The sequence below is a fragment of the Mesorhizobium sp. P2_C5_2 genome (assembly GCF_056404535.1).
The window spans coordinates 1-453,950 of sequence record NZ_JBFUDV010000005.1 but is presented as its reverse complement, the minus strand read 5'-3'; the positions used below and the strand labels follow the sequence as shown (position 1 = coordinate 453,950).

The 453,950-nt window shown below is 62.9% G+C and carries 412 protein-coding genes, 1 other RNA gene and 1 pseudogene (1 of these 414 running past the window's edge); 184 read left to right on the top strand and 230 right to left on the bottom strand.

Going from position 1 to position 453,950, the window contains the following annotated elements:
* Positions 1-80, bottom strand: the 5' end (the start) of a protein-coding gene (locus AC1D1B_RS20655) for a ferritin family protein (protein ID WP_477334280.1). 235 nt of this gene lie to the left of the window's left edge; the window shows 80 of its 315 coding nt (coding positions 1-80); the start codon lies at positions 78-80; the stop codon falls past the left edge of the window.
* A 70-nt stretch (positions 81-150) separates the two neighbouring features.
* A complete protein-coding gene (locus AC1D1B_RS20650) occupies positions 151-906 on the bottom strand; it encodes a bestrophin-like domain (protein WP_477334279.1) in 756 nt (251 codons plus the stop codon).
* Between the two features lie 169 nt (positions 907-1,075).
* Here AC1D1B_RS20650 and AC1D1B_RS20645 point away from each other — a divergent pair, with 169 nt between their 5' ends.
* A complete protein-coding gene (locus AC1D1B_RS20645; protein WP_477334278.1) occupies positions 1,076-2,557 on the top strand; it encodes an esterase-like activity of phytase family protein in 1,482 nt (493 codons plus the stop codon).
* Between the two features lie 77 nt (positions 2,558-2,634).
* Here AC1D1B_RS20645 and AC1D1B_RS20640 read toward each other — a convergent pair whose 3' ends face one another.
* The gene (locus AC1D1B_RS20640; protein WP_477334277.1) at positions 2,635-3,429 is read right to left on the bottom strand and encodes a L,D-transpeptidase; all 795 of its coding nucleotides are present in this window, start codon (positions 3,427-3,429) and stop codon (positions 2,635-2,637) included.
* A gap of 172 nt (positions 3,430-3,601) precedes the next feature.
* Here AC1D1B_RS20640 and AC1D1B_RS20635 point away from each other — a divergent pair, with 172 nt between their 5' ends.
* Entirely contained in the window at positions 3,602-5,074 is a 1,473-nt protein-coding gene (locus tag AC1D1B_RS20635; protein ID WP_477334276.1) for an MATE family efflux transporter, read from the top strand.
* Between the two features lie 3 nt (positions 5,075-5,077).
* On the opposite strand, the gene AC1D1B_RS20630 is transcribed toward AC1D1B_RS20635, so the two are convergent.
* Entirely contained in the window at positions 5,078-6,289 is a 1,212-nt protein-coding gene (locus tag AC1D1B_RS20630) for an MFS transporter (RefSeq protein WP_477334275.1), read from the bottom strand.
* A 154-nt stretch (positions 6,290-6,443) separates the two neighbouring features.
* Here AC1D1B_RS20630 and AC1D1B_RS20625 point away from each other — a divergent pair, with 154 nt between their 5' ends.
* Positions 6,444-7,019, top strand: a complete 576-nt coding sequence (locus tag AC1D1B_RS20625; protein ID WP_477334274.1) for a TMEM175 family protein — start codon at positions 6,444-6,446, stop codon at positions 7,017-7,019.
* A gap of 12 nt (positions 7,020-7,031) precedes the next feature.
* Here the strand turns inward: AC1D1B_RS20625 and AC1D1B_RS20620 are convergent, their stop codons facing one another.
* Positions 7,032-7,313 carry a hypothetical protein gene (locus tag AC1D1B_RS20620; RefSeq protein ID WP_095773965.1) on the bottom strand — a complete coding sequence of 94 codons (282 nt, stop codon included), beginning with the start codon at positions 7,311-7,313 and terminating at the stop codon, positions 7,032-7,034.
* A 131-nt stretch (positions 7,314-7,444) separates the two neighbouring features.
* On the opposite strand from AC1D1B_RS20620, the gene AC1D1B_RS20615 reads away from it, so the two are divergent.
* Entirely contained in the window at positions 7,445-8,311 is an 867-nt protein-coding gene (locus AC1D1B_RS20615) for an SDR family NAD(P)-dependent oxidoreductase (protein WP_477334273.1), read from the top strand.
* 62 nt (positions 8,312-8,373) lie between these two features.
* On the opposite strand, the gene AC1D1B_RS20610 is transcribed toward AC1D1B_RS20615, so the two are convergent.
* The 4 genes from AC1D1B_RS20610 to AC1D1B_RS20595 all read right to left on the bottom strand — a co-directional run bounded on the left by AC1D1B_RS20610 (position 8,374) and on the right by AC1D1B_RS20595 (position 10,988).
* Entirely contained in the window at positions 8,374-8,799 is a 426-nt protein-coding gene (locus tag AC1D1B_RS20610) for a low affinity iron permease family protein (protein ID WP_477334272.1), read from the bottom strand.
* A gap of 404 nt (positions 8,800-9,203) precedes the next feature.
* On the bottom strand, positions 9,204-9,845 hold the full coding sequence (locus tag AC1D1B_RS20605) for a transferase hexapeptide repeat family protein (RefSeq protein WP_477334271.1): 642 nt from the start codon (positions 9,843-9,845) through the stop codon (positions 9,204-9,206).
* Positions 9,846-9,914: 69 nt separating this feature from the next.
* A complete protein-coding gene (locus AC1D1B_RS20600; protein WP_477334270.1) occupies positions 9,915-10,418 on the bottom strand; it encodes a CreA family protein in 504 nt (167 codons plus the stop codon).
* 63 nt (positions 10,419-10,481) lie between these two features.
* Positions 10,482-10,988, bottom strand: a complete 507-nt coding sequence (locus tag AC1D1B_RS20595; RefSeq protein ID WP_477334269.1) for a cytochrome b — start codon at positions 10,986-10,988, stop codon at positions 10,482-10,484.
* 185 nt (positions 10,989-11,173) lie between these two features.
* Between AC1D1B_RS20595 and AC1D1B_RS20590 the strand changes: the two genes are divergently transcribed.
* From AC1D1B_RS20590 to AC1D1B_RS20580, 3 genes are all read left to right on the top strand, one after another.
* Positions 11,174-11,761: an SCO family protein gene (locus AC1D1B_RS20590; RefSeq protein WP_477334268.1), complete on the top strand. Its 588-nt coding sequence runs from the start codon at positions 11,174-11,176 to the stop codon at positions 11,759-11,761.
* Entirely contained in the window at positions 11,761-12,633 is an 873-nt protein-coding gene (locus AC1D1B_RS20585; RefSeq protein WP_477334267.1) for a 50S ribosomal protein L11 methyltransferase, read from the top strand. Before AC1D1B_RS20590 ends, AC1D1B_RS20585 begins: the two co-directional genes overlap by 1 nt.
* Positions 12,634-12,751: 118 nt before the next feature.
* Positions 12,752-14,596, top strand: coding sequence for an aminopeptidase P family protein (locus AC1D1B_RS20580; protein ID WP_477334266.1), 1,845 nt, complete (start codon positions 12,752-12,754; stop codon positions 14,594-14,596).
* Between the two features lie 2 nt (positions 14,597-14,598).
* Here the strand turns inward: AC1D1B_RS20580 and AC1D1B_RS20575 are convergent, their stop codons facing one another.
* Together AC1D1B_RS20575 and AC1D1B_RS20570 are read right to left on the bottom strand one after the other, a co-directional pair.
* Positions 14,599-14,895 (bottom strand): AzlD family protein, encoded by a 297-nt coding sequence (locus AC1D1B_RS20575; protein ID WP_477334265.1) that lies wholly within the window; start codon positions 14,893-14,895, stop codon positions 14,599-14,601.
* A complete protein-coding gene (locus AC1D1B_RS20570) occupies positions 14,892-15,620 on the bottom strand; it encodes an AzlC family ABC transporter permease (protein ID WP_477334264.1) in 729 nt (242 codons plus the stop codon). Before AC1D1B_RS20570 ends, AC1D1B_RS20575 begins: the two co-directional genes overlap by 4 nt.
* Positions 15,621-15,742: 122 nt before the next feature.
* On the opposite strand from AC1D1B_RS20570, the gene AC1D1B_RS20565 reads away from it, so the two are divergent.
* Entirely contained in the window at positions 15,743-16,501 is a 759-nt protein-coding gene (locus tag AC1D1B_RS20565) for an SDR family NAD(P)-dependent oxidoreductase (RefSeq protein ID WP_477261759.1), read from the top strand.
* 18 nt (positions 16,502-16,519) lie between these two features.
* Here the strand turns inward: AC1D1B_RS20565 and AC1D1B_RS20560 are convergent, their stop codons facing one another.
* The 21 genes from AC1D1B_RS20560 to mraZ all read right to left on the bottom strand — a co-directional run bounded on the left by AC1D1B_RS20560 (position 16,520) and on the right by mraZ (position 42,778).
* Positions 16,520-17,239, bottom strand: coding sequence for a DUF2461 domain-containing protein (locus AC1D1B_RS20560; RefSeq protein ID WP_477334263.1), 720 nt, complete (start codon positions 17,237-17,239; stop codon positions 16,520-16,522).
* On the bottom strand, positions 17,212-19,416 hold the full coding sequence (gene ligA, locus AC1D1B_RS20555) for an NAD-dependent DNA ligase LigA (protein WP_477334262.1): 2,205 nt from the start codon (positions 19,414-19,416) through the stop codon (positions 17,212-17,214). The genes AC1D1B_RS20560 and ligA overlap by 28 nt, the downstream gene beginning before the upstream one ends.
* A gap of 262 nt (positions 19,417-19,678) precedes the next feature.
* The gene (gene recN, locus AC1D1B_RS20550) at positions 19,679-21,352 is read right to left on the bottom strand and encodes a DNA repair protein RecN (protein WP_477334261.1); all 1,674 of its coding nucleotides are present in this window, start codon (positions 21,350-21,352) and stop codon (positions 19,679-19,681) included.
* A 185-nt stretch (positions 21,353-21,537) separates the two neighbouring features.
* Positions 21,538-22,407: an outer membrane protein assembly factor BamD gene (locus AC1D1B_RS20545; RefSeq protein ID WP_181055762.1), complete on the bottom strand. Its 870-nt coding sequence runs from the start codon at positions 22,405-22,407 to the stop codon at positions 21,538-21,540.
* Positions 22,408-22,670: 263 nt separating this feature from the next.
* Positions 22,671-23,618, bottom strand: coding sequence for a UDP-3-O-acyl-N-acetylglucosamine deacetylase (lpxC, locus tag AC1D1B_RS20540; protein WP_181055761.1), 948 nt, complete (start codon positions 23,616-23,618; stop codon positions 22,671-22,673).
* A 274-nt stretch (positions 23,619-23,892) separates the two neighbouring features.
* Positions 23,893-25,551 (bottom strand): cell division protein FtsZ, encoded by a 1,659-nt coding sequence (gene ftsZ, locus AC1D1B_RS20535; protein WP_477334260.1) that lies wholly within the window; start codon positions 25,549-25,551, stop codon positions 23,893-23,895.
* A gap of 67 nt (positions 25,552-25,618) precedes the next feature.
* On the bottom strand, positions 25,619-26,926 hold the full coding sequence (ftsA, locus tag AC1D1B_RS20530) for a cell division protein FtsA (protein WP_477334259.1): 1,308 nt from the start codon (positions 26,924-26,926) through the stop codon (positions 25,619-25,621).
* A complete protein-coding gene (locus AC1D1B_RS20525) occupies positions 26,923-27,864 on the bottom strand; it encodes a cell division protein FtsQ/DivIB (protein ID WP_477334258.1) in 942 nt (313 codons plus the stop codon). The genes ftsA and AC1D1B_RS20525 overlap by 4 nt, the downstream gene beginning before the upstream one ends.
* A complete protein-coding gene (locus AC1D1B_RS20520; RefSeq protein WP_477334257.1) occupies positions 27,852-28,778 on the bottom strand; it encodes a D-alanine--D-alanine ligase in 927 nt (308 codons plus the stop codon). The genes AC1D1B_RS20525 and AC1D1B_RS20520 overlap by 13 nt, the downstream gene beginning before the upstream one ends.
* A gap of 312 nt (positions 28,779-29,090) precedes the next feature.
* Positions 29,091-30,056, bottom strand: coding sequence for a UDP-N-acetylmuramate dehydrogenase (gene murB, locus AC1D1B_RS20515; RefSeq protein WP_477334256.1), 966 nt, complete (start codon positions 30,054-30,056; stop codon positions 29,091-29,093).
* The gene (gene murC, locus AC1D1B_RS20510; RefSeq protein ID WP_477334255.1) at positions 30,053-31,459 is read right to left on the bottom strand and encodes a UDP-N-acetylmuramate--L-alanine ligase; all 1,407 of its coding nucleotides are present in this window, start codon (positions 31,457-31,459) and stop codon (positions 30,053-30,055) included. Before murC ends, murB begins: the two co-directional genes overlap by 4 nt.
* Entirely contained in the window at positions 31,459-32,583 is a 1,125-nt protein-coding gene (gene murG / locus AC1D1B_RS20505; protein WP_477334254.1) for an undecaprenyldiphospho-muramoylpentapeptide beta-N-acetylglucosaminyltransferase, read from the bottom strand. The genes murC and murG overlap by 1 nt, the downstream gene beginning before the upstream one ends.
* A gap of 1 nt (position 32,584) precedes the next feature.
* Positions 32,585-33,736: a putative lipid II flippase FtsW gene (ftsW, locus tag AC1D1B_RS20500; protein WP_181055754.1), complete on the bottom strand. Its 1,152-nt coding sequence runs from the start codon at positions 33,734-33,736 to the stop codon at positions 32,585-32,587.
* On the bottom strand, positions 33,736-35,136 hold the full coding sequence (gene murD, locus AC1D1B_RS20495; RefSeq protein ID WP_477334253.1) for a UDP-N-acetylmuramoyl-L-alanine--D-glutamate ligase: 1,401 nt from the start codon (positions 35,134-35,136) through the stop codon (positions 33,736-33,738). Before murD ends, ftsW begins: the two co-directional genes overlap by 1 nt.
* Positions 35,137-35,144: 8 nt before the next feature.
* Entirely contained in the window at positions 35,145-36,227 is a 1,083-nt protein-coding gene (gene mraY / locus AC1D1B_RS20490; RefSeq protein WP_112394568.1) for a phospho-N-acetylmuramoyl-pentapeptide-transferase, read from the bottom strand.
* A gap of 19 nt (positions 36,228-36,246) precedes the next feature.
* Complete coding sequence (locus tag AC1D1B_RS20485; protein WP_477334252.1) at positions 36,247-37,680, bottom strand: UDP-N-acetylmuramoylalanyl-D-glutamyl-2,6-diaminopimelate--D-alanyl-D-alanine ligase; 1,434 nt, start codon at positions 37,678-37,680, stop codon at positions 36,247-36,249.
* Positions 37,677-39,131: a UDP-N-acetylmuramoyl-L-alanyl-D-glutamate--2,6-diaminopimelate ligase gene (locus tag AC1D1B_RS20480; protein WP_477334251.1), complete on the bottom strand. Its 1,455-nt coding sequence runs from the start codon at positions 39,129-39,131 to the stop codon at positions 37,677-37,679. The genes AC1D1B_RS20485 and AC1D1B_RS20480 overlap by 4 nt, the downstream gene beginning before the upstream one ends.
* Before the next feature lie 54 nt (positions 39,132-39,185).
* Positions 39,186-40,910 (bottom strand): peptidoglycan D,D-transpeptidase FtsI family protein, encoded by a 1,725-nt coding sequence (locus AC1D1B_RS20475; protein ID WP_477334250.1) that lies wholly within the window; start codon positions 40,908-40,910, stop codon positions 39,186-39,188.
* Positions 40,907-41,302: a cell division protein FtsL gene (ftsL, locus tag AC1D1B_RS20470; RefSeq protein ID WP_477334249.1), complete on the bottom strand. Its 396-nt coding sequence runs from the start codon at positions 41,300-41,302 to the stop codon at positions 40,907-40,909. The genes AC1D1B_RS20475 and ftsL overlap by 4 nt, the downstream gene beginning before the upstream one ends.
* A gap of 4 nt (positions 41,303-41,306) precedes the next feature.
* Positions 41,307-42,323: a 16S rRNA (cytosine(1402)-N(4))-methyltransferase RsmH gene (gene rsmH, locus AC1D1B_RS20465; RefSeq protein ID WP_477334248.1), complete on the bottom strand. Its 1,017-nt coding sequence runs from the start codon at positions 42,321-42,323 to the stop codon at positions 41,307-41,309.
* The gene (gene mraZ, locus AC1D1B_RS20460) at positions 42,320-42,778 is read right to left on the bottom strand and encodes a division/cell wall cluster transcriptional repressor MraZ (protein ID WP_477334247.1); all 459 of its coding nucleotides are present in this window, start codon (positions 42,776-42,778) and stop codon (positions 42,320-42,322) included. Before mraZ ends, rsmH begins: the two co-directional genes overlap by 4 nt.
* A gap of 405 nt (positions 42,779-43,183) precedes the next feature.
* On the opposite strand from mraZ, the gene AC1D1B_RS20455 reads away from it, so the two are divergent.
* Positions 43,184-44,299, top strand: coding sequence for a cystathionine gamma-lyase (locus AC1D1B_RS20455; protein ID WP_477334246.1), 1,116 nt, complete (start codon positions 43,184-43,186; stop codon positions 44,297-44,299).
* 62 nt (positions 44,300-44,361) lie between these two features.
* Here the strand turns inward: AC1D1B_RS20455 and rnpB are convergent.
* From rnpB to AC1D1B_RS20430, 5 genes are all read right to left on the bottom strand, one after another.
* Positions 44,362-44,759: RNase P RNA component class A (rnpB, locus tag AC1D1B_RS20450), an RNA gene on the bottom strand.
* 50 nt (positions 44,760-44,809) lie between these two features.
* A complete protein-coding gene (locus AC1D1B_RS20445; RefSeq protein WP_477334245.1) occupies positions 44,810-45,514 on the bottom strand; it encodes a lytic transglycosylase domain-containing protein in 705 nt (234 codons plus the stop codon).
* Between the two features lie 186 nt (positions 45,515-45,700).
* The gene (locus AC1D1B_RS20440; protein WP_477334244.1) at positions 45,701-46,468 is read right to left on the bottom strand and encodes an N-acetylmuramoyl-L-alanine amidase; all 768 of its coding nucleotides are present in this window, start codon (positions 46,466-46,468) and stop codon (positions 45,701-45,703) included.
* The gene (locus AC1D1B_RS20435) at positions 46,465-47,184 is read right to left on the bottom strand and encodes a TerB family tellurite resistance protein (RefSeq protein WP_477334243.1); all 720 of its coding nucleotides are present in this window, start codon (positions 47,182-47,184) and stop codon (positions 46,465-46,467) included. The genes AC1D1B_RS20440 and AC1D1B_RS20435 overlap by 4 nt, the downstream gene beginning before the upstream one ends.
* Positions 47,185-47,395: 211 nt before the next feature.
* A complete protein-coding gene (locus tag AC1D1B_RS20430) occupies positions 47,396-47,599 on the bottom strand; it encodes a hypothetical protein (protein ID WP_181055739.1) in 204 nt (67 codons plus the stop codon).
* Positions 47,600-47,774: 175 nt separating this feature from the next.
* Here AC1D1B_RS20430 and AC1D1B_RS20425 point away from each other — a divergent pair, with 175 nt between their 5' ends.
* From AC1D1B_RS20425 to AC1D1B_RS20415, 3 genes are all read left to right on the top strand, one after another.
* On the top strand, positions 47,775-51,608 hold the full coding sequence (locus AC1D1B_RS20425; RefSeq protein WP_477334242.1) for a hydantoinase B/oxoprolinase family protein: 3,834 nt from the start codon (positions 47,775-47,777) through the stop codon (positions 51,606-51,608).
* Between the two features lie 143 nt (positions 51,609-51,751).
* Positions 51,752-52,999, top strand: a complete 1,248-nt coding sequence (locus AC1D1B_RS20420) for a BtaA family protein (RefSeq protein ID WP_477334241.1) — start codon at positions 51,752-51,754, stop codon at positions 52,997-52,999.
* Complete coding sequence (locus AC1D1B_RS20415) at positions 52,996-53,664, top strand: class I SAM-dependent methyltransferase (protein ID WP_477334240.1); 669 nt, start codon at positions 52,996-52,998, stop codon at positions 53,662-53,664. Before AC1D1B_RS20420 ends, AC1D1B_RS20415 begins: the two co-directional genes overlap by 4 nt.
* Here the strand turns inward: AC1D1B_RS20415 and AC1D1B_RS20410 are convergent.
* On the bottom strand, positions 53,661-55,040 hold the full coding sequence (locus tag AC1D1B_RS20410) for a serine hydrolase domain-containing protein (RefSeq protein WP_477334239.1): 1,380 nt from the start codon (positions 55,038-55,040) through the stop codon (positions 53,661-53,663). The two genes, AC1D1B_RS20415 and AC1D1B_RS20410, sit on opposite strands and share 4 nt — an antisense overlap.
* Before the next feature lie 293 nt (positions 55,041-55,333).
* On the opposite strand from AC1D1B_RS20410, the gene AC1D1B_RS20405 reads away from it, so the two are divergent.
* From AC1D1B_RS20405 to AC1D1B_RS20395, 3 genes are all read left to right on the top strand, one after another.
* Positions 55,334-56,131 carry a glycoside hydrolase family 25 protein gene (locus AC1D1B_RS20405; protein ID WP_477334238.1) on the top strand — a complete coding sequence of 266 codons (798 nt, stop codon included), beginning with the start codon at positions 55,334-55,336 and terminating at the stop codon, positions 56,129-56,131.
* A gap of 254 nt (positions 56,132-56,385) precedes the next feature.
* Positions 56,386-57,513: a lytic murein transglycosylase gene (locus tag AC1D1B_RS20400; RefSeq protein WP_477334864.1), complete on the top strand. Its 1,128-nt coding sequence runs from the start codon at positions 56,386-56,388 to the stop codon at positions 57,511-57,513.
* 29 nt (positions 57,514-57,542) lie between these two features.
* Positions 57,543-57,926 (top strand): hypothetical protein, encoded by a 384-nt coding sequence (locus AC1D1B_RS20395; RefSeq protein WP_477334237.1) that lies wholly within the window; start codon positions 57,543-57,545, stop codon positions 57,924-57,926.
* An 18-nt stretch (positions 57,927-57,944) separates the two neighbouring features.
* Here the strand turns inward: AC1D1B_RS20395 and AC1D1B_RS20390 are convergent, their stop codons facing one another.
* Entirely contained in the window at positions 57,945-59,165 is a 1,221-nt protein-coding gene (locus tag AC1D1B_RS20390) for an alanine racemase (protein ID WP_477261821.1), read from the bottom strand.
* A 210-nt stretch (positions 59,166-59,375) separates the two neighbouring features.
* On the opposite strand from AC1D1B_RS20390, the gene AC1D1B_RS20385 reads away from it, so the two are divergent.
* Positions 59,376-60,293, top strand: coding sequence for a DMT family transporter (locus AC1D1B_RS20385; RefSeq protein ID WP_477334236.1), 918 nt, complete (start codon positions 59,376-59,378; stop codon positions 60,291-60,293).
* A 477-nt stretch (positions 60,294-60,770) separates the two neighbouring features.
* Here the strand turns inward: AC1D1B_RS20385 and metF are convergent, their stop codons facing one another.
* Both metF and AC1D1B_RS20375 read right to left on the bottom strand, forming a co-directional pair.
* On the bottom strand, positions 60,771-61,688 hold the full coding sequence (gene metF, locus AC1D1B_RS20380; RefSeq protein ID WP_477334235.1) for a methylenetetrahydrofolate reductase [NAD(P)H]: 918 nt from the start codon (positions 61,686-61,688) through the stop codon (positions 60,771-60,773).
* Positions 61,688-62,695 (bottom strand): ArsR/SmtB family transcription factor, encoded by a 1,008-nt coding sequence (locus tag AC1D1B_RS20375; RefSeq protein ID WP_477334234.1) that lies wholly within the window; start codon positions 62,693-62,695, stop codon positions 61,688-61,690. The genes metF and AC1D1B_RS20375 overlap by 1 nt, the downstream gene beginning before the upstream one ends.
* Positions 62,696-62,861: 166 nt before the next feature.
* On the opposite strand from AC1D1B_RS20375, the gene tsaA reads away from it, so the two are divergent.
* Complete coding sequence (tsaA, locus tag AC1D1B_RS20370) at positions 62,862-63,368, top strand: tRNA (N6-threonylcarbamoyladenosine(37)-N6)-methyltransferase TrmO (RefSeq protein WP_477334233.1); 507 nt, start codon at positions 62,862-62,864, stop codon at positions 63,366-63,368.
* A complete protein-coding gene (locus tag AC1D1B_RS20365) occupies positions 63,365-63,679 on the top strand; it encodes a DUF2293 domain-containing protein (RefSeq protein WP_203278703.1) in 315 nt (104 codons plus the stop codon). The genes tsaA and AC1D1B_RS20365 overlap by 4 nt, the downstream gene beginning before the upstream one ends.
* 6 nt (positions 63,680-63,685) lie before the next feature.
* Here AC1D1B_RS20365 and AC1D1B_RS20360 read toward each other — a convergent pair whose 3' ends face one another.
* Complete coding sequence (locus AC1D1B_RS20360; RefSeq protein ID WP_477334232.1) at positions 63,686-64,192, bottom strand: hypothetical protein; 507 nt, start codon at positions 64,190-64,192, stop codon at positions 63,686-63,688.
* A 108-nt stretch (positions 64,193-64,300) separates the two neighbouring features.
* Between AC1D1B_RS20360 and AC1D1B_RS20355 the strand changes: the two genes are divergently transcribed.
* From AC1D1B_RS20355 to AC1D1B_RS20345, 3 genes are all read left to right on the top strand, one after another.
* A complete protein-coding gene (locus AC1D1B_RS20355; RefSeq protein ID WP_477334231.1) occupies positions 64,301-65,812 on the top strand; it encodes an HAL/PAL/TAL family ammonia-lyase in 1,512 nt (503 codons plus the stop codon).
* 10 nt (positions 65,813-65,822) lie between these two features.
* Positions 65,823-66,782 (top strand): aminotransferase class IV, encoded by a 960-nt coding sequence (locus AC1D1B_RS20350; protein WP_477334230.1) that lies wholly within the window; start codon positions 65,823-65,825, stop codon positions 66,780-66,782.
* A gap of 147 nt (positions 66,783-66,929) precedes the next feature.
* The gene (locus AC1D1B_RS20345) at positions 66,930-67,772 is read left to right on the top strand and encodes an SDR family oxidoreductase (RefSeq protein WP_477334229.1); all 843 of its coding nucleotides are present in this window, start codon (positions 66,930-66,932) and stop codon (positions 67,770-67,772) included.
* A gap of 63 nt (positions 67,773-67,835) precedes the next feature.
* Here AC1D1B_RS20345 and AC1D1B_RS20340 read toward each other — a convergent pair whose 3' ends face one another.
* Positions 67,836-68,474, bottom strand: coding sequence for an MOSC domain-containing protein (locus AC1D1B_RS20340; RefSeq protein WP_477334228.1), 639 nt, complete (start codon positions 68,472-68,474; stop codon positions 67,836-67,838).
* Positions 68,471-69,169: a TetR/AcrR family transcriptional regulator gene (locus tag AC1D1B_RS20335; RefSeq protein WP_477334227.1), complete on the bottom strand. Its 699-nt coding sequence runs from the start codon at positions 69,167-69,169 to the stop codon at positions 68,471-68,473. The genes AC1D1B_RS20340 and AC1D1B_RS20335 overlap by 4 nt, the downstream gene beginning before the upstream one ends.
* Positions 69,170-69,213: 44 nt before the next feature.
* Between AC1D1B_RS20335 and AC1D1B_RS20330 the strand changes: the two genes are divergently transcribed.
* From AC1D1B_RS20330 to AC1D1B_RS20320, 3 genes are all read left to right on the top strand, one after another.
* Complete coding sequence (locus AC1D1B_RS20330; RefSeq protein ID WP_477334226.1) at positions 69,214-69,636, top strand: hypothetical protein; 423 nt, start codon at positions 69,214-69,216, stop codon at positions 69,634-69,636.
* Positions 69,637-69,655: 19 nt separating this feature from the next.
* Positions 69,656-70,048, top strand: coding sequence for a VOC family protein (locus AC1D1B_RS20325; RefSeq protein ID WP_477334225.1), 393 nt, complete (start codon positions 69,656-69,658; stop codon positions 70,046-70,048).
* 107 nt (positions 70,049-70,155) lie between these two features.
* Entirely contained in the window at positions 70,156-70,722 is a 567-nt protein-coding gene (locus AC1D1B_RS20320) for a methyltransferase family protein (RefSeq protein ID WP_477334224.1), read from the top strand.
* Here the strand turns inward: AC1D1B_RS20320 and AC1D1B_RS20315 are convergent, their stop codons facing one another.
* The 5 genes from AC1D1B_RS20315 to ettA form a co-directional block, all read right to left on the bottom strand.
* Positions 70,723-71,844, bottom strand: a complete 1,122-nt coding sequence (locus AC1D1B_RS20315; RefSeq protein WP_477334863.1) for a beta-ketoacyl-ACP synthase III — start codon at positions 71,842-71,844, stop codon at positions 70,723-70,725.
* A 128-nt stretch (positions 71,845-71,972) separates the two neighbouring features.
* Complete coding sequence (gene tam, locus AC1D1B_RS20310; RefSeq protein ID WP_477334223.1) at positions 71,973-72,767, bottom strand: trans-aconitate 2-methyltransferase; 795 nt, start codon at positions 72,765-72,767, stop codon at positions 71,973-71,975.
* Positions 72,764-73,030, bottom strand: coding sequence for a type II toxin-antitoxin system RelE family toxin (locus AC1D1B_RS20305; RefSeq protein ID WP_477334222.1), 267 nt, complete (start codon positions 73,028-73,030; stop codon positions 72,764-72,766). Before AC1D1B_RS20305 ends, tam begins: the two co-directional genes overlap by 4 nt.
* A complete protein-coding gene (locus AC1D1B_RS20300) occupies positions 73,027-73,275 on the bottom strand; it encodes a DUF6290 family protein (RefSeq protein ID WP_477334221.1) in 249 nt (82 codons plus the stop codon). Before AC1D1B_RS20300 ends, AC1D1B_RS20305 begins: the two co-directional genes overlap by 4 nt.
* Before the next feature lie 63 nt (positions 73,276-73,338).
* Positions 73,339-74,988: an energy-dependent translational throttle protein EttA gene (gene ettA, locus AC1D1B_RS20295; protein WP_477334220.1), complete on the bottom strand. Its 1,650-nt coding sequence runs from the start codon at positions 74,986-74,988 to the stop codon at positions 73,339-73,341.
* Positions 74,989-75,225: 237 nt separating this feature from the next.
* On the opposite strand from ettA, the gene AC1D1B_RS20290 reads away from it, so the two are divergent.
* Positions 75,226-76,509, top strand: coding sequence for a GGDEF domain-containing protein (locus AC1D1B_RS20290; protein WP_477334219.1), 1,284 nt, complete (start codon positions 75,226-75,228; stop codon positions 76,507-76,509).
* A gap of 15 nt (positions 76,510-76,524) precedes the next feature.
* Here the strand turns inward: AC1D1B_RS20290 and AC1D1B_RS20285 are convergent, their stop codons facing one another.
* The 4 genes from AC1D1B_RS20285 to AC1D1B_RS20270 form a co-directional block, all read right to left on the bottom strand.
* Positions 76,525-77,139 carry a hypothetical protein gene (locus AC1D1B_RS20285; RefSeq protein WP_477334218.1) on the bottom strand — a complete coding sequence of 205 codons (615 nt, stop codon included), beginning with the start codon at positions 77,137-77,139 and terminating at the stop codon, positions 76,525-76,527.
* A gap of 70 nt (positions 77,140-77,209) precedes the next feature.
* On the bottom strand, positions 77,210-78,217 hold the full coding sequence (locus AC1D1B_RS20280) for a ribonuclease T2 family protein (protein ID WP_477334217.1): 1,008 nt from the start codon (positions 78,215-78,217) through the stop codon (positions 77,210-77,212).
* Between the two features lie 126 nt (positions 78,218-78,343).
* On the bottom strand, positions 78,344-78,787 hold the full coding sequence (locus AC1D1B_RS20275; RefSeq protein ID WP_477334216.1) for a MarR family winged helix-turn-helix transcriptional regulator: 444 nt from the start codon (positions 78,785-78,787) through the stop codon (positions 78,344-78,346).
* Entirely contained in the window at positions 78,784-79,569 is a 786-nt protein-coding gene (locus AC1D1B_RS20270) for an alpha/beta fold hydrolase (protein ID WP_477334215.1), read from the bottom strand. The genes AC1D1B_RS20275 and AC1D1B_RS20270 overlap by 4 nt, the downstream gene beginning before the upstream one ends.
* Positions 79,570-79,819: 250 nt before the next feature.
* On the opposite strand from AC1D1B_RS20270, the gene AC1D1B_RS20265 reads away from it, so the two are divergent.
* The 3 genes from AC1D1B_RS20265 to AC1D1B_RS20255 are packed head-to-tail and all read left to right on the top strand — an operon-like array spanning position 79,820 to position 83,655.
* Positions 79,820-80,800, top strand: coding sequence for an alpha/beta fold hydrolase (locus tag AC1D1B_RS20265; RefSeq protein WP_477334214.1), 981 nt, complete (start codon positions 79,820-79,822; stop codon positions 80,798-80,800).
* A 33-nt stretch (positions 80,801-80,833) separates the two neighbouring features.
* On the top strand, positions 80,834-82,009 hold the full coding sequence (locus AC1D1B_RS20260) for a CaiB/BaiF CoA transferase family protein (protein ID WP_477334213.1): 1,176 nt from the start codon (positions 80,834-80,836) through the stop codon (positions 82,007-82,009).
* Positions 82,006-83,655, top strand: coding sequence for a thiamine pyrophosphate-binding protein (locus AC1D1B_RS20255; RefSeq protein WP_477334212.1), 1,650 nt, complete (start codon positions 82,006-82,008; stop codon positions 83,653-83,655). Before AC1D1B_RS20260 ends, AC1D1B_RS20255 begins: the two co-directional genes overlap by 4 nt.
* Before the next feature lie 50 nt (positions 83,656-83,705).
* On the opposite strand, the gene AC1D1B_RS20250 is transcribed toward AC1D1B_RS20255, so the two are convergent.
* Positions 83,706-84,149, bottom strand: coding sequence for a CHRD domain-containing protein (locus AC1D1B_RS20250; protein WP_477334211.1), 444 nt, complete (start codon positions 84,147-84,149; stop codon positions 83,706-83,708).
* 166 nt (positions 84,150-84,315) lie between these two features.
* The gene (locus AC1D1B_RS20245; RefSeq protein WP_477334210.1) at positions 84,316-85,599 is read right to left on the bottom strand and encodes a cystathionine gamma-synthase family protein; all 1,284 of its coding nucleotides are present in this window, start codon (positions 85,597-85,599) and stop codon (positions 84,316-84,318) included.
* Between the two features lie 123 nt (positions 85,600-85,722).
* Between AC1D1B_RS20245 and AC1D1B_RS20240 the strand changes: the two genes are divergently transcribed.
* Positions 85,723-86,181 (top strand): Lrp/AsnC family transcriptional regulator, encoded by a 459-nt coding sequence (locus AC1D1B_RS20240; RefSeq protein WP_477334209.1) that lies wholly within the window; start codon positions 85,723-85,725, stop codon positions 86,179-86,181.
* A gap of 48 nt (positions 86,182-86,229) precedes the next feature.
* Here AC1D1B_RS20240 and AC1D1B_RS20235 read toward each other — a convergent pair whose 3' ends face one another.
* From AC1D1B_RS20235 to AC1D1B_RS20220, 4 genes are read right to left on the bottom strand one after another with little or no spacing between them, the layout of a single operon-like run.
* Positions 86,230-87,201: an ABC transporter substrate-binding protein gene (locus AC1D1B_RS20235; protein WP_477261874.1), complete on the bottom strand. Its 972-nt coding sequence runs from the start codon at positions 87,199-87,201 to the stop codon at positions 86,230-86,232.
* Between the two features lie 39 nt (positions 87,202-87,240).
* Positions 87,241-88,395, bottom strand: coding sequence for an ABC transporter permease (locus tag AC1D1B_RS20230; RefSeq protein WP_477334208.1), 1,155 nt, complete (start codon positions 88,393-88,395; stop codon positions 87,241-87,243).
* Entirely contained in the window at positions 88,392-89,270 is an 879-nt protein-coding gene (locus AC1D1B_RS20225; protein ID WP_477334207.1) for an ABC transporter permease, read from the bottom strand. Before AC1D1B_RS20225 ends, AC1D1B_RS20230 begins: the two co-directional genes overlap by 4 nt.
* Before the next feature lie 13 nt (positions 89,271-89,283).
* Complete coding sequence (locus AC1D1B_RS20220) at positions 89,284-90,075, bottom strand: ABC transporter ATP-binding protein (RefSeq protein ID WP_477334206.1); 792 nt, start codon at positions 90,073-90,075, stop codon at positions 89,284-89,286.
* Positions 90,076-90,191: 116 nt separating this feature from the next.
* Here AC1D1B_RS20220 and AC1D1B_RS20215 point away from each other — a divergent pair, with 116 nt between their 5' ends.
* Positions 90,192-90,596 (top strand): cupin domain-containing protein, encoded by a 405-nt coding sequence (locus AC1D1B_RS20215; protein ID WP_477334205.1) that lies wholly within the window; start codon positions 90,192-90,194, stop codon positions 90,594-90,596.
* A gap of 17 nt (positions 90,597-90,613) precedes the next feature.
* On the opposite strand, the gene AC1D1B_RS20210 is transcribed toward AC1D1B_RS20215, so the two are convergent.
* The 5 genes from AC1D1B_RS20210 to aptA form a co-directional block, all read right to left on the bottom strand.
* Complete coding sequence (locus AC1D1B_RS20210; protein WP_477334861.1) at positions 90,614-90,988, bottom strand: hypothetical protein; 375 nt, start codon at positions 90,986-90,988, stop codon at positions 90,614-90,616.
* A gap of 17 nt (positions 90,989-91,005) precedes the next feature.
* On the bottom strand, positions 91,006-91,377 hold the full coding sequence (locus tag AC1D1B_RS20205; protein WP_477334204.1) for a hypothetical protein: 372 nt from the start codon (positions 91,375-91,377) through the stop codon (positions 91,006-91,008).
* 2 nt (positions 91,378-91,379) lie between these two features.
* Positions 91,380-92,831: a dihydropyrimidinase gene (hydA, locus tag AC1D1B_RS20200; protein WP_477334203.1), complete on the bottom strand. Its 1,452-nt coding sequence runs from the start codon at positions 92,829-92,831 to the stop codon at positions 91,380-91,382.
* A 63-nt stretch (positions 92,832-92,894) separates the two neighbouring features.
* Entirely contained in the window at positions 92,895-94,145 is a 1,251-nt protein-coding gene (locus AC1D1B_RS20195) for a Zn-dependent hydrolase (RefSeq protein WP_477334202.1), read from the bottom strand.
* Between the two features lie 71 nt (positions 94,146-94,216).
* A complete protein-coding gene (gene aptA, locus AC1D1B_RS20190) occupies positions 94,217-95,545 on the bottom strand; it encodes an omega-aminotransferase AptA (protein WP_477334201.1) in 1,329 nt (442 codons plus the stop codon).
* 254 nt (positions 95,546-95,799) lie between these two features.
* Between aptA and AC1D1B_RS20185 the strand changes: the two genes are divergently transcribed.
* Entirely contained in the window at positions 95,800-96,429 is a 630-nt protein-coding gene (locus AC1D1B_RS20185; protein WP_477334859.1) for a TetR family transcriptional regulator C-terminal domain-containing protein, read from the top strand.
* Positions 96,430-96,438: 9 nt separating this feature from the next.
* On the opposite strand, the gene AC1D1B_RS20180 is transcribed toward AC1D1B_RS20185, so the two are convergent.
* The gene (locus AC1D1B_RS20180) at positions 96,439-97,311 is read right to left on the bottom strand and encodes a helix-turn-helix transcriptional regulator (protein ID WP_477334857.1); all 873 of its coding nucleotides are present in this window, start codon (positions 97,309-97,311) and stop codon (positions 96,439-96,441) included.
* 104 nt (positions 97,312-97,415) lie between these two features.
* Here AC1D1B_RS20180 and AC1D1B_RS20175 point away from each other — a divergent pair, with 104 nt between their 5' ends.
* Positions 97,416-98,255, top strand: coding sequence for an SDR family NAD(P)-dependent oxidoreductase (locus tag AC1D1B_RS20175; RefSeq protein WP_477334200.1), 840 nt, complete (start codon positions 97,416-97,418; stop codon positions 98,253-98,255).
* A complete protein-coding gene (locus AC1D1B_RS20170) occupies positions 98,252-98,971 on the top strand; it encodes an SDR family oxidoreductase (RefSeq protein WP_477334199.1) in 720 nt (239 codons plus the stop codon). Before AC1D1B_RS20175 ends, AC1D1B_RS20170 begins: the two co-directional genes overlap by 4 nt.
* Before the next feature lie 6 nt (positions 98,972-98,977).
* On the opposite strand, the gene AC1D1B_RS20165 is transcribed toward AC1D1B_RS20170, so the two are convergent.
* The 8 genes from AC1D1B_RS20165 to AC1D1B_RS20130 form a co-directional block, all read right to left on the bottom strand.
* A complete protein-coding gene (locus AC1D1B_RS20165) occupies positions 98,978-99,472 on the bottom strand; it encodes a DUF3592 domain-containing protein (RefSeq protein ID WP_477334198.1) in 495 nt (164 codons plus the stop codon).
* A 92-nt stretch (positions 99,473-99,564) separates the two neighbouring features.
* Entirely contained in the window at positions 99,565-99,942 is a 378-nt protein-coding gene (locus tag AC1D1B_RS20160; RefSeq protein ID WP_477334197.1) for a DoxX family protein, read from the bottom strand.
* Positions 99,943-100,024: 82 nt separating this feature from the next.
* Entirely contained in the window at positions 100,025-100,483 is a 459-nt protein-coding gene (locus AC1D1B_RS20155) for a carboxymuconolactone decarboxylase family protein (RefSeq protein ID WP_477334196.1), read from the bottom strand.
* Between the two features lie 32 nt (positions 100,484-100,515).
* On the bottom strand, positions 100,516-101,034 hold the full coding sequence (locus tag AC1D1B_RS20150) for an RrF2 family transcriptional regulator (protein WP_477334195.1): 519 nt from the start codon (positions 101,032-101,034) through the stop codon (positions 100,516-100,518).
* Between the two features lie 109 nt (positions 101,035-101,143).
* On the bottom strand, positions 101,144-102,457 hold the full coding sequence (gene preA / locus AC1D1B_RS20145) for an NAD-dependent dihydropyrimidine dehydrogenase subunit PreA (protein ID WP_477334194.1): 1,314 nt from the start codon (positions 102,455-102,457) through the stop codon (positions 101,144-101,146).
* A gap of 12 nt (positions 102,458-102,469) precedes the next feature.
* Positions 102,470-103,312 (bottom strand): class I SAM-dependent methyltransferase, encoded by an 843-nt coding sequence (locus AC1D1B_RS20140; protein ID WP_477334193.1) that lies wholly within the window; start codon positions 103,310-103,312, stop codon positions 102,470-102,472.
* Between the two features lie 5 nt (positions 103,313-103,317).
* The gene (locus AC1D1B_RS20135) at positions 103,318-104,673 is read right to left on the bottom strand and encodes an NAD(P)-dependent oxidoreductase (RefSeq protein WP_477334192.1); all 1,356 of its coding nucleotides are present in this window, start codon (positions 104,671-104,673) and stop codon (positions 103,318-103,320) included.
* A 129-nt stretch (positions 104,674-104,802) separates the two neighbouring features.
* The gene (locus AC1D1B_RS20130) at positions 104,803-105,519 is read right to left on the bottom strand and encodes a gamma-glutamylcyclotransferase (protein ID WP_477334191.1); all 717 of its coding nucleotides are present in this window, start codon (positions 105,517-105,519) and stop codon (positions 104,803-104,805) included.
* 195 nt (positions 105,520-105,714) lie between these two features.
* Here AC1D1B_RS20130 and AC1D1B_RS20125 point away from each other — a divergent pair, with 195 nt between their 5' ends.
* Both AC1D1B_RS20125 and AC1D1B_RS20120 read left to right on the top strand, forming a co-directional pair.
* Positions 105,715-106,491 carry a VOC family protein gene (locus AC1D1B_RS20125; protein ID WP_477334190.1) on the top strand — a complete coding sequence of 259 codons (777 nt, stop codon included), beginning with the start codon at positions 105,715-105,717 and terminating at the stop codon, positions 106,489-106,491.
* A 564-nt stretch (positions 106,492-107,055) separates the two neighbouring features.
* Complete coding sequence (locus AC1D1B_RS20120; protein WP_477334189.1) at positions 107,056-107,808, top strand: DUF2971 domain-containing protein; 753 nt, start codon at positions 107,056-107,058, stop codon at positions 107,806-107,808.
* A 168-nt stretch (positions 107,809-107,976) separates the two neighbouring features.
* Here the strand turns inward: AC1D1B_RS20120 and AC1D1B_RS20115 are convergent, their stop codons facing one another.
* Positions 107,977-108,465, bottom strand: coding sequence for a hypothetical protein (locus AC1D1B_RS20115; RefSeq protein ID WP_477334855.1), 489 nt, complete (start codon positions 108,463-108,465; stop codon positions 107,977-107,979).
* A 209-nt stretch (positions 108,466-108,674) separates the two neighbouring features.
* Between AC1D1B_RS20115 and AC1D1B_RS20110 the strand changes: the two genes are divergently transcribed.
* Positions 108,675-109,067 (top strand): DoxX family protein, encoded by a 393-nt coding sequence (locus tag AC1D1B_RS20110; protein WP_477334188.1) that lies wholly within the window; start codon positions 108,675-108,677, stop codon positions 109,065-109,067.
* A 27-nt stretch (positions 109,068-109,094) separates the two neighbouring features.
* On the opposite strand, the gene AC1D1B_RS20105 is transcribed toward AC1D1B_RS20110, so the two are convergent.
* The gene (locus tag AC1D1B_RS20105) at positions 109,095-111,521 is read right to left on the bottom strand and encodes a GcvT family protein (RefSeq protein ID WP_477334187.1); all 2,427 of its coding nucleotides are present in this window, start codon (positions 111,519-111,521) and stop codon (positions 109,095-109,097) included.
* Positions 111,522-111,762: 241 nt separating this feature from the next.
* Positions 111,763-113,301 carry a trimethylamine methyltransferase family protein gene (locus AC1D1B_RS20100; RefSeq protein WP_477334186.1) on the bottom strand — a complete coding sequence of 513 codons (1,539 nt, stop codon included), beginning with the start codon at positions 113,299-113,301 and terminating at the stop codon, positions 111,763-111,765.
* A 218-nt stretch (positions 113,302-113,519) separates the two neighbouring features.
* Between AC1D1B_RS20100 and AC1D1B_RS20095 the strand changes: the two genes are divergently transcribed.
* Complete coding sequence (locus AC1D1B_RS20095; RefSeq protein ID WP_477334185.1) at positions 113,520-114,110, top strand: transglycosylase SLT domain-containing protein; 591 nt, start codon at positions 113,520-113,522, stop codon at positions 114,108-114,110.
* 13 nt (positions 114,111-114,123) lie between these two features.
* Here AC1D1B_RS20095 and AC1D1B_RS20090 read toward each other — a convergent pair whose 3' ends face one another.
* From AC1D1B_RS20090 to AC1D1B_RS20065, 6 genes are all read right to left on the bottom strand, one after another.
* Positions 114,124-116,457, bottom strand: a complete 2,334-nt coding sequence (locus tag AC1D1B_RS20090; protein ID WP_477334184.1) for a dipeptide ABC transporter ATP-binding protein — start codon at positions 116,455-116,457, stop codon at positions 114,124-114,126.
* Positions 116,458-116,503: 46 nt separating this feature from the next.
* Complete coding sequence (locus AC1D1B_RS20085) at positions 116,504-117,661, bottom strand: ABC transporter permease (protein ID WP_477334183.1); 1,158 nt, start codon at positions 117,659-117,661, stop codon at positions 116,504-116,506.
* 12 nt (positions 117,662-117,673) lie between these two features.
* Positions 117,674-118,708, bottom strand: a complete 1,035-nt coding sequence (locus AC1D1B_RS20080; protein ID WP_477334182.1) for an ABC transporter permease — start codon at positions 118,706-118,708, stop codon at positions 117,674-117,676.
* Between the two features lie 226 nt (positions 118,709-118,934).
* Complete coding sequence (locus AC1D1B_RS20075; RefSeq protein ID WP_477334181.1) at positions 118,935-120,587, bottom strand: ABC transporter substrate-binding protein; 1,653 nt, start codon at positions 120,585-120,587, stop codon at positions 118,935-118,937.
* 376 nt (positions 120,588-120,963) lie between these two features.
* Positions 120,964-127,011: a translocation/assembly module TamB domain-containing protein gene (locus tag AC1D1B_RS20070; RefSeq protein WP_477334180.1), complete on the bottom strand. Its 6,048-nt coding sequence runs from the start codon at positions 127,009-127,011 to the stop codon at positions 120,964-120,966.
* Positions 127,012-127,013: 2 nt separating this feature from the next.
* Positions 127,014-128,942 carry an autotransporter assembly complex protein TamA gene (locus AC1D1B_RS20065; RefSeq protein ID WP_477334179.1) on the bottom strand — a complete coding sequence of 643 codons (1,929 nt, stop codon included), beginning with the start codon at positions 128,940-128,942 and terminating at the stop codon, positions 127,014-127,016.
* A gap of 279 nt (positions 128,943-129,221) precedes the next feature.
* Between AC1D1B_RS20065 and AC1D1B_RS20060 the strand changes: the two genes are divergently transcribed.
* The 9 genes from AC1D1B_RS20060 (at position 129,222) to AC1D1B_RS20020 (ending at position 143,874) form a co-directional block, all read left to right on the top strand.
* Positions 129,222-134,705 (top strand): alpha-2-macroglobulin family protein, encoded by a 5,484-nt coding sequence (locus tag AC1D1B_RS20060; protein ID WP_477334178.1) that lies wholly within the window; start codon positions 129,222-129,224, stop codon positions 134,703-134,705.
* 100 nt (positions 134,706-134,805) lie between these two features.
* Positions 134,806-136,896, top strand: coding sequence for a penicillin-binding protein 1C (gene pbpC, locus AC1D1B_RS20055; protein WP_477334177.1), 2,091 nt, complete (start codon positions 134,806-134,808; stop codon positions 136,894-136,896).
* Positions 136,897-137,147: 251 nt separating this feature from the next.
* The gene (locus AC1D1B_RS20050) at positions 137,148-137,867 is read left to right on the top strand and encodes a M15 family metallopeptidase (RefSeq protein ID WP_477334853.1); all 720 of its coding nucleotides are present in this window, start codon (positions 137,148-137,150) and stop codon (positions 137,865-137,867) included.
* A 228-nt stretch (positions 137,868-138,095) separates the two neighbouring features.
* Positions 138,096-139,124 carry a sulfate ABC transporter substrate-binding protein gene (locus AC1D1B_RS20045; protein WP_477231602.1) on the top strand — a complete coding sequence of 343 codons (1,029 nt, stop codon included), beginning with the start codon at positions 138,096-138,098 and terminating at the stop codon, positions 139,122-139,124.
* A gap of 23 nt (positions 139,125-139,147) precedes the next feature.
* Positions 139,148-139,999 carry a sulfate ABC transporter permease subunit CysT gene (gene cysT, locus AC1D1B_RS20040; RefSeq protein ID WP_477334176.1) on the top strand — a complete coding sequence of 284 codons (852 nt, stop codon included), beginning with the start codon at positions 139,148-139,150 and terminating at the stop codon, positions 139,997-139,999.
* The gene (cysW, locus tag AC1D1B_RS20035; protein WP_477334175.1) at positions 139,992-140,876 is read left to right on the top strand and encodes a sulfate ABC transporter permease subunit CysW; all 885 of its coding nucleotides are present in this window, start codon (positions 139,992-139,994) and stop codon (positions 140,874-140,876) included. The genes cysT and cysW overlap by 8 nt, the downstream gene beginning before the upstream one ends.
* 71 nt (positions 140,877-140,947) lie before the next feature.
* Positions 140,948-141,988, top strand: a complete 1,041-nt coding sequence (locus AC1D1B_RS20030; RefSeq protein WP_477301046.1) for a sulfate/molybdate ABC transporter ATP-binding protein — start codon at positions 140,948-140,950, stop codon at positions 141,986-141,988.
* Positions 141,989-142,178: 190 nt separating this feature from the next.
* The gene (locus AC1D1B_RS20025) at positions 142,179-143,165 is read left to right on the top strand and encodes a sulfate ABC transporter substrate-binding protein (protein ID WP_477334174.1); all 987 of its coding nucleotides are present in this window, start codon (positions 142,179-142,181) and stop codon (positions 143,163-143,165) included.
* 259 nt (positions 143,166-143,424) lie between these two features.
* Positions 143,425-143,874 (top strand): RrF2 family transcriptional regulator, encoded by a 450-nt coding sequence (locus AC1D1B_RS20020; RefSeq protein ID WP_006202816.1) that lies wholly within the window; start codon positions 143,425-143,427, stop codon positions 143,872-143,874.
* A 19-nt stretch (positions 143,875-143,893) separates the two neighbouring features.
* Here the strand turns inward: AC1D1B_RS20020 and AC1D1B_RS20015 are convergent, their stop codons facing one another.
* Entirely contained in the window at positions 143,894-145,447 is a 1,554-nt protein-coding gene (locus AC1D1B_RS20015; RefSeq protein ID WP_477334173.1) for an acyl--CoA ligase, read from the bottom strand.
* Positions 145,448-145,547: 100 nt separating this feature from the next.
* Between AC1D1B_RS20015 and AC1D1B_RS20010 the strand changes: the two genes are divergently transcribed.
* Positions 145,548-146,681, top strand: coding sequence for a hypothetical protein (locus AC1D1B_RS20010; protein WP_477334172.1), 1,134 nt, complete (start codon positions 145,548-145,550; stop codon positions 146,679-146,681).
* On the opposite strand, the gene AC1D1B_RS20005 is transcribed toward AC1D1B_RS20010, so the two are convergent.
* The 7 genes from AC1D1B_RS20005 to AC1D1B_RS19975 form a co-directional block, all read right to left on the bottom strand.
* Complete coding sequence (locus AC1D1B_RS20005) at positions 146,676-147,230, bottom strand: gluconokinase (RefSeq protein WP_477334171.1); 555 nt, start codon at positions 147,228-147,230, stop codon at positions 146,676-146,678. The genes AC1D1B_RS20010 and AC1D1B_RS20005 overlap by 6 nt on opposite strands.
* A gap of 2 nt (positions 147,231-147,232) precedes the next feature.
* Positions 147,233-148,219: an ABC transporter permease gene (locus AC1D1B_RS20000; protein WP_477334170.1), complete on the bottom strand. Its 987-nt coding sequence runs from the start codon at positions 148,217-148,219 to the stop codon at positions 147,233-147,235.
* Positions 148,216-149,196, bottom strand: coding sequence for an ABC transporter permease (locus AC1D1B_RS19995; protein WP_477334169.1), 981 nt, complete (start codon positions 149,194-149,196; stop codon positions 148,216-148,218). Before AC1D1B_RS19995 ends, AC1D1B_RS20000 begins: the two co-directional genes overlap by 4 nt.
* Positions 149,197-149,209: 13 nt before the next feature.
* Positions 149,210-150,757, bottom strand: coding sequence for a sugar ABC transporter ATP-binding protein (locus tag AC1D1B_RS19990; protein ID WP_477334168.1), 1,548 nt, complete (start codon positions 150,755-150,757; stop codon positions 149,210-149,212).
* A gap of 80 nt (positions 150,758-150,837) precedes the next feature.
* Positions 150,838-151,962, bottom strand: coding sequence for a sugar ABC transporter substrate-binding protein (locus AC1D1B_RS19985; protein ID WP_477334167.1), 1,125 nt, complete (start codon positions 151,960-151,962; stop codon positions 150,838-150,840).
* A 308-nt stretch (positions 151,963-152,270) separates the two neighbouring features.
* Entirely contained in the window at positions 152,271-153,299 is a 1,029-nt protein-coding gene (gene gntR, locus AC1D1B_RS19980) for an HTH-type transcriptional regulator GntR (protein ID WP_477334166.1), read from the bottom strand.
* A 154-nt stretch (positions 153,300-153,453) separates the two neighbouring features.
* On the bottom strand, positions 153,454-154,626 hold the full coding sequence (locus AC1D1B_RS19975; protein ID WP_477334851.1) for an MFS transporter: 1,173 nt from the start codon (positions 154,624-154,626) through the stop codon (positions 153,454-153,456).
* 268 nt (positions 154,627-154,894) lie between these two features.
* Here AC1D1B_RS19975 and iolE point away from each other — a divergent pair, with 268 nt between their 5' ends.
* The 6 genes from iolE to AC1D1B_RS19945 all read left to right on the top strand — a co-directional run bounded on the left by iolE (position 154,895) and on the right by AC1D1B_RS19945 (position 158,921).
* Positions 154,895-155,806, top strand: coding sequence for a myo-inosose-2 dehydratase (gene iolE, locus AC1D1B_RS19970; RefSeq protein ID WP_477334165.1), 912 nt, complete (start codon positions 154,895-154,897; stop codon positions 155,804-155,806).
* 214 nt (positions 155,807-156,020) lie between these two features.
* Positions 156,021-156,227 (top strand): LacI family DNA-binding transcriptional regulator, encoded by a 207-nt coding sequence (locus AC1D1B_RS19965; protein WP_477334164.1) that lies wholly within the window; start codon positions 156,021-156,023, stop codon positions 156,225-156,227.
* A gap of 2 nt (positions 156,228-156,229) precedes the next feature.
* On the top strand, positions 156,230-157,696 hold the full coding sequence (gene mocR / locus AC1D1B_RS19960; protein ID WP_477334163.1) for a rhizopine catabolism transcriptional regulator MocR: 1,467 nt from the start codon (positions 156,230-156,232) through the stop codon (positions 157,694-157,696).
* A gap of 154 nt (positions 157,697-157,850) precedes the next feature.
* Positions 157,851-158,081, top strand: a complete 231-nt coding sequence (locus AC1D1B_RS19955) for a YgaP family membrane protein (RefSeq protein ID WP_024321926.1) — start codon at positions 157,851-157,853, stop codon at positions 158,079-158,081.
* Between the two features lie 9 nt (positions 158,082-158,090).
* Complete coding sequence (locus AC1D1B_RS19950) at positions 158,091-158,627, top strand: RNA polymerase sigma factor (RefSeq protein WP_477312236.1); 537 nt, start codon at positions 158,091-158,093, stop codon at positions 158,625-158,627.
* A gap of 33 nt (positions 158,628-158,660) precedes the next feature.
* Positions 158,661-158,921 carry a hypothetical protein gene (locus tag AC1D1B_RS19945; protein ID WP_477334162.1) on the top strand — a complete coding sequence of 87 codons (261 nt, stop codon included), beginning with the start codon at positions 158,661-158,663 and terminating at the stop codon, positions 158,919-158,921.
* A 52-nt stretch (positions 158,922-158,973) separates the two neighbouring features.
* Here the strand turns inward: AC1D1B_RS19945 and AC1D1B_RS19940 are convergent, their stop codons facing one another.
* Entirely contained in the window at positions 158,974-160,218 is a 1,245-nt protein-coding gene (locus tag AC1D1B_RS19940; RefSeq protein WP_477334161.1) for a DegT/DnrJ/EryC1/StrS family aminotransferase, read from the bottom strand.
* A 327-nt stretch (positions 160,219-160,545) separates the two neighbouring features.
* Here AC1D1B_RS19940 and AC1D1B_RS19935 point away from each other — a divergent pair, with 327 nt between their 5' ends.
* The 5 genes from AC1D1B_RS19935 to AC1D1B_RS19915 all read left to right on the top strand — a co-directional run bounded on the left by AC1D1B_RS19935 (position 160,546) and on the right by AC1D1B_RS19915 (position 165,706).
* Positions 160,546-161,457: a polysaccharide deacetylase family protein gene (locus AC1D1B_RS19935; RefSeq protein ID WP_477334160.1), complete on the top strand. Its 912-nt coding sequence runs from the start codon at positions 160,546-160,548 to the stop codon at positions 161,455-161,457.
* A gap of 63 nt (positions 161,458-161,520) precedes the next feature.
* Positions 161,521-162,489 (top strand): rhizopine catabolism ABC transporter substrate-binding protein, encoded by a 969-nt coding sequence (locus AC1D1B_RS19930; protein WP_477334159.1) that lies wholly within the window; start codon positions 161,521-161,523, stop codon positions 162,487-162,489.
* A gap of 146 nt (positions 162,490-162,635) precedes the next feature.
* Positions 162,636-163,751: an ABC transporter permease gene (locus AC1D1B_RS19925; protein WP_477334849.1), complete on the top strand. Its 1,116-nt coding sequence runs from the start codon at positions 162,636-162,638 to the stop codon at positions 163,749-163,751.
* Positions 163,748-164,578 carry an ATP-binding cassette domain-containing protein gene (locus AC1D1B_RS19920; protein ID WP_477334158.1) on the top strand — a complete coding sequence of 277 codons (831 nt, stop codon included), beginning with the start codon at positions 163,748-163,750 and terminating at the stop codon, positions 164,576-164,578. The genes AC1D1B_RS19925 and AC1D1B_RS19920 overlap by 4 nt, the downstream gene beginning before the upstream one ends.
* Before the next feature lie 21 nt (positions 164,579-164,599).
* Complete coding sequence (locus AC1D1B_RS19915; protein WP_477334157.1) at positions 164,600-165,706, top strand: Gfo/Idh/MocA family protein; 1,107 nt, start codon at positions 164,600-164,602, stop codon at positions 165,704-165,706.
* A 13-nt stretch (positions 165,707-165,719) separates the two neighbouring features.
* On the opposite strand, the gene AC1D1B_RS19910 is transcribed toward AC1D1B_RS19915, so the two are convergent.
* The gene (locus AC1D1B_RS19910; RefSeq protein WP_477334156.1) at positions 165,720-166,496 is read right to left on the bottom strand and encodes a FadR/GntR family transcriptional regulator; all 777 of its coding nucleotides are present in this window, start codon (positions 166,494-166,496) and stop codon (positions 165,720-165,722) included.
* A gap of 119 nt (positions 166,497-166,615) precedes the next feature.
* Entirely contained in the window at positions 166,616-167,506 is an 891-nt protein-coding gene (locus tag AC1D1B_RS19905) for an NAD-dependent epimerase/dehydratase family protein (protein ID WP_477334155.1), read from the bottom strand.
* Positions 167,507-167,623: 117 nt separating this feature from the next.
* Here AC1D1B_RS19905 and AC1D1B_RS19900 point away from each other — a divergent pair, with 117 nt between their 5' ends.
* The gene (locus AC1D1B_RS19900) at positions 167,624-168,562 is read left to right on the top strand and encodes an NAD(P)-dependent oxidoreductase (protein WP_477334154.1); all 939 of its coding nucleotides are present in this window, start codon (positions 167,624-167,626) and stop codon (positions 168,560-168,562) included.
* 17 nt (positions 168,563-168,579) lie between these two features.
* Here AC1D1B_RS19900 and AC1D1B_RS19895 read toward each other — a convergent pair whose 3' ends face one another.
* Both AC1D1B_RS19895 and AC1D1B_RS19890 read right to left on the bottom strand, forming a co-directional pair.
* Positions 168,580-169,362, bottom strand: a complete 783-nt coding sequence (locus AC1D1B_RS19895; RefSeq protein WP_477334153.1) for a FadR/GntR family transcriptional regulator — start codon at positions 169,360-169,362, stop codon at positions 168,580-168,582.
* A gap of 173 nt (positions 169,363-169,535) precedes the next feature.
* Positions 169,536-170,525, bottom strand: coding sequence for a sugar-binding protein (locus tag AC1D1B_RS19890; RefSeq protein WP_477334152.1), 990 nt, complete (start codon positions 170,523-170,525; stop codon positions 169,536-169,538).
* Positions 170,526-171,046: 521 nt separating this feature from the next.
* On the opposite strand from AC1D1B_RS19890, the gene AC1D1B_RS19885 reads away from it, so the two are divergent.
* From AC1D1B_RS19885 to AC1D1B_RS19830, 12 genes are all read left to right on the top strand, one after another.
* Positions 171,047-171,787 (top strand): ATP-binding cassette domain-containing protein, encoded by a 741-nt coding sequence (locus tag AC1D1B_RS19885; RefSeq protein ID WP_477334151.1) that lies wholly within the window; start codon positions 171,047-171,049, stop codon positions 171,785-171,787.
* A gap of 20 nt (positions 171,788-171,807) precedes the next feature.
* On the top strand, positions 171,808-172,806 hold the full coding sequence (locus AC1D1B_RS19880; protein WP_477280361.1) for an ABC transporter permease: 999 nt from the start codon (positions 171,808-171,810) through the stop codon (positions 172,804-172,806).
* Between the two features lie 37 nt (positions 172,807-172,843).
* Positions 172,844-173,614: an SDR family oxidoreductase gene (locus AC1D1B_RS19875; RefSeq protein WP_477334150.1), complete on the top strand. Its 771-nt coding sequence runs from the start codon at positions 172,844-172,846 to the stop codon at positions 173,612-173,614.
* A 162-nt stretch (positions 173,615-173,776) separates the two neighbouring features.
* Positions 173,777-174,604, top strand: coding sequence for a helix-turn-helix domain-containing protein (locus AC1D1B_RS19870; RefSeq protein WP_477334149.1), 828 nt, complete (start codon positions 173,777-173,779; stop codon positions 174,602-174,604).
* A gap of 112 nt (positions 174,605-174,716) precedes the next feature.
* Positions 174,717-175,160, top strand: a complete 444-nt coding sequence (locus AC1D1B_RS19865; protein ID WP_477334148.1) for an SRPBCC family protein — start codon at positions 174,717-174,719, stop codon at positions 175,158-175,160.
* A 15-nt stretch (positions 175,161-175,175) separates the two neighbouring features.
* On the top strand, positions 175,176-175,970 hold the full coding sequence (locus AC1D1B_RS19860) for an FAD binding domain-containing protein (protein WP_477334147.1): 795 nt from the start codon (positions 175,176-175,178) through the stop codon (positions 175,968-175,970).
* Between the two features lie 62 nt (positions 175,971-176,032).
* Complete coding sequence (locus AC1D1B_RS19855; protein ID WP_477334146.1) at positions 176,033-176,515, top strand: (2Fe-2S)-binding protein; 483 nt, start codon at positions 176,033-176,035, stop codon at positions 176,513-176,515.
* A 13-nt stretch (positions 176,516-176,528) separates the two neighbouring features.
* Positions 176,529-177,896, top strand: a complete 1,368-nt coding sequence (locus AC1D1B_RS19850; RefSeq protein ID WP_477334145.1) for a xanthine dehydrogenase family protein molybdopterin-binding subunit — start codon at positions 176,529-176,531, stop codon at positions 177,894-177,896.
* A 1-nt stretch (position 177,897) separates the two neighbouring features.
* On the top strand, positions 177,898-178,902 hold the full coding sequence (locus AC1D1B_RS19845; protein WP_477334144.1) for a xanthine dehydrogenase family protein molybdopterin-binding subunit: 1,005 nt from the start codon (positions 177,898-177,900) through the stop codon (positions 178,900-178,902).
* 8 nt (positions 178,903-178,910) lie between these two features.
* Positions 178,911-179,792 carry an AAA family ATPase gene (locus AC1D1B_RS19840; RefSeq protein WP_477334143.1) on the top strand — a complete coding sequence of 294 codons (882 nt, stop codon included), beginning with the start codon at positions 178,911-178,913 and terminating at the stop codon, positions 179,790-179,792.
* A 202-nt stretch (positions 179,793-179,994) separates the two neighbouring features.
* Positions 179,995-181,128: a vWA domain-containing protein gene (locus AC1D1B_RS19835; RefSeq protein WP_477334142.1), complete on the top strand. Its 1,134-nt coding sequence runs from the start codon at positions 179,995-179,997 to the stop codon at positions 181,126-181,128.
* Positions 181,128-182,015: an amidohydrolase family protein gene (locus AC1D1B_RS19830; protein ID WP_477334847.1), complete on the top strand. Its 888-nt coding sequence runs from the start codon at positions 181,128-181,130 to the stop codon at positions 182,013-182,015. The genes AC1D1B_RS19835 and AC1D1B_RS19830 overlap by 1 nt, the downstream gene beginning before the upstream one ends.
* Positions 182,016-182,018: 3 nt before the next feature.
* Here the strand turns inward: AC1D1B_RS19830 and AC1D1B_RS19825 are convergent, their stop codons facing one another.
* Together AC1D1B_RS19825 and AC1D1B_RS19820 are read right to left on the bottom strand one after the other, a co-directional pair.
* Positions 182,019-182,426 carry a carboxymuconolactone decarboxylase family protein gene (locus AC1D1B_RS19825; protein ID WP_477334141.1) on the bottom strand — a complete coding sequence of 136 codons (408 nt, stop codon included), beginning with the start codon at positions 182,424-182,426 and terminating at the stop codon, positions 182,019-182,021.
* Positions 182,427-182,561: 135 nt separating this feature from the next.
* Positions 182,562-183,995: a DHA2 family efflux MFS transporter permease subunit gene (locus AC1D1B_RS19820; RefSeq protein ID WP_477334140.1), complete on the bottom strand. Its 1,434-nt coding sequence runs from the start codon at positions 183,993-183,995 to the stop codon at positions 182,562-182,564.
* Between the two features lie 253 nt (positions 183,996-184,248).
* Here AC1D1B_RS19820 and AC1D1B_RS19815 point away from each other — a divergent pair, with 253 nt between their 5' ends.
* Both AC1D1B_RS19815 and AC1D1B_RS19810 read left to right on the top strand, forming a co-directional pair.
* On the top strand, positions 184,249-185,250 hold the full coding sequence (locus tag AC1D1B_RS19815) for an ornithine cyclodeaminase family protein (RefSeq protein WP_477334139.1): 1,002 nt from the start codon (positions 184,249-184,251) through the stop codon (positions 185,248-185,250).
* Entirely contained in the window at positions 185,247-186,764 is a 1,518-nt protein-coding gene (locus AC1D1B_RS19810) for an HAL/PAL/TAL family ammonia-lyase (RefSeq protein ID WP_477334138.1), read from the top strand. The genes AC1D1B_RS19815 and AC1D1B_RS19810 overlap by 4 nt, the downstream gene beginning before the upstream one ends.
* On the opposite strand, the gene AC1D1B_RS19805 is transcribed toward AC1D1B_RS19810, so the two are convergent.
* The 5 genes from AC1D1B_RS19805 to AC1D1B_RS19785 all read right to left on the bottom strand — a co-directional run bounded on the left by AC1D1B_RS19805 (position 186,729) and on the right by AC1D1B_RS19785 (position 191,681).
* The gene (locus AC1D1B_RS19805; RefSeq protein WP_477334137.1) at positions 186,729-187,529 is read right to left on the bottom strand and encodes a 3-methyl-2-oxobutanoate hydroxymethyltransferase; all 801 of its coding nucleotides are present in this window, start codon (positions 187,527-187,529) and stop codon (positions 186,729-186,731) included. The genes AC1D1B_RS19810 and AC1D1B_RS19805 overlap by 36 nt on opposite strands.
* A gap of 87 nt (positions 187,530-187,616) precedes the next feature.
* A complete protein-coding gene (locus AC1D1B_RS19800; protein ID WP_477334136.1) occupies positions 187,617-188,711 on the bottom strand; it encodes a fatty acid desaturase family protein in 1,095 nt (364 codons plus the stop codon).
* 18 nt (positions 188,712-188,729) lie between these two features.
* On the bottom strand, positions 188,730-189,644 hold the full coding sequence (locus AC1D1B_RS19795) for a sugar phosphate isomerase/epimerase family protein (RefSeq protein ID WP_477334135.1): 915 nt from the start codon (positions 189,642-189,644) through the stop codon (positions 188,730-188,732).
* Between the two features lie 59 nt (positions 189,645-189,703).
* On the bottom strand, positions 189,704-190,792 hold the full coding sequence (locus AC1D1B_RS19790; RefSeq protein WP_477334134.1) for a Gfo/Idh/MocA family protein: 1,089 nt from the start codon (positions 190,790-190,792) through the stop codon (positions 189,704-189,706).
* 118 nt (positions 190,793-190,910) lie between these two features.
* Positions 190,911-191,681: an IclR family transcriptional regulator domain-containing protein gene (locus tag AC1D1B_RS19785; protein ID WP_477334133.1), complete on the bottom strand. Its 771-nt coding sequence runs from the start codon at positions 191,679-191,681 to the stop codon at positions 190,911-190,913.
* 102 nt (positions 191,682-191,783) lie between these two features.
* On the opposite strand from AC1D1B_RS19785, the gene AC1D1B_RS19780 reads away from it, so the two are divergent.
* The 3 genes from AC1D1B_RS19780 to pcaF are packed head-to-tail and all read left to right on the top strand — an operon-like array spanning position 191,784 to position 194,634.
* Positions 191,784-192,641 carry a CoA transferase subunit A gene (locus tag AC1D1B_RS19780; RefSeq protein ID WP_477334132.1) on the top strand — a complete coding sequence of 286 codons (858 nt, stop codon included), beginning with the start codon at positions 191,784-191,786 and terminating at the stop codon, positions 192,639-192,641.
* Complete coding sequence (locus AC1D1B_RS19775; protein WP_477334131.1) at positions 192,638-193,426, top strand: CoA-transferase subunit beta; 789 nt, start codon at positions 192,638-192,640, stop codon at positions 193,424-193,426. Before AC1D1B_RS19780 ends, AC1D1B_RS19775 begins: the two co-directional genes overlap by 4 nt.
* A 2-nt stretch (positions 193,427-193,428) precedes the next feature.
* Positions 193,429-194,634: a 3-oxoadipyl-CoA thiolase gene (pcaF, locus tag AC1D1B_RS19770; RefSeq protein WP_477334845.1), complete on the top strand. Its 1,206-nt coding sequence runs from the start codon at positions 193,429-193,431 to the stop codon at positions 194,632-194,634.
* Positions 194,635-194,647: 13 nt separating this feature from the next.
* Here the strand turns inward: pcaF and pobA are convergent, their stop codons facing one another.
* From pobA to pcaD, 6 genes are all read right to left on the bottom strand, one after another.
* Positions 194,648-195,820 carry a 4-hydroxybenzoate 3-monooxygenase gene (pobA, locus tag AC1D1B_RS19765; RefSeq protein ID WP_477334130.1) on the bottom strand — a complete coding sequence of 391 codons (1,173 nt, stop codon included), beginning with the start codon at positions 195,818-195,820 and terminating at the stop codon, positions 194,648-194,650.
* Complete coding sequence (locus AC1D1B_RS19760; protein ID WP_477334129.1) at positions 195,820-196,872, bottom strand: 3-carboxy-cis,cis-muconate cycloisomerase; 1,053 nt, start codon at positions 196,870-196,872, stop codon at positions 195,820-195,822. The genes pobA and AC1D1B_RS19760 overlap by 1 nt, the downstream gene beginning before the upstream one ends.
* A 112-nt stretch (positions 196,873-196,984) precedes the next feature.
* On the bottom strand, positions 196,985-197,599 hold the full coding sequence (gene pcaG / locus AC1D1B_RS19755; RefSeq protein ID WP_477334128.1) for a protocatechuate 3,4-dioxygenase subunit alpha: 615 nt from the start codon (positions 197,597-197,599) through the stop codon (positions 196,985-196,987).
* Positions 197,599-198,354, bottom strand: coding sequence for a protocatechuate 3,4-dioxygenase subunit beta (gene pcaH, locus AC1D1B_RS19750; protein WP_477334843.1), 756 nt, complete (start codon positions 198,352-198,354; stop codon positions 197,599-197,601). Before pcaH ends, pcaG begins: the two co-directional genes overlap by 1 nt.
* Complete coding sequence (gene pcaC / locus AC1D1B_RS19745) at positions 198,344-198,757, bottom strand: 4-carboxymuconolactone decarboxylase (protein WP_477262038.1); 414 nt, start codon at positions 198,755-198,757, stop codon at positions 198,344-198,346. Before pcaC ends, pcaH begins: the two co-directional genes overlap by 11 nt.
* Positions 198,750-199,559, bottom strand: a complete 810-nt coding sequence (gene pcaD / locus AC1D1B_RS19740; RefSeq protein WP_477334127.1) for a 3-oxoadipate enol-lactonase — start codon at positions 199,557-199,559, stop codon at positions 198,750-198,752. Before pcaD ends, pcaC begins: the two co-directional genes overlap by 8 nt.
* 93 nt (positions 199,560-199,652) lie before the next feature.
* Between pcaD and pcaQ the strand changes: the two genes are divergently transcribed.
* The 8 genes from pcaQ (at position 199,653) to AC1D1B_RS19700 (ending at position 207,938) form a co-directional block, all read left to right on the top strand.
* A complete protein-coding gene (gene pcaQ, locus AC1D1B_RS19735; RefSeq protein ID WP_477334126.1) occupies positions 199,653-200,570 on the top strand; it encodes a pca operon transcription factor PcaQ in 918 nt (305 codons plus the stop codon).
* 298 nt (positions 200,571-200,868) lie between these two features.
* Positions 200,869-202,167, top strand: a complete 1,299-nt coding sequence (locus AC1D1B_RS19730; protein WP_477334125.1) for an ABC transporter substrate-binding protein — start codon at positions 200,869-200,871, stop codon at positions 202,165-202,167.
* 88 nt (positions 202,168-202,255) lie between these two features.
* A complete protein-coding gene (locus AC1D1B_RS19725; protein WP_477334841.1) occupies positions 202,256-202,930 on the top strand; it encodes an ABC transporter ATP-binding protein in 675 nt (224 codons plus the stop codon).
* A complete protein-coding gene (locus tag AC1D1B_RS19720) occupies positions 202,927-203,655 on the top strand; it encodes an ABC transporter ATP-binding protein (protein ID WP_477334124.1) in 729 nt (242 codons plus the stop codon). Before AC1D1B_RS19725 ends, AC1D1B_RS19720 begins: the two co-directional genes overlap by 4 nt.
* Entirely contained in the window at positions 203,652-204,548 is an 897-nt protein-coding gene (locus AC1D1B_RS19715; protein WP_023725449.1) for a branched-chain amino acid ABC transporter permease, read from the top strand. The genes AC1D1B_RS19720 and AC1D1B_RS19715 overlap by 4 nt, the downstream gene beginning before the upstream one ends.
* Positions 204,545-205,609, top strand: a complete 1,065-nt coding sequence (locus AC1D1B_RS19710) for a branched-chain amino acid ABC transporter permease (RefSeq protein ID WP_477334123.1) — start codon at positions 204,545-204,547, stop codon at positions 205,607-205,609. Before AC1D1B_RS19715 ends, AC1D1B_RS19710 begins: the two co-directional genes overlap by 4 nt.
* Positions 205,610-205,611: 2 nt before the next feature.
* Positions 205,612-206,397 carry a coniferyl-alcohol dehydrogenase gene (locus AC1D1B_RS19705; protein WP_477334839.1) on the top strand — a complete coding sequence of 262 codons (786 nt, stop codon included), beginning with the start codon at positions 205,612-205,614 and terminating at the stop codon, positions 206,395-206,397.
* A gap of 95 nt (positions 206,398-206,492) precedes the next feature.
* Positions 206,493-207,938, top strand: a complete 1,446-nt coding sequence (locus AC1D1B_RS19700) for an aldehyde dehydrogenase (protein ID WP_477334122.1) — start codon at positions 206,493-206,495, stop codon at positions 207,936-207,938.
* A gap of 23 nt (positions 207,939-207,961) precedes the next feature.
* Here AC1D1B_RS19700 and AC1D1B_RS19695 read toward each other — a convergent pair whose 3' ends face one another.
* The 5 genes from AC1D1B_RS19695 to AC1D1B_RS19675 form a co-directional block, all read right to left on the bottom strand.
* Entirely contained in the window at positions 207,962-208,819 is an 858-nt protein-coding gene (locus AC1D1B_RS19695) for a sugar phosphate isomerase/epimerase family protein (protein WP_477334121.1), read from the bottom strand.
* Positions 208,820-208,824: 5 nt separating this feature from the next.
* Positions 208,825-209,601 (bottom strand): ATP-binding cassette domain-containing protein, encoded by a 777-nt coding sequence (locus AC1D1B_RS19690; protein ID WP_477334120.1) that lies wholly within the window; start codon positions 209,599-209,601, stop codon positions 208,825-208,827.
* Positions 209,598-210,590 carry an ABC transporter permease gene (locus tag AC1D1B_RS19685; protein WP_477334119.1) on the bottom strand — a complete coding sequence of 331 codons (993 nt, stop codon included), beginning with the start codon at positions 210,588-210,590 and terminating at the stop codon, positions 209,598-209,600. The genes AC1D1B_RS19690 and AC1D1B_RS19685 overlap by 4 nt, the downstream gene beginning before the upstream one ends.
* Before the next feature lie 83 nt (positions 210,591-210,673).
* Positions 210,674-211,663 carry a sugar ABC transporter substrate-binding protein gene (locus AC1D1B_RS19680; RefSeq protein WP_477334118.1) on the bottom strand — a complete coding sequence of 330 codons (990 nt, stop codon included), beginning with the start codon at positions 211,661-211,663 and terminating at the stop codon, positions 210,674-210,676.
* A gap of 71 nt (positions 211,664-211,734) precedes the next feature.
* Entirely contained in the window at positions 211,735-212,808 is a 1,074-nt protein-coding gene (locus AC1D1B_RS19675) for a LacI family DNA-binding transcriptional regulator (protein WP_477334117.1), read from the bottom strand.
* 201 nt (positions 212,809-213,009) lie between these two features.
* Between AC1D1B_RS19675 and AC1D1B_RS19670 the strand changes: the two genes are divergently transcribed.
* Positions 213,010-214,041, top strand: coding sequence for a hydroxyacid dehydrogenase (locus tag AC1D1B_RS19670; protein ID WP_477334116.1), 1,032 nt, complete (start codon positions 213,010-213,012; stop codon positions 214,039-214,041).
* A gap of 214 nt (positions 214,042-214,255) precedes the next feature.
* Here the strand turns inward: AC1D1B_RS19670 and msuE are convergent, their stop codons facing one another.
* The gene (msuE, locus tag AC1D1B_RS19665; protein WP_477334115.1) at positions 214,256-214,816 is read right to left on the bottom strand and encodes an FMN reductase; all 561 of its coding nucleotides are present in this window, start codon (positions 214,814-214,816) and stop codon (positions 214,256-214,258) included.
* A gap of 257 nt (positions 214,817-215,073) precedes the next feature.
* Here msuE and AC1D1B_RS19660 point away from each other — a divergent pair, with 257 nt between their 5' ends.
* Positions 215,074-216,720 carry an acetolactate synthase large subunit gene (locus tag AC1D1B_RS19660; RefSeq protein WP_477334114.1) on the top strand — a complete coding sequence of 549 codons (1,647 nt, stop codon included), beginning with the start codon at positions 215,074-215,076 and terminating at the stop codon, positions 216,718-216,720.
* A 33-nt stretch (positions 216,721-216,753) separates the two neighbouring features.
* On the opposite strand, the gene melA (AC1D1B_RS19655) is transcribed toward AC1D1B_RS19660, so the two are convergent.
* From melA (AC1D1B_RS19655) to melA (AC1D1B_RS19630), 6 genes are all read right to left on the bottom strand, one after another.
* Positions 216,754-218,124 (bottom strand): alpha-galactosidase, encoded by a 1,371-nt coding sequence (gene melA / locus AC1D1B_RS19655; RefSeq protein ID WP_477334113.1) that lies wholly within the window; start codon positions 218,122-218,124, stop codon positions 216,754-216,756.
* 20 nt (positions 218,125-218,144) lie between these two features.
* The gene (locus AC1D1B_RS19650; RefSeq protein ID WP_477334112.1) at positions 218,145-219,812 is read right to left on the bottom strand and encodes an ABC transporter ATP-binding protein; all 1,668 of its coding nucleotides are present in this window, start codon (positions 219,810-219,812) and stop codon (positions 218,145-218,147) included.
* Between the two features lie 10 nt (positions 219,813-219,822).
* Positions 219,823-220,959: an ABC transporter permease gene (locus AC1D1B_RS19645; protein WP_477334111.1), complete on the bottom strand. Its 1,137-nt coding sequence runs from the start codon at positions 220,957-220,959 to the stop codon at positions 219,823-219,825.
* The gene (locus tag AC1D1B_RS19640) at positions 220,960-221,967 is read right to left on the bottom strand and encodes an ABC transporter permease (protein ID WP_477334110.1); all 1,008 of its coding nucleotides are present in this window, start codon (positions 221,965-221,967) and stop codon (positions 220,960-220,962) included.
* 102 nt (positions 221,968-222,069) lie between these two features.
* Positions 222,070-224,148 (bottom strand): ABC transporter substrate-binding protein, encoded by a 2,079-nt coding sequence (locus AC1D1B_RS19635; RefSeq protein ID WP_477334109.1) that lies wholly within the window; start codon positions 224,146-224,148, stop codon positions 222,070-222,072.
* A 98-nt stretch (positions 224,149-224,246) separates the two neighbouring features.
* The gene (melA, locus tag AC1D1B_RS19630) at positions 224,247-225,713 is read right to left on the bottom strand and encodes an alpha-galactosidase (protein ID WP_477334108.1); all 1,467 of its coding nucleotides are present in this window, start codon (positions 225,711-225,713) and stop codon (positions 224,247-224,249) included.
* Positions 225,714-225,960: 247 nt separating this feature from the next.
* Here melA (AC1D1B_RS19630) and AC1D1B_RS19625 point away from each other — a divergent pair, with 247 nt between their 5' ends.
* Positions 225,961-226,803, top strand: a complete 843-nt coding sequence (locus AC1D1B_RS19625; RefSeq protein ID WP_477334837.1) for an AraC family ligand binding domain-containing protein — start codon at positions 225,961-225,963, stop codon at positions 226,801-226,803.
* An 18-nt stretch (positions 226,804-226,821) separates the two neighbouring features.
* Here AC1D1B_RS19625 and AC1D1B_RS19620 read toward each other — a convergent pair whose 3' ends face one another.
* The 7 genes from AC1D1B_RS19620 to AC1D1B_RS19590 form a co-directional block, all read right to left on the bottom strand.
* Positions 226,822-227,889, bottom strand: coding sequence for an ABC transporter ATP-binding protein (locus AC1D1B_RS19620; RefSeq protein ID WP_477334107.1), 1,068 nt, complete (start codon positions 227,887-227,889; stop codon positions 226,822-226,824).
* Positions 227,890-227,892: 3 nt separating this feature from the next.
* A complete protein-coding gene (locus tag AC1D1B_RS19615) occupies positions 227,893-228,741 on the bottom strand; it encodes a carbohydrate ABC transporter permease (RefSeq protein ID WP_023668128.1) in 849 nt (282 codons plus the stop codon).
* Positions 228,741-229,664, bottom strand: a complete 924-nt coding sequence (locus tag AC1D1B_RS19610; protein ID WP_353003145.1) for a carbohydrate ABC transporter permease — start codon at positions 229,662-229,664, stop codon at positions 228,741-228,743. The genes AC1D1B_RS19615 and AC1D1B_RS19610 overlap by 1 nt, the downstream gene beginning before the upstream one ends.
* Positions 229,665-229,852: 188 nt before the next feature.
* Positions 229,853-231,130, bottom strand: coding sequence for an ABC transporter substrate-binding protein (locus AC1D1B_RS19605; RefSeq protein ID WP_477334106.1), 1,278 nt, complete (start codon positions 231,128-231,130; stop codon positions 229,853-229,855).
* A 26-nt stretch (positions 231,131-231,156) separates the two neighbouring features.
* Positions 231,157-232,353 (bottom strand): PLP-dependent transferase, encoded by a 1,197-nt coding sequence (locus AC1D1B_RS19600; protein WP_477334105.1) that lies wholly within the window; start codon positions 232,351-232,353, stop codon positions 231,157-231,159.
* Positions 232,350-233,084: a FadR/GntR family transcriptional regulator gene (locus AC1D1B_RS19595; protein ID WP_477334104.1), complete on the bottom strand. Its 735-nt coding sequence runs from the start codon at positions 233,082-233,084 to the stop codon at positions 232,350-232,352. Before AC1D1B_RS19595 ends, AC1D1B_RS19600 begins: the two co-directional genes overlap by 4 nt.
* A 120-nt stretch (positions 233,085-233,204) precedes the next feature.
* Positions 233,205-233,912 (bottom strand): DJ-1/PfpI family protein, encoded by a 708-nt coding sequence (locus AC1D1B_RS19590; protein WP_477334103.1) that lies wholly within the window; start codon positions 233,910-233,912, stop codon positions 233,205-233,207.
* 87 nt (positions 233,913-233,999) lie between these two features.
* Here AC1D1B_RS19590 and AC1D1B_RS19585 point away from each other — a divergent pair, with 87 nt between their 5' ends.
* On the top strand, positions 234,000-234,947 hold the full coding sequence (locus AC1D1B_RS19585) for a GlxA family transcriptional regulator (RefSeq protein WP_477334102.1): 948 nt from the start codon (positions 234,000-234,002) through the stop codon (positions 234,945-234,947).
* Positions 234,948-234,999: 52 nt separating this feature from the next.
* On the opposite strand, the gene AC1D1B_RS19580 is transcribed toward AC1D1B_RS19585, so the two are convergent.
* The 6 genes from AC1D1B_RS19580 to AC1D1B_RS19555 form a co-directional block, all read right to left on the bottom strand.
* Positions 235,000-235,905 carry a dihydrodipicolinate synthase family protein gene (locus AC1D1B_RS19580; RefSeq protein ID WP_477334101.1) on the bottom strand — a complete coding sequence of 302 codons (906 nt, stop codon included), beginning with the start codon at positions 235,903-235,905 and terminating at the stop codon, positions 235,000-235,002.
* A 9-nt stretch (positions 235,906-235,914) separates the two neighbouring features.
* The gene (locus AC1D1B_RS19575; protein WP_477334100.1) at positions 235,915-237,627 is read right to left on the bottom strand and encodes an IlvD/Edd family dehydratase; all 1,713 of its coding nucleotides are present in this window, start codon (positions 237,625-237,627) and stop codon (positions 235,915-235,917) included.
* Positions 237,628-237,642: 15 nt separating this feature from the next.
* The gene (locus AC1D1B_RS19570; protein ID WP_477334099.1) at positions 237,643-238,422 is read right to left on the bottom strand and encodes an SDR family oxidoreductase; all 780 of its coding nucleotides are present in this window, start codon (positions 238,420-238,422) and stop codon (positions 237,643-237,645) included.
* 24 nt (positions 238,423-238,446) lie between these two features.
* On the bottom strand, positions 238,447-239,397 hold the full coding sequence (araH, locus tag AC1D1B_RS19565; RefSeq protein ID WP_477334098.1) for an L-arabinose ABC transporter permease AraH: 951 nt from the start codon (positions 239,395-239,397) through the stop codon (positions 238,447-238,449).
* Between the two features lie 9 nt (positions 239,398-239,406).
* Positions 239,407-240,918 carry an L-arabinose ABC transporter ATP-binding protein AraG gene (gene araG, locus AC1D1B_RS19560; RefSeq protein ID WP_477334097.1) on the bottom strand — a complete coding sequence of 504 codons (1,512 nt, stop codon included), beginning with the start codon at positions 240,916-240,918 and terminating at the stop codon, positions 239,407-239,409.
* 71 nt (positions 240,919-240,989) lie between these two features.
* On the bottom strand, positions 240,990-241,979 hold the full coding sequence (locus tag AC1D1B_RS19555) for an arabinose ABC transporter substrate-binding protein (RefSeq protein WP_477334096.1): 990 nt from the start codon (positions 241,977-241,979) through the stop codon (positions 240,990-240,992).
* A 256-nt stretch (positions 241,980-242,235) separates the two neighbouring features.
* On the opposite strand from AC1D1B_RS19555, the gene AC1D1B_RS19550 reads away from it, so the two are divergent.
* On the top strand, positions 242,236-242,925 hold the full coding sequence (locus AC1D1B_RS19550; RefSeq protein WP_477334835.1) for a FadR/GntR family transcriptional regulator: 690 nt from the start codon (positions 242,236-242,238) through the stop codon (positions 242,923-242,925).
* A gap of 7 nt (positions 242,926-242,932) precedes the next feature.
* Positions 242,933-244,081: a galactonate dehydratase gene (dgoD, locus tag AC1D1B_RS19545; RefSeq protein ID WP_477334095.1), complete on the top strand. Its 1,149-nt coding sequence runs from the start codon at positions 242,933-242,935 to the stop codon at positions 244,079-244,081.
* A 39-nt stretch (positions 244,082-244,120) separates the two neighbouring features.
* Here dgoD and AC1D1B_RS19540 read toward each other — a convergent pair whose 3' ends face one another.
* Entirely contained in the window at positions 244,121-244,927 is an 807-nt protein-coding gene (locus tag AC1D1B_RS19540; protein WP_477334094.1) for a family 1 encapsulin nanocompartment shell protein, read from the bottom strand.
* Positions 244,924-245,976 carry a Dyp-type peroxidase gene (locus AC1D1B_RS19535; RefSeq protein WP_477334093.1) on the bottom strand — a complete coding sequence of 351 codons (1,053 nt, stop codon included), beginning with the start codon at positions 245,974-245,976 and terminating at the stop codon, positions 244,924-244,926. The genes AC1D1B_RS19540 and AC1D1B_RS19535 overlap by 4 nt, the downstream gene beginning before the upstream one ends.
* 890 nt (positions 245,977-246,866) lie before the next feature.
* Between AC1D1B_RS19535 and AC1D1B_RS19530 the strand changes: the two genes are divergently transcribed.
* Both AC1D1B_RS19530 and AC1D1B_RS19525 read left to right on the top strand, forming a co-directional pair.
* On the top strand, positions 246,867-247,640 hold the full coding sequence (locus tag AC1D1B_RS19530; RefSeq protein WP_477334092.1) for a WecB/TagA/CpsF family glycosyltransferase: 774 nt from the start codon (positions 246,867-246,869) through the stop codon (positions 247,638-247,640).
* Entirely contained in the window at positions 247,637-248,863 is a 1,227-nt protein-coding gene (locus AC1D1B_RS19525) for an FAD-dependent oxidoreductase (protein ID WP_477334091.1), read from the top strand. The genes AC1D1B_RS19530 and AC1D1B_RS19525 overlap by 4 nt, the downstream gene beginning before the upstream one ends.
* A gap of 76 nt (positions 248,864-248,939) precedes the next feature.
* On the opposite strand, the gene AC1D1B_RS19520 is transcribed toward AC1D1B_RS19525, so the two are convergent.
* Positions 248,940-250,088, bottom strand: coding sequence for a GNAT family N-acetyltransferase (locus AC1D1B_RS19520; RefSeq protein WP_477334090.1), 1,149 nt, complete (start codon positions 250,086-250,088; stop codon positions 248,940-248,942).
* Positions 250,089-250,347: 259 nt separating this feature from the next.
* Here AC1D1B_RS19520 and AC1D1B_RS19515 point away from each other — a divergent pair, with 259 nt between their 5' ends.
* The gene (locus AC1D1B_RS19515) at positions 250,348-251,850 is read left to right on the top strand and encodes a glucosamine inositolphosphorylceramide transferase family protein (RefSeq protein ID WP_477334089.1); all 1,503 of its coding nucleotides are present in this window, start codon (positions 250,348-250,350) and stop codon (positions 251,848-251,850) included.
* A gap of 121 nt (positions 251,851-251,971) precedes the next feature.
* Here AC1D1B_RS19515 and AC1D1B_RS19510 read toward each other — a convergent pair whose 3' ends face one another.
* Together AC1D1B_RS19510 and AC1D1B_RS19505 are read right to left on the bottom strand one after the other, a co-directional pair.
* Positions 251,972-253,066, bottom strand: a complete 1,095-nt coding sequence (locus AC1D1B_RS19510) for a glycosyltransferase family 4 protein (RefSeq protein WP_477334088.1) — start codon at positions 253,064-253,066, stop codon at positions 251,972-251,974.
* Entirely contained in the window at positions 253,063-254,475 is a 1,413-nt protein-coding gene (locus AC1D1B_RS19505; protein ID WP_477334087.1) for a lipopolysaccharide biosynthesis protein, read from the bottom strand. The genes AC1D1B_RS19510 and AC1D1B_RS19505 overlap by 4 nt, the downstream gene beginning before the upstream one ends.
* 231 nt (positions 254,476-254,706) lie before the next feature.
* On the opposite strand from AC1D1B_RS19505, the gene AC1D1B_RS19500 reads away from it, so the two are divergent.
* The 3 genes from AC1D1B_RS19500 to AC1D1B_RS19490 are packed head-to-tail and all read left to right on the top strand — an operon-like array spanning position 254,707 to position 259,511.
* Positions 254,707-256,857 carry a GumC family protein gene (locus tag AC1D1B_RS19500; protein WP_477334086.1) on the top strand — a complete coding sequence of 717 codons (2,151 nt, stop codon included), beginning with the start codon at positions 254,707-254,709 and terminating at the stop codon, positions 256,855-256,857.
* Between the two features lie 3 nt (positions 256,858-256,860).
* Complete coding sequence (locus tag AC1D1B_RS19495; protein WP_477334085.1) at positions 256,861-257,988, top strand: glycoside hydrolase family 5 protein; 1,128 nt, start codon at positions 256,861-256,863, stop codon at positions 257,986-257,988.
* Positions 257,985-259,511 carry a hypothetical protein gene (locus AC1D1B_RS19490; RefSeq protein WP_477334084.1) on the top strand — a complete coding sequence of 509 codons (1,527 nt, stop codon included), beginning with the start codon at positions 257,985-257,987 and terminating at the stop codon, positions 259,509-259,511. Before AC1D1B_RS19495 ends, AC1D1B_RS19490 begins: the two co-directional genes overlap by 4 nt.
* A gap of 64 nt (positions 259,512-259,575) precedes the next feature.
* Here the strand turns inward: AC1D1B_RS19490 and AC1D1B_RS19485 are convergent, their stop codons facing one another.
* From AC1D1B_RS19485 to AC1D1B_RS19465, 5 genes are all read right to left on the bottom strand, one after another.
* Complete coding sequence (locus AC1D1B_RS19485) at positions 259,576-260,340, bottom strand: hypothetical protein (RefSeq protein ID WP_477334083.1); 765 nt, start codon at positions 260,338-260,340, stop codon at positions 259,576-259,578.
* A 278-nt stretch (positions 260,341-260,618) separates the two neighbouring features.
* Entirely contained in the window at positions 260,619-262,271 is a 1,653-nt protein-coding gene (locus AC1D1B_RS19480; RefSeq protein WP_477334082.1) for an FAD-binding dehydrogenase, read from the bottom strand.
* A 48-nt stretch (positions 262,272-262,319) separates the two neighbouring features.
* Complete coding sequence (locus AC1D1B_RS19475) at positions 262,320-264,032, bottom strand: aldehyde dehydrogenase family protein (RefSeq protein ID WP_477334081.1); 1,713 nt, start codon at positions 264,030-264,032, stop codon at positions 262,320-262,322.
* A 16-nt stretch (positions 264,033-264,048) separates the two neighbouring features.
* Entirely contained in the window at positions 264,049-265,221 is a 1,173-nt protein-coding gene (locus tag AC1D1B_RS19470; RefSeq protein ID WP_477334080.1) for an alanine racemase, read from the bottom strand.
* On the bottom strand, positions 265,218-266,507 hold the full coding sequence (locus tag AC1D1B_RS19465) for a D-arabinono-1,4-lactone oxidase (protein WP_477334079.1): 1,290 nt from the start codon (positions 266,505-266,507) through the stop codon (positions 265,218-265,220). Before AC1D1B_RS19465 ends, AC1D1B_RS19470 begins: the two co-directional genes overlap by 4 nt.
* 282 nt (positions 266,508-266,789) lie before the next feature.
* Between AC1D1B_RS19465 and AC1D1B_RS19460 the strand changes: the two genes are divergently transcribed.
* Entirely contained in the window at positions 266,790-267,980 is a 1,191-nt protein-coding gene (locus tag AC1D1B_RS19460) for an alpha-D-ribose 1-methylphosphonate 5-triphosphate diphosphatase (RefSeq protein ID WP_477334833.1), read from the top strand.
* A 17-nt stretch (positions 267,981-267,997) separates the two neighbouring features.
* Here AC1D1B_RS19460 and uxuA read toward each other — a convergent pair whose 3' ends face one another.
* Positions 267,998-269,182 carry a mannonate dehydratase gene (uxuA, locus tag AC1D1B_RS19455; protein WP_477334078.1) on the bottom strand — a complete coding sequence of 395 codons (1,185 nt, stop codon included), beginning with the start codon at positions 269,180-269,182 and terminating at the stop codon, positions 267,998-268,000.
* A gap of 83 nt (positions 269,183-269,265) precedes the next feature.
* Here uxuA and AC1D1B_RS19450 point away from each other — a divergent pair, with 83 nt between their 5' ends.
* The 4 genes from AC1D1B_RS19450 to AC1D1B_RS19435 all read left to right on the top strand — a co-directional run bounded on the left by AC1D1B_RS19450 (position 269,266) and on the right by AC1D1B_RS19435 (position 273,148).
* Positions 269,266-270,051 carry an SDR family NAD(P)-dependent oxidoreductase gene (locus AC1D1B_RS19450; RefSeq protein ID WP_477334077.1) on the top strand — a complete coding sequence of 262 codons (786 nt, stop codon included), beginning with the start codon at positions 269,266-269,268 and terminating at the stop codon, positions 270,049-270,051.
* A 225-nt stretch (positions 270,052-270,276) separates the two neighbouring features.
* Positions 270,277-270,828: a MaoC family dehydratase gene (locus AC1D1B_RS19445; RefSeq protein WP_477334076.1), complete on the top strand. Its 552-nt coding sequence runs from the start codon at positions 270,277-270,279 to the stop codon at positions 270,826-270,828.
* Positions 270,825-271,985 carry a CaiB/BaiF CoA transferase family protein gene (locus tag AC1D1B_RS19440; RefSeq protein ID WP_477334075.1) on the top strand — a complete coding sequence of 387 codons (1,161 nt, stop codon included), beginning with the start codon at positions 270,825-270,827 and terminating at the stop codon, positions 271,983-271,985. The genes AC1D1B_RS19445 and AC1D1B_RS19440 overlap by 4 nt, the downstream gene beginning before the upstream one ends.
* A 20-nt stretch (positions 271,986-272,005) precedes the next feature.
* Positions 272,006-273,148: an extracellular solute-binding protein gene (locus AC1D1B_RS19435; protein ID WP_477334831.1), complete on the top strand. Its 1,143-nt coding sequence runs from the start codon at positions 272,006-272,008 to the stop codon at positions 273,146-273,148.
* Between the two features lie 40 nt (positions 273,149-273,188).
* Here AC1D1B_RS19435 and AC1D1B_RS19430 read toward each other — a convergent pair whose 3' ends face one another.
* Together AC1D1B_RS19430 and AC1D1B_RS19425 are read right to left on the bottom strand one after the other, a co-directional pair.
* The gene (locus AC1D1B_RS19430; protein ID WP_477334074.1) at positions 273,189-274,025 is read right to left on the bottom strand and encodes an amidohydrolase family protein; all 837 of its coding nucleotides are present in this window, start codon (positions 274,023-274,025) and stop codon (positions 273,189-273,191) included.
* A 67-nt stretch (positions 274,026-274,092) separates the two neighbouring features.
* Positions 274,093-274,881 carry an IclR family transcriptional regulator gene (locus AC1D1B_RS19425; RefSeq protein WP_477334073.1) on the bottom strand — a complete coding sequence of 263 codons (789 nt, stop codon included), beginning with the start codon at positions 274,879-274,881 and terminating at the stop codon, positions 274,093-274,095.
* A 162-nt stretch (positions 274,882-275,043) separates the two neighbouring features.
* On the opposite strand from AC1D1B_RS19425, the gene AC1D1B_RS19420 reads away from it, so the two are divergent.
* The 8 genes from AC1D1B_RS19420 (at position 275,044) to AC1D1B_RS19385 (ending at position 282,350) form a co-directional block, all read left to right on the top strand.
* Positions 275,044-276,363, top strand: coding sequence for an ABC transporter substrate-binding protein (locus AC1D1B_RS19420; protein ID WP_477334072.1), 1,320 nt, complete (start codon positions 275,044-275,046; stop codon positions 276,361-276,363).
* Positions 276,364-276,495: 132 nt separating this feature from the next.
* The gene (locus AC1D1B_RS19415; protein ID WP_477334071.1) at positions 276,496-277,392 is read left to right on the top strand and encodes a carbohydrate ABC transporter permease; all 897 of its coding nucleotides are present in this window, start codon (positions 276,496-276,498) and stop codon (positions 277,390-277,392) included.
* A gap of 2 nt (positions 277,393-277,394) precedes the next feature.
* Positions 277,395-278,261: a carbohydrate ABC transporter permease gene (locus tag AC1D1B_RS19410; RefSeq protein ID WP_477334070.1), complete on the top strand. Its 867-nt coding sequence runs from the start codon at positions 277,395-277,397 to the stop codon at positions 278,259-278,261.
* A gap of 1 nt (position 278,262) precedes the next feature.
* Positions 278,263-279,360 (top strand): ABC transporter ATP-binding protein, encoded by a 1,098-nt coding sequence (locus AC1D1B_RS19405; protein ID WP_477334069.1) that lies wholly within the window; start codon positions 278,263-278,265, stop codon positions 279,358-279,360.
* A gap of 3 nt (positions 279,361-279,363) precedes the next feature.
* Positions 279,364-280,476 (top strand): mandelate racemase/muconate lactonizing enzyme family protein, encoded by a 1,113-nt coding sequence (locus AC1D1B_RS19400; protein WP_477334068.1) that lies wholly within the window; start codon positions 279,364-279,366, stop codon positions 280,474-280,476.
* An 11-nt stretch (positions 280,477-280,487) separates the two neighbouring features.
* On the top strand, positions 280,488-280,817 hold the full coding sequence (locus tag AC1D1B_RS19395; protein ID WP_477334067.1) for an L-rhamnose mutarotase: 330 nt from the start codon (positions 280,488-280,490) through the stop codon (positions 280,815-280,817).
* The gene (locus tag AC1D1B_RS19390) at positions 280,810-281,886 is read left to right on the top strand and encodes a Gfo/Idh/MocA family protein (protein WP_477334066.1); all 1,077 of its coding nucleotides are present in this window, start codon (positions 280,810-280,812) and stop codon (positions 281,884-281,886) included. The genes AC1D1B_RS19395 and AC1D1B_RS19390 overlap by 8 nt, the downstream gene beginning before the upstream one ends.
* Complete coding sequence (locus tag AC1D1B_RS19385) at positions 281,883-282,350, top strand: MaoC/PaaZ C-terminal domain-containing protein (RefSeq protein ID WP_477334829.1); 468 nt, start codon at positions 281,883-281,885, stop codon at positions 282,348-282,350. Before AC1D1B_RS19390 ends, AC1D1B_RS19385 begins: the two co-directional genes overlap by 4 nt.
* A gap of 12 nt (positions 282,351-282,362) precedes the next feature.
* Here AC1D1B_RS19385 and AC1D1B_RS19380 read toward each other — a convergent pair whose 3' ends face one another.
* The 11 genes from AC1D1B_RS19380 to AC1D1B_RS19330 form a co-directional block, all read right to left on the bottom strand.
* Positions 282,363-283,892 (bottom strand): MDR family MFS transporter, encoded by a 1,530-nt coding sequence (locus tag AC1D1B_RS19380; protein ID WP_477334065.1) that lies wholly within the window; start codon positions 283,890-283,892, stop codon positions 282,363-282,365.
* Between the two features lie 93 nt (positions 283,893-283,985).
* On the bottom strand, positions 283,986-284,141 hold the full coding sequence (locus AC1D1B_RS19375; protein WP_477334064.1) for a hypothetical protein: 156 nt from the start codon (positions 284,139-284,141) through the stop codon (positions 283,986-283,988).
* Between the two features lie 41 nt (positions 284,142-284,182).
* Positions 284,183-284,419 (bottom strand): tautomerase family protein, encoded by a 237-nt coding sequence (locus tag AC1D1B_RS19370; protein WP_181055541.1) that lies wholly within the window; start codon positions 284,417-284,419, stop codon positions 284,183-284,185.
* 13 nt (positions 284,420-284,432) lie between these two features.
* Positions 284,433-285,143, bottom strand: coding sequence for an SDR family NAD(P)-dependent oxidoreductase (locus AC1D1B_RS19365; RefSeq protein ID WP_477334063.1), 711 nt, complete (start codon positions 285,141-285,143; stop codon positions 284,433-284,435).
* A 151-nt stretch (positions 285,144-285,294) separates the two neighbouring features.
* Positions 285,295-286,230, bottom strand: a complete 936-nt coding sequence (locus AC1D1B_RS19360) for a LysR family transcriptional regulator (RefSeq protein ID WP_477334062.1) — start codon at positions 286,228-286,230, stop codon at positions 285,295-285,297.
* 262 nt (positions 286,231-286,492) lie between these two features.
* The gene (locus AC1D1B_RS19355; protein ID WP_477334061.1) at positions 286,493-288,538 is read right to left on the bottom strand and encodes an SPFH domain-containing protein; all 2,046 of its coding nucleotides are present in this window, start codon (positions 288,536-288,538) and stop codon (positions 286,493-286,495) included.
* 450 nt (positions 288,539-288,988) lie between these two features.
* Positions 288,989-290,185, bottom strand: coding sequence for a mandelate racemase/muconate lactonizing enzyme family protein (locus tag AC1D1B_RS19350; RefSeq protein ID WP_477334060.1), 1,197 nt, complete (start codon positions 290,183-290,185; stop codon positions 288,989-288,991).
* Positions 290,186-290,193: 8 nt separating this feature from the next.
* Entirely contained in the window at positions 290,194-290,520 is a 327-nt protein-coding gene (locus AC1D1B_RS19345) for an NIPSNAP family protein (protein ID WP_477334059.1), read from the bottom strand.
* A 149-nt stretch (positions 290,521-290,669) separates the two neighbouring features.
* Positions 290,670-292,028: a mandelate racemase/muconate lactonizing enzyme family protein gene (locus AC1D1B_RS19340; protein ID WP_477334058.1), complete on the bottom strand. Its 1,359-nt coding sequence runs from the start codon at positions 292,026-292,028 to the stop codon at positions 290,670-290,672.
* A 63-nt stretch (positions 292,029-292,091) separates the two neighbouring features.
* Positions 292,092-293,258: a mandelate racemase/muconate lactonizing enzyme family protein gene (locus AC1D1B_RS19335; RefSeq protein WP_477334057.1), complete on the bottom strand. Its 1,167-nt coding sequence runs from the start codon at positions 293,256-293,258 to the stop codon at positions 292,092-292,094.
* A 54-nt stretch (positions 293,259-293,312) separates the two neighbouring features.
* Complete coding sequence (locus AC1D1B_RS19330; protein ID WP_477334827.1) at positions 293,313-294,023, bottom strand: GntR family transcriptional regulator; 711 nt, start codon at positions 294,021-294,023, stop codon at positions 293,313-293,315.
* Positions 294,024-294,232: 209 nt separating this feature from the next.
* Here AC1D1B_RS19330 and AC1D1B_RS19325 point away from each other — a divergent pair, with 209 nt between their 5' ends.
* From AC1D1B_RS19325 to AC1D1B_RS19300, 6 genes are all read left to right on the top strand, one after another.
* On the top strand, positions 294,233-295,711 hold the full coding sequence (locus tag AC1D1B_RS19325) for an ABC transporter substrate-binding protein (protein WP_477334056.1): 1,479 nt from the start codon (positions 294,233-294,235) through the stop codon (positions 295,709-295,711).
* A gap of 81 nt (positions 295,712-295,792) precedes the next feature.
* A complete protein-coding gene (locus AC1D1B_RS19320) occupies positions 295,793-296,752 on the top strand; it encodes a carbohydrate ABC transporter permease (protein ID WP_477334055.1) in 960 nt (319 codons plus the stop codon).
* A complete protein-coding gene (locus AC1D1B_RS19315) occupies positions 296,749-297,639 on the top strand; it encodes a carbohydrate ABC transporter permease (protein ID WP_477334054.1) in 891 nt (296 codons plus the stop codon). The genes AC1D1B_RS19320 and AC1D1B_RS19315 overlap by 4 nt, the downstream gene beginning before the upstream one ends.
* Before the next feature lie 124 nt (positions 297,640-297,763).
* Positions 297,764-298,861 carry an ABC transporter ATP-binding protein gene (locus AC1D1B_RS19310; RefSeq protein WP_477262195.1) on the top strand — a complete coding sequence of 366 codons (1,098 nt, stop codon included), beginning with the start codon at positions 297,764-297,766 and terminating at the stop codon, positions 298,859-298,861.
* A gap of 30 nt (positions 298,862-298,891) precedes the next feature.
* On the top strand, positions 298,892-300,055 hold the full coding sequence (locus AC1D1B_RS19305; RefSeq protein WP_477334053.1) for a mandelate racemase/muconate lactonizing enzyme family protein: 1,164 nt from the start codon (positions 298,892-298,894) through the stop codon (positions 300,053-300,055).
* A 23-nt stretch (positions 300,056-300,078) separates the two neighbouring features.
* Positions 300,079-300,822 carry a ribonuclease activity regulator RraA gene (locus AC1D1B_RS19300; RefSeq protein ID WP_477334052.1) on the top strand — a complete coding sequence of 248 codons (744 nt, stop codon included), beginning with the start codon at positions 300,079-300,081 and terminating at the stop codon, positions 300,820-300,822.
* A gap of 54 nt (positions 300,823-300,876) precedes the next feature.
* On the opposite strand, the gene AC1D1B_RS19295 is transcribed toward AC1D1B_RS19300, so the two are convergent.
* From AC1D1B_RS19295 to AC1D1B_RS19250, 10 genes are all read right to left on the bottom strand, one after another.
* Positions 300,877-301,989: a DUF930 domain-containing protein gene (locus AC1D1B_RS19295; RefSeq protein WP_477334051.1), complete on the bottom strand. Its 1,113-nt coding sequence runs from the start codon at positions 301,987-301,989 to the stop codon at positions 300,877-300,879.
* Positions 301,990-302,112: 123 nt separating this feature from the next.
* Positions 302,113-302,910 (bottom strand): ABC transporter permease subunit, encoded by a 798-nt coding sequence (locus AC1D1B_RS19290; RefSeq protein WP_477334050.1) that lies wholly within the window; start codon positions 302,908-302,910, stop codon positions 302,113-302,115.
* A gap of 2 nt (positions 302,911-302,912) precedes the next feature.
* Positions 302,913-303,770 (bottom strand): 2-aminoethylphosphonate ABC transporter permease subunit, encoded by an 858-nt coding sequence (locus tag AC1D1B_RS19285; RefSeq protein WP_477334049.1) that lies wholly within the window; start codon positions 303,768-303,770, stop codon positions 302,913-302,915.
* Positions 303,763-304,908 (bottom strand): ABC transporter ATP-binding protein, encoded by a 1,146-nt coding sequence (locus tag AC1D1B_RS19280; RefSeq protein WP_477334048.1) that lies wholly within the window; start codon positions 304,906-304,908, stop codon positions 303,763-303,765. The genes AC1D1B_RS19285 and AC1D1B_RS19280 overlap by 8 nt, the downstream gene beginning before the upstream one ends.
* Before the next feature lie 29 nt (positions 304,909-304,937).
* The gene (locus AC1D1B_RS19275) at positions 304,938-305,969 is read right to left on the bottom strand and encodes a 2-aminoethylphosphonate ABC transporter substrate-binding protein (protein WP_477334047.1); all 1,032 of its coding nucleotides are present in this window, start codon (positions 305,967-305,969) and stop codon (positions 304,938-304,940) included.
* Between the two features lie 247 nt (positions 305,970-306,216).
* Positions 306,217-307,575, bottom strand: coding sequence for a (R)-1-hydroxy-2-aminoethylphosphonate ammonia-lyase (gene pbfA, locus AC1D1B_RS19270; RefSeq protein ID WP_477334046.1), 1,359 nt, complete (start codon positions 307,573-307,575; stop codon positions 306,217-306,219).
* Between the two features lie 71 nt (positions 307,576-307,646).
* Positions 307,647-309,104: a phosphonoacetaldehyde dehydrogenase gene (phnY, locus tag AC1D1B_RS19265; protein ID WP_477334045.1), complete on the bottom strand. Its 1,458-nt coding sequence runs from the start codon at positions 309,102-309,104 to the stop codon at positions 307,647-307,649.
* A gap of 235 nt (positions 309,105-309,339) precedes the next feature.
* Positions 309,340-310,596 carry a phosphonoacetate hydrolase gene (gene phnA / locus AC1D1B_RS19260; RefSeq protein ID WP_477334044.1) on the bottom strand — a complete coding sequence of 419 codons (1,257 nt, stop codon included), beginning with the start codon at positions 310,594-310,596 and terminating at the stop codon, positions 309,340-309,342.
* A 25-nt stretch (positions 310,597-310,621) separates the two neighbouring features.
* The gene (locus AC1D1B_RS19255; protein WP_477334043.1) at positions 310,622-311,821 is read right to left on the bottom strand and encodes a 2-aminoethylphosphonate--pyruvate transaminase; all 1,200 of its coding nucleotides are present in this window, start codon (positions 311,819-311,821) and stop codon (positions 310,622-310,624) included.
* A 139-nt stretch (positions 311,822-311,960) separates the two neighbouring features.
* Positions 311,961-313,667: a Na/Pi cotransporter family protein gene (locus AC1D1B_RS19250; protein WP_477334042.1), complete on the bottom strand. Its 1,707-nt coding sequence runs from the start codon at positions 313,665-313,667 to the stop codon at positions 311,961-311,963.
* 149 nt (positions 313,668-313,816) lie between these two features.
* Between AC1D1B_RS19250 and AC1D1B_RS19245 the strand changes: the two genes are divergently transcribed.
* The gene (locus AC1D1B_RS19245) at positions 313,817-314,686 is read left to right on the top strand and encodes a LysR substrate-binding domain-containing protein (protein WP_477334041.1); all 870 of its coding nucleotides are present in this window, start codon (positions 313,817-313,819) and stop codon (positions 314,684-314,686) included.
* On the opposite strand, the gene AC1D1B_RS19240 is transcribed toward AC1D1B_RS19245, so the two are convergent.
* The 3 genes from AC1D1B_RS19240 to AC1D1B_RS19230 form a co-directional block, all read right to left on the bottom strand.
* On the bottom strand, positions 314,683-317,163 hold the full coding sequence (locus AC1D1B_RS19240; RefSeq protein WP_477334040.1) for a GcvT family protein: 2,481 nt from the start codon (positions 317,161-317,163) through the stop codon (positions 314,683-314,685). The two genes, AC1D1B_RS19245 and AC1D1B_RS19240, sit on opposite strands and share 4 nt — an antisense overlap.
* Before the next feature lie 82 nt (positions 317,164-317,245).
* Complete coding sequence (locus AC1D1B_RS19235) at positions 317,246-318,034, bottom strand: DeoR/GlpR family DNA-binding transcription regulator (protein ID WP_477334039.1); 789 nt, start codon at positions 318,032-318,034, stop codon at positions 317,246-317,248.
* Between the two features lie 101 nt (positions 318,035-318,135).
* Positions 318,136-318,291, bottom strand: coding sequence for a YjiS-like domain-containing protein (locus AC1D1B_RS19230; RefSeq protein ID WP_477334038.1), 156 nt, complete (start codon positions 318,289-318,291; stop codon positions 318,136-318,138).
* Here AC1D1B_RS19230 and AC1D1B_RS19225 point away from each other — a divergent pair.
* The 3 genes from AC1D1B_RS19225 to ftsZ (AC1D1B_RS19215) all read left to right on the top strand — a co-directional run bounded on the left by AC1D1B_RS19225 (position 318,290) and on the right by ftsZ (AC1D1B_RS19215) (position 320,874).
* A complete protein-coding gene (locus AC1D1B_RS19225; protein WP_477334037.1) occupies positions 318,290-319,396 on the top strand; it encodes a LysR family transcriptional regulator in 1,107 nt (368 codons plus the stop codon). The two genes, AC1D1B_RS19230 and AC1D1B_RS19225, sit on opposite strands and share 2 nt — an antisense overlap.
* An 80-nt stretch (positions 319,397-319,476) precedes the next feature.
* Positions 319,477-319,635: a hypothetical protein gene (locus tag AC1D1B_RS19220; protein ID WP_477334036.1), complete on the top strand. Its 159-nt coding sequence runs from the start codon at positions 319,477-319,479 to the stop codon at positions 319,633-319,635.
* A gap of 258 nt (positions 319,636-319,893) precedes the next feature.
* The gene (gene ftsZ / locus AC1D1B_RS19215) at positions 319,894-320,874 is read left to right on the top strand and encodes a cell division protein FtsZ (protein WP_477334035.1); all 981 of its coding nucleotides are present in this window, start codon (positions 319,894-319,896) and stop codon (positions 320,872-320,874) included.
* A gap of 264 nt (positions 320,875-321,138) precedes the next feature.
* On the opposite strand, the gene AC1D1B_RS19210 is transcribed toward ftsZ (AC1D1B_RS19215), so the two are convergent.
* From AC1D1B_RS19210 to AC1D1B_RS19200, 3 genes are all read right to left on the bottom strand, one after another.
* Positions 321,139-322,980 carry an epoxide hydrolase family protein gene (locus AC1D1B_RS19210; RefSeq protein ID WP_477334825.1) on the bottom strand — a complete coding sequence of 614 codons (1,842 nt, stop codon included), beginning with the start codon at positions 322,978-322,980 and terminating at the stop codon, positions 321,139-321,141.
* Positions 322,981-323,477: 497 nt separating this feature from the next.
* Positions 323,478-324,854, bottom strand: a complete 1,377-nt coding sequence (locus tag AC1D1B_RS19205; RefSeq protein ID WP_477334034.1) for an aspartate aminotransferase family protein — start codon at positions 324,852-324,854, stop codon at positions 323,478-323,480.
* Positions 324,855-325,251: 397 nt separating this feature from the next.
* Positions 325,252-327,321, bottom strand: a complete 2,070-nt coding sequence (locus AC1D1B_RS19200; RefSeq protein WP_477334033.1) for an oxidoreductase — start codon at positions 327,319-327,321, stop codon at positions 325,252-325,254.
* A 279-nt stretch (positions 327,322-327,600) separates the two neighbouring features.
* Here AC1D1B_RS19200 and argE (AC1D1B_RS19195) point away from each other — a divergent pair, with 279 nt between their 5' ends.
* Positions 327,601-328,767 carry an acetylornithine deacetylase gene (argE, locus tag AC1D1B_RS19195; protein WP_477334032.1) on the top strand — a complete coding sequence of 389 codons (1,167 nt, stop codon included), beginning with the start codon at positions 327,601-327,603 and terminating at the stop codon, positions 328,765-328,767.
* Between the two features lie 12 nt (positions 328,768-328,779).
* Here the strand turns inward: argE (AC1D1B_RS19195) and AC1D1B_RS19190 are convergent, their stop codons facing one another.
* The 9 genes from AC1D1B_RS19190 to AC1D1B_RS19150 form a co-directional block, all read right to left on the bottom strand.
* A complete protein-coding gene (locus AC1D1B_RS19190) occupies positions 328,780-329,715 on the bottom strand; it encodes a LysR family transcriptional regulator (RefSeq protein WP_352917025.1) in 936 nt (311 codons plus the stop codon).
* 50 nt (positions 329,716-329,765) lie between these two features.
* Entirely contained in the window at positions 329,766-331,256 is a 1,491-nt protein-coding gene (locus tag AC1D1B_RS19185) for an aldehyde dehydrogenase (RefSeq protein ID WP_477334031.1), read from the bottom strand.
* A 40-nt stretch (positions 331,257-331,296) separates the two neighbouring features.
* Positions 331,297-331,971 carry a DUF1028 domain-containing protein gene (locus AC1D1B_RS19180; RefSeq protein ID WP_477334030.1) on the bottom strand — a complete coding sequence of 225 codons (675 nt, stop codon included), beginning with the start codon at positions 331,969-331,971 and terminating at the stop codon, positions 331,297-331,299.
* Between the two features lie 4 nt (positions 331,972-331,975).
* Positions 331,976-332,392, bottom strand: a complete 417-nt coding sequence (locus tag AC1D1B_RS19175; RefSeq protein WP_006335307.1) for a RidA family protein — start codon at positions 332,390-332,392, stop codon at positions 331,976-331,978.
* 44 nt (positions 332,393-332,436) lie between these two features.
* The gene (locus AC1D1B_RS19170; RefSeq protein ID WP_477334029.1) at positions 332,437-333,711 is read right to left on the bottom strand and encodes a flavin-containing monooxygenase; all 1,275 of its coding nucleotides are present in this window, start codon (positions 333,709-333,711) and stop codon (positions 332,437-332,439) included.
* Between the two features lie 147 nt (positions 333,712-333,858).
* Positions 333,859-335,463, bottom strand: coding sequence for a GMC family oxidoreductase (locus tag AC1D1B_RS19165; protein ID WP_477334028.1), 1,605 nt, complete (start codon positions 335,461-335,463; stop codon positions 333,859-333,861).
* A 5-nt stretch (positions 335,464-335,468) separates the two neighbouring features.
* Positions 335,469-336,272 carry an ABC transporter ATP-binding protein gene (locus AC1D1B_RS19160; RefSeq protein WP_477334027.1) on the bottom strand — a complete coding sequence of 268 codons (804 nt, stop codon included), beginning with the start codon at positions 336,270-336,272 and terminating at the stop codon, positions 335,469-335,471.
* A gap of 13 nt (positions 336,273-336,285) precedes the next feature.
* The gene (locus AC1D1B_RS19155; protein WP_477334026.1) at positions 336,286-337,038 is read right to left on the bottom strand and encodes an ABC transporter permease; all 753 of its coding nucleotides are present in this window, start codon (positions 337,036-337,038) and stop codon (positions 336,286-336,288) included.
* 193 nt (positions 337,039-337,231) lie between these two features.
* Positions 337,232-338,221 (bottom strand): ABC transporter substrate-binding protein, encoded by a 990-nt coding sequence (locus AC1D1B_RS19150; RefSeq protein WP_477334025.1) that lies wholly within the window; start codon positions 338,219-338,221, stop codon positions 337,232-337,234.
* A 325-nt stretch (positions 338,222-338,546) separates the two neighbouring features.
* On the opposite strand from AC1D1B_RS19150, the gene AC1D1B_RS19145 reads away from it, so the two are divergent.
* Positions 338,547-339,155 (top strand): tyrosine-type recombinase/integrase, encoded by a 609-nt coding sequence (locus AC1D1B_RS19145; RefSeq protein ID WP_477334823.1) that lies wholly within the window; start codon positions 338,547-338,549, stop codon positions 339,153-339,155.
* Positions 339,156-339,338: 183 nt separating this feature from the next.
* Here the strand turns inward: AC1D1B_RS19145 and AC1D1B_RS19140 are convergent, their stop codons facing one another.
* On the bottom strand, positions 339,339-340,010 hold the full coding sequence (locus AC1D1B_RS19140; protein ID WP_477334024.1) for a GntR family transcriptional regulator: 672 nt from the start codon (positions 340,008-340,010) through the stop codon (positions 339,339-339,341).
* 139 nt (positions 340,011-340,149) lie between these two features.
* Here AC1D1B_RS19140 and AC1D1B_RS19135 point away from each other — a divergent pair, with 139 nt between their 5' ends.
* The 16 genes from AC1D1B_RS19135 to apnL all read left to right on the top strand — a co-directional run bounded on the left by AC1D1B_RS19135 (position 340,150) and on the right by apnL (position 357,598).
* On the top strand, positions 340,150-340,737 hold the full coding sequence (locus AC1D1B_RS19135; protein ID WP_477334023.1) for an amino acid synthesis family protein: 588 nt from the start codon (positions 340,150-340,152) through the stop codon (positions 340,735-340,737).
* Positions 340,730-342,526 carry an alpha/beta fold hydrolase gene (locus AC1D1B_RS19130; RefSeq protein ID WP_477334022.1) on the top strand — a complete coding sequence of 599 codons (1,797 nt, stop codon included), beginning with the start codon at positions 340,730-340,732 and terminating at the stop codon, positions 342,524-342,526. Before AC1D1B_RS19135 ends, AC1D1B_RS19130 begins: the two co-directional genes overlap by 8 nt.
* A gap of 5 nt (positions 342,527-342,531) precedes the next feature.
* Positions 342,532-343,581 carry an LLM class flavin-dependent oxidoreductase gene (locus AC1D1B_RS19125; RefSeq protein ID WP_477334021.1) on the top strand — a complete coding sequence of 350 codons (1,050 nt, stop codon included), beginning with the start codon at positions 342,532-342,534 and terminating at the stop codon, positions 343,579-343,581.
* Positions 343,581-345,056, top strand: a complete 1,476-nt coding sequence (locus AC1D1B_RS19120; RefSeq protein ID WP_477334020.1) for an aldehyde dehydrogenase — start codon at positions 343,581-343,583, stop codon at positions 345,054-345,056. Before AC1D1B_RS19125 ends, AC1D1B_RS19120 begins: the two co-directional genes overlap by 1 nt.
* An 83-nt stretch (positions 345,057-345,139) precedes the next feature.
* Positions 345,140-346,144: an ABC transporter substrate-binding protein gene (locus AC1D1B_RS19115; protein WP_477334019.1), complete on the top strand. Its 1,005-nt coding sequence runs from the start codon at positions 345,140-345,142 to the stop codon at positions 346,142-346,144.
* A 68-nt stretch (positions 346,145-346,212) separates the two neighbouring features.
* Positions 346,213-347,073 carry an ABC transporter permease gene (locus tag AC1D1B_RS19110; RefSeq protein ID WP_477334018.1) on the top strand — a complete coding sequence of 287 codons (861 nt, stop codon included), beginning with the start codon at positions 346,213-346,215 and terminating at the stop codon, positions 347,071-347,073.
* A 1-nt stretch (position 347,074) separates the two neighbouring features.
* A complete protein-coding gene (locus AC1D1B_RS19105) occupies positions 347,075-347,875 on the top strand; it encodes an ABC transporter permease (RefSeq protein ID WP_477334017.1) in 801 nt (266 codons plus the stop codon).
* Positions 347,872-348,948: an ABC transporter ATP-binding protein gene (locus tag AC1D1B_RS19100; protein WP_477334016.1), complete on the top strand. Its 1,077-nt coding sequence runs from the start codon at positions 347,872-347,874 to the stop codon at positions 348,946-348,948. The genes AC1D1B_RS19105 and AC1D1B_RS19100 overlap by 4 nt, the downstream gene beginning before the upstream one ends.
* A gap of 89 nt (positions 348,949-349,037) precedes the next feature.
* Entirely contained in the window at positions 349,038-349,205 is a 168-nt protein-coding gene (locus AC1D1B_RS19095; protein WP_477334015.1) for a hypothetical protein, read from the top strand.
* Between the two features lie 109 nt (positions 349,206-349,314).
* Positions 349,315-350,142 carry a phosphogluconate dehydrogenase C-terminal domain-containing protein gene (locus AC1D1B_RS19090; protein WP_477334014.1) on the top strand — a complete coding sequence of 276 codons (828 nt, stop codon included), beginning with the start codon at positions 349,315-349,317 and terminating at the stop codon, positions 350,140-350,142.
* Positions 350,143-350,439: 297 nt separating this feature from the next.
* On the top strand, positions 350,440-351,381 hold the full coding sequence (locus AC1D1B_RS19085) for a substrate-binding domain-containing protein (protein ID WP_477334013.1): 942 nt from the start codon (positions 350,440-350,442) through the stop codon (positions 351,379-351,381).
* A gap of 95 nt (positions 351,382-351,476) precedes the next feature.
* The gene (locus tag AC1D1B_RS19080) at positions 351,477-352,121 is read left to right on the top strand and encodes a DUF2291 family protein (protein ID WP_477334012.1); all 645 of its coding nucleotides are present in this window, start codon (positions 351,477-351,479) and stop codon (positions 352,119-352,121) included.
* Positions 352,118-353,665, top strand: a complete 1,548-nt coding sequence (locus tag AC1D1B_RS19075) for a sugar ABC transporter ATP-binding protein (RefSeq protein ID WP_477334011.1) — start codon at positions 352,118-352,120, stop codon at positions 353,663-353,665. Before AC1D1B_RS19080 ends, AC1D1B_RS19075 begins: the two co-directional genes overlap by 4 nt.
* A complete protein-coding gene (locus AC1D1B_RS19070) occupies positions 353,662-354,726 on the top strand; it encodes an ABC transporter permease (RefSeq protein ID WP_477334010.1) in 1,065 nt (354 codons plus the stop codon). The genes AC1D1B_RS19075 and AC1D1B_RS19070 overlap by 4 nt, the downstream gene beginning before the upstream one ends.
* Positions 354,727-354,728: 2 nt before the next feature.
* The gene (locus tag AC1D1B_RS19065; RefSeq protein WP_477334009.1) at positions 354,729-355,763 is read left to right on the top strand and encodes a Gfo/Idh/MocA family protein; all 1,035 of its coding nucleotides are present in this window, start codon (positions 354,729-354,731) and stop codon (positions 355,761-355,763) included.
* Entirely contained in the window at positions 355,760-357,598 is a 1,839-nt protein-coding gene (gene apnL, locus AC1D1B_RS19060) for a D-apionate lactonase (protein WP_477334008.1), read from the top strand. The genes AC1D1B_RS19065 and apnL overlap by 4 nt, the downstream gene beginning before the upstream one ends.
* Position 357,599: 1 nt before the next feature.
* Here apnL and AC1D1B_RS19055 read toward each other — a convergent pair whose 3' ends face one another.
* Positions 357,600-358,313 carry a transcriptional regulator NanR gene (locus AC1D1B_RS19055; RefSeq protein ID WP_477334007.1) on the bottom strand — a complete coding sequence of 238 codons (714 nt, stop codon included), beginning with the start codon at positions 358,311-358,313 and terminating at the stop codon, positions 357,600-357,602.
* Between the two features lie 186 nt (positions 358,314-358,499).
* On the opposite strand from AC1D1B_RS19055, the gene oiaX reads away from it, so the two are divergent.
* The 4 genes from oiaX (at position 358,500) to dhaL (ending at position 362,906) form a co-directional block, all read left to right on the top strand.
* Positions 358,500-359,750: a 3-oxo-isoapionate-4-phosphate decarboxylase OiaX gene (gene oiaX / locus AC1D1B_RS19050; protein ID WP_477334006.1), complete on the top strand. Its 1,251-nt coding sequence runs from the start codon at positions 358,500-358,502 to the stop codon at positions 359,748-359,750.
* A 4-nt stretch (positions 359,751-359,754) separates the two neighbouring features.
* Positions 359,755-361,089 (top strand): four-carbon acid sugar kinase family protein, encoded by a 1,335-nt coding sequence (locus tag AC1D1B_RS19045; protein WP_477334005.1) that lies wholly within the window; start codon positions 359,755-359,757, stop codon positions 361,087-361,089.
* A gap of 148 nt (positions 361,090-361,237) precedes the next feature.
* Positions 361,238-362,245 (top strand): dihydroxyacetone kinase subunit DhaK, encoded by a 1,008-nt coding sequence (locus tag AC1D1B_RS19040; protein WP_477334004.1) that lies wholly within the window; start codon positions 361,238-361,240, stop codon positions 362,243-362,245.
* 19 nt (positions 362,246-362,264) lie between these two features.
* A complete protein-coding gene (gene dhaL / locus AC1D1B_RS19035) occupies positions 362,265-362,906 on the top strand; it encodes a dihydroxyacetone kinase subunit DhaL (RefSeq protein ID WP_477334003.1) in 642 nt (213 codons plus the stop codon).
* A 79-nt stretch (positions 362,907-362,985) separates the two neighbouring features.
* Here dhaL and derI read toward each other — a convergent pair whose 3' ends face one another.
* The 14 genes from derI to AC1D1B_RS18965 all read right to left on the bottom strand — a co-directional run bounded on the left by derI (position 362,986) and on the right by AC1D1B_RS18965 (position 379,899).
* Positions 362,986-363,423, bottom strand: coding sequence for a D-erythrulose-4-phosphate isomerase (gene derI, locus AC1D1B_RS19030; RefSeq protein ID WP_477334002.1), 438 nt, complete (start codon positions 363,421-363,423; stop codon positions 362,986-362,988).
* A gap of 25 nt (positions 363,424-363,448) precedes the next feature.
* The gene (locus tag AC1D1B_RS19025) at positions 363,449-364,216 is read right to left on the bottom strand and encodes a triose-phosphate isomerase (protein ID WP_477334001.1); all 768 of its coding nucleotides are present in this window, start codon (positions 364,214-364,216) and stop codon (positions 363,449-363,451) included.
* 66 nt (positions 364,217-364,282) lie between these two features.
* Positions 364,283-365,221, bottom strand: a complete 939-nt coding sequence (locus AC1D1B_RS19020) for a sugar phosphate isomerase/epimerase family protein (protein WP_477334821.1) — start codon at positions 365,219-365,221, stop codon at positions 364,283-364,285.
* Entirely contained in the window at positions 365,221-366,729 is a 1,509-nt protein-coding gene (locus tag AC1D1B_RS19015) for a glycerol-3-phosphate dehydrogenase (RefSeq protein WP_477334819.1), read from the bottom strand. The genes AC1D1B_RS19020 and AC1D1B_RS19015 overlap by 1 nt, the downstream gene beginning before the upstream one ends.
* A 5-nt stretch (positions 366,730-366,734) precedes the next feature.
* A complete protein-coding gene (locus AC1D1B_RS19010) occupies positions 366,735-368,294 on the bottom strand; it encodes an FGGY family carbohydrate kinase (protein WP_477334000.1) in 1,560 nt (519 codons plus the stop codon).
* 107 nt (positions 368,295-368,401) lie between these two features.
* Positions 368,402-369,343, bottom strand: coding sequence for a D-ribose ABC transporter substrate-binding protein (locus tag AC1D1B_RS19005; RefSeq protein WP_081725422.1), 942 nt, complete (start codon positions 369,341-369,343; stop codon positions 368,402-368,404).
* Positions 369,344-369,380: 37 nt separating this feature from the next.
* A complete protein-coding gene (locus tag AC1D1B_RS19000; RefSeq protein WP_477333999.1) occupies positions 369,381-370,514 on the bottom strand; it encodes an ABC transporter permease in 1,134 nt (377 codons plus the stop codon).
* Between the two features lie 25 nt (positions 370,515-370,539).
* Positions 370,540-372,078, bottom strand: coding sequence for a sugar ABC transporter ATP-binding protein (locus tag AC1D1B_RS18995; RefSeq protein WP_477333998.1), 1,539 nt, complete (start codon positions 372,076-372,078; stop codon positions 370,540-370,542).
* On the bottom strand, positions 372,075-372,725 hold the full coding sequence (locus tag AC1D1B_RS18990; protein ID WP_477333997.1) for a DUF2291 family protein: 651 nt from the start codon (positions 372,723-372,725) through the stop codon (positions 372,075-372,077). Before AC1D1B_RS18990 ends, AC1D1B_RS18995 begins: the two co-directional genes overlap by 4 nt.
* A 33-nt stretch (positions 372,726-372,758) precedes the next feature.
* Complete coding sequence (locus tag AC1D1B_RS18985; protein ID WP_477333996.1) at positions 372,759-373,772, bottom strand: sugar-binding transcriptional regulator; 1,014 nt, start codon at positions 373,770-373,772, stop codon at positions 372,759-372,761.
* 395 nt (positions 373,773-374,167) lie between these two features.
* Complete coding sequence (locus AC1D1B_RS18980; protein ID WP_477333995.1) at positions 374,168-375,880, bottom strand: glycerol-3-phosphate dehydrogenase/oxidase; 1,713 nt, start codon at positions 375,878-375,880, stop codon at positions 374,168-374,170.
* Positions 375,877-376,653: a DeoR/GlpR family DNA-binding transcription regulator gene (locus tag AC1D1B_RS18975; protein WP_477275274.1), complete on the bottom strand. Its 777-nt coding sequence runs from the start codon at positions 376,651-376,653 to the stop codon at positions 375,877-375,879. The genes AC1D1B_RS18980 and AC1D1B_RS18975 overlap by 4 nt, the downstream gene beginning before the upstream one ends.
* Complete coding sequence (locus tag AC1D1B_RS18970; RefSeq protein ID WP_477333994.1) at positions 376,650-378,173, bottom strand: FGGY-family carbohydrate kinase; 1,524 nt, start codon at positions 378,171-378,173, stop codon at positions 376,650-376,652. The genes AC1D1B_RS18975 and AC1D1B_RS18970 overlap by 4 nt, the downstream gene beginning before the upstream one ends.
* Positions 378,174-378,996: 823 nt before the next feature.
* Positions 378,997-379,899, bottom strand: coding sequence for a GNAT family N-acetyltransferase (locus AC1D1B_RS18965; protein WP_477333993.1), 903 nt, complete (start codon positions 379,897-379,899; stop codon positions 378,997-378,999).
* Between the two features lie 240 nt (positions 379,900-380,139).
* Here AC1D1B_RS18965 and argE (AC1D1B_RS18960) point away from each other — a divergent pair, with 240 nt between their 5' ends.
* The 6 genes from argE (AC1D1B_RS18960) (at position 380,140) to AC1D1B_RS18935 (ending at position 386,718) form a co-directional block, all read left to right on the top strand.
* On the top strand, positions 380,140-381,264 hold the full coding sequence (gene argE, locus AC1D1B_RS18960; RefSeq protein WP_477333992.1) for an acetylornithine deacetylase: 1,125 nt from the start codon (positions 380,140-380,142) through the stop codon (positions 381,262-381,264).
* A gap of 12 nt (positions 381,265-381,276) precedes the next feature.
* A complete protein-coding gene (locus AC1D1B_RS18955; protein ID WP_477333991.1) occupies positions 381,277-382,200 on the top strand; it encodes a 2-hydroxyacid dehydrogenase in 924 nt (307 codons plus the stop codon).
* Between the two features lie 23 nt (positions 382,201-382,223).
* Positions 382,224-382,577 carry a cupin domain-containing protein gene (locus AC1D1B_RS18950; protein ID WP_477333990.1) on the top strand — a complete coding sequence of 118 codons (354 nt, stop codon included), beginning with the start codon at positions 382,224-382,226 and terminating at the stop codon, positions 382,575-382,577.
* Positions 382,578-382,725: 148 nt separating this feature from the next.
* Positions 382,726-384,189 (top strand): aldehyde dehydrogenase family protein, encoded by a 1,464-nt coding sequence (locus tag AC1D1B_RS18945; RefSeq protein ID WP_477333989.1) that lies wholly within the window; start codon positions 382,726-382,728, stop codon positions 384,187-384,189.
* 10 nt (positions 384,190-384,199) lie between these two features.
* Positions 384,200-385,243 (top strand): tartrate dehydrogenase, encoded by a 1,044-nt coding sequence (locus tag AC1D1B_RS18940; protein WP_477333988.1) that lies wholly within the window; start codon positions 384,200-384,202, stop codon positions 385,241-385,243.
* 17 nt (positions 385,244-385,260) lie between these two features.
* Entirely contained in the window at positions 385,261-386,718 is a 1,458-nt protein-coding gene (locus AC1D1B_RS18935; RefSeq protein ID WP_477333987.1) for an NAD-dependent succinate-semialdehyde dehydrogenase, read from the top strand.
* A gap of 35 nt (positions 386,719-386,753) precedes the next feature.
* Here the strand turns inward: AC1D1B_RS18935 and AC1D1B_RS18930 are convergent, their stop codons facing one another.
* Together AC1D1B_RS18930 and AC1D1B_RS18925 are read right to left on the bottom strand one after the other, a co-directional pair.
* Complete coding sequence (locus AC1D1B_RS18930) at positions 386,754-388,028, bottom strand: NAD(P)/FAD-dependent oxidoreductase (RefSeq protein ID WP_477333986.1); 1,275 nt, start codon at positions 388,026-388,028, stop codon at positions 386,754-386,756.
* 16 nt (positions 388,029-388,044) lie between these two features.
* A complete protein-coding gene (locus AC1D1B_RS18925) occupies positions 388,045-388,713 on the bottom strand; it encodes a haloacid dehalogenase type II (protein WP_477333985.1) in 669 nt (222 codons plus the stop codon).
* 321 nt (positions 388,714-389,034) lie between these two features.
* On the opposite strand from AC1D1B_RS18925, the gene AC1D1B_RS18920 reads away from it, so the two are divergent.
* The 7 genes from AC1D1B_RS18920 (at position 389,035) to AC1D1B_RS18890 (ending at position 397,439) form a co-directional block, all read left to right on the top strand.
* A complete protein-coding gene (locus AC1D1B_RS18920) occupies positions 389,035-389,874 on the top strand; it encodes a GNAT family N-acetyltransferase (protein ID WP_477333984.1) in 840 nt (279 codons plus the stop codon).
* A 14-nt stretch (positions 389,875-389,888) separates the two neighbouring features.
* A complete protein-coding gene (locus tag AC1D1B_RS18915; RefSeq protein ID WP_477333983.1) occupies positions 389,889-391,262 on the top strand; it encodes an aminotransferase class III-fold pyridoxal phosphate-dependent enzyme in 1,374 nt (457 codons plus the stop codon).
* 204 nt (positions 391,263-391,466) lie between these two features.
* Entirely contained in the window at positions 391,467-392,222 is a 756-nt protein-coding gene (locus AC1D1B_RS18910) for an HAD-IA family hydrolase (protein WP_477333982.1), read from the top strand.
* A 66-nt stretch (positions 392,223-392,288) separates the two neighbouring features.
* Positions 392,289-393,899: an ABC transporter substrate-binding protein gene (locus AC1D1B_RS18905; protein ID WP_477333981.1), complete on the top strand. Its 1,611-nt coding sequence runs from the start codon at positions 392,289-392,291 to the stop codon at positions 393,897-393,899.
* 89 nt (positions 393,900-393,988) lie between these two features.
* Entirely contained in the window at positions 393,989-394,939 is a 951-nt protein-coding gene (locus AC1D1B_RS18900; RefSeq protein WP_477333980.1) for an ABC transporter permease, read from the top strand.
* Positions 394,936-395,787: an ABC transporter permease gene (locus AC1D1B_RS18895; RefSeq protein ID WP_477333979.1), complete on the top strand. Its 852-nt coding sequence runs from the start codon at positions 394,936-394,938 to the stop codon at positions 395,785-395,787. Before AC1D1B_RS18900 ends, AC1D1B_RS18895 begins: the two co-directional genes overlap by 4 nt.
* Positions 395,784-397,439: an ABC transporter ATP-binding protein gene (locus AC1D1B_RS18890; RefSeq protein ID WP_477333978.1), complete on the top strand. Its 1,656-nt coding sequence runs from the start codon at positions 395,784-395,786 to the stop codon at positions 397,437-397,439. The genes AC1D1B_RS18895 and AC1D1B_RS18890 overlap by 4 nt, the downstream gene beginning before the upstream one ends.
* Positions 397,440-397,470: 31 nt before the next feature.
* Here AC1D1B_RS18890 and AC1D1B_RS18885 read toward each other — a convergent pair whose 3' ends face one another.
* Positions 397,471-397,947, bottom strand: coding sequence for an Lrp/AsnC family transcriptional regulator (locus AC1D1B_RS18885; protein WP_112394265.1), 477 nt, complete (start codon positions 397,945-397,947; stop codon positions 397,471-397,473).
* 222 nt (positions 397,948-398,169) lie between these two features.
* On the opposite strand from AC1D1B_RS18885, the gene AC1D1B_RS18880 reads away from it, so the two are divergent.
* Positions 398,170-399,495 carry an NAD(P)/FAD-dependent oxidoreductase gene (locus tag AC1D1B_RS18880; RefSeq protein ID WP_477333977.1) on the top strand — a complete coding sequence of 442 codons (1,326 nt, stop codon included), beginning with the start codon at positions 398,170-398,172 and terminating at the stop codon, positions 399,493-399,495.
* A gap of 127 nt (positions 399,496-399,622) precedes the next feature.
* Here AC1D1B_RS18880 and AC1D1B_RS18875 read toward each other — a convergent pair whose 3' ends face one another.
* Genes AC1D1B_RS18875 through AC1D1B_RS18860 form a run of 4 tightly spaced genes read right to left on the bottom strand, consistent with a single transcriptional unit; the run spans position 399,623 to position 403,557 of the window.
* Positions 399,623-400,663, bottom strand: a complete 1,041-nt coding sequence (locus AC1D1B_RS18875; RefSeq protein WP_477333976.1) for a membrane dipeptidase — start codon at positions 400,661-400,663, stop codon at positions 399,623-399,625.
* A gap of 22 nt (positions 400,664-400,685) precedes the next feature.
* Positions 400,686-401,837 (bottom strand): NAD(P)/FAD-dependent oxidoreductase, encoded by a 1,152-nt coding sequence (locus AC1D1B_RS18870; RefSeq protein ID WP_477333975.1) that lies wholly within the window; start codon positions 401,835-401,837, stop codon positions 400,686-400,688.
* Positions 401,834-403,255: an FAD/NAD(P)-dependent oxidoreductase gene (locus tag AC1D1B_RS18865; RefSeq protein WP_477333974.1), complete on the bottom strand. Its 1,422-nt coding sequence runs from the start codon at positions 403,253-403,255 to the stop codon at positions 401,834-401,836. The genes AC1D1B_RS18870 and AC1D1B_RS18865 overlap by 4 nt, the downstream gene beginning before the upstream one ends.
* Complete coding sequence (locus AC1D1B_RS18860) at positions 403,237-403,557, bottom strand: (2Fe-2S)-binding protein (RefSeq protein ID WP_477333973.1); 321 nt, start codon at positions 403,555-403,557, stop codon at positions 403,237-403,239. The genes AC1D1B_RS18865 and AC1D1B_RS18860 overlap by 19 nt, the downstream gene beginning before the upstream one ends.
* A 112-nt stretch (positions 403,558-403,669) precedes the next feature.
* On the opposite strand from AC1D1B_RS18860, the gene AC1D1B_RS18855 reads away from it, so the two are divergent.
* Positions 403,670-404,575 carry a LysR family transcriptional regulator gene (locus tag AC1D1B_RS18855; protein WP_477333972.1) on the top strand — a complete coding sequence of 302 codons (906 nt, stop codon included), beginning with the start codon at positions 403,670-403,672 and terminating at the stop codon, positions 404,573-404,575.
* A 793-nt stretch (positions 404,576-405,368) separates the two neighbouring features.
* Here AC1D1B_RS18855 and AC1D1B_RS18850 read toward each other — a convergent pair.
* The 8 genes from AC1D1B_RS18850 to AC1D1B_RS18815 all read right to left on the bottom strand — a co-directional run bounded on the left by AC1D1B_RS18850 (position 405,369) and on the right by AC1D1B_RS18815 (position 413,056).
* Positions 405,369-406,253: an IS1 family transposase gene (locus AC1D1B_RS18850; RefSeq protein WP_477333971.1), complete on the bottom strand. Its 885-nt coding sequence runs from the start codon at positions 406,251-406,253 to the stop codon at positions 405,369-405,371.
* Positions 406,254-406,527: 274 nt separating this feature from the next.
* Positions 406,528-407,661 (bottom strand): Nal1-like putative serine protease, encoded by a 1,134-nt coding sequence (locus AC1D1B_RS18845; protein WP_477333970.1) that lies wholly within the window; start codon positions 407,659-407,661, stop codon positions 406,528-406,530.
* Positions 407,642-407,884, bottom strand: coding sequence for a histone H1 (locus AC1D1B_RS18840; protein WP_477333969.1), 243 nt, complete (start codon positions 407,882-407,884; stop codon positions 407,642-407,644). Before AC1D1B_RS18840 ends, AC1D1B_RS18845 begins: the two co-directional genes overlap by 20 nt.
* A 451-nt stretch (positions 407,885-408,335) precedes the next feature.
* A complete protein-coding gene (locus AC1D1B_RS18835; RefSeq protein WP_477333968.1) occupies positions 408,336-409,196 on the bottom strand; it encodes a phosphorylase family protein in 861 nt (286 codons plus the stop codon).
* 74 nt (positions 409,197-409,270) lie between these two features.
* Positions 409,271-410,062: an ABC transporter permease gene (locus tag AC1D1B_RS18830; RefSeq protein WP_477333967.1), complete on the bottom strand. Its 792-nt coding sequence runs from the start codon at positions 410,060-410,062 to the stop codon at positions 409,271-409,273.
* Entirely contained in the window at positions 410,055-410,942 is an 888-nt protein-coding gene (locus tag AC1D1B_RS18825) for an ABC transporter permease (RefSeq protein ID WP_477333966.1), read from the bottom strand. The genes AC1D1B_RS18830 and AC1D1B_RS18825 overlap by 8 nt, the downstream gene beginning before the upstream one ends.
* Positions 410,939-411,976: an ABC transporter ATP-binding protein gene (locus AC1D1B_RS18820; RefSeq protein WP_477334817.1), complete on the bottom strand. Its 1,038-nt coding sequence runs from the start codon at positions 411,974-411,976 to the stop codon at positions 410,939-410,941. Before AC1D1B_RS18820 ends, AC1D1B_RS18825 begins: the two co-directional genes overlap by 4 nt.
* A 36-nt stretch (positions 411,977-412,012) precedes the next feature.
* Positions 412,013-413,056 (bottom strand): ABC transporter substrate-binding protein, encoded by a 1,044-nt coding sequence (locus tag AC1D1B_RS18815; RefSeq protein ID WP_477333965.1) that lies wholly within the window; start codon positions 413,054-413,056, stop codon positions 412,013-412,015.
* A 215-nt stretch (positions 413,057-413,271) separates the two neighbouring features.
* On the opposite strand from AC1D1B_RS18815, the gene AC1D1B_RS18810 reads away from it, so the two are divergent.
* The 4 genes and pseudogenes from AC1D1B_RS18810 to AC1D1B_RS18795 all read left to right on the top strand — a co-directional run bounded on the left by AC1D1B_RS18810 (position 413,272) and on the right by AC1D1B_RS18795 (position 417,750).
* Positions 413,272-414,270 carry a LacI family DNA-binding transcriptional regulator gene (locus AC1D1B_RS18810; RefSeq protein WP_477333964.1) on the top strand — a complete coding sequence of 333 codons (999 nt, stop codon included), beginning with the start codon at positions 413,272-413,274 and terminating at the stop codon, positions 414,268-414,270.
* A 447-nt stretch (positions 414,271-414,717) separates the two neighbouring features.
* Positions 414,718-415,686, top strand: a complete 969-nt coding sequence (locus tag AC1D1B_RS18805) for a GAF domain-containing protein (RefSeq protein ID WP_477334815.1) — start codon at positions 414,718-414,720, stop codon at positions 415,684-415,686.
* Between the two features lie 141 nt (positions 415,687-415,827).
* On the top strand, positions 415,828-417,345 hold the full coding sequence (adh, locus tag AC1D1B_RS18800) for an aldehyde dehydrogenase (protein ID WP_477333963.1): 1,518 nt from the start codon (positions 415,828-415,830) through the stop codon (positions 417,343-417,345).
* Positions 417,346-417,406: 61 nt separating this feature from the next.
* Positions 417,407-417,750: pseudogene (locus AC1D1B_RS18795) on the top strand (DUF779 domain-containing protein).
* A gap of 95 nt (positions 417,751-417,845) precedes the next feature.
* On the opposite strand, the gene hemN reads toward AC1D1B_RS18795, so the two are convergent.
* Positions 417,846-419,195, bottom strand: coding sequence for an oxygen-independent coproporphyrinogen III oxidase (gene hemN / locus AC1D1B_RS18790; RefSeq protein ID WP_477334813.1), 1,350 nt, complete (start codon positions 419,193-419,195; stop codon positions 417,846-417,848).
* 162 nt (positions 419,196-419,357) lie between these two features.
* Between hemN and AC1D1B_RS18785 the strand changes: the two genes are divergently transcribed.
* Complete coding sequence (locus AC1D1B_RS18785; RefSeq protein WP_477333962.1) at positions 419,358-420,086, top strand: Crp/Fnr family transcriptional regulator; 729 nt, start codon at positions 419,358-419,360, stop codon at positions 420,084-420,086.
* Positions 420,087-420,088: 2 nt separating this feature from the next.
* Here AC1D1B_RS18785 and AC1D1B_RS18780 read toward each other — a convergent pair whose 3' ends face one another.
* The gene (locus AC1D1B_RS18780; RefSeq protein ID WP_477334811.1) at positions 420,089-420,499 is read right to left on the bottom strand and encodes a hemerythrin domain-containing protein; all 411 of its coding nucleotides are present in this window, start codon (positions 420,497-420,499) and stop codon (positions 420,089-420,091) included.
* 251 nt (positions 420,500-420,750) lie between these two features.
* On the opposite strand from AC1D1B_RS18780, the gene ccoN reads away from it, so the two are divergent.
* The 12 genes from ccoN to AC1D1B_RS18720 all read left to right on the top strand — a co-directional run bounded on the left by ccoN (position 420,751) and on the right by AC1D1B_RS18720 (position 432,172).
* Positions 420,751-422,361 (top strand): cytochrome-c oxidase, cbb3-type subunit I, encoded by a 1,611-nt coding sequence (ccoN, locus tag AC1D1B_RS18775; RefSeq protein WP_477333961.1) that lies wholly within the window; start codon positions 420,751-420,753, stop codon positions 422,359-422,361.
* A gap of 11 nt (positions 422,362-422,372) precedes the next feature.
* Positions 422,373-423,104: a cytochrome-c oxidase, cbb3-type subunit II gene (gene ccoO / locus AC1D1B_RS18770; RefSeq protein WP_477333960.1), complete on the top strand. Its 732-nt coding sequence runs from the start codon at positions 422,373-422,375 to the stop codon at positions 423,102-423,104.
* A gap of 12 nt (positions 423,105-423,116) precedes the next feature.
* The gene (locus tag AC1D1B_RS18765) at positions 423,117-423,266 is read left to right on the top strand and encodes a cbb3-type cytochrome c oxidase subunit 3 (protein WP_477333959.1); all 150 of its coding nucleotides are present in this window, start codon (positions 423,117-423,119) and stop codon (positions 423,264-423,266) included.
* Positions 423,267-423,268: 2 nt separating this feature from the next.
* Entirely contained in the window at positions 423,269-424,132 is an 864-nt protein-coding gene (ccoP, locus tag AC1D1B_RS18760) for a cytochrome-c oxidase, cbb3-type subunit III (RefSeq protein WP_477333958.1), read from the top strand.
* Between the two features lie 177 nt (positions 424,133-424,309).
* Positions 424,310-425,869, top strand: coding sequence for a cytochrome c oxidase accessory protein CcoG (ccoG, locus tag AC1D1B_RS18755; RefSeq protein WP_477333957.1), 1,560 nt, complete (start codon positions 424,310-424,312; stop codon positions 425,867-425,869).
* Positions 425,866-426,363: a FixH family protein gene (locus tag AC1D1B_RS18750; protein ID WP_477333956.1), complete on the top strand. Its 498-nt coding sequence runs from the start codon at positions 425,866-425,868 to the stop codon at positions 426,361-426,363. Before ccoG ends, AC1D1B_RS18750 begins: the two co-directional genes overlap by 4 nt.
* Positions 426,360-428,648: a cation-translocating P-type ATPase gene (locus AC1D1B_RS18745; protein WP_477333955.1), complete on the top strand. Its 2,289-nt coding sequence runs from the start codon at positions 426,360-426,362 to the stop codon at positions 428,646-428,648. Before AC1D1B_RS18750 ends, AC1D1B_RS18745 begins: the two co-directional genes overlap by 4 nt.
* Positions 428,645-428,815, top strand: a complete 171-nt coding sequence (ccoS, locus tag AC1D1B_RS18740) for a cbb3-type cytochrome oxidase assembly protein CcoS (RefSeq protein ID WP_477333954.1) — start codon at positions 428,645-428,647, stop codon at positions 428,813-428,815. The genes AC1D1B_RS18745 and ccoS overlap by 4 nt, the downstream gene beginning before the upstream one ends.
* Positions 428,816-428,880: 65 nt before the next feature.
* Positions 428,881-429,582 (top strand): CBS domain-containing protein, encoded by a 702-nt coding sequence (locus tag AC1D1B_RS18735; RefSeq protein WP_477333953.1) that lies wholly within the window; start codon positions 428,881-428,883, stop codon positions 429,580-429,582.
* A 301-nt stretch (positions 429,583-429,883) separates the two neighbouring features.
* The gene (locus AC1D1B_RS18730; RefSeq protein WP_477333952.1) at positions 429,884-430,102 is read left to right on the top strand and encodes a hypothetical protein; all 219 of its coding nucleotides are present in this window, start codon (positions 429,884-429,886) and stop codon (positions 430,100-430,102) included.
* A gap of 40 nt (positions 430,103-430,142) precedes the next feature.
* A complete protein-coding gene (gene nirK / locus AC1D1B_RS18725; protein ID WP_477333951.1) occupies positions 430,143-431,249 on the top strand; it encodes a copper-containing nitrite reductase in 1,107 nt (368 codons plus the stop codon).
* A gap of 53 nt (positions 431,250-431,302) precedes the next feature.
* Positions 431,303-432,172 (top strand): SUMF1/EgtB/PvdO family nonheme iron enzyme, encoded by an 870-nt coding sequence (locus AC1D1B_RS18720; protein WP_477333950.1) that lies wholly within the window; start codon positions 431,303-431,305, stop codon positions 432,170-432,172.
* Positions 432,173-432,226: 54 nt separating this feature from the next.
* On the opposite strand, the gene AC1D1B_RS18715 is transcribed toward AC1D1B_RS18720, so the two are convergent.
* Both AC1D1B_RS18715 and AC1D1B_RS18710 read right to left on the bottom strand, forming a co-directional pair.
* Positions 432,227-433,402, bottom strand: a complete 1,176-nt coding sequence (locus AC1D1B_RS18715; RefSeq protein ID WP_477334809.1) for an NnrS family protein — start codon at positions 433,400-433,402, stop codon at positions 432,227-432,229.
* Positions 433,403-433,500: 98 nt separating this feature from the next.
* Positions 433,501-433,938 (bottom strand): pseudoazurin, encoded by a 438-nt coding sequence (locus AC1D1B_RS18710; protein WP_477333949.1) that lies wholly within the window; start codon positions 433,936-433,938, stop codon positions 433,501-433,503.
* A 151-nt stretch (positions 433,939-434,089) separates the two neighbouring features.
* Between AC1D1B_RS18710 and AC1D1B_RS18705 the strand changes: the two genes are divergently transcribed.
* Positions 434,090-434,791, top strand: a complete 702-nt coding sequence (locus AC1D1B_RS18705) for a Crp/Fnr family transcriptional regulator (RefSeq protein ID WP_477333948.1) — start codon at positions 434,090-434,092, stop codon at positions 434,789-434,791.
* A 3-nt stretch (positions 434,792-434,794) separates the two neighbouring features.
* On the opposite strand, the gene AC1D1B_RS18700 is transcribed toward AC1D1B_RS18705, so the two are convergent.
* The 3 genes from AC1D1B_RS18700 to AC1D1B_RS18690 form a co-directional block, all read right to left on the bottom strand.
* Positions 434,795-435,010, bottom strand: a complete 216-nt coding sequence (locus tag AC1D1B_RS18700) for a DUF1858 domain-containing protein (RefSeq protein ID WP_477333947.1) — start codon at positions 435,008-435,010, stop codon at positions 434,795-434,797.
* A 107-nt stretch (positions 435,011-435,117) separates the two neighbouring features.
* Positions 435,118-435,813, bottom strand: a complete 696-nt coding sequence (locus tag AC1D1B_RS18695) for a VIT1/CCC1 transporter family protein (RefSeq protein ID WP_477333946.1) — start codon at positions 435,811-435,813, stop codon at positions 435,118-435,120.
* 4 nt (positions 435,814-435,817) lie between these two features.
* A complete protein-coding gene (locus AC1D1B_RS18690; protein WP_477333945.1) occupies positions 435,818-436,336 on the bottom strand; it encodes a cytochrome b in 519 nt (172 codons plus the stop codon).
* 663 nt (positions 436,337-436,999) lie between these two features.
* Here AC1D1B_RS18690 and AC1D1B_RS18685 point away from each other — a divergent pair.
* The 3 genes from AC1D1B_RS18685 to AC1D1B_RS18675 are packed head-to-tail and all read left to right on the top strand — an operon-like array spanning position 437,000 to position 439,558.
* Positions 437,000-437,302, top strand: a complete 303-nt coding sequence (locus tag AC1D1B_RS18685; RefSeq protein WP_477333944.1) for an FMN-binding protein — start codon at positions 437,000-437,002, stop codon at positions 437,300-437,302.
* Between the two features lie 31 nt (positions 437,303-437,333).
* Positions 437,334-438,050 (top strand): FAD:protein FMN transferase, encoded by a 717-nt coding sequence (locus tag AC1D1B_RS18680; protein WP_477333943.1) that lies wholly within the window; start codon positions 437,334-437,336, stop codon positions 438,048-438,050.
* Positions 438,047-439,558 carry an FAD-dependent oxidoreductase gene (locus AC1D1B_RS18675; protein WP_477333942.1) on the top strand — a complete coding sequence of 504 codons (1,512 nt, stop codon included), beginning with the start codon at positions 438,047-438,049 and terminating at the stop codon, positions 439,556-439,558. The genes AC1D1B_RS18680 and AC1D1B_RS18675 overlap by 4 nt, the downstream gene beginning before the upstream one ends.
* Before the next feature lie 7 nt (positions 439,559-439,565).
* Here the strand turns inward: AC1D1B_RS18675 and AC1D1B_RS18670 are convergent, their stop codons facing one another.
* From AC1D1B_RS18670 to AC1D1B_RS18660, 3 genes are all read right to left on the bottom strand, one after another.
* Positions 439,566-440,828, bottom strand: a complete 1,263-nt coding sequence (locus tag AC1D1B_RS18670) for a sensor histidine kinase (protein WP_477333941.1) — start codon at positions 440,826-440,828, stop codon at positions 439,566-439,568.
* Between the two features lie 80 nt (positions 440,829-440,908).
* Positions 440,909-441,574 (bottom strand): response regulator transcription factor, encoded by a 666-nt coding sequence (locus tag AC1D1B_RS18665; protein WP_477333940.1) that lies wholly within the window; start codon positions 441,572-441,574, stop codon positions 440,909-440,911.
* Positions 441,574-441,888, bottom strand: coding sequence for a PepSY domain-containing protein (locus AC1D1B_RS18660; protein ID WP_477333939.1), 315 nt, complete (start codon positions 441,886-441,888; stop codon positions 441,574-441,576). The genes AC1D1B_RS18665 and AC1D1B_RS18660 overlap by 1 nt, the downstream gene beginning before the upstream one ends.
* Positions 441,889-442,027: 139 nt before the next feature.
* On the opposite strand from AC1D1B_RS18660, the gene AC1D1B_RS18655 reads away from it, so the two are divergent.
* The 3 genes from AC1D1B_RS18655 to AC1D1B_RS18645 all read left to right on the top strand — a co-directional run bounded on the left by AC1D1B_RS18655 (position 442,028) and on the right by AC1D1B_RS18645 (position 443,677).
* Entirely contained in the window at positions 442,028-442,261 is a 234-nt protein-coding gene (locus tag AC1D1B_RS18655; RefSeq protein WP_477333938.1) for a hypothetical protein, read from the top strand.
* A gap of 120 nt (positions 442,262-442,381) precedes the next feature.
* Entirely contained in the window at positions 442,382-442,849 is a 468-nt protein-coding gene (locus AC1D1B_RS18650) for a DUF2231 domain-containing protein (RefSeq protein ID WP_477333937.1), read from the top strand.
* Between the two features lie 129 nt (positions 442,850-442,978).
* The gene (locus AC1D1B_RS18645) at positions 442,979-443,677 is read left to right on the top strand and encodes a CBS domain-containing protein (RefSeq protein WP_477333936.1); all 699 of its coding nucleotides are present in this window, start codon (positions 442,979-442,981) and stop codon (positions 443,675-443,677) included.
* Between the two features lie 120 nt (positions 443,678-443,797).
* Here the strand turns inward: AC1D1B_RS18645 and ccmE are convergent, their stop codons facing one another.
* The 6 genes from ccmE to AC1D1B_RS18615 all read right to left on the bottom strand — a co-directional run bounded on the left by ccmE (position 443,798) and on the right by AC1D1B_RS18615 (position 449,839).
* Entirely contained in the window at positions 443,798-444,241 is a 444-nt protein-coding gene (gene ccmE, locus AC1D1B_RS18640) for a cytochrome c maturation protein CcmE (protein WP_477333935.1), read from the bottom strand.
* 3 nt (positions 444,242-444,244) lie between these two features.
* The gene (ccmI, locus tag AC1D1B_RS18635) at positions 444,245-445,369 is read right to left on the bottom strand and encodes a c-type cytochrome biogenesis protein CcmI (RefSeq protein ID WP_477333934.1); all 1,125 of its coding nucleotides are present in this window, start codon (positions 445,367-445,369) and stop codon (positions 444,245-444,247) included.
* Positions 445,370-445,525: 156 nt separating this feature from the next.
* Positions 445,526-445,795 (bottom strand): DUF6455 family protein, encoded by a 270-nt coding sequence (locus AC1D1B_RS18630; RefSeq protein WP_477333933.1) that lies wholly within the window; start codon positions 445,793-445,795, stop codon positions 445,526-445,528.
* Between the two features lie 117 nt (positions 445,796-445,912).
* Positions 445,913-446,368, bottom strand: a complete 456-nt coding sequence (locus AC1D1B_RS18625; RefSeq protein ID WP_477333932.1) for an NUDIX hydrolase — start codon at positions 446,366-446,368, stop codon at positions 445,913-445,915.
* A gap of 19 nt (positions 446,369-446,387) precedes the next feature.
* Complete coding sequence (mgtA, locus tag AC1D1B_RS18620; protein ID WP_477333931.1) at positions 446,388-449,030, bottom strand: magnesium-translocating P-type ATPase; 2,643 nt, start codon at positions 449,028-449,030, stop codon at positions 446,388-446,390.
* Positions 449,030-449,839: a universal stress protein gene (locus tag AC1D1B_RS18615; RefSeq protein ID WP_477333930.1), complete on the bottom strand. Its 810-nt coding sequence runs from the start codon at positions 449,837-449,839 to the stop codon at positions 449,030-449,032. Before AC1D1B_RS18615 ends, mgtA begins: the two co-directional genes overlap by 1 nt.
* 169 nt (positions 449,840-450,008) lie before the next feature.
* Here AC1D1B_RS18615 and AC1D1B_RS18610 point away from each other — a divergent pair, with 169 nt between their 5' ends.
* Both AC1D1B_RS18610 and fixJ read left to right on the top strand, forming a co-directional pair.
* Entirely contained in the window at positions 450,009-451,589 is a 1,581-nt protein-coding gene (locus AC1D1B_RS18610; protein WP_477333929.1) for a PAS domain S-box protein, read from the top strand.
* Positions 451,576-452,190: a response regulator FixJ gene (gene fixJ / locus AC1D1B_RS18605; RefSeq protein ID WP_477333928.1), complete on the top strand. Its 615-nt coding sequence runs from the start codon at positions 451,576-451,578 to the stop codon at positions 452,188-452,190. The genes AC1D1B_RS18610 and fixJ overlap by 14 nt, the downstream gene beginning before the upstream one ends.
* Positions 452,191-452,415: 225 nt before the next feature.
* Here fixJ and AC1D1B_RS18600 read toward each other — a convergent pair whose 3' ends face one another.
* Positions 452,416-452,619: a hypothetical protein gene (locus AC1D1B_RS18600; RefSeq protein ID WP_477333927.1), complete on the bottom strand. Its 204-nt coding sequence runs from the start codon at positions 452,617-452,619 to the stop codon at positions 452,416-452,418.
* 167 nt (positions 452,620-452,786) lie between these two features.
* Here AC1D1B_RS18600 and AC1D1B_RS18595 point away from each other — a divergent pair, with 167 nt between their 5' ends.
* Both AC1D1B_RS18595 and AC1D1B_RS18590 read left to right on the top strand, forming a co-directional pair.
* Positions 452,787-453,035 (top strand): lipoyl domain-containing protein, encoded by a 249-nt coding sequence (locus tag AC1D1B_RS18595; protein WP_477333926.1) that lies wholly within the window; start codon positions 452,787-452,789, stop codon positions 453,033-453,035.
* A gap of 555 nt (positions 453,036-453,590) precedes the next feature.
* Positions 453,591-453,950 (top strand): aminotransferase class I/II-fold pyridoxal phosphate-dependent enzyme (locus AC1D1B_RS18590; RefSeq protein ID WP_477333925.1); only part of this gene is annotated, 360 nt, incomplete at its 3' end.

Genomic DNA, 453,950 nt, shown 5'->3' with positions numbered 1-453,950 from the left:
AACGAGGTGATCATGCGGGCAAAGGTCCGCACCTTCTGCGTCAATTCTTCCGGCGGCTCGTGATACTGATCGAAACCCATGTCGCCCTCCTCAAATGGACCGGCAAATCCGCCGCATCCAGGAATGCGCTGGCGCGTCGCGGGTTCCGCCTCACTGCTGCAATTCAACCAAAGCCCTCTGCAACGGCGCCGACGAGATCTGGATCGGACCCGAGAACGGTATATCCATGTCGAGGATCAGGTAGAGCGCCCCGGCAATCAACGCCGCCGAGACCACGAACGTCTCTATGGTAATGGCATTTCGCGGCGCCCTGAAACCGAAACTGGCGAAGATCAGCACCAGCCAGGCAACGAGCATGCCGATCAGCGGCCGCGGGATGGTGCCTTCCGATTGCTCAATCAAAGCCCAGCGCAGTTCCACCACCTTCTGCAGATGCTGGTGGGCGTCCTCCAGCAGGGAACCATGCGCTGCGTCGGCAGGCGCCAGCGCGATCAATCGTGTGCTGATCTCGGTCAACAGACGTTCAGACAGCCGGTTGGCGACGAGGGGTGTTTCGTTCGTTTCTGTCCAGTTGTTGGTCTGTCTTTGCACATAAGCGACCAGCGGCTGACGAACCTCGGCGGTCTCAGGCCCATATTGCCGAAGCGACCGGTCGAGAAGGATCAACTCGGTCGCATATGTGTGCACGTTGCGGTCGATCGACTCGAAGGTGTTCTTGGCCGAGTTGATCATGAGACCAAGCACCAGCGAGGTCATGACCACGAACAGGTTGGCGGCCAGCCGAACCACGGTGTTGGTGTCGTCGTCGCGGTGATGCGCCGGCAATCTGCCATAGACAGCCATGCTGACGAGCGGCGCCGCCATCAGGCAGAGGAAAATTGCCAACGCGATGAGTGTTTCCTGCATGGCAGCCATTTCTGCACGGCAAGCGCCGAATGCCAATGGCTGGCAGAACGCTCTGTCACGCAAGTATCATGTTCGCGTCCTAGACCGCTTTGCGGGAGGGCGCTTGCGACATCGTCGATGCGATGCGGGCCCCTTTGCGCCGCTCAAGGCTTGTCACAAGAGGATCTCCATGAAAATCTCGCACCGAACCGTGTCGCTCGGCGCCGCATTGGCGCTGTTTACCGCCCTGACCCCTGCCCTTGCCGACAGCACCGCCACCGTGGGTAGCGTGAGCTTCGTCAACAAGGGCCTGGTCGGCGTCGGCCGCATCCCGGCCGACCTGAAGGACAAGTTCGGCGAGACCTTCGGCTCCGGCTCCGGCATGTCGATCAACGCTGCAAGCTGGACGCATGACGCCAATGGCTACAAGGGTTCGCTCTGGCTGCTGCCGGACCGCGGCTACAATGTTGTCGGCACCACCGACTACCGGCCGCGCATCAACACCATCGGCATCGAGTTCACGCCGACGGCATTGGGCGCCGCACCCGCCGCCGGCCAGGAACAGACCGGCGTCAAGGCGACGCTCGCCGACTCCATGCTGCTGACCGACGACAAGGGCACTGATGCCACCGGCCTCGACCCGCTGAACGGCGTGCGCGCCGCGAGCGGCGACCTGCCGATCCTGCCCGAGGCCAATGGCAAGCTGGCGCTCGACAATGAGGCGATCGCGCGGCTGCCCGATGGCACCATGTTCATCTCCGACGAATACGGCCCCAACATCTACCGCTTCTCGGCCGACGGCCATCTGATGTCGGCGACGCAGCCGCCGGCGGCCCTGGTGCCGATGCGCAAGGGCACGCCGAACTTCGCTTCCGACAATCCGGGCCCCGGTGCAGCGGAACCCGATCCGAAGGATCCCGAGACCGGCCGTCAGAACAACCAGGGCCTCGAAGGCATGGCGTTGACGCCGGATGGCAAGTCGCTGATCGTCGTGCTGCAGTCCGCGCCGCGCCAGGACGGCGGCGATTCCGGCGCCACGCGCCAGAACACCCGCGCGCTGGTCTATGACGCGTCCGATCCGGCGCATCTCAAGCTGGCGCATGAATATGTCGTGCCGCTGCCGGTGTTCAAGGACGACAAGGGCAAGACCAAGATCGCCGCGCAGAGCGAGATCGTCGCGCTGTCCGACAAGACCTTCCTGATGCTGGCGCGCGACAGCGGCAACGGCCAGGGGGTGAAGGGCGACACGTCGCTGGTGCGCCAGATCTTCGTCGTCGACGTCTCAGCCGCGACCGACATTGCCGGCGGCACCTTCGATGCAGCCGACAAGCCGCTGGCGCCCAAGGGCGTGCTCGACCCCTCGGTGACCCCGGCCAAGCTGACGCCGTTCATCGACATCAACGACAACAAGGAACTCGGCCGCTTCGGCTTGCATGACGGCAAGCCGAACGACAAGAACAACCTGTCTGAGAAGTGGGAGGCGATGTCGGTGGTCAGCGTTCTCGATCCGGCGCTGCCCGACGATTATTTCCTGTTCGTCGGCAACGACAACGACTTCCTCGCCCAGGACGGCTTCCAGGTCGGCGCGCCCTACAAGGCCGAAGACGGCGCCGATGTCGACACCATGTTCCTGGTCTATCAGGTCACGCTTCCGGGCCTCGCCAAGAAGTAGTCGAAGACAACAGACAGAAAAAAGCGGACGCGCTGGCGCGTCCGCTTTTTGTCGGCGATCAGCGAACTGCTGACGCCTTACTTCAAGATCTCGGCGTCCTTCGGCACGCCGGCATCGATCGGCTCGGCGGTCCGGTTCGACACGGCAGTGATCTTGCCGGCCGCCGAGAGGTTCGGCCGCACATAGACCTGGGCAACGCCGTTGACGCGGCTGTAGAGGTCGATGATGTCCTGGTTCATGAAGCGCACGCAGCCCGACGATGCGTTCTTGCCGATGGAATCCCATTCCGGCGTGCCGTGCAGCCGGTACATCGTGTCCTTGCCGTCGCGGAACAGATAGAGCGCACGCGCCCCGAGCGGGCTCTGCGGTCCCGGCGGCATGCCATCCTTGTACTTCGCCAGTTCGGGCCGGCGCTGGATCATTTCCGGCGGCGGCGTCCACACCGGCCACTTCTTGCGGGCCTGAACCACGGCGCTGCCGGTCCAGCCGAAACCGGCCTTGCCGAGGCTGACGCCATAGCGGATGGCCTTGCCGCCGTCGCGCACCAGATAGAGGAAATGCTCCGACGTATCGACGACGATGGTGCCGGGTTTTTCCCCGGTCGGGTCGGTCACGATCTGGCGCACGAATTTTGGATCGAGCTTGGAGATCGGGATCGCCGGCAGCGAAAAACCCTCGTCGACGCGCGCCGCATACATGCTTTCGGCAGCGCCGAAAGCCGAGTCGCTTGGCGGCGGCGGCGCTGCCGCTGGCGGCGGCGCCACGTCCGTGGTGGTGCACGCCGAAAGAGCCACGGAAGCCACGCCCAAGGCGGATGCACCGAGAAACGCGCGCCGGTTCAGGCGCTCAGAAAAAAGCGGATTGTCGGACATGATCCCCCCGGTTTGCCGCCCCACGTGGCGACGATCCATATCCCATTCCGAATGCTTTGAGAACCTGCTTGGCGCGAGGCACGCAGAGCGGAATGTTCCGATGCCGCATCGCCCTCGTCCGCCAAATCGGCGATCATTGCGACCCGGACTGAGACAGCGCCTGATGCCCGCCATGGACGAAAGAATGCCACCGCGCCGGCGCACCGGCGATCTGACCAGCGGCCCGATCCCGCGCACGCTGCTGCTGTTCGCGCTGCCGGTGCTCGGCTCCAACGTGCTGCAATCGCTCAACGGGTCAATCAATGCCGTCTGGGTCGGCCGCTTCCTCGGCGAATCGGCCCTGACTGCGACCTCCAACGCCAATCTGGTGCTGTTCCTGATCCTCGGCACGGTGTTCGGCATCGGCATGGCGGCGACCATCCTGGTGGCGCAATCGGTCGGCGCCCGCGACCTGCCCGAGGCGCGGCGCATCGTCGGCACCAGCGCCACTTTCTTCTTCCTCGTCTCGGTGGTGTTCGCCGTCTGCGGTTGGATCTGGGTCGACGCCATCCTCAATACGCTGGGAACACCGCCCGACGCGCTGCCGCTGGCGCGCTCCTATCTGCGCATCATCTTCGTCGCCGTGCCGATGATGAACCTTCTGTCCTTCGTCATGACGGTGCTGCGCGGCGCGGGCGATTCACGAACGCCGTTCTTTTTCATGGCGCTCGCCGTCGTGCTCGACATCGTGCTAAATCCGCTGCTCATTCGCGGCATTGGCCCCTTCCCTGAACTCGGCATCGCCGGCTCCGCCACCTCGACACTGATCGGCCAGACGGTGAGCGTGATCGCCATCCTCGTCGTGCTGTATGCCCGCAAGCATCCGCTGCGGATCGCCGGCGCCGACGTTGCTCTGCTGCGGCCGGATCCGACACTGCTCAGGATCGTCGTCTTCAAGGGCGTCCCGATGGGGCTGCAGATGATCGTGATTTCGGCGGCAGCGCTGACGGTGATGGGCATCGTCAATTCCTACGGCTCGCAGGTCGCCGCCGCCTACGGTATCGCGGCGCAGCTCTGGACCTATATCCAGATGCCCGCGCTCGCCATTGGCGCCGCGGTCTCTTCGATGGCGGCGCAAAATGTCGGCGCCGGGCGGTGGGACCGGATCGGCCGGATCGCCGCCTCAGGCGTCGGCTTCAACCTTGTGCTCACCGGCGCGCTGGTGGCGCTGCTGTTCTTCTTCGACAGGCCGGTGCTCGGCCTGTTCCTCAGCGGCGACAGCACCGCGATCGACATTGCCGCCCACATCAACAAGGTCGCATCCTGGTCGTTCATCCTGTTCGGCGTCACCATCGTGCTGTTCGCCACCGTGCGCGCCACCGGTGCCGTGATGCCGCCGCTGATCATCCTGGTCATTTCGGTGCTGGTCGTTCGCACCGGCTTTGCCTATTTCATGCGCGGCGTCATCGGCGAGGAAGCACTGTGGTGGAGCTTTCCGGCGGGCTCGATCACCTCGCTGGTGCTGGCCGCCGCCTACTATCGTTTCGGCCACTGGCGAACCATGCACATGATCGAAGACCGGCCGGCCGCCGGCGAGCCGCCCGACACCGGCCTCGGCATCCCGCGCCAGCGCGCCAACATGGCGCCCGAGACGCCGAACGGGTGAAGTTCAACGCGCGTATTTCGCACCGAATCCTAATGCGATTACCGAGAAGAGCGTGATCATGCCGGCAAAGGCCAGGCTTGCGGTGGCGGCGCTGGTCCAACTCGACAGCAGGCCGATGCCGATCACCGGCAGCGCATTGCCGCAGAAGCAGCAGATGAAGAACGCCGACACAACTTCGGCGCGGCGATCCACAGGCGCGATCTGGCTCACCACCTGCAGGCCGCCGCGATAGCCGAGCGCGGCCGCCACGCCGCAGAGAGCAGTTGCGGCAATCATCAGCGACATCGAGGCAAATATCTGCGCCGCAACGACCAGCGCGGCCGCCGGGATCATCAGCGCAAGGGCCGCCAGCATGCCGGCGCGGCTGGATAGTCTGGTGGTGGCTAGGATGGTCGCGGCCACGACGATCGACAGTTCGAAGAACAGCCCGCCGGCCTCGGCATGGTTGGCCACATGCAGCTGTTGCGCCAGAATGCTTGGCGCCAGTGCTGCATAGAAGCCGACCAGCGCCATGGCGCCGAAACCGGTCACCGCCGGCGCCACGAAGGCGGCGCGGATGTCGGCCGGCACCGACAGCCGCGGCTGTAGCGAAACATCAGCCAGCCGTCCCGGCCGCGAAACCGTTTCGCGGGTGCGCCAGATCAGCAGCGTGACCACGACAAGCATCGCCAGATAGACGGCGAATGTCAGCCTGAGCGGCCAAGGGGCGTATTCGGCAAGCAGCCCGGACACCAGCGCGCCAAGGCCAAGCCCGACGAAGTTGGTGCTGGTGGCGATGACGGCCGCGCGTGACTTGTTTTCGCCTTCGATCAACTCCGCGAGCCAGGCGGTGCCGGTTCCCGCGCCGATGCCGATGCCAAGCCCGCTCAGGATGCGGGCAACGTCGAGCCAGGCGACATTTTCGGCCAGCAGGAACACCAGCGCGCTGACCACCGCCACCGCCATCGCTGCCAGGGCTGCCGGCCGGCGGCCAATGCCGTCGGACAAGCGTCCGAACATCAGCAGCGCGCCAAGATTGCCGACGACATAGACGGCATAGACCAGCGTCAGTGTGATCTGCGAGAAGCCGAACGCCTGCTTGTAGATGACGTAAAGCGGCGTCAGCGCCGTGCTGCCGGCGAATAATGCTGCGATCATGGCGGCAACGGCGGCCATCCCGGCACGGCCGCCGAGTTCATTGTCGCGCGTCGTCATGGTTTCTGCATAGCTGGTCATGGCAAACCTCCGGCCAGTTGCCCAACGCCCAGTTGAAGTCCAACGTCCATGTAAGGACGGCTGTTCCACTTGCCGAACCCCATCCTGACAATCTTGTCAGGATGGCCTTGCCCGAAATCCTCCCTTAACGTCTGTCCATCGAGAGGGAGGAATCATGGGCAAAGGCAGGGTTGAGGCATTCACCGATGGCGTCGTCGCCATCATCATCACCATCATGGTGCTGGAGCTGAAAGTGCCGCATGGCGAGGATCTTTCCGCGCTGGCGCCGTTGTGGCCGATCTTCTTCAGCTATGTCTTGTCGTTCATCAATGTCGGCATCTACTGGAACAATCTGCACAACATGTTCCACACCGTGCAGCGCGTCGACGGCGGTGTGCTGTGGGCAAATCTCAACCTTCTGTTCTGGCTGTCGCTGATCCCGGCAACGACGGCCTTTATGGGCGAGAATCATTTCGCGCCGATCCCTGTCGCCGTCTATGGCGTCGACCTGGCGCTGTGTGGGGTCGCCTACAAGATTCTTGTGACCAGGCTGCGCCATCTGCATGGCAACGAAACCGCCTTCGCCAAGGCGCTGGGCAGTGACCGCAAGGGCAAGATTTCGGTGGTGCTTTACACAACAGCGGTGCTGCTGACCTTCGTCAATCAGTGGGTCGGCGTCGCGATCTACGTGCTGGTGGCCGCGATCTGGTTCGTGCCGGACACGCGTTTTTCGCGGGTGATCGAAAAGTAGCGAGCGCCGCCGCTACTTGCGCATCGCTTTCAGCTTTTCGGCGACCGACGCGGCGAGATCGGCATAGCGCTCCTCCAGCCGTTCGGCCGCTTTGATGATCGAAAAATCATGGCCGAATTTCTCCAGCGCCATGCGCAATTTCTCGACGAACTCGGCTTGTTTTTCCAGCGCCGAAAACAGCGTCTTCACCTGCGCTTCGCTGATATCGGGATTGGCGAGCATCTGCGGCACCTCACGGCCCATCTGGTCGCCGGTGGCGGTCTGCTCTTTCAGGATTGCGATCCAGTCGGTCAATCGGCGGTCTCCCGTTTCAGCCGCAACATGCGCAGCCGCCGCCGATGCGGTCAACCCGAACACGCTGGCCGGCCTTGCGCGAAGCGCATCCCGCGCTAAGTTCGGCGCGACCCGAACCCAAGGAAAAGATCATGACCTCCGACGCCGAAATCCAGTCCGCTTTGCCCGCCCTCAGCCGAGGCAATGTCGCCGTCATCACCGGCGGAGCAAGCGGCATCGGCCTTGCCGCGGCCAAGAAGCTGGCGGCGATGGGCATGAAGATTGTGCTGGCCGACATAGGCGGCGCGCGCCTCGATGCGGCCCGCCAGGCGGTCGCCGCGATCGGCGGCGAGGATGCCGTTCTCGCCGTCGCCACCGACGTCTCGAAAGCCGACGATCTCGTCCGGCTGGCGGAAAAGGCCCACAGTGCCTTCGGCACTGTCTCGCTGCTGATGAACAATGCCGGCGTCGGCAACAATCCGGGAAAACCGTGGGAAAACGGTGAGGCCTGGAAGCGGCTGATCGACATCAATTTCTGGGGCGTCGTGCATGGCGTCGAGGCCTTCGCGCCGGCCATGCTGGCGTCGGGCAAACCCGGCCTGATCGTCAACACCGGCTCCAAGCAAGGCATCACCACGCCGCCCGGCAACCTGGCCTACAACGTTTCCAAATCGGCGCTGAAGACCTTCACCGAAGGCTTGTCGCACGCACTGCGTAACGAGTCGGGTGCAAAGGTCGCGGCGCATCTTCTCATTCCCGGCTTCACCTTCACCGGCATCACCGAGGGCGCGACCGAAAAACCGGCCGCCGCCTGGACCGGCGAACAGGTGATCGACTTCATGCTGGACTCGCTTATTACAGGCGATTTCTACATCCTGTGTCCCGACAATGAGGTGAAGCGGCCGACGGATGAAAAGCGCATGGCCTGGGCGATCGGCGACATCATCGAGAACCGCCCTGCTCTCTCGCGCTGGCACCCCGACCACAAGGACGCCTTCGCGGCCTTCGTGGAGCGCTGAACAAGCAATTCCAGGAAAAGTGTGAGCGGTTTTCCGTCCGGGATTGCGTAAACACAAAGAATTCAGGCGGCGCGTTTTTTCGGGGAGCGTTTCTGCGTGACGGCTTTCTTGGCGGCCAGCTCGGCAATTTCGCGGTCGTGCCGTTTTGCCGCGCGCTCGCATTTGTCCCGGATTTCCTCGACCTCGGATTCGGTCAGGTGCTCGATGCCGATGAAATGGTTGTGGCCCTTGCCGACCCGGATCAGTTCGTCGAGCTTGGCCTGGACCGCGACGCCGTCGCGGTTCTGGGTGTTCTGGATCAGGAACACCATCAGGAAAGTGATGATCGTCGTTCCGGTGTTGATGACCAGCTGCCACGTATCGGAAAAGCCGAAGAATGGCCCGCTGACCGCCCAGACAATGACGATGGCGCAGCAGCCGACAAAGGTCAGCGGCAGCCCGGCCAGATGGGCAACGGTGTTGGCGATCCTGGTGAAGAGCTTTTCCAATTCAAATCCCTCAATGGCCCAAAGCGCGGTAAGCCGGGCGGCCGCGTTCGTCGCTCAGCAAGAAACAATCGGCAGCCGCTCCGGGTTCCCTGTCGCCTCACAATCGCTGATGCAATTGACCACACGCCAAAGGCGCAGCGCCGGGAAAAGCCGCCTTATGGGTTTGTTGCCATAGTCCCTGTGTAGGCCAGAAAGCCTGCTCCTTCCGCTTCACGGCGGTTTACCTCCAAAGCCCCTTCCGCTGCGCCACCCCCGCATAGCGGAAGGGGTTACCGGAGACCGGCGGAAGCTCGTCCCGACAGGCACGCAGTCTCAGAATTTCGGTGCGAGGATTTCGACCAGCCAGTCGATGAAGACGCGCACGCGCGGCGAAAGCTGGCGGCATGCTAATCTGACCGCTGCGCTCAGGAGCGCTCTTGCTCCCAGCGATCGAGGAAGGCCTCGATCGGCAAGGCCTGCATGTCGGGAACGGCTTTCGCCAGCTTCTCCGGCGGCCAGTCCCACCAGGCGAGGCTTTCGATCCGCGCTGCGATCTCGGCCGGAAAACGCCGGCGCAATGGCTTCGCCGGCACGCCAGCGACGATTGTGTAGGCCGGCACATCCTTCGTCACCACGGCATTGGCGCCGACGATGGCGCCATTGCCGATGCTGATGCCGGGCATGATGACAGCGCCATGGCCGATCCAGACATCGTGGCCGATGCTGACGGCCTTGGCCTGCCGCCGCGCGCGGAACGCCGCGTCGACGCCCAGCCAGCGGAAATATTCGTTCGGCCGGTAGCTCAGCTTGTGCTGCGTGATACGCTCGATCGGATGCTCCAGCGCGTTGATGCGGCTGTTGGCGGCGATCGAGCAGAATTTTCCGATCGTCGTGTAGATCGCCTCGGCATGGCGCTCGAAATAGGAGAAATCGCCGATATTGACCTCGCGCAGCACGACCCGTTCGCCGATCGAGGCATAGCGGCCGAGCTTGCACGCCTTCAGCTCCGCGGTCGGATGGATGCGCGGCTCAGGGTCTTTCAGGACGAGGTTTTCAGTACGGTCCATGTGGCGGCTTTACGCCCGAGCGATTGGTCCCGCAAGCGGGACCAATCGTCCGTCAGCTGTTGCCGGAGCCTATTTCGGCTGGCCGTTGGTCCACACCACGCTCTGGCCGAACAGCGGCACCGTGGTCACCGACATTTTCGCCGACCCGTCCTGCACCTGGCGCGAATGCGAGAGGTAGATCAGCGTCTCGTTTTTCTTGTCGTAGATGCGGTTCACCACCTGCTTCTTCCAGATCAGGCTGATGCCTTGCTTGAACACCTCTTCGCCGCCCTCGCCCATGTCGATGTCGCCGATGGTGATCGGCCCGGTCTGGCGGCAGGAGATCGAGGAATCGGAGGGATCCTCGAACCAGTTGCCTTTCTGCAGGCGGTCAACGACGCTGCGGTCGAAATAGGAGACATGGCAGGTCACGCCCTCGACCTTCGGGTCCTTGATCGCCTCGACGATGATGTCGTTGCCCACCCAGTCGACGCCGACCTTGCCGACTTCCTCTGCCGCGGCAGCACCGGCGCCAAGGACAATGCATGCGGCCAATGCGCCACCGAACAGTTTTTGCCCAATCCGTCTTTGCAACGCAGCCTCCTCAGGTTCTGGTTTTGCCGACCACAGGTGGGGCGACCAGCCTGGCTTTGCAAGCTAGGCCTGCCGGATTGCCAGCATCCGCCGCAGCACATCGGTCTTGAGGACAAAATGCTGAACGAGCGCGCCGGCGGTGTGCAGGAGCACAATATAGAGCAGGACATTCTGGCCCAGCACATGCACCTGGGCCGCCGCCGATACACCCAGGAACCAGGCGACCGCGCCGGCAAGCGGAACGATGAAGATAAGCGCGTAGATGACGAAATGCGTCGCTCTCGCCAGCAGTCTCAGGGCCGGATGCTCCATGCCCGAAACCGGCGGAACGCCACGTGTCGTCCTCAGCCACAGCCGAAATGTGGCCAGGACCAGCACCGTGAGGCCGATCACGACATGCATATAGGCCAGCGGTACGTCACCGGGCGAGACCTCCAGCCCCCTGCGAAAGGCGCGCCAGACATGCTGCATGCCGTCAGGGACGAGAAACTGGACCAGGATCAGCGCGGCGATGCTCCAGTGCAGCCATATCTGGGTCTTCGAGTAGGAGACTACAGGCGTGTCCGACATTGGCTGGTTCCACGGCAAGAGAGCAGACTGTGAAGATAGGTAGAGGTCCGAACCGGTCAAATTACGGTTTGGTAATTCCGGTTGCGGCAACGCGACATCTTTGCGCGCGCGGGGTCAACCCGTTAAGACTGTCCGCCAAACGGTGCTGATCCGGCGCCCATCAAAATTACGACGGACATTTCCTGATGATGCGTTCAATTCTGGTCGGCATTCTCGTCCTTATGGCGGCCGGCATCGGCTGGCTCACCTTCGACTGGTACAAGGGCCATTATGGCGGCGAGCCGTATGGCGGCGCCTTCGCGCTGGTCGACCAGAAAGGCGCACCGATCACCGAAGCCGCCTTAAGGAGCGGCCATCCCAGCGTCGTCTTCTTCGGCTTCACCCATTGCCCGGAAGTCTGTCCGACCACGCTGTTCGAACTCGCCGGTTGGCTGAAGACCCTGGGGGACGACGGCAAGAGCCTCAACGCCTATTTCGTGACCGTCGACCCCGAGCGCGACACGCCCGAGGTGATGAAAACCTATGTCGGCAATTTTTCCGACCGCATCGTCGGCATATCGGGCGATCCCGATAAGGTGCACGCGATGGCGAAGTCCTTCAGCATCTACTGGAAAAAGGTCGACACCGGCGACGGCGACTACACGATGGACCACACCGCCTCGGTGCTGCTGCTCAATGCCAAGGGCGAGTTTTCGGGCACCATCGCCTATGGCGAAAGCGCCGATACGGCTATCGCCAAGCTGAAGCGGCTGGCGGCAGGCGCCCAAAGCTGATGGTGCAGACCAGACTCTATTTCACGGCTGGCAAGGTCGAGGCCGACAGCATCTTTGCCGCGCTCGAACCGGCTTTCGAAGATGAAGGCCTCCCGATCGCCGTGCTCGAGGTCGATGAGGACCGCGACATCTACGAAGTCTCGCTTTACGCCGACGGCGATGTCGACGGGATAGAGGCAAGGCTGGAAGACATGTTGGCCGGACTTTCCCTGTCGAAGCCGATCGAACGCGAGGTTTTGCCCGACATCGACTGGGTGGCGCGCTCGCTGGAAGGGCTTAAGCCGGTGCGCGCCGGGCGTTTCTTCGTCCATGGCGCGCATGACCGCCGGAAGCGCCACAGCGGCGAACTCGCCATCGAGATCGAGGCCGGCCTTGCCTTCGGCACCGGCCATCACGGCACCACCGCCGGCTGCCTGGAAATGCTGGAACGGGTGGTGCGCCGCGAGCATCCGAAGAACGCACTCGACCTCGGCACCGGCAGCGCGGTGCTGGCGATCGCCGTCGCCAAACTGGCGCATATTCCGGTGCTGGCGACCGACATCGATCCGATCGCTGTCAGGGTTGCCGCCGCCAATGCCCGTCTCAACCACGTCAAGGCGCTGGTCGAAACGGTGACGGCCCCCGGCTTCCACCACCCGATCTTCGGCAAGCGCGCGCCTTTCGACCTCATCGTCGCCAACATCTTGGCGCGGCCGCTGATGCGGCTGGCGCCGGAAATGGCCCGGCACATCAGCCTCGGCGGCTCGATCGTGCTGTCCGGCATCCTCGATCGCCAGTGCAACGCGGTGATCTCGGCCTATATCGGCCAGAATTTCCGGCATGTCAGGACCTTGCACCGCGAAGGCTGGGTGACGATCCACCTCAAGCACTGAATAGAGCGCTGAGCCGCAGGGGCGAAACGCGCTTTGGACCAATCCGCTGTCTCGAAAATCGATTCCGGTTCTTCGGGTCATGCGCTACGGTCGCGCCGAATACAGGAGGATATCAGCCATGTTCCAGACCTTCGATTCCGCCGGCGATCCCAGCGTCGGCAAGCCGCGCGTGAAGCTGCTGCGGCAATGGCTGGCGGCCAATGGCCTCGATGGTTTCCTCGTGCCGCGCGCCGACGAACACCAAGGCGAGTATGTCGCCGACCGCTCGGCACGGCTGAAATGGCTGACCGGCTTCAGCGGTTCGGCCGGCGTCGCGCTGGTGCTGCGCGACCGCGCCTTCATGTTCGTCGATGGCCGCTATACCTTGCAGGTGCGCCACGAAGTCGATCTCGACATTTTCTCGATCGAAAGCCTCGTCGAAAACCCGCCGCCTGCCTGGATCAGGGACAATCTCGGCAAGGGCGCCAGGCTTGGCTTCGACCCCTGGCTGCACACGATTGGCGACATCAAGGCGCTGAAGGCTTCGGCCGAGCAATCCGGAGCGACGCTGGTGCCGCTCGAGAAAAACCCGATCGACATCATCTGGAAGGACCAGCCGGCACCGCCGGTGGCGCCGGTCGAGATCCACCCGATCGGCTTTGCCGGCGAACTGGCCAAGGACAAGCTGGCGCGGCTGGCGGCAGCGATCGGCAAAGATGGCGCCACGCACGCCGTGCTCACCGACCCCTCCTCCATCGCCTGGGCCTTCAACATTCGCGGCGGCGACGTGCCGCACACGCCACTGGCGCTCGGCTTCGCGATCCTCGCAGCCGATGGCAAGCACCAGCTGTTCATGGACAGCCGAAAATTCTCGCGCACGGTCGCCGCCTATCTCACCCAGCTCGCCGACCTGCACGAGCCCGGTGAATTCGAGGCGGCGGTCGTTGCCCTTGCCAAGGGTGGCGCAAGGATCGCGCTCGACCCGGTGCTGGCGGCGGAAAAGCTCAGAATGCTGGGCGAGGACAATGGCGGCGCCGTCGTGTTGGCGCCCGATCCTGCCCGCATTCCGCGTGCGACCAAAAACCAGGCCGAGATCGCCGGCAGCCGCGCCGCGCATCGCCGCGACGGGGCGGCAGTCGCGAAGCTGCTATGCTGGCTGGAGCGGCAGAAGCCGGGCTCGCTCGACGAAATAACCGTCGTCACCAAACTGGAGGAAGCGCGCCGGCAGACCGGCGAGGAGACGCAGATGCCGCTGCGCGACGTCTCCTTCGACACCATTTCCGGCGCCGGCCCGAACGGCGCCATCATGCATTACCGTGTGTCGCGCGCCACCAACCGAAAGCTGGCAAAGGGCGAGCTGTTCCTGCTCGATTCCGGCGCTCAGTATCAGGACGGCACCACCGACATCACCCGCACCGTGCCGATCGGCCAGCCGACCGAAGAGATGCGCGAGCGCTTCACGCTGGTGCTGAAGGGCATGATCGGCATTTCGACGCTGCGTTTCCCCGCCAGTACCCGCGGCTCCGAAATCGACGCAGTCGCGCGCATGGCGCTGTGGAAGCATGGCTGCGACTTCGCCCATGGCACCGGCCATGGCGTCGGCTCCTATCTGGCCGTCCATGAAGGACCGCAGCGCATCGCACGCACCGGCACCGAAAAACTGCTCGCCGGCATGATGCTGTCCAACGAGCCCGGCTATTACAAGGAAGGCTCTTACGGCATCCGCATCGAGAACCTGATCCTGGTGACACAGGCCGAACCGGTCGAAGGCGGCGACATCGCCATGCACAGCTTCGAGACGCTGACGCTGGCGCCGATCGACGTCAGGCTGATACGCACCGACCTGTTGACGCGCGAGGAGTTGCACTGGCTGGATACTTACCATGCCTGGGTGCTGGCCGAGATCGGCCCGATGCTCGACGGCGAGACGCTGGCCTGGCTGGAGAAAGCGACAGCGCCCCTGCCGCACGACGCCAAGATCTGATCCTACCCGACGAACTGCCGCGCCAGAATCAGGACGGCAGCTCCGGCCAAGAACATCGCCATCAGCCCGCCACGCAGCGAGACCACAGCGGCTGCCACCAGCGCCGCCCATTCGGCCGGTCCGGCGCTGAGTGCGGCGGGCGCCACCAGCGTCGTCAGCACCGCCGCCGGCACGGCGTTCAGGCCGGCCTCGACGCGCGGATGGATGTGGTCGAAGCGCGAGATTACCAGGTGGCCGCCAACGCGCGTGAGATAGGTGGCGATCGCACCGGCAATGATGATCCAGAAGGTGGTGCTCATCGCTTTGCCTCCACGCCGCTATGATGGGGCGGCAGGATGACGGCCAGAAGCACGCCGGCAATGGCGCCGATGGAGACGTGCCAGGGCGAACCGACCGTCTTGTAGGCAATGATCGAGGCGGCCGCACTGGCAATCACCACTGGCAGCCACAAGGGCCGTTTGCGAAAACCCATGACCAGGCCGAGGAAATAGATCGGCAGCAGGAAATCGATGCCGAGCGCATGCGTGTCCGGGATGAGCTTGCCGAACACGGCGCCCAGGCCGCTCTCGATCACCCAGAACACATAGACCGGCAGTCCAAGCCCCATATACCAGACGAAGCCAACCGGACGGCCGGACTCTGCCCTGGCCTCGGCCACGGCGAACTGCGGATCGGTGAGCACGAAATAGCCCAGTGCCTGCTGGATAACCGGCCAATGCGCGATGCGTCGGCCGATGCTGGCGGAGTAAAGCACGTGACGGAAATTGACCGCGAAGATGGACAGCACGATCAGCCATGGCGCGACATGCTGGCCGAACAATTCGATGCCGACCATCTGGCTGGCGCCGCCGAAGATCAGCGCGCTCATCAAAGAAGCTTCGAGAACGGAAAAGCCATTGTCGACGGCAATGGCGCCGAACAGCAGCCCAAACGGCGCCGCGGCGACGACCACCGGCATCGACAGCCGCACGCCGTCCCAGAAATCGCTGGCTGCAGAATTTTCGCTTAAGGTCTCAGCTGACATCTCGCATTCCCAAATCGCGCTGATATGTAGGTTCGAGCGGCTAAAAAGTCAGACGAATTCGCTTGAGCCAACAGATCAGCGAAACTGATGTCACAGGTCGTGAAGCAAACGAGGGGGTTCAGATGATCGCTTATGATTTCACCGGCAGGCACGCGGTCGTCACCGGCGCCGGCGGCGGCATGGGTGAAGCCATCACCTTGGCGTTGCTTGATGCCGGCGGCTCGGTCACCGCCATCGACGTCAAGCCACGTCCGGCATCGCTCGCCGCCTATGACGACCGGCTCACCTTCGCCCAAGGCGACCTCACCGACGCCGCCTTTGTCGAACAGACCATCAATGCTGCGGGCCGCGAGCGCGGCGGCATCGACTATCTCGCCAATGTCGCGGGCGTGCTCTGGTTCGGCCGCGACAAATCGGCCCTCGAAATGGACCTCGATGTCTGGGACCAGGTGTTCAACATCAATCTGAAGTCCTTCGTCCACACGGCGCGCGCGGTCGTTCCGCATATGCGCGCGGGCGGACGCGGCGGTGCTATGGTGCATTTCTCGACCATCCAGTGGTATCGCGGCGACCCGACCCCGCAGGATGCCTATCAGGCCTCCAAGGCCGGCGTCTGTGCGCTTTCGAAGTCGCTGGCCATGCAGTTGGCGAGCGACGGCATCCGCTCCAATTCGATCTGCCCGGGCATGGCGCTCACGCCGCTGCAGGCGCGCTGGGACACCGAGGAGAAGCGCGCTGCCGTTGCCAATTATGCGCCGCTCGGCCGCATCGGCACGCCGCAGGACATGGCCAACGCCGCGCTCTTCCTGCTTTCCGACGCCGCAAGCTACATCACCGGCATAGAGCTTGCCGTCGACGGCGGTCTTTTGATGCGGATGTAGCCATATAGCGTGCGCGGACTAGCTCCGCGGCGCCGTACCCTGGATCGCCCTGCCCCAGTCGAGCAGCGGTTTCGCGCGCAAGGTGAAATCGACAAGCTCGTCGACCAGCGCCGGCGCGTGAATTCCGGCCGGGTTGATCATGTGCTGGACATAGAAGTGCCGGTTGCGGATGGCGTCGACAAGATCGGGTTCGTTGACCTGCTCGAAGCCGCGCGGCGTCCGCTTCAAGCGGCCCTCCGTTTCGAGTTCGAAGCCGTTTTTCTTCAGCGTTGAAAGCAGTTTTCGGAAGTCGGCTGGCCGGGCGATAATCGCCTTGCGCATCTCCAGCAGCAGCGGCGGCTCCGGGTTCCACCAGGCGACATCGGCAAAGCAGCGGTCGACCCCGACATAGACGAAGAACACGCCCTGCTCCATCTTGGTGCCGTCGGGCGACAGCATGGCCGACAGATGCTGGTTGTAGGGCCGCTTGTCCTTGGCGAAGCGGACATCGCGATTGATGCGAAACAACGACTTCTTGCGGTCGCCGCGCAGGCCCAGCCCCGCCGCCGCGAAGCGCTCGGTCAGCGTCTCGACCAGATCGCAGAACGGCTCGTGCAGCTCGCTGTCGTAAAGCGCGCGGTTTTCCTGGAACCATTCGCGGCTCTGATGGAAATCGAGCGCCTTGAGGAACGGGATGGCTTTCTGGCCAAACCCTTTGAAAGAACCGCCGGTCACGCCTTGCCGACCCGTTGCAGCCATGTGTCCTCGTCAATGACTTCGACGCCGAGTTCGCTGGCAAGCTTCAGTTTGGAGCCTGCACCCGGCCCGGCCACCAGGAGATCGGTCTTCGCCGACACCGAACCCGCCACCTTGGCGCCAAGCCGTTCGGCCATCGCCTTGGCTTCGGAGCGGGTCATCTTTTCCAGCGTGCCGGTGAAGACGATGGTCTTGCCGGCAACCTCGCTGTCGGCCGACACGGTGACAATGTACGGCTTCGGCTTGACCTGCTCGAGCAGCTTGTCGAGCACGTCGTCATTGCGCTCATTGCCGAAGAAATCGCGCAGCGCATCGATCACCGTGTCGCCGATGCCGTTGATCGACGGGAAAACGCTGTGCGGATCTTCCGCCTTCGCCGTCTCCTTGCCGATACGGATCACCTCCTCGATGGTCGAGAACGTCTTGGCAAGCACGGCGGCAGTCGTTTCGCCGATGTGGCGGATGCCGAGCGCGAAGATGAAGCGGTCGAGTTCCGGCTCGCGGCGCGAATCGATTGCCGCGAACAGCTTGTCGAGGCCTTCATAATTGCGGTCCTCGACACCACGCACATTCTTGCGCGCCTTGCCGGATGCCGCCTCGCGCTGCCTGGCCTGCTCCTCGCGTCGCTCGGCCAGCGCCCTGGTGACCGCCGGCCGGCGGTCCCTGAGCGTGAAGATGTCGGCGGCTGTCTTGACCAGTCCAGAATTGAAGAACAGGTCGATATTTTCCGCGCCCAGCCCCTCAATGTCGAGCGCGCCGCGCGAGACGAAGTGGCGTAGCCGCTCGACGGCCTGCGCCGCGCAGATCAGTTCGCCCGTGCAGCGCCGGCGGGAATCCTCCTTGCCGGTCTTCTCGTTGACCTCGCGCGTCGCCGGCGAGCCGCAGACCGGACAAATGTGCGGAAATTCGTAAGGCACGGCATTGGCCGGCCGCTTGTCGATGACAACGCTGACGATCTGCGGAATGACGTCGCCCGCCCGTTGTATGACAACCGTGTCACCGATGCGCACATCGATGCCGTCGCGGATCGGCAGGCCGTAGCTGTCGAAGCCCTTGATGTAATCCTCATTGTGCAGCGTGACGTTTTCGACCACGACGCCGCCGACCGTGACCGGCGCCAGCCGCGCCACCGGCGCCAGCGTGCCGGTGCGGCCGACCTGGATGTCGATTTTCTGCACCGTCGTCATCGCCTGTTCAGCCGGGAATTTGTGCGCGACCGCCCAGCGCGGCTCGCCGGTGACGAAGCCCCAGCGGCGCTGCAGTTCGAGCTGGTCGACCTTGTAGACGACGCCGTCGATGTCGTAGCCGAGCGACGAGCGCAGCTCTTCGATCTTGTGATACTGCGCGATCAGCTCCTCGACCGATTTCGCCCGCACCATCAGGGGACTGACCTTGAACCCCCACTCGGCGAATTTCTGCACCGACCCATATTGGGTCGGCGCCGGGTCCGCCGTTGTGTAACCCCAGGCATAGGCGAAGAATTTGAGGTTGCGGCTGGCGGTGACCGACGCATCCTTCTGGCGCAGCGATCCGGCAGCCGTGTTGCGCGGATTGACATAGTCCTGGCCGCCGACCGCCGCCGAGCGCGCCTTCAGCGCCTCGAACTCCGCATAGGTCATGTAGACCTCGCCGCGTATCTCGATGGTTTCGGGCCAGCCTGACCCCTTCAGCTTGGCCGGGATGTCGGCGATGGTCCTGAGATTGGCGGTGATGTCTTCGCCGACAGCTCCGTCGCCGCGCGTCGCACCCTGCACGAACACGCCGCGTTCATAGCGCAGCGACGCCGACAGGCCGTCGATCTTCGGCTCGGCCGTAAACGCGATGTCGAGATCCTTGTCGCGGTCGAAGAAGCGCCGGCCACGGTCGATGAAATCGGTGACGTCCTCGTCGGTATAGGCCTTGGCGAGGCTGAGCATCGGCACCGCATGGCGCACCTTGGCAAAGCCTTCCGCCGGCGCGGCACCGACCCGCAGCGAGGGCGAATCCTCACGCACCAGACCGGGAAAGCGCTCCTCGATGGCAAGGTTGCGCCGCCTCAGCGCATCATATTCGGCATCGGTAATCGTCGGCGCATCCTCGGCGTGGTAGCGCCGGTCATGGCCGGCGATCTCCTCGGCCAGAAGCTGGAGCTCATCCGCGGCTTCGCTTTCGCTCAACGATTCGACTGGTTTTTCAGACATGCAGCGGTCCCTGGATAGTGGCGCGACACCATAAATCAGGATTTCGGAAAAATCATTCCTGAACAGGAGCATGCAGTCATTTGCTGACTCAGATTCCACGCACGGAGGATCAGGCACCTAGGACGTGTCGAGATTCAGGTCAGGCCGAGTCGAGAATGGTGGCTTCCGAGAACCGGAGCGGAGCATACTTTCGGGTACGTGAGCACCGGAAGCGCAGGAAGCCGCCTTTCGCAGGCCGGCCTCACCTGAATATCGGCACGGCCTAAGCTGCGGCGATGTTTTCGCGCAGCAACCGCTCCGCGGCCGCGCGCGCCTCGTCGGTGATGGTGGCGCCGGCCAGCATGCGCGCAATCTCTTCCTGACGCGCCGCCCTGTCCATCTCGGCAATGCCGGTGGCGACCTTGTCCGAGCCGCCGGATTTGGAAATCAGGAAATGCGTTGCCGCACGTGCCGCGACTTGTGGAGCATGCGTCACGGACAGCACCTGCACCCGCTTCGACAACCTGGCTAGCCTTTGGCCGATGGCATCGGCCACGGCGCCACCGACCCCGGTGTCGATCTCGTCGAAGACCAATGTCGGCGCCGAGCCGCGATCGGCCAGCGCCACTTTCAGCGCCAGCAGGAAGCGCGACAGCTCGCCGCCGGACGCGACCTTCATCATCGGGCCGGGCCTGGTGCCGGGATTGGTGCGCACCCAGAACTCAACCTGGTCGATGCCCTCTTCCATGCGGTTCTCGCCATCGCTGGCCAGCCCGACGATGAACTCGGCCCGTTCAAGCTTCAGCGCCGGCAGTTCGGCCATCACAGCCTTGGTCAAGCCGACCGCCGCCGCTTGGCGAAGCGAGGACAGCTGGGCCGCGGAAATGTCATAGGCCTCGCGCGCTGCTGCCGCCTGCTTTTCCAGGACATGCAGGCGCCCCTCGCCGGCATCAAGATCGGCAAGGTCGGCCGACATGGTGTCGCGCAGCTGCGCCAGATCGTCGACCGCGACGCTGTGCTTGCGTGACGCCGCGCGCAGCGAAAACAGCCGCTCCTCCGCCTTTTCCAGCCGCTGCGGATCATATTCTGTCGCGCGCAAAGCCGCCTCGACGCCGGACTGCGCGGCATCCAGCGACAGCATCGCCTCATCCAGCGACTTCACCACATCCTCGAGCAATCCAGGCGCTTCGCTCGCCTTGCGCTGCAGCCTTCTCAGCAGGCTGGCCAGTTGCGGCAGCGGCGAGGACGGGCCTGACAGCGCATCCTGCGCATCGTGTATTTCCGAGGCGATCTTTTCCGCCCGCATCATCGTGGCGCGCAGCTCGGCCAGCTGCGTTTCCTCGCCGGGCTGCGGATCGAGCTTGGCCAGTTCAGCGACCGATGCCCTGAGATAGTCGGCCTCGCGTGCCGCCGCCTCGACCTTGGCGCGGTGCCGGGCAAAGTCTTGTTCGCAGCCGCGCCAATAGCGCCACGCCTCGCCCGTCGCGCGAGCGGCACCGAGATGGCCGCCAAAGCTGTCCAGCAATTCGCGATGTGCGCCAGGATCGACCAGAGCCCGCTCATCGTGCTGGCCGTGAATCTCGACCAGCGCGTGGCCGATGTCGCGCATCAGGGTGACGCTGGACGGCTGGTCGTTGACGAAGACGCGGGTGCGGCCATCCGCCGTCTGCAGCCGGCGGAGAATGATGTCGCCATCATCCTCGATGGCGTTTTCGGCTAGCAGCGCGCGCACAGGGTGGTTGCGCGGAACGTCGAACACGGCGATGACCTGGCCCTGCGCCGCGCCATGGCGCACCAGCGAGGCATCGCCGCGCGCACCAAGCGCCAGCGACAGCGCGTCGAGCAGGATGGATTTGCCGGCGCCGGTTTCACCGGTCAGCACGGAAAGGCCGGGCTGGAAGTCGATATCCAGCTTCTCGATCAGGACGATATCGCGGATCGACAGTCTGGAAAGCATCAGAACCCGAACCTATCGCATGTCGCCCCAAAGCGGTCTGGGACAACGGCATGCACAAAACAAAAGACTTTAGGCGCGACGCGCCTCAAGGCGGCATGCGACCGGTGGAGTCGCAGCGCCGCACTATCTTTTTGTTTGAGCGTCGGATCAATCCGAAAAGCGCTGTGCCCGCTTCAGTAGAGGCGTCAGGCCCCGGTGATCAGCTTTCCGGCCTTGGATATCCACGATCCGGCATTCTCGCGCGGCTCAAGCCCGTTGCTCTGCAACAGCTTGTAGGAGTCCTTGTACCACTGGCTGTCGGGATAGTTGGTGCCAAGCACGGCGGCAGCTGTCTGCGCTTCCGAGGTCAGGCCCATCGCGTAGTAGCTCTCCGTCAGGCGCGCCAGCGCCTCCTCGACATGACGGGTGTTGGAATAGTTCTCGACCACGTTGCGGAAGCGCTTGACGGCGGCGATGTATTCGCGCCGCTCAAGATAGTAGCGGCCGATCTGCATCTCCTTGCCGGCCAGCTGATCGTTGGCGAAGCGGATCTTTTCCTTGGCGTCGTCGACATATTCCGAGGTCGGCCAGCGCGTCACCAGATCCTGCATGGTCTGCACGGTCTGGCGCGCTTCCTTCTGGTCCTGGGTGACGTCCTTGATCTGGCGGTAGTAGCTCAGGCCAATGATATACTGCGCGTAGGCAGCGTCGTCGGTCGAGGGGTAGAGCGTGAGGTAGCGCTTGGCCGAACCGATCGCTTCGTCATAATGGCCGGCGCGGTAGTCGGCGAAGGCGCCCATCACCATCGATTTGCGGGCGAATTCCGAATACGGATGCTGGCGGTCGACGGCGTCGAACTTCTTGCTCGCCTCATCCAGGCGGCCAGCATTGAGATTGGCAAGGCCTTGATTGTAAAGGACGTCGGCCGGTTCGGTCTGGTCGACATAGGTCGACAGATCGACGTCTTTCTCTGACGACATGCAGGCCGAGAGGAACAGCGATGGCACAACCACCGAAAGCGCCAGGAAAACAGCCCGATACGGCGCTTTCGATTGACCAACTCGCTTGAAGAACATGATTGGATTCCGCCCTTTCGGCGTTATTTCAATGCCTTGCGCATGGCGTTCCCTCAAAACTGGTCCCCACTTTTGAGCGACATGCACCTAATTGACGGCAGCAGCCATAAACCATAACCGCCTTGCCCAGCAACGCTATCCCCTGCCAATCGCACATTTTTGTGGCGGCTTCGCGTTGCCCCGAAAGCTATGCGCTTTCACCGGCCAGTGATGCATCCATGCAACACCAGCCAGCGCTCAGAAAGCCAGAAAATCGTTAAGAATCAGATCACCCAGGGCGCAAAGACGGGCCCGGTGACGGCGCTCATCTCGGCGGTGCGGCCGCGCTCGCGGCGCGTCGTCTCGACGACCTCGAAGGCCGAACGGTCGGACAAAAGGCGCCGCAACGCCGCGGCGTTCATCCGGTGGCCGCCGCGATAGGAGCGGAAGCAGCCGATGAAACGGGCACCGGCCAGCGCCAGATCACCCATCGCGTCCATCGTCTTGTGGCGGGCGAATTCATTGGGATAGCGCAGGCCACCCATATTGATCACCCGGTTGTCGTCGCCGATCACCAGCGAGTTCTCCAGCGACGAGCCAAGCGCATAGCCGGCCGCCCACAGCCGCTCGACATCCTTCATGAAACCGAAGGTGCGAGCGCGTGCAATGTCCTGGCGGAAGACATCGGGGTTGATGTCGGAGGCAAACAGCTGACGGCCGATCGCCGGGCTTTCGAAATCGATCTCGACCTCGAAGCGGGTGCCGCTGTAGGGCCTGAATTCCGCCCAGGAGGCGCCGTTCTCGATACGGACCGGCTTGACCACCCTAATATAGCGGCGCTTGACCGCCAGCGTCTCGATGCCGGCCTGGTCGATGGCCTCCACGAACGCCACCGCGCTGCCGTCGAGGATCGGAACCTCGTGGCCGTCGATCTCGATGACGATGTTGTCGATGCCAAGCCCGAAGAGCGTCGCCATCAGATGTTCGACGGTGGCGATGTGTTCGCCCGCCGGGTCACCAAGCATGGTGCAGAGGTCGGTCGCGCCGACTTCGGCAACCAGCGCGCGGAATTCGCGGCTCGCGCTTCCATTGGAAAGGTGAAACACGACGCCGGTGTCGGCATCCGCGGGGAGGAAATTGACTGTAACCGGTTTGCCGCTGTGAACGCCGGTACCGGTTAGCGTCGCACGCGATCTAAGTGTCGTCTGGTAGTCCTGCAAGACAAACCCCATAGCCCATAACGCCAGTGTCCGCTTTATAGCCCCAAAGGGCGCGGCTCTTGATATCGGCAGGCAGGGCCAACTCCCCGAATCCCAGCACACCGAAAGTGCTGCGGCAAAGATAGTGGTCCGTCAGGGAGACTCCAAATCACGGTTTCTTACTCTGTGTAACCGCGACAGGCTGTGAGCGCTACATCGTAACGCCTTGTTATCAAATAACTTTAAGTGTTAACAGGCAAACGATCTCTCGTCTGCCTGTTAACAAGTGTTACATACCGTTAACGGCTCAGTTGGCCTGGCGGCGCAGGAAAGCCGGGATCTCCAGCTGGTCGTCTTCCTGGGTTGACCTGGTCTGCGGCGTCAACCGGCCCTGATCGTCGAGCTGGCCGCGGCGCGGCGCGTAAAGCTGCGGATCCTGGCTGGCAAGGCGGCGCATTTCCGGTGCCGCCTGGCGCAGTTTCGGTTCGCGCGGCTGCGCCGGCTGCAGCCGGGCCGGCTCTTCCTCGCGGCGCGTCAGTCCGTTTGTCAGCCGCTTGAGCAGCCCCATCGGCCCGCTGTTCTCATGGTCGGTCGGACGGCCCTTGGCTTCCACCTCGGCCTTCACCACCGGCGGAAAGTCCTCCACCCTCGGCATGCGCTGCGGTGCAGCAGCCACCGGCTGCGGCATTTCCCGGAGCGGCGCCGGCTGCATCACCTGCTGCACGACAGGCTGCGGCTGGGCAGGCGGGGCCTGGAATATCTTGCTCTGCGGACGGAAATCGTCCGCCTGGGCCATCGGAGCCGGGCGAGCGTGCGCCATTGCAGCAGCGTTGGCCTCGGCAAGCTGGATCGCCTCGGCGACCGGATCGGCCGCGCGCTGCTCATAGGTCTGCTGGACCGGCGCTGGCCGGCCTTCCGCGACCGGAGCCGGACGGCTGACCGGCTTCTGCTGCGGCGGCATGGCGCGGATCGAAATCGGCGCCGCAGCGATTTCAGCCGCCGTCTTGTCGATGCCGGTGGCGACCACGGAGACGCGGATGACGCCTTCGAGTTCCTCGTCGAAAGTGGCGCCCAGGATGATGTTGGCATCCTGGTCGACTTCTTCGCGGATACGGGTCGCCGCTTCGTCGACTTCGAACAGCGTCAGGTCGCGCCCGCCGGTGATCGAGATCAGTAGGCCCTTGGCGCCGCGCATTGTCGTTTCGTCGAGCAGCGGGTTGGCGATCGCAGCCTCGGCGGCGGCCATTGCACGGCCTTCGCCCGAAGCTTCGCCGGTGCCCATCATCGCCTTGCCCATCTCGCGCATCACCGAACGCACGTCGGCGAAGTCGAGGTTGATCAGACCTTCCTTGACCATCAGGTCGGTGATGCACGCAACACCGGAATAGAGCACCTGGTCGGCCATGGCGAAGGCATCGGCGAAGGTGGTCTTGTCATTGGCCAGCCGGAACAGGTTCTGGTTGGGGATGACGATGAGGGTGTCGACGCACTTCTGCAATTCCTCGATGCCCATATCCGCCGTCTTCATGCGGCGCTGGCCTTCGAAATGGAACGGCTTGGTGACGACGCCGACGGTGAGGATGCCCTTTTCGCGCGCAGCGCGGGCAACGACCGGGGCAGCTCCGGTGCCGGTGCCGCCGCCCATACCGGCGGTGACGAAGCACATATGGGTATTGGAGAGGTGATCGATGATCTCATCGATGCACTCTTCCGCCGCCGCGCGCCCGACCTCCGGCTGCGAGCCGGCGCCAAGGCCTTCGGTGACATGCGCGCCAAGCTGGATCAGCCTGTCGGCCTTCGACATGGTCAGCGCCTGCGCGTCGGTGTTGGCCACCACGAACTCGACGCCGCGCAAGCCGGCGGTGATCATGTTGTTGACGGCATTGCCGCCGCCGCCGCCAACACCGAACACGGTGATCCGCGGCTTGAGCTCGGTGATGTCCGGCTTTTGCAGATTGATGGTCATTGTCTCCGTCCTTTGCCTTTCCCGCCGCTTCGCCGCCGCGGCCGCCTATGGGGCTGTCCCCGTCAATTTAGAAACTGTCTCTCAACCACTGACTCATGCGATGCAGTTTTCCGCCCGTCCCGGTCATCCTGAGACCGGAAATTCCTTTCGCCGGATGGCTCTCGAAGCTCGCCATCTGCGGATAGATCAGCAGTCCGACCGCCGTCGAGAAAGCCGGCCCCTTGGCGGCTTCCGGCAGGCCTGCCACGCCGAGCGGGCGGCCGATGCGCACATTGCGTCCCAGAATCCGGCGCGCCGCTTCCGGCAGACCGGCGAGCTGGCTGGCGCCGCCGGTCAGCACGACGCGTTTTCCCACGGAATTGCCGTAGCCGGACTTGTTCAGCCGGTCGCGCAGAAGCTCCAGCGTCTCGTCGATGCGGGCGCGGATGATGCGCGTCATCACCGAGCGCGGGATCTGCAGCGGCATCTCGCCTTCCTCACCGATCGGCTGGATCGAAACCAGGTCGCGATCGTCGGCACTGCCGGGCAGCGCCGAACCATGCATGACCTTCAGCCGTTCGGCGGCATCGAGCGACGTCGACAGGCCCTTGGCCATATCCAGCGTCACGTGATTGCCGCCGATGGCGATGGCGTCGCCATGGACGAACTTGCCTTCCGAGAACACCGAGATCGTCGTTGTGCCGCCACCCATGTCGATGCAGGCCGCGCCCATTTCGAGTTCGTCGTCGACAAGCGCCGCAAGGCCGCTGGCATAGGGCGTCGCCACCATGCGCTCGACCGAAAGATGCGAGCGGTTGATGCAAAGCTCGAGATTGCGCAGCGGTGCTGCGTCGCCCGTCAGCACATGCATGTCGACACCGAGCTGGTCGCCGACCATGCCGCGCGGATCGCGCACGCCGCGCTCGGCGTCCAGCGAAAAGCCGACCGGCAGCGAATGGATCACGTCGCGCTCGGCCTTGAGCGCCTGCTTGGCGCCAGCGGCAAGCACGCGTTTGATGTCGGCTTCGTCGGCCTGATGGCCACCGAGGTTGATGGTGGCCGAATAGGTTTCGCTCTTCAGCCGGCCGGCCGTCATATTGACGATCAGCGAGTCCACGGTCAGTCCCGCCATGCGCTCGGCGGCGTCGACGGACAGCCGAATGGCATGCTCGGCGCGGTCGAGATCGACGACCACGCCCGACTTCACGCCCTGCGATTTCTGATGGCCGATGCCGATCACCTGGATGCGATGCGAGCGGCCACGCAACAGCTTGCCGTCCTCGCGCGGCTTCAGCTTCGCCACCACGCAGCAAACCTTACTCGAGCCGACATCCAGCACGGTGAGCGTGCCGGAACGGCGCGAAGAGGCATCGCTGTTGCCGCCAAGCCAACTCATATCTTCGTCCCCGACTTGCGCTTCAGATTTTGCGGCTTTTCATTAAGCGCGGCCTGGCGCTGCGTCGCCGCTTCCGGCGTCAGTTGCACGACCAGGCGGTCGGAGATGCGCATGTCGATGGCAGCGATATCGCGCGTCAGAAGACCGTTGTCATGATCCATGCGGACCAGATCGGCAATCGCCTGATCTTCGCCGTCCTCGGGCAGCTTGACCGTGATGCCGTTTTCCAGCTTCAGGTCCCAGCGCCGTTCGCCGATACGGATATAGCCTTTGACCCGCGCCGCGAGCTCGGGAAACTTCTTGATCTTGGCCAGGAAGTCGGGCGCCTTGGCCGGCGCACCGGTGCCGATGATCAGCGGCAGCAAAGCCTGCTTGCCACCCGAGAACGGCGCGATCACCGCGCCGGAGCGCTCGATGACCGAAAGCTCTGAACCCTGCTGCCAGAGCGCGAACGGCTCGCGCTCCTCGACGCGAACTTCCAGCGTATGCGGATAGACCTTGCGCACCGCCGCCACTTCGACCCAGGGCAGCGTATCGATACGTTCACGCGCTGCCTCGGCATCAAAACCGATCAGCGACGTCCAGCCATCGAGCTCCAGCCGGTCCAGTATGTCGATCTCCGAGGTCTGGCGGTTGCCGACCACCTTGATCTGATCGACGGCAAAGCCGGTGCGGGCAGTGATCCCCTGGACGATGTCGTCGGCATGGCCACCGAGAATGGCGCCATAGAGGCTGCTTGATGCAATGAGCGAAGCCGACAGGATGGCTGCGGAAAAGCGCGGCGCCACGAAGTCGCCGCCACCCAGGCGCGCCAGCACACGCACCGGCCGGCGCAGCACGCGCGGCAGCACGAAATGGTCGAACGACAACGGCATGCCAAACAGTGCCGGCCCGGCGCCGCCCCTGCCCTTGTCCTGCCCCCATTTCAACGCAGACACGAAGCGTCCTCCACCATCCAACTCAACAGATCGCCGAATGAATGCCCGGCCTGGGCGGCGATTTCAGGCACCAAAGACGTCGGCGTCATGCCCGGCTGAGTGTTGATCTCGAGCCAGACAATTTCGCCGTTTTCGGAGTGACGATCGTCATAGCGGAAGTCCGACCGGGAAACGCCCCGACAGCCGATAGCCAGATGTGCCTTGAGCGCCAGTGTCTGTATTTTTTGGTAAATATTCGGTGAAATTTTAGCAGGGATTTCGTGTTTTGATCCGCCGGCGACGTATTTTGAATCGTAGTCGTAGAAGGAATGGCCGGTCGGAATAATCTCGCAGACACCAAGCGCCACATCGCCCATGACGGCGCAGGTCAGCTCGCGGCCATGGATGTAGCGCTCGACCATCACGGTCTCGCCGTATTTCCACTCGGACGAACCGATGACCTGCGGCGGATGCGACTGCCCTTCATGCACGATGACGACGCCGAAGCTCGAGCCTTCATTGACCGGCTTGACCACATAGGGCGGCTTCATCGGATGCTTGTTCTGGATGGCGAAGCGGCTGGCAACCTTCGATTCCGCCACCGCAATGCCGGCGGCCTTGGCGACCTTCTTGGCCTGCTCCTTATTCATGGCGAGCGCCGAGGCGAGCACGCCCGAATGGGTGTAGGGAATGGCGAGATATTCGAGGACGCCCTGAATGGTGCCGTCTTCACCGAACGGGCCGTGCAGCGCGTTGAAGACGACATCGGGCTTGAGCTCGGCGAGCACGGCGCCGACGTCGCGCGCAACATCGACGCGGGTAACCTGGTAGCCTTCATTCTCAAGCGCATCCGCACACGCCTTTCCCGAAGACAGAGACACGGGCCGCTCCGACGAGAATCCGCCCAGGAGGACAGCCACATGCTTGTTCTTCATTTCCCGTCATCCCTCTCACGGCGGGCCCGCAACCACGCATTCAGCGACCAGATTGAGTCCGAGTCTCCCGGCAGGTTGCCCCCCCAGACGGAAAACGCGGTCGACGCGTCGAACGACTCAAATCAGGAAACGCTTTAGGGCAGAGAATCAGAGAGTTGATTCGCTGGCAAGTGCTTATGATTCCGACAGATTCACTTTCCGCGAAAACGGTCGGAAAAAGCGCGTTGTGAGTCTTTGGAGCAACGGTGGCGCTGCTGTTTCAGGCCATTTGAAGTTCAAGCATCACATTAACTTCAGCATGTGCTAAGGTTCTTAAAGCAGTTGCCCGAGGAACTCCTGCACCGCATGGCCGGGGCGGAAATTGCCGAGGCGCTTGATTTCCCACTGCAGCCGGATGCCGGAATTTACAAGCACGCGGGCGCGCACCGTCTCGCCGAGATATTCGAGGTCGTAACCGGTCGCGGTTCCGGTATTGATCATGAAGTTGCAGTGCATCGGCGACATCTGCGCGCCACCGATCATCAGCCCGCGGCAACCCGCCTTGTCGATCTCCTTCCAGGCCGATGTGCCTTCCGGATTCTTGAAGGTCGAGCCGCCAGTCTTCTCGCGGATCGGCTGCACCGTCTCGCGATGCGTCTGGACGGCGTCCATGGCCGCCTTGATCGCCGCCTTGTCTTCGGGGACGCCTTCGAAAATGGCCGAGGTGAAGATCAGCCCGGCAGGTGCGGCCGAGTGACGATAGGCATAGCCCATGTCTTGATTGCTGAGCGTGTGGAGATTGCCCTTGCGGTCGAGCGCCCGCACCTCGACCACACGCTCGCGCGTCTCGACGCCATTGGCGCCGGCATTCATCCTCAGCGCCCCACCGATGGCGCCCGGAATGCCGTGATAGAAATGAAAGCCGCCAATGCCGGCCTCATAGGCGACGGCGGCAACGCGCTTGTCCGGCGTTGCCGCGCCTGCCTTGATGCGGATCGGTGAAACCACCTCGGCTTCGCCAAAACCCTTGGCCGAAAGCCTGATGACGAAACCTGGGATGCCGCCATCGCGCACCAGAAGGTTCGAACCGACACCGACGACGGTCAGCGGGACTTCCTCCGGCACCGCTCGCAGGAAGGCGGCAAGGTCTTCCTCGTCGGCGGGCTGGAACAGCACCTCGGCCAGCCCTCCGGCGCGGAACCAGGTGATCTTGTCCATCTCGGCGTTCGGCGTCAGCCGGCCCCGCAGACCGGCAAGCCGGTCGCCAAGTTTGTCGAGCAGGTCCTGGCCGCGCATCATGAGACCGCACCGCCGAGTTCCTTGGGCAGCGCATAGGCCCATTGGGTGATGTTGCCGGCGCCGAGGAAGACGACGAAGTCGCCAGGCTTGGCCAATTCGCGAATGGCGGGGGCGATGGCGACCGGACCGTCGATATAGCGCGCGTCGCGGTGGCCGCCGGAGCGGATGCGCGACACCAGCGCCTCAGAGGTGACGCCATCGATCGGCTCCTCGCCCGCCGCATAGACCGGCGCCAGCATCACCGTGTCGGCATCGTTGAAGCAGACCGAGAATTCGTCGAACAGATCGTGCAGCCGGCTAAAGCGATGTGGTTGCGCGATGGCAATGACGCGGCCTTTGGTGGCGCTGCGCGCCGCTTTCAGCACGGCTGTGATCTCGACCGGGTGGTGGCCGTAATCGTCGAAGATGTCGACCCCGTTCCACGAGCCGGTGTGGGTGAAGCGCCGCTTGACCCCGGCGAAGGACGACAGTCCCTTCTTGATCGCCTCAGCCGACAGGCCGAGTTCATGCGCGACCGCGATCGCCGCGGTCGCGTTGGAGACGTTGTGGCGGCCGGGCATCGGCAGACGCAGATCCGATATCGTCGTCTGGCTGCCGGTCTTGCGGTCGCGGATCACCACGTCGAATTCGCTTGCCGCACCGGCCATGCGATGGTTGGTGAAGCGCACATCGGCCTGCGCGTTCTCACCATAGGTGATGACGCGGCGGTCCTCGATGCGGCTAACCAGCGCCTGCACCTCCGGGTGGTCGGTGCACATCACGCCAAAGCCGTAGAACGGCACGTTCTCGACGAACTGGCGAAACGCCTCGCGCACCTTGTCGAAGCTGCCGTAATGGTCGAGATGCTCCGGATCGATGTTGGTGACGACGGCGATTTCGGCCGGCAGCTTGAGGAAGGTGCCGTCGCTCTCGTCGGCCTCGACCACCATCCATTCGCCGTCGCCCATGCGCGCGTTTGTGCCATAGGCATTGATGATGCCGCCATTGATCACGGTCGGGTCGAGCCCGCCGGCGTCGAGCAGTGTCGCCACCATCGAGGTCGTCGTCGTCTTGCCATGGGTGCCGCCGATGGCGACGGCCTGGCGGAAGCGCATCAGTTCGGCCAGCATCTCGGCGCGGCGCACGATCGGCAGCAGCTTTTCGCGCGCGGCCTTTAGCTCCGGATTGGTCTTCTTGATTGCGGTGGAGACGACCACCACTTCGGCGGCGCCGATATTCTCGGCCTTGTGGCCAACGAAGCATTCGATGCCCTTGTCGCGCAGCCGCTGCACATTGGCGCTGTCAGCCTGGTCTGAACCCTGCACCTTATAGCCGAGATTGTGCAGCACCTCGGCGATGCCGCTCATGCCGATGCCGCCAATGCCAATGAAATGCACCAGGCCGATGGTCTCCGGCATCTTCATCAATGCGTCCCTTTCCTGAAATCCGAAACGGTTTTTCTGGACGCAATAGCCTCTGTGAGATCGGCGAGCAACCGTGCCGCGTCCGGCCGGCCGGCCGACTTTGCGCCGGCAGCCATGGCCGCCAGCCGCTCGGGATTGTCCATCAGCCCGCCAACAAGCGCTGCGATGCGCTCCGGCGACAGCGACGATTGCGGATGAACCTCGCCGCCGCCGGCGGCGGCAAGGGCCGCCGCATTCGCCGCCTGGTCGTGGTCCAGCGCATAGGGATAAGGCACCAGCAGCGCCGGCCGGCCGATGACGGCGATTTCGGAGACCGTCGAAGCGCCGGAGCGCGAGATCACCAGATGCGCCGTCGCCATGCGCTGCGCCATGTCGGTGAAGAAGGGCGAGACCTCGACATGGACGCCAAGTGCCGCATAGCCAGCCTTCACCCGCGCCACGTCGTCGGCACGGGCCTGCTGGGTGATCACCAGCCGCTTGCGTTGCGCCTCCGGCAGCAAGCCGATCGCCGCCGGCATGGCATCGGAAAAGAACTGTGCACCCTGGCTGCCGCCGAACACCAGCAGCCTGAACGGCTCCTCGCCTTGCGATGCCACATAGGGCGTCTTTGCCGCCTCCAGGATTGGCGGCCTCACCGGATTGCCAGTCGTCACCGTCTTGGCGCCTGCGGCACTTGCATCCTGCGGCAGGAAGCCGCCGGCAATGGCATCGACGCGACCTGACAGCGCCCGGTTGGCGCGGCCCATCACCGCATTCTGCTCGTGGATCAGCGTCGGCACCTTGCGCCGTGTCGCGGCATAAAGCGGCGGCAAGGTCGGATAGCCGCCGAAGCCGACAACCGCATCCGGCTTGATCCTGGCGATGACGGCGGAAGCCTGCCGCACACCGCGCCAGATCTTCCAGAACGCGCCAACCAAGGCGACAGGGTTTTTCGAGCCCATCGTCGCCGACTGGATCGGATGGATGGCGGCGGCCGGGAAATGGCCGGCAAACCGCTCGGCGCGGTCGTCCGTCGCCAGATGCACGCTCCAGCCGCGCTCGATCAGTTCATGCGCCAGCGCCTCGGCCGGAAACAGATGTCCACCGGTTCCGCCCGCCGCGAGAAGAATGACACCCCTCGCCATATCACTCCGCCGGCAAGGCGCGCTGCGACAAGGCAAAGCCCATCTGCTTGCGCTTTTCCGGTCGCTTGCGCGTCAGCGCCAGCACCATGCCCATCGAGATGGCAATGGCGATCTGCGAGGACCCACCATAGGAGATAAAAGGTAGCGTCATGCCCTTGGCCGGCATCAGCTGCAGGTTGACGCACATATTGATGACAGACTGCAGGCCGAACACCGTGACGAGGCCGCCGACGGCATAGCGGGTGAAATCGTCATGCTCCTTGAGTGCGGTGTTGAGGCCGCGCAGCACGATGAAGGCGAAGATAGACATGATGAAGAAGCACATGATCAACCCGAACTCTTCGCCGGCGACCGAAAACACGAAGTCGGCATGCGCGTCGGGGATGACCCGCTTGACCGTGCCCTCGCCTGGGCCGACGCCGAACCAGTGGCCGTTGATCAGCGCCTCGCGGCCCATGTCGACCTGGAACGTGTCGCCTTCGCCAGTCAGGAATTTGTCGATGCGGGCGGCGACGTGCGGAAATACAGTGTAGGCGGCAAACAGGCCGCTGGCGCCAGTGGCGCCAAGCGCGATGATCCACAGCCATGGCAGGCCGGCCATGAAGAACATGACGCCCCAGGTGCCGGTCACCAGCATGGTCTGGCCGAGATCAGGCTGCGCCACCAAGAGCGAGATAACCAGGATCAGCAGCAGCAGCGCGAACAGATTGCCGGGAATGTCAGGCTGGCGCTTGTGTTCGGCGAACAGCCAGGCGCAGACGATGACGAAAGCGGGTTTCAGGAATTCCGATGGCTGGATCGACATGCCGACAAACGACACCCAGCGCCGCGCGCCTTTCACCTCGACGCCGATGTAGAGCACGGCCACCATCAGCACCAGCATGATGCCCAATATGATCAACGCCATGCGCCGGATCTGCCGCGATTCCAGGAAGGACACAGCCAGCATCACGCCGAGCGCCGGCACGGTGAAGATGATCTGCCTAGTGGCAAAGTGGAAACTGTCGAGGCCGATGCGTTCGGCGACCGCCGGGCTTGCCGCGAAGGACAAGACGATGCCGAGCCCCATCAGCGACAGAAATGCCGCCAGGAACCAGCGATCGATCGTCCACCACCAGGTTGCAACCGGGCTTTTGTCGAGACGGCTTTGCATTATCGTGCCCCTCCGATGGGTTTCACACCCTCGATAGCAGTCGCAGCTTGCCTGAAGGCTTCGCCGCGAACTTCGAAATTCTTGAACTGGTCGAAACTGGCGCAGGCCGGCGACAGCAGCACCACCACCTCGCCGCTGTCGTCCTTGGCCGCGTCATTCGCCGCATGGTCGACCGCGGCGGCCAGCGTGCCCGAGATCTCGTAAGGCACGGCTTCGCCCAGCGTCGCCGAAAAAGCAGGCGCTGCCTCGCCGATCAGATAGGCCTTGGCGACACGCGGGAAGAAGCCGCGCAGCGGCTCGATGCCGCCTTCCTTGGGCAGGCCACCGGCGATCCAGTAGATGCGCGGGAAGCTCGACAGCGCCGGTGCCGCCGCATCGGCATTGGTCGCCTTGGAATCGTTGACGAACAGCACGTGGTCCTTGCGCCCGACCTGCTCCATGCGATGCGCCAGTCCGGGGAAGCTCTCGAGTCCCGCCTGAATCTCGCCGAGGGTCAGTCCAACCTTGAGGCAGGCGGCGACAGCGGCCAATGCGTTCTGCGCATTGTGCTGGCCGCGCAGCGAACCGATGCCTTCCAGGAAAGCGACGCGGCTATAGCGGCCATGCACGGCTTCCATCAGGTCGGAGCCGTCGGCGAAATAACCATCGGTCAGCGGCAGCCGCTTGGAGATGCGGATGACCTGCCTGCCCGCCCGCTCCAGCCGGTCGGCGATCTGCGCGCACCAGCTATCGTCGACACCGACGATCGCCGTCTCGCTGCCGGCGACCAGCCGCTCCTTGATCGAGGCGTAATGCTGCATGGTGCCGTGACGGTCGAGATGGTCGGGCGTCAGATTGAGCAGGATGCCGGCCGTCGGATTGATCGAGGGCGCCAGATCGATCTGGTAGGACGAGCATTCGACGACATAGTGCCGGTCCGGCTGTGGCGGATCGAGCGTCATGATGGCGCGGCCGATATTGCCGCCCATCTGGATGTCGCGCCCGGCCGATTTCAGGATATGCGCGGTCAGCGCCGTGGTCGTCGACTTGCCGTTGGTTCCGGTGATGGCAATGAACGGCGCATTGGGCGCGCGCGCGATCCGCTCACGGCAGAACAATTCGATGTCGCCGATCACCTCGACGCCGGCGCCACGCGCCAGCTCCACCGTCCAGTGTGGTTTCGGATGCGTCAGCGGCACGCCGGGCGACAGCACGAAAGCCGAAAATTTCGCCCAGTCGGCGCCGCGCAGATCGGCGGTTGCAATGCCCTGGCCAGCGGCCTTGGCGACGCTGTCGGGATTGTCGTCCCAAGACAGCACGTCGGCCCCGCCCTCGATCAGCGCGCGCGCCGTGGCAATCCCCGAGCCGCCAAGCCCGAAGAGCGAAACGCGTTTGCCCGAAAAGGATGCGGCGGGGATCAAGCGGGCTCCTATCTCAACTTGAGGGTCGACAGGCCAACCAGCGCCAGGATGACGGCGATGATCCAGAAGCGGATCACCACCTGGCTTTCGGTCCAGCCGAGCTTTTCGAAATGATGGTGGATCGGCGCCATCAGGAAGACGCGCTTGCCGGTCATCTTGAAGTAGCCGACCTGGATGATGACCGACAGGATTTCCACGACAAACAATCCGCCGACGATGACCAGCACGATCTCGTGCTTGGTGGCGACGGCGACGGTGCCGATCAGGCCGCCCATGGCCAGCGAGCCAGTGTCGCCCATGAAGATCGCCGCCGGCGGCGCATTGAACCAGAGGAAGCCGAGGCCGGCACCGATGACCGCGCCGAGCACGACAGCCAACTCGCCGGTGCCGGGCACGAAATGGATCTGCAGATATTCGGCGAACACAGCATTGCCGGAGAGATAGGCGATGACGCCGAAGGACGCCGCCGCGATCATGATCGGCACGATTGCCAGCCCGTCGAGGCCGTCGGTCAGATTCACCGCATTGCCGGCGCCGACGATGACGAAGCAGGAGAACGGCACGAAGAACCAGCCGAGATTGATGATGAATTCCTTGGCGAAGGGGAAGGTCAGCGAAGACGAGAACGGCGCCTGGCCGTTGTGCATGATCACCCAGGCGGCGATGCCGGCGATAACGAATTCCAGCGCCAGCCGCGCCTTGCCGGAAAAGCCGAGATGCGACTGCTTCGTTACCTTGAGATAGTCGTCGTAAAAGCCGATCGAGCCGAAGCCCAGCGTCACCAAAAGCACGACCCAGACATAGATGCTGGAGAGGTTCGCCCACAGCAACGACGAGCCGACGATGCCGCACAGGATCATCAGCCCGCCCATGGTCGGCGTGCCGGCCTTCTTGAAATGCGTCTGCGGCCCGTCAGCGCGGATCGGCTGGCCCTTGCCTTGCCTGAGCCTCAGCGAATTGATGATGGTCGGCCCGAAGATGAAGACGATCAGCGCCGAGGTGATCAGCGCGCCGCCGGTGCGGAAGGTTATGTAGCGGAAGACATTGAAGACCGAGACCTTGTCCGCAAAATCGACGAGCAATGTAAACATGCGATTCCGTCCCCCGGGACTAGTTCTGTTTCGTGCCTGCGGCTTCCGCCGGATATTTGCCGAGCAAGGCCTCGACCAGTTTTGAAAAGCCGATGCCTTTCGACGATTTGATCATCACTACGTCGCCGGCCTTCAGCGTCGACAACAGCAGCGGCTTCAACTCCTCGGCGCCGGCGCGATACTCCGACGTGATCTCGTCGGGCAGGATATCGGCCAACGCCCGCATTTCAGGGCCGCCGAGAAAGACCGTGTTCGTGCCTGTGCCGACGATCAGTTCGGCAAGGGCTGCGTGGAGCTTGGCCGAATGGTCGCCGAGCTCGAGCATGTCGCCGAGCACGGCAATCCGCCGCCCCTCGCCCGTGACAGGCGTCGCATTAAGCAGTGCCATGGCAGCAGCCATCGACGCCGGATTGGCGTTGTAGCTCTCGTCGATCAGCGTGATCGGTCCTTTGGGGTGGCGCAGCACATGGCGCTTGCCTCGGCCGCGTTCGGCCGAGAGATCGGCGAGCGCCTCCGCCACCTTGCCGAGGTCGGCCTCAACGAGATGCGCAGCGCCCAGAACAGCGAGCACATTCTGCACCATGTGGCGGCCGGGCGCGCCGATGCGAGCCGTCACATCCTGCCCGCCGATCCTGGCGGTGATGTCGGAATGATCGGCATGCAGCTCACATTTGGTGAGCTTGTAGGTTGAGCGCGCATTTTCGCCGAAGCCGAAGACATGTTCGACGCCGGCCGCGCGTGCCATTTTGTCGAGCAGCTTCCAGCGCGTATCGTCACGGTTGAGCAATGCAGCACCGCCGGGCTCGATCCCTTCAAAAATCTCGGCCTTGGCCTTGGCGATCTCGTCGAGATTTTTGAAGAAGCCGAGATGCGCGGCGGCGATAAGCGTGACAATGACAACATGCGGCCGGACCATCTTGACCAGCGGCCGGATCTCGCCGGGATGGTTCATGCCGATCTCGAACACCGCGTAGTCGCAATCGTCGGGCATGCGTGCCAAGGTCAGTGGCACGCCCCAGTGATTGTTGAACGACTGCGCCGAGGCATGCACCTTGCCGACGGCCGACAGCACATGGCGCAGCGCTTCCTTGGTGGTGGTCTTGCCGGCCGAGCCGGTGACCGCGATGATCTTCGCCTTCGAACGCGCGCGGGCGGCAACGCCGAGCTTCTCGAGCGCCGCCAGCACATCCTGCACCACGATCATCGGCGCCGTCAGCCGCCCGAGCGACGGCAATTTACCCTCGGCGACAACCAGAACGCCGGCGCCGGCCTTGATCGCCGCGGTCGCGAAATCATGGCCATCCATCGCCTCGCCCCTGATGGCGAAGAAAGCATCGCCCGGCTGCAGGCTGCGGCTGTCGATCGAGATCCCCGATATGCCCTCCGGCATCGGCCCGAGCGGCCGTCCGCCCATGGCGTCGACCAGCGCATCGGCGGTCCAGAGCACGCTCATGCGGCCCGCTCCCGCAACGCCGAGCGGACTTCCTCATGGTCTGAGAAAGGAAATGTCTCGGCGCCGATGGTCTGGCCTTCTTCATGGCCCTTGCCGGCAACGATCAGCGTATCGCCGGCCTTCAGCATCGCGACCGCTTCGTGGATCGCCTTGCGGCGGTCGCCGATCTCGATAGCGCCGGGCGCGGCTGCCAAAATCGCGGCGCGGATAGTTTCCGGCACTTCCGAGCGCGGATTGTCGTCGGTGACGATGACCACATCGGCCAGCCGGGTGGCGATCTCGCCCATAATCGGCCTTTTGCCCCGGTCGCGATCACCGCCGCAGCCGAACACGACGATGACACGGCCAGTAGTGAACGGCCGCACCGCAGCCAGCACATTTTCCAGCGCATCCGGCTTGTGGGCATAGTCGACATAGACCGGCGCGCCATTGGCGGTCGCGCCGACAAGGTCCAGCCGTCCCGGCGCGCCCTGGAGTTTCTCCAAGGCCATCAAGGCCTTGGCGACTGGTGTTCCAGTGGAAATCGCCAGACCTGCCGAAACCAGGGCGTTGGCGATCTGGAAGTCGCCAGCCAGCGGCAGGTCGATCTCGTGGAGCACGCCGTCGGCTTCGACTTCGGCGCGCTGGCGGTGGCGCTCGTGCTCGACCCGCTTCAACCGCAGGAAATCGCCATGGCGGCCGACCGTCAGCACATTGAGCCCCGCAGCCTGCGCTGCCTTTATCGTAGGGAAGGACCAAGGATCGTCGGCAAAAATGACGGCCGGCGCGCCTTTCGGCAGCAGCGTGTCGAACAGACGCAATTTGGCGCGATGATAGTCCTCGACCGTCGGATGGTAATCCATATGGTCGCGGCCAAGATTGGTGAAGCCGCCGGCGGCGAGCTTCACGCCATCGAGACGGCGCTGGTCGAGACCGTGGCTGGAAGCTTCCATCGAGGCGTGGGTGACGCCGGCCTCAGCCAATTCCTTGAGCAGTTGATGCAAAGCCACAGGATCGGGCGTGGTCAGCGAGCCATAATCATTGCGGCCGGGCGCTACCACGCCGGTGGTGCCGATCGACGCGGCGGCAAAGCCGGCCTGCCCCCAGATCTGTCTGGTGAAGGCTGCGACCGAGGTCTTACCCGCGGTGCCGGTGACCGCGACCATGGTCTCAGGCTGCTTGCCGAAGAAGCGCGCTGCACTCAGCGCCAGCGCCAGGCGCGGGTCCTCGACTGTGAGAAGCGGGACAGACAGGCCGGTAACGGAACTGGCCTTGCCCACAACAATCGCCGCCGCGCCGCGCTTAGCCGCATCAGCGGCATAGGCGGTGCCATCCGCCTTGCTGCCGGCGAGCGCGAAGAAGACGACGCCCGGTTTGACCTGGCGGGAATCCGACGAAATCCCGGTTACCTCCACATCGCGGGAAGCTGTTCCCTCGACAGGCAGGATACCGGCTAAATCTCTCAGGTGCATCGAACCCCGTTTGTCTCAACAAAATAGCGCGCAGTTGCCGGCGCGCCCTAAGAATCACTGATAGGAAACCAGCGTTGCACCATTTTCATGGCTGAAATCTGGCTTCACGCCAAGCATGGCGGCTGCCCGCCTGATGATGTTTCCGGCCATAACACCCGCATTGTTGGCGGCGACGTCGGTCATCCCGGGCTTTTCCGGGTGCGGAGCGTCGGCAATCGTAAACACCAGATACTGCGGATCGTCCATCGGGAAGGCAGCGACGAAGGTGTTGAAATTCAGTTCCTTCGAGTAGCGGCCATTGATGACCTTCTCGGCGGTTCCAGTCTTGCCGCCAACGCGGTAGCCGGGGGCCCTGGCGTTTCTGGCCGAGCCTTTCTCGGCATTGAGCGTGTAGAGGTAGCGCATGCCCTCCACAGTCTTTTCGCTGACCACTCTCTTGGCCACCGCCATGGCATCCTGCTCGCTGCGGACCAGGAAAGTCGGCGGGATCAGGTAGCCCTGCATCAGCGCCGCGCAGCCGACAGCGGCCTGCAGCGGCGTCGTCGACACGCCATGGCCGAACGCGATGGTGAAGGAGTTGACCTGTTTCCAGACCTTCGGTTCGGTCGGGCGCGCGACTTCAGGCAGTTCGGTCTGCATCCTGTCCAAAAGGCCGAGGCGATGCAGGAATTCGCGGTGCCCCTCGATGCCGACCATTTCGGCCTCACGGGCCGATCCGATGTTGGAGGAGTAAAGGAACACCTCCGGCAATGACAGCACGCGGTTCTTGCCATGGAAATCGTGGATGGCCTGATGGCCGACACGGATCGGGTGTGACGCGTCGAAACGGCTGTTCATGTTAGCCTTGCCGGAATCGAGCGCCATTGCCGAGGTAAAGCTCTTGAACGTAGAGCCCATCTCATAGAGGCCGGCCGACATGCGGTTCAGGCGGTCCTTGTCCTGTGCATTAAAGGGATTGTTCGGATCGAAATCCGGCACCGAGGCCATCGCCACCACTTCGCCGGTCTTGATGTTGAGCACGACGGCGCCGGCGCCCATGGCGCGATAGCGCTCCAGGCCGGCGGCAATCTCGTCGCGCACCACATGCTGGACGCGCAGATCGATAGACAGCTGCACCGGCTTCAAATCCTTGGCGATCGCAAGGCCTGAGGCCTGCAGGTCGCTCAGGCCCTGCTCGTCAATGTATTTCTCCATGCCGGAGATGCCCTGATTGTCGATGTTGGTGAGGCCGACAATGTAGGACGAGGTCACGCCGGCCGGATAGAAGCGGCGCTTTTCGGTGCGAAAGCCGATACCGGGAATGCCGAGCTGCATGATGTCGGCCTGCTGCTTGGGCGTCAGCTGCCGCTGCAGCCAGACGAAGCCGGCGCCGCTCTTGAGCTTGTGGTAGGTCTGCTCGGGGTCGATGTCAGGCAGAATGGTCGACAGCTTTTCGATCGCCTCGTCGGCATCGACGATGCGGCGCGGCTCGGCAAACAGCGATGCCGTCTTGATGTCGGTCGCCAGCACTTCGCCGTTGCGGTCGACGATGTCGGGACGCGACGCCGTCACCCGGCTTTGCGGCCCGCCCGACATGTCGGGGGACTGGAAACCGAGATAGACCAGCCGCCCGGCGATGGTCGAATAGATGCCGAAGAACACCGCCATCGTCATGATGATGCGGGTCTTGGCCTTGCCGCCGGTCGCCTTGCGCGCGCCTTCGACGACGATCGAGCCGTCCTCACCGGTCCTTGCGCGACGCTTCAGCAATTTGCCGATCGATGGAAGTTTGGCGATCATTGGACGATGGCTCCGGTCACCACGGGATCCTTGCTGTCGGCTGGTCCTTTGCCGGAATTGTCGGCCATGCCGCCAAGCCGCTGCGACGACAGGTCCTCGATGTTGAGCGGTTTTGCCGGAAGATCGTCGAGACCGACGATCTGTCGCGCATTGACCGGCTCGAGTGCGAGCTGCGATTTGTAGGTTTCAGCCAGCTTCTGCAGGCGCGACGGCTGGGTCAGCAAGCTCCAGTCGGCCTTGAGCAGGTCGATCGTGTCCTCCTCATAGCGGATCTGCGCCTCGATCTGCTGCACCGAAGCCTGCTGTTCCTCGGCCTCGCGCTTGGTCTTGTAGGTCAGGGCCGCGGCCGAGACCATGACGGCGATCAGGACTATGTCGCTGGTTCGAAACACTTATTCACCTCTCTCGCGGCGCCTGGATGCCGGGAAGCTTTGGAAGGCCGAAAATCGAAAGATCGCCGGCGCGCGCCGGCGCCTCGGTGCGGATCGCAGCGCGCAGCCTGGCCGAACGCGCCCGCGGATTGGTGGATATTTCAGCATCACCGGGCGTCACGCCGCCACCGGCCTTGCGGAAGGTCGCGCTGCGCGCATGCGCCTCGGGCATATGACGCGAGCCGGTCACCGCGTCGGCGCGGTCGGCGATGAAACGCTTGACGATGCGGTCTTCCAGCGAATGGAATGTCACCACGGCAAGCCGCCCACCGGGCTTCAGCACGCGCTCGGAGGCGACCAGGGCCTTGGCCAGTTCGCCAAGCTCGTCGTTGACGAAAATGCGCAGCGCCTGGAAGACGCGGGTGGCCGGATGGATCTTGTCCTTCGGCGCGCGGCCGATATGCGTCTCGATGGCGTCGGCAAGGTCGAGCGTGCGCTCGAACGGACGTTTTTCGCGGCGGCTCTCGATCATGCGGGCGATGCGGCCGGCGTTGCGCTCCTCGCCAAGGAAGCCGAAGATGCGGGCGAGATCGCCCGTCTTGAACGAATTGACGACATCGGCAGCGCTCAAGCCGGCCTGCGCCATGCGCATGTCGAGCGGCCCGTCGGCACGGAACGAAAAGCCGCGCTCGGCCTGGTCGACCTGCATGGAGGAAATGCCGATATCGAGCACAACGCCGTCGGCGCTTTCGACCTGCTCGTCCAGCGTCGAGAACGGCGCTTGCACCAGCCTCAGCCGGCCGGCGGATTGCTGTTCCAGGCTGCGTCCAGCGGCAATGGCGTCCGGATCGCGATCGATCGCCACCACCGAGGCGCCGCTTGCCAGGATCGCCTTGGTGTAGCCACCCGCGCCGAACGTGCCGTCGACGATCACATCGCCGGCTTTGGGCGAGAGCGCTTCCAGCACTTCGGCAAGGAGGACCGGAATGTGGCGGACCGATCCGCCAACGGCGCTGATATCATCGCCGTGATCCGCCATCATTCCGGTCGCTCCCCAGGCTTCGTCCCCTGCCGAAGCTGCAAAAGCCGGGCGCGCGCCTGCGCTCCATAGGCGGCAAGCCGCCCCGGTTCCCAGACTTGAAAGAAATTGCCGCGGCCGACAAAGGCCACTTCGCTCGTGATGCCCGTATGCTCGCGAATGAAATCGCTCATCGTGATGCGGCCGTCCTGGTCGAGCTTCAGGAACGTCCCGTCGCCATGGCAGAAGAACGACATGTCGTCCGCCGTCTGCAGGAAAGGATCCTCCAGCGCGATGCGCTGTTCGTAGCGGTCGAGCAGGTCGAGACCGCCGACATCCATCGCCGGAACGTCCAGGCCGCGCAGCGCATAGAGCTCCGAATAGCCACGCTTCTGCACGACCGCGCGGAAATGCGCCGGAACGGAGACCCGCCCCTTCGCATCGATCCTGTTCACCGCGCTTGACAGAAACCGGTCCATGACACGTTACAGCCGCTTCCGCCGCCGCACCCCTCTCCATGTTTTCGTCCGCGCCGAAGCGCGTCCCCTGCCGAAAATCTGCTTCGGTCCCAACAGCAAAACCCCGCAAACGCACAGCCGCCGCGGCTGCCCGATTGGCGTACGCTTTACCCTGACGCGGAACGAAGGCTTTGGTATCGAAATGGGATATCATGGGGCACTATGGGCGTCAACGGGATCAGGCTTCACAAACGCGCGCGCCACAACCGGTGAGAGCAGCTCTGACAGCACTCCCGTCTTTATCTCCCATTAAGCCTAACGAACCGTTTAGAGCGGCCTTGGCCCAACCGGAGGCGGGTTGCCGTGCACCGCTGCCGCGCATAGCGTCAGCCGTCTTTTCCGCTCAGCAACAAGGTTAGAAAATCCATGTCCGAAACAGCCAGGTCACGCGCGGCCTCCCTTGCCCATCTGCGTCGCGACGGACTTGCCAAAGGCGATCCGATCCCTTTGCCCCTGACCATGGCCGCCATTTTCCACAACCCGGGCGACGGCGCCGGCTACAGTCAATATGGCCGTTACAGCAACGCCACCTGGGACGCGGTCGAGCACATGCTGGCGCATCTGGAAGACGCGCCTTGCGTCGGCTTTCCCTCGGGAATGGCGGCGATCTCGGCGGTGTTCTTTGGCCTGCTGAAAACAGGCGACCGCGTGCTTTTGCCTTCGGACGGCTATCACGCCACACGGGCGCTGGCTGAGCGTTTCCTCAAACCGTTCGGCATCACCTATGATCTCAGGCCGACATCGGCCTTTCTCGACGGCGGCTTCGACGGCTATCGCCTTGTCTATGTGGAGACCCCGTCAAATCCGCGACTGGACATCTGCGACATCACAGCCGTCGCCGAGGCTGCCCACAGGGCGGGCGCGATCGTTGTCGTCGACAATACGACGATGACGCCGTTCGGCCAGCGCCCGCTCGATCTCGGCGCCGACATTGTCGTTGCCGCCGACACCAAGGCGGCCAATGGTCATTCCGACGTGCTGTTCGGCCACGTCGCCAGCCGCAATCCCGACATCATCGCCGCCGTCACCGGCTGGCGCGAGACCGCCGGCGGCATTCCCGGGCCGTTCGAGGCCTGGCTGGTGCATCGCGGCCTGGAGACGCTGGACGTACGTTTCGACCGCATGTGCACTTCCGCCGAGGTGATCGCGAAGCGCCTTAGAAACCATCACGCGGTGAGCGGCCTGCGTTATCCCGGCCTGGAAGGGGACCCGTCGCACAATCTCGCCCGCGCCCAGATGGAGCGCTTCGGCTTCCTCGTCTCCTTCGAAGTCGCCTCCGAGGACAAGGCCGAGGATTTCATCAACAACTGCACACTGATGCAGGCGGCGACCTCGTTCGGCGGCGTCCACACGTCCGCCGAACGGCGGGCCAAGCGAGGCGACGCTGTTCCGCCAGGCTTCGTGCGCCTGTCGGTGGGTTGCGAGCCGGTGGAAGAACTCTGGCAGGCGATCGAGGCATCGCTGGACAAGATCGGGGCTTGAATCAACAGGCGCGCCCGAGGGCGCAACCTGCTGATCTCAAAAGATTTTCGATATTGTGGAGAATTGCCAGCTGGCCTGTAAGCCGGGTTTTGTATGGCCCTCGCCCCTTGCGGGACGAGAACGTGGCGGCCATTCATCTTGGGCGCATGTTGCCATGCGCCTCACGCAACCTACCCGGACGGTGAGCCGGAAACAGCCCTCGAAGGTTTCCCCTCGCACCGTCCCTATTCGGTCTTGCTCCCGGTGGGGTTTACCGTGCCGCTCCTGTTGCCAGTCGCGCGGTGGGCTCTTACCCCACCCTTTCACCCTTACCCCGATAAATCGTGGCGGTTTGCTTTCTGTGGCACTTTCCCTGGGGTCGCCCCCGCCGGCCATTAACCGGCACCGTGTTCCCATGGAGCCCGGACTTTCCTCACCCGCAGCCTTTCGGCTTTGCGGGTGCGGCCGCCCGGCCAGCTGGCAGAGCGTATAAAGGGGTTCACGTTCCAAAACGCAAATGAAAAAGCAGACTTATGCCGGAGATCCAAGGGCTGCCATCTGCACCTTGACCTTGCCGCAATAGGCGGCCGACACCGGGTTCATCCGCGTCGCGGCATGGCCGGCATTGTATTTCAGGATTGTGCCGCAGGTCGTGCCGCCGCCGAGGTTGCGCGCCATGGCGAGATACTTCATGCCGTATTTGATGTTGGTGTCGGGATCGAACAGACCCTTGGTCGATCCGCTGTAGCCCATCATCCGCGCCGTTGCCGGCTTGATCTGCATCAGGCCGATCTCGCCGGCGCTGCCAACGATGTTCGGCCGGTAGTTGCTCTCGATCTTGATGACCGCCTTGGCCAGCGATACCGGCACGCCTTCGGCCGCCGCATAGCGGGCAATGATCGCCGAATATTGGCCGCCGAGGGCGGCCGCCGCCGTCGATTCCGCTGCGGTGCTTGGACCGATCGACGCGGTCGTCGTCAGGTCGACGCTTTTCCTGCCGCGCTTCAGATGCCTTTTGGCCGTCGCTTTTCTGGCCTTCACCACCGCTGCTTTCTGCACTTTTGCGGTGGTTGCCCTTTTTGCTTTTGGGTTCGCTTTCGTCATGGCGGTTTTGGCGGGTGCGGTGAAGAAGCCCTGGTCTGCCCTCTGGCTCAGTGGCGCGGCATCGGCCGCGCTGAAGGCAAAAGTCATCACGCCGGCAGTTATAGCTGCCGTTACAACGGTCAATTTCTGCATGTGGTCCTGTTCTGTCTGGGCCGCGCGAAGATCTTCACGCAGCAACGCCTAATCAATATCGGGACTTCCGGGGGGATGAAGGCCTGATAACTTGCACGAACTGCCTTTGAGGGCCGAATTGGTGTCGAACAAGGCGAGGCAATTCACTTTGAGTGACAGGCTGTAACTTAAAGAACCTGGGAAAGACTATTTGGACGAGACTGCCCTAAGGGAAGTCAGCAGGCTTTGGAGCGTGCGGATCGTCGAGCCGTCGGCGATGCCATCCACCAGGCGTGGCCGGAAATGCCGCTGAAACGCTTCGACGACGATTTCGGTCTGGCGGTCGAAGACACCGGATATCTCCACGCCATAGCCATAGAGCGCCAGCATTGACTGCAGCGCCTCGACCTCGGCGCCGGTATCGCTCGCTTTCAGCGCCGCGCCGCGCCGGATCGGGGCCGCAGGCACGAGATGGCCGACCCCGGCCGCAAACAGCGCCTTCCAGGGGAATTTCTCGCCCGGGTCGATCTTGCGCCCCGGCGCGATGTCGGAATGGGCGAGCACGCGTTGAGCAGCGATGGAATGCCGCCCGATTATCCCTTTGCAGAGGCCGATCACCGCCTCGATCTGCCTCTTGGGAAAGGTCGAATAACCGAGCGCATGGCCGGGATTGACGATTTCGATGCCGACCGAGCAGGAGTTGATGTCGGTGCGCCCGAACCATGAACTTGCGCCGGCATGCCAGGCGCGGTCGCTCTCGCGCACCATCTGGATGATGCGGCCATCTTCGTGGACCAGGTAGTGCGACGAGACTTCGCTGGCGGGGTCGCACAGCCAGGCTTCGGCGGCAGCACCCGTCGCCATGCCGGTATAGTGCAGCACGATCATGTCGGGCGTGAGCGTCTCGCGCCGCGGGCCGAAATTCGGCGATACCCTGACCTCGGCGCCTGGCTCGTCGGGCAGGAAGCCGCTCATGCGTGCCTGAGGCCCCGCTCGATCATCTCGTAGGCGGCGTTGATCGCCGCAACCCTTGTCGTCGCGATCTTGATGAACTCCTGAGGCAGGCCGCGCGCAATCAGTCGGTCCGGATGGTTGTCGGAGACCAGCTTGCGATACCGCTTCCTGACCTCTTCGAACGGCTTGCCGCGCTCGATGCCGAGCACGACATACGGATCGCCGGCGCCGAGATTGACGTGCCTGGCCATGATCGCTTCGTAGTGCGCCTCGTCGATGCGGAATATTTCGGCAATGCGATGCAGGAAGATGCCCTCGCGCTCATGCACCACTCCGTCGGCCTTGGCGATGTGGAACAGGCCGTCGAGTATGTCTTCCAGCATCATGCAGTTGGAATGACCCGAACCGCACATCCGCGCCATCTGCTCTGCATAGGTCTCGAACCCGGCAACGTCGCGCTTGGCCAGATCGTAGAGCCGCGCCACATTGCGGGTCTGGTCCCTCGGCACCTCGAAGATTTCCTGGAACGCACGCACCTCGTTCTGGGTGACGATGCCGTCGGCCTTGGCCATCTTGGCCGACAGCGCAATCATCGCCACCGAGAAGGCAACCTGCTTGCGCAGTTCGGCGTCACCGGAGAAAACAGTACGCACGGCCTCGACCACGTCGGCAACGCCGGAAGTGGCTGAAGAAGAAACGCGGGTGATGAACTCGCCGAGGCGATCCCAAATCGACATCAGCGCTTATTAGGGCCGCCGGCCACCGCTATCAAGCCAAGACAGTGCCGCAGGGTGGATCGATTTACGCAAACGACCGACGCCCCAGACCGCAAATCACAGGAATTAGCCGATCGTAACCCAAGAAACCGCCCAGCGTGGCCCTCAACGCAGGAAGGCCGGCGCGAAGCCGGCCTCCTCTCCCGTCACATCAAAGTGACCGAGACTGCTGCTACTGCGCGGGGGCGGCAGGAGCAGGTGTTGCCGGAGCCGGTTCTGCGGGCTTCGGGGTATCAGGGTTTGCCGGCTGCATCGGCTGCTCCGCGGCCGGCGGATTGGTGCTCTGGGTGGTGGTGTTATCGGTGCCACTGTCGCTGCAGGCGGCAACGCCGAGCAGGGCCAGAGCGGAAACGGAAGCAAGAATGAGCTTTTTCATGACATCTCTCCTTCAACACGCGCTCACGTTCCGGTGAACGGTCGAAGAGGAAATGCATCAGACGGCCATGAGTTTCGTAACGTTGCGTTTCCTGATGTAACATCCAGAGCGGTGATTGCAGGCAGAGCGATGGCACACTAACAGTCTGAAACCAAATGCAATGCCGGAGCTCTGCGTGGACAAGAAATGGGACTTCTGGATCGACCGCGGCGGCACCTTTACCGACGTGATCGGCCGCGACCCGGAAGGCGGGTTGCATCCCAGGAAACTCCTGTCGGAAAACCCCGAGGCCTACCCCGACGCGGCCATAGCCGGAATCCGCGAGTTGCTCGACCTGAAATCTGGCGCCGCCATTCCGTCCGGCCTGATCGGCGACATCAAGATGGGCACCACCGTCGCCACCAACGCGCTTCTAGAGCGCAAGGGCGACCGCGTGCTGCTGCTCATCACCAAGGGCTTTCGCGATGCGCTGAAGATCGCCTACCAGGCGCGGCCCGACATCTTTGCCAAGGAGATCATCCTTCCCGAACAGCTTTATGAGCGGGTCATCGAGATCAACGAGCGTGTGCGCGCCAATGGCGATGTCGAGCGCCTGCTCGACATCGCCGCCTGCCGTCCCGCCATCGAACAGGCCCGCGCCGACGGCATCGATGCGGTGGCCATTGTCTTCATGCATGCCTGGAAATATCCCGACCACGAGAAGGCTGTGGCGAAAGTCTGCCGCAAGATCGGCTTTTCGCAGATTTCGGTCAGCCACGAGGTCTCGCCGCTGATCAAGCTGGTCGGCCGCGGCGACACCACCGTGGTCGATGCCTATCTGTCGCCGATCCTGTCGCGCTATGTGCAAAGGGTGGCGGGCGAGCTGGGCGTCCTCTCCCCCCTTGAGGGGGGTGAGGAGCGGTCGGCCGAAGGCCGAGAAAAAGCCAACGATTTGGCTTTTTCAGCGACGAACGCCCGGAGCCATGGCGAAGGGCAGTCGGCAAAGCGGCCAGAGGGGGTCCTCTCAGAAGGCACCGCCGGTGAGTCGAATCCAATCGATCCGACCCCACCCGGCGGCTCCGCCGCCACCCTCCCCTCGAGGGGGAGGGAAAGCCCTCGGCTGATGTTCATGATGTCGTCGGGCGGGCTCACCGCTGCCGACATGTTCCAGGGTAAGGATGCGCTGTTGTCCGGCCCGGCCGGCGGTGTCGTCGGCATGGTCGAGACGGCGAAGCTCGCCGGCTTCGAGAAAGTCATCGGCTTCGACATGGGCGGCACCTCCACCGACGTTGCCCATTATGACGGCGAGTATGAGCGCGCCTTCGACACCGAGGTCGCCGGCGTGCGCATCCGTGCGCCGATGATGCGCATCCATACCGTGGCCGCCGGCGGCGGCTCGATCCTGCATTACGAAGCCGGCCGCTTCCGCGCCGGGCCGGATTCCGCCGGCGCCAATCCCGGACCTGCTGCCTATAGGCGCGGTGGCCCGCTTGCCGTCACAGACGCCAATGTCATGCTCGGCAAATTGCAGCCCGATTTCTTCCCGGCGATTTTCGGCCCCGGCCAGGACCAGCCGCTGGATGTGACCGCGGTACGGAAGAAATTTGCAGCGCTCGCCGCCGAAATCGGCGATGGCCGCACGCCGGAAGCCGTCGCCGAAGGTTTTGTCACCATCGCTGTCGAAAACATGGCCAACGCCATCAAAAAAATCTCCGTCCAGCGCGGCTACGACGTCACCGAATATCTCCTGAACTGTTTTGGCGGCGCCGGCGGCCAGCATGCCTGCCTGGTTGCCGACGCATTAGGCATGGAGGCGGTGCTGATCCATCCCTTCTCCGGCCTGCTGTCGGCCTATGGCATCGGCCTGTCGTCCGTTTTCGCGTCGCGCCAGCAGGCGCTGCTCAAGCCGCTTGCCGATGAGTCCAGGGCCGAGATCGGCAGCCTCATTGCCACGTTGAAAAAGGCCGTCATCGCCGAACTCGCCGCGCAAGGCATCGGCGAGGACAAGGTTGCCGCAAGGCCGGTGCTTCACATTCGCTATGACGGCACCGACACGACGCTGCCGGTGAATTTCGAGCAGGACTCGATCTTCCAGGCCAGGCGCGATTTCGAAATCGCTCACAAGGCGCAGTTCGGTTTCGTCTATGACGACAAGCCGATGATCGTCGAAACCGTCGGCGTCGAAGGCACCGAGATCGTCGAGACCAGGGCCGAGGCCTATACGCCTGCCGGACCTGCAAGAGTTGAAGCCGGCGCGTCAGGAACGCGGCGCATCTACACCGAAGGCCGATGGCACGAGGCCGGCATCCACCGCCGCGAAAATCTGCGCCCCTCCAATCTGGTCCCAGGCCCCGCCCTGATCATCGAGCCGAACCAGACCATCGTCGTCGAGCCGGGCTGGCGCGCCGAAATCACCAATCTCAATCACGTGGTGATCCGCCGCACGGAACGGAAAGTGCGCACGGCTGCCCTCGGCACCGAGGCCGATCCAGTGATGCTGGAGGTCTTCAACAACCTTTTCATGTCGATCGCCGAACAGATGGGCGTCACGCTGCAGAACACCGCCTATTCCGTCAACATCAAGGAAAGGCTGGACTTTTCCTGCGCCGTTTTCGACCGCCACGGCGCGCTGGTCGCCAACGCCCCGCACATGCCGGTGCATCTCGGCTCTATGGATCGCTCGGTCGAAACCATCATCCGGCTGAACTCCGGCGACATCCACCCCGGCGACGTCTTTGCGCTGAACGCACCCTACAATGGCGGTACGCATCTGCCTGATATCACCGTGGTGACGCCGGTATTCGATGACACCAAGAAGGAAATCCTGTTCTGGGCCGCCTCGCGCGGCCATCATGCCGACATTGGCGGCACCGCCCCCGGCTCGATGACGCCGCTTGCCACCACGGTCGACGAGGAAGGCGTGCTGTTCGACAATTTCCGTGTCGTCGATCGCGGAAAATTCCGCGAGGCGGAGCTGCAGACGCTGCTCACCGACCATACCTACCCCGCCCGCAACCCACATCAAAACGTCGCCGACCTCAAGGCGCAGATCGCCGCCAATGAAAAGGGCGTGGCGGAACTGCGCAAGATGGTCGCGCATTTCGGTCTCGATGTCGTCGAAGCCTATATGGGCCATGTCCAGGACAATGCCGCCGAAAGCGTGCGCCGCGTGCTGGAGCGGCTGCCCGACAGTTCGCAGTATGAATACCCGACCGACACCGGCCAGGTGATCAAGGTGAAGATCACGGTCGACCGACAAAAACGCGAGGCGACTGTCGACTTCACCGGGACATCGAAGGTCGAGAAGAACAACTTCAACGCGCCAGAGCCCGTCGCTCGCGCGGCTGTGCTCTATGCCTTCCGTGTCATGGTCGAGGACATGATCCCGATGAATGCCGGGTGCCTGCGGCCAATCAACATCATCATCCCCGACGGTTCGATGCTGAAGCCCGCCTACCCCGCCGCCGTCGTCGCCGGCAATGTCGAGACCTCGCAGCATGTCACCAACGCGCTGTTCGGCGCGATGGGCGCGATGGCCAATGCGCAAGGCACGATGAACAACCTGACCTTCGGCAACAAGCAGTATCAGTATTACGAGACCATCTGCTCCGGCTCGCCGGCCGGGCAGATGAACTCCGGCCGTGGCTTTGCCGGCACCTCCGGCGTCCACACCCACATGACCAATTCGCGCCTCACCGATCCGGAGGTGCTGGAACTGCGCTTTCCCGTCCTGCTCGAGGATTTCCACATCCGCCAGGGATCCGGCGGCAAGGGTAAATGGAGCGCTGGCGACGGCACAAAGCGCACCATCCGCTTCCTCGAAAAGATGGAATGCGCCATCCTGTCCTCGCACCGCAATCGCCCGCCGCAAGGCCTCGACGGCGGCGGCGATGGCGAAGTGGGCTCAACCAAAGTCCGCCGCAACGACGGCACGATCGATGTGCTGAAGGCTTGCGACCAGACCGTGCTCGACGCCGGTGACGCCGTCATCCTGACGACACCGACGCCGGGCGGGTATGGCCAAGATTAATGCACATCGCCCAAAAATTGTTCATCCGTTTCGGGAAAACGACTTGCGTCAAAACAACAGCGTGAAGCGTCAACAGCCTGTCACTGGCCTGTCATGACGCTGCGCTACCCGCTTGCGCCAAAGCAAATGGGGAATCATTAGCCATGACGGACGTCTCCGCAGATCTGGTCTTTCGCCGTGGCAAGGAAGTTGGAAAAGCCGTCTACCAGAACCGCCCGCTGTCGAAGGCCGGCCTTTCCGAGCGGCTGTTTGCGCTTCTGTTTTCCGGCCTCGTCTATCCGCAGATCTGGGAAGACCCCGAAGTCGACATGGAGGCCATGCAGCTTGGCCAGGGCCACCGCGTCGTCACCATCGCCTCCGGCGGCTGCAACATCCTGGCCTATCTGACCCGGTCGCCTGAGCGCGTCGACGCGGTCGATCTCAACGCCGCCCACATCGCCCTGAACCGGATGAAGCTGGAGGCGGTGCGGCATTTGCCTTCGCAGGGCGATCTGTTCCGCTTCTTCGGCGCCGCCGACACCAGCCACAATTCGGAGGCCTATGACCGCTTCATCGCGCCGCATCTCGATCCGGTGAGCCGCCATTATTGGGAGCGCCGCAACTGGCGCGGCCGCCGCCGCATCACCGTCTTCGACCGCAATTTCTACCAGACCGGCCTGCTCGGCCTGTTCATCGCCATGGGCCATCGCACCGCCAAATTCTTCGGCGTCGATCCCGCCGCCATCATGGCGTCGAAGAGCATCGCCGACCAGCGCCGCTTCTTCAACGAAGAGCTGGCGCCGGTCTTCGACAAGAAGCTCTTGCGCTGGGCGACATCTCGCAAGGCCTCGCTGTTCGGTCTCGGCATTCCGCCGGCGCAGTACGATTCGCTGATCACCTCGGGCGACGGCTCAATGGCCAGCGTGCTGAAGGCACGGCTGGAAAAGCTCGCTTGCGATTTTCCGTTGAAGAACAACTACTTCGCCTGGCAGGCCTTTGCCCGCCGCTATCCCAATCCGGGCGAGGCCGCCCTGCCCGCCTATCTCGAAGAGCGCAATTACAGGACGATACGCAACAATGTCGGTCGCGTCGCCATCCACCACGCCAATCTGATCGAATTCCTGGCCGGCAAGGATGCCGGGACGGTCGACCGCTTCATCCTGCTCGACGCGCAGGACTGGATGACGGATGACCAGCTCAACGCGCTGTGGTCGGAGATCACCCGCACCGCTTCGGTCGGCGCCCGCGTCATCTTCCGCACCGCCGCCGAACCCAGCTTGCTGCCCGGCCGCGTCTCCACCTCGCTGCTCGACCAGTGGAACTACGAGGACGAGGCCTCGCGAGACTATTCGGCCCGCGACCGCTCGGCGATCTATGGCGGCTTCCACCTCTATGTGAAGCGCGCGGCATGAGCACGAGCGAGCTGCCGGCCGACCATGCCGAACTGATGGACGGCGTCTATCGCTGGCAGCGCCACATCTACGACCTGACCCGCAAATACTATCTGCTCGGCCGAGACCAGATGATATCGGGGCTGGATGTGCCGACGAAAGGCACAGTGCTCGAACTCGGCTGCGGCACCGGCCGCAACATCGCGCTTGCCGCCCGCCGCTATCCCGACGCCCGTTTCTACGGCCTCGACATTTCGGCCGAGATGCTGGAGACGGCCAGCGCTGCCGTCGCCCGCGAAGGCCTGTCCGGCCGCGTCGTGCTGGCGCGCGGCGACGCCACCGATTTCGACGCCAAGGCGTTGTTCGGCGTCGAGCGCTTCGACCGCATCTTCGTCTCCTACTCGCTGTCGATGATCCCCGGTTGGGAAAAGACGGTTTCAGCAGCCCTCGCGGCACTCGCACCCGGCGGCTCGCTGCATGTCGTCGATTTCGGTCAGCAGGAAGGCCTGCCCAACTGGTTCAGGACATTGCTGCGCGGCTGGCTCAAAAAATTCCACGTCGCGCCGCGTGAATCGTTGCGCGAAGTCTTGGAATCGGAATCTCGGCGAACCGGCGCAAGCTTCCGTTTCCGCACGCTTTATCGCGGTTATGCCTGGCTGGCGGTGATCGCGCAGCCAAGAGGCTAGTGCAGCGCCTTCATCACTGCCCCAAGCATCACCTGCGGCCGGTAGCCAAGCTTGGCCGGGGTCAGCCCCAGCCGCACCACCACTAACTGCTCCGACGGGATGATGGCGACCGTCTGGCCGTCATGGCCCTCCATCCAGTAGGTGTCCTTGGGCAGCCCGGCGGCGACGCCAGCGCCGGGGTTTCCTTCGTCTCCGGGAGCCTCGATCCACAGCTGGCCCTTGCCATAGACTTTCGAGGCTGGCGCCGGTTCGCGCATCCAGTCGACGAAACCGGCCGGCAGGATCTGGTTGCCGTTCCACACACCGCCTTGCAGCAGGAACTGGCCGAAGCGCGCCCAGTCATGCCCCGTGGCATAGAGATAGGACGAGCCAACGAAGGTGCCCTGCTCGTCGGTTTCGAGCACAGCGCTCTGCATACCGAGCGGCGCGAACAACGCGGTGCGCGGCCACGCCAGCGCCTTGGCTTTGTCGCCGATCGCGTCCTGCCATAGCCGCGACAGCATCACCGCAGTGCCGCTCGAATAGGAGAAGACCTTGCCGACTTCGTCTGTCAGCGGCTTGGATTCGGCGAAGCCTGCCATGTCAGGCTCGAGGTAGAGCATGCGCGTTACATCGGCGACGTCGCCATAGTCCTCATTGAATTCCAGCCCGCTCGACATCGCCATCATGTCGGCAAGGCTGATGGCGGCGCGGCCGTCCGGCTTCCAGGGGCCGAACAGGCCCTGATTGGTCACCGCCATCTTGCCGTCCTTGACCAGCGTGCCGACGAGCGCGGCATTGACCGTCTTGGTCATCGACCAGCCGAGCAGCGGCGTTTTCGCCGAAAAGCCGTCGCCATAGCGCTCGGCGACGATGCGGCCATTCTTCACCACCACCACCGCCCGCATGCCGGTTCCGGTCATCCCTGCATCGTCGAGGATCTTGCCGATCTCGGGATTCTGCGAGGCATCGACCCGATCTCCGTCCGGCCACAGATCGCCCTTGGTTGCCGCCGACGCTTCGGCAGGGATTGTCGTGCGCCGTACCTTGCCGACATCACCATCGGGAACCGAGGCGCAACCTAGCCCGTCGCGCGCGACGGCAACGCTCTTGCCGAGGAAGCCAAGCAGCCCGGCCGAGACGGTCCCCCTGTTCTTGTCGATCGACACTTTCATCAGCTTGAGCAGTGGATGGCCGGGCGCCTGCACGTCGATGGCGAGCACCTCATTGGCGTCGCGTCCAGCGATAAAAAGATTCGAGCAGACGATCTTGGCCGAATAGCCCGAACCGACGCGGATCAGTTCGGGCGGCGCGATGTAGAGCCAGGCAAACAGGGCGGCAACCGCCAGCACGACCAGACCGAGCAGCCATTTGATGATCTTCACGACGATCCGCATCTTTTCGTCCCTGCTTTTCCGCTGCCCGGTAGCTTCCGGCTCGATTAATGTCATCGATTTGCCGCCATTGCTTCCGCAAAATCGGTGTTCTTGTCGAGCGCCATCAACCTGTTATCAACCATGATCGGCGATCACTGGTGCATGTCGCCCAAAAGTGCACGGCGGTTTTGGGACAACGACCTGCACGAGAATAGAGAATCAGGCGATGCTGTGGGGCGATCGTCTGGTCTGGTGGGGCCACCCGCAACAACAAAACCCAACAGCGACCGGCTGATTCCGGCTCGGGAAATGCGATGCGCCGTTTCGCGGCCCTCATCACGTTGACGCTGCTGGCCGCCTGCTCGACCGCCGGCGATCTCATGCCGTCGATGTCGCCTTCGAGCAGCCCGACGGTTGCGGTGCGCGCACCGCGCTTCGAAGACTCCAAGCCACATGAATGGGACAGCGGCGCGCCCTGGAATTACGCTGTTCACGGCACCGATGTCTCAAAGTACCAGACGTCTGTCGACTGGCCGACAGCCAAGGCCAGCGGCATCTCCTTCGCCTTCATCAAGGCGACCGAGGGCGGCGATCGTTTCGACGAGTATTTCAACGAGCATTGGGCCCGTACCAAAGCCAATGGCATTCCGCGCGCGGCCTACCACTTCTTCTATTTCTGCACGCCGGCCGCCACCCAGGCGCGCTGGTTCATCGAGAACGTGCCCGTTGACCGCTCGGCCATGCCGCCGGTGCTCGACATGGAATGGAACCCGAAATCGCCGACCTGCCGGCTGCGCCCGGATTCGGCGACGGTGCGGGCGGAGATGACCACCTTCCTCGAAATCGTCGAACGGCACTACGGCAAGAAGCCGATCATCTACACCTCCGTCGATTTCTTCGACGACAATGAGCTCACGAATTTCCGCGGCTATCCCTACTGGCTGCGCTCGGTCGCCGGCCACCCCCGCCAGAAATACGGCAGCCACCCCTTCACCTTCTGGCAATACACCGGAACCGGCATCGTTCCCGGGATGACCGGCAAGTCCGACATCAACGTCTTCAACGGCTCCGAGGCCGCCTGGAAAAAGTGGCTGCGGCAGAACACCCATTGACACCAGCGCAACGGCAGCAAAGCCGCCCGGAAACAGAAGCTACAGCAGAACGCCCGTTGTCGCCGGTGCAACGGCAGCGAAGCCGTCCGAAACAAGTGGCTGCGGCAGAACACCCGTTGACACCGGCTCTGCCGCCTGCTTTTCGACGTCCCATGCGCACCTACTTGCAATCACTGCGATATCCATGCCGGAAACAGTCGAAGAGCCGACTGCGCTCCGGGCTGCTCGCGGTCCTGCTGCTCAGCGCCGTGGCCATGCCGGCGGCGGCGCAGGAATGCGGCGGCGACTTCGAAGCCTGGAAGCAAGGCGTCGCGGCGGAAGCCAAGGCAGCCGGTGTCGGCGCTGTCGGCCTCGACGCGCTGGAAGACGCCGCCATCGACGACAAGGTGCTGGCGCGCGATCGCGCCCAGGGTGTCTTCGCCCAGACCTTCATCCAGTTCTCCAACCGCATGATCTCGGCCTACCGGCTGAAGCAGGGCGCGGCCAATCTGAAGAAATACGCCGACGTCTTTGCCCGCGCCGACCAGCAGTTCGGCGTCCAGGCGCCGATCATCACCGCCTTCTGGGGGCTGGAGACCGATTTCGGCGCCGTGCAGGGCGATTTCCACACGCTGAGCGCCTTGGTGACGCTGTCGCATGACTGCCGCCGCCCGCAGCTGTTTAGGCCGCAACTGGTGCCGCTGTTGATGCTGATCGATCGCGGCGTCGTGCCGGCCGAGGTCACCGGCGCCTGGGCCGGCGAGATTGGCCAGACGCAGATCCTGCCCTCCGACTATCTGGCGCGCGGCGTCGACGGCGACGGCGACGGCATTGTCGACCTCAGGCGCAGCGTGCCCGACGTGATCATGACCACGGCCAGCAAGGTGCTGTCGCGTGGCTGGAAACGCGACCAGCCCTGGATCGAGGAAGTGCGCGTGCCCGAGGACATGCCGTGGGAGCAGACCGGCCGCACCAACAAGCTGCCGCTGTCGCAATGGGCTCAATGGGGCGTCACCAACCCCGACGGCACCCCGCTGATCGACAACGGTCTCAAAGCTGGACTGGCGCTGCCGATGGGCCGCAAGGGCCCGGCCTTCCTCGCCTATGACAATTTCGACGTCTATCTCGAATGGAACCAGTCCTTCACCTACGCGCTGACCGCCGCCAACTTCGCCACCCGGCTGGCAGGCGCAAAGCAGTTCGACCCGCGCACTCCCGAAACCGGGCTCAACGGCGATCAGATGAAGGAATTGCAGACCAAGCTCGAAGCCAAGGGCTATGACGTCGGCACCGTCGATGGCATTCTGGGCACCAACACCCGCGAAGCCATCCGCAAGGAACAGATGCGGCTTGGCCTGCCGGTCGACGGCTGGCCGACTCCGGAGCTGCTGGCGAAGCTGTAGGCGCGGCGTCAACACGTCGGAGGCAGTTTATGGCTCGTTTCGATCCCAAGAACACCTACACGCCGTCTACCACGCCTGCGAAGGCATGGGCCGATATCGAGAGGCTCTACGTCTCACTCACCGAGGACGCGTTCGACCAACAGCCTATGGTAGACCTCGTTCGCCATATCCGCATCGCCTACGCGGAGGGCAGACTTCACGCTTTCACCTCGATGCACACGCTGGTGGTCAGCGTGAACAACCCTATCGAATTCAATCGCGAGAACCTGCGGGTCGACTACCTGCACAACGATGGCAGCTGGGAGTTCAACTACTTTTCCAAACCCTTCAAGCCGGCCGAATTCAGCAGGCGCTATCCTGCGCCATTGGGCATCGAAAAATTTGACAGTTTCGTGCAGATGATCGGCTGGTAGCCAGCGTCTCCACGGATTTCAATCCGCCATCGTCTCCAAACTCGCAAAGCCCTGCGGCGCGTCGCCTTCGTCGAAGGGTGTCGTCACCTCGACGAAAGTGTCGGGGTAGAAGCCGTTGAAGCGGGTCCGCAGCGACAGCGAATAGGCGCCGATATGGCCGATCTCGATCCAGTCGCCGGTGTCTACGGTTTCAGGCAGCCAGAACGGCCGGGACAGAATGTCGACGGAATCGCAGGTCGCGCCGCAGACCTTGAACGGCACGATGTTCTTCTCCTCGCCATTGCGCGAGCGGATCGCCGGATCGGGGATGAAGCGGGCCGGCAGCGTGATCTTGCCGGTCCATGAATCCGACAGAGACGCCCAGATGCCGTCATTGATGTAGAGCCGCTTGCCCTTGCGCAATAGCACCCGCACGATCAGCGACAGGCAGCGTGCCACGATCACCCGGCCGGGCTCGGCCACCAGCGGTATCTGGTCGAACTGGTATTCCCTAAGGTCGCCCGACAGCCGCGACATGATCTGGCCGAGCGACGGCATCTCGATCTGCTTGCGGTTGGGATCATGGCCATATTCGGCGGGAAAACCGCCGCCGACATCGAGACCGGCAACGTCGAAGGTCAGCCGGTTGCGCACCCAGTCGGCCGAGGCCAGCGCCCGCTCATAGGTGTCGGGATCCTCGATCTGGCTGCCGACATGGAAGCATAGTCCGACCTTGTAGCCGGTGCGGTTCAACCGCTCGGCGAGCTCCACCGCATAGGCCGGCCCGGCGCCGAATTTCTTCGACAGTTCGTAGGCCGCCGACCCCTTGGTCTGGATGCGCACGAAGACGCTGATCGCGCCGGGATCGATGTCGAGCGCCCGCACCACGCGCGTCAGCTTGGTGATCTCGTCCTCATGGTCGAGCGAGATGACGCGGATGGCGTATTTCTCCAGCGCCAGCTTGATGTCCGACTGCGCCTTGACCGGATGCATGTAGAGCATCTCGGCGTCGGGTGAGACCGCGCGCACGGCGGCGAACTCGCCGGGCGAAGCGACGTCGAAGGCAGTGACGCCGGCTTCGACCAGCGCCTTCAGCACGATCTGCTCGCCATTGGTCTTGACCGCATAGGCGGTCTTGCCGGGAAACATGCCCATGAATTGCTTGGCATCCGCCTTCAGCACCTGCGGGCGAAAGCAGTAGACCGGGTCGTCCGGACGAAGCGTCAGCGCTGCCTCGCGGGCATTCTCGAATCGCTGCATGGACGAATCCCCTAACTTCTCGGCTGCGCACAATTAATCCAAGCTAGCGGCTAAAGAAAACAATTCTGTGTCTGGCGGGCACTGACGCTTCGGTTAGCGTCGGATCGCGTTTGCCAACGATCAGGTTTCGGGTGGCCCTTGTTGCCGAACGCGATATGCCGTCTGCCTGAGCGGCTGGCATTCATGCCGTCTTGGGGAGGACATTTCACAATGGCAATAGCCACGACGGCCGTGCCGCGCGGACCGATGACGCTCAGGGACTGGGGCCAGCTTCTGCTGCTCGGCGCCATCTGGGGCGGCTCGTTCTTCTTTGCCCGCATCGCCGTTGCCGAGATGCATCCGCTGGTGCTGGTGCTGTTTCGCGTCGCCATCGCGGCCATTGCTCTGCAGCTCTATCTCGCCATTCGCGGCCCGTCCTTCCGCCTCGCTCTGCCGCATACCGGCCTGTTCTTCCTCCTGGCGTTCGCCAACAATGTCGTGCCGTTCTCGCTGATCTTCGCCGGCCAGACCGCGCTCGGCGCCGGCGTCGCCTCGGTGCTCAATGCGACGACGCCGTTCTGGACGCTGATCCTTGCCAACGCGCTGACATCGGACGAAAAGCTGTCCTGGAACAAGCTTGCCGGTATCGGGCTCGGCATTGCCGGAACCGCTGTCATGATCGGCCCCGGCCTGCTTGCCGGGCTCGGCGGTCCGGTCTGGGCGAAGTTCGCACTGATCGGCGCCTCGCTGTCGTACGCCGTCGCGCTGATGATCGCCCGTCGCTTCAAGGGCGTGCCCTCGCCGGTCATCGCCACCGGACAGTTGACGGCGTCGACCATCATCATGATCCCGGTCATGTTGCTCACCTATGGCCCGGCCGGCCTGTTCTCGGCCTCGCCACCGGTCTGGGCGGCGGTGTTTGCGCTGGCGCTGCTCTCCACCGCCTTCGCCTATATCCTCTATTTCAACCTTGTCGCCTCAGCCGGCGCCACCAACGCGTCTCTGGTCACGCTCATCGTCCCGGCCAGCGCCATCCTGCTGGGCTTACTGTTCCTCGGCGAGCGGCTAGCCCTGTTTGAGTTCTGCGGGATGGCGCTGATCGCCTTCGGTCTGGTGACGATCGACGGGCGGCTATTCGGTCGGCGCTAATGCATGTCGCTCAAAAGTGGCCCCGGTTTCACAAAAACAAAGACCTAAAGCGCGTCGCGTGAATCCGCTCAAACGCGACGCGCTTTAGGTCTGGTAGCGCTGCCATGCCACGCTTCCGCCACAGCCCCGTCACAATTTATTCACAGCCCGCCAGCGTTCATTTGCCGAAGAGTTTCAATGCCTAACGCCAAATGGCAGGTCGCAAATTCCACAATTACGTCGCATTGCAGCATATTTTCCGCTTGCCTGTGGCACAAATGACCCTAGACTCCACCCATAGCTCTTTCATAGAGGAGGCTATGACATGGGACTTACGAGGCCAATCAACGCATTGATGATCTGTGCTGCATTCGCATTCATTGGCGCCCTTATCATAGGCGTTCTTCCGTAAACGCCAGAGCGGAAGAAGACAGCACCAAAATAGTCTAAGCTATTCGAAAGGCCGGGTTTTTCGCCCGGCCTTTTGCATTTCAGATCTCAGGCTGCGGCTGATCCGGCCGCCTCCGCCTCGTGCGAGCGGATGCCGATCATGTGGCAGATGGCGAACACCAGGTCGGCCCGGTTCATGGTGTAGAAGTGGAAGTCGCTGACGCCGCGCTCGACCAGGTCTAGCACCTGCTCGGCCGCCACCGCCGACGCCACCAGCGCATGCGTCTGCGGGTCGTTATGCAGCCCTTCGAAACGCTCGGCCAGCCACGCCGGCACCAGCGCGCCGCAGCGTGCCGAGAAATTGGCGACCTGGGTGAAATTGTGCACCGGAAGGATGCCGGGCACGATCGGGATGTAGATGCCGGCGCGCCGTGCCTTCTCGACATAACGCTCGTAGAGATCGTTGTCGAAGAAGAACTGGGTGATTGCCCGTGTCGCGCCATTGTCGGCCTTGCGCTTGAGCATGTCGAAGTCGGTGGCAAAGTCGGGGCTTTCCGGATGCTTTTCCGGATAGGCCGAGACCGAAATATCGAAATCGCCGGCGTCCTTCAGCGCGCCGACCAGTTCGGCGCCATTGGCATAGCCATCGGGATGCGGCCGGTAGGCCGTGCCGACACCCGCCGCCGGATCGCCGCGCAGGGCGACGAAGCGCTTCACGCCCATGTCGGCGAATTCGCGAACCACGGCGTCGACCTCATGGCGCGCGGCGTCGACGCAGGTCATGTGCGCCGCCGGCGTCAGCGTCGTCTCATTGAGGATTCGCTTGACTGTGCGGGCGGTGCGCTCGCGTGTCGAGCCGCCGGCGCCATAGGTCACCGAAACGAATTTCGGCTTCAGCGGCTCCAGCCTGGTGACGGTGTCCCAAAGCCTCGCCTCCATCTCGTCGGTCTTCGGCGGGAAGAACTCGAAGGAGACGCGGACCTTGTCGCCAATGTCGGGACGGCGGGAAAAGCGGAACTGGTTCATCAGGCGATTTCCCTGGTGGGTTGGGTATCATTGGAGGGTTCGGCGATCAGCATGCGGCGGTCGCGGCCGAGCCACAGCTTGACGGTGAGCCTGGCTTCGTTGCCGCCGCGCGGTTCGAATTCCTGGGCATCCTCGAGATCGAGCCCGGCCTCGGCAAACCATTCTGATATCTGCCGGTCGGAAAAGCCCAGCCGGACATGCGCATGCTGATCCCGCAGGAATTCCAGCGCATGCGGCGCGAAGTCGACGATCACCAGCCGGCCCGCCGGGCGCAACAGCCTCGCCGCCTCGCGGATGGCCCGCGCCGGATCGTCGAGATAGTGCAGCACTTGATGGATGGTGACGAGATCGAAGGCGTCGCGCTCGACCGGCGGCGAAAAAATGTCGCCCTGGCGGACCTGCGCATTGGCAATGCCGGCCTTGTCGAGATTGGCGCGCGCCACCGTCAGCATTTCGCGCGACATGTCGATGCCGACGCCACGCCGGTAGAGCGGCGAAAAGATCTCGAGCAGCCGCCCGGTGCCGGTGCCGAGATCGAGCATCGACTGGAACGGCCGCTTGCCGACCAGCTTGAGCAGTGCCGCTTCCACCGCACGGTCCGGCACATGCAGCGAGCGGATGTGATCCCAGCTGGCGGCGTTTTCGGAGAAATATTCGGCGGCGCGATCCTGCCGCTTGCGCTTGACCGACGCCAGCCGCTCAAGATCGCGTTCGACCTGCGGATCGGCGCCGCGAATGCCGGAGACCAGCCGCAGCACGAAATCGCGCGCGGAATCCGTATCCGACAGCCGGAAGAAGGCCCAGGATCCCTCCTGGTAGCGGCCGATCAGTCCGGCTTCCAGCAGAAGCTTCAAATGGCGCGACACCCGCGGCTGCGACTGGCTGAGGATTTCGGTGAGGTCGGACACGGTGAGATCGCCGCGCGACAGCAGCGCCAGGATGCGCAGGCGGCTCGATTCGGCCGCCGCCTTCAACGTATCCACCATTGTATCGAGTGAGACATGCATCAGCGTATTCTCGTTGAAAAGATATAAACATATGTTTATGTCAGCTTTGACGGCATGGCAAGGACTATGTCGCTTCCTGACAAGAAAATGCCGCACGCGTGATCCCCATCGGCGGGAACCGCTTTTCCCTGACGATCGGCTGGAAACTTGTGCTAGGGCGAAAGCCATGTTCGAGACGCGCGACGGCGAAAAGCTCCTGCAGGTCGATCCGGCCGCTATGCCGCCGGATGGCCATGTCGTGTTCATCGGCCGCATCGCCTCGCCATGGACGTCGCGGGAAAGCTGCCCGAAGAACATGCGCGCGGCCCGCGAGACCGGACAGGTGGCGACGATTCTCATCGACCCCGCCTATCGCGACGGCCTGCTTGCCCTGGAGCGCGCCAGCCACATCGTCATCCTGTCCTGGCTGCATCACGCGCCGCGGCGACTGATTGTGCAGAAACCCCGCCATGCGGCTGAACCGAAAGGCGTTTTCTCGCTGCGCTCCCCTGCCCGGCCGAATCCGGTCGGACTGCACATAGCCAAGCTGATCGCCGTCGACATCGATACCGGCCGCATCGACATCGACGCCATCGATGTGCTCGACGGCACGCCGGTGATCGACATCAAACCCTATTTTGCCTCGACCGACGCCTTTGCCGAGGCGACCATTGCCGGGCGCGACGAGAAATGAGCGCGCCCACCGGCCGCCGTCGCGCCATCGCCAAGGCGCTGACCGCGCTGCTGCCGCTGGCGCCCTACGCCGATATGGAGAAAATCCGCGCCGAGGCCGGTGCAGTGCACATGAAGACGCTGCCGCCGAGCATTGCTGTGTGGCTGGCGACGATCGCCCATATCAGGCACGGCCATACCGACTATGAGAAGCTGCTGGCGGAAGGCTACGACCGCGACTCCGCGCGGTTCTTCGTCATCGAGCAGACCAACATGGTGCTGACCCGCTGGCGCGCAACGCGCCTGCTCGATGCCGACGATGAAGAGGAATGATCTCGGCTACTGCCGGCTCAACACCGCAACGGCGTTGTAAGGCTGGCCGTCCGCCTGGCCGACCCATGTCCAGGACAGATTCCCTTTGAAAAACCGAACTGTGATGCCGCCACCGTCGATGCACTTGTCCTGGCCGTAGCTGATGTTTTCCCGGTATTCCGCTGAGCTGTCGTCGCGGGAGATCTGGGTCAGCGATCCTCCGCAACCAAGCGAAGGATAGTCGATCGACGCAGCGCCGTCGCCGATGGTCATGGCGATTGCCCAGTCGGCGCCGGTGGCTCCGGCCGGACTTTGATGACCGCTGCCGGTCCAGACGCCGTTCAGGCCCGCCGCGTTGACCACGCAAGGCACGTTCTGGAAGATCGGCGTCAATTCGCTGCCCGTCTTCTCACAGCGATAGGTCTGGCCGTTCTGGCACAGCGCCTCGCCCTCGCGAGCGCATTGGGCAGATGCGTTTCCCGTTGTGGCGAAAATGACTGTCGCAAAAATGATGGCGCCAAGCCGCTTGCCCATGGTCCCCTCCCGGCAAGACGTCAGCATAAGGCAAATCTAATGCAGCAACCAGCTGCATCGACCGGCAAGCAGAGGCTTTGTCCAAGCCGAATTGAGGGGAGTCCTAGCATGACATCGTCACCTGTCCGGCTGACCGGCGCACCGCTGAGCGCGCAGGACATCACCGCTATTGCCCGCCGCAACGCGCCGGTCGAAATCTCGCCGGAGGTCGACGCTTCGGTCCGTGCCAGCCGTGCGGTGATCGAGCGCCACGCGGCTGAAAATCGTCCGGTCTACGGGTTAACCACCGCGCTCGGTGCAGCCGTCGATACGCCGCTCAGCGAGGCGGATCTGGTCGCCTATCAGCGGCGGGTTTCGCTGGGTCATGCCGTCGGCTTCGGCCCGCCTTTGCCGCAGGAGGCGGTGCGCGCGATGATGGCGGTGCGGATCGGCGGCATGGCCGCCGGCGGCACCGGCATTTCGCCTGCCGTGTTCGAGGGGCTGGTTGCGGCGCTCAACGCCGGCGTGCATCCCGTGGTGCCGTCGCTCGGTTCGCTGGGTGCGGCCGATCTGGCGCCGCTCGCGCATCTGACGCTGGGTCTGCTTGGCCAGGGTGAGGCCGACTATGGCGGCGAGACCGTGCCGGCGGCCGAAGCGCTCAAGCGCGCCGGGCTGAAGCCGCTCGACATCCGCGCCAAGGACGGCCACGCCATCATCGTCGCCAACAGCCTGTCGGTCGCCCAGGCCTGCCTGGCGCTGGAAGACATCGAGCATGCTTTCGCATGGTCGCTGAAAGCGGTCGCTCTGAACTTCGAGGCGTTCCGCGCCAATCTCGGCGCGCTGGACGATTCGGCGATGGCGGCACGGCCCGCCTTTGGCCAGCGCGCGGTGGCGAAGCAATTGCGTGACCTTTTGGCGGGCAGCGCGCTGTTTGCGGAAGGTGCTGCCCGGCGCATCCAGGACCCGCTCAGCCATCGCTGCGTGCCGCAGGTCTGGGGCGCGCTTGCCAATGCCATCGACGAGGCCCGCACGGCCACTGAAATCGAGCTCGCCAGTTCCGGCGACAATCCGGTTGTGCTGACCAGCGAGGACCGGATCGTCTCGCAAGGCAATTTCGACATGACCGCGTTCGTCCTCGCCTGGGAGCGGCTTGGCCAGGCCCTCGCCCACGCTGCGGCAGGTATTGCCAACCGAACGATCAAGCTGATGTCCCCGACTGTGTCGGAGCTGCCGCGTTTCCTCGCGCCGCACGGCCAGAACCGCATCGGCTTTGCCATCCTGCAGAAACCCATTGCCGCGATGGAAGCCGAAATCCGCTTCCTCGCCAACCCGGTGTCGCTGACTCCGATTGCGGTGTCCGACTGGATCGAGGATCAGTCCTCGATGGCGCCGGCCGTGATCGCCAAAACGAACCAGATCGTCGAGCGCTTGCGTTATCTCATCGCCATGGAACTCATCGCTTCGGCCTACGCCGTGGAGATCCGTGGCGTAACGGACCGACTGGGCTGCGGCGCCGATGAGGCCTACAAAGCGGTACGCGAGCGGGTTGCCCCGCTTGAGGAAGACCGGGAGCTGGGCAGCGATGTCGCTGGCATCGCCGCGATGATTGCGGGCAGCCAAGCCGTTGGACAAAAGGACTGATGGAGGCGAGATGAGCAGCACCCCCAACCTGCAGGCCGCAAGACTGCCAACTCTGTCAGACCGCCATATCGATCCGCATTCCTATCCCGACGGCATCGCCTTCCTCGACGGCCAGTATCTGCCGATGTCGCAGGCGAAAATCTCGGTGCTGGACTGGGGTTTTCTGCATTCCGACGCGACCTACGACACCGTGCATGTCTGGAACGGCAGCTTCTTCCGCCTCGACCTGCATCTCGACCGTTTCTTCGGCGGGCTGGAGAAGCTGAGGATGACGATCCCGTTCGATCGTGATGGCGTGAGCGAAATCCTGCATAACTGCGTCGCCTTGTCCGGCCACCGCGCCGCCTATGTCGAGATGCTGTGCACGCGCGGCGCCTCGCCGACCTTCAGCCGCGACCCGCGCCAGGCGGTCAACCGCTTCATGGCCTTCGCCATTCCCTTCGGCTCGGTTGCCAATGCCGAGCAGTTGCGGCGCGGCCTGCATGTCGCGATCAGCGACAAGGTGCGCATCCCGCCGGCTTCGATCGACCCGGCAATCAAGAACTACCACTGGCTCGATCTGGTGCGCGGCCTCTACGACGCCTATGACCGCGGCGCCGAGACGGCGCTGATCCTCGACTTCAACGGCAATGTTGCCGAAGGCCCCGGCTTCAACGTGTTCTGCGTCAAGGACGGCAGGCTTTCTACGCCGACCATCGGCGTGCTGCCCGGCATCACCAGGCGCACCGTGTTCGATCTTTGCGCCGAAGCCGGCCTTGCCGCCGCCCCGGCCGATGTCAGCGTCGCCGCGCTGAAGGGAGCCGACGAAGTCTTCATCACCTCGACCGCCGGCGGCATCATGCCGGTGACGGTGATCGACGGCATGCCAATCGCCGACGGCAAGGTTGGGTCGGTTACCAGCCGGCTGATGGCGCTCTACTGGCAAAAGCATGACGACCCGGCATGGGCGAGCCCGGTGCGCTATCCCTGATCAGCCGAGCGCCTTGCGCAACCGGTAGGCTCAAAAAGATTTCCCCTCGCCTCTGGAAAATCGCGGGATGCACCGTATATGGCAGAAACGGAGAAGCCTCCGTTTCCATCCCCAATTCACGGCCCGCACGGGCAAGGATTCCACATCATGACATCAAAGGTTTGGTTCATCACCGGATCGTCAAAGGGTTTTGGCCGCGTCTGGGCCGAGGCCGCACTCGCCCGCGGCGACCGCGTCGCCGCGACCGCGCGCGATGCCGGCACGCTCGCCGATCTCGTCGCGAAATACGGCGACAACATCGCTGCCATCAAGCTCGACGTCACCGACAAGAAGGCCGTCGATGCGGCCATCGCCGAGGCGCACAAGCGCTTTGGCCGCCTCGACGTCCTCATCAACAATGCCGGCTATGGCCATTTCGGCGCCATCGAGGAGGTCAGCGAACAGGAAGCCCGCGACCAGATCGAGACCAATGTCTTTGGTGCGCTCTGGGTCACCCAGGCCGCTTTGCCGATCATGCGGACGCAGCGCTCCGGCCACATCATCCAGATCTCGTCGATCGGCGGCGTCAACGCCTTTGCCTCGCTCGGCCTCTACCACGCCTCGAAATGGGCGCTGGAAGCCTTCAGCCAGTCGCTCAGCATCGAGGTCGCCGAATTCGGCATCCATGTGACGCTGGTCGAGCCCGGCGGCTTCTCCACCGATTGGTCGGGCGCCTCGGCCAAGGTCTCCAAGCCGATTGAGGCTTACGCCCCTGCCCGCGCCAAGATGGCCGAGCGCCGCGCCAACTCGGTCGCCGGCGACCCCGAGGCCACCGGACCGGCGATGCTCGAAATCGTCGATGCGGCCGAGCCGCCGCTGCGCGTGTTCTTTGGCGATGGCGGCCTGCCGATGATCCGTCAAGAATACGCCAACCGCATCGCACTTTGGGAAAAGTGGGACCACGTTTCCGTCATGGCGCAGGGCGCCAAGAAGAACCGCAAGGCGGCTTAAGCGCTTTGAAATACCGGCTGCGTCGCTCCGCGGCGCAGCCCGTCTCGTCCTCCTATCGCAGAGCTAGACTCGATAAATCCACTGCTCTGGGACGCGTACCGAGATCTCTTCACCAAGCGTGACCAGGCCTGGTTTCTCGACCCAGGCGACCAGGCCGCGCAGCCGCTTTGCCGCCTTCGGGAAAGCCAGCGCGCCGGCCTCGCGATCGGCCATCCCGGCATTCTCCGCAATAGAACGTCCAGCAATGCGGCAAGGCCCGTTCTGCGCATCGACCTTGATGGTCACCCCGCCTTTGAAGAACAGCAGCGTGCCTGACGGCAGCATCGACAAATGCGGCACGCCTTCGATCACCAGACTGGCGCCGATCCACTCCGGCTTGATTTCTGCAAGGCCCATGCGCGCGGCAACGATCGCCAATTCGTCGGCCGCCACGATCGACAATTGTCTTTCGTTGCGCATTTCTGTGCCGCGCGGATACCAGGGCTCGCGCGCACCCGAGCGGCGCGTCGGTCCGGCGTGGACGTCGCCTGATATGCCGTCGAAGCCGAGCTGCAGTTCTTCCACCGGGCGCGTCTGGAAATGATCTGACGGCGCGACGTAGAGCGCCCCCACCTTGGCGGAAAGCTTCCTGGCAGGGATGATTTCGACCGGCTTCTCAGACTCTGGGAAGAGGTCCAACGTGGCGTTCTGTTTTTGATTCATGCGCTCGTTTTTTGCCCTCCGCTCGGCAGAGCCGCAAGAGCGGTTTCAGCCAGAGCGCGCAGCTCTTCAACAGACGCGCCATCCCGCGCTTGGATCGACATCCCGTTCATGACACCCGCAATGTATTTGGCGAACCCTTCAATGGAAATGCCCTCTGCCAAGTCGCCCTTTGCCTTGCCTTCCGCCAACCGTCCCGCGATCGCCGCTTCGCTCGCCTTGCGATAGGTCTTGAGTTCATCGGCAATGGCTTGCGCCTGCGGCGAGGTCGCCAGCGCGCCGCTGACGAACAGGCAGCCACCAGGCTTGCCAGGCCTCGAATAGGCCTCCGCTGCCCCGAGCAGCAACCGCCGGATCGCCTCCCCCGTCGACACCGGTGCGCTCATTGCTTCCAGCGCAAAGCCGATTTCTGTCTGGTGGTAGCGCTCAAGCGCCTTGCGGAACAAGGTCTGCTTGTCGGTGAAGGCGTTGTAGATCTGCGGCGGCGTCAGCCCCATCGCTTCGCGCAGCATGGCCAGCGACGTCGCCTCATAACCGTGCTCCCAGAACAGATGCATCGCGGCATCCAGCGCCCGGTCTGGGTCGAACGCACGTGGCCGGCCACCGCGTGGCTTTTCCAAATTATCCATAGCGATCGATACGAAACCTGTTGACTCATCTTCTCCGCGTAACGTAACAATCGATACGAAACATGGCAAGCAGCAACTGCAAGGCCATGTGATCTCCAGGAGAGGATAGAAAAATGCCCATCACCGTAACCGCACCGCAAGGCGTACTGACCCCGGCCGGAGAACGCGATATCCTGCCGCGTCTCAGTGCGGCCCTGATCGAAGCCTCCGGCGCCACCGGCAATTCGTTCTTCACCGCGATCGTCGGTGGCACGGTCCATATCCTGCCGCCGCATCACATCTATGCCGGCGGCGCCAATCGGCCTGTCGTCATGGTCGAACTGAAACTGCCCAATATCGGCTTAGCATCGATCGAGGCCCGAAAGTCCTTCATCACCGCAGCCGCAGCTGTTGTCGTCGAGCTAAGCGTACCCGATCACAGGCCCGAAAACACCTGGATCAACATCGTCAACGCGCTCGATGGCGGCTGGGGCATTGGCGACAGGCAGTATACCGGCGACGCGCTCATCGCGGCCGCAACCGCCGCCGCGCATTGATCTGACAAGGAACGATATGATGCGGCTCTCCCCTTCGCTGTTCTTCACCACCAATTGCGAGCCGGCGCTGGCCTTCTACGAGCAGTGTGGGCTTGGCCGGGCAACGATCCTGCTGCGCTGGGGCGACGGCGGCATGCCGGTGCGGACCGAAGCCATGCGCGGAAAGGTGCTGCATGCGCGTTTCGAAGGTCCGGGCGTGCTGTTTCATGCTTCCGACAATGACGATGCGGAGCCGATGAAAGGCTCCGCTTTGATGCTGGAGTTCGATGACACGGCTGCAATGCGCGAGCTTTTCGACCGCATGGCTGCCGGCGGCCGGATCACCGTGCCCTTGGCGCGGCAATATTGGGGAACTAGCTTCGGCATGCTGGTCGACGCCTTTGGCGTGCAGTGGATGTTTTCCGGCCAATGAGCGCGGATCACGATCTTCTTACCTGAAAGCAGCACCGGTTCCGTATTGCGCCGCATTGCCGCCGTGCTGCGTCGGTTTCATGGTGAGACAAGTCTTCGGAGGTCTCCATGCGTCCGGGTACGGCAATCGCGCTGCTCTGGCTGATCTGGGTCGTATCCTGGTTTCTGGCCGCCTTCTGGTCCGACCCGGCGCAAAAGCGCGCCGGCATCCAGGCGGAGCTTCGGTATCGCGCTTTGTGGTTGATCGGCGCAGTGCTGCTGTTCATTCCCGCGCATGGCTATGCCGGCCGGCTGAGGCTCTGGTTTCCGACCCTTGCCGAGGCGTGGATCTGCGTCGGGCTCATCGCCATTGGCCTGATATTCGCCTGGTGGGCGCGGCTGCATCTCGGCCGTCTCTGGTCGGCTTCGGTGACGGCCAAGGCCGAGCACCATGTTGTCGACACCGGTCCCTACGGGCTGGTCCGCCATCCGATCTACACCGGGCTGCTCTTGGCGATCCTGGCCACCATGGCGGCCAAAGGCACGGTCTGGGGCATTGCCGGCGCGGTCTTTCTCACCATCGGCATCGTCGTGAAGGCAAGGTTGGAAGAGCGTTTTCTGCGCGGCGAACTCGGCAGCGCCTATGACGATTATGCCGGGCGGGTGCCGATGCTGGTGCCGTTCGCACCAGCCTGACTACAGCATCCGCAACAACGCGCCGCCAATCGAATAGCCTGCGCCGAAGGCGCAGAGCACGCCGAAATCGCCGGGCTTCATGTCGGCGTGGTTTTCCGAAAGCGCGATAATGGCGCCGGCGCCGGCGGTGTTGCCGAGCCGCTCCAGCACCATCGGTGCGCGGTCGTGGTCGACCTCATGGCCGAAAGCCAGCTTCAGGATCATGGCGTTCATCCGCGCATTGGCCTGATGCAGCCAGAAGCGCCTGACGGCTTGCGGCGTCAGCCCATGCTCGGCCAGAAACTCGACGATGAATTTGTGGCCGGCGACGGTGACTTCCTTGAACACCTTGTTGCCGACCTGTTTGATCAGATTGCCCTCGAGGTTGATCATGTAAGGATCGTCCTGGGCGGTGCGGGTGTGGTAGCCCAGATTGGTTCGGATGTTGTTCGACATCTGTGTCCAGGTGCGCGTGTCCAGCACCTCGAAACGCCCCGGCCGCTTCTCGCCCTTGGCCAGCCCCTCGACCACCATCGCCACCGACGCGTCACCGAAGATGAAATGCGTCTGCCGGTCGCGGAAATTGAGATGGCCGGTGATGATCTCCGGGGTGACCACCAGCACGCGTTTGTGCGCGCCCGTCCGCACCAGATTGACCGCGATATGCAAGGCTGCTGCGGCGGACGAGCAGCCAAGCCCCATGTCGAAACCGGCGCCCTTGGTGCCCAGCGCCTCCTGCATTTCGATGGCGATCGCCGGATAGGGCCGCTGCTGGTGCGAGGACGAGCAGATCACCAGATCGATATCGGACGGCTTCAGGCCGGCATGGTCGAGCGCCTTTTTCGCCGAGGCGACGCCGAACTCGGCTTGCAGCGACAGCGCATCGTCGGGCCGCGCCGGGATGCGCGGCGCCATGCGCGTCGGGTCGAGAATGCCTTCCCGCTCGATCACATGGCGGGTCTGGACGCCGGAGGCGTGGACGATGAAGGCGCTGTCGGATTTCTGCAGCGGCGTCTCATCCGTGCCTTGGCGGCGCGCATTCTCCGTGTCGACCCAGGCATTGAAGCTGGCGACCAGTTCTTCATTGGTGATCTTGGCTTCAGGGATTTCAACGCCGATGCCGCTGATGATGACGCGATGCATATCCAGTCCGTCCATGCGCAGGCGTTGTCGTTCTCATGTGGGCGACGAAGAGGCTCGGCGCAACACTTTTCTCACCTGGCCGGTTTACGCCGGCTTAAGCCGAGGGCATTGGCTGCGTTCCCCGGGTACTAACCGGCCCGCTTGGCGACGATGAAAATACGCGGGAAGCGCAGCAGCACCTTGCCGTTTGCGGTCTTAGGATAGGCCTTGGCAATGTTGGCCGTGTAGCTGTCGAGGAACATCTCGCGCTCGCCAGCGTCCAGCGGATCGAGAAAGGGCTTCAGCCCCGTCGACTTCACCCACTCGACGATCGCTTCGGCGTCGGCGAGCGGATGATTGTAGGCCGTATGCCAGATATCCACCCGGTCGCAGAGCGGCGACAATAGGTCATAGTAGAACGATACCGGCGGCAACGGCCCGCGCGCAGCCCCCGCCATCTTGGCAGTGAACGGCATTTCGGCCGCGGTCTCGCGCATCAGCTGATGCGAGGGTTCAAGCAGATTGTCGGGCATCTGGACGGCGAGCGCGCCGCCCGGCGCGAGAAAGCCCATCAGCCGCTGGAAGACCGCCGGATGCGTGGGCAGCCACTGGAACACCGCGTTGGCGAAGATGACGTTCACCGGCTCGGCCGGCTGCCAAGTCGAGGCATCGGCAAGGTCGAAATTGACGCTGGGCAGGCGCGCCCTCGCCTTTTCGATCATGTCGGGCGAGGTGTCGAAACCGCTAACCTGCGCATCCGGCCAGCGCTCGACCAACAGCTCGGTTGAATTGCCCGGCCCGCAACCGATGTCGACGACCCGGCGCGGAAAGTCGACCGGCACCTGCGCGACGAGATCACGCGCCGGCCGCGTGCGCTCATCCTCGAATTTCAGATATTGGGCGGCGGACCAATCGGGTTTGCTTGTTGCGGCTGTGCTATTCATCGATAGACCTCACGACGGTTGCCGACCTCCACGACCAGCACGACAAGCCGGCTGTCCTGGAACTGGGTAATGATCCTGTAGTCCCCGACGCGAAACCGCCAAACCTCTTCCTTGGTGCCCGTCAGGCGCTTGGCAAGGGCTCTCGGATTGGGATGCGCCGAAACTCTTTGAGTGAGGAATTCCAGAATGCGCCGTTGATCTCTAGTGGAAAGCCGTTCGATGTCCTTTTCGGCGCGTGGCGTGAACTCGACACGCCAGGTCATTCAGCGGCAGGCTTCTTGCGACGCTCCTCGATTTCACGGCGTTCAAGCTTCCGCATCATGTCATCCAGCGGAATGCGCACACCGCCATCATCTCTCAGGCGTTCGTCCGCAATCGCGGCGTCGTGCCAATCCTCGATGGCCTCGAGGATCGCTTCGGTTGCGACCTGATCGACCGTGCGACCGCTGGCCTTTGCCATATCGGCCAGCAACTTCTCGGCTTTTTGCGGCAGTTTGACTGTGACCATGGACGACTCCACCCGATCAATTTAGGTCAAACGAACATCGCCTGCAACGGATCGCTGCCAGCCTTACCGCGTCAGCCGCTTGTAGGTCATGCGGTGCGGGTTGACGGCTTCGGGGCCGAGCCGGCGGATCTTGTCCTGCTCGTAATCCTCGAAATTGCCCTCGAACCATTCGACATGGCTGTCGCCCTCGAAGGCGAGGATATGCGTCGCCAGACGGTCGAGGAACATACGATCGTGCGAGATGATGACGGCGCAGCCGCCGAAGTTTTCCAGCGCGTCTTCGAGTGCCGCCAGCGTTTCGGTATCGAGATCGTTGGTCGGTTCGTCGAGCAGCAGCACATTGCCGCCGGTCTTCAGCATCTTGGCCAGATGCACGCGGTTGCGCTGGCCGCCGGAGAGGTTGCCGACCTTCTGCTGCTGGTCGCCGCCACGGAAGTTGAACGACGCGCAATAGGCGCGCGTGTTGGCCTCGAACTTGCCGAGCTTGACCACTTCGGCGCCGCCCGAGATTTCTTCCCAGACGGTCTTTGACGGATCGAGCGCATCGCGGCTCTGGTCGACATAGCCGAGCTTGACCGTCTCGCCGACCCGGACAGAACCGGCATCCGGCTTTTCCTGGCCGGTGATCATGCGAAACAGCGTCGTCTTGCCGGCGCCGTTCGGGCCGATGACGCCGACAATGCCGCCCGGCGGCAGCTTGAACTCCAGCCCTTCGATCAGCAGCGTGTCGCCGAACCCCTTCGACAGGCCTTCCGCCTCGATCACCACATTGCCGAGCCGCTCGCCATGCGGAATGACGATCTGCGTATCGCTCGGACGCCGCTTGTCGGCTGCATCCAAGAGATCCTGGAACGCCTGGATACGCGCCTTCGACTTGGTCTGGCGGGCTTTCGGGCTGGACTGGATCCACTCGCGCTCGCGGCCGATGGCGCGCTGGCGGGCGTCGTCCTCGCGGCCTTCCTGCTTGAGGCGCTTGGCCTTGGCTTCGAGATATTTGGTGTAGTTGCCCTCATAGGGAATGCCGCGGCCGCGATCGAGTTCGAGGATCCATCCGGTGACATTGTCGAGGAAGTAGCGATCGTGGGTGATGATCATCACCGCACCGGGATAGGCGCGCAGATGCTTTTCCAGCCACGCCGTGGTCTCGGCATCGAGATGGTTGGTCGGTTCGTCGAGCAGCAGCAGGTCGGGCTGGCGCAGCAGAAGCTGGCAGAGCGCGACGCGGCGGCGCTCACCGCCCGAAAGCTTGGTGACCTCGGAGTCCTTGGGCGGGCAGCCCAGCGCTTCCATCGCCATCTCGACCTGCTGTTCGAGATCCCACAGGTTGAGCCGGTCCATCTCGTCCTGGAGCTTGGCGGACTCGTCCGCCGTCTCGTCGGAGTAGTTCATCATCAATTCGTTGTAGCGTTCGATGATGGCGGTCTTGGCGGCGACGCCTTCCATGATGTTTTCGAACACCGTCTTGCTCGCATCGAGCGCCGGCTCCTGCGCCAGATAGCCGACGGTGGCGCCTTCGGCGAGCCACGCTTCGCCGTTCCACTCCTTGTCGAGCCCGGCCATGATCTTGAGGATCGTCGACTTGCCCGAGCCGTTGGGGCCTAGGATGCCGATCTTGGCGTCGGGATAGAAGGAGAGATGGACATTCTCGAGCACCTTCTTGGTGCCATAGGCCTTGTTAAGGCCGGCCATGTGATAGATGAACTGGCGTGCCACGCGCGCTTTCCCTGACAGTTGACCGAAAATGTCGGATTGAATGGAGGTTGGCCGCTATGTAGGCGATGCCGGGCCGAACGGCAATCGCTTTTGCCATTTCAAGCCGGGCGTACACCGCACGTTAAGTTTTCCACCCGCCACAAGGCACGTTGAAATCTCCTTTTAACCCTTCCGCGTCAAAACAGGATCGATCGCTGGCCTTCCGCGATCGAGAGAATAGAGATCGGACCGACGGCAGTGCTGAACAGTTTCCTGCTCCTTGCCGAAGCGGTGGTCTACTTCAGCGTCATGGTCACGCTGTTCCGCTTCAGGGACCGCATCGGCCTCGGCGTCTTTATCTGCGCGCTGGGCGCCATGCATTTCCTGGAAACCTACCTCGCCAGTGTCTTCTATGTCGCTTTGCCCTTCGGCATGGTCTCGCCGGGTTCGGCGGTGCTGTTTTCCGGCAAGCTGGTGATGCTGCTTCTGCTCTACATGAAGGAAGACGCGGCCACGGTGCGGCAACCCATCTATGGCCTGCTGCTCGGCAACGCCTTGATGATCGGGCTGGTCCTGATCCTGCGCCTCCATGACATTTCGGCTCTTTCCGGCGGCAAGCTTCCCGATATCGGCTTCATCGACCAGATGGGCTGGCTGATGGTGTGGGGCACGACGCTGCTCTTCATCGACGCCATCCTGATCATCCTGCTTTACGAAAAGCTCGGGCGTTATCTGCGCAAGGCGCCGTTCGCCCGCATCCTGATTTCGGTCGCCTGCGTGCTCACCTTCGACCAGGCCGGATTTTTCACCGCCCTGCATTTCGTCGCCGACGCGCCGATCGCGGTCTTTTTCGGCGGCTGGTTCTCCAAGATGGGTGCCGCTTTTGCCTACAGCGCCATGCTTGTCGCCTACCTCAGATGGTTTGAGACGCGGCAGGTCGTGGCAGCGCGTGGGTTGTCCGACGTCTTCGACACCTTGACCTATCGCGAGCGCTACGAAGCCTTGGTCGAACATGTCGGCCGCGACGGCCTCACCGGCCTGTTGCACAGGGGACGTTTTGACAGCGATGGCGAAAAGTCGGTTGCCGTCAGCCTGCGCACGGCCCAGCCGCTCAGCCTGGTGATCGTCGACGTCGATCATTTCAAATCGATCAACGATCGCTTCGGTCATGCCGAAGGCGACAGGGTGCTAAGATCGATCGCACAGGTGCTGACCCAGGCTGCCGGCGCGCAGGACCAGGTTTTCAGGATCGGCGGCGAGGAGTTCGCCATCCTCTGTTCGCAACCGCATCCGGTCGCCAGATTGCTCGGCGAAAACATCCGTCATGCCGTCAAGGCGTCCGCAAACCGCTTCGACATCAGCGTCAGCGCCGGCATCGCCACCGTCAACGAGACCATCGGCTCGCTTGCCGATCTCTTCGCCCTTGCCGATGAACGTCTCTACAAGGCCAAGTCCACCGGGCGCGACCGCGTCATCGGCGAAGCGCGCGACGATGCCGAAGATTTCGCCGCGCGGACACTCACACGCGGCATCGGCGGCTGACGCCCACCGACGCTGTCAGCTCCGCTTGCGCTGCTGCAACGCGCCGACCGCAACTGAAGCGGCCATCAGCACGATCGCCAGCCATTTCAGCGTGGTGATGATCGGACCGGCATCGATATCATAGGCGATGAACAGCAGGATGCCCGGCACCAGCAGGCCGCACATAATGAGCATGATACGGTTGATCTGCCAGGACACTTTTGCCGCCAGTGCCTCGTCGCCAGCTTCCGCGACAAGACCGGCGCGCATCTCGCTGGAGGTCATGAGCGCACTGGACAGACGCAGCGAGATCGGCAGGCCGAGGCCTATGATGAGGAAGGCGCAAGCCGCTAGCAGAGCCGAGAATTTGAGCGCGCTGGTCTCGGCCGGCACCGGAAACAACAGGGTTGCCAGCGGCAGGAAGACACAGACGATGCCAAGCGCGGCGATGGCGATGAAGATCGCAGCATTGACCATGGTGAACAGCTGGTAGCGGCCGGCACCGATCGGCGCGGCAAGCACGCGCATGCGCGCCCACTCGGCATCGGTATAGGAAAAGCCCGGCCATTCTATGCGGCCATCCTGGATCGCGGTCATCCCCCTGGCCCAGAAAGCCAGCCGCGCCAGCGCGCCCGATGTCATGCCACTCATCGCCACCCCCGCCGAATGAAATGCGTCCGGACCATATCACCGCGTCACTGCCGAGCGACAGACGGATATCCTACTGGAACCCGGCCGCATCGACCGAGCCCTTCGGGCAGCCGGCCTTGGTCGTCGGCGCCGAGGCGAGCATCAGACTGCCCAGCGAACTGTCCGGGCTGATCGGACCAGTCAAGCCGAGCGTCAGCTCGCCGATCAGCCGTCTGCCGCTCGACGGATCGACCAGACAAGAGACGCGCACCCGCGCGCCGGCTCCATTGCCGAAGGCGCTGTCGAAGGCGCTCCGGATCTGGTCCGAAGTCAGCTGCTTGCCGACATTCTTGGTGAAGAGCTCACGCACCGGCGAGGCATTCACCGCCCGCATCAGGTTCAACGCTTCGGCAAAATACTCCTGCTGGCTCTTGCCGTAGCAGGTGCCGTGCTTGATCCACTCATGCCGCTCGAGCTTGGAGGCGGTGCCCGGCATCACCTGATCGAGCTCGGCGCGCGTGTTGGCATCGAGATCGACCGGCGGCAGATCGGCCCAATGGGCCGGATTATCATTGGCCTTGTCACTCGCCGGCACCTGGCAATAGAAATTGCCGTTCGGCTGCGGCCACAGGCCGTGCAAGGTGAAATGCGACGCGTCGAAACCGCCCGCCGTCTGCGCCTGGCATTCGGGCTTGCTCGACCTGGTTTCGCAGAAGGCCGGCTGCCAGCTCAGCGCAAAGACATATTCGGGCTTTCCCGAAGCTGCGGGCTTGCCCTGATCGGCTGGGGCCGCCGGCTGGGTGGAGGCGCTGCCGCCTGAGACATGGCCACAGCCGATCTTGACCCAGCGACGCTCCGGATCGGCGCCCGGCACGCGGATGAGGTAATGCGTCGGCGCATCCTTGTTACCGGCCAGGAGATCATAGCTCTGTCCGGCCGCAGTCGAGATATTGCCCGGGTTCTTGCCGCTCTTGATCGCCTGTGTCGCCGGACATGCCGCATCGGCGACGAACGAGCCGCTCATCTTCACATCGGCTCGCGCCATGCCTGCGCCGGCCAGCGCAAAAAACACCGCAACCACTATTGCCGATATCCGCATTCCAGCACTCCTGGCGTTTAATGCCGCAAGCTAGAAACGTACGACATGTCAGAATTACGATTTCTTTCGCCGACCGTAAAAAACAATCGCAACTGCCCGCGCCGATCGTGCCTCACGACTGGTTGATCAGCCCTCTTCCACCCGCCTGGTCAGCGTCCGCAACAGATCAAGTGCTGCCTGAATCGTCTGCGCCTCGATGCCCTCGCTGACGCGGTTTGCCCAGACAGGCTGCCGCGAGCCGATATCCCGGATCGCCGCCCAGCCGGCATCTGTCATCGCCAGGAGCTTGGCGCGGCGATGGGCGGGATTATCGGCATAGGCGGCGAGCCCCTCTGCCGCCAGAATGTCGGCCAGCCGTTGCACGCTCTGGCGGGCAAGCCCCATGTCGCGGGCAATGTCGGCCACCGATTTTGGCTCCTTCAGCACCGCGCCCAGAACCTGCCAGCGCGCCGCCGTGAGCCCGGCAGGCTCCGCCAGCCGGTCGGCCGCGTCGAGAAACCCGCCATTCAACCGGAACACGGCAAGCACCAGCTCGGTGAGCACATCTCCGGCTTCGGTCCTGCTTGTCATTTCTGGCCGGCCTCGATGGTGGAGACGAAGGTATTGACGGCTTCCGCCACCGCTTCAGGCTTGTCAAGCATCACCCAATGGCCGGAGCCGGCCACGATCCGATGGCCAATTCCAGCGCGCAGGCGGAAAAGGGCGGCCGCATTGTCATTGGCCTCCGTGGCTAGCACGAAGATCGGCCCGTGATAGGCGTCGAGCGTTGGCTCGGGATTCCATTCGGCCAGCGCCTTGCCGACGCCTGCCCGCGCCGCCGGATCGACCACAGCCGCATCGGCCAGCACAGTCTGGCGAACCGCTTCATTGGGGCCGGCAATCGAGGTGTAATAGGCCTTGAGGACTTCGAGGCCGTTCGGGCCGGCCAGATCGCGGACGAAACCATCGCGGATCTCCTTTGGCAAAGCGCGCGGATCGGTCGCCGGATCGACCAGCAAAATGCCGGCCACTCGGTCGGCATGGCTTGCCGCATAGGCGAGCGCCGCGCCACCGCCGCCGCTATGCGCGACAAGGACAAACCGCTTCAGACCGAACGCATCGGCGACCGCGCCGATGTCGGCTGCACGACCGTCATAGCCGTAATCAGCATCGGCCGCCGGCGCCGACGCACCATGGCCGCGAAAATCGAAGGCGACGGCGTCGCGACCGTCAGCGGTGAGCTGCATGACCCGGTTCCACTGCGAAGCGCGGCTGCAATCGCCATGCGCGAACAGGACCGGCATGCCATCACCCGATTTGATCTCGTAGGCAGCAAGCTGGCCCTGCGGGCCGGCAATTGTTGAGGTCTTCATGGTCATCTCCCTGGTTTGACTGGATGCAATGCACGGCACGAGCATTGCAGTTGCAAATGCGAGGCTCGCCAGCAGGACGGCGCGGCGCGAAACGATCGAAACGGTTTTCATGCTCATGCTCCCGATCTAATTTGACAGTATGCTGTCATAAACCAGATTGACAGCATACTGTCAATACCTCTTTCTGCAGCTTTCGAACTCGCTTGACGTCGCCCCCGCCGTCGCCCAACAGTCGCGGAGGGAGCGAGAAATGGCATTTGACAAGCAGACGACGCTGGCCTCACCGACCGGGGCCGCGCTCAACCTTTATGTGAAGCACGCCGAGAGCAGCCCGCGCGCGGTTGTCCAGATCAATCATGGCCTGGCCGAGCACGCCGCACGCTATGCCCGCCTCGCCGATTACCTGTCGCCGCGCGGCTTTCACGTCTACGTCCACGACCATCGCGGCCACGGCGCGACCAAGGCGCCCGATGCGCCGCCGGGCAGGTTCGCCGGGACCGATGGACCCGCCAAGGTGATCGCCGATGTCGACGCCGTCCATGATCTCATCGCGAAGGAACAGCCTGGCCTGCCGGTCATCCTGTTCGGCCATTCGATGGGTGCGTCGGTGGCGTTGAACTACCTCCTGGCGCACTCGCCACGCGTCCACGCCGCCGCGATCTGGAACGGCAATTTCTCGCAAGGCATGCTTGGTCAGCTTGCGCTCGCCATCCTGGCTTATGAGCGCTTCAGGCTCGGCTCCGATGTCCCCTCGCGTATCTTGCCCCGACTGACCTTCCAGGCCTGGGGCAAGGCGGTGCCCAACCACAAGACGCTGTTCGATTGGCTATCGCGCGACGAGGCGGAGGTGGCGAAATACATCGCCGATCCGCTCTGCGGCTGGGATGCCTCGATCTCGATGTGGCGCGACGTCGTCCAGATGGCGCAGAACGGCGGCAAGGATTCCGGCTTTGCCGGCATCCGTCGCGACCTCCCGGTCAGCATTATCGGCGGCGAAAAAGACCCGGCTTCCGACTATGGCAAAGGCATCGATCATCTCGCCAAACGCATGCGCGCGATGGGCTTTTCGAATCTGGTTTCAAAGGTTTACGCCGACACCCGCCACGAAAGCCTGAACGAGGTGAACCGCGACACCGTCATGGACGATTTCGCTGCCTGGGCCGACAGCGTTCTCAAACGGTGGACCGTACTGGCCCACCGCAACGCTCGTGACAGCCGCATCGGGTGTTGATAGAGGCTGCACTTCCGACCCATCTGGTGATTTATGGCTGAACCTCCGCTGAAAGGCGTCCGAATTGTCGAACTGGCCCGCATCCTGGCCGGGCCATGGGCCGGACAATTGCTGGCCGATCTCGGCGCCGATGTCATCAAGGTCGAGAGCCCAGATGGCGGCGACGACACCCGCAAATGGGGCCCGCCCTTCGTCATGAGCCATGACGGCGAGAACCTGTCGGCCGCCTACTACCATTCCTGCAATCGCGGCAAGCGTTCCATCGCGGTTGATTTCTCGACCCCCGAAGGGGCGGAGACGGTACGCCGGCTGGTCGCCACGGCCGACGTGCTGATCGAGAACTTCAAACTCGGCGGGCTCAAAAAGTACGGGCTCGACTATGAGAGCCTGAAGGCGATCAATCCAAAGCTTGTCTACTGCTCGATCACTGGCTTTGGCCAGGACGGGCCTTACGCGCCGCGCGCCGGCTATGATTTCATCATCCAGGCGATGGCCGGCATGATGTCGATCACCGGCGAGGCCGGACGCGAGCCGCAAAAGGCCGGCGTCGCCATCTCGGACATCTTCACCGGCCTCTATTCGGTCATCGCCATCCAGGCAGCGCTTCGCCATGCCGAGCAGACAGGCGAAGGCCAGCATATAGACATGGCGCTGTTCGACACCCAGATCTCGGCGCTCGGCAACCAGAACCTCAACTATCTCGTCTCCGGCAAATCGCCGGTGCAGATGGGCAATGCGCATATGAACATCGCGCCCTATGAGGTTGTGCCGGTCAGGGATGGCCACATCATCCTCGCTGTCGGCAATGACGGTCAGTTCACCAAATTCTGCGCCGCCGTCGGGCTCGACCATCTCTCAGCGAATCCCGATTTCGCCACCAACCCGGCCCGCGTCGCCAACCGGGTGAAATTGCGCGAGCATATGATCGAGACCCTGAAGGACTGGGATCGTGATCCGCTGCTGGCGAAGCTCGAAGCGGCAAGCGTGCCGGCGAGCCCGATCAACAACATCGGCCAGATGTTCGCCGACCCGCAGACGATCGCGCGCGGCATGCGGCTCGACCTCGATGACGGCCATGGCAACCGTCTGCCCTCGGTGCGCGCGCCGATGGTGATGTCCGGCACACCGCTGGTCTATGAGCGTCCGTCGCCGCGCCTGGGCGAACACACCGAAGAAATCCTTGCCGAACTGGAGAAGTCTGGAAAATGAAGACCGGCGGACAACTGATCGTCGACGCGCTGGAAGCGAACGGCACCGACCGCATCTTCTGCGTGCCGGGCGAATCCTACCTCGCGGTGCTCGACGCGCTGCACGATTCCAAGATCCGCACCATTGTCTGTCGCCAGGAAGGCGGCGCCGCGATGATGGCCGACTGCCAGGGGCGGTTGACCGGCAAGCCCGGCATCTGCTTCGTCACCCGCGGCCCCGGCGCCACCAATGCGTCGGCCGGCATTCACATCGCCATGCAGGATTCGGTCCCCGTGATCCTGTTCATCGGCCAGGTCGCCAGCCACGCCAAGGAGCGCGAAGCCTTCCAGGAAGTGGATTACAAGCGCTTCTTCGGCGACATCGCCAAATGGGTGGTCGAGATCGATGATGCCGCGCGCATCCCCGAATTCGTCACCCGCGCCTTTGCGGTCGCGACCTCGGGCCGCCCCGGTCCCGTCGTCATCTCGCTGCCGGAAGACATGCTGACCAGCCTGGTCGAAGCGCCCGCCGCCTTGCCGCACACGCCGGTCGAAACGCGGCCCGGCGAAGCCGAGCTCGACGCGCTGGAGAAACTGCTCGGCAAAGCCAAGCAGCCTTTCGTCATCCTCGGCGGCACACGCTGGGACGAGGAAGCGGTGGCACGGATGCGTACCATCGCCGAAGCCTGGTCACTGCCGGTCGGCTGTTCCTTCCGCCGCCAGATGCTGTTCGACCATTTGCACCCGAACTATGCCGGCGATGTCGGCATCGGCATAAACCCGAAGCTGGCCACGGCAATCAAGCAGGCCGATCTCGTGCTGCTGATCGGCGGCCGCATGGGCGAGATGCCGTCCTCCGACTATACGCTGCTGAAGAGCCCCTACCCCGACCAGACGCTGGTGCATGTCCATGCCGATGCCGGCGAACTCGGCCGCGTCTACCGTCCGGCCCTGGCCATCAATGCTTCGCCAGCGGCCTTCGTCGAAGCTTTTGCCAAGCGCAAACCTTCGGGATCGCCGGTTTGGGCGGATGAGACAGCGAAAGCACACGCCGCCTATCTCGACTGGTCGACGCCGCCGGAGAGCGGACCCGGCCCGGTCCAGATGGGACCGATCATGAACTATCTGGAAAAGGTGCTGCCCGACGACGCCATTCTGACCAACGGCGCCGGCAACTATGCCACCTGGGTGCATCGCTTCCATCGCTTCCGCCGCTTCGCCACGCAAGGCGCGCCCACCTCCGGCTCGATGGGCTACGGCACGCCGGCCGCGGTCGCCGCCAAGGCTCTCTATCCGGACCGCACCGTGATCGCCTTTGCCGGCGACGGCTGCTTCCTGATGAACGGCCAGGAATTCGCCACCGCCGTCCAGTACGACCTGCCGATCATCGTCATCGTCGTCAACAACGGCATTTACGGCACCATCCGCATGCATCAGGAGCGCGACTATCCCGGCCGCGTCGTCGCTACCGACCTCAAGAACCCCGACTTTGCAGCCCTTGCCCGCGCCTATGGCGGTCATGGCGAGACGGTGGAGAAGACAGCCGATTTCGCTGATGCCTTCGAACGCGCGCGTGCCAGCGGCAAGCCGGCAATCGTCGAGATCAGGCTCGATCCCGAAGCGATCACGCCGACCCGGACAATGACCCAGATCCGCGACAAGGCCTGACGAAAGAAAAAGGGGCGGTCGCCCGCCCCTTTTTTGTCGGTTTGATTGGGTTACTTCACGGCCTCGATCTGCCCCCGGATCTCGCCATCCTTGTTCGCCGCAGTGTGGACATTGACGTAATAGTTGCCGGCCGCCAGGTCGGCGGCCTGCGCGTCGGTCAGCTCGGCCGAACCCTTGATCGGGCTCTTGAGCTTGCCTTTGAACGGGATGGCGGGAGCAGCATTTGCACCCATCGCCGCCGGGCCATGAATGTGCGCGGCGATCGCCGGCCCGCTGAGGCCGGAATATTTGACGTTCCAGCTGAGCTTCTTCTTGGTGGTGTCGAATGTGAGAGTGGCGGTTCCCTTACCCTTTGTGGTGACGGGTGGGCTTTGCTGGCTGCCATCAAGCGTTGCCTTGTATTTCACTACCTCGGCCATGGCCGGGGATGCGAACAGGAAAGCGGTCGAAATGGCCAGCGCCGAAAGCACTGGCAGGAAGGATTGTGCGCGCATGAAGAACCTCCGATTGCATGTCACATGCGTCGCGGCCCCCCCGGCGCGCGCATGCCTCAACTGAAACGGCTGGGCGGCGCAATGTTTCCCCGCACACGGTTTTGTGACCGGGAGCACCAAAAAAGGGGCGATCTCTCGCCCCTTCCGGTCGCCAAGAGAACAGCCGTCAGACCGCCGCCAGCGCCTGCGTCAGGTCGGCGATCAGATCGTCCGGATGCTCGACGCCGATCGACAGCCTGACCGTGGTCTCGAGCACGCCGATGCGCTGGCGCACGTCGAAGGGGATGCCGGAATGGGTCATCGCCGCCGGGTGGCTGGCGAGCGATTCCGTGCCGCCGAGGCTCACCGCCAGCTTGAAGATCTGCAGCCCGTTGAGAAAGGCAAAGGCGGCCTTCTCTCCGCCTTTGATGTCGAAAGAGAAGGTCGAACCGGCGCCGCTGCATTGCGCCAGATAGGCGCGGCCCGCATCCGTCTCTTCGCCCAGGAACGGCAGGTAATGCACCTTCTCGACCTTGGCGTGATCGCGCAGGAATTCGGCGACCAGACGCGCATTGTCGTTGGCCCGCTCCATGCGGATCGACAGCGTTTCCAGCGAGCGGCCTAGCATCCAGCAGGAATGCGGGTCGAGCTGTGTGCCGATGGCGCCACGCAGCGCCTTGATCGGCTTGGTCACCGCCTTGCTGCCCATGGCCGCGCCCGCGATCAGGTCGGAATGGCCGCCGACATATTTGGTCAGCGAATAGACCGAGACATCCGCGCCATGCTCGATCGGCCGCTGGAACACCGGGCCGAGCAGCGTATTGTCGCAGACGACGATCGGTGTCGACCCTTGCTTGCTGCCGATCTCGTCGGCAATCTTCCTGATCAGCGCGATATCGACCAGGCTGTTGGTCGGGTTCGACGGCGTCTCGATGAGAATGACCGAGACGCGCCCCTTCGCCACGGCAGCGTCCGCAGCCGAGTGCACCGCCGTCTCGTCGACGCCGTCGGCAAAGCCGACAGCGCCGATGCCGAAGCCGGACAGCGTGCGCGTCAGCAGCGTCTCGGTGCCGCCGTAAAGCGGCTGCGAATGCAGGATGACGTCGCCCGGGCGGGCATAGGCGAGCAACGTCGTCGCGATCGCCGACATGCCCGATGAAAACAGGATGCAGGCATCGGTTCCCTCATAGACCGCCAGCCGGTCCTCGACGATCTCTGAGTTGGGATGGTTGAAGCGCGAATAGACCAGGCCCGATGCCGTGCCGCTCGGCGGCTCCTTGCGGCCGGACGTGTAGTCGAAGAAATCGCGTCCCTCTTCCGCCGACTTGAACACAAAGGTCGAGGTCAAAAACACCGGCGGCTTGACCGCGCCCTCAGACAGTTGCGGATCGAAGCCATAGCTCAGCATCAGCGTCTCCGGATGGAGCTTGTGGTTGCCGATGTGAGTTTTCGACGGGCGCGGCGCGGTCATGGTTTTTCCTGCCTTTTTGAGGGATGTTGCGCGGCAATTTATGCGATCCCCATCGCGCAGTCCTTGCTATTTTCGGCCTCGCATGTCTGCATCCCGGCAACAAACTGCCTGGAGTGGCCAAAATTGCAGCAGAAGATAGCCGACGATTTCGACCTTAAAATCCTGCGCGAACTGCGGGCCGACGCACGCATCACCAACAATGAGCTTGCCGAACGCATCGGCCTGTCGCCATCGCCCTGCCTGCGGCGCGTGCGGCGACTGGAGGAAGCCGGCGTCATCCGGGGCTATACCACGCTGGTCGATCCCGCCGCCTTCGGCTGGAGCATGGTCGCCATCGCCACTGTCAGGCTCAGCCGCCAGAATGAGGACGAGATCGTCATGTTCGAGGAGGCGATCCGCGGTTGGGAAGAGGTGCTGGAGTGCCACCTCGTCACCGGTTCGCGCGACTATGTGCTGAAGGTGGTGACGGGCAGCCTCGACCAATACGAGCGCTTCATCAAGGAAAAGATCGCAAGGCTGAAATGCGTCGCCTCGATCGAGACCAGCTTCGTCATGAACACCATAAAGGAGCGGCGCCTCTGACATTTTGCCAGAGGCGCCGCTCTCAAGATCGAAACTACCTCGCCAGGCTTATTTGATCGCCTTGTCGGTGATGGCCGTGGTGTAGGCGCCGGTCGGCGCCTTGGTGATGATCTTCTGGTCGAGCAGCGCCTTGGCGGTGCGCTCGTAGGTCGCCGGGTCGAGCTTGCCGTCGGCATTGTCGATCAGCTTGGCGACTTCGCTCATCATCCGCTTCTGGTGGTTCTCGTCCTGGCCGCCGCCGTCCATGACGATGCCTGCGGCTTCGTCATTGTTGTCGATGGCGTATTTCCAGCCCTTCATAGAGGCGCGCACGAAACGCACCATCTTGTCTTCGAAGGCCGGATCCTTGAGCTTGTCTTCCGAGGCATAGAGCCCGTCCTCGAGCAGGTCGTTGCCCATGGCAGAGTAGTTGAACACGGTCAGCTGCTCCGGCTTGTAGCCGGCGTCGATCAGCTGCCAGTACTCATTGTAGGTCATCACTGAGATGCAATCCGCCTGCTTCTGGATCAGCGGCTGCACGTCGAAGCTCTGCTTGAGCACCGTGACGCCGTCCGGGCCGCCTTCGGTCTTCAGGCCGAGCTTGTTCATCCAGGCATAGAACGGATACTCGTTGCCGAAGAACCAGACGCCAAGCGTATGGCCCTTGAAATCGGCTTCCGTCTTGATCGGGCCGTCTGCCGGGCACACCAGCTCCATGCCGGCCTTCTTGAACGGCTGGGCGATGTTGACAAGCGGCACGCCCTTTTCGCGCGCGGCGAGCGCGCCGCCCATCCAGTCGACGATGACGTCGGCGCCACCGCCGGCGATCACCTGCTCGGGCGCGATATCGGGACCGCCCGGCTTGATGTCGACATCGAGACCTTCGGCCTCATAGAAACCCTTGGCCTTGGCGACGTAGTAGCCGGCAAACTGGGCTTGCGTGACCCATTTCAGCTGCAAGGTCACCTTGTCGGCGGCCATTGCCTGGAACGCGGCCAGCGACATTGCGCCGGCCAGAACTGGAATAATCAGTCTTTTCATGTTTTTACCCTCTGAAGTTAACACCCAAAACCCACCGCCCTATCCACCACGGACAGAGGGATGCCAAAACGTGACAGCTCTCTCGATAAGAGCGACCACGCCATAAAAGACCGAACCCGCCAGTGCTGCAACTGCGATTTCGGCCCAGACCATGTCGATGTTCATCCGCCCGACCTCGGTCGAGATGCGGAAGCCCATGCCGACAACCGGCGTGCCGAAGAATTCGGCGACGATGGCGCCGATCAGCGCCAGCGTCGAGTTGATCTTCAGCGCGTTGAAGATGAAGGGCGCCGCGGCCGGCAGCCGGAGCTTCAAGAGCGTTGGCCAGTAGCCCGACGCGTAGGTACGCATCAGGTCGCGCTCCATATGGCCGGAGGCGGCAAGGCCTGCGACCGTGTTCACCAGCATCGGGAAGAAGGTCATGATGATGACGACAGCCGCCTTGGACGGCCAGTCGAAACCGAACCACATCACCATGATCGGTGCGACACCGATGATCGGCAGCGCCGAGACCATATTGCCGATCGGCAACAGCCCGCGCCGCAGGAACGGCACGCGGTCGGCCGCGATCGCCACCAGGAAGCCGGCGCCGCTACCGACGACGTAACCGAAGATCACCGCCTTGAAGATGGTCTGGCGGACATCGGCGCCGAGCACCGGCAGGGAACTGGCGATGCGCGCGCCGATGGCGCTTGGCGGCGGCAAAAGGATGAAGGGAATGCCGGCGCCGCGCGTCACCGCTTCCCAGATGATCAGGATCCAGGCTCCGAAGATCGCCGGGATGATCAGCCGCAGCGCCATGCGGACGCCTTTCGCCATCGGCCGAAGCCCCGACAGCACCGCCACGCAGCGCCAGGCCAGCAGCCAGGCAGCCGTGAGCAGCAGGAAGTACGGCGCCAATGCCGTGCCTTCGAAACCCGTAATGCCCGAGATCAGCATCCAGGCGACGAGGTGCGCGCCGACAAACAGCACCACGGCCTCCGCCAGCGACGAAATCCTGAGCATTGAGATCAGCCCCGCCAGCACGGCCAGGCCGATCATCGGCGTTTTTATTCCGAAATACGGGTAGTCGAAGCTCGCTGCGGGGTTTGCCAGTGCAGCCGCTTCCGGCTTCGACATCGCGCCAAGCGCCAGAGCGACAAGACACAGGAGAATGGCCAGCACTGCTTGCCAGGAGGGCTTCAGCCAGTTCATGCCGGCCTCCCGCCCATGGCGCGGTCGACGAGACGCCCGGCTATGCCGACCACCATGACCAGAAGTGCCGCCACCACCGAGCCCGCAACCAGCGCCGACCAGATATCGATGGACTGGCTGTAATAGGCGCCGGCGAGCAGTTTCGCGCCGATGCCGGCGACAGCGCCCGTTGGCAGTTCGCCCACAATGGCACCGACCAGGCTTGCCGCCACCGCTACCTTCATCGAGGTGAACAGAAACGGCACCGCGGCCGGCACGCGCAACTTCCAGAAGGTCTGCGAGGCGCTGGCATTGTAGGTGTGCATCAGGTCGAGATGCATGATCTCGGGCGAACGCAAGCCCTTCACCATGCCGACCGTCACCGGAAAGAACGATAGATAGGTCGATATCATCGCCTTCGGGATGAGACCGGTGATGCCGACCGCCGCGAGCACGACGATGATCATCGGCGCCACCGCCAGGATCGGAATGGTTTGCGAGGCGATGATCCACGGCATCAGGCTGCGGTCGAGCGTCGCCACATGCACGATGCCGACTGCGATGATGATGCCGAGCGCCGTGCCGAAGGCAAAGCCGAGCAGAGTCGAGGACAGCGTCACCCACGCATTGTAGACGAGGCTGCGGTTCGAGGTGATGGGCCGCAGGAATGTGTTCTCGAAGAAATTCACCGCCACCTGATGCGGCGCCGGCAGTGTCGGCTTCGGCTGCGACAACGTCTTGCCGATGAATTCGCTCAAGGTAGGCGTTTCACCGGCTCGCCGGTCGAGATCGCGCTGGAACGGCGTGTTGAGGATGACGGCGAAAACGTACCAGAGCACGACCACGCCAGCGAGGATCGATGTCACCGGAACAAGCTTGTCACGGAAGCTGTCCATCTAGCGCACCGCCTCAATCTTCATAGCTGTGCCCCGCGTGCAGACCATCGCGGACGCGCGCGGCGATCGCCAGGAATTCCGGCGTCTCGCGGATGTGGAGCGGCCGCTCTCTGGGCAGCGTCGATTCGATGACATCGGTGACGCGGCCCGGGCGTGGCGACATGACGACGATGCGCGTCGAAAGATACACGGCCTCGGGAATGGAGTGGGTGACGAAGCAGATGGTCTTGTTGGTGCGTCCCCACAATTCCAGCAATTGCTTATTGAGGTGATCGCGCACGATCTCGTCCAGCGCGCCGAACGGCTCGTCCATCAACAGAAGGTCGGCGTCGAAGGCCAGCGCGCGGGCGATCGAGGCGCGCTGCTGCATGCCGCCAGAAAGCTGCCAGGGATATTTCTTCTCGAAACCTGAGAGGTTGACGAGGTCGAGCGTGCGGTTGATCCGCTCCCTCTGTTCTGTCTTTGACAGGCCCATGATCTCCAGCGGCAGCCCGACATTGCGCTCGATGGTGCGCCACGGAAACAGCGCGGCGGCCTGGAAAACATAGCCATAGGCGCGTTTCTCGCGCGCCTGTTCGGCCGTCATGCCGTTGATCGAAATCGTCCCCGAGGTCGGCTTCTCCAGATCCGCGATGACGCGCAGCAAGGTGGTCTTGCCGCAGCCCGATGGGCCGATGAAGGAGACGAACTCGCCCTTGCCGATGGTGAGGTCGACATTGGAGAGCGCCTGTACCGGACCGTCATTGGTCTGAAAGGTAAGGTCAAGTTTGCTTGCCGAAACGACGGCTGGCGAGGTTCCCGTCATTGGCCGCACGCCGCCTCTCGTAGCCGCCGCTGCGCAGGATGAAATGCCGTTGCATTTGCGTTGATGTTGTTTTCCACTCGTCCAATCCCACTCAACCGACGCCCGGAGCCTTGCCGATGTCGCCGAAACCCACCTGTCACCTTATCCGCCCTGAAAGCACTTATGAAGGCAAGCAGGGATTGACCTATTTCGCCGGCATTGCCGCCGAAACGGTCGGCTCGTCCGGCATCTGCATGCATCTGCTCACCCTGCCGCCCGGCGCCCGCGCCAAGGCGCACCTGCATCAAAGCCATGAAACGGCGATCTACGTGCTCTCCGGCGAGGTCCACACCTGGTATGGTGACCGGCTCGAACATCACATCGTCGTCAAGGCCGGTGACCTCTTCTACATCCCCGCCGGCGTGCCGCATCTGCCGGCCAATCTGAGCAACTCCCCGTCCTCGGCCGTCATCGCCCGCACCGATCCCAACGAACAGGAAAGCGTCGTCCTGCTGCCGGAACTGGATGCGCTGGTCGCCTGACACTGGCGGGATCGTCGTCATTTGCACCGCGAGACTTCCCCCATGACGTTGCCGTCTTCGTCGGCAATCGTCAGCTTTTTGGGGTTTTTCGCGCTGCGCTTGATGGTGAACTTGGTAGGCTCCTGTCCCTCTTCGCCTTCCGCCTCACAGGTTGCTGTCACCACCAGGGAGCCATCGGCCTGCGCCTGCTTCTGCGTGAACGTGCAGGCGCTGGCGGCGGTGACCAATTCCTTGTCGGTCAAAAGCAACATCTGATCGGCGGCGACTTCCTGGCCGTTGCGGTTGATGCAGCCATATTTGTCGCCGTATGGTTTCGACAGGTCGATCCCTGCCGCCGAAGCCTGACCGGCCAGAACGACAAGCATCGCAACAGACAGACTAAAACCACGCATGCTCATTCCCCCAAAAATCATGAACAAGGCTGCAGCGGCCCCATTTCTTCAAGGCCGGGAATGGTCACGAAGAAACCACCCTCGCCCTTGTTGGTGACCACCACGGTTTCAGCCGTCGTCCCCGCCTCGCCCTCGGCGGAACAGGTCGCATCAAGCGATTGCGTACCCGGCGCCGAGGTCAATTGCTGCGCAAACCGGCAGCCACTGCCATAGGTCTCGATGCCTTCCGCGGTCAGTACGATATAGTCGTCGCCGTCCTGGTACCCGGCCGTTGCGACGACGCAACCGGCATCGTTGCCCCAGGAGCCAACCAGCACGCTGGCTGCATTTGCCGGAGCAACGACGACGATCGCCACGACCAGTGAGATGAGCGCTGCGGAGCTCCGCAACCTCAGACCCCGGTCGCCGGAATGCCGGTGCGTTCCACCTTGCGCGGCGCGGTAATGTCCTTCCAGGTCGACAGCGCCCGGTTGACCGCCGCGTTCGGCTCGCGGGCGACGAATTCGCCATGGCCGGGCTTGGCCTTGACCTCGGCTTCCTCGATCGACAACTCGCCGCGCGAGAAAACGAAGCGTGGCAGGCCGGTCACCTCGAAGCCCTCGAAGACGTTGTAGTCGATCACCGATTGCTGCTTCTTCGAGGTGATCTTCTTCTTGCGCTTCGGGTCCCACACCACGATGTCGGCATCCGCGCCTTCGACGATGGCGCCCTTCTTCGGATACATGTTGAGGATCTTGGCGATGTTGGTCGAGGTCACGGCGACGAACTCGTTCATCGTCAGCCGGCCGGTGTTGACCCCGGTGCTCCACAGCACCGGCATGCGGTCTTCGAGGCCGCCGGTGCCGTTCGGAATCTTGGTGAAATCGCCGACGCCATTGCGCTTCTGCTTGGTGGTGAAGGCGCAGTGATCGGTCGCCACCACCTGCAGCGATCCGGCTTGCAGGCCGGCCCACAGCGAATCCTGATGCAGCTTGTTACGGAAGGGTGGGCTCATGACGCGGCGCGCCGCATGGTCCCAGTCCTTGTCGAAATACTCGCTCTCATCCAGCGTCAGGTGCTGGATCAGCGGCTCGCCGAACACCCGCATGCCCTTCTGCCGTGCCCGGCGGATGGCTTCGTGGCTCTGCTCGCAGGAGACATGCACGACATAGAGCGGCACGCCGGCCATGTCGGCGATCATGATGGCGCGATTGGTTGCTTCGCCTTCCACTTCCGGCGGACGCGAGTAGGCGTGACCCTCGGGGCCGTTATTGCCGGCGGCGAGCAGCTTCTGCGACAGGGCCGCGACCACGTCGCCGTTTTCGGCATGCACCAGCGGCAGCGCGCCGAGATCGGCACAGCGCTGGAACGACGCATACATCTCGTCGTCGTCGACCATCAGCGCGCCCTTGTAGGCCATGAAATGCTTGAACGAGGTGATGCCCTTGTCGACGACTGTGGCCATCTCGTCGAACACCTGCTTGCCCCACCAGGTGATCGCCATGTGGAAGGAGTAGTCGCAGGACGCCTTCGAGGTCTTGTTGTCCCACATCTGCAAGGCTTCGAGCAGCGACTGCTGCGGCGCCGGCAGGCAGAAATCGACCACCATGGTCGTGCCGCCGGAGAGCGCCGCACGCGTCCCGGATTCGAAATCATCGGCCGAATAAGTGCCCATGAACGGCATTTCGAGATGCGTATGCGGATCGACGCCGCCCGGCATGATGTAACAGCCGGTGGCGTCGAACTCATGGTCGCCGTGCAGGTTCGAGCCGATGGCGACGATCTTGCCATGCTGCATCAGCACATCGGCCTTCCACGTACGGTCGGCGGTGACGATGGTGCCGTTTCGGATGACTTTGGTCATTGTCGTGTTCCCTTGTTCTCTTCGCGCTTCTTTGTGAGCGTCGTTTGAATCCAGATTTTTAGTTCACGCCACGATCCCCGCTGTCTCCACCACCGCGTGGAACAGCACGTCGGCGCCGGCGCCGGCCCATTCCTTCGAAATTTCCTCGGCCTCGTTGTGTGACAACCCGTCAACGCAGGGGCACATCACCATGGCGGTCGGCGCAACGCGGTTGATCCAGCAGGCATCGTGACCGGCGCCCGAGACGAGGTTGCGGTGGGAATAGCCGAGGCGCTCAGCAGCATCGCGGATCGCCTTGACGCAGCCGGCGTCGAAGGTCACCGGATCGAATGCGCCGACCTGCTCGACCTTGTACTGGATGTCGAGGGCCTCGCAGATCGTGTCGATGCCTTCGCGGATGCGGCCATCCATGGCGTCGAGCACTTCCTTCTCCGGCGAACGGATGTCGATGGTGAAGACGGTGCGTCCGGCGATGATGTTGCGTGAGTTGGGAAACACTTCCATGTGGCCGACAGCACCGACGGCATCGGGCTGGTAGTCCATGGCGATCTCGTGCACCAGCTCGATGACGCGGGCCATGCCGAGCCCGGCATTGCGGCGTTTGGGCATCGGCGTTGAGCCGGTATGCGCTTCCTTGCCGGTGAGCGTCACCTGCAGCCATTTCAGGCCCTGGCCGTGGGTGACGACGCCGATATCGATGCCTTCATCCTCAAGGATCGGTCCCTGCTCGATATGCAGTTCGAAGAAGGCGTGGATCTTGCGATCGCCGACCTTCTCGGTGCCCTTCCAGCCGATACGCTCCAGCTCCTCGCCGAATTTTTTCCCCTGTTTGTCGGTGTGCTGATACACGTCCGCCTGCTCCAGCACGCCGGCGAACACGCCGGACGCCATCATCGCCGGCGCGAAGCGCGAGCCTTCCTCGTTGGTCCAGTTGGTGACGACGATCGGATGCCTGGTGGTGATACCGAGATCGTTGAGCGAGCGGATGATCTCCAGCCCGCCGAGCACGCCGAGCACGCCATCATATTTGCCGCCGGTCGGCTGCGTGTCGAGATGGCTGCCGACATAGACCGGCGGCAGGCTGGGATCGGCGCCTTCCCTGCGGGCAAACATGGTACCCATTTCGTCGAGGCCCATTTCGAGCCCGGCCGCCTCGCACCAGCGTTTGAACAGATGCCGGCCCTCGCCATCCTCGTCGGTCACGGTCTGGCGATTGTTGCCGCCGGCAATGCCGGGGCCGATCTTCGCCATCTCCATGATGGAATCCCACAAACGGTCTGAATTGATTCGCAGATTCTCGCCGGGTGCGGCCATACAGAGTCCTTCCATTTCATGTTCTGGACGGGTGGCGGTTCCCATCGCCACCCGCCCAGATAAAAGCAAGCTTAGTCGATCGCCCTCAGCACTTCACGCACATGGTCGACCAGTTCGTTGATCTGGCCCTTGGTGATGATCAGCGGCGGCGACAGCGCGATGATGTCACCGGTGGTGCGGATCAGCGCGCCGCGCTCGAACGCCTTGACGAAGGCCGAGAAGGCCCGCTTGGTCGGTTGGCCGGTGATCGGCGCCAGTTCAATCGCGCCGATCAGGCCGATGTTCCTGATGTCGATGACATGCGGCTCGCCCTTCAGCGAATGCAGCGCGTCTTCCCAATAAGGCGCCAATTCCTCGCCACGGGTCAGCAGGCCCTCTTCCTTGTAGGTGTCGAGCGTGCCGAGTGCGGCAGCACACGCGATCGGATTGCCCGAATAGGTGTAGCCGTGGAAGAACTCGATCATGTGCTCGGGGCCGGTCATGAAGGCGTCGTGGATTTCCTTCTTCACGAACACCGCGCCCATCGGGATGACGCCGTTGGAGACGCCCTTGGCAGTGGTCATGATGTCGGGCGTGACCCCGAAATAGTCGGCGGCGAACGGCGCGCCGAGACGGCCGAATCCGGTGATGACCTCATCGAAGATCAACAGAATGCCATGCTTGGTGCAGATTTCGCGCAGCTTCTGCAGGTAGCCCTTCGGCGGCAGGATGACGCCGGTGGAACCGGCGACCGGCTCGACGATGACGGCAGCAATGGTCGAGGCATCATGCAGCGTAACGATGCGTTCCAACTCATTGGCGAGCTCCGCGCCATATTCCGGCACGCCTTTGGAGAAGGCGTTCTTCTCCGGCAGATGCGTATGCGGCATATGGTCGACGCCGCCCAGCAGCGTGCCGAACATCTTGCGGTTGCTGACGATGCCGCCGACCGAGATGCCGCCGAAATTGACGCCGTGATAGCCACGCTCGCGGCCGATCAGGCGGGTGCGTGCGCCCTCACCCTTCACGCGGTGATAGGCGATCGCCATCTTGAGCGCCGTGTCGACCGATTCCGAACCGGAATTGGTGAAGAAAACATGGTCCATGCCCTTGGGCGCGAGATCGACCAGGCGGTTGGCCAGTTCGAACACGATGGGGTGGCCCATCTGGAAGGCCGGTGCGTAATCGAGCTCGGCCGCCTGATGCTGGATCGCCTCGGTGATCTTGGGTCGGCAATGGCCGGCATTGACGCACCAGAGACCCGCGGTGCCATCGAGCACCTTGCGGCCATCGCTGGTGGTGTAATGCATGTCCTTGGCGGACACGAACATGCGTGGCGCCTGTTTGAACTGCCGGTTTGCCGTGAACGGCATCCAGAATGCGCTGAGATCGTTCGGCGTGACTTTCAGCCGGTTGGACATGACCAAGACTTCCCCTTGTAACCTGTTTCGGTGCGGCTAACGCTTGGTCTTTCCAAGGCTTGGTCTTTGCTGCGTTTTCATGCTACGCAAATTTTGACCGATTGGACAAACGTTAGCACCGCCCTGTCGGCGGTCAAGGGATTACTAGCGGAAATGCGGCCTCCGAAGTGCGCTCCACGGGTAAGAGAAAAACTGGTCCAGAGAATTGGTCCAGATGACTCGCGCGGCCAAGGGTTGCCGGAATGAGCGACGCCATGGAAGGCTCCGCCCCTCGCCGCACCCGCATCCAGCAGGAAAAGCGCGAGCTGATCCTGGAAGCGGCCCTCGAAGTCTTCTCCACCAACGGCTTTCGCGGCTCGACCATCGACCAGATCGCCGAAGCCGCGGGGATGTCGAAGCCGAACCTGCTCTATTATTTCCGTCGCAAGGAAGACATTCATGAGACGCTGATGGAGCGGCTGCTGGCAACCTGGCTGGCGCCGCTCAGGGAACTCGACGATATCGGCGATCCGCTGACCGAGCTCCGGAGCTACATCAGGCGCAAGCTCGAAATGGCGCGCGATTTTCCCAGGGAGAGCCGGCTGTTCGCCAACGAGATCCTGCAAGGCGCGCCGCGCATCAAGCCGCTTTTGGAAGGCGAACTGAAAACGCTGGTCGACGAAAAGGCCAACGTCATCAAGGGCTGGATGCGCGCGGGAAAAATCGCCCGTACCGATCCCTGGCACCTGATCTTCTCGATCTGGGCGACGACGCAGCACTATGCCGATTTCGACGTCCAGGTCCGCGCCGTGCTCGGCGCCGACCGCGGCGGCGACGGCCGCTTCGAGGATGCTGCGCGGTTCCTCGAACAGCTGTTCATCGACGGGCTGAAGCCGAAAGGCTGACTTTGGGCGTCAGGCGCTGCGCAGTTCCTGTGGCTGCGCCTTCAGCAGTTCTTCCAGCTTGGCAATCGAATTCTGCTCGGCCAGCGGCGTGTAGACGATCAGCTTCATGTCCGAGCCGTCATCGATCGACAGGCTCATATGCTCGAACGCCATCGCGCCTGCGATCGGGTGGCGCAGATATTTCTTGCCGGAGAGCCGGTGCACCACGTCGCGCTGCGGCCACCATTCCCGGAATTCCGGGCTTGAGCGCATCATCAGCGCGATCAGCCTCTCGAAATCCGGATCGCCGGTATATTTCGCGCTCTCGGCGCGAAACGCGGCAAGGGTTGCGCGCGCCAACTGTTCCCAGTCGACCAGCAAATGGCGCCGGTGCGGATCGGTGAACACGCCATGGATGATGTTGCGGGCGTCGCCCTCCAGCAGGCTGTAGTCGCCGAAGATTGCGACGGCTCCGGCATTCCAGGCCAGCACATCCCAGCGCGGCCCGACAATATAGGCCGGCTGCAGGACCAGGCTCTGCAGCATGTGCAGCAAAGGCCCTTCGACCTTGACCGGCAAAATGCGCCGGCGCTCGGGCTGCTGGCGGCCGGCCAGCGTGAACAAATGCCGCTTCTCGGCGGCGTCGAGGCGTAGAGCTTCGCAGAGCGCCGTCAGCACCTCCACGGAAGGCCGCACGTCCCTGCCCTGCTCCAGCCAGGTGTACCAGGTCGTGCCGACGCCGGCGATCATCGCCACCTCTTCGCGGCGCAGACCTGGCGTGCGCCGCCTGGCACCGGCCGCAATGCCGGTGGCAGACGGAGAAAGCCGCTCGCGGCGTGAGCGCAGGAAGGCGCCAAGTTCGCGCCGGCGGCTGTCTTCGGGTGATGGTGCGGAAACATCCATGGAGCGCAGTATAGCAGTATCGATACCAGGATAAAGTTTGAACTGTTTGCGGTCCACAAAGCGCCCCATCTTGTCATCCAGAGCGAATATGGAGGCTCTACAACATGGACCTGAAAGACAAGACAATCCTCATCACCGGCTCGACCGACGGCGTCGGCCGTGTCGTCGCGCAAAGGCTGGGCGCCGGCGGCGCGCGCGTGCTGGTGCATGGCCGTGACGCGGCGCGCGGCAAGGCAACCGTCGCCGAAATCGAATCCGCCGGCGGCAGGGCCGAGTTTCTCGCCGCCGACCTCGCTTCGCTGGCGGAGGTTCGCCGCCTCACTGATGCCGTGCGCGCCAAGACAGAGCGGCTCGACATCCTCATCAACAATGCGGGCATCGGCACCGCCGGCGCCAAGCGGCAGATCAGCGCCGACGGCGTCGAACTGCGCTTTGCCGTCAACTATCTCGCCGGTTTCCTGCTGACGTCGGAGCTGCTGCCGCTGCTCAAGGCGAGTTCGCCATCGCGCATCGTCAATGTCGCGTCGGCCGGCCAGCAGGCGATCGATTTCGGCGATGTCATGCTGACGCGCTCCTATGACGGCGTGCGCGCCTATTGCCAGAGCAAACTGGCGCAGATCCTGTTCACCATCGACCTGGCCGGAGAGCTGAAGGGCAGCGGCGTCACCATCAACGCCCTGCATCCGGCGAGCTACATGAACACCACCATGGTCCGCCAGGCCGGCGTGACGCCATGGAGTTCGGTTGAGACCGGCGCCGACGCCATTCTCAAGCTCGCGACATCGCCCGCGCTGGAGGGCCGCAGCGGCCTCTATTTCGACGGCCAAAACGAATCCCGCGCCGATGCGCAGGCCTATGACGCGAAGGCCAGGCAGCAATTGCGAGCCCTGAGCCTCGACCTCGTCGGCCAGGCTTCGCCCGAATCCAAGGAACAGTACTCATGAGCAAGATCGAACACACCGTGATCATCGGCGGCTCGTCCGGCATCGGCCTGGCGACGGCGCGCAAACTGCTTGGACCGGGCATGAAGGTGACCATCACCGGACGAAACAAAGAAAAGCTGACGAGCGCCTGGAAAAGCCTCAGCGGCGCCGCCGACAAGGCGGCCTTCGATGCTTCGAAGCCGGACCAAGTCCGCGGGTTCTTTAGGCAACTCGGCCCCTTCGATCATCTCGTTCTGGCTGCCAGCGGCGGCAAGGGGCTTGGGCCGTTCGAAACCCTCGACCTTGCCGACATCGCTGGCGGAGTCGACGAGAAAGTCCGGCCGCAGCTGTCCTGTTTGCAGGCGGCTTTGCCGACGCTCAACAAGTCGGGATCGGTGACCTTCATCTCGGCGGTATCGGCACAGCTGACCGCGCCCGGCGTCGCCGGCATTGCCGCCGTCAACGGCATGCTGTTGACCGTAGTGCCGATCCTGGCGGTCGAGCTGAAACCGCTGCGCGTCAACGTCGTGGCGCCCGGTGTCATCGACACGCCCTGGTGGGATTTTCTACCCGACGACCAGCGGCAGGCGGTGTTCAGTGAATATGCCGGCAAGACCCCTGTGGGCAGGATCGGCCATGCCGAAGACGTCGCCGGCGCAATCGCCTTCCTCGTCTCCAACGGCTTCATGACCGGCCAGGTGCTGACCTGCGATGGCGGCCTGCGATACGCAGCGTGAGCTGCGTCAGTCGGAAGTCAGGCCGGGCCAGAAGGCGATCGTCATCAGCGCTGCGATGATCGTCCACCAGAGAGCCATATGGGCCGCTTTCAAGAGCGATCTGCCCACTTCGCGGGCGCGCTTGGGGCGAAGTGGGTCGTACTTCACTTCGACCGATGCGCCGACCGACCCGGTCGTTCCGTTGACCGGCAAATTTGACGTGAACCGCCAGGTCTTGCCCCGTCGGTCGACGAATTCGATGATCGGCGTATCCGGGCCGTCATCCGACTTGTCGAGACTGACGACTTTACCGATGGCAACGGCACCGCGTCGCCTGAGCACCAAATCGCCATAGGTTTGCGTGCCGACGAGCGCCAGGAAGAAGACGCCGCACAGGAAGCACCAGATCTGCATGTCGCTTGGCTGCTGGCCGAAGGCTTCCGCGATCGCGCGGAACGGAGACAGCGCCTGATGGGCGGCGTGCGTGACGCCTGCCCAGAAACCGGTCCAACTCAGCTCCATGAACGCTCCAATCGGCGAACCTGGACGTTTTTATACAGCACAATCGCAACGGCGCGATTAATGCGCAGGCGAGGATTGATCCAATCGCCTTCCTAAAGCGACTGCGCGATCAGCGTCAGAAAACCGCCGGCCAGCGCGACATTGCCGACGAAGCCGTTGATGCGCGATGCGCGGTCCGGGCCCTGATGGTCCCAGAAATTGTGGAACATCGGCGTGGCGACGATGAGAAACAGCACCAGCACCGCGCAGGCGATCGCGGTCCACACACCGGCCATCACCAGCGCGCCGGCAATGGTCTGCAGGACGATGCCGGCCCACAGCGCCAGCTTGGCCTGCGGCACGCCGCGCGCGGTCATCAACCCTGTCAGGAAGGCCTCGTTCTGGACATTGCGCAGGCCAGCGAAAACGAAGGCGCCGCCGAGCAACAGGCGGCCGAGAAACAACAGGCTCGAAGGCAAATCGACAGGCATGAAATCCTCCCCTTAAAAAAACAACGCCTAAAGGCAGTCGGAGCGCCGCCTCTCGACGGCGCTCCATCGCTAAACCGGACGGTCAGGCTGCTTTGGCAGTCGGCATCGGATGAATGGCGTGGAACGGGATGCAGAGCCGGTTCCAGGTGTTGATCATGCCGATCGCGACCGACAGCTTGACCAGTTCCTCTTCCGAGAAATGTCGAAGCGTGCTGGCATAGAGTTCGTCCGACACGCCATTGTTGGCGATCAGGGTCGTGGCATCGGTCCAAGCAAAGGCTGCACGTTCCCGCTCGGAAAACAGCGGCGATTCCTTCCAGGCCGAAACCAGATAGAGCCGTATCTCGGTCTCGCCATCGCGCCGCGCCTCGCGGCTGTGCATCTCGACGCAATAGGAGCAACCATTGATCTGCGACGCCCTGAGCTTGACCAAATGCAGCAGGCCCACTTCAAGCCCGCATTCGTCGACCGCCTTGTTAAGCGCCGACACCGCCTTCATGATTTCCGGCGCCTTGGCGAAGAATTGCAGTCTCTGTTTCATCGTCTTTCCTTTCACATCTGTTTGGCGGGGGGTTAAATTTGCTTGGTCGCAGCGGATTTCTGCGGTCGCTGGTGGCGCGCAACGAAGGCGCAGCTCGCGGCAAACGAACGCGGATCGCCTTCTGCTGCGTAATCAGCCACGATATCGGACAACCGCGTTTCCGCGAGAGCCGCGCGATAGGCGCGCTCGGCTTTCAACATCGCAGCGTTGATGCCGCACAGTTTTACATAGGCGGACGCGTCGAGCTTGACCGGACCGTTGCGGCGGATCTCGCCGCAACGAAACGCCGGCTCACGACCTTCGATCGCCAGAACGATGTCGAGCAGCGTGATGCGCTCGGCCGGCCGCGCCAGCCGGTAGCCGCCCGCCGGCCCCGGCACCGATTCCAGGATGCGCTCTGCCGTCAGCATGTTGAGATGCTTCAAGAGATAACTTGGCGACAGGCCGAAGGACTCCGCCAGGGCAGCGCCCGGCATCGTGCTGTTGCCCTCCACGCTGGCCAGCGTGGCCGCGCAATGGATGGCCGCTTCTACGCCCTCGCCGAGTTTCATGATGTTGATCTCCAATTCATGGATACTTTATATCGTGGATAAATCTTATCTGCAATAGAAAAATGAAAAACGGCGCCCGAAGGCGCCGCTTTTTTCGTCGAGCCGTTCCCTACTCCGCCGCCACCTTGGCCATCGGGTTGTTCGGGTGCGTCGTCCAGTTGGCGTAGACGGGCGAGACCGGCTTGCCGGTGCGCTGGTCCATCACGCCGGCGGCCAGCGGCTCCATGGTGATGCAGTTTTCCACCGGGCAGACATTGACGCACAGATTGCAGCCGACGCATTCGGCCTCGATCACCTCAAAGTGCCTGACACCGTCGACCATGTTGGTGATCGCCTGGTGCGAGGTGTCTTCGCAGGCGATGTGGCAGCGGCCGCATTTGATGCAGGCGTCCTGGTCTATACGGGCCTTGGCGATGTAATTGAGGTTGAGATACTGCCAGTCGGTGACGTTGGGCGTGGCGCGGCCGACAATGTCGTCGAGCGAGGCATGGCCCTTCTCGTCCATCCAGTTCTCCAGGCCGGCGATCATCTCCTTCACGATCTTGAAGCCGTAGGTCATCGCCGCCGTGCACACCTGCACGTTGCCGGCGCCGAGCGCCATGAATTCGGCTGCATCGCGCCAGGTGGTGATGCCGCCAATGCCGGAGATCGGCAGGCCGTGGGTTTCGGGGTCGCGCGCGATCTCGGCCACCATGTTCATGGCGATCGGCTTCACCGCCGGGCCGCAATAGCCGCCATGCGAGCCCTTGCCGTCGATGGTCGGCTCTGGCGCAAAGCTGTCGAGATTAACGCCGGTGATCGAATTGATGGTGTTGATCAGCGACACCGCATCGGTGCCGCCGGCATGTGCGGCGCGCGCCGGTTTGCGCACATCGGTGATGTTGGGCGTCAGCTTGGTGATGACAGGCATGCGGGTGTTGGCCTTGCACCAGCGCACCACCATTTCGATGTATTCCGGCACCTGGCCGACAGCCGCACCCATGCCGCGTTCCGACATGCCGTGCGGGCAGCCGAAATTGAGCTCGATGCCGTCGGCTTCGGTCTCCTCGACCACCGGCAGGATCGCCTTCCAGGCGTCCTCGACGCACGGCACCATCAACGACACGACGATGGCGCGGTCGGGCCAGTCCTTCTTGACCTGCTTGATCTCGCGCAGATTGACCTGCAGGTCACGGTCGGTGATCAGCTCGATATTGTTGAGGCCGAGCAGGCGCCGGTCGGCACCCCAGATCGCGCCGTAGCGCGGGCCGTTGACGTTGACCACCGGCGGACCTTCTTCGCCGAGCGTCTTCCAGACCACCCCGCCCCAGCCCGCCTTGAAGGCGCGGATAACGTTATAGGCCTTGTCGGTCGGCGGCGCCGAGGCCAGCCAGAAGGGGTTGGGCGATTTGATGCCGACGAAATTGTTGCGGATGTCAGCCATGACAGGTCCCTTTCAACCGAGACGAAGGAGCAGTTCGACGGGTGCGAGAATGCCGCCTTCAAGCGCGGCGGTGAGATTGGCGATCTTGGTGCGGGCGTTCTCGCCCATGATAAGATTAACACCGGGCGGCGGCTTTTTGCCTTCCGCCTGCGCCGCAGCCATGCGCGCCCGTATCGTGCCGAAAAATTCGATGGCGAAGGCGCCGCGTGGGCGCTCGGCGGCTACTGAGAACCCTGCAGCCGCGGCAGCCGAGCGATAGTCGTCGGGCGTGGCGACGAAGGACATGCTCTCATCGGATGCCCATGGCAGCGGATAGGTCAGCGCACCTGCCTTGAGCCGCATCACATCGTAGACGGCAAAGACGCCGCCCGGCTTGAGCACACGCGCCGCCTCGCTCATCAACTTCTTCTTGTCGGGAAGATTCATGCCGACATGCAGGATCATGGCCGTATCAAAGCTTTTGTTGCTGAACGGCATGTCCAGCGCGCTGCCCTGCACGAACCGGACTTTGTCGGCCATTCCCACCCGCTTCGACAGGCTGGTCGCGATGTCGACATAGCTTTGCGTCAGATCAATGCCGGTGACATCGGCGCCGGCATTGTTGGCGGCAAAGCGGGCTGGACCACCCACGCCGGAACCAATGTCGAGCAGCCTGGCCCCCGGCTTCAAACCCATCTGGCCGATGAGTTCCCTGGTGGCGGCGATACCGCCAATGTGGAACTCGTCGACCGCTTCGAGATCGCCGGCGCGCAGCTGGGCAATGTCCACGCCGGTATCGGCGAGCACGGCAAGAATGTGCTGCTCAAGACCCGATACGTCGTAGTGACGGGCGATGCCCGATTCCACCGAGGCCATGATCTCTATCCCTGCGTCAGACTCCTGTTGATGCTCTCAGCCGCATCGCGGCCTTGTGCCACGGCCGAGACCGTCAAATCATCACCGCCAAAAATGCAGTCGCCGCCGGCCCAGACATTGGCGAGCGAGGTGCGGCCTTCGCCGTCCACCTTGATGCGGCCGGCTTCGAGTTCGATCGCAGCACCGCTGCCGTTGAGTGCCGCCGGCACAAAGCTCTGGCCGATTGCCTTGAACACCTGGTCGGCGACGAGCGTCAGCCGCTCGCCGGTGCCGGCAAGTTTGTCGCCGTTCATGGCGGTGTATTCGAGTTCGATGCCTGACACTTTGCCACCTTCGGCAATGACCCGCTTCGGCTGCAGCCAGTGGCGGATGGTGACGCCGTTGGCGGCGGCCAGATCCTGCTCGAATTCGGAGGCGTTCATGTGCTCCTGGCCGCGCCGGTAGCAGATCGTCACCTCTTCGGCGCCGAGCAGCTTCGACTGGACCGCCGCGTCGATCGCCGTCATGCCGCCGCCGATGACGACGACCCGCCGGCCGACCGGCAGACTTGCGAGATCGCTGGCCTGGCGCAGTTCGGCGATGAACTCGACCGCATTGGTGACGCCGTCGGCATCCTCGCCATCGGCGCGCAGCGCATTGACGCCGCCAAGCCCCATGCCGAGGAAGACGGCATCGTAATTCCTGGTCAGGTCCGACAGCTGGTAGTCGCTGCCGAGCGCCTTGCCGTTCTGGATGTCGATGCCGCCGATGGCGGTGACATAGTCGACCTCGGCCTGGGCGAAGTTGTCGATGCTCTTGTAGGCGGCGATGCCATATTCATTGAGGCCGCCGGCCTTCGGGCGGGCTTCGAGAATGGTCACCTCATGGCCGTGGCGAGCGAGCCGGTGCGCGGCAGCAAGACCCGCAGGTCCGGCGCCAACCACGGCGACCGATTTGCCGGTCGATTCCGCGCGCGGATAGAACTGTTTGTGCTCGGCCATGGCGACATCGGTGGCGTAGCGCTGCAGGCGGCCGATCTGCACCGGCTTGCCTTCCGCCACTTCGCGCACGCAGACCTCTTCGCACAGCGTCTCTGTCGGGCAGACGCGGGCGCACATGCCGCCCAGAATGTTCTGGTCGAAAATCGTCTTGGCCGAGCCGATCGGATTGCCGGTCGAGATCTGGCGGATAAACAGTGGAATGTCGATCGAGGTCGGGCATGCGTTCATGCACGGCGCGTCATAGCAGAAATAGCAGCGGTCGGATTCGACCAGCGCCTCGTGGTGATCGAGCGGCGGATGCAAGTCGGAAAAATTCTCGGCGTACTGGTCGGCGGCAAGCCGTCCACCGGCAATACCGTCCTTGAACTGGCCTACTGGCATCGTCAGTTCCCCATGTTTTCGTTTTGGGGAAGGCTAGCACGTTTTATTTTTTTATCAATTGGTCAATTTTCGCCGCAAGCCTCTGAAAAGCCTCGATAATAACATGATTTTTTTACTCATGTTATGTCTCTATGGCGCGGGCGAAAAGCTGGAGCCTGGAGCGGCATCATGGATCGACCGGATCTCGTCGGCGACCAGTTGCTGCAATCGCCACAGATTGCGGTCGCGGATTCCGAATTCCTCGAGGTGGCTGACGGTGTTGTAGAGATATTCCGCACCCGAGCCGACATGCCCGCAGGCCCGGGCCAGCACCTGCGCCACCCGATCCAGCGGCTGCCCGAGCGACGTCCCCCTGCCCGTCACCCCGACCCAGAACCCGAGCGCCCGCATCGGGCCTTGCGCCGTACGCACCGGAACCCAACGGACCGAGCTGAAACTCTCATGATCGTCGATCTCGCGGCGAAGCAGCCTTTCGATCTGCTGCGGCTTGTCGCCGTCGGGCAGGCGGTAGATGACACCGTCGCATCGCCCGCCGCGTTCGAGCGCCATCATCAGCCCAGGCTGCGCGGTGGTGCCGCGCCAGCGCACCATGTCGAGGCAAAACGAGCGATGCCAGCCGAAAGCCGTGGCACGCTGCCGCTCGACGGACTCGAAGGCCGGCTTCCAGATCAGCGAGCCATAGGCGAACACCCAGAGCGGCCCTGCATCGGCTTCTTCGGAGAGCCGTAAGGCAAGCGTGCGGAAGTCGTCGTCGGTCAGCTGCGTCCAGCTGCCGTCGGGTCCGGGATCGACCTCCTGCCGATGGCACAGTGAAACAAGCTCAGGCGTGAGCGACATCCGGCGCATGAAACGACTACCCCTCGTTCGCCCAAGGAAAGTCGAAAACCGCCGCACGTGCAAGCCACCGAATGGGGCGAAGTGCGGAACGATGTGTCAACGCACACGTTGAATTTTCTCCGGTTCGCTGTCGGATTCGCGTCGCTGAAATCGTCCTTTGATGGATCGGACAACGATCGAAGCATGAAGGTGAGGAGACCAAAGATGCCGAAAACCCCAATGCCCTTCTTTTGGTACGAGCTGATGACCACCGACCTCGATGCGGCGCAAGCGTTCTACACCACCGTCGTCGGCTGGCGGGCCGAGCCCTTCGACAAGGCGCCCGGCATGCCGCGCTACATCGTGGTGAACTCCGCCGAGCGTGGCGTCGGCGGGCTGATGACCATGCCCGAGGACGCCGCCAAAATGGGCATGAAGCCGGCATGGCTCGGCTACATCCACACCAGGGATACGAATGCCTCGACCAAGGCGCTGAAGGCCGCCGGCGGGGCTGTCCACCGCGAGCCGGACGACATTCCCGGCGTCGGCCGCTTCTCGGTCGTCGCCGATCCACAGGGCGCTGCCTTCATGTTTCTGCAGCCCAATGGCCCCGACCAGCCCGTCCTTCCGGCGACAACGCCGGGCCATGTCGGCTGGCACGAACTCTATGCAGCCGACCGGCAGGCGGCCTTCGATTTCTATTCCAGCCAGTTCGGCTGGACCGATGCCGGCAGCATGGACATCGGCGAGATGGGCATCTACCAGACCTTCGGGGCTGGCCCTGAATCCGGCGGTGGCATCATGAACAAGCCGCAGCAGCTGCCGGTGCCGGTCTGGCTGTTCTACTTCAATGTCGATGCCATCGACGCCGCCGCCAAACGTGTCACCGACAATGGCGGCAAGATCGTCATGGGTCCGATGCCGGTTCCGACCGGCCAATGGATCGCCCAGTTCACCGATCCGCAAGGCGCGTATTTCGCGCTGATCGCGCCGGGAAGGTGACCGCGATCAATAGTGCCAGAAGGCGACGGCCTTTCATCGTACCTACCATGAAAGGCCGCTCTCTGCTCGTCGCCATCGAACGCCCGATTATTTCGGGTCGACGAGCTTCAGCGTGTCTTCGTGATACGTACCCCCGTGCGGTTTCCCGGATTTATCTCGCCACTGGACCATCACGTGGCCTTCAAGGGGCCACTTAAGGCTCCGACTGTCATAGGAAGCGCCGCATCAGAATCAGATTTCAGAATAACAACATCACCAATCTTCAGCTTATACGAATGTGTTCCGGACGGCTTAGAGCCTCTCCCAATACTGATAGCCATTTAAGTCGCTGCTCCCGTTTCGTTGCGCTGATCCCAGCCCCGCATGTAATCACTGGTAGCGCCAACTACTAGTATTCAATCGCATATTCCTTGTATCTCACCCTCGCTCGACATCGCTACGATCAGGGCATTCGCCAACAATACGTCTATCCAACAGTCGATTTCAGCGTTAGCCGACTTTTTGCTAGTCTCTTGGCGATGATTATTGTATTTGAAAGCGGGATTTTTCGCGAAAGGACCAGCAATGGCAATGAAACCACACCTGCGTAAAGAGTGGGACAAGGCCGGCTATGGAACCCAAATGGGAAGCAGCGAAGTTGTTCCTCCACCCCCACCCCAATTGCTGCGTCTTTATCATATCACCTCTGCCGAGTATGGTCTTAGCGATATCGGCCTTAAACGTCTCAAGGTTGCGCGATTTACGGAGCTGAATGATCCTTTTGAGCTTCTGGCTGCGAACTGCAAGGACAGCTCTGTAAGATCGACCGCACTAGCGCACAAGAAAAAATATAGCTCCGAGCATGGACTGCTTTGTTTTAGCGCCGATTGGACAAATCCGCTTCTCTGGAGTCACTACGCCTCAAAACACTCCGGGATCTGCCTTGGTTTCGACGTTCCAAGAGGTCGAGCGATAGAGGTAATATACGAGAATAAGCGTAGGGGAATAACCTTAGATAATACCTCACCGGATAAATTATCTGATAAAGTGAAGGTGCTACTTACAAACACGAAGTTCAAAGACTGGAAATACGAGGCCGAGCATCGAATGCTCTTAGACTTGGCGCACACGAATGCCGAAGGAAGGTTTCACTTCAAGGATTTCGGGCCTGAGTTGGTACTCGCAGAAGTGGTCCTAGGACCACTTTGTGAAGTTAACTTGCCGAGAGTGCGGGAGCTGGTGCTTTCGCGGTTCGGCGGCAGTGTAAAAGTTTATAAGTCGCGGCAAGCCTTTGGCGGATATACGGTTGTTCCACAGGAGCGAACGGTAGATTGGTGAATGGAGCCGTGCTGTAAATACCAGCGCAAGTGCCGAGCAACGTGCGTGCGCATGAAGACAAAAGTTCAGCATTTGATGCCGAATTCGATGCATGTGCGAAACGGGCGCGCCGTCAACTTGGCGGCCGGCAGGCCAAACACTGTGGTTTAAATACTGTCTCTTATCGAACTATTCCGGCGTCAGCACCGCGACCTTGATTGTCTCTTTCTTGGCGCCGCTGAGCTGGATCGTGGCCGCGCCGGCCGCAAGTTTGAAGCGCACGCTCTTGCGGATGCCGGGACAGGTCTTCACACCGCTGAAAGCCACGGACTTCGAGGCTTGGCCATTCTGAATGACGTCGACCCACGCCTCATCGGACAGGCTGATCTGGAGTTCTCCCTCCGGCGGCACGGCCACAACCGCCGTTGCGCCAAACGTGCCGGCTGCCGGCGCGCGTTCCGGTGGCACGGCAAAGCTGATCGTGTCAGCCGCTGCGAGCGTGAAATCCACCGCCTGCCCGACTGCCAGGGAAGTGCCGGACTGCACGGCGGCCGCTGCCGGAAATAGTTCCTGCTCGCGTGTCACCGGCCATTTGAAGGCATCGCAGCCGGTATCTGCGGCCATGGCGAAGCTGGTGCCTGCAAAGATTGCGAACAGGCTGATGACGACTTTTTTCATGGCTAGGGAACCTATCTGGTTTGGAGTGTCTACATGCAGATATACAACCATAGAGATATATATGCAACCATAACGAGAACAAATATCGACGTCCAGACTGGAAACAATTTCCAATCACCGATTGTTGATGGCAGGCCATGGGAAGTGAATGGTCCATGGCCAGGTGATCATTTATGGCCGGCCGAAGGGTTGGAAAAATGGAGTTTTAGATGAAGCTTTTTGACGGTCTCAGCAGATCTCAGCCGCAGATGCTCGGCGTCCTGCGCATCATCACCGCCCTGCAGTTCATCGAGCATGGCTCGCAGAAGCTGTTCAATTTCCCGGTCAGCGCCGAGCCTCACGCCCTCACCGGCCTGACGACGACGGCAGGCATTCTCGAATTCGCCGGCGGCATCCTGCTGGCGCTGGGGCTGGTTACCCGACCTGTGGCCTTCCTGCTGGCCGGCGAGATGGCCATCGCCTATTTCATGGCGCACTTCCCGCGCGACTTCTTCCCGATCAACAACAACGGCGACACGGCCATCTCCTTCTGCTTCATCTTCCTCTATCTGGTGTTTGCGGGCGCCGGCGCCTTCGCGCTCGACAACCGCCGCAACGCCTGACAAGGGCGGAACAAAGGGGGTGAGCCTTCACCCCCTCATGCGCTCGAAATTGGCATCGAACAGCGCCGCCGCCTGCATGCGCGCCGTATGGCGTTTGCCCAAAAGTTCGATCTCGAAGCCGTCGCTCTCATCGGCGATCTCCTTCGGCACATAGCCGATGGCGACGGACTTTTTCTGGTGGTGCGCATAGCCGCCTGACGTCACCCAGCCACGCACCGCGCCGCCGAACCAGATCGGCTCGTCGCCGATGACGTCGGCGTCGTCGGCATCGAGGATGAAGGTCCTCAGCCTGAGCTTGCCACCTTGCTTGCGCTCGGCAAGAGCGCCGGCCTTGCCGATGAAATCGGCGTCCTTGCCATAGGCGACGAAACGGTCGAGCCCGGCCTCCAGCGGCCCGTAGATCGGCCGGTATTCGCGCGCCCATGAGCCGTAATTCTTTTCCAGCCGCAGCGCATTGAGCGCGCGCGAGCCGAAAAGGCCGATGCCGAATTCCGCGCCCGCCGCCATCAGCGCCTGGAAGGCAGCGCGCTGATATTCCGGCGCCACCCAGATCTCGTAGCCGAGATCGCCGGTGTAGCTGACGCGCCCGACCAGGCACGGCGCCATGCCGATATCCATTTTCGCCATCGCCATGAACGGGAACGCCGCATTGGCGACGTCCGCGCGGCTGACTTTCGCCAACACGTCCCTCGCCTTCGGGCCGGCGATGGCGAGACCGCAGAGCTTCTGCCCCAGCGCCTCGACGCGCACCGAACCATCCCTAGGCAAATGTGCTTCGAACCAGCGCATATGATACTGCTCGGCGATACCGGAGCCGGCGATGAACCACTCGCCGTCGCCGATATTGGCCAATGTAAAATCGCCGATCAGTTTGCCATCGTCCTTCAGCATCGGCGCCAGCGTCATGCGGCCGGGCTTAGGCAGCTTGCAGGCAAAAATCCGGTCGAGCCAGGCGGCTGCCCCCTCGCCCGTCACCTTGTATTTGGCGAAGTTCGAAATCTCCGCCAGGCCGACGCCTTCACGAACAGTCGCGACTTCTTTCGCGACATGGGTGAAGTCGCTCGACCGACGCCACGAGAACTCGTCCTTGACGCCCACAGGCGCATACCAGAGCGGCACCTCCAGCCCATAGGAGACGCCCCATTGCGCGCCCTTGGCTGACAGCAAATCGTAGATCGGCGTTGTCTTCAGCTGTCGTCCCGCGGGCAGTTCCTCGTTGGGGAAGCGGATCGAGAAACGGCGCGAATAATTCTCGCGCACCTTGGCGTTGGTGTAGGCCATCGTTGCCCAGTCGCCATAGCGTGCCACATCCATGGCCCAGATGTCGGCGCCGGGATCGCCCTCGATCATCCAGTTGGACAAAGCGAGACCAACGCCGCCGCCTTGCGAGAAGCCGGCCATGACGCCGCAAGCGACCCAGAAACCCGGCAGCCCGCGCACCGGCCCGACCAGCGGGTTGCCGTCCGGCGCGAAGGTGAAGGGGCCATTGATGATCTGCTTGATGCCGGTCCTCTCGAAGGCCGGGAAATGCCGGAAGCCGACCTCGAGCGACGGCGCGATGCGGTCGATGTCCGGCTCCAGCAACTCATGGCCGAAATTCCACGGCGTCTGGAATTCGGACCACACCTTGTTGGCCTTCTCATACGTGCCCATCAGCATGCCGCCGCGCTCCTGGCGCAGGTACAGCTCACCGTCGAAATCGACGGCATGGATGATCTCGGTGCCGGTCTTGGCGTTCCACGCCGCAACCTCCGGCATGTCCTCGGTGATCAGGTACATATGCTCCATGGCCAGCACCGGCAATTCCAGCCCGACCATGCGGCCGACCTCGCGCGCCCACAGGCCGCCGGCATTGACGACATGCTCGGCCGCCACCTCGCCCTTGTTGGTGATGACGCGCCACAGCCCGTCGGGCCGGCGCACAATGTCTTCCACCTTGGTGAAGCGTTCGACTTCGGCGCCGAGCTTGCGCGCGGCCTTTGCATAGGCGTGCGTCACGCCGGAGGGATCGAGATGGCCATCCTCCTTGTTGCGGACGGCGCCAACGAATTGTTTCGGATCGAGCAGCGGCATCAGCTCGGCCGCTTCATTGGCCGAGATTTCTTCGAGGTCGATGCCGAGATAGCGCCCCTTGGCGACGACGCCGCGCAGCCAGTCGAGCCGCGCCTCGGTCGCCGCCAGAAGCACGCCGCCGGTCAGATGCACGCCGGTCGCCTGACCAGACAGCTCCTCGATCTCCTTGTAAAGCGAGATCGTGTATTTCTGCAGCTTGGCGACGTTGGGGTCGCCATTGATCGTGTGCATGCCGCCAGCCGCATGCCAGGTCGAGCCTGAGGTCAGCTCATCGCGCTCCAGAAGCACGACATCGGTCCAGCCATGGCGGGCCAGATGGAACAGCACCGAACATCCGACGACGCCACCGCCAATGACCACCACCTTTGCATGCGATTTCATGGATTTTTCTCTGATATCAGTGAGTTGGGGAGATAGAGTGAATCAGAGAGGCAGCGCCAGGCACCCCCCTCTGGCCTGCCGGCCATCTCCCCCTCAAGGGGGGAGATCAGCAGCGTCTGCACCGCCGCTTTCTTTTCAGCGTTAGGGATTGGCGAAGGAAGACGTGACAGCCAATCTCCCCCCTTGAGGGGGAGATGTCCGGCAGGACAGAGGGGGGTGCTCGCGCGCAAACCTGCGATCATCACGGCTCGCCCTGCCCGATCGCTTCCTTGCGCTTGGCCATGTACGCCTCCAGCGCCTCGCGCACGGCAGGATCCATCGCCGGCTCGACATAGTCTTCAAGCGCCTTCTTCCACAGCCGCGTCGCCCGCGCCGTCGTGTCGAGGCCGCCGGCCTCCTGCCATGCCTCGTAATTCTGCCAGTTGGACAGCATCGGCTGGTAGAAGGCGGTGGCATAGCGTTCCAACGTGTGCGGCTCGCCGAAGAAATGGCCACCGGTCGGCACCGCGCCCAGCGCCTCGACGGCCAGCTCCGCCTCGTCCACGACGATCGGCCGCAGAAACTCCATCATGTGCTGGATCATCTCGACATCGATGATGAGTTTCTCGAACGACGCCGTCAGCCCGCCCTCCTGCCATCCGGCGGCGTGGTAGACGAGGTTGCCGTGGCCGAGCACAGCGCCCCACAGCGCCATCAGCGTCTCATAGGCGCCTTGTGCATCGGCGGCGTTGGAGGCCGAACCCGGCGTCGTGCGGTAAGGAAGATTGTAGCGCCGCGCCAATTGCCCTGAAGCGATGTTGGCCTTGGTGTTTTCCGGCGTGCCGAAGGCCGGCGCCCCCGACTTCATGTCGACATTGGAGGTGAAGGCGCCATACATAACCGGCGCGCCGGGCCGCACCAGCTGCGTCAGCACGACGCCGAACAGCGCTTCGGCATTCTGCTGCGCCAACGCGCCGGCCAGCGTCACCGGGCTCATCGCGCCCATCAGCGTGAACGGCGTCACCGCCACCGACTGGCCGAACTCGGCCATGGTCATCAGCCCTTCGGCCATCATCTCGTCGAAGCGGCGCGGCGAGTTGACCGAGATGATGGTGGCAATGCCCGGGTCGTCGCGCATCTGGTCCAGCGTCAGCCCGCGCGCGATCGCCATCATCTCGATGCCGTCCAGCGCCCGGCCGCGCCCGATCGCCGAGACATGGAACGATTTGTCGGTCAGCGTCAGATTGGTGAAATAGGTGTCCATGTGCCTGGTGTTGGCAGGCAGCTCCACCGGCGCGCAGACCTGGTTGCCGAGCATGTGGATGCAGTTGAAATGTTGTGCCAGCCGGGTGAGATCGGCATAGTCACGCAAATTTCCGGCACGGCGGCCGCGCTCCATGTCGTGCACATTGGGCGGCCCGGCGACGAGGGTAAAATTGATCGTGTTGCCGCCGAGATGAATGGCGTTGGCCGGATTGCGCGGCGTCAGCTGGTAGCTGGACTGCGTGGTCTTCAGCGCCTCGGCGACAAGGCCCCTGTCGATGCGGACATTCGCCGTCGCATGATCGACCGTAGCGCCTGCCTTCTCGAACAACGACAGCGCCCGCGGGCTCATCACCTCGATGCCGAAATTTTCCAGAATATGCATCGACGCCTGATGGATGGCCTCGATCTGGTCGGCCGACAGCATTGCCATCGGCGGATAAGGATTGGTCACACGCCTGAGCGGCAGTTGCGGGATGGCCGAGGGGCCCCTGTTGCTGGTTCGCTCGGCGCCGCGCTTGCGTCTTGGTTCATTCATGCCTGACATCAGAGCGCCGGCATCGGAATGTGGCTGTCAGAAATCCGCCCTTCACAGGCGTGATTTTAGCCAAGGCGGCATTTTTGAATTCCAATGGCAACAAAAGCGACGGAAAAGGTCGGAATAATGATACAGGCTCTCTTCGGTTGAGCCGGGCCGGCAAGCCGTTAAGAAACGCCGCAAGATTCCCTTTATGATTTCGGCCTATTCGTCTTCCAATGCGTAGGTCGAGTTTTAGTAAAATTGTAGCGATTGGTGTGCTGCTGGCTCTGTCAGCCTGCGCGACGCCGCCAAACCATATCAACAATGTCTGTGCCGTCTTCGACCAGAATGACGGCTGGTTCGACAACTGGCAGGCGGCGGCCGAACGCGCCTCGCAAAAATATGACGTCCCGGTTCCTGTGCTGATGGCGACGGTGCGCAAGGAGTCCGGCTTCAAGAGCAACGCCAGGCCACCGCGCACCAAGCTGCTCGGCTTCATTCCGTGGAAGCACGTCTCCTCGGCCACCGGTTTCTCGCAGGCCCTCGACGGCACCTGGTCGCAATATCAGAGCGAAACCGGCAGCTGGGGGGCGCGGCGGACAAAATTTGCCGATGCCGTCGATTTCGTCGGCTGGTATCATTCCAAGACCGCCGACACGTTCGGCGTCGCCCGCAACGACACCTACAACCTCTATCTCGCCTACTATCTCGGCTGGACCGCCTATGGCCGCGGTAATCGCGGCGATGCCGGCGTCCAAGGCTATGCGCGGGCGACCGAAAAGATGGCCCGCGACTATGATGCGCAGTTACGGCAATGCGAAAACTAGCACCCTTCCCGGTTTAGTGCCGCCTTGTCGTATCTTTCGGCTTTTTAACACCGGTTTCGGAAGCCTCGTCGACTACCTTGTTGCGACGGGCTCGCATTCCAGCCTGGCCCTGCTCCACGGCATCGCCGATCTCGTCCGCTGCCGCAGTCGACGCTTTGCCACGCGGCCGTTTGGGCGCTGTTCCTGTCGAACCCGGACCGCTGGCGTGCGGTGCGTCTTCCGGGACGCCCTCATGCGCCGCGTGCTCCTTGTCGAACTTGATGACCGGCTCCATCGTCGCCAGCACATCGTCCGACAGCCAGCACAGGCTCATATGGCCGTCGCCGAGATGCTTGACCGGCGGCACCTTGGTCTCGCACAGATTATCGGGCACCAGCTTCTTGTAGCCGCACCGCGTCTGGAACGGGCAGCCGCTCGGCGGGTTCATCGCCGACGGGATGTCGCCTTCGAGCACGATGTGTTTCTTGACCACGCTGGTATCGGCGATCGGAATCGCCGACAGCAGCGCCTCTGTATAGGGATGGTAGGGCGGCGCGAAGATCTGGTCCGTCGTGCCCTGCTCGACGATGTAGCCGAGATACATGACCACGACGCGATCGGCGATGTAGCGCACGACGGACAGGTCGTGGCTGATGAACAGCATCGTCGTCTTGTTCTTGCGCTGGATGTCCATCAACAGTTCGGTCACCGCCGCCTGCACCGAGACGTCCAGTGCGGAGACCGGCTCGTCGGCCACCACCACCTTGGCGTCGCCGGCAAAGGCGCGCGCCACGCCGATGCGCTGCTTCTGGCCACCTGACAGTTGGCGCGGCTTGCGCGTCTCGAAGGCGCGCGGCAACTTCACCAGGTCGAGCAGCTCCAGCATGCGCTTGCGCCGCTCGGCAACATTGTTGCCGACATTGAATTTCTCCAGCGTGCGGATGATCTGCGAACCGACCGAGTGGCTGGGATTGAGCGTGTCGAACGGATTCTGGAACACCATCTGGATCGACGACACCGTATCGACGCTGCGCTTCTCGATGCCGATCGACTGGATCTCCTTGTTGCCGAGCGTCACGGTGCCTGAACTTGCCGTCTCCAGCCCGAGCAGCACCTTGGCCAGCGTCGACTTTCCGCAGCCGGACTCGCCGACGATGGCGACGGTCTCGGATTCGCGCGCCATGAATGAGATCGTCTCGTTGGCCTTGACGACGCGGCCCTCGCTGGAGCCGAACACTTCGCTGCCGCCGACCTTGTAGTATTTTCTGAGGTCCTCGATCTTGAGCACCGGGGCGCCAGGCACGACGCGCTCATTGACCTTCTTGGCGCCGGGCGGCAGCGCTTCCCAGTCGATCTCGTTGAAGCGCACGCAGCGCGAGAAATGGCCCTCATGGCCGGCGACTTCGATCATGGGGATTTCGGCGGCGTTGCAGACGCCCTCGACGAAATGGTGGCAGCGCGGGCCGAAGTTGCAGCCCTTGGGCCGTTCATGCGGCAGCGGCAATTGCCCCGGAATGGAGATCAGCGGCCGCGAATTCTTGTCGGCGCCCGGCAGCGGGATCGAGCGGAACAGCCCTTGCGTATAGGGATGACGCATCCGGTCGAACACGTCCTTGATCTTGCCGGTCTCGACCGCTTCGCCCGAATACATCACCGTGATGCGGTCGCAGGTCTCCAGGATCAGGCCGAGATTGTGCGACACGAAGATCATCGACGTGCCGAACTTTTCGCCCAGTCCCTTGACCAGGTCGACGATGCCGGCCTCCACCGTCACATCGAGCGCCGTCGTCGGCTCGTCGAGCAGAAGCAGCGCCGGCTTCGACAGCAGCGCCATGGCGATGACGATGCGCTGCTGCTGGCCGCCGGAGAGCTGGTGCGGATAGGAGCGCATCATGCGCTCGGGATCGGGCAGCTTCACCGCCCGCACCATGTCCAGCGCGCGGGTGTAGGCCTCTTCCTTCGACACCTTGTCGTGGATCAGCGGCACTTCCATCAATTGCTGGCCGACCTTCATCGCCGGATTGAGGCTCGCCATCGGCTCCTGGTAGATCATGGCGATCTTGTTGCCGCGAATGGCGCGCAGCTCCTCGTCGGACAGTTCGCCCATGTCCTTGCCCTGGAACTTGATCTTGCCGCCGACGATCTTTCCGATGTTGGAGAGGTCGCGCATGATGCCGAGCGAAACGGTCGACTTGCCGCAGCCGGATTCGCCGACGATGCCCATGGCTTCGCCGGGCATCACCGTGCAGGAAAAGTCCATTACGGCAGGGATCTCGCCCTTACGGGTGAAGAAAGAGATCGACAGGTTCTCGATCTCGATGATCGGCCCATTGGTCGACTTTGGGGGATTTCGAACTGCCTCATTCATGGGTCGCTCCAATCCTATTTTCATGCGCCGGGCCAAAACCCGCAGATCAGTCTTTCATCGATTGTTCGCGCAGCGAGTCGGCGAGCAGGTTTAACCCCAGCACGAACGACATCAGCGCGATCGTCGGCGGCAACGCCGGGTGGATGAAGGAGCGCAGCAGGCGGCTGGCGTCCTTGATCGCGGTGCCCCAGTCCGGGCTCTCCGGCGCCAGGCCGAGACCGAAGTACCCCAGCGTGCCGAGCAGGATCGTGGTGTAGCCGATGCGCAAGCAGGCATCGACGATCAGCGGTCCCCGCGCATTGGGCAGGATTTCCCACAGCATGATGTACCAGGGCGATTCACCGCGTGTCTGCGCCGCCGCCACATAGTCGCGTGTCTTGATGTCCATCACCAGGCCGCGCACGATACGGAACACGCCGGGGCTGGAGGCGAACACCACCGCCACGAAGATGTTGAGCTGGTTGGGATCGATGTGGATGACCTTGAACGGATCGGCATCGAAGACCAGGCCGGCATAGACCCAGCCGCCGATGACCAGCGTCAGCCCGAGCAATATGTAGAGCCGGTCCGGCCGGTTCTTGTAGCGGGTCCAGAACAGCACGGAAAAGAAGATGATCGGGAACAGGAAGAACAGCCCGGCCATCGCATAAGGGATGGGTGTGTCCATGATGCCTGGCGTCACCAGGAGGTAGAATAGCAGGATCACCGGGAAGGCCAGAACCAGGTTGGCCAGGAAGGACAGCACGGTGTCGATCCGGCCGCCGTAGTAGCCGGCGGGCAGGCCGAGCGTGATGCCGACCATCAGCGCGAACCCCGTCGCCGCCGGTGCGATGATCAGCACGATCTGGCTGCCATAGACCATGCGCGAGAAGACATCGCGGGCGAGCTTGTCGCCGCCGAAATAGTAGATGAGCTTGGATACCGGCTCGATCCCGCCCGGCAGCGCGTCCTTCATTACCGGCACCTGGGAGAGCGGATCGAAGGGCGCGACGGTCGCCGCGAAGATCGCGGTGAACAGCCAGAACAGGCAGATGCCGACACCGACAATGCCGACGCCGCTGTCGAACAGCTGGCCGTAAAGGCCAAGCCGTTTCTTGTAGGAGAAGCTCGCCCCCATCACCAAGGCAAGCCCAAGCCAGACCGGCCAGAAACGTGCAATCACGCCGAGCACAATGTTGAAGGCGCCGATATATTCGACCTGCATCTACCCAGCCCCCTATTGAACTCTGATACGCGGATTGAGGAACGCGTAGCCGACATCCGAGATAAGCTGCGTGATCAGGACGATGAACACCGAGACCAGCGAGCAGCCGAGCAGCAGGTCGATGTCGTTATTGCCGGCAGCCTCGACCAGCGTGTAGCCAAAGCCCTGATAGCGGAACATCACCTCGACGATGACGACGCCGGTGAGCAGCCAGGGGAATTGCAGCATGATGACGGTGAAGGGCGCGATCAGCGCATTGCGCAGCGCGTGCTTGACCACGACGTTGCCGAAGGAGAGGCCCTTCAGGCGGGCGGTGCGGATATATTGCTGCGTCATCACCTCGACCATCGAAGCGCGCGTCATGCGGGCGATGTAGCCAATGCCGTAGATCGCCAGCGTCATCACCGGCAGGGTGAAATTGTAGAAGGTGATGCCTTGGCTGGCCGAGGCGGCCGAACCGTTCAGCCAACCGAGCCAGGAGGCGAAGATGACGGTGAAGATGACGCCCGACACATATTCGGGCGTCGCCGTCGAAGCAATCGAGGCGACGGACAGCGTTCGATCCGTTCGCGAGCCCTCGCGCATGCCGGCCAAAATGCCGATCAGCAGCGAAATCGGCACCATCACCAGCAGCACACAGAGCATCAGAATGCCGGTGGCGCCGAGTGCGGGAAAGAGCTTTGACGCCACGGTGGTCTTGAACTTGGTCGAGCAGCCGAAATCGCCTTCCAGGACGCCGGAGAATTTCGGCTCCAGCGGGTCATTGCAGAAGGAAAACCGCTGCGCCGGCTTGCCGGTAGCCGGATCGGTCACCGGCTGCTTGGGCAGGACGCCCAGCCACTGGCCATAGCGCGCGAAGAAGTTCTGCCGGTAGCCGTGCTCGACAAGCCAGTTTTCGAGCTGCTCGGCCGACGTGTGCATTTCGGTCTGGCTGATCGCCAGCTTCTTCAAATTCGGCTCAAGATTGATCAGGAAGAAGACGATCATCGTCAGGCACAGCATCGTCAATGCCATGGTGCCGAGACGCCGGATTACGAAAGAAAGCATGGCGGTCCCCTGCCGGTCTGGTTGGGGTTGGAGCCAGCCTGGAAAACCAGCTTTGCCGTTGCCGGCAGAGTTGGCCCTCAAACCGGCCCTCGAATGCGATCAACCCTGTTTTATTGCGTGGCCCTTCCCGAGAAGTCCGCAGATCTATGCTGCGCCGACTTCCGGTTCTGGATCATGCGAGGCGTGACGGGGAAGAGGCGAAGCGCCTCTCCCCCGATCAGGTCGATCAGGCCTGTTCGAGCCAGATCTTGCCGTAATCGCGCTCGTAGGTCGGGTGCATCTTGTAGTTCTGCACCGCCTTGACCGAATGGCTGTAGAGCTTGCGCCAGTAGGGCTGAATGATGATGCCGGAATCCTGCAACGTCTGCTCGATATCCTTCATCATTTCCTTGCGCTTGGTAGCGTCGGCGACCGACAGCGCCGCGTTGAGCTTGGCATCCCACTCCGGATTCGAGTAGGCGGCCTCGTTCCAGGCTTCGCCGGTGCGGTATGCGATGGCCAGCACCTGGACGCCCAGCGGGCGCATGTTCCAGTTGGTCATCGACAGCGGGTACTTCGTCCAGTCGTTCCAGAACGTCGAACCCGGCAGCACCGTGCGCTTCACCTTGATGCCCGCGTCGCGCAGCTGCGCGGCGATGGCGTCACCGGTATTCTTGTGCCAATCCTCGTCAACCGTGATCAGCTCATGTTCGAAATCGGCCTGGCCGGCTTCGGCCATCAGCGCCTTGGCCTTAGCCGGGTCGCGGGCGATCTTCGGCAGTTCGTAATATTCCGGATGGATCGCGCAGACATGGTGGTTTTCGGCGACGGTGCCGGCATTGCCGTAACCGAGTTGGAGGACCACGGCGTTGTCGACGCCGAGCTGCAAGGCCTGACGAACCTTCTGGTTGTCATAAGGCTTGTTGTTGATGTTGGTGCGGCACACGATGGTGGCTGCGGTCACAACTTCCGACTTCACCAGATCCATGCCGTCGAGAATCGACACATAGTCGGCCGACGTTTCGAAATTGGTGTGGACTTCGCCGGCTTCGAAAGCGCTGACCATAGCCGCCGGATCGGTGCCGTAGTCGATGAATTCGATGCCATCGAGGAAGACTTCCCCGTCCCACCACTTGTTGTCTTCGCGGCGCTTGTAGACCACCTTCTGGCCGACGTCGTACGAAACCAGTTCGAACGGGCCGGTGCCGATCGGGCAGGCTTTGAAATCGCCCCCCTTCTCGTCGAAGCTCTTGTGAACGATCAGGCCGGGATAGTCGCACATATTCGGGATCAGCGCGATGTCGGGCTTGCCGAGCTTCAGCTTGACGGTCAGGTCGTCGACCTTGGTCACGGCACTCTCGTCGAGCTTGTCGTCCTTGACCAGCGTGCCGAGGCGGCCGGGCATCGAATTGCCGTCGGCCTTCTTGTCGGCCCAGCGGCGAATGTTGAAAATGACGTCTTCGGCGGTGAAGGCATCGCCGTTCGACCAGGTCACGCCCTTGCGCACATGCAGAGTGTACTCCGTGGCGTCGTCATTGACGTCCCAGCTCTCCAGCAGGTAGGGGCGGAACGTGTATTCGGTCGTGTACTTGACCAGCGGCTCCAGCGCCTGGCGCTCGGCATTGGCGATTTCCGACCAGTCGGACTTGCGCGGGTCCTTGGGATCCTTGATCCATTGGGCGACCTTGAGGATGCCGCCCTTCTTGCCTTGAACTTCTTCGGCCTTGGCTGGCGTCGGATCTACCAGGCCGAGCATGCCGTAGGCCATCGCCGTGGACGCGCCGAAGACGCTGGCCATGGCGAGGAATTCGCGGCGATCGACCTTGCCTGCCTTGGCTTCTTCGGCCATGGCCAGGATGTGATCCGGAACGCGATCGCCATTACTCTTATAAATTGTCATGACTTAACTCCCATTGTTGGCTTTCCGCCTTTTAACATTCCGCATCCAGGCCGCGATGTCAAAGCGGCATGGAGTGGGAACATGTTAGCGAATGTGCAACTTTGAAAAGGGAGCGGTTCGCGCGATAGCGACAGTCTTGACGCAAATTTGCTACTGCGCCCAGATTCCGCCAAAATCTGCTTAGGCGATCAAATTGATATATTTTGGCGGGTCAAGACAGCGCCAGTTCCGGGCTCCGGCAAGGGCCAGAGGCTAGAGCACGATCCCGAAAAGTCGAATCCGGTTTCTCGGACAAACGGGAAACCGTTTTGTCCGGAGATCATGCTCAAACAAAAGACTGGAGCCCCATCCCGATTCCATCGGGATGGAACAGGCTCTAGTATTCCTTTTCGTAGAAAATGCCGCCCTTGGCCTCGCCGCCATCATTGGCCTCGCCACGCAGCTTGACGCCGCGCCCGACATTGAGGTCGATCGTCGCCTTGCCTGATCCCGGCTTGTCGCCTTTCTGGATCGTCACATAGGTGCGGTCGTTGAGGTATTTGCCGGCTGACACGGCTGTGCCGCCCTGATCGTCCGTGGTCACATCCAGATCGTCGACGCCGATAGCGCTGCGCAGGTTTTCAAGCAGCGAGGTCGAGCCGCCGACACCGGCCAGTTGCCCGGCGGCCTCGGCCAGCTGGGCGATCTGCAACGGCGACAGGTTCGACATCGAACGGCCGAAGATCAATTGTGCCAGCACCTCGTCCTCCGGCAGCGCCGGCACCGAGGAGAAGGTGAATTTCGGATTGGTCGCCTCGCCCGACACCACGATGGTGACGGTGGTGCTGGTCGTCGTCGATGTCGCGGTCAAATTGAGGTAGGGCACCAGCGAGCCGGAAAAGCCGACCGTGCCTTCGGTGAAAGTCAGACGCTTGCCGAGGATCGACAGCCGCCCGCGCTTCAGGGTGAAGGTGCCGACCGCTTGCGGCGACGACGCCGGGCCGGTCAGCCTCAGCGAACCGCCGAGCTCGGCATCGACGCCCCTGCCCTGGATGAAGATCTGGTTCGGCGCATTGACCGTGACGTCGAGATTGAGGCCGCTGCCGCCACCACCACCGGCGGCGGCCGGGCGTAAGGCCTTGTCCTGCGCCCGCACGCTGGCGGGCGCGTTCTTGTGCTTGACGCCGAGCGCCGTCAGCGAACCCGGCAGTTTCTCCGGAACGGTGATGACGGTCTTGGCGAGGTTGACGGTGCCCGAAATCACCGGCGCGGAGGTGAGCGGCCCCTTGACGGTCAGGTCGCCGCCGAGATTGGCGGTCACCACCCGCCCGTCGGTATAGCGGCCGTCGACCAGCTTGATCGACAGATCGGCCGGGAACCCTTGTGCGGGGTTGATGCCGACCGTGCCTGAGGCCGAAAGGCTGCCGCGTGTCGACAGCGTGCCGGTCAGGCGGTTGATCCGGGCGACGCCGTTGCCGATCGAAACGTCGGCGGCGATGTCGTTGACGGCAAGGCCTGAGCGCGCGTCGACCAGGCGAGCGCCCGACGTGCTGACCGTGCCGCCGATCACCGGCGACGTCGCCGGGCCGCGCACCTGGACATTGACGTTGGCTGTGCCGCTGAGCGACAGGCCTTGCGCGGCAAGCTTGGCGGCGAGGAAGGAAAACGGCACCTTGCCGTTGAAGTCGAGCACCAGCGCCGGCGTACCCGCTGTGGTGACGCTGCCGCCGCCCTTGAGACCGAGGCCTGCGCCGTCACTGATATCGGCGTTGAAGGTGAGTTTCTTACCGGCGAAGGTTCCCGACGAAGAGATATTCATGCCGCCGAGGCCGGCGCCGCGCGTCTGCGAAGTCTGCACACCGCCGGCGTCGATGTTGAAGGCAACCGCCGGATTGGCCGGCGCGCCGGTCACCTTCACGGTTCCCGAAATCGAGCCGGCGGCATCGAGGCCGGGCGAAAAACTGTTGGCCAGCGAGGCCGGCACCTTGGCCAGTGCCGCATTGATGTCGAGCGCCTGGCCGACCTTGCCGGTCACCGTCGCCGTGCCGCCGCCGAGATTGAGTACCAGCCTGTCCAACGTCGTCGTGCCATTGGCAATGCTGACGGTCGAGGCCTGGGCGATAGCAGCCTTGATGCCCTGCACCGTGGCCTGGCCGGAAGCGAGTTCGATAGTGGTCGTGCCGCCAGCCACCTTCACCCGGCCCGCGGCCTTCGCCGGAATGCCCTTGACGGTGGCGCCGCCGGAAAAGCCGGTCCAATCGCCGTCGCGCTTCAGGTCGACGTCGATGCCACTGATGGCGGTGCCGCCGGAGATGACGCTGTCGGCGCGGATTTTGCCGGAGATCACCGGCGCGGCCAGATAGTTGGCGACCAGCGCATCGATCGACACCGTCTTTGCCTGCAGGTCGCCGCGCGTGATCGAAGCCGTCGAAGCCTTGACGGCGACGTTGGGACCGTCCGCGGTCTTGGAGAAGGCGATGGTGCCGCGCACGTCGCCTTCGGCCTTTTCCAGCGCCAGCGCTGCCAGCGGCCCGATATCGGGCAGGTCGAGCGCGATGGTGCCGACCGGCACGAAAGCCTCGTCGAGCGCGAGATCGCCGGAAATCCTGTTCTTGCCGAGCGACAGCAACAGACCGTTGATGGCGCTTTTGCCGTTCGCCGTGGCCAGCACCGCACTTCCCTGCAGCGCCTGCCCCGCGACATTGCCGGTCAATTGCACATTGGCAGCCGGACTGGCGGCATCGGCCTTTCCGGTGGCGGTCAACTTCAGCCCGGTGATTTCGCGTTCCGCCACCAGCAGCCGGTCGCTGTTGACCTTCAGCGACAAGTCCGGCGCCATCATCGGCCCTTGCGCGTCGAGCGCGAAGGCAATGGCACCCTTGGCGTCCTTCGACAGCAGTGAGATGTCTGACAGCGCGCCCTTGATGTCGGCGCTGAGCTTGTTGTCGGCAAGGCTGGCCTGGCCGTCGGCGGTCAGCGCGCCCGACACCAGCTTGACCGGATTGGCGCTGACATTGCCTTGTGTATCGCGCTTGAGTGCAGCGCTGAGCTGCGTCCGCTCGGCCAGCACGCCGCGCGCCGCTGCCGGTAACGCCGCCGACAGCGCATCGGCGTTGAGGTTGAGGTCGATGGCACCGTCGGCGAACGAGACGCGGCCATTGAAGGCTGCGCCCAGTGCATCGCCCTGTACCGAGCCACCGTCGATTGTGATCGCATCGGCTGCCAGGCTGCCGGCGACCTTGGCGGTGATCTTGCCGGCAATGAGTGGCGCAATAGTCAGGTTGTCGAGACCGATCTTTTCCGCCGTCACCGTGCCCGAGATCGGGCCGGTGCGGCTTTTGACATCGAACGCATCGGAGTGCAGCGCCAGCGCGACGCCCTCGACCTTTGTAAAGTTCGTCGCCACCGATGGCAGCACCGCTGAAATGTCGAGCTTCGCTTGCGCAGCCTGCCCTGCCGCCTTCACCGACAGCGCCTGCAATTCGAGCTTGATCGGGCTTTCGGTGCTGCCGAGCGTCAACGGCAGGCTCGGGCCGGACGACGTCAGGTCGAGCGTGAAATCGCTGGCGCCGTTCGGATTGATGGTGCCGGCCGCCTTGCCGGAGATTTTTTCGCCCGAAAGCATCGCCTGATTAATGACAACGCCACCAGCCATCGAATAGCTGCCGGCCGCGTCGAGATCGAGCGGCCCGAGCCCGGCCTGGCGGGTCTGGCTGGTCTCGGCGCCGGCCAGCTTTGCATTGAAGCGGATGCCGGGATTTGCCGATGGCCCGGTGATTTGCGCCGTGCCGTCGAGCGTGCCCGCGGCATCGAGGCCGGGCGAAAAATCATTGGCAAGCGCCGCCGGCAAGGCGGAGAAAATTGCCGCCAGATCAAGCGTCTGCCCTGCCGTGCCGGAGAGCGTCACCGAGCCGCCGCCGAGGTCGACCACCAACCTTTGAATGGTGGTGACGCCATCGGCGATCATCAGGCTGGACGACTCGGTGATCGCCGCCTTGATACCGCGCACCGTCGCTTCGCCGGAAGCGATCTCGACGCTGGTCGTGCCGCCGGCGATCTTCGCCCGCCCCGCGGCCGTCGCCGGGATGCCTGATATGGTCGCGCCGCCGGTAAAGTTGGTCCAGTCGCCGTCGCGCTTGAGGTCGACACCGATGCCGCTGACCACCGTCGTTCCCGAGGTCACGCTGTCGGCCTTGATCGTGCCGGAGATCGCCGGGCTGTTGAGGTAATTGGCGATCAGCGCGCTGACGGTGATTGCCTTGGCAGCCACATCGCCGCGCGCAATCGACACGCTGGCCGCATTGATGGTGACGGTGGGCGCCTCGCCGTCTTTTGCGAAAACGACGGTGCCGCCGATATCGCCGGCCACCGTCTGCCCGGCCAGCGAGGCCAGCGGCGCGATATCCGGCGCGGCGATCGTCAGCGTGCCCAGCGGCAGGAAATGATCGTCCAGCGCGAGATCGCCGGACACCTTGTTGTCGCCGAGCGCCACGCTGAGCCCGTTGATGGAACGCTTGCCGTTGCTGGTCACCAGCGCTGCCTTGATGGCGAGCGACTGGTCGTCAACCGAGCCGGTCAGCGAGACCTCGGCGGCCGGGCTCACAATGTCGGCCTTGCCCGAGGCGGTCAGCTTGATGTCCTTCACCGTACGCCCCGACGCCGTCAGGCTGGGGCTCTCGGCGGAAACAGAGAAATCCGGCGCATTGCGCGCACCGCTTGCCGTCAGCGCGAAATCGACGCCGCCGGCGACCGGCACGCCGACCAGCGGCGACAGCACCGAGACGTCGCCGAGTTTGCCCTTGATATCGGCCTGGATGTCGCTGCCTTGCGCGCTGGCGGTGCCGCTGGCGCTGAGCGAGCCGGAGGTGAGTTCGATCGAATTGGCGGCAAAGGAGCCCTGCGGATCGCGCGTCGCGGTCGCCGAGAATTTGACCCGTTCGCCGAGCAGCGAACTGATCTGCGGCGGCAGTGCCGTCGACACCGCATCGGCATTCATCTTCAGCGTCATGGCAAGGTCGGCCAGCGAGACCTTGGCCGTCAGCCCGGCATTGAGCGCATCGCTGCGCAGCGTGCCTTCGTCGAGCGATATCTCATCCTTGCTGACCGTACCGGCAAGAGAGGCCGTCAGCTTGCCGGTGATCAGCGGCGCCAGTGTCGCCACGTCGGTCTTCAGGCCGGCTGCCGCCAGCGACACGCTGACCGGTCCGCTGCGGTTCTCGATGTCGAACCCGTCTGAATGTATCCGCGCATCGAGATTGTTCACCTGGGAGCCGCCCGCCACCACCGAGACGAGCGAAGCGCCGGCATCGATCATCGGCGCCTTGCCATCACCAAACGCGCGGGCGGTGACATTGTTGATGGCCACCATGATCGGCTGCGCGGCGTTGCCGACATTGATCACCACGGGCTCGGCTTTGGCCGCTAGTTCCATCGACAGGTCGCTGGCGCCTTTCGGGTCGACCATTCCGGCGGCGGTGCCGTGCACGGCGTCGCTCTCGATTGCGGCGCGCTCGATGTCGACGCCGCCGGCCGCCGTCGCGGTGCCGGCGAGGTCGAAACTGGTCTTGCCGGCAAACAGCGACTTGAAGCGTTCCGGTAGAAAACCTTCGAACGAACCGTCGCCCTTGGCCTCTATCCGGTTGCCCTTGTCGGTGAGCTGATGACGGCCGGTGAGCTGGGTGACGATCTGGCCGTCGACCATGAAAGTGCCGACGCCGCTCCAGTTGGCCAGCGGCCCGGTACCCGAGACAACGATGTTGACCGGCGGCGCGCCCGGCAGCTTGAGCAGGTTGGCGATGATACCATCCGCCGGTTCGGCTGCCTTGAGATCGAGATCGAGCTTGTTGTCGGCGGGCGCGAAGTGGATGTTGGCGTCGACATTGCCCTGCTTGCCGTCATGGCGGGTGACGTTGAGCACCGTCTCGATTGCCAGCGGCGACGCATCGACCTTGACCGATCCTTTGGCGGCGAGTTCGGCAATGCCGCTGCCGGCAAGTTGTTGGCCAAGCGCAATCTGCGGCAGATCGATCGCTTTGATGTCGAGCGAAACCGGCAGGCCGGTCGACCCGCTCTTGCTCGGCTCGGTGCTCGCCACCGGCAACCGCGCCAACTCGATGCGCTCGGCCGCGATCCGGTCGGCGCTGAAATTCTTCGACAGCAGCGCCAGCGGCGACCAGTCGACGGCCACTTTTCGCGCCACCAGCCAGGCGCCGTTGCGGTCTTCCAGCACGACATGGTCCACCGTCAGCGCGCCGGACCAGATGCCGTCAATGCCGCTGACCGTGACCTTGCTGTCAGCTGATGAGGCCATAGACGAGATGATGCCGGCGAGGTTTTGCCGGCCGCGCTCGGTCTTGGTCAGCACGATGAGCGCACCGATGCCTGCGGCCAGCGCGATCAGCAGCGTGTAGAAAAACAGGCGAAGGATGCGTTTGAATATTTTCATCGTCAGAACGCCTGTCCGATGCCGGCATAGATGCCAAAACGCGGGTCGCCACGATCGCGGTTGAGCGGCAGGGCGGCGTCGATGCGCAGCGGCCCGAACGGCGTGATGTAGCGCAGCCCGACGCCGGCGCCGACCTTGACGTCGGAAAAGTCCGGCGTCGATTTGGTCGACACGGTGCCGGCATCGACGAACGGCACGATGCCGATTGTGTCGGTCAGCGCAATGCGCATCTCGACCGATGTCTCGAAGAAGGAAAGGCCGCCGATCGGCTGATTGTCGATGTCCTTGGGACCGATGCCCTGATAGGCATAGCCGCGCACCGAGCCGCCGCCGCCGGAATAGAAACGCCGGTCGGCCGGAACATGTTCGAGGCTGGTGCCGACGATCGAACCCAGCGCAACGCGTTCGGCCAGCACGAATTTCGACGCCGTGCCGAGCGATTGATAGGCCGACCCTTCGCCCTTCAGCTTGAGGAAGGCAGCCCCGCTCATGATGTCGTAGCTCGGCTCGGCATAGGCCAGCACCCTGAAGCCGCTGGTCGGATTGAGCCGGTTATCCCGGTTGTCATAGACATATTGCAGCGGGATGCTGGCAATCAGGTATTTGTGCTTGCCGAAGGCGTCGGTGATCCTGGAATAGTCGAGCGCGATTTCAGCCGAAACCGTCTGCTTCTTGTCGATCTCATAGGACAGGCCGGTGCTGCCTTTGATCGAGAAATGGTCGTAGGCGTCGGGATGTTCGAGCACGGTCTTGACGCTGGCGATGAATTTCGAGGCCGGCCCGACCACGCCCGGCTTTTCGAACATGATGCCGGCATTGTAGTTGAGGTCGCTGAGATCGTTGCTGCCGATGCCGCTGATCTTGCCGTCGATGCGTAGCTTTTCGGCCCGGCCGAACAGATTGCGGTGGCCCCAATAGCCTTCGAGGCCGAGCCCCTCGGTGTTGGAGAAGGTGCCGCCGACGCCGAAATAGCGCGGCTTGCGCTCGCTGACCTGGACGCCGATCGGAATGTTGCCGTCGGCATCCAGCTTGTCGGCTTCCTTCAGCGTGACGCTGTTGAACACTTCGAGCCCGAGCAGCCGGTCGCGGGCGTCGTCGATCTCGTCAGGCGAATATTGCCGGCCGCGTTTCAGCCCGGTCATGTACTCTGTGAACTCGCGGTCGACCTTCTCGGTCCCCTCGACGGTGGTATCGCCATAGCCGGCTACCGGTCCGGCGGCCACCGTCAGCGTCACGTCGAGCGTCGAGGTGTTGTGCTCGGCGATGACCTGCCGGTCAGTGATTCGGGCCAGCGGCCGCCCCTCCTGCTTCAGCGCCCGCACGATCAGCGCCTCGGCCTTGAGCACGGCGCCCGAGCCGGCATCGCCGCCGGCAATCAGGCCGAAATCGGCGCTCGCAAGCCCGGCGGCATCGCCCTCCAGCCTGATGTTGCCGAGTGTGAATTTGGGCCCGCTGGCGATGCTGACCACCACCGGGATCGGCTGCGGGCCTGTAAATTCGGCATCGGGCGGCAAATCGTCGAGCGCCTTGCCCTGAATGGTGATGGTGACGACGCCTTCATAGCGGGCATCCGAATAGAGGGCGGCGACCAGCTGCTCGCGGTCGCTGCGCGCCTTGGCCAAAAGGCCGAGCGAACCGGAGACCGGGCGCTCCTCGTCGGATTTCAGCGACGAGGCGTTTTCGAGCTTTTTGAGCAAATCCTTGTCGGCATCGGGCGCCTCGATTGTCACGGCATAGCGCAGCGGGTCGACGATATCGGCGTCCTCGTCGTTCGACGAGCCCCATAGTTTGATGCCGAAAATCTCGAAGGCGGCCGCCGATCCCGATTCGGCAGCGAGCAGGGTCGAGCACGCCAACGCCAAAATCAGCGCGCGCGAAAGCGCACGCCGTGGCGCGGTTCCTTTCGACATCTGCGCTTCACACGCCGGCATTAAGACAACCTAGGTTACAAAACTAAAATTGGAATGAAGTTTTGAAGCGCTCGTAAAGGGGCCACAATCCAATTGTCTGAAATAGGCAGGGCTTGGAATTCACACCTTTTGCGTCGCCGCAAGAAAGCGTGATCCCTTTCCCTGTGGATGAACTGTCGGCATACCGGTCATTTGCCGGTTTGGGAACCGTTGGCGGGCGGAAACCTGCCCGTCCTCGTGTTGACAAGCTTGACTGAAGCTTGAACAAGCCTTGGACGTCAGCAGTGTCTGGAGGGTGTTATGGCAATGCGCGCGGCTCGTGGTCTCTCTATCCTGATCCTTCTCTTTTTCGCCTGGGGAGCTGTCGCGCAAGCGGCCGAAGCGCGCCGGGTGGTGACCTCGAACAATTCCGATTATTTCGGTTTCGATCTGAGATCCGACCAGAATGTCAGCCTCGATCAGTGCAAGACGACATGCCTTGGCGACCCCATGTGCCGCGCCTTCACCTACAACACCAAGGCCAAATGGTGCTTCCTCAAATCCGACTATAACCAGTTGAAAACATTCAACGGCGCGGTTGCGGGCAAGGTCGTCAATGTCGATGGCGACCCCGATATCGGCGCTCCGCCGGAACTCGCCTTTTTCCCCAACTGGATGGCCGACCAGGCCCAACAGTACCGCAACAAGCTGACCGACCCAGCCTATGACAAGCCGACGGACGGGCTGGAAGCGCTCCGCGCCGCCGCCGAACAGGCGGCGCTGACCGGCGACCATGGCCAGGCCATGAACAAATACGAGGCGGCGGTTTCGGTCCTGCCCGACGACGGCCAGCTCTGGCTCGGTCTGGCGCGCGAAACGCTTGCCATACAGCCGGCTAACGGCAGCTCCGAATCCTACAATCTGCCGGTCAAAGGCACCTCCGCCGCCATCAACGCCTACAAACTGCTGCGCACCACCAGGACCCGCGCCGAGGTGCTGGCGCTGCTCGGCAACGGCCTCGACCGCCGCGATCTCTACCGGCCCGCCCTGCAGGCCTATGAAGCGAGCCTCGCGCTGGTCAGTTCGCCGGCGGTCAAGGCCGAATATGAGGACCTCAAGGCTCGCAAGGGCTTCCGCGTCATCGATCACTCGATCGACGCCGACACCAGCGCGCCGCGCATTTGCGCGCAATTCTCCGAGGAATTGGTCAAGACCGGCGTCGACTACGCCCAGTTCGTCACCGTCGACAATCAGCCGCCCAAGGGCGTCGAAGCCAAGGACAAGCAGATCTGCGTCGAAGGCCTCGAACATGGCCAGCACTACGAAGTGACCTTCCGCGCCGGCCTGCCGGCGGCCATCGGCGAAGTCACCGCCGCCCCGGTTGTACTGTCGATCTATGTTCAGGACCGCGCCCAGTCTGCCCGCTTCACCGGCGACAGCTTTGTGCTGCCGGCCGGCGCCCGCCGCGGCATCCCGGTCGTCACCGTCAACATGACCGCCGCGCAGATGAAGCTCTACCGCATCGGCGATCGTTCGCTGGCGCAGCTTCTGTCCGGCTATCAGTTCCTGAAGCAGCTCGACGGCTACGACATCTCGAGCATTTCCGACCAGATGGGCGAGCCGGTCTGGGAGGGTCAGCTCGACATCGCCAACGACCTCAACAAGGACGTCACCACCTCGTTCCCGGTTGACGAGGCCTTGCCACAGCGCAAGCCTGGCGTCTACGTGCTGACCGCGCAGCCGGTGAACACGAATGGTGACGACGACTACAATTCGATCGCCACCCAGTGGTTCGTCGTCTCCGACATTGGCCTGTCGACCTATACCGGCCAGGACGGGCTGAATGTGTTCACCCGCTCGCTCGGTTCAGCCAAGCCGATCGCTGGCGCTGAACTGACGCTGCTGGCCAGGAACAATGAAATCCTCGGCACCTCAACCAGCGACGCCGAAGGCCACGCCGTCTTCAACCCCGGCCTGACGCGCGGCGACGGCGGCATGGTGCCGGCCGTGCTGATGGCCAAGCAGGGCGACAATGATTTCGTCTTTCTCGACATGGGCCGCGCCGGCTTCGATCTTTCCGATCGCGGCGTCTCCGGACGTGCCGCGCCTGGTGCGCTCGATGTCTATGCCTGGACCGAACGCGGCATCTACCGCGCCGGTGAGGACGTGCATGTCGCCGCCCTTGCCCGCGACGGCGCCTCCAAGGCGGTCGAGAACCTGCCGCTGACCTTCATCTTCACCCGCCCCGACGGCGTCGAAAATCGTCGCATCGTCGCCGACGGCGTCTCGGCCGGCGGCTATGCCGTCGACCTGCCGCTCGAAGCCAACGCCATGCGCGGCACCTGGACGGTGTCGATCTACACCGATCCCAAGCAGGCCGCCGTTTCCAGCCAGATGTTCCTGGTCGAAGACTTCGTGCCGGATCGCATCGAGTTCGACATGAAGTCCGACAAGCAGGAGATCGCACAGAGCGAAACCGCCAACATCGACATTGACGGCCGCTTCCTCTACGGCGCACCGGCAGCGGGCCTCGCGCTCGAAGGCGAACTGACGCTGTCGACGGCGCGCGACTGGGACCGTTTCCCCGCCTATTCGTTCGGCCTCGCCGACGAGCAGTCGGCCGAGCCTTCGGTCACCCCGTTCACCGGTCTTCCCGTGGTCGGCGATGACGGCAAGGCGACCTTCCCGGTCACGGTCGACCAGTTGCCATCGACCACCAAACTGGTCGACGCCAAGGTCACGGTCCGCATGCGCGAAACCGGCGGCCGCGCCATCGAGCGCTCGCTCAACATCGGCATCCGCCCGCAGGGCCACATGGTCGGCATCCGTCCGGATTTCGCCGACAACGAGGTGCCGCAGGGCGGCACCGCCAAATTCAGCCTGATCGCGGTCGATCCTGAGGGCAAGCGCGAAACGCTGAAAGGTGCGCAGTGGTCGCTCGTCAAGGTCGAACGCAATTACCAGTGGTACCGCAACAACAACTCCTGGAACTACGAGCCGGTCACCTTTACCAAGTCGATCGCCAACGGCCAGGTCGACCTCAGCGCCGACGCCGAGGCAACCGTGACAATGCCGGTCGACTGGGGCCAGTACCGGCTTGAGATCGAGACCGCCGATCCCGAAGGCCCGGCAACCAGCTATGAGTTCGACGCCGGCTGGTATGTCTCCTCGACCTCCACCGAAACACCCGATGGGCTCGAGATCGCTCTCGACAAGGACAGCTATGCCGCCGGCGAAGTGGCCAAGCTGAAAGTATCGCCGCATTTTGCCGGCGAACTGCTGGTTACCATCGGCGCCGACAAGCTGCTCAAGACCGTCACGGCAACCGTGCCGGCCGGCGGCAGCACGGTCGACATCCCGGTTGGCGACGACTGGGGCGCCGGCGCCTACATCACCGCAACTCTCTTCCGGCCCGGCGATGCGCAGGAAACGCGCATGCCGGCCCGCGCCATCGGCGTGAAATGGCTGACGGTCGACCCGGGCTCGAAGAAGCTCGCCGTCACCCTGACACCGCCGGACAAGACCATGCCGCGCCAGCAGCTGTCGATCCCCGTCTCGGTGGCCGGCGTTGCACCCGGCAGCAATGCCTATATCACGGTCGCTGCCGTCGATGTCGGCATCCTGAACCTCACCAACTACAAGGCGCCGGATCCGGAGGACTGGTACTTCGGCCAGCGCATGCTTGGACTTGAGGTCCGCGACATCTATGGCCGCCTGATCGACGGCTCGCTCGGCACCACCGGCAAGCTCAGGACCGGCGGCGACGGCGCAGCGATGCAGCCGCAAGGCAGTCCGCCAACCGAAAAGCTGGTCGCCTTCTTCTCCGGCCCGGTCCAGCTCGACGCCGACGGCAAGGCAAGGATCGACTTCGACATTCCGCAGTTCAACGGCACCGTGCGCGTCATGGCCGTTGCCTGGACCAAGGATGCCGTCGGCCACGCCTCGACCGATGTAATTGTCCGCGATCCGGTGGTGATCACCGCCGGCCTGCCGCGCTTCCTGGCGCCGGGCGATGCCGCTGTCATGCGGCTCGACATCGCCGATACGGACGGTCCGGAGGGCGACTATGCCCTGTCGATCGACACCACGGGCGATCTCTCCACCGGCGACAAGCCCTTGCCCGAAAAGGTGACTCTCGCCAAGGGCAAGCGCCAGACGCTGACCGTACCGCTGATTGCACAGACGGCCGGCAATGCGTCCCTGACCATCAAGCTCGCCCATGGCGATGGCACCTCCGTGGAACAGACGCTCTATGTGCCGGTGCGCCCGGCGCAGTTGCCGGTCACCACTCGCCTGGTCGTCGACCTCAAAGGCAATGGCGGTTCGCTGCGCGTCGACAAGGAACTGCTCGCGGCAAGTCTGCTCGACGGCGCCTCGGTCAGCGTCGGCGTTTCGCAGGCAGCCGCCTTCGACGTGCCGTCGCTGCTGATGACGCTCGACCGCTACCCCTATGGTTGCGCCGAGCAGACCACCAGCCGCGCCATGCCGCTGCTCTACGTCAATGATCTGGCGTCCGGCATCGGCATGGCAAGCGACCCCGATCTGCACGACCGCGTCCAGGCCGCCATCTACAAGGTGCTGAGCTACCAGGCTTCGGCCGGCAGCTTCGGCCTGTGGGGTCCGGGCTCCGGCGATCTGTGGCTCGATTCCTATGTCACGGACTTCCTGACCCGGGCACGCGAGCAGAACTACGACGTGCCGGCGCTGGCGATGAGCCAGGCGCTGAGCAACCTGCAGAACTCGGTCGGCTACGACCAGGACGTCCAGGACCGCGGCAGCGAGATCGCCTACGCGCTCTACGTTCTGGCCCGCAACAAGAAGGCGTCCGTTGGCGATCTGCGCTACTACGCCGACACCAAGCTCGAAGCCTTCTCGAGCCCCATGGCCGTCGCCCAGCTGGCGGCGAGCCTGGCGCTGTATGGCGACGCACAACGTTCGGAAGCGACCTTCCAGACGGCGCTGCAGCTGGCCAAGTCGACCACCGACTACGACTACTACCGGTCCGACTATGGCTCGCGGCTGCGTGACGGCGCCGCGATCCTGGCGCTCGCCGCCGAATCGAAGCCGGTGCCGACCATCGTGCCGGAGCTGATCAAGCTGGTGGCAAGGGAACGTTCAGATGCCCGCTGGACCAGCACGCAGGACGAGTCCTGGATGCTGCTGGCGGCTCGCGCGCTGAAGTCGGGCAACGACTCGATCAAGCTGTCGGTCAATGGCGCGCCGCATGCCGGTGGTTACTCCACCCAGCTCAGCGGCACCGATATCGCCGACAGCCCGCTGACCATCGCCAACACCGGCACCACGCCGCTGCAGGCGGTCGTCACCACGGTCGCCTCGCCGGTAGAGCCCTTGCCGGCCGGCGGTGACGGCTTCACCATCGATCGCACCTACTACAAGCTCGATGGCACCGAGGCCAATGTCACCGAGGCGACGCAGAACGAACGCTACGTGGTCGTGCTCAAGATCTATGAGCAGAACCGCTGGCCGTCGCGCCTGCTGATCACCGATCTGTTGCCGGCCGGCTTCGAGATCGACAATCCGGGCCTGGTTTCCAGCGCTCAATTGTCGAACTTCACCTGGCTGGCGCAGACCGACGCCGCCCATCTCGAATTCCGTGACGACCGTTTCGTTGCGGCATTCAACCCCAATGACGGCGACGGCGACCGCAACATCATGCTGGCCTATGTCGTGCGTGCGGTGACGCCGGGCACCTATGCTCATCCGGCAGCCACGGTGGAAGACATGTACCGGCCGCAATATTCGGCCCGCACCGCCACCGGCATGATGGAGATCAAGGCGCCGTAAGGCGCCTTGGCGACAATGAACACGCCGACGGCAGTGATAGCCTCCTTCTCCCCGTCACTATACGGGAGAAGGTGCCGGTAGGCGGATGAGGGGCAGCACCATGCTCTCCAGAAAATTTCTCCGTCGAACAGGCATCGCCGCAGCTTCCCTCGCGGGCTTTGCGGCAATCGCTGCTGCTTCTCTCTGGCAGCTCGACCGCGCCTTCCCGCCCCCGCTGCCCGAAAAACTCACGGTGTCCACCGAAGTCCAGGACCGCGACGGCCAGCTGTTGCGCGCCTTCGCCACACCGGACGGCTACTGGCGGCTCGACACAAGGCTCGAGCAGGTCGACAAGCAGTTCGTCGACATGCTGGTCACCTATGAGGACAAGCGCTTCTGGGACCATAACGGCGTCGATGTGCTGGCGCTGGCGCGCGCCGCCGGCCAATTCGCCACCAACGGCCATATCGTTTCCGGCGGCTCGACCCTGTCGATGCAGCTTGCCCGCCTGATCGAGCCGCGCGAAAGCCGCAGTCTCGGCTCGAAAATCAAGCAGATGCTGCGCGCCATCCAGATCGAGCGGCGGTTGTCCAAGCAGGAGATTCTCGAACGCTACCTGACTTTGGCGCCCTATGGCGGCAATCTCGAAGGCGTGCGCGCGGCGTCGCTCGCCTATTTCGGCAAGGAGCCGAAGCGGCTGACCGTCTCGGAAGCTGCCCTGCTGGTGGCACTGCCGCAATTGCCGGAAAAGCGCCGGCCCGACCGCCATCTCGACATTGCCCATGCCGCCCGCGACTGCGTGCTGACCCGCATGGTTTCGTCAGGCCTGCTTGGTGAGCGCGAGGCCGCGCGCGCAGCCCTTGACGATGTCTCGGGCCTGCGCCGCAAACTGCCGGCGCTGGCACCTCACGCCGCCTATGCCATGCTGCCCAAGGCCGTGCCCGGCAAGCCGCTGCAGCTGACCATCCGCAAAAGCGTCCAGCAAGGGCTGGAACAGGTGGCACGCGATGCCGCCACCAAGCTCGGCCCACGCCTCTCCGTCGCCATGGTGATGGCCGATGCCCGCACCGGCGACATTCTCGGCGAAGTCGGCTCGGCCGATTTCTTCGATGCCAGCCGCTCCGGTTGGATCGACATGACCAAGATCGTGCGCTCACCCGGTTCGACGCTGAAGCCGTTTATCTATGGCCTCGCCTTCGAGCAGGGGCTGGTGGCGCAGGAAATGTTGATCGAGGACAGCCCGGTCGATTTCGGCGGCTACCGGCCGAAGAATTTCGACATGGGCTATCAGGGCGATGTCTCGATCAGGCAAGCGCTGCAGCTGTCGCTCAACGTGCCGGCGATCCGTGTGCTTGATTCTGTCGGCCCGGCACGGCTGATGGCGCGCTTCCGCCAGGCGGGCGTCAGCCCGGTGCTGCCGGTCAACGAAGCGCCGGGCCTCGCCATCGGCCTCGGCGGCGTTGGTGTCACGCTGCGCGACCTGGTCCAGCTCTATACCGGCCTCGCCAATGGCGGCAAGGCGAACACGCTGCATGACGGCACCGAGCCGGATAGTGCTGAGCGCACCACCGCCACCATCCTCGACGCCCAGGCGAACTGGCAGATCACCGACATATTGTCGGGCGTAAAACCGCCCGAAGGCGCCTTGCAGCGCGGCATCGCCTACAAGACCGGGACGTCCTACGGCTATCGCGATGCCTGGTCGGTCGGCTTCGATGGCCGCTACGTGCTGGGCGTCTGGGTCGGCCGTGCCGATGCCGGCGCCGTGCCTGGTCTGTCCGGCTATGTCTCGGCGGCCCCCATCCTGTTCGAAGGCTTCGTCCGCTCGGGCCTCGCCGCGGTGCCACTCCCCAGCCAGCCGGCCGGCGTCGTCAAAGCCAAACGCGAGGACCTGCCGGTGACACTGGCGCGCTTCGGCGCCGGCGCTGACGGCCTGGTGCAGGCAGGCCCGACCGAGCCGGCGCCGACGATCATCTTCCCGCCCAACGGTGCCCGCGTCGATCTCGCCACCAATTCCGCCGAGGCCTCGCCGCTGGTGCTGAAGCTACAAGGCGGCCGCGCGCCATTCCGCTGGCTCGCCAACGGCAAGCCACTCGTCGGCGTCGACCGCCGCCGCACCGCCACGTGGTTGCCCGACGGCGCCGGCTATTCGACGCTCACCGTCATTGACGCCGTGGGCCGCGCTGCCAGCGTGAAGGTGTTCGTTGAATAGATGGGGCCAAGCGATTCACGAAAATAGCTTTCCAGCGCTCGGCCACTAGCGAGATAGTCCTCTCAATGTTCGCTCCGAGGCACCCCCCTCTGGCCTGCCGGCCATCTCCCCCGCAAGGAGGGAGATCGGCAGCTTCGGCGCAGCGTGCATTCAGCAACGCTGGAAATTGGCGAAACCCAAAGCGACATCTGATCTCCCCCCTTGCGGGGGAGATGGCCGGCAGGCCAGAGGGGGGTGTGCCGAAGCGCTTTCTGCGCAAGATAGCCGCGGTCATTGCGCCCGTAGCAGCCTTATTGGCAACCTCCTTCCCCGCCTCCGCCGACCCCCTGCCCGCCGGCTTTGTCCGCCTGGCCGATGTCGATCCCTCGATCCGCCAGGACATCCGCTATTCCGGCCTGGAAAACTTCCTGCATCGCAAGGCCAACGGCTACGACGCCCCAGTCTGCATCCTCACCAGGCAGGCGGCGCAAGCGCTGTCCGGTGTGCAGAAAGCGCTCGCCGCCGACGGCCTGACGTTGGTTGTCTTCGACTGCTACCGCCCGGCCCGCTCCGTCACCGACATGGGCAAATGGACCAGAGAGGGCGGGCCGCCCGACCCGCAATGGTATCCCTTGGTCAGGCGCGGCGACCTCATCGCCAAGGGCTATATCGGCGAACTCTCCACCCATTCACGCGGCTCGACCGTCGATGTCGCGATCGCTCGCAGCGACGGCAAGAACAATTCATCCGCCGCCTGCGGCGCGGCCGACGCCGGCACGCTCGATTTCGGCACCAGCTTCGACTGTTTCGACCCGGCGAGTGAAACTGCCCACCGCCCATTGGCGATAGAGGCGGCGGCAAACCGCAAGAAACTGCTCGATGTCATGCGCGCCGGCGGCTTCAAGAATTATGCGCGCGAGTGGTGGCACTACACGCTTCGGGATGAGCCGTTTCCAAAGCAGCGCTTCGACTTTCCCATCACTGCGGACTGAACCCCCGGCGAGGGCGGTCCTCTCCCGCCGCAGCCTTGCCTCCGCACTGTCCGCTTCTAGATAGCGTCAAACCGGCCCGGATTCGGCTTAGGCTAATATGAGGAAAATGTTTCCTCTCAGCGCGCAATAACAGCGAAAAATTGCTTCAAGGGGGCAAAAAAGGCAACGTTGAATGCATCTAATTTCTATCAATTCGATAGAGTTCAGCCGTCATCAACGGAGGCGGAAATGACCAAACCTCATTTCAGGAAACTGCTCGGCGCACTGGTCGCCACATCGATCCAGTTCGGCACGCTCGGTTTCGCGTTTGCCGATACCACCATTCTCAACGTGTCCTACGATCCGACACGCGAACTCTACAAGGCCTATGACGAGGCTTTCGCCGCCCACTGGAAGGCCGAGACCGGCGAGACGGTCACCATCCAGCAATCGCATGGCGGATCGGGCGCCCAGGCCCGCGCCGTGATCGACGGCCTCGATGCCGATGTGGTGACGCTGGCGCTCGAAGGCGACATCAACGCCATCGTCACCAAGTCGAAGAAGATCAATCCGGATTGGCGCAAAAAGTTCGAGAACAATTCCGCACCTTACACCTCGACCATTATCTTCCTGGTCCGCAAGGGCAACCCGAAGGGCATCCATGACTGGAGCGATCTGGTCAAGGACGGCGTCCAGGTGATCACGCCGAACCCGAAGACGTCGGGCGGTGCGCGTTGGAACTACCTCGCCGCCTGGGCCTACGCCAACGCCAACGATGGCGGCGACGAAGCCAAGAACAAGGAATTCGTCGGCAAGCTCTACGCCAATGCTCCGGTGCTCGACACCGGCGCGCGCGGCTCGACCGTCACCTTCGCGCAAAAGGGCATCGGCGATGTGCTGATCGGCTGGGAAAACGATGCCTATCTAGCACTCAATGAATTCGGCGCCGACAATTTCGAGATCGTCTACCCGCCGACCTCGATCCTGGCCGAGCCGCCGGTGGCGATCGTCGATGCCAATGTCGATGCCAAGGGCACCCGCAAGGTCGCCGAAGCCTATCTCGGCTGGCTCTATTCCAAGGAAGCCCAGACGATCATCGCCAAGAACCACTATCGTCCGGCCAAGCCCGAGCTGGTGGATCCTGCGGATATTCCGAAGACGCCCGAAATCAAGCTGATCTCCATCGACGATCCGCTTTTTGGCGGCTGGAAGAAGGCACAGCCTTATCATTTCGGTGACGGTGGTATATTCGACCAGATCTACAAGCCGGCCCAGTGAGCTAAAATCTAGATCAGGACGACATGACCATAGCACCCGCCAAGGCGGGGTGGCGGTTCAGACAGCCGAGTGTCATTCCGGGTTTCGGATTGACGCTCGGCTTCTCGCTTGCCTACCTCACGCTCATCATCCTCATCCCCTTGTCGGGCCTCGTTTGGCGTTCGGCAGCGCTCGGCTGGACCGATTTCTGGGCGATCGCCACCGATCGCCGGACCATCAACGCGCTTGAGATCAGCTTCGGCGCCGCCTTCCTCGCCGCGGCCGTCAATGTCGTCTTCGGCACGCTCGTCGCTTGGGTGCTGGTGCGCTACCGCTTCCCCGGCCGCCGCATAGTCGATGCCATGGTCGACCTGCCCTTCGCGCTGCCGACAGCGGTCGCCGGCATTGCGCTGACCACGCTCTACGCACCCAATGGCTGGATCGGCCATCTCCTGGCGCCACTCGGCATCAAGGTCGCCTATACGCCACTCGGCATCGTGGTGGCATTGGTCTTCATCGGCCTGCCCTTCGTCGTCCGTACGGTGCAGCCGATCATGGAGGAGATCGACAAGGAAGTGGAGGAGGCAGCCGCCACGCTCGGCGCCAACCGCTTCCAGATCATCACGCGAATCCTGTTTCCGGGCCTGGCGCCGGCCATCATCACCGGCTTCTCGCTCGCCTTCGCGCGCGGCGTCGGCGAGTATGGTTCGGTCATCTTCATCGCCGGCAACCTGCCTTACAAATCGGAGATCGCACCGCTTTTGATCGTCATCCGGCTGGAGGAGTACAACTATCCGGCGGCGACCGCGATTGCGGCGATCATGCTTTTGCTTTCATTCTCGATGCTGCTGATCATCAACCTGGCGCAGTCGTGGAGCCGCAAGCGCTATGGCTGACCCCGAGATCAAATCCTACGAGCCGCATCACGAGAGCCGGTCGGCGGCGGTGACCGAAAGCCGGCCGGTGCGGTTGCTGCTGATGGCGGTGGCCTTCGCCTTCCTCGTCATCTTCCTGCTGCTGCCGCTGATCATCGTCTTTCACGAGGCGCTGGCCAAAGGCGTCGGTGCCTACACGGAGTCATTGTCCAACCCCGATACGCGCTCGGCGATCCGGCTGACGCTGCTGGTGGCGGCGATCGCCGTGCCGCTCAACGTCGTCTTCGGCATCTCCGCCGCCTGGGCGATCGCCAAATTCGAATTCAAGGGCAAGGCGTTTCTGACCACGCTGATCGACCTGCCTTTCTCGGTCTCGCCGGTCATATCAGGCCTTGTCTATGTCCTGCTGTTCGGCGCGCAGGGGCTGCTTGGCGGCTGGCTGAAGGAGCACGGCATCCAGATCTTGTTCGCTGTGCCCGGCATCGTGCTGGCCACCGTCTTCGTCACCTTCCCCTTCGTTGCCCGCGAACTGATCCCGCTGATGCAGGAACAGGGCAATGGCGACGAGGAGGCAGCGCTCTCGCTCGGCGCCAATGGCTGGCAGACCTTCTGGTATGTGACGCTGCCCAACGTCAAATGGGGATTGCTCTACGGCGTGCTTCTGTGCAACGCCCGCTCGATGGGCGAGTTCGGCGCGGTTTCGGTTGTGTCCGGCCACATACGTGGACTGACCAACACCATGCCGCTGCATGTCGAAATCCTCTACAACGAGTACAACGCCGTTGGCGCTTTTGCCGTCGCTTCGCTGCTTGCCGGCCTGGCTTTGGTGACGCTGGTCTTGAAAACACTTCTCGAGATGCGCTACGGCGCCGAGATCGCCGCGACGCGCGGACACTGACTAATGCATGTCGCCCAAAAGTGGGACCGGTTTTGGGATGACGACATGCATCAAATTATTGAGGGATTTGCATGGAAGTTCGCGTTGCCAACGTACGCAAGGAGTTTGACCGGTTCCCGGCCCTCCATGACGTATCGCTTGACATCAAGTCGGGTGAGCTGATCGCGCTGCTGGGGCCGTCCGGTTCCGGCAAGACGACGCTGCTCAGGCTGATCGCCGGGCTGGAGCGGCCGACGCGCGGAAAGATTTTCTTCGGCGACGAGGATGCCTCGCAGAGGTCGATCCAGGAGCGCAACGTCGGGTTCGTCTTCCAGCACTATGCGCTGTTCCGGCACATGACCGTCGCCGACAATATCGGTTTCGGCCTCAAGGTACGGCACGGACCGTCGCGGCCGCCGGCGGCCGAAATCCGCCGCCGCGCCTCTGAATTGCTCGACCTCGTTCAGCTTTCCGGCTTGGAAAAGCGCTACCCGGCGCAGCTTTCGGGCGGCCAGCGCCAACGCGTGGCGCTGGCGCGCGCCATGGCGATCGAGCCCAAGGTGCTTCTGCTCGACGAGCCGTTCGGCGCGCTCGATGCGCAGGTGCGCCGCGAGTTGCGCCGCTGGCTGCGCGAGATCCACGACCGTACCGGCCACACCACCGTCTTCGTCACCCACGACCAGGAAGAGGCGCTGGAGCTTGCCGACCGCGTCGTGGTGATGAGCCAGGGCCGCATCGAGCAGGTCGGCTCCGCCGACGAGATCTACGACACGCCGAACTCGCCCTTCGTCTACTCCTTCATCGGTGAATCGAGCACGCTTCCGGTCAAGGTCGAGGACGGCCAGGTCTGGATCGCCGACCGGCCGATCGGGCTGTCGGCGCCGCATGCGCCGAGTGGCGAGGCCGTTCTCTACTTCCGCCCGCACGATGTCGAACTGCTCGACGGCTGCAGCGGCTGCATTGCCGGCACGGTCGCCGCCAGCCGCCGCGTCGCCGGCACCAGGCGCGTCGAACTGGAAATCGGCGGTGAGCGCCAGCGCGTCGAGATCGAACTGCCCGTCGACCATCCGGCGGCGCAGAAGAGCCGGGTTGCGTTCAGGCCGCGGCGCTGGAAGCTCTTCCCGGCGGCATAGACGTCATCCGTCAACAGGCCGAAGCGAATCCGTTTGGAAGGAAATCCTACCAACCGGCTGTTTCGGCAATGCTTTTTCTCACCACTGGATGACAGGCCGCGTCCGCATGTCTGGTCGCGCTGGACATGGTCCTATTATGTTCGCGCATTATATCGGTGCATTCGAACCGGCATCTCAAGGAGCCCTTTTCATGAAGCGATTTTTCGTCAGCGTCGCCACCGCCGCCGGCCTGTTTCTCGTCTCCTCGCAGGCCTGGTCGGCCGACAAATTGCTCAACGCTTCCTACGATGTCGGCCGCGAATTGTTCGTCCAGGTGAACAAGGCTTTCATCGCAGGCCACCCGGGTGTGAGCATCGACCAGTCGCATGCCGGCACTTCAGCCCAGGCGCGCGCCATTGCCGAAGGCCTTGGCGCAGACGTCGTCACCTTCAACCAGGTCACCGACATCGACTTCCTGGTCAAAAAGGGCCTCGTCTCCGCCGACTGGCAGAAGGATTTCCCCGACAACGCCTCGCCCTTCTATTCACTCCCTTCGTTTCTCGTCCGCGCGGGCAACCCCAAGCATATCAAGGACTGGAACGACCTCGTGCGCGACGACGTCCAGGTGATCTTCCCCAATCCGAAAACCTCCGGCAATGCGCGCTACACCTATCTGGCTGCGACCGCCTACGCCAAGGAGGCCTTCAAGGGCGACGACGCCAAGGTGAAGGAGTTCGTCACCAAGCTGTTCAACAACGTGCCGATCTTCGACACCGGCGGCCGCGCCGCCACCACCACCTTCGTCCAGCGCGAGATCGGCGACGTGCTGATCACCTTCGAGTCCGAGACGCGCGGCATCCGCAAGGAGTATGGCGACGACAAGTTCGAACAGGTCACCCCGACCGTCAGCCTGCTCGCCGAATTCCCGGTGGCGATTGTCGACAAGGTCGCCGACGAGCATGGCAGCCGTGACCTCGCCAAGAGCTATCTCGACTTCCTCTACACGCCGGAGGGTCAGACCATCGCCGCTGAAAATGGCCTGCGGGCCCGCGATGCGGCTGTGGCCGCGAAATACAAGGCAGATTTCCCCGATGTCCGCCTGCTGACGGTGGAAGACGTCTTCGGCGGCTGGGACAAGGTGCAGAAGGAGCACTTCGCCGCCGGCGGCCTGCTCGACCAGACCTATGGCAGCCGCTGATCAGCAGCATCCGAGCTGAAAACTGAACAGGAAAGCCGGCTCTTTGCCGGCTTTTTCCTTTTGCCGCCGACAAAGGGCTTCCCCGCATAAACCTGCGCCATAGGTGAAAAACGTTACAAAGAATCAACGCGTTTGTGCCTAACGTGCCCTCGGACGGCTTGTTTTGCGCGAAACCGGGTTGAGCAGACGAAACGTCATGATTTGCACACAAACAACCGCCAGATGCGGGCGGTTGGGGTTTTCATGAACTGAATCGGGCATGCTTACCAAAAAAGGCAAATACGGCCTCAAGGCCCTCGTGCATCTCTCCGGCCTGCCGGTCGGCCAGCTTGCATTCGTCAACGACATCGCTGTCGCCAACAATATCCCGAAGAAATTCCTGGATGCCATTCTGGGCGAGTTGCGCAATGCCGGTTTCGTCCAGAGCCGCAAGGGCAAGGAAGGCGGCTATCGCCTCGCCCGGCCCGCTTCCGAGATCAAGATCGGCCATGTTGTGCGCGTCCTTGACGGGCCGCTGGCGCCGATCCCTTGTGCCAGCCGTACGCAATACCAGCGCTGCGAGGATTGTGACGAGGCGACCTGCCAGGTCCGGCACATGATGCTGGAGGTGCGCCAGGCCATCGCCGAGGTGCTGGACAATCGCAGCCTCGCCGCCATGCGCGATGCCGACAATGATGATTTTCCGGTCGAACTGACGTCGCAGATATAAATCCTGCGGTCAGACTTCCTCAGACCAGGCCGAGCCTGCCGGCAAGGCCAACGCGTTGGATCTTGCCGGTCGGACCTTTGGGTATCTCCTGCAGAAACAGGATGTGACGCGGTACCTTGAACTCGACGATGCGGCTGCGCGCGAAATCGCGGATCTGTTCGGCATCGGCGGTGGCGCCCTCGGCCAGCACGATGGCGGCCCCCACCTCCTCGCCGAGCATTGCGTGCGGCACGGCGAAGGTCACCGCCTGCGCCACCAGCGGATGGTCGAGCAGCACATTGTCGACCTCGAGTGGCGAGATCTTCTCGCCACCGCGATTGATGATCTCTTTCAGCCGCCCAGTGATCTTCAGGTCGCCATCCTCGTCGATCAGGCCCTGGTCACCGGTGCGGAACCAGCCGTCGGTAAAGGCCGTGGCATTGGCCACCGGATTGTTGAGATAGCCGTCATGGATGTTGGCGCCGCGCACCGCGATCTCGCCCTTTTCGCCCGCCGGCAGGATCGTCCCCTTGTCGTCCAGGATCGTCACCTCCGGACCGGCAGGCAGGCCAACCACGCCCGGCTTGCGGCGCGCAGGCGGCAGGCCGTTCGACGTCATCTGGTGCGCTGCCTCGGTCATGCCATAGGCCTCGACCACCGGACAGCCGAAGACGCGCTCGAGATCGCGGAACACGGTATCGGGAAGCGCCGCCGATGACGAGCGGATAAAGCGCAGCTGTGCCGTCGCAATCGTGTCGTCATTGCGCGCCGCGCGCGCCAGGATCGCCTGATGCATGGTCGGCACAGCGCTGTACCAACTCGGACGGAAGTCGGCGAGCCAGCCGTAGAATTTGAGCGGGTTGAAGCCTGGCGTGCAGACAACAGTGCCACCGACTGCCAGCTGTCCGCTGAGCGCCGCCATCAGCCCGTGAATGTGGAACAGCGGCATCACATTGAGACAGATGTCGTTTCCCGACAGCGCCAGCGTGTGGGCGATGTTGGCCATCGATGCCTGCAGGTTGCGCTGCCGCAAGCCGACGATCTTCGGCCGCGCCGTGGTTCCCGATGTGTGCAGGACAAGCGCGAAATCGTCCGGCCCGTTGAGCTGCGCGTCGCCAGGAGCCGCCAGTTCGGCGTCGCCCGACAGGACAAATTCGCCGGCCTTGGCGCCCTCGGTTGCGACGACGTCGAGCACCGCAATGCCAAGCGCCTTTGCGGCGTTGCGCGCGGCATCGCCCATGCCTTGTCCGCACAGCAGAAGCTTCACGTCGAGATCGCCGAGATAGAAGCGGAATTCGTCTTCGCCGTAAGCCGGATTGAGCGGCGCCGCCGTCGCCAGCGCCGAGACCGCCAGGAAACAGCTCGCCATTTCCGGACCGTTGGGCAGGACGATGCCGACGGCCGTGCCGCGGCGAACGCCACGCTGAGTGAGATCGCCGCAGAGTTGGTCGACAAGATTGGCGAGGCCGGCAAAGCTGAGCGGAGCCCGGTCCGGCGCCATCAGCGCCGCCGCAGCCGGCTGCCAAGGCGCCAGTTGGGGAAGAGCTACCGATAGAGCCTGTTTCAAGTTCGAACCTTGAATGGCGATCACCATGCCCAGCCGGCGCCGATTGCGCGCCCGTGGCAGACGCAGTAAAGCGATTTTCGGACGTGCGCAAGAACAGGTGGACACCGATCGGATGAGGCTGCCGTGGTTGGGAAAATCCCGGAAGGCCGACCGGACACCGTCGTCCGCCGTCATTTACCATACGGAAATCATCGCCGATGTGCTGGTGCCCGAACGCGCGGAGCATGTGCGCTTCTTCAGCCGCAAGCTGGTTCGCGCCGGCAAGTTGCGTACCTTCAACAACAGGGATTTTCGCGAGCTGCTGTTAGCCGCCTTCTATCTCGGCGTCGCGGCATTGCTGCCGGTCAGCTGGTGGGCCGCGATCTGCAGCCGCGTATCGGGGCTGCGCCTCAAGCGCCACACCCGCAAGGATTTCGTGCGCTATGCCGCCGCGACGCGCGCCGTGCTCGGCAACGGCATCGATGCGCAAAAGCTGTTCAGGGCTCTGCTCTATTCCAACCATCGCCGGCGGCTGCTGCTTGCCGTGCATCTCGTCGGCCGCCGCTGGTCGCCCGATATCCGGCTGGAGGGACTGGAAGGCCTGCAGGCGGCGCTGAAGCGCGGCCACGGCGCCATCATCTGGTGCGATCAGTTCACGGCCCAGGCCATCATCGGCAAACGCGCGCTCTATGAAGCCGGCATCGAGGCGAACCAGCTCAGCGTCAGCGCTCACGGCATCTCCGATTCGACATTCGGCCTGCGCTTCCTGAACCCGCCGATGGTCCGGGTCGAGAACCGGTTCCTGAAAAGCCGGATCGTGTTCGAACGCAGCGACGCCTACCAGGTCACCGGCCGGATTCAGAAGGTCCTTGGCAACAACGGCGTCGTCCTGGTGACCAACACCATCCATGCCGGCTCGACATTCACCGAAGTCGGCATTGGCGAAAGCGGCTGGACCCACCTCGCCTCGGCGCCGGCGAATTTCGCCGCCAGAGGCAAGGCGGCGCTGTTTTCCATGTCGACTTTCGAGACCGATCCGTTCCGCCAGTACCGCGCCATCCTGAGTCCCGAACTGGTGCCGGCCCCGGCGGGAGCCGGCGAGCCCACGACGAGGACTGGCGGCACCAAGAACATGGCGTTGCAGGCCGAGTACATCCTGCTCAAGCGCGACCGCTTGCTGGAGGCGCTGAAGCTCTATCCCGAGCAAATGATGGCCTGGTCCGGCCATGACCGGTTCACCGAACGGCCGGAAAGCGCCTTGCCCGACGACGGTGGTTCATGATTTTGCGCCGGCCAGCAGGCTGGCAACGGCGGTGACGATGTCAGCCACTGGACGTGTGGCATCGACCGTCAGCGCCTGCTCGTCGGCGCTAGGCGGCTCAAGGATGGCGAACTGGCTTTCGACCAGGCTGGCCGGCATGAAATGCCCCTTGCGGCTGGCGACGCGCCGCTTGGCGGTTGCGGGATCGATCTCCAGATAGACGAAAACGATATCCCGGCGAAAACCACGCAGACGATCGCGATAGCTGCGCTTCAGTGCCGAGCAGGCGGCGACCACCCTCTGGCCGCTGCCGGCCAGGTCCGCGATCCGCTGGCCAATGGCATCGAGCCAGCCTTGGCGAAGCTGATCGGTGAGCGGCTCGCCGCTCGCCATGCGCGCGACGTTTTCGGGCGGGTGCAGCCTGTCGCCTTCGACAAAGATCGCCCCTTCCGCTGCTGCCAGCACCTTGCCGACGGCCGACTTGCCGCAGCCGGCGACGCCCATCACAACGATGGCCCGAGGCACCGAGCCGGGAGCGCCCGTTGGCGCTTTTGCCGTCTTTTCGTCCACGGTCAGCGGCTTGCCGGCGCGCGGCCGTAGAGCAGGAGCATGGCGACGATGACGACGCCATAGATGATCTGCCGTCCCGCCTCTGGCATCTGCATGACCGAAAGGATGGATTGCAAAAGCGTGATCAGGATGACGCCGGCCACGGTGCCGAGATAGGAGCCGCGCCCGCCGAGGATCGAAGTGCCGCCAAGCACAACCGCGGCGATCGAGGGCAAGAGATAGGCATCGCCCATCGACTGCGCCGCCTTGGAGGCATAGCCGGCCAGAAGCACGCCCCCAAAGGCGGAGAGCCCGCCCGAAACCGCGAAGGCGATCATCACCACGCGCCGCGTGTCGATGCCGGACAGGTAGGCGGCGCGCTCGCGATTGCCGATGCCGTACACGGCACGACCGAAGCCGGTGCGGGTTAGTACGAACACGGTGACCGCGCCGACGAGAAGCCAGACGAGGACGGCGTTCGGAATGCCCGGGATGGCGAATCCCGTTGCGAGCCAACGCATCGCCGCGGTTGCCGAGTCTTGCGGTGAGAAGCCGCCCGTATAAACCACCATCAAGCCTTGCGCGACGACATTGGTGGCGAGCGTTATGATCATTGAAGGAATGCGCAGGTAAGCAACGCCGACGCCGTTGACGATGCCGATCGCGACGCCGCACAAGATGCCGAAGGGAATGGCGAGCGCCACGCCGACCGGGCCATACGCGGCAGCCGCACAGCCCATCATCGCTCCGGCCGTCACCACCCAGGGAACCGAAAGGTCGATCTGGCCCAGAAGAATGACCAGCATCATGCCCGTGGCAATGACGCCGAGAAACGACGCCACCTTCATTTGTTGAAGAAGATATTCCGGCGACAGGAAGCTGCGCGAATAGAGACTGCCCAACAGCAGAATAAGCACGATGCAAGCGAAGGACGTGACCACCGCCGGATCGGCACGGCGGATGAATTTCGGCATGCGGTTGGCGATACGGCCCATCGTTGTGTCGCTCACAGGAACCACTCCAGACGGTTGCGCACGCGCAGCAGACCGAACGCACCGATGCTTATGGCCAGCATGAGGACGACACCCTGAAGCAGCGGTTGCCAGAGCGGATCGACGTCGAAGACGAAGAGCATGTCGCCGGTGGTGCGCGCCGCGAGCGCCCCGAAAATCGCACCGACTGCGCTCCCACGTCCACCATAGAGCGAGACGCCGCCGAGCACGACGGCGGCGATGGACCAGAGTGTGTAGCCGCTCCCGCTCGCATAGGCCGCCTCGCCAGTATAGGTATAGAAGGTCAGGAACAGCCCGCCCATGGCGGCGAACAGTCCAGCCAGCGAATAGGCGGCGAATTTTGCGCGCCGGATCGGCACGCCCGACATATAGGCCGCGACCTCGGATGAGCCGGCTGCGTACGCCGCACGTCCCAGTACCGATCGCCTGAAGGGTATCCAGATCAGGAGTACCACAGCCAGCAGCGCAACCAGGCTCGCCGGCACCACGCCGAACACGCGTCCCGTCAAAGCATCGGCCAGCGTTTCGTTGACCGAGCCGCCGGGAACCGGCCGCAGCAGCAGCGCGAGTCCGAAATAGACGGAGCCCGTAGCGATCGTGGCGACGATCGGCTGTAGCCTGCCGTAAATGACCAACGCGCCATTGATCGCGCCACAGACCACACCGGCGATCAAAACCACGGCGATCCCAAAGGCTGTCGCAGTTGGCGACCCGACGACCAACCAGGATGCAAGGCAATTGGTCAGCAAGAGGATCATTCCCACCGACAGATCGATGCCGGCGGTGATGACCACCAGCGCTTGCGCCATCGCAACCAGCGCGAGCAACACGCCCTTGTTGGCCGCTGTCTGCGCGACATTGGCAGTAAGGCCAACCGGGTGGTTGGAAATATACACGGTGAACATCAGCAGGAAGATCGCCAATCCTATCAGCGTTCCGCGCTGTTCGGCTAGCCAGTAGCGCCAATCTTTCACGCTATGATCCCTTTCACGTGTCCGCTTCTTGCCTCACGAGGTTCCCCTCGCCATGGATGTTGAGGGCGCTAGCGATCAGCGTCCGCTCGGTGATCTCGGCGCCGACCAGCTCGCGCTTGATGGCGCCGTCATAGAGCACCAGCACGCGATCGCAACAGCCGATCAGTTCGTCATAGTCGGTCGAATAGAACAGGATAGCCGCCCCCGCATCGGCCAGCTTGCGCATCAGCTGATAGAGTTCCTGCTTGGTGCCGACATCGATGCCGCGCGTCGGATCGTTGAGCAGGATGATGCGCGGCTGGCGCATCAGCCATTTGGCGATGACCACCTTCTGCTGGTTGCCGCCCGACAACGCGCCGACCGGAATGTCAAGACCGGCCGTCTTGATCGCCAGCAGCCCGACCATGTCGTCGATCAGCCGCTGTTCGGCGGCGCGGTCAATGACGCCGGCTTTCGACAGCCGGTCGAGGGCGGCGAAGGAGAGGTTCTCGCGCACCGTCATCGGTAGCATCAGGCCTTCGGTCTTGCGGTCCTCAGGGATCAGCGCCATGCCGATGCGGTCGCCGCGCGCCGCTGCCGGGCTGGCGATCGAAACCGGCTTGCCGTCGATAAGGATCTGGCCGCTAAGGCCGCGCAGCACACCGAAAAAGGCAAGCAGCAATTCGCGCTGGCCCTGGCCATCGAGACCGCCAAGGCCGACGACCTCGCCTGCCCCGACCGTCAGCGAGACATTGTCCAGCCGGTCCGTCCAGGACAGCTTGCGCGCCTCCAGCACGGGAACGGCGGCAGCTGCGGTGCGCGCGGGCTTCGGTGGGAAAATGTGGCTGTATTCGCGCCCGATCATCAGTTCGACGACTTCGTTGTCGCTCTTTGTGCCTGCCTTGTAGCTGGCGACATTGCGGCCGTTGCGAAACACGGTGCAGTGGTCGGCAAGCTCGGCGATCTCGTTCATGCGGTGCGAGATGTAAAGCAGCGCCAGCCCTTCCGAGCGCAATCGCTTGAGCACGCTGAATATCTTGGCGACATCGGCGGCAGCCAGCGCCGAAGTCGCCTCGTCGAGGATCAGGATGCGCGGCTTCCTGGCCAATGCTTTGGCGATCTCGACCATCTGTCTTCTTGAAAGCGGAAGATCCTTGACCAGCGCCAATGGATGGATGTCGGCGGCGCCAGCGCGTGCCAGCGCCTCTTCTGCGATACGGCGCTGCGCCTTGCGGTCGATCATGCCGAACCGTGTCGGCGGATCGGAGATGACGATGTTGTCGGCAACGCTGAGTTCGGGAACCAGCGACAGCTCCTGGAAGATGCAGACGATGCCGGCCTTGTTTGCAGCAGCTGGCGAAGCGAACGTCACCTCGCTGCCGTCCAGCATCATGCGGCCTTCATCAGGCGCGACGACGCCCGCCATGACCTTGATCAGCGTCGATTTGCCGGCGCCGTTTTCGCCGAGAATGGCGTGGATGCTACCGGATGAGACCGAAAGCTCGGCCTTTTCCAGCGCCCGCACACCACCATAGCGCTTGGATATACCTTCCATCTGGAAGAGCGGAACCGCACCGTCCATCGGCCCTCCCGAGGCACTTTGACGACCAGGGATATCGAGTGGCCGGCGCCGCGGAAATCCCGCGGCGCCGGATATGCCGTCTATTGGTCAGCCTTGGTCTGGCCCATGATTTCCTGCGCGGTGAAATTAATGCCGCAGGTCGGGAAGGAATTGCCGACGAAGAAATTGTCTGACTGGTCGGGGAAGAAATCCTGACCGGCCTTGAAGTTCGGATCTTCGACGATGGCCAGCGGCAGCTTGACCGCTTGCGGGACGACATTGCCTTCGAGCGCGGCAATCGCCGTCTTGATGGCAACCGCGACCTGCGCCGGACCAGTGCCGGCCGATGAGCATTTCAGCCCGTCGCCGGCATGTGCCGCGCAGAATTTGCGGAAGCCGTTCTCGGTCTCGCCGCCGAACGGCACGAAGGCATGCTTGGCGTCGATCATCGCCTGCACGATGCCGGTGTCGCCGCCTTGCCCGGTAATGCCATCGAACGGACCGTTGGTGGCAATGGCGTCGGCCGTGGCTTTCTGCGCCACGCCGTCGTCCCATTTGCCGACCACCTCGGTAACGTCCCATTTCTTGCCGGAGCCATCGAGCACTTCATGGATGCCGTTGTGACGGTCGGTGTCGACGGAGGTTCCGGCAACGCCGCGCACTTCGAGCACCTTGCCGCCATTCGGCACATGACTGACCAGCCATTTGCCCCACAATTCGCCAAGGCCTTTCTGGTCGACATTGACGTTGATGGCGTCCTTGGTGTCGAGAATATTGTCGAAGGCAACCAGAATGACACCGGCTTCCTTGGCGCGCTTGATGACCGGCCCGAAAGCGGTCGGGTTCTGTGCGTTGACGACGATCGCGTCATAACCGGAATCGATGAAGTTGTTGATCGCAGAGATCTGAGCCGGCACGTCCTCACCGGTCGAGACGACCTTGAATTCCTTTAGTTTCGCAGCGACCTCCGGCTGTGCCGCATAGGCCTTGGCGGTCTGCACCATCTGGATGCGCCATGTGTTGGCGATATAGCCATTGGCGAGCGCGATGCGGTATGGGCCGTCTTTCTTGGGGAACTTGAAGAACTGCGTATCGGCCGCCCACGGCGCGAAGCAATCCGGCTCGGCCGACGGTCCCTTGACGACTTCAGGGTCGGCCATGGCCGACGAACTCAGCATGACGAATGCAGTGGCGGCAACGATGCCACCAACAAGTGACTTGATCATCGATATTCCTCCCAGTTGCAGTTTTATTTGATGCTGCTTGTCGTGGTGCGTTTTCCACGCCCGGCGAAGGCCCTCCAGCCTTGCGGGCGGCACGTCTCAAGGGCCCGAAACCGGCCCGATCCCCTCCCCCTCGCCGCTTCACGGGCGAGAAACGAAACCTAGCATATTATACATAATAAACAAGCATGAGCTGTTGCTTATGTATAATAAACAGGCATGGCCTTCCGCCAAAACGCCCGCTCGACGAAAATGGTAGCGCTACCATGACGTTGTGTAAAGCACCATTTGCTGAGGTCGCCAAAGCGTGTTCAGCGTGCGGTGCTCTCGCGAGGCTTGAGCTCGAAACCGAGATCGACGAGCCGCTGCTCAGGCCTTTGCCCGGCGATCGCCGCCAGTGCCATGGCAACCGCCCGGCGTCCGATTTCATAGCGAGGGGTGCGGATGCTGGTGAGCGGCGGGAACGCCGCCTGCATCATCTCAAGGTCGTTGAAGCCGACAATGCCGATTGTCTTCGGCACGTCGAGTGCGGCGCTATGGCATTCGAACAGAACGCCGAGCGCGATATCGTCATTGTTGCAGAAGACGCCGTCGAGCGCCGGCATCTTCGCCAGCGCATCGCGAAGCAGCTCGCGGCCGAGCGTCATGCTGGACAGTAGCGGCGTGGTGGTGATCAGCCGCGGGTCGAACAGGCCGGCCTTCTCCATTGCGGCGCGATAGCCGGCCAAGCGCCGCTGTGAGCGTGGATCCATACGCGCGCCGATGAAGCCGATGCGACGGTAGCCCGCCTCAATCAGATGCTCGGTCGCTGTCCGGCCACCGTCGAAATGCGAGAAGCCGACCAGCATGTCGACCGGGTCGGGCCCGGTCTCCATCACCTGCACCACCGGGCAGCCCGCGCTCTCCAGCAGTCTTCGCGAGGTCGGCGTCTGGTCGATACCGGCCACGATAAGCGCCGCCGGGCGCTGCGGCGCGAACACCTGCAGCAGGCGCTCCTCCTCGAGGCCGGAATAGTGGGTGTTGCCGAGCTGGACGCGGAACGGACCGTCCGACAGGCTGTCATAGATGCCGCGCACCACTTCGGCGAAGACGTTGTTGGTGAGCGACGGCACCAGCACGCCGAACACATCGGCGCGCGCCGAGGCCAGCGCCCGCGCATTGGGATCCGGCACATAACCGAGCTCGTCGACAGCGGCCTGGATCTGGCGGCGCAGATCTTGGCTGACGCGGTCGGGCTCGCGCAGCGCCCGCGACACGGTGATGGCGCCGACGCCGGCCTTGCGCGCCACATCGGAGATCGTCGGGCGGCCGCCGCCACGGCGCGAGCGTGGCTTGGTCATGGCCCTGCCCTTTGCGTCGCGCGCGATTGCGGCTTCGTCGTCTCTGTTGCCATGTTTGTCCGGCTTCCCCACTACGCCATGCCAGCTTGGCGTCGCGCAGCAACTGGCGATTGTCAAGCCGACGGCAGGTTGCGGCGTCGCCGGCTGAAGTCCTTCAGGCCGTAACCATGGCCGGGCGCCCGGCCCTCCTCATCAGCAAAAGGATGGCCGCCACATTGATCAGGTTCCACGCGATCCCGTTGAGAAACGCAGCCGCGTAGGAGCCAGTCAGGTCGTAGATCCAGCCCGACATCCAGCCACCGATCGCCATGCCGAAAATGGTCGCCATCATGACGATACCGATGCGCTGGCCGGCCTCCTTGGCGGGCAGGTATTCGCGCACGATGATGGCATAGCAAGGCACGATGCCGCCTTGCGACAGGCCGAACACCAGCGACACGACATAGAGCGAGGCGAGCCCGTCGAACGGGATGTAAAACAGCAGCGACAGGCATTGCAGCACGGAACCGATAAGCAGGGTTTTCACGCCGCCGATGCGGTCGGCGACAAAGCCGGAGGCGAGCCGGCTGACAACGCCCGCCGCCATCATGATCGACAGCATGTCGGCGCCATGCGCGATGCCGTAGCCAAGATCCATGCAATAGGCGACGATGTGCACCTGCGGCATCGACATCGCCACGCAGCAGCCGAGACCGGCGATGACCAGCAGCACCTGCAATGCCGCCGGCGAGATTGAAATCGGCTGCACAGGCCGACTTCCCGGCGAGCCGGCCGCCGTCGCGTTTGGAGCACCGCGCCGCAGCAACAGCACCAGCGGTATCATGGTGACCAGACAAAAGATGCCGATGGCGGCATAGGTGAAGCGCCAGCCTTCCGCCTTGATCAGCGTCGGCATGATGGTTGGCCAGAGCGCTCCGGCGAGATAGTTGCCCGCCGCCGCCGCCGTGACGGCGACGCCGCGTCGACGATTGAACCAGTGCGAAATGTCGGCGATCAGCGGTCCGAAGATCACCGATGAGCCAAGGCCGATCAGCACCCCCTGGGCAAGGGTGAATTGCAGGATCGACGTCGACGCCGCCGCGAGCAGCAGTCCGGCGGCGAGTGCGACCGAGGAGATCAGCGCCGGGATCCAATAGCCCATGCGATCAATGGCGCGGCCGACCAGCACGTTGCCGGCGGCAAAGCCCACCATGGTTGCGGTGTAGGGCATCGATGCCGCAGCGCGGTCAATGCCAAATTCAGCCTGCACGGCCGGCAACACCACCACGACGGCCCACATGCCGACCGCGCCGATCGTCGCCAGCAGCATCGAGATGGCAAGCCGCATCCAGGCATAAGAGCTGTCGATGCCAGGGCTATCAGCCTGATTGGCGACGATTGGGGTCAAGGCGTTTCCTGTCCGAGGTCTGGGAAGTCGACCATTCCAGCGCCACTATCGGCGCATTCGCGGCGACGGGCAGCGCCACAGGGCTTCGATCCGTGGCTCCAGCGATTGGTTCTGCCAAATTCACCTCAACTGGACCTAGTGACAGGTCCTCTTTCCCTTCAGTTTGCAGCCTCGGCATTGTGTTTCCCCAGGCCTGCAAAGTGGCGGCATGACGGTCAAGATCGGCATCAATCCCATCACCTGGAGCAATGACGATGTGCCCGAACTCGGCGGTGACACGCCGCTGGAGACCTGCCTGTCGGAAACCAGGCAGGCCGGTTATCGCGGCACCGAGCTCGGCGGCAAATTCCCCAGGCGAAGCGACGAACTTGGACCGCTCCTGTCCTCATACGGATTGGAGCTCGTCTCCGGCTGGTATGACGGCCGCATTCTCGACCGCACGGTCAACGAGGAGTTAGCCGCCATCACCCCGCATCTCACCCTGCTGCGCGACCTCGGCTCCAAGGTCGTCGTCTATGCCGACACGTCGCGCGGCCGTCACGACGGTATCTTCGCACCGATCTCGCAGCGTCCCCGTCTAGCCGACGGCGAGTGGGCCGCCTATGGCGAGAAGCTGACCCAGCTCGCCGATCGCATGGCCGCCTTCGGCGTCGGCATGGCCTTCCACCACCATATGGGCACCATCGTCGAGACCGACGACGAGGTCGGCAGGCTGATGGCGACGACAGGCAAAAGCGTCGGCCTGCTGTTCGATTCCGGCCATTGCCTGTTCTCGGGCGGCGACCCGCTCTCCCTCCTGAATCGGCACCTCGACCGCATCGTGCATTTCCACTGCAAAGACGTCCGCGCGGCCGTGCTGGAAAAGGCGAGGCGCGAAGACATGAGTTTCATGGCGGCGGTTATGGAGGGGATTTTCACTGTGCCTGGCGATGGCTCCGTCGACTTCCTGTCGTTGCTGAAGCCTCTCGCAAAACGGGGTTTCGAAGGCTGGATCGTCGTCGAGGCCGAACAGGATCCAGCCAAGGCAAATCCCTTGACCTATGCCACGAAGGGTTACGCTTCGCTTCTCGCCACGGCTCGCAAGGCCGGGTTTGAGGTGGCGACACGAGACTTGGCCTGACCACCGCCGGGGGGGCTGGCGGTCGGCCGGTTGGGCGCGCGCCTCGGTAGGGGTAGCGACGCGAAAGCGCCCGGCGATCCGCGCCGCCGCCCTCCCTTGGCGGCGCGGGTCGCAGAATTCTCGGCCCCGGCTTGGTGAGGCCGAGTTTTCGACCCTGGAGTTTCCGGCTTGAGGCTGGCGGCAAGCCGTGCCTTGATGCGGGTGGAGGAGCGACATGGCATTCGAGGCGGCACTCGGTTTGGAACGGCTTTGCACCATCCGTGAGATTGCGCAAAAGGCGGAACTCGGCGCCGCCACCGTGCATCGCGCGCTGAAGAATAGCCGCGAGGTCCGTGCCGAAACCAGGCGGCTGGTGTTTGAGACCGTCTACCTTCTAAACGAAGAAAAGATCGCCCGCGCAGCCCGGTTCGTCGGAGACTAGGCTTGGCCGACCATATGCGCCTTTCCCTCGACATCATGTCGGTCGACCGCGGCTCGGACGAACCGATGCACCGGCAGATCTACGGCGCCTTGCGGCGCTTCATCCTCGACGGCCAGATCCAGCAGAACACGCTTTTGCCATCGACCCGCTCGCTGGCCGAGGATCTGAAGGTCGGCCGCAACACGGTGATCGCCGCCTACGACCAGCTGCTTGCCGAAGGCTTCATCGAGGCGCGCGCCGGCTCCGGCACCTGGGTGGCACCGATACAACAGAAGCGCCCGCCGGCCTCGCTCCGCGCCGGCCTTGCCGCTCCGCAAAAGCTTTCGCGGCGCGGACAGACCATCGTCAACGGCCCGCAGCCGCCGCGCAATGCCGGCGTCATCAACTTCCATCCCGGCGTGCCGGAAACGGCGTCCTTTCCCTTCACCATCTGGTCGAGCCTTTTGGTTCGCAATGCGCGCAGTCGCGACGAGAACCTGCTCGGCTATCTCTCCTTCGCCGGTCATCCCGGCCTGCGCCAGGCCATCGCCTCGACCATCAGCCTGTCGCGCGGCATCAACTGCACCGCCGACCAGGTCATCATCGTCACTGGCGCGCAGGCAGCACTCGACCTCGCCTCGCGCGTGCTGATGGACGAAGGCGATCATGTCTGGATGGAGGAACCCGGCTATCTCGGCGCCAAGAGCGCCTTCCTCGCCAGCGGCGCCCAGCTTGCGCCCCTAAAGGTCGACCGGCACGGCTGGCACCTCGCCGACCCCGAACTGCCTCCGCCACGGCTGATCTATGTGACGCCGTCCTGCCAATGGCCGTTCGGTACCATCATGCGCATCGAGGAACGGCTGCAACTGCTCGACATCGCCGAGCGCCACGGCGCCTGGATCGTCGAGGACGACTATGACGGCGAATACCGCTACCGCGGCCGGCCGGTGCCGGCGCTGCGCGGCCTCGATCACGCCGACCGCGTCGTCTATATCGGCTCCTTCGGCAAGACGCTGATCCCGGCACTCCGCATCGGCTATCTGATCGTGCCGCGCGAATTGTCTGTACCCTTCGACCGCGCCGTCTCGATCACCGGCCAGTTCGCGCCGCTGATCCTGCAGGCGACGGTCAACGACTTCATCACGCAAGGCTATTTCGCCACGCATCTGAAGCGCATGCGCCGCCTCTACGCGCGCCGGCAGGCGAATTTCGTCAAACTATGCCAGGAGCATCTGGCCGAATGGCTGACGGTGACCGAGAACGATTCCGGCATGCAATTGCTGGCCAGTTTCACAAGACCTTACAAGGACAGCGATGTCGTCGCCGCCGGCGTCAAGGAAGGGCTCGACGTGCAAGGCATCTCGATCAACTACCATTCGAGCGAGCCCGAGCACGGCCTGCTGCTCGGCTATGCCGCGATGGACGAACGCCAGATCCTGCGCGCGGTGCTGGCGTTGCGCGCTGCATTCATAAGGCTCGACCGGAGCTAGTACCTCTGCACAGAACCCTCTGATGAACCGAGGGCGGGGTGACCTGGAAATGGCGCTGTTGAAATACTTTTAGAACGACGCGAACCGAAACTGCATTCCCAGCCCTCTTACCTTTCGAGCGTGCCATTGCGCTTGCAACTTTGGGGGGTTTACCGTGCTTTATGTCAAGAATGTACCTGGATGGGAACGCGCGGTTCGTGTCGTTGCCGGTTTGGCCATGATCGCCTGCGGCTTGCTGGGCTTAAGTGGGCTTATGATCGGCTATGCGATTGCTGGCGTCGGCGTCAGCACACTGCTCACCGGCTTCATCGGTTTTTGTCCTATGTGTGCCATGGCGGGCCGCCGCTTGGATGCCGCGAACCGCCGCCTCGACACTGCGAAGTAGGACACCCGCATGTACACGCCGAAGTATGACCTGGCTCTGGTTGACGACGCGCGCAATGGCGACAAGCAAGCCATCTTGGCTTTGCTGGACCTCGCACAGCGAGACATTCGGCGCTATGCGCGGCGCAGCTGCAGCGCTTCCGACGACGTTGACGACGTGGTGCAGGAGACATTGTGGCTACTGTACCGCCGCGTCGGAACGCTGCGCGCACTGGGCTCGATATCGGGCTGGCTGCTGGCCGTGGTACGCCGCGAATGTTTGCGCATGGCAATGCGCGCGATGGGAAAGCCGGACAATCTGGACGACGCGTTGCTGAATCCGGCCAACGTGGACCGCCTGGCACATTTGTCGCTGGACGAACTCCGGCTTGACCTTTCACGCGCGATCCAATCCCTGCCCGAACACTACCGCGAGGTGATCATACTGCGCGATATCGAAGAGATGACGATCGACGAGGTCGCCGCTTCACTGAACCTCACCCGCGAGAGCATCAAGGGTCGACTGCACCGGAGCCGGGCCCTGCTACGTGAATACCTTTTGGATTGATTGAACCACTATGAATTGGAGAGGTAAATTTCTATGAACCCCATGAACCTGTCATCTACCGCCTCGCCCAAGACAATGTTCGCCAGCAATGGTCTTGTCGAACATCTGGTCCGCGGTATTGTCGGCATCAGCGCTTTGAGTTACGCGATATCGATCTCTGTGCCACATCCATTTTGTTCGCTGGCCCTGGCTGGCGTGTCGATGGTGGCTTTTCGCGGTTGCCCCATCTGCTGGACGATCGGTCTCGTCGAGACAACCTACCGTAAGTTCAAACGCCACCATGCGGCACCGTGAATGACCATCAGTAACGATACGGCCAAAGAGTCATAATCACTGTGCAGAGCTACTAGTTCACGCTGTCGAATTTCTGCAGATCCACGGGAGCCGCCTCGCGCACTTCGACATCGTCCAGCGAGGCATTTTCCAGCGCCACGCGGGCCGCCGCGTCGATGTTATGGATCATGTCGTTGATATCGGCGTCACCATGCGCCGGGTTCATGGCGATCATCACCGTGCGGTTGAGGATTTCGAGCGAACCCTTGCCGAGATCGTCGGCATAGGTGAGCCGCAGACCCTTGTTCTCCGGCAGCGTGTAGGGATTGAGCGCCGGATGGTGGGCGCCCTCATGCATCAGCACCTGGTCCCACTGGGTGAAATTGTGGCGCCCGGTCTTGCCGGCGATGACGCTCGGAATGGTCTTGGAAAAAGTCTGCGCCGCCTGTTCGCTGGGCAGGAGATACATCACCTGCGCGGCGCAATCGTCGTCCGGGCTGTTCATCGGCGACGGCGTCAGGCCGAGATTGCCGAGATGGCGGGTGCCGGCCAGCACCTTCTTCTTCTCTGCTCGCATCGCCTCGATGATGCCGTCGAGACGGTCGAGCTGGACATTGAGCATCGCGCCCATCAACTCCGACGCGCGCGCGCCGATGCCGGCGAACGGCTTGATGCTGTCGTTGCGGCCCTGCCAGTAGAAATGGCAGGGGTCGATGGCGCAGCGCGCGCGCTCCGCCACCTTCGGATCGCTGGTGGCGATGCCGCCGCCCTCGCCCGACGTCATATTCTTGAAGTAGTTGAAGGAGTAAGCGCCGGCATGGCCGATCGAGCCGAGCTTTTTCCCCTCATAGCCGCCGCCAATACCCTGGCAGACATCTTCCAGCACCAGCAGGCCGCGTTTTTTGGCGATGTCCATGATGGCGTTCATGTTGCAGGCAGCACCCCACATATGCACGGGGATGACCGCCTTGGTGCGCGGGCCGATAGCGTCACGCAGGGCTGCCGGATCGATGGTCAGGCTCTCGTCGATATCGACAATGACCGGAATGGCGCCGACCGACAGCACGGCGGTCGCGGTGGCCATGTAGGTGTGCGCCGGCACCAGCACCTCGTCGCCAGGCCCGATGCCGAGCCCGATCAGGCCGGCGGCAAGCCCATAGGTACCGCTGGCGGCGAGCGCGAAATGCTCGACGCCGAGATGCCTGGCATAGCGGGCCTCGAAGCGATTGCATTCGCTGTTCTCGCCATAACGAAACAGCGCGCCCGAGCGGATCACCCTGGCAATGGCTTCGATCTCTTCTTCGCCGGCGGTGTACATGGCAAGTCTCCACATCGCTTGATGGTGTGAAAGCAGTACGCTTGCAGCCGCTGTTTGAAAGAACCACTCTACCGCGATCGGACCAAGCCATCACGGTTATGGTTCGGCCGGTTTTGACGGCAAAACTTGCCATGCAAATGAAATCGGCATTCCAGAGTGCTGGCCCGCGGAAATCGTACCCATCCGAATTCGCTGAAGTGGCCCTGTCGGAAAGCCGGCTTTGGGCGTTCCATCGCGTCCAGTTGGGCAAACGGTCGGTTCCATGCAGCACGGGACACACTTCGGAAGACCCTCGCAACCGGCATGCCGGCAAGACGGTGGCCGTCCATGAGGCGGCAGCTTGTCTTGCACGAAGACGATGTCGGCATGTGCCATGGCGCCAACAGCGCCTTCCTCGAACTGACCGGGCTCGGCGCCTGCAGCTCCGGCGCGGTGATGGTGCCGTGCCCGTGGTTCCCGGAGATGGCCGAAGCGGCAGCTGCCGATCCGCGGCTCGATCTCGGCGTCCACCTGACGCTGAACAGCGAAAAGCAGCACTACAAATGGCGGCCGTTGACGTCGCCGTCGCGCGCGGCCGGCCTGACCGACGAGTTCGGCTATTTCTGGCCCGACGTCGCGACAACCCGCCGCAAGGCAGCGCCGCAAGCCGTGGAAACCGAGCTGCGCGCCCAGATCGACACCGCCTACCGCGCCGGCATCGACGTCACCCATCTCGACGCGCATATGGGGGCGGCACTGTCGCCGGAGTTTTGCGACGTCTACATCAAGCTCGGCCTGGAATATCGGCTGCCGGTGCTGCTGACCAAAACGCTTTCGGCCTATTCGCCCAACGACAATCTGGTCGGCGTGACCGAAGCGGCCTTCCAGCGCGGCGTCGCCGAGGCCCGCGCCAAAGACTTTGTCATCTTCGACGCCGCCATCCAGACGACCTGGGGCCGTCCACGCTCGAAGCCGATAGAGCCAGCCTACAAGGCATTGGTCGAAGGCGTGCGCGAAGGCCTGACCTTCTTCTGCCTGCATTTCAACGCGCCGGGCGAACTCGAACTTATCGAGCCGCGCTCCGCCTATATCCGCACCGAGGAATATGAGCTGTTCCGCGATCAGGGTTTTCGCGACTGGCTCGGCGCGCAGGACATCGACATCATCGGCATGAAGCCGTTGCGCGAGGAACTGCGCGCAAGGCTCGGAGGATCGACACCGGCAAAGGCCCGCAAAGCGGCCGCCCGGTCAGCGCCGTAAGCCGATCGGTCGGCCAATGGCGCAAAGAGGGAATTGGAACTGCAACGACAATGGGAGAATGACATGAAGACTGTTCTGAAACTGGCGCTCGGCGCGCTTGTCTCGATGAGTATGCTGGCAGGCGTCGCGCATGCCGCGGGCCTGAAGGATCCGAAGGATGTCCGCATCACCTTCGTGGTGCATGGTTCGGCATCCGATCCCTACTGGTCGGTGGTCAAGCGCGGCGTCGACGATGCGGCGGCCCTGACCGGCGCCAAGGTCGAATATTACGCACCGCAAGTGTTCGATGTGGTCGAGCAGGCCCGCCTGCTCGATGCGGCCATCGCCACCAATCCGGACGGCATTGCCGTCTCCATCGCTGACGCCAATGCACTCGGCAAATCGGTCAAGGCAGGTCTTGCCGCCAACATCCCGATAGTGGTTCTGGATTCCGGCGAGAAGGAAGGCGCCGAACTCGGCACGACGCTCTATGTCGGCACCGTCTCCGAATATGATTCCGGCAAGAAGGCCGGCGAGCGATTGGCGAAGGAAGGCACGCTCAAGGTCGTCTGCATCAACCACGAGGTCGGCAATGTCAGCCTCGACCAGCGCTGCCAGGGCTTGAATGACGGGCTGAAGCCTTCCGGCGGCGGCACCGAAGTCCTGACCGTGTCGCCCGATCCGGCCGACATCCAGCGCCGCACCGAAGCCTATCTCTCGGCGCATCCCGACACCCAGGCCGTCTTCGCGCTCGGCGCCACCGCCGCCAACCCGTTGATCCCGTTCTTCCGGCAGAAGGAACTGTTCGGCAAGATCAAGCTCTACACCTTCGACATCAGCCCGGAAGTTCTGGATTCGGTCGTTGCCGGCGAGATGGGCTTCGGTATGGACGCCCAGCAATATCTGATGGGCTACCTGCCGGTGATCTATCTGGTCGAACACGCCACGCACGGCTTCTGGCCGCAGAACAACGCCTATACCGGTCCGCTGTTCATCGACTCACCCGACAAGGCCAAGGCGATCCTCGCGCTCGCCAAGGACGGCATCCGCTAGTCAAACAAACCAAACGAACCGGGGAAGCGCGCATGCGACTCCCCGGTGTCTGGTCGACATTGCGAAGTGAGCGATTGGGGAGCCTAATGGCAGCCGTGGAAGACAAGGCGATATCTTCAGAAGTGCCGGTCAAGGACCGTTTCGGCATGACGTCGAAGCGCGCCGCCGGCGCTGATGAACGGCTGGCCAGCACCGGCCGGCTGACGCAATGGCTGCGCCGGCCCGAAGCCGGTGCCGCCGGCGGCCTGATTGCCACCATCATCATCTTCGCGCTGTTGCCGGGTGCGTCGAACCTTTATTCGTTGCAGGGGTCGATGACCTTCCTGACGCTCGCGGCCGAACTCGGCATCATCGCCACGGCCGCCGCGCTCCTCATCATTGCCGGTGAATTCGATCTTTCGGTCGGCTCGATGGTCGGCTTCGCCGGCGTCGTCATCGGCCTGACGGTCAAATATTGGGGCCTGCCGCTGTGGGGCGGCATCGCTTGCGCCTTCGCGGTCGCCATCCTCACGGGCTACGTCAACGGCCTGATCGTGGTGAAGACCCGCCTGCCCTCCTTCATCGTCACGCTGGCCTCGCTCTATATCCTGCGCGGCCTGTCGATCGGCATCACCCGCGCCGTCACCGGCCGCACGCAGATACCCTACATCCTCGACGGCGCGCCGGACCCGGCCACCGCGGGCCTGTTCAACGGCCATCTGTTCACCGGCTTCTTCCACTGGATGGGCACGCAAGGCTGGATCGCCACCCGTACCGATGGCATTCCCTTCGTCGTCGGCATTCCGATGTCGATCGTCTGGTGGCTCGGCCTGACAGCACTTGCAGGCTATGTCTTGACGCAGACCAAATACGGCAACTGGATCTTCGCCACCGGCGGCGATCTCAATGCCGCCCGCAATGTCGGCGTGCCGGTCGACCGCGTGAAGATCGCGCTCTTCATCTACACCGCCTGTGCGGCAACCTTGCTTGCCACCATCCAGGTGATGGAGGCCGGCTCCGCCGACACGACGCGCGGCCTGCTCAAGGAATTCGAGGCGATCATCGCCGCGGTCATCGGCGGCGTGCTGCTCACCGGTGGCTACGGCACTGTCTATGGCGTGCTGTTCGGCGCGCTGATCTTCGGCCTGGTGCAGATGGGCATCTTCTACACCGGCATCGACACCGACTGGTTCAAGGTCTTCCTCGGCATCGTCATCCTGATGGCGGTGCTGGTCAACAATTACATCCGCCTCAAGGCACTCGGACGCGGAGGCGGCAAATGACCAACCCAGCCCGGACCATCCAGCCGGCAATGGAACTGCGCGGCGTGTCGGTCAATTTCGGCTCGGTGCGCGCGCTGCAGGACATCGACATCAAGGTCTACCCCGGCGAGGTGCATTGCCTGCTCGGCGACAACGGCGCCGGCAAGTCGACGCTGATCAAGGTGCTGTCGGGCGTGCACCGGCCGAGCAAGGGCGAGATTTTCGTCGACGGCAAACAGGTCGCCTTCCGCAGCCCGCGCGACGCGCAGGATCTCGGCGTCGCAACCGTGTTCCAGGACCTCGGCATGATCTCGCTGATGTCCATCACCCGCAATTTCTTCCTCGGCCGCGAGCCGACCAGGAGCCGCCTGCCCTTCTCGCGCTTCGACAAGGAGCGCGCCAACACAATTGCCCGCCAGGCGATGGCCGATATCGGTATCGACGTGCGCGACCCGACGCAGGCCGTCGGCACGCTGTCCGGCGGCGAGCGCCAGTCGGTGGCCATTGCGCGCGCCGTGCATTTCGGCGCCAAGGTGCTGATCCTCGACGAGCCGACTTCGGCGCTCGGTGTCCATCAGGCGGCGATGGTGCTGAAATTCATCATCGAGGCGCGCATGCGCGGGCTGGCCGTGATCTTCATCAGCCACAACATCCATCACGCCTATCCCGTCGGCGACACCTTCACGCTGCTCAACCGCGGCCGCAATCGCGGCACCTACGCCAAGTCGGAAATCTCGCGCGACGAGGTGATTTCGATCATGTCGGGTGGCGAGGATCTGAAGGCGGTGGAAGCGGAGATCGCCGGGCTTTTGGCGCAGATCGGCAACAGGCCGTCGGCGGCGCCGTGAACATTTGCAGAGAGTAGCAGTATGAGCAGGATACGGGTCGGCGTCATCGGCGCCGGCATGATTTCGCAGGTCGAGCATATTCCAAACCTGTTGCGGCTCGCCGACCTGTTCGAGCTGGTCGGCGTCGCCGACCCGTCGAAAATCTCGCGGCAGTTCGTCACGGACACCCACGGCATCGCCAATTTCGAGACGCCAGAGCAGCTGTTCGACCAGAAGCTCGACGCCGTCGTCATCGGCTCGCCCGATCCGCTGCATCACGAACAGGTGCTGGCAGCGCTCGGGCGCGGCCTGCATGTCTTCTGCGAAAAGCCGCTCTGCTATTCACCGGAGGAGATCGCCGAGATCGTCGCCGCGCGCGACAAGGCCGGCAAGGTCATGCAGGTCGGCTACATGAAGCGCTTCGATCCGAGCTACCGGCTGGCGCTGGCCTCACTGCCGGGCAGCGCGAAGACGCTGCGTTCCGTCTCGGTCGAGGTCAACGACCCCGATGCCTGGCCGTTCATCGCCCACCATCGCTATATCCGCGGCAACGATATTCCAAAAGAGTTGATTGCCGCCGCGCAGGCCAGGCAAAAACAACAGGTCGAGCGCGCCATCGGCCAGCCCATAGCCGATCTCGCTTTCCGTGGATTTACCGGCGCTTACAGCTCCGCCCTGATTCACGATGTCAATGCCGTGCATGGCCTGCTCGATGCGCTTGGTGTGCCGGACGGTGAGGTCGTCGGCGCACAGATCTTCGCCAATGGCGATGGCGGCCAGGGCGCGGTAAAACTGCTCGACGGCCAGGCGCTATGGACGATGACCCATCTGACAGTGCCGAAGCTCGCCGACTACAAGGAGCGCATCACGCTGTTCTTCGACGATGCCAGCCTCGAGCTCGAATTCCCCTCGCCCTGGCTCAATCATCATCCGACCCGGCTGACGATCAAGACATCGGATGGCCATACGCTATCGACCAGAGACCTCCGTGCCGGCTATGGCGAAGCCTTCGTCGAGGAACTGCGCGGCTTCTGGGGCGCGATCGTCAACGGCGACGAAGTGGTCAACCGCCCCGAGCACGCCGCCCGCGACCAGGCGCTGCTGATCGCACTGACCAAGCGGCACATGGAAACGGCGCCGGCCGGCTGAGTATCAGCCCATCCTACCTAGTATTGATGACGCCGTCGGTATTCGCAAGCAGCTTGCGCACGGCATTGCGGGCCGCGTCCGGCCGCTGCAGGCGGATGGCTTTCTCGATCGCCTCGTGCAGCTGCTGTGCGTGCTGCAGATCGTCGAGTTCACGCGTCGTATAGGTGAACAGGTGGTCGAAGGCGGATTCGATCAGCACGCCAAGCGGCACCAGGAGATCGTTGCCCGAGGCGCGCAGTATGGCGAGATGGAAGCGCGTATCGGCGCGCGTGCGCTCCTGAAGACTGGTCGCCTCGCCCATCTCGCGGCAGGCCTGGCTGATCTCGGCCATCTGCTCCTCGGTGCGCCGCATGGCGGCGAAGGCTGTCGCTTCCGGCTCGATGATGTGGCGGAATTCCTGCACCGTCTTCAGGAACACTTCGCGGTCGGGCGAGGTCGCGTACCAGGCGAGCACATCGCGATCGAGCAGGTTCCAGCGCTCCCGCGGCTCCACCCAGCTGCCGATCTTGGGCCGTGATGCCAGCAGGCTTTTGGCCATCAGCATCTTGATGGCTTCACGCACTGCCGAGCGGCTGACGTTGAAGGTCTCCGACCATTTGGCTTCATTCGGCAGGATGGTGCCTGGCGGGTAATCGCCGCGCACGATCCGAAGGCCGATCTCGCTGGCCAGCGAGGCATGCACGCTGGAGCCGGGCACCCGGGTCGCGTCAGCCCGACGAAGCGCCGCCGGGCGCTCGGCGGGCGCCGCCTTGTCGGGCTTCTTTCCCTTATTCGGCTTTCCGTCCCTCATGCGTCCACAAAGTCCGGATTTCGAAAGCTGTCAAGCAGCGGACGGGGCGCAGGCGGCAAAGCCTGCGGCTGTGCACAGATCAGGTTACAACCTTAGCCCCAAAGCCCTATTTGCCAGCCCTATTTGACGTATTTGCGCCAGCTATGCTCGGGACGGAAGCCAAGCATATCCCTGGCCTTGCGATTGGAGAGCAGCGTCTCGTACTCACCGAGCTTCGTCTTGACCGACACGTCGGGATAAAACCGCTTCAACAATTCGGCCGTTGGCAGGTCGGACGAGGTATCGTCATTGGCGGCGTTGAACACCTGGAAGCCGAGCCCGTCCGTTTCGACGGCGCGCAGCGTGATCTGGCCGAGGTCGCGGGCATCGACATAGCTCCAGGCGATGCGCTTGCGGAAGCCCGGATCGGCGAACCACTTCGGAAACAGCGAATATTCATGCGGCTCGATGACGTTGCCGATGCGCAAGGCATAGATATCGGTGCCGTTGCGCTGCGCAAAGGCACGCGCCGTGTGCTCGTTGACGACTTTCGACAAGGCGTAGCTGTCCATCGGATCGACGTCGTATTCTTCATCGAGCGGGAAATATTTGGGGTCGCGCGGCTCGTTGGCAAACACCACACCGTAGGTGGTCTCGCTGGACGCGATCACCACCTTGCGGATGCCGAGCTTCACCGCCGCCTCTATGACGTTGTAGGTGCCCATCGCATTGATGCGGAACACCTCATTGTCGGGCGTGATCATGATGCGCGGGATGGCGGCGAAATGCACCACGGCATCGACCGGCTGCGGGCGCAGCGACGGGTCGAACTCATGCAGGCCCATATAGCTCGACAGCGCGTTGAACACCTGGCCGCTGTCGGTGATGTCGGTGATCAGCGTGCGCACCTTGGGATTGTCGAGCGGCTTGGTGTCGATGTTGAGCACCTGGCAGCCCTGTTCGACCAGATATTGCACGACATGGCGTCCGGCCTTGCCGCTGCCGCCGGTGAACATGATCCGCTTCGTCATTTTCGTCTCCAGTGCCTAGGATTTCTGTGTATTGTCAGACAATATGGCGCTCCGCAACCACCCCCGCCTGCAAAACGGCGGCGCCCGATATCAATCATTGCAACAGGACTTCACGACATGACCACGACTGCCGCGAGCGAAAAGATCGGCTTCATCGGCCTTGGCCTGATGGGGCACGGCATCGCCAAGAACATCGTCGACAAGGGCTATAAGCTGACTTTCCTCGGCCGCAAGAACCGCAAGCCGGCGGAAGATCTGCTGGGTCGAGGTGCGACGGAAGCAGCAACCTCGCGCGACGTGGCGGCGGCTTCCGATATCATCTTCATTTGCGTCACCGGCTCGCGTGAGGTCGAAGCCATCATCCGTGGCCCCGGCGGCCTCAAGGAAGGCCTGAAGAAGGGCTCGGTCGTCGTCGATTGCTCGACCTCCGATCCGGTCTCGACGGTGGCGCTGGCGGCGGAACTAAAGGAGATCGGCGTCGACTTTGTCGATGCGCCGCTGAGCCGCACCCCGAAGGAAGCCTGGGAAGGCACGCTCGACGCCATGGTCGGTGCGCCCGACGCGCTGTTTGCGCGTGTGAAGCCCGTCATCGAAACCTGGGCGGGGCGCATCGTCCATATCGGCAACACCGGCGACGGCCACCGCATGAAGCTGCTCAACAACTTCATTTCGCTGGGCTATGCCGCGATCTATTCCGAGGCGCTGGCGCTGGCCGAGAAGGTCGGCATCTCGCCACCGCGCTTCGACAGCGTCATCCGCAACGGCCGCATGGATTGCGGCTTCTACCAGACCTTCATGCGCTGGACGCTGGAGGGCGACCGTGACGCGCATAAATTCACCATCGCCAACGCCTTCAAGGACCTGACCTATCTGGAATCGATGGCGGGTGCTGCCGGCATCGCCAACCCGCTCGGCAACGCGACGAAAAACTCCTTCGCCGGCGCCCATGCCACAGGCCCGGCCGAACAGTTCGTGCCGATGCTGGCCACGCATATTGCCAAGGTGAATGGCGTTGATCTCATGCCTATCAAGGAGGGCAAGAAGCAGACGATTTGAGAGCCCGGCGCGGAGTTCTATCGCCGCGCGCGCCCGATCCCCTCGTCGGTATTGGCCAACAGCCTGCGCACCGCGTTGCGCGCGGCCTCGGGCCGCTGCAGGCGGATGGCCTTCTCGATCGCTTCGTGCAGCTTCTGGGCGTGCTGCTGGTCGCTGACCTGTATGGTCGTGAAGACGAAGAGATGGTCGAGCGCCGATTCGATCAGCACGCCGAGCGGCACCAAAAGATCGTTGCCGGAGGCGCGCAGGATTGTGAGATGAAAGCGCGTATCGGCGCGGATACGCTGCTGCAGGCTCAGCGCCTCGCCCATTTCCCGGCAGGCCTGGCTGATCTCGGCCATCTGCTCGTCGCTGCGTCGCATCGCGGCAAAGGCGCTGGCCTCCGGTTCGATGATGTGACGGAACTCCTGCACCGTGCGCAGGAACGCCTCCCGGTCCGGCCCGGTCGCATACCAGGCCAGCACATCGCGGTCGAGCAGGTTCCAGCGTTCCCTCGGCTCGACCCAGCTGCCGATCTTGGGCCGTGAAGCCAGCAGGCTTTTGGCCATCAGCATTTTGATGGCTTCGCGCACCGCCGAGCGGCTGACGTTGAACATCTCCGCCCATTTGGCTTCGTTGGGCAGGATGGCGCCTGGCGGATAGTCACCGCGCACGATCCGAAGCCCGATCTCGTTGGCCAGCGAGGTGTGTACACTGGAGCCGGGGGGCCAGGCCGTATCCGGTCGTCGAACAGCGGTGGCAACCGGGCCGGCCGGCACATCTACCCTGGCGGATCGCCCTCTTGATCTGTCGTCCGGCATCGTCGGAATCGGCAATCTGTCGCGGGGAACCGTCCGGAATTGTCCGTGCCCTTCGTCGAAAGCAAGACGCGTGGACCCGTCAAAGCCGGAGCCTGCTGCCCCGACAATGCTGCCTGTCCTATCCCTGAGGAAAATGACGGGGCGTCCTCGAAAGGACGCCCCGGTATCGCTGGCTACTTCTGGATGCAGGTGTCGACCGTATCCTTGGTGCATTCGTCGAGGCCGGTGAACACCGGATCGGCGACGGCCTTGCCTTCGACGAGATCGATCATCACCGACGGCGCCTTGTAGCCCATTTCGAACGGCCGCTGGCCGACGAGTGCGGTGACGAGACCATCGCGGGCGATCGCCACTTCGTCGCCGATCGTGTCGGCGGCGCCGATGACGAAGTCGTTGCTGGCGATGCGGTCCTTGAGCGGCCCGAACAGGTCGCGATAGGGCTGCGGGGCGCCGAACAGCGGCCAGCCACCCATGATGCCGAACGCATCCAGCTTGGGATTAGCGGCGAGGATGTCGGTCATCCCCTGCACGCCCTTGGCGCCGTCATCGTTGGTGAACACCGGGCAGCCGGCGACTTCGGTCCAGCCACCTTCGCCGGCAAGTGCCGCGAGGCCTTCCTTGCCCGAAAGCGCGTCACGCATGCCTTGCGCGCGGCGCAGGATGTTGTCAGCCGCGGGATTGCCCTCGATGGTGCAGATCGTGCCACCATTCGGCTTGCCCTTCTTGATGTACTCACCGATCTTGTGACCCATCAGATAGTTGTCGGTGCCGAGATAGGTCTTGCGCAGCGCGGCATCTTCCTTGCTGAGGTCGGCGTCGAGGGTCATGATCGGGATCGTCGGATTGGCGGTCTTGATCGTCTGCGCGATCAGCGGCGCGTTGGACGGCGAAATCGCCATCGCCACCGTGTCGGCCTTGGTCAGCATGTCCTGGACGATCTGCGCCTCGCCGGCCTCGTCGGAGGTCGACGCCGGGCCGGTGTAGAAGCATTCATACTCCGAGCTGGCGTTTTCCTTGTTCCACTTCTCGCAGCCCTGGTGGATGGCTTCGAAGAACGGATTGTCGAGACCTTTCACCACGATGACGAGCTGCTTCTTGGCCAAAGCCGGCCCGGCACCCAGCGCCATAGCGGCGACGGCGGCGAGCAAAACTGTTTTCCTCATATCAGTCCTCCCTTGGAAACAGACGGACACGGCGTGCCCGCCACACAGACCAACCCGGAATGCGGTGACAGAGCATCGTTGTCTGAGCGCTCTTGTCGGCAGGCCGGGTCGATAAGCATTTTCATTCGGTCAGCCGGCTCGAAAAGGCCGGCAAGCACGGATGCATCGCCTACTGATCCCATGCGCAAACCGGAACGGGATCGACAGGTTACTCCTCCACCATCCAGCTAATATCGGCTTGGCGTGCACGTCAATGGTATTTGTCCTACAAAACGGATTTTTAGAATCCACCTGCCAATTGACGCCCGCGCAGGCATTTGCGTAAATGCAACTCAACATCGCTGTCCCGGGAGGAGCTGGGCAAGCGAGGGCCGCGGGCGGAACCGTTGGTCTGAGCATGATCCCGAAAAGTGGGAACCGGTTTTCGGAAGAGATCATGCTCCAACAACAAAGTGTTGGATCAGGATGACGTTTCAACCAAACGTCATCCAGATCCAAGTCAAGGGGAGGCAAGAAGGCTGGTGGCGGTTCTCGAACTCACCAACATCTCAAAGCATTTCGGCGCCATCCAGGCGGTCAACGATGTCTCGTTGTCCATCGAGCCCGGACAGGTCGTCGGCCTGATGGGCGACAACGGCGCCGGCAAGTCGACGCTGGTCAAGATGATCGCCGGCAATTTCCGCCCCAGCCACGGCTCCATGCAGATGGACGGCAAGGAGTTGATCCTGCACAAGCCGGTGGAAGCGCGCCAGCACGGCATCGAGATCGTCCACCAGGACCTGGCGCTGTGCAACAACCTGACCGCCGCCGCCAATGTCTATCTCGGTCGCGAATTGCGCAGGGGCGTTGGCCCGTTCCGCATCCTCGATTATGCCGCCATGTACAAGCGCGCCGGCCAGATCTTCGCCGAACTGAAATCGGAGACGCGGCCGCGCGATCTGGTCAAGCAGATGTCGGGCGGCCAACGCCAGGCGGTGGCGATCGCCCGCACTAGGCTGTCGCAGGCCAAGATCGTGCTGATGGACGAGCCGACGGCGGCGATCTCGGTCAGGCAGGTGGCCGAAGTGCTCAACCTGATCCGCCGGCTGCGCGACCAGGGCATATCGGTCGTGCTGATCAGCCACCGCATGCCCGACGTTTTCGACGTCGCCGACCGCGTCATCGTCATGCGGCGCGGCAGGAAAGTCGCCGACAAGACAATCGCATCCAGTTCGCCCGAGGAAGTCACCGGGCTGATCACCGGCGCGATCGAACAAGTCTGATTAGAGGATAAAGGTCGACAATGGCAGTCACTCTTGACCAGACGATCGCACAGAAACAGCACAGCTTTTTCTCGCGCATGTTCGCCAGCCAGACCTTCTGGGTGGTGATCGCCGTCATCCTCGCCTGCATTTTCCTGTCGTTTGCCACCGACGCCTTCGCCACCCAGAAAAACCTCTACAACATCACCCGCAACATCACCTTCGTCGCCATCATCGCGCTCGGCATGACCTTCGTCATCATCACCGGCGGCATCGACCTGTCGGTTGGTTCGGTGCTGTGCCTGTCGTCGATGGTGCTGGCCGTCACCATGCATGCCGGTTACTCGATCGAGGTCGGCATCCTGGCCTCGATCGCCACCGCGCTCGCCATCGGCGCCTTCAACGGCATATTGATCGCCTATCTCGGCTTTCCACCCTTCGTGGTGACGCTCGGCATGCTGTCGATTGCGCGCAGCCTGGCCATGGTCGCCTCCAACAACACCGTCGTGTTCCAGTTCGGGCCGGACCACGACAAGCTTCTGGCGCTGGGCGGCGGCGCCTGGGTGTTCGGCATCGCCAACCCGGTTCTCTACATGATCCTTCTGGCGCTGATCACCGGCTTTACACTGCGCTGGACCAAGTTCGGCCGGCACATCTTTGCCATTGGCGGCAATGAGCACGCGGCGACGCTGACCGGCGTTCCCGTCAAGCAGATCAAGGTCGCCGTCTATATGATCTCGGCGCTGGCGGCCGGCATTGCCGGCATCGTCCAGACCGGCTGGCTGGGCGCCGTCACCACCAATCTCGGCACCGGCATGGAGCTGCAGGTGATCGCCGCCACCGTCATCGGCGGCGCCAATCTAGCCGGCGGCGTCGGCACCGCCTTCGGCGCGATTGTCGGTGCAGCACTCATCGAAGTGATCCGCAACAGCCTTGGCCTGCTCGGCATCAATGCCTTCTGGCAAGGTGTGTTCATCGGCGGCGCCATCCTGCTTGCGGTGCTGTTCGACCGCATCCGCAACTTCAGGCGCAACGACTGAATTTTCGGGACTGAACCTTCCGCTGGAAACCATTGCTTTGACATCGAAATCCCTGTTCGACCTCAATGGGCGGCTGGCGCTGGTCACCGGCTCCGGCCAAGGCATCGGCCTGGCGCTGGCGCGCGGCCTTGCCGAGCATGGCGCAAGTGTCGTGCTCAACGGCCGCGATGCCGGCAAGGTTGCCAATGCAGTGGCAGGTTTGCGCGACGGCGGCTTCAAGGCGCATGCCTCGACCTTCGACGTGATGGATTTTCGCGCCGTCGATGCGGATGTCGCCCGCATAGAGGCCGAGATCGGTCCTATCGACATCCTGATCAACAATGCCGGCGTGCAGTTCCGCGCCCCGCTCGAGGATTTTCCCGAGGAGCAGTGGGAGCGCCTGTTCAAGACTAATGTCTCCGGCGCCTTCCATGCCGGCAAGGCGGTTGCCCGCAACATGATCGCGCGCGGAAAAGGCAAGATCATCAACATCGGCTCGGTGCAGAGCGAACTCGCCCGGCCCAACATCGCCCCCTATACCGCGACCAAGGGCGCGATCCGCAACCTGACCCGTGGCATGTGCACCGACTGGGCGAAATACGGCTTGCAGATCAACGCCATCGCACCCGGCTATTTTCGCACCGAGATGAACCAGGCGCTGGTCGACAACCAGGAATTCTCCGCCTGGCTGGAAAAGCGCACCCCGGCCGGCCGGTGGGGTTACGTTGACGAACTGATCGGCGCCGCCGTGTTCCTGGCGTCGGACGCATCGTCCTTCGTCAACGGCCACACGCTCTATGTCGACGGCGGCATGACCGCCTCGGTGTGACAGGCGCAGCGCTATTCGCTTTCGTACCTATCGCTCAGTCTGAAAATCCACCGCCATCGACCGTCTGCCACCCCACCAAAACCCCGGCGCCTTGACGCGAGCCCGAACTCAGCCGCACAATCCCCGATGCAGGCGACCAGTCGTCTGCGGGAGGATATACCCATGACGGACGCGATCAGGCTCTATTGGGGCCGGTTCGGACATGTTTCTGTCCTGAATGTCGCCAGCGACTTCGTCACCCATGCTCATGTCGAGGCCCACATCATCATTTGGCTGGAAGGCACGGCCGGCGAGATGACCGTCGGCCGCGAGACGGTGCCGCTTGGCCCCAGCATCGCCGCCGGCATCAATTCTTACCAGCCGCACAGCCATGTCCTGTCGCAGAATGGCAGGCCTGGCCTGTTCCTCGCCTTCTACATCGATCCCGACTGGGCGCGTCGGCGCCGCGACCTGCCATCGTCAGCGCCGCTGTTTGCACAGGCGGCGATCACACTCGAACCCTGGCTGCACCAGGCCGCCGCCAATCTGCTCGATCATCTCACCGACAATGAAAGCATCGACGACGTCGCCAATTACGAGATCGAGCGCTTTATCGATAGCGTGCTCGACGCCGCCGACGCTTCGGCGCCGCAAGAGGCACGCATCCGCATCAACACCATGCAGGATTTCCGCGTCCGCAAGGCGATTCAGCTGATGAAGGCCAATGTCTGCGAACGCATCTCGTTCGATGACGTCGCCCGCAGCGTCGGCCTGTCGCGGCCGCATTTCTTCGCGCTGTTCAAGGAACAGACCAACCTGACCCCAAACGTCTACTGGAACACGCTGCGCATGGAGGAAGCGGTGCGGCAGTTGCAGTGGTCGCAGGAGCCGCTGATCTCGGTTGCCTGCAATCTCGGCTTCACCACCCAGGGCAATTTCTCACGCTTCTTCCGCGACCATGTCGGTGTGCCACCGACGCTCTACCGCGAGGCGGCGCGGGCTGTGGCCTGAGCAAAGCGCTGGTTTTTCAGACTCCTTGATAGGGCCGCAAGACCCATTGATAAGCGCAGCACCAGCCGCCGCCCTACCCTGCTGCATATCGAATTCGTAGGGGAATGATCATATGGCTGTTGTCACCATATCCAGCGTCATCGACGCACCGGTCGAAAAGGTCTGGGCGCGCATACGCGACTTCAACGGCCTGCCGGGCTGGCATCCGCGCATGGTCGAAAGCCATATCGAGGACGGCAAGAACGCCGAAACCATTGGCTGCGTTCGCAATTTCGAGCTCGCCAGCGGTGCGCGCATCCGCGAAAAGCTGCTCGACTTCTCTGACAAGGATTTCCGCGTCAGCTACTCCATCCTGGAGACGCCGCAGCCGCTGACCAATCACAAGGCGACGCTGCAATTGCGCCGGGTGACCGACGGCGACCGCACCTATGCCGAATGGACCGCAAGCTTCGACGCCGCGCCCGAAGAGGCCGACAAGATCGCCGCCGGCATGGGCGCCAATGTCTTTCAGGGTGGCTTCAACGCGCTGAAGAGCCATTTTTCTGGCCAGAGCTGAGCTTGGGAGTCCGCCATGGCGCTTGCCCTCCAGACTTTTGCGACCGTCAGCGACGCCAATGCGGCGCTGAAGGCGGCTGGCACCCGCTATCTCGGTGGCGGCACGCTGGTGGTGCGCGCCGCCAATGAAGGCGATGTCTCCGTCACCGGCCTTGTCCGCTCGACCGACCCCGCGCTGTCGGGCATCGCCGTTTCCGGCGGCAAGGCCCGTATCGGCGCTTCTGTGACCATGGCGGCCATCGCCCGCCATCCAGACCTCGGCGCCATTGCCAAAGCCGCGCGCGTCGTCGGCGGCCCGGCGATCCGCAACATGGCCACTGTCGGCGGCAATCTGTTCGCACCGGCACCCTACGGCGATTTCACTGTTGCCCTGCTGGCGCTGGACGCGACGGTGGGCACCGATGATGGTGAAATGCCGATCGAGACCTTTCTGGCAGGACGCAACGGCAATCCGGCCATAGTGACCTCGGTCAATTTCATGCTGCCAAAGGAAGGCAGCTTCCGCTTCCTGAAAGTGTCGCGGGTCAAGCCCAAGGGCGTCTCGGTACTCAGCATTGCCGCCATGCTCGAACAGGCCGGCGACGGCACTGTATCGTCGGCGCGGATCGCGCTCGGCTGCATGGCCGACCGGCCGATCCGCGCCCGTGCGGCGGAAAAGGCGCTGATCGGCCAGAAACTTGATCCGGATGGCATCGCGGCGGCGCTGGCCGCGGCCGGTGAAGGCACCGCGCCCATCACCGATCCGATCGCCAGCGCCTGGTATCGCACTGAGGTTTTGCCGGTCCATCTCGGCCGGCTGCTGTTGACCTGAAACACCCCGTTGGGGGGCGCGCGTCTGTCCGGTCATCCGGGCAGGCGCGCAAGGGAGGAAGAATGGCAAGGGTCCCGGTCCAGTTCACGCTCAACGGCTCCGAGAAGGCTGAATTCGTCGAGGGCGGCACGACACTGCTGCAGGCACTGCGCGACAAGATCGGCGACACCTCGCCGAAAGGCGGCTGCCACCAGGGCACATGCGGCGCTTGTTCGGTGATCATCGATGGCGAGCTCCGGCTCTCCTGCCTGACACTGGCCGAGACCTGCAGCGGCACCGACATCCGAACGACATCGGGTCTCGCCGAAGCCGGCGTCCTGCACCCGCTGCAGCGCGCCTTCCTCGATGCCTTCGCCACGCAATGCGGCTTTTGCACGCCGGGCATGATCATGGCCGCCAAGGTGCTGCTCGATCACACGCCGAATCCCAGCCGCGAGGACGTGGTCGAGGCGCTGTCCGGCAACATCTGCCGTTGCACCGGCTACGAGCCGATCATCCAGGCGGTGCTGACCGCCGCGCGTGCCAATTCGCAGAACGCCGCCTGAGGGGACCAACAGAATGGAACTGCGCAAAAGCTATTTCGCCGATCAGCGCAAGGACGGCCTGCACGAGATCGGGCAACCAAGGCCGCGTCTCGATTCGCCGGGCCATGTCACGGGCAAGACCGCCTATTTCGCCGACCGCAATTTTCCCAGCATGCTCCACCTGAAAATGGTGCGCAGCCCGCATCACCACGCCCGCATCCGCTCGATCGACACGTCGGAGGCGGAGAAGCACCCGGGCGTGGTGAAAATCCTCACCGCCAAGGATGTGCCGCACAATGTCTACACCATCCTGATCCTGATCCAGGTCGGGCCGGAGGACGAGACGGTGCTGGCCGACGGCAAGGTGCGCTGGAAGGGCGAGGCCGTGGTGGCGGTGCTGGCCGAGACCGAACGCGCGGCGCAGGAAGCCGCCGCCAAGGTCAAGGTCGACTATGAGGTGCTGCCGGCCGTCTTCGACATGGAGGAAGCGCTGAAACCCGGCGCTCCATTAGTCAACGAATATCACGGCCAGAACTATTATCTCTATGACAGCGGCGAGTGCCGCAAGGTGCGCTTCGGCGATGTCGAGGCGGGCTTCGCCGGCGCCGACCACATCCTTGAACAAAGCTACCAGTCCTCGCCGATCGAGCACGCACCGACCGAGACGACAGGCTGCGTCGTGGTGCCCGAAGGCAATGACCGCTTCACCTGCTACACCAACACGCAGGCGATGTTCTTCACCCTCGACAACGCCTCGATCATCCTGCAGATGCCGGGCAACAAACTGCACTTCGTCGGCGGCACCGTCGGCGGTGGTTTCGGCGGTAAGGTCGACGTCATCGTTGAGCCGATCGCCATCCTCGGCGCCAAGCTGACGGGACGTCCGGTCTCCTTCATCTACAGTCGCGAAGAGGAGATGCAGATATCCTCGCCGCGCGCGGCAGAAAAGGTCGTCATCAAGGACGGCGTCATGAAGGATGGCCGCATCGTCGCGCGCAAGGTGACCGGCTATACCGATGCCGGCGCCTATTCGCGCCACTCGCCCTATGGCGCGCAGAAAGGTGCCGCTCACTATCCCGGCCCCTACACCATCCCCAATGTCTGGATCGATACCTATTGCGTCTACACCAACCGCACGCCCTCGTCCGCCATGCGCGGCTTCGGCGTCACCATCGGCGACTTCGCGCTGGAAGTGCAAATGGACAAGCTGGCGCGGCTGATCGGCACGGACCCGCTCGAATTCCGCTTCATCAACGCTTACCGCGATGGCGACATGAAGGCGCATCGCCAGCCGACCGAAGGCGCCGCCCTGATCGAATGCATGCAGGAAGCCTCGCGCGCGGCCAACTGGCCGGTGGCGGAAAAGTACATGGCGATGTCCTCCTACAAGACGGGAGCTTGAGATGGCTATACGGCGCGGACGCGGCGTCGCCGCAATCAACTATCCCACCGGCATGAACCTCGGCGGCGACCCGACGCAGGCCCTGGTGCATTCGACGCCGACCGGCAATTTCATGGTGACGCTGTCTTCGGTCGATCTCGGCCAAGGTTTGAAACAGATCATGGCGCAGATCTGCGCCGAGACCATCGGCGTGCCGACCGATCGCGTCATCATCGACACCGCCGACACCGACACCGGTCCGCACTGCATGGGCACCTTTGCCTCGCGCGGCACGCACCGCGCCGGCAATGCCGTCATCCAGGCGGCCAAAGAAGCCCGTCAGGTGATGCTGGAAGTGGCGGCGGAGGAACTGGAGGTCAATGCATCCGACCTCGAGACCGACGGCCAGGGCAACATCCTGGTCAAAGGCGCGCCGCAAAAATCGATCTCGATCTTCGATGTCGCGCTCTCGGCGCATTTCAAACGCGGGCGCTCGATCTCCGGCCGTGGCATGTTCCTGATCCCGCGCTCCTATCCGGAAAAGGAAACCGGCGCGATGAAGCCGTCGACCTGCTATGCCCATGCCTGCACGGTGGCTGAGGTCGAGGTCGACGACGAGACCGGCGAGGTGACGGTGCTGACCGTCAAGAACATTTTCGAGATCGGCCGCGCGCTGAACCCGAAGATGGTCGAGCAGCAACTGGTCGGCGGCTCCTGGATGGGCATCTCCCATGCGCTCTACGAGACGACCGAGCCCTATTATCCCAACCGCGACCATGGCGGCACCGACTTCAACCAGTATCTGATGCCGGGTCCGGGCGATCTCGCCCACACAGAGATCATCGTGCTGGAGCGACCTTCGGCGGATGGCCCCTATGGCGCCAAGGGACCCGGCGAGATGTGCGCCAACCCGCAAATCCCCGCCGTCGCCAATGCCGTCTTCGACGCCGTCGGCGTGCGTATCGACACGCTGCCGATCACACCTGAGCGCATCCTGCGCGCGCTCAAGGCGCAAGCGGCAAACTGAGGACTGACATGCCCGAGGTGAACGCCGAGACTGTTGCCACCTCACCGGAGGCGGTGGCCTCGCAGCTCGCCGCAGCGCGCTATCTCGCTGACGACAGCCTTGCCACCGCCATCTTCCTGGCGATCCGGCTGGGCAAACCGCTGCTGCTCGAAGGCGCGCCGGGTGTCGGCAAGACCGAAGCCGCCAAGGCGATTGCCCAACTGCTCGGCCGCGATCTGGTGCGGCTGCAATGCTATGAAGGCATCGACGCCGCGCATGCGCTGTATGAATGGAACTACCAACGCCAGCTGCTCGCCATCCGCCATGCTGGTGAGCATGAGATCGACATCTATGACGACCGTTTCCTGATCGCCCGGCCGCTGCTACAGGTGCTGCGAGCGCCTCAGCAGCGTGTGCTGTTGGTCGACGAAATCGATCGCTCCGACCATGAATTCGAAGCATTGCTGCTCGAATTCCTCTCCGACTTCCAGATCAGCATTCCCGAGCGCGGCACCATTCGCGCCGAAGCACAGCCGATCGTCATCCTGACCTCCAATCGCACCCGCGAACTGGCCGAAGCACTGCGCCGCCGTTGCGTCTATCACTGGATCGGCTATCCCGACGCCGAGCGCGAGGCCGCCATCATCATGCTGCGCGCCGGCGATGTCGCAGAGGCGACCGCGCGCGCGGTGGCGACAGCGGTTCAGACCATCCGCGCCCGCCCGCTGGCCAAGCCGCCCGGCATCGCCGAGGCGGTGGAATGGGCCAATGCCGCCACCATCCTGGAAAAAGGCGGCAGCCCGTGGCCGGAAGCGTTCCGACGGGCCATCGGCGTGCTGATCAAGGACGAGGAAGACCTGTCTTATATCGCGCCGGAGCTTGGCCGCATCGTCGAGGAGGCGCTGGCGTGAGCGGAGACCTCGGCAATGCGCAACGCTGGCRGGACAGCACCCCCCTCTGTCCTGCCGGACATCTCCCCCTCAAGGGGGGAGATCAGCTGTCATCCCGGCTTTCGCTAATCTCTAGCGTTGCAGACCTGAGCGAGGCGTCGAAGCTGCCAATCTCCCTCCTTGAGGGGGAGATGTCCGGCAGGACAGAGGGGGGCGCGAAGGAATGATGCGGGAAGAAAGCTTGCCCCGCGCCTCAGCACACTTACTCGGCTTCGCCCGATTATTGCGCCGCCACGCTTTCGCCGTCGCCCCCGAACAGGTCTCCGGCTTCATGCAAGCAGTGACGCTGCTCGGGCCGCGCTCGATGGCCGACATCCGCGAGGCGGCGCTCGCAACGCTCGCGCCCTCGCCCGATCGCCGCAATGAATTCGAGGTGCATTTCCGCAGCCACTTCTATGGCGACGGCCAACCCTCCGTCGAAGGCGAAGAAGACGAGGAAACCCGCATCAAGGACGATGGCGGCACGCGCAACGAAGAGAGCGAGACTGCGCGCCAGGAGAAAGGCGGCGAGCTGTCCTCGGCCATGGAGCAACTGAGCACCCGCGACTTCCAGCGCGACGACGACAGACTGACCGCCTTTCGCCGCAAACTGTCGTCCGCCCTGCCCGCCCGCCGCTCCTTCCGCACCGTACGCACCCACTCACGCGGCAAGCTCGACCTGCGCCGCTCGCTACGCGAAATCGTCAGCGCCGATGGCGACGTCCCCTCACCGCTGCTGCGCCGCCGCCAAACCGTGCCGCGCAAGCTGCTGATCCTGATCGACGTCTCGGGTTCGATGAAGCTGCACACATCAGATTATCTCAAACTGGCGCATGCCGCGGTACAAGGCGCCGACCGCGCCGAAATCTTCACCTTCGGCACGCGGCTCACCCGCATCACCTCCGCACTGCGTATCCGCGACCGCGACCAGGCGCTGGCGCGCGCGGCCGCACAGGTCGACGACTGGGACGGCGGCACGCGCATGGGGCCGACTTTGCTCGCTTTCCTCTCGGTGCCGCGCTTCTCGGCCTTCGCCCGTGGTGCGGCGGTGATCATCCTGTCGGACGCGCTCGAGCGTGGCGATCATGGCGCGATGGTAACAGCGATGCGTCGGCTGAGCGCCCGCGCTTTTCGGCTGTCGCTGGCCACGCCACTGGCCGGCGATCCGCGCTTCCGGCCTGCAACAGCGGCACTCAAAGCCATCCTGCCTGATCTCGACGATCTCATCGACGGCTCGTCGCTGAAGGGCCTCACCGATTTCATCCTGTCGCTCGCCCGCTCTGCTCCGGCGGCTGCGGCAATCTGGAGGGTTTCGTGATGCAGAAAGCCATCGACGTCCATTTCCACATCTGGCGCCAAAAGGACCAGCCCTGGCTGGTCGGCCAGATGGTGCCGCGCATCTTCGGCCCCTATGAGCCAATCCGCCGCGACTATCCGATCACGGAATTCCTCGAAGACCAGAAAGGTTCGGGCGTCGAGAAAGCCGTCTATGTCCAGACCAACTGGGCCAAGGAGGATTTCGAAAAGGAGGTCGCCTTCCTGCAGAAGACCGCTGATGAAACTGGCTGGCCGCATGCCATCGTCGGCTATGCCGATATGACGGTGGACGATGTCCGCCAGCAGATCGACCAGCTGATGAAGTATCCCTTGCTGCGCGGCGTGCGCATGCAGTTGCACTGGCACGAAACGCCGGCGTTTCGATTTGCCGCCTCGGCCGATCAGGTCATCGACCCCAAGGTGCGCGCAAACGTCGCGCGGCTGAAAGACTATGGCCTGTCCTTCGACCTGCAGCTTTTCCCCGCCCAGATGAAGGATGGGCTGACGCTGGTCGGAGAGAATCCGGAGACCAATTTCATCCTCACCCATGCCGGCATGCTGACCGGCATGGAGCCGGAAACCACCGAAGCCTGGAAGGCCGGCCTGCGCACGCTGTCAGCAGCGCCGAACTTTTACGCCAAGCTGTCAGGGCTAGGCACCTTTGTTCACCGCAACGACCCGGCTGTCATCGCCTACATCGTCGACAATATGATCGACATTCTGGGCGCGGACCACCTGATGTTCGGCTCGAACTTCCCGATCGAGAAACTCTGGACCAGCCACGCCGAGCTGATGAAGGCGCACCGTGCAGCCGTGGCGAAGCACGGGGCGACGGCGGAAGCGGACATTTTCTGGAACACCGCGGAGAGGGTTTATAGGCCGGTATAGCCGCTACTTCACCTCGAACTGCGGATCTACAGGGATCTGCATCGCCGTCACCAGATGGTTGGTGTGTCCGGCCAGGCCGATGATCGACACCAGCTCGCCATGCTGCGCATCGGTCATTCCCTTCGCCCGCGCGGCGGCCGTATGCGAGTGGACGCAGTAGGAGCAGCCATTGGCGGTCGACACTGCGATGTAGATCATCTCCTTGGTCAGCGGATCGATGGCGCTTTCCGTGGCCATCACCACCTTCACCTGTTCCCAGGTCCGTTTCAGCAACACCGGATCATTGGCCAGACCGCGCCAGAAATTGTTGACGAAATCGGATTTCCGCGTCGCGCGGATATCGTCGAAGACCGCCTTCAAGGCTGGAATTCTCTCGATCTCGGCATCGCTGATAAGTCTAGTGGCGGCCATGGTGTTCCCTTTCGTTTGGATCATTCCGCAAACAGGTGAATCAAGGCGTGAGCAAACACCGCTAATCCATTTGCCGCACTTTGAATTTTGCCCCGTTCACACAACAAAGTTGTTCCACGAACGGGGGCCTGCACGTCAATCCTGCGTCGAGTGGCCCGAAACCTCTGCACCCGCACCCGGCGGCAGCACGAGGAACCGCAACGCCGCCACCAGCCCGATGGCGCCGATCACCAGGAAGGCGATACGAAAATCGACGAGGTCGAGCGCCGGCCGGTCCCTGACGATCTGCGACAGGTTGAGGATCGCCGCCGCCACCGCGACGCCGAACAGCATCGCCACCTGCTGCAGCATCGACGACAATGTCGCCGCCGAGCTGCGCTGCGCCGCATCGATATCGGCGAAGGCCAGCGTGTTGAGCGCGGTGAACTGCATCGAGCGCGACAGGCCGGCGATCAGCATCAGCGCCACCACCAGTGCCTGCGGCGTGTCAGGCGAGATCGCCGCGCAGGCCATGATCGCGGCCGAGGCGATCAGGCCGTTGACGACCATCACCGGGCGGAACCCGAAGCGCCGCAGCATCGGCGTCGTCACCGTCTTCATGCCGAGATTACCGAGGAAATAGGCAAGGATCATCAACCCGGCATCGACCGGCGAAAGCCCAAAGCCAACCTGGAACAGCAGCGGCAACAGGAACGGCGTGGCGTTGATCGCCACACGGAAGATGGTGCCGGCGGCCAGCGTCGAGATGGCGAAGGTCAGTACCTTGAACGCGCTGAGATCGAGCAGCGGATGCGGCGCACGCCGTAGATGCCGCACCGCCAGCCAGCCGATGACGATGCCGGCGGCAACCAGCAACAGCGTCGGCAAGGCGCCATCTTCCGGGTGTGCGATGCGCTCCAGGCCATAGAGCAGCAGCGCTAGCCCCAGCGATGTCAGGAAAAATCCGGGCCAGTCCAGCGGCTTGGGATCGGCCTCACGATCGCCCGGAATGAAGCGGGCGACCAGCGCCAGTCCGCTCAGCCCCAGCGGGATGTTGATGAAGAAATTCCAGTGCCAGGAGAGGTACGTGGTGATGAAACCGCCGAGCACCGGCCCGACCACGGGTGCAAACAGCGCCGGCCAGGTGATCAGCGCCGTGGCGTTGAGCAATTCCGATTTCGACGCGTTGCGCAGGACGAGAATGCGCCCGACCGGCGTCATCAGTGCGCTGCCCAGCCCTTGCACGATGCGGGCGGCAACGAATTGGGCAAGGCTCTGCGAGAAGCCGCAGGCCAGCGAGGCCAGTGTGAACAGGACGATCGCCAGCAGAAAAATGTTGCGCGCGCCGAAGCGGTCGGCGAGCCAGCCCGACAGCGGCACGAACACCGCCATGGTCAGCATGTAGACGGTGATGCCGATGCTCATCGCCACCGCCGGCACGCCGAAGGATTGGCCCATCTGCGGCAGCGAGGTCGAGATGATGGTCGAATCCAGCAGCTGCATGAAAAAGGCGATGGCGACGATCAGCGCCACGCGCCGCGCATTGCTGGCGGCTTCGTCAGAGGCTTCGGTGTCGGGAACGGCAGTCATGACGAACCGCGTTGAACAGCATATGGCTGGCCCAGTCCAGAGCCTAGCCAACAAACTTCCGTGTCGGCGCGAGGCCTGTTATGGATTGCAGACGTGTTGAGATTCAGGTCAGGCCGAGTCGAAACGCTGGGTTTCGAGAACCGGAGCGGAGCGTACTTAAGTACGTGAGCACCGGAAGCGCAGAAAGCCGGCGTTTGCAGGCCGGCATCACCTGAATATCGGCACGTCTGAGCGGGGTGGCCAAGGACACTGCATGAAGCCGATCTATATCGACTACCTCAATGCCCTCGATATCGAAGCCCTTGATATGACCGACGGCGAAATCATTGCCGCCGTCGAGGCCGGACTGGTCGCGCAAGGCAATGGCCAGACGGTGATCGAGCCGCGCGTCCATCTCGAACCGGATCCGGCCTTCCATGGCCATTTCAACGTGCTGCGCGGCTACGTCGCGCCGCTCGATGCGGCCGGCGTGAAAGTCGTCGGCGACTATGTCGACAATTATCTGCACGGCCTGCCTTCGGAATTCGGCATCCTCAACCTGTTCGATCCGCGCACCGGCATGCCACGCGCCATTCTCGACGCCACTGTCATCACCGATATGCGCACCGGCGCCGTCACCGCCATCGGCGCCAAACATCTGGCGCGCAAGAATTCCAAAGTGCTGGCCCATATCGGCGCGCGCGGCACCGCTTACTGGAATGTTCGCCTGCTCGATCATCTCTTCGATTTCGACGAGATCCGCGTCCATTCGCGCCGTCCGGAAAGCCGCGACGGCTTTGCCGCCAAACTCTCCGCCGATCTCGGCAAGAAGGTCACAGCGGTCGCCGACTGGGAGAGCTGCGTCAAAGGCGCCGACATCGTTGTCGAGGCCTCGCGGCTGTCGGAACCGCAGCCCCTGCTCAAGACCGAATGGATCAAGCCCGGCGCGTTCGTCGTGCCTTATGGCACGATGAGCGCGGTGGAGCTGTCGCTGACCGACATCATGCAGAAAATGGTCGTCGACGATTGGGGCCAGTGCAAGGGCGGCAAGTTCGGCTCGCTGCGCGCCCATGTCGAGACCGGCAAGCTGAGCGAAAAGACACTGCATGCCGAGCTCGGCCAGATCGCCGCCGGCCTGAAGGCCGGGCGCGAAAGCGATGACGAGACGATCCTGTTCTGGCATCGCGGCCTGTCGCTGTCCGACATTGCACTGGGCAAGGCGATGCTGGCCAAGGCCGCGGATAAGGGCGTTGGCCAGAGGCTGCGCTTCGCATGAACGCGCTCGTCCTCACCGGCGCCGGCGTCAGCGTCGAGGATGTCGCACAAGTCGCTCGCAGCGGCCGCAAGGTCGAGGTTGAGCCCGCTGTCATCGAGAGGCTCGACAAAGCGCGCAAAGTGCTCGACCAGGCCGCCGCGTCCGGCCAGCAGATTTACGGCCTCAACACCGGCCTCGGCGCCAATCTCGGCACTTCGGTCGAAGGCGATGCCAGCGCCTTCCAGCGCCAGCTGCTGGAAGGACGCAGCGCCGCTGTCGGCGAGCTGCTGCCGCAAGAGGCGGTGCGAGCGACTATGTTTGTCCGTGCCGCGATGTTCTCTGTCGGCGGTTCCGGCATTTCGCCGGCGGTTTTCACCGCCCTCGTCGATGCGCTCAATGCCGGCGTGCATCCGGTGATGCCGCAGTTCGGCTCGATCGGCGCCGGCGATCTCGTGCTGATGACGGCCCTTGCCCGCATGCTGACCGGCGACGGCGAAGCCGACTATCAGGGCCGACGCATGCCGTCGGCCAAGGCACTGATGATGGCGCGGCTCGCCCCCATCAGCCTTGCGCCCAAGGACGGGCTGTCGCTGATCAATGCCTCGGCGGTCTCAGTCGGCAGCGGTGCGCTGGCGCTGGCCGACGCGCTGTCGGCCTTTGCGCAACAGCAACAGGCAGGCGCGCTGACCATGGAAGGGTTTGGCGCCAATCGCACCATTCTCGATCCGCGCCTACATCTGGCGCGGCCCGCCGCCTGCCAGCAACTGGCGGCAAAAGGCCTGCGCGATCTGCTTGCCCGCGATGGGGAGCCGGCGCCGACGACCTTGCAGGATCCGCTGTCGATCCGCTGCATGCCGTCGATCCATGGTGCGCTGATCCACGCGATCGACCAGGCGCGGCTGGCGCTTGAAATCGAGCTCAACGCCGCCGCCGACAACCCCCTGGTGCTGGGCGATGACGGGCTGGTGCTGTCGACCTGCAATTTCCACACCGCGTCGCTGGCGCTGGCCTTCGAGACGCTCGGCCTGGCGATCGCGCAATGCGCCGCCGCAAGCGTTGCTCGCTTGATCCAGCTCTCCGGTTCCGGCCGCAACGGCCTGCCGAAATATCTGTCGCCGGTTGGTGGCGCCTCGGCCGGTTTCGTGCCGCTGCAAAAGACCGCGACGGCGATCCTGGCCGCAATCCGCCACAAGGCCAATCCGGTGATGCTGGATTTCCTGGCCGTGTCGGAAGGCGTCGAGGATCATGCAACGCAGACACCGCTCGCCGTGTCGAAATGTGCCGGGATGATCGTGCTGTGGCGGCGGCTGATCGCCTTCGAACTGATGGCTGCCGCGCAAGCCGTCGACCTGCGCGAAGGGCTGACGCTGGCGCCACACACCGCTGCGATTCATACGGTGATACGCGCGCTTGTCCCAACACTGAAAGACGACCGGCCGCTCGGCATAGATGCTGAAGCGCTCTACGCCGCGCTTGCTGGCGGAAACTGGCAAGCGACTTTACAATTGGCCGACCTTGTCGAGGAACAGCTTTAGCTCGGCCGGGTCCATGCGCACGACATGCTTGTCTTCCGGATAGGCGCCGCTGTTGACGTCGGCGACATATTCGGAAAATGCAGCCACGCGCTCGGCCTGCAGCCGGTCATATTCGGCGGCGAAATTGCGATAGACCTTGGAATGCCGCGGCATGTGGCCCCGGTTCTGGCCAAGTATGTCGTCGGCAAACAGATATTGCGCATCGCAGCCGGTGCCCGCTCCCATCGACAGCATGATCAGCGAGGTGCGTTCCGAGATCGCCTTGGCGACCTCGACCGGCACAACCTCGATCTCGGCGCCCAGCGCACCGACGGCCTCATACTGCTTGACCGCCTCGAAGATCCGCATGGCGGTGTCGGCGGTCTTGCCGACGGCCTTGAAGCCGCCGGTCCAGGTCGCACGGGAAGGAATGAGGCCGACATGGCCGATGACAGGAATGGCGTCATCGGCCAGCCGCTTGACGGTGGCGAAACCGGCGCTGCAATAAACGGCGTCGGCGCCGGCCTTGTAGAGCCGGAAGGCCCAGCGCAGGAAATCATCCGCCGTGCCGATTTCATAAAAGTTCTCGCCCGGCATGGTGAACAGGCTGGGGGCTGCGTCGCGATACTCAGGGTTGAGCATCAGCTCCGGCGGCACCGAGACGATGTCGACCCCTGCCCGCTCGGCGGCCTCGGCCTCATCCATGGTCAGGACGCGCAGCATGGTCAGCTGGCGCTTGCCCTTCATGGCGCGCAGATCGGCGACGGTCGGTCTCTTTCGGCTCATCGGGATGTCCCTGTTACTGGAATTTGATTTTGCCGGTCACCTTACCGGCCACGTAACAGGCCGGATAGAAGGCGGGTGGTTTATTCGCTATTTGGCCGCCGCCGACATATCGACCTCGTGGAACTCACCGCGATAAGGCCGCGCCATAGGCGGCAATTCGCGCTTGAGGAAATAGTCCTCGTATCGCAGCTGCTTCAAAAGCACCGGCCACACCTCGCGATAGGCGTGCCACATCGATGGGTTCGCCACCGGCAGGTCGTGCTTGATCAGTTCATGCAGCTTCGGCAGCGCGTGATAGGGCACCATCGGGAACATGTGGTGTTCGACGTGATAATTCATGTTCCAGTAGATGAAGCGGCTGACCGGGTTCATGTAAACCGTGCGGCTGTTGAGCCGATGGTCGACGACATTGTCGGCCAGCCCGATATGCTGCAGCAGGCCGGTCAGCACCATGTGCCAGCTGCCGTAGAGGCGCGGCAGGCCGATCAGCACCAGCGGCAGCCATGACCCCAGCGCGATCGCGAAAGCGATCGTCGCAACGTATATGGCCATGTGCCAGCGCGCGGCGGTGACCGCCTTCGCCTGCTCCATCTCCGGAATATAGCTCTTCTCGTCATCGGAAAGTCTGCCGAATGCCTGCCGGACCAGCGTCGGCAGCGCGTAACGGAAGTCGAGGATACCGGTGAAGGCGAGCGCTGCCCGCAACAGGTCCGGCGGACGCATGACGGCGATCTCGGCGTCGCGGCCGACGATGATCGTGTCGGTATGGTGACGGGCGTGGCTCCAGCGCCACTGCACCGGATTGCGCACCAGCATGAACGAGGCAATCTCATAGACGACGTCGTTCATCCAGCGGGTGCGGAAGGCAGTACCATGGCCGCATTCGTGCCAGCGCGAGTCGCTCGACGAGCCATAGAGTACGCCATAGACAAGCAGGAACGGCACCACCCACCACGTGCCCCAGAACCAGATTATGCCGGCTGCCGAGCCCAGGATCGCGGCGATCCAGATCACCGTGTCTCGGATCGCCGGCCCGTCGGAGCGTTGCATCAGCTCCTTCATCGCCTTGCGCGGCACGTCGGTGTGATACCACTCGGCCGAGGCCAGCCCGGTCTCGATGGCCTGGCGGGTGCTTTCGCCGACCAGGCTGTAATCGCGCTTTGTCTTGGCCGCCGTCGCCATCGCCGTCTCGCCCTGCTCTCAAAGCCCGTTGGCGCGGAATTTCCCGTCGAGAAATGTTTTCGCCCGCGGCACGTCATCCTCGGTCAGATGCTCGATAATGACGGGGATGTTCGGATGCTTCTCGCTGAGCCGTTGCAGATAAAGATCGTAGTTCAGCGAACCGAGACCGGGCGCCGGCAATTCAATCTCGCCGACGCCACGGAAGGTCAGCCCCTCATGCGCGTCCGCGTCGCCGATATCGGCATGCTTCTCCGTCTTGTCAGCCCCAGAGCGCTTCACGTCCTTGGCATGCGCGATCCGGATCCTGTCGGTCAGCGTGTCGAACACCTGGTTCAGCACCTGGTCCATACGGTCGATATTGTGCGCCTCGAAATAATTGGTCGGGTCCATCAGCAGGCCAAGGCCGGGATGGTCGACCTGCGCGAACATCTTGACCGTCTCCTCGACCGAGCCGACGACATTGTTGACATAGGTTTCGAGCAGGAACACCGCGCCATGGTCATAGGCCGTGTGGGCAAGGTCCGAGATCACCTTGCGGCATTCCTCAAAACCTTCCTCGGTCTTGTTTTTGGGGTGATGCACCCAGTCGGATTCGGTGTTGTAGGTGCCGGTCTCCGAGATCACGTAGGGCGAGCCGAAATCGCGCGCGTTGCGAATAATCTCCTTGAGATAATCCACGCGCTTCTCGCGCTCGGCTTTGTCAGGGTGGATGATGTTGGTGTAGCCGGAGATACAGCAGACCGGCAGGTTGTGGTCGCGGAACGTGTCGCGCACCGTCCTTGCCTTATCCCTGGTGATCTGCCCGGCGGACAGGTCGATATCCCTGAAATGCATGTCGAGCTGCACCGTGTTGAAACCGAGTGCGCGGATGCGCCGGGCCGCTTCTGCGATCTCATAGGGGAAATAGCCGGTGAAGATCCCTGCCTGCATCATGATGTGAACTCCTCCCGGTAAGCGATTCAGCCGCCACGCTATTCGGCGGCAAGGAATGTTCAGTCGATCGATATCTCGGACAGCTTGACGGTGCGGCCTTCCGCCATCGAGCGATAACCGGCCTCGACCAGCGCCATCGTCATGACGTTGTCGGCAACGGACAGCGCCGGCGGCGTGCTCGTCTTCACCGCATGCTGCAATTGTTCCATGACGCCGATGAAGGCGTGCGGGAACCACATCGTGTCCCAGCTCGGGCTGACCCACTCTCCACCGGTCGTCTCGGTCGACGCATAAGTCAGCGTCGAGACCACGCCCGTCGGCCAGCCGATCGTGCCTTTGGCCACACCCTTGGTGCCGTCGACGCGCCAGTTGATGTGCTGGTCGTCCCGGTAGCCTTCCTGGCGCGGTCCGGACCAGACATCCTCGAGCGACACGGCAAGCACGCCGGAGGGGAACCGCAGCGTCGACACGGTGATGCCATCGGAATGATCGAATGTCGTGCGCGGGTCCTTGCGCGTCAGCGTGGTGATCTCCGAGGGATCGCCGAACAGAAAGCGCAGAACGTCGAGATGATGCACGCTCATGTTTGCCAGCGTCAGCCGGTCATAGTCCGCAAGGAATGTCTGCCAGTGCGGGATAGCATGCATGTCGATCTGCGCGAAGACGATCTCGCCCAGCGCGCCTCCGTCGACGATCTGCTTCAAGACACGCATCGACTGGTCGTAGCGCATGTTCTGGTTGACCGAGAGGATCTTGCTGGACTTGGCCGCCTCGTCGCGTAGCTTGACCGCCTCCTCGACCGACAGCGCCAATGGCTTCTGCGCCAGGATCGCTTTGATGTGTGGCTGCTTTAGCGCATGGCGGATCAGTGCCGGCTGCTGGTCGGGCGGAAAGGCAAGGTCGACGATCTCGACCTGGGGATCCTCGATCAGCTGTTCCGGCGTGTCGTGAACGGTCGCAATGCCCCAGCGCTTCGCCACCTTCTCGGCGCTCGCCTTGGTCCGCGAGGCGATCGCCACCACCGGGAAGCCGGCCTGCGCATAGGCGGCGAGATGGCATTCGGCCATGATCATGCCGGCACCGATGCAGCCGATCCGGTATTCGCCGCTGCGAATCCTCACATCCGGCTGGAAACCCTGGCCTGCCATCCATTCCTCCACTAGGGGACAGGATATAACGCCATGGCCGGTCCATCGGCCAAGCTCCGCTCCATCAATTCCCATCAGAACCATGGCAGCGCCAGGCTTAGGACAGTTCGCGCGCCGGTCAGACGAAGAAAAATTCCTCGACGCGTTGCTTGGCCTTCCGCAGCGCCGGCAGGATATCCCGCTCCATCTCTGCCACCGAAAACCGCGCCGACTGGGTCGACATGTTGATTGCCGCCACCGTCCAACCGGATCGGTCGGCAATCGGCACGGCGATCGAGCGCAGGCCGAGCTCCAGTTCCTCATCGACGATAGCAAAGCCATCCGCCCTCGCCGCGTCGATCGCCTTGCCAAGTGCTGCACGGCTGGTGATCGTCTTCGGCGTCCGTCGCTCGATCCTTGCCTCGGCAAGGAAGGACTTCAGTTCGTCCGGCGCGAGCCCCGCAAGCAGGGCGCGCCCCATCGAGGTGCAATGCGCCGGCAGCCTGGTGCCGACATCGAGCGACACGCTGAGGATGCGACGGCCGGGTATGCGCGCGACATAGACGACCTCCTCGCCAGACAGCACCGCCGCGTTGCAGGCCTCGTTGAACTGCCCAGCCAGCTCACGCATGATCGGCGCAGCAAAGGTCCACAGCGAAGCGCCGCCAAGCCAGGTCCGCACGACAGTCAGGAGACGTGGCGAAAGCGAAAACAGTCGACCGGCATGCGTCGCGTAACCCGTCGCGGTTAGCGTCAGCAGAAAGCGGCGAGCGCCGGCGCGAGTCAGCCCCGCCTCCTCCGCCATCTCGGTCAGCGTCAGGCCTGCCGGATGCCGGGCAAGAATCTCCATGACCGCAAGGCCGCGTTCCAGCGAGCCGACATGGTCGCGCGTCGTTCCCTCGTCGTCCATATGGCCTCCACAAGCGACGTTATTGACTCGACGTTAGGATCCGATGTAGAAGTATCGCATATAAAACATTTGTTTGCAATGCGAACTTTTGGAGCTCCAGCGATGGTCAAATTCCAGCCGCTCAAACAGGCAGTGGCCGAGAACCTGCACGATGGCGACTCTGTCGCCTTCGAAGGCTTCACCCATCTGATCCCGACGGCGGCGGCGCATGAGGCGATCCGCCAGGGTTTTCGCGACCTGACCCTGATCCGCATGACACCCGATTTGATCTACGACCAGATGATCGGCATGGGCATGGCGAAGAAAATCATCTTCTCCTATGTCGGCAATCCCGGCGTCGGCCTGCTGCGGCGCGCCCGCGATGCCATCGAGAACGGCTTTCCCCGGGCAATCGAGATCGAGGAACACAGCCATGCCGGCATGGCCAACGCCTATGAGGCGGGTGCTTCCGGCCTGCCCTGCGCGGTGTTCCGCGGCTATCGCGGCGCCGGGCTGACGGCGGTCAATCCCAACATTCGCTCGGTCACCTGCCCGTTCACCGGCGAGGTGCTGGCCGCCGTCCCGTCGATCCGCCCCGACGTCACTTTCATCCACGCGCAGAAGGCCGACAAAAAAGGCAATGTGCTGGTCGAAGGCATTATAGGCATCCAGAAGGAAGCAGTGCTGGCCGCAAAGCGCGCCGTGGTGACGGTGGAGGAAGTCGTCGACAGTTTCGACGACCTCCACCCCAACCTCACCGTGCTGCCGCGCTGGACGATCGCTGCGATATCCGTCGTGCCCGGCGGTTCGCATCCCTCCTACACGCACGGCTATTATGCGCGCGACAACGCCGCCTATCTCGAATGGGACGACATCGCTGCCGACCGTGAAAAATTCCAGGCCTGGATGCAGGCCAATGTCATCGAGCGCACGGCGGACGATTTCGCCGGCCGCGTCGAACATCTGAGGAGCGCGGCATGAGCGGCTTCACCCCCAATGAGATGATGACGATTGCCGCCAGCCGTGCGTTGAAGAACGATGATGTCTGCTTTGTCGGTATCGGCGCGCCGTCTGCCGCCTGCAACGTCGCGCGGCTGACGCACGCGCCCGACATCACGCTGATCTATGAAAGCGGCACCATCGGCACTGCGCCCGACGTCTTGCCGCTGTCGATCGGCGACGGCGAACTCTGCGACACCGCCGTCACCACCGTCTCGGTGCCGGAGATGTTTCGCTACTGGCTGCAGGGCGGCCGCATCTCCATCGGCTTCCTCGGCGCGGCCCAGCTCGACAAATTCGGCAACATCAACACCACCGTCATCGGCGACTATGCGCACCCCAAGACCCGCCTGCCCGGCGGCGGCGGCGCGCCGGAAATCGCCACCTCGTCGAAGGAAATCTACATCACCATGGCGCAGACCAAGCGCGGCATGGTCGAAAAGATCGACTTCTTCACCTCCTTCGGCCATGGCGACGGCTGCGATCATCGCCAGCGCCTCGGCATCGACACCGCTGGTCCGACGTTGTTGATCACCGATCTCGCCATCTGGAAGCCCGACCCGGTGAGCAAGGAGTTCACCGTGGTGTCGTTGCATCCCGGCGTCACACGCCAGCAGGTGCAGGAGACCTGTGGCTGGGTGGTGAAATTCGCCGATGCGCTTGAAGAGACGCCAGCGCCGACCACGCTCGAACTGACGACATTGCGCGACCTGCAGGCCCGCACCAAGGCGGCGCATGAGGGAAGCGGAAAAGAAAAGGCTGCATGACCATGGCCGAGGCCTTCATCTGTGATTACATCCGCACCCCGATCGGTCGCTTCGGCGGCTCGCTGTCTTCGGTACGCGCCGACGATCTTGGCGCCATCCCGCTGAAGGCGCTGATCGAGCGCAATTCCGGCATCGACTGGCAGGCTATCGACGACGTCGTCTATGGTTGCGCCAACCAGGCCGGCGAGGACAACCGCAACGTGGCCAGGATGTCGCTGCTGCTGGCCGGATTGCCGAAGGAGGTTTCCGGCTCGACCGTCAATCGCCTCTGCGGCTCCGGTATGGATGCGCTCACCATCGCCGCCCGCGCCATCAAGGCAGGCGAGGCCGAATTGATGATCGCCGGTGGCGTCGAATCGATGAGCCGCGCCCCCTTCGTCATGCCCAAGGCCGAGACCGCCTTTTCGCGCCATGCCGAAATCCACGACACCACCATCGGCTGGCGCTTCATCAATCCGCTGATGAAGAAACAGTATGGCGTCGATTCCATGCCCGAAACCGGCGAGAACGTCGCCGAGGATTTTTCCGTGTCGCGCGCTGACCAGGACGCCTTCGCCGTGCGCAGTCAGGACAAGGCAGTCGCAGCCCAGGCCAATGGCCGGCTGGCGAAGGAGATCACCCCGGTGACCGTCCCGCAGAAGAAGGGCGATGCGATTATCGTATCGAAGGATGAGCATCCCCGCGCCGGAACCACGGTCGAGTCTTTGGCCAAACTGCCGACACCGTTCCGCCAGGGCGGGACGGTCACCGCCGGCAACGCGTCGGGCGTCAACGATGGCGCGGCGGCGCTGATCGTCGCTTCGGAAGCAGCTGTGAAGAAATACGGCCTAACGCCGATCGCCCGCATCCTCGGCGGTGCGGCCGCCGGCGTGGCGCCACGCATCATGGGCATCGGCCCGGCACCGGCGACGCAGAAGCTCTGCGCCCGCCTCGGCCTGACGCCGCAGCAATTCGATGTCATCGAACTCAACGAAGCCTTCGCCTCCCAAGGCATCGCCGTGCTCCGCCAACTCGGCATTGCCGAGGATGCGGAGCACGTCAATCCGAATGGCGGCGCCATCGCGCTCGGCCATCCGCTCGGCATGTCGGGCGCGCGCATTGCCGGCACCGCGGCGCTGGAACTGCGCGAGCGCGGCGGCCGCTATGCGCTCGCCACAATGTGCATCGGCGTCGGCCAGGGCATCGCGGTGGCGCTCGAGCGGGTTTGACGGCTTCCACCGATCAATAAGGAAGTCCGACGTAGTTCTCGGCAAGAGCGGTCGACGCCGCTTGCGAATGGACGAGATAGTCGAGCTCGGCCTCCTGGATGCGCTGGCCGAAATCGCCCGTATCGGGAAAGCGGTGCAGCATCGTCGTCATCCACCAGGAGAACCGTACTGCTTTCCAGACCCTTGCCAGCGCCTTGGCTGAATAGGCGTCGAGCCCGCCCAGTGATTTCTCCAGATAGAATTCGCGAAGCCCGGCGAAGAGATAGCGGACGTCGCTGGCGGCGAGGTTGAGCCCCTTGGCGCCTGTCGGCGGCACGATATGGGCGGCGTCGCCAACCAGGAATAGCCGGCCGAAGCGCATCGGCTCGGCAACGAAGGAACGCAGCGGCGCGATCGATTTTTCGAAAGACGGGCCGGTAACGACGGCGGCAGCAGTCTTCTCCGGCAAGCGGCGGCGCAACTCATCCCAGAAGCGGTCGTCGCTCCAGGCCTCGACACGCTCGTCGACCGGAACCTGCACATAGTAGCGACTGCGATGGGTCGAGCGCATCGAGCACAGCGCAAAGCCGCGCTCGTGATTGGCATAGACCAGTTCGTGATCGGCCGGCGGCACTTCGGCCAGCACACCGAGCCAGCCGAACGGATAGGTCCGCTCGAAGGTTTTCAGCGCGCGCTCGGGCACCGATTTGCGACTGACGCCGTGATAACCGTCACAGCCGGCGATGAAGTCGCAATCGATGCGATGGCTGACGCCATCTTTTTCATAAGTGACGTAAGGCGCTTCGCCATCGAAACCATGCAACGCGACGTTTGCCGCTTCGTAGACAGTGGTCAGCCCGGCCGCCTCGCGTTTGTCCATCAGATCGTGCGTCACTTCGGTCTGGCCGTAGACGGTGACGTGCCTGCCGCCGGTCAGCGCCGTGAGATCAAGCCGGTGCAGGCTGCCGCCGAACGCGAGCGAGATGCCGGCATGCGGCAGACCCTCGGCATGCAGCCTTGCAGCCGCGCCCGCCTCCTCCAGCAACTCGACCGTGCCCTGTTCGAGCACCCCTGCCCGCACGCGGCCAAGCACGTGCTCCCGGCTCGAACGCTCGAGAATCACCGTCTCGACGCCGATGGTGCTGAGCAGCTGGCCGAGCAGCAGGCCAGACGGTCCGGAGCCGACAATGACGATTTTTGTGCGCATCAGTGCCCCAGGCTTTCGATCTGTCCGGAAAGCTCAGCGGCGAGCCGCAACGCTGCCGCTGTCGCAACCGCCATTTGCGGTAGGAGCAGCCATTCCAGCGCCCACGCGGCGCCCGAGCGCTCCTGCTCATGCACCAACGCCTGGTGCATGCCGGAAACCAGCGTGGCGTTGAAGCGCGCCAGCGTCACCAGCACCTCCGCCTTCACCGGGTTCTGCTTGTGCGGCATGGCCGACGAGCCGCCGCCGCCGGACAGCTTGATGTCGGTTCCACCTTGCGCCATCAGCGCGATGTCCTGGCCGAACTTGCCGAGGCTGCCGGTCACCAGCGACAGCCAACCTGCAAAATCAGCGAGCGCATCGCGCTGGCTGTGCCATTGCGGCGCGTCGCCAAGGCTGAGTTTAGCAGCAAGCGCCGCGCGCACCGCCGGTCCCTTGTCGCCCAGTTTCTCCAGCGTGCCGGCAGCGCCGCCAAACTGCACCACAAGCAGGCGTGGCGACTGTTGCGACAATCTCTGCCGATGCCGTTGCAGTGGCGCGCGCCACGCCGCAACACGGTCCGACACGCGGATGGAGATCGCCGGCTGCATGCGTGTCATCCCGGTCAGCGCCTTGCCACCGAAGCGTTCTTCCAGCGCCGTCAGCCGCAGGATGTTTTCGGTCAGCAAGAGATCAACATGGTCGATCACCTGGCGCAGCCGAAGCACCAGGCCGGTGTCGATGACATCCTGGCTGGTTGCGCCGAAATGCACGCTTGCGTCATGCGGCGCGCCGACCGCAGCCTTCAACTGGCGCACCAGTTCGGGAACGATCACCCCATCTTTCGCCACGCCGGCCCGCAGCCGCGTAGTATCGGGCTTGTAGGACAACAGGACAGACACGATCGCCGCCGCGGCATCCTTGCCGATGATCCCGCTTTCGGCTTCCGCTTCCGCCAGCGCGCGTTCGAAATCAAGCATGGCGGCAATTTCCGCATCGGCGGAAAAATGCCGTGCCGCCTCCTCGTCGCCGAGAAGGCCGGACAGCAGCGGATGGTCGAAGGGCGATACGGTCATGCGCGGGTCTCACAGAGCAATTCCAGGAAAAGTGTAAAGCGGTTTTCCGTCCGGAATTGCGTCAGAAAAGGAGCTAGAGCCGTTCAGCGTTTCCGTGAAACGATGAACCGCTCTAGCTGTCGAAGAAGACCGTTTCCTTCTCCCCCTGGAGATGGACATCGAAAATATAGTCGTCGCCTTGCCGCTCGGCGATCAGCGTCGGCACGCGCACTCGGTGTTCGATGCGGGCCAGGATCGGATCCTCGGCATTGGCCTTTGCCTCGTCGGAGAAATACAGCCTCGTGTGAAGGCCGATATTGATGCCGCGAGCAACGATCCACAGGCTGATATGCGGCGCCATCAGCCGCCCGTCGCCATACGGCACGCGGCCCGGCTTGACCGTCTGAAAACTGCACAGGCCGGTTTCCATGTCGGTCGGCTGGCGGCCCCAGCCCTGAAAATCCGGATCGGCATCGCCGCGCAACTCGGCCGGCGAATTGTAGAAACCGTCGGCATCCGCCTGCCAGATCTCGATCAATGCATCCCTGAGCGGCGTGCCGGTTCCGTCGAGCACACGAATCCTGAGGCCGATGCGCTCGCCCTTGGTCTTGTCGTTGACCATGGTCGCGCCGAGGTCGCTGGCATAGACGCCGCCTATGCCGCCGAAATTCGGCGTCAGCCCGATATGGACATAGGGCCCCGCCGTCTGCGACGGGCTTTCCTTCAGCCGGGTGAGCGACTGCGCCATCAATTGCCCTCCGGCCGGTTTTCGAACAGCGAGGCGCGGCGTCCGCGCAGCACGATGTCGAACTTGTAGGCGCGCGCGTCGAACGGGATCGTCGCCTGCATATCGAGCGCGGCGATCAACGTCTCGACGGCCGCCTTGTCGCGGATACCGCGCACGATCGGGCACCGCCAGATCAACGGGTCACCCTCGAAATACATCTGCGTGATCAGCCGCTGTGCAAAGCCATGGCCGAACACCGAGAAATGGATGTGCGAGGGCCGCCAGTCATTCGGCCCATTCGGCCAGGGATACGGACCTGGCTTCACGGTGCGAAAGGCATAGCTGCCTTCGGCATCGGTGATGGTGCGGCCGCAGCCGCCGAAATTCGGATCGAGCGGCGCGAGATAGCCGTCCTTCTTGTGGCGGTAGCGGCCGCCTGCATTGGCCTGCCAGAATTCAAGCAGCGCGCCCGAGACGCCAACGCCGCGCTCGTCGAGGACCCGGCCATAGACGATGATGCGCTCGCCGATTGCGCTTTCGCCGGGCCTGGCGAAATTGTGGATGAGGTCGGCGTCGAGTTCGCCCAGCATGGCGTGGCCGAACACCGGGCCGGTGATTTCCGACACCGTGTTGTCGAAGGCCAGCAACGCCTTCTGCGGCGAGCGCAGAACGGAAGTCTTGTAGTCCGGCGTCAGCGCCGGCGGGTGCCAGCTCCTGTCGCGCTGGAAGAAGGCGCCGGTCTCGGGCCTGCGGTTCGAGCCGGCATCAGCTGGCATGGCCATTCCTGCTTCCGTCCATTTCCGAAAACACCTCCTTGGCGATCCTGAAGGCGCGGTTGGCCGCCGGCACGCCGGCATAGATCGCGACATGCAGGAACGCTTCGCAGATATCGTCGCGCGACGCCCCTGTGTTGGCGGTGGCGCGCACATGCATGGCGACCTCTTCATCATGGCCGAGCGCGGCGAGCAGGGCCAGCGTCACGATCGAGCGCTCGCGCTTGCTAAAACCCGGCCGCGCCCACACCGTCCCCCAGGCTGCCTCGGTGATCAGCTCCTGGAACGGCCGGTCGAAATCGGTGACGGCATCCTCGCTGCGATCGACATGCGGGTCGCCGAGCACCGAGCGCCGCACCGTCAGCCCGGCCCGGTATCTGGTTTCGTTCTTGGACACTTCATCCATGGATCTGCTTTCTCTGAGGAAGCGACGCGACAAATTCTCGGATCAGGGCGATCAGCGCCCCGGGTTGCTCGACGCACGGGATGTGGCCGGCATCCCTGATGATCTCAAAGCGCGCGCCGGGAATGAGGTCGGCCAGCCAGCGGACGAGGTCCGGCGGCGTCGAGCCGTCCTGGTCGCCGACGACGCAAAGCGTGGGCACGGCGATGGCCTGCGCTGCCTGGGTGAAATCCGCATCGCGCACCGCGGCGCAGGTTCCAACGTAGCCAGCAGGAGCCTGCCGGGTCATCATGTTCCAGTAGCCGTCAAGCTCGGCGACACGTTCCGTGTGGAAGGCCGGCGTGAACCACACCTTGAGCACGGCGTCGGCGATAGCCTGAATGCCTTTGCTTTCGACTGTTGCGATGCGCGTATTCCAGCTGTCGGCTGTGCCGATCTTATGCGCGGTGTCGCACAGAATGAGGCCTTCGACGATCTCTGGACGCCTAGCATAGAATCCTTGCGCGACCAGGCCGCCGACCGACAGGCCACAGAGCACCACGTTGGTCAGCCCGAAATGATCGATGAGGCCGGAGAGATCGTCGACATGATCGCCGATCGAGGAGATGCCGCCAATATCGGAGAGCCCGTGGCCGCGCTTGTCGTAAACCAGCAAGGGCATGTCAGCGTTCAATTCAGACACCACTTCGTCCCAGATGCGGAAATCGGTACCGAGCGAATTGATGAACACGACCGGTCTCGCACTGCCCTCCGCCTTGAAGTGACGATGGTGCAGCGTGATGCCGCCAATGTTGACGAATGGCACGATTTCGATCCTCCGTCTTCACATTGCACAAGGCATTTGGTTTGGTAAAATGATATTTTGCGCCGTTTCATTAACTGAGAGGTTACGAAAACCATGTCCGAAAGCCGCATAAGGTTCCGTCACCTGAAGGCATTCCTTGAGGTAGCGCGGCAAGGCAGCGTGGCGAGGGCGGCCGACTTTCTTCATGTCAGTCCGCCGGCGGTAACCAAGACATTGCGCGAACTGGAGGAGGCGCTTGGCATCGCCGTCGTCGAACGCGACGGCCGCGGCATAAGGGTGACGCGGCTCGGCGAAATCTTCCTTAGCCACGCCGGCACGGCGATCACCGCTTTAAAGCGCGGCGTCGATTCCGTCAGGCAGGACGGCGCCATCAACCGCCATCCGGTCCGCATCGGCGCGCTGCCCACGGTGTCGGCAAGGGTCATGCCGCTCGCCATGAGCCTGTTCCTGAGTGAAAATACCGGTGCGGCGATCAAGATCGTTACCGGCGAGAATGCGGTGCTGCTCGAACAGTTGCGCGTCGGCGCGCTCGACCTCGTAGTCGGCCGGCTGGCGGCGCCGGAAAACATGACCGGCTTCTTCTTCGAGCATCTCTATTCCGAACAGGTGCTGTTCGTGGTGCGGGCCGGCCACCCGCTGGCGCAGCCGGGCCAGGACATCTTCGCGCGGCTCGACGAATTCCCGGTGCTGATGCCGACGCGGGAATCGGTCATCCGCCCCTTTGTCGACCGCCTGTTCATCACCAACGGCATGACCGCGCCGGCGACCGAGATCGAGACCGTCTCGGATTCCTTCGGCCGCGCCTTCCTGCGGCAAAGCAATGCCGTCTGGATCATCTCGACCGGCGTCGTCGCCAATGAAATCTCCAGCGGAGCCTTCGTCGCTCTGCCCGTCAACACCGAGGAAACCAAGGGACCCGTCGGGCTGACCATGCGCACGGACACCGCCCCCTCGCCGGCCTTCGCCATCCTGCTGAAAACCATCCGCGAGGCAGCCAGTCGAGGCGGTTGAGGCGTTGTCCTTCAAGAGTGCCCAGCGATCAGATCAGTCTTGCAGACCTGCGTGAATGCGGAATTCTCGTAACCCAAGGGTTAACGAAACACCGCAAAATATCATTTTACCAAACCAAACACCTAGGGCACTGTGACGATGGGAGGATCGAAATCGTGCCGTTTGCCGGCATTGGCGGCGTTCCGCTGCCGCCTCAAAGCCAGCCGGGGCAATATCCGATCTGAACGACGGGCGGAACCGATTTTGAGCAGGCCGGCGGTCGCCTCCAGGCACCGCCAGGAAAGGGAGGAATATCAGCATGACCTCAAGCAAATCCGGCGTCTCGCGGCGCCAGTTCATCGCTACATCAATCGCCGGCAGCGCGGCACTCGCGCTTAGCCGTGGCAAGGCCTTCGCCCAGGCCGCCGACACACTCAAGGTCGGCTTTGTCAGCCCGCGCACCGGCCCGCTCGCCGGCTTCGGCCAGACCGACGGCTATGTGCTCGACCTCGCCCGCAAGGCGCTCGCCGGCGGACTAGAGGTCGGCGGCAAGAAATACAGCGTGGAGATCCTGGATCAGGATACGCAGTCCGATCCGTCTCGCGCCGGCCAGCTCGCCAAGGACCTGATCAACAACCAGGCCGTCGACCTGATGCTGGCGGTATCGACACCAGAGGTGATCAATCCGGTCGCCGACGCCTGCGAAGCCGCCGGTGTGCCTTGCCTCTCCACCGTCATGCCGTGGGAGGCCTGGTATTTCGGCCGCGGCGCCAAGCCTGGCGAGCCCTCGCCCTTCAAATGGACCTATCATTTCGGCTTCGGCGTCGACGAGTTCTTCCGGACCTACATCTCGCAATGGAACCTGATCGAGACCAACAAGAAGGTCGGCGTCATGTATCCCAACGACGCCGACGGCAACGCCATCCGCACCCATCTGGCGCCACTGCTGGCCAAGCAGGGTTTCACCATCGTCGATCCCGGCGCCTACGAGACCGGCACCACCGACTATTCCTCGCAGATCGCGCTGTTCAAGCAGGAAGGTGTCGAGATCTTCAACTCCTTCCCGATTCCGCCCGACTTCGCCGCCTTCTGGCGCCAGGCCGCGCAGCAAGGCCTGATCAAGCAGATCAAGATCTGCCAGGTCGCCAAGACCGGGCTGTTCCCTTCGGATATCGAGGCGCTCGGCGAGCTCGGCAACAAGATTTCGAGCGCCGCCTACTGGCACAAGGCCTTCCCCTACAAATCGCCGCTGACCGGCGTTTCGGGAGCCGAGCTTGCCGACGGCTATGAGGCGGCGAGCGGCAAGCAGTGGACGCAGCAGCTCGGCGCTTCGATGTCGCTGCTCGACGCCGGCTTCGAAGCGCTGAAGGCCAGCACCGACGCCAAGGACAAGGCAGCGGTCGCCAAGGCGCTGAGCACGCTCAACACCGAGACCATGATCGGCAAGGTCGACTTCACCAGCGGCCCGGTCGCCAATGTCTCGCCCGGCCCGATTATCGGCACGCAATGGGTGGCCGCCAAGGAAGGCAGCAAGTTCCCGCTCGACTATGTCGTGACCGAGAACGCCACCGACCCGAAGGTGCCGGTCGAAGCCAAGCTCCAGCCGTATAACGGCTGACGAACGGTACGGGGATCGCATCGTGAACGGTTCAGCAAACGCTGCGATCCTCAGCGCCGCCGGCATCCAGAAACGCTTCGGCGCGCTGGTGGTGCTCGACGATATCGACTTCGCCATGAATGCCGACGAGGCCGTAGGCATCGTCGGCCCGAACGGCGCCGGCAAGACGACGCTGCTCAGCGTGCTGTCAGGCGCATTCCCGCCGAGCGCCGGCACCGTCGCCTTCAAGGGCGGCGACGTGACGGCGCTGCCGGCAACGCAGCGCTGCCGGCTCGGCCTGGTGCGCACGCACCAGGTGCCGAAACCGTTCAGCGGCATGACGACGTTCGAAAACGTCTTCGTCGCCGCATCGCATGGCGCCGGTCTCGGCCGCGACGAAGCCTATGAGGAGGCGCTGGCGTCGCTGAAACTCTGCGGCATGCTGGGCGTCGCCAACCGGCGCGCCGAGACGCTCGGCCTGCTCGACCGCAAGCGGCTGGAACTGGCCCGCGCGCTCGCGGCGAGGCCGACGCTGCTTCTGCTCGACGAGATCGGCGGCGGGCTGACCGATGGCGAGGCGAGCGAACTTGTCGACACGATCAAGGAATTGCGGCGGCGCAAGATCGGCATCGTCTGGATCGAGCACATCGTCCATATCCTGCTGCAGGTGGCCGAGCGGCTGATCTGCATGGATGCCGGAAAGATCATCGCCGACGGTGAGCCACAAGCGGTGATGGCCGACCCCGAAGTCGTGCGCGCCTATCTCGGTGGAGGCCCGAAATGAGCCTGCTCGCAGTCGAAAACCTGGTTGTCCGGCACGGCCTGTTGCAGGCGGTGCGCGGCGTGAGCTTTACGATCGAACGCGGCGAAACGCTGGCACTGGTCGGCGCCAATGGCGCCGGCAAGACGACGCTGCTGCGGGCGATCGCCGGCGCGCATCAGCCGACGGCCGGCCTCGTGTTGCTGGACGGCGCCGATATCACTGGCGTGCCCTCGCACAAACGCGTCGGCATGGGCGTCGCCCTGGTGCCGGAAGGGCGAAAGCTGTTCGTGCAGATGACTGTCGAAGAGAACCTCCTGCTTGGCAAGACCGCCGGCCGGCCCGGCGACTGGAGCGTGGAACGAGTGCTCGACACCTTCCCCAATCTGAAGCCGCGCCGCCATGCCAAGACCGGACATCTCTCCGGCGGCGAGCAGCAGGCCACCGCTATCGGTCGCGCTTTGATGAGCAATCCGGATCTGCTGCTGCTCGACGAGGTCTCGCTCGGCCTGTCGCCGCTGGTGGTCGACCGCGTCTACGCTTCGCTGCAAGGCCTGATCAGTTCAGGCACGACCATCATCCTGGTCGAGCAGAACCTCAACCGCGCGCTCTCGGTATCGGACAAGGTCATCTGCATGCTCGAAGGGCGCGTTGCGCTGGAAGGCCCGAGCAAGGGTATGTCGCGCGACGAGGTGACCAAGGCCTATTTCGGCCTGCACAGGAAAAGCGCCGGGAGCGTGCCGGCATGAGCAACCAGATCGTCCAGGGCATCCTTCTCGGTGGCTACTACGCGCTGATCGCCTGCGGCCTCTCCTTCATGTTTTCGGTGATGCGCATCATCAACCTCGCGCATGGCAGCCTTGCCGTGTTTTCGGCCTATGCACTGTGGTGGCTCGCCTCGCAATTCCACATCTCGCCCTTCGTCGGCCTGCTCATCGTGCTGCCGCTGATGGCGGCGATCGGCTGGGCGCTGCAGCGCTTCCTGCTCGAGCGCAGCGCTCGCGGCGGCGCGCTGCTGCCGATCCTGACCACCTTCGGCCTCGCCATCGTCATCGACAATGCGCTGTTCGAGCAATTCGGCGCCGACACACGTTCGCTGGCGCCTTATATTGGCAGCCTGTCCTACGATTCCTGGGAATGGCCGGGCAGCATCTATGTCGGCAAGCTTGCCGTGATCATGTTTGCCGCCGCTGTGATCCTGCTTGGCGGGCTGCAGCTGTTCCTCACCCGCACCAGGCTTGGCCGCTCGATCCGCGCCACCTCCGAGGATCCTGACACAGCTGGTCTCGTCGGCGTCGATGCGCGCCGTGCCAACGCCCTTGCCGCAGCCATCGCCATGGTCACCGTCGGTCTTGCCGGCGCCTTCCTCGGCATGCGCGCCACTTTCGATCCTTATACCGGCGCACCGCAATTGCTGTTCGCCTTCGAGGCGGCCGTCATCGGCGGCGCCGGTTCGCTGTGGGGCACACTTGTCGGCGGCATCGTGCTGGCGCTCGCCCAGACACTTGGCGCGCAGATACATCCGCAAGGGTTTCTCATCGGCGGCCATGTCGCCTTCCTGATCGTGCTGTTCATCCGGCTCTCCACGTCCGGCCTCGGCCTACGCGGCCTGCTGCGGCTGCCCGCGAGGAAAGCATCATGAGCGCTGCTTCAACCTCTCCCGTCATCGAGCGCGGCACCTCGGCCTCGCGCATTTCGGCGATTGCGGCGGTTGTCATTATCGCGCTGCTCGCCGTTGCGCCCCAGTTCCTCTCGGCCGGCGCCGTCGACCGCATGACCGCCTTGTTCATCTATGTGATCCTGGCGGCGATGTGGAATGCGCTTGCCGGCTTCGGCGGCCTGGTCTCGGTTGGACAACAAGTGTTCTTCGGCCTCGGCGCCTATTTCGCCATTCGCCTCGCCGATGCCGGCCTCAACCCGTTCGCTTCGCTGTTTGTCTCGGCGATCATTGTCGGCGCGATCTCCTGGCCGATGTCGCTGTTCATGCTGCGGCTCAGGAACGGCGAGTTCGCCATCGGCATGTGGGTTATCGCGGCACTCACCCATCTCCTGGTCAATCTCGACCGGCTGGTGCAAGGCGAGACCGGGACGTCGCTGATCTCGCTCAACGTCTACGATGCCGGCGCCAGGCGGGCGACGATCTACTGGCTGGCGCTGGCCTCGATGACGGCGCTGCTTGCCATCCTTTTTGGCCTGCTGCGCGGCAGCACGGGGGCGGCCATCCGCGCCATCCGCGACAATGAAGATGCCGCCGCCTCGGTCGGCGTGCGCGTCACCGGCACCAAGCGGCTTTTGTTCGTACTCGCCGCCTTCGGCATCGGCATTGCCGGTGCGTTGTGGCTGGCCACATCGATCACCTTCCAACCGAAGACTTATTTCAACGTCCAATGGACCGCCTACATGATCTTCATGGTGCTGGTCGGCGGCATCGGCACCTTCGAGGGCGCCATTCTGGGCGCGCTGCTGTTCTTCCTCATCGAGACCTGGTTCGGCGGCACCGGCGTCTGGTATCTCATCGGTCTCGGCGCCACCGCGGTGCTGTTCTCGCTGTTCCTGCCGCGCGGCCTGTGGGGAACGCTGGAGGAGCGCTTCGGCGTACGGCTGCTGCCGGTCGGCTATCGCGTCAGACTGCCGGCAAACGCAGCTGATGGCGACACGGCATCGACGTCGCAGCAAGCCGCAACATATCGGGAGAAGGCGTGACCATGCTTTTCGGTAAGACAATCCTCATCACCGGTGTCGCTTCCGGCATCGGCGCCCGCGCGGCGGAACTTGCCGGCCAGCTCGGCGCCGATGTGATCGGCGTCGATGTCCGCGAGCCTGCCGTGGCGGTCGGCAGTTTCGTCAAGGCCGACATCTCTTCAAAGGCTGGCGTCGACGATCTCATTGCATCCCTGCCGCAGCGCATCGATGCGCTCTGCAATGTCGCCGGCCTCTCCGGCAACACCGGCGCGGTGTCGACGCTGGCCGTCAACTTCTACGGGCTGCGCGCGCTCTCGGAAGGCCTCGCACCAAAGCTTCGCGAAGGCGGCGCCATCGTCAACGTCGCCTCGATCGCCGGCTATGGCTGGCGCGCCAATCTCAACCGCGCGGCGTCGATGGTCGGCATCGAGGGGTTTCCCGATGTCGCCAAAGTGGTCGCCGATCATCAGGTGAAGAACGAGGAAGGCTACCCCGTCTCAAAGGAGTTGCTGCTGCTGTGGACCTTCCGCGCCGCGCATCAGGAGCTGTTCAAAAACCGCGGCATCCGCGTCAATGCGGTGAGCCCCGGCCCGGTCGAGACGCCCATCCTGAAACAGTTCCGCAACGTGCTCGGCGATGCCCGCGTCGACAGCGACATTGCAAGGGTCGGCCGCGCCGGCACATCGGGCGACATCGCCCCTGTCGTGCTGTTCCTGTGCTCGGATGGCGCGCGCTGGGTCAACGGCGCCAACGTGCCGGTTGACGGTGGCCTTGAAGCATCGATCAATGCCGAGGTGCTCGGCTTCTAGACCATGATCCCGAAAAGTGGGAGCCGGTTTTCGGATAAGATCATGGTCAATAATAAGATAGAAAAGACGCTCGACTGAGAGCCAGGGAGAAAACAATGGACATCGGACTTCTGATCGACGGCGACAAAAGGGATGCGTCCGGCTCGGCTTCCTTCGAGCGCATGGACCCGTTCACCGGCAAGCTGGCGACGCGCGCCGCCGCAGCCAGCATTGCCGATGCCAATGCCGCCGTCGAAGCTGCGGCCGCCGCCTTCAAGACCTGGTCGAAGACCGGGCCGGGCGAGCGCCGCGCCTTGCTGGCCAAGGCCGCCGATGTGATGGATTCCAAGGTCGGCGAATTCACCAAATTGATGATGGAAGAAACCGGCGCCACCGGCCCGTGGGCCGGCTTCAACGTCATGCTGGCCGCCAAGATGCTGCGCGAGGCGGCCGCCATGACGACGCAGATTTCGGGCGAAGTCATCCCCTCGGATAAACCGGGCACGCTGGCCATGGCGATCCGCCAGCCGGCCGGTGTCTGCCTCGGCATCGCGCCGTGGAACGCGCCGGTCATCCTCGGCACGCGCGCCATCGCCATGCCGATCGCCTGCGGTAACACGGTGGTGCTGAAGGCCTCGGAGATGTGCCCCGGCACGCATCGGCTGATCGGCCAGGTGCTGGTCGAGGCCGGTCTGCCCAAGGGCGTCATTAATGTCGTCACCAATGACCCCAAGGACGCGGCAGCAATCGTCGAGACACTGGTCGCGCATCCCGCCGTCAGGCGTGTCAACTTCACCGGCTCGACCAAGGTCGGCCGGATCATCGCCGAACTCGCCGGCAAGCATTTGAAGCCGGCGCTGCTCGAGCTTGGCGGCAAGGCGCCGCTGGTCGTGCTCGACGATGCCGACATCGACGCTGCGGTCAATGCGGCGGCCTTCGGCGCCTACATGCATCAGGGCCAGATCTGCATGTCGACCGAGCGCCTGGTCGTCGACGAGAAGGTCGCCGACGAATTCGTCGCCAAGCTCGCAGCCCGCGCCTCACAATTGCCGGCCGGCGACCCGCGCGGCCATGTCGTGCTGGGTTCGCTGATCAGCAGCCAGGCGGCCGACAAAATGGAAGAACTGGTTGCCGACGCCGTCGCCAAGGGCGCGAAGCTGGTGGCCGGCGGCAAGCGGATAGGCACGGTGGTCGAGGCTACGCTGCTCGACCATGTCACCCCGGCGATGCGCGTCTATGCCGAAGAATCCTTCGGCCCGGTCAAGCCCGTGATCCGCGTCAAGGGCGAGGAAGAGGCGGTGCGCGTTGCCAACGACACCGAATACGGCCTGTCCTCGGCCGTGTTCAGCCGCGACATCCGCCGCGCCATGGCGGTCGCCGCGCGCATCGAGGCCGGCATCTGCCACATCAACGGCCCGACGGTCGGCGACGAAGCGCAGATGCCGTTCGGCGGCGTCAAAGGTTCGGGCTATGGCCGCTTCGGCGGCAAAGCCTCGATCGCCGAATTCACCGATCTGCGCTGGCTGACGATCGAGGATCCGAACCAGCACTATCCGTTCTGAACGGTACAACGCTCGGCAGATGATTATCTGCCGAGCGTCAGCCCAGCCTTCCGTGCCTCTTCACGCAGGAACGGCAGGCCGACGCCGATCACATCGTCGGGATTCTCCGCCACCGGCCGCCAGACGGCGAGACCACCGGCAATGTCGACATCGACATGGTTCATGCTTTCCAGCGTGATGGCGCCGGTATAGCCGATGTCGGCGATGGCCTTCATGCAGGCGGCCCAGTTCAGCATGCCGCGTCCCGGCACGCCGCGATTGGCCTCCGAGACATGGACGTAGCCGAGATAGGGCGCGGCCGCCTTGAAGCCGGCCGCAAAACTCTCCTCCTCGATATGCATGTGGTAGGTGTCGAGATGGATGAAAATGTTGTCGGCGCCGACGCGCTCGATGATCCGCGTCGCGTCGATGCCGCGGTTGATCAGGTGTGTTTCGTAGCGGTTGCAGGGCTCGATGCCGAGTTTTAGGCCATGCGCCTTGGCGGCTTTCGCAGCACGCGCCAGGAACCGGCACATGCCGTCGATCTCTTCCGCCGTCGGCGCACGCCCGGACGTCTTGCCGATCGTGCCATAGGTGACGCCGCCAAGCGCCTCACTGCCCACCGCTTCGCAGACGGCAAAGGCCGGCTCGAGAAAGGCCAGCGCTTCATCCGGCCGCGCCACCACATCGAGCGCGCGCGGCAGGCCGAGCGACGGGATGAGTTCGACGCCTTGCCGTTCGGCAAAGGCCCGCGTGCGTTTGGTGTCGATCTCTTCCGGACGCAGCAGCGGGATCTCGAGCAGGCCGATGCCAAGCCCCTTCAGCCGCTCCATCTGCGGCTCGATCAGTTCGAGATCCCAGACCGGAGCGATGGCGAAAGTGTGCAGTCCAAAAGTGTTCATCAGTTTCAGCCTCGTTGTTCGTGCGCCGCCGCGGCAGCGATATCGCCGCCGCCGACAATGCGGCTGACGACCTCGGTCATGTTGGTTTTTGCGGTGACGAGATCGGCATCGGCCCGCCCGTGGCGCAGCACCACGATCCGGTCGGTGACGGACAGCACATCGTTCAGCCTATGCGAGATCAGGATGACGGCGATGCCCTCCGATTTCAGCCGGCGGATAAGGTCGAGCACGCTCTGCACCTCACGCACGGCAAGGGCCGCCGTCGGCTCGTCCATGATGACGAGCTTCGGGTTGAAGGTCAGCGCCCGCGCAATCGCCACCGTCTGCTGCTGGCCGCCCGAGAACGAACCGACCGAGCGGTTGATCGACGGCAGATGTGCGCCGAGCCGCTCGATCATCTTTGTCGCTTGCCGGTCCATCTCGGCCTTGTCGACAAAGCCAGGGATGAGCCCGAACAATTTCTTCACCGGCTCGCGGCCGAGGAAGATGTTGGCGGCGACATCCTGCTGCTTGGCCAGCGACAGATCCTGGTAGATCATCTCGATGCCGAGCCGGCGCCGCTGGCCGGGATCGAGCGGCAGGATGTCCTTGCCGTCGAAGTGGATCGAGCCGGAATCGGCGCGGTAGATGCCGGTGATGGTCTTCATCAGCGTCGACTTGCCGGCGCCATTGTCGCCGACCAGGCCGACGACTTCGCCGGCGGTGATCGTGAGGTCGACGCCATGCAGCACGTCGACAGCGCCAAAACTCTTGCGGATGCCGTGCAGGGTGAGAAGGGTCATACGCGTGACTCCTTGCGCACCTGGTACTGGTCGATGAAGACCGCCAGGATCAGCACGGCGCCGATCGCCATCTGCTGGTAGTAGGATTGCACGGCAAGCAGCGTCAGCCCGTTCTGCAGCACACCCATGATCAGCGCGCCGATCATGGTGCCGAGGATCGAGGCGCGGCCGCCGAACAGATTGGTGCCGCCGATGATCGCGGCGGTAATGGCAGTGAGTTCGTAATTGATGCCGGCGGTCGGGTCGCCGGCATTGACGCGAGCGGTGAACAGCAGGCCGGCCAGACCGGCGAGCGCGCCGGACAGCGTGTAGATGATGCGACGATGATGCTCGACGCGGATGCCGGCGGCGCGCGCCGCACCCTCGCTGTCGCCCAGCGCCAGCGTGTGGCGGCCAAAGCGTGTATAGGCGAGCAGGCAGTGCGCGACGATGGCCGTCAGCACCAGGAGAATGACCGGCATCGGAATGCCGAACGGTCGGCCCTGGCCGATATAGACGATCTCCGCCGGCAGGCCGTAGATCGCCCTGCCCTGCGATATCACCAGCGCCAGCCCGCGCGCCAGGCCGAGCATGCCGAGCGTGACGATGAAGGCCGGCACGAAGGCGCGGGTGACCAGCTGGCCATTGATGTAGCCGGCAATGCCGCCGGCGATGATGCAGGCGCAGACCGCCAGTGGCCACGGCCAGCCGAGATTGACAGCGACGAAGGCGCCAGCGACGCCGGACAGGCCCATCACCGAGCCCAGCGACAAATCGAGCCCGCCCGAGCCGATGACGAAGGTGGCGGCAATCGCCAGCACGCCGATCGTCGACGTCGCGAGCAGGATGTTGAGGAAATTGCTGAGCGACAGGAAGTAAGGCGACAGCACCGCCATGGCGGCGCTGAGCGCCACCAGCACCAGCAGCGATTCCAGCCTGATATGAAGCCGTTCGACGGATGCGCGCTGCACCCGTGCCCAGAAACCGGGCTGCGCCGTTTCAGAAGCCATCTTTTTCACACCTTTTGAAAGAGGTGGCTGGCGCGAGCATGCCGCGCCAGCCCGCGGGGGAATACCCCCAGTCCTGGGAGGGACTATTTCACAAATTCGAGCATCGGCTCCTTGCCGGCATCGAGCACTTCCTTGGTCAGCACCAGGGTCGGCACCGCGATGCTGTCTTCAACCTTCTCTCCGGCCAGCGCCTTCTTGACGTTCTCGACCGCCTGCTTGCCTACGAGGTAAGGCAGCTGCGCTACCGAGGCATTCAAGCGGCCTTCCTTGATCGACTTCACGGCGTCCGAATTGCCGTCGACGCCGATGATCGTCACCTGCGGACCCTTGCCGGCGGCGTAGACGGATTCCACCGCGCCTAGCGCCATGCCGTCATTGGCACAGAAGATGGCGACGAGGTCAGGGTGCGCCGTCAGCGTATCGGTGGCGATCGAGGCGGCCTTGCCGCGGTCCCAGTCACCGGGCAGCGAAGCGACGATTTCCAGACCCGGCGCCAGTTCCTTCAACTTGTCGGCAAAGCCCTTGGCGCGCTTCTCGCCGGTGATGTTGCCCGACAGGCCTTCGATCACCAGCACCGGACCCTTGGCATCCTTGCCGAGCTTGGAGACGAGATAGTCAGCGCCTTGCGCGCCGGCCGCGCCATTGTCGGAGCCGATGTGGAAGGTGACCTTAATGCCTTCCTTGTCGAGCACCGCCTGGTCCATATTGTTGTCGAGGTCGACGATCTTGACGCCGGCCTCCTGCGCCACCTTCAGGCAGGGCAAAAGGTTGGTCGAGTTGATGGCCGCCGTGATCATCGCCGCCGGCTTGCGCTCCAACATGGTGTTGCACAGGTTCAGCTGCGGCTCGGCCGCCTGGTCGCTTTCGGCCGCCTGCTCGAAGATCTTGACGCCGGATTCTTTCGCGCCGGCCTCGACGCCCTGGCTCATCGCGCCCCAGAACGGATTGGCCAGCGTCTTCATCAGCACGCCGTATTCAGCGTCGTCTGCCTTGGCAGTAGGGATGGCCGAGAATGCCATGGCAACCCCAAGCGCCACGGTAAATCGATTTATCTTCAGTACAAACGAGGTCATTTTTATCCTCCGGTTGGTGTCACGTGCCGCGAGCCTAGGCCAGGTGCGGCGCTGGTTGTCGACAATGGGGGCTATTGTCGGTTTCCTCCCCCGGAATGCAGGCCGTTGCCTGGCGAGCCAACGGATTCCCGCATCAAAACCCGGCAAGGCTCAAGCCGCGCGATCGGCGGCCCCTCCCCACCTTCAATTCTTGCAAACAGCGCTTCCATGGCGTGACCGGCGATCTGGCGCACCGGCTGTACGACGGCGGCGATGGCCGGCCATGTCACCTGCATCCATTCGGCATCGTCGAAGCCGACCAGCGAAATGTCGTTGGGGCAGTGCCAGCCGCGCCGTCGGAACTCGGACAGCGCCACCAGCGTGCCCTTGAGGAACAGCGAATAGACCGCCGTCGGCCGTTCGCCCCCATTGGCGCCTTTCCCGAAATAGTCGCGCAGCTGCGCTCTGAGCGGTTCGACATCGGTCTCTGCCAACACGACGTCGATGCGCACATCCGGCGCCAGTTTAAGCGCAGCGGTGCGAAACCCGTCGAGGCGTGCACGCACCGTCGCCGCCTGCTCGCCGAGACCGACGACCAGTATGTGGCGATGGCCCTTGGCGATCAGCTCGCGCGCCACTTCGGCGCTGGCCGCCGCACTGTCGGCCGACACCGTATCGAAGGCGTCGTCGGAGAGCACACGGTCGATCAGCACGCCGGTCATGCCGTTGGCCTTCATGAACTCGGCCGCCGGGCCATGCTCGTTACGCACCGGCGCCAGCACCACACCGGCGACGCGCCAGTCATGCATGCGGGCCAGGATTTCCTTTTCGCGCGCTTCCGATTCACGGCTCGACGCCGCCACCAGCGTGTAGCCGCGCTGTTCGGCGAGGCTCTCGAGCTGGGTGACCATCTGGCCGAAAAATTCGCTTTCGAACTCGGGCATGATGGCGCCGATGATGCGGCGCTTGGCCCGGCGCATGTCGGAGGCGAGCGGATCGACGCGGTAGCCCAGTTGCTCGACGGCATCGAAGACGCGCTGCGCATTTTCCGGCTTCACCGTGGTGACGCCGGCCATGACCTTGGAGACGGTGGCGGCGGACACGCAGGCGCGGCTTGCCACGTCGTGGATCGACGCACGCCGCTGCTGGTCCTGCCTATGCGCCATTGGTCCTCCTCCCGAGGCGCGGACAGAGGCATTTCCATCCGCTGGAGAAATGAGTAAATCGATTTTTCGGAGTTGTAAATCGTTTAATCGTGGGTATTTTGTCCCACGAGCACATGTCGCCCCAAAGTGTGAAGCGGTTTTGGGACAACGGCAAGTGCTAGCCGAAAATACGCGATGCGGATCGCGCCGGGAGGATTCGTCATGCCAAACAAGGATTTGCCGCTGGTCATCAGCGCGCCTGAACCGCGCACGCTCGAGCTGATTTTCACCCCACCGCAACTGGCGCGCCTCAAGGCACATTACCGCACCGTCGAGACGACGGCCGAGGGTGTGGCGAAACTGCCGGCCGATGAGCTGGCGCAGGCCCGCTACATCATCGGCCAGCCGCCGATCTCGCCCGAGACGTTAGATCAGATGAAGGCGCTGCGCTGCGTCTTCAATGTCGAGACCAACCTCGTCAACAACATGCCCTATGAGACGATGTTTGCGCGCGGCATCCATGTCGTCACGACCGGCCTGGTCTTTGCCGAGCCGGTGGCCGAGCTTGGCCTTGCCATGGCGCTCAATCTCGCCCGCAACATCGTCGATGCCGACCTCGCCTTCCGCAAAGGCGAGGAGCTGTGGGGCGGCGACGGCAATTTGACGGCGCGGCTTTTGTCCGGCGCCGATGTCGGCATTATCGGTTTCGGCGATCTCGGCCGCGCGCTCAACCGCCTGCTGTCGGGTTTTCGCACACGAACCAAAGTGTTCGATCCCTGGCTGCCGCCGTCGATCCTGATTGACAATGGCGTCGAGCCGGCCTCGCTCGACGAGGTGCTGACCACCAGCGACTTCGTCTTCGTCGTTGCGTCGGTGACCTCGGAGAATCAGGGTTTTCTCGGCGCCGATGCTTTCGCCAGCATGCGCAAGGGCGCTGCCTTCATCCTGCTCAGCCGCGCCGGCGTCGTCGACTTCCCTGCCCTGATGGCGGCGGTGAAGAACGGCCACATCGTGGCTGCAAGCGATGTCTTCCCCGAAGAGCCTTTGGCGCAGGACCATCCGGTCCGCACAATCCCCGGCTTCCTGCGCTCCGCCCACCGCGCCGGCGCGCTCGACATCGCCTTCAAGCGCATGGGCGACATGGTGCTGGAAGACATGGACCTGATCGACCGCGGCCTGCCCCCGCTACGCTCCAAGCGCGCCGAGCGCGAGACAGTGTCAAGGATGCGGTCCAAGCCAGCGGACAGGAATTAGTTTTCGCGATAAATCCGTCCTGAAATGGATTTCGGAGTTGGGCTAAGCCCCCTTTGTCATCGCCGCTCAGGATGACCGCGAGCGCGGGAACTTTTGCCCGGCATTGGCGTTTTTCAACCGGATCGCTCCCATTCGATCCAGACCCTCCAGTCTATACCCCGCCAGGCCTAGCCGGCGGGGTATTGATTTTGGGGATGACGTAAGGACCTGCGCTCTATCCGGCAGCAACGCCGGCGGCCGAGCGATTGGCCAGCACCAGCCCGACCTCGCCGACGACCTGCTCGACGCGCTTCAGGATGGGTTCGGCCCGCAGCACGCCGTCGGAAAAATCCTTGTCCGTGGCGTAGACCCCTGTCGGCAGCGTCAACGCCTCGAAGAAGCCGAACAGCGGCCGCAACTGGTGCTCGACGATCAACGCATGGCGATCGTTGCCGCCGGTAGCGAGCAGCACCACCGGCTTGCCGCGCAAGGAAGCGGGATCGAACAGATCGAAGAAGTGCTTGAACAGGCCGGTGTAGCTGCCCTTGTAGGTCGGTGACCCCACCACCAGGACATCGGCATTGACGACACTGTCGAAAATCGCCCGCGCCTGGCCGTCGAGATCGCGCGCCCATTTGGCACTGCCGAGCGAAGGGCCGAGATCTTCGATGTCATAAGTGCTCGCGGACAGGCCATGCTGGCGCGCAATATCCCTGACGACCTGATCGACGAAACCACGCGTCTTGGACGGCCGGGTGAAATTGCCGGAAAACCCGACGACGGTTGGATTGGGCATGTTCTCTCACCTCTCGCGGACCCGCTTGATACCGCATATTTATAGGCTTGCGCCTGCCGCAAGAAGCAAGGATAGGCCCTCCAGCGCCATCTCCAGAGAATTTTTTTCCGTTTGCCAGAAGCGCTCGCTGGTCCGCGAGAAGCAGAACGGTCTGTAAGGCAAAACGACGTTGGCGGCGGCTACGCCTCGCGGTAGGGCTTAACCAGCACTATGTCTGATCACATACTAGCGCCGCCGCTTTGCCCAGGAGATGCTTCGTGCCCAAAGGTTCAGACCTGCTTGTTGCCGCCCTCGAGAATGAGGGCGTCGATCGCATCTTCGGCATTCCGGGCGAAGAAAACCTCGACGTCGTCGAATCCATCCGCAAATCGTCGATCCAGCTCATCCTGACCCGCCACGAGCAGGCGGCCGCCTTCATGGCCGCCACCCATGGCAGGCTCACCGGCAAGCCAGGCGTCTGCATCACCACGCTCGGGCCTGGCGCCCTGAACCTGACGACGGGTGCCGCCTATGCGCTGCTCGGCGCCATGCCGATGATCATGATCACCGGGCAGAAGGGCATCCGGTCGTCGCGCCAGGCCCGCTTCCAGATTGTCGATATCGTCGCCGCGATGAAACCACTGACCAAACTGTCGCGCCAGATCATCTCGCCGCGGACAATTCCCGCCGTGGTGCGGGAAGCGTTTCGGATTGCCGAGGAGGAGCGTCCGGGACCGGTGCATCTGGAGCTGCCCGAAGACATCGCGGCCGAGGAATGCGACGATGTCGCGCTGATCCCGCCGCATCCGGTCGAGCTGCCGCTGGCGAGCCCGCTCGCGCTCGAACGCGCCGCGCAGATGATCATCAAGGCGCAGCGCCCGCTGGCGATGCTGGGCGCCGCCGCCTCACGGCCGCGCTCGACCTCCGACCTCGCCCAGTTCGTGCTTAGAACCGGCATTCCCTATTTCACCACGCAGATGGGCAAGGGCACGGTGCCCGGCGGGACCGAACTCTATATGGGCACGGCAGCGCTGTCCGAGCGCGACTATGTGCATGAGGCGATAGAACAGGCCGACCTCATCATCACCATCGGCCACGACACGATCGAGAAGCCGCCCTTCATTATGGGCGACAAGGGACCGAAGGTGATCCATGTCGGCTACCAGCCGGCCAATGTCGAGCAGGTCTATTTCCCGCAGACCGAAGTGATCGGCGACATCGGCGCTTCTCTCAGGCTGCTTGCCGACCGTATCGAGGGCAAGATCCCCAATGCACAGGCGTTGCTGCCGCTGCGCGAAGGCATTTTGAGCCGCATTGCCGCGCGCGCCACCGAAGACCGTTTCACGCCGCAGCGCCTGGTCCATGACGTGCGCGCGGTCATGCCGGCCGACGGCATCCTGGCGCTCGACAACGGCATGTACAAGATCTGGTTCGCGCGCAACTACCGCACGCGCGTCGCCAACACGCTGCTGCTCGACAATGCGCTGGCCACGATGGGCGCCGGCCTGCCGTCGGCGATGACGGCCGCGATGCTCCACCCCGGCCGCCGCGTCATGGCGATCTGCGGCGATGGCGGCTTCATGATGAACAGCCAGGAGCTCGAAACCGCCGTCAGGCTGAAACTCAACCTGGTCGTGCTGATCATCGAGGACCATGCTTTCGGCATGATCCGCTGGAAGCAGGCGGTCGACCAGTTTCCCGATTTCGGCATGACCTTCGGCAACCCCGATTTTGTTAGATATGCCGAGGCCTATGGCGCCAAGGGCACCAGGGTCAGCGCCGTCTCGGAAATACAATCGACGCTTGAGCAGGCGTTCACCGGCGGCGGCGTCCATCTCGTCGTCGTTCCCATCGACTATTCGGAGAACGAGCGCGTCCTGGTCGAGGAGTTGCGCCACCGGTTGCCAGCGGCGCCGCAGGTCTGACGGCGGAGCGAGAGACCGCTGCAGCTGCAGCGGTCAGGCTGCCCGGACTTTGGCGCTGCCACGCGCCCAGGCCGGCAGCCAGTCGCCATGTGCCGCCAGCAGCTCATCGACCAGCGCCCAGATCTGGTCGAGATCGAGCTCAGCCGCCGTATGCGGGTCCATCATCGCTGCGTGGTAGATGTGTTCGCGGTTTTCCGTCATCAGCGCCTGCACCGTCAGTTCCTGCACATTGATGTTGGTGCGGATCAGCGCGGTGAGCTGCGGCGGCAGCTCACCGATGAAGGTCGGCTGGATGCCGGAGGCGTCGACCAGGCACGGCACCTCGGCGGCGCAATTGTTTGGCAGCGAGGTGATGCAGCCATTGTTGCGAACATTGCCGTAGATCACCGACGGCTCGCCGGTCCACACCGAATTCATGATCGAGGAAGCGTATTCCTTCGACTGCTCGACCTCGATGCGGTCGGCCGAGCGATAGGCCTCGGCCTGCCCCTTCCAGCGCTCGATCTGCTCGATGCAGCGCTTCGGATATTCGTCGAGCGGAATGCCGAATTTCTCGATCAGGTCGGGGCGGCCATCCTTGATGAAATAGGGCGTGTATTCGGCGAAATGTTCGGAGCTTTCGGTGACGAAATAGCCAAGCCGCGTCAGCATTTCGTAGCGCACCTTGTTGGGGCAGCGCGGGTTCCAGCCCGGCTTCGGCGCCCTGCCCTCGCGATAGGCGCGGACCAGGTCCGGATAGAGGTTGCGATAGCTGCCGTCGGGTTGGCGATGCTCGAATTTCAGATAGAAGGCCATGTGGTTGATGCCGGCCGAGCGATAGCGGATTTCCTCGTAAGGAATGTCGAGATCATGCGCCAGCTCCATCGCCGTGCCTTGCACCGAATGGCAGAGGCCGACCTGTTTGATCTCAGGGTATTTCTCTGAAATCGCCCAGGTGTTGATCGCCATCGGGTTGACGTATTGCAGCATGATCGCTTCGGGGCAGACAGCCAGCATGTCCTCGCAGATCTTCCACAGATGCGGCACGGTTCTGAGGCCGCGCATGATGCCGCCGACGCCGAGCGTGTCGGCGATGGTCTGGCGCAGGCCGTATTTCTTCGGCACTTCGAAATCGGTGACGGTGCACGGTTCGTAGCCGCCGATCTGGAAGGCGACGACGACGAAATCGGCGCCGGACAATGCCTTGCGCTGGTCGGAATAGGTCTCGGCCTTCGCCTTTACGCCCAGCGTCGCGATCAGCTTGTTGACGACGATGGCGCTCTCTTCCAGCCGTTGCGGGTTGATGTCCATCAGCGCGATCGTGGCATTCGACAGCGATGGCCGCTGCAGCACGTCGCCGACAATGTTCTTCATGAACACGGTCGAGCCGGCGCCGATGAAGGTGATCCTGGGATGTCTTGCCACTTTAAACCTCCGGCACTTTGCTACGCCACGTCGAAGGCGGCCCTGACGAGCCGTTCGGTATAGGCGGTCTTGGGATTGGTGAGAACCTCGTCGACGGGTCCCTGTTCGACGATCTTGCCGTTCTGCATGACGATGACGCGGTGGCAGAGTGCGCGCACCACTTTGAGGTCGTGCGAAATGAAGAGATAGCTCAAGCCGCGCTCGTCCTGCAGCTTGCGCAACAGGTCGATGATCTGCGCCTGCACCGAGAGGTCGAGCGCCGAAGTCGGTTCGTCGAGCAGGATGAATTCGGGTTCCAATGCGATGGCGCGCGCAATCGCGATGCGCTGCCGCTGGCCGCCCGAAAATTCGTGGGGAAAGCGCGAAAGAATGTCGCCTGGCATGCCGGCGCTGACCAGGGCGTCGCGCACCCGCTCGACCCGCTCGCGCCGCGTTGCGCCGATCCTGTTGACGACCAGCCCTTCCTCGATGATCTGGCCGATCGTCATGCGCGGATTGAGCGAGGAAAACGGATCCTGGAAGACGACCTGCATGCGCGAGCGCAGCGGCCGCATCTCGGCGCGCGACAGGCCTTGGATCGGCTGGCCGTCGAAGCTGATCTCGCCACGCTTGGCATCGGTGAGCTTGAGCAGAGCGAGACCGAACGTCGACTTGCCGGAGCCGGATTCGCCGACCAGCCCGAGCGTCTCGTGGCGGCAAAGTTTCAGGCCGAGATCGTCGACGGCGACCAGCTCGCGCCAGTCCGGCTTCAGGAAGCTGCCATGGCGCAGCATGAAGCAGACGCGCATGTCGCGGGCTTCAAGAATGGTGCCGCTGTTCTCCGGCAGCGGCTGCGGCCTTCCGTGCGGCTCGGAAGCGAGCAGGCGCTTGGTATAGGGATGCTGCGGGTCGGCGAACAGCCGCTCGGTCACGTTGTGCTCGCACATCTCGCCATGCTGCATGACATAGACATAGTCGGAGAATTTCCGCACCACCGTGAGGTCGTGGGTGATCAGGATGACCGCCATCCTGAGCTCTTTCTGCAGATTGCGGATCAGGTTGAGGATCTGCGCCTGGACCGTGACGTCGAGCGCGGTCGTTGGCTCGTCGGCGATCAGCACATCGGGGTCGTTGGCGAGCGCCATGGCGATCATCACGCGCTGGCGCTGCCCGCCGGAGAGCTGGTGCGGATACTGCTTGATGCGCGCTTCCGGCTCAGGGATCTGGACATGCCGCAGCAGCTCGAGCGCGCGCGCCCAGGCCTCTCTACGGCTCACTTTGCGGTGCACCCTGATCGCCTCGACGATCTGGCTGCCGACCGTGTAGATCGGGTTGAGCGAGCTCATCGGCTCCTGAAAAATCATCGAGATGCGGTTGCCGCGCAGCTTGCGCCGGGCGCTCTCGGGGAATTTCAGTATGTCCTGCCCGCAATAGTCGACGGTTGATTTCGGTGACACGGTGGCCCGCTTCGACAAGAGCCCCATGACGGTGCGCGCCGTCACCGACTTGCCGGAGCCGGACTCGCCGACGATGGCGATCGTCTCGCCGCGATAGAGCTGGAACGAGACATCCTTCACCGCCTCAACGACGCCGTGCTCGACCTTGAAGGCCACCTCGACGTTGCGGGCATCGATGATCGGCTGGTCGTGGCGGCCGGCATGGTCGAGCCGGACGGCTGGTGCAAAGGATTGTGCGAGCACGACGGTCATTCCAGTCACCTCAATAGGGATCGACGGCATCGCGCAGGCCGTCGCCCAGCGCGTTGAAGGCGAACACGGTAATCAGCACGAAGCCGACCGGCGACAGGATCCAGGGGTAGGTGCCGATGACCGAATAGGTCGCGGTGTCCTGCAGCATCAGCCCCCACGAGATCAGCGGCGGTTTCACCGCGAAGCCGAGGAAGCCGAGAAAGGCTTCAAGCAGCACCACCGTCGGGATCGCGATGGTCACGGCGACGATGACGTGGCTCATCACATTGGGGAAAATGTGCTGCATGATGATGCGCATGTCGGTGGCGCCGACCGCCATGGCGGCGCGCACATAGTCGATCCGCGCCAGCGCCAGCGTCTTGCCGCGCACCTCGCGCGACATCTGCGCCCAGCCGAGCGCCGACATGACAATGATGACGAAGGCGAGGAAGACGTTGGTCGGCGCGGTCACCGGGATCAGCGTCGTCAGCGCCAGATAGAGCGGCAGCTGCGGGAAGGCGAGCACCAACTCGACGAAGCGCTGCACCCAGACGTCGAACCGGCCGCCGAAATAGCCCGAGACCATGCCGACGGTGGTGCCGATGACGGTGATGATGAACACCACCGTCAGCGCGATCATCAGCGAGACACGCGAGCCCTGGATGGCGCGCGACAGCACGTCCCTGCCGAACTTGTCGGTGCCGAGAAAATGCACCGGCTGGCCGTCGGTCGAGGCGAAGAAATGCCGGTTGGCGGGGATCAGGCCAAGCAACCGGTACTCGGCGCCCTTGGCGAAGAAGCCGAGCAGGCGCGGATGGTCGTAGTCCGGCCCGACGACCGGCTGGAAGGTGACCGGGTCGAGGTCAGCAGAATCCGCTAGCGCATAGACCCGCGGCTGGAGCACGAAATTGCTGTCCTTGTCGTGAAAACTCATCACTTGCGGCGGGGCGAAAGCGACATCGGTCACCTTGGGGTCCATCGGCGCGAAGAAGTCGGCAAACACCGCCATCACCACCAGAAGCACGACCAGGATCAGTCCGGCCATGCCGGTCCAGGAGCGCCTCAGCCGGCGCCAGACCAGCGCCATATAGCTCTCATTGCCGCGCGGGGTCGCAATCGCGGTTGCTTCAGCCGGCAGCGGTGGCGGGGATGGGTCGCGCGCCAGCATCTAGCTCTCCCCGAACTGGCGCACGCGCGGGTCGAGCAGCGCGAGCAGCATGTCGGCGATGATGTTGCCGACGATCAGCGTCGCCGACAGCACCATCATGAAGGTCGCCGTGACATAGACGTCGCCGACCGCCATCGACCCGACAATGGCCGGTCCGACCGTCGGCAGCGCGAAGATGATCGCCGTCTCGATCTCGCCGGTCAGCATGTAGGGCAGCACCACGCCCTGATACATGATGAGCGGATGCAGCGCGTTGGGCACGGCATGGCGCATGACGACGGCGCCGCCGGTGAGCCCCTTGGCCTTGGCCGTCTCGACATATTGCGCGTTCAGCGTGTCGAGCAGATTGCCGCGCATGACGCGCATATTGTAGGCGAGCCCGCCGAAGGTGGCGATCGCCACCACCGGCCAGACATGTTTGACGAGGTCGGCGAATTTCGCCCACGACCATGGCGCGCCGCCATATTGCGGCGAGAAGAAACTGCCGATCTCCGACACGTTGAACTGGAAGACCATGAGATAGACGATGATCAGCGCCATCAGGAAGCGCGGCACGGTCATGCCGAGGAAGGAGATCGCCGACAGCGTCGAGTCGATCCAGGTGTATTGCCTTGTCGCCGCCCAGATGCCGAAGGTGATGCCGAGCACCGAAGCGAGCAGATGGCAAACCAGCGCTAGCAGCAGCGTGCGCGGCAGCCGCTCGCCGACCACGGCGGCGACCGGCTTGTTGTAGTAGAGGCTGTAGCCGAAATCGCCGCGGGTGACGATGCCGGCGATCCAGTTCAGGTACTGCACCGGCAGCGGCTTATCGAGACCGTGCTCGACGCGGTAGGCCTGTGCCTGCGCGTCGGCTTCGGCAAACGAGGCCCCGCCCTGGTTGATGAGCTGCGAACGGATATAGTCGGCATAGTCGCCCGGCGGCGCCTGGATGATGGCAAAGGTGACTAGGCTCAGGATGACCATAACCGGCAATGCCGATGCTATGCGCATGGCCAGGAATCGCAGCACCGTTTCTCCTCCTTGTTGCAGGTTTCAGGGTTGTCTGCCGCTGACCTTACTCCGTCCCGGCCGCGCGCGCAGCGCGGCCGGGCGTCAGTCAGGGGAGGTAACTCAGTTCGTCGGACCCTTTTCGCCGGGCTTGCCGGGAAGCTGCTCGGGGAAGAGTTCGTATTTCTGCTGCTTGTCGGCGGCAACGAACAACCGCTCGCGCACGATCGAATCCTCGGCCCAGTTGAACATGAAGATCGGCGTTCCCTGCGGGACGTTGGAGAAGCGCTTGTTGATGATCAGGGCGCCGGGATATTCCGTCAGCCCAACATTGTAGACATGCTCCGTCGAGATCTTCTGGAACGTCTTCATCAGGCTGGCGCGCTCGTCATTGTCCTGGCTGGAGACGAACTTGTTGACGATGTCGACAAGCTCCTTTTCGAACGGCATCAGGTCGACCTCGCCGCTTTCCGGCGCGCGATGGTTCCAGCTGGTCTTCGGGCCAACCGGCGCGAGCTGCTCGGTATTCTGCACCACGGCGGTCAGCTCCTGGTCGTTGCGCCTCACCAGCCAGTCGAAGCGGCCGGAATATTGGGCGGCGTCGCGCTGGGTGCCGTTGAGACTGTTGAGCACGACGCGAATGCCGAGCTTTTCCATCTGGCCGACGACGCCTTCCGCAAGGCTCTTGTCGGTGGTGTAGTCATTGTTGACCAGCATGACGATCTCGACATTCTTGCCGCCGGCGGTGCCGGCCGGGAAATTGACGAAGCCGTCGCCGTCGGTGTCCTTCAGCCCGGCCTTGGCGAGTTCGGCCTTGGCGCCTTCGAGATCGAACGGATAGTAGACCGTCGAGTTGCGGTCATAAAAGCTGGTGCCGGAGGAGAAGCCGCCGGGATAGATGGCGTTGAACGGACCTTTGACCAACGAATCGCCGAGCGCCTTGCGGTCGAGCGCCATGGTGACGCCCTTGCGGAAGTCCTCATTGCGGTTCAACTCGCGGATCGCCTGGCCGCGCTCATCCGGATTGCCCCAGCCATTGGCGGAGAAATTCATGCGCAGATTGTAGCCGATCAGGCGCGGGCCGAAAGCGAGCCGGGCCGGCGCATCCTTGTCCGCCGCCCGCTTCAGCGAAGCGACGAAATTCTCCGGCTGCTCGAGATTGGAGAAGTCGGCGGCGCCCGCCACCGCCTGCACGTCGCGGTCGGCCCAGGTCGACAGCTTGTAGTGCACCTCGTTGAGGTAGGGCAGCTGGTTGCCCTTCTCGTCGACCTTCCAATAGTAGGGATTGCGGCGCATGACGACGATGTCATCGGGCCTGTACTCCACCGGCACCCAGGCGCCCATCACCGGTATGTTCATATATTCCGGCGGGAACGCGTTCTTGAACTGCTCGTAGGTGTTCTTGGAATATTTCGGATGCTGCGGCTTCAAGATGTGCGCTGGACCGGGGCAGAAGGTGCCGTAGGCCATCGCGTAGAGATACTGTTTTGGGAAAGCCTCCTTGAACGTCCATTCGACGGTGTAGTCGTCGATCTTCTTCAGCGTCGTGCCGACACCAAACGTCTCCTGCGTGGCACCGTTCAGTGGCGAGACATTGGGATCGACGACCTCATCATCCCAGTGGAACATCAAATCGTCGGCATTGAAGGCGACGCCGTCCGACCATTTGGCACCCTCGATCAGATGCATGGTCAGCTTGTGGCCGTCCTTCGACCATTCCCAGCTCCTGGCGAGATTCGGCAGCGGCTCGGTGTCCTTGGCCTCGACCTGGAACAAAGGCGCGGTGCGCGTCAGGCATTCGGAAAGGCCGATGTCGATGCCGCCCCACCCTTGCGTCTGGCCGGCGCCATAGTTCCAGCCTTCCGGCCGGCCGCCGATGACGTGGCGCATGGTGTCGCCGTAGACGCCGATGCCGTCCGGCATATTGCTGGTCTTGAACACCAGCGGCTCCTTCGGCAGCCGATCCTTGACCGGAGGCAGCTTGCCGGTCTTGACGTATTTCTCGGTGACCCAATCGGGCTCGTGATATTCGGGCAGCGCCTTGAACTCCAGGATGGAATCGCGGGCGACATATTTGATCTTGCCCTCGGCGGGAAACTGCGCCGGCGCCGGCGGCGTGGTCGGTTCGGATGCGTATGCGCCGAGCGCCGATGCGCTCAGCGCAAGGCCCGTGAGAATGCCAATTCTGCGAAAGTTCCTCATCGTGTTCCTCCCAGATGTTTCGACTTCTGCTGCTGCCCGCTTTTACTCGGGACGGCTGATTGGCGACCCGGCCTCCCGCGGTTCGCCTGCAAGCATTCTCAGCCGGCCTGTTTCAGCGCCGTCTTTTCGGCGCGCAGTTCTTCGATCGAGCGCACATTGCGCCGCGCCGCACCCGCCCAGTCGCGGGTCTTGACCTTCGATTTCGAAAGCCGCTCCTTGGCCGCCGGCACGGCATCGGCATATTGCGGCAGCCAGCGCGCCTGGGCGACGACCATCTCGTCGACCATCTGCCAGACCTCTTCCGGCGTCGACACGGCACCCACCAGCGGGTCGTGCAGCACGGCGAGCTTCAACAGGTCGATGTCGCCCGTAACAGCCGCATGCACCGACATGCGCTGGACGTTGATCGAGGCCATGCAGGTGGCAGCGCACGCTTCCGGCAGCGTGATGCCGGAGGCCATGTTGATGCCGAAGCGGTCGACGAAGCCGGGCGATTCGATGATGGCGTCCTGCGGCAGGTTGGTGATGATGCCGGTGTTCTTGACGTTGAAATGGCCGCGATAGACGCGGTTGGTCTCCAGCGCTTCGAGGATGTGGCTGGCATGTTCGTTGGAGCGCTTCGACATGTCGAGCGGCTTCGATGCCGCCTCGAGGAATTGCGGGAACTCCGTCTCAAACCAGTTGCGCGTTTCGGTGGAGTAACGGAGGTAGCCGCCGGTCTCGCCATGGATCCAGTCGGACATGTCGATCCAGCGGGTGATTTCGTCCGGCCGCTTGCGATACCAGGGCAGATATTCGGAGAGATGACCGTTGCTTTCGGTCGAATAGACGCCGAAGCGCTTCAGCACATCGATGCGCAGCTTTTCCTGTTGCGAATAGACCGGGTGCGCCTCGAAGGCGGCGACCAGTTCATCCTTGCCGATTTTGCGGCCGTTGAGCCGGAGGTCGATGAACCAGGTCTGGTGGTTGATGCCGGAGCAGACATAATCGAGTTCGCCATGCGATTTGGCGCCGAGCACTTCGGCGATCTGTTCGGCGCCGTGCTGGACGCCGTGGCAGAGGCCGACGGTGTCGACCTTGCCATATTCGATCGCAGCCCAGGTGTTCATCGCCATCGGGTTGGCATAGTTGAGGAATTTCGCGCCGGGCTCGGCGAGTTCTCTTATATCCTTGCAGAAGTCGAGGATGACCGGGATGTTGCGCTGACCATAGAGGATGCCGCCGGCGCAGATCGTGTCGCCGACACACTGGTCGATGCCATATTTCAAGGGAATTCTGATATCGTCGGCATAGGCTTCGAGCCCGCCGACCCGCACGCAGCTGATGACATAGCGCGCGCCTTCGAGCGCCTTGCGGCGGTCCGTCGTCGCTGTCACCTTGGTCGGCAACTTGTTGGCCTCAACGATGCGGTCGAGGATCGCCTTGATCATCTCGAGATTGTGCTCGCTGAGATCGGTCAGCGCGAATTCGATGTCGCTGAATTCCGGAACGCACAAAATGTCGGTGAACAGCTTCTTGGTGAAGCCGACGCTGCCGGCGCCGATAATAGCGATTTTGAAACTCATCACCTTCACCTCGATCCAATCGAATGCCAGGCAAGGAGCAAAAGAGGAGCATATGGCGGCGCGCCATGGCGCGCATGCCATTCGGGCCGGAATTTCCGACCCTTCTCCTCCCCGCCCGCTCCTCGACCGCGGGTCTTTCGCGTTCTCAGGATTTGGATTATGCCGTTATTCCAGGGCGCGGCCAGAGAACGTTTATGCTTTCGAGGGTAATTTTGTGCTGCGCGATCTGATCGCCAACGGACAGTTGATGCGCACCATCTCGCTGCCGCGCGGCCGCCAGCGCCTGCACGCCATGCCGACCAGCACCGGCTATGAAGTGCGCGAGGGCGTGACCTACGACTGGGATGGACGCAAGCGCGGCCAGACGCCGTTCACCGTGCTGCAGCACACGATCAGCGGCACCGGCCAGCTGCGCTACGAAAACCGCAAGTACCGCCTGCAGGCCAACGACACGCTGCTGGTGCTGGTGCCGCACAACCATCGCTACTGGCTAGAGAAGGGCGACCGCTGGGAATATTTCTGGATCTCGATGAATGGCGAGGAGGCGCTGCGCATCCACAAATCCATCCTCAGCGTCTCCGGCCCGGTGTTTCGGCTGCAGCCCGAGACGATCGATCATCTCGCCGATTGCAGCCTGCGTCTCATCAACGGCGCCGCATCGCCGGGCGCTGCTTCGGCGATTGCCTATGAGGCGGCGATGGCACTCTACGACGATGTCTTCGGCTCGCACGCCTTCACTGAGAAACAGAGCGCCATGCAGCCGGTGATCGACCACATCAACGCCAATCTCGACAAGCCCTTGCCGGTGGCCGAGCTCGTTACGATCAGCGGCTTAAGCCGTGCACATTTCTCGCGCTGCTTTGCCGAGAGTGAAGGCATACCGCCGGCCGAGTTCGTGCTGCAGCAGCGACTGCAGCGGGCAGCGAAACTTCTGACCAAGGCCGACTTCCTGCCGGTCAAGGAGGTCGCCATCCTGTGCGGCTTCGAGGATGCCAACTATTTTTCGAAAGTCTTCCGCCGGCTCTACGGCATCAACCCGACGCAGTTCCGCACCACCGGCATGTATGCCAGCCTGAGCAACCACCGGTAGGTTGATTGCCGGGCACCCTCACCCGATTCGATTGCCGGTCGCAGGATCGAACAGATGCAGCGCAGCCGGATCGGCTGACAGCCGCACCGTGTCGCCCGGCCGGACATTGCTGCGCCCCATGACGAAGACGCAGACCTGTTGCCCCGCGAACTTGACATAGAACTGCGTCGACAGCCCGAGCGGCTCGACCACCTCGACTTCGGCCTTGAGCGGTCCATCGTCGGCGAGCTGGATGTGTTCCGGCCGCAACCCGACGGTCAGCTTGTCGCCATCCTTGAGCGGCAAGCCGTCAGGCAACCGCAACTTCTGGCCGTCGGCCAGCACCGCATCCACCTTGCCGCCCTTCGCGACCGTCGCCGGCAAAAAATTCATGCCGGGCGAGCCGATGAAACCGGCGACGAAGGTGTTGATCGGGCGGTCGTAGAGTTCCAGGGGATGGCCGACCTGCTGCACGTAGCCGTCATGCATGACGACGATGCGGTCTGCCATGGTCATGGCTTCGATCTGGTCGTGGGTGACATAGACCGAAGTGGTCTTGAGCTGCTGGTGTAGCGCCTTGATCTCGGCGCGCATATGGACACGTAATTTGGCGTCGAGGTTCGACAGAGGTTCGTCGAACAGGAACACTTTCGGATCGCGCACGATGGCGCGACCCATGGCGACGCGCTGGCGCTGGCCGCCGGACAATTGCCGCGGCAGCCGGCCGAGGAAACTGTCGAGACCGAGGCGCTTCGCGGCCGCCCCTACCCTGCCATCGATGGTCGTCTTCTCCGCCTTCTTCAAAAGCAGGCTGAAGCCCATGTTCGACGACACATCCATATGCGGATAGAGCGCGTAGGACTGGAACACCATGGCGATGTCACGGTCCTTGGGCGCGACATCGTTGACCAGCCGCTCGCCGATGCGGATCTCGCCGCCCGACACCTCTTCCAGCCCGGCGATCATGCGCAGCAAGGTCGACTTGCCGCAGCCGGACGGGCCGACCAGCACGACGAACTCACCATCGGCGATTTCGAGATCGACGCCATGCAGGATGCGCAGCGACCCGTAATCCTTCTCGACGTTTTGCAGCGTGACGGAAGCCATCGATTATCCTTTGACCGCGCCGGCGGTGAGACCGGTGACGAGATAGCGTTGCAGGAAGGCAAAGAAGATGCAGACCGGGATCAGCGCCAGGATCGACGCCGCCATCATCTGCCCCCAGTCGACGGCGAATTTGCCGATATAGGTGAGCAGGCCGACGGCAAAGGTCTTCTGGTCATCGCTGGAGATCAGCATCAGCGCGAACAGCAATTCGCTCCAGGCTGCGGTGAAGACGAAGCCGAGCGTGGCGCCCATGCCGGGCAGCGTCAGCGGCACGATCACCTTGCGCATTGCCTGCGCACGCGTGCAGCCATCGATCATCGCAGCCTCCTCCAGATCCTTTGGAATGCCGTCGAAGAAGGACTGCATCAGGAAGGTGGCGAAGGCGGTGTTGAAGGCGGTGTAGATGATGATCAGCCCGACCAGGCTGTTGGTCAGGCCAAGCTCGCCCATGACGCGGTAGATCGGCGGAATGACCATCACCAGCGGGAAGGTCTGGGTCAGCAAAAGCATGATCGCCAGCGTCGCCTTGCCGCGAAAGGTAAAGCGCGACATGGCGTAGCCGGCGAGCGTCGCGATGACAGTGACGAGTGCCGCCGTCGACACCGAGACGATGACGCTGTTGAGGAAATAGCGCGGGAAATCAGATGCTTCCAGAACAGTGATGAAGTTTCGGAATGTCGTCTGCGACGGCCACAAAGTGATGCCTTCGGAATAGAGCAGCCGCTCCGGCGTCACCGAGATCTTCAGTGTCCAGAAGATCGGGAACAGCGCAAAGATCATGTAGGCGGCAATCGCCGCGTAGAGACCGATACCGCTGAAAATGCGTGAGGAGGTGGAGCGTCCGGCGATCATCAGACGTGCCTCACCAGCAAGCGGCGGATGGCGATCAGCGCGATCGCATAGGCAATGAGCAGCACCAGCAGCAGCACCGCCACCGCCGAGGCATAACCCTTGTCCAGAGACTTGAAGGCGCTGACATAGATGTAGACCGGCACGGTACTGGTCGAGCCGGCTGGGCCGCCTTCGGTCATGACGAAGATCAGATCAGCGAAGGTGGCGATCCAGATCGTGCGCAGCATGACGGTAATCACGATGGTCGGCGCCAGGAAGGGCAGCGTCACCTTGGTGAAGCGCTGCCAAGGCGATGCGCCATCGATGGCGGCGGCCTCATGCAGTTCCGACGGGATCGACTTCAATGCCGCCAACAGCGTGATGGCGAAGAACGGAATGCCGAACCAGATGTTGGCAATGATCGGCCCCCACATCGCGGTCGCCGGATCGGAAAGCACATTGGTCGGCTCGGCCTTCAGGCCAAGCGCAAATAACCAATGCGGCAGCGGCCCGATGATCGGGTTGAACAGCCAGGCCCAGGTGAGGCCCGACAGAAAGGACGGCACCGCCCAGGGCAGGAAGACAACCGCCTGCACGAACTTGCGGCCGACAAACGGCTTGTCGAGCAGCAGCGCGAGACCAAGCCCGAGGAAGAACTGGAAGAACAGGCTGGCGACGGTCCACCACAGCGTGTTGACCAGCGCCTGCCCCAGCACCTGGTCGGTCAGCATCGCCTGGTACTGGCCGAGGCCGACATACTCGGATTTGAAGGCGGAGAACTTCCTGAAGGAATAGCTGATGCCGATGATCAGGGGCACCAACAGCACCACGACCAGCAGCACGATCGCCGGCGAGAGATAAAGCCAGGGCTCGATGGCGGCATGCGTCAGCCGCTTCTTTCGCGGCCGGCCTGCGGATCGTATTTCGGACACGGCATAGGTCATCGGTTCTGGATCGTCTCCTGGAAGAGCGTCGGGGCTTGGCGACAAGCGTCCCTTCTCCCCGTTCACGGGGAGAAGATGCCGGCAGGCAGATGAGGGGCAGCGCGAACTTTTAGAGGATGGCGTCGCCCCTCATCCGTCACTTCGTGACACCTTCTCCCGTGAACGGGGAGAAGGGAAAAGCTACGCGCTTACTTCTTGTTCTTGGCCAGCCAGTCCTGCTGTTCCTTGGTCAGGAACGTGGCCCATGCGTCGGCCGCCTCCTTGGCCGTCTTCTGCCCGAGCAGCACCTCCTGGAAGTTCTTGATCGCCACCTGGTCGACGAAATTGCCGAGGTTTTCGAGATGCGTCGGCGGCGTCACCATTTCATATTTGGAGGTGTCGCTGAGCTCGGTGAACCAGCCCTTGAACTGCTCGGTCTTGAAATGAGCGTCCTGGTCGGCGCCGTTGTGGATCGGCACGACGCCGACCTCCTTGGCCCACTCCAGATTGTCCTTGGGCGACAGCAGCGTTGCCATCAGCTTCCAGGCATCGTCCTTGTGCTGCGAATTGGCGAACATCGCCCAGCCGGCATAGCCCAGCGTCGGATAGGATTTGCCGCTCGGGCCTACCGGCAATGGTGCCACGGCAAAATCGTCGGCGCTCATCTTGTCGGCAATGCCGATCAGCGCATCCGGATCCTGGTTGAGCATGGCGCACGTGCCGGAATAGAAACCGGTGACTGTCTCGTTGAAGCCCCAGCTCACCGCATCCTTCGGCGCCAGCCCGTCCTTGTACATGTCGGCAAGCATCTGCAGGCCCTTGACCGAGCCCTCGTCATTGATGGTCGAGGTGCCGTCCTCGTTGAAATAGCCGCCCTTGCCGGCGGCGATGTTCATGAACATGTGCATGCCGTTGAAGGCGCCCGGGCCGCCACGCAGGCAGTAGCCATATTTGCCGGGAATGGCTGAGATCTTCTTTGAATCGGCAATGAAGTCGTCGAGCGTCGCCGGCGGGCCGTCGAGACCGGCTTCCTTGAACAGCTTCTTGTTCCAGAACAGCGCATTCACATAGTAGCCATAGGGGATCATGAACTGGGTGTTGTTGACCGTAGAGCCGAACTGCTTGGCGCGGTCGCCCAGCGTCTTGGCATCGTCCCACTTGGCCATGTAGGGGCCGAGGTCCTCGAGCTGGCCGTTGGTGGCATAGAGGCCCATCCAGCGCTCCGGCATCTCGACGATGTCAGGCGTGTCGCCGGCCTGCACCATGGTCAGGAATTTCTCGAACGCCTGCCCCCAGGGCAGCGAGACCACCTCGACCTTGACGCCCGCATTGGCGGCCTCGAACTCGGCGATCTGCTTCTTCAAAAATTCGGTGCGCTGCGGGCTGGTGATGACCTCGACCAGCTTGAGGGTGGTGTCGGCTAGCGCGCCGCTGGCGGAAATCGCCAGGCCGGCCGCTGTGGCAAGCATGATGCTTAGTCTTTTCATGTTCAGAACTCCCATTTTGAACCCAGTTATTTTTTTGCTTTGTCGAAGGCCTGGGCGATGTCGGCCCAGAGGTCTTCCACGCTTTCCAATCCGACATTGAAGCGGATGGTTCGGGGGCTGACGCCGAAGCGCGCCATCGAATTGAGACCCGGCGTCTGCTCGAGCGAGGCCTTTGCCGGCACGACCAGGCTTTCATGGCCGCCCCAGCTGACGCCGATGCGGAAGAATTTCAGCGCATCGACGAAAGCGGGAATGTCGACATCCTCCGTCACCTCGAAGGAGAACAGCCCGGCATAGCCGGCAAGCGTCTTCTTGCCAGGGTGGTTGGAATAGGCGGGATGATTGACCCGCTCGACCTTGTCATGCGCCTTCAGCCGTTCGGCGATGGTGAGCCCGCTCTTCATGTGATGCGGCAGCCTGAGCGGCAGCGTGCGCAGTCCGCGCAGCAAGAGCCAGCCTTCGAAAGGCGAGAGCTTGGCGCCGAGCTGGGAATAGGTCTGCTCGTTGATGTGCTTGATGTGGGCGGCCGAGCCCGCCACCACACCGGCGACGGTGTCGCTGTGGCCGCCGAGATATTTCGAGGCGGAATGCAGCACGAGGTCGACGCCGTGCAGGATCGGCTTCTGGAACACCGGCGTCGCCCAGGAATTGTCGATTGTGGTGACGATGCCCTGCTCTTTCGCCAGCCGCGCCAGATGCGCGATGTCCTGGAGCTCGAACATCATCGAGGTCGGGCTTTCCAGATAAAGCAGTTTCGCGCCGGGAAGTGCCGCCGCCACCGCATCCGGATCGGACCCGTCGACATAATCGACCTTGATGTTCAGGCGCGGGAACAGCCGCTCGAACAGGCGATAGGCGTCGCCATAGCAGTTGCGCACCGCAACGATGCGCTCGCCGGCGCCGACGAAGGCAAGCACGGTAGAGCTGATGGCCGCCATGCCGCTGGAGAAGCCGCGTGCGGCCTCAGCGCCTTCAAGCGCAGCGACGCGTGACTCGAATTCCATCACCGTCGGATTGTCGCCGCGCGAATAGATCGGCTGCTTCCTGCGACCGGCAAAGGTATCGGCCATCTCGGCATAGCTGCCGAATGTGAACAGCGAGGTCTGGTAGATGGGCGGCACCACGGCATTGCCGGGGAACGGGTCGTCATGCGCCAGAAGGGTCGCCGCCTCGGCGAGATAGTCGCTGCCGGAAATGCCTGGATCGAAGCTGTGTTCGTTCATTTGCGGTCCGAAAGTTTGAGGTTGGCGGCACCGCGCTTCAAATCGTCCTCGACGGTGGCGATCAGCTTCAGCGCCTCGGCCCGGGCGCCTTCCGGGTCGTGCGCGGCGATGCAATTGAACATGGTGCGGTGGTAAGGAAAGCTGGCGTGGCCGAAATCGCGCACGCCAAGCGGATGCTCCCAGAAGCGGTGGAACAGTTCGTGCATGGCGGCGATGATCTGCTCGAACAGCGGATTGCCGCAGGCGCGGTAGATCGCCTGATGGAATTCCCAGTCCTCTTCCGACGACATGCCGGCCCGGCTGAGAAACTCTTCTTCCATGATGTCGAGCTTGCGCTCGATCTCGGCGAGGTCGTCCTGGTCGGCGCGAATGGCGCAAAGGGCTGCGGCTTCCGCCTCCAGCGCGCGGCGGATTTCCAGCGTGCGCATCAGGCCGGTGAAATCATTGCCGCCGGCGAGCGTCAGCGGCATGTGCAGCATGTCGAGCGAAACGGCGGCCTTGAGATAGGTGCCCGAGCCCTGCCGGCGCTCGACCAGGCCAAGCCCCTCCCAGCGTGTCAGCGCTTCACGCACCGTGTTGCGGCTGACCTTCAGACGCTCGGCGAGGATGCGTTCGGTCGGCAACCTCTCACCGGGCTCCAGCTTTTCGCGCATGACAAAGCCGGCCAACGCCTTCAGCACCGCATCGTCGCGGGCCGTCGTCTGGATTGGCGGAAGGCTGAATTCGGTCACGCCTGCGGCACTCAAAGTGGTTCAATGGTCCAACCAATTTCTACACAGACGAAGGGACGTGTCAACAGTGGAAACGCAGCTGGGCCGAAGGCAGAGATCGGTGCCTTCGGCCCTGTCGCTTCAGCCGTGGATGCGCGCCGGTGCGGCGGCGGCGCGAGCCTCGCGCCAGCGAGCGAACATTTCCTCGCGAACCCGCCTCGAACCCGCAAGCCGCTCCTTTGCCTGCGCCAGCACGGCAGGCGAAGCCTCGGCAGGCGTGCCCGACCGAAAAGGAGGAGCCGGGGCATATTCGAGCGAGAGCTGCACGATCTCAGCCTCCTCCTGTCCAAGCAGCCTCGCAACCAGCGCCAGGCCGAAATCAATGCCGGAAGTGACGCCGCCGGCGGTAATAAGCTTGCCGTCCTCGACGATACGCTCATCGACGGGGATCGCCCCGAACTCTTCAAGGAAATCATGAGCATACCAGTGCGTGGTCGCCCGCTTGCCCTTCAACAGCCCGGCCGCGCCGAGCACCAGGGCGCCGCTGCAGACCGAGGTTATATAGCGCGCCTGCGCCGCGCGCTCCCACACGAAATCGAGGACTGTCTGGTCCTCCAGCAGCGCGTTGACCCCGCCCCCACCCGGAATGCACAACACGTCGAGAGGCCGGCAATCGTCGAAGGTCGCCGTCGGGGTAAGGGAGAGGTGCGTCGAAGACATCACCGGGTTGCGATCCTTCCAGATCAGATCCACCTCGGCGTCCTTGGCAGACGCCAGGACTTCGTAAGGGCCGGTGAGGTCGAGCTGTTGGACGTTGGGGAATACGAGGATGCCGAAACGAAGGGGCATGGAAATCTCCGTGGGTTGACTTCGGGCAATCTAAGGCATCATGGTTTGGCACGATTGCCATTCACCCCTCGTTTCAGGCCAAACCCAATGCGCCGTATCGAAGTGCTTGCCTATGCCGACGTCCAGCTCCTCGACGTCAGCGGACCGCTTCAAGTCTTTGCCAGCGCCAACGACTTCAAGAGGCAGGCAGGCGAACCGGCGCCCTACGAGGTTGTGGTGGTCGCCGCCTCGCCGCGGATCAGGACATCGGCCGGTCTCGTGCTGGAGGCCGCGGCGCTGCCGACCCACGGATTTGAGATCGACACGCTGGTCGTGCCCGGCGGATGGGGCGTCAACGCGGCCTGCGAAGATGCCAAACTGGTCCAATGGATCGCCAGCCGCTCGCGCAATGCCACGCGAACCGCGTCCGTGTGCAGCGGCGCCATGCTGCTGGCGATGGCAGGCCTGCTCGACGGCCGTCGCGCGGTGACCCACTGGGGACGCTGCGCGGAGTTCGCCCGCCGCTTTCCGGCGGTTCGCCTCGAACCCGATCCGATCTTCATCCGAGACGGAAATGTCTGGACATCGGCCGGCGTAACGGCCGGTATCGATCTCGCCCTCTCCCTCGTCGAGGCCGACCTTGGCCGGCATACGGCGCTCAGCGTGGCGCGCGAGTTGGTGGTCTTCCTGAAACGTCCCGGCGGCCAGGCGCAATTCAGCCAGACCCTCAAGCTGCAGCAAGGTGACGGGCGCTTCGACCGGCTGCATGGCTGGATCCTCGAAAATCTGCCCGGCGACCTGTCGTTGGCGCAGTTGGCCGACCACGCCAATATGAGCCCGCGCAGTTTCTCGCGGCGCTATCGCGAGGCCACGGGCCGGACACCCGCCCGCGCGATCGAGGAGATCCGGATCGAGGCCGCGCGACGGATGCTGGAGCGGGGCCAGCCCGTCAACCAGACGGCACGCCGCTGCGGTTTCGGTTCGGAAGAGACCATGCGGCGCGGCTTTCTGCGCGTGCTGGGCACCAATCCGCGCGCCTATCGCGAGCGTTTCTGATCGCAATTGCGAGCGCCATCAACGCGGCGGTCGACGCCGTAGGGATAGAGCCCTAACCCGGCAATCTGCCCAGGTGGGAAGCAAAGCGCTCGACCATCGCAAGGCCAACCTCCGTCGGCCGCATCGCCGGCGCCCGGTCGTGTATCGGCACATTGGCGCGGGCGCCGAACAGCCGCTTGCCGTAGCAGATCAGGTTCTCGATGCCTTGCATGACAAAGACGGCCGACGGCAGCATCTTTGCGTACTCGGCCTCGGCCACGGCTTCATCGCCGGCGCGGAACGCCTCATAGGCGCGCACGGCGAGATCGATGCAGTCAGGCGCCAAAATCATGCCGTGGCAGCCGATGCGAAAATTATCGATCAGCTCCAGCCCGCCGCGCCCATTGAAGACCGGAACCTGGCCCTCCGTACGCTCGATCAGGCCGGCAATGTCGGTGACGGGCCCCTCGCCTTTGATCAGGCTGATGTTGGGATGAAGCGTGACGAGGTCGCGAATTTCATCCGACGTCAGGCCGCGTCCGAAAAAAGCCGGCGCGTTCTGGATCGCCACCGGCAGGTCGGTCGCCTCGGCAACGCGGCCGAAGAAACGGATGTACTCCGACGCTCCGTAGGAGCCACCGGGCGGCGGCTGCAGGATCACCCAGTCAGCACCGACGCTTTCGGCATGGCGCACCTGCGCGATCTGCTCGGCCACCGACGAGCCGAAAATGGTAAAAGCGAGCGGCACTTTGCCGGCAGTATCTTCCGCAGTCCAATCCATGATCGTCCGCCGCTCGGCCTCCGTCAGTTTGGCAACCTCCGTCGCCAGGCCAAGCGCCGCCATGCCGTGCACGCCGGTCGCCAGGCAGATCTCGACCTGCCTGCGCATCGCCGCGCGATCGAGTTTTTCCTGATCGTCGAACAGCGCGTAGAGAATGGCGTGAATGCCTTGGAAATCGTCGGGGCGAAAATTCGGCATCGGTTGGCCTCAATGGCTTTCGCGCGGAATGGCGTGGCCGCGACTGCCGACGAGAAAATCGAGATCGGCGCCACGATCCGCCTGCAGCACACGGTCGACATAAAGGCTCTGATAGCCGCCGCGCATCGCTGGCACAGGCGGCAGCCAGGATTCACGACGGCGCGCGAGCTCCTGTTCAGAGACTTCGAGATGCAGCTTTCGCGCCTCGACATCGAGCTCGATGATATCGCCGCTCCGGACCAACGCCAGCGGACCGCCGACAGCGGCCTCGGGCGCCGCATGCAGCACCACCGTGCCGAAGGCGGTGCCGGACATGCGCGCGTCGGAAATGCGGATCATGTCGCGCACGCCCTGCTTGAGCAGCTTTTGCGGCAGCGCCATGTTGCCGACCTCGGCCATCCCGGGATAGCCCTTCGGGCCGCAGTTCTTCAGCACCATGATCGAGCTCTCGTCGATGTCGAGCGCCGGATCGTCGATCCGCGCCTTGTAGTCATCGATGTCTTCGAACACGACCGCGCGGCCGCGATGTTTCATCAGCGCAGGCGTAGCGGCTGACGGTTTGATGATGGCGCCATCCGGCGCCAGATTGCCGCGCAGCACCGCAATGCCGCCCTGTTGCGTAAGCGCCTTGTCGCGTGGGCGGATCACCTCCGGATTGTCATTCCTTGCATCGGCGATGTTGTCGCCTACGCATCTGCCGGTGACGGTCAGCGCATCGAGATCGAGCATATCGGCGATCTCTTTCATCACCGCCGGGATGCCGCCGGCGTAGCAGAAATCCTCCATCAGGAAGCGGCCGGACGGCATCAGGTCGAGGATGGTCGGCACGTCGCGGCCATACCGGTCCCAGTCGTCCAGCGTCAGCTCGGTGCCGACGCGGCCGGCAATCGCCAGCAGGTGCACCACCGCGTTGGTCGAGCCGCCGATCGCGCCATTGACGCGGATGGCATTGGCGAAGGCTTCCTTCCTCAGGATGGCCGAAGGGCGCAAATCCTCATTGACCATTTCGACGATGCGCCGCCCGGTCATGCGCGCAATGCGGTTGCGGCGCGCATCGACGGCGGGATAGGCCGCGTTGCCGGGCAGCGCCAGGCCGAGCGCTTCGACCATGGAGGCCATGGTCGAGGCCGTGCCCATGGTCATGCAGTGGCCGGGCGAGCGCGACATGGCACTTTCGGCGTCGGCGAAATCCTGTTCACTCATCACGCCGGCGCGGACATCTTCCGAGAATTTCCAGACATCCGTACCGGAGCCGATGGCACGGCCCTGGAAGCGGCCGTTGAGCATCGGCCCGCCGGAGATGACGATCGCCGGCAGGTCGCAGGAGGCAGCGCCCATCACCAGCGACGGCGTGGTCTTGTCGCAGCCCGCCATCAGCACGACGCCGTCCATCGGATTGCCGCGGATCGCCTCCTCGACATCCATCGAGGCGAGGTTGCGAAACAGCATCGCCGTTGGCCGCAGATTGGATTCGCCGCAGGAGAACACCGGGAACTCCAGCGGCAGGCCGCCGGCCTCCAGCACACCCGCCTTGATGTGCTCGATCAGGCCGCGGAAATGAACATGGCAGGGCGTGAATTCGGAGAATGTGTTGCAGATGCCGATCACCGGACGGCCGTCGAAGGCGTCGTCGGGCAGGCCATTGTTCTTCATCCAGCTGCGGTGGATGAAGGCATCCTTGCCCTGCCCGCCGAACCAGTGCTGCGATCGTCTCTTGGTCATGCTGTTTCCTGACGCTCAGGCGGGATGCTGCAACTGGCTGAGCCCGCCGTCGACGACGAGGGTGGCTGCGTTCATGAACGGGCACTCGTCGGAAATCATGAACACAGCGGCCAGCGCGATCTCACGCGCCGAAGCGATGCGGCCGCCGGGATGCAGCGCCAGCGTCTTGGCGCGCGCCGCCTCCGGATCGGCAAAACTGTTCCAGTAGTCGATAGCCTTCTGCGTCTCGACATAGCCGGGCGCCAGTGCATTCACGCGCACGCCCTGCCCCGCATATTCCAGCGCCAGCGATTTGGTCAGCCCAAGCAGCGCGTGCTTGGCGACGGGATAGGGAAACGTGTGCGGAATGATGGTGAAGCTGTGCGTCGAAGCGATGTTGAGGATCGCCCCGCCACCGCTTGCGATCATGCCCGGTAACACCGCCTTGCTGCAATTCCACGCGCCTTTGACATTGACGTCGAAATTGCGGTTCCACTCCTCTTCGGTCGCATCGAGCGGCGTCGAGAACACATTCATCCCGGCATTGTTGATCAGCGCGTTGATCGGCCCGATCTCTTCGGCTGCTTGTGCAACCGCGGCGGCCATCGCGGCCCCGTCGCTGATGTCGGCGGCGACATGCCCGATATGGCCCTGCGGCGCGGCAAGGCCGGCCACCGTCTTGTCCAGCAGCGCGCCATCGCGGTCGACCAGGAAAAGCTTTGCCCCTTCGGCCAGACAGGCTTCGGCGATGGCAAGCCCGATGCCTTGCGCAGCGCCGGTCAGGAAGATGCGTTTACCGGACAGGCGCTCAGCCATGGCTGTCACTCCACTGGAAGATGGTCAGCGCCGGCCCAGTGCCGACGAACGCAGATTGTCGAGCAGCACGGCAAGCAGCAGGATCACGCCGCGCACAATGTACTGGTAGAAGGCCGGGATGTTGAGCAGGTTCATGGCGTTCTCCGCAATGCCCATGATCAGCACGCCGACGATGACGCCCGACATGGTGGCGCGGCCGCCCGCAAGCGAGACGCCGCCGAGCACGCAAGCCGAGATGACGGAGAGCTCGAGGCCGACCGCCGCATTGGGTTGGCCCGACGTGATGCGCGAGGCCAAAAGGATGCCGGCGATGCCACAGACCACGCCTTGCAGCGCAAAAATCCAGATGCGCGTCCAGTCGACATTGACGCCGGCCAGCCGCGACGCCTCGGGATTGCCGCCAATTGCCAGCGTGTTCTTGCCGAAGACGGTGCGGTTCAGCACGAAGCCGAAAATGCCGAACAAAACCGCCAGCACCCAGATCGGCGTCGGTATGCCGAGCAGCTTCGACAGCGCCAGCTGGTAGAAATCCGGGCTGTTGATGCCAACGGCACGACCGTCGGATGCAATCAGCGCAAAGCCGCGCACGATCTGCATGGTGGCCAGCGTCGTGATCAGCGCATTGATGCGGAACTTGGCGATGACGACGCCATTGATGAAGCCGACAAAGGCGCCGCAGGCGATTGCCGCGAGGAGCCCGAGCAGGATCGAACCGGTGTAGTTCGACGCCATCACCGCGACCATGCCGGCAAAGGCGACGATGGAGCCGACCGACAGGTCGAAGTCACGCGCGGCGAGGCAGAACATCATGGTGCAGGCGACGATGCCGACGGTGACCACCGACTGCAGCAGGCCAAGCATGTTGCGGTCGGTGAGGAAGTTCGGCACCAGCACCGACACCAGCGCGAAGGCGACGATGAAGATGACGACAAGGCCCTGTTCGCCGAGCAGGATTTTCTTCAACTGGTCGGTCATGGCAAATCCTCAGGAAGCGATCGCGTCGGGGGTTTTGGTATCGGGAAGAGCGGCAGCCAGGATCGCCTTTTCGGCGAACTGGTCCCGGCTGAGTTCGGCGCTGATACGGCCGCCGCACATCACCAGGATGCGGTCGCAAATGCCCATCACCTCCGGCAGTTCGGACGAGACGACGACGATCGCCATGCCGTCTTCGGCAAGCTGGTAGAGCAGTTCATAGATTTCCGCTTTGGCGCCGACATCGATGCCGCGCGTCGGCTCGTCGACGATGAGCACCCGCACGCCCTGCTCCGACAGCCAGCGGCCAAGAATGACTTTCTGCTGGTTGCCGCCGGACAGGTTGATGATGTCCTGCTTGCGCGACGGCGTGCGCACCTTGAGCTTCTTGATGAAGGTTTCCGCCGTGGCGATCTCGCTGGCGCGGTTCAGCACGCCGAAGCGCGTGTGATGACGCCGCGACGAGATGTTGATGTTTTCTTCAATCGAGCGGCCCTGGATGATGCCGTCATGCTTGCGGTCTTCCGAGCACAGCACGATGCCGGCGCGGATCGCGTCATGCGGATCGGCGGCGTGAACGACCTTGCCGTCGACGCTGATCGTGCCGCCCGAGCGCAGGTCGGCGCCGAACACCAGCCGCATCAGTTCCGAACGCCCGGCGCCGATCAGGCCGAAGAAGCCGACGATCTCGCCGGCCCTCGCCTCGAAGCTGGCCGGCGTCTTCAGCTTTGCTCCGGAAACGGCATCGACCTTCAGCCGGATTTGGCCGGCCTGGCGGGGACGAAAACCCCAGATATCAGAGATTTCGCGGCCGACCATTTCGGCGACGACCTGGTCGCGGGTGACGTCTTTGAGCGAGGCGTGATGCGCAGCGAGCTTGCCGTCGCGCAACACGGTCAGGCTGTCGCAAAGGCGGAACACTTCGTCGAGCCGATGCGAGACGTAGATGATGACCTTGCCCTCGTTGCGCAGGCGGTCGATCAGGGCAAACAGGATTTCGCTTTCACGCGACGACAGCGACGAGGTCGGCTCGTCCAGCGCGATGACGCGCGCGTCGAGCATGATCGCCTTGGCGATCTCGACCATCTGGCGCTCGCCAATGGACAGCGTCTTGACCTTGCGGCTGATGTCGATGTCGATCCCGGCCGATTTCAGCTTGGCGCCGACATCGTCCCGCATCCTGGCGCGGGCGATGATGCCGGCGCTGGCGGGAAAGCGGCCGAGGCTGAGATTTTCGGCGACGGTGAGCTCGGGAACGAGCTGCAGTTCCTGGTGAATGACGATGACGCCATTGTCGAAGGCGTCCCTTGTCGATGCATAGGCCTGGACCTTGCCGTCGATGCGGATCTCGCCCTCGTCGGCATGCTGGTCGCCGGACAGGATCTTGATCAGCGTGGATTTGCCGGCGCCGTTCTCGCCCATCAGGCCGTGCACGGCGCCCTTGTCGACGCCGAACGAGACGTCCGACAGCGCCTTGACGCCCGGATAGGTCTTGGTGATGCGCGAGAAGTCGAGAAAGGACATGGGGCGTCTATCCCTTTTTGCAATGCCAAACAGGCGGCGGGATGAGCCGCCGCCTGTTTGTACAGGGAGGATTATTCGATGCCGAGACCCTTGCGGACCGTCTGGTAGTCGTCGCGCTTGGCGAGCGCACCGGCGGTCAGGATCAGCTTCTCAGGTTCCTTGTTCTTGGCGACCCAGTCGTACATGTTGAGCGCCGTCTCGTAGCCGTGCCGCTTCGGCGAGATGATCACCGTGCCGACAAAGCCGGTGGCGGTCGGCTTCTTGAACTCATTGATCGCCGAATCCGCGCCGCCAATGCCGACGCCGATCACGTTTTCAGCCGAGATGCCGACGCTTTCGGAAGCGCGCACGGCGCCCAGCACCGCTTCGTCATTGAGGCCGAAGGCGACCCACTTCTTGATGTCGGCATGGGCGTTGAGCACCACCGTCGCCGCATTGAGCGCGGCCTCGGTGTCGGTCTTGGCCTGCGGCGCGTCAAAGATGCTTTCGGCCTTGAAGCCATTGGCCTTCAGCACCGAAATGGCGCCTTCGACACGGTCGACCGCGGTCGGCAGCTGATCATAGGAGACGCGGATGGCGCCAACCTCGTCGGCCTTCCAGCCGCGCGCCTTCATTTCGTCGACGATCGCCTGGCCGACGGCCTCGCCGATCTTGGTCGCCGAAATGCCCATATGCGGCACGTCTTCCAGCGCCTTGCCGTCGGCACCGACCAGACGGTCGTCGACGGTCATCAGCTTGAGATTGTTGGCGGCGGCCTTGGCGACGATGCCGGGGCCGAGCTTCACGTCAGGCGTGCAGACGATGAAGCCTTGCGCGCCCTGCGCGCCGAGATTGTCGATGGCCGACATCAGCTTCTCACCGTCCTCGGCGCCGATCTTGACGAGGGTAAAACCCTTCTCCTTGGCGGCCTGGTCGGCGAACTTCCATTCGTCCTGGAACCAGGGCTCTTCCGGCTGTTTGACGATGAAACCGATCTTGGTGTCCTGAGCATATGCAGCGATGGTCGTGACGGACAGCACGGCAAGCGCGCCCGCGACGAGCGCGGTCTTCAGAAGTCGCATGATTACCTCCCAGCGATGGCCGGGCGCTCAGCCCGGATGCAGAGTCTCTAATTCTTTTTATCATACTCGTCAATTGATCTGGTATGATAATTAAGCTACATGCTCTGACCAGGGATCGCTGGCGCAATTGATCCGCATCCGGTAAGGCCGGACCGGTTGTGCGAGATCAGCGGTTTCGCCGCCTTGGAGGAGGGCTGAGGTGACCGAGACTTCTAAAAAGCTGCAGGGCGAGACGCCCACCCGCCGCCCGCGCGTCATGCCCGACGTGATCAAGGCAATCGCCTCCGACATCTTTTCCGGACGCTATCCGGCCGGCTCTTCCCTGCCGACCGAAAACGAACTCGGCGTCGAATATGGCGTCAGCCGCACCGTCATCCGCGAGGCGCTGAAGGTGCTCGCCGCCAAGGGGCTGGTGCTGTCGCGGCCACGCATCGGCACGGTTGTATGCGAACAGGACAACTGGAACATCATCGACCCGCAAGTGCTGGCCTGGCACGCGCCGCATGCGCTGGACGACAAGCTGTTCGACGCCATCCTGGAAACCCGCCGCGCCATCGAACCGCTGGTCGCCGAACTCGCCGCCACGCGCGCGACGCTGCAGGAGATCGCCGATCTCGAAGCCGCATGGCGCGGCATGGCCAATGCCGGCGAGGATCTCGCCGCCTTCTCGCGCTCCGACATCGTCTTCCACCAGATCGTCTATGCCGCGAGCCACAACCCGATCTTCCGGCAGATCGGCAATCTGATCGACACCGGGCTGAAATTCTCGCTCGAAGCGACCGCAACCATCTCGCTCGACCGACGCATGGAAGCTGTCGCAGCACACCGCGAGGTGGTCGAGGCGCTGCGCATGCGCGATGCCGTGGCGGCGCGGGCGGCGGCAGGCCGGATCCTCGACCTTGCAGCGCGCGACCTCGTCAGCGCCAAGAAACTCAAGAACAACTGAGACCAGCATGAAAATCACCGCGCTCACCACCTACATCGTCCCGCCGCGTTGGCTGTTCCTGAAGATCGAGACCGATGCCGGCGTTACCGGCTGGGGCGAGCCCGTCGTCGAAGGCCGGGCGCTGACCGTCGAGGCGGCGGTCAAGGAACTCGCCGACTATCTCATCGGCAAGGACCCGCGCCTGATCGAAGACCACTGGACGGTGATGCATCGCGGCGGCTTCTACCGCGGCGGACCGATCCTGATGAGCGCCATTGCCGGCATCGACCAGGCGCTGTGGGACATCAAGGGCAAGGCGCTCGGCGTTCCCGTGCATGAACTGCTCGGCGGCAAGCTGCGCGACACCATAAAAGTCTATTCCTGGATCGGCGGCGACCGGCCGGCGGAAGTCGCTGATGGCGCCAGGGAAGTGGTGGCGCGCGGTTTTCAGGCGCTGAAGATGAACGGCACCGAGGAACTGCAGATCGTCGACAGCCATGACAAGATCGATGCGGCTGTCGAACGCGTCGCCGTGGTTCGCGAAGCAGTCGGCCCCAACATCGGCATCGCCGTCGATTTCCACGGCCGCGTGCACCGGCCGATGGCCCGTATGCTGGTCAAGGAACTGGAACCCTACCGGCTGATGTTCATCGAGGAGCCGGTGCTCAGCGAAAACCGCGAGGCACTGAAGGAGATCGCAGCACTCGGCTCGACGCCGATCGCGCTCGGCGAGCGGCTCTACAGCCGCTGGGATTTCAAATCGGTGTTCGAGCAAGGCGCGGTCGACATCATCCAGCCCGATCTGTCGCATGCCGGCGGCATCACCGAATGCCGCAAGATCGCGGCGATGGCGGAAGCCTATGACATTGCGGTGGCGCCGCACTGTCCGCTCGGCCCGATCGCGCTTGCCGCCTGCCTGCAGCTCGACGCCGTCAGCTATAACTGCTTCATCCAGGAGCAAAGCCTCGGCATCCACTACAACGCCGCCAACGATCTGCTCGACTACGCCGCCAACAAGGATGTCTTCCGCTACGAGGACGGTTATGTCGCCATCCCCGATGGCCCGGGCCTGGGCGTCGAAATCGACGAGGAGTACGTCAAGGAACGCGCCAAGGAAGGCCACCGCTGGCGCAACCCGATCTGGCGCCACAAGGACGGCTCCTTCGCCGAGTGGTAGCCCGGCCGATCTTGCGGCCAGGCCTTCAGGACTTCGAGCTCACTTTCGCGGCGGCGCAAGCGTAACGCATGCCTCCGTCGTCAGCAGCCGGAAGGTGAACGTCTCCTGCAGATAGAGTTCGACGCTCGTGCTGGAATGCGAGAGGTAGCCGATCGACAAGTCCTGCCCGATATCGAGCTCGAAATCGCCGCCGCGTGTGGACAGCACAAACCCGCCTTCGACGGCCGGCGCCCAGATGATACCGCCATCGACCATGCGCTCGATATGATGGAAGACCGGGTAGCCCTCGTCGCTGCCGCCGCTGACAGCCGTGTAGGCCGCAGCACCCAGCACCAGCGCATAGGGACCATTGACGCCGGCAAGCCGCAACTGGCTGACCGCCTGGGCGACCGCTTCCGGATAGCCCATCACCTTGGCCGGCAGTGCCACGACCGGATTGCTGGTGCCTTCACGAAGGCCCTGGATGCCGGCGGCGGCGTAGCCATCGAACACCGAGCGATCCTCGGCAAAGGCAATCTTGCGCGCCGCTTCCTTCACCGCGGACCAGTCTGAATCCGTAGCACCCCGTTCGACATCGTCGATGGCCTGGCGTGTCAGTTCGAACGGAACGCGCAGCTCGACCAGCGCCTTGACCTCGCGCTGCACTGACTGAACCCCCTCGCCCGGGCCTGCGATCTGCTTGAGATGACCGGTGCCGACGGACGAAAGCTCAAAACCCTTCGGGCCGACGACATCGACGACGCGCCGCGCCGCCAGATGGCGCTTGAGCGTGCGCGATGCCTCGTCCTCGATCTGCGCCCAAGCGGCGTCGGAAATGGGAGCGAGTTCCCGATAAAGAGTGTTCATGTCTGCCTCACATCCTTGAGAGATCCGATACCGAGTGAACCGTCGCGCGGGCGCGACTGAGCTTGATCCGTCGTCTCGGGTTGGGCCGCGAGAGGAGCGGCAGCCGCATCCGCTGCGACATCTTCGAGGAACGTCGCCGACGGAACAAAAAACAGCGTGCCGGTCACCGCGCGGCTGAAGTCGAGCAGCCGGTCGTAATTGCCGGGCGGACGGCCGATGAACATGTTTTCCAGCATCTGCTCGATGCGGCGAGGCGAGCGGGCATAGCCGATGAAATAGGTGCCGAACTCGCCCTTGCCTGCATCGCCGAACGGCATGTTGTCGCGCAGAATTTCCAGCTCTTCGCCATCCTCGGTGATCGACGTCAGCGCATTGTGCGCCGATGTCGGCTTCACCGCATCGTCCAGTTCGATGTCCGAAAGTTTGGTTCGCCCGATGATCTTTTCCTGCTCCGCCACCGGCACCTCATTCCAGCGCGCCAGATCGTGCAAATATTTCTGCACGATGACGTAGCTGCCGCCGGCAAAGCCGGGATCCTCCTCGCCGATGATGGTGGCGTCGATTGCGCCCTGATCCACCGGGTTCTCGGTGCCATCGACGAAACCGATCAAGTCGCGATTGTCGAAATAGTTGAAGCCCTGCACCTCGTCCGTCGCGGCGACGGCGCTACCAAGCCGCGTCATGATCTGCGTCGCCAGTTCGAAGCAGAGGTCCATTCGCGCCGCACGGATATGAAACAGCATGTCGCCCGGCGTCGAAACGGCGTGATGCTGGCCGCGGATCTCGCGGAACGGATGCAGATCCCTAGGCTTCGGGGTTGCAAACAACCGGTCCCACGCGTCAGAGCCAATTGCCATGACACAGGACAACCCGCCCTCGAGGTCGCGAAAGCCGACCGCTCGCTTGAGCGCGGAAAGGTCGGCACACAGGCCGCGTGCGGTCGCGTCGTGTTCAGGGTCGGATTTGAGCGTAATGACAAGAAAGATCGCGGCCCGCGTCAAAAGCGCGACGACCGGTTGCGAAACAACGGCTGGCAAACTGGACTCCATGCTTGATCCGTTCGGTATCCTCTGACGCGGTGCCTGAATCAAGCAGCATCTTGCTCAGGTTGGTTCACAGGATTTGGCGCTTGCGCCCGCTCTCGACGATAAGGTATTCCCGCCGCAATGGGCATCCCTCCAAGGGATAGGTCGGAAGGATTTTTGTCCGACGGCCTCACGATGCGCCCTGCCCTTCGATTGCCGGTATCGCGGGCAGGTCCGACAGAGCGAACCGGGTTGCAACAAGCAGCGGCGTCGAATTTCTCGATGCATGGCACGAAAACAATGTCTGCAAGTAAATGCAACCGGAAAGACATAGTTTTACTAAGGGCGGTTGCTTGCAAGCATCGCATCGGTTGATGCCTTTGACATCCAATCTAAAGCAATCGCTATCCATGGAACATGACGGAAATCCGGAATTCATCGACTATTGTTGACCCAGGCCGCGTCGGCATTTCCGTGTCGCCCGCTGCCTGCGGGAGCGTTCGCGGCGCCAAAGTCCCCGCCACACCACCATCGAATTCTGTCGGCCGACGAAATGCAAGGAGCGCATTGATCCAGTTGGATTTTTCATGCTCTATGGCCAAAAAATGCTCGACCTGAAATGGTGCGTTCTTCGCGGTTTGGACAGCGCTTCATCCGGGCGGCACAACTCATTGATTTATCTATAAATTTTATGAAAATTTTATGCGTTAACTACCTATTAACGTATCGCTTAACTTTCCTCTCATTTTACTTAGAATACTTCGAAATGGGTAATTTCCGCGATGCGCGACGTTTCGAAAAAGTCTCAAAGGGGTAAGGGCGCGATCCGCGAAGCGGATGCGCGGCGCCCCGAGGCGTCCGCAACAGGTGAGGCTTCCCATCCCCGTTCGCTTGGCGAGACCGGACCTGCAGGCGTGACAACCGGCACGCAGCTTCCCGCCTTGCCGACGGTTGTGCTTGGCGGCTTGCCGATCACCGTCATCGACCGGCACGACGCCGCCCGGCTGATGATCGCGTCGGCGCGCGGGCATCTGCCCAACACCCGCCCCTATTATTTCACCTCCGCCAATGGCGATGTCATCGCCCAGGTGGGGCAGAACACGGAAGTCGCCCGGCTCTTTCGCCAGGCCGACCAGATCTTCGCCGATGGCCAGCCGCTGGTTTTTGCCTCGCGCTTGCTGTGCAGCGTGCATCTGCCGGAGCGGGTCGCCACCACGGACCTGTTCCACGATGTAGCCAAGCTCGCCGAGCAGGAAGGTACGACCTTCTACCTGCTTGGCTCGACGGAGGCGGAGAACAACACAGCTGTCGCCCGCATCAGCGCCAAATACCCTCGCCTGCGCATCGCCGGAAACTGTCACGGCTTTCTGGCCGGCCAGGCGCTTGAAAGGAAACTCGACGAGATCAACGCGCTTGCACCCGACATATTGTGGCTGGGCCTCGGCGTGCCGCGCGAGCAGATCTTTATCCGCGACTATGCATCGCGGCTCCACAATGTCGGCCTGATCAAGACGTCGGGCGGGCTTTTCGACCATATCGCCGGCAAGGTCCGGCGCGCCCCGCTATGGGTGCAGAAGGCTGGCTTCGAGTGGCTCTGGCGTGTGATGATGGAGCCGCGCCGGCTTTTCTGGCGCTACTTCACAACCAGTCCCCGCGCCGTCTATGCCATGTTGAGGTACTCCAAATGACGGCCGAGCATCACCACACTCCGCTGCCCGAAGGGACCGATGCCGAGATCGCCATCGTCGGCGCCGGACTTTCCGGCACCATTGCGGCGAATGTGCTCGCACGGGCCGGTTACAGCGTCATCTTGATCGATCGCCATTCGGTCTTTCCCAGGGAGTTTCGTGTCGAGAAAGTCTCCAGCGACCAGGCTGAAAAACTGCGCCGGCTTGGCCTTCTGGACAGGCTTTCGACGGCGGCCGTGGTCTTCGACAACATCGTCAACATTCGCAGGGGGCGTATCCTCGACCGCACGCATGCGCGCCACTACGGCATTTTCTACGATGACCTCGTTGCTGCCATGCGTGCCGAACTGCCCGAAAACGTTCGCTTCATCTCCGGCCGTGTCAACGGCCTCGAGACAGGAGAGGACCGCCAGCGCGTGTCGATCCTCGACCATCACGACGTGACGGCGCGGCTGCTCGTGCTGGCCACCGGCATGGGCGATATTCTGAAGCGCGACGTCGGCATCGAGCGCCACTTCGTTCATCAGAAGCAGTCGCTGACCTTCGGCTTCAATCTGCGCCCGGTGGGAACAAGCGCCTTCAAGCACCCGGCCGTCACCTACTACGGCGAGCGGGTCTCCGACGGCATCGATTACCTGACACTGTTTCCCGCCGCCGACGTCACGCGCGCCAATCTGTTCGTCTTCCGCGATCACCGTGATCCCTGGGTGAAGGCGCTGCGTGAACGTCCACGGGAAACGCTCATCGAAACACTGCCGGGGCTGCTTAAGACATTCGGCGATTTCGAAGTCATCAACCGTGTCGACAGCTGGCTCACCGACATCACCGTGGCGCAGAACTGTGTGCGCAATGGTATCGTTTTGATCGGCGATGCCTATCAGACCTCTTGTCCGGCCGCCGGAACCGGCGTCAGCCGGCTCCTTACCGATGTCGAGCGGCTGTGCACCGTGCATGTGCCGGACTGGATGGCTTCGCCCGGCATGGCGGCGGCCAAGATCGCAACGTTCTACGACGATCCGGTAAAGCTGGCGATGGACGAACACGGCCTGCATATGGCTGATTTTCGCCGCAGCCTGACCATCGACACGGACCTGCGCTGGCGCGCGCGCCGACAGCTTCATTTCAGCCGCCGCCGCGTCATGCAGAGGATCGACGCTCTGAGCCCCGCTTTCGCCGCCAGGCTGCGGAGCTTCAGAAAGCCGAGCATAGAAGCCGCGACCTAAAACAGCTCTTTGTTTTTTGCGTAATTCCGCAGGGAAAGCGCTACGCGCTTTTCCCGGGGACCCGCTTCACATTTTTCTAGGAACCGGCCGCCTCGTCGCTGGGCGCTTGCGGCAGCACGGTGCGGCCAGACTTGGGCTTCTTGCCATGCGACCCGACCAGCCGCCGCGCCAGCGCCTTGGCCGCCGGCAGTTTCTCGACGGTCATGTGCGCGGCATAGCCGAGCGGGCTGCCGGCCCTGAAAATCTGCCACATCGGCGATGGCCGGCCACCGAAGGTAATCTTGTAGGGTTCGTCCCCAATCGTGAAATCGAGCGAATGGTCGCCGCGCTCGATGCAGTCGCGGGCGATCTGTTCGAACATCAGGCTGCCGATCGACTGCTTCCTGTAACCCGCCTCGTCAAAGCCGCCGAGAATGACCAGCAGCGAGCCGCGATGTGCGAGACCGAGCGCGCCGGCGATCGCCCGATCGTCCATCCAAAAGGTGTAGGTGCGGGCAAAACCGCCACATCCCTCGGCCGCCACGGCCATATAGAACTCGAAATAGGACGGCGACTGCAACAGGTCGGCCGGGCCGTCGCTGCCGTCGAAACGCTTGCCGCGGTACAATTTGAGGGCATCGAATGTCGTCCGGATGGCGTCGATACTATCCGAACATTCAAAACGCGCCTGACCCATGCGGCCGAGCTGCCGCGACTTCTTGTCGAGTTCCTTGCGATAGGAACTGTCGAGCTGGTTTTCGCGCCACGCCGCGAATGTCGTCTCCAGCTTGCTGGAATAGGCGCTCATGCCCATGCTTTCGCGCTTGTCGATGCCAAACAAGTGCTCGATTGCCAGCGAGCGGTCGGCCAGCTTGCCGATGCGCAGCAGATCATAGGGCTTCAGATGTTTTCGGATGGCGGCCACAGTGCGGCCATCTGCCACGATGCGCGAAAACGTCTCCTCGTCGGTGACCGGCGATATGTAGTCGGAAACACGCATGTCGGCGAATTCCACGACTTTCAGCAGCGTGTAGCGGCGCCTGACCAGCGGCAGGACCATCGCCAGTCTTCCGCCTGTGCGCACGACGATGATCAGCGGCGTGGCCGCACCATGCCCAACGATCTTCTCATACAGCAGGGCGAGCCAAATGGGGTGCTGAAAAGCGGTCGCGGCCGAGCTGGCGAAAAGCTCGGCATATTCCTTCGAACGAAAATCGAACGAATCCTCGACTGTGACTTCAAACATTTATGGTCCGAACCGGCTGGGCATGGTCTATCGACGCTGTCTTGCGTTCCACGTCAAGGTCAACCGCATGGAATGTTAGGAACTTGGTATATACGGGGCCTCGAGTGCTGATTGCATATCTGTCGTCAATCCAGCATTCGTCGGCTGGCCGGCAGGGTTGGTCAAGATCTTCCCCTAAAGCGGGTGGCCAGACTTCCAAGTAACCGCAAGGTAAGTTTTTTCAGTCAGTCATTTGTTTTTACCGGTCATTGCTTTTCAAATGTCCAGGCCGGGTCCCGATACAATCGCGAACTGGTACGACATGCTGGCGATCGACGTCATTGTTCCGCAAACTACCCCGCGCCTGTGGCAGAAGATTGTCATCGAGCGGCTGCGTTCGGACGGCCACGATGTCGCTGTGCTACAGCAGCCGGGAACGGCAGGCTGGCCAGGGTCGGCCAAAGCCGCCTTTGCTTTCGAACAGCGCTTGTTTCGGCGCCGCCGTCCGAATCTGGCTGCGGCGCTGAACGAGATTCCGGTCCAGCCCACCGGCCGGCCCGCAGCGCTCAGACTGGATCTTTCCGGCAATGCGCCGCGATCCGATGTTCCAACCATTGGCCTCCTGTTCGACGGATCTCAGTCCGATCTTGCCGTGGCGACAGCGATCGCCGCCGGAAGGTTGCCCGTGATCGAGGCCGTCCTTGATGGAAAAGTGGTCGGCCGGGCACGGCCGATGGTGGACAAGCGGGAATCGGTGGCGCTCGGCACGGAAGATGTGCTCGCACGCGCCATCACCCTGGTCGTTTCGGTCGCCAAGGCTTTTGCCGACGGCCGGCCCTTGCAGAACGAACAGTCGTCTGAAGCTCGCAGCGCTCCGGCAACGCAATTCCTGCCCGCCTATCTCGGTTCGGCGCTGCCGCGGCTTGGCCGTGAAATTATCCGGCGCGTCAGCTATCGCCACGCGCATTGGCGGGTCGGCTACCGCTTTACCGATGCTCCCGGCGTCGCGGAAACCGGCAGGCTTGGCAACGGCTGGTCGGTCCTGTCCGACCCCGGCGATCATTTCTACGCCGACCCGTTCCCGTTCGAATGGCAGGGCCGGTCGTTCCTGTTCGTCGAGGACTATCCCCACGCCACCGGCAAGGCTGTCATCTCGGTCGTTGCGTTTGACGCCAACGGCGTTCCCGAGGCGCCGCGCGTGGTGCTGGAGGAACCGCACCACCTCTCCTATCCCCAGGTATTCGAGCGCGACGGGGCAATCTGGATGCTTCCCGAGGCCAGTGCCAGCGGCAAACTCACCCTCTATCGCGCGTCAGCTTTCCCCGACCACTGGACCGCTGAGACGGTGCTGGTCGAGGGCGAGATTTCCGACGCAACGCTGTTCGAACATGACGGGCTGCTCTGGCTGTTCGCCGCAGATCGCGACGGCTACGGCAGCACCTCCGATACATTGGTGGTGTTTTCAGCCCCGGGCCTCACCGGCCCCTGGACGCCACATGCCGGCAACCCGATCCTGATCGACCACCGCGCGGCACGTCCGGGCGGCGCTTTCGTTCGCAGCCCGGACGGACGCATCGTCCTTCCCGTTCAAGATGGAACGCTCGGCTATGGCGGCGGCCTCAGTCTGTCCGAACTGTTGCAGCTCGACCGGCAGACGGTGCGGCTTTCAGCGCCCCGGCCGATCGTCGCCGACGGCGACTGGCCATACCCGAAAATCCACACGCTCAACCGAGCCGGCAGGCTGGAAGTAATCGACGGGATCGCGGCGGTGCGAAGGCGTTAGAGCAATTCCAGGAAAAGTGTGAAACGGTTTTCCCGGGAAAAGCGCGTAGCGCTTTCCCTTGGAATTGCGTGAGAACAAAGAAATAGAGCGGTTCGACGTTTCCGTGAAACGGTGAACTGCTCTAGGAAAGCAGTAGCGCCTCATAGCCGGCGCACATCCGGGCCGGCGAGTACTTGTCCTTGAGCCGCCGCCCGGCCGCCGAAAGCCTGGCCATGACGTCCGGACTGGCAATCATCTCGGCCAGCCCCGTGGCCATGCCTGCGGCGTCGGCTTCGACGAAGATCGCAGCCGGTCCGCCATCTTGCGCGGTCAGCACCTCGCGCATCACCGCAAGATTGCTCGCCACCACCGGCAGACCGGAAATCGCCGCTTCGACACAGGCAAGACCGAAGGTCTCGCTCGTCGATGGAAAGGCGTAGACATCGCCCGCCGCCAGGAATTCGAAAATCTGTACCGGCGGAACTTCGCCGACCAGGTGCAACCGGTCCGCCACACCTCGCTCCCTGGCAAAGGTGACAAGCGTCTCCAGTTCCGGTCCGACGCCGGCAAGCGCTACATGGATGTCGGACAACCGCTCAAGTGCCCCGACCAGCGCGATCTGGTTCTTCGACCGTGTCAGGCGTCCGGACGAGACGGCAAGCCATGCATTGCCCGGCAAGCCGAAGCGGGCACGCGCCGCCGCCTTGTCGAATTGCTCACTCGGTGCCGGAACACCGTGATCGATGCGATGGAGGCGCCGCCGGTAGGCTTGCGGATAGTGATCGAATTGCGCCTCGGTCCAGGCCGAGTTGACGATGTTTGCGTGGTAAAGGCCGGTCACGCCCATCAGCTTGTCGATCTGGGAGAGCAGGCCCATGGTGCCCTTGGTCTGCGGTGCGCCGCTCTGGTTGGCGACGATGTGCCTGACCCCGGCCAGTCGGGCGCCGATCGTGCCGAAGATATTGCCATAGTGCTGATAGGTGATGACGGCATCCGGCCGCGCGTTGCGCAGATAGCTCACCAGCCCGATGGTTGCCCGAATCTGTCCCGGCAAGCCTCTTGGCGGCTCGGTAAGAATGAAATCGGCGCTGGCGTCGTGGTCGAAGGCGTCGGTCTTCCGGTACATGAAGACGGTGCGGGCATCATGGCCGCGCGCCCGCAATCCTTCACCCACCATGTCGGAAACGCGTTGCGCGCCGGCCGCCTCCGCCTGCGTCTGGACCTGCACGATCTTCACGTGCCGTCTCTAAGCACAGGGCCGGAAACGGCTGCCGCCTTGCCCATCGCGAGTCCGAAGATGGACGGGTTTATGCCTATTCGGCGCCGTGCGATCGACACCGCGATGGCAGTCCAGGCAATCACCGTTGCGGCGATGGTGACCGCCGCGCCGACCGGCCCGAAATAATAGGTCGTCGCGGCCGTCGCGGCGAGCCCCAGCACGTTGACGACGACCAGCACCTTGAACAGCGCATGCTGCAGGCCGGTCAGTTGCAGCAGTATCTCGATCGGGCCGCAAGCGGTTCCGAAGGTCGCGCCGATGCCGAAGATGACCAGCGTCGTGCGCATGGTCGGCGTGTCATAGGCCGGATTGAAGATGGACAGGATGAAGCCGCCGAAAAGCCAGAACGCCGCCAGCACGCAGAGCGCGATGGCAAAGCTGCCAAGTGCCGCAAGGCTGGTGATGCGCTGCACATGCGCCCTGTCGCCGCTGTAGAAGGCGCTCGAAATCTGCGGCGCCAGCGCCTGGTTGATGCCGTTGAGCGCCAGCGCCACGAACCGCGTCGTTCGGTCCGCGACGAAGATTGCGCCGGCCGGCACCGGCCCCAGGATCATGGCCACGAGCAAGGTGCTGACCTGGCCGAGCGCCGGCGGCAGTGAGGTGACGCCCCACAGGCCAAGCGTCACCGTCTTGAATTCCTGCTTTTGCGCTGGGCTAAGCGGACCGCGCTCGGCGCGCGACGTGTCGCGCAGCAGGGACAGCGTTTGCGGCACCACCGAAAGGAGGAGCAGCCCCGCGGTCAGATAGGTCGCCTCCACCGCGCTGACGCCGACATGCATGAAGCGAAAGCAGAGAATGGCGGCAATGGTTGCCGCCCGCCATATGATATCGCGCGGCAACAGGCCGTAAATGAGCGCATTTTTGGCGCGGAAGGCGCCGGAGGTGAATTCCGACCAGCCGAGCGAGAATGACAGCACTGCGGCAGCCAGGCACAGCGACAGCCATTCCGGAGTGCCGCCGCCGATGAACGGCAAAAACCCCGCCGCCAGGATGAGCAGGCTGGAGACGACAAGCCCGAGCAGCGCCACAAATATTGCGCGCGCCATCATGCCATGCGCCGAATTGAGGTCGCCGAGGCCGGCATATTGCGGCCAGAACCTGAGCACTGTGCTCTGCTGGCCGACCGATGCAAAGAAAGAAACCAGGCTGGCGCCGGCATAGGTGGCGCTGTAGAGGCCGAACTGCCGCTCGTCCATCACCATCGCTACGGCCACGAACATCAGGAACGACAGGCCGGCACTGGCGAGCTTGATCACACCCGCGACCGCCCCGCTCCTGGCGAGCGCGGGGATGGACATGCGCATGTCGGCTGCCGGATTGCCGCTCCCAGCCATTGCGGCTTTGTTGTCGCTTATGTTGTCATCCAAGATCGGCTCCTGTGACGATCGGCAATGGCCTTGCCCCCGCGGCAGCCGAACCGACCCTGAAACCTGTCCCTGAATAGAACAAAAACTCCCGCATGCGCCAGCCCCGAACGCGACGAATGGTTACTGGCACACCTGCATACAAAGGTGAAACGCTTTGGTAACCTTAACGAAAGGCTAACGATAATGGGGAATAGTGCGAGGTGTAGAGTGACGTGACTCTGCAGAGGAAAAATGATGAGTCCTGCCGGCATCGACGATCGCACGCTTCCACCGTTGTTTGATATCGCAGCGCTGTGGGCGATTATTTGGGGCCGTCGCCTGATGATTTTGGCCATCGCCGGTGCCGTGCTGCTGCTGACGGTGCTCTATCTCTTGGTGACCAGCCCGAGCTACACGGCAACGGCCTCGATCCTGATCGACCCGCGCGATTCGCGTTCCACCAATTTCAACAGCGTTCTTCCCGGCATCGGCTCCGACAGCGCCGCCATTGCCAGCCAGGTCTTCGTCATTGAATCGCAGGATCTGCTGGGCGACGTATTCGACGGTCAGAAGGTGGCGAGCGACCCCGAATTCTCGGGCCGCGGCCTGATATCGCGGCTGTTTTCCATATTCGGATCAGACCAGAAGGCCACGCGCGACGCGACCTTCAAGCGCTTTCAAAAAGCGGTATCGGTGGAGCGCGAAGGGCTCACCTATGTCATCAATGTCAGCTTCACCTCGAAATCGCCGGAGACGGCCGCGCGCATCGCCAACGCCATCGTCGAACGCTACCGGACCGGCCTTGCCGGGGAACGCGAAGGCGCCAACAGCGATGTGAACTCCCTCCTCAACGACCGGATCAAGGGCCTGCAGAAGGACGTCAGCGACGCCGAACGCGCGGTCGAGGATTTCAAGACGACGCACAGGATCGTCGATCCGACCGATGGCGGCACGTTGCAATTCCAGCTCGACCAGCTGACGACGCAACTGATCACCGCCCAAGGCGACGCCGACCAGGCAAGGGACCGCTACAATCAGGCGCTTGCCGTCGGCAGCTCACCTGCCGGTCTCGCCAGGCTGGCGGAAATCCTGTCTTCCAACTCGGCCATCAAATTGCGCGACGACTACAATCAGCGCGCCGCCGAACTCGCCAATCTCGAAACCATGTATGGGCCGCGCCATCCGGCGATCGCGCGGCTGCGGTCCGAGCTTGAGCGGATGAACCGGCTCATGGGCGCCGAGGCCGACCGCATCAGGCAGCAGCTGAAGGCCAGCTACGATCTTGCCGCGCAAAATGTCGGCAAATTGCAGGCCAAGCTCGGAGCCCTTCGCCAGCAGTCTTCCGACTCGAGCCTTGCCCAGGTGCAGCTGCGGCAACTGGACTCCAAGGCCCAGGCCGCACGCGGTGTCCTCGACGACTATCTGAAGCGCGCCAAGGAAACCTCGCAGATGGAGGGCGTCCAGACCTCCGAGGCGCGCACGATCGCCAAGGCTTCGCCGCCACTGCAGCCGACCTGGCCGAAGCCGGCCCTGCTCCTGCCGGTGAGCGCGGTTCTTGGCCTTCTCGCCGGATGCGGTCTCGCTCTGGCGTTCGGCCCGGTCCGCCGGCCCGAAGACGAACCGCAAGCGCCCAAGGAAGAAATGGTGCCGGCGGTCCAGCCGAGGCAGGAGGCACCGCGTGCCGCTGCCCAGCCGGCTCCGAAGCCGGTTCCGGCCAGTCTGGGCGAATACCGCGTGCCGGCCGGCGGTACGGTGCTTTCAGGCATCAAGGCGATCAGGGCCTCGCTGTTCCAGGACGGCGACGAGGCGCTTTCGCGCGATGTGCTGAAGCTGATGCGGCAGATCATCCTGCGCCTGCACGACCATCCCAAACCCTTTGTGCTGGCCGTGTCCTCGACGCGCAGCAGCCTCGAGGCAAGGCTTGCCGGCGCATTGATCGGGATCAGCCTGCAGCGCGTCGAGCAGAACGTGCTGGTTGTTGAGATCGAAGGCCAGCCATCCGCTTCGACGGGCCATGGCCCCGGTATATTCGTCGACAGCGCCAGCGGCCTGCGAACCGCCATCTGCAGCCCGCAGGGGCAAAAAGGTGGACGGACCTTGGGCGACGTCCTGACCGAGGCCGGAAACGCCTTCGACTTCATCCTCGTCAGCGCTCCGGCCTTCAGCGAAAAGGCCTGGTCTCCGGAATTTTTCACGCAGGCCGATCTGACACTGCTGGCGCTGAACCCGTCGGAGGAGGCAGCCGACGCCGCCGCCCTGTTGGTGCAACGGCTGGGCGTCGCCCAGATCGGACGCAGTGCTACGCTGGTCATCGCACCACAGACCGCGCAGCCGGCCGCGCGCACGCCAATGCAGCCTTCCGGCGCCGCCGATCGGCGCCGCAGTTCGGCTGCGAGGAGCTGATCCGTGCCGGCGGAGCTGACATCGCTGCCGGTGATGTCTCGGCGGCAAGCGCTCGCGCTGGCTGGCGGGGCTCTGCTTGCCACCCTCCCCTTTCCCGCCCGTTCCACGACGACCGTGCGCAGTGTCCCATCGCGCGGCTTCAATCTTCCGGGATGGCTCGATCGCGAGGCGGGAATCGCCCCCGCCACTGCGACGCTGGAAAAGCTGCGCCAATCCGGGTTTGAAACTATCCGCTTGCCGGTGAACAGCGATCTTATCTCGGCCGGCGACCCGGCTGGGCTCCGCCGCATCCATGATGGCGTCGCCGACCTTGTTGGGCTGGGCTTTGCCGTTCTCGTCGACATGCACCCGTCCGCCGACCTTCACGCCGCCTTTGAGCGCGATCCGGCAGCCGCAAGCGAACAGGTCGTGCAGGCGTGGACGGCCTTGCGTCCCGTGATCGCCGATCTGCCGGCGGCTTCGGTCTATCCGGAGCTGTTGAACGAGCCGCCGATGGAACGCACCGTCTGGCTGGCGCTGCGCGACAGGCTCGCGGAGACGCTGCGCGCAACATGTCCGCGCCACACGCTGGTCTGGGGGCCGGCACGCTTCCAGGGCATATGGGAGATAGCCGACACGCCGCCTCTGGCCGACGACAACCAGATCGCCGCCATCCATTTCTACGCACCGATGGCCTTCACCCATCAGTGCGAGAACTGGGATACGTCGCCGCTGGCGCGCATGGCCAATTTGCCGTTTCCCGCGACAAGGGAGACCCCTGCGGTCCGCGACCTCCTTGCAAGATTGCGCGCTGCCGGCGACGAAGAGGCTGCTTCCCTGCTCGAGAACGAACTCTCGAACCCATGGACGGCGGCCGCGATTGCTTCGAACTTTGCCGAGGCCGCACGCTGGTCGGTGGCTCATGACTGCCCGGTGATGCTGAACGAGTTCGGCGTGCTCAATTTCTGCGTCGATGCGCAAAGCCGCGCGGCCTGGGTCCGTGCCGTGCGCGAGGCCGCCGAAACCAACCATATCGGCTGGACCTATTGGGAGCTCGACCAGGGCTTTGGCTTCATCGCCAGCAGGCAGAGCCCGGAAGGTTTCGACGCCTCGATGATGGCTGCCCTCCTGGGCGAGGCAGGCCAGCTATGAGCGTCACCGGAGCATATCCCCGCGTCGGGCTCAGCGCACCGAACGCATCGAGCGCCGAGGCCCTGCTGCATATCTCGATGGCGCTTATCGTCGTGGCGCTCGGCGTTTCGGCTTTTGCGGTGTGGACGCCGTTCGGGATTGTCGCGACGTTCATAGTGACGCTGATCGTTTCGAATGCGGTGCCTGCCGGCATTCCTGTCGTGATCATCTGCGCCTTTCTCTACCAGAACCTCATGGTGGCGTGGTACACGCCTTACATTCCCGACAACGATACGTTCGATGCGCTGCGCGGTACGAACTTCATCATCCTGATGACCGCCTTCTGCATCTTCCTTGCCGCGTCGTTCCAACACCGCGTGCGCGCGCTGACCGAATTGCGCCCCTGGCTGCTGCTCAGCCTCGTGCTCTGCGCAACCATCACCTTCTATCTGGCGCTCGGAGCCGTGCATGGCGGCCCCAAGGACGCGGTCGTCTATTTCCGAAACACCATCACGCCACTCGCCTGCTTCCACATCGCGGTGCTCGCCGCCGCCCTCTATCCGGTCGACCTGCGCAAGAGCATGCTCTGGCTCGGCACCGGCGCGGTCATCTACGGCTATGTCGAACTGACCTTCACGATGAATTTCCTCGGCCTCTTTCATGGCGACCTCTACATCGAACGCAACATCGCGCGGCAGATCGAGACCGGCGTGTGGGAGAAGGCGCTCAAGGAGACTGGCTTCGTTTTCCGTGGGCTCGAGGACGTGATGACGACGACCTTCTTCAACACGCCGTTCTTCAACGACATCCTGCCAAGTGTCTTTCGTATCGGCGGTCCGAACTTTCATTCGATCAGCTATGCCTATGCGCTCAGCATCATATCGGCGTGGCTGCTCTTCAGAGGCCGCTGGCTGCTGCCCATCGCTGCCTTGCCGCTGCTGCTCGTCATCGGCTCCAAGGGTGCGACATTCATGCTGCTCGTCGCGCTGTGCGTGCGGCTGTTCCATCGCCCTTCCCGCACCGGTCTGACGCTTGCCGGTGTCGTCGCGCTGGCCATCGTCTGGACGACCGCGGCAATCGCCTATGGCGCCACGCATGGCGACTATCACGTGCTCGGCCTGGCGGCAGGCATACGCGACTTCCTTGCCAACCCGCTCGGCCAAGGACTGGGGCTAGGCGGCAATCTGTCGAGCACCAGCATCAATCTCAGTTGGTCGACCGCGCAAGCGGAAGGTGCTGCCTCCGTCCCCGTCGAAAGCGCAGTCGGCGTCATGCTCTACCAGATGGGAATTGGCAGCCTGGTCTTCTTCGGCTTCCTGGCGGCGCTCGCCATGGCGGCACGTCGGCAGCTGATCGAAACCGGCGACCCGGATTTCCTGTTCGGCTTCGTCGGCATTGTCACCATCTCGGCCAATGCCGTGCTGCAGGAAGAGGCATTCTACTCACCCCTCGCTCTCGCCTTCTGCCTGCTGCTTGTCGGTGTGTCGCTGGGCACGCGCTGGCGCCAGCTGGCAGTGCAAAGAGCAATTCCAGGAAAAGTGTGAAACGGTTTTCCCGGGAAAAGCGCGTAGCGCTTTCCCTTGGGAATTGCGTCATGAAGGAGAGCAATTAAGGCCCGAACACCACAAGCTCGGTGAAGGTCAGGTCGCCCGGCGCCGGCGGGTTCGGGCCCTTGAAGTATTTTATCCCCCTGTTGGCGAAGTAGCGGCCGAACAGGCCAGGGATGGGCTCCTTGGCGTCGGCGAGGCAAAGCAGGATCCCCCGTCGCAAGACAAAGCGCCCCACGGCGCCGGCATACCGGCTCAGATCCGTCAGGGAGCGGCAATAGACGATCTGGGCGCAGGGGATAAGACCGTGCAGTATTCGGCGCGGCATCAACACCAGCGGAGACGCCACCCCGTCGCAAATGCAGACCAGAGAGAGGCAGCCCAGCGCGGCATGTTCCAGGACGATGTATCTTTCGCCGTCGGAGAGCATCGCCAATTCGGCAAGATCGGGACGAACCTCAAGCACCCGACACGACCCCCGCACCGAACTCAAGGCGGGCAAGAAGGCAAATTGTCCATGCGAAAAAAGCCGAAAGCCGAGTGCCTTGTTGGCCTTCAATGTCGCCGGCGCCGGCGAAATGTTCGTGAAGGTCACGTCCCTCCGCCTGAGGATCGCCCAAATCAACTTCATGGCCTGGGGACGGTACCCTTCGTCCACCGTCCAGCTTGAAATGTTGCAGCGTATTTCGTCGCCTTCCCGGCCAGGGAAGCGGGCGTATAGCGTCAGCACAACGCCAACGATCTGGCCGGCATTCTCCAGGGCAAAGCCGTATTGTGGAAAATCGGCGACAATGGGCCGCTGCGACAAACGGGCGAGCGCGCGCATCCAGTAGGTGCGGCTACGCTCTGGAAAACCCCGGAGCAGGCAATCGGCTACGCCATCCCAATCACCCTGGCGAATTGGCCGGCAGCTGAGATCGGGAGGAAGGGTACCAAGTGCTGCCATAGTCGACCCGTGAATACGATCAGATTACCAGACCCATTCACCCCCAGAATGCCAATAACGCAGGACGATTAATAATCTGCTTTGTGGTCGGAAAATATCCCCATTATGGCACCCGATGATGGCCTGTCTCGGTGTCGATGGCAGCGTTGGCCAGGGCGTCATCTGCCCGCCGCGTGCCGACCTGCGTTCCTGCCGGAAAAGATGCAACTGCCGAGAAATGTCCCTTCCAACGCATTGTAGCCGTGATAGCCGCCGCCACCGCCGCCGGCCACCTCGCCTGCCGCATAGAGCCCGGGAACGGGCTCGCCATCGCCGTCGAGAACCTGCGAATTGAGGTTGGTGTGCAGGCCGCCGAGCGTCTTGCGGGTCAGGATGTTGAGGCGCACCGCGATCAGCGGCCCGTGCCTGGGGTCGAGTATCTTGTGCGGTTTGGTCACCCGGAAGATCTTGTCGCCGATGTAGTTGCGGGCGCCGCGGATGGCCGTGACCTGCGCGTCCTTGGTGTAGGCATGGTCGACCTCGCGGTCGCGCGCCACGATCTGCGCCTTGAGCCGGTCGTAGTCGAGCAGATTGTCGCCGGACAACGCGTTCATGCCGGCGACCAGGTCGGCCAGGTTTTCGCGGACGACGAAGTCCTCGCCTTTTTCCAGAAACGCCGCCACCGATGGCGGCGCCTTGCCGCCACGCCGGTTCTTCAGCACGGCCCGCCAATCCTTGCCGGTGAAGTCGAGGTTCTGCTCAGAACCCGACAGCACGAACTCCTTCGAGGCGATCGTCTTGGTCAGCACGAACCACGAATAATCACGTCCGGTCGACAGGATGCGCTTCAGCGTGCCGAGCGAATCGAAGCTCGGGAAGAACGGCGCCTCCATGCGTTGTCCCAGTGCGTCGAACCATAGCGGCGACGGCGCCGACAGGATGCGGATGCCATGGTTCGGCCAGATCGGATTCCAGTTCTTGATCCCTTCGACATAGTGCCACATGCGGTCGGCGTTGATCACGGCGCCGCCGGCGTCCTGGGTGATCGCCACCATGCGTCCGTCGACATGGTGCGGCACGCCGGCGACCATCCGCTTCGGCGCCGGCCCCAGCCGCTCGACCGGCCAGACCTTGCGGACAAGATCGTGGTTGCCGCCAATGCCGCCGGACGTGACGATGACGGCACCGGCCAAGAGTTCAAAATCACCAACGACCGTGCGGTTCGACTGCTTGCCGCGCTCGACGTTGGACGCCTCCAGGATTTCGCCGGCGACGCCGGTGACCGCGCCGTTGGTCTTGATCAGCCGGCTGACCTGATGGCGGAATTTCAGCGTGATCAACCCCTTGGCGACGTGTTCGCGCACGCGCCTTTCGAACGGCGCGACCACGCCCGGCCCAGTGCCCCAGGTCAGGTGGAAGCGCGGCACCGAATTGCCGTGGCCGTTGGCCAGCGCACCGCCACGCTCGGCCCAGCCGACCACCGGCCACCAACGCATGCCCATGCCGTGCAGCCACGGCCGCATCTCACCTGCGGCGAAATCGACATAGGCTTCCGCCACTTTCTTTGGCCAATGATCCTCGGGCCGGTCGAACTGGGCCGAACCCAGCCAGTCCTGCCAGGCAAGGTCGCGGCTGTCCTTGATGCGCAAGCGGCGCTGCTCGGGCGTGTCGACCAGAAAGAGACCGCCGAGCGACCAGAATGCCTGGCCGCCGAGAAAACCGCCGCCTTCCTGTTCGACGATGATCACGCGCTTGCCGGCATCGCCGAGTTCCGCGGCGGCGGCAAGGCCAGCCAGCCCGCCACCAACGACGATTGCATCCGCGTCAGCCATTGTCGTCACTCCTGTCTCGGCCTTTGTTTTGACATCGGATGCTTGTTGCTAGCCGCGCAGCGCGTTCCAGATGATGCGCGGCAGTTTCAGAAGGCTCGGCCGGTAGTTGAACTCGGTGATCAGACGGCCGACCATGTGCGCCCTTTTGTGGGTCAGGAACCACGCCGGCTTCGGTATGATGCGGAACGGCGCTTCGAGCACGCTGCGTTCCGGTTTGTCGAACAGATAGGTGTTGTGGACGACGCCGATGCCGCTCTGCACATCGTCGAGCGTGTGGCCGGGGAAAGCGCCCCAGGTCGGGCGCAGCAGCGCAAACAGAACCCCGCTCCAGGAATTGATGCCGATGCCGCCATAGCGCAGTTCGGCAACGATCTCCTCGAAGCGCGGCCGGCCGATTTCGGCGATCGTCTTGGGATGGATGAGGATGTTGGCGGCCAGCGTGCCGTGCAGCTTTTCATTGGCGTAGGCGACAGCAGCGCGCAGGTAGGATTCGGCATTGCCCGCCGGCAATCGCATGACGCTGAGTGCCGGCGCAAACACCTCGGCGTTTTCGAGATAGGCGTCCGTGCCCGGCCGGAACGGCACCACCACGCAGGCAGGTCCGCCGGGCCGCTCGAATTTCTGCACGCTGTCGGCATGCGCTTCGAAGGCGGCAAGACGCTCGGTGGCGCCCGGGTAGTAAGCCGGGCGTGACGGGGCCTTCTGCATCACCTTTTCGAGCGCGGCCAGAAGCGCATCGGATTTGTCCCAGTTCTCGGGCAACACCAGCATCTGGCAGGCGATGCAGTTGAAGCCGGAATTGTTGAGCTTCTTCGTGGCGATCAGCTCGGCATGATAGGCGATATCGGCATTCGACCATGGGCCAGGCACCACGATGGTCGGCGCCACGCCGCCAAGCTCGGAGGTGATACGCCGGCTGTTGCGCGGCGTGCCTGCCGCCTTGTTCTTGCGACCCTCTTCACCAGGCCCCCAGACGATCGCATCATGCGAGGCGGCCGCACCCGTGATGTGGATATCGTCGACGAGATCGTGGTTGCACAGATACGCGCCGACATCAGCGCCGCCGCGCACGATGCGCAGCGCGCCGAACTCGATCAGCGGCCGCAGCGCCGGCCGCAGGAAATCGATGAGATAGTCGTTGACCGGGTTCATCTTGAGCAGGACGACCTGGTGTTCGACGAGCAGCTTGTGCAGGCAGTCGAGCGGCGCGATCGAGGCGACATTGCCGGCGCCGAGCACGAGGCCGATCTTGCCCTTGCGGCTGGTCCGCGGCGCGTCATAGGCCGATGCGGTGTTTGCGGCCAGATTGGCCTTGGTCACGCCGGGCTGCATCCATATCTCGGCCTTGAGCCCGGTGAACAGCACCTTGTCCCAGAGCGAATTCGGAACCACCGTCACCGCCACCTGCCCATTGGGCAAGGTGCGGACCGGCAGTCTGTCTAGGAATTTCTTGCCCTCCATCAGGCTCAGCGTGTGGATGAACTGGTTGCAGCCATCCATCAGCGCCGCCGGGCCCGCCAGCCATTCTTCGCCTTCCAGAGGCGAGCCGGTCGGGATGCCCTTCTTGCGCACCGCCGTCTTGACCCACGCTTCGGCGACCTCGCGGATGTGATCCTTGACCTGCCGCAGGAGCGCGATGCGCTCGCCATTCGAGGTCTGCGCCCAATCGTCCTTCCTGGCGTCGAGATCGGTGAGCGCGAGGTCGAGCTCGGCTGCCCATTCAGGCTGCACGGGCTGCGTTTTGACTGCCTTGGCGACCATCCTATCCTCCTCCATTTTACGAAAACGGCAGTGCGGCCCACTGCTCGACGAATTTCCCGCCGGAATAGACCTGGATCGAACCGAACTGCTGTAGCACGAATTCGCTCTGCGTCGGACGCAGGAAGGCGTAGTCGTCTGGCCCGACATTGGCATCGTCGGGCAACGCCATGAATTGCTGATTGGTCGAAAAGCCGAACGTCTTGTCGCTCTTCATCCCGACGGGATGGACGGGCTTGGCCATCCACTTGCCGCCATAGAGGAAACAGCCGCGGCGCGGTAACAGCCCAAGCTTTTGCAGCAGCCAGGAGCGCTCGTCGAGGCCCGGCAGCCGGACATCGACCACCTTCAGGATCGGCGTCGCGATGAATGCGGCAGGCTGCAATTGGCTGAGGCTGGGCACGTCGAAATCGGTCGGCAGCATGAAGGCCGATCCAATGGACAATTCATTGGCGCCGACCCAATTGTCATAGAGCAACGCCGTGCTGCTGCCGCCAAGATTGAGGATCTTGCGCTGATCGGCGGCAAGGCAGGCGACATACTGGCGAAACAGGCTGACCGCCTTGGCCCGCGCCTTGACCGGTCCTCCCAGCAGTTTTGGGATATGGCCGATATGCGCCTCGTAGGCCATGACGCCTTCGCATTTCAGCCGCGGGTAGTTGCTCAGCGAGGCAACCGCTCGCGCCAGTGCGTCCGGATTGCTGATACCGCCGCGATGCAGCCCGGCATCGACCTCGAAGCCGATGCGCAGCTCGCGGTCGAGCTCGGTGGCAAGCGCGCCATAAGCGGCCAGCCGCTCCTCGGTATCGATCAACCAGACGATGCGTGACGTCGCTTCGCCAAGACCGGCGAGGACGCCCTTGGTCAGCGCATGCCTGGCGCCGGCGACCGGCATCGGCTTGCCCAGCAGCAGATCGACATCGGGAAAGGCTTTCAGCATCTCGGCGCTGATCGGCAGATGGAAGGTCATCAGCCTGTCGGTCGCGAACGCCGCGCGGATGTGCTCGATCAGTGGCAGGCATGGCAGCGACTTGTCGACGAGGCGCAGATCGAGGCCCGTGGCGAACTTCGCCTTGATCGCAGCGATGTTGTGGTCGAGCCGGTCGAGATCGAGCACCAGGCAAGGCTGAAAGATCCCGGCGGCCCTGAGAGCGCCCGACATTTCAGCGAAATAGGTGTCGGTCAGGCTCATGCCGCGACGCCGAGCAGCCTGGCCATGTAGGGCGACACGAAACGGTTGTCCGGATCCATCTCGCGGCGCACAGCCATCGCATCGTTCCAGCGCGGATAGAGCGCGCCCAGATCTTTGGCCGTGAGGCTGTGCATCTTGCCCCAATGCGGGCGGCCGCCGCGCTTCCTGAAGATCGGTTCGGCGGCGTTGAAGTACGCCATCGGATCGCGCTCGACACCGTGATGGATGGCGATCGAACAGGTCGGGCGCTTGTAGAAGGGGCTGAGCCAAACATTGTCGGGCGCGACGACGCGAACTTCGATCGGAAAGTAGACCTCCGGAAACCGCGCCTCGAGGAGCGATATGATTTCGCTCAGCGCCGCCGCCCCTTCCTCGAACGGCAGGTGGTACTCCATCTCGTTGAACTTGACGTTACGCTCCGAGGTGAAGACCTTCAGCCACTCCTCGACATAATCCTCCGGCGGCACTTTTGCGAAGGCCGAGCCGATTAGACGGCGGCGCAGCCAGGGAAACCAGCTGAGATAGTCGCGCAACTTCCTCAGCGTTGTCACCGCATCGTCGTCTTCCGTCGGCGGGCGCACCGTCGCCGGCGCGTCGGTGATGTCGCTGGCGATCAGCAGCGCCTGGCCCGAAAACGGCACGTAGTAGAATTCTGCCGAACGATGCGCCGTCATGGTGCTCTCGAATTGCGATAGCACGTCGGCAATCGGCGCCGTCCAGCGGCGGTGCCGCATCCGGTAGCTTGCCATGTTGCGGATCGTCACCTCGGTGACGGCGCCAAAGGCGCCGAGCGAGGCGCCCATGGCATCGATCATGTCGGAGCTTTTGGCGCGGTCGAACTCTTTCACCGCGCCGCGCCCGTCGACGATCTGCATCGCCTCAAGCTGGGTATGATAGGCGCCGAGCGTTATGCCCGAACCATGCGTGGCGGTACCGAGCGCTCCACCGAAGGCCTGCTTGTCGATGTCGCCCATGTTCGGCAGCGCCTGGCCGACGCCATGCAGAAGTTTTGCCAGCGCGCCGATCTTGGTGCCGGCGCCGACCCGGGCCGTCAGTTTTTCGGGATCGTGTGACTTTAGCCCCTCGAAGCGGTCGAGCGACAGGATGGTGCCGTCATTCCTGACCAGCGGTGTGAAGGAATGCCCGGTGCCGACGAAGCGCACAGGGCCCGGCGCGCTGCGCACGAGCTCGCCCAATTCATCGAGAGTCTGCGGTTCGGCAAAAGCCTGCGGCCTGGCCGTGACATAGCCCGACCAATTGCTCCACTGGCTGATAGCGTCTCCCACAATCGCCTCCCTGGGACAGCCGGCTTTACCGGTCTTGCGCGCTGCGCGGAATAATATGATACATAGTCAGCTTTTTGAATATGATACATTGTCAGCTTTCTGTCAAGCTGGCAATCGAGTGACAGACCCGAAGCCGGCTTGAAAAGAAATGCGGCCGTGAACTTTCATGAACCGTGACTTTTCGCGTCAATCGCAAGGCCCGTCACCGATTGTCATTTTTCGGGGGCAAGCAGCTGTTATGGGGACGCCTGTCCCTTGGTCTTGCCGACCGAAAATCCCGTCCTGACCGCCTCGAAGAGAAATTGCATGTGGCTAAGTGAATTCGAAATTGTCCTGCGCGACCGCGTCATCCCGAGCGGCGCCATCCGCATCGAAAACGGCCGGATTGCCGAGATCCGAAACGAGCCGGTCGAGAATGCCGACATATCAGGCGGCGGCCGCCTGCTCCTGCCCGGCTTCATCGACATGCATGGCGACATGGTCGAGAAGGAAGTCGAACCGCGCCTTGGCGTGCATGTGCCGATGAAGATCGGCATTGCCGAACTCGATAAGAAGCTTGCCTCCTGCGGCGTCACCACCGCCTATGCCGCGCTGTCCTTCGTCGGCGCCAGCATCACCAGTGGCGTTGCGCGCTCGGAAGAGCATACGTCTAGTATCATCGACACCATTGCCGGGATGAAGGACCACCTGCTGGTCGATCACCGCATCCATGCCCGCTTCGAAGTCACCTTCACCCCGGCCATTGCCATGCTGCAGAAGCTGATGGACGCCGGCAGGCTGCATCTGATCTCGCTGATGGATCACACGCCCGGCCAAGGCCAGTATCGCGATGTCGAACTCTACATCGCCCGCATCGCCAACGAACGCGGCATGTCGATTGCCCAAGCGTCCGAGGTCGTCGGCCATCGCATGGCCGGCCGCGAAGGCCAGGGCGATGTGCTCAACGCATTGCAGGACCTGTCGGCGCGTGCGCAGGCCAATGGCGTCGCGCTTGCCTCGCATGATGACGACACGCTGGCGAAGGTGGAACTGGTGCATGGCCTTGGCGCCACGCTGAGCGAATTCCCGGTGACGCTGGAAGCGGCGCAGGAAGCCAGGCGGCTTGGCATGCATACCGTGATGGGAGCGCCCAATGCGCTGCGCGGCCAGTCCTATTCCGGCAATCTGTCGGCACGCCAGGCTTACGATGCCGGGCTGCTCGACATGCTGGCCAGCGACTATCATCCGGCTTCGATCCTGCCGGCCGTGCTTAGCCTGGCCGAACTGCGCGACGGCAGTCTTGTCGCGGCGGCAGCATTGACGAGTGCCAATCCGGCCGCGGCGCTAGGGCTTACCGATCGCGGCGCCATTAAGACGGGACTGCTGGCCGATCTCGTGGTGGCCGATCGCCTGCCGGTGGCGCGGGTGCGGGCGACATTCCGCGCCGGCCGCATGATCTACAGCGATGGCACGCTGAGCCGGCACTGGCATTGAACGCAGGGTTTGTCCCTTCAAGCCAGCCCGAATGTCTCCACGGCGCGCATGATGCCGCGCAGTTCGGCGAGGCCTTTCAGGCGGCCAATCAGCGAGTAGCCGGGATTGATCCTTGTCTTGCCGATATCGTCGGCGAGCAGATGGCCATGGTCCGGCCGCATCGGGATTTGCCAGTCGGCGCGGCCTTCTCTATGGCGGCGCGCCTCTTCCTGCATCAGCGCCAAGATGACATGCGCCATGTCGGTGCCGCCCTCGAGATGCTCGGCCTCGTAGAACGAGCCGTCCTTCTCGATGGTGATGTTGCGCAGATGGGCGAAATGGATGCGGTCGGCGAATTCCTTGACCATGGCGACAATGTCGTTGTCGGCGCGCGTGCCGTAGGAGCCGGTGCAGAACGTCAGCCCATTGGCTTGGCTGTCGACAGCATTGAGAATGAAACGCGCATCCTCGGCGGTCGAAACGACGCGCGGCAGGCCGTAGAGGGAAAACGGCGGATCATCAGGATGGATGCACATACGCACCCCCTCCTCTTCCGCTACCGGAATGATCTCGCGCAGGAACCAGGCGAGGTTGTCGCGCAGCTCCTTCGGCCCGATGCCGTCATAGTCCGCCAAGGCCTCGCGAAAGCTCTCGCGGTCATATTTGCGCTCGGTCGCCGGCAGACCGGCGATCAGGTTGCGCTCGATCTGGTCGATCTTCTCGGGCGGCAATTCCTTGAGCCGCGCTTCCGCCTGGGTAATACGCGCCGGCGTATAGCTTGCCGCACCATTCTTGCGCTTCAGCACGAACAGATCGTAGGCGGCGAAATCGATCGCATCGAAACGCAAGGCATAACCCGTCGTCGGCAGCCGGTAGGCGAGATCGGTACGGGTCCAGTCGACCACGGGCATGAAATTGTAGCAGATCGTGGCGATGCCGGCCTTGGCCAGCGCGCGGATTGAGTCGCGATAATAGCCGGCATAGCGCTCGCGTTCCGGTGCGCCGATCTTGAAGGAATTGTGGACCGGGATGCTCTCGACGACCGACCAGGTCAGTCCGGCTTCCCCGATAATGCGCTTACGCTCCAGCACTTCGGCTTCAGGCCACGCCCTGCCGTCATAGATGTGGTGAAGTGCCGAGACCACGCCGGTGGCGCCCGCCTGCTTGACATGATCGAGCGTCACCGGGTCGTCGGGTCCATACCAGCGCCAGCATTGTTCCATTTTCGGCTTTCCTTCTGCGAGAGGTTGGCAACTTATTGTTGGACCGCGATGGGAGTCGATAGAAAATGGAGGAGTTTTCGAAAATGAAGGATTTCGACGGCAAGGTGGCCCTGGTGACGGGGACGACCGGCATTGGCCTGGCGACCGCCAGACGCCTTGCGGCCGGTGGTGCCGCAATCATCGCCTGCGGCATCGACCGCGCCGCCAATGCGGCGATGAAAGCGCACCTGGAAAGTGCTGGCGCCGCAGTGCTGGTCATCGACACTGACGTCTCGGTCTCCGACCAGGTGCGCGATGCGGTGGCGGCTGGCATCACAAAATTCGGCGGCCTGGACGTCATCGTCAATTCGGCTGCGGTCCACCCCTATGGAACCGCCACGACGACTGACTGGGAAACCTGGAACCGGGCAATGACGGTCAATGTCGGTTCGATCTACCTGACCGCCCATTTCGGCATTCCGGAAATGATCAAGCGCGGCGGCGGCGCCATCGTCAACGTCGCCTCGGTGCAGGGCTTTGCCTGCCAGCAGAACGTCGCCGCCTATGCCACGACCAAGGGCGCCATCCACACGCTGACGCGCGCGCTGGCGCTCGACTATGCGGCGGCCGGCATCCGCGTGAATTCGGTCAGCCCAGGCTCGATCCGCACGCCGATCCTGGAAAAGGCCGCGCGTGGCGACAATGGCAGCGATACCGATGTCGAAGAGGCCTACAAGCGCTTTGGTGCAGCGCATCCGCTTGGCCGTATCGGCGAACCGGAGGAAGTGGCGGAACTCATCGCCTTCTTGTGCTCGTCAAAGGCCGGCTTCTGCACCGGCGCCGACTACAGGATCGATGGCGGCCTGACCGCAGGCATCGGGGTGAGGTAGCGCCATCGTTCAGGCAACGCTCCGCTGGTCGCCTCCCGGCAACACCACAGGCGCTGCAGGCCCGCGCGTAATCGGGATAGCCGAATTTCGCCGGCCCCGCTTGCAACCTCATCCCATATGTGAAAATATTATTCACAAAAGAAGATTGGCGGGAGGATCGATCATGCAGCCAGTGGGTTCGCGGCGCGCCGGGACGGATGTCCCGTTCGCCCTGAGGATCACGTCATGACGGGGTTTGCGCCGACCGTTGGCGTGGCATCGACGCACCCGGCCAACATGCCCAGGGATCACGCCGAACTCCCGGTCTGGAATGCCGAGAACTGGTTCTATGAGGACTGGCCGGTCGGCCAGAAAATCCGCTCGTTGCGCCGCACGATGGCCGAGGGCGACAGCCATCTGTTCAACGCGCTGGTGCTCGACATCCACCCTTACGTGCAGGACCAGATGTTTGCCGAGGCAGAAGGCATTTTTGGCAAGCGGCTGATCGCCGGCGCCTTCGTCTTTTCGGCCGGTCTCGGCCTTGTCGCCACCAACTGCGTCAACGCCTTTTCCTATGGCTACGACAAGCTGCGTTTCATAAAGCCTGTCTTCATTGGTGACACGATCTATTCCATCCGCTCCAACCTCGACAAGACGCCGCGTTACAAGGAAATGGGACTGATCCGCGCCAGCTACGAAGTGTTCAAGGGCGAAGGCGAGCTCGTCCTCTATTGCGAACACCTGCAGACGGTGAAGTACCGCAACCCCGGCGACTTCGTCGGCAAGACGGAGAAATGACGATGGCAGCCGAATTGCCGCTTGCCGGTCTGACCGTCGTCGACATGAGCCAGTTCCTGTCAGGGCCTTATTGCTCGCTCCGGCTGCTCGATCTCGGCGCCCGCGTCATCAAGATCGAGCGCCCGGATGGTGGCGACCTGTCGCGCCGGCTCTATCTCAGCGACACCGAGATCGGCGGCGATTCCACCATCTTCCACGCCATCAACCGCGCCAAGGAAAGTTTTGCGATCGACTTGAAGAACGAGGCCGACCTTAAGGCGTTGCGCGGGCTGCTGGCCAAGGCCGATGTGCTGATCCAGAATTTCCGGCCCGGCGTCATCGAGCGGCTCGGCTTCGACTATGAGGCCGTGCGCAAGATCAACCCGCGGCTGGTCTATGCCTCGATCAGCGGCTATGGCGAGGAAGGCCCGTGGGTCAAGCGGCCCGGCCAGGACCTGCTGGCGCAGTCGCGCTCCGGCGTGATGTGGCTGAACGGCGACGAGGACCAGGGGCCGGTGCCGTTCGGCCTTGCCATCGGCGACATGCTGGCGGGCGCCGCCTGCGCGCAAGGTATTCTCGCGGCATTGGTGCGGCGCGGCATCACCGGCCAGGGCAGCCATATCGAAACCAGCCTGCTCGAAGCGCTGGTCGACTTCCAGTTCGAGGTGCTGACCACCCACCTCAACGATGGCCGCCGTTTGCCGCGCCGTTCCAGTTTCCGCAGCGCGCATGCCTATCTCTCGGCGCCCTACGGCGTCTATCCGGCCAAGGATGGCTACCTCGCCATCGCCATGACGCCAATTCCGAAACTCGCCGATCTCTTGTCGCTCAATGAACTGGCGCCCTACCGCGACAAACCGGCGTCCTGGTTCACCGCGCGCGACGACATCAAGGCGATCATCGCACAACGGATCGCAACGAAAACCATCGACGAATGGCTCGCCATTCTGGAGCCAGCCGACATCTGGTGCGCCAAGGTGCTGACCTGGCCGGAGATGCTGGCCAGCGACGGCTTCCAGTCGCTCGACATGTTGCAGACGGTGACGCGCGAGGACGACGTCTCGATCCTCACCACCAGTTCGCCGCTCCGGGTCGACGGCGTCAGAGCCAAGGTTGACCGAGCAGCACCGCGCATCGGCGAGCACAGTGCTGCGATACGCGCGGAGTTCGGCCTGTGAGCGAGGTGACGCTCAAGGGCATGACTTGGAGCCATCCGCGTGGCTACGACCCGATGGTCGCCTGTTCGGCGCTGTGGAAAGAGAAGACCGGCGTCGCCGTAGACTGGGACAAGCGCTCGCTGCAGGATTTCGAATCCTTCCCGGTCGAGGAACTGGCACTCGCCTACGACCTCATCGTCATCGACCATCCGCATGTCGGCCAGATCACGGCGGAACGCTGCCTCGCGCCGCTCGATGTCGCCGGCCGCGAGACCGAGCGCGCGGCGCTTGCCTCGGACAGCGTCGGAGAATCCTATCCGAGCTATACCTGGCAGGGCCGGCAATGGGCGTTCCCGATCGATGCGGCGACGCAGGTGCAGGCCTGGCGGCCGGATGCGCTCAACGCCCCAGCGCGCTGGAGCGAGGTGCTCGACCTTGCCCGGCAAGGCCGCGTGTTGTTGCCGTTGCGGCCGCCGCATGCGCTGATGGTGTTCTACACGCTGGCCGGCAATCTCGGGCATCCCTGCGCCACCGATCCGTCCCGCGATCTCATCGCTACCGAGACCGGCCGCGAAGTCTTCGAGGCAATGCGCGAGATCGCCACGCTGATCGATCCCGCCTGTTTCGAGATGGATCCGATTGCCGTCTCGGAACGCATGGCCGAGGCCAACTCCCGCATCGTCTGCGCCCCGCTGATCTATGGTTATGTCTCCTATGCGCTATCAGGGTTTCGCGCGCACCGCCTGGCGTTTGCCGATATCCCGGTGATCGGCTCCACTGGTCCGGTTGGGTCGGCGCTTGGCGGCACCGGCATAGCCGTATCGGCCTTCTCAAAGGCCAAGGATGCTGCCATCGACTTCGCCTATTGGGTCGCCAGCGGCGACGTCCAGCGCGGTCCCTATGCCGCCGCCGGTGGACAGCCAGGCCATGCCGCCGCCTGGGAAGACCAGACGGTCAATGAGGCGACGAGCAATTTCTACCGAGACACACGCGCGACGCTGGAAGGCGCATGGGTGCGGCCGCGCCATGACGGCTACATGGCGTTCCAGCAAGCAGCATCCGACCGCATCATCGCCGGCCTGAATTCCCGGCATCGGCCCGACCAGGTCGTTGCCGATCTCAATCGCCTGTTCCGGGAGAGCATTCCGGCGCAGGTGGCCGGCGTTGCCGGTGGAGGAGCCTGAATTCGGAGGCAGAGACGCGCGCGTCACCGGGCGAGCGCTGCTACAGATTCCACATACGCTTCGCATTGCCCGAAAGCAGCTTCGCCCGCTCGTCGGGACTGGCGCCCGCGATCAGAGCATGCGTCGCCGCCACCCAGGTCGCAAGGCCGCCGCCAAATGTGCACACCGGCCAGTCGCTGCCCCACACGACGCGGTCCCAGCCGAACGAGCCGATCGTGTGTTCGACATAGGGGCGCAGTGTCCCGACGGTCCATGAGCCGGCATCCGCATAGGCGACCACGCCGGAGATTTTGCCAATGACATTGGGCCGCCGCGCGATCTCGGCCATGTGTTCGCGCCATGGGTGCTCGGCATTGCCCTTGATGTCGGGCACGCCGCAATGGTCGAGCACGAACTGCACGTCGGGCGCCAGATCGGCGAGCGCAATCGCGCGCGGAATCTGATGCGGCAGGACGACGAGATCGAAGGTCAGGCCGGTGCCGGCAAGTCGCTTGATGTTTTCGCGAAACAGCGTGCTTTCCGAAAGCTCGTCCGGCATGACGTGCAGCACGCGGCGAAACCCTTTGACGAAGGGATCGGTCTGCTGGCGCTCGAGATCGGCGGCGAACCCGGCCTCCTCCGGGCGGCACGCGGCAATCGCACCGCGCAACAGACTGCCCTGCTCCAGCGACTGCGCCTTCACATGGCTGGTCTCGGCCTGAATGTCGGCTTGATCGACATCGACTTCCATATGCAGGGCAGCCTCGATGCCGGCACGGCGGGCCTGGGTCGCATATTCGGCATGCGGGAAATCGCGGTTGAGCGCCGGCACGCCGCCGAGCCACGGATAGCGCAGCGCCGACAGATCGATCAGGTGCAGATGGGTATCGATGATCATGATGGCGCTTTCTTCACTGGGTGATCTCGGATCATCTCACGGAGAAATCATTCATTCAAATAAGAATTCACTTCGATGGCTTGAACCCTGACCCGGCCAGCTGCGACAGCTTTTCAGCGGCCGCCTGCAACAGCGCGATGGTCTTGGTGATGTCGGGCGCCTGGGGCGAATTGACCAGCGTGATATAAGGCACCGAAAGCGCTGCGATCGCCTTTCCGTCCGAACCCAGCACCGGCGCCGAAAGATTGAACACACCCGCCGTCTGCAACGACGCCATCATTTCGTAGCCGCGGTCTCGAATCTGGTCGAGGCGGGCGAAGAACTCCGGCGACTGCGCCGGCTTGTCGGTGCTGCGCATATGCTCGGCAATCATCATCTGCCGCTCTTCGTCCGAGCGGAAGGCGAGCAGCACATGGCCGGAGCCGGTGTCGAACAGGCTGATATGCGAGCCCACGCGGATCGAGATACCCCAATAGTCTGGAGCCTCCTGCTGCGCGATTACCACCGCCGAACCGCGGTCGAAGACGACAAGCTGGTTGGCCTGCTGCGAGGTCTCGGCCAGCTCGCGCATCAGCGGCGTCGCGTAAGACCCCAGCCGCCGCACCGGCGCGTGCAGCTGCGCCAGGCCGAACAGCTTCAGCGTCAGCGAGTAGCGATCGCCGTCGGGGCGCGTTACGTAGCCGCGCCGCACCAGGCGGTCGAGCATGCGGTAGAATTCGTTGGGGCTGCGGTCGAGCTTCTTGGCGATTTCCGCTTGTGTCAGGCCGCCGTCGACGCCAGCGAGCAACTCGAGAATGTCGAGCCCCTTGTCCAGTGCCGGGGCGCGATAGCGGTCGTCGTCATCGTCTTCGGCCATGCTCACTCTCCAGTGAATTTCAGACTTCATATACGCATACCTACCGTCATCCGAAAGAACTTTCGGCTTGACGCGGCTATAAATGTTTTGTTTGTATATGAATGAAGGCTGTCAATCGAGTCCCAGGACGGGTTCGACGCAGGCTCTTTGGGAGGAAACCAAATGAACAGACTGTTTTCCGGCCTGTCGGCCGGCGTGACATTGCTTGCTTTGTCTGCCAGCGTCGCCTTTGCCGGTAACCTGCCGGGGAAATTCGACGGCGTCACCATCGACGCCAAGCTGATCGGCGGCCAGCAATATGAAGGCCTCTATGCACGCATCGGCGAATGGGAAAAGCTTACCGGCGCCAAGGTCAACGTCATCTCGAAGAAGAACCACTTCGAGCTCGACAAGGAAATCAAATCGGACATCGCGTCTGGCAGCATCAACTGGTGCGTCGGCTCGAACCACACGTCGTTCGCGCCGCAATATCCGGGCATCTATACCGATCTTGCCAAGCTCTTGCCAAAGGAGGAGATCGACGCCTTCGTGCCGGCCAACATCGCCGCCGGCACGCTGGACGGCAAGCTGGTGATGCTGCCGCGCGCGCAGTTCGACGTCTCGGCGCTCTACTACCAGAAGAGCCTCTATCAGGACGAAGCCAAGAAGAAGGCCTACAAGGACAAATACGGCGAGGAGCTCGCACCGCCGGACACGTTCGACGAGATGGCGCAGCAGGCTGAATTCTTCGCCAGCCCGCCGGATTTCTACGGCACCCAGTTTGCCGGCAAGGAAGAGGCGATCAACGGCCGCTTCTACGAGATGGTGATCGCCGATGGCGGCGAATATCTCGACAAGGACGGCAAGCCTGCCTTCAACTCGGAAGCCGGCGTGCATGCGCTCGACTGGTTCGTCAATCTCTACAAGGCCAAGGCCGTGCCGGCCGGCACCACCAACTATCTCTGGGACGATCTCGGCCAGGGCTTTGCCTCCGGCACCGTCGCCATCAATCTCGACTGGCCGGGTTGGGCCGGCTTCTTCAATGACCCGAAGTCGTCCAAGGTCGCCGGCAATGTCGGCGTCAAGGTCCAGCCCAAGGGCTCGTCCGGCAAGCGCTCCGGCTGGTCCGGCGCGCATGGCTTCTCGGTGACCGAGAACTGCGCCAACAAGGAAGCCGCCGCGTCGCTGGTCTGGTTCCTGACCAATGAGGACAGCCAGAAGCTGGAAGCCGCGGCCGGCCCGCTGCCCACCCGCACCAAGGTGTGGGAATGGGACATCGAGCAGGCGAAGTCCGATCCTTACAAGACCGAAGTTCTGCAGGCCTTCCAGGAAGCCGCCAAGAACGCTTTCCCGGTGCCGCAGACGCCGGAGTGGATCGAGATTTCGAACGCCGTCTATCCTGAGCTGCAGGCCGCCATCCTCGGCGACAAGACCTCCAAGCAGGCGCTGGACGACGCGGCCGCCAAGGCCACCCAGATCCTCGAGGACGCCGGCAAGCTCTGATATCCTCCCTGGGGCGCGGCATTTGCGAAAGCACCGCGCCCCAAATTTTTTCCAACAGCAAGATGCACTCTCTGATGTCCCCTCGCCGATAGCGGCTTGCGGCATCGAGGCACCAACCAGAACCGGATCGACATGAAAGGCTGGAAACCCTCACCACCGTTCCTGCTTCTGCTGCCCGCTGTCATTGTGCTGGCGGCGGTGGTGGTGGTGCCGTTGCTGCTGTCGCTCTATTCCAGCTTCACGCCGTTCCGGCTGACGCGGCCGGAGACGTTCTGGGTTTTCATCGGCGCCCGCAACTACATCAACATTTTCACCAGCCGCGATTTCTGGATCGCCTTCGCCCGCACCGTGGTGCTGCTGACGGTGGCGCTCAACCTGGAAATGTTGATCGGGCTCGGGCTGGCGCTGCTGGTCGAGAAGGCATCGCGCGGACAGCGCCTGCTGCGCACCATCATGATGTTCCCGATGATGTTCTCGCCGATCCTGGTCGGCTTCCAGTTCAAATTCATGTTCAACGACAATATCGGCCTGGTGAACAACGCACTGCAGGCGCTTGGCCTGACCGACCGCGCCATTCCCTGGCTGATCGACGGCAACCTCGCCTTCATCGCCATCCTGACCGCCGAGATCTGGTCGTCGACCTCGGTGTTCGCGATCCTGATCCTGGCCGGCCTGCTCGCCATGCCGCGCGAACCGGTCGAGGCGGCGCGCGTCGACGGCTGCACGCCGTGGCAGACATTTCGCTATGTCACCTGGCCGTTCATCATGCCGTTCGCCTTCATCGCCATGACCATCCGCTCGCTCGACGTCGCGCGCGCCTATGACATCGTCAAGATCATGACCGATGGCGGCCCGGCCGGCCGCACGGAACTGGTCTGGACGCTGGTTGCCCGCACCGCCTACAGCGACGCCAAGATGGGCCTTGCCAACGCCATGGCCTATTTCTCGATCCTGCTCTCGATCGGCTTCACCGTCTATTTCTACCGCAAGCTCGCCGCGGCGCGCACGCAGATCGCGGCGGAGTGGTGAGGATGGACCAGAACAGCATCCATCGCGTCCGCCGCCAGGCGCTCGGCATCGCGCACGGTGTCGGCCTGTTCCTGGCCATGCTGGTGATCTGCCTGCCCGGCATCTGGATCGTGCTGTCGTCGCTGCGGCCAACCGTCGAGATCATGGCCAAGCCGCCGGTGTGGATCCCGCAGGAGCTGTCGCTCGACGCCTACGTCGCCATGTTCAGCGGCATCGGCAAGGGCGGCATTCCGGTGCTCGACTATTTCCGCAATTCGCTGATCATCTCGGTGACCTCCACCGTCATCGCCATCGTCATCGGCATGGCCGGCGGCTACGCCTTCGCGCGCTACCGCTTCCGCGCCAAATCGGCGATGTTCCTCGGCCTGATGCTGACCCGCACCGTGCCCGGCATCGCACTGTCGCTACCGCTGTTTTTCGTCTATGCGCGGCTCGGCATCATCGACACGCACTTTGGACTGATCCTGGTCTATGTCGCGCTCAACGTGCCGTTCACCGTCTGGCTGATCGACGGCTTCTTCCGCCAGGTGCCGAAGGATCTCGCCGAGGCAGCGCAGATCGATGGCTGCACGCGCTGGCAGGCCTTCTGGCAGGTCGAGTTTCCGCTGGCTGGACCCGGCATCGCCTCAGCCGGCATCTTCGCCTTCCTCACCTCGTGGAACGAGTTCGCGCTGGCCTCGCAGCTGACGCGTTCGATCAACTCCAAGACACTGCCGGTTGGCCTGCTCGACTACACCTCCGAATTCACCATCGACTGGCGCGGCATGTGCGCGCTGGCCGTGGTCATGGTCATCCCGGCGCTCACGCTTACCTTTATCGTCCAGAAACACCTTGTCGGCGGCTTGACCTCCGGCGCGGTGAAAGGCTGACATGGCAACCGTATCCCTGAAGACACTCAGCAAGAATTATGGCCCGGTCGCGGTCGTGCACGGCATCGACCTCGAAGTCGCCGACCGCGAATTCATCGCTCTCGTCGGCCCGTCAGGCTGCGGCAAGTCGACCACCTTGCGCATGATCGCCGGGCTCGAGGACATCAGCGGCGGCACGATCGAGATCGGCGGCCGCAAGGTCAACGACCTGCCGCCGCGCTCGCGCAACATCTCGATGGTGTTCCAGTCCTACGCGCTCTATCCGCACATGACTGTGCGCGAGAACCTTGGCTTCTCGCTCAAGATCGCCGGCGCCGCCAAAGAAGAAATGGACCGCCGCGTCGCCGAGGCATCCGGCATTCTCGGCCTCGACCAGCTGCTCGATCGCCGCCCGTCGCAACTGTCGGGCGGACAGCGCCAGCGCGTCGCCATGGGTCGCGCCATCGTGCGTGACCCCGACGTCTTCCTGTTTGACGAGCCGCTCAGCAATCTCGACGCCAAGTTGCGCACGCAAATGCGCACCGAGATCAAGAAGCTGCATGCCAAGGTGCAGTCGACGGTGATCTACGTCACCCATGACCAGGTCGAGGCGATGACGCTGGCCGACCGCATCGTCATCATGCGCGACGGTTTCATCGAACAGGTCGGCACGCCCGACGAAGTCTTCCGCCGCCCGGCGACCCGCTTCGTCGCCGGCTTTATCGGTTCACCGCCGATGAACCTGCACGAGGCGACGGTCGACAACGGAGAGCTGCTATTTGCCAGCGGCGAGCGCCTGCCCTTGCCCAGCCAGTTCAAGCCGAACGTCACTGCCGGTGACAGGGTCGTGTTTGGGCTGCGGCCCGACGATATCTATCCGACCGGCCACGGCCTCAACTCCGGCGCCGACACCGATGTCCATCAGGTCGAACTGCCTGTCACCGTGACTGAGCCGCTTGGCAACGAGACGCTGGTGTTCGCTGAGTTCAACAGCACCGACTGGGTGGCGCGCATGCTGAACCCTAAGCCGCTCAAGGCCGGCGACCGGGTGAAGATGAGCCTCGATCTGTCGCAGGCGCATCTGTTTTCCGCCGCAACCGGCAAGACATTGCGGAGCTAGACCATGGCGAAAATCGAAAAAGTCGAATTGCGCATCGTCGACCTCGTGCCCAAGGTCAAGCGCACCGACGCGATCCAAAGCTTCGTCAGCCAGGAAACGCCGATCGTCACCATTACCGATGCCGACGGCGCGGTCGGCACCGGCTACAGCTACACGATCGGCACCGGCGGCTCCTCGGTCATGCGGCTTCTGTCAGATCACCTGGCGCCGCGACTGATCGGCCGCGATGCCGACCAGATCGAAGCGATCTGGCACGACCTCGAATTCGCCACCCACGCCACCACGATCGGCGCCATCACGGCGATCGCGATCGCTGCCATCGACACGGCACTCTGGGACCTCAGGGCAAAGAAACAGAACCTGCCGCTATGGAAGCTCGCCGGCGGCGCCAAGGACCGCTGCCCGCTCTACACCACCGAAGGCGGCTGGCTGCACATCGAAACGCAGGCGCTGGTCGACGATGCGCTGGCCGCCAAGGCCAAAGGTTTTCGCGGCTCGAAGGTCAAGATCGGCAAGCCGCATGGCTCGGAAGATCTGGCCCGGCTCTCTGCGGTGCGCAAGGCGGTCGGCGACGGCTACGAGATCATGACCGACTGCAACCAGGGTTTTTCCGTCGACGAAGCGATCCGTCGTGCCGATCGCCTACGCGATCTCGACCTCGCCTGGATCGAGGAGCCGCTACCGGCCGACGACATCGACGGCCATGTCAGGCTGTCCAATGCGACGTCGACGCCGATCGCCGTCGGCGAGTCGCTCTATTCGATCCGGCATTTTCGCGAATACATGCAAAAGGGCGGCTGCTCGATCGTGCAGGCCGATGTCGGCCGCATCGGCGGCATCACGCCTTGGCTGAAAGTGGCGCATGCGGCCGAAGCCTTCGACATTCCGGTCTGCCCGCATTTCCTGATGGAGCTGCATGTCAGCCTGACCTGCGCTGTTCAGAACGGCCGCTATGTCGAGTATATTCCCCAACTGGACGATCTGACCGGCAAGAAGATGCGCATCGAAAACGGTGAGGCGCTGGCGCCTGACGAGCCTGGCATCGGCATCGACTGGGACTGGGACGCGGTCAAGGCAAAGAGCATCGCCGAATTCACCACGGTGATTGCGAAATAGGGAGCCGGCACATGCAGAGGATGGGAATGGTGCTCGGCCTCAAGCCGGAAAAAGTCGAGGAGTATGTCCGCCTGCATGCCGCCGTCTGGCCCGATGTGCTGACCATGATCTCGGCCTGCAACATCAAGAACTATTCGATCTATCTGAAGCGGCCGGAGAATCTGCTGTTTTCGTATTTTGAATACCATGGCGTCGACTATGTCGCCGACATGGCGAAGATGGCTGCGGACCCGAAGACGCAGGAATGGTGGGCCGTCTGCATGCCGTGCCAGCAGCCGCTGGCGACGCGCAAGGACGGCGAATGGTGGGCTTCCATGGATGAAGTCTTCCACCATGACTGATGGCGTTTTCGATCCCGCCTCTCTCGTCCAGTCCTGGCCCAAACCGACAAAACCTCGGCCGATCGTCACCTTCGGTGCCGGATCGATTGTCGGTGACGCGCATTTTCCGGCCTACCGAAAGGCGGGGTTTCCGATTGCCGGCCTCTATGATCCGGATCAGGCGAAGGCGCAGGTCCTGGCCGAGACATGGGGCGTGACGGCATTCAGCTCGGTAGACGAAGCTGTTGATGTCAAGGACGCGATCTTCGATCTCGCCACGCCGCCGGGAAGGCACGCCGAAATCCTGAACGCGCTGCCTGACGGTTCGGTCGCACTGATCCAGAAACCGATGGGCAACTACCTCGGCGAAGCCACCGAAATCCTCGAAATCTGCCGCGCCAAAAACCTCAAGGCGGCAGTCAATTTCCAACTGCGCTTCGCACCGATGATGCTGTCCTTGAAGGATGCCATCGCCAAGGGCTGGCTCGGCGAAATCGTCGACTTCGACGCATGGCTGGCGCTGGCCACACCGTGGCAGCTTTGGGAGTTCCTGCTCAAGGCGCCGCGCGTCGAGATCGCCATGCACTCGATCCACTATCTCGACCTGATCCGGCAGTTGCTCGGCGACCCCAAAGGCGTGCACGCCAAGACGCTCGGCCACCCCAACCACAAGGTGGCGCAGACGCGCACCAGCGCCATCCTCGACTATGGCGACACCGTGCGCTGCGCGCTGTCGATCAACCACGACCACAAATTCGGCCGTCGCCACCAGGCCTGCGAGTTCCGCATCTGCGGCACCGAGGGCGCTGCCTATCTCAAGCTCGGCCTCAACCTCGACTATCCCACCGGCGAGCCGGATATCCTGGAGATCTACCCCAAAGGCGGAACGAACTGGGTCGCGGTGCCGCTGGCCGGCGAGTGGTTTCCCGATGCCTTTGTCGGCCGCATGGCCAATGTCCAGCGCTATGCCAGCGGCGAGGACGCCGAACTGATAAGCTCCGTCGAGGACGCCTGGAACACCATGGCGCTGGTCGAGGCGGCCTATCGCTCGAGCGCGGCGCCGGCAACGCCGATCGCGGAAAGACCCTGATGGAACAGACCACCTATTTCGAGGACTATGAGATCGGCTCGACGCGGCTGACCAGCGGCCGCACCATCACCGAGACCGACTTCATCGTCCATGCCGGCCACACCGGCGATTTCTTCCCGCACCACATGGACGCCGAGTTCATGAAGACGACGCCGTTCGGCCAGCGCATTGCGCACGGCACGCTGGTGTTCTCGGTCGGCATCGGACTGACGGCAAGCGTCGTCAACCCGGTCGCCTTCTCCTACGGCTACGATCGGCTGCGCTTCATCAAGCCCGTCTTTATCGGCGACACGATCAAGACCCGCACCACCATCACCGCCAGGGAAGACGACCCGAAACGGCCGGGCTCGGGGCGGGTCATCGAGCGCTGCGAAGTGATCAACCAGCATGGCGATGTGGTGCTGGCCGCCGACCACATCTACATCGTCGAACGACGCGAGAAGCCAGCACAAGGCAGCGCCTGACGAATCGCACGCTCAGCCCCGCTTCGGGATCTCCTTATCCTCGAGCAGCAGTGTCAGCCCCATGGCGACGAAATAAAGCGCCGCCACCCAGATGAACATCACGTTGAACCCACTGGAGTAATGGTCGAGCACCACTTCGCGGATCGCGCCCGGCAGGCTCGATGCGAGGTGCGGGGTCAACCCGTTCAGGCCCTGCGGCAGCAATGCGGCGGCCTCGGTGGGAAGCTCGGCTGTCTGCCGGTTCAGCGCCCAGATCATCACCGCGCCGTTCAGCGCCAGTCCGAGCGACGCTCCGAGCGTCCGCGCCTGGGTGATCAGCGACGTTACCGCGCCGATGTCCTGCAGCGGTGCTGCCGCCTGGATCGCCACGATCAGCACCTGGAATTGCAGCCCCATGCTGATCCCGAACACAGCCATCATCGTCGCCAGCACCCAGATCGGCGTGTGCTGGTTGGTGAGGACAAAGCCCAGCATCAAGAACCCGCCAATGCCCATCGCCACCACCGGCATCCATTTGTAGCGTCCGGTCGCCGCAATCACCCGGCCGGCGACGATCGAGATGACCATCGACGTCAGGGACGCCGGCAGGAACAGGAAACCCACTTCGGCCGGGCTCAGACCCGTCAGCGTCTGCATGTAGAGGGCGAAATAGAAGAACATGCCCAGCGTCACCGTTCCGGCGACCAGCGACACGCCCGAGACGATGCTGACTGTCGAATTGCCGAACAGCCGCAAGGGCACGATCGGCTCTTCCGCCCGGCGCTCGACCATGATGAACAGGGCGATGGCGACCAACGCGAGCACCGGCAGCGCGAAGGTGATGAGGTCCGGTCCGGTGGGGTCGAGCACGTGATAGCCCCAATAGACGATGGCCGTCGTGCCGGTGGCGAGCAACAAACCGCCGAGATAGTCGATGCGATGCCGCTTTTCGTTGAATCGGCTGCGCATGGCGAAGGCCAGCACCGCCAGCACGATGATGCCGATCGGCAAATTGACCAGGAACACCCAGCGCCAGCCGAACAGGCTGGTAATATAGCCGCCGGCCAACGGACCGAGCACCGACGACAGCGCGAACACCGCCGAACTGTAACCCTGGTATTTGGCGCGGTCGCGCGGCCCGAACAACTCGCCGATCATGGCGAAGGCCGAGACCATCAGGCCGCCGCCGCCGATACCCTGGAGCACGCGCGCAGCGATCAGGCTCTCCATCGACCATGCCATGCCGCAGACCAGCGAGCCCAGCAGAAACAGGCCGATCGCCGTCAGGACCACATTCTTGCGGCCATACATATCGCCGAGCTTGCCATAGAACGGCGAGACTGCGGCGGTCGACAGCAGATAGGCAGCACCCACCCAGCCGAACAGATGCAGATTGCCGAGTTCACCGGCGATGGTGGGCAATGCGGTGACGACGATCTGCATGTCGATGGTGGCCATGAACATGGCGATCAGCGCGCCGAAATAGACGATCAATGTCGTCAGATCGGGCCTGGCTTCGGCCTCCACGGGCGCTGCATTCGGCAGCGTCTGCTCGACAGTCATCGGTGTCTCCGTAACTTGGGGCGCGATTTATGTGCCCACAGCCGAGAGGTGTCAAATAGGCGATAACGCCATGCCTGGACGCAGTCCGTCCGGTTAACGGGAAGGACCCCAGCGGACCTTACAGTCGTGGATGATGGTCGTCGCGACCTGTTCCGCAGGGTCGCGTGCGATCAGATCGACGATGCTGTCGATGAAGGCGATGTGGTCGAGCGCCAACGTCGTCAGATTGTGGCTCTCCCACGCGGCCATCGCAATGACGAAGGGCCGCCACGATGTGGCGGCCCGGTCGGTCAGCTGTTGCCGGCGGCGCGGCGCCTTCGATACTCAGGCACCGGCAATCCGCCCCAGCCCCAGTTTTCCAGCTCAACCTCCTCGATAACGACAAAGGTCGCCTCAAGCGGCTTGTGGAGCACGTCGAGCAGCAACTGGCTGACCCCGGCGATGAGCGCGGCCTTCTCTTCGGTGGTGACGGAATCCCGGCCAGGGGCAGACCCCTCACGCGTGACTTGAATGGTGACGATGGGCATGGCGACCTCCCCTTTAATGACCGGCGCTCTGGCCGCCATCGACATGCAGGATTTCGCCTGTCACGAACCCTGCGGTTTCGAGGTAGAGTACGGCTTCCACGACGTCACGCAGCTCGCCCATGTGCTTGACCGGATGCAGCGCCGCCAGGAACTCATGGTTTTCTGAAGCGTGCATCGAGGTCTTGATGATGCCGGGCGACACGGCGTTCACGCGCACACCCTTGTCGGCATATTCGATGGCCAGCGCCTTGGTGGCCGAGTTAAGGCCGCCCTTGGTCAGGTTGGCCAGCACGGTCGGCACGCCAGCCACGGCATGATCGGTCAGGCTCGTGGTGATGCTGACGATGTGGCCGGAACCCTGCTTCAGCATCTGGGCGGCGACTGCCTGGGTCATATGGAAGAAGCCGGCCAGATTTGTCGAGATCTTGGAGGCGAAATCCTCCGCGGTGTAGTCGGTGAACGGCTTGGCGATGAAAATGCCGGCGTTGTTCACCAGCGTGTCGATGCGTCCGAACCGCGCCATTGCTTCCTTGACGACGCGATCTGCCGTTGCGGGATCGCCGATATCGCCGGCAATGGCGAGGATATCCTGGTCACTGCCTTGCTTGATCGAACGCGAGGTGGCGACGACCTTGAAGTTGCGTTCGCGGTATGCCCTCACCAGGGCGCCGCCGATACCCTGCGATCCCCCGGTGATGACGGCGACTTTCTGTTCGTTGCTCATGATCTGTCCTGTCTTGAAAGAGGTCCGGCAGGCCAATTGCTGCCGTCGACCCGTTGAAGCGGGCCGGCCACGGATATCGGATCGATCAGGAAACGGTAGAATAGCTGCCAGTCGGCAGGCATCCTTCCTCAAGTCGGAAGAATGAGTGCTCTCAGTCCTTGAGGGCGTCGGCCTGCGCCGAAAGTCTTGCAAACTCGGCGCGCAGGCGCGGCACCGCGAAATCCACGAAGGCACGGACCTTTGGCGCGAGCGTACGACCCTGAGGCGTGAGCAGGTGTACCGGCAGAGCAGCGGGCTCCGCGTCACGCAGGACGATCTTCAGCGAGCCGTCCTGGACCCGCTCGGCCACATGGTAGGTGTAGAGGCGCGTGACCCCATGGCCGTCCACGGCCGACGCCAGGGCGGCGCGAACGCTGTTGACCACGAGCCGGGGCTTGAAGTGGACCGACCGGGCGATGGTGCCACCCGGCGGCGGCGCAAAGACCCACGCGTCGTGACCGAAATGCGTGGTCGTCACGATGCGATGCCTGGTCAGATCCGCGGGCTCGACGATGCGCGGATGCTCGGCGAGATAGCGCGGCGACGCCACGATAACCCGCTTGACGTCACCACCGACCCTCACCGCGACCAGGGAAGAATCCGGTAGTTGCGCGATGCGAAGGGCAACATCGATCCCCTCTTCGACGAGATTAGCGTGGCGGTCGATCAGGATCAGATTGACCGACACTGCCGGATAGGCGTCGAGATAGGCGTCGATCACCGGGCGCAGGATTTCCTCGCCGCTGATCGGCGGCGCGCTGATCGTCAGCGTTCCTCGCGGCGCGGCGCGCTCGCCGGCAACGGACATGTCGGCTTCCTCGAGATCGATCAGGACACGCCGGCAGGCCGAGGCGTACCGCTCGCCCGCTTCGCTAAGCTTGATCGAGCGCGTGGTGCGGTGCAGGAGTTCGGCGCCGACATGCTGCTCGAGAAAGGCAATGGCGCGGCTGACCGCAGCCGGCGAGCGTTTCAGCTTGCGCCCCGCGGCCGCCAGACTGCCCTCGTCCAGCGCCGCCACGAACACCCGCATGGCTTCGATACGGTCCATCTATTCTTCCCAGATGCGCAACACTACCGCCGGATTCTCAACCAGAAATCCGGTTGTGGCAACAATCCATGCCGCATCGTCCCCGACGATTGTGCCGATATCGGGAAAGTTTTCTGCCGCGCGCCCGGCTTCATCCGATGCGGGAACGCTTTCGCATGCCCCTGTCTATGCGGGTGAACGGATCGGCCGACATGAGTGGGCTCCTGCGCCTCGCCGCGGTATGTTTCGGCAGGGCGCAAAATGGGCCGGTGGCCCCCCTCAATCATTCCTCCTCGACGGGTGCCGGGATCTCATCCGGTAGGTTTTGCGGTCCAACCCGGTCGGCGACGAGCATCGAAAGCATCATCTCGACAAGGCCATTGGCAGCCCCCTTCTCGCCACCGGTAGCGCCGATCTGGATCTGCGGCACGAGCGGTATCCTGCCATTCTCGATCGCCTCGGCGAAGCGCATGAGAACCTGCGAGTTGAGCTGATAGTCCGGGCCGCCGAAGGCCGCGACCTTCTTCTCGGTGGCCTCGGCCTCCGCCAGACCGAGGGCGCGCACCTTCTCGGCTTCCGCAAAACCGGTCGCCTTGATGCGTTCGGCATCGGCAAGCGCGATAGCCTTGATCATGTCTGCCTCGCCCTGACCGCCGAGGCGCACCTTCTCGGCCTCTGCCTTGGCAGTGACCTGAATGGTTTCCGCCTCCTGGCGGGTGCGGGCGAGTTGCGCCTTGCCCTCGTTCTCACTGATCTCGATGGTAAGAGCCGACGTCGTGATCTTGGCTTGCTGTTCGGCGAGCGCCTCCTTCTCACGCAACGTGCGTTCCTGAATGGCCGCCTTCTCTTGCAATTTATAAGTCTCGACCTTTTCGACCGCGATCTGGCGCTCGCGCAGCTGGATCAGGATTTGCTCTATGCTGTTCTGGCCATCGGCAGCACGGGGCGTGCCAATCAACACTTCCTGTAGCTCGAGGCTGTAGGTATTGAACTTTTCACGCATCTCCTCGCCCGACTTGCGCTGGATATCGCTACGCTCCTGCAAAAGCTGGATCAGCGTCTTCGTCTGGGCGATATTCTTGAAGTAAGCAGAAACCATCGGATCGAGCGTTTGTTCGACCAAGCGCTTGATGTCACCGAAACGCTGCACCACGAGCGGCGCCTTCATATAGTCGATATGCACGACGACGGAGAGCGGCAGCACAGGTTCGAACGCATCCTTGGTGATCAACGACACTTCAGACAGGTTCTCGTCCAGCCTGTGTTCGCCAAACTGCTCCTTCGTCCATTTGAGCACGAAGTTGGTGGTCGGCACGATGATGATATTGCCGGCATAGGTGTTGAACGCATACTTGCCTGGCAGCAGCGGCGTTGACCAGACACCGCGTGCGCCGATTTCGACCAGCTCGCCGTGACGGTATGCCTGCCCGGATATGTCCGTGCCGTGGCGGCCGTTATAGGAGACGACGACACCCACAGTGCCAACGTCAATGATCGTCTTCTCGACCAGTTCGATGGTCGCGAAAATGCGATTGAGGAAATAGCTACCGTCGGCCAGCACCTGAAGCTGCCGGCCACGGTAGCCACCGGCATTGAGAAACTTCTCCGGGTCCTGAAAATTGTTGTGGAAGTTCGGGTCGTTCGGATCGTTGGCGACGGTCGGTGCTATGATCTCGCCGTCCGGTAGGGCCGGACCGTCATGGATGGTGACGATACCGATCATGTCATCGGCATTGTGGATGATGACTGGCTCAAAGCCGCCCCGCTCCGAGATCATGCTGGACATATTGGAAAAAAGGCTTTGTTCCGACGAACTCAGATTGACGGAGTAGATCGACTGGGCGGTCAGCACGATGAATTGTGCGAGATTGATAGCATAGGTGCCTTCACGCAAGATCTTGCGTTGCGGTCCTTTCTGTCCGCCTTTTTCGAGAAAGCCGCGCACATCCTGGAAATCATCGGCGTCGGTGTTGGAAGCAAGTGTCTGCGTCGGAGGCAGCGGCTTGCCATCACGGGCAAAGACATAGCCGATCTGACCCTGCGGGATGGTGACAAGATTGGCGCGATGCATCGAATATTGGAACGGCATGAAGAAATGCAGGCCACCGCGCACGACTTCCGGCTGGTAGCCCGCCTCACGGTTGAGCGCAATGAAGCCATTGCTGATGGAGCCGCGAAAACTCCATAGCTTTTCCAGGATGCCGAGCCTGTCGTTTGGGATGTAGCGGACCACGCCGCTCCACCTGAACAGGATTGCCAGCACGATGGCCAGCACGGCTATCTCGATCGCCATCCATTGCATCGGGCCGACATATTGTAGGGCTTCCATCTGTTGTCTCCTATGGGCGCGCGGGTTCGTTCACCCGCCGGCCACCCGGTTGGTGTTGATTGATGATGCGGGGAGATTGCGCAGCGACACGCTGGACGCACTAAGGGCGTGTCGAACGTTTGGGCTGCTCTTTGTATGGGAAAATGACCGCGCATCCCGAGTCCCCAGTAAGGGGAAGCGTGGTCGTGAGCTATGTCACATCGGTGTTGCCTTGACAGACATTACAACAAATGACGTAGGTATCGCGCCAACAGGTTTAAAGATATTCCGCGCGAAAATTGCAAAAGTATTTCCAACGCTATTTCGAATAGCGGGGTGGTTGGCTTTTCTAAATTGGCAAGAGCGCGAAATGGCGCCCCTGACGGGTTAGAACCGTCGGCGGCCCGATCCGGCCGACAGCAGCAAACTTCGAGGGATGTCGCTGGCCGGTGGCCTTGGTGGCCGCACGCGCTAGTCGAAGAAACCAGCGTCCTCTTCCGCGAGATATTTCTTCGCTCCCGCGGCATCGATGTCGAGGCCCAGCCCCGGTGCTTCGAGCAGGTCGACCATCGAATCCTTCACGATCTGCGTCGGCAGGCCAATGACGATATCCTCCCACCACGGGTCTGAGGCGCTGGGATATTCGAAGGCGATGTAGTTGGCCGGCAGCGTGGCGCAGACATTGATCAGTGCGCCGAGGCCCAGCAGCCCGTTCGCCGTACCGTGCGGCGCCATCATGATCGAGTGCATATAGGCGTGCTCGGCCACCCATTTGAGCTCGGCGATACCGCCGATGTCGGCAGGATCCGGGCCGATGACGCGGACCGCCTGCGTCTCGATCAGCTCCTTGAAGTTATGCCGCAGATAAATCTGTTCGCCCGTGTGGATGGGTGTGGACGTCGATGTCGTGAGTTCGCGGTAGGCCTGCGGATTGACCCATGGCACGTAGTCGCCGGTCAGCATGTCCTCCAGCCACATCAGATTGTATTTCTCGACGGCCTGCGCGAAGCGGATAGCGTCGGGCAGGAACCAGCCGGGACCGCAATCCAGCGCCAGCGAGACCTTGTCGCCGAGCACCTCCTTCATGGCGATGACGCAGTCGATCATATGCGCCATGCCGCGCTCGCTGATCTGCCCCTGGTCCATCGCGCCGTGATAGGTCGGCGGCTGGCGCACGCCGTAGTGAAAGTCGGGCACCGTGGTCTTCATGTTGGAGTGAAAGCTGATGCCTTGCTTGACCATGAAGAAGTTTTCCGGCCGCTCCATCATCCATTTGACATCGGCCGCGTAATCCTCTGGCCTGTCGCCGGTGCGCTTTTTGCGGATGGAGCCGTTATAGACCCGAATTTGGTCGCGGACCTTGCCGCCGAGTAGCTTGTAGACCGGAACGCCGGCCGCCTTGCCGGCGATATCCCACAGCGCATGCTCGATGGCGCTGACGGCGGCGCCATAAGGCTTGAACGAACCACGCTGGCGGATCTTCAACATGCAGCGTTCAACGTCGGTCGGGTCCTCACCGATCAGCGCGTCGCGGAAATGCATCACCCAGGGCTTGAGATAAGTCTTGGTGTACTCAACCTCGCCGAGACCATAGAGGCCCTCGTCAGTGACGATGCGAACGATGGGATGCTTGCCTATGACGGCGCAGCGCAGATCGGTGATTTTCATGATGTCCTCTATTTCACCGACGAGAAGGCGGTTGGCGCGAGAAACTGGCTGGAAATATTGGCCACGATCAGGCCATCGCGCTCGGACTCGTCGCGAACCTTGAGCCATGCCGGATCGGTGGTGAAGGCCTTCCATTTCACTTCGCGCTCGGCAAGGGATTCCCAGGCGATGAAATAAGTCAGTCGATTGCTGCTTTCGCCGACCACCGTGGTGAAGAACCCGGCCTGGCGGATGCCGTGCTTATCCCACAGCGCCAAGGTATGGTCGTTGAAACGATTGAGCAGCGCCGGCAGCTGGCCCGGCAGGCAGTCGTAAATGCGAAGTTCGTAGATCATGGTCGATCCTTCTGTTCACCTCTCCCTCCGGGGAGAAGGTCGACCCGCAGGGTCGGGTGAGAGCGCCTTTTCTAGATGCAGTGAGGAGGAAGGCCCCCTCACCCGTCGGCTGCGCCGCCGACCTCTCCCCCAAAGGGAGAGATGTAGAGTCAGCTCCAGGTGCGGTCCCAGGAATATTCGTCGTCCCAGTGATCGGTCGGTTGCCAGATGCCTTTGACCCCTTCCTGCAGGTGCCGGCTGATGACCTCATCAACCACGTCGTCGATGCCGAGACCGGGCTTGTCCGGCACCGTGATGAAGCCGTCCTTGACCAGCGGCTTGGGCAGACCGGTAACGATGTCGTCCCACCAGTCGACCTCGACGCTGTGGTATTCGAGCGCCATGAAGTTTTCCGTCGCCACCGCGACATGCGCGGCGGCCATCGCGGCGATCGGGCTTTCCGCCATGTGAATGGCCATGGCAACGCCATGCTCCTGCGCCGCATCGCCGATCTTCTTGGTCTCGAGGATGCCGCCGGTGGTCAGCAGGTCCGGGTGGATGACCGAGATGCCCACATTGAGCAGCGGCTCGAATGCTTCCTTTAGGTAGATGTCCTCACCCGTGCAGATCGGCACCGACGTGGCCTGCTGCAGCTGCCGATACTGCTCGGTGTACTGCCAGGGGATCACGTCCTCGAGCCAGGCCGGTGCGTATTTCTCGATCCGCCGGGCGAGACGGATGCCATCCTGCAGCGAGATGTGGCCGACATGGTCGATAGCCAGCGGAATCTCATAGCCGATCACCTCGCGCACTTCGTGGATATACTGATCGAGCAGGTCGATGCCCTTTTCCGTGAAGTGCAGGCCGGTGAAGGGATGCGGCACGTTCTGCGCGTCATAGGCGGCATTGCGCGCCCGGCGCTCTTCCAGCGTGCGCGCCCGGCCGCGGGCGGCATGGGTGCGGAAACCATCGAGCACACCGGCCGGCGCAACCACCGCGCCCGGAATATGCGCGATCTGCGCCAGGCCGAGATCCATCTTGAGGAAGGTGAAACCGAGATCCATCCGCGCCTTGAGCCGCTTGCCGGTCTCGGTACCGCTGGGCTTGTCCGCGTCGGTGTCGCAATAGACCCGCACCTTGTCGCGAAACCGTCCCCCGAGCATCTGGTAGATCGGCACGCCATAGGCCTTGCCGGCGAGGTCCCACAGCGCGATCTCGATTGCCGAGACACCGCCACCTTGCCGCCCATGGCCGCCGAATTGCTTGATGCGGCGAAACAGCCGGTCGACGTCGCAGGGGTTTTCGCCCAGCAACCGGCTCTTGAGCATCAGCGCATAGGTCGCGCTGGCGCCGTCGCGGACTTCGCCCAGGCCGACAATGCCCTGGTTGGTGTAGATCTTGACAAGTGCCGAGGTGAATGGCGCGCCGACGATTTCGGCGACGCGCAGGTCTGTGATGCGCAGCTCGGACGGCTTGGAGTTCGTATTTACCCGATTGAGCGCCTCACCGGCTGCTTCCGTCCTCGGCATGACCTATCCTCGTTCTGGTTGGCTGCGCTTGGCGCCCGCACGCTGCGCCCAGCGAGAGCATTGCTAGCCCAACTCAATCTCGTGGGCCTGCAGGTAGTCGCGGTTCATCTCGACGCCCAGGCCAGGCTTCGACGTCAGCTTGAGGCTGCCGTTCGACACATCCAGTCGTCTGTCGATGAGGTGATTGTATTTATCCAGGTTCCACTCGGACGTTTCAAGCTTGTAGAAATTGGGAACGGTCATCATCACCTGCGCTCCCGCAACCACGTTGATCGGTCCCGCGGCATCATGGGGCGAGACCGGGATGTAGTAGGCCTCGCACAGGGCGGAAATCTTCTTCAGTTCGGTAATGCCGCCGGTCCAGGTAACGTCCGGCATGATGTAGTCGGCAAGCCTGTTCTCGAGCACCGGCACGAAATCCCATTTCGTGTGGCCGCGCTCGCCCCACGAGATAGCGGCGCTGACCTTCTCACGCACCTGCTTGAGGGCATTGAGGCTCTCGGGCGGACAAGGCTCCTCAAACCAGTCGATCTGGCCGGCTTCCTCGAGGCTGCGGCAGAGGCGAATGGCGGTAGGAACGTCGAAGCGGCCATGCGCATCGATGAGAATGTCGACATCGGGCCCAGCCGTTTCGCGGATCAGAGCCGTCAGTTCGGCGGCCTCGCGCTCGTCCTTTCGGGTCATGCTGCCATCGAGGTAGCCGTCCCGCTGTTCGCGCGATAAGCCATCGGCGGTGCGACCCTGGTGGGGGAAAGGATCGAACTTCAGCCCCGTGTGTCCGGACTCGACGATGTCTCGAATTTCGCGGACCACAGCCTCCTTGCTGGTAAACTTGCGTTGGTTGGGATGGGTATAGAGCGCGACCTCATCGCGGACCGGTCCGCCCAGCAGTTCGTAAATCGGCTTGCCGAGAACTTTGCCGCGAATGTCCCAGAGCGCTATGTCGATAGCGCTCACGCATTCGACGGCGGCGCCGCGGCTGCCCATATAGGTGAAGCTGCGGAAAATCTTGTGCCAGAGATGCTCGATACGCGCCGGATCCTCGCCTGTCACGGCGACACCGATCTGCCGCAAGATCGTGCAGAGCGCGCGGTTGGCGAGCCTTGTGGTGGTGGTGATTTCTCCCCAGCCACTCACCCCTTCGTCGGTCGTCACCTCGACGAACAGGAACTCTCCCCAATAGGAAGCATCGGACTTGATCAGCCACGGCCGAACGCTCGTGATTTTCATCTCTCAACTACCTCTATCCGATGGTCGGGCCAATGATGTTCTGGACTGGAAATTCTATCCGGCTCGAGCGGCGTTGCGCGCACGCATCTGTTCCAGAACGTGCCGGCCGGAACCCTCGACATGGCGGGCAATGAGTTCGGCGGCTTTGTCAGCCTCTCCTGCCTTGGCGAGGGCGATGAGTTCGCGATGCTCGCGAATGATCGCGGCACGCCGAGCGAGCGTGAAATTGAAGCGCCGGCTCACGGCGCGCAGCACCTCGCGATGCTTCCACCACAGCTCGGCGGCATGGCGATTATAATGCCGCTGGTACATCACGGTGTGGAAGGCGGTATCGAGTTCACTGTGTCTGAATGGGTCGGCGAAATTGTTCTCTTCAATCAGGCCTTGGAGACGTTCGAGTTCGGCGATGTCCTCGCCGGTCGCCATATTGACGAACCATCGCGTCAAGGCCGGCTCGATCAGAACTCCGATCTCGTAGATATCCCGGACAAAATCCTGATCTATGGGTCGGACGCGCGCCCCACGGTTGGCGATAAAGGTGACAAAGCCCTCCCCACGCAACAGTTGCAGCGCCTCGCGCACGGGGTTGGTCGAGGTGCCGTGACGCCGGGCGAGATCGGTAACCACAAGCCGTTCGTTGGCGGCCAGCCGTCCCTCAATGATGTCTTCCCGGATCAGTTCATAAAGCGAGGCGCCCTCGCTTGAGGCCCCGATGGGGTCAATCCCCACGGGTGGCTCTGCTTTGAAATCGCTTGTTTCGGCCAAAGCCGGGCTCCCCAGATCAATACACACTTTCTTCGATATCACGCACGGTTTCCACAAACAATGTACGATTTAGCGCGTTGACAGACAATCTGTGATCTGAAAACGTATAAAGCGCTTGAAGGGATACACAGAACGTCCCGCGATCGAACGAGCAAAGACTGCTTGCCTCGACGCAGAGCGGCATGGGAGAGAACCTGGAGGATAACCCTATGACGAGGATTACACTCGGCGGTGCCGTCCTGCGCGGCACGGTCTCCGCTGCTTTAATGGTATCGCTGATGTCTGCGTCTGCGCTCGGTGCGCCGCCAGTCGATTTGAGCAAATGGTCGCCGGAATATGTGCGCTCCATTGCGGGCACACAGGATTTTGACACGGCCGCCGATTGCGGCAAGGTCACCCCCCTCGACTACAAGGGGCGACTGACTTTCTGGTATCAGGGCGTGTTCGAGGGCGACCCCGATCTCCTGCGCCAGTACTACAAGGAGTTCTTCGAGACCTTCCGCAAGACCTATCCAAACATCCAGCTCGAGGAACAAGCCCTCACCTATAACGACCTGCTTGACAAGTTCCGCACGGCGCTGCTGGGCAATGCCGCGCCGATGGCGGTCCGCCTGCAAATCCTGGGTGGTACCGAGTTCGCCTCAAAGGGCTATCTGGAGCCGCTCAAGCCCGAGGATGTGGGGTATTCGACCGAGGATTTCTGGCCCGGCGCCATGAAGGCCGTGACCTGGGATGGCGTGACCTACGGCATTCCGACCAACAACGAGACGATGGCGTTCATCTGGAACGCCGACATCTTCAAGCGCGCGGGCCTCGATCCGGACAAGGCTCCGGCAACCTGGGACGACGTCGTCAAATATTCCAAGCAGATCCACGACAAGCTCGGCATTGCCGGCTACGGCCTCGTGGCCCGCAAGAATGCCGGCAACACGCCATACCGTTTCATGCCGCAGCTGTGGGGCTATGGCGGCGGCGTCTTCGACGAAGCCTCGGCGAGCCCGACCTATAAGGAGGTCGAGCTCAATACCCCGCAAAGCAAGGCGGCGCTGCAAGCCTCGTACGACATGTATGTTCGCGACAAGTCGGTTCCGGTGTCGGCGCTCACCAACCAGCAGGCCGACAACCAGCCTCTGTTCGTCGCCGGCCAGCTCGGCATGATGATCTCGCACCCGTCCGACTACAACGTCATGCTCGACCTGCAGAAGAAGGCGACGGGCGCCGACAAGGAGAAGGCACAGACCGTCATCGACAACATGCGCTACGGTCTCATTCCGACTGGCCCCGACGGCAAACGCGCCGTGGTGTTCGGCGGCTCGAACATTCACATCCTGAAGCCCGAATATGTCGAGGGCGGCAAGGTGGACGAGCCGGCTGCAAAGGCGATCATCTGCATGTGGACGAGCCCTGAATGGTCGCTGAAGATGGCCTACGCCGGCTCAAACCCGGGCAACCTCAACGGCTTCAAGACCAAATGGATGAAGGAACGTCTGGACAAGATCAAGTTCCTCGACGTCACGACTTCGATGCTGCCATACGGCATCCCGTTCCCGGCGCTGCCGCAGTCCCCCGAGATCATGAATATCATCATCCCGGATATGCTGCAGAATGCCCTGACTGGAGCGATGACGGTCGATCAGGCGGCGGACGACGCGGCCAAGAAGGTGAAAGACCTGATGGGCGGACTCTAGTCCAAGCCGGACCTGCGATCTGACCGGCTGTGCCGATAGCGGGTGCAGCCGGTTCGTTCCGAAGAATAAGGGCACGCCACAGTGACGATCGTGACCGGCAAGGCCGAGGCTCGCCGAAAATTGCAACCCGGCAAGTCCGGCGTGCTGCGGAATATCTGGGAGCATCGCGCCGACTACGCGTACGTGCTCCCCGCGATCGGCGTGATGCTCGTCGTGATCGCCTATCCGATCTACTACACGGTCGAGTTATCGTTCTTTAAGACCCCGCCTGGGTTGCAGCTCCGCGACAAGATCTTCATCGGGTTCGACAACTACACGGCCATCCTCACCAGCGAGGTGTTCTGGAAAGTCACCTTGAACACCCTGATCTGGACGATCGGATCCACTTTCTTTTCCTTTGTCCTCGGGTTTGCCGCCGCGCTGGCCCTCCACCGCGACTTTATCGGCCGGGGTGTCCTGCGCGCCATCCTGATTATTCCCTGGGTCATCAGCGCGGTTGCCGCCTCCTATATCTGGAAGTGGATCTACCATTCGGACTTCGGAATCATCGGCGCGGTGCTGGTAGGCCTCGGGTTGGCCGACCGGCCGCCGAACTTCATCGACAACGTCAGCACGGTGTTGCCCGCCCTGATCGTCGTCAATATCTGGCGCGAGTTTCCGTTTGCCATGATCATGATGATGGCCGGCTTGCAGACAGTCCCCGACCAGTTGCTGCGCGCCGCGGAAGTCGACGGGGCCAACGCATGGCAGCGTTTCTGGCACGTCACCTTCCCGCACCTGCGCAACGTCTCGACGGTGACGATCCTGCTGCTTGCGGTGGCCAACTTCAATTCCTTCATCATCCCGTGGATCATGACCGGTGGCGGACCGTCCAACGCGTCGCACATCTGGATCACGCACATTTATGAGCTCGCCTTCGGCCGGCAGCGCTGGGGCGTCGCATCGGCCTATTCGGTGCTGCTGTTCCTCATGTTGATGATGCTGGGCTACTTCTATGTCCGTGCGCTGGCCGGCAACGAGCGAAAAGAGGGGAGCGCATGAGCGCGATTGCGGAGACAGCCCCTCGAGGTCCGACCCGGCGCCGCATGCGCGTCGACGGCTGGCGGTGGGCCGGGCGCATCTTCCTCGTGTTCATGCTGCTCTACACCGCGTTGCCGATGATCTGGATGCTGATCACATCGATCAAGTCCGGGTTCGCGGCGATGCAGTTCCCGCCGCAATGGTGGCCGGAAGAGCCCACCCTCGCCAGCTACCAGAAGCTGCTCGATCCGCAAAACAGCGTCGGCCAGGATTTCCTCCGCTTTTTCTGGAACAGCCTCTACGTGTCGACGGTCACCACAATCCTTTCGGTGGTCGTGGCTGTTCCTGCGGCTTACGCGTTTTCGCGCTTTCGTTTCCCCGGTCGAAACTTCCTGTTTTTCACCGTGCTTTTGCGCAACATGTTCCCGGCGGTGATCTTTCTCGTGCCGCTCTTCATCCTGATGCGCGCGATCGGGTTGGTGAACACGCATGGCTCGCTGATCCTCACCTATCTCACCTTCGGCCTGCCGCTGGCGATCTGGCTGCTCAAGGGCTTCTACGACAACATTCCGGTGCAGCTCGAGCAGGCGGCGCGCATCGATGGAGCGACGCGGTTCCAGGCCTTCATCCTGATCGTGATGCCTCTGTCGACGCCCGGAATCATCGCCACCGCGATCTATTCCTTCATCGGCGCATGGAACGAGTACATCTATGCCTACACCTTCCTCTCCAAGAACGAGCAGTTGACCCTGCCGGTCGGCATACAGCGCTTCTTCTCGGAAAATACGACGGACTTTCCGGGCCTGATGGCGGCCAGCTTCATGATGAGCGTGCCCGTCGTGGTGCTGTTCCTCGTCTTGCAACGATACTTCGTACGCGCCCTGACAGAAGGCGCGGTCAAGCACTAGAGCCGGATGATTTCAGGTCTGTTCGACCTGAAATCTGAATCCGCCTCTAAATCAAAGAGATAGAGCATGATGTCGTCCGAGAACCGCTTCACACTTTTCGGCATCATGCTCTAGGGAGTTGCCGATGGCCCACGTGGTCCTCAAAGATCTCGTCAAGACCTATGGCGGCTTCAAAGCTGTCAACGACGTTTCGCTGACGGTCAATGACGGCGAGTTTGTTGCGCTCGTCGGCCCTTCGGGCTGCGGCAAGACAACCACGCTCAATCTTGTCGCTGGATTGATTCCGGTCACATCGGGCGACATCGTCATCGGCGACCGGGTGGTCAACGACCTCGACCCCAAGGACCGTGACATCGCAATGGTGTTCCAGAACTACGCGCTCTACCCGCAGAAATCGGTCTACAAGAACCTGGCGTTCCCGCTACAGATGCGCAAACTGCCCAGGGACGAGATCGACAGGAAGGTCAAGGAAGCGGCGCGCGTGCTGGACATGACGCACCTGCTCGAGCGCAAGCCGCGCGAACTTTCAGGCGGGCAGCAGCAACGTGTCGCCCTGGGGCGTGCCCTCGTCCGCGACCCCGCCGTGTTCCTCATGGACGAGCCGCTCTCCAACCTTGACGCCAAACTGCGCGTTCAGATGCGGTCGGAGATCAAGCGGTTCCACCAGGACCTCAAGGCGACGATCATTTATGTGACGCATGACCAGCTCGAAGCCGTGACCATGGCCGACAAGATGGCGGTGATGAACGGCGGCTACCTGCTGCAATACGATTCACCGGCGCAGGTCTTTGCCCATCCGGTGAACATGTTCGTCGCCAGCTTCATCGGCAGCCCGGCGATGAGCCTTATCCCGCTGGAGGCATCGACAGCAAACGGCAACACTGCGTTGACCGGCGCGGAGGGATGGAGCCTTGAGCTCTCGCCGCTCAACGCCCGGAAGGTCGCGAAGGCAACGTCTAGGAAAGTCGTGCTCGGCGCACGTCACTCGACGATCAGGCTCCACAAGAGCGCGGTGCCAGGCAGCGTCCCGGCCAGAGCCTACACAGTGGAGCCGACCGGCGACGTCACCTTCGTGCAGGCGTTGCTGTCCGGTGCCATCGTCAACATCAGCGTGTCCCCCAACATCTCCGTCGCACCTGACGAGCAGATCTGGCTCGAGTTCGACCAGGAGCGGATACATCTGTTCGACGGCGAAACTGAACTGGCCCTCAAGGCCGGCTGAGACAAGACGGGGTCATTGGGAACGTTGGGGATGACTGGGAAGCTTAAGATCACCGCGATCAAGCCCTATCCTATGTGGGTTGGAACGCGCAACCAGATGCTCGTCAAGATCGAGACCGACCAGGGCGTCTTTGGCTGGGGCGAGAGCGGCTTGAGCGGCCGCGAGAAGGCAGTGGCCGGCGCGGTCGAGCATTATCGCGAATTTCTCATCGGCCGTGACCCCATGCAGATCGGGCGGATCTGGCAGGAGGTATATCGCAGCCAGTACTTCGAAGGCGGGCGCGTTCTGCAGGCGGCGATTTCCGCCATCGACATCGCCCTTCACGATATCAAGGGCAAGGCGCTGGGGGTGCCGGTCTACGAACTGCTGGGCGGCAAGCAGCGCGACCGCATCCCCACCTTCGCCTCGACCGGAGACGAGGCCGAGGGCGATGCAGCCATCGAACGAGCCCGCGAACTGCGCGCACGGGGGTGGCAGGCGATCCGCTTCTTCCCCGTGGGGCAAAGCAGCAGGGACATCTTCGAGCCCCGCGAGTCGATCGGCCCCACGGCGAGCATGCTGAACAAGGCGCGCGAGGCGCTGGGCGACGAGGTCGTCCTCGGCATCGACTATCATCATCGGCTGTCGGTGGCAGAGGCGGCAAGCTTCTGCAACAAGCTCGGCCGCGGCGTGCTTGACTTCCTCGAGGAGCCGATACGCGACGAGACACCGGAGGCCTACGAATCCCTGCGTAGGATGACCGACATTCCCTTTGCCATCGGCGAGGAATTTGCCAGCAAGTGGCAGTTCCTGCCCTACATTGAGCGCGGCATCCATCAATTCAACCGGCTCGATGTTTGCAACGTCGGTGGGCTCACCGAGGCGATGAAAGTCGCTGGCTGGAGCGAGGCGCACTATGTGGACCTGATGCCGCACAATCCGCTTGGCCCAGTGTGCACGGCCGCAACCATTCATCTCGCCGCCGCGGTGCCGAATTTCGCGTGGCTCGAGACCAGGGCGCCGGAAAGGAAGCTGGGCTTCGACAATTCCGAGTTCTTTCCCGTGCAACCACGGCTGGACGGCCCCGACTACCCAGTCAGCGATCTGCCGGGACTGGGCGTCGAGATCAACGAGGCGGCGATCCAGGCGCAGAGCTTCCGCTTCTGGGAAGCGCCTCACCTCAAGCGCCGCGACGGGTCTGTTACGAACTGGTAGTTCCCTTTCATCCGGAGTCCACAATGACGCATACACCTGACATCACGCGGCCGCCTAAGGACCTCATTGACGCGCTGAGGGAAATCGGCGCCGCGACGGTTGCCGGCACGCTTGGCCACATGGGTTTCCGCAATCCCCACATGGTCGGTCCGGTGGCGCAGAACCGTGGGAAGTCGATCGTCGGGCCGGCGCTGACGCTGCAGTTCCTGCCGCAGCGGCCGGACCTCTTCAGCGAGGGAGAATACGCCGACCCGGAAACGCAACTGCACCGGCACGTGCTCTATCACGCGCAGGAAGGCGATGTGGTCGTGGTCGACGCGCGCGGCGACATGAGCTCGGGCGTCTTCGGCGATATGATGTCGACCTATTTCAAAGGCAGAGGCGGCGCAGGCATTGTCATCGATGGTTGCATGCGCGACCGGCCCAATGTCGAGAAGCTCGATCTGCCCCTATGGCTGCGCGGCTGGACGCCCAACTACCATGTGCAAACCAGCATCTATCCGAACGCCGTCAACGTTCCGATTGCCTGCGGCGGTGTCACAGTGATCCCCGGCGACATCATCGTCGCTGACGACGATGGAGTGGTGGTGCTTCCCGTCGCAATGGCCGCAAAGGTGATTGAAGAATCGAAAAAACATCACGATTGGGAAGAGTTCTCGCGAGAGAAGCTCATGCAGGGTGCGCCGCTGCAGCGCTACTATCCGCTGCATGACGATGCCCGCGGCGAATATGAGGAGTGGCGCAAAGCCAATCGCTCGGCGGACTGACGTGGAGCAAGGGGACCGGCTTCCGGGCGGCTCTCGCCAAGCGCAAATGCGCCCTCACTGGGCTGTCTCAGCCGGGCCGCGTCGCCGACGAGCTTCCCGATCAAGGAAGGCGCTTTCTTCGGGCGTGGCGGCAGCTCCGACACGGAAGGCGAAGGACGTGACCCGCGTCGCATTGGTGTCGATTCCGCACCGGAAGCTCAGATGGTACCATGTCGTTGCCGTGCGGAAAGCGGTGTCGGGGGCGTCAAGAATATTGCCGGCTTTCAGCGGAATAACTGGGATCAATTGGGGAAAATTAGACGCGTCTTTCAGCTCCTGCTCCAGAACGCTGGCGCAAAGTTTGGCGACCCGCTGATCGCGAGGCACGTCGGCCATCGAGTTCGTCGCGAACACATCACCGGTAGCGCCTTGTGAAAAGAGCTTGCGGACGCCCGGAAGACCCGAATAGGCCCGTGGTGCAGCCGCGGCCACCTCCGTGGAGCTTGGCTCTCCGCTGGTTCCGCGTCCTGACTTCGCAGCCTTTGAAGGCCGGGGTTTCGGCACATTTTCGGGTCTGATCCGAGGCGCCTGAGCCGATGCTGGAAGCTCGATCTCACCGTCGTCCCCAGGATCGACCAAAGGCATTGCGGCCGCAGATGCCTGTTTGTCGGCATCTCGAGCCCCCGCCTCCTGTTTGTCTGCTTCCGGCTTATCGTCGACCTTGGCTGACTCTGCCGGCTCTCCGGCGTCTGGCGCTGGGGCGGGTTTACTCTCCGCATCCTTTGGCGCGACAGCCGGCTTTGGCTCGTTATCCTTGGCCGGCGATGGGGCATTATCTTGAGCGCTGCCTCCATCCAGGGATTTCCGGGGGCCGGTATCTTTGTCACCGAACTGGAAAACGGGCTTCAGCACCTCGATTGGCGGCAGCTTTTCAGGCGCCGGCTTTTCAACCTTCTGCTCGGGAGGCTTTTTCGCCTCGGGTTTCTGTGGCGGCGTGGGAGCAGGTTTCGGTTTGGGCTGGTCGGGCGGCGGCACGAGCGCGACATTGACCGGCTGCTCCTCCTGCGGCTGTTCCGGAGGCGTGGGCAGGCCGTAGACCAGGAGCGCGGCGATGAGCACGTGCAGGATCAGAGATGCGGGCAAGGCCCACAGCAAAGTCCGACGCCGCTCAATTGTCTCGTCCTTCATCCCTCACGATGTGGAGCGAAACTGCGGCGGCATCAAGCACGGCCGCAGCATTGGCGCAATTTAGCCGCAGCCCAGCGGTGAAGAGGAGCGACCAACGTCGGATTGCTACAAGTTACGCAAAGCCTACGAACCCGTAGCCCGCGCCGTAATGCGCTCCAGTCCGAGCAGCAGCACCAGCGTCGCCGCCACCAGGATCATGGTGAGTGCTGCACCGGCGAAGATGTCACCGCGATCGGTGAGGCTGAAGATCGACACCGGCAGCGTCACCCAGCCCGGCGGGTAGACCATGACGGTGGCGCCAAGCTCCCCCATCGACAGGGCGAAGCTAAGGCCGAAGGCGGCGACCAGATAGGGCGCGAGCAGCGGCAGCGTGACGTGCCATAGTCGATAGGCTGGCCGCGCGCCGAGGCTCGACGCCACCTGTTCGAAGTCGGGCGACAGCCGTGCGAGACCGGCCGAGACATTGCCGAAGGTGAAGGCCGAAATCAGCACGAAATGCGCGATCATGACGATCGCCACCGTGCCGTTGAGCAACAGCGGCGGATGGCTGAAGGCAACCAGCAAGCCAAGGCCGACCGACACCGACGGTACGGCACTGGGGATGAAGAAGAGCAGCCCCAGCAGCCGCTTCAAGGCATGACCTTGCAGGCGAAGCGATAGCGCGGCCCAGGTACCGCTGACCAGCGCCAGCGCGCTGGCGAGAAAGCCGGTGATCAGGCTGGCCTTCACCGAATTCCAAGCCGACCCCCTGATGACGTCGGTGTAGTGCTCTGTGGTCAGCCCATTGGGCAGCACCCCGTTCCATTGGTCGGCGAGGCTGGACAGGAGGATGACCGCCAGCGGCGCCAAAAACAGCACGCCGAAGATCAGCGCGAAGAGCAGCCACAGGACAAGGCGACCGGAGCGCGACCAGACCAGCATGGCTAGGCTCCCAACCGGCCGGCGGCGAAGCGGTAGAGACCGAACAGGCCGAGCGACAGCGCGATGTTGATGACGGCGATGATGCAGGCGACCTGATAAGCCGATTCCTGGATCGCCTTGCCATAGATCAGCAGTGGTAGCGTGATGACGCCCTTGGCGCCGATGAACAGCACGATGCCGAATTCATTGACGGTCAACAGCAGGCAGAGGCTGCCGCCGGCGATGAGCGCGGGGATCGCCGCCGGCAGGATGACCTGGCGCACGATGCGGAACGGCCGCGCGCCCAGCACGCTTGCCGCCTCGATTTGGCCGCGGTCGACCAGCGAGAAGGCGGCGAGCAACGGCCGCAGGATAAAGGGCGTGTAGACGGTGACTTCGGCGAGCACCACGCCCCAGGTCGAATAGAGGAAATCGACAGGCGGCAGCGGCAAAGAGAAGGTTTCCATCAGTCCGGCATTGAGCATGCCGGCCGAGCCATAGAGGAAGGTGAAGGCGAGCGTCACCAGGAAGGTCGGCAGCGCTATGAAAGTGTCGATCAGCCGCGCGATGAAGCCTGAGCCGGGGAACGGCACGAAGGCCAGGATCAGAGCCAGCACGAGGCCGACGGTCAGGCACCCGGCTGTCGCCGCGACCGAGATCGTCACCGTGTTGATCAGCGCGTTGAGGAAGAAACGCGAATGCAGGACGCGGATGATCTCGGCGGCATTGGCGACGCCGCTGTCGTCGAGGAAAGCCTGCCGGGCGATCAGCGCCAGCGGATAGAAAAACAGCAGCGCCAGCAGAGCTGCCGGCGGCACGATCCAGAATTTGCCGAGCGAGACCTTCGCCATCGGCGCACGGATGGCGATGGCGTCAGACACCGGTGTCTTCCGGAAGCAGCGAGGTATCGGCGGGCGCGAAGAACAGCGGCACCTTGGCGCCGGGTTCGGGCAAGGCCATCGGCAGTTTCGTCGCCGAGACGCGCACCGGCGTGCCGTCGACATCGAGCACGAGATGGGTCAGTTCGCCCTGCCAGTGCACTTCCCTCAGCGTGCCGACGATGCTGTTTGTGTGTTCGCTGTCGGCCGCCAGGCTGAGATGCTGCGGCCTGATGCAGAGCAGGCTCTTGTCGCCGGCCTTCTCGTCACGGCCGGCGCTGATGAGTATGACATCGCCATGCCTTGCCGTGGCAAAGCCCTTCGAGCCAACGCCCTCGGCGATGGTCACCGGCAGAAGGTTGGCGCGGCCCAGGAACTCGGCGGTAAAACGGTTTGGCGGGCGGCGGTAGAGTTCGGTCGTCGGGCCGTGCGAGCAGACCCTGCCGTCGCGCATGATGGCGATCTTGTCGGCCAGCGTCAGCGCTTCGGTCTGGTCGTGGGTGACGTAGAGGATGGTCAGGCCGGGCAGGCTGCGGTGGAGGCGGGCAATCTCTTCGACCATGTTGCGTCGGATCTGTGCATCGAGCGCCGACAGCGGTTCGTCGAGCAGGAGCACGCGCGGCCGCACCGCCAGCGCGCGGGCAATGGCGACACGCTGCTGCTGGCCGCCCGAGAGTTCGCGTGGATAGCGCCTGGCAAAGGTCGCCATGCCAACTGTAGCCAGCGCATCCTTGACCCGCTCGCCGATCAGCGCCTTGTCGGCGCCTTGTGCCCTGAGGCCGAAGGCAACGTTGTCCTCGACCCGCATATGCGGAAAAAGCGCGTAGTTCTGCACCACCATGCCGAGGCCGCGCTGGTAAGGCGGCAGGTCGGTCACGTCGGTGGCGCCGATGCGGATGCGGCCGCTTGCCGGCCGCACAAAGCCGGCCACGGCGCGCAACGCCGTGGTCTTGCCGGACCCTGAGGGGCCGATCATCGCCAGGATTTCGCCGGGCGCGATATCCAGGGTCAGCGGATGCAGGACGACATGCGCGCCATAGGCGACGCTGACCTTGTCGAAATGAACATTGGAGCCGGCGCCGCGAATTTTCGCGGCGTCGATGTCCATGACACTGGTACCTGTAAAGGCTGCGGCCGACATGGCGTGGTCCTCCGGGTTTCCCTTGCGGATCAGCTTCCGGTCGCTTCGTTCCACTTCTTGACGTAGTCGGGAAGCTTGCTCAGCGCCTCGTCCCAGTTCGGCGACCAGATGGTCACGCCCTTCATCGCTTCCTGCGCCTTGGCGAAGTTGGCGTCGTCCGGCTTGATGTCCTTGCGCGCCGGCATGCCGAGCGCAACCGAGCTGATCGTCGACTGCGCTTCCTTGGCGAGCAGGAAGTCGATCAGCTTCTTGCCGTTGTCGCCATTGGGCGCACCGGTGACGAGACCGATTTCATAGGGCAGCGCGAAACTGGAGCGGGTACCGTCCGGACCGGCGGGCCAAAACACCTTGATGTTGGGATTGTCGGCCATCTGCGACAGGTTCATCTGCAGATCGCCATTGGCGACATGCAATTCGCCCTTGTTGACCAGCGCGGTCAGCTTGCCGGTCGATGCAGACGGGCCGACATTGTTGTCCTGCAATTTCTTCATGTATTCGAAGCCGGCATCTTCGCCGCCGAAGGCATGGATGATCTGCAGCATGACGGCGGTGCCGTCGCCGGCCTGGCCGGGCGTCGAATACTGGATCTTGCCCTTGAACTTCGGGTCGAGCAGGTCGTCGTAGCTCTTCGGTGCTTCCGACAGCACGGCGCTGTTGTAGATGAAGTTCATGTAGTTGTTGACCAGCGGCCGGTACTTATCGGTGCCGCCGTCGATCTGGTCGGCACCTTCCGGCTTGTAATCCTGCAGCAGGCCATCGGCGGCGGCGCGCTGGACGAAGGGCGGCAAGGTCACCAGCACGTCGGCCTGCGGGTTCGACTTTTCCTTGGCGACGCGCTCGACGACACCGCCCGAGCCGGCCTCGATATACTGCACGGTGATGCCGGTGGCCTTGGTAAAGGCGGCGAATTCGGTCTCGTACCAGCTGCCATTGCCGTCATGCAGGCCGTCGGCGGAATAGACGGTGACGACGCCGTCGGCGAGCGCCGGTGCGACGAGAGCCGACGACGCCAGCAGCGACGCGGCGAAGGCCAGTGCGATGGTTGTGTTTCGCGATTTCATGGATCAGTTCCCCTGTGATTGATGGCACATTCTGCGATGCACTGTGACGATCGCGCCGTCGGGATCTTGCCGCCCGGTAGCTCTTGTGGAGGTCGTCGTTGGATCAACTTTGGGGATTGGTGATCGATAAGTAAAATCTATTTATTTTATGACAGGCAAAGTTCCTCTGATACATGTCGTGGTACTGTCGCATGCCTGTCGCGGCAGCGATTCCGTTCTGCGAAAAGCCGACGATTGGCCGTCGTGGTCAGGCCGCCAGCACCTCGCTCTCGACGATGTCAAGCGCGCGGTCGAGATCGGTTTTCGAGATGACCAGCGGCGGCGACAGCGTCAGCACATTGCCCTGACTGACTTTGAAGCTCAGCCCCCGTTCGAGGCAAGCGTAGAACACGCGTTCGGCAAGCTCGCGTGCGGGCTGGCGTGTGGCGCGATCCTCGACGAGCTCGACGCCGACCATCAGCCCCCTGCCCCTGACATCGCCGACACAAGGCGAACGCGCCATCAGGTCCTGCATGCGTCCCAGCATATGCTGGCCGAGTTCGGCTGCGCGCTCGACCAGTCCTTCCTCGAGGATAATGTCGATCGTCGTCAGCGCGGCGCGCGTCGTCACCGGATTCTTCTCGTGGGTGTAGTGGCCGATGGCAAAGCCGCCGGTAACGTCGAGGTCACGGCGGGCGATGACGGCCGCGATCGGCAGGATGCCACCCCCGAGTGACTTGCCGAGCACCACGATGTCGGGCGTCACGCCATCATGCTCGTGGGCGAAGAATTTGCCGGTCTTGCCAAGGCCGGTCGGTATCTCGTCGAAAATCAGCAGCGTGCCATGCCGGTCGCAGGCTTCGCGCACGCGTTTCCAGAAACCGGGCGGCGGCGGGTTGGGGGTTGCCCGCATCGGTTCGGCGACGACGGCCGCCACATCCTGCTCGCGGCCGAGCACATAGGCGATCATGTTGGCGCAAGCGAGCCCTGAGGCTTCAAGCGTACCGTGGCCATAGGGGCAGCGATAACCATCCCAGGGCGCGACATGCTCGGTGCCGGTCATCATCGGCCCCGCGATGTGCGAGCGGAAGGTCGCCTCGCCGCCGACGCTGGCGGCGCCGAAGCCGGCGCCGTGAAAGGCATCCCAGAACGACACCGTCTTGAAGCGCCCGGTCGCGGCACGCGCGATCTTCAGCGCCACTTCGATGGCGTCCGAACCGCCGGTGGTGAACAGCACCTTTCCGAGATCGCCGGGCGCCAGGGCTGCCAGCTTTTCCGCCAACTCGACAGCTGGTTCGCAGGTGAAGCGGCGCGGCGCGAAGCAGAGATCGTCGAGCTGTTTCTTGATCGCCGCCACCAGCTTCGGATGGCCGTAGCCGAGGTGATGCACGCTGTTGCCATGAAAATCCATGAAGCGGCGGCCGGCGGTGTCCTCGATCCAGATGCCTTCGGCCTTGGCGATGGTCGAAAGGCAAGGGCTGGACAGGCTCTGGTGCATGAAGGCGGCCGCGTCGCGGTCGAGCAGGCCGCGTATCAGGGGATCGTTCTGGCCGGCATCCCAGCGGCCGCGCGCGGCTGTGGTGTTGGAATCGCCCTCGGTGTGCACAAGCTCTTTGATCGCCGCCATCATGGTCTCCGAAACGCGAACGAGGGAGCGTCGAACGCTCCCTCCATTGTCTGCCAATCAATGCTGCCCGGTCAGGACCAGGGCAGCGAAAATGTCTTCACATTGGTGTAGCTCTTCATCGCCTCGATGACGCCTTCCTTGTAGCCATTGCCGCTGTCCTTGATACCGCCGAAGGGCGACATCTCGATGCGATAGCCCGGCACTTCCCAGATGTTGACCGTACCGACCTGCAGGCCCGAAATGTATTTCTGCATGCGGGGAAAAGAGTTGGTGCAGACGCCCGACGACAGGCCGAAGGCGGTCGAGTTGGACAGCGCGATCAGCGCCTCGTCATCGTCCGGCGCGCGCACGATCGGGATGATCGGCCCGAAAATTTCTTCCATCACCAGCTCGGATGTGTGCGGCACACGATCGACGACGATCGGCGGCAGCAGCGCGCCCTGACGGCCCGGATTGTAAAGGATGTCGGCACCTTGCTCGGCGGCCATGTGGACGCGGGCTTCAAACAGCGCCGCAGCCTTCTCATGCACGACGGTGCCAAGGTCGGTCGCGCGGTCCATCGGATCGCCGAAGCGGATTTTCTTCACCCGCTCCAGCACCAGCGGCACAAAGCGGTCGGCGACGCTTTCCTGGACGAGGATGCGCTTGACCGCGGTGCAGCGCTGGCCGGAGTTTTTCGTCGCTCCAGCCACCGCCAGGTCCGCCGCCCTTGCCAGATCGTCGTCCGACAAATCGTTGAGGATGATCAGCGGGTCGTTGCCGCCGAGTTCGAGCACCTGGCGCTTGTAGCCGGCGGTGCGGGCGATCATCTTGCCGACCGGCACGCCGCCGGTGAAGGTGATCAGGTCGATGTTCTCGTTGGTGATCATCTCATTGCCGATATCTGCCGGCCATCCCGTCACCACCGACAGCATTTCCGGCGGCAGCCCGGCTTCGTAGAGGATGTCGGCCAAGAGCAGCGCCGTCATCGGCGTCAGCTCGGTCGGCTTGACCACCACGCAATTGTTGGTGGCGATCGCCGGCGCCACCTTGTGCGACACCATGTTGAGCGGATGGTTGAACGGCGTGATCGCCGAGATCGCCTTCAGCGGCTCACGGGTGGTGAAGATCTTGCGCGCCTTGCCGTGCGGGGTGAGGTCGCAAGAGAAGATCTGGCCGTCATCGTGGATGCACATCTGCGCCGACAGGGTGAACACGTCATAGGCGCGGCCGACCTCATAGAGCGAGTCAGTCTTGGAGATGCCGAGCTCGAGCGTGATGAGATCGGAGATTTCTTCTCGGCGCGATGCCAGCGCTTCGGCGGCACGAAACAGGATCTGCTGGCGCTCGTAGCGCGTCAGCTTCGATTTGTAGCCGGCGGCGATCGCGAAGGCCTGGCGAGCGTGCTCGGCGCGGCCGGCAGGCACGGTGCCGATAACAGCATTGGTGTAGGGATAGTGGACCGGAACGACGTCATCGGCGTCGACCTTGCGCCCCGCAATGCGCATCGGTTCGTGGCGAACCTTGATGGAAGTATCGAGTTTGGTCATGTGCTCTGCTCCGGCAGATTCTTGGGCGCGTCGCGGCGGAGGATCGACCCCCACTCCGGCCCTTCGGGCCACCTCTCCCCCGATCGACGGGGGAGAGGAAATCAGGCTAGGTCAGTGCCCTCAACGTTTACAGCTAAGCCGCAGCTGGCCTTGGCGCCTTTCCTCTCCCCCGTCGATCGGGGGAGAGGTGCCGAGCGAAGCTCGGCGGAGTGGGGGTCGACATTCACGCTCAACATCAAGCCAGCGCCGCCGCCATCGTCGCGTAGTAGAAGGCGTCAAAGTTGCGCAGCGTCGGTTCGTTGGGCAAGTCCGGCAGCACGCGGTTGACGATGAACGGCACCTCCTGCTCGGTCAGCCCGCCATGCGAGCGCAGCGGTTCGTTGAGCGCCGCCAGATCATGGCGGTGTTCTGAGGTGCCGATCGTCTTGTTCTCGGTCGAGATCAGCACGATGTCGCCGATGCGGTCGGCCGGCAGTTCGAAGCGCTCGCAGGCAGTCGGGCTGTCGACGACCAGCATGATGCCGTCGATCTTGGCCAGCCGCGCCATGATGCCGGCCTGGTCGGCGCCATCCGGCAGATAGGCGGTGGCAAACGAACCGAGCGCGCCATGATGCACGACATAAGGGTCGGTGATCGGCAGGATGACGCGCGCCGCGTCCTTGCCCAGCCACTCGTCGAGCAGGTCCTGGACATAGACGACGTCGGGCGAACCGTCCGCCTTGTGTTTCGGCTTCATGCCATGGTCGGCGGTGACGACGATCGCCGCGCCCAGCGCATCGAGCTCGGTCAGGTACTTGTCGAACATTTCGTAGAAGGCGTTGGCCTGCGACACACCCGGCGCATATTTGTGCTGCACGTAGTCGGTGGTCGTCAGGTACATGATATCAGGCCGGAATTCCTTCAGCAGCTGGACGCCGGCGGCGAAGACGAATTCCGAGAGCTCGGCCGAATAGACCTCCGGGACCGGCAGCCCAAAGTACTTCGAGGCATTGTCGATGCCGTGCTCGGTCTTGGTGGTGGTGTCCGACTTTTCCGCCGAGAAGCACAGCGCGCGGCCCTCGTCGAAGGCGAGACCCTTGCCGAGCAGTGCCCGCAGCTTGTCCTTGGCGGTGACCACCGCAACCTTGGCGCCGGCGTCATAGAAGGCCTGGAAGACGGTCGGCGCGCGCAGGAAGCGCGGGTCGTTCATCATCACTTCCTTGCCGGTCTCGCGCTCGTAGAGATAGTTGCCGCAGATGCCGTGCACCGCTGGCGGCCTACCGGTGGCGATCGACAGATTGTTGGGGTTGGTGAAGCTTGGAATGACCGAATGTGCAAAGCGCACCGTGCCCTTGTCCTTGATCCTGACCAGCGCCGGCATCAGCCCCGCCTTGATCGCCTCGTCGAGGTAAGCCGGCTCGCAGCCATCAAGGCAGATGGCGATGGCCGGCACGCGCGGCCAGGCGTAAGTGCGGCCGTTAACGGCGACATTAATGGGAGACATCTGGTTCATCGAAAATCCCTCGAGATCGGCCGCTTCAGGCGGCGAGTTTGGCGCGCTCGGCGAGTGCCGCGGCGGGTGGAGCGGCGGTGTCGACGCCCATTTCATGCAGTGAGAAAGCCGCCGCCTCGACGACGCGGCGCATGACATGCTCGTCCATCTGGCCGATGCAACCGATGCGGAAGGAGTCCACGGCGGTCAGCTTGCCCGGATAGATGATGAAGCCCTTGTCCTTCATCAGCTCGTAGAAACGGTCGAAGGCGAAACTGGCATGGGCCGGGTTGAAGAAGGTGACGATGATCGGCGACAGCCAGCGGTCGCCGAGCAAGGTTTCGAAGCCGAGGTCGCGCATGCCGGCGACCATCACGTCGCGGTTCCTGGTGTAGCGGGCGCCACGCCCAGTGACACCGCCTTCGGCCTCATGCTGGCGCAGCGCTTCGAGGAAGGCGGCAACGACATGCGTCGGCGGCGTGTAGCGCCACTGCCCAGTCTTGTTCATGTGTGCCCACTGGGCGTGGACGTCGAGCGACAGCGAGTGGCTGCGGCCCTTGGCGGCTTCGAGCTCACTCTTGCGGGCGATGATGAAGCCGAAGCCGGGCACACCCTCGATGCATTTGTTGGCGGAGGAGACCATCGCCTCGTAGCGGATCTCGTTGACGTCGAGCGGCACCGCACCGAAGGCGCTCATGGAATCGACCAGCAGCTTGCGGCCCTTGGCCTGGACAGCCTCGGCAATCTCGGCGACCGGGTTGAGGATGCCGGAGCTGGTCTCGCAATGGATGGCGATGACATGGGTGATGGCCGGATCGGCCTCAAGCGCTGCCGCCACCTCGTCGCCGCGCGGCGGCAGGTAGTCGCCCTTGTCGATCAGCGTATAGGCGCGGCCGAGATACTGCATGGTCTGCGCGGCGCGCAGGCCATAGGCGCCATTGGCCAGCACCAGAACCTTGCCGTCCTTGGGCACGAACGAACCCAGCATCGCCTCGACGCAGAACGAGCCGCTGCCTTGCATCGGCACGCAGTCGAATTCGTCTTTCGCATCGCCCGTCAGCGCCAGCAGACGGCGGCGCAGATCGGCTGTCATGGCGCGGAAGTCGCCGTCCCACGAACCCCAGTCGCGCAGCATGGCCTGCTTGACGGAATAGGCCGTAGTGAGCGGCCCCGGAGTCAGCAGATAGGGCTCGCCCAGCGCCGGCTTGGCCAGCGGCTCCGCGGCAAATTTGGTCTCGGCGAGCATGGTGTCCTCCGATAGATCGCTTTTCGATGTGGCCTTACTCTCGGCCTGAATGACATATTTGTAAAATCGTTATTTCATATCGAAGTATCGATTTAGACGATGGATAGATTTGCCGGCTTCATCGAACAGTTCCGCCTTGTCACGCCACAGCGGAAGCCATCTCGCCTGCTGCCTTACCGGTCCTCGCCAGCCGGCTTTCGAGCAGATCGCCGCTTTGCGTCAGCAACGGATAAGCGACCGAAGCCAGCAGCGAGTTGATCTCCTTCAACGCCCTGACCGCCTCCAGATGGATGTCGCTGGTGTCGATGCTTTGCGGCATTCCCGATTGCAGGCGCTTGAGGTGACGGTCATGGCTCAGGCGTTCCAGCTTGCGCATCCGCTCCTTTTCAACGACGAGCTGCCGCGCCGAGTCGAGATCGCTCGACACCAGCACGTTGAGCGCAAGCTGCATGTTAGCCATGACACGATTGTGAAGCCCGGACAGTTCGCTCCAGCCATCGCTTGAAAAGCGCAAGTTCTTGTCGCGCAATTCCTGGGTGAGCACGAGCAGGTTCTTGGCGACGATGTCGCCGGCGCGTTCGAGATTGATGGCGAAGTCGGTGAGCTCGATGCCTCGCTGCGCTTCAGCCGCTGACATGCTGCCGCGATTGACCTCGGCAATGTAGAGCTTGATGTCGGTATGGGCGCGGTTGACCTCTTCGTCGAGCTTCTGCGCCTGGCGGGTCTGCTCTGCGGTGCCGGCGTCGAAGAAATCCATCACCGGACACAGCATCACCTCGACGACTTCACCCATGCGCAGCAATTCGCGGGTAGCGCTGGCCAGGGCGAGACCCGGTGTGCGCATGACGGTGCGGTCGAGCGCGCTGGCGCGACGCGACATCAGATCGACACCCTCGCCTGCCTTTGCCTCCGGTCTGTCGGCAATCAGCAAGTTAACGAGCTTCTCCATCAGGCTGGTGAAGGGTAGACAGCAGACGACCAGTGCGAGATTGAAGACAAGGTGCAGATTGACCAGTTGCCGTCCCTCGGTCGCGCCGAAGAGATGTACCGGAAACACCACGGCCTGAAGCGCAAACAAGGCGGCGAACGCGGCCGTGCCACGGAAGATGAGATTGCCGAGCGGGACACGGCGCGCCTCGACAGCCTCCCCGCGCGTCAGCCACACAGCAATCAGCGCACCACCGCAATTGGCGCCGAGGATGAAGAACAGCCCGACCTCGACCGGCAGGACGCCTTGTGCCGCGAGCGTGACGAACAGCAGGATCGCCGCCACGCTGGAGTGGATCAGCCACGTGAACAGCGCCGCGGCGGCGAAAGCGGTGAAGAAGTCGGCGCGCAGATAGGAAATCACCAGCGGCAGCAACGCGCTCTGCCGCATCGGCGCCGTCGCCTCACTGACCATGTGCAGTGACAACAGGACGAAGGCGATGCCCATTAGGATGCGTCCGCCCTGCTTGATGCCGCGTGCCTCGAATTTCAGGAACATCGCGCCGCCGACCAGGATCAGCGCCGGCACCAGCCAGCTGAGGTCGAATGACAGCACCTGAACGACCAGCGCCGAACCGAGATCGGCGCCAAGCAGGATCGCCAGCCCACCGGATACTGAAATCAAGCCGCTGGCGGCAAACCCGGCCGCCAGCATGGCGACCGCGGTGGAACTCTGCAGCAGCACTGCAAGCACGGTGCCGGCGCCGGCTGACCTCAGCCGTGCGCCCCGCGCCTGTCTCAGCGCATCGCGCAAGGCGGGGCCGCAGGCCCGCTCGACCCCGGTGCGAACCATGCGCACGGCCCACAGCAGCAGCATGACGGCACCTGCGAGATGCAGCAGGATGATGGAAAATTGCATGGCCGCGCCTCCAACGGCCGGCAGGGACGTCGACCTACAGTAAGGCTGATGGCCGGTCAGACATAAGTCAAATCGTTCATTTCTATCTTTTAGTTAGCGCACCTTATGATAGGCTGCCGTGTGATTTCAGGCGTTCGGAGGCATTAGAGATGCGCTACGTTCAGCTGCGGGCTTTTCACCAAGTGGCAATTTCGGGCGGTTTTTCACGCGCCGCCGAGGCGCTGTTCCTGACCCAGCCTGCCATCTCCGACCAGGTGCGCAAGCTCGAGGAAGAGTACGATGTGCTGCTGTTCAATCGCAACAAGAAGCAGGTGACGCTGACCCAATCGGGCCAGAAGCTGCTCGAGATTACCCATCGCATGTTCGACACCGAGCAGCAGGCGCTCGAACTGCTGACAGAGTCGCGCGCGCTGCGCTCCGGCACACTGCGCATCGTCGCCGATGCCGCGCACCATCTGCTGCACATCCTCGGCAGCTTCCGAGCCCGCTATCCCGGCGTCCAGGTTTCGGTGCGCGCCGGCAACACCGAAACGGTGATCAGCAGCCTCTACAGCTACGACGCCGACATCGGCGTCCTGGGCGAGGTGCCGACCGGGCGCGATTTCGAGGTGCTGAAACTGAACTCGACGCCGATCATCGCCTTCACCTCCATCGATCATCCGCTGGCCGGCAGGAAATCGCTGACCCTCAAGCAGCTTGCGCAGGAATCGTTGGTCATGCGCGAGCGCGGATCGAAGACGCGCCAGAAGCTTGAAGACCTCGCAGCCGCGTCGAAGATCGAACTCAGGCCGGTCATCGAGGCCGAAGGCCGCGAAGCCGTCCGCGAGATCGTCGCTTCAGGCGCCGGCATCGGCTTTGTCTCGGCGGCCGAATTCGGCCAGGATTCGCGACTGGTGCCGATCACCATAGACGCGCCGGAAACCTTGATGGACGAAGCGCTGATCTGCCTGCGTGAACGTAGCGGCGGCAAACTGGTGCGCGCCTTCCTCGACATGGCAAGATCGATGTCGGTGGATTAGGCAGCCGCCGCCCTCACCTCAACCACATCCGCCTTCACCCGCTCCGACTTCGGATCGTATGGGCTGCGCAGATGCGCGGTCGCGGCATGGCGAACGCCGGCGAGGTCGATCTCGAAACGCCCGCCGTTGAGGAACGCCGCGTCGACGCCGGCCTCGTTTTCGATCAGCCCCAGCGCCACCGAACGGCCGAGCGTGTGGCCGTAGGCCGCCGAGCGCACTTCGCCCACCGGCTTGCCGTCACGCAGGATCAGCTCGCCGCCCCACAGCATCGGCTCGGCATCGTCGAGCGTGAACAGTACGACGCGCTTGGCCGGTGCCGCCGATGGCTTTGCCGCGAGCAGCGCGTCGCGACCGAGGAAGCCGCCCGGCTTGTCGATGCTGACGGCGAAGCCAAGCCCGGCCTGCCAGGGGTTGATGTCTGGCGTCAATTCCCTGCCCCAGGCGCGAAAACCCTTTTCGATGCGAAGCGCGTCGAGCGCGTAGTAACCGGCGTCGAGCAGTCCGAATTCGCGGCCGGCCTCATGCAGCGCCTCGTAGACACCGACGGCGAATTCGGTCGGCACGATCAATTCCCAGCCGAGTTCGCCGACATACGTCATGCGGTTGGCATAGGCGGTGGCGTAGCCGATATCGATCTCGCGGATGGTGGCGAACGGAAAGCCGGCGTTGGAGAGGTCAGCCGAGGACAGCTTGCTGAGCAGGTCGCGCGAGCGCGGCCCCATCAACGCCAGCACCGCGTAGGACGAGGTCACGTCGGTCAGGATGGCATGGGCATCGGCCGGGATGTTCTTGATGATCCAGTCGGCATCGTGGACCGCTTGCGCGGAGCCGGTGACGATGAGGAATTTTTCGACACCGAGCCGCATCACGGTGAGATCGCTTTCGTAACCGCCGCGATCGTTGAGCACGCCTGTGTAGACCGACGTGCCGACCGGCACATCGACATTGCCGGCGCAGATCCGGTTGAGCCCCGCACAGGCATCGCGGCCCTGGACGAGAAGCTTGGCAAACGAGGTCTGGTCGAAGATGGCGACGGCGTCGCGCGTTGCTTTCATTTCCCGCCTCACCGCCTCGTGCCAGTTCTGGCGGCCGAAGGCATAGTCGTTCTCGGCTTTCTCTCCAGAAGTAGCGAACCAGTTGGCGCGCTCCCAGCCCATTTTGGAGCCGAAGCAGGCGCCCTTGGCGGCCAGCCGGTCGTAGAGAGGCGAGCGGCGGAACGGCCTTGCAGTGTCCAGTTCGCGGTTCGGCCACGGCATGGCGTAGTGCAGGCCGAGCGTCTCTTTCACGCGGTCGTGCAGCCAGCGCGGATTGTTGTTGAAGGAGGCGAAACGCCTGATGTCGACCGGCCACAGATCCATGGTCGGCGCGCTGTTGACGATCCATTCGGCCAGCGCCCTGCCGGCACCGCCGGCGCTGGCGATGCCCATCGAATTGAAGCCTGCGCCGACATAGAAATTCTTCAGCTCCGGCGCCTCGCCGAGGAGAAAATTGTTGTCCGGCGTGAAGCTTTCGGGGCCGTTGTAGAATTTCTTGACCTCGGCCTCCGCCAGTTGCGGCACGCGCACAAGCGCGTTTTCCATCAGGATCTCGAACTGGTCCCAGTCGTCGGGCAGCAGCGCAAATTCGAAATTTTCCGGGATGCCCTTCATACCCCACGGCTTGGCATGCGGCTCGAAGCCACCCATGACCAGACCGCCGACCTCTTCCTTGAAGTAGATGAAGCCGTCGGGGTCGCGCATCACCGGCAAATCCGGATGCACGCCCTCGATCCTGCCGGTGACGATGTACATGTGCTCGGCCGAGTGCAGCGGCACCGAGACGCCGCACATCAGCCCGACCTTGCGCGCCCATTGGCCGGCGCAGTTGACGATGATTTCGGCGACGATGTCGCCGCGATCCGTCTCGACGCCGCAGGCGACGCCATTCTTCACCGCGATGCCGGTGACCTTGACCCGCTCGAAAATTTTGGCGCCGCCATTGCGCGCGCCCTTGGCCAGGGATTGCGTGAGATCGGTCGGGTTGGCCTTGCCATCGCCCGGCAACCAGACGGCGCCGACCAGATCGTCGGTCGCCATCACCGGCCACAGATCGCCGGCTTCCTTCGCTGAGATGACATCGATCTCGACGCCTTGCGCCCGCGCCGAGGCGGCGGTGCGCTTCAGCACCGTCATGCGGTCGGCGGTACGCGCCACCGACAGCGAGCCGCAATTCTTCCAGCCGGTGGCAAGGCCGGTTTCGGCCTCCAGCTCACCATAGAGCTGCGTGGAATATTTGATCAGGCTGGTCATGTTGGCATGGCTGCGCAACTGCCCGACAAGGCCAGCGGCGTGCCAGGTGGTGCCGCCGCTGAGCTGGCCCTGCTCAAGCAGGACGACATCGGTCCAGCCGAGCTTGGTCAGATGATAGGCGACCGAACAGCCGATGATGCCGCCGCCGACAATGACGACGCGCGCTTGGGTGGGGAATTCGTTTGCCATGGAGGATCCTGCCGTTTTGACACAGCCGGGATCATAGCGGGTGATTTCCAAATATCAACACAAAATGCAACAAAATATCACATCATGGCGCAACCATGAGGCTCGGTCCTTTGAGCGCCAGCGCCTCGGCGATGTCGGCCTGCGGCCTGGCATCAACGATCACCCCGGCGGCGCGCTGAAAATTCGGGATCCGGAGCGGCGTCAGCTTGGCGAACTTGCTGCTGTCGAGGACGAAATAGGTTTTGGCCGCAAGCGCGATCATGCGTCCGCGCTGTTCGGCGCCGGCGCGGGTGAAATCGGTGACCTCGCCGTCAGGCGAAAGCGCGCCGCCACCGAGGAAGGCGATGTCGACACGAAAGCGCGCCATGGCTTCAAGCATATCGATACCGGAAGCCGCTTCCTCGCCCGGGTCGATTTCGCCGCCCAGCATATGCACGCGCATGCCGGGCACATGGCACAAATGCAGGGCAATCGGCAGGCTGGCGGTGCAGATCGTCAGATCGCGCAATTCAGTTATGGCCTGCGCTACGGCCAGCGTGGTGGTGCCGGAATCGAGGAAAACCACCATTCCGTTCTTGACCAGACCTGCGGCCAATTTGCCGATCGCCGCCTTGCCTGCGGCATTCTCCTGGCTGCGCAGGCTCATGGCCGGTTCGCTCGGCTCGAAGCGGGCGGCGCCGCCATGCACAATGTCGAGTTGCCCCTTGTCTGACAGCAACTTCAGGTCGCGGCGGATGGTTTCGCGCGAAACATCGAAGAACCCCGCGAGTTCGGCGATGCTGACGGACCCTTGAGCGCCCACGCGCTTCAGAATCTCATCGTGGCGCCGCGTTGCAAGCGCGCGCACCGGCTGGCTGCTGTCAGAAGACACCGAATCCTCATGTGACCTTCGATGTTGCAATATGTGGCAGTGAACGTCAGCCAAGGCAACCATCGCCGCCGGCTCCATTCTCTGCATGCCCGCCTCCAATCTCAACGACGCAGGCTGGCGTCGCGGGCACGCTCGCGGATCTCTTCGCGAGAAAGGCCCGCATCCTCCAATATGCTGTCCGGAAGCCGCCTCAAGCTCGCAAGCGTCTGGCGATAGGCAAGCCAGCGGGCGAAACGGTGTCGAAGTTCATGCAACATGATCATCTCCTTGGCGAGCGGAATACCCGCGCTCTTGGGTTGGTCGAAAACGCAAAGCAACTGCGCAAAGCGTATGCACGATCGAACGGATTGTGCTGACTTCCTGGCCAGTCGAGGCGCCTGTCATTATCCCGCCAGGGTAGGATTATCCAACGCCTCCAATGCCTGCATACTTGCGCGTGATGCCCGCTTCGCGCTACAGCCACCGTCGCAAGGAGTTTTTCAATTCTGCAAAATGGATATTGGCTGGGATGATCTGAGGTTGTTTCTCGACGTTGCGCGGCTGGGTGGCCTGAGCGCGGCGACGGCAACAACGCGCCTCAGCGCAGCCACACTCGGACGACGCGTCACCGCGCTCGAAAAGCAGATCGGCGAGGCGCTGTTCGTGCGTCAGCAGACCGGCTACCGGCTAACCCCGGTCGGTGAAGAACTGCTGCGGCGCGCCGAAGACGTCGAGGCAGCAATGCAGTCGCTGACCCGCTGGCGTGAGGGAAACCTGCCCGACCGCATTGTCCGCGTCTCGGCCGGGCCATGGACCTCGGCCTTCGTTTCCGCCCATATCGGCGAAATCTGGACGGTCGATGACGGCATCAGGGTGGAACTCGTCACCACCACCGACCGGGTCGACATCGGTCGCCGCGCCGCCGATATCGGCATCCGCAGCGAGCGCCCGACCGAGCAGTGGCTGGCCGGCCGTCAGAGCGGCAAGGTCGCCCACGCCATTTATTCCGGGCGCCATTTGATCAACGGCATCGCCGCCGGGTTGTTCGTCGGCGTCACCGGCGAAGGAGCAAACATTGCCTCGGCGCGCTGGCTGCAAGCCCATCACGGCGACCGCATCGCCGTGCGCGGCAACAACACCCATTCGGTGCGCGAACTTGTGGCCGCCGGTGCCGGCCTTTCCGTCTTTCCGTGCTTCGTCGGTGACAGCGATCCGCGGCTGGTTCGCGTCGCTCAGCCTATCCCCGAACTCGAAACCGACCAGTGGATTGTCACCCATCATGAGGAACGCCACTCCCCGCCGGTACGAAAAGTCGCCGACCGGATTACCGCCCTGATGCGGGCCCATCAGCCGTTGTTTCGCGGCAAGATGCCGATCCGCTAAGCCTCAGGCGTCGATCAGCCGCCAGCCGAGCCGCATGCTGGCGCTCAGGCTTTGGTGGCTGGCACGGATCGGCTTTCACAGTGGGCGAATATGCGGTCACCGCATGGGTGCTCAGTAAACCGGGCGACCCAGATCAGACATGGCGCGGCGTGCTGCTGCTCGATAGGCGCGCCGAAAGCCTGCTTGCACGCGGCTGGCGTCAGATTCTCAAGGTCCTGGTGCGTGCGGCGGGTGCGTGAAGCTTGACGGGTGCGATCCCGAAGGATTGCTGGATTTTCGCTGGCCAGAATCTGTGCCAATTCCAAAAGATTGGACTGGAGACTCGTTCAAAAGGTCGGCTTGGATAGGCGTATATGGTACATGTCCCACATCTTGTCTTGCCGCAAAGTTCGCCCTCTGATTCCCTGTGCCAAGGCTATAGAACGTGATTCTTGCACCTGGCGTGTTCAAGCGTCGCGTTCCGGGATGAACCTTTTGTCGATCAAGGAGACAAGACGATGAGCACCGCGGCAAGGCCCGTCATCTCGGAAATGCGGCCGAAGATAACCGTTTTCGGCGTCGGCGGCGGTGGCGGCAATGCAATCAACAACATGATTGCCGAAAATCTGCAGGGGGCGGAATTCATCGTCGCCAACACCGATGCCCAGGCACTGACCATGTCTAAAGCATCGCGGCTGATCCAGTTGGGAGCCAACGTCACGGAAGGCCTTGGCGCCGGATCGCTGCCCGCGGTCGGCCGTGCGGCAGCCGAGGAATCGATCGACGAGATCAGGGACCACCTTGCGGGAACGCATATGTGTTTCGTGACCGCCGGCATGGGAGGCGGAACCGGGACCGGTGCCGCGCCCGTCATAGCGAACGCTGCGCGCACAGCCGGAATTCTGACGGTGGCTGTCGTCACCAAGCCATTCACCTTCGAAGGAAAACGCCGCATGCAAGCCGCCGAAGAGGGCATCGAGCAGCTTCGCGAATGCGCCGATACCGTGATCGTCATTCCGAACCAGAACCTGTTCAGGATCGCTGACGCCAGGACGACTTTCGCGGACGCCTTCGCCATGGCTGATCGCGTCCTTTATTCCGGCGTCGGCTGCATCACCGATCTCATCGTCAAGGAGGGGCTGATCAATCTCGACTTCGCAGATGTGAAGTCGGTGATGCGCGATATGGGCCGCGCGATGATGGGTACCGGGGAAGCCACGGGTGAGGACCGCGCCAAGAAGGCCGCCGAAGCGGCAATCGCAAACCCGCTTCTCGACGAAGCGTCGATGATGGGCGCCAAGGGCGTCCTGGTCTCGATCTCGGGCGGCATGGACATGACGCTGTTCGAAGTCGATGAGGCCGCCACCCGCATCCGCGAGGAGGTCGACGCCGACGCCGACATCATCGTCGGCGCCATATTCGACCGGGCACTTGCAGGAAAATTCAGGGTCTCAGTCGTCGCGACAGGATTGCAGCAGGGACTTGAGATGCCACAGTAAGCAAGGATCCGGTTCCTGGGCCAACGGAGCTACCGAGGCGGAGGCCGCTGCGACGAGGCCTATCAGGGGCGAAGGCTCCTGCGATTTCGGATCGTAAACACAGGGCGCCGCCAGGATTGCCAGTCCAAGGATGTAGATCATCAGGAATTTCATGAGGCCCTCAGGGGACGAGGACATGCCTCGTGATGCAATGATTGAAAGGTCGAGATCGCATCCACCGACATCGGGCCAGTGGATGCGATCGGCGCCATCCGCAATAGACGATCAGCGCAGCGACCGGAACGCGAGACGAAGATCCTTGGTCAGGGCTTCGGGCTGCTCCCAGGCGGCGAAGTGTCCACCCTTTTCCGGTCGGTTGTAGTAAAGCAGCTTCGGAAAGGCTTTCTCGACCCAGCTCTTGGGAGCCTGATAGAGTTCATCCGGGAATGCACTGACCGCAACCGGGATGGTGATGCCCTTCGGCGCGAAGAAGGCAAGCTTGTTTTCCCAGTAAAGACGGGCCGACGACACGGCGGTATTCGTCAGCCAGTAGAGCGTAATGTTGTCCAGCACATCATCGCGCGTCAGCCCTTCGGCCTTGCCATCGAAAACCCGTGCGATCAGCTCGTAGCTGCGAGCGTCGTGGTCTAGCATCCAGGCGGCAAGACCGACTGGCGAATCCTCGATCCCGTACAGAGTCTGCGGACGAGCCGACATCTCCTGGGCATAAGCGAGGCCGTGCCTGTAGAAGAAGTCGAGCTGGCCGTAGGCACGCTGCTCGTCGGCCGACAGGCCCGCAGGGGCAGGTTTGCGCGCTTGCAGCGCCTTCTCGATCTCGGCGGGGACAGCGCCGGGCATGTTGGTATGGATGCCGGCCAGTTCCGGCGGTGCCTGAACGGCCATCTGCTCGGTCACCGCGTCACCCCAATCGCCGCCCTGAGCGACAAATCTGCTGTAGCCGAGCCGCCTCATGAGGACGGTCCAGGCACGCGCGATGCGCGCGGGGTCCCAGCCAAGTTCCGTCGGCTTTCCAGAAAAGCCGTAGCCGGGCAGCGAGGGGATCACGACATCGAAGGCATCCGCCTCGGTGCCGCCATGCGCGGTCGGATTGGTCAGCGGATCGATGAGCTTCAGCTGCTCGATGACGGAGCCCGGCCAACCGTGGGTGATGATGATCGGCATGGCGTTCTTACGCTTCGAGCGGACATGGATGAAATGAATGTCCACGCCGTCGATGGTCGTCACATATTGCGGCAGGGAATTCAGCTTGGTTTCGAACCGGCGCCAATCATAGTCGGTCGCCCAATACTGGGCGAGCTTCTGCATGGTCGCCAGTTGCACCCCCTGAGTGATGTCGTTCACCAGTTCCCGGCTCGGCCACTTCGTAGCGGAAACGCGGTTTCTAAGGTCGGCCAGCTCGCGATCGGAAGCATGGAACTGGAACGGGCGAATGGACGTGTCGGCCGGACCTGCCGCCTCGCTCGTCGCAGCACCATCCGCTTGCGCGACAACGGCGTTCGGGGTCGACGGGTTGGTGTATGCAGAGATCGGCAGACCAGCCGCCACGAGCAACGTGGAGGAGGCAATCAAACGTTTTGTACGGGTCATATCTAATCGTCCTTTTTCAAATGAAGCCGCTCTCGAACTCACTCGAAGTCGCGGCGTGGCGACCGCCACAAGATCAGCCGGAGCAAAGGTCAGGATCGGATTCTGGATGGACGTATCCGGCAGGGCCATCAGCTTCGCCGCGTCCTTCGCCATCTTTTCTGCTTCAGGCCGATCGACCGTGAGGCCGACATGGCGCTCGTCATCGAAAGCGATCGTATAGCCATTGGCAAAGGTAAATGGCGTGGCATCCGCGCCGCACTCTTCGCAGCGGATGGCGGTCGGGCCGATGCCTTCGATACGCGTCGCGGGCCATTCTGTTCCGCAGCCAGGGCAAACAGCGGCACAGAAGGGATCGCCGTTGAAACGGCCGGCCATTATTTTGTCATGGCCAGATGCCGTCACCGCCGACGTTACCACCAGGGAGCGGATACGGATGGCGATAGCGTCGCCGATCTCGGCGCCTTCGACGGCCACCGGCTTGGTGACTTCGTGTCCGCCTCGGATCGCGGGCGTAATCATCGGCCCCCAACATCCGGGCGCCGTATTAGCGATGATGATGCCGCCATCGGCGACCGGCCCGAGCATGGCGACCGCCGGGTCAAGCAGACCGTTCGTCAGTTCATTGACGAAAACGGTTCGCTGCGCCGACCTTGAGTGAGTGGATGATTTTACAAGCACGCTCGTTCCTCCTGACCGAAATCGCTGCCGAAGCTTGTTGCGCCCCGGCTTTGTCCAGGCCGCGATTTGGTCTTTGGGGAGTATCGCCAATGTGTCCGGAAACGGCGTTTTTGTAACGCAGTGTAGCAAGCTGGCATGGTGCCGCTCAGCACGCGGATGCAGCTGCAGTGGTGCCTGTGCAACTTCGCCAGATCTCGCCACGACTGGGAGTTGGACGGGTGTGCGGAAAAGCGGTGGTGTTCTCCTGCTACCGTCCTCGGCGGCTCGTGCGTGATGAGGGTACGCAGATGCTCACTTGAGCAGCCCGGCACATCAGGACTCGCCTGCAATCCCCTTGTTCAATCCGGCGGCCGAACCTGCGGCATAGCGGCGGCAAGCGACCGCTCGAAAGCATCGATCAGCGTATCGACCTGGGTTTCGGTAATGATGAGCGGCGGGCAGAAGGCAATCGCATCGTTCATGTTGCGCGAGATGACCCCGTTCTGTTGCAGGAATCCGTTGACCAGTCCGCCAAGCGCCCCGGGCTTCCCCCACGGCGCCTTGCTGGTCTGGTCAGCGACCAATTCGACGGCGGCGATCAGACCCACACCACGCACCTCTCCGACGAGCGGATGCGAAGCGAGCTTGCGCAACCGTGCCTGCATGTGCGCACCGACCGTACGCGCGTTGCCGACAAGGTCGCGCTCCTCGATCAACTTGAGATTCTCCAGCGCCACGGCTGCGGCGACGGGATGGCCGCCGCCCGTGAAGCCATGCCCGAACGTACCGATGCGGTCGCTCTCGTCCGCAATTGGTTCGAACATCTTCTCATTGATGAGCAGCGCCGAAATCGGCAGGTAAGACGACGAGATCTGCTTGGACAGCACCATAATGTCGGGTTTGATACCGAAGGTCTGCGAGCCGAACATCTCGCCTGTCCGGCCAAAGCCGCAGATGACCTCGTCGGCCACGAGCAGGATGTCGTATTTCGACAGCACCGCCTGGACCTTCGCCCAATAGCCTGCCGGTGGAACGATGACCCCGCCCGCACCCATGATCGGCTCGCCGAAAAAGGCGGCGACGGTCTCGGGTCCCTCGGCGAGGATCAGCGTCTCCAGATCATCGGCAAGACGGATCGAGAATTGTTCTTCGCTTTCACCCGGCTCCGCATCACGCCAGTAATGCGGCGCCGAAGTGTGGAGCACGTTGGCGATCGGCAAGTCGAATGAAAGATGGTTGTTGGGTAGTCCGGTCAGGCTAGCCGAGGCAATCGTCACGCCGTGATAGCCGCGTTTGCGGCTGATGATCTTCTTGCGAGCTGGCTGGCCGAGCGCATTCGACCGGTACCAGATCATCTTCATCGCCGTGTCATTGGCCTCGGAGCCCGAATTGGTGAAATACGCCTTGCTCATCGGAACCGGCGCCATTTGAACCAGCTTCTCGGCCAGGTCGACAAGCGGCGAATGCGATTTCGAACCGAAGTCGTGATAATAGGGCAGCTTCGACATCTGCCGCGTGGCGGCGTCGACCAGCCGCTTTTCCGAGAAGCCGACGGCTACGCTCCACAAGCCCGCCATCGCTTCGATGTAGCGATTGCCGGCCGCGTCCTCGACATAGATGCCATCGCCCTTTTCGATGATGAGCGGACCCGACTCCTGATGTTTGCGTGCGTTGGTATAGCCATGCAGGTGGTAGCGGATGTCACGTGCCTCAGGGGAGTTGGGTCTGGCGTCCACGACGGCTCCTGTCTACAGGGGTTCACGGGGAACTATCTCCTGCCCCTTACCTTTCACATGATCACAAACCAAGACGGCCCGTACAAGGCAGCGTTTTGATATTTGGCTGCGGGACCTCAACCAACGATGCTTGCGCTTGGTGGAAATGCCTTGTTCCGAAGCTTGCCGCACCAGATGCCGGCAATGTCAGCCATTGCGAACGCCAGGCCCGACGCCGGGCGCTTGAAAGGCGAAGCAACCCTGTTCATTGGCTTTTTCGTGGGCCAAAATTAGAAAGTTTCCCGTATCGTTCCGTATTGTCTTGCGATTGATCCCGACATCAGATTTCGACACGCTTGCGCGAAACACGATCGGCTTGTGGCGGCGTCATTTCCCTATTCAAGCCAATACCATCGGCCTACCCCGCCGCCAAAGCCGTTACTTCACGGCGGAACGGCAGCGCATCACCGATATCGTCTTCGTCCAGTTCGCGCGCGAAGCGGTGCCCGGCATAGGTCGCCCAGGCAATCGGACCTGGCGCCTCGGCATCGCCTATGACCTTGATCGAGCGAATGCCATTGTCGGCCCATTCGTCGCGCCGCGCTTTCAGGTCGCGCCAGACCAGGTCGTCCTGTTGGCGCGACGTCACCAGCACCACGGCGTCGGCGGCAATGTCGCGTTCGGCACCGGTGTAGGCGCAGGCGGTGGCAACGCCTCCCGGCACGACGCGCGTCACGGTCCGGTTCAGCACGATCTCGACGCCGAGCCCGGCCAGCCGGCGGTGGATGGCGCCCTGCTCCAGCGTGTTGCGGGTCCAGTCGGACACATAGGCGGACGGCGTCACCAGCGTCACCTTGGCGCCCTGGCGCGCCATCAGCTCGGCCAGAACGCCACCCATATAGTAGTGGTCGTCGTCGAACAGCACGACAGTGCCGGTCGGTACATTTCCGCCCATCAGGTCGTCCGGGGTATAGAGCGGCATGGCCGGGTCCACCGGCATCGGCACGACATGCGCACGCGCCACGCCGTCACGGCGCCATGTCGAGCCGGTGGCAATGGCGATGTTCTGAAACCCGAAAGCCAGGATATCCTCGGCCGACAATCGGCTTTCGAAATAGACGTCGACATTGGACATCTGGCTAATCTGATACTGGCGATAGTCGCGAACTCGGCCCCATGCGGAGAGACCGGGCAAGAGGCACTCACGCGCCACGCGACCGCCAAGTTCGGTGCCGGCTTCGGCGAGGGCCACCTGATAGCCGCGCAGGCCGAGCGCGCGGGCAGCCTCCAGTCCGGCGGGACCGGCGCCGACGATCAGCACGCTGTCACTGTCGCCCTTGGCCTGCATGCTTTCAGGATGCCAGCCCTTGCGCCACTCCTCCATGAAGGTCGGGTTCTGCGTGCAGCGCGAGATCGACATGGTCATGTCGCCGGTGATGCAGATGTTGCAGCCGATGCACTCGCGAATGTCCTCGATCCGCCCCTCTTCAACCTTCTTCGGCAGGAAGGGATCGGCGATCGACGGCCGCGCGCAGCCGATGAAATCAAGCGTACCGGACTTGATCATCTTCACCATCACATCCGGCGAGGTAAAGCGACCGACACCGACCACCGGCTTCGACGTCAGCGTCTTGATGCCGGACACCAGGCTCTCCTGCGCGCCCTCCTCCTTGAACCGCGACGGCCCGGAGCAGTCCTCCCAAGCGCCATGCGCCAGATCCCAGAGATCGGGCAGGTCCGCATGCATCTCGATCATGTCGCGCACTTCCGAATTGGCAAAGCCAAGTTCGCCGATCATCTCGTCCAGCGACAGCCGCAGCGTCAGGCCGCAGGTGTCGCCGATAGCGTCCCGCCCTTCTTCGATCAGCTCCCGCATCAGCCGCGAGCGGTTTTCCAGCGAGCCGCCATATTCGTCGCTGCGCTGATTGGTGGCTGTGGACAGGAAGTGCTGGATGATGCCGAAGCCGTGCGCGCCATAGAGGCAGACCAGATCGAAGCCCGCCAGCCTGGCACGTTTGAAGGCATTGCGGTGCCAGCGGCGCAAGTCGCGAATATCCTGCTTGTCCATGGCGCGCGCCTGAACCGGATCGTTGGTGAAAGTGCGGATCGGCAAGGCCGAGGGTCCGCGTGGCACTTCCTTGGTGTAGAGGTTCGGTCCGTTGATACCGGAGTAGGCCAGTTGGATGCCGGCCAGCGCGCCATGCTGGTGCATGGCCTTGGCCATCATCGCCAGTGCCGGGATATCGGCATCGTCCCACAGCCGGAGCTCGATGAAGGGCGTGATCTCCGATGTATGGTGCATCTCGGTCTGCTCGGTGAAGATGACACCCCAGCCGCCTTCCGACTTGATGCGCCGCATCTCGGCCGCGGCCGAAGGGTCGCGATAGCCGCCGCCATTGCAATGCGGAACCTGATAGAAGCGGTTCTTGGCGGTCACCGGACCGATCTTCACGGGCTCGAACAGAATGTCGTAGCGTGGATCACGCATGGTGCTTCCTTCCTGCCAGCGTCGCATCGCGGCATGCGCGGTGATGGTTTCAAACTTTGACGCAAGCCGGTCTGCCCGGCGGGCAGATGCCGTGAACCTACTCATAAGTTACGGCGCGTGCCGGAAAACTACAGATTTCTTCTGTGCCGATTAGGACGCGCCTAATCAGCCCCACCGCCTGGATTAGCATCCGGTGAATCCCGGTTGAGCCAAATGCGACTTCAACACCGCGCCCACGCGATGCTAGATAGCGCGCACGGCCAATGAGACCTACAACACATGGACAGCATCCGAATCCTTGAAAAGCTGATCGCATTCCCGACGGTGAGCCGCGTTTCGAACCTCGACCTCATCGGCTACGTGACGGAGTTGCTGGCGGCACAGGGCATTGCATGCCAGATCATCCGCAGCGCGGACGGCCATAAGGCGAACCTTTTCGCCACCATCGGGCCGGCCGACGCTCCCGGCGTGATGCTGTCCGGCCATACCGATGTCGTCCCCATCGACGGCCAGGACTGGACGCTACCGCCTTTCGAGATGAGCGCGCGCGACGGCAAGCTTTACGGCCGCGGCGCGGCCGACATGAAGGGTTTCGTCGCCTGCGCGCTCGCCGCCTGTCTAAAGGCCGAGAAAATGGGTCTGCAGACGCCCTTGCATCTGGCGCTTTCCTACGACGAAGAGGTCGGCTGCATCGGCGTACACAGCCTGATCGACATGCTGCGGTCCGCGCCACACCGGCCATTGCTGTGCATCGTCGGCGAGCCGACCAACATGCAGGTGGCGACTGGCCACAAAGGCAAGCTCGCCGCACGCGCCATCTGCAGGGGACGCGAAGGCCATTCGGCGCTGGCGCCGCTGGCGCTCAATGCCATTCATCTGGGCTGCGACTTCGTCTCCGCATTGCGCGGCGAACAGGATCGGCTGGCGCGCGACGGCGCGCGCGACGGCGACTACGACATTCCCTACACGACCGTCCACGTCGGCAAGATCAATGCCGGCGTGGCGCTTAACATCGTACCGAACCTCTGCCAACTCGACTTCGAGATCCGCAATGTCGCGGCCGACAATGCCGCCGATATCCTTGAGGGCCTGCGCGCGGAGGCGCAGCGTATTGCCGCTGCCGCTTCAACGATCGCGCCGGAGGCGGCCATCGACATCGACATCACCAACACCTATCCGGGGCTGGAGACGCCGACGAATTCGCAGGCTGTGGCCTTCGTGAAGTCGCTAACCGGCGCCAACGACACCATCAAGGTTGCCTTCGGCACCGAAGGCGGATTGTTCACCCGCGACCTCGGCACGCCGACCATCGTGTGCGGGCCGGGATCGATGGCGCAAGGCCACAGACCGGACGAATTCGTCAGCGTCGAACAGATGCGCCGCTGCGACGACATGCTGGACAATCTGCTGCGGCGGCTTGCCGATCACCAGCTTCAGGTTGCCTGACAAAGTTCGTGGCTATTCCACGACCCGCCCGCTACCGAACACGCCCTGTTCGACGACGAAACGGCGGCAATGATCGATGAATGCCTGCACTGTCTGGGTGCGGTGCTCGGCGTTGGGCAACGCGACCCCCATGGTCAGAGGCCGCAAATCTCCCTCCAGGGGCACGAAGACCAGCGGCTTGCCGTCGGGCGCCAGCGTGTTGAGCGGCCGCATGTTGGCGATGCCGTAGCCGAAGCCGTTCGCGACCATCGACCGCATTACCGCGATGTCGCCGGTGCGCTCGGCAATGTTCGGCCGGATTCCTCGCGAATGAAAGGCCGAAAGGAAATATTCGCGGCTATAGGGCAGGTCGAGCAGCACCATCGGCTCGTCGGCCAGTTCTTCCGTCGTGATGGAAGCCTTGCCGGCGAAACGGTGCCCTTGCGGCAGCATGACATAGGCCGGCACCAGCATCAGCGGTTCGAACGTCGTGTCCTGCGACAGTTCGAGATCGTAGGTGAGTGCTGCATCGATTTCGCCTCGCTGCAACATTTCGAGCAACTGCCCCTGGTTGCGTTCGAATTGTCGGAACCGCACCTCGGGATAGGCGCGCTCGAACTTCATGCGCAGGGTCGGCATGACGATCTGCGCGAAGGTCAGCAGGCATCCGACCGCCAGCGGCCCGCGCACCTTCTCGGCGATGTCGCCGGCGATATCGTGCAGGGCATCGGCGTCGACCAGCAGCCTGGCGGCCTCCTTCAGGAAAACGCGACCGCCAGCCGTGAGCGACAGGCCATGCGAATGCTTGCGGACAAAAAGCTGGACGCCGAATTCGGCCTCGAGCTGCGCGATCGACGCCGAGATCGACGGCGGCGAAACATTGACCTGCTCGGCCGCCTTGGTAATGGATCCGGCTTCGCCGACGGCGACGAAATATTCCAGTTGTCTCAGGGTGAAGCGTAACGGCATGGGCTTCTATGTCGCCGGTTTGGGCGCCGCGATCAAGCGCCCGCGCGGCTTCAGTATTTGATCCATGTCGTTTTCAGCGCGGTGTACTTGTCCAGTGCATGCAGCGACAGGTCGCGGCCAAAGCCCGATTGCTTGACACCGCCGAACGGCGTCATCGGGCTCAGCGCATCGACCGTGTTGACGGAAACCGTGCCGGCGCGCAGCCGGCCGGCGACGCGGTGCGCGCGCGAAAGGCTGTCGGTCCACAGCGATGCGGCCAGCCCGTACGGGCTATCATTGGCAATACGGATAGCTTCCTCTTCATCATCGAAGGCAATGACCGAAAGCACCGGTCCGAATATCTCATCCCTAGCAATTGGGTCGTCATGGGCAACATTGTCGAAGATGGTGGGCTGTATGAAGCTGCCGCGGCCGTTGACCGTGACCCGATCGCCGCCGGCGACTAGGCGCGCGGTCTTCTTGCCGGCCTCGACGAAGCGCATGACGTTGGCGGCGTGGCGGACATCGACCATGGCGCCCATTTTCGAGGTCGGGTCGAGCGGATCGCCAGGCTGGGTGGCGGCCGCGCGCTCAGCCAGTCTCTCCACGAAGGCATCCTTGATGCCGCGCTGCACGAGCAGGCGGGAATTGGCCGAACAGACCTCGCCCTGATTGAAGAAGATGCCGAAGGCCGCCATGTCGGCCGCCGCATCGAGATCGCCGCAATCGGCGAAGACAAGGTTCGGGCTCTTGCCGCCGGTTTCGAGCCAGACCTGCTTCATGTTCGACTGACCCGAATACTGCAAGAACATCTTGCCGACCGAGGTCGATCCGGTGAAGGCAAGGCAATCGACATCGATGTGGCGGCCGAGCGCCTGGCCGGCCGTCTCGCCAAGGCCAGGCACGACATTGAGCACACCGGCGGGCAGGCCCGCCTCCATGGCGAGTTCCGCCAGCCTGAGCGCCGAGAAAGGCGACTGCTCGGCCGGCTTCAGCACCACCGAATTGCCCGCCGCCAGCGCGGGCGCGCATTTCCAGGTCGCCATGTCGAGCGGGAAATTCCACGGCACCACGGCGCCGACCACGCCGAGCGGCTCGCGTCGCACCAATACCAGATCGCTGCCGCCGGTCGGCGCCACCTCGCCATAGATCTTGTCGATGGCCTCGCCATACCACTGGAAGATCGCCGCCGAGCCGGGGACATCGACAGTCGCCGCATCGGTGACCAGCTTGCCCATGTCGAGCGACTCGAGCAGCGCAAGCTCCTGCAGGTTTTCGCGCAGCAGCCGCGCCAGCCGCAGCAGCACCTCCTTGCGGTGCGCCGGGCTCGTGCGTGACCAGACACCGGCCTCGAAACTGCGGCGCGCGGCGGCAACGGCGAGATCGATATCTTCCTCGCCGCACGACGCCACCTCGGCCAGCGTTTCGCCGGTGGCAGGATTGATGCTGGCGAAGGTTCTGCCTGACCGCGCGGCAACCGTCTTGCCGTCGATGAACGCCTTGTCGCGAAAACGGATCGCGGATGCCTTGCCGATCCAATCCTTGTGACTGAGTTCGCTCATGCGGATGCCTCCCCCTGTGTGCCGGCTACTCGCGTGCCGGCTACTCGTCGCCCGGCACGCCGTAGCTCGGCGCGTCGGACGGATTGATCGCGCGAGTGACATAGGCATCGAGTTGCGGCTTGTAGCGATCCCACAAAGCCGCCAGTTCCTCGATCGGGCAGCTGTCGCTCCAGTCGCAGCGCAGGTCCGCGACGGGCCATGCGACCTCGCGCACCAGCTTCATTCCAGCCGAGTGGACCGGACCCGCCTCGCCACCCGCCTTCAGCGCGGCGCGCATGGTCGCGATTAGGCGGTCGCCGAGATGCCCTTCCGAGGCGAGGAAGGCTTCGACCATGGCTTGCGGCACGCCGTCATGGGCCAGCATGTTGCCGCCGCAGGCGACATTGTCCGCACGCGCTTCCGCCCAGATGCCGAGCGCCTTAGGTCCGGAATGGATCGCGGTGGTCCCGGCGGCATCGACAGCCAGCACCTGCCGATATTCGGGATAAGCGCCGGTGCGCTTCAGGATCGCGACCGCCTCGGCGGCCGAGGCACCGCGCGCCAACAGTTCGAGCCCCTTGGTGCCGAGCGTCGGATCGGTGACGTTCTGGCTCGCGACCGCCCCCACGCCCGCCTGCGCATAGGCGCAGCGCGCCGCTACCGCCGGAGAGGAAGACGACACCGCGACGCCGAACATGCCGGTGCGGCTGCACCGCGCGACAATGGAGAAGGTCATGGCATCAGTCCGGGATTACGGCGGTGCCGTCGATCTCGACCAGCCAGTCCGGCCGCGCCAGGGCCTGCACGACGAGACCGGTCGAAACAGGATGCACGCCTTTGATGTACTCGCCCATGGTGCGATAGATCGCCTCGCGATGGCGCACGTCGGTGATGTAGACGACCACCTTGACCAGGTGCTCCATGGTGCCGCCGCACTCTTCGATGAGCTGCCTGATGTTCTGCATCACCTTGTGCGTCTGCTCGGCCGGATCGTGGCTGTCGATATTCTTGGCGGTGTCGAGATCCTGCGGACACTGGCCACGCAGATAGACCGTCCGGCCACCCCGCGTGACGACCGCCTGACACAGATCATTGTCGAGCTTCTGCTCAGGATAGGTGTCCTTCGTGTTGAACTTACGGATTCTTGTGTGCGCCATCCTGGTCTCCATCAGATCGGGCTCGTGGCTGTTGTCAGCGTCGGTCAGGCGTCCACGGTCTCGCGCCGCGCGGCAGCGTGATAGGCAAGATATTTGCGCTGTGTCGAAATACGGTCCGCGACATGCTTGGCATCATGCCAGACACCCCAGATGAAACTCGACCCTCTTCGCGACTGCCAGGGAAGCCCGAGAAAATAGAGTCCAGGCTCGACCGAGACGCCGCGCTGATGCCTTGGCCGGCCCTTCTCGTCAAAAGCATCGACTTTCAACCAGCTGTAGTCGACGGAAAAACCTGTCGCCCAGATGATCGCCGCTATCCCGGCTTCGGCCAGATCGAGCTCACGAAGCGGATTGGTCAAGCAGTCGGGATCCGGGTCGATCCGACGGGCCGCAGGCTCCTCCGGCAGGTCGAGACCGTTGCGGGCAACATAGGCGTCGGCCTCGTCCAGCAGCGACATCAGGTTGGCGTCACCGCGGGCAATGTTCTTCGCCAGATCGGACGCGAAGGTCAGCACGCCGTCCTGATATGTTTTTGTCATGCCGACCAGGGTAAGCCCCTGCGCGGCCAGCCGACGAAAATCAATCGTTTCGCCGCCACGCGCGCCGCTCACCGCAATCGTGACATGCTCCGTGCCAGGCCCCGGGGTCTCGAGGTCCCATTTGCCGAGAACGCCAAGCCACCAGCAGAAATCGCGCCCCCGATAGGCCCGCGGCGGGCGGTCGTGCGCGCCGACCGAGAGGTAGACGCGCCGCCCCGAGCGCTGAAGCTCATCGGCGATCTGCACACCCGACGATCCCGCCCCGACCACCAGCACCGCGCCCTTTGGCAACTGTCTGGGGTTGCGGTACGCGCTGGAATGAATCTGCAGAATGCCGACATCGCCGGGGACAAGGGCGGGGATGACGGGGACCTGGAAAGGTCCGGTCGCCGCGACGATGCTGTTGGCTTCGATCACGCCGTCCGACGTCTCGACGCGGAACCCGGGTCGACCGATATTTCTTTGCGCGAGCTTGACCTCCACGCCGCAGCGGATCGGCGCATTGATCTGCCTTGCATAGGCGGCGAAATAGTCCGCAACCTCGTCCTTGGAGGGAAAGCCGTCGGGACCCGTCACGGGGAATTCCATGCCAGGGAAACGGTCATGCCAGGCCGGCCCATTGGCAACGAGCGAGTCCCATCGCTGCGAACGCCAGCGCTCGGCGATCCGGCCACGCTCGAGAACGAGATGCGGCACGCCGCATTTGCTCAGATGCTCAGACATAGCCACCCCCGCCTGGCCACCGCCGACGACAAGCGTGTCTATTTTTTTCACCGACATTTCTGCATCCTTTCCCCCCAAGAGTTTCTGCGGATGTGAGGAGGTCAGATCGCTGGTGTACTGGAGGGACTGATTAGCGAAAATTACGATTTCACGTGGCAGTGGTTAGCTTGTCCCTAAATGCCCAGGAGGCTGGCAAACGAGAGACTACGACAGCATCGCCCTGGCTGCTTTTTCGCCGATCATCATGGACGGCGCATTGGTGTTGCCGCCAATCAGCGTCGGCATGATTGAGGCGTCCGCCACACGCAGATTGTCGAAGCCGCGCACCTTGAGGCCGGCGGGATCGACCACCGCCATGGTGTCGGTGCCCATCTTGGCCGTGCCGACCGGATGATAGACGGTGAGCGCCTCGGCACGCAGATAGGCGAGGATTTCGTCATCGGTGACGACATCGGGTCCCGGCAGGATTTCCGCTCCGCGAATATCGGCAAAGACCGGCGAGGCCAGGATCGAGCGCGCCAGCTTGATGCCCTCGACCAGAGTCAAAGCATCCTGCCCGTCGCTGAAGAAGCGGTGATCGATCAGCACATTTCGGCGGGTGCCGTCGCGCTCGAGCGTGATTTCGCCGACGCTTCCAGGCCGCAGCACGCAGGTGTGCACGGCATAGCCATGGCCATATTCGACAAGCCTGCCGCGATGGCTGCGGTAGCCCGGAACAAAGTGGAATTGGACATCGGGAATATCGCCGGCATATCTGGTTTTGGCGAAGCCGCCGGCCTCGACATAATTGGTCGTCAGCATGCCCTTGCGCCGGACGAAATACTGGAAGGGTGCGGCCAGCATTGCCGGCAGATTGGCGAGCGACAGGCCGAGCGTCCTGGTGCTGTTCGATCGCATCGTGATCATGCCGTCGACATGGTCGCGCAAATTCTTGCCGACGCCGGGCACGTTCATCACCGGCTCCACCCCCGCCGCCTTCAGCTCCTCGGCCGGGCCGATGCCGGAAGCAAGCAGGATGCGCGGCGATCCGATCGCGCCCGCGCTCAGCACCACTTCGGCGCGACATGTCAGCCGCTGGGCTGCCCCGTCCTTGATCACATTGACGCCGGTGACGCGCCCGCTTTCGACTGCCAGATCAAGCACCTCGACGCCTGACAGGACCTGGAGGTTCGGGCGGCCAAGAACCGGCCGGACGAAGGCGGTATAGGCCGAGAACCGTTCCCCCTTGTTCTGGGTGACATTGTAGATGCCGAGGCCGAGTTGACCGTCGGCGTTGAAGTCGCGGTTTTCGGGCAGGCCCACGTCCCGGCCCGCCTCTACCCACAGGCTGGATACGGCGTTGGGATCACGCGGATTGTCGACCAGCAGTTCGCCGTCGAAGCCATGATAGTCCGGGTTCTGCGACAGGAGGTTCCGCTCCAGTCTCTTGAACACCGGCAGCACATCGGCATAAGACCACCCCGCGCAGCCAAGCGCTGCCCACTCATCGTAGTCCTGCGCGGCGCCGCGAATGTAGACCATCGAATTGATCGAGCTCGATCCGCCGAGAAGCTTGCCGCGGTTGACCGGTATGCGGCGGTTGTTGAGCAGCGGCTGCGGCACGCCCTTGTAGCCGTAGTCGAAAGTCGGATTGCCGTAGAGCGAGAGGATGCCGGCCGGCACGCGCACCCTTGTGCGGTCGTCGCTGCCGCCGGCCTCGATCAGGCAGACGCGGTTGGCGGGGTTGGCGCTCAGCCGGTTGGCCAGGACACAACCGGCCGAGCCCGCGCCAATGACGATATAGTCGAATTCCGCGGTCGCGATGCTCATGCCTTCTAATGCTCGTCGTCTTCGTCGTTCTTCAAGAGCTCGAGGATTTCCCGCTTCATGGCGATGAAGTTCGGCTCCATGACCAGATCCATGCTGCGCGGACGCGGGAGGCCGACGCGGATTTCCTTCTTGATCTGGCCGGGCCGGCCGGACATGACGAGCACCCGGTCCGCCAGCAGGATCGCCTCGTCAATGTCATGGGTGACGAACAGGACCGTTTTCTTGGAATGGTCCCAGATCCTCAGCAAAAGCTTCTGCATTGAGTGGCGGGTCTGGCTGTCGAGCGCTCCGAAGGGTTCGTCCATCAGCAGCACCTGCGGATCGTTGGCGAGCGCGCGGGCAATCGCCACGCGCTGCTTCATGCCGCCCGACAGTTGCGAGGGATAATGGTTGGCGAATTTCGCCAGGCCAACCTCTTGGAGAAAATGCTCGACGATGGCCCTGCGCTCGGCCGCCGGCATGCTCTTCCGCTTCGGACCGTATTCGACGTTCTGCGCCACGGTGAGCCAGGGAAACAACGTATAGGCCTGAAACACCATGCCGCGATCCGGGCCCGGCTCGGTGACCGGCTTGCCGCCGACCGAGATCATGCCGCCGGTGCGCTCCTCGAGACCGGCGATGAGATAGAGCAGGCTCGACTTGCCGCAGCCGGATGGGCCGACGATCACACAGAACTCATTGGGCGCGACATGGAACGAGATGCCGTCCAACGCCAGCACGGCGTTGTCGCCCGTGCCGTAGCGCAGGGCCACATTATCGACGCCGATGTCGGCGCTCTTCGGTTTCGTCGCAAGTGTCAGGGCGTCCATGTCAGCGAATTCCTCAATTGGCCCAGGGAGCGACGAGGCGGCGGATGCCCCGGAACAATTGGTCGGTGCACAGACCAAGGATGCCGATCATGGCGATGGCCATGAAGATGACGTCGACCTGGAAGCCGCGCATCGCCTTGAGCGAGATATAGCCAAGTCCGCTGCGAGCGGCGACGAGTTCGGCAACGACAAGATAGGTCCAGGCCCAGCCCATGGTCACGCGCAGCACATCCAGCACGTTCGGCAGCGTGGCCGGAAAGACGATGTGGAAGACCGTGTCGCCGCGTTTCGTGCCGAGCGTGTAGGCAGCGTTGACGAGGTCGCGCTGAACGCCGCGGGCGCTGTCGGCGATCATCACCAACTGCTGGAAGAAGATGCCGAAGATGATGACGGCCACGCGCTGCTCGATGCCGATCCCGATCCACAGGATGAAAAGCGGCACGAAGGAGGTTACCGGCAGATAGCGGATGAAATTGACGAGCGGGTCGAGCGCCGCCTGGACGATGCGATAGGTGCCCATCGTCAATCCGAGCGGCACCGCCACGATGCTCGAAATGACGAAACCGATCAGCACCACCTGGACGCTGGCGAGCACGTGCTCCCACAATGAGCCGTCAAGCGCCATCCTGATGGTGGTGGACAAGACGGATTCCGGGCGCGGCAGGAACATTTCCTTGACCGCTCCGGAATAGGTCAAAGCGAACCAGCCGCCGATGACCGCGACCCAGACCAGGACGCTGAGCGTGATGGCGAGAGGGCGCGACACGGCCTGAAAAGGCGTCGCGACAGCCTTCCAGACGGATCGACCGGGCTGATTTTTATCCACGCTCGTGGTCACGATATGGCTGATGGGAGACGTTGCATTCGGTGCCAATGTCACAGGGAAACCCCTTGGGCTGGATAGACCGCAGGCGAAAGGCTCGGCCTGCGGTCCAGCGAACTCGCTTTGCGAGGCCAGATCACTTCGCAAGGAAGGATGGATCGACGAGATCGTCGTATTTGATGTCCATCTTGAGCTTGCCGAAGCCGCCCCAGACATCGCCACCGAGCTTGATCAGCTTGCCGGCATCACCACTCTCGCCGCCGGCGAAGAATTGGGCATTGCGCTCCTTGCCGTAGAAGTTCACGCCCGCGGCGGAGGAGGCGAAGTCCTTCGGCTCCTTCAGCCAGCCGCCGACGCCCTTGGCCATCACCTCGTAAGCCTTCTCGGGATTTTCCTTGATGAACTCGTTGGCCTTGTAGAGCCCCTTCACCAGCGCCTCGACATCCCCGGGATTCTTCGTGATGTAGTCGCAGTTCAGCGCCACCACATCGACGATCAGGCCCGGCGTCTTCGAGGAGTCGATTAGCACCTGGCCCTTGTTTTCCTTCTTGGCCAGCGTCAGATGCGGTTCCCAGGTCACGGCAACAGGAATGCGGTCGGCCATGAAGGCAGCGGCGGCATCATCGGCCGTCATGTTGGTAACCTTCACATCGGACTGGCTGAGACCGGCCTGCTTGAGCAGGATGTTGAACCAGAACTGCGACACCGAGCCTTCGTTCAGCGCGACCTCCATACCTTTGAGGTCGGCGATGCTCTTGACGCCGCTCGGCGCTAGAACGCCGTCGCCGCCATGGCTGTCGTCCAGGGCATAGACCGATTTGAAGCAGACATCCTTCGAGCGGTACTTCATGATTTCGTCTATGGTGGAAGCGCTGCCGTCGAGCTCGCCGGCGGCGACGGCCGCCATGTACATCGATGCTTCCTCGATGATTTCGAGCGAGACGTCGAGGCCCCCTTCCTTGAAGTAGCCCATGTCACGCGCAAGGAAGAGCGGGCCGTAACCGACCCAGGTCGTCATGCCCAGCTTCAAGCTGCCGGCTTCGGCGTGGAGGCTCACCGAAAGGGCGCTGAGGGCAATGCCGGCCGCAAGCGCGGCACGGCGAAACTTCGAGATTGTTGTCGTCATCACGTTCCCCTGTCTTTTTCTGAGGTCAGGCGCTGTCTGCACCAAAACAACCCGCTTCGGGCGCATCGCCGAAGGTTGCCGCCTGACGTTCTTTTTGTTCTCTTTCAGCCGGCGGATGGAGCAAAGCACGCTGTGTGCGATGCACAAATAATGATTTTCGATAATTCTGCTTAGGCTGGGCCTAACCAAGCCGGCGCTGCCGCGTCTGCGCCACCCACAGACTTTGGCGTGAGACGGGTTGACGATCCCGATGACCTCATCGTCGCTTCGGAGAGGTCAACGACGGTCGCCTGGCAATCCTTTCTCGGAAAGGAGCTTGACCGGGATGATGCAGCATTGGAGTCGGCAGGCTAGCATTCCTCAAGGCTGCACTCTGCACGGGCTACGGCGCACATTCGGCACCTACCTCGCAGAATGCAACATTCAGGCACGAGCCATCATGGAGGCTATGGGGCATTCCTCAATGACGGTAACAGATGAATATTTGCGAGAGGCCAATAAGAAGCGGATTGCGGTCGACATCGCACGAGCGATCAACCAGCGCGAAGAAAAGCGCGATCAGATGGAAGCGGCGATCGAATTTGCGGATCGTTCGATGAACAGAGACCGCACACGGACTGAAGGAGGCGCTTTCGGGCGCCTTTTTCGTGCCCGCAAACCTCCGTGGGCAAAGTGCGGGCAAAGCGTGGGCAAAAGCAATTTTCTGCCAATAATATCAATGGTCATGGTGGGCCCGGAGGGACGTCGCTTTTTCAACAAAATCAATCGGTTAGCGGGCGGTTCGCCACGCAGTATCCTTCGTATGTTCTCGTATGGTCTGGCGAACTCAAGGAAAACAAGGAGGAATGAACCTGTCCATCAGCTTCTCAACCACCGCGCACACAGCTGTTCCTTCGGCGCGACAAAGTCTGCGAACGGGCGGTCACAGACTTGAGAGTCCCACTTTGGAGTTCGCCTCTTGCCCCGTAGCTTCACCCCGGCTCGGTCCGAATGTCGGTTTTGACAGGCCTTTAACCCGGCACCGATCAGCGCCTTGCGGCCAGCCATTGGGATCGTATCGTAGCGGGCCAGGCCGGGACCTTGCACTTACGCTTGAGCTTCACAACAAAACGCACCGTCACCTCGAGCGCAACAACTGTTGCGCGATAGACCAGGCTCGTTCGACATGATGTCGGGCGGCCGCCTCAGCGTTGTCCGGGTCGCGAGACTTGATTGCGTCCATGATCGCGGTCATTTCTCCTATCGCCGGTTCCCGGCGATTGGTTGAAGCTATGGTCATCGACCGCAGCTGGTTGATGCGCACATTCAGCCCGGTGACGATTTCCCAGGCAATGCGCTTGTCGGCAGCCTCGAACAGCGCTTCGTAGAATTTGGTCGTCGCCCGCATCACCGCGACAGGCACGCCTGACGCCCAGGCTTTAAAAAGGTTGGTCAAGGCGCCATCGAGCAAGGCGATCTGCTCGCTGGTGGCCGACATGGCGCAAGCCCGCGCCGCGATGCCCTCCAGCAACGCCCGCAATTCGTAGATTTCGTCGGTGCGGCCGAGGTCCGGCTTGGCCACGGCGGGGCCGTGGCCCGGTATCATCTGCACCAGGCCTTCCGCCTCCAATTGCCGCAACACCTCGCGCACGACCGAACGGCTGACTCCGAGCTGATCGCAAAGCGGCCGCTCGACCAGTCTCTCGCCGGGCTGGAAGTGGAAATCCATGATCGCCTCGCGCATGCGCTCCAGCGCCAGCGTCCGCAACGTCTTGGCGGAGCGGTCTATCCGCAGCGTATCGTCTGACATTTTTTCTCTGCCTCCTCGCGCTGCCACAAAACAGATTCCATGGCCAATTGACAAGGTTCTTGGCGCTCCATAGCATGGTATACCATAAGACGCGATAGAGATGACGGCGCGAAACCGCGCCATCCGACCGAGGATTTTGATGAAACCGGCCATTCGAAAGATCGTCACCTACATCGAGAACACGCTGATCGAAGGCGGCAAGGCGGCACCCCAGCCGCTGCGTCTGATCGGCGTCGCCGCGGTGCTGACCAATCCCTGGGCTGGCCGCGGTTTTACCGAGGATCTGTCTCCCGAGATCCGCGCCATCGCTCCAATCCTCGGCGAAATGCTGACCAGCGAGATCATCGCCGTCGCCGGTTCGGGCGGGGCGATCGAAGGCTATGGCAAGGCCGCCATCTGCGGCACTTCAGGCGAGATCGAGCACGCGTCGGCGCTGATCCACACGCTGCATTTCGGCAATCATTATCGCCGCGCCGTCGGCGCCAAGACCTATCTGGCGTTTACCAATCTGCGGGGCGGGCCGAACACGCCGATCATGATCCCGCTGATGGACAAGAATGACGAAGGCCGCCGCTCCCATTATCTGACCGTGCATTTCCAGATCGGCGATGCGCCGGCGCCTGACGAGCTGGTGGTGGCGCTAGGCGCCTCCATCGGCGGACGTCCGCATCACCGCATCGGCGACCGCTATCAGGATCTAAAGGAGGTCGGGGATTTGCATGGCTGACGTCGCCACCTCCGCATGGGTCCGGGACACGGATCCCGACGGCACCGGCTTCATCCGAGCCGGCTCCGGCACGCCCGTTCTGCTCATTCACGGCGTCGGCATGAATGCCACGATCTGGCAGGATCAAATCGCTTCGATGAAAGGCCGCCACGACCTGATCGCCATCGATATGCTCGGCCACGGCAATTCGCAGCTGCCGCCCGAAAATGCCGCACTGTCGGACTTTGCCGATCAGGCGCTTCGCCTGATCGATCACCTCGGTCTCGCCTCCGTATCGATCGTCGGCCACTCCATGGGGGCGCTGGTCGCTCTCGAAATCGCCCTGCGCGCGCCGTCGCGAGTCAGCTCCGTCATCTGCCTCAACGGCGTGTTCCGTCGTCCTGAGGCCCTGGCGCAGGCGGTGCGTGAACGGGCCAAGGCACTCGGCAGCAACGGCGATCCTTCGGCCATCGCCGCAACCCTTACCCGCTGGTTCGGCGACCCGCTGCCGGCCAGTCTGGCAGGCGCGGCCCAAACCGCGCGCGCCGCGCTTGAAAGCGTTGACGCTGAGGGCTACGCGCGCACCTATCGCCTCTTCGCCCACGCCGATACCGAACATGTCGACCGCCTGGCCGAGCTTGCAGCGCCGGCACTGTTCATGACCGGATCCGAGGACAGGAATTCGACACCAGCCATGTCGGCGGCCATGGCCCGGCTTGCGCCGAGCGGGCAATGTCTCGTTCTAAGCGGCGAAAGACACATGATGACAATCGCTTCGCCCGAAAAAGTGACTCAGCACATCATGGCGTTTCTCGATGCCGAGAAAGACGCCGCTGCCAGACCGGAGACGGCGCCTGCATTTGACCCCGGCGAATTCAGGCGAGCGCTGGGCTCGTTCCTGACCGGCGTCACCATCGTCACCACGGTCAGTGCGGAAGGCGAGCCGCGCGGCTTCACCGCCAACTCCTTCACATCTGTTTCGCTCGAGCCGCCGCTCGTCCTTGTCTGCATCGCCAAGAAGGCGTTGGGACACAGCGCCTTTTCCACATCCAGGGGTTTCGCGATCAACATCCTGTCGGAGAGCCAGAAGGCCGAATCCGGCATCTTCGCCTCCAAGGCCGCGGACAAGTTCGCTTCCGTTGCCTGGCAATCCGGGCAAACCGGCAATCCGCTGATCGACGGTTCCGTCGCTGTGTTCGATTGCGCCATGGAGCAACTGGTCGACGCCGGCGACCACTCGATCCTGATCGGCCGCGTCCGGTATTTCACCCACAATGGCGCGCAACCGCTCGGCTATTGCCGCGGTACCTATGTCACGCCTGGCCTCAGCCAGGAAGCACTTGCGGCTGCACCTTCGGGAACCGAAGTCGGCGCCATTCTCGAAAATGAAGGCCGTGTGCTGTTCTTCGAAACGGCGGACGGTTTCCACGAATTGCCGGCAGGTCGCGGGCTGGGCTCGCCCAGGGATGCCCGCAGCCTCAAGGGATGCCTCGCCGCCAAGGCCGTCGACGCACAGCTCGGCTTCCTTTTTGCGGTGTGGGACGACGCGGCCGATCCGTCGCGCTCGCACGTCTACTACCGGGGAACGGTCACCGCCCCCGCCTCCGGCGACAGCCAGGTCAGGCTTGTCGACATCGACCATATCGCCGATCTCAAGGTCGCCGATCCGGCGGTTCGTTCCATGCTGACCCGCTATGTCCGTGAACGCACGGAAGATGCATTCGGTGTCTATGTCGGCAACGAGGTCGAAGGCGAGGTCCGGCCGCTCGCCAGGGCTGCGCCTTCCCAAGCTCTTACTGGTCGCAGGTGATGCCCATGAAATTTTCGCTTTTCGTCCATATGGAGCGCTCGGATCTGGCGAAGCCACATTCCGAACTTGTTGCCGAGCTGGAGGACCTTGTCCTGCAGGCCGAGGCGGCAGGCTTCGAGACCGCTTGGATCGGCGAGCATCACGGGATGGAATTCACCATCTCGCCCAACCCGTTCATCAACATCGCCTATCTCGGCGCGAAGACGACGCGCATCCGGCTCGGCACCGGAACCATCGTCGCGCCGTTCTGGCACCCGATCAAGCTTGCCGGCGAAGCAGCAATGGCCGACGTCATTACCGGCGGCCGGCTCGACATCGGCATTGCGCGCGGCGCCTACAGCTATGAGTATCAGCGGCTTTTCCCCGGGCTCGAAGCCTGGGGCGCGGGTCGGCGCATGCGCGAGATGGTGCCGGCGATCCGTGGCCTGTGGGATGGCGATTTCGAACTGTCCTGCGAGTTCTGGTCGTTCCCGTCGACCACCTCGTCGCCCAAACCGCTGCAAAAACCTTATCCGCCGATCTGGGTGGCGGCGCGTGACCCCAACTCGCACGACTTTGCCGTGGCCAACAAATGCAACGTGCAGGTGACGCCGCTTGCCTCAGGCGATGGCGAAGTGGCGAGCCTGATGGAGCGCTTCAACACAGCCTGTGCCGCTCACCCAGAAATAGCACGGCCGGAAATCATGCTCCTGATGCACACATTCGTCGCCGAGGACGCAGCCGACGCCGATCGCCTGACGCAGGACCTGTCGCAGTTCTACTGTCAATTCGGCGCCTGGTTCCAGAACAAGAAGCCGGTGCGCCAGGGCGTGCTTGAGGCGCTGACCGAGGCCGAGATCGCGGCCATGCCGCAATACGCGCCGGACAAGATCCGGGAAAATCTGGTGATCGGCAAAGCCGACGAAGTGATCGCCAGGCTCAAGGCCTATGAGGCGCTCGGCTACGACCAGTACTCGATCTGGATCGACAGCGGCATTTCGCACGAGCGCAAGAAGAAATCGCTGCAGCTGTTCATCGACAAAGTGATGCCGGCCTTCCAGGGACCGCACGCGTGATGAGCACCGGCGAGTTCAGGAACTACATAGACGGCCAGTTCGTCGGGGCCGCTGCAACCTTCGACAGCATCGACCCGTCGACGGGCGCGGCATGGGCAACAATGCCCGCTGCATCAGTTGCCGACGTCGACCGCGCCGTCGAGGCCGCCCACCGCGCACTGCGATCCGGCCCATGGGCATCGATGACGGCGACCGCGCGCGGCAAGTTTCTGGTGCGGCTCGGCGATCTCGTCGTCGCCAATGCCGACCGGCTGGCGCAACTCGAGACCCGCGACACCGGCAAGATTATCCGCGAGACCCGCGCCCAGATCGCCTATGTCGGCGACTACTACCGCTACTATGGCGGTCTCGCCGACAAGCACGAAGGCTCGTTTGTTCCCATCGACAAGGCGGACATGGAAGTGACGATCCGGCCGGAGCCGATCGGCGTCGTTGCCGCCGTCGTGCCGTGGAATTCGCAGCTCTTCCTGTCGGCCGTCAAACTCGGGCCGGCGCTGGCCGCCGGCTGCACCGTCGTCCTCAAGGCGTCCGAGGATGGCCCTGCCCCGCTGCTGGCCTTTGCCGAACTCGTCCATGAAGCCGGATTTCCCGCAGGCAGCGTCAACATCCTGACCGGCTTTGGACACGATTGCGGCCACCGCCTGACCAGCCATCCGCTGGTCGCCCGCGTCGCCTTCACCGGCGGCCCGGCGACGGCGCGGCGGATCGTCAGGAACACTGCCGAAAATCTCGCCTACACGACGCTCGAGCTCGGCGGCAAAAGCCCGGTGGTGGTGTTTGCCGATGCCGATCTGGACAGCGCCGCCAACGCCGTCGTCGCCGGCATTTTTGCCGCCACCGGCCAGAGCTGCGTCGCCGGCTCGCGGCTTTTGGTCGAGCGTTCGGTGAAGGACGAGTTTCTCGCCCGGCTCAAGCGCAAGGCCGAGGCGATCCGGATCGGCGACCCACAGGATCCGACCACCGAAATGGGACCGCTGGCCACGTCGCGCCAGCGCGAATGGATCGAAAAGACCGTCGCCGAAAGTCTCGCCACCGGCGGCCGGCTGGTCACCGGCGGCAAGCGCCCCGAGGGCAAGGCGGACGGCTTCTACTATGCGCCGACGATCATCGAGGCGCCCGACCAGACCCTGGCTTGCGTGCGCGAAGAGCTTTTCGGCCCGGTGCTGAGCGCGCTCGCCTTCGACACCGAGGCTGAAGCGCTGTCGCTCGCCAACGATACGAAGTTCGGCCTGGCGTCCGGCGTGTTCACCACCAATCTCGCCAAGGCGCACCGCATGGCGCGCGGCATCCATGCCGGCGTGGTCTGGATCAACACCTACCGCGCCGTCTCGCCGCTGGTTCCGTTTGGCGGCTACGGCCAGTCCGGCCTCGGCCGCGAAGGTGGGATGGACGCGCTCCGCGATTACACACGCTCGAAATCGGTCTGGATACGCACCTCGGACGACCCAATTCCCGATCCTTTTGTCATGCGGTAGCCGCCGCAGGCCGGGGATTCGCGATCAAGGCGAAAACGCCGATCGCGAACAGCCAACAACGAAAACAAGCAGAGGAGAACGACATGAAACTGATTTTCACCGGCATCCTTGCCGCACTTCTGGCAACGACGGCTGCCAAGGCCGAGGAAATGGTCTTCACCAGCTGGGGCGGGACGACCCAGGAAGCGCAGACCAAATCCTGGGCCGAACCGTTTTCGGCCGCATCCGGCATCAAGGTCCTGCAGGACGGCCCGACCGACTACGGCAAGCTGAAGGCCATGGTCGACGCCGGCAGCGTCAACTGGGATGTCGTCGACGTCGAGATGGATTTCGCCATCAAGGCGGCCAAGGACGGCCTGCTGGAGCCGATCGATTTCACTGCTGTGCCGAAGGCTGACCTCGATCCACGCTTCACCACCGACCATGCCGTCGGCAGCTTCTACTATTCCTTCGTGCTCGCCTGGAACAAGGGCGCCGTTTCGGGCGAACCTGCCGGCTGGGCAGACATGTTCGACACCAAGAAATTCCCGGGCAAGCGCACCTTCTACAAATGGTCGGCGCCCGGCGTCATCGAGATCGCGCTGCTGGCCGACGGCGTTCCCGTCGACAAGCTCTATCCGCTCGATCTCGACCGCGCCTTCAAGAAGCTCGACACCATCAAGTCCGACATCGTCTGGTGGGGCGGCGGCGCCGAGTCACAGCAGTTGATCGCGTCCGGTGAAGCGGCGTTCGGCCAGCTCTGGAACGGCCGCGTCTTCGCCCTTCAGCATGACGAAGCCGATGTCGGCGTGTCCTGGGCCCAGAACCTGACGGCGGCCGACGTTCTGGTGGTGCCGAAGGGCGCCAAGAACAAGGATGCGGCGATGAAGTTCCTGGCGGCCGCAAGCAGCCCGGCCGGCCAGGCGAAGTTTGCCGAAGCCAGCGGTTACGCGCCGATCAACACCAAGGCCAAGGCCGAAATGGCGGCGGACGTCGTGAAGTCGCTGCCGGACGCCCATGTCGAAGGGCAGATCAATCTCGACATGAACTACTGGGCTGAGAACCGCGACGCCATCGCGACGCGTTGGTACGCCTGGCAGGCGAAGTAGCGCCTCCACTCGCAACAGAACGGAACGAGACGGCGCAGACCGTCTCGTTCCACAAACAGGTTCCCGCCATGTCGGTCGAAACGCGTCAGAGCTTTGGAACACTGCGGATGCCGGCAGGCTTCGGTGGCCTGCTGCCGGCACTGATCCTGATTGCGCTGTTCTTCGTTGTCCCGGTGCTGGCGCTGCTGCTGCGCAGCATCACCGAGCCCGCGCCCGGCCTGCAGAACTACGCGACGCTGCTGGGTGACGGCACCTATGCCAGGGTGTTCTTCAACACCTTCCTGGTCGCGGCGGTCGTCACCGCCGTTACCGTCGTCGTCGCCTTTCCGGTCGCCTGGATGCTCGCCATCATGCCGGCGGCGCTCGCCTCGATCGTCTTCGGCGTCATCATCCTGTCGATGTGGACCAATTTGCTCACCCGCACCTATGCCTGGATGGTGCTGCTGCAGCGCACCGGTGTCATCAACCGCACGCTGATCGCCACCGGCATCATCGACCAGCCGCTGCCGCTCATCAACAATCTCACCGGCGTCACCATCGGCATGGTCTACATCATGCTGCCCTTCATGATCCTGCCGCTGGTCGGCACTTTGCGGGCGATCGATCCGATGACGCTGCGTGCCGCGGCGCTGTGCGGCGCCAGTCCTTTCCAGGCCTTCCGCCGCATCCTTTTGCCACTGTCACTGCCCGGCATCGCAGCCGGCGGCCTGATGGTCTTCGTCATGTCGCTCGGCTACTTCGTCACCCCGGCGCTGCTCGGCGGCACGTCCAACATGATGCTGGCCGAAATGATCGCGCAGATGATCCAGTCGCTGCTCAATTGGGGGCTCGGCAGCGCCGCCGCCTTTATCCTGCTGGTCGTGACCATGGCGCTCTACGCATTGCAGCTGCGCCTTGTCGGCACCAGGCGCGTGACGGGAGGCGTCTGAGATGCTGCTCGATTACGATCGCATGGGATGGTTGCGCGTGGCGCTGCTCGGCTTCACCGCGCTGGTCGCCTCTTTCTTGCTCCTGCCGGTGGTTTTCATTGTTCTGCTGTCGTTCGGATCGTCGCGCTGGCTGGCCTTTCCGCCACCCGGCTGGACCCTGAAATGGTATCAGGAACTGTTTGCCGACCCGGCTTGGCTGGAGGCGGCGCTGACCAGCGCTCGCATCGCCACGATGACAGCAATCCTTGCAGTGGCGATCGGGCTCCTCGCCTCCTTTGCCCTGGTTCGCGGGCAGTTCCGCGGCCGTGAAATCCTGCGCGGCCTGCTGCTGACGCCGATGGTCCTGCCGGTCGTGGTGTTCGCCATCGCCATCTACGCCTTCTTCCTGCGCCTCGGGCTCGGCGGCACCACGATCGGCTTCGTCATCGCCCACACCGTGCTGGCGCTGCCCTTCGCCATCATCCCGATCGCCACGGCGCTCGAAGGCTTCGACAAATCGATCGAGGATGCGGCCATCGTCTGCGGCGCCAGCCCGCTCGAGGCCAAGCTCAGGATCACCTTGCCTTCGATCCGGATCGGCATCTTTTCCGCCGCGATCTTCGCCTTCCTCGCCTCCTGGGATGAAGTCGTCGTAGCGATCTTCATGGCCAGCCCGACCTTGCAGACCCTGCCGGTCAAGATCTGGGGCAGCCTGCGCTCGGATCTAAGCCCGGTCATCGCCGCCGCCTCCAGCCTGCTCGTCGGCCTCACCCTTGCCCTGGTGGTGGTGACGGCACTGCTGCGCCGAAAGTTCCAGACATGACCCAGCCCTTCCTCTCCATCCGCAAATTGCACAAGGCGTTCGGCGCGTTCACCGCCGTGCATGATGTCACCTTGGACATTCCAAAGGGCGAATTCTTGACCTTCCTCGGACCGTCGGGCTCGGGGAAATCGACGACGCTCTATGCCATTGCCGGTTTCCAGGATCCGAGCTCCGGCGACGTGCAGTTGGAAGGCAAGTCGCTGCTTGCCGTGCCCTCGCACAAGCGCAACATCGGCATGGTGTTCCAGCGCTACACCCTGTTTCCGCATCTGACGGTGGCCGAGAACATTGCCTTCCCGCTGCGCGTCCGCCGCCGGCTCGACGCCGAGGTCAAGCGCAAGGTCGCCGATATGCTGGCGCTGGTGCGACTCGAAAGCTTCGCAGCCAGGCTGCCCGGCGCACTCTCAGGCGGCCAGCAGCAGCGCGTCGCGCTGGCCCGCGCACTGGCCTACGATCCGCCGATCCTCCTGATGGACGAGCCGCTTTCAGCGCTCGACAAGAAACTGCGCGAGGAGATCCAGGCCGAGATCCGCCGCATCCATCGCGAGACCGGCGTCACCATCCTCTACGTCACCCACGATCAGGAAGAGGCGCTGCATCTCTCCGACCGCATCGCCCTGTTCAAGGACGGTCGCATCGAGCAGACCGGCACCGGCGAGGACCTCTATGTCAGACCGGCCACCGACTTCGTCGCCGGCTTTATCGGCAATTCCAATTTCCTCGCCGCCGAACATCTCGAAACCGCCAATGGCGCGGCAACGATCCGGCTGGCGGACGGTTCGGTCGTCACAGGCGTGAGTGTCAACGGCGCTTTCGGCAAGGGGCAAAAAACCAGGCTGATGATCCGGCCGGAGGCGTTCGGCATGGAGCGAAAGCCGGCGAGCGCTGAAATCAATGTGGAGATCGTCGATGTCGCCTTCTATGGCGAACGCCGGCGCATCGTCGCGCGCACCGCCTCGGGACAGGAGATCGACATCAGGCCGACATTCTCCGCCACAGCTTCGCATGATGTGGCGCCGAGCCAACGTCAGGTCTTTTTCGACCCGAGCGCAGCGTTCCTGTTTCCCGCCTGACTCACCACACCGGATGGAGGTCAGCCAGCAGTTCGACGAGTTGCCGCTGGCTGGGCAAGACGGCGGACGGCAAGGTTGCGCAGGCCCGCGTGTCGCCCACCATGCAGATCATCGGCCTACCACCGGGCGTCCAGGACATCGTCGTTATCTTCGTGCTCGCGCCGACCGGACGCCAAGCCCTGACACGGCAAACGCTGCCCGAACCGCCAGCCGACGATGCCAATCCCGCCATGCAGCCAGGCGATCGGCAGGCATGACAAGGCAATGAAGGCTCTGGTCAAACCCGGAGGGTGTGGTAGAGTGATCATACCAGTCAATAACATGACGATAGGCACGGCCATCGTTGGAAATCGGGAGCAACCATAGATGACGACGATTGCGCTGTTCGGAGCCGGTGGGAAAATGGGTTACCGCCTGTCGACCAATTTTCGTGGCTCGCCGTATACGATACGCCATGTCGAGGTCAGCGATGCCGGCCGCGAGCGGCTGAAATCGGGGCTGGGCTTTGATGCCGTCAGTGCCGATGAAGCGCTCAACGGCGCCGATGTGGTGATTCTGGCTGTACCCGATACACATATCGGCAAGGTCGCGGCCAGCATCGAGAGCAAGCTCGCATCAGGCACGATGGTCGTCGTGCTCGACGCCGCCGCACCGTTCGCCGGCCATTTGCCGAAACGGCCGGACCTGACCTATTTCGTCACCCATCCCTGCCATCCGCCGATCTTCAACGATGAGACCGACATGGCGGCAAAAAAAGACTATTTCGGCGGCGTTAAGGCCAAGCAGCATATGGTCAGCGCGCTGATGCAGGGGCCGGAAGAGGATTACGCCAAGGGCGAGGCAATCGCCAGGATCATCTGGGCGCCGGTCATGCGCTCGCACCGCGTCAGCGTCGAGCAGATGGCGCTGCTCGAGCCCGGCCTTTCGGAAACGGTATGCGCCTCGCTGCTCGTCGTCATGAAGGAAGCCGTCGACGAGGTCGTGGCGCGCGGCGTCGACAAACAAGCCGCGCTCGACTTCCTGCTTGGCCACATGAATGTGCTTGGCGCCGTCATCTTCGGTGAAACCAAGGGCGTGTTCTCCGACGCCTGCAACAAGGCGATCGAGTTCGGCAAGCCGGTGCTGATGCGCGATGATTGGAAGCGGGTGTTCGAGCCGGAAGAGATCGCCGCGAGCATCCAGCGCATCACGTGAAGAAGGCCAAGTCTGGTACTCGCCGGAGCGTCTCGATGCCTCGGAGCATCGCCGCCAGCGCTGACTCTCGGCTGCTCATCAGGTACACATCATCTGAATTTGTGATTGACTCATCATACCAGTTGGCTTAGCTGTTCATGGCTCGGATTGATCAGGTTTCGCAGGGAGTTCGAAGCCTGGACGAGTGGAGGTCGGCCGGGGAGCAACGATCCGTCAGGGGAAGCCGGCTGCGCGACGAATTCGAATGCAGACAGTGGCCTTGGTTGATCAAGGCAGTTTTTTCAACGGGAGGACATCATGAAACTCACACGCAGAATGACACTTGCGGCTTTTGCCGGCATGCTGGCGCTTGGCACGGCGGCACCCGCCTATGCGGCGGACCTCATTGCCATCATCACGCCTTCGCACGACAATCCGTTCTTCAAGGCGGAAGCCGTCGGCGCCGAAGCCAAGGCCAAGGAACTCGGCTATGAGGCGCTGGTGCTCGTTCATGACGACGACGCCAACAAGCAGTCCGAGCTGATCGACACCGCGATCGGTCGCGGCGCCAAGGCGATCATTCTCGACAATGCCGGCGCCGACGCCACCGTCGCTGCCGTGCAGAAGGCCAAGGACGCGGGCGTGCCTTCATTCCTGATCGACCGCGAGATCAACGCCACCGGCGTCGCCGTTGCGCAGATCGTCTCCAACAACTACCAGGGCGCCCAGCTCGGCGCGCAGGAATTCGTCAAGCTGATGGGCGAGAAGGGCAACTTCGTGGAGCTGGTCGGCAAGGAATCCGACACCAATGCCGGCATCCGCTCCAAGGGCTATCACGACGTCATCGACGACTATCCGGACCTGAAGATGGTCGCCCAGCAATCGGCCAACTGGAGCCAGACCGAAGCCTACGCCAAGATGGAATCGATCCTGCAGGCCAACCCCGACATCAAGGGTGTCATCTCCGGCAACGACACGATGGCGATGGGCGCCTATGCGGCGCTGGTCGCGGCGAACCGGAAGGACGTCATCGTCGTCGGCTTCGACGGATCGAACGACGTGCGCGATTCGATCACCGCGGGCGGCATCAAGGCAACCGTGCTGCAGCCGGCTTATGCGCAGGCGCAGATGGCGGTCGAGCAGGCCAACGACTTCATCAAGAACAAGAAGTCGCCCGAAAAGGAGAAGCAGTTGATGGACTGCGTCCTGGTCAACGGTGAAAACGCTCCGAAGCTGGAAACGTTTGCGCTGACCAACTGAGCCGGCGTGACATGAATAGCGAGGGGCGACCTGAGGGTCGTCCCTCGCCGCTATTTTCCGTGGGTACCGACCATCATGCTGAACAACAGGCCGCCATGCTGAACAACAAGCCGACCTGGCCGATCCTTGCCGTGGCAATCGGCATCAGCCTGACCGCCTGCAAGATTCTGCCGACGCCTTCGGGGGACGGCGGCAACGCCGCCGCGTTCAACCCGGACAAGATGGTCGAGGAAATCTGGGCCGCGAAAGTCGTGCCCTATCTCCAGCGGAAAGCCGGGCCGTTTGCCGAGGTTCACGCGTTGGCGAAAACCGATCCCGCTTCTGCCGGCGCCAAATATGGCAATCCGAACAAGCAGGCGAATTCGCCGTGGACCTTTGCGGTGCGCGTCGAGGGCAAGATCATTGCAGCCAACACACAGTCGCGGGCTGCGACCATGGACATCGATGGCGATGGCGATGGCAAGGCCGATGCGCGGGTCCAGATCGGGCCGGCGATGCGCGGAACCGCGCTGCGCGACAGCCTCGATTTCATCCAGTTCAACGACTTCACCAACCAGATCGATTTCGCCCAGTTCGGCAAGGCGTTCAACGCCTATGCCGACAAGACCGTGCTTTCCAAACTGCCGCGCGACGCCCTGGAAGGCCGGACCGCCAAGGTTCTCGGCGCCTATACGCTCGAAAGCGGCCAGGACCTGCCGCTGGTGACGCCGGCGGAGGCAGAAATCGGGCCGAAACCATGAGCGTTGCGGCTGCTCATAATGTCATCCTGAAGCTGGAAGACGTCTCCAAGGTCTATTCCGGCACCGTCGCGGTCAAGCGTGCGAATTTCGAGGTGCGCAAGGGGGCGGTCAATGTGCTGGTCGGCGAAAACGGCGCTGGCAAATCGACGCTGATGAAGATCATCGCCGGTGTCGAACAGCCGACGCTCGGCCGGATTCTTCTCGAGGGGGAGGAAGTCTCCTTCTCGTCGTCCGGCGATGCAGTGAACCGCGGTATCGGCATGGTGTTCCAGGAACTGAACCTGTTCGGCAATATGACTGTCGCCGAAAACATCTTCGCCACGCGCGAGATCACCAACCGGTTCCGCAAGATCGACCGCAAGGAGCAGGAGCGCCGCGCCGCCGAATTTCTCGAACGCCTGCAAGCCGGGATCCGGCCGGACATGCTGGTCGAGGATCTGCGCATCGGCCAGCAGCAGCTGGTCGAGATCGCCAAAGCGGTTTCGCTCGATGCGCGCATCCTGATCATGGACGAGCCGACCTCTGCGCTGAGTGCGGCGGAAGTCGAGATTCTGTTCAAGGTGATTGACGACCTCAAGGCGCGCGGCGTGGCCATCGTCTATATCTCGCATCGGCTGGAAGAGCTGATCCGCATCGGCGACTACATCACCGTGCTGCGCGATGGGCACATCACCGGCCAGGAAGAAATGAAGAACGTCGATACGCGGTGGATCGTGCGGCAGATGATCGGCTCCGACGCCAAGGATTTCGCCAAGGCCGATGGCCATGTTCCCGGCGAAGAGATATTTCGCGCCGAGGACATCTGTCTGCCGCGCGCGACCGGCGGGCTTGCGGTCGACCACGTCTCGCTGTCGCTGCGCGCCGGCGAGATCCTCGGCATCTACGGCCTGATGGGCGCCGGGCGCAGCGAGCTGTTCGACTGCATCATGGGCCGTCATGGCCAGGCCACCGGTGCGATCTTCATCGCCGGCAAAAAGGTCAAGGAGCGCGACACGACGCGGCGCATCCGGCGCGGGCTGGCGCTGATCCCCGAAGACCGCCAGCGCGAAGGGCTGGTGTCGATCCTCTCCGTCGCCAGCAATCTGACGCTGGCCAGCCTGTCGCGCTTTGTCCGCCTGTTTCATATTCGCGGCGGCCCCGAAAGGCAGGCGGTGACGCAGATGGTGCGGGAACTGGCGATCAAGGTCGCTGACCCGGCGCAGGAGGTCTCGTCGCTGTCCGGTGGCAACCAGCAAAAGGTGGTGATCGGCAAGGCGCTGCTCACCGGCCCGAAAGTGTTGCTGATGGACGAGCCGAGCCGAGGCATCGATGTCGGCGCCAAGGCCGACGTCTTCCGCACCATGCGCAAACTGTCGCGCGATGGATTAGGCATTCTCTTCGCCACCTCTGATCTCGACGAGGTGATGGCGCTGTCCGACCGCATCGCGGTGATGAGCAATGGAAAACTGACCGGCATGTTCGATCGCGCCGAGGCGACGGAGGCAGCCCTGGTCGCCGCCTCCGCACTTGGCCACGGACCGGCCCCGCACACGGAGAGCCCATGACTGATATCCCGGCCAAGGCGGCCTCCTCCTCCGTCCCGAGCGGCTCGCTGCTGCTGACGCTGATGAAGGCGAGGACGTTCATCGCGCTGATCGCGGTGCTGATCTTCTTTTCGATCGCGGCGCCGAATTTCCTGTCGACCGCCAATCTGATCCTGATGTCGAAACATGTGGCGCTGAATGCGTTCCTCGCCATGGGCATGACCTTCGTGATCATCACCGGCGGCATCGACCTGTCGGTCGGCTCGATCGTCGGCCTGTGCGGCATGGTGGCCGGCTATCTCGTGCTCAACGGCATCGACCTGCAGATCGGCTACACCATCTATTTCAACGTCGTCGAGATCGCACTGATCACGCTGGCGGTCGGCATCCTGATCGGCGCCGTCAACGGATTGCTGATCACCCGGCTGAACGTCGCGCCGTTCATCGCCACGCTCGGCGTGCTCTATGTCGCGCGCGGCCTGGCGCTGCTGTCGTCCGATGGCCGCACCTTCCCGAACCTGGTCGGCAAGCCGGAGCTCGGCACCACCGGCTTCGGCTTCCTCGGCGCCGGGCGGCTGCTCGGCCTGCCGGTGGCGATCTGGATCCTGATCGTCGTTGCGCTGGCGGCGGCCTATCTCGCCAAATACACGCCGCTCGGCCGCCACATCTTCGCCGTCGGCGGCAATGAACGAGCGTCGCGAATTTCCGGCGTCCGTGTCAACATGGTGAAAATGTTCGTCTACATGTTCTCCGGTTTTTGCGCGGCGATCGTCGGCCTGATCATCTCGTCTGAGCTGATGGCATCGCATCCGGCGACTGGCGAGAGCTTCGAATTGAATGCGATCGCGGCGGCGGTGCTCGGCGGCACCTCGATGTCTGGCGGTCGCGGCACTATCGGCGGCACCATTGTCGGCGCCTTCGTCATCGGTATTCTTTCGGACGGATTGGTGATGATGGGCGTGAGTTCGTTCTGGCAGATGGTGATCAAGGGCCTCGTCATCATCGTCGCGGTCGTCGTCGACCAGGCGCAGCGGCGGATGCAGAGCCGGGTGACGCTGATGCAGATGGCAAAGGCAGGCTGAGCATGGCGGAGTTGCGCGGAGCGCTGATCGGCTGCGGCTTCTTTGCCGTCAACCAGATGCATGCCTGGCGCGACATTGATGGCGCCGCGATCATCGCCATCTGCGACCGCGATCCCGACCGGCTGCGGATCGTCGGCGACCAGTTCGGCATCGCAAAGCGCTACACCGATGCGGCAGAACTTTTTGCCGGCGAGAGCTTGGATTTTGTCGATATCGCCACCACGGCACCCAGCCATCGGCCGCTGGTCGAGATGGCGGCCCAGCACCGTGTGCCGGTGATCTGCCAAAAGCCGTTCGCACCGACACTTGCCGACGCCAAGGCCATGGTCAAAGCCTGTGCCGACGCTGGCATACCGCTGATGGTACACGAGAATTTTCGCTGGCAGTCGGCCATCCAGGCAGTGCGTGTCGTGCTCGACAGTGGCGAGATCGGCACGCCGTTCTTCGGACGGATCTCCTTCCGCTCCGCCTATGACGTGTTTTCCGGCCAACCCTATCTCGCCAAGGGAAAGCGCTTCATCATCGAGGATCTCGGCATCCATAGTCTCGACATCGCCCGCTTCCTGCTCGGCGACGTGTCGACGATCACGACGCGAACCGCGCGCATCAACCCCGACATCGCGGGCGAGGACGTCGCGACGATGCTGATGGACCACCAGAACGGCGCCACCTCTGTCGTCGACTGCAGCTACGCGACGAAGCTTGCCGTCGAGCCGTTTCCCGAAACGCTGATCGAGATCGACGGCAGCGACGGCACAATCCGGCTGGCGCAGGGCTACCGGCTCACCGTCACCGGCAGGAACGGCACACGGGTCACCGACGTCTCGCCGCCGCTGTTGCCCTGGGCATCGCGCCCATGGCACAACATCCAGGAGAGCGTCGTTGCCATCCAGCGGCACTGGGTCGACTGCCTGGCTAAGGGGATAGAACCGGCGACCTCGGGCGCCGACAATCTCAAGACATTCGCGTTGGTCGAGGCTGCCTATACGGGTGCGGCGAGCCGGGAGCCGGTGCAGCTCGACGCTTTGCTGAAATGACCGCCGACGCCTTCCTCCTCTATGGCACGCATGTGGTCGAAGCCGCGCCGGTCAGGCTCAGCGCTGGCGCGCTCAGCGCGGACTTCGTCAATGGCAATCTGCGCACCATCCGCCAAGGCGGCACCGAAGTGCTCCGCGCCATCGCCTATATCGTGCGCGACCGCGACTGGGGGACTTACGAGCCTGAACTGACCGACCTTGTCATCGACCAGGGCGCCAACACTTTCTTGGTCAGCTACACGGCAAACTGCACCGGGCCGGATTCGAGCCGGCTGGCCTTCCACGCCACCATCAAAGGCTCCTCCGATGGCCATCTGGCTTTCGACGTGAGCGCGCTGCCCGAGGGCGATTTCGAAACCAACCGCTGCGGTTTTTGCATCCTGCATCCGATCGCCGGCCTGGCCGGCAGCCCGGTGACGGTCGAGCATACCGACGGCAGCGCGGTGGCCACGAAGCTGCCGCTGTTGATTGATCCTTGGCAGCCTTTCAAGGATCTGCGCGCCATCACCCATGAGGTTCAGCCGGGCATCACTGCCGAATGCCGGATGGAGGGCGACACTTTCGAGATGGAGGACCAGCGCAACTGGTCGGACGCGTCCTACAAGACCTATGTCCGGCCGCTGGCGCTGCCATGGCCCTATGTGTTGCCTGCTGGCCAACCCGTCAGGCAGACGATCAGCCTGCGCATCATCGGCGAGGGGAAAATACCGGCTGTCGCGACAAGCACCGAACCGGTGCGCATCGAACTCGGCGAGACCGGGTCGAGGTTGCCCGATATCGGCGTGATCATCTACCCGGATGAGGTCGAAGCAGCACTCGTGAACCTGCCGGTGCTCTCTACGCTTGGCCCACAGCACCTGATCTTCCACTACGATCCGACGCGCGGTCACGGACTGCATGCGTTGCTGTCCTTTGCAAAACTTGCCGGCGCCTATCCGGTGCAGACGACCCTCGAATGCGTGATCTCCTGTACCGGCGATCTCGATGCCGAGCTTTCAGGTGTCGCCGGCATGGTGCGGCAGGCCGGACTAAAACTCTCGGCCATTGCCGTCTCGCCTTCGGTCGACCGGCAGTCGACGCCGCCGGGCAGCGCGTGGCCGGATTGTCCGCCGCTCGAAGACGTCTACGCCGCTGCCCGTCGCGCCTTTCCCGATATCCGGCTGGGCGGCGGCATGTTCAGCTATTTCACCGAACTGAACCGCAAGCGCGTGCCGGCAGGCTTGCTCGATTTTATCACCCACTGCACGTGCCCGATCGTGCACGCCGGCGACGATCTCAGCGTCATGCAGTCACTGGAGGCGCTGCCTTTCATCACCCAGTCGGCGCGGGCGATCTTCGGGTCAAAGCCCTACCGGATCGGTCCGTCGACGATTGCGATGCGCCAGAACCCTTATGGCGGCACGACCAAGGTCAATCCCGGGGGACAGCGCATTGCCATGGCCGACCGCGATCCTCGTCATGCCGGCCTGTTCGCCGCCGCGTGGACGATCGGCTATGCCGCGCGCGTCGCGCCGGCCGGGCTGGAGCAGTTAACCCTCTCCGGCTTCACCGGACCATTCGGCGTGCTGGCGTCATCCTGCGAACCCGCTGCGGAAGGATCACCTCGGCCGATCTTCGGGGCCATCAAGGGTCTTTGCGAAATGGCCGGCCTTGCGCATGTGGCGGCAAGGACGAGCGATGATACCAAGGTGCTGGCGCTGGCCGGTCGCTCCGCTTCGGGCAAGACCGTCGTGTGGCTGGCGAACCTGACGGCGGTCGACGTGCCGATCGACATCTCAGCGTTTGGCCGAGACCAATTCGTGATGGCGCCTTACGCGATTGCCCGGTTCGGCTGAGCTATTTTTCGGAATTCATGACATAGAGCGCGCGTGAGCGCTCGAGATGCTTGATCATCGCCTTCTCGGCTCCGTCGGCATCTTTTTTCTCGATGCGGCCGATGATCTCTTCATGCTCGGTCAGCGTGAACTTTTCCTTGCCGGTCCAGATCAGCATTTCGGTGTGATATTCCTTCAGCCAACCGAGCATCGCTTCGCTGACGGCGACATAGATCGGGTTGCCTGAAATCGCCGCGATCTGGGTGTGAAACTTCATGTCGGCGGAGATGAAAGCTTCGGAATCGCCGCGAAAGCCGCGCTGTTCGGCAATTGTGGCCCGCAGCTGCTCAACGTCCTCGGCGGTGGCGTTTTCTGCAGCTTCCCTGACCATGCCGCGCTCGAAGAAGATGCGCGCGGTTTTCAGATGCTCCAGCGTGTCCTTCGATGACGACAGGATGATCTTGGCGGCGCCATCGACCTGCTTGATGATCGACTTGGCTGTGAGTTGCAGCACCTTGGCGCGCTCGCCATGCGAGATGGCGACGAGGCCCATATTGCTCAGCGCCTGCATCGCCTCGCGGATCGCGGGACGGCCGACCTCGAAGCGCTCCATCAGCTCGCGCTCCGACGGCATGTCGTCGCCCGGCGTCAATTCTCCGCTGGTGATCAGGCGCTTCAGCCGCAAAAACACTTCGTCGGAAAGTTTGCGCCGGACGATCGGCTCCGAACGGTTCATCGTCGCGAATCACTCCCTTGACCTGTGTCTATCTAGCACTGCCGCCGCGATTTTCGGAACGCCTGTCTGACCGCTCGCCCGTAGCCGCCAGACAGGATATCGCTTGCAAAGCTTATGTACTCATTATACCAGATTTCGACGATCAAGGAACTTTTTTCGCACCTCCTCGGCCTCAGACAACGAACCATGATCACGCTCACCTACCGCATCGAAACGTCAGGCAGCATCGAGGCGCTGGCGGCCAAGATCGCCAGCGACCAGTCGACCGGAACCTTCGTTGCGCTGCCGGGCGAGACCGAAGAGCTCAAGGCGCGCGTGGCAGCGCGCGTGTTGGCCATACGGCACCTGCCTGATGCTGACGGGCCATCGCTTCCCGAAGCCGGTGACGGGCCGTTCAAGCGGGCGGATGTGGACATCGCCTTTCCGTTCGATGCCATCGGCACCGACCTGTCGGCACTGATGACCATCGCCATCGGCGGCGCCTATTCGATCAAGGGCCTGTCCGGCATTCGCGTCGTCGACATGAAGCTGCCGGAGGACTATCGCGGCGCACATCCAGGTCCGCAGTTCGGTGTCGTCGGCAGCCGCAGGCTGACTGGTGTCACGGATCGGCCGATCATCGGCACCATCGTCAAGCCGGCGCTGGGGCTTAGGCCACAAGAGACCGCCGCGATGGTTGGCGAGCTGATCGCCGCCGGCGTCGATTTCATCAAGGACGACGAGAAGCTGATGAGCCCGGCCTATTCGCCCTTGGCGGAACGGGTGAAGGCAATCATGCCGCTGATCCTCGACCACGAGCAGAAGGCCGGCAAGAAGGTTATGTATGCCTTCGGCATCTCGCATGCCGATCCGGACGAGATGATGCGCAATCACGATCTGGTGGCCAAGGCCGGCGGCAATTGCGCGGTGGTCAACATCAATTCCATCGGCTTCGGCGGCATGGCTTACCTCCGGAAGCGCTCCAGCCTGGTGCTGCATGCCCACCGCAATGGCTGGGATATCCTCACCCGTCACCCCGGCCTCGGCATGGACTTCAAGGTTTGGCAAAAATTCTGGCGGCTGCTCGGCGTCGACCAGTTCCAGATCAACGGCATCCAATCGAAATACTGGGAGCCGGACGCGTCCTTCGTCGAGTCCTTCAAGGCGGTAACGACGCCGATCTTTTCGCCTGATGATTGCGCCTTGCCGATTGCCGGCTCCGGCCAGTGGGGCGGGCAGGCGCCGGAGACCTATGCGCGAACCGGCCGCACGGTCGATCTGCTCTATCTCTGCGGCGGCGGCATCGTCAGCCACCCGGACGGGCCGGGCGCCGGCGTGCGCGCCGTGCAACAGGCCTGGCAAGCGGCAGTCGCCGGCATTCCGCTGGCCGAGTTCGCCCTGGGCCATGCTGAACTGGCGCGGTCGATCGAAAAATTCGGCGACGGCAAAGCGGCCTGAAGTGATGCAAGATCTGCTGCTCAGCTATTATGGCGACGACCTCACCGGCTCGACCGATGTGATGGAGGCGCTCGAGCTCGGCGGCGTGCCGACCGTGCTGTTCATGCGCCAGCCGGACGCGGCCATGCTTGCGCAGTTCGCACATTGCCGAGCCATTGGCCTGGCCGGCACCAGCCGCAGCGAAACACCGCAATGGATGGACACCCATCTCAAGAGTGCTTTCGTCTGGCTGAAGACGCTCAACGCCGCGCTCTGCCACTACAAAGTCTGCTCGACCTTCGATTCCAGCCCGACGGTCGGCAGCATCGGCCGCGCCATCGAGATCGGCCGCTCGGTCTTCGCACAGGACAGCGTGCCGCTGCTGGTCGGCGCGCCGCAGCTCAAGCGATACACCGCCTTCGGCCATCTGTTCGCCGCCTACCGCGACAGATACTACCGCATCGATCGCCATCCGGTAATGAGCCGTCACCCGGCGACGCCGATGGATGAGGCCGACCTCTTGATCCATCTGGCGCGGCAAACCAGGCTTGCCTCTGGATTGCTTGACCTGGCGACGCTGCAGTCCGCGTCACGGTCGCAAGCATTCGATCGCCTTGTCGAGGATGGCGCGGCCGTCATGCTTGTCGATGTCGACAGCCGGGAGACACAGGCACTCGCCGGCAAGGAAATCTGGCGCGTTCGCAAGCCGGGCGGTTCCTTCGTCGTCGGCTCCTCCGGTATCGAATATGCGCTGTTGACCGAATGGAAGTCGGACCAAACCGTCACCGGCCAGCCCGCCTTTTCGTCGCCAGGCGACGCGGATCGCATTGCGGTGGTCTCGGGCAGCTGCTCGCCGACGACCGAGCGGCAGATACGCCATGCGCTGACCGACGGTTTCGACGGCATCGACGTCGATCCCGTCGAACTGGTCTCGGAGAACTCTAAAAAGGCGATCGCCCGCGCCGCGGCGGCCGGCCGCGCCAGCCTGGAAGCCGGGCGCAGCGTCATCCTCTACACCGCGCTCGGACCCACGGCCGATCGCGGCGTCGAGATCGACCGCCTGGAAGGCGCTCGCCACAAGCTCGGCCGCAGCCTCGGTACGCTGCTGCGGCAACTGACCGAGGAGCAGGAATTGCGGCGCGTGATCATCGCAGGCGGCGACACGTCGAGCCATGCGCTGGGACAGATGGGCGTCGATGCGCTGACGGTCAGGATGCCGCTGCCGGCATCGCCCGGCTCCCCGCTGTGCGTCGCCCATTCGCACGTCAAGGCAATCGACGGGCTGGAAGTGGCGCTGAAGGGTGGGCAGGTCGGAACCGACCGCTATTTCTCAGCCATCCGCGACGGCGTTGGCGGTTAGCTGCGCCCTGCCCCACACACATTAAGGTGAAAGAGCAGCCAAGGCTTGCAGGCTGCGCAAAACTTGCCGCATGAAACTTTTCCTGCCGGGTGGAAATCACGATAACACTCGGTAGTATTTGCGCGATACCGAGATCGGGAGGATGCCGGTGCAGACCAAGAAGATCATCAACGACGGCAACCGCGCCGTCGACGAGATGCTGGAAGGTATTCTCGCCGCGCATCCCCGCCATCTCAAGAGCGCGGACGGCAGCCCACGCTCCATCATCGCCCGCGACGGACCGCGCCAAGGCAAGGTCGGCCTCGTCATCGGCGGCGGCTCGGGCCACGAGCCGAGCTTTCTCGGCCTTGTCGGCAAAGGGCTGGCCGATGCGGCGGCGATCGGCAACGTCTTTGCCTCCCCTCCTCCAGATCCGATCCTCGAATGCGCCAAGGCAGTGAGCGGCGGAGCCGGCGTGCTTTTCATGTATGGCAACTATGCCGGCGACGTCATGAATTTCGACATGGCGGCCGAGATGGCAGCGATGGACGACATCGAAGTGCGCACGGTCCTCAGCACCGACGACGTTGCTTCCGCGCCGCGCGGCGAAAGGCACAAGCGTCGCGGCGTCGCCGGCAATTTCTTCATCTTCAAGGCCGCCGGTGCCGCTTGCGACAACATGCTGTCTTTCGATGAATGCGAGCGCATTGCAAAAAAAGCCAACAACCACACCTTCACCATGGGCGTGGCGCTGTCGCCCTGCTCTTTGCCGCAGACGCGCCGGCCGAATTTCGAGATCGGGCCGGACGAGATGGAGATCGGCATGGGCATCCACGGCGAACCCGGTATCGCCCGCGAAAAACTGAGAACGGCCGATGAGATCACCGACGAGATGCTGGACAAGATTCTCGACGAGATGGCCCCGGCGCGAGGCGACAAGGTCGCCGTGCTCGTCAACTCGCTCGGCTCGACGCCGCTGATGGAACTCTACATCATGAACCGGCGGGTGACGCAAAGGCTCGACGATATCGGTGTGTCGATCCACGCTACCTGGGTCGGCAACTATTGCACCTCGCTTGAGATGGCCGGCGCCTCGATCACGCTGCACCAGCTTGACGGCGAGTTGCAGACGATGCTGGACCACCCTTGCGACTGCGCCATGTTTCGCGCCGGGTAAGCTGAGCATCAGGATAAAAATGACGACAATCGACACCACCCGCCTTGTCGGCATGTTCGCGGCAATCGCCGATGCCATGTCAGCCGACAGGGACCGTCTGTGCGCGCTCGACGGTGTGATCGGTGACGCCGACCATGGCATCGCCATGGAGTTGGGATTTTCCGCGGCACGCGACGCGGTTGCCGCATTGGACGCCGGCACGACCGATCCGACCACCTTGCTGAACACAGCGGCAAAGTCGTTCCTCAACGCCGTCGGCGCCTCCTCCGGCCCGCTCTACGCCACCGCGTTCATGCGCGGCGCGGCAGCTGTGAAGGGCAAGGCGACGCTTGATGATGCGGACATGATCGCCCTGTTCCAGGCGATGGCCAAAGGCATCCAGGACCGCGGCAAGGCTGTAACAGGCGAAAAGACGATGATGGATGCCTGGGCGCCTGCCGCGGCGGCCGCAGGCGAGGCGCTGGCCGCCGGCAAGGGTCTGGCCGGCAGTCTCGCGGCCGCAGCCGAAGCGGCAAGGGTCGGCGCCGAGGCGACCAAGACGATGATCGCTACCAAGGGCCGGGCCTCCCGCCTCGGTGAACGCTCACTTGGGCATATGGATCCAGGCGCGGCGTCCGCCGTAACTGTGATCGAGGCGATGCGGATCGCCTTGACCGGCTAGACCATATCCCTTTCGGAAAAGGCCATTTTCAAACAACAGGATAGCGGCTTAACTTGACTCTATCCAGCAAGGCCTATCCTCAGCGCTTCGCGTCGAGCTTGTCGACGGCCTGCACGTTGGCGGCAGAGGGGCCGTTCGGGTCGAACTCTGAGGCCAGCCACGCATCGGCGATCGACTTTGCCAGTTCAGGACCGATGACGCGGGCGCCCATGGTGATGATCTGTGCGTTGTTGGATTTCGCGGCGCGCTCGGCCGAATAGGTGTCGTGGGTCAGCGCGGCGCGAATGCCCGGAACCTTGTTGGCCGAGATGCTGACGCCGATGCCGGTGCCGCAAAACAGGATGGCGCGGTCGTAATTGCCGTCGACAATTTCGTGGCCAATTGCTGCGGCGATATCGGCGTAGTAGCCGGCCTGGCTGAGATCGACGACCTGCAGCTCGGGCTTGGTGGCGAGATGCTTGGCGATGACATCGAGCAGCGGCTTGCCGGCGCTGTCGGCTCCAAGTGCGATCTTCATGGCGGTAAACTCCTTTGCTTCGTGGTCAGCGCGCGATGGCGGCCGACGCCTTTTTCAGAATGTCGATATAGCCTTCCGCATGCCATGCCGAGCGGCCGATGAACAGGCCGTCGATATGCCGCTGGCCGATCAGTTCGGCCGCATTGCCGGGATTGACGCTGCCGCCGTAAAGCACAGGTGGGGCAGCCGGCAACCGGCTGGCGGCTACCTGTTTGATCAGCGCCTGCTGCTTATCCGCATAGTCGGCGCTGGCCGGAATGCCCTTCTCGCCGATCGCCCACACCGGCTCGTAGGCAAACAGGATTTCCGCCGACAATTCATTGCCCGCCAGGCCTTCCAGCGCACCCAGAACCTGCGCGGTCAGGATTTCATCGGCCCGGCCGCCCTCGCGCTCGGCCAGCGTCTCGCCGACGCAGATCAGCGGCACGAAACCGTGCCTGACCGCCGCCGCCGTTTTCAGCCCCACGGTCTTGTCCGTCTCACCAAAATGTTCGCGGCGCTCACTATGGCCTAGTTCGATCAGGTCGAGCCCGCAATCCCTCAGCATCACCGGCGAAATCTCGCCCGTCCAGGCGCCGGCATCGGCCCAGTGCATATTCTGCGCGCCAACCTTGACGCGTGTGTTGGCGAGTGCCGCCTTGACCTCGCGCACTGCAGTGAACGGCGGAATGACAAAGGGCTGTATCGACGGATCGAAGCCGGGCACGAAGGCCGTCAATGCCTCGGCGAACTGCAGCGCCTCCGCTAGCGTCTTGTTCATCTTCCAGCTGGTTCCGACCCAATATGGGGTCATTCTTTTCTCCTTCGATCCGAAATTCGGATGATGCGCATTTCCCAACCAACGCGCCGGCGTTTTGCGTTAGGCTCGAGGCTTGAGGCGGTCGCGGCCACTGTCGATGTAAGGCGCCCAGAAATCCACCGACTCGCGGATCATTGCAACAACCTGATGATCGACCGGTTCCCTTTCCCGGAACGAAAGCTCAAGGCAGATCTCATTGTCGGTTCCGCCACCAGCCCGCACGGTGTCGATCAGCTTCTGCGGGATGATGCGACCATCCTTGTTGTAAGCGGCCGTGAACGGCCAGTGCCCGCCCTTGTTCATGGAGGACTGCTTGATGTGAATTATCGGCGACTGCAAAGGGAAGGCTTTCGCCCAGGCATAGGGATCGGTGTCGTCAGGGTTGGGCGAGGTCACGTCGCCATGGTCGATGTCGACCATCATCCGCATCGGAATCGGCAGCTTCGCCGCATCGATGGCGCCTTGCAATTCGACGCAGCTTTCAATCGTGTGGCCAAACTCCCGGCCAACCGACATCGGTTCCCAGAACAAATAGGTCAGGCCCGCCACCTTGGCGTGCTCGGCCACCTCGCGCCAGCATTCGAGCGCGATGTCGAGAAGCGCCGCCCGCCGCTGCGGATCGTCAAAATCCTTGTAGGTGAATATGGCGAACTGCGTGCCCATGCCCGACGCGCCAAGCTCGGCGGAAATGTCGGCAAAGGTCTTGAACCAGTCGACATAATAGCGGCGCACATCGGCGTCCGGATGGCCGAAATGGTTGAGCCGGCCATAGGGCCCGGTCATGCCTGAGGTGATGCGCACACCGGTCCGCGCCAGGGCGCTGTTGAACAGGCGCAGGAACTTGGCAATCGTTGCCGCCGGCCAACCCGGATTGACGAACTCATGCGTCAGCTGCACGTCGCGAATGCCAATGCCATAGGCGATGGCGTCGATCAGATCGTCAGGATCGGCGAAGCGATTGACCAGCGGATTGGTGTTGAGGGAAAGCGTGAAGGCCATCAGTTTGCCGCCGCCATTGTCTTGGTGCACCAATCTTCGAATGTTTTGCGCTCGGCCGCATCGATATGCAGGCCGTGCTTGGTCCGGCGTTCGAGAACGTCGGCGGCGTTCATCGCCCATTCTGTCTCGAACAGGAAGACAGCTTCGCGCTCATAGAAATCCGGGCCGAAACGGCGGCCGAGATCGGCTTCGCCTCTGACCCCTTTCAGCAGAGCGCGCGTGCGCGTGCCGTAGCTTCGGGCATAGTGCTTCACCAACGACGGGCTAAGCCAGGAAAACTCGGCGTGCAGATCGCTCAGGAATTGCTCGAAATCTGCGTTCGGCAGGTCGCCTCCCGGCAAGGGAATTTTGGCCGTCCAAGCTTTCTTCATCGTCGGAAAGAACGGTTGGATCTTTTCCAGCGCATGTTCGGACAGCTTGCGAAAGGTGGTGATCTTGCCGCCAAACACCGAAAGCAGCGGCGCGCCGCCGTTCGGGGCATCGAGTTCAAAGATGTAGTCTCGCGTCACCGCGCTCGGGTTGTCGGCATTATCGTCATACAGCGGCCGCACGCCCGAGAAACTGTAGACCACGTCTTGCGCTGTCAGCTGGCGCTTGAAATAGCGATTGACCACCTTGATCAGATAATCGATTTCGCTGGCCTCGGCCGCCACTTCTTCGGGCCGGCCTTCATAGGGAATGTCGGTGGTGCCGATCAGCGCCAGATCGTTCTCATACGGGTTGACGAAGATCACCCGCTTGTCGTTGTTCTGGATCAGATAGGCCTGCCGTCCTTCCCAGAATTTGGACACGACGATATGGCTGCCTTTCACCAGGCGAACGTTGCGGGTGGAATTCTGCCCGGCAACGCGGCTGACAATGTCATTCACCCACGGCCCCGCCGCATTGATCAGACCCCGCGCGCGGACTTTCGTGACCGCACCCGTGCGGCCGTCCTGCATGTCGATCGACCACAGGCCGTTTTCGCGTCGGGCAGCAATACACGCGGTGCGAGTGAAGACTTTTGCGCCGCGCTGACTGGCGTCAAGCGCATTGAGAAGCACCAGCCTAGCGTCATCGACCCAGCAGTCGGAATATTCGAAGCCGCGCTTGAATTCGTCCTTGATCGGCGCCCCTTCCGGTGCCGTTCTTAGGTTCAGTGTCCTCGTTCCCGGCAGCCGCTTGCGGCCGCCAAGATGGTCGTAGAGAAACAGCCCGAGCCGCACCAGCCATGCCGGCCGGTCCTCGGGGCTGTGAGGAAGAACGAAGCGCATCGGCCAGATGATGTGCGGCGCCGCCTCCAGCAGCACCTCGCGCTCGATCAGCGCTTCGCGCACCAGCCGGAACTCGTAATATTCGAGATAGCGCAGGCCGCCATGCACCAGCTTGCCGGAGCGCGAGCTGGTGCCTTGCGCCAGATCGTCCTTCTCGCAGAGAATGACCGACAGCCCGCGACCGGCCGCGTCGCGCGCGATGCCGGCGCCGTTGACGCCGCCGCCAATCACGAAGAGGTCGACAACATCAGTCATATCACTCAAGACTTTGCTCCTGTGCGGTGCGCCATCGACTTCCATACCGGCCGCAGCGCCTGGCGCGCAGCGACGAAGGATGGAAACAGCGCATCGTAGGTGTGGGAAAGCGCCTCGTCATAGGCATCGCATTCGCCCAGAAGCGGCGTCACCCATTCGGCGCAACAATCATCCATCGAGCGATAGACGCCGAGCCCGACCGCGGCCATCATCGCGGCGCCCGCGGCACCGGCTTCCTGGCGGCTGCTGGTTCTGACTTGCGCGCGGGTCGCTGCGGCGATGATGCGGCGCAGCGACGGGCTGCGCGCCGCGCCGCCCGACAGGCGGATTTCGCCCGGCACAGTACCCATCGCCTGGTAGCAATCGCGTGCCGCGAAGGCCAATCCCTCGAGAACGGCGCGCGCAAGATCGCCAAAGCCGTGCTTGACGGAAAGGCCGATGAACCCTGCCCGCGCATCGGGATCGACGAACGGTCCGCGTTCGCCGGCGAGCGAGATATAGGGCTGGTAGACAAGCGATCCCGGCTCCGATCCTTCGACCCAGACATCGAGCGCTTTCAGCAGCTCATCGCGCGAAGGTTTTGCGCTGCTGGCGGTCAGCACGTCGCGCGCCAGGCCAAGCAGCCAGTCGATGTTGAGCGTCGCCGCCATATTGGATTGCAGTTGCGCATAGGCGCCCGGAACCGGCATGGCGATCGTGTAGCCGGATGCATTGTCATTGAGGACGACATCGTCAGGAGTACGCGCCAGGCGCGTATGGATCCCGGTCGAGCCGATGACCGTGCAGCCGACATTGCCGCTCGGATCGTAAAGACCGGCGCCGAGTGCGGTGCTGACCATGTCGACGTAGCCCAGCACCACCGGCGTGCCTTCGAGCAGGCCGGTCTCTCCGGCTGCCGACGCAGCAAGCGGATGATGGTCGGTCGTGCCTTCGAGCATGGGCGGCAACAGGCGGCGATGCGTCGTCAGATCGAGAATGTCGAGCACCTCGTCGGAATAGCTGCGCGAGCGGAAATCGCCGAAGGTGAAGGTGGCTTCCGAGGGATCGGTGGCGCGCTCGCCCGTCATTTTAAAGTGGAGCCAGTCCTTGCAGTGAAAGGCAGTGGCGGCGCGCTCGAGGATTTCAGGGCTGTTCCTTTTCAACCAGCTCAGCTGAGCGCCCTGCTGGCAAGCGTTGAGCCCGGTGCCGGTGATCTCGAACCGCGTGCGATCCCGGGCATCGGCGCGCATCTCGTCCACCAGATGTCCGGCGCGGGCGTCGAGCCAGAGCCAGGCGCGCCCGACCGGTAGGCCGGCGCCATCGATCAGCCAGGTGCCGTCGCCCTGCCCGGTGATTGCAACCGCCGCGGTGCGCCGCGCCAGATCGGGAATTTTCGTCGCCAGTTCGCGAACGGTCAGCGCCATGTCGCGCCAGGTCTGATCGAGATCTTGCTCGGCGCCGCCGCCTTCCAGCGTGGCGAAGCTGTTGGTCACCGACGCCATGGCAAGCTGCCGCCCCGAAAGATCGAAAGCGACCGATTTGATCACGGATGTTCCCGCGTCGATCCCGATCAGCAGGTCTTTCATGCGGCAAGTTCCGGATGATTATGAAGGCAATTCAAAGGAACGGTCTTTGTTGTTTCGAGCCGTAGAAGAGGCAGGGAGTGTCCGCAAGGACACCCCCTGTGCAGGTTTTATTCCGACAGCACGAAGGGTGCGGTGTACTTGTCCACATTGTCCTTGGTGATGAGCAGGCAATCGAACAGCTGCTTCTCGCTGGTGGCACCGGTAGCGCCCGACTTGATGAACGAGTCGGCCTGCTGCACGGCCTTTGCCGAGAAGATGGCGACCGGCTGCAGCACGGTGTACTGCAGTTCGCCGGACTTGATCGCCGCAACCGCATCCGGGGAGCCGTCGAAGCCGCCGACCTTGATGCCTGCCAGCTTGCCGGCTTCCTTCAGCGCCGCAACCGCACCAAGCGCCATTTCATCATTGCCGCTGATCACGGCGATGATGTCGGGATTGGCCTGCAGCATGCTCTGCATCTTGTCGTGACCCTGGGTACGATCCCAGTTGGCAACCTGCGAGGCAGCCTTTTCGAGATCCGGATACTGGCTCAGCACGGTCGCATAGCCGTTCGAGCGCGTGGCTGCGTTGTTGTCCGACGGGGCGCCGAGCAGTTCGACATATTTGCCCTTTTCACCGACCGCCTGCACCCACTGCTGGGCACCGAGAGCCGCACCCTGCGCGTTGTTGGAGACGAGCTGTCCTTTGGCAAGGCCTTCCTGATTGATCTCGGCATTGACGAGGAAAACCGGGATGTTGGCGGCAATCGCCTTCTTCACCGCGCCGACCGAACCATCGGCATTGGCCGGGTCGAGGATGATCGCCACCGACTTGTTGGTGATGGCGGTGTCGATCAGATTGCTTTCCGTGTTGGTGTCGCCCTTGTGGGCAGCGACATTGGCGGTATAGCCGAGCTTTTCGGCCTCAGCCTTGGCGACGTTGCCTTCGGTCAGCCAGTACGGGTTGGCCGGATCGTTGACGATGATCGAGATCAGGCCCGCGGCCGATGCGGCTGCGCTAAACCCGACGACCATCGCGGCAGCAAGCAAACTTCTAAGCACGATTTTCATGTACATTCCTCCAATGATTTACGCGGTGTTGCTCCAGTCACCTGGCAGCCTTCCCTTGGGCAGGATTGGCCGGTTCGGCCTTCCCCCGTTTCTGAGAAGTCGGTTGGCCGCCCGTCGAAGCCGGGAGCTTGCTACGGCGGCGATACTGAACGGCATTGAGGAGCACGGCGAGCACGATGACGGCGCCGGTGAACACTGTCTGCCAGTAGGATGAGATGCCGATGATCACCAGACCATCGGACAGGAAGCCGATGACGAAGGCCCCGAGCAAGGTGCCGCGGATATTGCCGCGCCCGCCGGTCAGCGCCGCACCGCCGATGACGACGGCGGCGATGGCCGTCAATTCGTAGGTGGTGCCCGCGGTCGGCCCGGCCGAGGTCAACTGCGAGGACAGGATCAGGCCGGCAATGGCGGCGCAGATGCCTGAAAGCACATAGACGGAAATCTGCACCGTCTTGACCGGAACGCCGGAGAGTTCGGCCGCGCGCTCATTGCCGCCCGAAGCGTAGAGCCAGCGCCCGAAAGCGGTGCGGTTCAAGACGATGCTGCCGATCAGCGCGATCACCGCCAGCACCACTACGCCGGTCGGCACGCCGAAAAGACGGTTGAAGCCAAGCGCGTCGAAACCGGTGTTGCCTAGCTCCGGCTTGCCACCGAGATTGTTGTAGGTCAGGCCGCTGGTCATCAGCAGCGCAAGGCCGCGCGCCATGTACATGACGCCGAGCGTGGCGACGAAAGCCGGAACCTTGAAGCGTGCGATGAGCACGCCGTTGATCAGACCGACAGCGGCGCCCAGCATGCAGGCGAGCACTGCGACCACCCAGACCGGCGGGTAGAGAACGACGCCCAGCCAGGTCAGCGCCACGCCCTGCATCAGAAATCCGGCGACGACGCCGGCAAGGCCGAGCGTCGAGCCCACTGACAGATCGATGCCGCCATTGAGGATGACAAGCAGCATGCCGACGGCGAGAATCCCGAAGATAGCGACATGCGAGGCCATGGTCAGGAAGTTCGCCACCGAGAGGTAGTAGGGCGACAGGATCGAGAAGACGACGATGATGACGATCAGGGCAAAGAAAGCCCGGCCTTCGAGCAGCAGCTTGGCAACGTCGAAGCCCTCGCCGCCGCTACTCGGGCTGGACTGTTTGCTGGCCTGGCTGACATCGCTCATGATCGCGGCTCCGAAAATTCTGTGATCAGGCGACCACGGCTTCGCCCGAAGCGGCCATGATCTGCTCTTTGGTGGCGTTCGCGCTGAATTCGGCTGAAATCTTGCCGCGCCGCATGACGACGATGCGGTGCGCGATGCTGAGGCACTCATTGACCTCCGAGGTCGAGAAGACGACCGCCAGGCCCTGCGCGGCGCGCTCGCTGAGCAAGCGGAAGACTTCGGCCTTGGCGCCGACGTCAATGCCGCGGCTCGGCTCGTCGAGAAGGATCACCTTGGGATTTGTCGTCAGCATCTTGCCGATGACGACCTTCTGCTGGTTGCCGCCCGACAGCGATCCGATCATGGCGTTGCCGCCGGCAGTCTTGATGGTCACCTTGCGGATCGAGTCGTCGATCAGTGCGCGTTCCCTTGGCCGGGACAGGAACAGGCCTTTGGCGAATGCCTCGATGCTGGCAAGCGACAGATTGCGGCCGACGGTCATGGTCTGGACCAGACCATCTCGCTGGCGGTCCTCGGGCACGAGCACAAGTCCTCTGGCAATGCGCTGGGCAATGGTCAGCCCCGAAACGTCCTCGCCCTCGAGCAGCGCCCGCCCGCCCGCCATCGGCACGCGTCCGGCAACGGCCTCCAGCAATTCCGTGCGGCCCGCGCCCATCAGCCCATAGATGCAGACGATTTCGCCTGCTTTGACATCCAGCGACAGATGATCGACCACGTAGCCTGAACCCGAAGCGTCGGTGACGCTGACATCCTCGATCGATAGCGCCACCGCGCCGAACGCATGGCCGGTCGGCGGCGAGCCGAGATCAAAATTCGCGCCCACCATGTTGCGGACGATCCATTCGAGATCGATATCCTTGGCCTCGGCCGTCGCCGTGATCGCACCGTCGCGCAGCACGACGGCATAGTCGGTGATCTGCAGCGCTTCTTCGAGGTGATGCGAGATATAGACGATCGAGACGCCGCGGCTGGTCAGATCGCGGATCACCTTGAACAGCACCTCCACCTCCGTCGCGCTGAGCGCGGAGGTCGGCTCGTCCATGATCAGGATGCGGGAATCGACCGACAGCGCCCGTGCGATCTCGACGATCTGCTGCTGCCCGAGGCGCAGATCCTCGACCAGGGTCATCGGGTCGATGTCTTCCTCGAGGTCAGCCATCAGCGCGCGCGCCTGGCGCGACTCCTCGGCGAAGTCGAGGCCGGTCCTGGTGCGCAGTTCGCGGCCCATGAAGATGTTGTCGCGAACGCTGAGATTCGGCGCCAGGCTCAGTTCCTGGTGGATAATCGAAATGCCGCGATCGCGCGCATCCGAAGACGAGGAAAAGCTGACGAGATTGCCGTCAAGCACGATATCGCCGGATGTCGGCGTCACCACACCGGACAGGATCTTCATCAGCGTCGACTTGCCGGCGCCATTCTCTCCGAACAGGGTGGTGACCTTGCCGCGATGAATGTCGAAGTTCACGCCCTTGAGCGCGTGCACGCCGCCATAAGACATGACGACATTGCGCGCCGAAAGCACGGCGTCGCCAGTTGCGGGTTCTGTGCCGGAAGCCGAATTCATTTGACCTCCAGCCTTACCGGGGTGACCAGCCAGCTCTTCGGATTGACCAGCTTGAAGGCGCCGACCACCGCTATGGTCTTGCCGGTCAAGGTGCTGGTATCGACTTTCGCCAGCACCTCCTTCTTCATCTCGTTGTTCAGTGCCGAGCCGGCGTCCTGATACTCGATCTGGTTGGTGAACTGGCCGAAGGTGATCTTGCCGGTGGCGTCGCGAAGCTCGGTTCCGTTGATCGCCGGCCCGGTCTGCACGCGGACCGTCAACGTATCCGGTAAACCGTCGACGGCGACCTTGTAGATGCCTGACTTGCCCTCGCCGACGACGCCGGTGAGCTTGACCGAGATGACCGGTCCGACGCCCGCAGGCACGCCATATTCCTTTTCGGCGGTCGCCCTGTCCTTGGCGATCGCCGTCGCCACTATCGCGGCGTCGGCGGCACGCGCCTCGACATCGGCCTGCACCTTGGGGAATTCCGACTTGCCATAGTCGGCGGCGGAAAAGACGGCGTTGCGGACGTCGCCGGCAGAGCCGATCTTGATGACCTTGGTGTCGAGCGCCATGGCGCCGAGCAGAACCAGAACTGCAGCAGCGGCAAGTGCCCGACGCAGGCCGGGCGAAGCTTGCCGGGCGGAGGCAGCCTTCGCGCTCATGATGCAACCGCCAGCGATGCGGATTTTCCGTTGTCACGCATTCGTCGATCCTCCGTTCACGCGGCGCTTGGTGGCACCGGCTGCATCGTCGAACTCGACGAGCGCGCGGGCCGTGCATTCGTCGGTGATCAGGCCGCTGAGATAACGGCTTTCGAGCACTGCCTTGATGGCGCGTACTTTCACCTTGCCGCCGGCGACGGCGACAATCCTGCGGCCCTTCAACTGATCTCGAGGAAGCGCCAGTATTCTTTCCGACAGCGCTGTTTCGACCGGGCGCCCCTTGTCGTCGAAGAAATGCGCCAGCAATTCGCCGACGCCGCCGTCACGCTTGACCTCGTCGATTTCGGAAGGCTCGATCATGCCCGTGGCGACCAGCGAGGCTTCCCGCTCGGCCGTGCCTATTCCGACGAACATCAGGTCGGACCGGCTGGCGAGAGCGAAGACATCGCTGATGCCGCGCTGGCCAAGCAGCACCTCACGGTCCTCGGCGGTGTTGGCGACAAAAGGCACCGGCATGACAAAGGCCTGCGCACCGGTGCGCTCGGCCAGGCGATGCATGACGTCGTGCGGGTTGGCGGCGAATTTGCGCGTCACGCCGCCAAGCAGCGAGACGAAACGGATGTGGGCAGCAGTGGTGCGCGTCAGATATTCGACGCTGGCCGCAAGCGTGCGGCCATGGCCGACGCCGATCAGCATGTCTTCGCCGCGATCGATTTCGCGCTTCAAAAACTGGGCGCCGGCAATGCCCAGCCCCTTCAGCGGCAACTCGTCTTGGTCGAGATCAGGAACCACTTCGCAATAATCGAGCCCAAAGGCGGCGGTCAGGCGCTGTTCCAGATCGACGCATTCGGCGACATCGCCGTCGATGAATACCCTGACCAGCCCTTCCTGGTTGGCCTTGGTGATCAGCCGGTGCGCTTTGAGGCTGGTCAGGCCAAGCCGCTTGGCCACCTGAGCTTGCGTCAGACCCCCGGCATAATGAAGCCAGGCCGCACGCGTGGCGAGGCTGGATTCATGGTCGCGGTTCGCGGCTCCACCGGATTTCAAGCCATCTCCTCCCTGAGATGATATTATTATCTTTGTGTGCAAAAATTTTCATACCTTTGCATCGCTGTCAATCCCTTCGCGGATGGTTGCCCCAGCCGACGGATCGGAAGCCAAAGCAGGCCTATTAGGAACTCAGCATATTAGGCGATCATAGGCAGGTGTTAATTTAACGTCAATCTGTGTTATCTCATGCCAAAGACAGCTGTCAAAGACAGCTGCAATGCGTAGGTGACGGCAGTCGAAGTCATTGCTAAGCGTTTGTTTTTGTTCAAATGCATCGTGGCTCTAGAAAATCCCAATCTGGCTGTGAGATGGGAGGTTTCGCGCACAAGGTGCAACCAGGGCAAACCGATCGGATTGCCCTGATAATACTATCGGCGTCGGCGATGGCGCGATCAGTCCAGCCGCATCAGGTTCCTGCCCTCGAGCTCGACAACAGCGGCTTCGACTTCCCGCGCGAGGCGCTCAGCACTCCACGCTAACGCCCGCCCGGCGATCGCGGCAATCTCCTGCAGGTCGCGGCTTGTCAGCGAACCGCCAATGGCTAGCGTGCTGCGGCGCATGACGATGTCGGCCAGATGTCCGACGAATTCGTTGCGGGCGATGTAGTCGATTTCCGCCTTGCCATAGCCTTCGGAGTCCTGCAGGCGGCCCTCATCATTCGGCGCCCACTTAGCGATCTGCGCGGCTCGGGTCCCGTAGCGTGACAGCAATTGGTCGAGGCGCCCTTCCCCGGCGCCCGTTGCCTGCTGTGCCTCAGCCAGCCAGTCTGCGCGCGCCGCGGCATTGGCCGGAAAATCGCGGCCGCCGCCGATCGGCATCGAGCGCGTCGACACCTTGCGGCTGCGCTGCAGGCGGCCGAGCACGGTATCAGTGACTTCCTCGGCAAAACCGCGAAACGTCGTCCACTTGCCGCCAACCAGGGAAATGACCGCGAAGGGCCTGTTGCTGTCCGGCTCGGCGACCGGCGCCGAATGATCGCGGCTGATCAGTCCGGGCGTCGATGCCTCGGACGTCGGCAAGGGTCTGATGCCGCTATAGGCGTAGACGATCTGGTCGCGTTCGAACGCCATGCCCGGCAGCAGCGTGCGCACGCTGTCGAGCAGATAGTCGACTTCTTCGGGTTCGCAGTGGACCTCGTCTGGATTGTCGGCTTTGATGTCGGTCGAGCCGACCAGCGCCAGGCCGAGATAGTCGTAGACGAGGCAGATGCGGCCGTCGTCGGCCTCGAAATAAAGCATGCGCCCAGCCAGACTGCTGACCAGTTCGTCATGCTTCAACAGGATGTGCGAACCCTTGGTGCCGCCGATCATCTTCGACGGCGCGCCAAGCAGCGCATTGACGTCGTCGATCCACGGACCGGCGGCGTTAACCACCAGCTTCGGCCGCACCGAAAAGGCGATGCCGTTTTCCGGTTGGAAGGTGAGCACGCCATTGGCTGAAGTATCGAGTGCCGTGTAGTTGGCGCTGGCGGAGGCTGTATTGGCCTGCAGCCCGTCGAAGATCAGTTCCAGCACCAGCCGTTCCGGGTGGCTTATCTTGGCGTCGTAATAGGTGCCGGTGGCAACGATCGCCGGATTGAGCGCCGGCATCTCGCCCAGCGCCTGCTGCCGCCCGACCATGCGGTGGCGCGGCATGACCTGGTTTCGCGAACCGTAGAAATCGTAGATCATCAGGCCGATCTTGATCAGGACGGCGCCGCGGCTGCGCGGCGCGCTGGTCGAACCGAACAGCGTTCGCAGCGCCGCCAGCATGCCCTTGCCCCACGAAAAGATCGGGATGACGGTCGGCAGCGGGCTGACATAGTGCGGCGCGTTTTGCAGAAGCAGATTGCGTTCGAGCGTCGACTGCGCCACCAGCCCGAACTCGCCAGTTTCGAGATATTTGAGGCCGCCATGAATGAGCCGCGACGGCGCGGCACTGGTGCCCGAGCCGAAATCGCCCTTGTCGACGATCAGGCAGCTGACGCCTTGCGCGCACAGGTCGCGAAACAGCCCCGCCCCGTTGATGCCGGCGCCAAGAATGACGACGTCGACATCGCCGGTCGCAGCCATTGCGGCGAGACGCCCGGCGGGATTGTCCGCCCCTGCTCCGTCGGTTGGGCTCATGGCGCTTTCGTCTTGACGATGCGCAGCTTCACGCCGGCCCGCTCAAGGCTCTGAGCCTGCGCATCGCCTAGCCCCTCGGTCACCAGCACAGCGTCGAAACTGGTCAGATCGTCGAAGACGTGCAGTGCAATCCTGTCGAACTTTGCATGGTCGACCAAAAGGATGCGCTTGACCGATGCGGCCATCATCGCTTGCTTCACCCGCACGACATTCGGATCCTGGATGAAAGCCGTGGTTCCGGTGATCGCCGAAGCCGAACAGATCAGCACATTGGCGCGCAGCTGCGCCACGGCGTTCTCGCAGACGATGCCGATATAGGCATTGTAGGTGCCGTGATACTGGCCGCCGAGACAGATGAAATCGATGTCGTCGACATTGATCATAAGCGCAGCCGTCGACACGCTGTTGGTGACGACCGTCAGCGGCTTGACGTCGAGCAGCAGCGTCGCGACCGCGTTTGCCGTCGATGAATCGTCCAACATCACCACCTGGCCGGCCTCGACATAGTCCAGCGCCGCCCGCGCCAGCGCATCCTTCTCCGCCCTGTTGACCGTCACCCGGTAGCGAAAGGCGCTTTCGTAGAGACCGGAGGGCTGAACCGTCACCGCGCCATGCAGCTTGCGTAACACGCCCTGCTGCGCCAGCCGGTCGATGTGCCGGTGGATGGTCATGCGCGACACCCCGAAATGCTCGACCAGATCGTCGATGCGCACCTGGCCGAGCTTGATCACATAGTCGGCGATCTCTTCGCGTCGTTCGTCGGCCTTGATCATGCTTCTCCCCCCGGCCGCGCCAGCCTTTCGATTGCCGGCCAATGCGACTTCATCTGCTCGGCGATCCGGCAGTAGAGCGAAAAACGCTCATTGAACACAGCACTGGGGGCGGGCGCCGGCTGATATGTCCGCGCCGTCATGCCGACCTGCCTTGCACCGTCTTGCGGCGTCTTGAACAAGCCGACAGCAGCACCTGCGCAAAGCGAGGCACCCAAAGCGGCGGCCTCATCCGTCGAGGTGACGGTGACCGGGGCGTTCAGCACGTCGGCAAACATCTGCACGAAGACGGGGTTGCGCGAACTTCCGCCGGTCAGGCGGATCTCGCTGACAGCAAAGCCATCGCGCAACGCTTCGACATGGGTACGATGATTGAAGGCGATGCCTTCCAGAACCGCCTTCAGCATATCGCCGCGATTGTGCCAGCCATGCAGGCCGACAAAGCTGCCGCTGGCGACATCGCCATAGGGGGAGCCGAACAGATAGGGATGAAACAGGATGGTCGAAGGCCTTTTCAGCGCCGCGTCGATCTCTGCCGCCAGCAGTTCGTGGATTGAGCCGCCATCCGTCCTGTCCTGTTCCGCGCGGCAGAACGTGTCAAGAAACCAGTCGTAGTTTGCGGTCGAAGCCGGCGAGATCGCCATGTTGTTCCAGCGGCCGGCGTCGAGGGCGTTGCGGCAGAACCAGCGCCGGTCGACGCGCGGTTCTGACGAAACGACTTCATTGATGGAATAGGTGCCGGCGACGATGGCGAGAGTGCCCTCCTCATGGCCGCCCATGCCAAGTGCGGAGGCGGTCACGTCATGCAGGCCGCAGGCGACGGGCGTACCCCTGGACAGGCCGGTCATATCGGCGGCCTCGGCGGTCACCTGTCCAACGATGTCGGCCGAATGCGCCACCGGCGGTAGCGCATCGAAAAGGCCATCCAGTCCGAAGATGCGCATCGCTTCCGGCGCGAAGGCTTGCGTGCGGAAATCGGTGAAGGAGGTGCTGGCCTCGGTCCGGTCGGTGCCGATGGTGCCGGTCAGGCAAAAGCGCAGCCAGTCCTTGCAGGCCAGCACATGACCGATGCGCCCATAGCGGCCCGGATCGTTCCGCCCGATCCAGGCCAGCAGAGCCGAGGGCGCCGAAACATGCGGCGCCTGGCCGGTCAGCGCGAGCGCGTGGTCGAAAACCGAACCCGCGCACCATTTGTCGACGATTTCGCCTGCACGGCTGTCGAGCGACAATATGCCGGGCCCCAGCGGTCGGCGGTCCTTGTCGAGCAGATACAGCCCGTCGCCATGCGCGGTCGCTGCCACCGCCTTGATGTCGCCTGCCGGACGGCCGCACAGCGCAATCGCCTCGCGAATGGCCTCCGCGGTCGCTTGCCACAGACCGGCCATGTCACGCTCCACCCAGCGCGCATGCGGCATCGATTGCGGCACCCGCCGCCGCGCCACCGACAGCTGCGTGCCGTCGGCATCGAAGATCACTGCCTTGGTGACGGTGAGGCCGTTGTCGATTCCGAGCAGGCTGGGCATGAGACCGCCTCAATCAGCAACTGGCGATGCGCACTGCAAGCGATCCTGCAGGCTGAGGCAAGGGCGACAGGCATAGCGACAAGCAATGGAGCGAAGCGATATCAAAGCGGCAGGTTTTTTGCGGGTCAAAACGAACCATATTCCGTTGTTAATTTAACGTCAGTATGTGAGATCGGTGTACGGAAGTCCATAAAATTTTGGCGACCCCAAGAGGAGAAATAATGTAACACAGCTGATTTTTTTAATTTTTTTTGACAATAAAATGTACCACTGTCGTCGTTCTATTTTTCAGAAAACGCGCGCTATCGGAAACCCTTGGCTCGGCCTGGCACCCGCAGCCGAGATGTGGCGAGCACTTCGCCCTTGGTGACAGAGCCGAAGGGGAGGCATCCACCAAGCTGGACGCGCTCGGCCACGACGACATCGACGATGCAGAGTCTATTCGCGGGAAGCGTCGCAGATGCATTTGCCTGTTCAGGCATGGACCGAATCTTGCGGCTGACGGCGCGCAAACCACTGGTAGGCCCGGAGGATATCCCATAGTCGTTGGTTTCATTGACTTTTCGTGGGCGCCAGTCAACCATCCTTCCTATATCGTTCCGTATGGTTTCGCGTCGCTTTCATCGTCAGAACTTGGCTAGATATGCGCCACATTGATGCGCGCCTACCTTGGCAACTTCGAAGGCTGTGACAATCCGGCGTGGTCTGCTGCGGATGGTCCAGCATAGCTTAAGAAACCGTACTTTTGATGTGAGGTCCCCTGACGCCACAAGTGTGCCTGCGAAGGCATGGACAGCCGCGACTGCGCGCGTCCTGGACTGAACTACCCGAGAGTCTGACTGGCGAGGGCATAAGTCATCGGTCCAGTTGCGCCGCCCACGGCAAAATCGGTGAGGCCTTTGCCCATCGACATGGTGAGCACCGTATCGAAAACCGGCATTCCGTTGTGCGACAGAAAGGCGGCGTACTCGCCATTGTCCATGTGGGTGTCGATCCGCAGGAAAGACCCCGAATGGTCGGTCACGTGCGACCGCACGACCGCTACCGCCTCAGCGTCGCTTTCCGCCACGACCGGCCCCACGACGTGGCCCCGCCCGAACGGGCGACAGAGCGCGAAAGCGCTCAGCTTGTCACCCTTGAAAAGACCATAGCCGACCGAGTACGTGAAAAGCTTTTCGATGAGCGCCGCCCGCCTCACGCCAAATCCTGCCGCGTCAAGCGCGATCGCCGCAGGAAGATCCCTGGCGTCCAAAGCCCGGACGTCGCCCCGAATATTTGCCGGCCTATCCTTCGTCTGCATACGGGCGATGCCCTGGCATTGATAAACGGTCTTCTCCGGCTGGAAGTCGAGCGAAAGATAGAGCCGTCTTGCCGCACGGGTTGCATTGAGACGCAGATCGCGCCCGGCGACCTTGTCGAAGACTCGCTTCATCAGCCATTGCCCCGCCCCCAGCGTCTGGAGTCGCGGCGAGGTGATGACCATGCCCACGGTCGCGAAATCGGCGCCATGCGCGAACCACATGGCCGAGCCAAGAACGCGACCGATATCATCGAGCGCCACGAACCCCCGTCCCGATTCGCGCAGGAATTGCCAATCCTCGGCCCGATGCGGCCATCCCACGGACAGGGAGAGCGCGTGCAACCTATCCAGCTCGACGCCTTCAATGTCGCCGATGCGCATCGAGAAGGTGTCGATTTTCAAGCTTCCGGACGGCTTCAATTCCATGTCCCTGCAAGATTTCCGCACTAGAGGGCGACATATCGACGGCCGGCCCTGTCCCGTAAACGCTAAACGAGCAGACCGGTACGATTTGCTCGAAAGCCGCGCAGTAACGCAAGATTCAACTGAAACACTTTCGCTTTCGGCACGCAATCGCGGGAGAACGCACACATCCTCCCCGGAAATGTTGCAGCATGCAATCGTCGGCACTTATGTCAGCGAATCCGAAATGCTTAGAGGGCTGGAATGGACGTCTTCGACATCCTCGACCGTCTCGTCGCCTTTCCATCGGTTGCCGGCAAGCCGAACGCAGATATCGCCGGCTGGATCGGGAACTGTCTGGCGGAGCACGGGGCGCAGGTCACAGTGCTCCCAGGGCCGGAAGGCGACCGTTTCAATCTTTTCGCAACGGTCGGTCCCGCCGATGTCCCGGGCTACATCCTGTCCGGCCACATGGACGTCGTCCCCGCCGGCGAACCGCAGTGGAGCTCGGCTCCTTTCATATTGCGCCGAGACGATGAACGGCTCTATGGACGCGGCACCACCGACATGAAGGGGTTTCTGGCCGCGGCACTGGCGGCCGTGCCTGCGCTGGCGAAACTACGCCTTTTCAGGCCAATCCACCTTGCCTTCTCCTATGACGAGGAGGTTGGATGTCGCGGCGTGCCGCATCTGATCGCCCGCCTTCCGGAACTTTGCGCAAAACCGCTCGGCGTCATCGTCGGCGAGCCCAGCGAGATGCGAGCCGTGCGCGGCCACAAGGGCAAGGCGGCCGCCCGCGTGATTATCAAGGGACGCTCCGGCCATTCCTCGCGGCCTGACCTCGGGCTCAACGCCATCCACGCCATGGCCGGCGTGCTGAGCGCGGCGGTGAGCGAAGCCGAGCGGCTGACGCACGGTCCGTTCAACTCCGCCTTCGAGCCTGCCTGTTCCTCGCTGCAGGCCGGTGTGATTGCAGGCGGACAGTCGGTCAACATCATTCCCGACAGTTGCACGCTGGACCTGGAGGCACGCGCCATACCCGGTGTCGACCCGGCGAGCCTGCTCGTGCCGGTCAAGGCGCGGGCCGAGGCCCTCGCAGCCGAGGGCTTTCTGGTCGAGTGGACGCCGATGAGCGCCTATCCGGCGCTGTCGCTGCCGCAAGACGCAGCGCTGGCAGCACTGCTGAGCGAGTTGACCGGCGAGGTGCCGCTCGCCGCCGTCAGCTTCGGTACGGAAGCCGGCCTTTACCAGGTTGCCGGGTTCGATGCGATCATCTGCGGGCCGGGCAACATCGACCGCGCCCACAAGCCGGACGAATATATTCTTGCCAGCGAACTCATTGCTAGCCAGCGGATGATCGAAGCGCTGGGCGCGCATTGCGCGGGCTGAGGGAGAACCTGGATGACATTCCTGTTCAATTCCGACGGGCGGCGTGGGGCGGTCTTTGCCGACGCCTTCGCCAGAGAATTGCCGGACGTCCCCTTCACGATGGATGCCGCAACGGTCGACCCCGGTGCCGTACGCTATCTTGTTACCTGGACCGCGCCAGGAGACCTGGCGCGCTACAGGAACCTGGAGATGCTGTTTTCCCTTGGCGCCGGCGTGGACCAGTTCCGCCTCGCCACCGTACCGGAACAGGTGAAGATCGTGCGTACGGTCGAGGAAGGCATCGTGCGCATGATGCAGGAGTACGTGATGCTTGCCGTACTCGCTTTACATCGCAACCTGCCGGGATATCTGGCACAGCAACGCGCCGGCGATTGGCACGATATCCCGCAGCTCCAGGCCGGGTCGCGCCGGATCGGCATGCTTGGCCTTGGACAGCTCGGCCAGGCCGCTCTCGATCGGCTGAAGCCCTTCGGCTTCCCGCTCGCCGGATGGAGCCGCACGCCGCGGCAGATCGAGGGTGTGACCTGTCATCAAGGCGAGCTTGGGCTGAAGGAAATGCTCGCGGACAGCGACATACTGGTGTGCCTGCTGCCGCTGACCGAGGATACGCGCGGTTTCCTGAATGCCGACCTGTTTGCGAAGCTGCCCAAGGGCGCAGCGCTCGTCCATACGGGCCGGGGGCCGCAGCTCGACCATGAAGCCCTTCTCGCCGCGCTCGACCGCGGTCATCTTTCAGCGGCGATGATCGACGTCACCGATCCCGAACCGCTGCCGACGAGCCATCCGTTCTGGTTGCATCCGAAGATCCTCCTGACCCCGCATGTCGCCAGCGTCACCCAGCCCGCGACGGCTGCACGCGCCGTCATCGCCAACATCAGGCGCCACCACGCGGGCCTCGACCCCATCGGGCTCGTCGACCGGTCGCGCGGCTATTGAAGTCCAACCCGAAAGGCCACTCCTTGTCCCTGCTCAAGACCGTCGACACCAACCCAATCTTCCCGCCGCGCGAATCCAGTGCGCTGCCCGAACGGCTGATTGGCGGCAACCCCGCCTTCAAGACCTGGGCGCAGGACGCCGCCAAGGATGATCTCGTCCACACCGGCGTCTGGGAAGCGACGCCCGGCGAGACGCGCTCGATCAAGGGAGAGACTTTCGAGTTCTGCCACATCCTCGCCGGCGTGATTGAAATCACGCCCGATGGTGGCGAGGCGGTGACCTACCGCGCCGGCGACAGCTTCGTGATGAAGCCCGGCTTCACCGGTGTTTGGAAGACCATAGAAACTGTGCGCAAAATCTATGTGACGGTAGGGTAATGGGATCCGCCTGAGGTGCTGCCCCCCACAACAGATTTTGCCGTCCCTCATCCCCAGCACGCAACAATCATCCGTGACCGATCATCGAACGGCGCATGCTGCGCCGTTGCTCGCGCTAAGCTCCTCCAGAAACTGCAGAGTGGTGTCCATGGGCCTGAGCTTCGATCCTAACAGTGTCTCCCTTCCCATCGGCCATTTCATTGGCGGAGAGCTGATCGCGGCGGTGGGCGCGATCGAGATGCGCCGACCGTCCGATGGCAAGGAATACGCCGTCGGTCCCGTGGCCGACGTCGATATGGTCGACCGTGCGGTGGAAAGCGCCAAAGCGGCGCTGAAGGCCAGCAACTGGGGCGGCGTCCGGCCGCGCGAGCGCACAAGGGCGCTCCAGGCCTGGGCCGACCTGATCGAGGCGGAAGCTGAAACGCTGGCCAGGATCGAGGCTCTGTGCTCGACACGGCCCGTCGGCCAGCTCGTTGCAGGCGACATCGCCATAACCGCCGAACAGATCCGCTTTTTCGCCGAGTTCGCCGACAAGGAAGGCAGCGAGCTCGTGCCGACCGACGATGCCACCCTCGGGATGATCATGAGCGAGCCCTATGGCGTGGTCGGCGCGATCACGCCCTGGAATTTTCCCATCTCGATGGCCGGCTGGAAGCTCGGTCCGGCACTGGCCGCGGGCAATGCGGCGGTACTCAAGCCATCGGAAATGACACCCTTCTCGGCCGTCTATATGGCAGAGCTCGCCATCAGGGCTGGCCTGCCGGCAGGGCTCATCAACGTGGTGCTCGGCGACGGTCCGACGACCGGCACAGCACTGACCGATCATCCCGACATCGCCAAGGTCTCCTTCACCGGCTCGACCCGCGCCGGCTCGGCCATCATGGAGAACGTCGCCCGCACCGGCGTTAAGCCGATGACACTGGAACTCGGCGGCAAGAGCCCGCAGATCGTTTTTGCCGATGCCGATCTCGACAAGGCAGCCATCGCGATCGCCGGCAGCGTCACCTTCAATGCCGGCCAGGCCTGTGTGGCCGGCACACGCCTGATCGTCGAGAAGATTGTCGCCGACAGGCTGACGACCGCCATCCTGCAACGGATGAAGGCGGTGCGGGCAGGCCCGACCTGGGACGAGGCAACGCAGTATTCGCCCATCATCTCGGAACGGCAGCGGGCGCGTGTCGATAGCATCGTGCGGGCGGCGGTCGAGGCCGGCGCCGAATGCCTGACCGGTGGCGTCGTCATGGACAGCCCGGGCTATTTCTACCAGCCGACACTGATCGCCAATGTCGATCAGGCCAATCCTGCGATCATCGAGGAAATTTTCGGCCCGGTCCTGACCGTCCAGACCTTCGAGACCGAGGAAGAGGCGCTGGCGCTGTCCAGCCATCCGACTTACGGGCTGGCCTCCGGCCTGTTCACCGCCGACCTGTCCCGTACCATCCGCCTGGCGCGCAAGCTTGAAGCGGGCACGGTCTGGGTCAACCGCTACCGCCGCTCGCGCGACCATATCCTGCCGACCGGCGGCTACAAGCGCTCCGGCATCGGCAAGGACCTCGGCCGCGAGGCGTATCACGCCAACCGCAGGACCAAGAGCGTCCTGATCAGCCTGTGAAGAGATGCCGATGAAGTCCTACTCGATCGCCCTGATCCCCGGTGACGGCATCGGCCGCGATGTCACCACCGCCGCCTGGACGGTGCTGGAGACGGCGGCCAAAAACTTCGGCTTTGCCGTGGCGGGCACGGAGTTCCCCTGGTCCTGTAAATTCTACAAGGATACCGGCCGCATGATGCCGCAGGATGGCATCGAGACCTTGCGCGGCTTCGACGCCATCCTTCTGGGCGCCGTCGGCTGGCCGGCGGAGGTGCCGGATTCCGTCTCGCTGCACGGTCTGCTGCTGCCGATCCGCAAGGCGTTCGTCCAATACGCCAACATCCGGCCGCACCGCCTGCTGCCGGGGGTAACAGGCCCGCTGCGGGCCGAGGGCTTCGACATATTGTGCATCCGGGAGAACACCGAGGGCGAATATTCAGGCGCTGGCGGGCGCGTGCATCAAGGCACTCTGAACGAGGTCGCAGTGGAGACCTCGATCTTCACCCGCGCCGGCGTCGAGCGCATCCTGCGCTTCGGCTTCGAGCAGGCGCGGGCTCGGCGAGGCAAGCTAGCTTCTGTGACGAAGTCCAACGCGCAGAAATACTCGATGGTGTTCTGGGACGAGATCACGCGAAAGTTGGAGGCGGATTATCCTGATGTCGAAGTGACCAGCTATCATGTCGACGCGCTTGCCGCGCGCATGATCATGGCGCCGGAGAGCCTCGACGTGGTCGTCGCCTCGAACCTGTTCGGCGACATCCTGACCGATATCGGCGCGGCGATCCAGGGCGGGCTCGGCTACGCCGCCTCCGCCAACATCAACCCCGACCGTTCGGCGCCATCCATGTTCGAGCCGGTGCATGGCTCCGCGCCCGACATCGCTCATCTCGGCATCGCCAACCCGATCGCCACCATATGGTCCGGCGCCATGATGCTCGATCATCTCGGCGAAACGGCTGCGGCCGGCCGTGTCATGAAAGCGGTCGAGGCGACAACCGCGCGCGACATCGGAACAACTCCCGGCAAAGACAGCACGAAAGCCATCACCGCCGCCATCGTCGCGTCGCTCACCTGATTGCAAGGTTGTTTTCTATGAAAAACCTGAAAGACAAAAGTCTCTTCCGCGAAGCCGGCCTGATCGGCGGCAGATGGGTCGCTGCCGGCTCCGGCAAGACGGTCGATGTCCTCGACCCGGCGACCCAGTCGCCGATCGGCACAGTGCCCGACATGGCCGGTCCGGAGACCCGCGCGGCGATAGCGGCCGCGGCTTCTGCCTATGGGGAATGGAAGAAGAAAACCAACGCCGAGCGCGCTACCCTCTTGGAGGCCTGGCACGGCCTGATGCTCGCGCATCTGGACGATCTGGCGCTGATCCTGACGACCGAACAGGGCAAGCCGCTGGACGAGGCCAGGGGTGAAATCCGTTACGGCGCATCCTTCGTCAAATGGTTCGCGGAGGAAGCGCGCCGCATCAACGGCCACACCATCCCCTCGCCCACGCTAGACCGGCGCATCATCGTCCTGAAGGAACCCGTCGGGGTGTGCGGTATCATCACGCCGTGGAACTTTCCCAACGCGATGATCACCCGCAAGGTCGCGCCGGCGCTGGCCGCCGGCTGCACGGTGGTCATCAAGCCATCCGAGTTCACGCCCTATTCGGCGCTGGCGCTCGGCGTGCTTGCCGAACGGGCGGGCATCCCCCCGGGCGTCATTAACATCGTTACCGGCATGCCGGCAGAGATCGGCAACGAGATCATGGCGAACGAGACGGTGCGCAAGATCTCCTTCACCGGCTCGACGCGGGTCGGTTCGCTGCTGATGCGCGGGGCGGCCGACAGTGTGAAGCGGCTCAGCCTCGAGCTCGGCGGCAACGCCCCCTTCATCGTCTTCGACGACGCCGATCTCGATCTCGCCATCGAGGGCGCGCTCGTCTCGAAGTTCCGCAATGGCGGCCAGACCTGCGTCTGCGCCAATCGCATCCTCGTCCAGGCCGGAGTCTATGAAGCCTTCGCAGCGAGGCTCACCGCCCGCGTCAACGCCATGACGGTGGGGCCCGGCACGCAGCCCGGCGTCGCCATCGGGCCGATGATCAACATGGCGGCGGTCGAGAAAATCAACCGCCACGTCGAGGACGCGCTCGCCAAAGGTGCAAAGATCATCACCGACCGGCCGGCCTTGCCTGGCGGTCCGCAATATGTCGCGCCGCTGGTGCTGACCGGCGCCACAAAGGACATGCAACTTGCCGGCGAGGAAACGTTTGGCCCGGTTGCGCCGCTTTTCCGCTTCGAGACGGAAGAGGAAGCGATCGCGCTGGCCAATGGCACGCCCTACGGGCTTGCCTCCTACTTCTACACCGAGAACCTGAAACGCGCCTGGCGCGTCGGCGAGGCGCTGGAATTCGGAATGGTGGGGCTCAACACCGGTTCGGTCTCGATCGAGGTGGCCCCCTTCGGCGGCGTCAAACAGTCCGGTCTCGGGCGCGAGGGGGCGCAGGCCGGCATTGAGGAATATCTCGAGATGAAGAGTTTTCATATGGGCGGGCTCAGCTAAGACAATTTGGCTGAAGCCCGGCCAGGCCAAAAAGATCACTGAATCCGATCGAGCGCCTTGTAGTAGAGGCCGACCATCGGCAGGAACCAGGGCTTGCCGGAATAGCCGGGAATGGCAGGCCACTCGAACCCCTTCATCGGATTGCGATCCTCGCGGCCGAGCATGGCGTCGGCCATGATCATGCCGAGCTGCGTGGAAAGCTGGGCGCCGTGACCGGAATAGCCCATCGCGTACCAGACCCCATCATGGTAGCCGGCCCGAGGGAAGCGGTCCTTGGTCATGTCGACCAGCCCGCCCCAGCAATAGTCGATCTCGACTTTGGCGAGTTGCGGGAAGGTCGTGGCAAGGCTTGCCTGCAATATCCGTCCGCTCCTGGCGTCGGAGCGCTGGTCCGATGTCGCCGAGAAGCGTGCGCGGCCTCCGAAGATCAGGCGGTTATCAGGTGAGAGGCGGAAGTAGTTGCCGATATTCATCGAGGTCACGCATGTCCGGTTGCCGGGCATGGTCGCGGCGATCTCAGCGTCGCTCAACGGCCGCGTGGCGATGATGAAGCTGCCGACGGAGATGATCCTGCGGCGAAAATAACCGAAATTCGGCGTGGTATAGGCGCCGGTCGCCACCAGCACATTGTCGGCGCTGATCCGGCCGCGCGAGGTGGTCAGCTCATGCCGGTTGCCGACCTGCTTGCAGTCTGTCACCGCCGCGTTCTCGTGGATGATTGCGCCGTGACGAACGGCGGCGGTGGCCAAGCCTGCAACATAGCGGCCCATATGCATCATGGCGCTCTTCTTCGACAGCATCGCGCCGTGGAAGGGCGAACCGATCTCGAATCTGAGATCATCCGCCGACAGCAGCGCCGTATCCGGGTCCACCTCGGCATGGAGGGCTTCGAAGTTGCGGGCGATTGATTCAAAATGCTGCGGCTTGGAGGCAAGCTTCAGCTTGCCGGCGCGGCGGAAATTGCAGTCGATGCCTTCCTCGGCGACCAGCGCCTCGATGGTGTCGACGGAGTCGTCCAGCGCCCGGTAGAGCGCAATCGCGCGTTCCTTGCCGAGTTCCGCCTTGGCAGAGAGGTAACTGTGGGCGAGGCCGTTGTTCAGGTGCCCGCCATTGCGTCCCGATGCGCCCCAGCCCACCCGCTCCGCCTCCAGCACGGCCACCTTCGCGCCGGCCTTCGCCAGTCGGTGCGCGGCGGCGAGACCGGTGAAGCCGCCACCGACGATGGCGGCATCGTAGTACCCCTCGACCGGGCCTTGCGCCCCGCCGGAAAACACCGGGGCTGTGTCGTGCCAATAGGAGACCAGTTTCATCGGCAATCCGCCTGTTTCAAAGCCCGACCACGCCCGGAAGACCGGAAATGTCTGATATCTCGACATAGCCATAGTACGGGTTGGCCGGTTCGTGCCCGCGATTGACCCAGACCTTGTTCTTGATGCCGAGATCGTGTGCCGACATCAGGTCGTAGCGGAACGAGGACGAGCAGTGAAGAATGTCTTCCGGGCCGCAGCCCAGCATGTCGAGCATATATTCGAACCCATTGAATCGGGGCTTGTAGGACTGCGCCTGCTCGGCCGTGTAGACGGCATGGAACGGCGCGCCGAGCTTCTCGACATTGGACATGATCTGCGCGTTCATGGCGTTGGACAGGATGACCAGCGGAATTTCCTTGGCGACCTTCGCCAGGCCGGCCGGAACATCCGCGTGAGGGCCCCAGGTCGGGACCCGTTCATAGACCATGCTGGCGTCGTCGGGGCTGAAGGCGACGCCATTGCGCTTGCAGGCGCGCTCGAGCGCGTTGTGGACAACGTCGGCATAAGGCTTCCAGTCGCCCATGATCTCGTCGAGCCGATACGCGGCGAAGTTCTTGATGAACTCCTGCATGCGCGGTTCGTCCAGCCGGCTGCCGTAAAGGTCGCGCGCCGCTTCCGCCATCTGGAAATTGGTCAGCGTGCCGTAGCAGTCGAAGGTGATGTATTTGGGCCTGAAAGAAGCCATGTCCGTCGATCTCCAGTGGAAGCACATTCTCGTTAGGACGTATTTCATCATAGGACGGCGAGTGGCGACCCACCTGACCGAAATGGCCCTCCCGAAAGCAGAAAGTTCCGTATCGACCGTCCGGTTTGGCACGCTGTAGCATCTTGGCGGTCGATGGGAGCGCCGGCCACGCCGTCAAAGGCAGCCGCTGCGGCCGGTGCCAGCACAAGATGCGGCGCACCCCTCGCGCTACGGCGAAAGATACCGCCGGAACCGACGCCTTCAGACGATCTGCGGCGCGCCGATGGCCGAGACTTGGCATCAGACGGAAAGGGAAGCCTCATGCAGCAGGGCGAGATCGACCTCCAGGCGTTCGGGCCGGACCATATCGAGGGCGCAGTGGCGCTTTCTCGCCAGGAGAACTGGCCGCATCGCCCGCAGGACTGGCAGATGGCGCTGCAGCTCTCGATCGGCGCGGTCGCGCTCGACGACCAGGGCCGCGTCACCGGAACCATCCTGGTAACGCCCTACGGCGCGGATTGCGCCATGATCAACATGGTGATCGTCGACAGGAACGTGCGGGGCAAGGGGCTTGGGCGCCGGCTCATGGATCAGGCCATCGCCCTAGCCGGCAACCGTCCGCTGCGGCTCGTCGCGACTGTGGACGGCATGCCACTCTATCAGAAACTGGGCTTTGTGCCCTCCGGCACCATCCGGCAGCATCAGGGCAAGGTTGCAGAGCTTGCTGCACCCGAAGGTGTGGAAGCAGCAGGCAACGACGATTTGCCGGAGATCAAGACGCTGGACCGCGACGCCTATGGCGCCGATCGCGAAGCGCTGATCGATGCGCTGGCCGAGCGCGGCCAATTCGCGGTCATCCGCCGCAACGGCGCCATCGAGGCCTATGCGGCGATCCGCCCGTTCGGACGCGGCGAGGTGCTCGGTCCGGTGATCGCGGGAAATGCAGAGGACGCCAAGGCGCTCATCAGTTTCTTCGCCACATCGCGCGCCGGCGCCTTCCTGCGCGTGGATACCGACAGCCTGACCGGCATCGCCGGCTGGCTCGGGGAAATCGGCCTCACCCATGTCGGCGGTGGCGTGACCATGGACCGTCCGTCCAGGACGGGCGCGGAGCAGTCCAGGCCAAAAATCTACGCCCTCGCCAACCAGGCGCTCGGTTAGTCCGGAGGACAACAATGCTCGCCAACTCGCTGATCGAACTCGATCGTGCCCATCTCATCCATCCGGTCTCTTCCTATCGCGGCCATGAGGCGCTCGGTGTGCGCGTCTTGAAATCGGCGAAGGGGGCGACCGTGACCGACGCGTCCGGCAAGCAACTCGTCGACGGTTTCGCGGGGCTATGGTGCGTCAACGCCGGCTATGGCCACGACAGCATCGTCGAGGCGGCGGCCCGGCAGATGCGCGAACTTCCCTACGCCACCGCCTATTTCGACCTCGGCTCGGAGCCGGCTATCCGGCTCGCCTCGGAACTGGCCGAGCGCGCGCCAGGCGACCTCAATCACGTCTTTTTCACGCTTGGAGGATCGGATGCGGTCGACAGCACGATCCGCTTCGTCCGCTACTATTGGAATGCCAAGGGCGAGCCGAAACGCGACCAGTTCATATCCATCGAACAGGGTTATCACGGCTCGTCTGTGGTCGGCGCGGGCCTGACCGCGTTGCCAGCCTTTCACGCCGGTTTCGGCATTCCCTTCGAATGGCAACACAAGATCCCCTCCCCCTATCCCTATCGCAACCCGGTCGGCGAGGACGGCAATGCGATCATCGCCGCTTCGCTCGCCGCGCTGAAGGCCAAGATCGAGGCGATCGGACCGGAACGGGTCGCTGCCTTCTATGCCGAGCCGATCCAGGGCTCGGGCGGCGTCATCGTCCCGCCGAAAGGCTGGATCAAGGCCGTGCGCGAGCTCTGCAAGGAGTACGGCATCCTGTTCGTTGCCGACGAGGTCATCACCGGCTTCGGCCGCACCGGACCCCTGTTCGCCTGCACGGAGGAGGACATCGTTCCCGATCTCATGACGACCGCCAAAGGGCTGACGTCGGGCTATGTGCCAATGGGCGCCGTATTCATGGCCGATCGTGTCTACGACGTCATCGCTGACGGCGCGGGCGCCTCCGCGGTCGGCCACGGCTACACCTATTCCGCCCATCCGGTCAGCGCCGCCGTCGCCCTCGAGGTGCTTAGGCTCTACGAAGACGGCCTTCTGGAGAACGGCGTCAAGGCCGGCGCTCGCCTGATGGCAGGCCTGGTCGGCTTGAGCGACCACCCTCTCGTCGGCGATGTGCGCGGTCGAGGCATGCTCGCCGCGATCGAACTGGTGGTCGACAAGCAGAAGAAGACACCGCTTCCAGCCTCGGCCATGCCGGCGCGGCGCGTCTTCGACAGGGCCTGGGACAATGGCCTCATCATCCGCGCCTTTGCCAACGGGGTTCTCGGCTACGCCCCTCCGCTCTGCTGCACCGACAGCGACATCGATGCGATCGTCGAGCGCACGCGCCGGACCCTCGACCAGACGCTTGCCGATCCCGACGTCCGTCAGGCCCTGGCATGACGGGCGGCGAATACGGCATGTTTCGAAATAGCGCCGGGGCAGCCGATTTCGCAATTTTGTGCCGCCCCCTCACGCCTTTTCGGCGAATTCGGCGTGGGGGAAGTGCCAGACTACGGTTAAGACAAGGCCAGAAAGCCCAAGTTTCCGGGCTTTTGAAAAAGGCCAGCGCCCCGGACAGCACGGAATTTTGTTCTGTTCAGCACCATGCAAATTCGGCCGCGCAGAGGAGAGCCAGTCTTGGCCAGAGGCTTTAGCGAATTCAAATACATGACCTTCGATGTCGTCGGCACGCTGATCGACTTCGAAGGCGGCATCACGACCTGTCTGGCCGGAATTGCAGCCGACGCAGGCGTTTCCTTCGATGGCGAGGCCGCGCTGGCCCTGTACCGGCAGGCCCGCTACATGCCCGCTGCGGGCCTGTTTCCCGACGATCTCTCACGTGTCTACATGGCCATCGCGCCGCAACTCGGCCTGCCGGCCGAGGAGAAATACGGCGCCCGCCTGCGGGACTCCGCCAGCGCTTGGCAAGGTTTCCCCGACAGCGCAGCGGCATTGGCCGAGCTTGCGAAATCCCACAAGCTGATCGCCATGACCAATGCCCGGCAATGGGCGCTCGATCATTTCGAGAAGCAGCTCGATTCGCCCTTCTTCGCTGCCTTCACCGCTGATGACACCGGCACGGAGAAACCGGACCCGGCCTTTTTCCAGAAGGTGTTCGATTTCGTGGCTTCCCGGGGCGACAGCAAGGACGACATCCTGCACGTCGCGCAAAGCCAGTACCACGACATCGGCATCTCTAGGGCGCTTGGCATGACCAACTGCTGGATCGAGCGTCGGCACGCCCAGAAGGGCTATGGCGGCACGATCGAACCCGAGCGCTTCACCGTGCCGGACCACCACTTCACCTCAATGGCCGCGTTGGCGGCGGCCGTGCGGGAAAGCCTGAAGGAACGAATCTAAGCCCAAGCCCCCGGAAAGCCGCGACAAGACGAGCATCCCGGAAAAACAAACAGAAAGGGGAATACCATGACCGACAAGATCACGAACTGGACCGGAGCAGACGATGCAACGGTCGAAAACGCCATTCGGCGGGGCGCGAGCCGCCGCGAACTCCTCAAGATGCTGCTGGCCGGCGGCGCCGCGGTTGCCGCGGGCAGCCTGGTGCTCGGCCGCGCCACCCAGGCCGTCGCCGCCGAGCCGGTTTCCGGCGGAACTTTCAAGGCCGCAGGCTGGTCGTCATCGACCGCCGATACGCTCGATCCGGCAAAGGCATCGCTGTCGACCGACTATGTCCGCTGCTGCTCGCTCTACAACCGCCTGACTTTCCTTGACAAGGACGGCGTCACGCAGATGGAGCTCGCCGAAAGCTTCGACAGCAAGGACGCCAAGACCTGGACCGTCAAGCTGCGCAAGGGCGTCACCTTCCACGACGGCAAGGACCTCACCGCCGACGACGTCGTCTTTTCGTTGAAGCGCCATCTCGATCCGGCGATCGGCTCCAAGGTCGCCAAGATCGCCGCGCAGATGACCGGCTTCAAGGCGGTCGACAAGTCGACCGTGGAAATCACGCTGGCCGATCCGAATGCCGACCTTCCGACCATCCTGGCGCTGCATCACTTCATGATCGTCCAGGACGGCACCACCGACTTCTCCAAGGGCAACGGCACCGGCGCCTTCGTGTTGCAAACGTTCGAACCGGGCGTGCGTTCGGTGGTCACCAAGAACAAGAACTATTGGAAATCAGGCAAGCCCTATCTCGACTCCTTCGAATTCATCGCCATCAGCGACGACAGCGCCCGCGTCAACGCCCTGCTTTCCGGCGACATCAACTTTGCCGCCTCGATCAATCCGCGAGCGATGAAGCTCATCGGCGGCCAGCAGGGCTTCGAATTGTCGAAAACGACTTCGGGCAACTACACCGACCTCAACATCCGGCTCGACATGGATCCGGGCAGCAAGGCCGACTTCGTCGCGGGCATGAAGTATCTCGTCAATCGCGAGCAGATCGTCAAATCGGCATTGCGCGGCCTCGGCGAAATCGGCAACGACCAGCCCGTCTCGCCGGCGAATATCTTCCATAACGCCGACGTCAAGCCAAAGGCTTTCGACCCGGACAAGGCGAAGTTCCACTTCCAGAAGTCAGGCCTGCTCGGCCAGTCCATCCCGGTAATCGCTTCCGACGCCGCGACCTCGTCGATCGATATGGCCACGATCATCCAGGCCGCCGGCGCAGAGATCGGCATGAAGCTGGACGTCCAGCGCGTCCCGGCCGATGGCTACTGGGACAATTACTGGCTGAAGGCGCCAATCCATTTCGGCAACATCAATCCGCGCCCGACGCCGGACATCCTGTTCTCGCTCCTCTACGCTTCCAACGCGCCGTGGAACGAAAGCCAGTACAAGTCCGAGAAGTTCGACAAGATGCTCATCGAGGCGCGCGGCTCGCTCGACCAGGCCAAGCGCAAGGAGATCTACGGCCAGATGCAGGCTATGGTCTCCGAAGAGGCCGGCACCATCATCCCAGCCTACATTTCCAACGTGGATGCCCTCTCCAGCAAGGTGAAGGGTTTGGAGGCGAACCCGCTCGGTGGCATGATGGGCTACGCAATGGCGGAATATCTCTGGCTCGAAGCCTAGGAAAAGCCTGCCGGGGGCCGGTCAGCCGGTCCTCGGCACTGCATTGCGCAAGATTGTTTTGGCCGAACGCAACCGCGGGGAGCGCTTCCATGACGTCTCGGGTTCTCAACCTCGTGCTGAAGCGGCTCGGGATTGCAGCCATCACGCTTTTGATCGTGCTGTTCGCCGTGTTTTTCGCCACCAGCATGCTGCCTGGCGACACCGCGTCGATCCTGCTCGGCCAGGCGGCGACTCCGGAAGCGGTCGCCGGCCTGCGTGAGGCCATGCATCTCAACGATCCGGCGATCCTGCGCTTCCTGCTTTGGCTTGTGGGACTGCTCCATGGCGACCTCGGCACTTCCTATGCCAATGAGATGCCGGTCGCGACGCTGATCGGCGGGCGCCTGGTCAACACCATGAAGCTCGCCGGCATCACCACGCTGCTCTCCGTGCCGCTGGCGCTGACGCTCGGCATCACCGCCGCGATGCTGCGTGGCTCCGTCTATGACCGCACCGTCACCATTCTTTCGATCGGCGTCATCTCCGTGCCGGAGTTCATGATCGCGACCCTCGCGGTGCTGCTTTTCGCCGTTTATCTCAGATGGCTGCCGGCTCTGTCCTCGGTCAACGAGGCGCATTCGCTGACCGACCTCGTGCGCATCTATGCGATGCCCGTGATCACGCTGACCTTCGTCATCTCCGCCCAGATGATCCGCATGACCCGCGCCGCGGTGATCGAAACGCTTTCGACGCCTTATGTCGAGATGGCGCTTCTCAAAGGCGCCTCGCGCAGCCGAATGGTCATGAGGCACGCGCTCCCGAACGCGCTCGGGCCGATCGTCAACGCGGTCGCGCTCTCGCTGTCCTATCTGGTCGGCGGTGTCATCATCGTGGAGACGATCTTCAACTATCCCGGCATCGCCAAGCTGATGGTCGATGCGGTCGCGACCCGCGACCTGCCGCTGATCCAGAGCTGCGCAATGATCTTCTGCCTCGGCTACCTCTTCCTCATCACCGCCGCCGACATCATCGCCATCATGTCCAACCCGAGGCTCAGATGACGATGGCGCGCGCCACAGCCCCCCGACGATCCTTCCTCGGCCACAGCTACAATCTGGTGGGCGTCGTGGCTTCGCTGGTCATCCTGACGTGGACGCTCATCGCGATCTTTGCGCCCTACGTCCTTCCCCATCCGATCGGCGACATCGTCGACGACGATTATTTCGGCCCGATGCGCCAGGGGCTGTGGCTCGGCTCGGACTATCTGGGGCGCGATATGCTCTCTCGGGTTCTGATGGGCGCACGCTACACTGTCGGCATATCGCTTGCCGCCGTCTGCATTGCCTGCTTTTCGGGCGTCGTGCTGGGCATGATGGCGGCCGTCACCGGGGGTTGGCTCGACACCTGCCTCAGCCGCTTCCTGGACGCCATGAACTCCATCCCAAGCAAGCTGTTCGGCCTTGTGGTCGTCGCTGCGGTCGGCTCGTCGGTGCCGGTGCTGATCCTGACGCTCGCCGTCATCTACATCCCCGGCGCCTACCGCTTCGCGCGGGCGCTCGCCGTCAACATCAACACCATGGACTTCGTGACCGTCGCGCGTGTCCGTGGCGAGAGCACCTTCTACCTTATCGGATCCGAGATCCTGCCCAACATCATGCGCCCGGTGCTGGCCGACTTCGGCCTGCGCTTCGTTTTCATCGTGCTGTTGCTCTCCGGCCTGTCCTTCCTGGGGCTCGGCCTCCAGCCGCCGCTCGCCGACTGGGGCGCGCTGGTGCGCGAGAACATCGGCGCCCTGCCCTTCGCCGCCCCCGCCGTCATCGTGCCCTCGCTGGCGATCGCCAGCCTCACCATCAGCGTCAACCTGCTGATCGATAACCTGCCGCAGAAGATCAGGGACCGGGACGCATGAGCAATCTCGTCGAGGTCAGGAACCTGAAGATCGAGGCGAAGACCGACTCCGGACGGCTTGTCGAAATCATCAAGGGCGTCAGCCTCGACATCGCCGACGGCGAGATCGTCGCCTTGATCGGCGAAAGCGGCTCCGGCAAGACGACGGTTGCGCTCTCGCTGATGGGCTATGCAAGGCCCGGCTGCCGGATCACCGGCGGCGAGATCAACGTCAACGGCAAGAACATGGCATCACTTTCCGAAAAGGAACGCTCGAGGTTGCGCGGCACCGACATTGCCTATGTCCCGCAAAGTGCCGCCGCGTCCTTCAACCCCTCGTCGACGATCATGGAGCAGGTGATCGAGGTCACGCGAATCCACAAGCTGATGCCACCCGCGCAGGCTCGCCAGCGAGCGGTCGAGCTGTTCCGGGCCTTGTCACTGCCGGACCCGGAAGGGATCGGAGCACGTTATCCGCACCAGGTTTCGGGCGGGCAATTGCAGCGGTTGGCGGCGGCTATGGCACTCATCGGCGATCCGAAGCTGATGATCTTCGACGAGCCCACGACGGCACTCGACGTGACGACGCAGATCGACGTGCTGAAGGCATTCAAATCGGTCATGCGGGCGGGCGGGATAGCGGGCGTCTACGTTTCCCACGACCTCGCGGTCGTCGCCCAGATCGCCGACCGCATCGTGGTGCTGAAGGGCGGCGAAGTGCAGGAGACCGGCACCACGGCTGATATCCTTTCGGCCGCCCAACATCCCTACACGCGCGAACTGCTGGCCGCCTTCGAACCGAAGCCGCGGCAAATACAGGCGACTGGCGATTCCGCAGCGAATCCGCTGCTTCGCGTGAGCAGTCTGACAGCCGGCTACGGACCGGTGAAACCTGACGGGCAGCCGGTTGTCCGCGCGGTCGATTCCGTCAGCCTGGTCGTGGAGAAAGGGCGCAATCTTGGCGTGATCGGCGAATCCGGCTGCGGAAAGTCGACGCTGGCGCGGGCCATCGCCGGCATCCATCCGGCGGCCGCTGGCGACATCGTCTTCGACGGCAAGGACCTGCAGCGCGCCGCCGGAAAACGCAGCCGGGACCAGCTGCGCGAAATGCAGATCGTGTTCCAGTATGCCGATACCGCGCTCAATCCGGCCAAGGCGGTGGAGGACATCATCTCTCGACCGCTGGCCTTCTATCACGGGCTCGACAGGCAGGCGCGCTCGAAGCGCGTCGACGAACTGCTCGACATGGTGCGCCTGCCGAGGACGCTGCGCTACCGCCACCCATCGGAGCTCTCGGGCGGCCAGAAGCAGCGCGTGAATTTCGCGCGCGCGCTGGCGGCCGATCCCAAGCTCATCATCTGCGATGAAATCACCTCGGCGCTCGACACGGTGGTGGCGTCCGCCGTGATCGAGCTGCTCAAGGAGCTGCAGCGCGAACTGGGCCTTTCCTACATTTTCATCAGCCACGACCTCTCGGTCGTCGAGGCCATCTGCGACCAGATCATGGTCATGTACAATGGCGAGCGGGTGGAGCAGATCACGCCCGACAAATTGAAGGCGCCCACCCACCCCTATTCCAAACTTCTGTTCTCCTCCGTGCCGAAGCTCGATCCGACCTGGCTCGACGGCCTCGTGCGCGACCCCGAGCTCGTCAGGCAATACGGCCACCGCTGACGAAGCAGCAGTGCCTCACCTCACCTGGGCCCTATCTCGGAAAAAGACTCGGCAGCGGCATGTGCGCCTTGACGATTGGGGATTTCAGCACGACGAAGCTGAAATACTTGTCGATGCCGATATCCATGTCGGTCAGCCGCTCCATGATCGCCTGGTAGTCTCCAATGCCGGCAGTCACGAATTTCATCAAATAGTCGTAGCCGCCGGAAACGAGGTGGCATTCGATGACCTGGTCGATCTTCTCCACCACGGCGAGAAAGCGGGCGAAATCCACCTGCCGGTGGTTCTTCAGGGTGATTTCCGTGAACACGGTCAGCGTCTGACCGAGCTTACCTAGATTGATCTGGGCGGAATAGCCTTGGATGTAGCCTTCCGACTGGAGCTTCTTGACGCGCATGAGACAGGGGCTTGGAGACAGATGCACGAGCTCGGCGAGTTCCACGTTGGTGACGCGGCCGTTCTTTTGCAGCTCGTGCAGAATCTTGATGTCGATCCGATCCAGTTTCATGGCCGTCTCCGAAGATGCGCGCTACAGCACAATCTGCTGTCGTACCAACAAGCTTTGACACTACCACAGGCTTGGGGCCTGTCCATCCGACCGGATACAGGCTGAATGGCAGGGACTCCCGATTCCAATAGGGCTTCCAGAATAAAATACTGCTTCGGCCTCAACTGCAGCAGCGGCTGCCTCCGCAACGCGGTAGATTGAAGCTTCAAAGCAGAGAACGACATGCCCGCGCCACTGCAGCAAATCGAGACATCCGGCGAACTGCCACAGTCCGCGGACGTGGTGGTGATCGGCGGCGGCATCGCAGGTGTCTTCACGGCCTATTATCTGGCAAGGCGCGGCCTGCAGGTTGCGCTTGTCGAAAAGGGACGCATCGGCGCCGAGCAGTCCAGCAGAAACTGGGGATGGTGCCGCCAGCAGAACCGCGATGCCCGCGAGCTGCCGATGGCTACAAAAAGCCTCGACCTGTGGGACAGCTTTGCGACGGAAACCGGCGAAGACACCGGCTTTCGCCGCTGCGGCCTGCTCTATCTTAGCAATGACGAGGCGGAACTGGCCGGCTGGGCGCGCTGGCGTGACTTCGCCAGAACGACCGGTGTCACCACGCATATGCTGGGCGGTGCCGAGGCAAATAAGCGAGGCCGCGCCACGGGCCGGACCTGGAAGGGTGGCGTCTTCTCGCCGACCGACGGCACCGCCGATCCGTCGCGGGCCGCGCCCTCGGTCGCCCGGGCCATCCTCAAGCTCGGGGGCTCTGTGCACCAGAATTGCGCCGCGCGCGGTATCGAGACGGAGGGCGGGCGCCTGAGCGGCGTGATCACGGAAAATGGAACGATCCGCACGAAGCTGGCGGTCCTGGCCGGCGGCGCCTGGGCATCCTCCTTTTGCAGGCAGTTCGGTTTCCGCTTTCCACAGGCATCGATCCGCTCCTCCATCCTGTCCGTTTCGCCGGGCGCCGAGGGCCTGCCGGATGCGCTGCACACGGCGAGTATCTCGGCCACCCGTCGCGGCGATGGCGGCTATACGCTCGCCATAAGCGGGCGTGGACGCGTGGACGTGACACCGCAGCAGCTGCGCTTCTCCTCGCAGTTCCTGCCCATGTTCCTGAAGCGGTGGCGAAGCCTCGCGCCGGGCGGCCTGCAGGGCATGCGCTCGGGCCACGAAACGTTGCGGCGCTGGCGGCTCGACCAGCCGACGCCGATGGAGCGGATACGCATCCTCGATCCGATCCCGGACCAGGCGACCATCCGCCTGACCCATGCCCGGGCGCTCGAACTGCTGCCGACACTGCGCCAGACCAGGATCAGCGCGGCGTGGGCCGGCTACGTCGACAGCACGCCGGACGGCGTGCCTGCCATAGGTGAGATACATACCGTTCCGGGTTTCTTCCTGGCAGCCGGCTTTTCGGGACACGGTTTCGGCATTGGACCCGGCGCCGGGCATCTCGTCGCCGATCTGGTGACTGGCTCCGAACCGATCGTCGATCCGACATCCTACGATCCGCGGCGCTTCGAAGCTTCTGTGTGGGGGAAGGTCGCCGATTTCTAAGACGCGATCCACGTAACATCCAGACGGGCCTCCGGAACACATCAGCCGTCTCCTGGAAGTGTGCTGAAGGGCACATTGGGATTGAGCAGATGCCCGAGGCAGTCGCTGCTCCTGGTTGCTCCCGCGATCATCCGCAGAAGCGGCGGAATGTTTCCAGCCAGTTGTCGCCCATGATTGCCGCCGTCTGTTCGCGGCTATAGCCGCGGTCGAGAAGGCCCTGCGTCAGGTTCGGCAATTTGGTGACTGTCTCGATGCCGACCGGATAAGACTGCCGGCCAAAACTCGACAGCGGGCCGAAAATGTCGGGGCGACGGGTCCGCCAGGTGACGACGCTGGGCGGTGCGACGACCGATGCCTGCTCCTGGTATTTTTCGACATAGTCCACCCCGACGCCGACATGTCCCGCGCCGACCAGCCGAACCAGATGATCGACATGGTCGAGGACATCATCGAGCGTCGGCGTTCCGTCGGCCAGCGATTGCGGCAGGCCGCAGACGCCGATCATGCCGCCTTTTTCGGCCATCGCCTTGACCGTCGCGTCTTCAGTGTTGCGGCCGTTCGACCGAAGGCCGTCGGCATTGGAATGCGTACAGACCGGCGCCCGCGCCAATGCGGTGGTCTCGGCGCGCGTGCGGTGGCCGCAATGCGAGAGATCGATCATCAATGGCAATGAGTTGGCCAACGCCACCAGTTCCTCGCCAAGGTAGCTGAGGCCGGCATCGCGCCGTTCGCCACATCCGTCGCCAAAGATGTTGGCAGTGGTGTAGGCAAGGCCGAGCACGCGAAGCCCCATCCTGGTCAGCAGTTCCAGCCGCCAAAGCTGATCGTCCAGCATGGTCGCGCCCTGGGTGCCGAAAACGACGCCAAGCTTACCGGCCTGCTTTGCCGCCAGCATATCGTCGGCCGTCAGGCAGAGTTTCAGGTAGGCGCTTTTCTCGATCATCGAGAGATAGCGCTCCGCGTTGCGCATCACGACATCCCAGTTCTCCTCCAAAGCGAAGGTGACATTGGTCGCGTTGACCCCGCCGGCCAGCGTCCGTTCGGCATATTTGTCCTCGAGCACATAGGCGATGGACAGCGCGTCGAAGACGAACATCTCGTCGTGGAAGCGTCGCGTCTCCTCGCTGGCTTGCCCGGTGGCCGGGCGAACGGCGGATACAACTGACATGTCTATCTTCTCCTTGATCGATTCAGGCTGAAATCCGGCTGGCGGCCTCGGCCGCAAACCGCTTGATGTGGAATGGCTCGATCGGCGTCGTGGTGGAGCCCCGGTCGATCAGTTCGGCCATCACGTCACCCACCCCCGGACCCAGTTGAAAACCATGGCCGCAAAAGCCGAAGGCGTAGTAGAGACCGGACACCCGCGCGCTCGGCCCCATAATGGGAATGTCGTCAGGCAAATAGCTCTCGATGCCGCTCCAGGTGCGAATGACCCGCATGTTGGCGAGCGCCGGCACCAGGCGACGGATCTGTCGAAGCTGATTGCGGAGATGACCGGGCACCGCATAGGCGCGTCTTATGTCGGCAAAGGCCGGACCACGCGTGCCGCCGCCGAAGACGACATTGCCGCGTTCGACCTGGCGCAGATAGACGACCTCTTGCGGAATTGCAGTCGACACGCCGATCACCGGTTTGAGGCGATACGGCAGCGGCTCCGTCACCGCCATTTGCGGTCCGTGCACGGCGATGGGAACCGGCTCTTCGAACTGCCGGGACAACGCGCCGCCCCAGGCTCCGGCAGTAACCAGCGCGATCGGCGCGCTGAACATCCTGCCATCGGCTGCGGTCGCCTGGAAGTCATCGCCTGGCTTGGCGATCGAAACGATGTCGGTGTTCTCGAACACATCGACCCCTGCCCGCGCCCCCGCGCGGGCGAATGCGGGTGCGGCAAGCCGTGGATTTGCGTGGCCGTCATTGGGCGAATAGGAGCCGGCGATGGCTTCCGGCCCAAAGAAGCCGAAACGCGCCTTGAGCTCATTGGCGCTCAGCAATTCGAGGTCGAGGCCGTAGTCGCGCGCCTTTTGTGCGTAGGCTTCGATCACACCGATCTGCCGGGGATCGTAACAGACGCGGATATGGCCGGTCGGCAGGAACTCGACATCTTCGCCAAGCAGTTCGTTCAACCTAACCCAGATTTCGCGCGAACGGTTGGCCAAGGGGAGTTGCGGCAGAAAGCGTCCCTGCCGTCGCACATTGCCGAAATTGACGCCACTTGCCTGCTGTCCGACCAGCCCGCGTTCGAGCAGAATGACCGAACGCCCGCGCCGGCGCAGGAAGAACGCCGCGGCGGTTCCCATCAGGCCGCCGCCAATGACGATCACGTCGGCCTGCAACGGCTTCATGCTGCCTGCTCCGTGTCGCTCTCGGCGCCGATGACTAAAGGCTTGACCGGCGCCTGGGCGCGGATGCGGCCCACCGCTTCAACCGGAACGCCGGCGCACGCAGCGATCACCTCGGCCGCCGCATGCCCGCAATAGCGGCCCTGGCAGCGGCCCATGCCGACACGGCTGAAGGCCTTGGCGCGATTGACCTCAACAGCGCCATTGCCGAAGACGGCTGCACGCAGTTCACCAGCGGTGATGTTTTCGCAGCGGCAGACCACCGTATCTTCACTGAGGGCAGCGGCAGCGCCCGCCGGCCACGGGAAAGCAGCGACGATGCCGCGCCGAAACCGCCCAAAGATACGCAAGCGACGGCGAAGGCGCGCAACCTGAGCCGGCGCCATCGGGCGGCCAAGATCGGACAGCACGGCTAATGCGGCCAGGCGCCCGGCCGCCTCGGCGGCGTCGGCGCCGAGCGTCAGGGCGCCATCGCCGGCCAAATAAACGCCCGCAACGCTGCTGCGGCCGTCGGTGTCTTTTATCGGAAAGAACTGGCGTGTCTGCGCATCGAAACGGAACTCGCAGCGTGCGAGGTCCGCCAGTTGCGTCTCAGGGCGCAAATGATAGCCGAGCGCGACGGCGTCGCAGGCAATGTCACGGACTTGCCCCTTGTCGGTGCGGAAGCGGACCGTCTCGACGCCGATCCCAGGCCGGCCTTCGATCTCTACCGGCGTTATGCCGCTGTGGATCTCGATGCCGGCACGGCGAAGCTTCATGGTGAGGGCCAGCCCCTTCAGCAGGACATCCGGCCGGGCGATCAGTTTTGGCAGTGCCTTGACCCGCAGGTGGAAAGGCGAGGTATCGAGCACCGCGGCCACTTCGGCGCCCGCCTTCGAATATTGCGCCGCCACGAGATAGAGGAGCGGTCCACTGCCCATAAACACGACTCGCCTGCCGATCGCGGTGGCCTGCGACTTCAACGCTATCTGCGCAGCACCCAGGCTGTAGACGCCTGCCCGGTTCCAGCCCCGCACCGGCATCAGGCGGTCAGTTGCCCCCGAAGCGATGATCAGCGCGTCGAAATCGACCTCGCTGGTTCGGGACCCTTGAAGGAGATGCAACTGCTTTTCCCATATTCCCCAGGCGAGGGTTTCGGGCCGATAATCTATATGATCGTGCAGAGCCTCGAAGCTGCGATGCAGATTCTCGGCCCGGCCGGCCTCCGATCCGTAGAGCGAGGCGTAGGAGCGGCGAAACCCTTCCGGCTGGCGACGATAGATCTGTCCACCGTCGCGGCTGCTTTCGTCGATGACGATCGGCCGAAGCCCGGCCGCAACCAGTGTCTCGGCGGCGCGCACACCGGCCGGACCGGCGCCGACGATCACTATGCGAAGATCGGGCACTTTGTGACGATCGGGCACTATGCGAGGCTCGGCCATGTGTGCTCCGAAGCTTTGGTGGCAATGCGCATGCCGGCGGCAAGCGGTGTGGTGCAGGCGCGCAAGCGTTCGCCTGTGTCGGTCCATACCCAGCAGTCCTGGCAGGCGCCCATCAGACAGAAGCCGGCACGATGGCCATCGCCAAACTCCGAACTTCTGAGGTGACCTATCTGCGTGAGCATGGCCACCAACAGCGTGTCCCCTTCGCAGCCGGCAACCGGCCGGCCGTCAATGGAGAAGACGAGCCTCGGCCTGTCTCGCTCGCCCAGGCGTAGGAAACGACCGCTTTCGTTTGAGTCCATGGGCGATCCTCCTCTGGATCTGGCTGTCTGCACCCCATCATCTTTTCAGTCCGCCGCGCCCATCGCCAATACCAACTGTTTTGCTATCCAGAACTTTTGGTTATGATGCGTCATGAATGCCAGGCATCTCGAAGTCTTCCGCGCCATCATGCGCCACAGCTCGCTCACCGCGGCGGCGGAGGCCTTGCATATTTCCCAGCCTGCGGTGAGCAAGCTGCTGCGTCACTTCGAAACCTTGATCGGCTACAAGCTCTTCGAACGCATTGGCGGCCGCCTCGTGGCAACGCCCGAGGCGCATCTGCTGTTTCGCGACGCCGATCGGATTTTCCGCGAGATCGAAGTGCTGAAGATCTATTCGAACCGAATTCGCGACAAGCAGTTGAGCCTGCTTCGCGTTGCAGCCAGCGCGCCGCCGACCTTCGCGCTGCTGCCCGCAGCCACAAGACGCTTCCGCCGGCGCAACCCCGGCGCTCGCCTGGTGCTTCAGACGCTTCCGGCGGAGGAAATTGGCGAGCGCATCCTGATCGGCGACATCGATCTCGGCTTGACCATGACCACCTTGCCCCAGCCGCAGGTCCGCAACGAGGTTGTTGGCACGGCGGACATCGTCGCGCTGGTGCTGCCAGAATCGCCGCTCGCAATCCTCAAGGTCGCTACGCCGGCCGATCTAACTGACAAGACCTTGATCAGTTACGGCACGAACACGCCTGCCGGTCAGATGCTGGCGCGCGTGTTCCAGGAGCAAGGATCCGTCTACGATCCGCAGATCGAGATAAGCCTTTCTATCGCGGCCGCACCTCTGGTGTCTGCTGGACTGGGGGTCGCGCTGGTGGACGGGCTGGTTCCCTGGGCAAAACTCGGCAACCTGAAGGTGCTCCCATTCCAGCCCCGCTCGGTACTCGATATCGTGCTGGTGACGAGCACCTCTCTGCCGCAATCGCGCTTCGGGCGCGAATTTTCCCGCGACATACAAGCCGCGATCCACGATCTGGGCCGCGCCAAGCTGGCACACGCCTAGGCGGCTTGCAGGCAAACCAGGGCGGGAAGTGTTTGCCTGTTCCGCAAAGGCGACGTTGAGATTCCTTCTGATCTATTTGGCGTCACAGAAATGGTTTGCACCAATGGCTGGAGAGACCTTGGTCAAGGAACTGAAGGTCGCCGGGCTGCAGTTTGATGCGAGCCCGGTGTGGGAACGAACCACGTAGTCATCGCCAATAATCGCCTTACGCCGACGGTCAGAACCCGCCCAATTGCACGTCCGAGCCGCCGATCACCGCATGCATCGCTGCAAGGTCTTTCGAAGCCAGGAATGTTGAGCTACGTGTGTCGGGTGCTATCAACGAAACGGAGAAAATTGGCGAACGGGCCCAAAACCATTTCACTCAAAAGGCAGAAACTTACCCGAAAACGCTCAATTCAAACTCAAAGTATTAGGCATAAGCCACTGATTTTTAACAAGTTGGTGGGCCCGGATGGACGTCGTTTCAACAAAATCAATTAGTTAGCGGGTAGTTCGCCCACCCATATCCTTCGTATGTTCTCGTATGGTCTGGCGACCCAAGGAGAACAAGGAGGAATGAACCTGTCTATCAGCTTCTCAACCACCGCGTACACAGCTGTCTTTCGACGGTAGTGGGTCAGTTTGAAATTATCGCATCGAACGGGAGCAGAAGGATGCAGCTTGGTAGGAGTTTCCGGGGCCGCTCATTTCCCTGACGCATGATTGGAACGGCCCGAAATAAATGAACATAGCGGCTGCAACCACTATCGCCGCCGCGATTATCAACGCACCTTTGATGACACTATCCACTTTAGGCCTCGATACGTTTCTTATATGAGCCGCGCACTTTCGGCTGTTCCGCTTCCTTGGTTTCGATCAGCGCAACGATATCGCCAATCTCCCAAAGCTTGCCAGTCACGCCAGCAGCCATTGCAGGCGTCATGCGCAGCGTCGCATGGATACGAACAAAATTGTAGTACATGAAGTGCAGAGCGACGGCGTTGGCATGAGCTACCACCTTCTTGGAAAAGCCGTTGGTCAGACGCGTGAAGCGGCGCATATGCATCCGCATGGTCAGGTTCTGGCGTTCCGCAAATGACGTGCTGACGTGCGCCAGATCGGGCGAACCTTCGATGCGGTTCTTCTTGATGCCCGTGCATTCGGCCGGGCTGTAGCGGCCCTTCGCGCTGTCAGGCGAGGCACCATAGAGTTTGATCAGCATGGCGTAGTCGATGTCGCCGCCGAATGCACCTTCAACAGCCTCTAGATAGGCCCTATGGCCGTCGCTGGTCAGCTGGACGCGATTGGCGAGGCGGCGCGAAAGATCGTCCATGAAGCCCATTGCGTATTCACTGTCGCGCCCGCCGACCAGCCACGACATGACAAGCTTGGTGTCGGCATCGATAGCCGTCCATGTCCAAGTGTCGCCAGCCCCTTCCGGGGCAGATTTGGCAGTCGCGACGTTCTTCTGCTTAGCATAGGTGAACGACCAGATTTCATCGACCTGAATGCGCTTGCTGGTCAGATTGCGAAGGGCTTGGTCCTGATACTCGGCACACACCGCGCCAGCATCCGAAAGGAGCTTGGCAATAGTGTTCTTGCTCATGCCCATGACGCGCGTGATGGCGCGGATCGATTGGCCTTCACAGAGCATGTGCAGGATTTGCGAGCGGGTCTTGGTGTCGAGCTTGTTCATGCCTTCACTCTAGCAGAGCAAAGCATTTAGTCAAGCATAAAGGTCATTTTGAAATTACCTGCGATGAGCCATCGCGGTCATTTTGTCTTGCGTCTCGACTCGATAGCCACGGTACGTTTGCGGGATATGGCGATGAGCCGACAACCAACTGCGATCCGCGCATACAACGATCTTCGCTTCGGCCCCTTCATTCCAAGCGAATACACTCCCCTTCCAACTTGGTAAGGAGAGTTCTTTTGCTAGGGCGACCGCAGCGTTTACGGCCTGCTGGTGATCATTGAACATTGTGTCCAGACACGATTTCCAAGCCGAGTTTATCCATCATTATAGGCAATGGAAGAATAAAAGACAAGCCCCTCTGTTCATTTCCGGCGAAAACTAAGCCAACTGCAGTTTTCGTTCCATCTGGCATAGTTCCAACAACTAACGATCCTGAGTCTCCGGCCTTAGAAAAAGGCAAGCCATTATCGCCTTGCACGATGTATACTGTTTCGAAGTAGACAGTTTTTCTTACACCGTACTCAGAGACCGCGTATTGTACTGGCTGCGGTGCAGCTGATTGCGCTACGATTTGACCCGTCGTGTGGCCCGTTGTTCGGCCTACCTTCTCAACTCGCATTGGAGGAATTGGTTCAGATACGGTACTCGGCGTATCGTAAAAATTCCCTTGCATGGACGAAACTCGGGCCGCGTTGGTTATTTTGAAGATAGCAACATCATTGTTTTCGGCGATAGCGATGTTCTCAGGGATGCCGTCATTGATCGGCAACAGGCGATGGTGCCGCCCGATCGTAAAAGGGTCACAGGCATCCTCAGTCGCATCAACAGGGCCTGGTGCTAAGATTGGCAATCCAGGCATAGCATTGTTGCATGCCCCTGAGACATGATTGTTTGTCATTCCATAGAGCGTCCCAGCTGGGTCGTGAGCCAGAAGGCCAAACGTTCCAGCTCCGATGCAATGGGCTGGGTAAATGGACGACCCGCAAGTGTATGCTTCACCACGGAGGAAGAATGGCTTTGCCATTTCCGGCGCCGGCGGATCGCCCTTGACCTGAGCTATGCCTCCTTGGATGTACTCAAACGAAAAACCGTTCGTATGAAACGGCATAAGTTTTTGCTCAGTTCTATTTAGACGGCCATTAGTAAAAATAACGACCTTCTTTTCAGATTCACTGAAGCCGATGAGATTTATTGAACGCTTTCTGAGAATTTCTTCGACAGCGTGAGCACGGAATGAAGGCGTATGGGCTCCCAAGAAAGTCGACTCATCGTCAACTTCGACCGCCTCATCCAACGCAACTTTTGAAAAAAGGTTATGGACTTTAGCCCAAGCAAGGAGATTCTCAGCGACTTCTCTTGCCGTTGCTGGCGTCTCCTTTACCTCTTCTTCAATCCCCGTTTCCGTCATCCTCTTTACCCCAACGCTTGATTGCTGCAGCCTTAGCAATCTCTTGTCTGCGTTCAGGGGTCAAGGTCTTGGCGCGGGCATTGCCGCCCGATAGGCCGCCTTTTTGCGCGCGCCGCTGCAAGGAGGACTGGGGCGGCGACGTGTCGCGGTCTGCCTCAGTCGCCAGATCGACAATCGACTTCGCCAACTGATTGGCATCGCGCGGGCGCTTTGGATTGGACATCTCAGCCCTTCTGATTCGGTAGGTCACCGAACTCTTTTATCAGCCGGTCCCGCTCGGCTTCATGATCTGCAGGAGCCCATTCTGTGGACCATGTTCGATATTCGCGGTCCGACCATTCCGAGGGTTGTTCAACATGGAGGGCGCGCGTAAGTACACGATTGGCTGGAGGTTCATCCGAAGCCACCCACCCATCGGGCGTCAGGTGATAGAAGACGGTATATCGATCATAGGCCATCGCACAAATGTAGCCGCTTAAGCGGCTACGCGGAAGCCTGTCCTCCGCTGGATTTCAAACTGACCCACTACCCTTTCGACATAGGAGGGATTGGCCTGCCGCTCGGCTGCGCTCGCGCGCCAGCCCGCTCGGCGAACCAATGTTCGTAGCCTTCGAGCCATTTTTTGTCGCGCAGGCGCAAATTCTCATGGCTGATGCGCGACGCCGGACCGTGCCTCAGAACCGGCTGGCGCGCTCTGCCGGTTGGAGCGACTTCAAACCCTGGCAAGAGCATTCCGGGTTGGCCGGAAGTCGCGCCGCGGTCTCCAGCGCGACCCGCGACGCTGTCATAGAGAGGCTTGGCAACACGTCGTCCTGCAGCAATGCCTGGCGATTGCGGTCCATATAGTCATTGAAACCTGCCGTGACGAACGCAAGAGGCACGAAACACGCGCCGATCTCGCGCGACAAGGTAGCCTCGGGGGCGATCGAATGGTTGAGCACATCCGCCCCCAGGTTTCGAAACGCCAAGGCTTCGGCCGGGGTGGTCAGCCGCGGCCCGTAACAGTGGCCAGCGACCAACTGCTGCTCGATGCCATGAACGCGGCATTCGGCTGGCCAATGACGGCGGGCCGTTTCGACCAGAACCGCCGCACATCTTGGACACACGATCTGCTTGCCCGAGCAGTCGAAGCTCTGGCGGCCGGGAAGCAGTGAAAACGGGGTCTGCGTCAGTTCGATGATATCGGCGTTCACCACTAGGTCGCCAGGCTTGATCGCCTTGTTGACGGCGCCAATGGTCGAACAGGACAGGACTTGCCTTACACCCGCGCTCATCAACACCCAGAACGCGCGGCGATGACAGGAATGGTCGATATGGTCGCGGGGGTTGCCGTGCGAATACATGCACAACGCATGTTTCGTTTTACCTTCGGTTGTAATCGACGCATCGAACTCAAGAAGCTTCCAGTTGTCGGAACGACCGAAAGGCGTTTCAAAACTCATGTCGCGCCGCAAGGTGCGCACACCCTCGAATTCGACATCTTCCGGGAAGGCAAGCCCCCAGTTTGCCGAGCCGGTGATGATGGCCAACCCCACCTGAGGTATGTCCGTTGATTGATCCGCCGGAGCACCGGCTGCGTGATGATTTGTAGGCATGTTTCCAGTCTCTGTCAGGATTTTTGGCGAAGGCTCACGATCAGGACGGCGACCAGGACGATGACGGTCCACAAGGTCGAAATCGCCGCAATGGTCGGATCGATCTGATCGCGCAGCGACAGGAACATAAGCTTCGGCAGCGTGCTGTTTTGACCGCTTGCGACGAAGATCGAAATCACAGACTCGTCCAGCGAAGTCAGGAAGGCCATCAGCGTGGCCGACAACAGACTGATCTGAAGTTGCGGGACAATTATTCCGCCAATGGCTCTCGCCCAGTTTGCGCCGAGGCTGCGCGCCGCCTGAACCTGGTTCCAGTCAAAGCGGGCCAGAGCGGGCAACAACACAATGCACGCGACCGGGATGGCCAGCACCACATGTCCGACCAGGACGCCGAACAGCGTCCCGACCAGACGTTGCGCCGCCAGCACAAAGAAGAGACCGATCGCGAGCAGGATGCCCGGCACAATGGACGGGGTCAGCAGAATGCCTTGAATGGTTACGGCGGCCTTTCCGCCGAGCCTGTTCATCGAGATGCAGGCCAGCAGCCCCAGGGGCACCGCGACCATCGCCGTCAATGTTCCCAGTATAAGGCTCGTCCTGAGCGCGGCCATCCATGTCGCAGAACCGAAGAATGTCTCGTACCAGCGCAACGAGTATGCGCGCGGTGGGAACTCGAGAAGATTGGACGCTGAAAAGGAGAGCGGAACGACGACCAGCGTCGGCAGCATCAGGAACACCATTACGAGCGCGCAAAAGCTCCACAGGAGGATGCGGGCCAGCCTGTTGTCTGGATAGGCTTCAAGCATGGGCTGTATCGACTTTGCGCCCGGCCATCAGCCGCCGTGCAGCCAGGAACATCACACCCATCAACGCCATCAAGATGAGGAGCAGAATACCCAGGACGCTCGCCGACCCCCAGTCCTGAAATGTCGACAGCGTGCGCTCGATCCGGATGGAGAGAGGATTTACCTTGCCGCCGCCAAGCACCGCCGGCGTGATGAAGAACCCTATGGTGTAGATGAAGACGATGATCGACCCCGAGAAGATGCCGCCGGCCGAAAGCGGCAGAATGACCGTGCGGATCGTTTGCCCGAGAGTGGCGCCCATGCTCGCCGACGCGCGGACGAGGTTTGCGTCGATATCGCGCATCGCGGCATAAACGGGCAGCAGAAAGAGCGGCAGCATGTAGTGAACCATGCCGATGAGCGTTCCCGTGAAGTTGTAGACCAGCGACAATGGCTCGGCTGTCAGGCCTGAGCCGGTCAAAGCCGCGTTGATCAGGCCATCGCGCCGCAAGAGCACGAGCCAGCCATAGGTGCGCACCAGAATGGAGGTCCACAGCGGCAGCATGACGAAGGCCATCAGCAAATTGGCCACTCTTGGTCTGGCGCTGGCCAGGGCGAGCGCCAGGGGGGTGCCGAGTAGAATGCAGATCGCCAGCGTGCCCAAGGACAGTTCAAGGGTCGTGACGAGCGCCGACCATGTCAGTCCGCTCGAAAGCACCTTCTCGTAATTGCCGACGGTGTATTCGCCCCCTGTGGTCAGGAAGGATTGCCGGATGATCCAGACGATGGGCAGTATCGCCGCCAGTCCAACGATGAAAAGCGCAGGCAGTGAAAGCGAGAGGAAGAACCGCCGCTCGCGTCGAGCGTCTGCCGCTAGCGCAGGATCGGCAAGGACGGTCACGCTACCGCTCCCGGTATCGCGTGAACTTTCGCTGCTGATGCATAGGCGGTCACCCGCTGACCGGTGGCAAGTTCGGCGCAGCCACTGGCCAGCGCCGCCGGAATGCAGACAAGGATATCTTGCCCGCCGTCAAGCGCCAGCGTCAAAAGCCAGTTCTCGCCTCGAAACGCCTTGGCGCGCAGCGTTCCCTCAAGCGCCACCCCGTCTCGCCCGACGAGCTTCGCATCAAGATGGAAGCTTTCCGCGCGGATCATCAAAGCTTCGCGTGATGCATCGGCGCCGTCTATTCTGCGCACCGAGCCCGGGGCCACAATGTTGGCCTCACCCATGAACTCCGCGACGAAGCGCGTCGATGGACGATCATAGATCTGCTGTGGCGTGTCGATCTGCTGAATGCGGCCGGAGTTCATCACCGCAACCCGGTCTGACATGATCAGTGCTTCGCGCTGATCATGCGTCACATAGATGGTGGTGATCCCGAGATCATCGTGCAGACGACGGATCTCGTACTGCATGGTTTCGCGCAGATTCTTGTCGAGCGCCGACAACGGCTCGTCCATCAGCATCACGCGTGGCTCGAAGACGATCGCCCGCGCCAACGCCACTCGCTGGCGCTGGCCGCCGGACAATGCGGTAATGTTGCGCTCAGACAGACCTTCCAGCTTCACGCGGGCCAAGGTGTCGAGCGCTCGCTGGCGGGCCTCCGCTTTCGGCGTCTTGCGCAGCACCAGCGGATACTCGACATTTGCCAGAACGTTCATGTGGGGAAACAGGGCGTAGTTCTGGAACACTATGCCGATGTCGCGCTTGTTGGGGGCCAGGCGGGTGATGTCCCGATCACCCAACAAGAGCCTACCGGAATCGGGCCGGACAAAACCGGCCAGAGCCATGAGCAACGTGGTCTTGCCCGACCCGGATGGCCCCAGCAATGTGAGGAACTCGCCAGCCTGAATGTCGAGCGAGACATCGTCCAGCGCGACGTAAGACCCATAGGTCTTGCGCACGCTGTCGATGGTGATCGGGAGCGACTTCATCATGTGCTGCAGCCTTGGGGCTGATGAATTCGAGACTCAGCGGTTCATCATTTCATCGAAGGCTTTTTGGGCCGCCTCGCCGTTCTTGACCCACCAGTCCGCATTCGAAAACACCGAAGTGCCGGCATTTTCAGGCGCGGTCGCCAAGGTCTTCAGACGGTCCTGGGGGATAAGGCCACCTTCATAGCCGGCAGGATTGACCGGGCCATAGGCGATGAAGTCGGTCAGCTTCGCCACGCGCGCGGGCTGTGTCATCGCCGCGATGAGCTTCATGGCTGCTTCCTTGTTCGGCGCCCCCTTCGGCACCGCAAGACAGTCGGTGCCGATGACGGAACCCTTGAACGTGTAGTCAACCGTGCCGCCATCGGCTTTCACGGTCTGCGCGCGACCGTTCCAGGTCACGACCAGATCCGCCTCGCCGTCTTTCAGCAACTGCGCGGACTGCGCTCCCGAGTTCCACCAGACCGAGACATTCGGTTTGATCGCCTCAAGCCGCTTGATTGCGCGCTCCAGACCCTCCGGCGTGCTGAGCACGGGATACACGTCGGCCGGCGCCACCCCATCGGAGAGCAGCGCGATCTCGATCAAGTCCTGCGCATTGGCGCGCAGCGCGCGACGGCCCGGGAATTTGGCGACATCCCAGAACTCGGCCCAGGTCTTCGGCGAATTCTCCCCATAGGTCTTGGTGTTCCACGACATGACAGTCCCATAGGAGTCGAACGGATAGCAGTAGTCGGACTTCGCGCCGGCGGGCACAGAGTTGGGATCGATGATCTTGTAGTCGAGCGGCTCCAGCAGCGACTGTGCGGCCGCCTGCGCGCCTTCCGGCGAGCCGAGATGGATGATGTCGGTGGTGACCGCACCCGAAGTGACCTGCATCTTCAGGGCGGCCAGGCCGTCGCTTTGCGTCTCCTCGCGGACATCAAAGCCGAGCTCTTTTGCAGCGGGGGCCCACATGGCCTCCTTTATGGCGTTGCCATAGTCGCCGCCCGCGGTGGTGATGGTGACTGTCTGGGCATAGACGGGCAAGGCGACCGAGACCGCGATCGCTGCCAGGGAAATGCGAAGTAGCCGGGACATGGGTTCTCCTCCTCCAGGATTCATAAAAATGTCGCTCAACTAGGCGATTTTATCAATCGTAACGTTACGATTACTGCGAAACGCCCTAGAGTCAAGCTGCTTCCAATCGGACCGTTCAGTTGGGGTGAGCGTGGATTTGACCCTCGGGTCGAATCCGGTAACGTTACGACGCTCAGCAAAATCAGCCGGCGCTTTCGCAAATCAAGTCGGGCGACATGGCCAATCTAAAACAGATCGCGGCGGAACTTTCCCTTTCGGTGACCACGGTATCGCGCGCCCTGAAGGACGGGCCGGAGGTGCATCCCTCGACCGTCTCGCGCGTCAAGGAGGTTGCGAAGCGGGTCGGCTATGTCCCGAACCATCATGGCCGCGCGCTGAAGACCGGACAAACCTTGACGCTGACGGCGGTGCTGCCGATGGAAACACGCGACTACCTGTCCGATCTGGCGAAGCTTCCTTTGATCGAAGGCATGACGCTGGCGGCGCGGCAAGCCGGCTACAGTCTGTCCATCTATTCCACCACACCCGACGACGATCCGGTCGAAAGTTTGCAGCGCCTGCTTCAGGCGCGCAGCGCGGACGGCCTGATCATCACGCGCATGGTCTCGGGCGATCCGCGCGTCAAGCTGCTGCTGGATCAACGCGTACCGTTCGTCGCGTTTGGAAGAACCGACCTGGACATCGCGTATCCCTATGTCGATATCGACAATGAGCAGATTGCCTACGACGCGACCCGGCGGCTGATGGACAAGGGCTGTCGACGCATTGCGCTGCAACTTCTCGTGCAGAAGGATCAGGCGAGCGCCATGCGACTTTCAGGCTATCGACGGGCGATGGCCGAGGCTGGCATTCTAATCGACCCATCGCTGATCGGTGACGGCACATTTACGATGGAATCGAGCGCGGCCTGGTTCGATCGCCTGCTGGCTTCTGCGGATCCGCCGACGGGCTTGGCGTGCGCCAACGAACTGGGTCTTCTGGGAGCGTTGCACGCTCTCAGCAGGCGCGGTCTTGAGCCGGGCCGCAACATCCACATCGTTTCCCGTGACAATACGCGTTTGACGCGCTTCCTGCCGGCGAAGATCGGCGTCCATTCTGTAGACATGGCAGACGTCGGGCACAAGCTTATCGAGGTCCTGGAGAGCCGGATCGCCAATCCGCTGGGGCCGATAGAGACAGTCTTGTTCAAAGGTGAGTTCGACCCTGGCGAATAGTCGAACCGGTAGAGGTCGGACTGAGTTAGATACTCAAAGAGCGAAATCAGCCAGCCGTATTGCCCCGACAACTATCTCGGTTTGAACCTGGGCGAACTTGACAGTGCAGTTCGCCAATGATGCCGAGCCTTTTCCGTTCCGCAAATACGGCCCTCAGGCGGCCACCTCGTCTTAAGCCGGCTGGATCAGCCTCCGCGCCACATCTGCTCCTCCCGTTCAAGGCCGGCGAGCATTTTTGACTGCAGCCGATGCTCCGATTTGCTCCTGATCAATGAACGCACGGCAAATCTGTTAGTAGGTTCTCTCGAATGGGTACCCACGAATTGCTCAACGATGGGCAAGAAGGAGACATCTGCGCTCTGCTTCTTTCGACGAATTGACTATGTGCTGCGGGACCCGCAGACCGGTCAGATCGGAGGAAAGATATCAGGGTTGGGAGGATTAGGTATGGGCAAAGATCTATCCGGCCATCATGCCGACCGCATCCAGGCCGCGATCGCCTCGGATGCTGCAGCGAAGTCCGCGCTGGTTGCCTCCTGGCGACGGTCTTCCAATTTGCATCGGCTCGATCCAGCTGACTGCAGCCCCACACGCTATCTGACGGAGGCGGAACTGGGGCAGGCCCGGCAACGCATCGAACCTCTCGTCCAAGCTGCCCAATCGAGTCTCGACCGTCTGTATCTTGCTGTTGGCGGCGTCGGATGCTGTGTCCTGCTCGCCGATCGTGACGGCGTGCCGGTCGAGCGGCGCGGCGCGGCCGTCGATGACGAGACGTTTCGCTCCTGGGGCTTGTGGACTGGCTCCGTCTGGAATGAGGAAAGCCAGGGCACCAACGGGATCGGCACCTGTCTGGTCGAGCGGCGCGCACTGACAATCCACCGTGACCAGCATTTCCATACGCGCAACACGCTGCTCAGCTGCACCACCGCTCCGATCCATGATCATGAAGGGAATCTTGTAGCCGCACTTGACGTGTCCTCCTGCCGAGCCGATCTGACGGAAGCCTTCGCCAATCTCATTTCGATGGCTGTGGTCGACGCGGTGCGTCGGATCGAAAGTGAAAACTTCAAGATGGCCTTTCCAAAGGCGCGCATTCTGCTCGCACCGGTAATCGACAAAGGTTCCGGCGCGCTGATCGCCGTCGACGCGGACGATCTTGTGGTCGGCGCGACCCGTTCGGCCCGCCTGGCGCTTGGAATTACCCAGCAGTGTCTCGACAAACCAATGCCCGCCGCCGATCTGCTCGGCTGGGCTGAGAGCGGCTCCAAAGTTCTGGCTGAGGCAGAGCGTGGAGCTCTCCAGCGTGCGCTCGCCCGCGCTGACGGAAATGTCTCGGCTGCGGCCCAGGCGCTTGGTATCAGCCGCGCGACGCTTCACCGCAAACTCAATCGCCTGGATGTCCACCGGTCACACTGAACTCCCAAACGACCATGACTGTCGCAATTCTGCGACACATCATGTCCAACCACGGTGACCGGTGCGGTGACAACTACCGGCGGAAATAGCAAGTCTCTTCCGAAGCGTCGCATCCCGCGACGTCAGCTTTGGGAGGAACACATGAACAAGGTTGAATTCTCACGCTCGGTCAAGGCGCCCTTCGACAAGCGCTATGGCAATTTCATCGGCGGCAAATGGGCCGAGCCGCGGTCCGGCCGCTACTTCGAGAACCACTCACCGGTCAACGGTCAACTGCTATGCGAGGTCGCACGCTCGGATGCACAGGACATCGAGGCTGCTCTCGATGCGGCGCACGCCGCCAAGGATGCCTGGGGACGCACCAGCGTGGCCGAGCGGTCGCTTATCCTCAACCGCATCGCCGACCGCATGGAGGAGAACCTCGATCTCCTCGCCTGTGCCGAAACCTGGGACAACGGCAAGCCGATCCGCGAAACGACCGCGGCCGACCTGCCTCTGGCCATCGATCATTTCCGCTATTTCGCCGGGGCGGTGCGCGGCCAGGAAGGTAGCCTCTCCCAGATCGACGACGACACCGTCGCCTATCATTTCCATGAGCCGCTCGGCGTGGTCGGCCAGATCATCCCGTGGAACTTCCCGTTGCTGATGGCATGCTGGAAACTTGCTCCCGCGCTGGCGGCCGGCAACTGCGTCGTACTGAAGCCTGCCGAACAGACCCCGGCTGCCATCTTGCTGTGGGCCGATCTTATCGGCGGTCTGCTGCCGCCGGGCGTGCTCAACATCGTCAACGGCTTCGGCCTCGAGGCTGGCAAGCCGCTGGCGTCATCGCCGCGCATTGCCAAGATCGCCTTTACCGGCGAGACCACGACGGGCCGGCTGATCATGCAGTATGCCAGCCAGAACCTGATCCCGGTGACACTCGAGCTCGGTGGCAAATCGCCCAACATCTTCTTCAAGGATGTCGTCGCCGAAGACGACGATTTCTTCGACAAGGCGATCGAAGGTTTTGTCATGTTCGCGCTGAACCAAGGCGAGGTCTGTACCTGCCCGAGCCGCGCGCTCATCCATGAATCAATCTACGACAGGTTCATGGAACGCGCCCTCAAGCGCGTCGAGGCCATCGTGCAGGGCGACCCGCTCGATCCGGCGACGATGATCGGTGCCCAGGCCTCGTCCGAGCAGATGGAAAAGATCCTGTCCTACATCGACATCGGCCGCCAGGAAGGAGCCGAGTTGCTGACCGGTGGGGCGCGCAATCTTCTGCCTGGCGATCTGGCCGGCGGCTACTACGTCCAGCCCACGGTGTTCAAGGGTCACAACAAGATGCGCATCTTCCAGGAGGAGATTTTTGGGCCGGTGGTATCGGTCACGACCTTCAAGGACGACGACGAAGCCCTCAGCATTGCTAACGATACGCTCTACGGTCTCGGCGCCGGCGTCTGGACACGCGATGCCAACCGCGCCTACCGCTTCGGCCGGGCAATCCAGGCTGGCCGCGTCTGGACCAATTGCTATCATGCCTATCCCGCGCATGCGGCCTTCGGCGGCTACAAGCAGTCCGGCATCGGCCGCGAGACCCACAAGATGATGCTCGACCATTACCAGCAGACCAAGAACATGCTGGTCAGCTACAGCCCGAAGAAACTTGGTTTCTTCTGATCACTGCGCTCATGCGCGCGGCTCCATGGGGCCGCGCGCATGACTGGAAACCAGATAAACCATGCTTGCAAAAGTCACAGCGACGCCGGCAGCCCTTGAACTGATCGCGGAGATTGTACCGATCATGGCCCGGTGCTGTTCCATCAGTCCGGCGGCTGCTGCGACGGCTCTTCGCCGATGTGCTATCCGGTGGCGGGCTTCATCATTGGTGACCAGGATGTGCTGCTTGGCCACGTCGGTGAGGCTCCCTTCTACATCGGAGCCTCGCAATTCGAGGCCTGGAAACACACCGATCTCATTATCGACGTGGTGGCAGGTCGCGGCGGCATGTTCTCGCTGGACAACGGGCGGGAGAAGCGATTCCTGACGCGGTCCACGATTTGCGCCGTTCAGATCGGGATGTAGGCCATCCCTCAGCTCATGGACACGGTCGTCATAGGCTTGACGGCCCTAGCCCAAAGTTCGGTCTCATCGCACTCGGTTTCCGACCAAGCCGACGCTCAGACGGCTACGGAATGTCTCGCCTTGCCGGTTTCGAAATATTTGTCGAACTTTGCGGCGACGCTTCTGACAAAAGGGCGGCTTTCCACTGGCACGACGAAGTGGTCACCGTTCAATTCAAGCATGCGTGCAGGGTCAAGAAGGGCAGTCGAGCTTGCCTTGCTGAGAAGCTTTTGGCCGGCTTCGCCGAAACGCTCAATCAGGTCGATCGCGGAGAAGGCGAAATCACACATCAGCCGTTCGATGATCCAGCCGCGAACGCGATCCTCCACGGAGAGCGCGATGCCTCTGACGGTCGCCAGCCCGCCGCTGTCGACCATGCGGCCATATTCGGTGGTCGAAGGCATGTTCTGGACGTAGCCTTGGCGAAACTGGCTGATTGACGACGGACCGAGGCCGATCAAGGTTTCGCAGCGATCCTCCGTGTAGCCCTGGAAGTTGCGATGCAAAGTCCCTGAGCGCGCGGCAAGCGCCAGAGCATCGCCCGGCTTGGCGAAATGGTCGAGGCCGATGGCTTGGTATCCCGCATTGAGCATCAGGCAAGAGGCAAGTTGCGCTTGGGCAAACCGTTCTGCCGGATCCGGCAGCCAGGCCTCGTCGATCATTGTCTGATGCTTCTTGAACCACGGCACATGCGCGTAGCCAAAAAGCGCGATCCGGTCGGGCTCCAGGGTCAACGCTTGCGCGACCGTAGAGGAAACGCTCTCCCTGGTCTGGTGCGGCAGGCCGTAAAGCAGATCGAGATTGACGGATCCGACACCGCGCGCACGAACGCCGTCAACGACCGCTTTGGTCTGCAAGAAAGTCTGCTCGCGATTGATGGCCTTCTGGACCTTGGGATTAAAATCCTGGACGCCGAGGCTCGCCCTCGTCATGCCGATTTCGGCAAGCGCGTCGAGGCGGGCTTCGTCCATATCATTTGGTTCGATTTCGACGCTGATCCTAGCGCCGGGAAGAAATGTGAAGCTGCTGCGTAAGACTTCCGCCAGTGCGACGATATCCTGCGGTTTGAGGATGGTTGGCGAACCGCCGCCGAAATGGACGGCACGCACACGGCCCTTGCCTGCGACAAGATCGGCGACGGTCGCGATCTCGGTATGCAGTGAGCGCAGGTACTTGGTCACCGGTTCGTAGTGGCGTGTCTGCTTCGTATGGCAGGCGCAGAACCAGCAAAGCTTGTCACAGTAAGGGATATGCAAATACAGCGAGATCTCGTCGTCCTCGCCAAGCGCCTGCAGCCAGCCACGACAAACGGCAGCATCGACGCCGGAATGAAAATGCGGCGCCGTCGGATAGCTCGTATAACGCGGCACGTTCTCACCAAGTCTGGCAACTAAATCTGGCCGCATCTCGCAATCAACTCCGGGCTGTGTCGCGCAACATTGCTCCCTAGGGGCAACAGCCGCCTTGATTTCGGTCAAAGCCCGTCGGCTTCGGACAAACTGCCGCAAGCGCTTTTTCTTGGCTCGATGCTATATCGTGACAGGACTTTGCGTCCGCGGAAGACCACGATGACAGTGCGTCAGGATGTACACAGCGCCGGCATTCCCGTGCTTTGCCAATCATGCGAAGCGCGCCACCATGGCGTTTGCGGCGCGCTCGACCCTGAACAACTGGTGGGCCTCGCCAAGACCTCGTCAAAACATACGGTTGAACCGGGCGTGGAATTGATTGGCGACGCCGAGACGGTCGGGAGCTACTCGAATGTGCTTTCCGGAGTGGTCAAGCTCACGAAAAGCCTTTCGGACGGACGCCAGCAGATTGTCGGGCTTCAATTTGCTCCCGATTTTCTGGGCAGACCCTTCAAGGTGGAAAGCGCGATCAACGCCGAAGCCGCGACCGCAGTCTCCCTGTGCTCGTTTCCCAAGGCCGCCATCGAACGGATGATGAAGGAATCGCCGGGACTGGAGCATCGCCTCTTCAAGCAGACGCTGAACGAACTCGATGATGCCCGCGACTGGATGGTGACGCTGGGCCGCAAGAGTGCTTCGGAAAAGGTGGCGAGCTTTCTGTTGATGATCGCCAGAAACATCGATCCCGCGCTGGACCCCGCCGCCCAGGCGACAAGTTTCGATCTACCTCTCACCCGCGCCGACATCGCCGATTTCCTCGGTCTGACGATCGAGACTGTCAGCCGTCAGCTGACCCGGCTGCGATCAGACAACGTGATCCGCATCGAAAACAATCGGCATGTTGTTGTCGATAGCTTGGATCGGCTGCAGCGCCGCTCTGGCGCTTAGAGTTAATCGACGATCCCGATCATCGGCAGGACATGCTCGCGCTCGAAGGCGATATGCCGGCGCAAGCTTTCGAAGAAGCCGCGCAGCATGAAACCGACCGCTTCGGCATTGTCGATGGTCTTGCCATGGCCGATGGCCAGCAGAATCTCGGTCACCTCCCCGGCAAAGCATTCGTCCTCGACATGCTCAGCGCGCAATCGCCGGGCTGAATCACGATTGGCGTCGCTATTGGCCAGCGCGCTCTCGTAGGCGGGGAAAATAACCGTTTCTTCGTATTCGTGGCTGTTGCGCAGAAGCGGAACGATTGCGTTCGCCAAAGTCAGGCATGTCAAAAGATCGACCCTGGGCAGCGTGTCTGCAATTTTTTCCAGGGCGTCACAGAGTTGCAGCTTTTCCAGATGCGCGCGTCTCATCACCGCGGATGACGTCGCCTGCGTGCCGGGTCGAACCGCCGTCATTGCGCTGTTACTGGCCGTTTGAAACGGCAACGATCCTCGTCCTGTCTGCGAGTTCAACGGCAATCTCCCGATCCTTGCGGGACCAAGGCTGCCCAATCCAAAAGGAAATGACTTTGACATGGATCAAGGCGGCAACGGAGCGACTGCGGAATTGGTGTCCATGCGGATTGACGTCCGCGTATCGGAATCCGAGTCGGGGATATGTCATGAAGTTCGGCACACCAATCTTCGCGTTGAGCCTTTTTACATTCGCGGCTCTGGTCGCCGCCGGCTTCGGCGTGGACGAGCCGTTCCGGCAGCATATGTGGGTGCTGTTCTTTGTGTTGCTAGGCTTTGTCGGCATCCTCATCCGCAACACGAGCTTCGAAGCCACCGCTCCAATCGATCCATCCGCCTATATGGACGGTCCGATCCGCTACGGCGCCATCGCCACTATGTTCTGGGGTGTGGTCGGCATGCTGGTCGGCGTCGTCATCGCACTGCAGCTTGCCTACCCCGATCTCAACATCCAGCCCTGGTTCAATTTCGGCCGCTTGCGGCCGCTGCACACATCGGGCGTCGTCTTCGCCTTCGGTGGCAATGCGTTGCTCTGCACGTCCTTGTACGTTGTGCAACGCACCTGCCGCGCCCGTCTCTTCGGTGGCGATCTCGCCTGGTTCGTCTTCTGGGGTTATCAGCTCTTCATCGTGATGGCGGCCACCGGTTACTTGCTCGGCATCACGGAAAGCCGCGAATACGCCGAACCCGAATGGTATGTCGACATCTGGCTGACCATCGTCTGGGTCGCCTACCTCATCCTGTTCCTTGGCACCATCCTGAAGCGCAAGGAACCGCACATCTACGTCGCCAACTGGTTCTATTTGTCTTTCATCGTGACCATCGCGATGCTGCACGTGGTCAACAACCTGTCGATGCCAGCCTCGTTCCTCGGCTCCAAGAGCTACTCCGCCTTTTCCGGCGTCCAGGACGCCCTGACGCAATGGTGGTACGGCCATAACGCCGTCGGCTTTTTCCTCACCGCCGGCTTCCTCGGCATGATGTACTATTTCGTCCCCAAGCAGGCGAACCGCCCGGTCTATTCCTACCGGCTGTCGATCATTCACTTCTGGGCGATCATCTTTCTCTACATCTGGGCCGGGCCGCATCACCTGCACTACACCGCCCTGCCCGACTGGGCGCAGACGCTGGGCATGGTGTTCTCGATCATGCTGTGGATGCCGTCGTGGGGTGGCATGATCAACGGTCTGATGACGCTGTCAGGCGCCTGGGACAAGCTGCGCACCGATCCCATCATTCGCATGATGGTGATGGCCATCGCCTTCTACGGCATGTCGACCTTCGAAGGGCCGATGATGTCGATCAAGGCGGTCAACTCCCTGTCGCATTATACCGACTGGACCATAGGCCACGTGCACTCTGGCGCACTCGGCTGGGTCGGCATGATCTCGTTCGGCGCGATATACTACATGGTGCCGAAGCTGTGGAACCGCGACCGGCTCTACTCGCTGCGGCTGGTAACCTGGCACTTCTGGCTGGCGACGCTGGGTATCGTCGTTTACGCCGCGGTCATGTGGGTGTCCGGCATCATGCAGGGCCTGATGTGGCGCGAATACGACGAGCAGGGCTTCCTAGTCTACTCCTTCGCCGAAACGGTCGCCGCCATGCACCCCTACTATGTCATGCGCGCCATGGGCGGCGCCATGTACCTCTCGGGCGCCCTGATAATGGCCTGGAACATCACCATGACGATCCTCGGCCACCAGCGCGAGGAGCAAGCAATGCCGGGCTCCGTTCCCGCCCTTCAGCCTGCCGAATAAGGAGCCAGACAATGGGCTTGATGGATAGACACGCAATCATCGAGAAGAACGCCACGCTTCTTCTCGTTGGCTCCCTTCTTGTGGTGACGGTCGGCGGCATCGTCGAGATCGCACCGCTCTTCTATCTCGACAACACGATCGAGAAGGTGGAAGGCATGCGCCCCTACTCGCCGCTCGAACTTGTCGGGCGCAACATCTATGTGCGCGAAGGCTGCTACCTCTGCCACAGCCAGATGATCAGGCCGTTCCGCGACGAGGTCGAGCGTTATGGTCACTACAGCCTGGCTGCAGAGTCGATGTACGACCATCCCTTCCAGTGGGGATCGAAGCGCACCGGGCCGGATCTCGCCCGGGTGGGCGACCGCTACTCGAATTCTTGGCACGTCGATCACCTTGCCGACCCGCGCTCGGTAGTGCCGGAATCGGTCATGCCGAGCTATGCCTTCCTGAAGGATGCGGAGATCGATGTGAAGGACTTCTCGACGCATCTGGTTGCGAATGCGCGCGTTGGTGTCCCCTACTCGGATGACATGATTGCCAACGCCAATGCCGATCTGAAAGCGCAGGCCGACCCGAATGCCGACACCTCCGGCCTCGAGAAACGCTATCCCAAAGCCAAGATCGGTGACTTCGACGGCAATCCGCAGCAGGTCACGGAAATGGACGCCTTGGTCGCCTACCTACAGATGCTGGGCACGCTGGTCGACTTCAAGAACTATGACGAGGCCGCCGGCTACCGGTGAGGAGTTTTATCCATGGATTACAATTTGATGCGGGAGTTTGCCGACAGCTGGGGTCTGCTCGCCATGGCGCTTTTCTTTGTTGGGGCAATAGTTTTCGCCCTGCGCCCCGGTAGCCGCAAGCTGGCTGACGAAGCTGCCCGGATTCCCCTTGAGGACGAGTGATCATGAGCGACGAGCACATCGATGAAATCTCTGGCGTCCCTACGACGGGGCACGAGTGGGACGGCATCCGGGAACTGAACAACCCACTTCCGCGCTGGTGGGTCATAACCTTCTACGTCACCATAGTCTGGGCGATCGGCTACACGATTGCCTATCCGGCGTGGCCGCTGTTGCACTCGGCGACAACGGGTGTGCTCGGCTATTCGAGCCGCAACGAGGTCAAGAACGAGCTGGCGGCGGCCGAAACGGCAAAGGGCAAATATGTCGCGGCGGTCGAGTCCAAAAGCGTCTCGGAGATCGCCGCGGATGATGCCTTGCGTGAATTTGCCGTCGCTGCCGGAGGTGCCGCATTCAAGGTCAACTGCACCCAGTGCCACGGCTCTGGCGCTCAGGGGTCAGCCGGCTTTCCCAATCTCAATGACGACGACTGGCTATGGGGCGGCACGGCCGAACAGATCCAGCAGACGATTACGCACGGCATTCGCTTCGCGTCCGATCCAGACACGCGCCTGTCCGAGATGCCGGCCTTCGGCGACATCATCACCGCCGACCAGATTGCGCAGGTCAGCGCCTACGTAGCCAGCCTGTCCGGCGAGCTCCACGATGCAAGTCTGATCCAGCCGGGCGCCAAGGTCTTCGCCGAAAACTGCGTCGCCTGTCACGGCGACAACGCGAAAGGCAACAAGGAGCTCGGGGGACCCGACCTGACCGACGCGATCTGGCTCTACGGCGCCGGCGAGACCGCAATCGCCGAGCAGGTTCGCGCACCCAAGCAGGGCGTCATGCCAGCCTGGGGAGCACGCCTGGGTGAAACCAAGGTCAAGGAACTGGCGGTCTACATCCATTCGCTCGGCGGTGGGGAATAGGATAGGGGCCTGTTCCCAGCCCTTCGCCGCCTGAGCGACGAGGCCCGGCTTGTCCGGGCCTCGACTCGTCTTCCGGTATCCGAAGATTGACCTGCATCAACGCGGGCAAGTCCACCCGGCGGCATTGTTGCCCAACGCATTCAAATCACCGTCTGCGTATGGAGTGGAGAAAAGTCGTTGCTTGACAAGACGCAGATAGAACGGCTGGAAGCCGAGGCGGTCAATTCCGCGAAGACCCGTCAGCCCCTTTATGCCGCGCGCAAGAAGATCTTTCCAAAACGCGCCTCGGGCAGCTTTCGCCGTTTCAAATGGCTGGTGATGGCGATCACGCTTGGCATCTACTATCTGACGCCATGGCTGCGTTGGGACCGTGGTCCGTTTGCACCCGACCAGGCCGTGCTGCTCGATGTCGCCAATCGGCGCTTCTACTTCTTCTTCATCGAGATATGGCCGCAGGAATTCTTTTACGTGGCTGGCCTTCTGGTCATGGCCGGCGTCGGTCTTTTCCTGATCACCTCGACTGTCGGCCGTGCCTGGTGCGGCTATGCATGCCCTCAGACGGTTTGGGTCGATCTGTTCCTCGTCGTCGAACGCGCGATAGAGGGCGACCGCAATGCTCGCATGAAGCTCGACGCAGGTCCTTGGACCGCGCGCAAGCTGATGCTGCGCGTCTCCAAGCACACCATCTGGCTAGTAATCGGTGCGGCGACCGGCGGCGCCTGGATCTTTTATTTCGCCGATGCACCGACATTGCTCGGCGAGCTTTTCACCGGCACCGCCGCGCCCGTCGCCTATATCACCGTCGCGGTCCTGACGGCGACCACCTACACGTTTGGCGGTCTGATGCGCGAACAGGTCTGCACCTATATGTGCCCATGGCCGCGCATCCAGGCGGCCATGCTCGATGAAAATTCGCTCACCGTCACCTACAACGACTGGCGCGGTGAACCACGCTCGCGCCACGCCAAGAAGGTGCTTGCTGCGGGGTTGCCGGTCGGCGACTGCGTCGACTGCAATGCCTGCGTCGCGGTCTGCCCGATGGGGATCGATATTCGCGACGGCCAGCAGCTCGAATGCATCACGTGCGCGCTCTGCATCGACGCCTGCGACGGCGTTATGGACAAGCTCGGGAAGGAGCCCGGGCTGATCGCCTATGCGACACTGTCCGACTACAACGCCAACATGATGCTAGCGACGGCAGGCGGCTCCGGCCCTGTCAATCCATCGTTGGTCAGAACAGCTGCTGGCACCTTCTCCGACAAGGTGGCGCATTTTCACGTTCGCAAGATCTTTCGGCCGCGCACCTACGTCTACATGGGTTTTTGGTCGCTGATCGGCCTTGGCCTGCTCTATTCCCTGCTGACGCGCGACCGGCTCGAACTGAACGTGCTGCATGATCGCAATCCCCAGTTCGTCACACTGTCCGACAGGTCCATCCGCAACGGCTATACCGTCAAGCTGCTCAACATGATCCCGGAGCCGAGGACGATTGTCGTCACCATGCAGGGCTTGGAGGGGGCTGACATGGTCGTCGTCGGCGACGACATCCCAGCAGGCCGTTCTTTCGCCATTCCGGTCGAACCCGACCGCCTGAAAATGCTGAAGGTCTTCGTTCGCCAGCCGGCGGACAAGATCCGCGCCCCGGCGCAGACTTTCAAATTCCGTGTCGAGGACAGAGCCAGCTTCGAGTCGAACGAATACATCGCCACCTTCAACGCGCCAGAGGCTGCCAGATGACTGCCAACGCTCAGAAACCTCGCGAATTTACTGGCAGGCACATGCTGGCCATCATCCTTGCCTTTTTCGGCGTGGTCATCGCGGTCAACCTGACCATGGCGACACTGGCCAACACCAGCTGGACCGGCCTCGTCGTCGAGAATACCTATGTAGCAAGCCAGCAATTCAACAAGCAGGCCGAGGAGGGCCGCGCCCAGGCAGCGCTTGGCTGGAGCGGCAAGCTGACCATCGCATGGGGCGAAGTCCGCTACAGCCTCTCCGACGCGGCCGGCAAGCCGGTTCCTCTGCACGGCGTCAAGGTGCTGTTTCGTCATCCCGCCTACGAGAAAGAGGACAAGTCCGTCACGCTCGCCCTCGCCTCCGGCCAGGAATTTGCCGCGCAGCATATGCCGAAGGACGGTGTCTGGATCGTCGAGATCGACGCCGATGCCGGCCTGGATAAGCCGTACCGCGACGTCCGCCGGATCATGATTTCTCATGGAGCGCTGCAATGAGCTGTTGTGCACCCGGTGCCGAAATGGCGTTGGATCTGGGCAGCGCCGCATCGGTGCTGCCATCCAGCCAGGAAATCAGGTTGGCGAGCCGATCGCTAGGCGACGATCTTCGCCAGACCGACCTTTCTGTCCCAACAGTTTATTGCGCTGCCTGCATCCAGACAATCGAGACGGCGCTGGGAAAGCTGGAGAATGTCGAAGGCGCACGCGTCAACCTTTCGACGAAGCGGGTCGCGGTCCGGTGGCGTGGGGATGAGGTGCCACCCTTCGTCGCGGCGCTGGGCAGGATGGGCTACGAGGCGCACCTGTTCGATGCCGACACTGACAAGAAGGACAAAACGCTTGCCGAGCTGATCCGCGCCGTCGCTGTTGCCGGCTTCGCGGCCGGCAACATCATGCTGCTTTCGGTCTCAGTCTGGTCCGGCGCCGAAGGTGCTACCCGAGACCTTTTTCACTGGGTCTCCGCACTGATCGCCATACCGGCGCTCGCCTTCGCCGGCGGCATCTTCTTCCGCTCGGCCTGGAACGCCCTACGGCACGGCCGCATGAACATGGACGTGCCTATAGCGGTCGGGGTGTCGCTCGCTTACGCAATGAGTCTCTATGAGACGATCAACCATGGCGACCACGCCTATTTCGACGCGTCGGTGTCACTGTTGTTCTTCCTTTTGATCGGCCGCACGCTGGATCACGTGATGCGGGAACGTGCCCGCACTGCGGTGAAGGGCCTGTCGCAGCTGGCCGCGCGTGGCGCCATGGTGCTGCGCGGCAACGGCGCGCGCGACTATCTGCCGGTTGGCGAGATCGAACCGGGGATGCAGCTGCTGATCGCAGCCGGCGAAAGGATTCCCGTCGACGGCAAGATCCTCCAGGGAGCGTCGGATCTCGACTGCTCGCTGGCCTCGGGCGAAAGCACGCCCAAGATCGTGGCGCCGGGCGAAGCCGTGCAGGCCGGAGTGCTCAATCTTACCGGCCCGCTGACCATCGAGGCGACGGCCGCCGCAAAGGATTCGTTCCTGGCGGAAATGGTTCGACTAATGGAGGCCGCCGAAGGTGGCCGCGCCCGCTACCGCCGTATCGCTGACCGCGTGTCCGCGCTTTATGCGCCCGTGGTTCATCTCACCGCATTGGTGACATTTCTGGGCTGGATGGCGGCAACCGGCGACTGGCACCGGGCGATGACGATCGCCATCGCGGTTCTCATCATCACCTGCCCCTGTGCGCTCGGCCTTGCCGTGCCGATCGTCCAGGTGGTCGCCGCGCGACGCCTGTTCGAGAACGGCATCATGGTCAAGGACGGCTCGGCCATGGAACGCCTGGCGACAATCGACGCGGCGGTGTTCGACAAGACCGGCACGCTCACGCTTGGCCAGCCGCGGCTCGTCAACGCCTCGTCGATCGATCCCGCCATGCTGGAAATCGCAGCCGACCTGGCCGCGCATTCGCGGCATCCATATTCAAAGGCCATTGCCGGCCTTGCCACTAGCAGCAGCCAGCACAAATTCGATAAAGTGACCGAGCACCCAGGGTTCGGGATCGAAGCCACCGCCGCTGGAAGCATCTGGCGGCTGGGCCGACGCGGATGGGCTGGCTGGAAGGCTCGATCCGGCGGTGAAGGTAAACGTGGCTACGGCGGAACAGTCCTGACGGAAAACGGGATGATTGTCGCATCCTTTGTTTTCGAGGATGCGCTGCGCGTCGACACCAGAACAGCCATCGATCAACTGCACAACGCTGGTCTGCGCGTGGAAATGCTGTCGGGCGACACCGCGAAAGCCTGCTCCGAGGTTGCGGACGTTCTGGGTGTCGATGACTTCGTTCCCTGCCTGCTGCCGTCCGGCAAGGTCGAACGCATCGAGAGTCTGGCGAGAGACGGGCACAAGGTTCTGATGGTTGGCGACGGGCTCAACGACACGCCGGCGCTGAGCGCTGCGCATGTCTCCATTGCGCCCGCCACGGCCGCCGACATTGGCCGCAATGCAGCCGACTTCGTTTTTCTGCGCGAAAGCCTCCTGGCGGTCCCACTGGCGCTGGACGTATCGCGCAAGGCGGGAAGGCTGATCCGACAGAACATAGCAATTGCGATCGTTTACAACGCTGTGGCCGTGCCGATCGCCATTCTGGGCCATGTTACCCCCCTTATCGCGGCGGTCGCGATGTCTGCCTCGTCGTTGCTTGTGATTGGAAATGCCTTGCGCCTGCAAGGCTCGGAAACCGGTGCATCGTCCGATACCGCGCGGCAAGACAGGTCCGCGCGGGCCGGCGCGTTGGCCCAATCCTCATGACGACGCTCGCCTATCTCATTCCGGTAGCGCTTTTCCTTGGCGCACTCGGCCTGTCCGGCTTCCTGTGGGCGTTGAGAAGCGGTCAGTACGAGGATCTCGACGGCGCGGCGGAGCGCATTCTCATCGAACGCGACGACGGCGCGGAGAATGCCCCTCGTTCCAAGTGACTCAGATCAAAGCGCCGCGTGTCACGATGTCCCATCGTCGTCTGACAAAAAATCAGGAGGTGAGGATGCAAGCCGAGGCCATAATGACGAAGCCAGTCATCACGACGGATGCGAACGCGACGATTGCCGAAGCGGTCGAGCTCATGTTTTCAAACAAAATAAGCTGCCTCCCGGTAACGGGCAGCGACGGTGCCATGGTTGGCATTGTAAGCAAAAGCGACTTCTTGCGCCGAGAGGAACTTGGGACCCAGCGGGCGCGTCCTCGCTGGCTGGAGTTTGATCTTGGCCCGGGCACAATCGCCGATGACTATGCGCGCTCGAGCGGACGGATCATCCATGAGGTGATGATTACAGACGTCATTTCGGCGCCTCCAGGCGCCTCGATTGCAGATATCGTAAACTTGATGATGCAACACCGCATCAATAATGTGCCGATTGTCGATCGGGAAAGGGTCGTCGGCATCATCACGCGAACTGATTTGCTACGCGTCCTGATCCGCACCATGTCGAAACGGGGCACCACGCCACCCGATGACGACCTGATCCGCAAGGCTATACTTGCCGAGCTGAAGGGACAATCGTGGAGCGATGGTGACTTGATTGATGTGAGGGTCAGCGACGGCGTTGTCGAACTGACAGGGGCGATTGTCGACGAGCGTCAGCGGAAGGCAGCGATCGTTGCGGCAGAGAATGTTGCCGGCGTCGGGCAAGTCAGGGACGGCCTTTTCCTCCGTACGGATCCGTTCTCGGTGATGATGGTTTCGTAGCTGCGAAAAAGCGGGGGACGCAAAGCCGGGCCCTATTGGGTTCTACTCCCACATCCCCTGCGAGCCTGGCCGACGACGACTTCCTTCGGCATATAGCGCTCGTGATGCTTGGCCCGCTGTTCGGCAACCAAGACGCCGTCCTGACCGAAATGCGATGGTGGCCCGTCCCGGCATGATGTGCCTCGAAGCCAACCGGCAAGGATGTTGGCCGCAAGACGGTGTCCAACTTCAACGAACGCTCGGATCATCATAGTCACCCCCAACCTACATTATGCCCGTTCCCTCCTTCTTGGTGGTGGGCTTGGCCGCCGAGCGAGTTCTGACCTATATGGAATACAAAGCGGCCGCTGATCTTCAGAACGCCGACCGCGATTGCGCAGGCTGGCAGAAAATTGCGAATCGAAACTGCTGCATCTCAAATCTCGCGCATAACATCGCCGCATTCCGAGGGCTGTTGTTTCTGCGATTAACGTCTACCAATTTGCGCCAGCGCAAAGAAACGCTGCGTCGGGTCATTTAGCTTCTGCTCATCCGCAACGGTCCAGAGACAGGAGATTGACATGATTACGCGACGCGAAGCCCTCTTTGTCGCAGCACTTGGCGCTGCCGCCGTTGCGGCACTGCCCGCATTGTCGGCCACGGTTACAAAGGCGGAGATTAGCGGGCTGCCCCGCGAGAAGATCACGCTCGTGGCACCGCCTTTCGTGCATCCGCATGACCAGATCGCCAAGGGCGGTCCGAAGATCGTCGAATTCACCATGACGATCGAGGAAATGTCTGTCGTCATCGATGCCGACGGCACAAAGCTCAATGCAATGACCTACAATGGCTCGATCCCCGGCCCGCTGATGGTCGTGCATCAAGACGACTACCTCGAACTGACGCTTATCAATCCCGACACCAATTCGCTTGCCCACAACATCGACTTTCACGCCGCAACCGGCGCCCTTGGTGGCGGCGGCCTGACCCTGATCAATCCCGGCGAACAGGTAACGCTGCGCTTCAAGGCGACACGGACCGGAACGTTTGTCTACCACTGCGCCCCTGGTGGCGCGATGATCCCGTGGCATGTCGTCTCCGGCATGAACGGCGCCATCATGGTGCTGCCGCGCGACGGCTTGAGGAACGACAAGGGCGAACCGGTCAAGTATGACAAGGTCTTCTACATCGGCGAGAGCGACTTCTACATTCCGCGCGACGAGAAGGGCAACTTCAAGAGCTACGAATCCGCCGGCGATGGCTATGACGACATCGTCAAGGTCATGCGCGGGCTGATCCCGACGCATGTGGTGTTCAACGGCAAGGTCGGCTCGCTGACCGGCGACAACGCCATGAAGTCCAAGGTCGGCGAAACCGTGCTGATCGTCCATTCACAGGCCAATCGCGATACGCGGCCACATCTGATCGGCGGCCATGGCGATTATGTCTGGGAACAGGGCAAATTCGCCAACCCGCCGGCCAAGGATCTGGAGACCTGGTTCATCCGTGGTGGCTCTGCCGGCTCGGCGCTCTACACCTTCCTGCAGCCAGGCGTCTACGCCTATGTCAATCACAATCTGATCGAGGCCGTGGAACTCGGAGCGACGGCTCACTTCAAGGTCGAGGGCGAATGGGATGACGATCTGATGACGCAGGTCGAAGCGCCCAAACCGATCGCCACCAACTGAACGGCACTCTTATTTGCCCGGGCAGCGACCTTGTCCGGGCATGGACAAAAGACATGTCGGCTCTCATCCTGAAGCTCGTGCCGATCGCTGTGGTGCTCGCAGCCGTGCCGGTTGGACTCTCGATACAGGCAGCCGGCAGCCAGCGACAGTCGACTGCCGTTGTCATGACAGTCAGCTTGCTTCCGGGTTCGATCACATACCCGATGCCGGGCGAGTTTCTTAAGAACGGACGCCCGCAGACCAACCCCAGGATCCAGCGGCAGATCAGCGGCCCCCTCGAGATAATGGCCAATCAAGTCAGTGCGGCTGACTACGCCGATTGTGTGTCGGCTGGCGCCTGTCGGTCCGCAGAAGAAACCCGCGCGGTCCCGCGTGACGCCCCCTCGACCGGAGTGAGCTACCTCGACGCCGTTGCCTATGCCCGATGGTATTCAGAAGTAACCGGCGACCAATGGCGGCTGCCATCCGACGAAGAATGGGCGTTTGCCGCGGCCGAGCGGTTCGCCGGGGAATTCGAGGGTGTCGAAAACGATGCCAACAACCCCGCCAGGCGTTGGCTTACCAGTTATCAGGCAGAGGTTGACCTCAATCGCAAACCGGACCCGTTACCCAGGAGCAGTGGCTCGTTTGGCGTCAATTCCCGCGGCCTCACCGACCTTTCCGGCAATGTCTGGGAGTGGACTTCGACCTGCTATGTCCGCACGACGTTGACCAAAGACGGAAGCGGCGTTGAGAGTTCGGTCGACAACTGCGGCGTCCACATCCTTGAAGGGCTTCACAGAGCCTATATGTCGAACTTCGTCAGCGACGGAAAAAGCGGTGGCTGCGCTGTTGGCTTGCCTCCCGACAATCTGGGGTTCAGGCTGGTCTTGGACCATCGGGGATGGGCGAACCGTATCCTCGCCCACCTCGGCATTGACTGACAAATTAGGACCAACTGCTCGGCTCGCGTTTCGACAGTCGACTGCTCTGCCGGATCACCGCGCCTTCGGCGTCGACAGTGCGGTCCCATAGATCAGGATGAAGGCGGAAAATGCCGCCACCCAGGCAGCACCCGCCACGTCGATCAACGCGCCATAGGGGACGAAGGCGGCCAAAATTCTCAATGATCCCGCGAGCAGGACGGCGACGAAGATGAACAAGGCGCCTCTTCCAGCCTTGAGCTCTCGCCCCGTGTGCCCGAGTGTCGCGCGCGTCATTACGGCAAGCGTCATGGCGCCGACCGCACCGGTTCCGAGCGCGTGAAGCCCCGCAGCAGCCGGCACGGCTGCAGGAAAGAAAATTGACGCGCAAACGAGGGCGAGACCGACCGGCACAAAGGCATATGCAAGATGAAGGACGAGTACCAGCGGGTCCCGCAAGGTGCGCTCGCCAGCCCAGCGCGACAGACGCCACGTCTGGCAGATTGCGGCGACGGCCAAAAGCATTCCTGATGCGCTGTTGTCGGGAGCGAACGTCCATGCCCCCAGCGCGATGGCTGAGATGGCTATCGATACGATGTCAAAACGGTCGAATGGCGCCGGCAGCCTGCCAGGATTTTCGCGCACGAGCCAGTTGCGTGTGAAGCTCGGAATGATGCGCCCACCGATCAGCGAGATCAGCAGGATCGCCGCGGCCATGCCGAGCCTTCGGCTGATGTCCGACGCACCCTGAACATGGGCCTCGACGTGGAACGCGCCGTTGGCGCCCGCCAGAACGGCAAGCGGTAGCAGCACCTTGAGATTGCGCCAGTTCCGTCCCGCGACGATTTCGCGTGCCGCCGCGGCAGTGACCGCAAGCAGAAATGAGCCATCGATCACGGCAGCCGCTTGCCAGCCGATATCCACCGAGAGGAAGACAGCGGCGCGACCGGCAAGCCAGAGGACAACCAGCGCCAGCAGCGGCAGCCCTTGCACGGGCAGCCGGCCGGTCCAGTTGGGGATCGCGGTCAAAAGGAACCCGGTCACGATCGCCGGCAGATAACCGAACAGCATCTCGTGGATATGCCAGTCGACCGGAGCAAACAGACTGTGGGCTTCGAGTTCGCCCGCATAGATCGGCAGCCAGAGCAGAATCGAGAGCGCGGCATACAGCGCCCCGAGGAAAAAGAAGGGCCTGAACCCATAGGAAAGAAAGGCAGGGCCGGAATAGCGCCGCAACCGTGGTATTGCCATGACATCCATCCTCAAAATGAAACGGGCCGGATGAACCGCCGCCTCGGTTCGTCCGGCCCTTGCCTGCCTCCTCCTGTTTGGCAGGCTTTGCGTGATGATCAGTTGGCGGGAACCTGGGTCAGCAGATCCGCGAACACTGTCTTTGCCTTGCCAGGATGCTTGACCGCTTTCGCGGCATCGAGATTGACCGGCTTGCCGACGACAATCAGCGCAACCATGCCCATGCCGTAGTGGGGCGCGCATTTGACGCCGTAGACGCCCTCCTTTGTCAGCGTGACGGTGATTTCCTCGCTGGGCTTTCCCTTGAAAGGCTCGGCGCCGTCCGGAAGCATGCCCTTGATCGACTCGGCGTCGTGGGTCTTGTCGGTCGGCACGAACTTGACGGTGTCGCCGGGCGCTGCCTTGACAAAGGCCGGCTGGAAAACCATGGCGCCTTTTTCGCCCTTGTTGAGCATTTGCACCACGTGCTCTTCGGCACTGGCGCCGCCGGCGAGCGCGAGGATGGAGATTGCGGCAGCGAGGATGGAGAGTTTCATTGATTGGTCCTTTGTTTTCGTCTGCGCGGCGTTGCGCCGTTCCAAGCCATTTAGCCTGATGCGGCTGGGGACAATTTGCGCTGGCGCAAACTCGGGATAAGAAAGGTTCGCCGCAGGATGATGCGGAACCGTAGGGCCGTGGGGGATCCGCTTGGCTGCGCTGGACCGATCGCTTATTTCTCGGCTGCCACTCTTCCAGGGGCTGACGCCCGACGAGCAGACAGAGATCCTGCGAAGCGCTCGGTCGTCCCGCTATGCCAAGGACTCCTCGATCTTCGAGCAGGAGACCGAGGCCCACTCCTTCTTCGTGCTGATTGGAGGGCACATACGCGTCGTCCGCACCACGCCTGACGGACAGCAGGTCATCGCCAGGTACATCAGCGAAGGCGAGATTTTTGGTGTCGCCGCCGCGCTGGGCCGGACAACGTATCCCGCCAGTGCTATCGCGGCAGTGGACTGCGTGGTGCTGGCTTGGCCGAACGCCCTTTGGCCGGAGCTGGCGCGGCGATTCCCGGCGTTTGGGGCAACCACCTACAGGACCGTCGGCACCAGGCTACAGGAAACCCAGACGCGGGTGGTGGAGATGTCGACGGAGCAGGTGGAGCAGCGGGTTGCGCATGCATTGCTGCGATTGGCAAACCAGACCGGGCGAAAGACCGACAGCGGTATTGAAATCGACTTCCCGATTTCAAGGCAGGACATCGCTGAGATGACAGGCACGACGCTGCACACGGTCAGCCGGCTGCTCAGCAAGTGGGAAGACGTCGGAATAATCGTCAGCGGCCGCCAGAAAGTCACGGTCAGGGATGCGCATCGCCTGGTGGTTCTCGCCGAGAACCGGGACAAGGGTTGACCGTCACCGTACTCCTCCAACAACCGATTCCAGGTCCGCAATGAAGCGGGCCACATCTATCTGATGTTCTCGACACGCCTCAGTTACCGTATGAAAAGTGCCGATCGGACAGCCGACGCAGAGCATCTTGTGTCTCAACACCACAATCACCGTTGCCGGCCATTTCCTCATGATTTCGTCGACGACCATATCGGGATTGATCGAACTGCGCTGTTTCACGATGACGTCTCCGCGATTTGCGAAGCTGTTCATAAATCTCGTTCGGACCGCCCTCGTTGCGCTTTCGCAACTTCATGGGAACTGGCGCTGGACCATCTCGGGAGCCATCAGATGGCGGTCCCAACGACGGCACCAATACCGGCGGTCAGGGCCATTGCCAGCGCGCCCCAGAAGGTGACGCGAACAGTTGCCCTTAACACATTGGCACCGCCGGCTTTGGCGCCAATGGCGCCCAGAACCGCCAGGAAGAGCAGGGAGGCAACAGACACCGTCGCGGCGAGCCAGGCGGCCGGCGAAACAAGCACCATCGCCAATGGCATGGACGCGCCAACCGAAAAGGCCGCCGCAGAGGTCAGCGCGGCCTGGATCGGTCTGGCCGTCGTCACCTCCGAAATACCGAGTTCGTCGCGAGCGTGGGCGCCGAGCGCGTCTTCCGCCATCAATTGGTCGGCGACCTGCAAGGCCAGCGTTGGCTCCACGCCACGTTTGACATAGATCTCCGCAAGCTCCTGTCGCTCGAAATCCGGCTGCGTCGCCAGTTCCCCCTTCTCGCGGGCAAGGTCGGCTTGTTCGGTATCGGACTGCGAACTGACAGAGACATACTCGCCGGCCGCCATCGACATCGCACCGGCGACCAGTCCGGCGATGCCGGCCACCAGAACATTGGAGGCCGCGCCATTGGCGGCAGCCACGCCAACGATCAGGCTGGCCGTCGAGACGATGCCGTCATTGGCGCCGAGCACGGCAGCGCGCAACCAGCCGACGCGCGATACGAGATGGTTTTCATTGTGCAGGCGGCTCATGACATCACGGCGCGCGCCGTCCGGCAGGTCGCAGCATCCTGACCAGCACCTCCGATTTCATATAGAAATGTTGCCACAGCGCCGCTGCGGCATGGAGGCCGACGACAATGATGATCACCGGCTTGGCGAGTTCGTGGATATCACCCATCGCTCGAAAGCTGAAGTACCATGCCAGCGCCCCGGTAATCGGCATCCCGAAGATGAAAAGATACAGCAGGAAATGGGCAGCTGCGGCAATCCGTTTCAGCAAGACACTTTCTTCGCGCGGCGCAGCCGGAACACCATGCCGTAGACGGACCGCAAGCCTCCAGATCGCCAGCACCAGAACAGCCAAACCGACATAAACATGAATGTTCGCATTGAAGACGTCGCCAGCTGCAGGCTCGACACCGCGCGAGACCGCACGGTAAGCCGGCTTGATGTCCTCACCGATTACAAGCGGAAGGACGATCAGCACCGCGATTGTCCAATGCAGCAAGATCTGGGTTGCGGTGTATCCGGCTGGCTGGTTGGCAACAGGCATAGGCAGCTACCTCGTTTGAGAGAACCTTCCTAGCTTGCTGCTTATGCGACACCTTGATCTGGGACAAGTCAATTTCCCACCCCCCTCGAGCTTTCACTGCCCCCCACAGTTCGATCTCGGCTGACAGCCAGTTGTCAGCTTGGTCGTGGGATATTGCATCCGAAGCGGATTCAATGTGGAAGCACAATTCAGATGAAACAGATTGCCCTGTCACTTTTCGTGATCGCCGCCTCCGGCGCTTATGTTTGGGATCAGGTCGGCAAGGATTCGTCAAACGATTTGCTCGACGAAAGGCTGCCGGTCGACGCAGCCGATGCGCCTTCCATGCAGCCCAAAGAGCCCGCATCGGCTTCGGGTTTGCCGGCGCTCCCAATCTCCCCGGCGCCCCTTGATCCGCGGTTCAGGACAGGGCTCTCGATTGCCCGGGAAACGACGGCTGGCATAGCAGTGCCCGCCGAACGGCCAAATGATCCAGAAAAGCACACAGTGGTTCCGGCGGCACCGCAACCGTCGCCACCGCCACAGCCACAGCCAGTGGCGCCGGCTGTCACCGATCCTGCGTCGTCAACGCCCTCATTCGCCGTAACGCCCGCCATCTATATACCAGTCCCGCAGCCGAGGCCGGCATATCCGGAAGCACCAGCACGCGTCGTCCGGGTGGGCATGAAGCTCGCCGCACATGGCTATGCCGATGGCGTCTACACCGGCCCCACGGCCGATGCCTACTACGGCATCATTCAGATTCAGGCCCTGGTACAGGGGGGGCAGCTTACGGCACTGAAAGTGCTGAAATATCCCTCCGACCGCCGCACCTCCATCAACATCAACAGGCAGGCGCTGCCCATGCTTCGCGACGAAGCGATCAGCGCCCAAAGCGCCAATGTCGACATCATTTCGGGCGCGACGCTGACCAGCAGGGCATTCATCCAGTCGCTGCGCGGCGCGCTGAAGAAAGCGTCGTCGTAGGTCCATGCGCGAGACGCGAATTTTGATGGGCATGCCCATTTCTGTCGACGTCGGCGGCACGTCGGCCGCTGGGTTGATCGACATGGTCTTCGGCTATTTCGAAGATATCGACCAGCGCTTCAGCACATACCGGTCCGACAGCGAGATCACGGCCATCAACCGCGGCGACGTTCCAGTCATCGACTGGAGTGGCGAGATGACGGAAGTGTTCGCTCTCGCCCAACAAACGAAAGACCAGACGGACGGATACTTCGACATTCGCAAGCCCGACGGGTCGCTCGATCCTTCCGGCATCGTCAAGGGCTGGGCCATCCGCAACGCGGCAGCCATCGTTGCGCGAGCCGGCATCAGCGATTTCTTCATCGAGGCGGGTGGCGACGTCCAGTCCTGTGGGAAGAATGCCTTGGGTCATGATTGGAGCGTCGGCATCCGCAATCCCTTCAACGCGGAAGAGATCGTAAAGATCGTCTATCCCCGCGGTCGCGGTGTCGCAACCTCCGGCACCTATATCCGCGGTCAACACATCTACAACCCGCATGGGATTGGCAGTCCGATCCAAGACATCGTCAGCCTGACCGTCATCGGCGCCGATGTGCTCGAAGCCGATCGTTTCGCCACCGCAGCCTTCGCCATGGGACGGGACGGCATTCTCTTCATCGAGCAGACGCCTGGCCTGGAGGGCTATCTCGTCAACGCCAATGGCCGCGCTACGCCGACAACCGGGTTCGGAGCCCTTTGCCTGCCATGATCAAAACCATAGACCGATTCCTCGATCATCTGACGATGTACAGGCTGGTCCTCTACTATCTGATGGCGCTGGTCGGGGCGGCGTTCGTGCTCGGCTTCGTCAAGCTGGTGCCACATGATCCGATTGCGCTCGCCTTCACGACGGCTCTGGCGCTGGCCGCCTGCTGGCTCACCAACAAGGTCTTTGTGCATGTCTTTGCCGTCCCGGCCAACAACGAGTCCGTCTACATCACCGCGCTCATCCTGGCGCTCATCCTCGATCCGGTAGCCGCTACGGACCTCAAGGGGATCGCGGCGGTAACCTTCGCGTCCGTCTGGGCGATTTCATCCAAATACATTCTCGCCGTCGGCCGGAAGCACCTTTTCAATCCGGCTGCGCTGGGCGTGGCGCTGTCGGCGCTGCTGCTCGACCAACCGGCCACCTGGTGGGTTGGCGGCAATCTGCCGCTGCTTCCGCTCGTTCTCCTCGGCGGCATGCTCATTGTCCGCAAACTGCGCCGGCTTGATCTTGTCTCGACCTTTGTTGTCGTGGCGCCGGCGACCATTCTGGCAACCAGCGATCCGTCACAGTATTGGACCGCACTTACGGAGACACTGGGTTCGTCACCTCTGCTGTTCTTTGCCTTTGTGATGCTGACAGAGCCGCTGACGGCACCGACGATGCGGTGGCCCCGCATTGCCTTCGCCGCCATCGTCGGCTTTCTGTTTGCTCCCAACATCCATATCGGCTCGTTCTATTTCACGCCGGAACTGGCGCTGCTCGCCGGCAACCTGTTTGCCTATGCGGCAGGACCCAAGGGACGCTTCGTGCTGACGCTCGAACGCATCGAGCAATCGGCCGTCGACAGCTTTGACTTCATCTTCCGGTCGCCGCGCAAACTCGCCTTTGAGGCCGGCCAATATCTCGAATGGACGCTTGGCCTCGATCGTGCCGACAACCGCGGCAACCGCCGCTATTTCACGGTCGCCTCGGCGCCGACGGAGGAGACAGTCCGTCTCGGCGTCAAGTTCTATCCGCAATCAAGTGCCTTCAAGCGCGAATTGATGACCATGAAGCCAGGCAGCACGATCCACGCCGCGCAACTGGCCGGCAATTTCACGCTGCCCGCCCGGCGTGAAACCAAGATCGCGTTCCTGGCCGGAGGCATCGGCATCACGCCGTTCCGCTCGATGCTGCAATATCTCATCGACCGCAAGGAGCGGCGACCGATCGTCATCCTCTACGGAACCGAAGGCCAGCAGGACATCGCTTATCGCGACGTGCTTGGCGCGGCCTGGCAGGAACTTGGCATCAAGACAATCCACGCTGTGGCGCGCGGCGCCGAGCCCGGGCAATATCCCGGATACATCGACGACCGCCTGATACGTCTGGCCATACCCGACTACCTCGAGCGCACTTTCTACATTTCCGGCCCGCAGGCGATGGTCAAGGCGCTACGTCAGAAACTGTTGGCCATGGGCCTTCGCCGCTCGAAGATTAAGGTCGACTATTTCCCGGGCTTTGCCTGAAGCAGGCTCAACCGTGTCGCGGCAGGGAAATGGTCACGACCAGACCCGGACCGGCGTTGGCCATCGCAAGGCGTCCGCCATAAGCTTCGACGATGTCCGAAACGATGGCCAGGCCTAAGCCGCTGCTGCCGCCCTTGCTGTCGAGCTGGACGCCACGCGACAAGGCGGATTCGCGATCGGCATCCGGTATACCTGGGCCATCATCGGCGACAGTGACGATCACCTCGCCTGAGGTGGTGGATGCATCGACACGGATCGACGACTTTGCGTAGCGTGCGGCGTTCTCGACAAGATTGCCGAGAATTTCCGACAAGTCGCCTTCATCGATTGGCGCCCTCAAATCTTCCGCGACGGGCGTCTTAAAAGACAGCTGCTTGCCGCTTGGTGTCCGTTTGACGACGGCAATGACGCCAGCCGCCACGTCCGACACAAGGCAGGATGCCTTGCCGGAGACGCCGGGCGCAAGGCGGGCGCGTGCTAGCTCCCGCTCGACATGGCGTCGGATCGCTCCGGCGCTCTTCTCGATCTCATCGGCCAGCTCCGTTTCGCCTTTTTTCCGCAAGGCCCGTATGTCGGCCGATAGGACTTGCAGCGGTGTCTTGAGGCCATGCGCCAGATCGGTGGCGCGCGAACGGGCTCGCGCAAGCGCTTTCTCCTGGGCATCGAGAAGACGATTGATTTCGTCCGCGAGCGGCTGGACCTCGCTTGGTGCCACCACATCGAGCCGCGCCGTTCGCTGCGCAATCACGCTTCCGACGGCGACACGCAAGGTATCCAGCGGTGCAAGGCCGATGGTGATCTGGATGAAAAACGCGGCCATGAGGACTGCCGCGAGCATCAGGAGAGCCGGAGCAAGGTCGCGAACATATTCGCTTACAGATACTTCGACGGTTCGATGATCTTCCGCCATGATAGCGCGAAAGGAACGGCCACCGGCATCGATGATCGTACGCTCGACCGCAATGCTGAGTTCCCCGCCGGGGCCTGTGAACTCCTCGACCGTTCTCAGCCCACCAGTTTCGATGTGGGCAGGCAGAAGCAGCTTGGCGTCCCACAATGATCGGGAACGCTCGAGCCTGCCGGTGGCGATGTCTTCCACTTGCCAGTAGTAACCGGAGAGCGGGTTGGCGAAGCGCGGGTCCGTCAGCACGGGGTTCACGACAAGGCGGCCATCGCTTGCGAAGGTCGTTGCGCCGATCAGTTCGTTGAGGTCGACCGTCAGTTCGCCCACCACGCGCCGCTCGACGTGCAGTTCGAACAGATAGCGCAAGCCAGCGCCGGCGATGCCGAGTGCGACAAGAATCGAGATCGTTGCCGCGAGCCACAGCCTGAAGCGGATCGAGTTGCCCATCAGGCTGGACCATCGGGCATCAGGTACCCGAACCCGCGTCGTGTTTCGATGACATCGCTACCGAGCTTCCGTCGCAAGCGCGCGACGATCACCTCAATCGTGTTTGGATCTCGGTCATTTCCTGAATCATACAAATGCTCGGCCAGTTCAGTCGGCGCCACCACTCGGCCGGCGTGGTGCATCAGAAACGCCAGTAACCGGTATTCCAGCGGCGAAAGCGCAATGGGAATGCCGCGCAGCGAAATGCGCATCTGGCGCGTGTCCAAGAGCAACGGCCCCGACCTTAACACCGGTGTCGCCTGCCCGGCTGAGCGACGCAGGATTGCCCGCAACCGGGCGAGCAGTTCTTCCATTTCAAAAGGCTTGGGAAGATAGTCGTCCGCACCGGAGTTGATGCCTTCCACACGGTCCGTCCACATCCCCCTTGCGGTGAGGATGAGAACCGGAAACCGCCGGGCGTTGGCTCGCCAACGTTTCAAGATCGTGAGACCATCGAGCTTCGGCAATCCGAGGTCCAGGATCGCGGCATCGTAGTTCTCGACATCACCCGCGAACCAGGCAGCCTCGCCATCGCGAACGGTATCAACCGCCATTCCGGATGCCTTGAGGACAGTCGCAATATCGGCGGCGATACGGGGCTCGTCTTCGGCGAGGAGGATCTTCATCAGTCGCCCTCCCCGTCGCGCATGATGACACCGGCACCGGCGTCGACGTCGACGGTCTTTCGCTGGCCATCGGCACCGACGACCTGGAACCGGTAGACCCATTTGTTGGCCTTGCGGATGAGATCGACCGCAACAACATCGCCGGGAGCTTTAGCGCGGACAATGTCCAGTATCTTGGCAAGACCTTTGATTTCACCGTGCTCGTACAGATCCCGGGCCCGGTCATGGTCGCCGTCGTCGTCCTCATCGGCGCGGGCAGCGACAGGCATGGCCAGGACAAGTCCAGCGAGACCCAGCACCGCCAAACGCTTCAATTGGCTTTTCATCGGCAAGACATGTCGCACATTGAAGCTTTCAATTTGCTGTCAGTCATCCTCAGCCCGCAGCAAGCAAGGGGTCCATATCAAGGCATCATCGCGTCCAATCATGGCCGCGCCAAGAAGGACCCAGACCATGCGCAATTCCATGCTTGTCATTGCAGCACTTGGAGGCCTCACGACCTTTGCCATGCCGGCGGCCGCTGAATCTGACGAAGGATCATGTGGGGCGCCATCGTCTGTTGTCCCATCCGGCCCGATCGACCTGCAGGCCATCCCGATGCAGGACGCCACCAACCCGAAGGCCATCAAAGGGGATGACGATGCGTGTGACGACCGGCAGGGCGATGAGGCCTACGAAGACGACTAGATCTCTCGTTCGCAGTGCGTGGCCCGCTGCAGCACAAAGCCGTCGCAAATGTCGCCGGCCAAGGCTCGCTGCAAGGCCGGCAATTATCCAAAGTCCCCTACCAATTTCTGGAGAGTTTTCGTGGTTCCCATCCAACACATCCACCCCATTCTTGTTCATTTTCCCATCGTTCTGATCTACACGCTTGCGGCTATCGACTTAGTGGCTCTGGCTGGCGGCAGAGCCGTCACCAGGAAATCAGGTGCCGGCACGATCTCAACGTTTTTGGCCCTGGCAGCCGGGGCCTTCGCCATTGGGACCTGGTTCTTCGGCGGTCTTGCCCTGGATCACGCCGAAGCGGCCGGCTTCAACAGCGATATCGCGGAAATCCACGAAAGCCTGGGGAGTATCACTGCCTTTGCCTTCCTGATCTGGGGACTTGTGCGGCTCGCCCTCTGGGTGCGGAACCGTGACATGCGGGTTGTAACGATCGCCATTCCTTTGATTGAAGTTGGCGGAGCGATACTGGTGACCGCGACGGCCTACTATGGTGGACTGCTGGTCTATGAACTTGGTGTGAATGTAGCCAAGAGCGCGATTGCTGGTTGACGGGCATGCGCCCGTAAGTGGCGACCTTCCTTTGGACCATTTGCATCGAGAGCAAAAATGATTCAGATCAAGGCGCTTCCTGCTTGTGCCTTTTAAGAAGTCGGAGAATTGGAAACTCCGGAGAGCGACATGCAAGCCGAAGCCATTATGAGCAAGCCGGTCATCGCAATAAATCCGTCCGCATCGATCGCCGAGGCGGCCGGATTGATGCTCACCAACAAGATCAGCGGCCTTCCCGTCGTTCGCAGCGACGGTGCCCTTGTGGGGATCGTCAGTGAAGGTGATTTTCTTCGCCGCAGCGAATTGGGCACGCAACGCAGGCGCCCACGCTGGCTGGAATTTCTGGTCGGCCCGGGAAGCCTTGCCCAGGAGTATGTCCTCGCCAATGGACGGTTGGTCGAGGAGGTTATGACCGACAGCGTCCTGACCGCGCCTCCCACCGCGTCGATCGAGCAGATCGTCGAACTGATGACCAAGCACCGCGTCAAACGCATCCCGATCGTCGAGCACGGAAGGGTCGTTGGCATGATTGCCCGCTCCGATCTGCTCCGCGCGCTGTTGCGCGTTTCGACAAGCGCGGCGTCGAGCGCCGTCAGCGACGACCAGATCCGGCAGAGCATTGTCGCCGAGCTCCTGGCACAGAAATGGGCCAACGCCGATTTGATCGGCGTCGTCGTGGAAAATGGTGCGGTCGAACTGAGTGGCGCCATATTCGACGAACGCCAGCGCCAGGCGGCCATTGTTGCCGCCGAGAATGTTGCTGGCGTCAAAACCGTAAAGGACAATCTCTTCTGCGCCGGACCGATGTCCGTGATACTTGTTTCCTGAACCTACGAACGGCGCGTCCAGGGCGCATCGCGTTGTAGAATCGGGCCGGCCGCCGAACCCGCCGACCGGGTGTCGCTGCCGCAGCGCGCCGCGCAACGGCTTCAGCAAGGTCCAACCTTGCTACTCACCCTTGCTCTCCTGCCAGACACCCTTGATCTTCAGCCCGTCGGCCACATCCTTGGGCATATAGCGCTCGTCGTGCTTCGCCAGCACGCTGTCGGCGGCGAAGACACTATCGGGGCCAAAACTTCCTTCGGTGATGACGCCCTGCTCCTCGCGAAACAGGTCGGGCAGGATGCCGGTGTAGGTGACCTTGACCGATTTGTGCGTGTCGGTGACCGAGAACGCAACGGTTGCGCCCTGCCCGCGCACAACCGTGCCCTTCTCGACAAGGCCGCCGAGCCTGATGCGCTGTCCCGGCTGCAGGCTGGCGGTGGTCAGATCGGCAGGCATGTAAAAATACGAGGCCTTTTGGCCCAGCGCATAGAAGGTCAGCCCAGTGGCGGCGCCGAGGAAGGCCAGCCCTCCGACAATCACCGACAATCGCTTCTGCTTGCGCGTCATGCCCTACTCCGTCGCCGTCAGGCCGAGCGAGGCGGCAAAGGCGGTGAATTTCTTCGCTTCCTCACTGTCGGCGCCAAACACGGCAATACCGCGATGCAGCGCGTCGCGCGCCTGGTCGGCCTTGCCCAGCACAACGTAGGAACGAATGTGCCGCATCCAGCCTTCGCCATCGCGCGGGTTCTGGTTGAGCTTCTCGTCGAGGCCGGCGACCATTGTTTCGATCATCGCCTGCCTGTCGTGCGGCGACATCGACCGCGCCGGGTCAATCGTTTGCGCATTCGTTGCGGACTCTGCCGCTGGGGACGTGACCTCCTTCTCGGCCAGCGCCCGTGCGACAGCGATGCTCCAGGGGGATCCGGCCGGCAACGTGGCCTGCATGCCCTGCAAGGCCGTCGTCGCCTCCGCCGTGCGACCTTCCTGCGCCATAGCCATCGCCAGATAGAAACGCGCCTTCGGATTTTGCGGATCGATCTGCAGCGCCGCCTCGAAGGCTTGTTGCGCCTCCGCCGAAACAACTCCGCCGGCGGCACTTCCAATGGCTTCGCCGAGACCGGCTTCCCGGTCGGCACTTTCGCCACCGAGCCGGATGGCATTGCGATAGGCGATCACCGCGTCGGGAAAGCGTTTCATGCGCACATAGACCGGCGCCAGGACGTCCCAACCCTTGCCGTCAAGGGGCTTGGCGGCGAGATGCGCCTCGGCGCGGGCAACCAATTCGTCAACCGACGCGACCGCTGGATTATTGTCTAGCCTTTCGGCAAGCGGCTGCGAAGGAAGGCCCGGTGAGCCCAATGCGCCGTAGACCCCCCAGCTGACCAGCGGCACCGCCAGCACGGCGGCCGTGGCAACCAGTTTTGCTGCCAGCGACAGGTGCTTGTCGTCGGCCCCGGTCTGAGCGGAAGGGCGCTGGCGCAGTATGCGTCGACCGATCTCGGCCCGCGCTTCTTCCGCATCGATATCACGGATCAAACCGCGCGCCACGTCGCGGTCGAGTTCGGAAAGCTGGTCGCGATAGACTTCAAGGTCGTGATCGCCTGCGGTCGCAATCCGCTTCATGCCGCTGGCCAGCGGCAACAGAACCGCCATGCTGGCGCCCAGCGTAAGGATTGCAGCCATGACCCAGAACATTGTGGCTCTTCCAATAGGGGTGAAGCTGCCGTTGCGCATAGTGGCGCTCGAACGGCCGGCAAGTCACGCTTGGTCGATGCGGTCTGCAGCCCAAACCGCGACTAAGAGTGCCATGAGGCCTGCGACATCGAGCGGCCGCGTTGCGGTCAAAAGCCGCTATCCTTCGCCAGATACGTGTTGCAACCGGGCAATCAGGTCACGGTTGTGGCAATAGGCCGGCGGCTCGCTGGCATGCTCGTGTTCATCGAGCCAGGTCATGCATTCGTCCTGATGGCCGCAGGCACGGCAGCGGTTCACCGCTCGATTTGTGACGGCCGCATGGTCTGCCACGACCTTCAAATGTCTGTCGACGCCGACCGTCCGCATCATGCGACCCATCAGAGCCGTTCTGGCGTCGACCGAGATCAGGTAATCGAGAAAGCTCATGTTGATCACTCCTGCCTACTCGCCATCATTGCCATGTTGGCGGCAGGTGGCGTTGATCTCGATCAAGAGGCGGCATCCTTGCCAACCTCTGAGCCCTTGGAAAGGAAGTATGGCGCGCTAAACAGAAGTGACGAGCCGGTCGAGAAAGGGCCGCTGACCGGCAAGCAGTTTTGCCCGGGCCAGGCCTAGATCCAGCCATGCACTGCGATCCACCTCGGGAAATGACTGCATGCGGCCACTGTGTCGTGGCCATTCCATCTCAAACATGTTGCTGCGCAACGTGGCGGTATCGAAATCGCCTTCCAGCGCGAAAGCAGTGATGATTTTGCTCTTTCGCTGGCGCAACTCTCCCAGATTGAGCAGGGCTCCCTTTGGTTCCCAACCTGTCTCTTCCTGGAATTCGCGCCGCGCCGCTGCTTCTGGCAGTTCGCCTTCGCCATACTCGCCCTTGGCGATGGACCAGGCGCCAAGATCGCGGCTTTGCCAGAAAGGGCCGCCCGGATGGACGAGCAGCACCTGCAGCCCATTGCTCGATCTGCGATAGGGCAGAATGCCCGCGCTTCTTTTCATCATCGCGTCAAGCCAAACCGGCCTATAATCTCGGATAGGCCACATGAGGCTTGGGCTCTGCATCGATCAGCTGCCCCGCCCTCTTCCGCTGCGACTGGCGGCTCTCGTGTCCAAAGAACCAGCGCTTGGTCGCCTCCGAGGCCAGGAGATAGAGCGCGGTGATAGCGACAAGCCCGGCAAGCACGGGCAGCGGCAAAGGCACGAAGCCGAACCAGGCAGCAAAGGGCAGATAGGGGATCATGATCGCGACAATCCCGACAGCCAGCGTAAGCCAGGCGAGCAACGGGCTCGGACGGCTTGCCCAGAAAGCTCTGTGTGTGCGCACAATGAGCACGATCGCTAGCTCTGTCAGCAACGACTCGACAAACCAGCCGGTCTGGAAGGCAGCCGCCGTGGCGTGCGCGACGAACAGCAGGAACGCGAACGTGGCGAAATCGAACAGCGAGCTGACCAGGCCAAAGCTGATCATGAACCGCCGCACAAAACGGATGTCCCAATGGCGCGGCCGGCGCAGCTGGTCTGGGTCCACATTGTCGCTTGCGATCGCCAGAGAAGGAACGTCGGAAAGGAAATTGTTGAGCAGGATCTGCGCTGCCAGAAGCGGCAGGAAAGGCAGGAAAAGCGAGGCAATAGCCATGCTGATCATGTTGCCGAAATTGGCGCTGGTGGTGATGGAGATATACTTCATCGTGTTGGCGAATGTCTTGCGGCCGTCGTCGACGCCGCGCACCAGCACGCCCAGATCCTGCTTGAGAAGGATAATGTCGGCGGCCTCGCGCGCGACATCGACAGCGGTGTCGACCGAGATGCCAATATCTGCCTCATGGAGAGCAGGCGCATCATTGATGCCATCGCCCAGGTAACCAACCAAATGCCCCCTGCTCCGCAAGGCCTGAACGATGCGCTCCTTCTGGTTGGGATCAATTTCGACGAAGAGGTCGGTGTGCTGAACGCCTGCAAAGAGCGCGCTCTTGGTCAATTTCGAAAGCGCCTCGCCGGTCATGATCCTGTCGGCGCGCAGGCCGATCGCCTGGGCAAGATGCGCGGTAACGTAGCGGTTGTCGCCCGAAATGACCTTTACCGCGATGCCGCGGTGGGCGAGCTCGACAAGCGTCTCCTTGACGCCTTTCTTAGGCGGGTCGAGGAAAAGCAGGAAGCCCGCGAAGGCAAGATCGATTTCATCTGTCCTGCTAAACGTTTTCCGGCTCTCAAATGGACGGATCGCCACGCCCAGGACGCGGTAGCCTTCCGCGCTCCAGCGCCGGAATTTCTCGTCGATCGCCGCATGGTGCGTTGCATCGAGGGGCTCCAACCCCTTGGCTGTGCGGATGAAGGCGCAGACTTCAAGGACATTTTGCACGGCGCCTTTGGTGATCAGAAGGTCTTCGGTGCTCCGCACGATTACGGATAGACGCTTACGGATGAAATCGTAGGGAATCTCATTGACCTTCGTGAAGGCAGCCATTGCTGCGCCCTCGCCTGGCGCAGCGGCGATCGCCTCGTCCAGCGGGTTCTTCAGTCCGGTCTGCAGGGTCGCGTTAAGACGTGCCCAGAGCAGAATGTCGGCTGACGCATTGCCATCGACATCGAGCCAACCGTCGAGGTGGATCACGCCTTCCGTTAGCGTGCCGGTCTTGTCGGTGCACAGCAAGTCCATGCTGCCCAGATTCTCGATGGCATCGAGACGGCGCACGATGACGCCATTGGCCGCCATGGCGCGAGCCCCTCGGGCCAGCGTCACACTGATAATGGCCGGAAGCAGTTCAGGCGTAAGGCCAACCGCAAGTGCCAGCGAAAACAAAAGCGATTCAATCAGCGGACGATGCAGCATCATGTTGGCAAAGAACACCATGATGACAATCGCCAGCATGATCTCGGTCATCAGATAGCCAAACAATCTGATCCCCCGGGCGAACCCTGTTTCCGGAATTTGTCGCTCCAGTGCCGCAGCAATGGAGGCGAATTCGGTGCGGGCGCCGGTTGCGGCCGCAAGCACGGTTGCCGTCCCGCTACGCACGGATGTGCCCGTGAACACCGCATTGTTGCGTTGGGCGACGGAGGCATTTGGGTCAGGTCGCCCGGCGGCCTTCAAGACGGGGAAGGTCTCCCCGGTCAGCACGGCCTCGCTGACATTGAAGTCTCGTGCGTCCAGGATGATGCCGTCGGCAGGAATGAGGTTTCCCGCTGATAGCCGGATGAGATCGCCCGGCACGATTTCTTCAGCGGAAACAGAGGATTCAACCCCATCTCGAAGCACGACAGCCTTGCGCGAGATGCGCTGTTTGAGTGCCTCTGTCGCTCGCGACGCCCCATACTCCTGGGTGAAGCTGAGAACGCAACTTGCCAGCACGATCGCCCCGATGATTGCTGCCTCCCGACCTTCCCCAACGAAGGCCGAAACGCTGGCTGCGAAGATCAAGATCAGGACAAGGGGGCTGCGGAACTGGCGAACGAACACGGCAAGCGCCGACGCGCTTGACTTCGACGCCGGCGTATTTGCGCCGTACCTGACGAGCCGCGAGGCGACCTCGGACCCTGCCAGCCCCGAGGTCGCGGACGTCCCCAGGCGTTGCACGAGCTCATCGCTGGTGACCGACCAATAGGGACTTGCGGCCGCCGTGACGGTTTGTTGGTCCACGCCAGGGGGCACGATGGCCGATGCCATCAGTATGACAGGAAGCGATTGATGCTGCCCTCTTCGATCAGGGTGCGGGTGACGCCACCAAACGCCCATTCGCGCAAGCGGCTATGGCCATAGGCGCCTGAGACGATCAGGTCGGCACGGATAGAGCGCGCCAATGTCAACAACTGCTCGCCGTCGACTTCACCGGCTATCAGTTCCGTGTCGGCCACAATGCCATGATGCTCGAGATAGACGGCGACATCGGCGAGGCCGTCACGAACGCTGTCGTCGCCTCTGGCCGCGATTGTAGCGACGACAACCTCATCGGCCTTGGCCAGGAAGGGCAACGCATCCGCCACCGCCCTTCGCGCCTCCCTGGTATCCTTCCAGGCAACCAGGACCGTTTTTGCGCGGATGTGTTCAACATTGTTTCCGGTGACCAGGACTGGCCGGCCGATGCCGAGCGCCAGGCTGCCAACATCCACGGCGCGAAACACATTGTCTCCCGATTCGGCGGTCACGATAAGGTCGGCTACCCGGGCGAAAGCGCTGAGGAACCGGGTCGGGCTGCAAACGGCCTGTCCCCATTCGCTTGTGATCGAAGCCGGAACCAGTCTTTCGAACTCGGCACGCAATTCGGCAAGCCGCTTTTCGATTTCGGTTCGCTCTATCTGCATCACCTCGCCTTCGTAGACCATACCTTGGCCGGTCGCGACCAAAGGCGGGACATCCGCCGCCGCCAGACCGATGAGATGGGCTCCAAAACGCTCCGCAAGCTCGATACCCGCCTTTACGATGGCGGTCGGAGGCAGATCTACGGCGAGATTCACGATGATCGACTTGTAGGACACTGTGCGCGCCTTTCCTTGCAGCAATTCGAATGCGTCATGAATTGCACTAGCGGGCGCATGCTTCCTTGATGCGCGTCAAAGAGCCCGGAGATTGCATTTGCATGCAAAACCGTCGGTCTCGATCCGTTTTGTCTCTGAAGGGAGAAGTGATAGTTAGGCTCTATTGCATATGTCTCGAGCCCAGGAACCGCAGGTGATTCAAGACGAAGCGCTCAGTTTGTCGCCTGGCGGGACGACCCTGAAATCCCTGTTGTCGCAAATGTTCGAACAGGCTCCAGGATTCATGGCTCTGATACGCGAGCCTGACCATGTGTTCGTGCTGACCAATTCCGCCTATCAACGACTCATCGGCGACCGGCAGGTTATTGGAAAATCGGCGCGCGAGGCCTTACCCGAACTCGAAAGGCACGAATTCCTCGAGCGTCTGGATCGGGTATACTCGACCGGCGAGCCCTATAGCGGCAAAGGCGTCAAGATCGGTCTTCGTAACAACGGCCATGGGCCGATTGAAGAGCGCATCCTGGATGTTGTCTACCAGCCGATCAGGGCCGATGATGGCCGGATTACTGCCATCTTCATCGAAGGCACCGACGTCAGCGATCTCTCATTCGCGAATGCAGCGCTTCTGTTGCGCGAAGATCATCTCCGTTCCATTCTGGCGACTGTGCCCGATGCGATGGTCGTCATCGACGAGCAAGGCAGCATCCAGTCCTTCAGCACCGCTGCCGAAACGCTGTTCGGTTACCAGTCAGGCGAGGTCATCGGACAGAACGTCAAAATGTTGATGCCGGCGCCGTATCGCGACGAGCATGATGCCTATCTGCTTCGGTACCTGACGACCGGGGAGCGCCGGATCATCGGGCTCGGCCGCACCGTCACCGGGGCGCGCAAGGATGGCACGACTTTTCCGATGGAACTTTCCGTCGGCGAAATGCATCCGGGAACCGGACGCTTCTTTACCGGCTTTTGCCGCGACCTGACCGAACGTCACCGCGCGGAAGCACGAATACAGGAACAGCAGCAGGAGCTGCTGCACATGGCGCGGTTCACCGCGCTTGGCGAGATGGCGTCGACGCTTGCTCATGAAATCAACCAACCGCTGACCGCCATTACGAATTACCTGAAAGGCAGCCGGCGGCTGCTCGAGAACAGCGAGGAGAAGAATGCGCCGATGCTGCGGGATGCCGTGGAAAAGGCCGCCGAGCAGGCCCTGCGGGCAGGCGACGTCATTCGTCATCTGCGCGATTTTGTTGCCAGGGGCGAAAGCGAGCGTCAGGTCGAGCGACTGCCGGCGCTCATCGAGGAAGCGTCGTCGCTCGCCCTGGTTGGTGCAAGGGAGATCAATGTCCAGGTCAGCTACAAGCTCGACCCTGCCGCGGAACTGGTCTTGACCGACCGCATCCAGATTCAACAGGTTCTGCTCAATCTGATGCGCAACGCCGTCGAGGCGATGCAAGGCGCACCGCGCCGCGAATTGACAATCACAACCGTTGCCCGGGATGATGGCATGGCCGAGGTGGGCGTGATCGATACCGGGTCGGGTCTCGCGCCGGAGATTTCGGCACAACTCTTCCAGCCATTTGTGACCACCAAGAAACAGGGCATGGGTGTCGGTCTCTCCATTTGCCGTACCATCGTTGAATCGCACGGCGGTCACATATGGGCCGAGGCAATGCCGGCCGGCGGGACCGCCTTCCGATTCACCTTGCGCATCGTTGAGAAGGATGAGGTCACAAATGGCCGACAGTGATCTGATCCACGTCGTCGACGACGATGTCGATGTTCGCAAGTCTCTCGGCTTTCTGCTGGCGACAGCCGACTTTGCTGTACGCCTATACGAGTCGGCCACCGCTTTTCTCGCAGCGGCGAGTGGCCATCTCGACGGCTGCATCGTCACTGACGTGCGCATGCCGGGAATAGACGGCATCGAATTGCTACGGCAACTCAGAGCAGGCGGCCATAAGATTCCAGTCGTCGTCATGACCGGCCATGCCGACGTGGCGCTCGCCGTTCAGGCCATGAAGGAAGGCGCTTCCGATTTCATCGAAAAGCCGTTCGACGACGAGATGCTGATCCAAGCGATCCGCTCTGCACTGGCCAACCGGAACGAGGCGAACGCGGCGCATCCACAGTCTGCGGATATCCGCGCGCGCCTGTCGACCTTGTCGGACCGCGAGCGGCAGGTGCTGGACGGACTAGTTTCCGGTTTGCCCAACAAGACGATTGCCTACGATCTGGGGATCAGCCCACGCACGGTCGAAATCCACCGGGCCAATGTCATGAGCAAAATGGGGGCCAGCAGCCTGTCACACCTGGTGCGCATGGCGTTGATCGTGGAATCCAGAGCCTAGGGAGAGTCTTCGAGAGGATTGCGATTTCTGACCTCGGCCCTTTCCCAATTCCAATCGCGCCAATGGGTCGGCCGGATGTCGAGACGGGCACCACTGGCAGCGTTCTTCCAGCCCTCCTTCACTCTTCTGCAGGCAAACACAAGCGCGTGCTCGCCATCTTCGTCGAAGACGGCGAGTTCGAGATCGCGACCAAACGGAGCGCTTAGGACTGGTTTCCACATCGCATCAAAATCTTCTCAAAAGGTGTGGTGCGCCTTGATCTGCATCATTTTCTGGAATCGCCGAACAGGCAGGCGCCTTGTCGAGCGTAGAGCTCATCTTGGTGGTGGCGCCACGCGCGCTGTGGGCAACCCATTCGATTGGGATCGGAGTGCCAATACCCGATCCGACATCCATGGCGATGGGCACCTTTTTCCTGAACTGCTTCATGACCTCGGCTCCGGCGATGGTCGGACATCTTAAGCCGACTGCCGAACCAGAATTTGATCAGCGTCAAACGCCGTACAATCGCGGCGTCTGCGTCACACGCCGATTGATCGTGATCAAGGACTGCGCCGCGCAGGGGCATATCGTCCGACGGCACAAGGAGAATCGCGATGCTGTATATCAAGGTCGATGAAGCGCTATGGGGGTCCAGCATGTTGCCGGAGGGCATCCTGGAGCGCTGGTTCATTGCCAGCGGCGACATGATCACGGCCGGAGAACGCATAGCCGAGGTTCGCGTTGAAGACGCACTGCACGAGATCGTCGCGCCGGCAGATGGCCGCGCGACCATCGTCGCATCAGCGAATGCCGTCATTGAACCTGGATCGATCCTGGCAACCCTGGAGCAGCAACTCGGCTAAAGCCGTTGGCGCCTCCGGGGCGATTGCACTTACTCCTCCACAATACACCCAAGGATGTTCCGTAATGCATACCCAACATGCCGTAGCCTTGGCTGGATCATCGTGAAGCCAAGGTGTTTTTCTTCAATCGCGAGACCGCCGAAAGCGTGAGGCTTGCGACGACGCTGACGCATCATCAGACCCACAACAAGGCAGGCACGGTCGACGGCACAGCCGTCTGCGTGAGGTGACCTTTGGCGGCGTTACGCGTTCCGTGCTGCGCAGCGGCTCGATGCACCGGTTCATATCGAACTGAGAAGTCCCAATTTGTTTTGACATGAATCAAGGTCGTCCTTTCCCGTAAACGCTTACGATAACCCTTGCCAAGTTCAGTGTGGCCGATAACCCGTAGAGAAGAACCAGCGAGTAAACGCGGGCGTACCAGCGATACGGATTACGCAGGCGCCAGGACTTGGTGAGTGGCCGCCATACTGTCTCGACGGCAATGGAAGAGATTCCAGCAGCGGGGGCGGTGCGGCGGCACCTTAGATCGCTCAAGGCAAAGGAAATTCGGACATGAACTACCAGCGGTTCTTCGAGGAAGCGATCGACCAGCTCCATGCCGAGCGGCGCTACCGCGTCTTCGCCGATCTCGAGCGCATTGTCGGCAAGTTTCCGCGCGCCATCTGGCGTTCCAACGGCCGCGCCGAGGAAATCACCGTCTGGTGCTCCAACGACTATCTCGGCATGGGCCAGAACCCCGATGTCATCGCCGCGTTCCAGAATGCGGCCAGCAAGATGGGCTCGGGCGCCGGCGGCACCCGCAACATTTCCGGCACCAGCAACCCGCTGGTCGAGCTCGAAGCGGAACTGGCCGACCTGCACGACAAGGAAGCGGCCCTGGTCTTCACCTCCGGCTTCGTCTCCAACGAAGCC

Excerpts from the sequence above, each read along its gene's own strand:
- AC1D1B_RS20650 (WP_477334279.1), bottom strand. The coding sequence starts at position 906 with ATGCAGGAAACACTCATCGCGTTGGCAATTTTCCTCTGCCTGATGGCG.
- AC1D1B_RS20645 (WP_477334278.1), top strand. The coding sequence starts at position 1,076 with ATGAAAATCTCGCACCGAACCGTGTCGCTCGGCGCCGCATTGGCGCTG.
- AC1D1B_RS20640 (WP_477334277.1), bottom strand. The coding sequence starts at position 3,429 with ATGTCCGACAATCCGCTTTTTTCTGAGCGCCTGAACCGGCGCGCGTTT.
- AC1D1B_RS20635 (WP_477334276.1), top strand. The coding sequence starts at position 3,602 with ATGGACGAAAGAATGCCACCGCGCCGGCGCACCGGCGATCTGACCAGC.
- AC1D1B_RS20630 (WP_477334275.1), bottom strand. The coding sequence starts at position 6,289 with ATGACCAGCTATGCAGAAACCATGACGACGCGCGACAATGAACTCGGC.
- AC1D1B_RS20625 (WP_477334274.1), top strand. The coding sequence starts at position 6,444 with ATGGGCAAAGGCAGGGTTGAGGCATTCACCGATGGCGTCGTCGCCATC.
- AC1D1B_RS20615 (WP_477334273.1), top strand. The coding sequence starts at position 7,445 with ATGACCTCCGACGCCGAAATCCAGTCCGCTTTGCCCGCCCTCAGCCGA.
- AC1D1B_RS20605 (WP_477334271.1), bottom strand. The coding sequence starts at position 9,845 with ATGGACCGTACTGAAAACCTCGTCCTGAAAGACCCTGAGCCGCGCATC.
- AC1D1B_RS20595 (WP_477334269.1), bottom strand. The coding sequence starts at position 10,988 with ATGTCGGACACGCCTGTAGTCTCCTACTCGAAGACCCAGATATGGCTG.
- AC1D1B_RS20590 (WP_477334268.1), top strand. The coding sequence starts at position 11,174 with ATGATGCGTTCAATTCTGGTCGGCATTCTCGTCCTTATGGCGGCCGGC.
- AC1D1B_RS20585 (WP_477334267.1), top strand. The coding sequence starts at position 11,761 with ATGGTGCAGACCAGACTCTATTTCACGGCTGGCAAGGTCGAGGCCGAC.
- AC1D1B_RS20580 (WP_477334266.1), top strand. The coding sequence starts at position 12,752 with ATGTTCCAGACCTTCGATTCCGCCGGCGATCCCAGCGTCGGCAAGCCG.
- AC1D1B_RS20575 (WP_477334265.1), bottom strand. The coding sequence starts at position 14,895 with ATGAGCACCACCTTCTGGATCATCATTGCCGGTGCGATCGCCACCTAT.
- AC1D1B_RS20570 (WP_477334264.1), bottom strand. The coding sequence starts at position 15,620 with ATGTCAGCTGAGACCTTAAGCGAAAATTCTGCAGCCAGCGATTTCTGG.
- AC1D1B_RS20565 (WP_477261759.1), top strand. The coding sequence starts at position 15,743 with ATGATCGCTTATGATTTCACCGGCAGGCACGCGGTCGTCACCGGCGCC.
- AC1D1B_RS20560 (WP_477334263.1), bottom strand. The coding sequence starts at position 17,239 with ATGGCTGCAACGGGTCGGCAAGGCGTGACCGGCGGTTCTTTCAAAGGG.
- ligA (WP_477334262.1), bottom strand. The coding sequence starts at position 19,416 with ATGTCTGAAAAACCAGTCGAATCGTTGAGCGAAAGCGAAGCCGCGGAT.
- recN (WP_477334261.1), bottom strand. The coding sequence starts at position 21,352 with ATGCTTTCCAGACTGTCGATCCGCGATATCGTCCTGATCGAGAAGCTG.
- AC1D1B_RS20545 (WP_181055762.1), bottom strand. The coding sequence starts at position 22,407 with ATGTTCTTCAAGCGAGTTGGTCAATCGAAAGCGCCGTATCGGGCTGTT.
- lpxC (WP_181055761.1), bottom strand. The coding sequence starts at position 23,618 with ATGGGGTTTGTCTTGCAGGACTACCAGACGACACTTAGATCGCGTGCG.
- ftsZ (WP_477334260.1), bottom strand. The coding sequence starts at position 25,551 with ATGACCATCAATCTGCAAAAGCCGGACATCACCGAGCTCAAGCCGCGG.
- ftsA (WP_477334259.1), bottom strand. The coding sequence starts at position 26,926 with ATGAGTTGGCTTGGCGGCAACAGCGATGCCTCTTCGCGCCGTTCCGGC.
- AC1D1B_RS20520 (WP_477334257.1), bottom strand. The coding sequence starts at position 28,778 with ATGAAGAACAAGCATGTGGCTGTCCTCCTGGGCGGATTCTCGTCGGAG.
- murB (WP_477334256.1), bottom strand. The coding sequence starts at position 30,056 with ATGATGCGCGGCCAGGACCTGCTCGACAAACTTGGCGACCGGCTTGCC.
- murC (WP_477334255.1), bottom strand. The coding sequence starts at position 31,459 with ATGAAGATGCCGGAGACCATCGGCCTGGTGCATTTCATTGGCATTGGC.
- murG (WP_477334254.1), bottom strand. The coding sequence starts at position 32,583 with ATGGCGAGGGGTGTCATTCTTCTCGCGGCGGGCGGAACCGGTGGACAT.
- ftsW (WP_181055754.1), bottom strand. The coding sequence starts at position 33,736 with ATGCAAAGCCGTCTCGACAAAAGCCCGGTTGCAACCTGGTGGTGGACG.
- mraY (WP_112394568.1), bottom strand. The coding sequence starts at position 36,227 with ATGTTTACATTGCTCGTCGATTTTGCGGACAAGGTCTCGGTCTTCAAT.
- AC1D1B_RS20485 (WP_477334252.1), bottom strand. The coding sequence starts at position 37,680 with ATGAGCGTGCTCTGGACCGCCGATGCGCTGGTCGACGCCATGGGCGGA.
- AC1D1B_RS20480 (WP_477334251.1), bottom strand. The coding sequence starts at position 39,131 with ATGCACCTGAGAGATTTAGCCGGTATCCTGCCTGTCGAGGGAACAGCT.
- AC1D1B_RS20475 (WP_477334250.1), bottom strand. The coding sequence starts at position 40,910 with ATGATCGCCAAACTTCCATCGATCGGCAAATTGCTGAAGCGTCGCGCA.
- rsmH (WP_477334248.1), bottom strand. The coding sequence starts at position 42,323 with ATGATGGCGGATCACGGCGATGATATCAGCGCCGTTGGCGGATCGGTC.
- mraZ (WP_477334247.1), bottom strand. The coding sequence starts at position 42,778 with ATGGACCGGTTTCTGTCAAGCGCGGTGAACAGGATCGATGCGAAGGGG.
- AC1D1B_RS20455 (WP_477334246.1), top strand. The coding sequence starts at position 43,184 with ATGTCCGAAACAGCCAGGTCACGCGCGGCCTCCCTTGCCCATCTGCGT.
- AC1D1B_RS20445 (WP_477334245.1), bottom strand. The coding sequence starts at position 45,514 with ATGCAGAAATTGACCGTTGTAACGGCAGCTATAACTGCCGGCGTGATG.
- AC1D1B_RS20440 (WP_477334244.1), bottom strand. The coding sequence starts at position 46,468 with ATGAGCGGCTTCCTGCCCGACGAGCCAGGCGCCGAGGTCAGGGTATCG.
- AC1D1B_RS20435 (WP_477334243.1), bottom strand. The coding sequence starts at position 47,184 with ATGTCGATTTGGGATCGCCTCGGCGAGTTCATCACCCGCGTTTCTTCT.
- AC1D1B_RS20430 (WP_181055739.1), bottom strand. The coding sequence starts at position 47,599 with ATGAAAAAGCTCATTCTTGCTTCCGTTTCCGCTCTGGCCCTGCTCGGC.
- AC1D1B_RS20420 (WP_477334241.1), top strand. The coding sequence starts at position 51,752 with ATGACGGACGTCTCCGCAGATCTGGTCTTTCGCCGTGGCAAGGAAGTT.
- AC1D1B_RS20415 (WP_477334240.1), top strand. The coding sequence starts at position 52,996 with ATGAGCACGAGCGAGCTGCCGGCCGACCATGCCGAACTGATGGACGGC.
- AC1D1B_RS20410 (WP_477334239.1), bottom strand. The coding sequence starts at position 55,040 with ATGCGGATCGTCGTGAAGATCATCAAATGGCTGCTCGGTCTGGTCGTG.
- AC1D1B_RS20405 (WP_477334238.1), top strand. The coding sequence starts at position 55,334 with ATGCGCCGTTTCGCGGCCCTCATCACGTTGACGCTGCTGGCCGCCTGC.
- AC1D1B_RS20400 (WP_477334864.1), top strand. The coding sequence starts at position 56,386 with ATGCCGGCGGCGGCGCAGGAATGCGGCGGCGACTTCGAAGCCTGGAAG.
- AC1D1B_RS20395 (WP_477334237.1), top strand. The coding sequence starts at position 57,543 with ATGGCTCGTTTCGATCCCAAGAACACCTACACGCCGTCTACCACGCCT.
- AC1D1B_RS20390 (WP_477261821.1), bottom strand. The coding sequence starts at position 59,165 with ATGCAGCGATTCGAGAATGCCCGCGAGGCAGCGCTGACGCTTCGTCCG.
- AC1D1B_RS20385 (WP_477334236.1), top strand. The coding sequence starts at position 59,376 with ATGGCAATAGCCACGACGGCCGTGCCGCGCGGACCGATGACGCTCAGG.
- metF (WP_477334235.1), bottom strand. The coding sequence starts at position 61,688 with ATGAACCAGTTCCGCTTTTCCCGCCGTCCCGACATTGGCGACAAGGTC.
- AC1D1B_RS20375 (WP_477334234.1), bottom strand. The coding sequence starts at position 62,695 with ATGCATGTCTCACTCGATACAATGGTGGATACGTTGAAGGCGGCGGCC.
- tsaA (WP_477334233.1), top strand. The coding sequence starts at position 62,862 with ATGTTCGAGACGCGCGACGGCGAAAAGCTCCTGCAGGTCGATCCGGCC.
- AC1D1B_RS20365 (WP_203278703.1), top strand. The coding sequence starts at position 63,365 with ATGAGCGCGCCCACCGGCCGCCGTCGCGCCATCGCCAAGGCGCTGACC.
- AC1D1B_RS20360 (WP_477334232.1), bottom strand. The coding sequence starts at position 64,192 with ATGGGCAAGCGGCTTGGCGCCATCATTTTTGCGACAGTCATTTTCGCC.
- AC1D1B_RS20355 (WP_477334231.1), top strand. The coding sequence starts at position 64,301 with ATGACATCGTCACCTGTCCGGCTGACCGGCGCACCGCTGAGCGCGCAG.
- AC1D1B_RS20350 (WP_477334230.1), top strand. The coding sequence starts at position 65,823 with ATGAGCAGCACCCCCAACCTGCAGGCCGCAAGACTGCCAACTCTGTCA.
- AC1D1B_RS20345 (WP_477334229.1), top strand. The coding sequence starts at position 66,930 with ATGACATCAAAGGTTTGGTTCATCACCGGATCGTCAAAGGGTTTTGGC.
- AC1D1B_RS20340 (WP_477334228.1), bottom strand. The coding sequence starts at position 68,474 with ATGAATCAAAAACAGAACGCCACGTTGGACCTCTTCCCAGAGTCTGAG.
- AC1D1B_RS20330 (WP_477334226.1), top strand. The coding sequence starts at position 69,214 with ATGCCCATCACCGTAACCGCACCGCAAGGCGTACTGACCCCGGCCGGA.
- AC1D1B_RS20325 (WP_477334225.1), top strand. The coding sequence starts at position 69,656 with ATGCGGCTCTCCCCTTCGCTGTTCTTCACCACCAATTGCGAGCCGGCG.
- AC1D1B_RS20320 (WP_477334224.1), top strand. The coding sequence starts at position 70,156 with ATGCGTCCGGGTACGGCAATCGCGCTGCTCTGGCTGATCTGGGTCGTA.
- AC1D1B_RS20315 (WP_477334863.1), bottom strand. The coding sequence starts at position 71,844 with ATGCATCGCGTCATCATCAGCGGCATCGGCGTTGAAATCCCTGAAGCC.
- tam (WP_477334223.1), bottom strand. The coding sequence starts at position 72,767 with ATGAATAGCACAGCCGCAACAAGCAAACCCGATTGGTCCGCCGCCCAA.
- AC1D1B_RS20305 (WP_477334222.1), bottom strand. The coding sequence starts at position 73,030 with ATGACCTGGCGTGTCGAGTTCACGCCACGCGCCGAAAAGGACATCGAA.
- AC1D1B_RS20300 (WP_477334221.1), bottom strand. The coding sequence starts at position 73,275 with ATGGTCACAGTCAAACTGCCGCAAAAAGCCGAGAAGTTGCTGGCCGAT.
- AC1D1B_RS20285 (WP_477334218.1), bottom strand. The coding sequence starts at position 77,139 with ATGAGTGGCATGACATCGGGCGCGCTGGCGCGGCTGGCTTTCTGGGCC.
- AC1D1B_RS20280 (WP_477334217.1), bottom strand. The coding sequence starts at position 78,217 with ATGCGGATATCGGCAATAGTGGTTGCGGTGTTTTTTGCGCTGGCCGGC.
- AC1D1B_RS20275 (WP_477334216.1), bottom strand. The coding sequence starts at position 78,787 with ATGACAAGCAGGACCGAAGCCGGAGATGTGCTCACCGAGCTGGTGCTT.
- AC1D1B_RS20270 (WP_477334215.1), bottom strand. The coding sequence starts at position 79,569 with ATGAAGACCTCAACAATTGCCGGCCCGCAGGGCCAGCTTGCTGCCTAC.
- AC1D1B_RS20265 (WP_477334214.1), top strand. The coding sequence starts at position 79,820 with ATGGCATTTGACAAGCAGACGACGCTGGCCTCACCGACCGGGGCCGCG.
- AC1D1B_RS20260 (WP_477334213.1), top strand. The coding sequence starts at position 80,834 with ATGGCTGAACCTCCGCTGAAAGGCGTCCGAATTGTCGAACTGGCCCGC.
- AC1D1B_RS20255 (WP_477334212.1), top strand. The coding sequence starts at position 82,006 with ATGAAGACCGGCGGACAACTGATCGTCGACGCGCTGGAAGCGAACGGC.
- AC1D1B_RS20250 (WP_477334211.1), bottom strand. The coding sequence starts at position 84,149 with ATGCGCGCACAATCCTTCCTGCCAGTGCTTTCGGCGCTGGCCATTTCG.
- AC1D1B_RS20245 (WP_477334210.1), bottom strand. The coding sequence starts at position 85,599 with ATGACCGCGCCGCGCCCGTCGAAAACTCACATCGGCAACCACAAGCTC.
- AC1D1B_RS20235 (WP_477261874.1), bottom strand. The coding sequence starts at position 87,201 with ATGAAAAGACTGATTATTCCAGTTCTGGCCGGCGCAATGTCGCTGGCC.
- AC1D1B_RS20230 (WP_477334208.1), bottom strand. The coding sequence starts at position 88,395 with ATGAACTGGCTGAAGCCCTCCTGGCAAGCAGTGCTGGCCATTCTCCTG.
- AC1D1B_RS20225 (WP_477334207.1), bottom strand. The coding sequence starts at position 89,270 with ATGGACAGCTTCCGTGACAAGCTTGTTCCGGTGACATCGATCCTCGCT.
- AC1D1B_RS20220 (WP_477334206.1), bottom strand. The coding sequence starts at position 90,075 with ATGACGGGAACCTCGCCAGCCGTCGTTTCGGCAAGCAAACTTGACCTT.
- AC1D1B_RS20215 (WP_477334205.1), top strand. The coding sequence starts at position 90,192 with ATGTCGCCGAAACCCACCTGTCACCTTATCCGCCCTGAAAGCACTTAT.
- AC1D1B_RS20210 (WP_477334861.1), bottom strand. The coding sequence starts at position 90,988 with ATGCGTGGTTTTAGTCTGTCTGTTGCGATGCTTGTCGTTCTGGCCGGT.
- hydA (WP_477334203.1), bottom strand. The coding sequence starts at position 92,831 with ATGACCAAAGTCATCCGAAACGGCACCATCGTCACCGCCGACCGTACG.
- AC1D1B_RS20195 (WP_477334202.1), bottom strand. The coding sequence starts at position 94,145 with ATGGCCGCACCCGGCGAGAATCTGCGAATCAATTCAGACCGTTTGTGG.
- aptA (WP_477334201.1), bottom strand. The coding sequence starts at position 95,545 with ATGTCCAACCGGCTGAAAGTCACGCCGAACGATCTCAGCGCATTCTGG.
- AC1D1B_RS20185 (WP_477334859.1), top strand. The coding sequence starts at position 95,800 with ATGGAAGGCTCCGCCCCTCGCCGCACCCGCATCCAGCAGGAAAAGCGC.
- AC1D1B_RS20180 (WP_477334857.1), bottom strand. The coding sequence starts at position 97,311 with ATGGATGTTTCCGCACCATCACCCGAAGACAGCCGCCGGCGCGAACTT.
- AC1D1B_RS20175 (WP_477334200.1), top strand. The coding sequence starts at position 97,416 with ATGGACCTGAAAGACAAGACAATCCTCATCACCGGCTCGACCGACGGC.
- AC1D1B_RS20170 (WP_477334199.1), top strand. The coding sequence starts at position 98,252 with ATGAGCAAGATCGAACACACCGTGATCATCGGCGGCTCGTCCGGCATC.
- AC1D1B_RS20165 (WP_477334198.1), bottom strand. The coding sequence starts at position 99,472 with ATGGAGCTGAGTTGGACCGGTTTCTGGGCAGGCGTCACGCACGCCGCC.
- AC1D1B_RS20160 (WP_477334197.1), bottom strand. The coding sequence starts at position 99,942 with ATGCCTGTCGATTTGCCTTCGAGCCTGTTGTTTCTCGGCCGCCTGTTG.
- AC1D1B_RS20155 (WP_477334196.1), bottom strand. The coding sequence starts at position 100,483 with ATGAAACAGAGACTGCAATTCTTCGCCAAGGCGCCGGAAATCATGAAG.
- AC1D1B_RS20150 (WP_477334195.1), bottom strand. The coding sequence starts at position 101,034 with ATGAAACTCGGCGAGGGCGTAGAAGCGGCCATCCATTGCGCGGCCACG.
- preA (WP_477334194.1), bottom strand. The coding sequence starts at position 102,457 with ATGGCTGACATCCGCAACAATTTCGTCGGCATCAAATCGCCCAACCCC.
- AC1D1B_RS20140 (WP_477334193.1), bottom strand. The coding sequence starts at position 103,312 with ATGGCCTCGGTGGAATCGGGCATCGCCCGTCACTACGACGTATCGGGT.
- AC1D1B_RS20135 (WP_477334192.1), bottom strand. The coding sequence starts at position 104,673 with ATGCCAGTAGGCCAGTTCAAGGACGGTATTGCCGGTGGACGGCTTGCC.
- AC1D1B_RS20130 (WP_477334191.1), bottom strand. The coding sequence starts at position 105,519 with ATGCGCCGGATGTCGCTCACGCCTGAGCTTGTTTCACTGTGCCATCGG.
- AC1D1B_RS20125 (WP_477334190.1), top strand. The coding sequence starts at position 105,715 with ATGCCGAAAACCCCAATGCCCTTCTTTTGGTACGAGCTGATGACCACC.
- AC1D1B_RS20120 (WP_477334189.1), top strand. The coding sequence starts at position 107,056 with ATGGCAATGAAACCACACCTGCGTAAAGAGTGGGACAAGGCCGGCTAT.
- AC1D1B_RS20115 (WP_477334855.1), bottom strand. The coding sequence starts at position 108,465 with ATGAAAAAAGTCGTCATCAGCCTGTTCGCAATCTTTGCAGGCACCAGC.
- AC1D1B_RS20110 (WP_477334188.1), top strand. The coding sequence starts at position 108,675 with ATGAAGCTTTTTGACGGTCTCAGCAGATCTCAGCCGCAGATGCTCGGC.
- AC1D1B_RS20105 (WP_477334187.1), bottom strand. The coding sequence starts at position 111,521 with ATGAAATCGCATGCAAAGGTGGTGGTCATTGGCGGTGGCGTCGTCGGA.
- AC1D1B_RS20100 (WP_477334186.1), bottom strand. The coding sequence starts at position 113,301 with ATGAATGAACCAAGACGCAAGCGCGGCGCCGAGCGAACCAGCAACAGG.
- AC1D1B_RS20095 (WP_477334185.1), top strand. The coding sequence starts at position 113,520 with ATGCGTAGGTCGAGTTTTAGTAAAATTGTAGCGATTGGTGTGCTGCTG.
- AC1D1B_RS20090 (WP_477334184.1), bottom strand. The coding sequence starts at position 116,457 with ATGAATGAGGCAGTTCGAAATCCCCCAAAGTCGACCAATGGGCCGATC.
- AC1D1B_RS20085 (WP_477334183.1), bottom strand. The coding sequence starts at position 117,661 with ATGCAGGTCGAATATATCGGCGCCTTCAACATTGTGCTCGGCGTGATT.
- AC1D1B_RS20080 (WP_477334182.1), bottom strand. The coding sequence starts at position 118,708 with ATGCTTTCTTTCGTAATCCGGCGTCTCGGCACCATGGCATTGACGATG.
- AC1D1B_RS20075 (WP_477334181.1), bottom strand. The coding sequence starts at position 120,587 with ATGACAATTTATAAGAGTAATGGCGATCGCGTTCCGGATCACATCCTG.
- AC1D1B_RS20070 (WP_477334180.1), bottom strand. The coding sequence starts at position 127,011 with ATGAAAATATTCAAACGCATCCTTCGCCTGTTTTTCTACACGCTGCTG.
- AC1D1B_RS20065 (WP_477334179.1), bottom strand. The coding sequence starts at position 128,942 with ATGCCGGCGTGTGAAGCGCAGATGTCGAAAGGAACCGCGCCACGGCGT.
- AC1D1B_RS20060 (WP_477334178.1), top strand. The coding sequence starts at position 129,222 with ATGGCAATGCGCGCGGCTCGTGGTCTCTCTATCCTGATCCTTCTCTTT.
- pbpC (WP_477334177.1), top strand. The coding sequence starts at position 134,806 with ATGCTCTCCAGAAAATTTCTCCGTCGAACAGGCATCGCCGCAGCTTCC.
- AC1D1B_RS20045 (WP_477231602.1), top strand. The coding sequence starts at position 138,096 with ATGACCAAACCTCATTTCAGGAAACTGCTCGGCGCACTGGTCGCCACA.
- cysT (WP_477334176.1), top strand. The coding sequence starts at position 139,148 with ATGACCATAGCACCCGCCAAGGCGGGGTGGCGGTTCAGACAGCCGAGT.
- cysW (WP_477334175.1), top strand. The coding sequence starts at position 139,992 with ATGGCTGACCCCGAGATCAAATCCTACGAGCCGCATCACGAGAGCCGG.
- AC1D1B_RS20030 (WP_477301046.1), top strand. The coding sequence starts at position 140,948 with ATGGAAGTTCGCGTTGCCAACGTACGCAAGGAGTTTGACCGGTTCCCG.
- AC1D1B_RS20025 (WP_477334174.1), top strand. The coding sequence starts at position 142,179 with ATGAAGCGATTTTTCGTCAGCGTCGCCACCGCCGCCGGCCTGTTTCTC.
- AC1D1B_RS20020 (WP_006202816.1), top strand. The coding sequence starts at position 143,425 with ATGCTTACCAAAAAAGGCAAATACGGCCTCAAGGCCCTCGTGCATCTC.
- AC1D1B_RS20015 (WP_477334173.1), bottom strand. The coding sequence starts at position 145,447 with ATGGTGATCGCCATTCAAGGTTCGAACTTGAAACAGGCTCTATCGGTA.
- AC1D1B_RS19990 (WP_477334168.1), bottom strand. The coding sequence starts at position 150,757 with ATGGACGGTGCGGTTCCGCTCTTCCAGATGGAAGGTATATCCAAGCGC.
- AC1D1B_RS19985 (WP_477334167.1), bottom strand. The coding sequence starts at position 151,962 with ATGATCAAGTCACTTGTTGGTGGCATCGTTGCCGCCACTGCATTCGTC.
- gntR (WP_477334166.1), bottom strand. The coding sequence starts at position 153,299 with ATGACCAAGCCACGCTCGCGCCGTGGCGGCGGCCGCCCGACGATCTCC.
- AC1D1B_RS19975 (WP_477334851.1), bottom strand. The coding sequence starts at position 154,626 with ATGCGGCTTGCCATCTCGATGCTGCTGGCGACGATCGGCGCGGTCGGC.
- iolE (WP_477334165.1), top strand. The coding sequence starts at position 154,895 with ATGACGGTCAAGATCGGCATCAATCCCATCACCTGGAGCAATGACGAT.
- AC1D1B_RS19965 (WP_477334164.1), top strand. The coding sequence starts at position 156,021 with ATGGCATTCGAGGCGGCACTCGGTTTGGAACGGCTTTGCACCATCCGT.
- AC1D1B_RS19950 (WP_477312236.1), top strand. The coding sequence starts at position 158,091 with ATGTACACGCCGAAGTATGACCTGGCTCTGGTTGACGACGCGCGCAAT.
- AC1D1B_RS19945 (WP_477334162.1), top strand. The coding sequence starts at position 158,661 with ATGAACCCCATGAACCTGTCATCTACCGCCTCGCCCAAGACAATGTTC.
- AC1D1B_RS19940 (WP_477334161.1), bottom strand. The coding sequence starts at position 160,218 with ATGTACACCGCCGGCGAAGAAGAGATCGAAGCCATTGCCAGGGTGATC.
- AC1D1B_RS19935 (WP_477334160.1), top strand. The coding sequence starts at position 160,546 with ATGAGGCGGCAGCTTGTCTTGCACGAAGACGATGTCGGCATGTGCCAT.
- AC1D1B_RS19930 (WP_477334159.1), top strand. The coding sequence starts at position 161,521 with ATGAAGACTGTTCTGAAACTGGCGCTCGGCGCGCTTGTCTCGATGAGT.
- AC1D1B_RS19925 (WP_477334849.1), top strand. The coding sequence starts at position 162,636 with ATGACGTCGAAGCGCGCCGCCGGCGCTGATGAACGGCTGGCCAGCACC.
- AC1D1B_RS19920 (WP_477334158.1), top strand. The coding sequence starts at position 163,748 with ATGACCAACCCAGCCCGGACCATCCAGCCGGCAATGGAACTGCGCGGC.
- AC1D1B_RS19915 (WP_477334157.1), top strand. The coding sequence starts at position 164,600 with ATGAGCAGGATACGGGTCGGCGTCATCGGCGCCGGCATGATTTCGCAG.
- AC1D1B_RS19910 (WP_477334156.1), bottom strand. The coding sequence starts at position 166,496 with ATGAGGGACGGAAAGCCGAATAAGGGAAAGAAGCCCGACAAGGCGGCG.
- AC1D1B_RS19905 (WP_477334155.1), bottom strand. The coding sequence starts at position 167,506 with ATGACGAAGCGGATCATGTTCACCGGCGGCAGCGGCAAGGCCGGACGC.
- AC1D1B_RS19900 (WP_477334154.1), top strand. The coding sequence starts at position 167,624 with ATGACCACGACTGCCGCGAGCGAAAAGATCGGCTTCATCGGCCTTGGC.
- AC1D1B_RS19895 (WP_477334153.1), bottom strand. The coding sequence starts at position 169,362 with ATGCCGGACGACAGATCAAGAGGGCGATCCGCCAGGGTAGATGTGCCG.
- AC1D1B_RS19890 (WP_477334152.1), bottom strand. The coding sequence starts at position 170,525 with ATGAGGAAAACAGTTTTGCTCGCCGCCGTCGCCGCTATGGCGCTGGGT.
- AC1D1B_RS19880 (WP_477280361.1), top strand. The coding sequence starts at position 171,808 with ATGGCAGTCACTCTTGACCAGACGATCGCACAGAAACAGCACAGCTTT.
- AC1D1B_RS19870 (WP_477334149.1), top strand. The coding sequence starts at position 173,777 with ATGACGGACGCGATCAGGCTCTATTGGGGCCGGTTCGGACATGTTTCT.
- AC1D1B_RS19865 (WP_477334148.1), top strand. The coding sequence starts at position 174,717 with ATGGCTGTTGTCACCATATCCAGCGTCATCGACGCACCGGTCGAAAAG.
- AC1D1B_RS19860 (WP_477334147.1), top strand. The coding sequence starts at position 175,176 with ATGGCGCTTGCCCTCCAGACTTTTGCGACCGTCAGCGACGCCAATGCG.
- AC1D1B_RS19855 (WP_477334146.1), top strand. The coding sequence starts at position 176,033 with ATGGCAAGGGTCCCGGTCCAGTTCACGCTCAACGGCTCCGAGAAGGCT.
- AC1D1B_RS19850 (WP_477334145.1), top strand. The coding sequence starts at position 176,529 with ATGGAACTGCGCAAAAGCTATTTCGCCGATCAGCGCAAGGACGGCCTG.
- AC1D1B_RS19845 (WP_477334144.1), top strand. The coding sequence starts at position 177,898 with ATGGCTATACGGCGCGGACGCGGCGTCGCCGCAATCAACTATCCCACC.
- AC1D1B_RS19840 (WP_477334143.1), top strand. The coding sequence starts at position 178,911 with ATGCCCGAGGTGAACGCCGAGACTGTTGCCACCTCACCGGAGGCGGTG.
- AC1D1B_RS19835 (WP_477334142.1), top strand. The coding sequence starts at position 179,995 with ATGATGCGGGAAGAAAGCTTGCCCCGCGCCTCAGCACACTTACTCGGC.
- AC1D1B_RS19830 (WP_477334847.1), top strand. The coding sequence starts at position 181,128 with ATGCAGAAAGCCATCGACGTCCATTTCCACATCTGGCGCCAAAAGGAC.
- AC1D1B_RS19825 (WP_477334141.1), bottom strand. The coding sequence starts at position 182,426 with ATGGCCGCCACTAGACTTATCAGCGATGCCGAGATCGAGAGAATTCCA.
- AC1D1B_RS19820 (WP_477334140.1), bottom strand. The coding sequence starts at position 183,995 with ATGACTGCCGTTCCCGACACCGAAGCCTCTGACGAAGCCGCCAGCAAT.
- AC1D1B_RS19815 (WP_477334139.1), top strand. The coding sequence starts at position 184,249 with ATGAAGCCGATCTATATCGACTACCTCAATGCCCTCGATATCGAAGCC.
- AC1D1B_RS19810 (WP_477334138.1), top strand. The coding sequence starts at position 185,247 with ATGAACGCGCTCGTCCTCACCGGCGCCGGCGTCAGCGTCGAGGATGTC.
- AC1D1B_RS19805 (WP_477334137.1), bottom strand. The coding sequence starts at position 187,529 with ATGAGCCGAAAGAGACCGACCGTCGCCGATCTGCGCGCCATGAAGGGC.
- AC1D1B_RS19800 (WP_477334136.1), bottom strand. The coding sequence starts at position 188,711 with ATGGCGACGGCGGCCAAGACAAAGCGCGATTACAGCCTGGTCGGCGAA.
- AC1D1B_RS19795 (WP_477334135.1), bottom strand. The coding sequence starts at position 189,644 with ATGATGCAGGCAGGGATCTTCACCGGCTATTTCCCCTATGAGATCGCA.
- AC1D1B_RS19790 (WP_477334134.1), bottom strand. The coding sequence starts at position 190,792 with ATGGCAGGCCAGGGTTTCCAGCCGGATGTGAGGATTCGCAGCGGCGAA.
- AC1D1B_RS19785 (WP_477334133.1), bottom strand. The coding sequence starts at position 191,681 with ATGGACGACGAGGGAACGACGCGCGACCATGTCGGCTCGCTGGAACGC.
- AC1D1B_RS19780 (WP_477334132.1), top strand. The coding sequence starts at position 191,784 with ATGGTCAAATTCCAGCCGCTCAAACAGGCAGTGGCCGAGAACCTGCAC.
- AC1D1B_RS19775 (WP_477334131.1), top strand. The coding sequence starts at position 192,638 with ATGAGCGGCTTCACCCCCAATGAGATGATGACGATTGCCGCCAGCCGT.
- pcaF (WP_477334845.1), top strand. The coding sequence starts at position 193,429 with ATGGCCGAGGCCTTCATCTGTGATTACATCCGCACCCCGATCGGTCGC.
- pobA (WP_477334130.1), bottom strand. The coding sequence starts at position 195,820 with ATGCGCACAAAAATCGTCATTGTCGGCTCCGGACCGTCTGGCCTGCTG.
- AC1D1B_RS19760 (WP_477334129.1), bottom strand. The coding sequence starts at position 196,872 with ATGACCGTATCGCCCTTCGACCATCCGCTGCTGTCCGGCCTTCTCGGC.
- pcaG (WP_477334128.1), bottom strand. The coding sequence starts at position 197,599 with ATGGCGCAGTCGCTCACCCGGCTGAAGGAAAGCCCGTCGCAGACGGCG.
- pcaH (WP_477334843.1), bottom strand. The coding sequence starts at position 198,354 with ATGCCAGCTGATGCCGGCTCGAACCGCAGGCCCGAGACCGGCGCCTTC.
- pcaC (WP_477262038.1), bottom strand. The coding sequence starts at position 198,757 with ATGGATGAAGTGTCCAAGAACGAAACCAGATACCGGGCCGGGCTGACG.
- pcaQ (WP_477334126.1), top strand. The coding sequence starts at position 199,653 with ATGTCCGAAAGCCGCATAAGGTTCCGTCACCTGAAGGCATTCCTTGAG.
- AC1D1B_RS19730 (WP_477334125.1), top strand. The coding sequence starts at position 200,869 with ATGACCTCAAGCAAATCCGGCGTCTCGCGGCGCCAGTTCATCGCTACA.
- AC1D1B_RS19720 (WP_477334124.1), top strand. The coding sequence starts at position 202,927 with ATGAGCCTGCTCGCAGTCGAAAACCTGGTTGTCCGGCACGGCCTGTTG.
- AC1D1B_RS19715 (WP_023725449.1), top strand. The coding sequence starts at position 203,652 with ATGAGCAACCAGATCGTCCAGGGCATCCTTCTCGGTGGCTACTACGCG.
- AC1D1B_RS19710 (WP_477334123.1), top strand. The coding sequence starts at position 204,545 with ATGAGCGCTGCTTCAACCTCTCCCGTCATCGAGCGCGGCACCTCGGCC.
- AC1D1B_RS19705 (WP_477334839.1), top strand. The coding sequence starts at position 205,612 with ATGCTTTTCGGTAAGACAATCCTCATCACCGGTGTCGCTTCCGGCATC.
- AC1D1B_RS19700 (WP_477334122.1), top strand. The coding sequence starts at position 206,493 with ATGGACATCGGACTTCTGATCGACGGCGACAAAAGGGATGCGTCCGGC.
- AC1D1B_RS19695 (WP_477334121.1), bottom strand. The coding sequence starts at position 208,819 with ATGAACACTTTTGGACTGCACACTTTCGCCATCGCTCCGGTCTGGGAT.
- AC1D1B_RS19690 (WP_477334120.1), bottom strand. The coding sequence starts at position 209,601 with ATGACCCTTCTCACCCTGCACGGCATCCGCAAGAGTTTTGGCGCTGTC.
- AC1D1B_RS19685 (WP_477334119.1), bottom strand. The coding sequence starts at position 210,590 with ATGGCTTCTGAAACGGCGCAGCCCGGTTTCTGGGCACGGGTGCAGCGC.
- AC1D1B_RS19680 (WP_477334118.1), bottom strand. The coding sequence starts at position 211,663 with ATGACCTCGTTTGTACTGAAGATAAATCGATTTACCGTGGCGCTTGGG.
- AC1D1B_RS19675 (WP_477334117.1), bottom strand. The coding sequence starts at position 212,808 with ATGGCGCATAGGCAGGACCAGCAGCGGCGTGCGTCGATCCACGACGTG.
- AC1D1B_RS19670 (WP_477334116.1), top strand. The coding sequence starts at position 213,010 with ATGCCAAACAAGGATTTGCCGCTGGTCATCAGCGCGCCTGAACCGCGC.
- msuE (WP_477334115.1), bottom strand. The coding sequence starts at position 214,816 with ATGCCCAATCCAACCGTCGTCGGGTTTTCCGGCAATTTCACCCGGCCG.
- AC1D1B_RS19650 (WP_477334112.1), bottom strand. The coding sequence starts at position 219,812 with ATGACCGTCGTGCTCGCACAATCCTTTGCACCAGCCGTCCGGCTCGAC.
- AC1D1B_RS19645 (WP_477334111.1), bottom strand. The coding sequence starts at position 220,959 with ATGCTGGCGCGCGACCCATCCCCGCCACCGCTGCCGGCTGAAGCAACC.
- AC1D1B_RS19635 (WP_477334109.1), bottom strand. The coding sequence starts at position 224,148 with ATGAGGAACTTTCGCAGAATTGGCATTCTCACGGGCCTTGCGCTGAGC.
- melA (WP_477334108.1), bottom strand. The coding sequence starts at position 225,713 with ATGAGTTTCAAAATCGCTATTATCGGCGCCGGCAGCGTCGGCTTCACC.
- AC1D1B_RS19625 (WP_477334837.1), top strand. The coding sequence starts at position 225,961 with ATGCGCACCATCTCGCTGCCGCGCGGCCGCCAGCGCCTGCACGCCATG.
- AC1D1B_RS19620 (WP_477334107.1), bottom strand. The coding sequence starts at position 227,889 with ATGGCTTCCGTCACGCTGCAAAACGTCGAGAAGGATTACGGGTCGCTG.
- AC1D1B_RS19615 (WP_023668128.1), bottom strand. The coding sequence starts at position 228,741 with ATGATCGCCGGACGCTCCACCTCCTCACGCATTTTCAGCGGTATCGGT.
- AC1D1B_RS19610 (WP_353003145.1), bottom strand. The coding sequence starts at position 229,664 with ATGACCTATGCCGTGTCCGAAATACGATCCGCAGGCCGGCCGCGAAAG.
- AC1D1B_RS19605 (WP_477334106.1), bottom strand. The coding sequence starts at position 231,130 with ATGAAAAGACTAAGCATCATGCTTGCCACAGCGGCCGGCCTGGCGATT.
- AC1D1B_RS19600 (WP_477334105.1), bottom strand. The coding sequence starts at position 232,353 with ATGAACGAACACAGCTTCGATCCAGGCATTTCCGGCAGCGACTATCTC.
- AC1D1B_RS19590 (WP_477334103.1), bottom strand. The coding sequence starts at position 233,912 with ATGCCCCTTCGTTTCGGCATCCTCGTATTCCCCAACGTCCAACAGCTC.
- AC1D1B_RS19585 (WP_477334102.1), top strand. The coding sequence starts at position 234,000 with ATGCGCCGTATCGAAGTGCTTGCCTATGCCGACGTCCAGCTCCTCGAC.
- AC1D1B_RS19580 (WP_477334101.1), bottom strand. The coding sequence starts at position 235,905 with ATGCCGAATTTTCGCCCCGACGATTTCCAAGGCATTCACGCCATTCTC.
- AC1D1B_RS19575 (WP_477334100.1), bottom strand. The coding sequence starts at position 237,627 with ATGACCAAGAGACGATCGCAGCACTGGTTCGGCGGGCAGGGCAAGGAT.
- AC1D1B_RS19570 (WP_477334099.1), bottom strand. The coding sequence starts at position 238,422 with ATGGCTGAGCGCCTGTCCGGTAAACGCATCTTCCTGACCGGCGCTGCG.
- araH (WP_477334098.1), bottom strand. The coding sequence starts at position 239,397 with ATGACCGACCAGTTGAAGAAAATCCTGCTCGGCGAACAGGGCCTTGTC.
- araG (WP_477334097.1), bottom strand. The coding sequence starts at position 240,918 with ATGTCCTTTCTCGACTTCTCGCGCATCACCAAGACCTATCCGGGCGTC.
- AC1D1B_RS19555 (WP_477334096.1), bottom strand. The coding sequence starts at position 241,979 with ATGCGACTTCTGAAGACCGCGCTCGTCGCGGGCGCGCTTGCCGTGCTG.
- AC1D1B_RS19550 (WP_477334835.1), top strand. The coding sequence starts at position 242,236 with ATGCCCGACGTGATCAAGGCAATCGCCTCCGACATCTTTTCCGGACGC.
- dgoD (WP_477334095.1), top strand. The coding sequence starts at position 242,933 with ATGAAAATCACCGCGCTCACCACCTACATCGTCCCGCCGCGTTGGCTG.
- AC1D1B_RS19540 (WP_477334094.1), bottom strand. The coding sequence starts at position 244,927 with ATGAACACTCTTTATCGGGAACTCGCTCCCATTTCCGACGCCGCTTGG.
- AC1D1B_RS19535 (WP_477334093.1), bottom strand. The coding sequence starts at position 245,976 with ATGGAGTCCAGTTTGCCAGCCGTTGTTTCGCAACCGGTCGTCGCGCTT.
- AC1D1B_RS19525 (WP_477334091.1), top strand. The coding sequence starts at position 247,637 with ATGACGGCCGAGCATCACCACACTCCGCTGCCCGAAGGGACCGATGCC.
- AC1D1B_RS19520 (WP_477334090.1), bottom strand. The coding sequence starts at position 250,088 with ATGTTTGAAGTCACAGTCGAGGATTCGTTCGATTTTCGTTCGAAGGAA.
- AC1D1B_RS19515 (WP_477334089.1), top strand. The coding sequence starts at position 250,348 with ATGTCCAGGCCGGGTCCCGATACAATCGCGAACTGGTACGACATGCTG.
- AC1D1B_RS19500 (WP_477334086.1), top strand. The coding sequence starts at position 254,707 with ATGATGAGTCCTGCCGGCATCGACGATCGCACGCTTCCACCGTTGTTT.
- AC1D1B_RS19490 (WP_477334084.1), top strand. The coding sequence starts at position 257,985 with ATGAGCGTCACCGGAGCATATCCCCGCGTCGGGCTCAGCGCACCGAAC.
- AC1D1B_RS19485 (WP_477334083.1), bottom strand. The coding sequence starts at position 260,340 with ATGCGCGCGCTCGCCCGTTTGTCGCAGCGGCCCATTGTCGCCGATTTT.
- AC1D1B_RS19480 (WP_477334082.1), bottom strand. The coding sequence starts at position 262,271 with ATGGCTGACGCGGATGCAATCGTCGTTGGTGGCGGGCTGGCTGGCCTT.
- AC1D1B_RS19475 (WP_477334081.1), bottom strand. The coding sequence starts at position 264,032 with ATGGTCGCCAAGGCAGTCAAAACGCAGCCCGTGCAGCCTGAATGGGCA.
- AC1D1B_RS19470 (WP_477334080.1), bottom strand. The coding sequence starts at position 265,221 with ATGAGCCTGACCGACACCTATTTCGCTGAAATGTCGGGCGCTCTCAGG.
- uxuA (WP_477334078.1), bottom strand. The coding sequence starts at position 269,182 with ATGGAACAATGCTGGCGCTGGTATGGACCCGACGACCCGGTGACGCTC.
- AC1D1B_RS19450 (WP_477334077.1), top strand. The coding sequence starts at position 269,266 with ATGAAGGATTTCGACGGCAAGGTGGCCCTGGTGACGGGGACGACCGGC.
- AC1D1B_RS19445 (WP_477334076.1), top strand. The coding sequence starts at position 270,277 with ATGACGGGGTTTGCGCCGACCGTTGGCGTGGCATCGACGCACCCGGCC.
- AC1D1B_RS19440 (WP_477334075.1), top strand. The coding sequence starts at position 270,825 with ATGACGATGGCAGCCGAATTGCCGCTTGCCGGTCTGACCGTCGTCGAC.
- AC1D1B_RS19435 (WP_477334831.1), top strand. The coding sequence starts at position 272,006 with ATGACTTGGAGCCATCCGCGTGGCTACGACCCGATGGTCGCCTGTTCG.
- AC1D1B_RS19430 (WP_477334074.1), bottom strand. The coding sequence starts at position 274,025 with ATGATCATCGATACCCATCTGCACCTGATCGATCTGTCGGCGCTGCGC.
- AC1D1B_RS19425 (WP_477334073.1), bottom strand. The coding sequence starts at position 274,881 with ATGGCCGAAGACGATGACGACGACCGCTATCGCGCCCCGGCACTGGAC.
- AC1D1B_RS19420 (WP_477334072.1), top strand. The coding sequence starts at position 275,044 with ATGAACAGACTGTTTTCCGGCCTGTCGGCCGGCGTGACATTGCTTGCT.
- AC1D1B_RS19415 (WP_477334071.1), top strand. The coding sequence starts at position 276,496 with ATGAAAGGCTGGAAACCCTCACCACCGTTCCTGCTTCTGCTGCCCGCT.
- AC1D1B_RS19410 (WP_477334070.1), top strand. The coding sequence starts at position 277,395 with ATGGACCAGAACAGCATCCATCGCGTCCGCCGCCAGGCGCTCGGCATC.
- AC1D1B_RS19405 (WP_477334069.1), top strand. The coding sequence starts at position 278,263 with ATGGCAACCGTATCCCTGAAGACACTCAGCAAGAATTATGGCCCGGTC.
- AC1D1B_RS19400 (WP_477334068.1), top strand. The coding sequence starts at position 279,364 with ATGGCGAAAATCGAAAAAGTCGAATTGCGCATCGTCGACCTCGTGCCC.
- AC1D1B_RS19395 (WP_477334067.1), top strand. The coding sequence starts at position 280,488 with ATGCAGAGGATGGGAATGGTGCTCGGCCTCAAGCCGGAAAAAGTCGAG.
- AC1D1B_RS19390 (WP_477334066.1), top strand. The coding sequence starts at position 280,810 with ATGACTGATGGCGTTTTCGATCCCGCCTCTCTCGTCCAGTCCTGGCCC.
- AC1D1B_RS19380 (WP_477334065.1), bottom strand. The coding sequence starts at position 283,892 with ATGACTGTCGAGCAGACGCTGCCGAATGCAGCGCCCGTGGAGGCCGAA.
- AC1D1B_RS19375 (WP_477334064.1), bottom strand. The coding sequence starts at position 284,141 with ATGGCCGCGTGGGAGAGCCACAATCTGACGACGTTGGCGCTCGACCAC.
- AC1D1B_RS19370 (WP_181055541.1), bottom strand. The coding sequence starts at position 284,419 with ATGCCCATCGTCACCATTCAAGTCACGCGTGAGGGGTCTGCCCCTGGC.
- AC1D1B_RS19365 (WP_477334063.1), bottom strand. The coding sequence starts at position 285,143 with ATGAGCAACGAACAGAAAGTCGCCGTCATCACCGGGGGATCGCAGGGT.
- AC1D1B_RS19360 (WP_477334062.1), bottom strand. The coding sequence starts at position 286,230 with ATGGACCGTATCGAAGCCATGCGGGTGTTCGTGGCGGCGCTGGACGAG.
- AC1D1B_RS19355 (WP_477334061.1), bottom strand. The coding sequence starts at position 288,538 with ATGGAAGCCCTACAATATGTCGGCCCGATGCAATGGATGGCGATCGAG.
- AC1D1B_RS19350 (WP_477334060.1), bottom strand. The coding sequence starts at position 290,185 with ATGAAAATCACCGATCTGCGCTGCGCCGTCATAGGCAAGCATCCCATC.
- AC1D1B_RS19345 (WP_477334059.1), bottom strand. The coding sequence starts at position 290,520 with ATGATCTACGAACTTCGCATTTACGACTGCCTGCCGGGCCAGCTGCCG.
- AC1D1B_RS19340 (WP_477334058.1), bottom strand. The coding sequence starts at position 292,028 with ATGCCGAGGACGGAAGCAGCCGGTGAGGCGCTCAATCGGGTAAATACG.
- AC1D1B_RS19335 (WP_477334057.1), bottom strand. The coding sequence starts at position 293,258 with ATGAAAATCACGAGCGTTCGGCCGTGGCTGATCAAGTCCGATGCTTCC.
- AC1D1B_RS19325 (WP_477334056.1), top strand. The coding sequence starts at position 294,233 with ATGACGAGGATTACACTCGGCGGTGCCGTCCTGCGCGGCACGGTCTCC.
- AC1D1B_RS19315 (WP_477334054.1), top strand. The coding sequence starts at position 296,749 with ATGAGCGCGATTGCGGAGACAGCCCCTCGAGGTCCGACCCGGCGCCGC.
- AC1D1B_RS19310 (WP_477262195.1), top strand. The coding sequence starts at position 297,764 with ATGGCCCACGTGGTCCTCAAAGATCTCGTCAAGACCTATGGCGGCTTC.
- AC1D1B_RS19305 (WP_477334053.1), top strand. The coding sequence starts at position 298,892 with ATGACTGGGAAGCTTAAGATCACCGCGATCAAGCCCTATCCTATGTGG.
- AC1D1B_RS19300 (WP_477334052.1), top strand. The coding sequence starts at position 300,079 with ATGACGCATACACCTGACATCACGCGGCCGCCTAAGGACCTCATTGAC.
- AC1D1B_RS19295 (WP_477334051.1), bottom strand. The coding sequence starts at position 301,989 with ATGAAGGACGAGACAATTGAGCGGCGTCGGACTTTGCTGTGGGCCTTG.
- AC1D1B_RS19290 (WP_477334050.1), bottom strand. The coding sequence starts at position 302,910 with ATGCTGGTCTGGTCGCGCTCCGGTCGCCTTGTCCTGTGGCTGCTCTTC.
- AC1D1B_RS19280 (WP_477334048.1), bottom strand. The coding sequence starts at position 304,908 with ATGTCGGCCGCAGCCTTTACAGGTACCAGTGTCATGGACATCGACGCC.
- AC1D1B_RS19275 (WP_477334047.1), bottom strand. The coding sequence starts at position 305,969 with ATGAAATCGCGAAACACAACCATCGCACTGGCCTTCGCCGCGTCGCTG.
- pbfA (WP_477334046.1), bottom strand. The coding sequence starts at position 307,575 with ATGGCGGCGATCAAAGAGCTTGTGCACACCGAGGGCGATTCCAACACC.
- phnY (WP_477334045.1), bottom strand. The coding sequence starts at position 309,104 with ATGACCAAACTCGATACTTCCATCAAGGTTCGCCACGAACCGATGCGC.
- phnA (WP_477334044.1), bottom strand. The coding sequence starts at position 310,596 with ATGAACCAGATGTCTCCCATTAATGTCGCCGTTAACGGCCGCACTTAC.
- AC1D1B_RS19255 (WP_477334043.1), bottom strand. The coding sequence starts at position 311,821 with ATGCTCGCCGAGACCAAATTTGCCGCGGAGCCGCTGGCCAAGCCGGCG.
- AC1D1B_RS19250 (WP_477334042.1), bottom strand. The coding sequence starts at position 313,667 with ATGCAATTTTCCATCATCCTGCTGCATCTCGCAGGTGCCGTCATGCTG.
- AC1D1B_RS19245 (WP_477334041.1), top strand. The coding sequence starts at position 313,817 with ATGCGCTACGTTCAGCTGCGGGCTTTTCACCAAGTGGCAATTTCGGGC.
- AC1D1B_RS19240 (WP_477334040.1), bottom strand. The coding sequence starts at position 317,163 with ATGGCAAACGAATTCCCCACCCAAGCGCGCGTCGTCATTGTCGGCGGC.
- AC1D1B_RS19225 (WP_477334037.1), top strand. The coding sequence starts at position 318,290 with ATGATCATCTCCTTGGCGAGCGGAATACCCGCGCTCTTGGGTTGGTCG.
- AC1D1B_RS19230 (WP_477334038.1), bottom strand. The coding sequence starts at position 318,291 with ATGTTGCATGAACTTCGACACCGTTTCGCCCGCTGGCTTGCCTATCGC.
- ftsZ (WP_477334035.1), top strand. The coding sequence starts at position 319,894 with ATGAGCACCGCGGCAAGGCCCGTCATCTCGGAAATGCGGCCGAAGATA.
- AC1D1B_RS19210 (WP_477334825.1), bottom strand. The coding sequence starts at position 322,980 with ATGATTACGCCCGCGATCCGAGGCGGACACGAAGTCACCAAGCCGGTG.
- AC1D1B_RS19200 (WP_477334033.1), bottom strand. The coding sequence starts at position 327,321 with ATGCGTGATCCACGCTACGACATTCTGTTCGAGCCCGTGAAGATCGGT.
- argE (WP_477334032.1), top strand. The coding sequence starts at position 327,601 with ATGGACAGCATCCGAATCCTTGAAAAGCTGATCGCATTCCCGACGGTG.
- AC1D1B_RS19190 (WP_352917025.1), bottom strand. The coding sequence starts at position 329,715 with ATGCCGTTACGCTTCACCCTGAGACAACTGGAATATTTCGTCGCCGTC.
- AC1D1B_RS19185 (WP_477334031.1), bottom strand. The coding sequence starts at position 331,256 with ATGAGCGAACTCAGTCACAAGGATTGGATCGGCAAGGCATCCGCGATC.
- AC1D1B_RS19180 (WP_477334030.1), bottom strand. The coding sequence starts at position 331,971 with ATGACCTTCTCCATTGTCGCGCGGTGCAGCCGCACCGGCATGTTCGGC.
- AC1D1B_RS19175 (WP_006335307.1), bottom strand. The coding sequence starts at position 332,392 with ATGGCGCACACAAGAATCCGTAAGTTCAACACGAAGGACACCTATCCT.
- AC1D1B_RS19170 (WP_477334029.1), bottom strand. The coding sequence starts at position 333,711 with ATGTCGGTGAAAAAAATAGACACGCTTGTCGTCGGCGGTGGCCAGGCG.
- AC1D1B_RS19165 (WP_477334028.1), bottom strand. The coding sequence starts at position 335,463 with ATGAGCATCGCGACCGCGGAATTCGACTATATCGTCATTGGCGCGGGC.
- AC1D1B_RS19160 (WP_477334027.1), bottom strand. The coding sequence starts at position 336,272 with ATGGACGCCCTGACACTTGCGACGAAACCGAAGAGCGCCGACATCGGC.
- AC1D1B_RS19150 (WP_477334025.1), bottom strand. The coding sequence starts at position 338,221 with ATGACGACAACAATCTCGAAGTTTCGCCGTGCCGCGCTTGCGGCCGGC.
- AC1D1B_RS19145 (WP_477334823.1), top strand. The coding sequence starts at position 338,547 with ATGATGCAGCATTGGAGTCGGCAGGCTAGCATTCCTCAAGGCTGCACT.
- AC1D1B_RS19140 (WP_477334024.1), bottom strand. The coding sequence starts at position 340,010 with ATGTCAGACGATACGCTGCGGATAGACCGCTCCGCCAAGACGTTGCGG.
- AC1D1B_RS19135 (WP_477334023.1), top strand. The coding sequence starts at position 340,150 with ATGAAACCGGCCATTCGAAAGATCGTCACCTACATCGAGAACACGCTG.
- AC1D1B_RS19130 (WP_477334022.1), top strand. The coding sequence starts at position 340,730 with ATGGCTGACGTCGCCACCTCCGCATGGGTCCGGGACACGGATCCCGAC.
- AC1D1B_RS19125 (WP_477334021.1), top strand. The coding sequence starts at position 342,532 with ATGAAATTTTCGCTTTTCGTCCATATGGAGCGCTCGGATCTGGCGAAG.
- AC1D1B_RS19120 (WP_477334020.1), top strand. The coding sequence starts at position 343,581 with ATGAGCACCGGCGAGTTCAGGAACTACATAGACGGCCAGTTCGTCGGG.
- AC1D1B_RS19115 (WP_477334019.1), top strand. The coding sequence starts at position 345,140 with ATGAAACTGATTTTCACCGGCATCCTTGCCGCACTTCTGGCAACGACG.
- AC1D1B_RS19110 (WP_477334018.1), top strand. The coding sequence starts at position 346,213 with ATGTCGGTCGAAACGCGTCAGAGCTTTGGAACACTGCGGATGCCGGCA.
- AC1D1B_RS19105 (WP_477334017.1), top strand. The coding sequence starts at position 347,075 with ATGCTGCTCGATTACGATCGCATGGGATGGTTGCGCGTGGCGCTGCTC.
- AC1D1B_RS19100 (WP_477334016.1), top strand. The coding sequence starts at position 347,872 with ATGACCCAGCCCTTCCTCTCCATCCGCAAATTGCACAAGGCGTTCGGC.
- AC1D1B_RS19090 (WP_477334014.1), top strand. The coding sequence starts at position 349,315 with ATGACGACGATTGCGCTGTTCGGAGCCGGTGGGAAAATGGGTTACCGC.
- AC1D1B_RS19085 (WP_477334013.1), top strand. The coding sequence starts at position 350,440 with ATGAAACTCACACGCAGAATGACACTTGCGGCTTTTGCCGGCATGCTG.
- AC1D1B_RS19080 (WP_477334012.1), top strand. The coding sequence starts at position 351,477 with ATGCTGAACAACAAGCCGACCTGGCCGATCCTTGCCGTGGCAATCGGC.
- AC1D1B_RS19075 (WP_477334011.1), top strand. The coding sequence starts at position 352,118 with ATGAGCGTTGCGGCTGCTCATAATGTCATCCTGAAGCTGGAAGACGTC.
- AC1D1B_RS19070 (WP_477334010.1), top strand. The coding sequence starts at position 353,662 with ATGACTGATATCCCGGCCAAGGCGGCCTCCTCCTCCGTCCCGAGCGGC.
- AC1D1B_RS19065 (WP_477334009.1), top strand. The coding sequence starts at position 354,729 with ATGGCGGAGTTGCGCGGAGCGCTGATCGGCTGCGGCTTCTTTGCCGTC.
- apnL (WP_477334008.1), top strand. The coding sequence starts at position 355,760 with ATGACCGCCGACGCCTTCCTCCTCTATGGCACGCATGTGGTCGAAGCC.
- AC1D1B_RS19055 (WP_477334007.1), bottom strand. The coding sequence starts at position 358,313 with ATGAACCGTTCGGAGCCGATCGTCCGGCGCAAACTTTCCGACGAAGTG.
- oiaX (WP_477334006.1), top strand. The coding sequence starts at position 358,500 with ATGATCACGCTCACCTACCGCATCGAAACGTCAGGCAGCATCGAGGCG.
- AC1D1B_RS19045 (WP_477334005.1), top strand. The coding sequence starts at position 359,755 with ATGCAAGATCTGCTGCTCAGCTATTATGGCGACGACCTCACCGGCTCG.
- dhaL (WP_477334003.1), top strand. The coding sequence starts at position 362,265 with ATGACGACAATCGACACCACCCGCCTTGTCGGCATGTTCGCGGCAATC.
- derI (WP_477334002.1), bottom strand. The coding sequence starts at position 363,423 with ATGAAGATCGCACTTGGAGCCGACAGCGCCGGCAAGCCGCTGCTCGAT.
- AC1D1B_RS19025 (WP_477334001.1), bottom strand. The coding sequence starts at position 364,216 with ATGACCCCATATTGGGTCGGAACCAGCTGGAAGATGAACAAGACGCTA.
- AC1D1B_RS19020 (WP_477334821.1), bottom strand. The coding sequence starts at position 365,221 with ATGGCCTTCACGCTTTCCCTCAACACCAATCCGCTGGTCAATCGCTTC.
- AC1D1B_RS19015 (WP_477334819.1), bottom strand. The coding sequence starts at position 366,729 with ATGACTGATGTTGTCGACCTCTTCGTGATTGGCGGCGGCGTCAACGGC.
- AC1D1B_RS19010 (WP_477334000.1), bottom strand. The coding sequence starts at position 368,294 with ATGAAAGACCTGCTGATCGGGATCGACGCGGGAACATCCGTGATCAAA.
- AC1D1B_RS19005 (WP_081725422.1), bottom strand. The coding sequence starts at position 369,343 with ATGAAAATCGTGCTTAGAAGTTTGCTTGCTGCCGCGATGGTCGTCGGG.
- AC1D1B_RS19000 (WP_477333999.1), bottom strand. The coding sequence starts at position 370,514 with ATGAGCGATGTCAGCCAGGCCAGCAAACAGTCCAGCCCGAGTAGCGGC.
- AC1D1B_RS18995 (WP_477333998.1), bottom strand. The coding sequence starts at position 372,078 with ATGAATTCGGCTTCCGGCACAGAACCCGCAACTGGCGACGCCGTGCTT.
- AC1D1B_RS18990 (WP_477333997.1), bottom strand. The coding sequence starts at position 372,725 with ATGAGCGCGAAGGCTGCCTCCGCCCGGCAAGCTTCGCCCGGCCTGCGT.
- AC1D1B_RS18980 (WP_477333995.1), bottom strand. The coding sequence starts at position 375,880 with ATGAGCCCAACCGACGGAGCAGGGGCGGACAATCCCGCCGGGCGTCTC.
- AC1D1B_RS18975 (WP_477275274.1), bottom strand. The coding sequence starts at position 376,653 with ATGATCAAGGCCGACGAACGACGCGAAGAGATCGCCGACTATGTGATC.
- AC1D1B_RS18970 (WP_477333994.1), bottom strand. The coding sequence starts at position 378,173 with ATGCCCAGCCTGCTCGGAATCGACAACGGCCTCACCGTCACCAAGGCA.
- AC1D1B_RS18965 (WP_477333993.1), bottom strand. The coding sequence starts at position 379,899 with ATGGAATTGAAGCCGTCCGGAAGCTTGAAAATCGACACCTTCTCGATG.
- argE (WP_477333992.1), top strand. The coding sequence starts at position 380,140 with ATGGACGTCTTCGACATCCTCGACCGTCTCGTCGCCTTTCCATCGGTT.
- AC1D1B_RS18955 (WP_477333991.1), top strand. The coding sequence starts at position 381,277 with ATGACATTCCTGTTCAATTCCGACGGGCGGCGTGGGGCGGTCTTTGCC.
- AC1D1B_RS18945 (WP_477333989.1), top strand. The coding sequence starts at position 382,726 with ATGGGCCTGAGCTTCGATCCTAACAGTGTCTCCCTTCCCATCGGCCAT.
- AC1D1B_RS18940 (WP_477333988.1), top strand. The coding sequence starts at position 384,200 with ATGAAGTCCTACTCGATCGCCCTGATCCCCGGTGACGGCATCGGCCGC.
- AC1D1B_RS18935 (WP_477333987.1), top strand. The coding sequence starts at position 385,261 with ATGAAAAACCTGAAAGACAAAAGTCTCTTCCGCGAAGCCGGCCTGATC.
- AC1D1B_RS18930 (WP_477333986.1), bottom strand. The coding sequence starts at position 388,028 with ATGAAACTGGTCTCCTATTGGCACGACACAGCCCCGGTGTTTTCCGGC.
- AC1D1B_RS18925 (WP_477333985.1), bottom strand. The coding sequence starts at position 388,713 with ATGGCTTCTTTCAGGCCCAAATACATCACCTTCGACTGCTACGGCACG.
- AC1D1B_RS18920 (WP_477333984.1), top strand. The coding sequence starts at position 389,035 with ATGCAGCAGGGCGAGATCGACCTCCAGGCGTTCGGGCCGGACCATATC.
- AC1D1B_RS18915 (WP_477333983.1), top strand. The coding sequence starts at position 389,889 with ATGCTCGCCAACTCGCTGATCGAACTCGATCGTGCCCATCTCATCCAT.
- AC1D1B_RS18910 (WP_477333982.1), top strand. The coding sequence starts at position 391,467 with ATGCAAATTCGGCCGCGCAGAGGAGAGCCAGTCTTGGCCAGAGGCTTT.
- AC1D1B_RS18905 (WP_477333981.1), top strand. The coding sequence starts at position 392,289 with ATGACCGACAAGATCACGAACTGGACCGGAGCAGACGATGCAACGGTC.
- AC1D1B_RS18900 (WP_477333980.1), top strand. The coding sequence starts at position 393,989 with ATGACGTCTCGGGTTCTCAACCTCGTGCTGAAGCGGCTCGGGATTGCA.
- AC1D1B_RS18895 (WP_477333979.1), top strand. The coding sequence starts at position 394,936 with ATGACGATGGCGCGCGCCACAGCCCCCCGACGATCCTTCCTCGGCCAC.
- AC1D1B_RS18890 (WP_477333978.1), top strand. The coding sequence starts at position 395,784 with ATGAGCAATCTCGTCGAGGTCAGGAACCTGAAGATCGAGGCGAAGACC.
- AC1D1B_RS18885 (WP_112394265.1), bottom strand. The coding sequence starts at position 397,947 with ATGAAACTGGATCGGATCGACATCAAGATTCTGCACGAGCTGCAAAAG.
- AC1D1B_RS18880 (WP_477333977.1), top strand. The coding sequence starts at position 398,170 with ATGCCCGCGCCACTGCAGCAAATCGAGACATCCGGCGAACTGCCACAG.
- AC1D1B_RS18875 (WP_477333976.1), bottom strand. The coding sequence starts at position 400,663 with ATGTCAGTTGTATCCGCCGTTCGCCCGGCCACCGGGCAAGCCAGCGAG.
- AC1D1B_RS18870 (WP_477333975.1), bottom strand. The coding sequence starts at position 401,837 with ATGAAGCCGTTGCAGGCCGACGTGATCGTCATTGGCGGCGGCCTGATG.
- AC1D1B_RS18865 (WP_477333974.1), bottom strand. The coding sequence starts at position 403,255 with ATGGCCGAGCCTCGCATAGTGCCCGATCGTCACAAAGTGCCCGATCTT.
- AC1D1B_RS18860 (WP_477333973.1), bottom strand. The coding sequence starts at position 403,557 with ATGGACTCAAACGAAAGCGGTCGTTTCCTACGCCTGGGCGAGCGAGAC.
- AC1D1B_RS18855 (WP_477333972.1), top strand. The coding sequence starts at position 403,670 with ATGAATGCCAGGCATCTCGAAGTCTTCCGCGCCATCATGCGCCACAGC.
- AC1D1B_RS18850 (WP_477333971.1), bottom strand. The coding sequence starts at position 406,253 with ATGAACAAGCTCGACACCAAGACCCGCTCGCAAATCCTGCACATGCTC.
- AC1D1B_RS18845 (WP_477333970.1), bottom strand. The coding sequence starts at position 407,661 with ATGACGGAAACGGGGATTGAAGAAGAGGTAAAGGAGACGCCAGCAACG.
- AC1D1B_RS18840 (WP_477333969.1), bottom strand. The coding sequence starts at position 407,884 with ATGTCCAATCCAAAGCGCCCGCGCGATGCCAATCAGTTGGCGAAGTCG.
- AC1D1B_RS18830 (WP_477333967.1), bottom strand. The coding sequence starts at position 410,062 with ATGCTTGAAGCCTATCCAGACAACAGGCTGGCCCGCATCCTCCTGTGG.
- AC1D1B_RS18820 (WP_477334817.1), bottom strand. The coding sequence starts at position 411,976 with ATGAAGTCGCTCCCGATCACCATCGACAGCGTGCGCAAGACCTATGGG.
- AC1D1B_RS18815 (WP_477333965.1), bottom strand. The coding sequence starts at position 413,056 with ATGTCCCGGCTACTTCGCATTTCCCTGGCAGCGATCGCGGTCTCGGTC.
- AC1D1B_RS18810 (WP_477333964.1), top strand. The coding sequence starts at position 413,272 with ATGGCCAATCTAAAACAGATCGCGGCGGAACTTTCCCTTTCGGTGACC.
- AC1D1B_RS18805 (WP_477334815.1), top strand. The coding sequence starts at position 414,718 with ATGGGCAAAGATCTATCCGGCCATCATGCCGACCGCATCCAGGCCGCG.
- adh (WP_477333963.1), top strand. The coding sequence starts at position 415,828 with ATGAACAAGGTTGAATTCTCACGCTCGGTCAAGGCGCCCTTCGACAAG.
- hemN (WP_477334813.1), bottom strand. The coding sequence starts at position 419,195 with ATGCGGCCAGATTTAGTTGCCAGACTTGGTGAGAACGTGCCGCGTTAT.
- AC1D1B_RS18785 (WP_477333962.1), top strand. The coding sequence starts at position 419,358 with ATGACAGTGCGTCAGGATGTACACAGCGCCGGCATTCCCGTGCTTTGC.
- AC1D1B_RS18780 (WP_477334811.1), bottom strand. The coding sequence starts at position 420,499 with ATGAGACGCGCGCATCTGGAAAAGCTGCAACTCTGTGACGCCCTGGAA.
- ccoN (WP_477333961.1), top strand. The coding sequence starts at position 420,751 with ATGAAGTTCGGCACACCAATCTTCGCGTTGAGCCTTTTTACATTCGCG.
- ccoO (WP_477333960.1), top strand. The coding sequence starts at position 422,373 with ATGGGCTTGATGGATAGACACGCAATCATCGAGAAGAACGCCACGCTT.
- AC1D1B_RS18765 (WP_477333959.1), top strand. The coding sequence starts at position 423,117 with ATGGATTACAATTTGATGCGGGAGTTTGCCGACAGCTGGGGTCTGCTC.
- ccoP (WP_477333958.1), top strand. The coding sequence starts at position 423,269 with ATGAGCGACGAGCACATCGATGAAATCTCTGGCGTCCCTACGACGGGG.
- AC1D1B_RS18750 (WP_477333956.1), top strand. The coding sequence starts at position 425,866 with ATGACTGCCAACGCTCAGAAACCTCGCGAATTTACTGGCAGGCACATG.
- AC1D1B_RS18745 (WP_477333955.1), top strand. The coding sequence starts at position 426,360 with ATGAGCTGTTGTGCACCCGGTGCCGAAATGGCGTTGGATCTGGGCAGC.
- ccoS (WP_477333954.1), top strand. The coding sequence starts at position 428,645 with ATGACGACGCTCGCCTATCTCATTCCGGTAGCGCTTTTCCTTGGCGCA.
- AC1D1B_RS18735 (WP_477333953.1), top strand. The coding sequence starts at position 428,881 with ATGCAAGCCGAGGCCATAATGACGAAGCCAGTCATCACGACGGATGCG.
- nirK (WP_477333951.1), top strand. The coding sequence starts at position 430,143 with ATGATTACGCGACGCGAAGCCCTCTTTGTCGCAGCACTTGGCGCTGCC.
- AC1D1B_RS18720 (WP_477333950.1), top strand. The coding sequence starts at position 431,303 with ATGTCGGCTCTCATCCTGAAGCTCGTGCCGATCGCTGTGGTGCTCGCA.
- AC1D1B_RS18715 (WP_477334809.1), bottom strand. The coding sequence starts at position 433,402 with ATGGCAATACCACGGTTGCGGCGCTATTCCGGCCCTGCCTTTCTTTCC.
- AC1D1B_RS18710 (WP_477333949.1), bottom strand. The coding sequence starts at position 433,938 with ATGAAACTCTCCATCCTCGCTGCCGCAATCTCCATCCTCGCGCTCGCC.
- AC1D1B_RS18695 (WP_477333946.1), bottom strand. The coding sequence starts at position 435,813 with ATGAGCCGCCTGCACAATGAAAACCATCTCGTATCGCGCGTCGGCTGG.
- AC1D1B_RS18690 (WP_477333945.1), bottom strand. The coding sequence starts at position 436,336 with ATGCCTGTTGCCAACCAGCCAGCCGGATACACCGCAACCCAGATCTTG.
- AC1D1B_RS18685 (WP_477333944.1), top strand. The coding sequence starts at position 437,000 with ATGAAGCTCGCCGCACATGGCTATGCCGATGGCGTCTACACCGGCCCC.
- AC1D1B_RS18680 (WP_477333943.1), top strand. The coding sequence starts at position 437,334 with ATGCCCATTTCTGTCGACGTCGGCGGCACGTCGGCCGCTGGGTTGATC.
- AC1D1B_RS18675 (WP_477333942.1), top strand. The coding sequence starts at position 438,047 with ATGATCAAAACCATAGACCGATTCCTCGATCATCTGACGATGTACAGG.
- AC1D1B_RS18665 (WP_477333940.1), bottom strand. The coding sequence starts at position 441,574 with ATGAAGATCCTCCTCGCCGAAGACGAGCCCCGTATCGCCGCCGATATT.
- AC1D1B_RS18655 (WP_477333938.1), top strand. The coding sequence starts at position 442,028 with ATGCGCAATTCCATGCTTGTCATTGCAGCACTTGGAGGCCTCACGACC.
- AC1D1B_RS18645 (WP_477333936.1), top strand. The coding sequence starts at position 442,979 with ATGCAAGCCGAAGCCATTATGAGCAAGCCGGTCATCGCAATAAATCCG.
- ccmE (WP_477333935.1), bottom strand. The coding sequence starts at position 444,241 with ATGACGCGCAAGCAGAAGCGATTGTCGGTGATTGTCGGAGGGCTGGCC.
- ccmI (WP_477333934.1), bottom strand. The coding sequence starts at position 445,369 with ATGTTCTGGGTCATGGCTGCAATCCTTACGCTGGGCGCCAGCATGGCG.
- AC1D1B_RS18630 (WP_477333933.1), bottom strand. The coding sequence starts at position 445,795 with ATGAGCTTTCTCGATTACCTGATCTCGGTCGACGCCAGAACGGCTCTG.
- AC1D1B_RS18625 (WP_477333932.1), bottom strand. The coding sequence starts at position 446,368 with ATGATGAAAAGAAGCGCGGGCATTCTGCCCTATCGCAGATCGAGCAAT.
- mgtA (WP_477333931.1), bottom strand. The coding sequence starts at position 449,030 with ATGGCATCGGCCATCGTGCCCCCTGGCGTGGACCAACAAACCGTCACG.
- AC1D1B_RS18610 (WP_477333929.1), top strand. The coding sequence starts at position 450,009 with ATGTCTCGAGCCCAGGAACCGCAGGTGATTCAAGACGAAGCGCTCAGT.
- fixJ (WP_477333928.1), top strand. The coding sequence starts at position 451,576 with ATGGCCGACAGTGATCTGATCCACGTCGTCGACGACGATGTCGATGTT.
- AC1D1B_RS18600 (WP_477333927.1), bottom strand. The coding sequence starts at position 452,619 with ATGAAGCAGTTCAGGAAAAAGGTGCCCATCGCCATGGATGTCGGATCG.
- AC1D1B_RS18595 (WP_477333926.1), top strand. The coding sequence starts at position 452,787 with ATGCTGTATATCAAGGTCGATGAAGCGCTATGGGGGTCCAGCATGTTG.